Source organism: Corynebacterium auriscanis (genome assembly GCF_030408435.1).
Classification (GTDB): Bacteria; Actinomycetota; Actinomycetes; order Mycobacteriales; family Mycobacteriaceae; genus Corynebacterium; species Corynebacterium auriscanis.
In genome coordinates, this window is sequence record NZ_CP047046.1 from 1,843,723 (window position 1) to 2,305,095 (window position 461,373).

At 58.5% G+C, this 461,373-nt stretch carries 404 protein-coding genes, 5 tRNA genes, 8 pseudogenes and 1 riboswitch (2 of these 418 cut by a window edge); of the genes and pseudogenes, 120 read left to right on the forward strand and 297 right to left on the reverse strand.

Annotated features, from left to right (window positions below; all coding sequences use genetic code 11):
• From CAURIC_RS07765 to CAURIC_RS07930, 34 genes are all read right to left on the reverse strand, one after another.
• Positions 1 to 263 carry the 5' portion of a hypothetical protein gene (locus CAURIC_RS07765; RefSeq protein WP_156963564.1) on the reverse strand. Its footprint begins 109 nt before the window's first position, so the window shows 263 of its 372 coding nt (coding positions 1-263); its start codon is at positions 261 to 263; its stop codon lies off the left edge, out of view.
• Positions 244 to 426, reverse strand: coding sequence for a hypothetical protein (locus CAURIC_RS07770; RefSeq protein ID WP_035115735.1), 183 nt, complete (start codon positions 424 to 426; stop codon positions 244 to 246). The genes CAURIC_RS07765 and CAURIC_RS07770 overlap by 20 nt, the downstream gene beginning before the upstream one ends.
• Before the next feature lie 12 nt (positions 427 to 438).
• Complete coding sequence (locus CAURIC_RS07775; protein WP_035115737.1) at positions 439 to 1,458, reverse strand: major capsid protein; 1,020 nt, start codon at positions 1,456 to 1,458, stop codon at positions 439 to 441.
• Between the two features lie 6 nt (positions 1,459 to 1,464).
• Positions 1,465 to 1,836 (reverse strand): hypothetical protein, encoded by a 372-nt coding sequence (locus tag CAURIC_RS07780; RefSeq protein ID WP_035115740.1) that lies wholly within the window; start codon positions 1,834 to 1,836, stop codon positions 1,465 to 1,467.
• Positions 1,837 to 1,868: 32 nt separating this feature from the next.
• Entirely contained in the window at positions 1,869 to 2,405 is a 537-nt protein-coding gene (locus tag CAURIC_RS07785; RefSeq protein ID WP_172644104.1) for a capsid assembly scaffolding protein Gp46 family protein, read from the reverse strand.
• A 141-nt stretch (positions 2,406 to 2,546) separates the two neighbouring features.
• Positions 2,547 to 2,810 (reverse strand): hypothetical protein, encoded by a 264-nt coding sequence (locus CAURIC_RS07790; protein ID WP_156963568.1) that lies wholly within the window; start codon positions 2,808 to 2,810, stop codon positions 2,547 to 2,549.
• Positions 2,797 to 3,927 carry a VG15 protein gene (locus CAURIC_RS07795; protein WP_172644105.1) on the reverse strand — a complete coding sequence of 377 codons (1,131 nt, stop codon included), beginning with the start codon at positions 3,925 to 3,927 and terminating at the stop codon, positions 2,797 to 2,799. The genes CAURIC_RS07790 and CAURIC_RS07795 overlap by 14 nt, the downstream gene beginning before the upstream one ends.
• A gap of 24 nt (positions 3,928 to 3,951) precedes the next feature.
• Positions 3,952 to 5,373 carry a phage portal protein gene (locus CAURIC_RS07800; RefSeq protein ID WP_290182370.1) on the reverse strand — a complete coding sequence of 474 codons (1,422 nt, stop codon included), beginning with the start codon at positions 5,371 to 5,373 and terminating at the stop codon, positions 3,952 to 3,954.
• Positions 5,370 to 7,070, reverse strand: a complete 1,701-nt coding sequence (locus tag CAURIC_RS07805) for a terminase (RefSeq protein ID WP_290182371.1) — start codon at positions 7,068 to 7,070, stop codon at positions 5,370 to 5,372. The genes CAURIC_RS07800 and CAURIC_RS07805 overlap by 4 nt, the downstream gene beginning before the upstream one ends.
• A 46-nt stretch (positions 7,071 to 7,116) precedes the next feature.
• Entirely contained in the window at positions 7,117 to 7,533 is a 417-nt protein-coding gene (locus CAURIC_RS07810) for a phage terminase small subunit (RefSeq protein WP_156963572.1), read from the reverse strand.
• A gap of 5 nt (positions 7,534 to 7,538) precedes the next feature.
• A complete protein-coding gene (locus CAURIC_RS07815; RefSeq protein WP_035115752.1) occupies positions 7,539 to 7,928 on the reverse strand; it encodes a hypothetical protein in 390 nt (129 codons plus the stop codon).
• A gap of 726 nt (positions 7,929 to 8,654) precedes the next feature.
• Entirely contained in the window at positions 8,655 to 8,891 is a 237-nt protein-coding gene (locus CAURIC_RS07820; RefSeq protein WP_035115755.1) for a hypothetical protein, read from the reverse strand.
• A 169-nt stretch (positions 8,892 to 9,060) separates the two neighbouring features.
• Positions 9,061 to 9,672 carry a DUF2335 domain-containing protein gene (locus CAURIC_RS07825; protein ID WP_290182373.1) on the reverse strand — a complete coding sequence of 204 codons (612 nt, stop codon included), beginning with the start codon at positions 9,670 to 9,672 and terminating at the stop codon, positions 9,061 to 9,063.
• A 92-nt stretch (positions 9,673 to 9,764) separates the two neighbouring features.
• On the reverse strand, positions 9,765 to 10,331 hold the full coding sequence (locus tag CAURIC_RS07830) for a hypothetical protein (RefSeq protein WP_035115759.1): 567 nt from the start codon (positions 10,329 to 10,331) through the stop codon (positions 9,765 to 9,767).
• Entirely contained in the window at positions 10,328 to 10,996 is a 669-nt protein-coding gene (locus tag CAURIC_RS07835; protein ID WP_052095182.1) for a DNA-methyltransferase, read from the reverse strand. Before CAURIC_RS07835 ends, CAURIC_RS07830 begins: the two co-directional genes overlap by 4 nt.
• 176 nt (positions 10,997 to 11,172) lie before the next feature.
• Entirely contained in the window at positions 11,173 to 11,382 is a 210-nt protein-coding gene (locus CAURIC_RS07840) for a hypothetical protein (RefSeq protein ID WP_035115761.1), read from the reverse strand.
• A 507-nt stretch (positions 11,383 to 11,889) separates the two neighbouring features.
• Positions 11,890 to 12,030, reverse strand: a complete 141-nt coding sequence (locus CAURIC_RS07845; RefSeq protein ID WP_156963574.1) for a hypothetical protein — start codon at positions 12,028 to 12,030, stop codon at positions 11,890 to 11,892.
• Positions 12,027 to 12,671, reverse strand: a complete 645-nt coding sequence (locus CAURIC_RS07850) for a hypothetical protein (protein WP_035115765.1) — start codon at positions 12,669 to 12,671, stop codon at positions 12,027 to 12,029. Before CAURIC_RS07850 ends, CAURIC_RS07845 begins: the two co-directional genes overlap by 4 nt.
• On the reverse strand, positions 12,668 to 12,937 hold the full coding sequence (locus tag CAURIC_RS07855) for a hypothetical protein (protein ID WP_035115767.1): 270 nt from the start codon (positions 12,935 to 12,937) through the stop codon (positions 12,668 to 12,670). Before CAURIC_RS07855 ends, CAURIC_RS07850 begins: the two co-directional genes overlap by 4 nt.
• Complete coding sequence (locus CAURIC_RS07860) at positions 12,937 to 13,230, reverse strand: hypothetical protein (RefSeq protein WP_035115769.1); 294 nt, start codon at positions 13,228 to 13,230, stop codon at positions 12,937 to 12,939. Before CAURIC_RS07860 ends, CAURIC_RS07855 begins: the two co-directional genes overlap by 1 nt.
• Positions 13,231 to 13,232: 2 nt before the next feature.
• Positions 13,233 to 14,588 (reverse strand): DEAD/DEAH box helicase, encoded by a 1,356-nt coding sequence (locus CAURIC_RS07865; RefSeq protein ID WP_290182378.1) that lies wholly within the window; start codon positions 14,586 to 14,588, stop codon positions 13,233 to 13,235.
• Positions 14,548 to 14,853 carry a PDDEXK family nuclease gene (locus tag CAURIC_RS07870; RefSeq protein WP_035115771.1) on the reverse strand — a complete coding sequence of 102 codons (306 nt, stop codon included), beginning with the start codon at positions 14,851 to 14,853 and terminating at the stop codon, positions 14,548 to 14,550. Before CAURIC_RS07870 ends, CAURIC_RS07865 begins: the two co-directional genes overlap by 41 nt.
• Positions 14,854 to 15,110: 257 nt before the next feature.
• Positions 15,111 to 17,594, reverse strand: coding sequence for a virulence-associated E family protein (locus tag CAURIC_RS07875; protein ID WP_290182381.1), 2,484 nt, complete (start codon positions 17,592 to 17,594; stop codon positions 15,111 to 15,113).
• Positions 17,595 to 17,699: 105 nt separating this feature from the next.
• Complete coding sequence (locus tag CAURIC_RS07880) at positions 17,700 to 18,314, reverse strand: DUF2815 family protein (RefSeq protein ID WP_052095184.1); 615 nt, start codon at positions 18,312 to 18,314, stop codon at positions 17,700 to 17,702.
• 111 nt (positions 18,315 to 18,425) lie between these two features.
• A complete protein-coding gene (locus CAURIC_RS07885; protein WP_035115775.1) occupies positions 18,426 to 18,647 on the reverse strand; it encodes an excisionase family DNA-binding protein in 222 nt (73 codons plus the stop codon).
• Between the two features lie 18 nt (positions 18,648 to 18,665).
• A complete protein-coding gene (locus CAURIC_RS07890) occupies positions 18,666 to 18,839 on the reverse strand; it encodes a hypothetical protein (protein ID WP_156963576.1) in 174 nt (57 codons plus the stop codon).
• The gene (locus CAURIC_RS07895) at positions 18,836 to 20,020 is read right to left on the reverse strand and encodes a DUF2800 domain-containing protein (RefSeq protein ID WP_290182385.1); all 1,185 of its coding nucleotides are present in this window, start codon (positions 20,018 to 20,020) and stop codon (positions 18,836 to 18,838) included. The genes CAURIC_RS07890 and CAURIC_RS07895 overlap by 4 nt, the downstream gene beginning before the upstream one ends.
• Positions 20,017 to 20,400 (reverse strand): hypothetical protein, encoded by a 384-nt coding sequence (locus CAURIC_RS07900; protein WP_156963578.1) that lies wholly within the window; start codon positions 20,398 to 20,400, stop codon positions 20,017 to 20,019. Before CAURIC_RS07900 ends, CAURIC_RS07895 begins: the two co-directional genes overlap by 4 nt.
• A gap of 15 nt (positions 20,401 to 20,415) precedes the next feature.
• Complete coding sequence (locus CAURIC_RS07905) at positions 20,416 to 20,577, reverse strand: IclR family transcriptional regulator (protein ID WP_156963580.1); 162 nt, start codon at positions 20,575 to 20,577, stop codon at positions 20,416 to 20,418.
• A 43-nt stretch (positions 20,578 to 20,620) separates the two neighbouring features.
• Complete coding sequence (locus tag CAURIC_RS07910) at positions 20,621 to 21,148, reverse strand: hypothetical protein (RefSeq protein WP_290182387.1); 528 nt, start codon at positions 21,146 to 21,148, stop codon at positions 20,621 to 20,623.
• A gap of 115 nt (positions 21,149 to 21,263) precedes the next feature.
• The gene (locus tag CAURIC_RS07915; protein WP_290182388.1) at positions 21,264 to 21,506 is read right to left on the reverse strand and encodes a hypothetical protein; all 243 of its coding nucleotides are present in this window, start codon (positions 21,504 to 21,506) and stop codon (positions 21,264 to 21,266) included.
• Positions 21,503 to 21,748, reverse strand: coding sequence for a helix-turn-helix domain-containing protein (locus CAURIC_RS07920; protein ID WP_035115783.1), 246 nt, complete (start codon positions 21,746 to 21,748; stop codon positions 21,503 to 21,505). The genes CAURIC_RS07915 and CAURIC_RS07920 overlap by 4 nt, the downstream gene beginning before the upstream one ends.
• Positions 21,749 to 22,310: 562 nt before the next feature.
• Positions 22,311 to 23,078: a phage antirepressor N-terminal domain-containing protein gene (locus tag CAURIC_RS07925; RefSeq protein ID WP_035115785.1), complete on the reverse strand. Its 768-nt coding sequence runs from the start codon at positions 23,076 to 23,078 to the stop codon at positions 22,311 to 22,313.
• A 64-nt stretch (positions 23,079 to 23,142) separates the two neighbouring features.
• Positions 23,143 to 23,388, reverse strand: a complete 246-nt coding sequence (locus tag CAURIC_RS07930; RefSeq protein ID WP_070434507.1) for a hypothetical protein — start codon at positions 23,386 to 23,388, stop codon at positions 23,143 to 23,145.
• A 175-nt stretch (positions 23,389 to 23,563) separates the two neighbouring features.
• Between CAURIC_RS07930 and CAURIC_RS07935 the strand changes: the two genes are divergently transcribed.
• From CAURIC_RS07935 to CAURIC_RS07945, 3 genes are read left to right on the forward strand one after another with little or no spacing between them, the layout of a single operon-like run.
• The gene (locus CAURIC_RS07935; protein WP_156963582.1) at positions 23,564 to 24,049 is read left to right on the forward strand and encodes a hypothetical protein; all 486 of its coding nucleotides are present in this window, start codon (positions 23,564 to 23,566) and stop codon (positions 24,047 to 24,049) included.
• The gene (gene rhuM / locus CAURIC_RS07940; protein ID WP_035115789.1) at positions 24,033 to 25,064 is read left to right on the forward strand and encodes a RhuM family protein; all 1,032 of its coding nucleotides are present in this window, start codon (positions 24,033 to 24,035) and stop codon (positions 25,062 to 25,064) included. Before CAURIC_RS07935 ends, rhuM begins: the two co-directional genes overlap by 17 nt.
• Positions 25,061 to 25,462 (forward strand): ImmA/IrrE family metallo-endopeptidase, encoded by a 402-nt coding sequence (locus tag CAURIC_RS07945; RefSeq protein WP_052095186.1) that lies wholly within the window; start codon positions 25,061 to 25,063, stop codon positions 25,460 to 25,462. Before rhuM ends, CAURIC_RS07945 begins: the two co-directional genes overlap by 4 nt.
• 474 nt (positions 25,463 to 25,936) lie before the next feature.
• Here the strand turns inward: CAURIC_RS07945 and CAURIC_RS07950 are convergent, their stop codons facing one another.
• Positions 25,937 to 26,119: a hypothetical protein gene (locus CAURIC_RS07950; protein WP_156963586.1), complete on the reverse strand. Its 183-nt coding sequence runs from the start codon at positions 26,117 to 26,119 to the stop codon at positions 25,937 to 25,939.
• A 753-nt stretch (positions 26,120 to 26,872) separates the two neighbouring features.
• Here CAURIC_RS07950 and CAURIC_RS07955 point away from each other — a divergent pair.
• Positions 26,873 to 27,967 (forward strand): site-specific integrase, encoded by a 1,095-nt coding sequence (locus CAURIC_RS07955; RefSeq protein ID WP_035115792.1) that lies wholly within the window; start codon positions 26,873 to 26,875, stop codon positions 27,965 to 27,967.
• A gap of 479 nt (positions 27,968 to 28,446) precedes the next feature.
• Here the strand turns inward: CAURIC_RS07955 and CAURIC_RS07960 are convergent, their stop codons facing one another.
• The 3 genes from CAURIC_RS07960 to CAURIC_RS11120 are packed head-to-tail and all read right to left on the reverse strand — an operon-like array spanning position 28,447 to position 29,238.
• Positions 28,447 to 28,671 carry a hypothetical protein gene (locus tag CAURIC_RS07960; RefSeq protein ID WP_035115794.1) on the reverse strand — a complete coding sequence of 75 codons (225 nt, stop codon included), beginning with the start codon at positions 28,669 to 28,671 and terminating at the stop codon, positions 28,447 to 28,449.
• The gene (locus CAURIC_RS07965; RefSeq protein WP_035115796.1) at positions 28,658 to 29,023 is read right to left on the reverse strand and encodes a hypothetical protein; all 366 of its coding nucleotides are present in this window, start codon (positions 29,021 to 29,023) and stop codon (positions 28,658 to 28,660) included. The genes CAURIC_RS07960 and CAURIC_RS07965 overlap by 14 nt, the downstream gene beginning before the upstream one ends.
• Positions 28,933 to 29,238: a VG15 protein gene (locus tag CAURIC_RS11120; protein ID WP_484482104.1), complete on the reverse strand. Its 306-nt coding sequence runs from the start codon at positions 29,236 to 29,238 to the stop codon at positions 28,933 to 28,935. The genes CAURIC_RS07965 and CAURIC_RS11120 overlap by 91 nt, the downstream gene beginning before the upstream one ends.
• A 93-nt stretch (positions 29,239 to 29,331) precedes the next feature.
• On the opposite strand from CAURIC_RS11120, the gene CAURIC_RS07970 reads away from it, so the two are divergent.
• The 12 genes from CAURIC_RS07970 to CAURIC_RS08025 all read left to right on the forward strand — a co-directional run bounded on the left by CAURIC_RS07970 (position 29,332) and on the right by CAURIC_RS08025 (position 45,825).
• Complete coding sequence (locus CAURIC_RS07970) at positions 29,332 to 30,750, forward strand: MFS transporter (protein ID WP_290182395.1); 1,419 nt, start codon at positions 29,332 to 29,334, stop codon at positions 30,748 to 30,750.
• A 118-nt stretch (positions 30,751 to 30,868) separates the two neighbouring features.
• The gene (gene glmU, locus CAURIC_RS07975; protein ID WP_035115800.1) at positions 30,869 to 32,320 is read left to right on the forward strand and encodes a bifunctional UDP-N-acetylglucosamine diphosphorylase/glucosamine-1-phosphate N-acetyltransferase GlmU; all 1,452 of its coding nucleotides are present in this window, start codon (positions 30,869 to 30,871) and stop codon (positions 32,318 to 32,320) included.
• 306 nt (positions 32,321 to 32,626) lie between these two features.
• Entirely contained in the window at positions 32,627 to 33,598 is a 972-nt protein-coding gene (locus CAURIC_RS07980) for a ribose-phosphate diphosphokinase (protein WP_035115802.1), read from the forward strand.
• 618 nt (positions 33,599 to 34,216) lie between these two features.
• Positions 34,217 to 34,891 (forward strand): 50S ribosomal protein L25/general stress protein Ctc, encoded by a 675-nt coding sequence (locus CAURIC_RS07985; protein ID WP_035115804.1) that lies wholly within the window; start codon positions 34,217 to 34,219, stop codon positions 34,889 to 34,891.
• Between the two features lie 324 nt (positions 34,892 to 35,215).
• Complete coding sequence (pth, locus tag CAURIC_RS07990; RefSeq protein WP_035115876.1) at positions 35,216 to 35,788, forward strand: aminoacyl-tRNA hydrolase; 573 nt, start codon at positions 35,216 to 35,218, stop codon at positions 35,786 to 35,788.
• A 91-nt stretch (positions 35,789 to 35,879) separates the two neighbouring features.
• Positions 35,880 to 37,535: a peptide chain release factor 3 gene (locus CAURIC_RS07995; RefSeq protein ID WP_035115805.1), complete on the forward strand. Its 1,656-nt coding sequence runs from the start codon at positions 35,880 to 35,882 to the stop codon at positions 37,533 to 37,535.
• A gap of 282 nt (positions 37,536 to 37,817) precedes the next feature.
• The gene (locus tag CAURIC_RS08000; protein WP_035115808.1) at positions 37,818 to 40,043 is read left to right on the forward strand and encodes a catalase; all 2,226 of its coding nucleotides are present in this window, start codon (positions 37,818 to 37,820) and stop codon (positions 40,041 to 40,043) included.
• A 130-nt stretch (positions 40,044 to 40,173) separates the two neighbouring features.
• Positions 40,174 to 40,836 carry an aminoacyl-tRNA hydrolase gene (gene pth / locus CAURIC_RS08005; RefSeq protein WP_035115878.1) on the forward strand — a complete coding sequence of 221 codons (663 nt, stop codon included), beginning with the start codon at positions 40,174 to 40,176 and terminating at the stop codon, positions 40,834 to 40,836.
• Positions 40,837 to 40,945: 109 nt separating this feature from the next.
• Positions 40,946 to 43,351: an MMPL family transporter gene (locus CAURIC_RS08010; RefSeq protein WP_290182399.1), complete on the forward strand. Its 2,406-nt coding sequence runs from the start codon at positions 40,946 to 40,948 to the stop codon at positions 43,349 to 43,351.
• Positions 43,351 to 44,067 (forward strand): TetR/AcrR family transcriptional regulator, encoded by a 717-nt coding sequence (locus CAURIC_RS08015; protein WP_156963590.1) that lies wholly within the window; start codon positions 43,351 to 43,353, stop codon positions 44,065 to 44,067. The genes CAURIC_RS08010 and CAURIC_RS08015 overlap by 1 nt, the downstream gene beginning before the upstream one ends.
• A 91-nt stretch (positions 44,068 to 44,158) precedes the next feature.
• Complete coding sequence (locus tag CAURIC_RS08020; RefSeq protein WP_035115811.1) at positions 44,159 to 44,884, forward strand: nicotinamide mononucleotide transporter family protein; 726 nt, start codon at positions 44,159 to 44,161, stop codon at positions 44,882 to 44,884.
• 665 nt (positions 44,885 to 45,549) lie between these two features.
• Positions 45,550 to 45,825: a hypothetical protein gene (locus CAURIC_RS08025; protein WP_035115817.1), complete on the forward strand. Its 276-nt coding sequence runs from the start codon at positions 45,550 to 45,552 to the stop codon at positions 45,823 to 45,825.
• Positions 45,826 to 46,165: 340 nt separating this feature from the next.
• Here CAURIC_RS08025 and CAURIC_RS08030 read toward each other — a convergent pair.
• From CAURIC_RS08030 to ppk2, 4 genes and pseudogenes are all read right to left on the reverse strand, one after another.
• Positions 46,166 to 46,621, reverse strand: a pseudogene (locus CAURIC_RS08030) (IS30 family transposase); the annotation flags it as partial.
• A gap of 297 nt (positions 46,622 to 46,918) precedes the next feature.
• Positions 46,919 to 47,620 (reverse strand): helix-turn-helix domain-containing protein, encoded by a 702-nt coding sequence (locus CAURIC_RS08035; protein WP_290182402.1) that lies wholly within the window; start codon positions 47,618 to 47,620, stop codon positions 46,919 to 46,921.
• 276 nt (positions 47,621 to 47,896) lie between these two features.
• Positions 47,897 to 48,946: an enoyl-CoA hydratase/isomerase family protein gene (locus CAURIC_RS08040; RefSeq protein WP_290182404.1), complete on the reverse strand. Its 1,050-nt coding sequence runs from the start codon at positions 48,944 to 48,946 to the stop codon at positions 47,897 to 47,899.
• A 249-nt stretch (positions 48,947 to 49,195) separates the two neighbouring features.
• A complete protein-coding gene (gene ppk2 / locus CAURIC_RS08045; protein ID WP_035115005.1) occupies positions 49,196 to 50,185 on the reverse strand; it encodes a polyphosphate kinase 2 in 990 nt (329 codons plus the stop codon).
• 587 nt (positions 50,186 to 50,772) lie between these two features.
• Between ppk2 and CAURIC_RS08050 the strand changes: the two genes are divergently transcribed.
• Both CAURIC_RS08050 and CAURIC_RS08055 read left to right on the forward strand, forming a co-directional pair.
• The gene (locus tag CAURIC_RS08050; protein WP_201448030.1) at positions 50,773 to 51,474 is read left to right on the forward strand and encodes a helix-turn-helix domain-containing protein; all 702 of its coding nucleotides are present in this window, start codon (positions 50,773 to 50,775) and stop codon (positions 51,472 to 51,474) included.
• 297 nt (positions 51,475 to 51,771) lie between these two features.
• A pseudogene (locus CAURIC_RS08055) lies at positions 51,772 to 52,227 on the forward strand (IS30 family transposase); the annotation flags it as partial.
• Positions 52,228 to 52,516: 289 nt separating this feature from the next.
• On the opposite strand, the gene CAURIC_RS08060 reads toward CAURIC_RS08055, so the two are convergent.
• On the reverse strand, positions 52,517 to 54,007 hold the full coding sequence (locus CAURIC_RS08060; RefSeq protein WP_290182407.1) for an L-serine ammonia-lyase: 1,491 nt from the start codon (positions 54,005 to 54,007) through the stop codon (positions 52,517 to 52,519).
• Positions 54,008 to 54,057: 50 nt separating this feature from the next.
• Entirely contained in the window at positions 54,058 to 54,384 is a 327-nt protein-coding gene (locus CAURIC_RS08065) for a putative quinol monooxygenase (RefSeq protein WP_035113274.1), read from the reverse strand.
• Between the two features lie 342 nt (positions 54,385 to 54,726).
• On the opposite strand from CAURIC_RS08065, the gene CAURIC_RS08070 reads away from it, so the two are divergent.
• Positions 54,727 to 55,326, forward strand: coding sequence for an Ltp family lipoprotein (locus CAURIC_RS08070; RefSeq protein ID WP_052094797.1), 600 nt, complete (start codon positions 54,727 to 54,729; stop codon positions 55,324 to 55,326).
• A 277-nt stretch (positions 55,327 to 55,603) separates the two neighbouring features.
• Here the strand turns inward: CAURIC_RS08070 and CAURIC_RS08075 are convergent, their stop codons facing one another.
• From CAURIC_RS08075 to metG, 7 genes are all read right to left on the reverse strand, one after another.
• Positions 55,604 to 57,493: an ABC-F family ATP-binding cassette domain-containing protein gene (locus CAURIC_RS08075; protein ID WP_290182410.1), complete on the reverse strand. Its 1,890-nt coding sequence runs from the start codon at positions 57,491 to 57,493 to the stop codon at positions 55,604 to 55,606.
• Positions 57,494 to 57,573: 80 nt separating this feature from the next.
• Complete coding sequence (locus tag CAURIC_RS08080; protein ID WP_084588084.1) at positions 57,574 to 58,644, reverse strand: 4-(cytidine 5'-diphospho)-2-C-methyl-D-erythritol kinase; 1,071 nt, start codon at positions 58,642 to 58,644, stop codon at positions 57,574 to 57,576.
• Positions 58,637 to 59,578 carry a 16S rRNA (adenine(1518)-N(6)/adenine(1519)-N(6))-dimethyltransferase RsmA gene (gene rsmA, locus CAURIC_RS08085; RefSeq protein WP_035113273.1) on the reverse strand — a complete coding sequence of 314 codons (942 nt, stop codon included), beginning with the start codon at positions 59,576 to 59,578 and terminating at the stop codon, positions 58,637 to 58,639. The genes CAURIC_RS08080 and rsmA overlap by 8 nt, the downstream gene beginning before the upstream one ends.
• A gap of 9 nt (positions 59,579 to 59,587) precedes the next feature.
• Entirely contained in the window at positions 59,588 to 60,769 is a 1,182-nt protein-coding gene (locus tag CAURIC_RS08090) for a resuscitation-promoting factor (RefSeq protein WP_035113272.1), read from the reverse strand.
• A gap of 277 nt (positions 60,770 to 61,046) precedes the next feature.
• Positions 61,047 to 61,922, reverse strand: a complete 876-nt coding sequence (locus CAURIC_RS08095) for a TatD family hydrolase (protein ID WP_035113271.1) — start codon at positions 61,920 to 61,922, stop codon at positions 61,047 to 61,049.
• Between the two features lie 161 nt (positions 61,923 to 62,083).
• Complete coding sequence (locus CAURIC_RS08100) at positions 62,084 to 63,406, reverse strand: MFS transporter (protein WP_052094795.1); 1,323 nt, start codon at positions 63,404 to 63,406, stop codon at positions 62,084 to 62,086.
• Between the two features lie 203 nt (positions 63,407 to 63,609).
• Complete coding sequence (gene metG / locus CAURIC_RS08105; protein WP_290182415.1) at positions 63,610 to 65,445, reverse strand: methionine--tRNA ligase; 1,836 nt, start codon at positions 65,443 to 65,445, stop codon at positions 63,610 to 63,612.
• Positions 65,446 to 65,714: 269 nt separating this feature from the next.
• On the opposite strand from metG, the gene CAURIC_RS08110 reads away from it, so the two are divergent.
• Positions 65,715 to 66,158 carry an RrF2 family transcriptional regulator gene (locus CAURIC_RS08110; RefSeq protein ID WP_035113270.1) on the forward strand — a complete coding sequence of 148 codons (444 nt, stop codon included), beginning with the start codon at positions 65,715 to 65,717 and terminating at the stop codon, positions 66,156 to 66,158.
• A gap of 52 nt (positions 66,159 to 66,210) precedes the next feature.
• On the opposite strand, the gene CAURIC_RS08115 is transcribed toward CAURIC_RS08110, so the two are convergent.
• Together CAURIC_RS08115 and rsmI are read right to left on the reverse strand one after the other, a co-directional pair.
• On the reverse strand, positions 66,211 to 67,962 hold the full coding sequence (locus tag CAURIC_RS08115) for a BCCT family transporter (protein WP_084588083.1): 1,752 nt from the start codon (positions 67,960 to 67,962) through the stop codon (positions 66,211 to 66,213).
• Between the two features lie 242 nt (positions 67,963 to 68,204).
• On the reverse strand, positions 68,205 to 69,101 hold the full coding sequence (gene rsmI / locus CAURIC_RS08120; RefSeq protein ID WP_035113269.1) for a 16S rRNA (cytidine(1402)-2'-O)-methyltransferase: 897 nt from the start codon (positions 69,099 to 69,101) through the stop codon (positions 68,205 to 68,207).
• A gap of 195 nt (positions 69,102 to 69,296) precedes the next feature.
• Here rsmI and CAURIC_RS08125 point away from each other — a divergent pair, with 195 nt between their 5' ends.
• Positions 69,297 to 70,763, forward strand: a complete 1,467-nt coding sequence (locus CAURIC_RS08125) for a dolichyl-phosphate-mannose--protein mannosyltransferase (protein ID WP_035113446.1) — start codon at positions 69,297 to 69,299, stop codon at positions 70,761 to 70,763.
• Between the two features lie 74 nt (positions 70,764 to 70,837).
• Here CAURIC_RS08125 and CAURIC_RS08130 read toward each other — a convergent pair whose 3' ends face one another.
• The 6 genes from CAURIC_RS08130 to CAURIC_RS08155 form a co-directional block, all read right to left on the reverse strand.
• On the reverse strand, positions 70,838 to 71,662 hold the full coding sequence (locus CAURIC_RS08130; protein ID WP_035113268.1) for a zf-HC2 domain-containing protein: 825 nt from the start codon (positions 71,660 to 71,662) through the stop codon (positions 70,838 to 70,840).
• Positions 71,663 to 71,755: 93 nt separating this feature from the next.
• Positions 71,756 to 72,175 (reverse strand): DoxX family protein, encoded by a 420-nt coding sequence (locus tag CAURIC_RS08135; RefSeq protein WP_035113267.1) that lies wholly within the window; start codon positions 72,173 to 72,175, stop codon positions 71,756 to 71,758.
• On the reverse strand, positions 72,176 to 73,588 hold the full coding sequence (gene sepX / locus CAURIC_RS08140) for a divisome protein SepX/GlpR (protein WP_052094793.1): 1,413 nt from the start codon (positions 73,586 to 73,588) through the stop codon (positions 72,176 to 72,178).
• Positions 73,589 to 73,712: 124 nt separating this feature from the next.
• Entirely contained in the window at positions 73,713 to 74,390 is a 678-nt protein-coding gene (locus CAURIC_RS08145) for a GNAT family N-acetyltransferase (RefSeq protein WP_052094791.1), read from the reverse strand.
• Positions 74,391 to 74,435: 45 nt separating this feature from the next.
• Positions 74,436 to 75,731, reverse strand: a complete 1,296-nt coding sequence (gene glp / locus CAURIC_RS08150) for a molybdotransferase-like divisome protein Glp (protein ID WP_035113266.1) — start codon at positions 75,729 to 75,731, stop codon at positions 74,436 to 74,438.
• Between the two features lie 69 nt (positions 75,732 to 75,800).
• The gene (locus CAURIC_RS08155; protein ID WP_290182423.1) at positions 75,801 to 76,724 is read right to left on the reverse strand and encodes a UTP--glucose-1-phosphate uridylyltransferase; all 924 of its coding nucleotides are present in this window, start codon (positions 76,722 to 76,724) and stop codon (positions 75,801 to 75,803) included.
• Positions 76,725 to 76,875: 151 nt separating this feature from the next.
• Here CAURIC_RS08155 and CAURIC_RS08160 point away from each other — a divergent pair, with 151 nt between their 5' ends.
• Together CAURIC_RS08160 and mscL are read left to right on the forward strand one after the other, a co-directional pair.
• Positions 76,876 to 77,469: a 5-formyltetrahydrofolate cyclo-ligase gene (locus tag CAURIC_RS08160; RefSeq protein WP_172644034.1), complete on the forward strand. Its 594-nt coding sequence runs from the start codon at positions 76,876 to 76,878 to the stop codon at positions 77,467 to 77,469.
• A 3-nt stretch (positions 77,470 to 77,472) separates the two neighbouring features.
• Positions 77,473 to 77,982, forward strand: coding sequence for a large conductance mechanosensitive channel protein MscL (mscL, locus tag CAURIC_RS08165; protein ID WP_035113264.1), 510 nt, complete (start codon positions 77,473 to 77,475; stop codon positions 77,980 to 77,982).
• A gap of 338 nt (positions 77,983 to 78,320) precedes the next feature.
• Here mscL and CAURIC_RS08170 read toward each other — a convergent pair whose 3' ends face one another.
• From CAURIC_RS08170 to CAURIC_RS08185, 4 genes are all read right to left on the reverse strand, one after another.
• Complete coding sequence (locus tag CAURIC_RS08170) at positions 78,321 to 78,917, reverse strand: MogA/MoaB family molybdenum cofactor biosynthesis protein (protein ID WP_035113263.1); 597 nt, start codon at positions 78,915 to 78,917, stop codon at positions 78,321 to 78,323.
• 122 nt (positions 78,918 to 79,039) lie between these two features.
• Positions 79,040 to 80,611 carry a S1C family serine protease gene (locus CAURIC_RS08175; RefSeq protein ID WP_235700659.1) on the reverse strand — a complete coding sequence of 524 codons (1,572 nt, stop codon included), beginning with the start codon at positions 80,609 to 80,611 and terminating at the stop codon, positions 79,040 to 79,042.
• A 645-nt stretch (positions 80,612 to 81,256) separates the two neighbouring features.
• On the reverse strand, positions 81,257 to 82,813 hold the full coding sequence (locus CAURIC_RS08180) for a sensor histidine kinase (protein ID WP_052094789.1): 1,557 nt from the start codon (positions 82,811 to 82,813) through the stop codon (positions 81,257 to 81,259).
• Positions 82,810 to 83,505: a response regulator transcription factor gene (locus CAURIC_RS08185; RefSeq protein ID WP_035113260.1), complete on the reverse strand. Its 696-nt coding sequence runs from the start codon at positions 83,503 to 83,505 to the stop codon at positions 82,810 to 82,812. The genes CAURIC_RS08180 and CAURIC_RS08185 overlap by 4 nt, the downstream gene beginning before the upstream one ends.
• A gap of 685 nt (positions 83,506 to 84,190) precedes the next feature.
• Between CAURIC_RS08185 and CAURIC_RS08190 the strand changes: the two genes are divergently transcribed.
• Together CAURIC_RS08190 and CAURIC_RS08195 are read left to right on the forward strand one after the other, a co-directional pair.
• A complete protein-coding gene (locus CAURIC_RS08190) occupies positions 84,191 to 84,895 on the forward strand; it encodes a helix-turn-helix domain-containing protein (RefSeq protein ID WP_290182430.1) in 705 nt (234 codons plus the stop codon).
• A gap of 297 nt (positions 84,896 to 85,192) precedes the next feature.
• Positions 85,193 to 85,648 (forward strand): annotated as a pseudogene (locus CAURIC_RS08195) (IS30 family transposase); the annotation flags it as partial.
• Between the two features lie 956 nt (positions 85,649 to 86,604).
• On the opposite strand, the gene CAURIC_RS08200 reads toward CAURIC_RS08195, so the two are convergent.
• The 3 genes from CAURIC_RS08200 to CAURIC_RS08210 form a co-directional block, all read right to left on the reverse strand.
• A complete protein-coding gene (locus CAURIC_RS08200; protein ID WP_290182432.1) occupies positions 86,605 to 87,003 on the reverse strand; it encodes a hypothetical protein in 399 nt (132 codons plus the stop codon).
• A 67-nt stretch (positions 87,004 to 87,070) separates the two neighbouring features.
• Positions 87,071 to 87,238 carry a 50S ribosomal protein L32 gene (rpmF, locus tag CAURIC_RS08205; RefSeq protein ID WP_013889006.1) on the reverse strand — a complete coding sequence of 56 codons (168 nt, stop codon included), beginning with the start codon at positions 87,236 to 87,238 and terminating at the stop codon, positions 87,071 to 87,073.
• A 27-nt stretch (positions 87,239 to 87,265) separates the two neighbouring features.
• Positions 87,266 to 87,529, reverse strand: coding sequence for a type B 50S ribosomal protein L31 (locus CAURIC_RS08210; protein ID WP_035113259.1), 264 nt, complete (start codon positions 87,527 to 87,529; stop codon positions 87,266 to 87,268).
• Positions 87,530 to 87,938: 409 nt separating this feature from the next.
• Here CAURIC_RS08210 and rpmB point away from each other — a divergent pair, with 409 nt between their 5' ends.
• From rpmB to CAURIC_RS08240, 6 genes are all read left to right on the forward strand, one after another.
• A complete protein-coding gene (gene rpmB / locus CAURIC_RS08215; RefSeq protein WP_070434103.1) occupies positions 87,939 to 88,175 on the forward strand; it encodes a 50S ribosomal protein L28 in 237 nt (78 codons plus the stop codon).
• 2 nt (positions 88,176 to 88,177) lie between these two features.
• A complete protein-coding gene (rpmG, locus tag CAURIC_RS08220) occupies positions 88,178 to 88,342 on the forward strand; it encodes a 50S ribosomal protein L33 (protein ID WP_013889009.1) in 165 nt (54 codons plus the stop codon).
• A 3-nt stretch (positions 88,343 to 88,345) separates the two neighbouring features.
• Positions 88,346 to 88,651: a 30S ribosomal protein S14 gene (gene rpsN, locus CAURIC_RS08225; protein WP_035113257.1), complete on the forward strand. Its 306-nt coding sequence runs from the start codon at positions 88,346 to 88,348 to the stop codon at positions 88,649 to 88,651.
• Positions 88,652 to 88,666: 15 nt separating this feature from the next.
• Positions 88,667 to 88,915, forward strand: a complete 249-nt coding sequence (rpsR, locus tag CAURIC_RS08230) for a 30S ribosomal protein S18 (protein WP_035113256.1) — start codon at positions 88,667 to 88,669, stop codon at positions 88,913 to 88,915.
• A gap of 186 nt (positions 88,916 to 89,101) precedes the next feature.
• Positions 89,102 to 89,911 (forward strand): RDD family protein, encoded by an 810-nt coding sequence (locus tag CAURIC_RS08235; protein WP_052094787.1) that lies wholly within the window; start codon positions 89,102 to 89,104, stop codon positions 89,909 to 89,911.
• A 43-nt stretch (positions 89,912 to 89,954) separates the two neighbouring features.
• Complete coding sequence (locus tag CAURIC_RS08240; RefSeq protein WP_035113255.1) at positions 89,955 to 90,896, forward strand: AEC family transporter; 942 nt, start codon at positions 89,955 to 89,957, stop codon at positions 90,894 to 90,896.
• 195 nt (positions 90,897 to 91,091) lie between these two features.
• Here CAURIC_RS08240 and CAURIC_RS08245 read toward each other — a convergent pair whose 3' ends face one another.
• Positions 91,092 to 92,279, reverse strand: coding sequence for an acetyl-CoA C-acetyltransferase (locus CAURIC_RS08245; RefSeq protein WP_035113254.1), 1,188 nt, complete (start codon positions 92,277 to 92,279; stop codon positions 91,092 to 91,094).
• A gap of 1,155 nt (positions 92,280 to 93,434) precedes the next feature.
• On the opposite strand from CAURIC_RS08245, the gene CAURIC_RS08250 reads away from it, so the two are divergent.
• The 5 genes from CAURIC_RS08250 (at position 93,435) to CAURIC_RS08270 (ending at position 101,320) form a co-directional block, all read left to right on the forward strand.
• Entirely contained in the window at positions 93,435 to 95,258 is a 1,824-nt protein-coding gene (locus CAURIC_RS08250; protein WP_328286697.1) for a hydantoinase/oxoprolinase family protein, read from the forward strand.
• A 92-nt stretch (positions 95,259 to 95,350) separates the two neighbouring features.
• The gene (locus CAURIC_RS08255) at positions 95,351 to 95,776 is read left to right on the forward strand and encodes an acetone carboxylase subunit gamma (protein WP_035113253.1); all 426 of its coding nucleotides are present in this window, start codon (positions 95,351 to 95,353) and stop codon (positions 95,774 to 95,776) included.
• A 1-nt stretch (position 95,777) separates the two neighbouring features.
• The gene (locus tag CAURIC_RS08260) at positions 95,778 to 97,976 is read left to right on the forward strand and encodes a hydantoinase/oxoprolinase family protein (RefSeq protein WP_084588080.1); all 2,199 of its coding nucleotides are present in this window, start codon (positions 95,778 to 95,780) and stop codon (positions 97,974 to 97,976) included.
• Between the two features lie 53 nt (positions 97,977 to 98,029).
• Positions 98,030 to 100,327, forward strand: coding sequence for a hydantoinase B/oxoprolinase family protein (locus CAURIC_RS08265; RefSeq protein ID WP_290183427.1), 2,298 nt, complete (start codon positions 98,030 to 98,032; stop codon positions 100,325 to 100,327).
• A 207-nt stretch (positions 100,328 to 100,534) separates the two neighbouring features.
• On the forward strand, positions 100,535 to 101,320 hold the full coding sequence (locus CAURIC_RS08270) for a hypothetical protein (RefSeq protein ID WP_052094785.1): 786 nt from the start codon (positions 100,535 to 100,537) through the stop codon (positions 101,318 to 101,320).
• Between the two features lie 104 nt (positions 101,321 to 101,424).
• On the opposite strand, the gene CAURIC_RS08275 is transcribed toward CAURIC_RS08270, so the two are convergent.
• The 13 genes from CAURIC_RS08275 to CAURIC_RS08335 form a co-directional block, all read right to left on the reverse strand.
• The gene (locus tag CAURIC_RS08275) at positions 101,425 to 103,077 is read right to left on the reverse strand and encodes an AMP-binding protein (protein WP_052094779.1); all 1,653 of its coding nucleotides are present in this window, start codon (positions 103,075 to 103,077) and stop codon (positions 101,425 to 101,427) included.
• Positions 103,078 to 103,149: 72 nt separating this feature from the next.
• On the reverse strand, positions 103,150 to 104,055 hold the full coding sequence (locus CAURIC_RS08280) for an HpcH/HpaI aldolase/citrate lyase family protein (RefSeq protein ID WP_290182437.1): 906 nt from the start codon (positions 104,053 to 104,055) through the stop codon (positions 103,150 to 103,152).
• Complete coding sequence (locus CAURIC_RS11055) at positions 104,052 to 104,855, reverse strand: MaoC family dehydratase (RefSeq protein WP_353959076.1); 804 nt, start codon at positions 104,853 to 104,855, stop codon at positions 104,052 to 104,054. The genes CAURIC_RS08280 and CAURIC_RS11055 overlap by 4 nt, the downstream gene beginning before the upstream one ends.
• A gap of 44 nt (positions 104,856 to 104,899) precedes the next feature.
• Complete coding sequence (locus CAURIC_RS08290) at positions 104,900 to 106,045, reverse strand: acyl-CoA dehydrogenase family protein (RefSeq protein WP_035113251.1); 1,146 nt, start codon at positions 106,043 to 106,045, stop codon at positions 104,900 to 104,902.
• A 70-nt stretch (positions 106,046 to 106,115) separates the two neighbouring features.
• A complete protein-coding gene (locus tag CAURIC_RS08295; RefSeq protein WP_290182440.1) occupies positions 106,116 to 108,143 on the reverse strand; it encodes an ATP-binding protein in 2,028 nt (675 codons plus the stop codon).
• Between the two features lie 19 nt (positions 108,144 to 108,162).
• Positions 108,163 to 109,737 carry an acyl-CoA carboxylase subunit beta gene (locus CAURIC_RS08300; protein WP_035113250.1) on the reverse strand — a complete coding sequence of 525 codons (1,575 nt, stop codon included), beginning with the start codon at positions 109,735 to 109,737 and terminating at the stop codon, positions 108,163 to 108,165.
• Between the two features lie 186 nt (positions 109,738 to 109,923).
• Positions 109,924 to 110,919, reverse strand: a complete 996-nt coding sequence (locus tag CAURIC_RS08305) for an IS30 family transposase (RefSeq protein ID WP_156963469.1) — start codon at positions 110,917 to 110,919, stop codon at positions 109,924 to 109,926.
• 651 nt (positions 110,920 to 111,570) lie between these two features.
• Complete coding sequence (locus CAURIC_RS08310; RefSeq protein ID WP_052095069.1) at positions 111,571 to 112,185, reverse strand: TetR/AcrR family transcriptional regulator; 615 nt, start codon at positions 112,183 to 112,185, stop codon at positions 111,571 to 111,573.
• 264 nt (positions 112,186 to 112,449) lie between these two features.
• A complete protein-coding gene (locus CAURIC_RS08315; RefSeq protein ID WP_052095068.1) occupies positions 112,450 to 112,983 on the reverse strand; it encodes an SMP-30/gluconolactonase/LRE family protein in 534 nt (177 codons plus the stop codon).
• A complete protein-coding gene (locus tag CAURIC_RS08320; RefSeq protein WP_052095067.1) occupies positions 112,980 to 113,480 on the reverse strand; it encodes an SMP-30/gluconolactonase/LRE family protein in 501 nt (166 codons plus the stop codon). Before CAURIC_RS08320 ends, CAURIC_RS08315 begins: the two co-directional genes overlap by 4 nt.
• 29 nt (positions 113,481 to 113,509) lie before the next feature.
• Positions 113,510 to 115,090, reverse strand: a complete 1,581-nt coding sequence (purH, locus tag CAURIC_RS08325; protein ID WP_035114846.1) for a bifunctional phosphoribosylaminoimidazolecarboxamide formyltransferase/IMP cyclohydrolase — start codon at positions 115,088 to 115,090, stop codon at positions 113,510 to 113,512.
• A gap of 2 nt (positions 115,091 to 115,092) precedes the next feature.
• A complete protein-coding gene (gene purN / locus CAURIC_RS08330) occupies positions 115,093 to 115,686 on the reverse strand; it encodes a phosphoribosylglycinamide formyltransferase (RefSeq protein WP_035114845.1) in 594 nt (197 codons plus the stop codon).
• Positions 115,687 to 115,690: 4 nt separating this feature from the next.
• Positions 115,691 to 117,208 carry a cell division protein PerM gene (locus tag CAURIC_RS08335; protein WP_290182446.1) on the reverse strand — a complete coding sequence of 506 codons (1,518 nt, stop codon included), beginning with the start codon at positions 117,206 to 117,208 and terminating at the stop codon, positions 115,691 to 115,693.
• A gap of 427 nt (positions 117,209 to 117,635) precedes the next feature.
• On the opposite strand from CAURIC_RS08335, the gene CAURIC_RS08340 reads away from it, so the two are divergent.
• Entirely contained in the window at positions 117,636 to 118,400 is a 765-nt protein-coding gene (locus CAURIC_RS08340) for a M23 family metallopeptidase (protein ID WP_246815836.1), read from the forward strand.
• Positions 118,401 to 118,527: 127 nt separating this feature from the next.
• On the opposite strand, the gene CAURIC_RS08345 is transcribed toward CAURIC_RS08340, so the two are convergent.
• Positions 118,528 to 121,119 (reverse strand): UvrD-helicase domain-containing protein, encoded by a 2,592-nt coding sequence (locus CAURIC_RS08345; protein WP_035114842.1) that lies wholly within the window; start codon positions 121,117 to 121,119, stop codon positions 118,528 to 118,530.
• Between the two features lie 86 nt (positions 121,120 to 121,205).
• Here CAURIC_RS08345 and CAURIC_RS08350 point away from each other — a divergent pair, with 86 nt between their 5' ends.
• Positions 121,206 to 121,505 carry a chorismate mutase gene (locus CAURIC_RS08350; protein ID WP_035114841.1) on the forward strand — a complete coding sequence of 100 codons (300 nt, stop codon included), beginning with the start codon at positions 121,206 to 121,208 and terminating at the stop codon, positions 121,503 to 121,505.
• A 27-nt stretch (positions 121,506 to 121,532) separates the two neighbouring features.
• Here the strand turns inward: CAURIC_RS08350 and CAURIC_RS08355 are convergent, their stop codons facing one another.
• Complete coding sequence (locus CAURIC_RS08355) at positions 121,533 to 122,375, reverse strand: S1 family peptidase (RefSeq protein WP_070434090.1); 843 nt, start codon at positions 122,373 to 122,375, stop codon at positions 121,533 to 121,535.
• Between the two features lie 1,650 nt (positions 122,376 to 124,025).
• Positions 124,026 to 125,282 carry an acid phosphatase gene (locus tag CAURIC_RS08360; protein ID WP_035114838.1) on the reverse strand — a complete coding sequence of 419 codons (1,257 nt, stop codon included), beginning with the start codon at positions 125,280 to 125,282 and terminating at the stop codon, positions 124,026 to 124,028.
• Positions 125,283 to 125,632: 350 nt separating this feature from the next.
• Here CAURIC_RS08360 and CAURIC_RS08365 point away from each other — a divergent pair, with 350 nt between their 5' ends.
• From CAURIC_RS08365 to CAURIC_RS08375, 3 genes are read left to right on the forward strand one after another with little or no spacing between them, the layout of a single operon-like run.
• Positions 125,633 to 125,881 (forward strand): FeoA family protein, encoded by a 249-nt coding sequence (locus tag CAURIC_RS08365; RefSeq protein ID WP_035114836.1) that lies wholly within the window; start codon positions 125,633 to 125,635, stop codon positions 125,879 to 125,881.
• Positions 125,882 to 125,895: 14 nt separating this feature from the next.
• The gene (gene feoB / locus CAURIC_RS08370; protein ID WP_290182452.1) at positions 125,896 to 127,914 is read left to right on the forward strand and encodes a ferrous iron transport protein B; all 2,019 of its coding nucleotides are present in this window, start codon (positions 125,896 to 125,898) and stop codon (positions 127,912 to 127,914) included.
• A gap of 7 nt (positions 127,915 to 127,921) precedes the next feature.
• Positions 127,922 to 128,197, forward strand: a complete 276-nt coding sequence (locus CAURIC_RS08375) for a DprA-like winged helix domain-containing protein (protein WP_290182454.1) — start codon at positions 127,922 to 127,924, stop codon at positions 128,195 to 128,197.
• Between the two features lie 452 nt (positions 128,198 to 128,649).
• Here CAURIC_RS08375 and CAURIC_RS08380 read toward each other — a convergent pair.
• Positions 128,650 to 128,723: transfer RNA gene (locus CAURIC_RS08380), tRNA-Met, on the reverse strand.
• A gap of 296 nt (positions 128,724 to 129,019) precedes the next feature.
• Positions 129,020 to 132,049: a UPF0182 family protein gene (locus tag CAURIC_RS08385; protein ID WP_035114834.1), complete on the reverse strand. Its 3,030-nt coding sequence runs from the start codon at positions 132,047 to 132,049 to the stop codon at positions 129,020 to 129,022.
• Positions 132,050 to 132,162: 113 nt separating this feature from the next.
• Here CAURIC_RS08385 and CAURIC_RS08390 point away from each other — a divergent pair, with 113 nt between their 5' ends.
• Entirely contained in the window at positions 132,163 to 132,684 is a 522-nt protein-coding gene (locus tag CAURIC_RS08390) for a PPA1309 family protein (RefSeq protein WP_070434086.1), read from the forward strand.
• Positions 132,685 to 132,779: 95 nt separating this feature from the next.
• Here CAURIC_RS08390 and CAURIC_RS08395 read toward each other — a convergent pair whose 3' ends face one another.
• Complete coding sequence (locus CAURIC_RS08395) at positions 132,780 to 133,880, reverse strand: YlbL family protein (protein ID WP_035114833.1); 1,101 nt, start codon at positions 133,878 to 133,880, stop codon at positions 132,780 to 132,782.
• 138 nt (positions 133,881 to 134,018) lie between these two features.
• Here CAURIC_RS08395 and CAURIC_RS08400 point away from each other — a divergent pair, with 138 nt between their 5' ends.
• Together CAURIC_RS08400 and CAURIC_RS08405 are read left to right on the forward strand one after the other, a co-directional pair.
• Positions 134,019 to 135,434, forward strand: coding sequence for a zinc-dependent metalloprotease (locus CAURIC_RS08400; RefSeq protein ID WP_035114831.1), 1,416 nt, complete (start codon positions 134,019 to 134,021; stop codon positions 135,432 to 135,434).
• Between the two features lie 18 nt (positions 135,435 to 135,452).
• Positions 135,453 to 136,277 (forward strand): TOMM precursor leader peptide-binding protein, encoded by an 825-nt coding sequence (locus CAURIC_RS08405; protein ID WP_052095064.1) that lies wholly within the window; start codon positions 135,453 to 135,455, stop codon positions 136,275 to 136,277.
• 209 nt (positions 136,278 to 136,486) lie between these two features.
• On the opposite strand, the gene CAURIC_RS08410 is transcribed toward CAURIC_RS08405, so the two are convergent.
• From CAURIC_RS08410 to CAURIC_RS08440, 7 genes are all read right to left on the reverse strand, one after another.
• The gene (locus tag CAURIC_RS08410; RefSeq protein WP_035114830.1) at positions 136,487 to 138,559 is read right to left on the reverse strand and encodes an ATP-dependent DNA helicase UvrD2; all 2,073 of its coding nucleotides are present in this window, start codon (positions 138,557 to 138,559) and stop codon (positions 136,487 to 136,489) included.
• Positions 138,556 to 139,635 carry a potassium channel family protein gene (locus CAURIC_RS08415; protein ID WP_035114829.1) on the reverse strand — a complete coding sequence of 360 codons (1,080 nt, stop codon included), beginning with the start codon at positions 139,633 to 139,635 and terminating at the stop codon, positions 138,556 to 138,558. Before CAURIC_RS08415 ends, CAURIC_RS08410 begins: the two co-directional genes overlap by 4 nt.
• Positions 139,636 to 139,664: 29 nt before the next feature.
• A complete protein-coding gene (locus tag CAURIC_RS08420) occupies positions 139,665 to 143,339 on the reverse strand; it encodes an ATP-dependent helicase (RefSeq protein ID WP_290182461.1) in 3,675 nt (1,224 codons plus the stop codon).
• Positions 143,340 to 146,789: an ATP-dependent DNA helicase gene (locus CAURIC_RS08425; protein WP_290182463.1), complete on the reverse strand. Its 3,450-nt coding sequence runs from the start codon at positions 146,787 to 146,789 to the stop codon at positions 143,340 to 143,342. It lies immediately after the preceding gene.
• 35 nt (positions 146,790 to 146,824) lie between these two features.
• The gene (locus CAURIC_RS08430; RefSeq protein ID WP_290182465.1) at positions 146,825 to 147,706 is read right to left on the reverse strand and encodes a TIGR02569 family protein; all 882 of its coding nucleotides are present in this window, start codon (positions 147,704 to 147,706) and stop codon (positions 146,825 to 146,827) included.
• Positions 147,706 to 148,524 carry a DUF3152 domain-containing protein gene (locus CAURIC_RS08435; protein WP_353959077.1) on the reverse strand — a complete coding sequence of 273 codons (819 nt, stop codon included), beginning with the start codon at positions 148,522 to 148,524 and terminating at the stop codon, positions 147,706 to 147,708. The genes CAURIC_RS08430 and CAURIC_RS08435 overlap by 1 nt, the downstream gene beginning before the upstream one ends.
• Before the next feature lie 256 nt (positions 148,525 to 148,780).
• Complete coding sequence (locus CAURIC_RS08440) at positions 148,781 to 149,002, reverse strand: DUF3107 domain-containing protein (RefSeq protein WP_035114828.1); 222 nt, start codon at positions 149,000 to 149,002, stop codon at positions 148,781 to 148,783.
• 124 nt (positions 149,003 to 149,126) lie between these two features.
• Here CAURIC_RS08440 and CAURIC_RS08445 point away from each other — a divergent pair, with 124 nt between their 5' ends.
• From CAURIC_RS08445 to CAURIC_RS11100, 4 genes are all read left to right on the forward strand, one after another.
• Entirely contained in the window at positions 149,127 to 150,374 is a 1,248-nt protein-coding gene (locus CAURIC_RS08445; protein WP_290182470.1) for a DEAD/DEAH box helicase, read from the forward strand.
• 4 nt (positions 150,375 to 150,378) lie between these two features.
• A complete protein-coding gene (locus CAURIC_RS08450) occupies positions 150,379 to 151,641 on the forward strand; it encodes an Rv3212 family protein (RefSeq protein ID WP_035114827.1) in 1,263 nt (420 codons plus the stop codon).
• A 322-nt stretch (positions 151,642 to 151,963) separates the two neighbouring features.
• On the forward strand, positions 151,964 to 152,230 hold the full coding sequence (locus tag CAURIC_RS08455) for a WhiB family transcriptional regulator (protein WP_035114826.1): 267 nt from the start codon (positions 151,964 to 151,966) through the stop codon (positions 152,228 to 152,230).
• A 76-nt stretch (positions 152,231 to 152,306) separates the two neighbouring features.
• Entirely contained in the window at positions 152,307 to 152,381 is a 75-nt protein-coding gene (locus CAURIC_RS11100; protein ID WP_011274008.1) for a 50S ribosomal protein bL37, read from the forward strand.
• Between the two features lie 195 nt (positions 152,382 to 152,576).
• On the opposite strand, the gene rsrA is transcribed toward CAURIC_RS11100, so the two are convergent.
• The 3 genes from rsrA to CAURIC_RS08470 all read right to left on the reverse strand — a co-directional run bounded on the left by rsrA (position 152,577) and on the right by CAURIC_RS08470 (position 154,355).
• Positions 152,577 to 152,837 (reverse strand): mycothiol system anti-sigma-R factor, encoded by a 261-nt coding sequence (gene rsrA / locus CAURIC_RS08460; RefSeq protein WP_035114825.1) that lies wholly within the window; start codon positions 152,835 to 152,837, stop codon positions 152,577 to 152,579.
• Positions 152,834 to 153,505, reverse strand: coding sequence for a sigma-70 family RNA polymerase sigma factor (locus tag CAURIC_RS08465; RefSeq protein ID WP_052095058.1), 672 nt, complete (start codon positions 153,503 to 153,505; stop codon positions 152,834 to 152,836). Before CAURIC_RS08465 ends, rsrA begins: the two co-directional genes overlap by 4 nt.
• Before the next feature lie 181 nt (positions 153,506 to 153,686).
• The gene (locus tag CAURIC_RS08470; protein WP_035114824.1) at positions 153,687 to 154,355 is read right to left on the reverse strand and encodes an SOS response-associated peptidase; all 669 of its coding nucleotides are present in this window, start codon (positions 154,353 to 154,355) and stop codon (positions 153,687 to 153,689) included.
• A gap of 58 nt (positions 154,356 to 154,413) precedes the next feature.
• Between CAURIC_RS08470 and aroA the strand changes: the two genes are divergently transcribed.
• On the forward strand, positions 154,414 to 155,703 hold the full coding sequence (aroA, locus tag CAURIC_RS08475; RefSeq protein ID WP_035114822.1) for a 3-phosphoshikimate 1-carboxyvinyltransferase: 1,290 nt from the start codon (positions 154,414 to 154,416) through the stop codon (positions 155,701 to 155,703).
• 1 nt (position 155,704) lies between these two features.
• On the forward strand, positions 155,705 to 156,706 hold the full coding sequence (rsgA, locus tag CAURIC_RS08480) for a ribosome small subunit-dependent GTPase A (protein ID WP_035114821.1): 1,002 nt from the start codon (positions 155,705 to 155,707) through the stop codon (positions 156,704 to 156,706).
• Between the two features lie 119 nt (positions 156,707 to 156,825).
• Here the strand turns inward: rsgA and CAURIC_RS08485 are convergent, their stop codons facing one another.
• The 13 genes from CAURIC_RS08485 to CAURIC_RS08545 form a co-directional block, all read right to left on the reverse strand.
• Positions 156,826 to 157,125 (reverse strand): AzlD domain-containing protein, encoded by a 300-nt coding sequence (locus tag CAURIC_RS08485; protein WP_035114819.1) that lies wholly within the window; start codon positions 157,123 to 157,125, stop codon positions 156,826 to 156,828.
• Positions 157,125 to 157,817, reverse strand: a complete 693-nt coding sequence (locus tag CAURIC_RS08490) for an AzlC family ABC transporter permease (RefSeq protein ID WP_035114817.1) — start codon at positions 157,815 to 157,817, stop codon at positions 157,125 to 157,127. The genes CAURIC_RS08485 and CAURIC_RS08490 overlap by 1 nt, the downstream gene beginning before the upstream one ends.
• Before the next feature lie 196 nt (positions 157,818 to 158,013).
• On the reverse strand, positions 158,014 to 158,520 hold the full coding sequence (locus CAURIC_RS08495; RefSeq protein ID WP_035114868.1) for a DUF6912 family protein: 507 nt from the start codon (positions 158,518 to 158,520) through the stop codon (positions 158,014 to 158,016).
• Positions 158,521 to 158,540: 20 nt separating this feature from the next.
• Positions 158,541 to 158,951: an HAD family hydrolase gene (locus tag CAURIC_RS08500; protein WP_035114815.1), complete on the reverse strand. Its 411-nt coding sequence runs from the start codon at positions 158,949 to 158,951 to the stop codon at positions 158,541 to 158,543.
• 739 nt (positions 158,952 to 159,690) lie between these two features.
• On the reverse strand, positions 159,691 to 162,300 hold the full coding sequence (secA, locus tag CAURIC_RS08505) for a preprotein translocase subunit SecA (protein ID WP_035114864.1): 2,610 nt from the start codon (positions 162,298 to 162,300) through the stop codon (positions 159,691 to 159,693).
• Positions 162,301 to 162,514: 214 nt separating this feature from the next.
• Positions 162,515 to 163,183: a ribosome hibernation-promoting factor, HPF/YfiA family gene (hpf, locus tag CAURIC_RS08510; RefSeq protein ID WP_035114813.1), complete on the reverse strand. Its 669-nt coding sequence runs from the start codon at positions 163,181 to 163,183 to the stop codon at positions 162,515 to 162,517.
• A 287-nt stretch (positions 163,184 to 163,470) separates the two neighbouring features.
• Positions 163,471 to 163,863, reverse strand: a complete 393-nt coding sequence (locus CAURIC_RS08515) for a ComF family protein (protein WP_235700771.1) — start codon at positions 163,861 to 163,863, stop codon at positions 163,471 to 163,473.
• A 542-nt stretch (positions 163,864 to 164,405) separates the two neighbouring features.
• A complete protein-coding gene (lpqB, locus tag CAURIC_RS08520; protein WP_052095057.1) occupies positions 164,406 to 166,133 on the reverse strand; it encodes an MtrAB system accessory lipoprotein LpqB in 1,728 nt (575 codons plus the stop codon).
• Positions 166,130 to 167,869, reverse strand: coding sequence for an MtrAB system histidine kinase MtrB (gene mtrB, locus CAURIC_RS08525; protein ID WP_035114809.1), 1,740 nt, complete (start codon positions 167,867 to 167,869; stop codon positions 166,130 to 166,132). Before mtrB ends, lpqB begins: the two co-directional genes overlap by 4 nt.
• 59 nt (positions 167,870 to 167,928) lie before the next feature.
• Positions 167,929 to 168,603, reverse strand: a complete 675-nt coding sequence (mtrA, locus tag CAURIC_RS08530) for an MtrAB system response regulator MtrA (protein WP_035114807.1) — start codon at positions 168,601 to 168,603, stop codon at positions 167,929 to 167,931.
• A 10-nt stretch (positions 168,604 to 168,613) separates the two neighbouring features.
• On the reverse strand, positions 168,614 to 169,315 hold the full coding sequence (locus CAURIC_RS08535; RefSeq protein ID WP_035114805.1) for a dTMP kinase: 702 nt from the start codon (positions 169,313 to 169,315) through the stop codon (positions 168,614 to 168,616).
• Between the two features lie 36 nt (positions 169,316 to 169,351).
• Positions 169,352 to 170,839: an adenosylhomocysteinase gene (ahcY, locus tag CAURIC_RS08540; protein ID WP_035114803.1), complete on the reverse strand. Its 1,488-nt coding sequence runs from the start codon at positions 170,837 to 170,839 to the stop codon at positions 169,352 to 169,354.
• A 203-nt stretch (positions 170,840 to 171,042) separates the two neighbouring features.
• Positions 171,043 to 171,414, reverse strand: a complete 372-nt coding sequence (locus CAURIC_RS08545) for a DUF4259 domain-containing protein (protein WP_035114800.1) — start codon at positions 171,412 to 171,414, stop codon at positions 171,043 to 171,045.
• Positions 171,415 to 171,719: 305 nt separating this feature from the next.
• On the opposite strand from CAURIC_RS08545, the gene CAURIC_RS08550 reads away from it, so the two are divergent.
• Positions 171,720 to 172,652, forward strand: a complete 933-nt coding sequence (locus CAURIC_RS08550; RefSeq protein WP_035114798.1) for a hypothetical protein — start codon at positions 171,720 to 171,722, stop codon at positions 172,650 to 172,652.
• 193 nt (positions 172,653 to 172,845) lie between these two features.
• Here CAURIC_RS08550 and manA read toward each other — a convergent pair whose 3' ends face one another.
• From manA to CAURIC_RS08565, 3 genes are all read right to left on the reverse strand, one after another.
• On the reverse strand, positions 172,846 to 174,015 hold the full coding sequence (gene manA / locus CAURIC_RS08555) for a mannose-6-phosphate isomerase, class I (protein ID WP_035114796.1): 1,170 nt from the start codon (positions 174,013 to 174,015) through the stop codon (positions 172,846 to 172,848).
• 32 nt (positions 174,016 to 174,047) lie between these two features.
• Positions 174,048 to 175,451, reverse strand: a complete 1,404-nt coding sequence (locus CAURIC_RS08560; protein ID WP_290182488.1) for a phosphomannomutase/phosphoglucomutase — start codon at positions 175,449 to 175,451, stop codon at positions 174,048 to 174,050.
• A gap of 101 nt (positions 175,452 to 175,552) precedes the next feature.
• Entirely contained in the window at positions 175,553 to 175,984 is a 432-nt protein-coding gene (locus CAURIC_RS08565; RefSeq protein ID WP_035114794.1) for a DUF3499 domain-containing protein, read from the reverse strand.
• A gap of 84 nt (positions 175,985 to 176,068) precedes the next feature.
• On the opposite strand from CAURIC_RS08565, the gene CAURIC_RS08570 reads away from it, so the two are divergent.
• A complete protein-coding gene (locus CAURIC_RS08570) occupies positions 176,069 to 176,485 on the forward strand; it encodes a metallopeptidase family protein (protein WP_235700770.1) in 417 nt (138 codons plus the stop codon).
• A gap of 124 nt (positions 176,486 to 176,609) precedes the next feature.
• On the opposite strand, the gene CAURIC_RS08575 is transcribed toward CAURIC_RS08570, so the two are convergent.
• The 4 genes from CAURIC_RS08575 to CAURIC_RS08590 all read right to left on the reverse strand — a co-directional run bounded on the left by CAURIC_RS08575 (position 176,610) and on the right by CAURIC_RS08590 (position 180,593).
• Entirely contained in the window at positions 176,610 to 176,975 is a 366-nt protein-coding gene (locus CAURIC_RS08575) for a WhiB family transcriptional regulator (RefSeq protein ID WP_035114791.1), read from the reverse strand.
• Between the two features lie 391 nt (positions 176,976 to 177,366).
• Positions 177,367 to 178,473 carry a mannose-1-phosphate guanylyltransferase gene (manB, locus tag CAURIC_RS08580; protein ID WP_070434062.1) on the reverse strand — a complete coding sequence of 369 codons (1,107 nt, stop codon included), beginning with the start codon at positions 178,471 to 178,473 and terminating at the stop codon, positions 177,367 to 177,369.
• A gap of 278 nt (positions 178,474 to 178,751) precedes the next feature.
• Entirely contained in the window at positions 178,752 to 179,627 is an 876-nt protein-coding gene (locus CAURIC_RS08585; RefSeq protein ID WP_035114788.1) for a glycosyltransferase family 2 protein, read from the reverse strand.
• A 6-nt stretch (positions 179,628 to 179,633) separates the two neighbouring features.
• Positions 179,634 to 180,593 (reverse strand): SDR family oxidoreductase, encoded by a 960-nt coding sequence (locus tag CAURIC_RS08590; protein WP_035114785.1) that lies wholly within the window; start codon positions 180,591 to 180,593, stop codon positions 179,634 to 179,636.
• A gap of 98 nt (positions 180,594 to 180,691) precedes the next feature.
• Here CAURIC_RS08590 and CAURIC_RS08595 point away from each other — a divergent pair, with 98 nt between their 5' ends.
• Together CAURIC_RS08595 and CAURIC_RS08600 are read left to right on the forward strand one after the other, a co-directional pair.
• Positions 180,692 to 182,380, forward strand: a complete 1,689-nt coding sequence (locus tag CAURIC_RS08595; protein ID WP_035114783.1) for an LCP family protein — start codon at positions 180,692 to 180,694, stop codon at positions 182,378 to 182,380.
• A gap of 114 nt (positions 182,381 to 182,494) precedes the next feature.
• On the forward strand, positions 182,495 to 183,304 hold the full coding sequence (locus tag CAURIC_RS08600) for a TIGR03089 family protein (protein WP_052095056.1): 810 nt from the start codon (positions 182,495 to 182,497) through the stop codon (positions 183,302 to 183,304).
• Positions 183,305 to 183,464: 160 nt separating this feature from the next.
• On the opposite strand, the gene CAURIC_RS08605 is transcribed toward CAURIC_RS08600, so the two are convergent.
• The 4 genes from CAURIC_RS08605 to CAURIC_RS08620 all read right to left on the reverse strand — a co-directional run bounded on the left by CAURIC_RS08605 (position 183,465) and on the right by CAURIC_RS08620 (position 187,695).
• Complete coding sequence (locus CAURIC_RS08605) at positions 183,465 to 184,214, reverse strand: ABC transporter permease (protein ID WP_035114781.1); 750 nt, start codon at positions 184,212 to 184,214, stop codon at positions 183,465 to 183,467.
• Positions 184,215 to 184,257: 43 nt separating this feature from the next.
• A complete protein-coding gene (locus tag CAURIC_RS08610; protein WP_035114779.1) occupies positions 184,258 to 185,214 on the reverse strand; it encodes an ABC transporter ATP-binding protein in 957 nt (318 codons plus the stop codon).
• A gap of 239 nt (positions 185,215 to 185,453) precedes the next feature.
• Positions 185,454 to 186,218 (reverse strand): response regulator, encoded by a 765-nt coding sequence (locus CAURIC_RS08615; protein ID WP_035114777.1) that lies wholly within the window; start codon positions 186,216 to 186,218, stop codon positions 185,454 to 185,456.
• 253 nt (positions 186,219 to 186,471) lie between these two features.
• Positions 186,472 to 187,695, reverse strand: a complete 1,224-nt coding sequence (locus CAURIC_RS08620; RefSeq protein WP_083284057.1) for a sensor histidine kinase — start codon at positions 187,693 to 187,695, stop codon at positions 186,472 to 186,474.
• A gap of 61 nt (positions 187,696 to 187,756) precedes the next feature.
• Between CAURIC_RS08620 and CAURIC_RS08625 the strand changes: the two genes are divergently transcribed.
• The 5 genes from CAURIC_RS08625 to CAURIC_RS08645 all read left to right on the forward strand — a co-directional run bounded on the left by CAURIC_RS08625 (position 187,757) and on the right by CAURIC_RS08645 (position 192,722).
• Positions 187,757 to 188,803 (forward strand): ABC transporter ATP-binding protein, encoded by a 1,047-nt coding sequence (locus tag CAURIC_RS08625; RefSeq protein WP_035114774.1) that lies wholly within the window; start codon positions 187,757 to 187,759, stop codon positions 188,801 to 188,803.
• A gap of 108 nt (positions 188,804 to 188,911) precedes the next feature.
• Positions 188,912 to 190,171 carry an ABC transporter substrate-binding protein gene (locus CAURIC_RS08630; RefSeq protein ID WP_035114772.1) on the forward strand — a complete coding sequence of 420 codons (1,260 nt, stop codon included), beginning with the start codon at positions 188,912 to 188,914 and terminating at the stop codon, positions 190,169 to 190,171.
• 427 nt (positions 190,172 to 190,598) lie between these two features.
• Positions 190,599 to 191,663 carry a carbohydrate ABC transporter permease gene (locus tag CAURIC_RS08635; RefSeq protein ID WP_235700778.1) on the forward strand — a complete coding sequence of 355 codons (1,065 nt, stop codon included), beginning with the start codon at positions 190,599 to 190,601 and terminating at the stop codon, positions 191,661 to 191,663.
• Positions 191,660 to 192,478, forward strand: a complete 819-nt coding sequence (locus CAURIC_RS08640) for a carbohydrate ABC transporter permease (RefSeq protein ID WP_035114767.1) — start codon at positions 191,660 to 191,662, stop codon at positions 192,476 to 192,478. The genes CAURIC_RS08635 and CAURIC_RS08640 overlap by 4 nt, the downstream gene beginning before the upstream one ends.
• A gap of 4 nt (positions 192,479 to 192,482) precedes the next feature.
• Entirely contained in the window at positions 192,483 to 192,722 is a 240-nt protein-coding gene (locus CAURIC_RS08645) for a hypothetical protein (protein WP_035114765.1), read from the forward strand.
• A gap of 249 nt (positions 192,723 to 192,971) precedes the next feature.
• On the opposite strand, the gene CAURIC_RS08650 is transcribed toward CAURIC_RS08645, so the two are convergent.
• The 6 genes from CAURIC_RS08650 to CAURIC_RS08675 form a co-directional block, all read right to left on the reverse strand.
• The gene (locus CAURIC_RS08650; RefSeq protein WP_290182497.1) at positions 192,972 to 193,883 is read right to left on the reverse strand and encodes an SDR family oxidoreductase; all 912 of its coding nucleotides are present in this window, start codon (positions 193,881 to 193,883) and stop codon (positions 192,972 to 192,974) included.
• Positions 193,884 to 193,912: 29 nt separating this feature from the next.
• Entirely contained in the window at positions 193,913 to 195,103 is a 1,191-nt protein-coding gene (locus CAURIC_RS08655; RefSeq protein WP_290182499.1) for a YdcF family protein, read from the reverse strand.
• A 61-nt stretch (positions 195,104 to 195,164) separates the two neighbouring features.
• The gene (purE, locus tag CAURIC_RS08660) at positions 195,165 to 195,713 is read right to left on the reverse strand and encodes a 5-(carboxyamino)imidazole ribonucleotide mutase (RefSeq protein ID WP_052095070.1); all 549 of its coding nucleotides are present in this window, start codon (positions 195,711 to 195,713) and stop codon (positions 195,165 to 195,167) included.
• Positions 195,714 to 195,781: 68 nt separating this feature from the next.
• Positions 195,782 to 196,999, reverse strand: a complete 1,218-nt coding sequence (locus CAURIC_RS08665; RefSeq protein ID WP_035114855.1) for a 5-(carboxyamino)imidazole ribonucleotide synthase — start codon at positions 196,997 to 196,999, stop codon at positions 195,782 to 195,784.
• A gap of 147 nt (positions 197,000 to 197,146) precedes the next feature.
• Complete coding sequence (locus CAURIC_RS08670) at positions 197,147 to 197,683, reverse strand: hypothetical protein (RefSeq protein WP_290182501.1); 537 nt, start codon at positions 197,681 to 197,683, stop codon at positions 197,147 to 197,149.
• Positions 197,683 to 198,768 (reverse strand): biotin--[acetyl-CoA-carboxylase] ligase, encoded by a 1,086-nt coding sequence (locus CAURIC_RS08675; protein ID WP_052095054.1) that lies wholly within the window; start codon positions 198,766 to 198,768, stop codon positions 197,683 to 197,685. Before CAURIC_RS08675 ends, CAURIC_RS08670 begins: the two co-directional genes overlap by 1 nt.
• A gap of 24 nt (positions 198,769 to 198,792) precedes the next feature.
• Between CAURIC_RS08675 and CAURIC_RS08680 the strand changes: the two genes are divergently transcribed.
• The 3 genes from CAURIC_RS08680 (at position 198,793) to CAURIC_RS08690 (ending at position 201,596) form a co-directional block, all read left to right on the forward strand.
• The gene (locus CAURIC_RS08680; protein ID WP_035114761.1) at positions 198,793 to 200,283 is read left to right on the forward strand and encodes an acyl-CoA carboxylase subunit beta; all 1,491 of its coding nucleotides are present in this window, start codon (positions 198,793 to 198,795) and stop codon (positions 200,281 to 200,283) included.
• Positions 200,284 to 200,295: 12 nt separating this feature from the next.
• The gene (locus tag CAURIC_RS08685) at positions 200,296 to 200,730 is read left to right on the forward strand and encodes an acyl-CoA carboxylase epsilon subunit (protein WP_035114760.1); all 435 of its coding nucleotides are present in this window, start codon (positions 200,296 to 200,298) and stop codon (positions 200,728 to 200,730) included.
• A gap of 89 nt (positions 200,731 to 200,819) precedes the next feature.
• Positions 200,820 to 201,596: a nucleoside triphosphate pyrophosphatase gene (locus CAURIC_RS08690; protein WP_353959079.1), complete on the forward strand. Its 777-nt coding sequence runs from the start codon at positions 200,820 to 200,822 to the stop codon at positions 201,594 to 201,596.
• Between the two features lie 105 nt (positions 201,597 to 201,701).
• Here CAURIC_RS08690 and CAURIC_RS08695 read toward each other — a convergent pair whose 3' ends face one another.
• The 3 genes from CAURIC_RS08695 to CAURIC_RS08705 form a co-directional block, all read right to left on the reverse strand.
• Positions 201,702 to 202,847: a bifunctional 2-methylcitrate synthase/citrate synthase gene (locus CAURIC_RS08695; RefSeq protein ID WP_290182505.1), complete on the reverse strand. Its 1,146-nt coding sequence runs from the start codon at positions 202,845 to 202,847 to the stop codon at positions 201,702 to 201,704.
• Positions 202,848 to 202,895: 48 nt separating this feature from the next.
• Positions 202,896 to 204,446, reverse strand: coding sequence for an MmgE/PrpD family protein (locus CAURIC_RS08700; RefSeq protein ID WP_035114759.1), 1,551 nt, complete (start codon positions 204,444 to 204,446; stop codon positions 202,896 to 202,898).
• A 128-nt stretch (positions 204,447 to 204,574) separates the two neighbouring features.
• The gene (locus CAURIC_RS08705) at positions 204,575 to 205,636 is read right to left on the reverse strand and encodes a Cj0069 family protein (RefSeq protein WP_035114757.1); all 1,062 of its coding nucleotides are present in this window, start codon (positions 205,634 to 205,636) and stop codon (positions 204,575 to 204,577) included.
• A 152-nt stretch (positions 205,637 to 205,788) separates the two neighbouring features.
• Between CAURIC_RS08705 and CAURIC_RS08710 the strand changes: the two genes are divergently transcribed.
• The 6 genes from CAURIC_RS08710 to CAURIC_RS08735 all read left to right on the forward strand — a co-directional run bounded on the left by CAURIC_RS08710 (position 205,789) and on the right by CAURIC_RS08735 (position 213,450).
• Positions 205,789 to 206,640 carry a sulfurtransferase gene (locus CAURIC_RS08710; RefSeq protein ID WP_035114755.1) on the forward strand — a complete coding sequence of 284 codons (852 nt, stop codon included), beginning with the start codon at positions 205,789 to 205,791 and terminating at the stop codon, positions 206,638 to 206,640.
• Between the two features lie 186 nt (positions 206,641 to 206,826).
• Entirely contained in the window at positions 206,827 to 208,617 is a 1,791-nt protein-coding gene (locus CAURIC_RS08715; protein ID WP_035114752.1) for an acetyl/propionyl/methylcrotonyl-CoA carboxylase subunit alpha, read from the forward strand.
• A 326-nt stretch (positions 208,618 to 208,943) separates the two neighbouring features.
• Positions 208,944 to 209,582: a hypothetical protein gene (locus tag CAURIC_RS08720; RefSeq protein WP_035114750.1), complete on the forward strand. Its 639-nt coding sequence runs from the start codon at positions 208,944 to 208,946 to the stop codon at positions 209,580 to 209,582.
• A gap of 124 nt (positions 209,583 to 209,706) precedes the next feature.
• Complete coding sequence (gene glpK, locus CAURIC_RS08725) at positions 209,707 to 211,212, forward strand: glycerol kinase GlpK (RefSeq protein ID WP_290183431.1); 1,506 nt, start codon at positions 209,707 to 209,709, stop codon at positions 211,210 to 211,212.
• Positions 211,213 to 211,288: 76 nt separating this feature from the next.
• Entirely contained in the window at positions 211,289 to 211,969 is a 681-nt protein-coding gene (locus tag CAURIC_RS08730) for a DUF1707 SHOCT-like domain-containing protein (protein WP_290182513.1), read from the forward strand.
• 74 nt (positions 211,970 to 212,043) lie between these two features.
• Positions 212,044 to 213,450, forward strand: coding sequence for an NAD-dependent succinate-semialdehyde dehydrogenase (locus tag CAURIC_RS08735; RefSeq protein WP_035114749.1), 1,407 nt, complete (start codon positions 212,044 to 212,046; stop codon positions 213,448 to 213,450).
• 152 nt (positions 213,451 to 213,602) lie between these two features.
• Here the strand turns inward: CAURIC_RS08735 and CAURIC_RS08740 are convergent, their stop codons facing one another.
• A complete protein-coding gene (locus tag CAURIC_RS08740; RefSeq protein WP_290182515.1) occupies positions 213,603 to 214,880 on the reverse strand; it encodes an amidohydrolase in 1,278 nt (425 codons plus the stop codon).
• 28 nt (positions 214,881 to 214,908) lie between these two features.
• Between CAURIC_RS08740 and CAURIC_RS08745 the strand changes: the two genes are divergently transcribed.
• The 3 genes from CAURIC_RS08745 to CAURIC_RS08755 all read left to right on the forward strand — a co-directional run bounded on the left by CAURIC_RS08745 (position 214,909) and on the right by CAURIC_RS08755 (position 218,302).
• Entirely contained in the window at positions 214,909 to 215,721 is an 813-nt protein-coding gene (locus CAURIC_RS08745; RefSeq protein WP_035114747.1) for a purine-nucleoside phosphorylase, read from the forward strand.
• Complete coding sequence (locus CAURIC_RS08750) at positions 215,718 to 217,613, forward strand: phospho-sugar mutase (protein ID WP_084588185.1); 1,896 nt, start codon at positions 215,718 to 215,720, stop codon at positions 217,611 to 217,613. The genes CAURIC_RS08745 and CAURIC_RS08750 overlap by 4 nt, the downstream gene beginning before the upstream one ends.
• A 248-nt stretch (positions 217,614 to 217,861) precedes the next feature.
• Positions 217,862 to 218,302 carry an Lrp/AsnC family transcriptional regulator gene (locus CAURIC_RS08755; RefSeq protein ID WP_035114744.1) on the forward strand — a complete coding sequence of 147 codons (441 nt, stop codon included), beginning with the start codon at positions 217,862 to 217,864 and terminating at the stop codon, positions 218,300 to 218,302.
• Between the two features lie 324 nt (positions 218,303 to 218,626).
• Here CAURIC_RS08755 and upp read toward each other — a convergent pair whose 3' ends face one another.
• Entirely contained in the window at positions 218,627 to 219,274 is a 648-nt protein-coding gene (upp, locus tag CAURIC_RS08760; RefSeq protein WP_035113789.1) for a uracil phosphoribosyltransferase, read from the reverse strand.
• A 319-nt stretch (positions 219,275 to 219,593) separates the two neighbouring features.
• Between upp and CAURIC_RS08765 the strand changes: the two genes are divergently transcribed.
• The 4 genes from CAURIC_RS08765 to CAURIC_RS08780 all read left to right on the forward strand — a co-directional run bounded on the left by CAURIC_RS08765 (position 219,594) and on the right by CAURIC_RS08780 (position 222,493).
• Entirely contained in the window at positions 219,594 to 219,911 is a 318-nt protein-coding gene (locus CAURIC_RS08765; protein WP_035113786.1) for a hypothetical protein, read from the forward strand.
• Positions 219,908 to 220,879: a C40 family peptidase gene (locus CAURIC_RS08770; protein ID WP_035113783.1), complete on the forward strand. Its 972-nt coding sequence runs from the start codon at positions 219,908 to 219,910 to the stop codon at positions 220,877 to 220,879. The genes CAURIC_RS08765 and CAURIC_RS08770 overlap by 4 nt, the downstream gene beginning before the upstream one ends.
• Positions 220,880 to 221,052: 173 nt before the next feature.
• Complete coding sequence (locus CAURIC_RS08775) at positions 221,053 to 221,217, forward strand: hypothetical protein (RefSeq protein WP_265914232.1); 165 nt, start codon at positions 221,053 to 221,055, stop codon at positions 221,215 to 221,217.
• A gap of 22 nt (positions 221,218 to 221,239) precedes the next feature.
• A complete protein-coding gene (locus CAURIC_RS08780) occupies positions 221,240 to 222,493 on the forward strand; it encodes a hypothetical protein (RefSeq protein WP_035113780.1) in 1,254 nt (417 codons plus the stop codon).
• Between the two features lie 112 nt (positions 222,494 to 222,605).
• Here the strand turns inward: CAURIC_RS08780 and CAURIC_RS08785 are convergent, their stop codons facing one another.
• The 9 genes from CAURIC_RS08785 to CAURIC_RS08825 form a co-directional block, all read right to left on the reverse strand.
• Positions 222,606 to 223,556, reverse strand: coding sequence for an ATP-binding cassette domain-containing protein (locus CAURIC_RS08785; protein WP_290182523.1), 951 nt, complete (start codon positions 223,554 to 223,556; stop codon positions 222,606 to 222,608).
• Positions 223,557 to 223,564: 8 nt separating this feature from the next.
• Positions 223,565 to 224,551, reverse strand: coding sequence for an ABC transporter permease (locus CAURIC_RS08790; protein ID WP_035113777.1), 987 nt, complete (start codon positions 224,549 to 224,551; stop codon positions 223,565 to 223,567).
• A complete protein-coding gene (locus CAURIC_RS08795) occupies positions 224,551 to 225,549 on the reverse strand; it encodes a substrate-binding domain-containing protein (RefSeq protein WP_035113975.1) in 999 nt (332 codons plus the stop codon). The genes CAURIC_RS08790 and CAURIC_RS08795 overlap by 1 nt, the downstream gene beginning before the upstream one ends.
• A gap of 315 nt (positions 225,550 to 225,864) precedes the next feature.
• Positions 225,865 to 227,169 (reverse strand): adenosine deaminase, encoded by a 1,305-nt coding sequence (locus CAURIC_RS08800; protein ID WP_035113774.1) that lies wholly within the window; start codon positions 227,167 to 227,169, stop codon positions 225,865 to 225,867.
• Between the two features lie 60 nt (positions 227,170 to 227,229).
• Positions 227,230 to 228,222, reverse strand: a complete 993-nt coding sequence (gene yhjD / locus CAURIC_RS08805) for an inner membrane protein YhjD (RefSeq protein WP_052094959.1) — start codon at positions 228,220 to 228,222, stop codon at positions 227,230 to 227,232.
• A gap of 316 nt (positions 228,223 to 228,538) precedes the next feature.
• Positions 228,539 to 229,636 (reverse strand): tryptophan--tRNA ligase, encoded by a 1,098-nt coding sequence (gene trpS, locus CAURIC_RS08810; protein ID WP_235700708.1) that lies wholly within the window; start codon positions 229,634 to 229,636, stop codon positions 228,539 to 228,541.
• 26 nt (positions 229,637 to 229,662) lie between these two features.
• Positions 229,663 to 230,415 carry a trimeric intracellular cation channel family protein gene (locus CAURIC_RS08815; protein WP_084588139.1) on the reverse strand — a complete coding sequence of 251 codons (753 nt, stop codon included), beginning with the start codon at positions 230,413 to 230,415 and terminating at the stop codon, positions 229,663 to 229,665.
• A 201-nt stretch (positions 230,416 to 230,616) separates the two neighbouring features.
• Positions 230,617 to 231,651: an exodeoxyribonuclease III gene (locus tag CAURIC_RS08820; protein ID WP_035113771.1), complete on the reverse strand. Its 1,035-nt coding sequence runs from the start codon at positions 231,649 to 231,651 to the stop codon at positions 230,617 to 230,619.
• Positions 231,652 to 231,806: 155 nt separating this feature from the next.
• Entirely contained in the window at positions 231,807 to 232,979 is a 1,173-nt protein-coding gene (locus tag CAURIC_RS08825) for an MFS transporter (protein WP_052094981.1), read from the reverse strand.
• A 275-nt stretch (positions 232,980 to 233,254) separates the two neighbouring features.
• Here CAURIC_RS08825 and CAURIC_RS08830 point away from each other — a divergent pair, with 275 nt between their 5' ends.
• Positions 233,255 to 235,471, forward strand: coding sequence for an NADP-dependent isocitrate dehydrogenase (locus tag CAURIC_RS08830; protein ID WP_035113964.1), 2,217 nt, complete (start codon positions 233,255 to 233,257; stop codon positions 235,469 to 235,471).
• Between the two features lie 189 nt (positions 235,472 to 235,660).
• Here CAURIC_RS08830 and sucD read toward each other — a convergent pair whose 3' ends face one another.
• The 3 genes from sucD to CAURIC_RS08845 all read right to left on the reverse strand — a co-directional run bounded on the left by sucD (position 235,661) and on the right by CAURIC_RS08845 (position 238,532).
• Positions 235,661 to 236,548 carry a succinate--CoA ligase subunit alpha gene (gene sucD, locus CAURIC_RS08835; protein ID WP_070433737.1) on the reverse strand — a complete coding sequence of 296 codons (888 nt, stop codon included), beginning with the start codon at positions 236,546 to 236,548 and terminating at the stop codon, positions 235,661 to 235,663.
• Positions 236,549 to 236,581: 33 nt separating this feature from the next.
• Positions 236,582 to 237,787 (reverse strand): ADP-forming succinate--CoA ligase subunit beta, encoded by a 1,206-nt coding sequence (gene sucC / locus CAURIC_RS08840; RefSeq protein WP_035113768.1) that lies wholly within the window; start codon positions 237,785 to 237,787, stop codon positions 236,582 to 236,584.
• 145 nt (positions 237,788 to 237,932) lie between these two features.
• Positions 237,933 to 238,532, reverse strand: coding sequence for a hypothetical protein (locus CAURIC_RS08845; RefSeq protein ID WP_156963427.1), 600 nt, complete (start codon positions 238,530 to 238,532; stop codon positions 237,933 to 237,935).
• A 21-nt stretch (positions 238,533 to 238,553) separates the two neighbouring features.
• Positions 238,554 to 238,676: riboswitch (SAM riboswitch) on the reverse strand.
• A gap of 269 nt (positions 238,677 to 238,945) precedes the next feature.
• Here CAURIC_RS08845 and CAURIC_RS08850 point away from each other — a divergent pair.
• Both CAURIC_RS08850 and metX read left to right on the forward strand, forming a co-directional pair.
• Positions 238,946 to 240,271 carry an O-acetylhomoserine/O-acetylserine sulfhydrylase gene (locus tag CAURIC_RS08850; RefSeq protein WP_035113764.1) on the forward strand — a complete coding sequence of 442 codons (1,326 nt, stop codon included), beginning with the start codon at positions 238,946 to 238,948 and terminating at the stop codon, positions 240,269 to 240,271.
• A 35-nt stretch (positions 240,272 to 240,306) separates the two neighbouring features.
• Positions 240,307 to 241,434: a homoserine O-acetyltransferase MetX gene (metX, locus tag CAURIC_RS08855; protein WP_035113762.1), complete on the forward strand. Its 1,128-nt coding sequence runs from the start codon at positions 240,307 to 240,309 to the stop codon at positions 241,432 to 241,434.
• A 154-nt stretch (positions 241,435 to 241,588) separates the two neighbouring features.
• On the opposite strand, the gene CAURIC_RS08860 is transcribed toward metX, so the two are convergent.
• The 3 genes from CAURIC_RS08860 to CAURIC_RS08870 all read right to left on the reverse strand — a co-directional run bounded on the left by CAURIC_RS08860 (position 241,589) and on the right by CAURIC_RS08870 (position 244,205).
• Entirely contained in the window at positions 241,589 to 241,972 is a 384-nt protein-coding gene (locus tag CAURIC_RS08860; protein WP_035113760.1) for a DUF3017 domain-containing protein, read from the reverse strand.
• A 122-nt stretch (positions 241,973 to 242,094) separates the two neighbouring features.
• Positions 242,095 to 242,952 (reverse strand): bifunctional methylenetetrahydrofolate dehydrogenase/methenyltetrahydrofolate cyclohydrolase, encoded by an 858-nt coding sequence (locus CAURIC_RS08865; RefSeq protein ID WP_035113756.1) that lies wholly within the window; start codon positions 242,950 to 242,952, stop codon positions 242,095 to 242,097.
• Positions 242,953 to 243,512: 560 nt separating this feature from the next.
• On the reverse strand, positions 243,513 to 244,205 hold the full coding sequence (locus CAURIC_RS08870) for a CGNR zinc finger domain-containing protein (protein ID WP_052094957.1): 693 nt from the start codon (positions 244,203 to 244,205) through the stop codon (positions 243,513 to 243,515).
• 83 nt (positions 244,206 to 244,288) lie between these two features.
• On the opposite strand from CAURIC_RS08870, the gene CAURIC_RS08875 reads away from it, so the two are divergent.
• A complete protein-coding gene (locus CAURIC_RS08875; protein ID WP_290182532.1) occupies positions 244,289 to 245,605 on the forward strand; it encodes an MFS transporter in 1,317 nt (438 codons plus the stop codon).
• 131 nt (positions 245,606 to 245,736) lie between these two features.
• Here the strand turns inward: CAURIC_RS08875 and CAURIC_RS08880 are convergent, their stop codons facing one another.
• The gene (locus CAURIC_RS08880; RefSeq protein WP_035113747.1) at positions 245,737 to 246,348 is read right to left on the reverse strand and encodes a tRNA (cytidine(34)-2'-O)-methyltransferase; all 612 of its coding nucleotides are present in this window, start codon (positions 246,346 to 246,348) and stop codon (positions 245,737 to 245,739) included.
• Between the two features lie 102 nt (positions 246,349 to 246,450).
• Here CAURIC_RS08880 and CAURIC_RS08885 point away from each other — a divergent pair, with 102 nt between their 5' ends.
• Positions 246,451 to 247,722 carry a saccharopine dehydrogenase family protein gene (locus CAURIC_RS08885; protein ID WP_035113744.1) on the forward strand — a complete coding sequence of 424 codons (1,272 nt, stop codon included), beginning with the start codon at positions 246,451 to 246,453 and terminating at the stop codon, positions 247,720 to 247,722.
• Between the two features lie 24 nt (positions 247,723 to 247,746).
• Here the strand turns inward: CAURIC_RS08885 and CAURIC_RS08890 are convergent, their stop codons facing one another.
• The 11 genes and pseudogenes from CAURIC_RS08890 to mobF form a co-directional block, all read right to left on the reverse strand.
• Positions 247,747 to 249,639 carry an alpha/beta hydrolase family protein gene (locus CAURIC_RS08890; RefSeq protein WP_035113741.1) on the reverse strand — a complete coding sequence of 631 codons (1,893 nt, stop codon included), beginning with the start codon at positions 249,637 to 249,639 and terminating at the stop codon, positions 247,747 to 247,749.
• Between the two features lie 12 nt (positions 249,640 to 249,651).
• Positions 249,652 to 250,209, reverse strand: coding sequence for a nucleoside/nucleotide kinase family protein (locus CAURIC_RS08895; protein WP_084588137.1), 558 nt, complete (start codon positions 250,207 to 250,209; stop codon positions 249,652 to 249,654).
• A gap of 236 nt (positions 250,210 to 250,445) precedes the next feature.
• The gene (locus CAURIC_RS08900; protein WP_035113735.1) at positions 250,446 to 251,225 is read right to left on the reverse strand and encodes an energy-coupling factor transporter transmembrane component T family protein; all 780 of its coding nucleotides are present in this window, start codon (positions 251,223 to 251,225) and stop codon (positions 250,446 to 250,448) included.
• Entirely contained in the window at positions 251,222 to 252,775 is a 1,554-nt protein-coding gene (locus CAURIC_RS08905) for an ABC transporter ATP-binding protein (RefSeq protein WP_290182539.1), read from the reverse strand. The genes CAURIC_RS08900 and CAURIC_RS08905 overlap by 4 nt, the downstream gene beginning before the upstream one ends.
• 10 nt (positions 252,776 to 252,785) lie before the next feature.
• Positions 252,786 to 253,421, reverse strand: coding sequence for an ECF transporter S component (locus CAURIC_RS08910; RefSeq protein WP_290182541.1), 636 nt, complete (start codon positions 253,419 to 253,421; stop codon positions 252,786 to 252,788).
• A gap of 56 nt (positions 253,422 to 253,477) precedes the next feature.
• Complete coding sequence (locus CAURIC_RS08915; RefSeq protein WP_035113732.1) at positions 253,478 to 255,133, reverse strand: PepSY-associated TM helix domain-containing protein; 1,656 nt, start codon at positions 255,131 to 255,133, stop codon at positions 253,478 to 253,480.
• Positions 255,134 to 255,437: 304 nt separating this feature from the next.
• A complete protein-coding gene (locus tag CAURIC_RS08920; protein ID WP_052094954.1) occupies positions 255,438 to 256,628 on the reverse strand; it encodes a CE1 family esterase in 1,191 nt (396 codons plus the stop codon).
• Positions 256,629 to 256,638: 10 nt separating this feature from the next.
• Entirely contained in the window at positions 256,639 to 259,869 is a 3,231-nt protein-coding gene (locus CAURIC_RS08925; protein ID WP_290183432.1) for an error-prone DNA polymerase, read from the reverse strand.
• A gap of 819 nt (positions 259,870 to 260,688) precedes the next feature.
• The gene (locus CAURIC_RS08930; RefSeq protein WP_035113729.1) at positions 260,689 to 261,840 is read right to left on the reverse strand and encodes a type II toxin-antitoxin system HipA family toxin; all 1,152 of its coding nucleotides are present in this window, start codon (positions 261,838 to 261,840) and stop codon (positions 260,689 to 260,691) included.
• Positions 261,837 to 262,049 (reverse strand): helix-turn-helix domain-containing protein, encoded by a 213-nt coding sequence (locus CAURIC_RS08935; RefSeq protein ID WP_070433719.1) that lies wholly within the window; start codon positions 262,047 to 262,049, stop codon positions 261,837 to 261,839. The genes CAURIC_RS08930 and CAURIC_RS08935 overlap by 4 nt, the downstream gene beginning before the upstream one ends.
• A 556-nt stretch (positions 262,050 to 262,605) precedes the next feature.
• A pseudogene (mobF, locus tag CAURIC_RS08940) lies at positions 262,606 to 263,583 on the reverse strand (MobF family relaxase).
• 318 nt (positions 263,584 to 263,901) lie between these two features.
• Between mobF and CAURIC_RS08945 the strand changes: the two are divergent.
• The 4 genes from CAURIC_RS08945 to CAURIC_RS08960 all read left to right on the forward strand — a co-directional run bounded on the left by CAURIC_RS08945 (position 263,902) and on the right by CAURIC_RS08960 (position 266,668).
• Positions 263,902 to 264,201: a hypothetical protein gene (locus CAURIC_RS08945; RefSeq protein WP_035113720.1), complete on the forward strand. Its 300-nt coding sequence runs from the start codon at positions 263,902 to 263,904 to the stop codon at positions 264,199 to 264,201.
• A 46-nt stretch (positions 264,202 to 264,247) separates the two neighbouring features.
• The gene (locus CAURIC_RS08950) at positions 264,248 to 264,397 is read left to right on the forward strand and encodes a hypothetical protein (RefSeq protein WP_168155973.1); all 150 of its coding nucleotides are present in this window, start codon (positions 264,248 to 264,250) and stop codon (positions 264,395 to 264,397) included.
• A gap of 324 nt (positions 264,398 to 264,721) precedes the next feature.
• Positions 264,722 to 266,266, forward strand: a complete 1,545-nt coding sequence (locus CAURIC_RS08955) for a hypothetical protein (RefSeq protein ID WP_084588134.1) — start codon at positions 264,722 to 264,724, stop codon at positions 266,264 to 266,266.
• A gap of 12 nt (positions 266,267 to 266,278) precedes the next feature.
• The gene (locus CAURIC_RS08960; protein ID WP_035113715.1) at positions 266,279 to 266,668 is read left to right on the forward strand and encodes a hypothetical protein; all 390 of its coding nucleotides are present in this window, start codon (positions 266,279 to 266,281) and stop codon (positions 266,666 to 266,668) included.
• Between the two features lie 205 nt (positions 266,669 to 266,873).
• Here the strand turns inward: CAURIC_RS08960 and CAURIC_RS08965 are convergent, their stop codons facing one another.
• Complete coding sequence (locus CAURIC_RS08965) at positions 266,874 to 267,386, reverse strand: recombinase family protein (protein ID WP_328286714.1); 513 nt, start codon at positions 267,384 to 267,386, stop codon at positions 266,874 to 266,876.
• A 473-nt stretch (positions 267,387 to 267,859) separates the two neighbouring features.
• On the opposite strand from CAURIC_RS08965, the gene CAURIC_RS08970 reads away from it, so the two are divergent.
• Together CAURIC_RS08970 and CAURIC_RS08975 are read left to right on the forward strand one after the other, a co-directional pair.
• Positions 267,860 to 268,246, forward strand: coding sequence for a hypothetical protein (locus CAURIC_RS08970; RefSeq protein WP_035113713.1), 387 nt, complete (start codon positions 267,860 to 267,862; stop codon positions 268,244 to 268,246).
• 86 nt (positions 268,247 to 268,332) lie between these two features.
• A pseudogene (locus CAURIC_RS08975) lies at positions 268,333 to 268,482 on the forward strand (IS256 family transposase); the annotation flags it as partial.
• A gap of 192 nt (positions 268,483 to 268,674) precedes the next feature.
• On the opposite strand, the gene CAURIC_RS08980 reads toward CAURIC_RS08975, so the two are convergent.
• The 4 genes from CAURIC_RS08980 to CAURIC_RS08995 form a co-directional block, all read right to left on the reverse strand.
• On the reverse strand, positions 268,675 to 269,223 hold the full coding sequence (locus CAURIC_RS08980) for a ClbS/DfsB family four-helix bundle protein (RefSeq protein WP_035113711.1): 549 nt from the start codon (positions 269,221 to 269,223) through the stop codon (positions 268,675 to 268,677).
• A 466-nt stretch (positions 269,224 to 269,689) separates the two neighbouring features.
• Positions 269,690 to 270,850 (reverse strand): GIY-YIG nuclease family protein, encoded by a 1,161-nt coding sequence (locus CAURIC_RS08985; protein ID WP_290182548.1) that lies wholly within the window; start codon positions 270,848 to 270,850, stop codon positions 269,690 to 269,692.
• The gene (locus CAURIC_RS08990) at positions 270,847 to 272,847 is read right to left on the reverse strand and encodes a DEAD/DEAH box helicase (RefSeq protein ID WP_035113708.1); all 2,001 of its coding nucleotides are present in this window, start codon (positions 272,845 to 272,847) and stop codon (positions 270,847 to 270,849) included. Before CAURIC_RS08990 ends, CAURIC_RS08985 begins: the two co-directional genes overlap by 4 nt.
• A gap of 8 nt (positions 272,848 to 272,855) precedes the next feature.
• Positions 272,856 to 275,576 (reverse strand): DNA methyltransferase, encoded by a 2,721-nt coding sequence (locus CAURIC_RS08995; RefSeq protein ID WP_035113707.1) that lies wholly within the window; start codon positions 275,574 to 275,576, stop codon positions 272,856 to 272,858.
• A 287-nt stretch (positions 275,577 to 275,863) separates the two neighbouring features.
• Between CAURIC_RS08995 and CAURIC_RS09000 the strand changes: the two genes are divergently transcribed.
• The 3 genes from CAURIC_RS09000 (at position 275,864) to CAURIC_RS09010 (ending at position 278,669) form a co-directional block, all read left to right on the forward strand.
• Entirely contained in the window at positions 275,864 to 276,733 is an 870-nt protein-coding gene (locus tag CAURIC_RS09000) for a MetQ/NlpA family ABC transporter substrate-binding protein (RefSeq protein WP_035113704.1), read from the forward strand.
• Positions 276,734 to 276,771: 38 nt separating this feature from the next.
• Positions 276,772 to 277,941: a methionine ABC transporter ATP-binding protein gene (locus CAURIC_RS09005; RefSeq protein ID WP_035113702.1), complete on the forward strand. Its 1,170-nt coding sequence runs from the start codon at positions 276,772 to 276,774 to the stop codon at positions 277,939 to 277,941.
• Positions 277,942 to 278,012: 71 nt separating this feature from the next.
• Positions 278,013 to 278,669 carry a methionine ABC transporter permease gene (locus tag CAURIC_RS09010; RefSeq protein ID WP_035113954.1) on the forward strand — a complete coding sequence of 219 codons (657 nt, stop codon included), beginning with the start codon at positions 278,013 to 278,015 and terminating at the stop codon, positions 278,667 to 278,669.
• Positions 278,670 to 279,049: 380 nt separating this feature from the next.
• Here the strand turns inward: CAURIC_RS09010 and CAURIC_RS09015 are convergent, their stop codons facing one another.
• The gene (locus tag CAURIC_RS09015; RefSeq protein WP_156963425.1) at positions 279,050 to 279,217 is read right to left on the reverse strand and encodes a hypothetical protein; all 168 of its coding nucleotides are present in this window, start codon (positions 279,215 to 279,217) and stop codon (positions 279,050 to 279,052) included.
• A gap of 7 nt (positions 279,218 to 279,224) precedes the next feature.
• On the opposite strand from CAURIC_RS09015, the gene CAURIC_RS09020 reads away from it, so the two are divergent.
• Positions 279,225 to 279,632: an AMIN-like domain-containing (lipo)protein gene (locus CAURIC_RS09020; protein WP_156963424.1), complete on the forward strand. Its 408-nt coding sequence runs from the start codon at positions 279,225 to 279,227 to the stop codon at positions 279,630 to 279,632.
• 48 nt (positions 279,633 to 279,680) lie between these two features.
• Here CAURIC_RS09020 and CAURIC_RS09025 read toward each other — a convergent pair whose 3' ends face one another.
• The 3 genes from CAURIC_RS09025 to CAURIC_RS09035 form a co-directional block, all read right to left on the reverse strand.
• Positions 279,681 to 280,757: a sucrase ferredoxin gene (locus CAURIC_RS09025; protein ID WP_052094952.1), complete on the reverse strand. Its 1,077-nt coding sequence runs from the start codon at positions 280,755 to 280,757 to the stop codon at positions 279,681 to 279,683.
• A gap of 112 nt (positions 280,758 to 280,869) precedes the next feature.
• Positions 280,870 to 282,657, reverse strand: coding sequence for a Y-family DNA polymerase (locus tag CAURIC_RS09030; RefSeq protein WP_035113697.1), 1,788 nt, complete (start codon positions 282,655 to 282,657; stop codon positions 280,870 to 280,872).
• A gap of 122 nt (positions 282,658 to 282,779) precedes the next feature.
• On the reverse strand, positions 282,780 to 283,613 hold the full coding sequence (locus tag CAURIC_RS09035) for a hypothetical protein (RefSeq protein WP_216593963.1): 834 nt from the start codon (positions 283,611 to 283,613) through the stop codon (positions 282,780 to 282,782).
• 563 nt (positions 283,614 to 284,176) lie between these two features.
• Here CAURIC_RS09035 and CAURIC_RS09040 point away from each other — a divergent pair.
• Positions 284,177 to 284,602 carry a hypothetical protein gene (locus CAURIC_RS09040; RefSeq protein WP_035113695.1) on the forward strand — a complete coding sequence of 142 codons (426 nt, stop codon included), beginning with the start codon at positions 284,177 to 284,179 and terminating at the stop codon, positions 284,600 to 284,602.
• Between the two features lie 96 nt (positions 284,603 to 284,698).
• Here the strand turns inward: CAURIC_RS09040 and CAURIC_RS09045 are convergent, their stop codons facing one another.
• The 5 genes from CAURIC_RS09045 to guaB form a co-directional block, all read right to left on the reverse strand.
• On the reverse strand, positions 284,699 to 285,427 hold the full coding sequence (locus tag CAURIC_RS09045; protein WP_035113693.1) for a hypothetical protein: 729 nt from the start codon (positions 285,425 to 285,427) through the stop codon (positions 284,699 to 284,701).
• Positions 285,428 to 285,608: 181 nt separating this feature from the next.
• Complete coding sequence (guaA, locus tag CAURIC_RS09050; RefSeq protein WP_052094950.1) at positions 285,609 to 287,201, reverse strand: glutamine-hydrolyzing GMP synthase; 1,593 nt, start codon at positions 287,199 to 287,201, stop codon at positions 285,609 to 285,611.
• 24 nt (positions 287,202 to 287,225) lie between these two features.
• Complete coding sequence (locus tag CAURIC_RS09055) at positions 287,226 to 287,645, reverse strand: hypothetical protein (RefSeq protein WP_035113687.1); 420 nt, start codon at positions 287,643 to 287,645, stop codon at positions 287,226 to 287,228.
• A gap of 14 nt (positions 287,646 to 287,659) precedes the next feature.
• Positions 287,660 to 288,799 carry a GuaB3 family IMP dehydrogenase-related protein gene (locus CAURIC_RS09060; RefSeq protein ID WP_290182557.1) on the reverse strand — a complete coding sequence of 380 codons (1,140 nt, stop codon included), beginning with the start codon at positions 288,797 to 288,799 and terminating at the stop codon, positions 287,660 to 287,662.
• A gap of 44 nt (positions 288,800 to 288,843) precedes the next feature.
• On the reverse strand, positions 288,844 to 290,376 hold the full coding sequence (guaB, locus tag CAURIC_RS09065) for an IMP dehydrogenase (protein WP_035113684.1): 1,533 nt from the start codon (positions 290,374 to 290,376) through the stop codon (positions 288,844 to 288,846).
• A 138-nt stretch (positions 290,377 to 290,514) separates the two neighbouring features.
• Here guaB and CAURIC_RS09070 point away from each other — a divergent pair, with 138 nt between their 5' ends.
• Positions 290,515 to 290,892 (forward strand): DUF5319 domain-containing protein, encoded by a 378-nt coding sequence (locus tag CAURIC_RS09070; RefSeq protein ID WP_035113948.1) that lies wholly within the window; start codon positions 290,515 to 290,517, stop codon positions 290,890 to 290,892.
• A gap of 52 nt (positions 290,893 to 290,944) precedes the next feature.
• Here the strand turns inward: CAURIC_RS09070 and CAURIC_RS09075 are convergent, their stop codons facing one another.
• Positions 290,945 to 291,898, reverse strand: coding sequence for a mucin-associated surface protein (locus CAURIC_RS09075; protein WP_035113682.1), 954 nt, complete (start codon positions 291,896 to 291,898; stop codon positions 290,945 to 290,947).
• Between the two features lie 71 nt (positions 291,899 to 291,969).
• Positions 291,970 to 292,545 carry an RNA polymerase sigma factor ShbA gene (gene shbA / locus CAURIC_RS09080; RefSeq protein ID WP_290182561.1) on the reverse strand — a complete coding sequence of 192 codons (576 nt, stop codon included), beginning with the start codon at positions 292,543 to 292,545 and terminating at the stop codon, positions 291,970 to 291,972.
• A 437-nt stretch (positions 292,546 to 292,982) separates the two neighbouring features.
• Between shbA and CAURIC_RS09085 the strand changes: the two genes are divergently transcribed.
• Entirely contained in the window at positions 292,983 to 293,306 is a 324-nt protein-coding gene (locus CAURIC_RS09085) for a WhiB family transcriptional regulator (protein ID WP_035113680.1), read from the forward strand.
• 228 nt (positions 293,307 to 293,534) lie between these two features.
• On the opposite strand, the gene groL is transcribed toward CAURIC_RS09085, so the two are convergent.
• From groL to glmS, 8 genes and pseudogenes are all read right to left on the reverse strand, one after another.
• Positions 293,535 to 295,151 carry a chaperonin GroEL gene (gene groL, locus CAURIC_RS09090; RefSeq protein ID WP_035113677.1) on the reverse strand — a complete coding sequence of 539 codons (1,617 nt, stop codon included), beginning with the start codon at positions 295,149 to 295,151 and terminating at the stop codon, positions 293,535 to 293,537.
• Positions 295,152 to 295,163: 12 nt separating this feature from the next.
• On the reverse strand, positions 295,164 to 295,463 hold the full coding sequence (gene groES / locus CAURIC_RS09095) for a co-chaperone GroES (RefSeq protein ID WP_013889160.1): 300 nt from the start codon (positions 295,461 to 295,463) through the stop codon (positions 295,164 to 295,166).
• A 156-nt stretch (positions 295,464 to 295,619) separates the two neighbouring features.
• A complete protein-coding gene (locus CAURIC_RS09100; RefSeq protein WP_035113674.1) occupies positions 295,620 to 296,048 on the reverse strand; it encodes a hypothetical protein in 429 nt (142 codons plus the stop codon).
• 236 nt (positions 296,049 to 296,284) lie between these two features.
• Complete coding sequence (gene tsaD / locus CAURIC_RS09105) at positions 296,285 to 297,400, reverse strand: tRNA (adenosine(37)-N6)-threonylcarbamoyltransferase complex transferase subunit TsaD (protein WP_052094948.1); 1,116 nt, start codon at positions 297,398 to 297,400, stop codon at positions 296,285 to 296,287.
• Between the two features lie 135 nt (positions 297,401 to 297,535).
• A pseudogene (tsaB, locus tag CAURIC_RS09110) lies at positions 297,536 to 298,999 on the reverse strand (tRNA (adenosine(37)-N6)-threonylcarbamoyltransferase complex dimerization subunit type 1 TsaB); the annotation flags it as partial.
• A gap of 277 nt (positions 299,000 to 299,276) precedes the next feature.
• Positions 299,277 to 301,103 (reverse strand): bifunctional alanine racemase/tRNA (adenosine(37)-N6)-threonylcarbamoyltransferase complex ATPase subunit type 1 TsaE, encoded by a 1,827-nt coding sequence (locus CAURIC_RS09115; protein WP_052094944.1) that lies wholly within the window; start codon positions 301,101 to 301,103, stop codon positions 299,277 to 299,279.
• A 30-nt stretch (positions 301,104 to 301,133) separates the two neighbouring features.
• A complete protein-coding gene (locus tag CAURIC_RS09120) occupies positions 301,134 to 301,577 on the reverse strand; it encodes a hypothetical protein (protein WP_156963422.1) in 444 nt (147 codons plus the stop codon).
• A gap of 19 nt (positions 301,578 to 301,596) precedes the next feature.
• A complete protein-coding gene (gene glmS / locus CAURIC_RS09125; RefSeq protein ID WP_290182568.1) occupies positions 301,597 to 303,459 on the reverse strand; it encodes a glutamine--fructose-6-phosphate transaminase (isomerizing) in 1,863 nt (620 codons plus the stop codon).
• 122 nt (positions 303,460 to 303,581) lie between these two features.
• Here glmS and CAURIC_RS09130 point away from each other — a divergent pair, with 122 nt between their 5' ends.
• A complete protein-coding gene (locus CAURIC_RS09130) occupies positions 303,582 to 304,454 on the forward strand; it encodes a dienelactone hydrolase family protein (protein WP_035113936.1) in 873 nt (290 codons plus the stop codon).
• A gap of 64 nt (positions 304,455 to 304,518) precedes the next feature.
• Here the strand turns inward: CAURIC_RS09130 and CAURIC_RS09135 are convergent, their stop codons facing one another.
• The 11 genes from CAURIC_RS09135 to CAURIC_RS09185 all read right to left on the reverse strand — a co-directional run bounded on the left by CAURIC_RS09135 (position 304,519) and on the right by CAURIC_RS09185 (position 316,986).
• Positions 304,519 to 304,842, reverse strand: a complete 324-nt coding sequence (locus tag CAURIC_RS09135; protein WP_290182570.1) for a hypothetical protein — start codon at positions 304,840 to 304,842, stop codon at positions 304,519 to 304,521.
• Positions 304,839 to 306,641, reverse strand: coding sequence for a hypothetical protein (locus tag CAURIC_RS09140; RefSeq protein WP_035113670.1), 1,803 nt, complete (start codon positions 306,639 to 306,641; stop codon positions 304,839 to 304,841). Before CAURIC_RS09140 ends, CAURIC_RS09135 begins: the two co-directional genes overlap by 4 nt.
• Before the next feature lie 36 nt (positions 306,642 to 306,677).
• Complete coding sequence (locus CAURIC_RS09145; protein ID WP_035113668.1) at positions 306,678 to 306,995, reverse strand: hypothetical protein; 318 nt, start codon at positions 306,993 to 306,995, stop codon at positions 306,678 to 306,680.
• A gap of 191 nt (positions 306,996 to 307,186) precedes the next feature.
• Positions 307,187 to 308,530 carry a phosphoglucosamine mutase gene (gene glmM / locus CAURIC_RS09150; RefSeq protein WP_035113666.1) on the reverse strand — a complete coding sequence of 448 codons (1,344 nt, stop codon included), beginning with the start codon at positions 308,528 to 308,530 and terminating at the stop codon, positions 307,187 to 307,189.
• A 192-nt stretch (positions 308,531 to 308,722) separates the two neighbouring features.
• On the reverse strand, positions 308,723 to 309,262 hold the full coding sequence (rpsI, locus tag CAURIC_RS09155; RefSeq protein WP_035113664.1) for a 30S ribosomal protein S9: 540 nt from the start codon (positions 309,260 to 309,262) through the stop codon (positions 308,723 to 308,725).
• Positions 309,262 to 309,705: a 50S ribosomal protein L13 gene (rplM, locus tag CAURIC_RS09160; RefSeq protein WP_070434685.1), complete on the reverse strand. Its 444-nt coding sequence runs from the start codon at positions 309,703 to 309,705 to the stop codon at positions 309,262 to 309,264. The genes rpsI and rplM overlap by 1 nt, the downstream gene beginning before the upstream one ends.
• 309 nt (positions 309,706 to 310,014) lie before the next feature.
• On the reverse strand, positions 310,015 to 310,836 hold the full coding sequence (locus tag CAURIC_RS09165; protein WP_035113660.1) for a PRC and DUF2382 domain-containing protein: 822 nt from the start codon (positions 310,834 to 310,836) through the stop codon (positions 310,015 to 310,017).
• A 485-nt stretch (positions 310,837 to 311,321) separates the two neighbouring features.
• Entirely contained in the window at positions 311,322 to 311,603 is a 282-nt protein-coding gene (locus tag CAURIC_RS09170) for a WXG100 family type VII secretion target (protein ID WP_035113658.1), read from the reverse strand.
• Between the two features lie 42 nt (positions 311,604 to 311,645).
• Complete coding sequence (locus CAURIC_RS09175; protein ID WP_035113656.1) at positions 311,646 to 311,930, reverse strand: WXG100 family type VII secretion target; 285 nt, start codon at positions 311,928 to 311,930, stop codon at positions 311,646 to 311,648.
• 548 nt (positions 311,931 to 312,478) lie between these two features.
• Entirely contained in the window at positions 312,479 to 313,780 is a 1,302-nt protein-coding gene (locus CAURIC_RS09180) for a type VII secretion-associated protein (protein WP_035113654.1), read from the reverse strand.
• Complete coding sequence (locus tag CAURIC_RS09185) at positions 313,777 to 316,986, reverse strand: FtsK/SpoIIIE domain-containing protein (protein ID WP_084588132.1); 3,210 nt, start codon at positions 316,984 to 316,986, stop codon at positions 313,777 to 313,779. The genes CAURIC_RS09180 and CAURIC_RS09185 overlap by 4 nt, the downstream gene beginning before the upstream one ends.
• A 682-nt stretch (positions 316,987 to 317,668) precedes the next feature.
• Between CAURIC_RS09185 and CAURIC_RS09190 the strand changes: the two genes are divergently transcribed.
• Both CAURIC_RS09190 and CAURIC_RS09195 read left to right on the forward strand, forming a co-directional pair.
• Positions 317,669 to 318,838, forward strand: a complete 1,170-nt coding sequence (locus CAURIC_RS09190) for an EsaB/YukD family protein (protein WP_035113652.1) — start codon at positions 317,669 to 317,671, stop codon at positions 318,836 to 318,838.
• A gap of 93 nt (positions 318,839 to 318,931) precedes the next feature.
• Positions 318,932 to 319,735: pseudogene (locus CAURIC_RS09195) on the forward strand (S8 family serine peptidase); the annotation flags it as partial.
• Positions 319,736 to 320,001: 266 nt separating this feature from the next.
• On the opposite strand, the gene eccB reads toward CAURIC_RS09195, so the two are convergent.
• Entirely contained in the window at positions 320,002 to 321,237 is a 1,236-nt protein-coding gene (gene eccB, locus CAURIC_RS09200; protein WP_035113648.1) for a type VII secretion protein EccB, read from the reverse strand.
• 204 nt (positions 321,238 to 321,441) lie between these two features.
• Here eccB and CAURIC_RS09205 point away from each other — a divergent pair, with 204 nt between their 5' ends.
• On the forward strand, positions 321,442 to 322,371 hold the full coding sequence (locus CAURIC_RS09205; protein WP_035113647.1) for a hypothetical protein: 930 nt from the start codon (positions 321,442 to 321,444) through the stop codon (positions 322,369 to 322,371).
• Here the strand turns inward: CAURIC_RS09205 and CAURIC_RS09210 are convergent.
• The 19 genes from CAURIC_RS09210 to CAURIC_RS09300 all read right to left on the reverse strand — a co-directional run bounded on the left by CAURIC_RS09210 (position 322,368) and on the right by CAURIC_RS09300 (position 340,558).
• Complete coding sequence (locus CAURIC_RS09210) at positions 322,368 to 325,196, reverse strand: DUF6541 family protein (RefSeq protein WP_070433791.1); 2,829 nt, start codon at positions 325,194 to 325,196, stop codon at positions 322,368 to 322,370. The genes CAURIC_RS09205 and CAURIC_RS09210 overlap by 4 nt on opposite strands.
• Before the next feature lie 42 nt (positions 325,197 to 325,238).
• A complete protein-coding gene (gene truA / locus CAURIC_RS09215) occupies positions 325,239 to 326,252 on the reverse strand; it encodes a tRNA pseudouridine(38-40) synthase TruA (RefSeq protein ID WP_235700705.1) in 1,014 nt (337 codons plus the stop codon).
• Positions 326,253 to 326,405: 153 nt separating this feature from the next.
• Positions 326,406 to 326,963 carry a 50S ribosomal protein L17 gene (gene rplQ / locus CAURIC_RS09220; protein WP_290182582.1) on the reverse strand — a complete coding sequence of 186 codons (558 nt, stop codon included), beginning with the start codon at positions 326,961 to 326,963 and terminating at the stop codon, positions 326,406 to 326,408.
• Between the two features lie 43 nt (positions 326,964 to 327,006).
• Positions 327,007 to 328,020, reverse strand: coding sequence for a DNA-directed RNA polymerase subunit alpha (locus CAURIC_RS09225; RefSeq protein WP_035113643.1), 1,014 nt, complete (start codon positions 328,018 to 328,020; stop codon positions 327,007 to 327,009).
• Positions 328,021 to 328,220: 200 nt separating this feature from the next.
• Positions 328,221 to 328,826 carry a 30S ribosomal protein S4 gene (gene rpsD, locus CAURIC_RS09230; RefSeq protein ID WP_290182584.1) on the reverse strand — a complete coding sequence of 202 codons (606 nt, stop codon included), beginning with the start codon at positions 328,824 to 328,826 and terminating at the stop codon, positions 328,221 to 328,223.
• Between the two features lie 25 nt (positions 328,827 to 328,851).
• Positions 328,852 to 329,256 carry a 30S ribosomal protein S11 gene (gene rpsK / locus CAURIC_RS09235; protein WP_013889187.1) on the reverse strand — a complete coding sequence of 135 codons (405 nt, stop codon included), beginning with the start codon at positions 329,254 to 329,256 and terminating at the stop codon, positions 328,852 to 328,854.
• Positions 329,256 to 329,624, reverse strand: coding sequence for a 30S ribosomal protein S13 (gene rpsM, locus CAURIC_RS09240; protein WP_025403538.1), 369 nt, complete (start codon positions 329,622 to 329,624; stop codon positions 329,256 to 329,258). Before rpsM ends, rpsK begins: the two co-directional genes overlap by 1 nt.
• Positions 329,625 to 329,944: 320 nt before the next feature.
• Complete coding sequence (gene infA, locus CAURIC_RS09245; RefSeq protein WP_005519800.1) at positions 329,945 to 330,166, reverse strand: translation initiation factor IF-1; 222 nt, start codon at positions 330,164 to 330,166, stop codon at positions 329,945 to 329,947.
• A 344-nt stretch (positions 330,167 to 330,510) separates the two neighbouring features.
• Positions 330,511 to 331,728 (reverse strand): dicarboxylate/amino acid:cation symporter, encoded by a 1,218-nt coding sequence (locus CAURIC_RS09250; RefSeq protein ID WP_035113640.1) that lies wholly within the window; start codon positions 331,726 to 331,728, stop codon positions 330,511 to 330,513.
• A gap of 208 nt (positions 331,729 to 331,936) precedes the next feature.
• On the reverse strand, positions 331,937 to 332,731 hold the full coding sequence (map, locus tag CAURIC_RS09255; protein ID WP_035113639.1) for a type I methionyl aminopeptidase: 795 nt from the start codon (positions 332,729 to 332,731) through the stop codon (positions 331,937 to 331,939).
• A gap of 148 nt (positions 332,732 to 332,879) precedes the next feature.
• Positions 332,880 to 333,425, reverse strand: coding sequence for an adenylate kinase (locus CAURIC_RS09260; RefSeq protein ID WP_035113638.1), 546 nt, complete (start codon positions 333,423 to 333,425; stop codon positions 332,880 to 332,882).
• Positions 333,422 to 334,750 carry a preprotein translocase subunit SecY gene (secY, locus tag CAURIC_RS09265; protein ID WP_035113637.1) on the reverse strand — a complete coding sequence of 443 codons (1,329 nt, stop codon included), beginning with the start codon at positions 334,748 to 334,750 and terminating at the stop codon, positions 333,422 to 333,424. Before secY ends, CAURIC_RS09260 begins: the two co-directional genes overlap by 4 nt.
• 285 nt (positions 334,751 to 335,035) lie before the next feature.
• On the reverse strand, positions 335,036 to 335,482 hold the full coding sequence (gene rplO / locus CAURIC_RS09270) for a 50S ribosomal protein L15 (RefSeq protein ID WP_035113636.1): 447 nt from the start codon (positions 335,480 to 335,482) through the stop codon (positions 335,036 to 335,038).
• A 5-nt stretch (positions 335,483 to 335,487) separates the two neighbouring features.
• Positions 335,488 to 335,673, reverse strand: a complete 186-nt coding sequence (rpmD, locus tag CAURIC_RS09275; protein WP_035113635.1) for a 50S ribosomal protein L30 — start codon at positions 335,671 to 335,673, stop codon at positions 335,488 to 335,490.
• Positions 335,674 to 335,675: 2 nt separating this feature from the next.
• Positions 335,676 to 336,302: a 30S ribosomal protein S5 gene (gene rpsE / locus CAURIC_RS09280; protein ID WP_290182604.1), complete on the reverse strand. Its 627-nt coding sequence runs from the start codon at positions 336,300 to 336,302 to the stop codon at positions 335,676 to 335,678.
• A 37-nt stretch (positions 336,303 to 336,339) separates the two neighbouring features.
• Positions 336,340 to 336,750, reverse strand: a complete 411-nt coding sequence (gene rplR, locus CAURIC_RS09285) for a 50S ribosomal protein L18 (RefSeq protein WP_035113632.1) — start codon at positions 336,748 to 336,750, stop codon at positions 336,340 to 336,342.
• The gene (rplF, locus tag CAURIC_RS09290) at positions 336,750 to 337,286 is read right to left on the reverse strand and encodes a 50S ribosomal protein L6 (protein WP_035113631.1); all 537 of its coding nucleotides are present in this window, start codon (positions 337,284 to 337,286) and stop codon (positions 336,750 to 336,752) included. The genes rplR and rplF overlap by 1 nt, the downstream gene beginning before the upstream one ends.
• 14 nt (positions 337,287 to 337,300) lie before the next feature.
• A complete protein-coding gene (gene rpsH, locus CAURIC_RS09295; RefSeq protein WP_035113926.1) occupies positions 337,301 to 337,699 on the reverse strand; it encodes a 30S ribosomal protein S8 in 399 nt (132 codons plus the stop codon).
• Positions 337,700 to 338,080: 381 nt separating this feature from the next.
• Complete coding sequence (locus tag CAURIC_RS09300) at positions 338,081 to 340,558, reverse strand: alpha/beta fold hydrolase (RefSeq protein WP_290182608.1); 2,478 nt, start codon at positions 340,556 to 340,558, stop codon at positions 338,081 to 338,083.
• A gap of 97 nt (positions 340,559 to 340,655) precedes the next feature.
• On the opposite strand from CAURIC_RS09300, the gene CAURIC_RS09305 reads away from it, so the two are divergent.
• The 3 genes from CAURIC_RS09305 to CAURIC_RS09315 all read left to right on the forward strand — a co-directional run bounded on the left by CAURIC_RS09305 (position 340,656) and on the right by CAURIC_RS09315 (position 343,813).
• Positions 340,656 to 341,693: a FecCD family ABC transporter permease gene (locus CAURIC_RS09305; RefSeq protein WP_052094940.1), complete on the forward strand. Its 1,038-nt coding sequence runs from the start codon at positions 340,656 to 340,658 to the stop codon at positions 341,691 to 341,693.
• A complete protein-coding gene (locus CAURIC_RS09310) occupies positions 341,690 to 342,790 on the forward strand; it encodes a FecCD family ABC transporter permease (protein ID WP_216593962.1) in 1,101 nt (366 codons plus the stop codon). Before CAURIC_RS09305 ends, CAURIC_RS09310 begins: the two co-directional genes overlap by 4 nt.
• Before the next feature lie 144 nt (positions 342,791 to 342,934).
• Entirely contained in the window at positions 342,935 to 343,813 is an 879-nt protein-coding gene (locus CAURIC_RS09315) for an ABC transporter ATP-binding protein (protein ID WP_290182614.1), read from the forward strand.
• A gap of 149 nt (positions 343,814 to 343,962) precedes the next feature.
• Here the strand turns inward: CAURIC_RS09315 and rplE are convergent, their stop codons facing one another.
• From rplE to rplN, 3 genes are read right to left on the reverse strand one after another with little or no spacing between them, the layout of a single operon-like run.
• Positions 343,963 to 344,532: a 50S ribosomal protein L5 gene (gene rplE / locus CAURIC_RS09320; protein WP_035113629.1), complete on the reverse strand. Its 570-nt coding sequence runs from the start codon at positions 344,530 to 344,532 to the stop codon at positions 343,963 to 343,965.
• Between the two features lie 2 nt (positions 344,533 to 344,534).
• Positions 344,535 to 344,849, reverse strand: coding sequence for a 50S ribosomal protein L24 (gene rplX, locus CAURIC_RS09325; RefSeq protein WP_035113628.1), 315 nt, complete (start codon positions 344,847 to 344,849; stop codon positions 344,535 to 344,537).
• Positions 344,850 to 345,221 carry a 50S ribosomal protein L14 gene (rplN, locus tag CAURIC_RS09330; protein ID WP_035113627.1) on the reverse strand — a complete coding sequence of 124 codons (372 nt, stop codon included), beginning with the start codon at positions 345,219 to 345,221 and terminating at the stop codon, positions 344,850 to 344,852.
• Between the two features lie 665 nt (positions 345,222 to 345,886).
• On the opposite strand from rplN, the gene CAURIC_RS09335 reads away from it, so the two are divergent.
• The 6 genes from CAURIC_RS09335 to CAURIC_RS09360 all read left to right on the forward strand — a co-directional run bounded on the left by CAURIC_RS09335 (position 345,887) and on the right by CAURIC_RS09360 (position 353,889).
• Positions 345,887 to 346,246, forward strand: coding sequence for a hypothetical protein (locus CAURIC_RS09335; RefSeq protein WP_035113626.1), 360 nt, complete (start codon positions 345,887 to 345,889; stop codon positions 346,244 to 346,246).
• Positions 346,247 to 346,766: 520 nt separating this feature from the next.
• Positions 346,767 to 347,099 carry a hypothetical protein gene (locus tag CAURIC_RS09340; RefSeq protein ID WP_052094939.1) on the forward strand — a complete coding sequence of 111 codons (333 nt, stop codon included), beginning with the start codon at positions 346,767 to 346,769 and terminating at the stop codon, positions 347,097 to 347,099.
• 213 nt (positions 347,100 to 347,312) lie between these two features.
• The gene (locus tag CAURIC_RS09345) at positions 347,313 to 348,242 is read left to right on the forward strand and encodes a siderophore-interacting protein (RefSeq protein ID WP_172644055.1); all 930 of its coding nucleotides are present in this window, start codon (positions 347,313 to 347,315) and stop codon (positions 348,240 to 348,242) included.
• Between the two features lie 154 nt (positions 348,243 to 348,396).
• A complete protein-coding gene (locus CAURIC_RS09350; RefSeq protein WP_290182619.1) occupies positions 348,397 to 349,965 on the forward strand; it encodes a pyridoxal phosphate-dependent decarboxylase family protein in 1,569 nt (522 codons plus the stop codon).
• A complete protein-coding gene (locus CAURIC_RS09355; protein ID WP_290182621.1) occupies positions 349,958 to 351,457 on the forward strand; it encodes a SidA/IucD/PvdA family monooxygenase in 1,500 nt (499 codons plus the stop codon). The genes CAURIC_RS09350 and CAURIC_RS09355 overlap by 8 nt, the downstream gene beginning before the upstream one ends.
• Entirely contained in the window at positions 351,457 to 353,889 is a 2,433-nt protein-coding gene (locus tag CAURIC_RS09360; RefSeq protein ID WP_035113624.1) for a GNAT family N-acetyltransferase, read from the forward strand. The genes CAURIC_RS09355 and CAURIC_RS09360 overlap by 1 nt, the downstream gene beginning before the upstream one ends.
• A 33-nt stretch (positions 353,890 to 353,922) precedes the next feature.
• On the opposite strand, the gene CAURIC_RS09365 is transcribed toward CAURIC_RS09360, so the two are convergent.
• The 15 genes from CAURIC_RS09365 to rpsJ all read right to left on the reverse strand — a co-directional run bounded on the left by CAURIC_RS09365 (position 353,923) and on the right by rpsJ (position 363,357).
• Positions 353,923 to 354,705, reverse strand: coding sequence for an ABC transporter ATP-binding protein (locus CAURIC_RS09365; RefSeq protein WP_035113623.1), 783 nt, complete (start codon positions 354,703 to 354,705; stop codon positions 353,923 to 353,925).
• Positions 354,706 to 355,902, reverse strand: coding sequence for a FecCD family ABC transporter permease (locus tag CAURIC_RS09370; protein WP_235700702.1), 1,197 nt, complete (start codon positions 355,900 to 355,902; stop codon positions 354,706 to 354,708).
• A complete protein-coding gene (locus CAURIC_RS09375) occupies positions 355,899 to 356,942 on the reverse strand; it encodes a FecCD family ABC transporter permease (protein WP_052094937.1) in 1,044 nt (347 codons plus the stop codon). Before CAURIC_RS09375 ends, CAURIC_RS09370 begins: the two co-directional genes overlap by 4 nt.
• Positions 356,943 to 356,990: 48 nt before the next feature.
• Complete coding sequence (locus CAURIC_RS09380) at positions 356,991 to 357,944, reverse strand: ABC transporter substrate-binding protein (protein WP_035113622.1); 954 nt, start codon at positions 357,942 to 357,944, stop codon at positions 356,991 to 356,993.
• Between the two features lie 242 nt (positions 357,945 to 358,186).
• Positions 358,187 to 358,465 carry a 30S ribosomal protein S17 gene (gene rpsQ, locus CAURIC_RS09385; RefSeq protein ID WP_035113621.1) on the reverse strand — a complete coding sequence of 93 codons (279 nt, stop codon included), beginning with the start codon at positions 358,463 to 358,465 and terminating at the stop codon, positions 358,187 to 358,189.
• Complete coding sequence (rpmC, locus tag CAURIC_RS09390; protein WP_013889219.1) at positions 358,462 to 358,695, reverse strand: 50S ribosomal protein L29; 234 nt, start codon at positions 358,693 to 358,695, stop codon at positions 358,462 to 358,464. The genes rpsQ and rpmC overlap by 4 nt, the downstream gene beginning before the upstream one ends.
• Positions 358,695 to 359,111 (reverse strand): 50S ribosomal protein L16, encoded by a 417-nt coding sequence (gene rplP / locus CAURIC_RS09395; RefSeq protein WP_020441956.1) that lies wholly within the window; start codon positions 359,109 to 359,111, stop codon positions 358,695 to 358,697. Before rplP ends, rpmC begins: the two co-directional genes overlap by 1 nt.
• A 5-nt stretch (positions 359,112 to 359,116) precedes the next feature.
• The gene (gene rpsC / locus CAURIC_RS09400) at positions 359,117 to 359,860 is read right to left on the reverse strand and encodes a 30S ribosomal protein S3 (RefSeq protein WP_013889221.1); all 744 of its coding nucleotides are present in this window, start codon (positions 359,858 to 359,860) and stop codon (positions 359,117 to 359,119) included.
• Positions 359,860 to 360,222, reverse strand: coding sequence for a 50S ribosomal protein L22 (gene rplV / locus CAURIC_RS09405; RefSeq protein WP_013889222.1), 363 nt, complete (start codon positions 360,220 to 360,222; stop codon positions 359,860 to 359,862). Before rplV ends, rpsC begins: the two co-directional genes overlap by 1 nt.
• Positions 360,223 to 360,224: 2 nt before the next feature.
• A complete protein-coding gene (gene rpsS, locus CAURIC_RS09410; RefSeq protein WP_010269028.1) occupies positions 360,225 to 360,503 on the reverse strand; it encodes a 30S ribosomal protein S19 in 279 nt (92 codons plus the stop codon).
• A gap of 16 nt (positions 360,504 to 360,519) precedes the next feature.
• A complete protein-coding gene (gene rplB, locus CAURIC_RS09415; protein ID WP_035113619.1) occupies positions 360,520 to 361,362 on the reverse strand; it encodes a 50S ribosomal protein L2 in 843 nt (280 codons plus the stop codon).
• 38 nt (positions 361,363 to 361,400) lie between these two features.
• Positions 361,401 to 361,706, reverse strand: a complete 306-nt coding sequence (gene rplW / locus CAURIC_RS09420) for a 50S ribosomal protein L23 (protein ID WP_013889224.1) — start codon at positions 361,704 to 361,706, stop codon at positions 361,401 to 361,403.
• Positions 361,703 to 362,356, reverse strand: coding sequence for a 50S ribosomal protein L4 (gene rplD, locus CAURIC_RS09425; protein ID WP_035113618.1), 654 nt, complete (start codon positions 362,354 to 362,356; stop codon positions 361,703 to 361,705). Before rplD ends, rplW begins: the two co-directional genes overlap by 4 nt.
• On the reverse strand, positions 362,353 to 363,009 hold the full coding sequence (gene rplC, locus CAURIC_RS09430) for a 50S ribosomal protein L3 (protein ID WP_070433772.1): 657 nt from the start codon (positions 363,007 to 363,009) through the stop codon (positions 362,353 to 362,355). Before rplC ends, rplD begins: the two co-directional genes overlap by 4 nt.
• Positions 363,010 to 363,051: 42 nt before the next feature.
• The gene (rpsJ, locus tag CAURIC_RS09435; RefSeq protein WP_010120790.1) at positions 363,052 to 363,357 is read right to left on the reverse strand and encodes a 30S ribosomal protein S10; all 306 of its coding nucleotides are present in this window, start codon (positions 363,355 to 363,357) and stop codon (positions 363,052 to 363,054) included.
• A gap of 1,229 nt (positions 363,358 to 364,586) precedes the next feature.
• On the opposite strand from rpsJ, the gene CAURIC_RS09440 reads away from it, so the two are divergent.
• The 3 genes from CAURIC_RS09440 (at position 364,587) to CAURIC_RS09450 (ending at position 367,090) form a co-directional block, all read left to right on the forward strand.
• Entirely contained in the window at positions 364,587 to 365,228 is a 642-nt protein-coding gene (locus CAURIC_RS09440) for a sortase (protein WP_216593961.1), read from the forward strand.
• Positions 365,229 to 365,395: 167 nt separating this feature from the next.
• Entirely contained in the window at positions 365,396 to 366,394 is a 999-nt protein-coding gene (locus tag CAURIC_RS09445; RefSeq protein ID WP_035113612.1) for a hypothetical protein, read from the forward strand.
• Between the two features lie 333 nt (positions 366,395 to 366,727).
• Positions 366,728 to 367,090 carry a hypothetical protein gene (locus CAURIC_RS09450; RefSeq protein WP_035113610.1) on the forward strand — a complete coding sequence of 121 codons (363 nt, stop codon included), beginning with the start codon at positions 366,728 to 366,730 and terminating at the stop codon, positions 367,088 to 367,090.
• A 339-nt stretch (positions 367,091 to 367,429) separates the two neighbouring features.
• On the opposite strand, the gene tuf is transcribed toward CAURIC_RS09450, so the two are convergent.
• From tuf to CAURIC_RS09580, 26 genes and pseudogenes are all read right to left on the reverse strand, one after another.
• Positions 367,430 to 368,620: an elongation factor Tu gene (gene tuf / locus CAURIC_RS09455; RefSeq protein WP_035113608.1), complete on the reverse strand. Its 1,191-nt coding sequence runs from the start codon at positions 368,618 to 368,620 to the stop codon at positions 367,430 to 367,432.
• A gap of 423 nt (positions 368,621 to 369,043) precedes the next feature.
• Positions 369,044 to 371,161 carry an elongation factor G gene (gene fusA, locus CAURIC_RS09460; RefSeq protein WP_035113606.1) on the reverse strand — a complete coding sequence of 706 codons (2,118 nt, stop codon included), beginning with the start codon at positions 371,159 to 371,161 and terminating at the stop codon, positions 369,044 to 369,046.
• 316 nt (positions 371,162 to 371,477) lie between these two features.
• Positions 371,478 to 371,948 (reverse strand): 30S ribosomal protein S7, encoded by a 471-nt coding sequence (gene rpsG / locus CAURIC_RS09465; RefSeq protein WP_013889247.1) that lies wholly within the window; start codon positions 371,946 to 371,948, stop codon positions 371,478 to 371,480.
• A gap of 3 nt (positions 371,949 to 371,951) precedes the next feature.
• Complete coding sequence (gene rpsL, locus CAURIC_RS09470) at positions 371,952 to 372,323, reverse strand: 30S ribosomal protein S12 (RefSeq protein ID WP_013889246.1); 372 nt, start codon at positions 372,321 to 372,323, stop codon at positions 371,952 to 371,954.
• A 384-nt stretch (positions 372,324 to 372,707) separates the two neighbouring features.
• Positions 372,708 to 372,911 carry a DUF4236 domain-containing protein gene (locus CAURIC_RS09475; protein WP_035113604.1) on the reverse strand — a complete coding sequence of 68 codons (204 nt, stop codon included), beginning with the start codon at positions 372,909 to 372,911 and terminating at the stop codon, positions 372,708 to 372,710.
• Positions 372,912 to 372,986: 75 nt separating this feature from the next.
• Complete coding sequence (locus CAURIC_RS09480; RefSeq protein ID WP_084588128.1) at positions 372,987 to 374,246, reverse strand: esterase/lipase family protein; 1,260 nt, start codon at positions 374,244 to 374,246, stop codon at positions 372,987 to 372,989.
• Positions 374,247 to 374,290: 44 nt separating this feature from the next.
• Positions 374,291 to 375,028, reverse strand: a complete 738-nt coding sequence (locus CAURIC_RS09485) for a TM2 domain-containing protein (protein ID WP_035113602.1) — start codon at positions 375,026 to 375,028, stop codon at positions 374,291 to 374,293.
• Positions 375,029 to 375,225: 197 nt separating this feature from the next.
• Complete coding sequence (locus CAURIC_RS09490; RefSeq protein WP_035113600.1) at positions 375,226 to 375,684, reverse strand: hypothetical protein; 459 nt, start codon at positions 375,682 to 375,684, stop codon at positions 375,226 to 375,228.
• A 30-nt stretch (positions 375,685 to 375,714) separates the two neighbouring features.
• Complete coding sequence (locus CAURIC_RS09495) at positions 375,715 to 376,869, reverse strand: TRAFAC clade GTPase domain-containing protein (RefSeq protein ID WP_084588127.1); 1,155 nt, start codon at positions 376,867 to 376,869, stop codon at positions 375,715 to 375,717.
• A 1-nt stretch (position 376,870) separates the two neighbouring features.
• Positions 376,871 to 377,854, reverse strand: a complete 984-nt coding sequence (locus CAURIC_RS09500) for a hypothetical protein (RefSeq protein WP_035113598.1) — start codon at positions 377,852 to 377,854, stop codon at positions 376,871 to 376,873.
• Positions 377,855 to 377,864: 10 nt separating this feature from the next.
• Entirely contained in the window at positions 377,865 to 379,952 is a 2,088-nt protein-coding gene (locus tag CAURIC_RS09505) for a GAP1-N2 domain-containing protein (RefSeq protein WP_290182645.1), read from the reverse strand.
• Positions 379,949 to 382,072, reverse strand: coding sequence for a SaeA-related protein (locus CAURIC_RS09510; protein WP_290182647.1), 2,124 nt, complete (start codon positions 382,070 to 382,072; stop codon positions 379,949 to 379,951). The genes CAURIC_RS09505 and CAURIC_RS09510 overlap by 4 nt, the downstream gene beginning before the upstream one ends.
• Before the next feature lie 134 nt (positions 382,073 to 382,206).
• Positions 382,207 to 384,951 carry a hypothetical protein gene (locus CAURIC_RS09515; protein ID WP_290182649.1) on the reverse strand — a complete coding sequence of 915 codons (2,745 nt, stop codon included), beginning with the start codon at positions 384,949 to 384,951 and terminating at the stop codon, positions 382,207 to 382,209.
• Positions 384,951 to 388,532, reverse strand: a complete 3,582-nt coding sequence (locus tag CAURIC_RS09520) for a tubulin-like doman-containing protein (protein ID WP_052094929.1) — start codon at positions 388,530 to 388,532, stop codon at positions 384,951 to 384,953. Before CAURIC_RS09520 ends, CAURIC_RS09515 begins: the two co-directional genes overlap by 1 nt.
• Positions 388,533 to 388,649: 117 nt before the next feature.
• Entirely contained in the window at positions 388,650 to 391,604 is a 2,955-nt protein-coding gene (locus tag CAURIC_RS09525; RefSeq protein ID WP_290182651.1) for a hypothetical protein, read from the reverse strand.
• The gene (locus tag CAURIC_RS09530) at positions 391,604 to 392,209 is read right to left on the reverse strand and encodes a hypothetical protein (RefSeq protein ID WP_052094927.1); all 606 of its coding nucleotides are present in this window, start codon (positions 392,207 to 392,209) and stop codon (positions 391,604 to 391,606) included. The genes CAURIC_RS09525 and CAURIC_RS09530 overlap by 1 nt, the downstream gene beginning before the upstream one ends.
• 326 nt (positions 392,210 to 392,535) lie before the next feature.
• Entirely contained in the window at positions 392,536 to 396,504 is a 3,969-nt protein-coding gene (locus tag CAURIC_RS09535; RefSeq protein WP_290182654.1) for a DNA-directed RNA polymerase subunit beta', read from the reverse strand.
• A 77-nt stretch (positions 396,505 to 396,581) separates the two neighbouring features.
• Complete coding sequence (rpoB, locus tag CAURIC_RS09540) at positions 396,582 to 400,094, reverse strand: DNA-directed RNA polymerase subunit beta (protein ID WP_035113589.1); 3,513 nt, start codon at positions 400,092 to 400,094, stop codon at positions 396,582 to 396,584.
• 422 nt (positions 400,095 to 400,516) lie between these two features.
• The gene (pgfA, locus tag CAURIC_RS09545; protein ID WP_035113588.1) at positions 400,517 to 401,500 is read right to left on the reverse strand and encodes a cell envelope lipid trafficking protein PgfA; all 984 of its coding nucleotides are present in this window, start codon (positions 401,498 to 401,500) and stop codon (positions 400,517 to 400,519) included.
• Between the two features lie 170 nt (positions 401,501 to 401,670).
• Complete coding sequence (gene rplL / locus CAURIC_RS09550; protein ID WP_013889240.1) at positions 401,671 to 402,057, reverse strand: 50S ribosomal protein L7/L12; 387 nt, start codon at positions 402,055 to 402,057, stop codon at positions 401,671 to 401,673.
• Positions 402,058 to 402,184: 127 nt separating this feature from the next.
• Positions 402,185 to 402,697, reverse strand: coding sequence for a 50S ribosomal protein L10 (gene rplJ / locus CAURIC_RS09555; protein WP_035113587.1), 513 nt, complete (start codon positions 402,695 to 402,697; stop codon positions 402,185 to 402,187).
• Positions 402,698 to 404,640: 1,943 nt separating this feature from the next.
• A pseudogene (locus CAURIC_RS09560) lies at positions 404,641 to 405,456 on the reverse strand (anchored repeat-type ABC transporter permease subunit); the annotation flags it as partial.
• Positions 405,453 to 406,370 (reverse strand): anchored repeat-type ABC transporter ATP-binding subunit, encoded by a 918-nt coding sequence (locus CAURIC_RS09565; RefSeq protein ID WP_290183433.1) that lies wholly within the window; start codon positions 406,368 to 406,370, stop codon positions 405,453 to 405,455. The pseudogene CAURIC_RS09560 and the gene CAURIC_RS09565, both read right to left, overlap by 4 nt.
• A 61-nt stretch (positions 406,371 to 406,431) precedes the next feature.
• Complete coding sequence (locus CAURIC_RS09570; RefSeq protein ID WP_235700701.1) at positions 406,432 to 407,661, reverse strand: choice-of-anchor M domain-containing protein; 1,230 nt, start codon at positions 407,659 to 407,661, stop codon at positions 406,432 to 406,434.
• Between the two features lie 71 nt (positions 407,662 to 407,732).
• The gene (locus tag CAURIC_RS09575; protein WP_290182658.1) at positions 407,733 to 409,370 is read right to left on the reverse strand and encodes an anchored repeat ABC transporter, substrate-binding protein; all 1,638 of its coding nucleotides are present in this window, start codon (positions 409,368 to 409,370) and stop codon (positions 407,733 to 407,735) included.
• Positions 409,357 to 411,180, reverse strand: a complete 1,824-nt coding sequence (locus tag CAURIC_RS09580) for a TIGR03773 family transporter-associated surface protein (protein ID WP_290182660.1) — start codon at positions 411,178 to 411,180, stop codon at positions 409,357 to 409,359. Before CAURIC_RS09580 ends, CAURIC_RS09575 begins: the two co-directional genes overlap by 14 nt.
• Positions 411,181 to 411,398: 218 nt before the next feature.
• Between CAURIC_RS09580 and CAURIC_RS09585 the strand changes: the two genes are divergently transcribed.
• Positions 411,399 to 412,445, forward strand: a complete 1,047-nt coding sequence (locus tag CAURIC_RS09585) for an esterase/lipase family protein (RefSeq protein WP_035113585.1) — start codon at positions 411,399 to 411,401, stop codon at positions 412,443 to 412,445.
• Between the two features lie 186 nt (positions 412,446 to 412,631).
• On the opposite strand, the gene rplA is transcribed toward CAURIC_RS09585, so the two are convergent.
• From rplA to CAURIC_RS09635, 10 genes are all read right to left on the reverse strand, one after another.
• Positions 412,632 to 413,342: a 50S ribosomal protein L1 gene (rplA, locus tag CAURIC_RS09590; RefSeq protein ID WP_035113584.1), complete on the reverse strand. Its 711-nt coding sequence runs from the start codon at positions 413,340 to 413,342 to the stop codon at positions 412,632 to 412,634.
• Between the two features lie 229 nt (positions 413,343 to 413,571).
• The gene (gene rplK / locus CAURIC_RS09595; RefSeq protein WP_035113583.1) at positions 413,572 to 414,009 is read right to left on the reverse strand and encodes a 50S ribosomal protein L11; all 438 of its coding nucleotides are present in this window, start codon (positions 414,007 to 414,009) and stop codon (positions 413,572 to 413,574) included.
• A gap of 164 nt (positions 414,010 to 414,173) precedes the next feature.
• On the reverse strand, positions 414,174 to 415,115 hold the full coding sequence (nusG, locus tag CAURIC_RS09600) for a transcription termination/antitermination protein NusG (protein ID WP_035113582.1): 942 nt from the start codon (positions 415,113 to 415,115) through the stop codon (positions 414,174 to 414,176).
• Positions 415,116 to 415,356: 241 nt separating this feature from the next.
• Positions 415,357 to 415,695, reverse strand: a complete 339-nt coding sequence (secE, locus tag CAURIC_RS09605; RefSeq protein ID WP_035113581.1) for a preprotein translocase subunit SecE — start codon at positions 415,693 to 415,695, stop codon at positions 415,357 to 415,359.
• Between the two features lie 34 nt (positions 415,696 to 415,729).
• Positions 415,730 to 415,802, reverse strand: a tRNA-Trp gene (locus CAURIC_RS09610).
• Between the two features lie 492 nt (positions 415,803 to 416,294).
• A tRNA-Met gene (locus CAURIC_RS09615) sits at positions 416,295 to 416,371 on the reverse strand.
• Positions 416,372 to 416,446: 75 nt separating this feature from the next.
• Positions 416,447 to 416,519 (reverse strand) — tRNA-Thr (locus CAURIC_RS09620).
• 455 nt (positions 416,520 to 416,974) lie between these two features.
• Positions 416,975 to 418,327 carry an IS256 family transposase gene (locus CAURIC_RS09625; RefSeq protein ID WP_035114042.1) on the reverse strand — a complete coding sequence of 451 codons (1,353 nt, stop codon included), beginning with the start codon at positions 418,325 to 418,327 and terminating at the stop codon, positions 416,975 to 416,977.
• Between the two features lie 655 nt (positions 418,328 to 418,982).
• A tRNA-Tyr gene (locus CAURIC_RS09630) sits at positions 418,983 to 419,067 on the reverse strand.
• 415 nt (positions 419,068 to 419,482) lie between these two features.
• Positions 419,483 to 420,505 carry a polyprenyl synthetase family protein gene (locus CAURIC_RS09635; protein ID WP_035113578.1) on the reverse strand — a complete coding sequence of 341 codons (1,023 nt, stop codon included), beginning with the start codon at positions 420,503 to 420,505 and terminating at the stop codon, positions 419,483 to 419,485.
• 166 nt (positions 420,506 to 420,671) lie between these two features.
• On the opposite strand from CAURIC_RS09635, the gene CAURIC_RS09640 reads away from it, so the two are divergent.
• Entirely contained in the window at positions 420,672 to 421,979 is a 1,308-nt protein-coding gene (locus CAURIC_RS09640) for a geranylgeranyl reductase family protein (protein ID WP_035113576.1), read from the forward strand.
• Between the two features lie 132 nt (positions 421,980 to 422,111).
• Here the strand turns inward: CAURIC_RS09640 and CAURIC_RS09645 are convergent, their stop codons facing one another.
• The 4 genes from CAURIC_RS09645 to menD form a co-directional block, all read right to left on the reverse strand.
• The gene (locus tag CAURIC_RS09645) at positions 422,112 to 422,804 is read right to left on the reverse strand and encodes a demethylmenaquinone methyltransferase (RefSeq protein WP_035113574.1); all 693 of its coding nucleotides are present in this window, start codon (positions 422,802 to 422,804) and stop codon (positions 422,112 to 422,114) included.
• A 74-nt stretch (positions 422,805 to 422,878) separates the two neighbouring features.
• Positions 422,879 to 424,321, reverse strand: a complete 1,443-nt coding sequence (locus CAURIC_RS09650) for a glycosyltransferase family 4 protein (protein ID WP_035113572.1) — start codon at positions 424,319 to 424,321, stop codon at positions 422,879 to 422,881.
• A gap of 79 nt (positions 424,322 to 424,400) precedes the next feature.
• A complete protein-coding gene (locus CAURIC_RS09655; RefSeq protein ID WP_052094924.1) occupies positions 424,401 to 424,880 on the reverse strand; it encodes a DUF3592 domain-containing protein in 480 nt (159 codons plus the stop codon).
• The gene (menD, locus tag CAURIC_RS09660) at positions 424,877 to 426,817 is read right to left on the reverse strand and encodes a 2-succinyl-5-enolpyruvyl-6-hydroxy-3-cyclohexene-1-carboxylic-acid synthase (RefSeq protein ID WP_035113570.1); all 1,941 of its coding nucleotides are present in this window, start codon (positions 426,815 to 426,817) and stop codon (positions 424,877 to 424,879) included. Before menD ends, CAURIC_RS09655 begins: the two co-directional genes overlap by 4 nt.
• 1 nt (position 426,818) lies before the next feature.
• Between menD and CAURIC_RS09665 the strand changes: the two genes are divergently transcribed.
• Positions 426,819 to 427,058, forward strand: a complete 240-nt coding sequence (locus CAURIC_RS09665; protein ID WP_035113569.1) for a hypothetical protein — start codon at positions 426,819 to 426,821, stop codon at positions 427,056 to 427,058.
• Positions 427,059 to 427,253: 195 nt separating this feature from the next.
• On the opposite strand, the gene CAURIC_RS09670 is transcribed toward CAURIC_RS09665, so the two are convergent.
• The gene (locus tag CAURIC_RS09670; protein ID WP_035113869.1) at positions 427,254 to 428,291 is read right to left on the reverse strand and encodes an o-succinylbenzoate synthase; all 1,038 of its coding nucleotides are present in this window, start codon (positions 428,289 to 428,291) and stop codon (positions 427,254 to 427,256) included.
• A 145-nt stretch (positions 428,292 to 428,436) separates the two neighbouring features.
• Here CAURIC_RS09670 and CAURIC_RS09675 point away from each other — a divergent pair, with 145 nt between their 5' ends.
• On the forward strand, positions 428,437 to 429,432 hold the full coding sequence (locus CAURIC_RS09675) for a 1,4-dihydroxy-2-naphthoyl-CoA synthase (protein ID WP_035113568.1): 996 nt from the start codon (positions 428,437 to 428,439) through the stop codon (positions 429,430 to 429,432).
• A gap of 32 nt (positions 429,433 to 429,464) precedes the next feature.
• Here the strand turns inward: CAURIC_RS09675 and CAURIC_RS09680 are convergent, their stop codons facing one another.
• Positions 429,465 to 429,599 (reverse strand): hypothetical protein, encoded by a 135-nt coding sequence (locus CAURIC_RS09680; protein WP_268871052.1) that lies wholly within the window; start codon positions 429,597 to 429,599, stop codon positions 429,465 to 429,467.
• On the opposite strand from CAURIC_RS09680, the gene CAURIC_RS09685 reads away from it, so the two are divergent.
• From CAURIC_RS09685 to CAURIC_RS09700, 4 genes are all read left to right on the forward strand, one after another.
• Positions 429,598 to 430,299 (forward strand): DoxX family protein, encoded by a 702-nt coding sequence (locus CAURIC_RS09685; protein ID WP_084588123.1) that lies wholly within the window; start codon positions 429,598 to 429,600, stop codon positions 430,297 to 430,299. The genes CAURIC_RS09680 and CAURIC_RS09685 overlap by 2 nt on opposite strands.
• A gap of 270 nt (positions 430,300 to 430,569) precedes the next feature.
• A complete protein-coding gene (locus CAURIC_RS09690) occupies positions 430,570 to 430,923 on the forward strand; it encodes a hypothetical protein (RefSeq protein ID WP_052094922.1) in 354 nt (117 codons plus the stop codon).
• Positions 430,924 to 430,989: 66 nt separating this feature from the next.
• A complete protein-coding gene (locus CAURIC_RS09695) occupies positions 430,990 to 432,261 on the forward strand; it encodes an AMP-binding protein (RefSeq protein ID WP_052094921.1) in 1,272 nt (423 codons plus the stop codon).
• 72 nt (positions 432,262 to 432,333) lie between these two features.
• Positions 432,334 to 433,239, forward strand: coding sequence for a 1,4-dihydroxy-2-naphthoate polyprenyltransferase (locus tag CAURIC_RS09700; protein WP_035113860.1), 906 nt, complete (start codon positions 432,334 to 432,336; stop codon positions 433,237 to 433,239).
• A 35-nt stretch (positions 433,240 to 433,274) separates the two neighbouring features.
• On the opposite strand, the gene CAURIC_RS09705 is transcribed toward CAURIC_RS09700, so the two are convergent.
• Both CAURIC_RS09705 and CAURIC_RS09710 read right to left on the reverse strand, forming a co-directional pair.
• Entirely contained in the window at positions 433,275 to 433,628 is a 354-nt protein-coding gene (locus CAURIC_RS09705; RefSeq protein ID WP_371440971.1) for a DUF4229 domain-containing protein, read from the reverse strand.
• A gap of 35 nt (positions 433,629 to 433,663) precedes the next feature.
• Positions 433,664 to 434,251, reverse strand: coding sequence for a VanZ family protein (locus tag CAURIC_RS09710; RefSeq protein WP_052094920.1), 588 nt, complete (start codon positions 434,249 to 434,251; stop codon positions 433,664 to 433,666).
• 214 nt (positions 434,252 to 434,465) lie between these two features.
• On the opposite strand from CAURIC_RS09710, the gene CAURIC_RS09715 reads away from it, so the two are divergent.
• The gene (locus tag CAURIC_RS09715) at positions 434,466 to 434,864 is read left to right on the forward strand and encodes a hypothetical protein (RefSeq protein ID WP_052094919.1); all 399 of its coding nucleotides are present in this window, start codon (positions 434,466 to 434,468) and stop codon (positions 434,862 to 434,864) included.
• 34 nt (positions 434,865 to 434,898) lie between these two features.
• Here CAURIC_RS09715 and CAURIC_RS09720 read toward each other — a convergent pair whose 3' ends face one another.
• The 7 genes from CAURIC_RS09720 to CAURIC_RS09750 all read right to left on the reverse strand — a co-directional run bounded on the left by CAURIC_RS09720 (position 434,899) and on the right by CAURIC_RS09750 (position 441,583).
• Positions 434,899 to 435,885 carry an aminoglycoside phosphotransferase family protein gene (locus CAURIC_RS09720; RefSeq protein ID WP_035113567.1) on the reverse strand — a complete coding sequence of 329 codons (987 nt, stop codon included), beginning with the start codon at positions 435,883 to 435,885 and terminating at the stop codon, positions 434,899 to 434,901.
• A gap of 6 nt (positions 435,886 to 435,891) precedes the next feature.
• On the reverse strand, positions 435,892 to 436,770 hold the full coding sequence (gene rfbA, locus CAURIC_RS09725) for a glucose-1-phosphate thymidylyltransferase RfbA (RefSeq protein WP_035113566.1): 879 nt from the start codon (positions 436,768 to 436,770) through the stop codon (positions 435,892 to 435,894).
• On the reverse strand, positions 436,770 to 437,528 hold the full coding sequence (locus CAURIC_RS09730) for a dTDP-4-dehydrorhamnose 3,5-epimerase family protein (protein WP_052094970.1): 759 nt from the start codon (positions 437,526 to 437,528) through the stop codon (positions 436,770 to 436,772). Before CAURIC_RS09730 ends, rfbA begins: the two co-directional genes overlap by 1 nt.
• A 192-nt stretch (positions 437,529 to 437,720) precedes the next feature.
• The gene (locus CAURIC_RS09735; RefSeq protein ID WP_035113565.1) at positions 437,721 to 438,476 is read right to left on the reverse strand and encodes an iron ABC transporter ATP-binding protein; all 756 of its coding nucleotides are present in this window, start codon (positions 438,474 to 438,476) and stop codon (positions 437,721 to 437,723) included.
• Complete coding sequence (locus CAURIC_RS09740) at positions 438,473 to 439,531, reverse strand: iron chelate uptake ABC transporter family permease subunit (protein WP_052094968.1); 1,059 nt, start codon at positions 439,529 to 439,531, stop codon at positions 438,473 to 438,475. The genes CAURIC_RS09735 and CAURIC_RS09740 overlap by 4 nt, the downstream gene beginning before the upstream one ends.
• A 10-nt stretch (positions 439,532 to 439,541) precedes the next feature.
• Complete coding sequence (locus tag CAURIC_RS09745) at positions 439,542 to 440,522, reverse strand: ABC transporter permease (RefSeq protein ID WP_052094918.1); 981 nt, start codon at positions 440,520 to 440,522, stop codon at positions 439,542 to 439,544.
• Positions 440,523 to 440,581: 59 nt separating this feature from the next.
• Complete coding sequence (locus tag CAURIC_RS09750) at positions 440,582 to 441,583, reverse strand: siderophore ABC transporter substrate-binding protein (RefSeq protein WP_035113563.1); 1,002 nt, start codon at positions 441,581 to 441,583, stop codon at positions 440,582 to 440,584.
• A 278-nt stretch (positions 441,584 to 441,861) separates the two neighbouring features.
• Between CAURIC_RS09750 and CAURIC_RS09755 the strand changes: the two genes are divergently transcribed.
• Positions 441,862 to 443,169 (forward strand): MFS transporter, encoded by a 1,308-nt coding sequence (locus CAURIC_RS09755; protein ID WP_035113562.1) that lies wholly within the window; start codon positions 441,862 to 441,864, stop codon positions 443,167 to 443,169.
• Positions 443,170 to 443,209: 40 nt separating this feature from the next.
• Here the strand turns inward: CAURIC_RS09755 and rfbB are convergent, their stop codons facing one another.
• From rfbB to CAURIC_RS09830, 15 genes are all read right to left on the reverse strand, one after another.
• The gene (gene rfbB, locus CAURIC_RS09760; RefSeq protein ID WP_290182680.1) at positions 443,210 to 444,352 is read right to left on the reverse strand and encodes a dTDP-glucose 4,6-dehydratase; all 1,143 of its coding nucleotides are present in this window, start codon (positions 444,350 to 444,352) and stop codon (positions 443,210 to 443,212) included.
• Between the two features lie 34 nt (positions 444,353 to 444,386).
• Positions 444,387 to 445,463 (reverse strand): c-type cytochrome biogenesis protein CcsB, encoded by a 1,077-nt coding sequence (gene ccsB, locus CAURIC_RS09765; protein WP_290182682.1) that lies wholly within the window; start codon positions 445,461 to 445,463, stop codon positions 444,387 to 444,389.
• Positions 445,464 to 445,563: 100 nt separating this feature from the next.
• Positions 445,564 to 447,168 (reverse strand): cytochrome c biogenesis protein ResB, encoded by a 1,605-nt coding sequence (locus CAURIC_RS09770; RefSeq protein WP_290183436.1) that lies wholly within the window; start codon positions 447,166 to 447,168, stop codon positions 445,564 to 445,566.
• Between the two features lie 206 nt (positions 447,169 to 447,374).
• On the reverse strand, positions 447,375 to 448,181 hold the full coding sequence (locus CAURIC_RS09775) for a cytochrome c biogenesis CcdA family protein (RefSeq protein WP_265914126.1): 807 nt from the start codon (positions 448,179 to 448,181) through the stop codon (positions 447,375 to 447,377).
• On the reverse strand, positions 448,178 to 448,792 hold the full coding sequence (locus CAURIC_RS09780; protein WP_035113561.1) for a TlpA disulfide reductase family protein: 615 nt from the start codon (positions 448,790 to 448,792) through the stop codon (positions 448,178 to 448,180). Before CAURIC_RS09780 ends, CAURIC_RS09775 begins: the two co-directional genes overlap by 4 nt.
• Positions 448,793 to 448,798: 6 nt before the next feature.
• The gene (locus tag CAURIC_RS09785; protein ID WP_035113560.1) at positions 448,799 to 449,404 is read right to left on the reverse strand and encodes a histidine phosphatase family protein; all 606 of its coding nucleotides are present in this window, start codon (positions 449,402 to 449,404) and stop codon (positions 448,799 to 448,801) included.
• Between the two features lie 94 nt (positions 449,405 to 449,498).
• Entirely contained in the window at positions 449,499 to 450,809 is a 1,311-nt protein-coding gene (gene hemL / locus CAURIC_RS09790) for a glutamate-1-semialdehyde 2,1-aminomutase (protein WP_290182688.1), read from the reverse strand.
• Between the two features lie 51 nt (positions 450,810 to 450,860).
• Positions 450,861 to 453,449, reverse strand: a complete 2,589-nt coding sequence (locus CAURIC_RS09795; RefSeq protein ID WP_246815889.1) for a heavy metal translocating P-type ATPase — start codon at positions 453,447 to 453,449, stop codon at positions 450,861 to 450,863.
• A gap of 123 nt (positions 453,450 to 453,572) precedes the next feature.
• Positions 453,573 to 454,106: a hypothetical protein gene (locus CAURIC_RS09800; RefSeq protein ID WP_235700710.1), complete on the reverse strand. Its 534-nt coding sequence runs from the start codon at positions 454,104 to 454,106 to the stop codon at positions 453,573 to 453,575.
• Positions 454,107 to 454,123: 17 nt separating this feature from the next.
• Positions 454,124 to 454,915, reverse strand: coding sequence for a hypothetical protein (locus tag CAURIC_RS09805; RefSeq protein WP_052094914.1), 792 nt, complete (start codon positions 454,913 to 454,915; stop codon positions 454,124 to 454,126).
• A gap of 13 nt (positions 454,916 to 454,928) precedes the next feature.
• Positions 454,929 to 455,948 carry a porphobilinogen synthase gene (gene hemB / locus CAURIC_RS09810; RefSeq protein ID WP_035113558.1) on the reverse strand — a complete coding sequence of 340 codons (1,020 nt, stop codon included), beginning with the start codon at positions 455,946 to 455,948 and terminating at the stop codon, positions 454,929 to 454,931.
• 86 nt (positions 455,949 to 456,034) lie between these two features.
• A complete protein-coding gene (locus tag CAURIC_RS09815) occupies positions 456,035 to 457,834 on the reverse strand; it encodes a uroporphyrinogen-III synthase (RefSeq protein ID WP_290182692.1) in 1,800 nt (599 codons plus the stop codon).
• Positions 457,835 to 458,010: 176 nt separating this feature from the next.
• Positions 458,011 to 459,015, reverse strand: a complete 1,005-nt coding sequence (hemC, locus tag CAURIC_RS09820; protein ID WP_035113843.1) for a hydroxymethylbilane synthase — start codon at positions 459,013 to 459,015, stop codon at positions 458,011 to 458,013.
• 48 nt (positions 459,016 to 459,063) lie between these two features.
• Positions 459,064 to 460,488: a glutamyl-tRNA reductase gene (locus CAURIC_RS09825; protein WP_084588120.1), complete on the reverse strand. Its 1,425-nt coding sequence runs from the start codon at positions 460,486 to 460,488 to the stop codon at positions 459,064 to 459,066.
• Between the two features lie 232 nt (positions 460,489 to 460,720).
• Positions 460,721 to 461,014: a glutaredoxin family protein gene (locus CAURIC_RS09830; RefSeq protein WP_425474809.1), complete on the reverse strand. Its 294-nt coding sequence runs from the start codon at positions 461,012 to 461,014 to the stop codon at positions 460,721 to 460,723.
• Positions 461,015 to 461,135: 121 nt separating this feature from the next.
• Between CAURIC_RS09830 and CAURIC_RS09835 the strand changes: the two genes are divergently transcribed.
• Positions 461,136 to 461,373 carry the 5' end (the start) of an HAD family hydrolase gene (locus CAURIC_RS09835; RefSeq protein WP_290182694.1) on the forward strand. Its footprint extends 911 nt past the window's final position, so 238 of the gene's 1,149 nt are visible here — the first part of the coding sequence; its start codon is at positions 461,136 to 461,138; the stop codon falls past the right edge of the window.

Below are 461,373 nucleotides of genomic sequence, written 5' to 3' on the forward strand. Positions count from 1 at the left end.
CCAAAAGACAAGTTCGTCGCAAAAGGTCCCGCGGTGTACGACACGGATTCTGCGGCCTGGGACTGTGGTGGGGCTTCCAGCACCCTAGCCACCATGCGGGAGACTACGAGGCGCACCGCATCAGGCACCGGATCAGGCGTGTAGCCGAGGTAGCTTACGACCAGCGCGGAGGCTTCCTCCAGCAAGCCTGCTGTGCGCTGCTGCGCGTCCTCACCAAGTGGGTCGCGAAGACGGGCTTCAACATCACTCAGACTTGCGAGCACGCCCACCCCCACGCTTCACCGGGGTGGTTGGTGGCGAGTCGGGATCGAGCAATCCGGCATCAACCTGCGCACCATCCGGGACCTCACCGCCGGCAGTCAACACCACCACACCGCCCGCGGTGTGAGCGTAGACGCTGCCGTGAAAATCATCACGAATACGCATCAATCACACCTCCTAGGTCAAGACGGTTGCGGCCATAAACGCGTTAGCGTTCGCCAACACAGGCATCGCAATAGCGGCACCATTGATGTAGATACCAATTGGGTTCTCCGACTTATAGGCACCAACGGCAATACCTGCCTGCTCGTCATGCGGAAGGTTGTAGTTACTCTGCAAAGATTCCAGGGTGGTGCCCAGTGCGGTCATACCGGCTTCAAGTTCAGCCGGGGGCACAAGCACCGCAACTTTCGCGTCGATAACATCGACCGCCTTACCTCCCTTACGGACCTTGCGGTTGTACTCACGAACCATCGGTAGGCCGTGGTCCATGAGGAGGCCGTTGAGGTAGTCAGAGTTGACGATCTGCGCGATCTGGCCTGCTGTAGCAAACTTCTGCACCTGCGTGGCCTTCTTCAACACAGACAGCGCCTTCTTCGACATCAAAATTGCCTCTGGCTCCACACCGTGCTCTGCAACGTAGGCCTCCACCCACGCGGTGATGTCATCAATCGGGGTAGCGTCCTGCTGGTCCCACTTGGTAGCAGCCGTCACCGTAAACGCGGACCCACGCCCAAAGTCCATGTCGGACTTGAACCCGTTTTCATCGGCGCTGAACTTTGCGGTCTGGATGACCTGGCCGCGTGCCAGTTCCAGGCGGTCTGCAATAGCTGCGCCGATACGCTTGGCAACGCGCAGCTGGGAGGTTTCCAGCATATCCTTGTCGGAGATGTTGCGCATCTGAAGCTGGTCCCACTCAGACACTCGCTCCTGGCGGCCAAGCGCGGCTAAGGGCACGGTCAGGCGCTGCCCGCCGTGGCCCTCACCGAAGCTGTTTTCAGCATCGAATGCGCGGAACTCCGCTACCTCATTCAACCCGCCACCGTACTGGCTTACCTCCAAGCTGGTGCCGTTGACGTTGAGGTTTGGCAGGAACTCCGACAGGGAAATCCCACGGGCGCGTTCGCGCTCATCAAAGCCCACACGAGCGGTAAGGGTGAGCTGGTAGGGGTCAGCGTAGTCAGTAAAAAGCTTCATCGGTTCCTAGGCCTCCTTCTCGATAGTGAACTGGGGGTTCGGGGTGGTCAATGTGGTCACATCAAACCCACTCTGGGGGAGGAAATCGGCACGAATACGCCCATGCCACACCAAAGGCGCAACAACGTCTGTTGCGCCGGTAAACGACTGGTCCGTAAGCAGGAAACCCGCCAGCGCATCACTGGCTTCGGTCACTGGCTCGTACTTACCGCCATCGCCCTTTTTCAGCGCCGTACCGGCGGGGATTACCCCAGTGGTGAAGCTGGTCAATTTCGTCCCATCAATAGTGACGGTGCGAGCAACGTCGGTGCCGTGCGCGGAGCCTAGCCAACGCTGACTGCCCGAACCGTACTTTTCGGTCTTAATTCCAAGCTGCATTATGTTCATGCCCTTTCTTGTCGAAACAATGCTTAGAGTTTCTTGGCGCGCTCAACGATGGTTTCGCGCGTCGGTGAAGAACTCACCCCACGCCCCTGCGCCGGATTCACCCCGAGGCCTTTCACCTTGCCCCGTTCAGCTAGCGCCTTAGCCTGCTTGACCATGGTGTCTTTATCACCGTGGAGAAACAGTTCCGCATCCGTGGGGCTAATGCCGTGTTCGGCGGCGATACTGAGCTGGTCCAGGCGGGCTTGGAGCTGGCTGTTGGTGTGTTCGGACGCCGCGAGTTTCTCGCCGAGCTTTTCCAGCTCGGTTTTCTCAGCGTCTTCCAACTCCTTTAACTTCTTCGCCGCGGCAATATTGGCCTTGGCTTTAGCTTCCCAATCCCGAGAGTGGGTCTTCATGGCCTCGTACTTGGCCTTGTAATCCACCTCGCCGGAATCCACCTCGCCTGAGTCATTCTCAGTGGTATCTTGCGTGGACTCATCGGCAGCCGTGGGCTCTGATGCCGTTGCGGCACCACCTTGTGGGCCTTCGATAAACCGAAGCCACGGGCGAGTGTTCTTCATCTTCTTGTTCTCCTTTTTCAGGGGTGGTACGCCCGTTTCGGGCATGACAAAACCCCACCAGGAACCCGAAGGCACCCAATGGGGTTTTAGTGCAACCGCTGGGACTCGAACCCAGACACCTACCAGCTAGACGGCGCTATCCTACTTTTCGAAGGAATTCTCTATAATTTGTCTCTCATACCACTCAATAGATTCCAATGGATACCCCGATTCAGGATATTCACGCTTCAACGTTTCTACGATCTCTAGAGATAGCTCGCCCTCTTCAAATGCTTCCGCCACCAACGACATCACAGCTTCCTCATCCTCGTCGGCATCCAGATCATTCAGCGCAGAGGTTCTATCTACGGAAGCAGGGATCCTGCCATCTAGCCAACGATAGACTTCCCTATCAGTCAACATCACGCACTCCCTTCTTCGGTAACTTATCTACCATGTACGCGGTAACCGCTCCTTTTCGAACAGAACCATCAATAACAGTATACTCGGCCATAACCCAGCCATCCTCAGCCTGCGAAAACACTAGGCGCTTATTACCAGCAATCTTAGTCTTCTCAGGGTTTTCCAGTGTTTCTACTACCGCGTTAGCAATGTCCTGGTTACTCCACGATTTCGGGAACTTTGACGCACCTTCACGCTGCGTGTCCCACGTGTGCCCCATCCGGGAATCCTCGGAATGCTTAACCCACGCGTCACCCCTCTTGGGCGTATCGCGCCAGCCAAACAACACATGAGCAACCACACGGTCCAAATCCTTCGGCAACGGCTCACCAGGAAACACCGTCGACATCCCATCACCCTTATAGGCTGGCACCGTCACGGTCTTCAGCTCAGGCCACAGCGGGCCACCATTGAGCTTCCTAGCCCGCAACGCCTTTTCAAAATCAGCCTGGGTGGAACTCTCCGAATCGCTCCACAACTGCTCCAAATCCCGATTAATCCGAGGCAAATCAGAACCATCACGCTTAACCTCAACACCAAGACAACGACAATGATCGTGAAACTTATTCACCGCACCAACCGTCTTCGCCGTATACACCGCACCACGAGACGCCAACATCAAACAAAAAGAACAAGCCCCAGGCTCCGGCACACGCGCAAACGCCGTCCCATCACGCATCACATTCCGCACAATCGTCCCCGACGCCTGCGCAGACACCACACGAGCCAAAATCCCATCCAACTTCACCCGCGCACCCACAGCATCAAACACACCAGCATTCATAGAGGTGTTCAACGCCCAGTCATACGACGCCAACGCATGCCCATACTTCACCGGGTCAGCCTGATCAGGAAACGCCAACCCAGCCAACTCCTCATCCAACGACCGCGACAACACCAAATAATCCACCGCCGCAGCCGCCGCCTGCTCCCCAAAAGCAACCGTCAACTCCGCAAACGCATCCCGCACCTCCGAACGCGTCAAACGACCAACCCCACCAGCCCTCCACAACTCACCAAAACGCTGCTGCGCCAACAACCGCAGATACTCCAACGCCAACGCGTAATCATCCTGCTGCACCACCACCCCACCTCCCAACAACCACTACAATCCGGAGGAATCCTCCCCAGACACAAACTCATCCACACCAACATCACCCGAAACCGGCACTCGTACTGATTCCCCCAAGCCCTGCGAAGTCAACGACACCAAACGCTGCGAAGCCTGCTGGTGGGCCCACTCACGCCGCAACACCGCCTTCTCCGCAGAAGACACCCCAATACGATCCAACACAATCTCAGACCCCATCGGGAAAATCTTCGCCTGCACCGCCTTAACCATCGCGTCCATCGTCGCCGCCAGCGTCGGCGTAGAAGCATCACGCCACACCGGCGACACCACCACACCACCCGCCCCCAACGCCACACGCAACAACCCAGCCAACTCAACCAACGCCTGCCCAAACGCCCGCTGCCTATCCTCAGCCTTTTTCACCAAACGAGCCTCAGAAGCCCGAATCGCATCAGCCGACGTCGGATTATCAGACACGAACCCCAAATACGAAGCAGGAACACCAGACTGCGCGGAAACCAACTGCGCCAGCATCTTCAACTCATCGATATAAGGAGTCGGCGCAGCCGAACTAAACTGCCCAGCAGAAGGCTCCCCTTCACCATCTTCAGGATCACCCGGCGGAATAATCAGCGCCTTATTCATCGCGACCTTCCACCCAAGCTCCACCAACTCACTCGAAGTGGGTTCCTCACTTGCCCCCAACTGCTCCGGGGTCACATTCGTCAAATACCGCTGCGGCGTCGTATAAAACTCGCGGTTATACTCCATGCCCAAAATAGTGCGCACACCATGATCTGTGTAATAACGGATAGCCCGCGTAATCTCAGACCGGCCACGCGAAAAATCAGCACGCACTCGGTTAGGCAACGCTACCAAAGCACACCGGCCCAAACCATGCGCCACCGTAGTAACTTCCGCCACCCCATCACGCACAACCCGAGTGACCGTGCGCTCAGGCAAATACAACGTCTCAAACACAGCACCATCCGCAGCCAGCTCACGCGTAAAACCACACGCCATACGATTCAAGCGTTCATCCCACTCAAACGTCGCCCGCGACGAAGGCACCGCATTCACAATCACATCCGGCTCCCCCACGCCACCATTCGACACCGCCAAAAACCCCACACCAGTCACCAAAGAATCCAGCACAGCCTTCTGCACCTCAACATCGAGCTGATTATCAACGAAAACCCGCTCCAGATCAGAAATATCCTCCTGCGAACGCCACCCCTGAAACTCCAAGCGCTCGGCCAAAGCATCCACAACAACCTCAGGCCACCCCACGACAGCTTCAACGTTCACCAAAGCCTCCGGGACTGCGATACCAAGATTCTTAATCCCCACTGCCCCGTCGTAATACTCCCACTTCTTGCGGTTACTCACCGCATGCCGGTGAAGCTTCAACGCCAGGCGCCCAACAACATTCGCATCCTCAGAAGACCAACTCACGCCAACAACACCTTCCTTCGCTTCCTCCGGCCACCAGCAGCACGCACCTTGCCAGAATTCAACGCCTCCCGGCGCCCCACATTCGCGGCAATCATCGCCACACACAGATCAACGAGCTGTGTAGAATCACGAGTTTTCTTGCCCACAGTCAAACCAAACTTGTTCCAACGCGTGCGAGTGTTATTAACGTGCGCAACCAACGCAGGGTCACCATCATGCCTGAACGGCCCATCAAGACCCTCGTCATCAATCAACGCACGCACCACTTCAACCTCTTGGGAGAACTTCCGGTTACGGTCAGCACCACCCGGGGCAGACAAGCGCATATCCCACAGCACAGAACTCCCCCCACGCCCCGGACAAGCCCACACACGAAGCTTCCGCCCGAAATCACGATGCCACCCATCAATCACCGGCAACCAATACGACGCCTCAGTCGAATCATCCTTCGCCGGTGACGGATCAACACCAAACCACACAACACGGTAAGTGTCGAAACACTCACGCACCACAGCATCAACCTCAGCACGATCAACAAGGAATCCCTCACCGCGCTTACCGCGCGGGCGCGACCACACACCCAAGGTCTGATTAAACCCGTCGGAAATCCTGCACCCCATCAGTGCAGTTGCATCCTCCGACTTTGAACAATCCAAGAACAACGCAATCTGATCACCCTCGTGGAACACCTTGCTGGGATCAGCAAGAGCCGCGAAATTCTGGGCAGCCACATACGCATCCTCCTGCTCAGCCACACCATTGAGGTAGAAACGGATCGCCTCAGCAGCCGACAACTCTGGGTCCACAATCTCCGCCGACAAACGCGGAATATCCGCCCACGGCGCATCCGAATACGCCTGGCGCAACGCCAAATCCCGCTGCCCGGCATCATAAAAATCAAGACGCGGATCAGCCTCAATCGAATCGTACAAAATATCCTTCTTCAGACCCTTGTACCGCCCCGACTGCTGCTTCTGCCAAGCCTCAAACGATTTCTCCCCCACAGAACCACCACCCTGGGCATGCGCGTTCGTAAACTCCACAATCCGCGCCTGCAGCGCCCGCTTCGATTTACCAACGTTACGACGCGCCACCTGCGCGAGACGCTTACCACCAGACGACTCAGTCATATGATGCGACTCATTCAACACACAAAACGTCGCAGGATTGCCCTCAGCAGAACGCTCCGAAGCCGTCAACACCTCCATACGAGCCGAACCACCCTTCACATACGTAGCGGTCTGCCCCTTATCCAGCCCGTAAAATGACACCGCTTCCGAACCAAGCTGCGAGTTCGCCACACGCAACAACGCCTTAGACTGCGCCTCCGAGTTCGACGCAATCTGCACCAACGGCAACTCATGACGCTTCCCAGCCCAACGATCCCCGTCCCACCACAACTGCGACGGCCCCAAAAGCTCAATATTGCACATCGCAGCAGCCATCGGATCTTTACCCACTCCTTTGGCCCCGCGCTTGATGCCACGGCGGTACACAAACCGCCCTTCACCATCAAACGCATACCACAGAATCAAAAAACGGGCCTGGCCATCGGTAAAACGCCACGGCTCACCCTCATCGTTGAGTAACCCCGGCTCGTCAGTGCGCCACTCAGCCCAATCGATCACCAACGGACCCAGCGAGTTTTCCAACAAGTCAAGCTTGTCATCAGTACCGGTAGGCCAAGGCAGCGTCATCCACTGCCCCAAATCACCCCGAGAATACCCCGGCGGCAAGGCAAGACTAGAGTCCTGCGAACCTATCCTCTGCATTCACGACCTTCCCTCCCGGCGGCGCCGTTGGCTTCACCTCAGCCCCCTCGACCTCCCATTGCAACCTTCGCATTGCCATCGGGGATAAACCCAGCCGATCCTCAATCTGGCGCATCTCTGACAACAACGCCGCATTGGGCTCTCCCACGAAAAGCGCTTGCTGGGCATTCCTCCGGATCAGCAGATAGTTCGCCACCTGCATCACAGAATTGTTCTTCTCCCACATCACAGCCTGGGGCAGTTTCCAAAGATCAGCCCACCCCGCCGGTGCGCGCCCTGGCATCGGCCAACGCGGCGCACGGCCCTTTCGTCCGGCAGCCGGCAGCTGCACCCAATCGGGGCGTACATTTCGGCGACGAACATTCTTCTTCGGTACCGGGCCCGGCATAAAACTCACACCTCCAAACGCACTCCAGTTACTCTGATGAATCGCCCACGCGAATACCGTTCCACCTTGCCTCGCCTATAACCCGGCGTTTCATCGGCTTCTACAAAAACGTGGATTCCAGTTCCGCTGACAGAGCGTTCCATGAACACAATCTCTTCGGGGATTTCACCGATGAATTCCACAGCCCAGCTCGCCACAACGCCATCGTCGATGCAGTGGTCGAGGTCGTAGCAGCCGAGGCCACCTCCCAGCATGACCCCGTAGCCGTCACCGGCTCCTTGTTGCACGTCGCGGTATCGAGACCAGGTGGAATTGTCGGTAGATGACGCGGGCCGACCAGTCGGAGTAATGGGCTTCTTCTTGTCCGCTCGTGCCCAGCGGGCTGTCTGGGTCATCGATTCAGGGAATGGGGATGCGATGATCCGGCGGTGTCGTTTCTGCCTGCAGCGGGCGCCACATGTCAGGGGTTTAGGGCCTCGTTTTCCTGGTGTGATTTCACGTCCACATTCGGTACATCTCATACCTAGAAATATACTCTCACCTGCGGTTTGTCACAAGTTTTTATTGTCGATACGGAAACCACAAAACCCGGCCCCCAATATCCCCAAACACCAAAAAACATCCCCACAACCAAACCGAGTTCACACAGACAACCACAACAAACCTGGGACACCACCCAGGCCACCTAGACAAAAGTCCCCAACCCGTACAGAATCCGAGGCCCTATGCCTTCCGCCCCGCCGATCGGGGTCTGCCGGGGCCTCCCCCCACCTCTTGGGTCAGCTGAGCCCGATCGGTGTGCGTGGTCGGCGTTTGATTTGACGTCTCCACTCACCTGACTCCTGCTGCGTTTTGACTTTATGGCACTGCTTGCAGAGCACTTGGAGGTTTGACTCATGATTGTAGGTTGGCGTGCGTTTGTTGTTTTTGTGGTCGATATCAAAAGGTCCTTTGATGGTTCCGCATTGGGCGCATTGGTGACCGTCGCGATTGAGTATTCGATGACGAGTTGTTGTAGTGACGTGGTTGGTGTTGTTATGTGGCCAGGCCATCAGTTCTCCTCCCTGAGGGTATGACCGAACCCCACGACCTCGTTGGTGAGGTGTGGGGTTTGGGTGGCTTTAGTTCGCGACGGTTAGATTCGGAAACTTAGCGGTTACTCGGTCGATGATGATCTGCCGGTCTTGGTCGGTTAGTTTCCAGTCGAAGAATACGTGGACGAGTCTGCCTTGTGTTTGTGCGTCGTAGGCGCCGCGGGTCATGTCGTCAGGCAGGCAGGCGACTGCTTTAACTTTGTCTGCTTCGTCTTGGTTGGGCTGGTGGTTCAGGGAGCATTGGAACGTTAGCTTGCAGGCCAAGGCGATCTCTTTCCTTGTATGCGGGAAGCGGTAGATGGTGATATTTTAAGCACCGCAGCTGGATCTTCGCCTGCTGTTGGCATACGACTTAACCCCTCGCACCTAGTGGCGGTGGAGGGGTTAAGTGTTTCAAGTGCAGATTATAGCACGAGGCGTGACAGATGCTTACTCACTCTTCTGTTGTTGGAGAGGTCTTTTCGGAATCATCTTTTCTAATAGTCCTCACAAGTGATGTTCCAAATTGCATGATCGGTGGGCCAAGTAATACGCTTGCCACCCATGGCTGCCCGATGACTGCGCACACAACTGCTCCGATTACACAGAGAACGGACGATGTCCACGCCATCCATTGGCCACGTTTCACTGCTTCAACATCACCTTCGACAAGCTTTTTACGTTCGTAATTACTCGTCGCGACGGTTTCCTCTGACATTTTAAAGGCACGCTCGGCAAAAGAAGGGTCTACTTCATTAAATGCCTTGAGCGTTTCTGGCGATGGCGTTGGCCCAGACCAGATAGAAGTCATTATTCGTGTGACTTCTTGGCGAACTTCGTCCCGTGGGATTAACTCCGCTTCTAGTGGCTGTTCCTGGTCGTCTGAATGTTCTCGCCGAGTGTGTTGAACGTCTGTTGCCAGGCGGTCGAGATCACCCTGTTGGGGTTTGCCCGCTTGATTCTGTGGGTCGTTCTCAAATTCCGAGGTTCCATCAGCATTGGATCCACTCCCCGCTTCATTGCGCGGCGGGTCGCTTTGTGCGTGTTGATGATGGTCATTTTCCATCCCCGCTCCTTTCTTGAACTGGGGTGTTCGAGTGTAACTCAGTTTAGCGTTCGTTCACTAGTTTGCGCAGTGCATTCACGCTCGAATCCCCCCTATAGTTGATCGAGTACCTCGGTGAGTAGGTAGCCGTTGGTGCCGTCAGCTCTTTCTACTGCGGTGATTTTCCCGCGTTTGTACCACTGGCGGAGCGTCGCTGGCTGGATGTGGTGCCCCATGTTAGCAAGTCTGGCACATATTGACCGGGCTGATTGTCTTTGCTCGATGCGCAGGTTGGGATCTTGGGGGTGGATGCGGTGGCGTAGTTCGGCTTCGAGGTCGCGGAGTTCTTCGGTGAGGTCTGCGTACCACGGCAGGTTGGGGAGTTTGTGGCGGTGGCGGTAGAGCCATGCTGCCCAGAAGTTCCCTACCGCGGCGGTTTGGGGGATGGGGATGGTGAGGTCTTCGGAGATGTTGGTGCAGAGTTCTCGGAGGCGGGCTTGGGTCTCAGTGAGGTATGTGAGTTGTGTGTCGTTGGTGGGGCTGCTGGGTCCGGTGGTGTTGGTGCGCACGCCTGTTTGTGATGTGCGGGCCGAGTGGTAGCGGGTTTCCCATACTTCGGTTTGGAGGTGGTGGAGGTGGGTGGCGAGGTGTCGGAGGAGTGGGGCGAGGCTGTCGGTCATGGTGGGGTGTCCTTTTCCTGGTCTTGTTGGAGTAGGTTGACGGCTGTTTGTGTGTGGTCGGGGTCGATTTCGAAGCCGATGGCTGTGCGTCCGAGGTTTCTGGCGGCGCGGAGTGTGGCTCCGGATCCGGCGAAGGGGTCGATGATTGTCCAGTCGGGTGGGCAGTGTTGGATGAGCCATTCCATGAGTTCGACTGGTTTGGGTGTGGGGTGGTTTGGGCGTTGTTTGCTGCCTGATGGGTAGGCGTTGATGTGGGTGTGGTTGGGTTGGCGTTTGTGGGGTGTGTAGAAGCCTTTGCCGAGGATGTAGATTTCTTCCCATGCGCTGCCCCATGGGAGGTCGAGGGCTCCCATGCCGGGGCCTGTGTTGGTTTTGATCCAGGCGATGGTGTTTCGGCATTGGGGTTTGGGGACGCGCCATGTTCCGAAGATCATGGCTGGTTTGGTTGTTCCCCAGTGAGTGATGAGTTCGTCGCGGGCGTGGGTGGTGTTGTCGCCTGTGATGGGTTTGTGTTTGTTGCCGTGGCCTCGGTATTTCATGCCGTAGGGCGGGTCGGTGATGAGGACGTGGGCTTGGTGTAGTTGGTTGAGGTGGTTGCGGTAGTCGTCGTTGACGATACACACATTATCGAATGAGTGTTCTATTTTCATGGTTGGGGACATCATAACTCCCCACCACATTCACGGAAGCTCCCGAACCTCCACATGCCTCCGCCGCAATCGCGCGCTCCTACACTCACCACCCGGATCTAGATAGTGGTTCAACTCGTGCATGAACCGGGTGGGGCTGGATTCCCCGCAGCACTCACAAATCAACAGGGACTCATGAAACAGCGGGGCGGTCATTCATCATCCTCACTGTCTGGTATGGCGGGGATTCCGTAGTGGCGTTTGAGGTTGTCTTTTGCGGCTTCGAGCAGCCCGAGTGTGTAGAGGTAGGGCAGGTCGCTCTGCACATTGACGTGGAATAGCGGTTCGCCATCTTCGGCTAGGCCGTGGGTTATGGTGATCTGCGCGTCACGGTATTTAATGCGGTCTGCACTAGTTGTCATGGCTTCTCCCAGCCGTGTAGTCCACATTCGGGGCATTTCTTGTTCCGCCAGCCTGCACGTAATCGCCTTCCCGCTTCGGTGTGTGCCGCAATATACGACTCGGGCAGCGGGTGTTCGTGCAGGCAGTTAGCGCAGTCATTAATGCTGGTCATTGCTGCCCCTGTTCTGCGTGGTTTGCTGCTGCGAGTAGCGCGAGGGCGACTTTGCGGGCCTCGTGTGGTGTATAGTTGCCGGGGTCAACATTTTGCGTCATGATGCGCCCGCCGGGGGTTATCCATACGTTTGGCTTGTCCCAGCTCGGTTCTAGTGGGAGCCACTCGGTTATGTCACTATCGCCGGGCGATTCAGGTTTGGGCAGGTCTGGCGCGAGTAGTCCGGCATCGTAAAGAACCTCGGCAAGATACACCAAAAACGGCCTTGAGCTGTCGTTTGTTATAGGTGTGTAAGCAGTTAATGCGGCTCCCATTAAATCAACGGCTCTTTGAAGGGGGTGCTTATGGTTAGTGCTCATTGCTCCCCCGTTTCGATGATCGTTTCCAGCATGTCCACAAGGTCTTTCCCATCAACCATGTGTGGTAGGGCGTGCTCCGGCTGCGGGCTGTTTTTGCGCGCCTGGGCTAGCAGCGCGCGTGCTTCGTCCGGGGTCATTCTCCCCACCCCCAGCGCAAAATTCGGCGGGTTTTACCGGCCATTTCCGAGCTGCTCCTACCCGCTGCTGGACCAGTCCAGACCCCAGTGGACTTAGTGAACGGGTGGTCATCCTTCCCCGCGACAATGCTCCCCGCAGGTAGCGCCATGTATTCTTCTTCCGTCCCCACCGTCTCCGGCTTCGTAGGGCGGGCTGGGGCGAGCGGGGCAATCAGAGTGACATCGGAGTCCTGGAACCACTTAAGAAAATTTGGCAAGCTCATTACCCAATCTCCGTCGCTATCTTTGAGTGCTGTCACATTCTTATGTGCCCCCGCATTCACCAACCATGCTTCGCCCGCTGGCACGTCCTCCGGGCGGGTCGTCTCCTCAGGGAACGACAGCTCGGACACTGGCACGGTTCTGAACGCCACGTCGCCGTCGAAGTTGGCGTCCAAATACGATATGCCGACGCTCCCGTTTACTGCCTTATCTTTGATTGCCAGCACGTCGCCGTATTCCTCATGCTTCGCCCAACGCCCCAACAAACCCATAGTTGGCTTCGTAGGCTTCTCCGCGATCTCCACGCCCGCTTCACGCAAAGCGTCGATCTTATCCTCACCCACAATCGAGGCGATCTTGGCGTAATCATGTGCAGTCATTCTTCAATCTCCTTTAGTTTCTTGATCGCCCACTCCGCTAGCTGGGCTTCTTCCTTCTGCCCGTAGAGAAGCGCAGTGTGGCGGGAATCATGCAATATCCCCCGCAGCTTGCGAATCTCCTTTTGCGTCCACTCATGACGCTCCACCACTTCACGGTGCCTGTGCTGGAGCTCCAGGCACGCGTCCTGCAACGCCACAGAGAACCTGTGGAACAACCACACCACCACACACAGCACCAGCACAACGGCAAACAGAATCCACTCCATCACTTCACCCCCTTCGCCGCACGCACCTGCGTCAACAGGTACTCATTCAGCTGCACCGCACCCTTAAGCTGCAGCTGCTGAATCACGATCTTGTTCTCAAGCTCAGCCAAATTCCCACCATGAACGCTCGCCGGCCTCTTCACTGTCGCAGGCTTGCCCAGGGCGCGGACGATCAGCTCCTGCATGAACGGCTCCCACACAGAACCGTCGCCCTTATCCCGGATCAGGCGGGCTGCTTCCTCACACAGGCGTGCAGTCCCCCACCGCTTCAACTGCCTTTGAATCGGTTCCATATCTACTTTCCTTTCAATGTCGCAGACACTGCCTTAATCAGCGCCTGCTGGGTCGTGTTTTTCTTCTCCAACGCTTTGGTGATGTGCGTGTCGATGGTGTTGTTGGCGATGATCCGGATGATCGTTACCGGATGTGTTTGCCCCTGACGGTTCAGCCTGCCGTTCGTCTGCTCAAACAGCTCAAGCGACCAGATCGGCGTGAACCACACCAGAATGTGCCCACCGGACTGGAGGTTCAGCCCGTGCCCTGCGCTGGCGGGGTGGATGAACGCGATCGGCAACCGGCCCTTCTTCCATGCGGCCATGTCCGCGTCAGTGTCCAACAGTCGGCCTGTCGGGTAGCGGGCTTTGAGTCGGGAGAGGTCGTGTTTGAACCAGAACGCGACCAGCACGGTCTGCCCGTTGGCTTCCTCGATGATGTCGTCGACGGCGTCGAGTTTCGCGTCATGAATCTGACGAAAATTGTGATCCTCGTCGGTGTATATAGCCCCGGCCGCGAGTTGTTGGAGTTTCCCTGCGAGCACTCCAGCGCTTCCGGCGTCGACGATGTCCCCACCAATGTCGGCCACCATGTCGTCCCGCAAACGCCGGTAGGCGGCTTGGGCTGTGGTGTCGAGGGTGACGCGCCGGTCAATGATCGTGGCTTCGGGCATGTCCAGGTGGTCGATCGCTTTCATCGACAGGGTGATGTCGCTGATAGCCCCGTGGATCCTGTCTTCTGCTCCGGGTTTGAGTTTCCAGTCGTAGACGATGTGCCCGTTTCGTCTGCCGGGTGTGAAGTACTTGTCTCGGTAGCCGGTGATGGTGTCGCCGAGTCTTGTGCCCTGGTCGATGAGTCGGAACGGGGCCCAGATGTCCAGCAGGCTGTTGGGGGCGGGTGTGCCGGTGAGTCCGTAGATCCGGTTGATGTGGGGCCGGTGTTTTTTGAGGACTTTGAATCTTTTGGATTGGTGTGATTTGAAGCTGGATAGTTCGTCGATGATGACGGTGTCGAATGGCCATGTGCCGTGTAGTTGTTTGTCGAGCCATGGGAGGTTTTCGCGGTTGATGATCCAGATGTCGGCGTTGGCGTGGAGTGCGCGGAGGCGTTGTGTTGGTGTGCCTACCATGACGGCGGGGCGGAGGTTGTTGAGGTGGTCCCATTTGTGGATTTCTTCGGTCCATGTGTCGCGGGCGACTCGTAGGGGTGCGATGACGAGGGGGCGGATGGCGGTGAAGTCGTCGGTGAGCATGTGTTGGATGGCGGTGAGTGAGATGACGCTTTTGCCGAGTCCCATATCAAGCAGAAGGGCTGCTTGTGGGTGGGTTCGCATGAATTCAATGGCCGCTTGTTGGTAGTCGTGTGGTTTGTATTTCATGGAGGATGTGGGGGATTTGGTTGGGGTGGTCGATGGTGTAGATGTGGGCGCCGCGTTGTTTGAGTTGGTTGTGTCGGCGTACCTGGATGGGTCTGGGTTGTTGGCCGGGGGCTTTGGTTTCGATGAATGCGATGCGTCCGCCGGGGAGGATGATGATGCGGTCTGGGACTCCTGCGGTGCCTGGGCTGGTGAGTTTCCAGCAGAGTCCGCCGTGTTTGCGTACCTCGTTGACGAGGTGTTGTTCGAGTTTTTGTTCGAGTGCCATTGTGGGGTCTTTCTGGCGGGGTGGGACAAAGTCGGGGCCGTTTTTAAAACGGTGGCTGATTTAGGCGTTTTGGGCTGTTTTTACCCCCTAATTCCCTATCTGGACTCTTTTACTAAAACTTTGTCCCGTTTGTCCCAGTGGTTGATTTTTGGGGGTTTACCTGCGCTAACGCGCCGGGACAAAGTTTGGGACAAAGTTTTGTTTTGTCCCGTTTGTCCCGGGGTGGGACAAAGGTGGGACAAACTTTGTCCCGGGGTTTACTCGCTGGAGCTAAATCGAACATTCGAGCGCACCCTCTTGAACATGCGCTGGCGCCCGTAGATCGGTAACCGCTGCCTCTTCCCTGTGTCTTCCCAGTTCTCCAGTTGCTGAATGATCGCTGTGATTTCGTGTGAGTCGATCTTCCGCATGGAGTCTGGGTCGCGGTTGAAGCATTCCGCCCAGATTTCGATTTTGGACACCTGGTGGCGTTGGACTAGGGGGCCTATGGGTTGGTCTGTCCCGTCGAATGGGTTGTCGCTGACTTTGCCTGTGGCGAGGAACATGCGCCGCATGGTTAGTGGTATGTGGTCCCAGTTGTCGGGGATTGGGGTGTCGAGGTATTCGGCGACGATGCCGACGCGGTCGTCTGCTTCGACTGCTTCGGCTTGGGCTTCGAGTGCGGCTTGGGCGATGTCGCCTTCGAGGTAGAGTTTTTCTCCTTTCTGTTCGTAGTGTTTGGCTTCTGCCCAGATTTGTTTGAGGGTGTCGTCGGTGAGGGTGTTGACGGGGGTTGTGGCGTTGCCGGTGACGTTGATGGTCCACCACCTGCGGTTGCCGGTGGGGTCGCGGAGGAAGCCTTCGGTGGCGTTGGTGGATCCGACGATGATGCCTTGGCGGGGGTGGGATTCGACGGTGCGGCCGTAGGCTGCGCGGTATTTGTCGTCGGTGCGGGAGACGAAGCCTTTGACGGTTTCGGCGTCCATTTTGCGCATGCCGGCGAGTTCTGCGATTTCGACGATGAGGTTGCCGAGGAGTTTTTCGGCTCCGGTTTTGTCTCTCATGTCGGTGATGGTGAGGGCGTCGGAGAACCATTGGCCGCCGAGTTTGGCGAAGATGGTGGATTTTCCGATTCCTTGGGGTCCGACGAGGGTGAGGACGTGGTCGAATTTGCAGCCGGGTTTGTATGTGCGTCTTACGGCTGCGACGAGTGTTTTGCGTGTTACGGCGTGTGTGTAGGGGGTGTTGGGTGCGCCGAGGGTGTTGACGAGGAGTGTGTCGACGCGTGGTGTGCCGTCCCATGGTGGGAGGGTGTTGAAGAAGTCGCGGACGGGGTGGAATGCGCGTGTGGTGGCTGCGGCTTGGAGTCCGTCTGTCATTTTGTGGGGGCCGTAGAGGCCGTTGTAGGTGTGGGTGATGTAGGCGCGGAGTTGGGCTTCGTCGTTGTCTGTCCAGCCGGGTTTGAGTTGTCTCCAGGGGAGCATGCCGGGGTCTCGGACTTCGATGCGTTCGGCGTGTTCGTTGTAGGAGATGTGGTTGAGGTGGGGGTCGTGGGTGAAGATGTGGATCCAGTTGGTGAGGGTGTCGGCGAAGGTTCCGTCTTTTTTGGTTTCGAGTTGGGCGAGCCAGTCGGTGCTGGTGGTGTCATTGTTGTTGTCCTTGTTCTTGTTTTTGGTGGTTTCGGTGGTGTGGAACAGTTGTTGGGCTAGTTCCATTTGGTGTTGTGCGTTGTTGAGTTTGGTGGGGTTGTCGCCCTCGATGAGGTTGGTCATCGCGGTGTAGGAGGGCAGTCGGTTGGTTGGGGTGTTTTCTGGTGTGGTGGCGTCGAGGTGGCCGTAGGTGTGGATGCGGACGAGGTCGAAGGCGTTGACGAGTGTTCCGCTGATGGGGTCGGTGGCGTGCTGGGAGTAGGCGTGGAGGCCGTTGTCGTAGACGATGAGCCCGTTAGCTGAGCTGCCGTGGGCGTACGTGTAGCGGTTTTTTGTGGTGCCGGGTGTGTAGATGTCTGGGAGGAACTTCGCGATTGCTTGGGGGATTGCGTAGGTGCGGCAGAAGGCTCCGATGAGGCCGGGTTTTTCTCTGGGGTCTTGGACTTGTCCGTTGTGTTGTTGTTGGCGGTGGATGGTTTCGGTTGTGGTGCCTGGCCATGTGGTGGCGTCCATCCATTGGCTGTAGCGGGCGAGGTAGGTGTCGGGGTCGAGGTCTGGTTTGGTGCTGCTGTCGGTGAGGAATTCGCCGTCGGTGCAGACGGCGGACCAGTACATGAAGCGTTCTGGTTGGAATGTGGTGGGGTCGAACCATGTGAGGCCGGGGTTTGCGTCTTCGGCGATGCGTCGGCTGATGGCGGCGTATTCGTCGGGTGTGATGTTGCGTTGGAGCCAGACGAAGATGCGCCAGCGTGGGTGTTGGGGGGTGTGGCTGGCGGTGGTGGCGGCGAACCAGCCGAAGGGCCAGGTTTTTTTGAGGTGTTGGGTGAGGGTGGTGGGGGCGTTGTCGATGTCGAGTGTGATGAATGATCGTTCGAGGACGTTGCCTTTTTTGCGGCGTCCGTTTTTGAGGTGGCCTCCGACGAATCCGCCGACGTCTTTGAGGTTGTCTTTGTGGTTTTTGGGGAGTTGGTGGTATTTGGCGGTGGTGGTGTTGATGGTTTTTGGGTTGCAGATGTGGTTGATGAGGGCGTGTGTGTCGGTGTGGGTGTTGGTCCAGGTGGTTGAGCGCCGGTTGGTGGCGGTGGAGATGGTGAGTTCGCGTGGGGCGCTCATGAGTGGGTCTCCTTTTCTTTTTGGTTGTGTGTTGTGCCCGGTTCCGCCGTGACGCGGGTGTCCGCCTTGTGCGGAGGCCGGGCTGTTTGGGGTGGGTTGGGGTTGTTAGAAGCCGAGGTTTTGGGTGTCGGCTCCTGGGGTGGACCATGGGCTGTTGTTGCCGGTGGTGTTGTTGTTGACGACTCCGAAGACATCTTCGGCTTTTGGTGGTTCTACGCCGAGGCGTTCGCCGTCTTTGACTTTTTGCACTCCGATGAGGGAGGCGGATACGCCCCTGTTGCCGCTGTTGGAGTAGCCGTAGAATTCGATGGCCATGTTGACGTAGCAGCCTGAGTAGACTTCGTCGGGGTCGATGATGGGTTGGCGTTGGGCGTTGACGACGATGGGTTGTTTTTTGTTTTTGGCGGCGATGAAGTAGTGGCCTGCGAATTCTTGGCCGCGGGGCTCGCCGCTGTCGTTGGGGGTGTCACCGTCGCGTAGGGGTGGGTATTTGGTGTGGGTGGGGTCGATGGGTTGGTTGAATAAGTGTCGGGAGACTCCGTCGTCGACTGCTGCCTTGATGGCCTGGTTGACGGTGTTGATGGCGTCGGTGTTGGTTTTGTCGATGAGGAGGGTGGCGGAGTATTTGGGTTCGGCTTGGTCGTTGGGGGCGTGTGGGGTGTTGAGGTGGGCGTAGGAGAGGCGTCCGTAGATGGTTACGGTGCGTTGGTTGATGGCCATGGTTGTGTGTCCTTTCTTGGACGTTGGGTTATCCGGTTTTTTCGGATAACTGGGGATGGGTTTGGGGGTGGCTGGTGGATCGTCGCGACTAGCAGCAGGAAGGGGGTGGTGTTACGCCACCTCCTCATCGCGGGTGGTGGTCATGTTGTCGTCTAGTTCGTTGAGGTCGACGCGGATAACACGCCGCCCCATGCGGTAGCCGGTCAATTCCCCCCGGGCTATCTGCGTGCGGATAGTGTTCACGTGGCAGGCTGCGTACTCCGCTGCCTGTTTGATCGTTGCGTATCGGCGTGGCTTATCAGTGGTGACCTCGTCGGTGCGTTTCTGGGTCATTTTTGTTTCCTTTCTTAGTTATTTGATGTGGACGGTCGCGGTGCAGATGTACCCGTGGATGTCTTTTGCGTCGTGTTCGTCTATGTCGTCGATGGCGTCGATGACGTCCATGTAGTCGCAGTCGCGGAGTATGTTTTGCGCGAGCCAGCGGGCTGACGCTTTGTTGTCTGCGTCGGTGCGTGCCTGGGTCACTCTGGTTCCTTTCCGAGTTCATGGAATACGTTGTCGGCTGTCGCCACGCTCAGCTCCGGCCGTTTATCTGATGCGGGCACGAGCGTTGGTTTCCCTGCGGGTTTTTCGATGAACTCGCCAAGGAGCGTGTCGAATTGTTTCTTCCCGAGGAGTTTCGTCAGATCGGTCAGGCCGAGCAGGGTGCGTTTGTAGGGGTCGTGTCCGGCGTTTTCGACGGCCTGGGCGACAGCGGTGGTGTCGGTGAACCGGCGGACTGAGCGGCCTTCGACAAGCTTCAACCCCGGATACGTGCGCCCGTCATTGGCCTGTTCGAGGGCGTGCTTTTCGACTTTGGTGAGCCATTTCTTCAGTTCGCCGGAGTGGGTGACGATCGTGGCGATTTGTTCGTCGGTGAGGGTGTCCGGGTCGGGTGCTGCGGGCACACCTGGGCTGGTCGTTGGGATCGCGTCGAAGTATTGGGTGGCGATTGCGGGGCACTGTGCTGCGTGTTTGCAGAAGGTGCACCACTGGCCGGGGGTCAGTTCGCCCTCCCCTGCTGCTGCGAGGTGGGCGCGGGGTTCGACCACATCGCGTGCCCAGGTGGTCAGTTCTTCCACGCTGGTTTCATCGACGCTGATGTTGTTGAGGCGTGGTTGGAAGATGACCATGCGCACGGTCTTTATGTTGTAGATCATGCCGTAGCGGGCGAGTGCGCCGAGGGCGTACAGCCTCATTTGTGGGTTGTTCTTGGCTGAGACTTCGACGCCTTTGCCGTATTTCAGGTCGACGATGGTCATGGTGTCGTCGCCGACGATGACCGCGTCGCCGGTGCCGAAGCCGTCGGGGACGATGTGGGAGAAGTCGAGGCGTTCTTCGATGGAGAGGAACGCGGCGGGGCTGGTCTCCTTGGTGCGGGTGAGTTCGGCCATGACGTGGTCGGCGTAGGCGTCGGTGTGGTCCTCCATTTCTTCGTCGTGCCAGGTGGATGTGGGGCGGGTGGTGTCGGTGCCGAGGTGGTTGCGGAGTTTGTGTTCGGCGAGTTCGTGGGCTGCGGTGCCTTGGTCGGCGGCGTCTGATGATGTGTCGGGGTAGCGGGTTTCGATTAGGGCGGAGGGGGTGCAGTTGAGCCATCTGTTGGCGCCGGATGCGGAGAGGAGGGCGTGGTCTCGGTCGGCGTGTCCTGCGGGTGGTTTGTGGGTCATTGTGCGAGTTGGATTTCTGTGAGGTGGGTTTGGATGAGGTCCCATGCTTGGGGGATGTTGTTGGTTGGGAGGGTGGTTATGTTGGTGATGTTGAGGGTTGGGAAGAGGGTGTTTTGGATCCAGTCGACGCCTTCGGCTTGGGCGATGGTGCGGAGCGCGGTTTGGATGTCTGGCATTGTGGGGGTTGGTTCTGGGATGTCGTCTTCTTCTGGTGGTGTGCGGGTGGGGTCCGTTGGTGCCTGTGCTGGTGCTGGTGGTTGTGCTGGTGCTGGTTTTTCGGGTTGTGGCTGGGTGGCCTTGATCGTGTCGTGTGCTTCGACCAGGCCAGTGATGGCGATCTCGAGGAGCTTCAATGTGAGGTCTTTTGTCATCCATGACATGGGAATCTGTGTCCTTTACTGGTGGTTGAGGGTGGCGTCACCGTGTGGGGTGAGTCGGTAGGTGTTGTCGTGGTGGTCGAGGGCGATGTAGCCGTCGTCGGCGAGTTCGTGGAGGAGTCGCTTTGGTATGGGTTTGCCTTGGGCGAAGCGTGTGAGTGGGTCGTGTGGGTAGTGCATGGGTTGGCTCCTTATTGGCTGGTGGGGTGGTCGATGGTGTTGGTCATGCTGCGATCCTTTCTTTCGAGGAGTGGAGGATTCGACGCGCGTTAGCAGCGTGGACCCTGCAAAACGTGGCTTCCGCCATCGGGTCGTATGTGCCTGCGGCGAGGCACCCCTCATAGACGCAGGGCGTTAGTGCGTATGGGTCGGGGTGGCACAGTTGGTCCCCGCCGAGTTGCTTCAGCCGGTCGATCACTTCGGGCTTCGGTACCTTGCGCACTTTGACTCCCGAAAGGTGATGGGCAGAGGTGCCGACCAGCTTGGCGAGTCCCTCATAGGTGTGGCCGAGCGCCTTTAGCTGCGATACATAATGCGTTTCGTTCCTGATGTGATCGGGGAGGAACTCGACGCGGTTGAGGGCGCTGATGATGCGGTCTTCGACCTCGGCGCGGAATGTGTGCCCATCACGCAGTTCGTACACTTGTTTTTTCGTGAGCTCGAAAAGCTGTCCTATGGCGGTCGGTCCCCACCCGAGGGCGAGGAGTTTTTTCACGCAGATTTGCAGGCGGGCGTTGTCCTCGAAGTTCATAGGATTACCGCCAGGGCGATGAGGGCTGTGAAGAAGATGATGGTGAAGATGATGTGTGCGACTGGGCTGGGCAATGGCGTCCCTAAGTCGCGCTCGTATGGGTCGATGAGTGGCATTAGAAGATGAGCCTCCATGTGTTGTAGGTGATGAGGGTGATTCCGAGTATGGCGATGAGGGCGAGTAGGGTGCCGGTGAAGCAGGTTTCGAATTTCCGGTAGAACCGCTCCCTGCGCAAGGCCTTTTCGTCTTCTTCGAGCCACTGGTCAATCTCGGCGATCATGCGCACATGGTCGCGCCACACCTCGGTGTCGCGAGGCAAGAAGATCCGATCGAACGGTGACGTCTGGTCGTGCCTCATGCCGCGGCCTCCTGTGGCAGGTAGCGGTCAAGTTCGCTGTAGTCGATGCTGTATTTGCAGTTTTTGCGTTCTTGGGAGGCAGGTAAGTCTCCGCGTGCGCAGGCTTTCCAGATGGTCATGCGGTGCTTGCCGGTGATCTTGGCGAAGTCAGTGATGGTGAGTGTTGCTGTGCGCTTGTCTGGACCAAGCACTAGCTCGATGGTTTCCATGAGCTCTTTAGCGCGTTGTTTGGTAATCTTCATTGCGACTGTTCCTTTCAAATAGTCGTTTTCTTTTAGGGCCCCATTCCGCTGCCACGGGTGGGGCCTTTGTGTGTGTTGGGGGGGGTGTGCAGCGCGCGGAGCCCGTCAGAAAGGCGAGACCGGGCTCATAGGTGCTTGCTTGGCCAGGAACGTCGGGAACTGGCTTTCACACACCCCCTTGTGCCCACGACGGGATTCGAACCCGTCTGCACGTCATCCGGCGCGCGCCTGTGGCGTGGTCGGCGGCGTACTTGCACCTGTGTGGGCCTTGGGGTGAGAGGTCACACGCTGTTTCCTCATGCCCGGCGCGACCCTAGGCATGGTGTAGGTCGGGGTCTTTCGGGTCATGGCGCGTCTGAACACCGGCGCTCGCTGAAAGGTCGTCCCGCCCCGTAGTGTGCGGTGTGCTTCTCGATTGAGTTGTCAAATATCACGGGCGTGTGCCCTTGTGCCCCACCAGAGCATGATTCTGGGCGTGTCCAAGGTTGGGGCTGTTACGTCACGGTGACGGTTATTTTTGGTATGGCTCGTCCAGGCTTCCCCTCCCAGACGAACCAGACGATTATGCGGCTGTGTCGTAGTACTTGTTCCAGACCCGCTCCATGAGAGGACGGTCTGCTTCGGTGTAGGCGTTAACATGGCGAACCTGACCGTTAGGAAGGTTCAGCGGATACTTCTCCGGTTCCGTGCCATGTTCAAGGGTGTAGGCAGCCTTCATGCGCTTGCCGAATACGCCCGAGACCGACTTGAGTTTCTTTTGCGAGAGGTTCTTTTCTGCAAGGAAATCCGAGGTGTACAGTGGCCTGTCCTTAGCTTCCAGCTCTGGCGCTTCACCTAGACCCCGGGCGAGGATGATTCGCGCCTTGGCTTCTAGGTGTTCGTCACGGATGAGACCCTTGGCTGCTTGGCAGAGTTCCATCTGAGAGCGGGCCTGGAAGATCAAGGCGTTGATCTGGTGTTCGTTGGCGCGGGGGTTGATTGCGCCGCCTTTCGCCCAGTAGGACTCGATGACGTCGGCGATCTCTGCTTGGTATGCCACGACGAGAGGGCGGGCTTCTTCGGATACTCGGTTTTCGTCGATGGTGGCGAGCCACATCGTCAGGGTGCGTAGGTCGATGCAAGTCATTTCCCGCGACTTTCCATCTCCCGCCACGACCGAAACGGCGGAAAGGTTAGCCCACGACTTTTCCTTTAGCTTTTTGAGTTGACGACTGTAGTCGACACCCAAGTTTTCAACTATGGGCTTGAGGGCCACAGTTGGTTTCCCGTCTAGCTGTACCGACTGGACCGTTTGCCCGTGAAACGGGATGGATGCGAGTTGATTACTCATGGTGTAGTCTCCTTAGTGACTGTTCGATTTTCTCTTGAGGCCCCTGTTCCAGCAGGGGCTTTTCTTATGCCGCTAGGTCATAGATCGGCTCGAAATAGCCGATGATGTAGTCCTCGTCGCCCTGAAGTGCGCTGACTTTGAGCGCTAGGCGGGCGCTGACCAATGCTCCGGCTCGGACGCGCTGCAAGTCCTCTTCTTTGATTCCGATTGCTGCTGCGAGCTGTGAATCGGTGGTGAGATTCCTTGACCGCATGATGTGGTCTAGTGCGCCCTCACGGAAGCGGTAACGCGGCGCTTGAGTGGCAATCACGTTGGCCTCCTTTGGTTTGTTCTGTGCCCCGCTCTTGCGGCGCTGACTACAGATTGCCATAGGTGACTACCGAATGCCAGACATGTGATTAGACTTACCCCTTTCAACTACCCCCATTAGGTATTGTTGCCTGCATGAATAGACGATGACTACAAAACGCTATATCGTGTCATTCATGGAACACAAAGACTGGCTTAACGACCTTTTGCGGGGCGACTCGATGCGACAGGCGTCCCACAAAGTTGGCTACGCACAGACCACACTCCAGCGACAGGCAGACCGCGGTGCCCTTTCCCCTGAGATGGTTATCGCCCTCTGTCGCGCCTACGACCACCCCGCGGTGGAAGGCCTCGTGGAGACCGGCTACCTATTCCCCCACGAGGTGGAAACCCCCGGTGTGAACCTCGTACTCCCTAAGGCCACGAACCGCCAGTTGCTCGAGGAGATCAACCGCCGCTCCGACCCAGAGGCGCGCCACCTATTCACCGCCACGGATGACCATGACGTGGTGGATCTGGACGAAGACGCTGAAGTGTTCGAATTCGCCCCACCAACCACCCCTGCTGTCGAGCAGCGCCCATACGATAACGGCATGCCCGATGACGCAGTAGCAGACAGCAGCCCAGAAGTAGGAGGCACCCTAGATGACTACGAACGATAAACACGACCAGATCGCCATCTACACAACCGAAGACGGCGCAGCACAGGTTCGCCTGCAACTTAAAGATGGCACCGCGTGGCTAACACAGAAACAAATGTCTGAATTATTCAACGTAGGTGTCTCATCCATCAGCAAACATCTCAAAAACACTTTCGACGAAGGCGAATTAAATCGAGAGTCAACTGTTGCAAGATTGGAAAATGTTGGAGTTGAGCAGGGAAGAACTGTCACTAGAACAATCGAACACTACAACCTAGATGCCATACTCGCAGTCGGATACCGAGTGCGCGGACAGCGCGGAACCCAATTCCGCAAATGGGCAACCGAGGTTCTACGCGAATACCTCGTCAAAGGATTCGCCATGGACGACCAACGACTCAAGAACGACGGCATCGACACTCACTTCGACGAGCTACTTGAACGCATTCGCGAAATCCGCGCATCCGAACGCCAGATGTTCCGCAAGGTTCTCGACGTCATAACCGCAACCAGCGACGATTATCACGAAGTGAAAGACTATAAGTCGGTCAAAAACTTCTTCGCAGGGATCCAAAACCGGTTGCATTACGCAACACACGGCAAAACCGCTGCGGAACTCATTTGGGAACGAGCAGATAACACCCAACCAAACGCAGGACTCACTACTTGGGATGGCGAAAAACCTCACAAAAAAGACATGATCACTGCCAAAAACTATCTTCACGAAGACGAAGCCAAGCGAATGAACCGGCTTACCAGCATGTTCTTGGACTATGCAGAAGACCAGGCAGAAATGAGGAAAACCCTGCTTCTCGAGGACTGGGTGAAGAAGACCGATGCGTGGCTTGTGTTCAACGAAAGACAGGTCCTCCAAGGTTTCGGAACACGGAAAATGACGCAGGCTCAGAATAAAGCGCTGAGCGAATGGGATGCTTACCAGCGGCGCTTAGACAACGAAGTAAACGAGATCGATATGCGCCAGCTTGAAAGCGAGGTGCGAGAGCTTAACAAGAAACAGCATCGAGGTGAGCGATGACCTCGATCCATGATCTTCACGACATGGCCTACATCATGGGCGTCAACCTCCAGCACCACCACGGACTCCCCAAAGGGTGGTACTCCCCCAGTTTGCGCACCATTTCCACCATGTACGACATGGCCGTGTGGGATTATAAATCCACGCTTGCCCACGAACTCGGGCACGCCGTGTACAACGACCAGAAAACAGGACGGGACGACTTCGACCAGCGCCAGGAAGACCGAGCGGACAGGTTCGCCGCAAAGCTCCTCATCAACGACGACGAGCTTAAACACCTCGCCTTATGGCACCGCCACGACCTCCACAGTCTCGCAATCGACCTCGAAGTCACACCCCGCCTACTCAAGGTCTACCTCCAACTACACCCGAACGTCCTGAAAGAACTAGCAGCATGAACGCGAACCCCTATCTCAACCCGTCAGCAGTCACCCCACCCCCTCCAAATCCGAACCCTCCCCGCCAACAGCCATTCTGGAAAAAAGCGCTAGCCTTCATCGCCGTGGGATTCGGAGCAATCCTGATTCTCAGCGGGATCACTAGTGGAGATTTTCTTTTCTGTCTGCTCGCGGGGCTAGCAATTGCCCTTCCGGGAATCTGGTGGCTTGTCCACGAAAACCGAGAGAAAAATGGCGCAGCACCAATGAAACGGCATTGGGCAATCATCGCCATCGCATCCATCGTGATGTTATTTGCCAGTGGTGCGTTTTTGCCCGAGCGACAAGGAAACACCGAAACCGCCCCGGCCACATCGAGCACATCTTCTACCCCACCACCACCATCGTCGGAGGCGCCAACAACGAGCGAGACACCGACCGAGACAACATCTGCTGCTCCAACAACTGAATCAGTGGAACCAACAACCTCACCGACTACCACGGCAAGTGCTGAACCAGTATCTCCACGGGTCGACAATGAGAGTGATGACGAGGATCGCCCTTATGTTCCTCCCGCTCGTCAGCCTGCCCCGATTCGTCAGCAACCTGCTCCTGCCCCGCGCCCAGCACCGGTTGCCCCACAACCTGCACCAGCCCCACAACCCGCGTACGAGCCACCGTCAACAGGTGCCGGAACCGTGCACCCAGGAGCGTACTGCTCCGGCGGGACCGGCGTCAGTAAGACCGGGAAACCAATGGTGTGCGCTCCCGCATCCGATGGCAGGAACCGGTGGCAATCAGCCGGATAACACGAAAAGCGCCCCGGTTTTCCGTTATGTCAGCGCGGGAAAACCCGAGGTAGCGCTACACGGGTTGCGCTGATCTCCGCATCCACTATCATGGGTGATGACATTTAAGCCTCCAATCAGCCTTAATGTCACCCAACAAGGCGAAGGGCCTCTACCCGCCCGCAACGACAAGTAGAGACCCTTTGTGAAGCTAGCTAGTAGGCCAGCCCATAAACTCGCGAACCACATCCGCGAGCAACCTGGCTACCAGCGAGGACAAAGCCCGGGATGCAATCTCACCAATTGCGTGCCGGGCTTTACCTTTAATCGGCTTGCCCATGTTGTCACTTCACCCCCTTTCCTATCAGGCGGTGGACCAATCCTGCTGACGCAATCTCAGCTCCAACACGCCCTGGCGGCGGAAGCCAATCAGCGCCGTCAGGAAAGGCGACCTGCAACAGCAAGTCACGCAACATAATACCCCAAGAAAAAGACCGCCTACGGTGCTCGCTAATAACCACATCATTGAGCACCGCAGGCGGTTAGGTTACCCATTACAGGGCACACGCAACCTCTCACTAACGAGGGGTGCGGAAGTGCCGCCCGGCGCGTGTTATTAGCGCTGGCTAGCAAAGGATAGTTTATGGCATCGATCAAGAAATACGCCACAAAACAGGGAACGAAGTGGCGTGTGCAGTACCGCAGCCCGGACGGGAAATCACGCACCAAACGCGGGTTCGAAACAAAAGCGAAAGCCCAAGCATGGGCAGACAAAAACGCCGTCAGTATCGGCGATGGTAGCTGGGTGGACCCAGCCGGGGCGAAGATCACCATCTCCGACCTGGCAGAGACCTGGCTCGCGACCCGCAGTCACCTCAAGCCCTCCACGAAGGCAATGTACAAGCAGGTCTGGGAGGGGACTGTGAAGCCACATTGGGGTGATTATCGCGTGGCTTCTATCCGCCCGTCGATGGTGCAGACGTGGGTTAGTGGCTCGGCTCATTCCGCGTCCTGGACGAGGCACGCGCACAACGTGCTGTCGCAGATTCTGCAGATTGCGGTTGAGGACAATCTGATCGCTCGGAACCCTGCTCGCGGGGTGAAACTTCCTCGGCGCTCTAAGGGTGTGAACGTGTACCTCACGATGGAGCAGCTCAAAACCTTAGCTACTAAATGTGGTGACCGTGAAGACCTTGTTCTCCTCCTTGGCACCGTTGGCTTGCGCTGGGGTGAGGCTATCGCTTTACGCCCAATGGATATTGACTTCACCACCGGACGTATCGCTATCAGTCGCAATGCTGCCAAAACAGGGAACACCATCACTCTAGGCACACCGAAGACACATAAGACTCGGTCTGTGGCTATCTCCCGGTTCGTATTGGACAAGCTCGCGGTGCGGGCGCAGGGCAAGGCTTCCGACGCGCTGTTGTGGACGAACACGAAGGGTGGATTTCTCATGGCCCCGGGGCACAATTCATGGTTTTACTCAGCAGTAGAGAAGTGCCAGAAGGAAGACGATACGTTCCCTCGGGTGACGGTTCACGGGCTACGCCATGTGGCCGCTGGTTTGCTGGTTCAGGCTGGGGCGAACGTGAAGCTCGTCAGCGCACAGCTTGGGCACGCCTCCACCTCGGAAACCTTGAACCGTTACGCGGGACTATTCGAAGACGGGCTGGATGAGATCGCCGATGTGATGGATCGGGAGTTGTCGGGTGGTCGTCATTTGAGGGCGGTGTGATTTTGTGTCGTCAAAATGTCGTCATTTTTAATGGAGTTGAGGGCGTCTAGCTGGTCAGACGCTGTTTAACCCTAGGTTCGAGTCCTGGTGGGAGAGCTTTTGATGCCCCGCCCGTAACCTGCGTTCATGCTGGTAGGGCGGGGTTTTTCGTGTTTTCTGCGGGTGTTGGATTTTAGTCCCTTAACCCGGTGTTACGCCCTTTTCGGGCATGACAAAACCCCACCAGGAACCCGAAGGCCCCCGATGGGGTTTTAGTGCAACCGCTGGGACTCGAACCCAGACACCTACCAACTAGGCGGCGCTAATCGTCATCATCAATGCGCCGGTATAGCTCGTCCCGAGCCATATCCAACATACCCAAGGCTGTCACAAACGCAGGCTCCCCTGAGTCTCCACCTCAACAACCATGCCTCCCTCATCGTCAGCAACCATGTCAACAATGGTGCGATGCAACAACATAGGGCCCCCTTCGACACTTCCTACGTGACAATTCCGTAGTCCAACTCAAGATCAACGACGAGCGCTCCGATCGGCTCGTTATCTTCCAACCACTTCTCCACCGCCGCACGCTGCACCGCCTTAGGCTCACCTTTCACACCAAGGTCGTCCAGTAACGCAGGAAGATTCGTCGGCGGATCACTAGGTTTACGGATCCCCAACTCATCCCAGAAACGCTTCGCATACTCTCTGTTACGCGCGTCCATAAATCATCTCCACGTGAATCAAAGGGACTTCACCTTTTTCAACTCTTACAACCTTCATCGTAGCACCTGGAGGAACAAGAAACTCCTGCTGAGGAACCAATTCCGCGTCGCCGTTTGTTGGCATCCATATACCAGGTGTGCCTTTCCTCGCCGTTATTTTTAGCAAAGCGCCAGCTTTGCCAAACGTCCTAAACTCTTCCTCTGCAACCTCTCTTGCAGCTGTGATTGCTTTAAAACGCTTTGCCTTAAAACGCTCTTTGTCTAACAGTTCCTCGATGGTCTCAACCCCGAACTCATCGTGCCAGTTGCGCACACCGCACCACGAGACGCCAACATCAAACAAAAAGAACACGCCCCAGGCTCCGGCACACGCGCAAACGCCGTCCCATCACGCATCACATTCCGCACAATCGTCCCTGAGGTTAACCTCGAGTAGTGGACACCCGAGGGTAACCTCAGACACCCCAAGACGATGCAACACAATCTCAGACCCCATCGGGAAAATCTTCGCCTGCACCGCCTTGACCATCGCATCCATCGTCGCCGCCAGCGTCGGCGTAGAAACATCACGCCACACCGGCGACACCACCACACCACCCGCCCCCAACGCCTTCACTAGCTGCCCTCCGCGCTTTCACCCTTCCGCTAAGGTTCTCCGTTATGTGGAAGACCTTTACGCACAAGCTCATCGGCACTCCCCCGATGTCCGATCTAGAGCACGTTGAAGAAAACGCCGGGCGCTACTCCCTCGGCTTCGGAGCCCAGAACATCGGAGATCAGATCGTCTCCGCCAAAACCGTACTGCCCTGGTTCTTGGGTCTCGTTGGCTCCCCCGCGTGGGTCACTCCGCTGCTTGTCCCCATCCGAGAATCGGGGTCCATGCTCCCCCAAGCCGCTCTTCGCCCGTGGATCCAATCACGCTCGCGCCGCCTTCCGCTGCTTCTATTGGGTTCAGCCGGCCAGGGCCTCGCGTGCGTTTTCATCGCCCTTACTGCGATGTTCGCCCGAGACGCGCTCGCCGGAGTGCTGGTTCTCGCCAGTTTGGCCCTTCTCTCACTGTGCCGCGCATTAGTTTCGCTCACCAGCAAAGACATCTCGGGTCGGACCGTCCCCAAGGGTTTCCGCGGCCGCCTGACGGGTTTTGCCACTACACTCTCCGGCGGAGTCGCGATCATCGTGGGCATCGCCCTGCAGGCCCTGCACGATCGCCTCACCCCTGGGCTCTTCGCCGTTCTCTTCATCATCGCTGCGGCCTCGTGGGGCCTGAGCCTGTGGTTTTTCAAGGGGATTCGGGAGCTGGGCGGGTCGGCGTCGGTTAAAAAACAAGTGACCGAAGAAACAAAGGACCAACAGCAAGCCCAGGAGGCCATGCAAACCCCGTCCGCGTACGTGCGGGAGGTCGTAAAGGATATTCGGGAACTCTTGGCCGGGGACCGGAACTTCCGCGCGTTTGTGCTGGTACGAACTCTACTGCTGACCAGCGCACTGTCCCCCACGTTCCTGGTGGCTATGGCTGCGGATAATCAGCACCGCGCGGGGAATTCCATCGCGGCCACGCTGTTCACTGGACTGGGCACGTTCGTCATCGCCTCGGGGGTCGCGTCGCTACTGGCGGGTCGCATCTCCGGTTGGCTATCTGATGTATCCAGCAGGAATACCCTAGCCGGCGCCGCGTTGCTGGCCACCGTTGTCCTTATTGTCACGGTCGTTTTGGCTTTCTTTATATCTTTATCCGACGCCACCACGTCCCCCTCCTCCACCCCCCACTGGTTACCGCAGGCACTGATGTGGTGGTTGCCTGTGGCATTCTTCGTCGTTTCGCTTGCTCACGCCGCGATTCGTGTGGCTCGGTCGACTTACGTGGTGGATATGGCCGAAGGTGATCAACGTACCCGGTATGTCTCCGTGGCCAACACCCTGATGGGCGTACTGCTTCTGTTGGTGGGCGCTTTGACCTCGCTGCTGGCTGTATTCAATCCCGTGTGGCCCTTGGCGGCACTAGCTGCCCTGGGACTGTTGGGCTCAGTATTGGCCAAGCGCTTGCCGGATGTCTCCGCGGATAAGAACGCGCTGGGATAACTGAATCGCGCGCGTTCGCGTAGTTGCCGAAGCTGAAGTTGGCTAGTGTGGAAAGTCTAAAACCGTTATCGAAAACTAAAGTGCCGAAATCTTCGAAAAATCAAGGACGTTGAAAACCATGGCTAATTCTCCCGTTGCAGTCGTTGTCCTCGCTGCCGGCGCGGGCACCCGCATGAAGTCCAAAACCCAAAAGACTCTGCACGCCATCGGAGGGCGCACCCTGCTCTCCCACAGCCTGCACGCGGCCGCTGCCATCAACCCCGCTTCTATCGTGAGCGTCATTGGCCACGGCCGCGACCAGGTCGGACCCGCAGTTGAAGCTATCGCCGAAGAGCTGGGCCGACCCATTGCCTCCGAGGTCCAAGAAGAGCAAAACGGAACCGGCCACGCTGTGCAATGCGGCATCCGCAGTTTGCAGGATTTCGAAGGCACAATTGTGGTGACCAATGCAGACGTGCCTTTGCTGACCGCAGACACGCTACGGGGCCTAGTCGATGCGCACACCCAGGTACCTACCGCCGTGACCGTTCTTTCCGTGCACCAAGAAGACCCCACCGGTTACGGTCGAATTATTCGCACTGAAGATGGCGAAGTCACAGCCATTGTGGAAGAAAAAGATGCCGATGACGAGCAGAAGGCTATTACCGAGGTTAACTCTGGTGTATTCGCCTTCGATGCCGCGATCCTGCGCAATGCTCTGGGGCAGTTGGATACTGACAACGCCCAAGGCGAGCTGTATCTGACGGACGTGCTGGGGATCGCCCGCACCGAAGGGCATCCAGTGCGCAGCCATATGGCTTCGGACGCCCGGGAACTGGCCGGCGTTAACGATCGTGTTCAATTGGCTGCCGCGGGTGCCGAGCTGAACCGTCGAACCGTGGAAGCCGCCATGCGCGGTGGCGCTACCATCGTTGACCCATCCACTACCCGCATCGATGTACAGGTTGAGATTGGCCAAGACGTGACCATTTTGCCGGGTACACAACTCCTCGGCACCACTGTGTTGGGTGACGATGTCACGGTCGGTCCGGATACAACCTTGGACAACGTGAAGGTCGGCCGCGGCGCAGAGGTCATCCGCACCCACGGTATCGATTCCACCATTGGCGAAGAAGCCAACGTGGGCCCGTTCACTTACCTGCGTCCGGGAACTTCCTTGGGCGAAAAGGGCAAGCTCGGCGGCTTTGTCGAAACGAAGAACGCCACCATCGGGCGTGGCTCCAAGGTTCCTCACCTGACTTACGTAGGCGATGCCACCATCGGTGAGTACAGCAACATCGGTGCCTCCAGCGTGTTTGTTAACTACGACGGCGTGAACAAGCACCACACCGTAGTTGGCGACCATGTACGCACGGGATCGGACACCATGTTCATCGCGCCCGTCACCGTCGGCGACGGCGCGTACTCCGGCGCCGGCACTGTCATCAAGGAAGATGTTCCCGCTGGTGCCCTGGTTGTTTCTGGTGGTCAGCAGCGCAACATTGAGGGTTGGGTCCAACGCAAGCGTCCGGGAACCGCTGCTGCGGAAGCGGCAGCTGCGGCGAATAAAGATCAACCCGAAGCGGAATAAGGCGAACAAACCCGATAGAACCGCACAGTCTCGACGATGCCGACTCAACGATGCTGTCTCGACGATGGCAACTCGACGATGCCGACTCAACGATGCTGTCTCGAAGATTCTGCCTCAACGATGGCAACTCAACGATTCAGTTCAACTGATTCAGCCTCAACGATTCTGTCTCAAGCATCTTTCCTTGAGTATTCTCCATAGAATATGCTGCGTGCCCCCGTTTCTTGTTGGAAGGCTGGGCACACACCTATCATGAGAATGCTTAGAGCAAGTATCTGAATGTAGGCGCCAGGAAGGCCAGTTTTCGTGTCAACCACACATTGGATCGACAACCAGAAGAACCTCATGCTGTTTAGCGGCCGGGCACACCCGGAGCTGGGGCACGCCGTTGCTCGCGAGCTAGGCATCGAGGTCACCCCAACAACTGCCCGCGATTTCGCTAACGGAGAGATCTTCGTTCGTTTCGAAGAGTCCGTGCGTGGTTCTGATGCCTTCGTGCTGCAGTCCCACCCTCAACCACTGAACAACTGGTTGATGGAACAGCTCATCATGATCGATGCGCTGAAGCGTGGCTCCGCTAAGCGCATCACCGCAGTTCTGCCGTTCTACCCTTACGCTCGCCAGGACAAGAAGCACCGCGGTCGCGAACCGATCTCCGCCCGCCTGGTTGCTGACCTGCTGAAAACTGCTGGCGCGGACCGCATCGTTTCGGTAGACCTGCACACTGATCAGATCCAGGGCTTCTTCGACGGTCCAGTCGATCACATGCACGCCATGCCGATCCTTACGGACTACGTTAAGAAAAACTACAACCTCGACAACGTTTGCGTGGTTTCCCCCGATGCCGGCCGCGTGAAGGTGGCAGAGAAGTGGGCCAACGTGTTGGGCGATGCTCCACTGGCCTTCATCCACAAAACCCGCGATGTGGACGTAGCCAACAAGGTCACCGCTAACCGCGTTGTAGGCGATGTGAAGGGTCGCACCTGTGTGTTGCTTGACGACATGATCGATACCGGTGGCACCATCGCCGGCGCCGTCGGCGTGCTGCGCGAAGCCGGTGCTGAGGATGTCATCATCGCCACCACCCACGGCGTATTCTCGGGTCCAGCCCGCGAGCGTCTGAGCGAGTGCGGCGCCCGTGAGATTATCACCACCGATACGCTGCCTCAATCCACCGAGGGTTGGGACAACCTCACGGTCTTGTCTATTGCACCACTGGTTGCGAAGACCATTCACGAGATCTTCGAGAACGGCTCCGTTACCACGCTGTTCGAGTAAACCTTCACGGGCGGCGAAGGCGGCCAGTTCTGCAGCTAGCGCGTGCGCGGGCAGACAACCCGATGGTCCCACCCAGCCCAAACCACTAGAGCAACGATGAGTTCCGCATCGTTGCTTTTCGTGATTTTGGCCCCTCCCCCATACCCCTGTAATATGTGGACTTGATCTCGGCGAGGGCCGGTACCGATAGCTCAAAGAAAATGCCCGAACAAGTCCGCCAGCAGCGCGCTTGCAAGGTACATTCCACGGGTTGGACGTACTAGCCGTTATCGGCGCGACTGAATAACCCCCACTAACTACAAACTTCAACTTCTCTGTGGCTGGATATTGGACTTCCGGCAGGTTGGCGAAGATGTGTGGGAACGCTTTCACGCCGCGAGAGTTCGCGGCTTTTTTCATGCCCGTTTTCGTTCCTCTCACATGGGAGAACGCACGAGAATCGAGCAGGAACAGCCCAAACCCTTGCGCCCGTGGCACCGAGTTCATGACAATGAAGGCTAGGATCTCCGCCTTGCGCACGCTGAACCCCAGCGCTGCACAAGAGCGCGATTTTAGCACCACACGTTTAAAAAATGCCCCGCCTGCGCGGGGCAACCAACTTGTTAAAGGAGACCAACAATGGCTGAATTGACCCGCTTGAAGGGTGAAGTCCGCACCGAGTTCGGCAAGGGCGCTTCCCGCCGCCTGCGCCGCGAGTTCCGCGTCCCAGTGGTTGTATACGGCAACGACCTGGACCCATTGCACGTTCACGTAGACATCCTGGAGCTGCAGGCCATCCTGCGTAACGAGGGCGTTAACGCCGTTATTGAGCTCGAGGTTGAGGGCCAGGATCACCTGGTCATGATTAAGGCCGTGGATCAGAACGTTCTGACCCTTGACGTTGACCACGCTGACATGCTGAACGTCAAGCGCGGCGAGAAGGTCGAGGTTGAGGTACCGATCGTCGTTACCGGCGAGTCCGCTTCCGGCTCCCAGGTCATGCAGGATGCGGATACCATCCTGGTTCTGGCTGACGTTTTGGACATCCCAGAAGAGATCGAGGTCTCTGTCGAGGGCAAGGAAATCGGCGATCAGGTTCTGGCTGGCGACCTGCAGATCCCAGGCAACGCAACCTTGGTTTCCGAGGAAGACGTGCTCATCGTCAACATCATCGAGCCAATCGAGGAAGAGCTGCCAGAGCCAGGCGAGGAAGGCGAGGTCTCCGAGGAGGAGGCTGCCGAGGGCGAAGCCCCAGCTGGCGAAGTCAACGAAGACGATTCCGCCGATGCCTCCGAGGGCAAGGACGAGGAGTAATTCCCTCTTCTTCCCTTCTTTTCTTCCCGACGCCCCGCGCCGTCCCCTCGTGAGTAATCCCCCGGTTACCGAGGGGGTTTGGGGAGCGTAGGTGCGCAAAGAGATCCGAAGCTGTCATGTGAGATGATTACTCGCATGGCAGCTTCTCGTGTTTCTTCAGGTGCCCGTACCTCTGCTTCCCGTGGCTCCTCAGGCGCCCGCAGTGGCTCTACCTCCCACGGCTCCTCAGGCGCCCGCAGTGGCTCTACCTCCCACGGCTCCTCAGGCGCCCGCAGTGGCCCTGCTTCCCGCGGAGGCGCAGCTGATGGCGCTTCCAACCCTTGGTTGGTGGTGGGGTTAGGCAACCCCGGCGATAAGTACGCGGCTTCGCGCCACAACGCGGGTTACCTTGTTATTGACGAACTGCTGGCAGATTTGCTCCCCGCACCTGGCTCATTGGCGCAGCACCGCAAAACTAACAGCTTGATCTGCCAAACGCGCTTTGGCGAGACCCCCGTTGTATTGGCCCGTCCACGCACGTACATGAACGAATCCGGCAGCCCAGTGGCGAACTTGGCAAAATTTTTCAAAGTACCCGCCCATCAAGTGATCGTGATTTACGACGAGTTAGATCTTGACCCCGAAAGAGTACGAGTACGCATGGGCGGTGGCGATCACGGCCACAATGGGTTGCGATCGATCACCAAGGCCATGGGCACGAAAGACTACGCGCGGATCGCCGTGGGTATTGGACGGCCGCCTGGTCGGATGGATGTGGCGTCGTACGTATTAAAACCATTCAGCAAGGCCGAAAATGCCTGGCTGCCTATAGCCGTCGCCGACGCAGCTGATGCCGCCCGTGCCTGTGTGCAACAGGGAGTGGAAGCTGGGATGCGTTATGCGGAGTCCAGGGGCTAAGGCTCGCATTAATCCCCCGCGGGCCTGCTGGGTTACCATGTTTGAGGCGTAAATCCCCCCACTTCCCGATCTTGAAGGACCAGCGTTTTACATGAGTGATACCAGCACGATCCAATCCGAGGCCACGCGGCGCAGGACCTTCGCCGTCATTGCTCACCCGGATGCCGGTAAATCCACGCTCACGGAAGCACTCGCCCTGCACGCGCACATCATTAAGGAAGCCGGTGCCGTGCACGGTAAGGCTGGCCGCAAATCCACGGTCTCCGACTGGATGGATATGGAAAAGGATCGCGGTATCTCCATTGCGTCCTCCGCACTGCAGTTTGAGTACGCCCCCGAGAATCACGAGGGCGAACCGTACATGATCAACCTGGTTGACACACCAGGTCACGCGGATTTTTCGGAGGACACCTACCGCGTGCTATCCGCTGTTGATGCCGCGGTCATGCTCATCGATGGCGCCAAAGGTCTGGAGCCACAAACGCTGAAGCTGTTCCGCGTGTGCAAAGCCCGCGGTTTGCCCATCGTTACCGTGGTCAACAAGTGGGACCGCCCGGGACGCACCCCGCTGGAGCTGGTTGACGAGATCGTCAATGAGATCCAGCTGCAGCCCACGCCCCTGTTCTGGCCCGTGGGTGAAGCCGGCGATTTCCGCGGACTTGCCCGCATCAACGAAGACGGCGAAGCCGAAGAATACATCCACTTCGAGCGCACCTCCGGCGGTTCTACCATCGCGCCCGAGGAACACTTCACGCCTGAACAAGCCCTCGAGCGCGAGGAAGACGTGTGGGAAACCGCGGCCGAAGAAGCCGAGCTGCTGGCCGCCGACGGGGCTATTCACGACCAAGAGTTGTTCCTTGAGTGCACGACGTCCCCCCTCATCTTTGCTTCGGCCATGTTGAACTTTGGCGTCCACCAAATTTTGGATACGTTGTGCGAGCTCGCCCCGGCCCCACAAGGCCGCGCCTCGGACGAGAAGGCTCTGCAAGCCGCGGCTGGTGGCAACTCTGCAGCTATCGCGGAGTTCCGGGAGACCGACGAAGAGTTCTCCGGCGTGGTCTTCAAGGTGCAGGCGGGTATGGATCGCAACCACCGCGACTCGTTGGCATTCATGCGCGTAGTTTCGGGAGAGTTTGAACGCGGAATGCAAGTCAGTCATGCTCAGTCCGGCCGGGCGTTTTCCACGAAGTACGCACTGACTGTGTTCGGACGTACGCGTTCCACGGTAGAATCGGCCTTCCCTGGAGACATCGTGGGCTTGGTCAACGCGGGCTCACTGGCCCCGGGTGACACGATCTACGCGGGCAAAAAGGTCCAGTTCCCGCCCATGCCTCAGTTCGCGCCAGAGTACTTCCGCACGCTGCGCGCAAAGTCGCTGGGCAAATACAAGCAGTTCCGCAAGGCGTTGGAACAACTGGACTCAGAGGGCGTGGTACAGATTCTGCGCAACGATGCCCGCGGTGATGCCGCCCCCGTCATGGCCGCGGTTGGCCCCATGCAGTTCGAAGTGATGCAAGCACGCATGGAAAACGAGTACAACGTGGAAACGGTCGCGGAACCAATTCCCTACTCCGTGGCTCGGCGCACCACCCCCGAAACCGCACCGGAACTAGCTAAGCAACGCGGTGTAGAAATCTTCACCCGCACCGACGGCGAACTGATTGCGCTGTTTGGCGACAAGTGGAAGTTGGCCTTCATCGAGAAGGAACATCCCGAGTTCGAGCTGTACACGCTGGTCGCGGACTAGAAGGCGCCCCCCGCAGCATCAGCCTGCGCCCAGGTCCGGGGCATGTAGGTCCTTAAGGTCGCCACAAAACTAGCAAACCTGCTGCTCAGCAAGAATCCCACCCTCATCTCCCCACGGGTGGGGCGAATTAAAACTTGTTGTCGCACTCTGTGGGAATCGGTACCGTCGGAAACTGACGGCAGGCAGATTCACGCGCGTGAAGCACATACTTCTTGCGCATGAACCCCGCCACCACAACTGCACCGCTTAATCACCGATACCTCATTGAGGAGTGACACTCTGATGAGTTCTTCCACACCATCGCCAAAAGAAAACGACAAGAACGTCGATACCACGGGCATTGCCCCGTCCCCTTCGGGCCACACGCCTGAAGTTCAGGAACCAACCACCCCCGTAGATCCGCCACAACCCAATCCGGATCAGGGATCCCCTGAGCCCCGTAGCGCCACCGGATGCCCATTCCACATCGGCGCGGGCGAAGCTGATCCTCGCCACCAACAGGGTCAGTACATGACCAACAGCCAAGGTGCTCGCATCACCACCGCAGATCACTCTCTGCGCGCTGGCGAACGCGGCCCTGTGCTGATCCAGGATCACCAGCTGCGCGACAAGCTGCAGCACTTCGATCACGAGCGCATCCCTGAGCGCGTTGTTCACGCCCGTGGTGCCGGTGCCCACGGTACTTTCGTTTCCAACGGTAAGGGTGCAGAAATCTGCCGTGCACGGGTTTTCGATAAGGGCGAGGAGACCCCGGTCTTCGTCCGCTTCTCCACAGTGGCCGGGTTCCGTGGCTCCATGGATACGGCCCGCGATACCCGCGGTTTCGCCACCAAGTTCTACACTGCCGAAGGCAACTGGGACCTGGTGGGCAACAACATTCCTGTGTTCTTCATCCAAGACGGCATGAAGTTCCCTGACGTTGTGCACTCCGTGAAGCCCGAGCCAGACCTGGAGATCCCACAGGCTCAGAGTGCGCACGATACTTTCTGGGACTTCGTGACCCTGCACACCGAGGCCACCCACCACACCATGTGGAACATGTCTGACCGCGGCATCCCGCGCTCCTTCCGCATGATGGAAGGCTTCGGCATTCACACGTTCCGTGTGACCAACCAGGACGGCAAGACTCACCTTGTGAAGTTCCACTGGAAGCCACGGCTGGGCGTGCATTCCCTGATCTGGGAGGAAGCTCAGCTAGCCGGCGGTTTCGATCCAGACTTCCACCGCCGCGATCTATCCGATGCGATCAAGGCCGGCGCTTACCCGGAGTGGGACTTGGGTGTGCAGGTTTTCGAGGACACCGAAGACGAGATGTTCGAGGGCATCGACTTGCTGGATCCCACTAAGTTGGTTCCAGAGGAGCTGGCCCCGGTCACCATCATCGGCACCATGACCCTCAACGCGAACCCCACCAACTACTTCGCGGAGACCGAGCAGGCCACTTTCCACCCAGGCGTACTGCCTCCAGGAATCAACGTCACCGCGGATCCATTGCTGCAAGGTCGCCTGTTCTCCTACTCGGATACGCAGCTCAACCGCCTGGGCGGCCCGAACCACGGCCAGTTGCCGATCAACCGGCCACATGCGCAGGTCAATGACAATCAGCGCGACGGCCGTGCCCAGCAGGCCATCCACACGGGCAAGACCGCGTACAGCCCGAACTCCCTGGAAGCCAACAACCCGCTGCCGGCGGAGGAGAAGTTCACGCGTGCTGATGAGAACATCGGCACCTTCGTGGACCCGGAGGTCATCGTCGCGAAGTCCACGCAGACTCGTCGCAAGCCAGTCAGCTTTGAGGACCACTACACCCAGCCTGCGATGTTCTACCGCAGCTTGACCGAAACCGAACAGCAGCACCTGATCAGCGCTTACACCTTCGAGCTGAGCAAGTGCTATGAAACTCCGATCCGTCAGCGTGCAGTCGACGTGCTCGCTCGCGTGGACCGGGGACTCGCAGATGCCGTAGCTGAGGGCCTGGGTCTGCAGGTTTCTGCGGATGCACCGGCCGAGGTGAGTTCCGTGGAGACCAGCCCCGCACTGTCCCAGCTGGGCAAGACTTACCCGGTCGACGGTCGCAAGGTGGCCGTCTTGGCCGATGACAGCACTCCGGCGGAAGCTATTCAGCCGGCCGTGCAGGCGATTGTGGATGCTGGGATGACGCCCCTCGTGGCAGCCACCACCGGTGGCGCCTTGGCCGCTGGTGACTCCACGGGTCAGGACGTGCCGGTCTCCCGCACCTACACTGCGGCTCGCTCCATCGAATTCGATGCGGCGATCGTGGTCAGCCTGCCCGATACGCCTGAGACCAACACGCTGGTCGAGGAGCTTACGCTGCACCTCAAGGCCATCGCCGTACTAGATAACGTCCAGCCCGCCGAGGGGCAGCACGCACTGCGCAAGCTGGTAGAAAACACCCCAGCTGGCGTGCAGCTAGTAGCCGATGCGAAGGCCGGCGTGGATGCCCTGGTTCCTCTCATGGAAAACCACCGCGTCTGGGAACGCGCCTAAGCGCCTCCCCTGCCGAGGCCTAGAGCTGGTCGCAGCACATTTTCGAACCTCAATCGCCTAACGAATAATTAACACCTAGGCGGTTGAGGTTCCCTTATGCCCAAGAATGCCCGCCGCTATCATGTATGAAATGAGCATCAAGGGACTATTCAGCAAGCTGTTCGGTGGGCAGCGCGGGGCGTCGACCCAAGAAGTGCGAAAACCCCCACCAGAGTGGATCGTCATCGGCCTCGGTAACCCCGGCGCGAAATATGCCACTACTCGCCACAACGTGGGTTACATGGCTTCCGACTTCTTGTTTGAACAATTGAATACCAGCGCCTCCCCGTTGGATTACCTCAAGCCGGTCAAGGGACAGCCGTTCACCGAGGCTCGGGTGCAACTGGGGGCGCACCCGTTGGTGATTATCCGCTCCACCACGTACATGAATGAATCGGGCGAGGCGGTCAAGGCGGCATCCGAATACTACGGTGTGGCACCGGAGAAGATCATTGTGTTGCACGACGAGCTGGACATCGCCCACGGGCGGGTGCGCGTGAAGTTGGGGGGTAATGAAAATGGACACAACGGGCTAAAATCCACGACGGCAGAGTTGGGGACCCGCGATTATGTGCGGGTGCGAATGGGGATCGGCCGACCGGCCAAGGGGCAGACCGTCATCGACCACGTGTTGTCCCCGATTGCTAGCGGACCGGAAACGGATGCACTCATTACGGAGACCGTCCGGGCCGTGGAATTGCTTGTCACGGTTGGCTTACAGAAGGCTCAGCACGAAATTCATACAAAAAAGTAAACTTGCAGCTGTTGTGCAAAATTGCATAGCGCGTGTAATCTTAGGCGGTAACTTGACCCGGAGGCCTCCGGGTATTCCCTTTTTCGTCTCTTAAGGAGATCCCGCCCCTATGGCAAAACTGCTATACAAAATAGGCCGCGGCGCCTACGCAAACCGCTGGAAAGTACTGGCACTGTGGTTGTTAGTACTCATCGGCGTGGGAGTCGCCTCGGCTACACTCCAGAAACCAACGAGCACATCGTTCACTATCCCCGGCCTGGAATCAGTTGAGACACAACAGGAACTGAAGTCTCGGTTCAACACCGAGCAGCAAGACCAGCTCGAAGCTCCCACCGGCAAGCTCGTCATCCAAGCGCCACAAGGCAAAACCTTGGAAGATAAGGACGTTGCTCAGCAGGTAGACGAACTCACCAAGGCGTTGCAGGGTGAAAGCTACCTCACGGAGAAAGACAAGATCGTATCCCCCGTATTAGCAGCAAAGGGTATGGAGGCCCAACTAGGTAAGGCCAAGGCCGACCAGGGTATGCCCAAGGAGCAAATTGCGGAGGATCTCAAGGCTCTCAGCCCGTTAAGTGAGGACAAGACCACGGGTCAGATCGACGTCGCGTTTGATGCTGAGAAGGCCATGGACATCGAGCAGGCCGACAAAGACAAGTTCGGCGAAGTGATTAATGACCACAAGGGTGAACTCAAGATCGGCTGGACTGGCAATGCTTTCCAAGCCGGAGGCCAGATGGATGGCAAGGCAGAGCTCATCGGCATGGCCGTGGCTGCCATCGTTTTGATCGTAACCTTCGGCTCTTTCGTAGCCGCTGGCTTGCCACTCATGACGGCCGTGACGGGCGTGGGTACGGGCATCGCACTCGTTTTCGCAGCTACCCGCTTCAGCGACAATATTAACAACATGACTCCCACCTTGGCCTCCATGATCGGCCTAGCAGTCGGGATCGACTACGCACTGTTCATTCTGGCGCGCTTCCGCAACGAGCTCGTCGCCCACGTCGACGGTTCGAACCTGGAGCCAAAAGACCTCGCCGATAAGCTCAAAACCATCAGCTTCCGCGAGCGCGCACACCTCGCCGGTCTAGCGGTGGGCAAGGCCGGTTCTGCCGTGGTATTCGCCGGCTTGACCGTGCTCATCGCCCTAGCGGCACTGACCATCATCAACATCCCATTCCTCACCGCCATGGCTTTGGCAGCAGCCGGCACCGTCGCTATCGCCGTCGTTGTTTCCATAACTCTGTTGCCCGCCATCATTGGCGCAATCGGAACGAAGGTATTTGCCGGCCGTGCACCCATCGTGAAAGCGCCGGATCCGGAAAACGACAAGCCCACCATGGGCCTCAAGTGGGCCCGCATCATCCGCCAGCGCCCCGCCCTATTCCTCATCGCAGGCGTGGTAGTACTCGCGCTCCTAGCTATCCCCGCCGGCCAGTTGCGATTGGCGATGCCCAGCGACGGTTCCACGAAGCTAGGGTCCCCCACGCGCACCGCCTACGAGATGACTGACGAGGCCTTTGGCCCAGGGCGCAACGCACCAATGATCGCCCTACTGGACTACCAGAATGTAGACAAAGCCCAGCAGCCGAAGGCAACCCAGGAAGCGCTCACAACCATCGGGGACATCGAAGGCGTGGACAACGTCCAAGTGGTCGCCACCAACGGAAACCCAAAGGATCCGCGGGACCTCGGCGATGCCGCGCAACTACTAATCACCCCGTCCTATGGCGCTACGGACGCCCGCGCGGCAGATGTTCTGCAGGCCATGCGCGATGCCGAAGGCCAGTTCCGCGCAGAAACGGGTGCCGACTACCGCATCACGGGTGTAACCCCCATGTACGAAGACATCTCGCAACGGCTCTCCGATGCGTTGCTGCCGTACGTTGGAATCGTCATTCTATTGGCATTCTTGCTACTCATGGTGGTATTCCGCTCCATCTGGGTACCACTGGTCGCAGCCCTGGGATTCGCCCTTTCCGTTGCAGCCACCTTCGGTGTGACCGTTGCTCTGTGGCAGTTGGGCTGGGGTGGCATCGTCGCGGATCCACAACCCATCATCTCCTTCCTGCCCATCATGCTCATCGGCATCGTCTTCGGACTTGCGATGGATTACCAAGTGTTCTTAGTCACCCGCATGCGCGAGGGCTGGACCCACGGCAAAACACCCGGCAACGCGGTATCTAACGGTTACAAGCACGGCGCTCGCGTGGTCACCGCCGCAGCACTGATCATGATCTCGGTCTTCTCCGCATTCATGCTGCTCGATGAACCATTCATTAAGGTCATGGGATTCGCACTGGCTGCGGCCGTACTGATCGATGCCTTCATCGTCCGTATGACGTTGATCCCCGCCATCATGTACCTACTGGATGAACGAGCCTGGAAGCTGCCGAAATGGATGAATCGCATCCTGCCCAAGGTGGATGTGGAAGGCGAAAGCCTACAGGGCCTGCGCCCGACTGAAGAGGTAGCCGATGAAACCAGCGGGGCGTCGGCAACTAAACTGGCAAAGTGATGAAACCCGAGCCCACCCACAAAGGCCCCGCTGCACCAACTAGCAGCGAGGCACGTTTGGGGTTGCGCGACCGCAAGAAAGCGCAAACCCGCCGCAAGCTGGCTGAGGCAACGGTGGAAATTATGCTGGAACACGGTGTGGACTTCGCGACTATTACAGCAATCTGCGAGCGAGCCGAAGTTTCCCAACGCACCTTCCACAACTACTTCCCGCACCGGGAAGCAGCCGTGGTGCACTTCTTGGAAAACATGCTGCGGTGGTTCTGCGAAGAAGTTGGATCTACCCAAAAGGGTCTAGCCCCCTTGGATCTTGCCGAATCTCTCGCTAAACGGTTCTACATGAATCCAGAGCAGCCCTTGTACAGCATGTCGGCACTGGGCCGACTCGTCGGCGTAATCCACAGCTTGGATATCGACGAACTACGCGACCAAGTGCAACAGGATTCGGAAGAATGCTTCAGCCCGAGCGTTCGCTTCATTGCCCCACTGGTGGATGCGTTTTGCGATTATTACGAAAACCGCATTGATCGATTTACTGCAACTATGCTGGTCAACACCATGTTGGCCATCTGCCACACAGTGTGGGAACTACAACAAGATCCCGCCCTTTCGCGCGATCGCAGCGCAGAAACCATGCTGTCGCGCAGTTTCACCTTGTTGCGGCAGGGGTTTTCTTTTACCGACGCCCCCTCGGCCCCCCACTCCCCACCTCACTAGCACTATTGCGCTCGCCCGCCCCCGGTTTCCAGGGGGTGGCTGTGCACGCCGCCAGTTTTACACCCCACACACGAAAGCCCGAGGTTACACGATGGAAGGATCCTTCCTCACCAGCCTGCTGAACGCCACATGGACGATTGCCGGAGCGCCGATACTTGTGCGCGAAGTCATCGGCAACCTGTTTGGACTAGCTTCCGCCGTGGGTGGGATGCGACGCGTTGTGTGGGCGTGGCCCGTGGGAATCATCGGAAACCTACTGCTGTTTACCGTGTTTTTGGGCGGGCTATTCCACACCCCGCAAAACCTGGACCTGTACGGCCAGGCCGGCCGCCAAGTGATGTTCCTCATCGTTTCGATCTACGGCTGGTGGCGGTGGTCCCGGGCGCGCCGGACGGGCTTGCAAGAACCGGATCACACGGATCCCAGCCGGTCCATCGTCTCCGAGCCTCATGAGGATGCAGCGGCGGTTCAGCCACGATGGGCTACGGGCAAGCAGCGATTGGGCATGGCCGTGGTCGCCGTGTTCGGCACCGTGGTATGCGCGTTGATCTTCCAAGCGCTGGGTTCCTGGGGCCCATGGGCGGACGGGTGGATTTTCGTCGGTTCGCTGCTAGCCACCTACGGAATGGCGCGCGGCTGGACGGAATTCTGGCTGATCTGGATTGCCGTGGACATCGTAGGCGTACCCCTGTTGCTCATGGCGGGGTACTACTCCAGCGCAGCCCTGTACGTGGTGTACGGGCTGTTCGTCGCATGGGGTTTCGTAACGTGGTTGAGGGTACAAAAGGCGCCGGCGGGGCGGCCGGCGAAAGGGTAAAGCCGGAGCGCTTGGCCAAACGCGCACGCCAAGTTCGCCGAGGCGGCCGACCACAAGGGTAAAGCGCCGTGCGAGGCTAGGCACGAACCTCCCCCAATCACCGTGTAGATGCATCTGCGAACATAATACCCTTACTTGAGCATAAAGAAACCTCAGCAAATACATAGCCTAAGCGACGCGCTACCGCGAATGTAATTGACGTTTAGACCCAAAGGTAAGGGGTCCACTTCCCCTTTCGCCCCGCCGAGCTTCCCCCTCACAGTTTCGCCCCGCTAAGGCTCCCCCTACAGAGAAAGGAAACCCTGGTGTTGAAGCGCGCTATTACCGTTGCCGCAACCGTCACCGCCCTATCCGGAGCGATGGTTGCCCCAGCCACGCATACACCATCAAACGAGAGCCGCGCGATGTATGCGCGGTGACATACACCGCGCAAGAAAAAGCCACGCACGGTAGCCTTCGTCCCTTAGATGAGCGCTTCACCAAGGACATCGCGCGGTCCAATGCCGATACCCTTGCAGACGATTGTCGGCGAAAGGCTGTACGGTTCGCGAAGCAAAACGAGCTTATTAAGAAAGACTTCGGGCCCAGCCATAGGCAATGGCAGGCCCGGCGAGCCTTCCAGATCAAGGTGTATGACGAGTGTTCCGGAAGCAAACATAACTTCAATGCGCCAGCCTTCCCCCACCATCCCTCTACCAGGCCAAAGTGGGAGTGACTCTTCCCAAAACCAGGATGCCCAAGGATCTTCCCAAAACCAGAAAGCCCAAGGCTCTTCCCAAAGCCAGAATGCCCAAGGCTCTTCTCAAATCAAAGATGCTTTTTCCACAGCCGACGGCAAGCCCATTGAACTCGGCACCGGTTTGATGATTGCCAGCATCGTGGCCGCGGTCATTGGCCTTGCCGCCGCACTGTTGCCAAAACTCACCAGCGCGCTGCGCTAAACAAGCTCCCGTCCGCAGGGCGCACCCCACCGCCCACGCACCACTTCACACCCCGCCGCGCACGCACCAGGTCACACCCCACCCCACGCACCACTTCACGAAATGTGCAGCAGAACTCCGACAAAATGTCGCGTTTTTGTTGGACTTCTGCTGCACATTCGTCTTTCAGAGCCCGAATGCCGGGAATACCGGCACCGGGAGCAGGGCGCACCCCACCGCCCACGCACCAGGACACACCCCACCCCACGCACCACTTCACACCCACGCACCAGGACACACCCCACCCCACGCACCACTTCACGAAATGTGCAGCAGAACTCCGACAAAATCACGGGAAGGGTCAGGCGGTGAATGCAACATCTTCGGATGGGTCGAGGTTAAAGAATACTTCCCTCGGGGTCAGTCCATCTAGCACCACCCGTGGAGTGTCGTTGATGAGGTCTTCATATTCCTGGAGTTGCTCATGGGTCACCGTGGCAAGATCGGTGCCTTTCGGAATGAATCGGCGTAGCTCGGCATTAATATTCTCGTTACTCGGCCGCTGCCATGGGGAGTGCGGATCGCAGAAGTAGAGCTTCAACCCCTCAAAATGTTCGGCCAGCTGACCACTGGCATCCATTTCCGCGCCCTGATCCCAGGTCAGGGTCTGGACGCGACGGTCTGGGGCGATAGCCATCTGGTTGATCTGCCCGAGCATGTCTTTCAACGCGGTGACCACGGTCTGGGACGTGTGATCGGTGGTTAACAACCTGGCCATGAACAACCGGCTATGCCGTTCTATCAAGGTGATGATCGCGTGCTTTCCACCCTGAGCGCCTCACACGAGATCACCTTCCCAATGCCCTGGCACTGCCCGGTCAGCAGCGTGTGGTGGGCGGGTGGAGTATTGTCGCGCCATGAACCCATGGTTTCGCCCCGCGCCCGCGAGTCGGTAGCTTCGAGCGGGGTCGTCGTCCTGTGCGACCTGATCGAAAGGGCGTAGTCGACGGTTAACTCATGGCGTAGCCCACCAGCTGCTTGGACGTAGAGGGCTTGGTACATCGTTTCGTGTGACAAGGTCAACTCCTGATGAATGCCGGATAAACGTTTCAGCCTAGCTACGATACGTCTCGGTGAGACCTGCCGGTTCAAGCAGTCGAATGACGATACGTCGTAACGTGGTATGAGCATCAAGTTTTCGCGGTTTCGGGCGTTTGGCTGCATCGATGCTGCGTTGCTGGGCTATCAGTGGGTGATACACCCCGTCGATACTGTTGCGGGTGACCTCGCGGCTGATCACGCTGGGATGCCTGCCGAGTTGTCGGGCGGTGCGGCGGATGGAATAACTCTGATCTAGGCAAAACTTGATGTAGACCCGGTCGAACGCGGTTAAGCGCATACCCCGGCCGACTTTGACTGTCGCTGGCTGATAATTCACCACCACGGGGTCTACTGACAACACAATGGGTTGATCACGGTTACTTGTCGACGATACCGACGGGCGGGACACAGGCATGACAGAATTATGTACCCACCGGTACACGGTAACTGGGTGGACACCAGTTCTGGCGGCAATATCGTGATCACTTCGCCCAGCACATGCTAAGAACATGACCATCATCTGCGTGGCTGTCTTGTGGGTGGCAAGACCACCACCACGTCCCCGCGCAAGGCGCGCACCTTGGCTTGTGATGTAGTCCCGCAACGCACGGTCGGTACAGCCAGTGGCTTGGGCTGCGTGCAGTGCGCTGTAGCGGTGGTTCGCGATCAGGTCGAAAGCAGCAACAACAGCAGGATCGGGAGTGTAGGACATCATCAACACCTCATGAACAAATCAGGGTGTTGCATTCACCACTAGACCCCACCACGCGTTTTTGTTCGACTTCTGCTGCACATTCGTCTTTCAGCTCAAGAAATCCGGCAACGGGATCAATGCGCGCACACCAACAACGGGATCAATGCGCGCACACCAACACCGGGGCGTTCGGGAAAGCCCCCAACACTGCTAGCACGGCCCCGCCCCCAACACTGCTAGAACCACCCAGACCCAGCGTGCTGGGCCGGATTACCTACCCCAGCCCAACGGCTCGAGCTACTTCAGAAGCGCTCGCCACTTCTCCACATCAACCTCCGCAGCATTATCCGGGCGGAACTTCGGGGTGCGGTCCTTGTCAATGAGGACAGCTCGCACTCCCTCGGCGAAGTTCGGTTCGCGGCGCAGGGCGCTACCGACGGCGAGCTCATTGTCCAAAGCCGTTCGCAAATCCACCTCAGCGGCACGGCGGAACATTTCCACGCAGGCAACCAGGCTAGTCGGGTTACAGCTCTCCAACTGGTATTTCACATGTTTAACGAAGTCGTCCAGGTCGGCGTCGGACGTAGTAAAACGCCCCAACCGCCGTTCGATCTCCTGCCACGAGTCACCCGAGAACACGTCGGAAATCCAATCGGCGTACGTGATCATGCCGGAGGGTTCCAGATCCAGCGATTCCGGGCTCACAGAATGCGCATCGAGTGCCTCGAGGAAGCCCTGGTTGCGAACGTCCTCAAAAAACGCCTCGGGCTGAGCAATCAGGTTGGTGGCAAGGCCCGTTTCCATCATGTCGGCGGCGTTCATGCGCCACCCCGTTGTACCTGCGAATACTCCCATGGCCACAGGGTTCTGGGCTTTCATGTGGGTTAAAACGTGGCTGATTCCCACATCAGGAACAAAACCAATATTCATTTCCGGCATCGCTGCCACCGTTGTGGGCGTGGCGATCCGATGGGAGCCGTGCATGGAGATACCCATGCCACCGCCCATTACATAACCCTCCATCACCGCAGCGACGGGCTTAGGGAAATTCGCCAAGCGGTAGTTGAGGTCGTACTCATCAGCGAAGTAGCGGTCACCCGCGGCGTGGTTATTCGCTAAGTCTTGCTCCCGAACCCAACGCACGTCACCGCCCGCGCAAAACGCGCGAGGCGATGAGGAGCAAATGATGTATTGACCGACCGAATCGTCGGATTCATACTGGCTAAAAGCTTCGTGGAGCGCCAGGATCATCGTGTGATCCAGCGCATTCAGCGCCCGCGGTCGGTCCATTTCAACGATCGCGGTGTTGCCTTCCACCCGGGTAGTGATGACATCAGCGGTACTCATGGAACCTATATTCTCACGAGCACGGCCGTTCGTGCGGACAAGCCCCTACCTAGCCACGGTTAGCCACGGTTAGCCGCGGTCAGATGCAGCTGCGCGCAGGGGGGCTTCTTTTGTGCAGCCGAGACTGGCCTGCTCACGTAGACCCCCCCACGCACCCCCATCAGGGGACTAGGCACCGGCGCCGTCGCCGGCCAACCGCAAGGCCCCCGCAGCCGGGCACCGTTTAACCGTCCGGCCAGAGATCGGCGTTTACTTCCCGCCCGACTTCTTAGCGGATTTCTTGCTTGCTTTCTTGGCGGATTTCTTCGTGGGCTTCTTCGCCTTCTTATCCGATTTCTTCTTGGACTCCTTTACAGGCTTGACATGGTCGTCAGCCTTCTTCTCCGCCTTCTTTACGCCAGCTGCCGCATCTTCGCGCGCCTTCACCCGGTCCTTTTCCAATTCCGCAGCCGCATCCGGCACGTAGCGGAATTGTGTACGGGGTGGGCGCTCGTAGTTCGAGGTCGACTCCGGCCGCTCAGGGATCTTGGGGATGTTCTTTTCTACGTATTCCCAGGGAATCGTACTCAGCAAGTGCGTGATCACGTTAATGCGCGACCGCTTCTTGTCCTCGGATTCCACGGTGTACCACGGTGCGGACGGGATGTCTGTGTGGACGAACATCTCGTCCTTCGCGCGGGAGTAATCCTCCCAGCGTGTGATGGATTGCAGGTCCATTGGGGACAGCTTCCATTGGCGCATCGGGTCCGACTGGCGGGACTTGAAGCGGCGCACCTGCTCCTCATCGGACACACTGAACCAGTACTTGCGCAGCAGAATGCCGTCTTCTACCAGCAGGCGCTCGAAAATGGGAGCTTGGTGCAGGAAGCGACGGTATTCGTGGGTGGTGCAAAAACCCATCACACGCTCTACGCCTGCGCGGTTGTACCAGGAGCGGTCGAAGATCACGATCTCGCCAGCGGTCGGCAGCTTTTCGATGTAGCGCTGGAAGTACCACTGTCCTTGTTCCCGGGAGTTCGGCGCGGGTAGAGCCTCCACGCGGCACACGCGGGGGTTGAGGTATTGAGTGATGCGCTTAATCGCGGAGCCCTTACCGGCCGCGTCACGTCCCTCCATCACGATCACGATGCGCGCGCCGGTCTCCACGACCCACTGCTGCATCTCGACTAGTTCAGCCTGCAGCTTCTCCAGCTGGTCTTCGTAGGCTTTCTTATCCAGTTTCGGTAGGGAGGAACTCATGGTTGTGAATTCTACCTGTGCATTCGCTGGCAACCCTAATTGTTCTTTTAATGTCTGGGGCTGGCACGGCTATCGCTTTTCTGGTGGAACGACGCCCCGCTGCTCCCTTTCCCCTCCCTTCCCTGCACGCAGGGCACCCCTGACCGTCGCCGACGCGGGAATCGTCCCCGACGCCTCCCTTCCCTGCACGCAGGGCACCCACCTGGTGTTAGCTCCACTGGAGTTGTCCGCACGACTCCCTTCCCTGCACGCAGGGCACCCACCAGGTTCGGGTTGCCCGTGCCATCCGTGTCACCAGCGAATCACTGGTGCGCTCCCCGAAAGCTAACCCGCGTGGCGGCACGGCGCCCACCACCCACGAACAAGCTCACGCAAAGGCCGCGCCCTGGCCCACGGACAAGCCCACATACCCCCCCCGAAAGCTAACCCGCGTGGCGGCACGACGCCCACCACCCACGAACAAGCTCGCGCACAGGCTCACGCACAAGCCCACGCACTCAGTCACACAAAGTGCAGCAGAACTCCGACAAAATCACGGGTGGGGTCTAGTGGTGAATGCAACACCCTGATTTGTTCATGAGGTGTTGATGATGTCCTACACTCCCGATCCTGCTGTTGTTGCTGCTTTCGACCTGATCGCGAACCACCGCTACAGCGCACTGCACGCAGCCCAAGCCACTGGCTGTACCGACCGTGCGTTGCGGGACTACATCACAAGCCAAGGTGCGCGCCTTGCGCGGGGACGTGGTGGTGGTCTTGCCACCCACAAGACAACCACCCAGATGATGGTCATGTTCTTAGCATGTGCTGGGCGAAGTGATCACGATATTGCCGCCAGAACTGGTGTCCACCCAGTTACCGTGTACCGGTGGGTACATAATTCTGTCATGCCTGTGTCCCGCCCGTCGGTATCGTCGACAAGTAACCGTGATCAACCCATTGTGTTGTCAGTAGACCCCGTGGTGGTGAATTATCAGCCAGCGACAGTCAAAGTCGGCCGGGGTATGCGCTTAACCGCGTTCGACCGGGTCTACATCAAGTTTTGCCTAGATCAGAGTTATTCCATCCGCCGCACCGCCCGACAACTCGGCAGGCATCCCAGCGTGATCAGCCGCGAGGTCACCCGCAACAGTATCGACGGGGTGTATCACCCACTGATAGCCCAGCAACGCAGCATCGATGCAGCCAAACGCCCGAAACCGCGAAAACTTGATGCTCATACCACGTTACGACGTATCGTCATTCGACTGCTTGAACCGGCAGGTCTCACCGAGACGTATCGTAGCTAGGCTGAAACGTTTATCCGGCATTCATCAGGAGTTGACCTTGTCACACGAAACGATGTACCAAGCCCTCTACGTCCAAGCAGCTGGTGGGCTACGCCATGAGTTAACCGTCGACTACGCCCTTTCGATCAGGTCGCACAGGACGACGACCCCGCTCGAAGCTACCGACTCGCGGGCGCGGGGCGAAACCATGGGTTCATGGCGCGACAATACTCCACCCGCCCACCACACGCTGCTGACCGGGCAGTGCCAGGGCATTGGGAAGGTGATCTCGTGTGAGGCGCTCAGGGTGGAAAGCACGCGATCATCACCTTGATAGAACGGCATAGCCGGTTGTTCATGGCCAGGTTGTTAACCACCGATCACACGTCCCAGACCGTGGTCACCGCGTTGAAAGACATGCTCGGGCAGATCAACCAGATGGCTATCGCCCCAGACCGTCGCGTCCAGACCCTGACCTGGGATCAGGGCGCGGAAATGGATGCCAGTGGTCAGCTGGCCGAACATTTTGAGGGGTTGAAGCTCTACTTCTGCGATCCGCACTCCCCATGGCAGCGGCCGAGTAACGAGAATATTAATGCCGAGCTACGCCGATTCATTCCGAAAGGCACCGATCTTGCCACGGTGACCCATGAGCAACTCCAGGAATATGAAGACCTCATCAACGACACTCCACGGGTGGTGCTAGATGGACTGACCCCGAGGGAAGTATTCTTTAACCTCGACCCATCCGAAGATGTTGCATTCACCGCCTGACCCTTCCCGCATATTTGTCGGACTTCTGCTGCACATTCGGATATCAGCACTCGAATGCCGCCGCCCGCAGGGCACCCACCAGGTTCGGGTTGCTCGTGCCATCCGTGTCACCAGCGGGGCGCCTTACTATTTCTGCCTGATCACTCCAGCGCTACTTCTTCCGCACTACCACTTCAGCGCTACCACTTCCGCACTACCACTTCAGCGCTACCACTTCCGCCCTACCACTCCAGCGCTATCACTTCCGCCCTACCACTCCAGCGCTACCGCTTCCGCGCCCCAGTGCGACCTAGCACTCAGGCACGTTCACCGCCACGTTTACTGCCAATCCCCCGCCCGCGGTCTCCTTGTACTTCGACGACATATCAGCACCCGTTTGGCGCATGGTCTCGATGACCTCATCCAAGGTGACGTGATGCTCTCCGTCGCCACGCAACGCCATCTTCGCAGCGTTAATGGCTTTACCGGCGCTGATTGCGTTGCGCTCGATACAAGGAATCTGCACCAATCCACCGATCGGGTCGCAGGTTAAGCCCAGGGAGTGCTCCATCGCAATCTCCGCGGCGTTCGCAACCTGACGAGGGGTTCCACCCAGCACCTCGGTCAATCCGGCAGCGGCCATGGACGCAGCCGAACCGACCTCCCCTTGGCACCCCACTTCGGCACCCGAAATGCTGGCGCGTTCCTTGTACAAAGATCCCACGGCACCGGCCGCCAGCAAAAACCTGCGGGCAGTCTCCTGCGGGTCTGCCTTGCCCGAGGCCGTAAACTCCCGTGCGTAGAACATCACGGCAGGGATAATGCCCGCCGCGCCATTCGTGGGTGCAGTCACCACGCGCCCACCGGCCGCGTTCTCCTCGTTAACGGCAAGAGCAACGAGGTTTACCCAGTCCTCCGAGAACTCCGCAGTCCGGTTTGGATCTTCCTCCTGTAGCTGGTCGTACCAGCGCTTAGCGCGGCGTCGAACATGTAAATTACCCGGCAACAAGCCGTCAGAAGAGATCCCACGTTTAGTGCAATCCTGCATAGCCTGGGCAATTTCATCCAACTGACGATCAATCTGTTCATCGCTATAGCGCGAGCGCTCGCACTGTCGCTGCACCGTGCCAAAGGAAACACCCGCTGCTTCCGCTAAGGAAATGAGCTTTTCGCCAGATCCAAACACCCAGTCTCCCGTGATTTCCCCGAGAGTGGGGGTTTCTTCCTCCGTGCGAATAAATCCCCCGCCGATGGAGTAATAGGTTTGTTTGAAGCAGTTGTCGCGATCCTCCGGAATGCCCACGAATGTCACCGCATTCGTATGGATAGTACGGCGGACGGCAGGACGCAGAATGATATCTTCAAAACCACAGGTCACGGGTAGGTTTTCATCCCCCGCGAGGTAGATGGTGCGAGCTTCACGGATCTGCTTGATGCGCGTGGCCATGTAATCGGGATCCACCGTGGCTGGATCGCAACCATCCAAGCCCAACAAACACGCATCCAACGTACCGTGACCCAAGCCAGTGGCAGCCAGCGATCCATAGAGGATGACCGAGATCGCCCGGCCCACTGGGCTTTCCTCGGAGGTTACCGGGGTGACCACTCCTGCGATCTTCCCCTCTGTGACAGGTTCCAAGGCGGGGAATGGGTCGGCCGTGGCCACGCTCCCATCTTCGGTAGCTAACCATTGTTTGCGCAGCTCAGTAGCGAAAGTCAACCCGGCGCGCATCGGGCCCACCGTGTGAGACGAAGAAGGCCCCACCCCGATCTGGAAGAGATCAAAAACGCTGACAGTCATGGTGGCCAGTGTAACGACTCTTCGAGACACGGGACGGAGGACTTCGGGGCTTAGCTTTCCACCTGGAACTCAGCCATGCGATCCCACTCCGTCTTGCCTTCCAGAGTGGTGTTGATGATCTGAGGGGTTTCCTTCAAGACCTTCGGGAACATTTCCGTGGCCTTCTTGAAGTGATCAGAATTGACGTGGGCTTCTGCCGCGTCATCCTGGAACCCCTCGATCAAGATGTACTCGTCTGGGTTGTCCGTGTTCCGGAACCAATCGAAGAACAAGCAGCCGTCTTCCTTGCGAGTAGCCTCCGTGAATTCCGCAACAACCTCACGGAAGTTTTCTACGTGCTCTGCCAGTGGCTTGAATCGAACGTTAATAAGAATCATGTTGTCGACTCTAGGCCGTCCCCGGCCGGGCTTGCATCATTACAGGTCAGGAGTTCCGATACTCAGCCCTAGGAACACGTTCTGCGAAACCGGGCGGTGAAATTATCGACACCATGAGACTCCGAGACAGTGAAAATCGAACATGTCTCAAAGCGATGTCTGACTTCGGTGTGAGAATGATGTTGTGGTTAAACGAAGCCAGATTCCTTCCTTTTCGGTGAAGGCTCCAACTCACGTGAAACCACCCAAGACCCATCCGCATTCACACACCACGATGCGAATGCGATTCCCCCTCGGGAATCTTGCCCACCTGAGAGTTATCCACAGAAAGGTTCTGGACAAATGAACACCCGCCGCATCATCGTCACTACTGGATTCGCCATGACTGTGCTCCTAGGCGCCTGCAGCTCTCCGGAGCCCACTGCAGCCCCCGAGAGCACGGTCGTCAACACGACGATGGAAAAGCTTCCGACTCCCCAAAGCGCAAAACCTAATCCAACCCTAGGGGCTGCCTCCGAACACGGCACCAATACGTTCGGGGACTCAAACCCTCCGCAGGTCAAGCCAGCGGCGCAACCCGAACCATCCGCATCAACCAGTAGTGGCGCGCCCGAATTGAGTTTTGGCGATAGCTCTTCTGCCGACGACAACTCTTCCAACCGAGAGCACCGAAATGCGCTCATCAAGGCGGAAAGCTACTTGAGTACCATGCCGTTTTCAGCATCGGGTTTGCGCAAGCAACTGGAGTATGAGCAATTCCCTGCAACCGCGATCGATTACGCCATGGCGAACATCACTGTCGATTGGAACCAGCAGGCCGTGTTGAAGGCCCGCTCTTATGACAGCACTGGCCTCGGGCTGTCCGACGATGGACTTGTCGATCAACTCATCTACGAGGGATTCACTCCAGCCCAGGCACGGTACGGCGTGGACAACATGTAGGTTCACCACTGACTGTTATTTCACCACCGCCTGGCGCCCAGCCCAGGCACGGTACGGCGTGGACAACATGTAGGTTCACCACTGACTGTTGTTTCACCACCGCCTGGCGCCCAGCATAGGCATGATGCGGGTTAGACAGCATGTGGGCAGAGTGCCCAAGCCGTTGGCCAAGCTGAGGCATTCGCCGTGTCACCTGCCACGATAAGTAGTTCATTGTGGTGGAGGTGAACAGGGAAAGCTCACGCGGGAACGACGGGCAGCAAGACGCGGTGGGGGCTTAGCCCTCCAGCTGCTCGCCCAGTTCCATCCACTCAAGCTCCAAGCCCTCGAGTTCATTATTGGTAGCACGTTGTTCGGCATCGAGGGCGCTGAGCTTTTCAGTGTCAATGTTGCCACCGGACGCATCAGCGGCAGCGGCTTCCATCTGCTTGTGCAGGTCCGCCAACTTGTCGTTCAATTTGCCCATTTTGCGCTCAAGCGCGTTCATGTCTTTGCGCAGCTGACGTTCTTCCTGACTAGTCAAACGCGGGGCCGCGGAGGAGGTGGCGTCGGGAATAGGCTGCGAAGCAGTGTCGGCAGGTGCGCCACGGTTAACGCCAAAATTCAGCACATTGTCGTTCTTACCCGCCGCTCGGGCCAGCGCGGTGCGTTTTTCCAGATATTGTTCGATGCCGCGGGGCAGGTTCGTCAGCTTGCCATCGCCGAACAATGCCCACGTGGAATCACAGACACGCTCGATCAAATACCGATCGTGAGAGATCACAACCAACGTGCCCGGCCAGTCGTCCAACAGGCTTTCGAGCTCCTGCAAGGTATCAATGTCCAAGTCGTTCGTTGGCTCGTCAAGCAGCAAAACATTGGGTTCGGCCATAAGCACGCGAGTCAGCTGCAAACGGCGACGCTCGCCACCCGACAGATCCCCCACCGGGGTGCGCTGGCGTTTCGCTGAAAAACCCAGCCGCTCCGCCATCTGGGAGGCGCTGAGTTCCTTATCTCCAATAGTGACATACGTTGCCACGTCCTCCACCGCATCCAGCAATCGGCGCTCTGGATCCAAGTCGTCCAGCTCCTGGCGCAGCCAACCCAACCGGACGGTCTTGCCTTCCTTGCGCTGCCCCTCGACCAACGGGTGCTCCCCTGCCAGCGTTCGCAACAGCGTGGTTTTTCCACTGCCGTTGACCCCGACCAAACCAATGCGTTCACCGGGGCCTAATCGCCAGGTGAGGTGTTCCACCAGCACTCGGCCATCCGGGGTCGCAATCGTGGCGTTTTCTAAGTCGATGACCTTCTTGCCCTGTCGGCGGGCGGAGAAAGCCATGAGCTCCACCTTGTTACGAACTGGTGGAACGTCGTTGATTAAGGATTCCGCGGCCTCAATACGGTAGCGAGGCTTAGAGGTACGCGCCGGAGCACCGCGGCGCAACCAAGCCAATTCCTTACGTGCCAAGTTCTGACGACGCTGCTCTGCTGCATCGGCTTGCCGGGAACGCTCGGCACGCGCGAAAGTCCAGTCGTTGTAACCGCCCTCGTAAATATCCACCGCACCGTCGTGGACCTCCCAGGTGGTAGTCGCAACCGTATCTAGGAACCAACGATCGTGGGTCACCACTACCAACGCCGTGTTGCGCGACAGCAGGTGATCGGCCAGCCATTGCACACCTTCGACATCCAAGTGGTTAGTGGGCTCATCGAGGATAAGCAGATCTAGATCGCGCACGAGCGCGGCAGCGAGGCCCGTACGGCGGCGCTCGCCACCTGAAAGACCGCGTACACGGGTATCCAACCCTAGGTCTGCCACCCCCAAACCGTTAAGAACACCGCGGACCTTGGGGTTGGATGCCCACTCGTAGACCTCCAAACCAAGGGACCCCAACACAGCATCACCAACGGTGGTATCAGCGAGGGAATCCTCCACCAAGACCTCGCGCAGCACATCCTGAGTCACCATCGCCAAACGCAAATCGTTCATGGCTGCCACGCGCCCGGAATCTGGAGTATCCGCCCCGCTGAGGATCTTCAGCAACGTAGACTTTCCACCGCCGTTCAACCCGACCACTCCCACGCGGTCACCCACGTTAACGCCGATGCTGACCTGGTCCAGCAGGGTTTTCAGGCCGTAGGTTTTGGAGACGTTTTCAAAGTTGATCAGGTTCGTTGGGGCAGCCATAGTGTGCACGCCTTTCGTTGGGTTGAACGTGGACTATTCCAAGTGGACTATTCCAAAAGTGCGGGGGATATACGCGGGAGTCAGGTTCGCGCTACTACACGAGCCCCGCTCGCCGGCGATGTGGCGAGCACCGCACGCACCCCACGGGCAGCACCAGTGATACTAGCCAGCACCTCCACCGCGTGTTCTTCGTCGTGGCATAGCACGGCGACCGTGGGGCCCGACCCAGAAACGATCGCCCGCAGAGCCCCCGCCTGGTGCGCCAACCCCAGCGTTTCCCGCAGTTCAGGGAGCAAACTCACGGCAGGAGCTTGAAGATCGTTACCCAGCTGGGCTGCCAATAGTTCCGCCGAGCCACTCCGCAGAGCCTTGATGACTTGTCCAGGATCACCCACGCGCACGTCGGGACGCTGTCCTTCTGCGGCTAGCTGGCGCTGCTCGTCCAGCTTCTTGAAGACCGTCGGAGTGGATAGGCCTTTCTTGTTGGTCACCATTACCCAGTGATAGGTGCCTCGGGTGAGAATCGGTGAAAGATCCTCGCCAATCCCCGTTCCCAACGCAGTGCCACCTAGCAGGCAAAACGGAACATCGGCACCCAATGTCACAGCGCGTGCGTGGAGTTCCTCGATCGGTACGAATTCTGACGGCCAGAAGAACTCGGCCACTGCCACAATGGCAGCCGCAGCATCGGCAGACCCGCCTGCCATTCCCCCAGCCATGGGCACGCCTTTACGAATGTCAATGCGCAGGCCAACATCAGGAGAGTTACGCAGTTGCGCTCCCTGGGCCGCATGCTCACGGGCTACCTCGCGTACCAGTTCCACCGCCCGCCAGGCCAGGTTCGTCGAATCGGTTGGCACGTGGTCGTCGAAAACACTGTCTGCGGTCAACCCCTGTATGCCAGTCTTCGATTCCACACGCGTGATGGTCACGGTTTCGCGCAGGTCCATGGACTGAAAAACAGTCGTCAACTCGTGGTAGCCGTCTGTGCGCGCGTCCCCCACACCCAACAAGAGGTTTACCTTCCCGTAGGCTTCCGCCGTCACGGTCACGGGCGCACCGTGCTGGGACGCCCCTGGCAAAGTTGCATCGGCGCGGGTTGCACCGGGCAAAGTTGCACCGGCCTGCGCCTCTGGGGGTAGGTCAGGCATCGCGGCCCTCCTCACGTGCAGAAGTCAGTGTAGCCAGCCGAACGAAATCGCTGGCCGATAGCTTTTCACCGCGTTCTTTGGGGTCAATCCCAGCGGCGACGAGGGCTAGCTCTGCTGATTGGCCACTACCGAAATGGCCGCTCAGTGCCGCTCGTAGGGTTTTTCTGCGCTGCAAAAAGGCCGCGTCCGCCAGGGTGAAGGTCTCTTTGCGCAGCGCCTGTTCTTCGGGCGTGTGCAACTGCGGCGAATCGGCAGCCCATGGCCGTTGATCGTTGCTGTAACGATCGATGCGCACCAGGCCGGAATCGATTTTTGGCGCCGGCCAAAAAACGTTCTTGCCGATGGTCGCGGCACGAGAAACCTGGCCGTAGTATCCAGCTTTCACACTAGGTACACCGTAGATCTTCGATCCAGGCTTCGCCGCTAAGCGGTCTGCAACCTCCAGCTGTACCATCACAAGCACCCGGTCGATGGTGGGGAATTCCTCCAGCAGGTGCAAAAGCACCGGTACTGAAACGTTGTACGGCAGATTGGCCACCAATGCGGTGGGCAGGGGTCGCCCTGCTGCCTCAAAATCGGCACGGGTCACCTTCAGCGCATCCATTTCAATGACGCCCAGCTTGTCCAACGCCCCCGCGGCGTAATGGTTCACCGTGGCGGGTAGCTTTTGGGCGAGGCGCGAATCGATTTCCACCGCTGTGACCGATTCCACGGCCTCCAACAGTGCCAATGTTAAGGAACCCAAGCCTGGGCCGACTTCAATTACGTGGTCGCGGGAACCGACCTCAGCCGCGGCTACGATCTTGCGCACCGTGTTGGGATCGTGAACGAAATTCTGCCCCAGCTTTTTGGTAGGCGTGATCCCCAGCTCGGCCGCGAGTTCGCGAACTTGAGCTGGTCCTAAAAGCTGGATGGGTTGAGAAGGTTGGGACACCCCTGCAGCTTATCGCAGCCCCAATTTGGACGTACATGCCGGCCACGCGCCCCAGCCTTGGGCAGCCTGCACGCGCTTAGCCACAGCGATCTGCTGCTCACGGGTTGCCATGTGAGCCGCAGGTGCATACTCCGTACCACCGAAACCAGCCCAGGTGGACGGGGTGAACTGCAAACCACCGGAGAAACCATTGCCGGTGTTAATGGCCCAGTTGCCCGTGGACTCACATTGCGCGATCTGGTCCCAGACGGAATCACCTGCGACAGCAGGCGCTGCTGCACCGGTGTTCCCTCCGGCCTCGTTGCCAGCCTTAGACTCATCGGCCTTGGTGCCACGAATAACGATGCGTACCTGTGGCTTAGTGATCGTGCGGGTCTTGATCAGTTCGCGCGAAACTTCGGTACCGTTTTCGCTACGGACGGTGAATACATCGCGAACCTTGCCCGCTTTACCTTCACGGACAACCTTTTCCTCGCCCTTTGCCAGGTTGGAATCTTCCTTCACCTTGACCGGAGCGTCCACAACACGCTCTTCGGTTACGCGCTTCTTAGTCACACGGGTGACGTCGATGTGCATGCCATTCTTGAGCGGAGTGTTGGCCGCTGGCTTTACAACATCATCCTTGCCCAGCGGGGTTCCGCGCAGCTTAAAAATATCCCCAACGGTGCGGGCCGGCAGGCTCATCTTGCCGAACTCGCCACCGTCATTGAGGGTGAACTTCTTCGGGGTGGTGACCTCGAGAGTCATGCCCTCTTCTGGAATGCGCTCGCCACGAGCATCGGACAGCAACTCGGTCGCATCGGTGCGGCCCAGCTGATCCAGCAGGCTGCCGACGGTCAGGGCGGTGGTATCCACAGTCTGCTTGCGACCGTCAACAACCAGGCTGACCTGGCGAGGGGTACGCACGGTGATCGTGTCCGAATCACCAATAGATTCATCCAGGGCGGGGCTGACCATGGCACGCTGATCCACGTCCACACCTGCGGACTTCAATGCGCCCTCGACGGTGCCGGACATGGTGCTGGCTTCGATGATCTTGCCGTTGACGTCAACAGTGACATCCTTTTGGCCAGCTACAGCCACGCCACCACCGACAACGAGGGTTGCCAGCATGCCACCGGTGGCCACGCGCAGCGGGGTGGAGCTGGTGTTGTTGATGCGGTGCAGGGAGGACTTCTTCTTAGGAGACACTCGGACGATTACCTCTCGTGTTATTCAGCCCGATTTCGAACTGGCTATTCGGCTCGGTTGGCGAACCAGGGCAGAAACTACTCTTTCGATAGTTTGTCACAGTACGGTAACGAAAGGTTCATTTCAAAATTATTTGCATAGATGTCGCCCACATCACTTTCTCCCCTTCAACAGGCAAAACATCAATACCGCAAATTCAGTTAAGTCACACGGGTCACAAGCGCCACATGAGTAACACAAGGACGCTAAGCCTCAACGGTAACAATTCGCTATCGAATTACGGCCTTGTTATTTTGTAAATGCGCTCAGCGTTCTCCGAAACTAGTCGCCCAAAACTTTCCGGATCCATACCGCGCACCTCCGCCAAAGCCCGTGCGGTATGACCCACAAACGCCGGTTCATTACGTGCGCCACGGAACGGTTCCGGCGTCATATAAGGTGCATCGGTTTCCACCAAAATCTGCCCGGCATCCGCCAACCGCAAAGCCTCCCGCAGCTCCTCATTGCGCTTGAACGTGGCATTCCCGGAAAACGACAGCACGTAGCCGCGATCCAAGCACTCCTTCGCCACCTCCAACGGCGACGAGAAACAGTGCATAATGACAACCGCTGGACGCGGTGAATCCTCCAGTACACGCAAGATCTCTGCATCCGCCTCGCGGTTGTGAATCATCAACGGCTTACCCGTTTCCACCGCAAGACCAATGTGCCAGCGGAAGGCCTCCTCCTGCACATCCAGGTCTGGAGTCTTTTCGTCCTTCCCAATCCAGTACGTATCCAACCCCGTCTCGCCAATCGCCACACAGCGCTCGTCCGCTGCGAGCTGCCGCAAGCGTTCCCGCACATCCGTGGTCATCGTGTGCGCCAACGTGGGGTGCACCGCAACGGCCGCCCACACTCGATCATGAAACGCCGTGGCTTCTACCGCCCGTTCCGTTTCTTCCAGCCCATCACCGACAGTGCACACCCCGCGCACACCGGCCTGCGCAGCGCGCCCCATGATGTACTCCACCCCCAGCCGATAGGCATCCGGGTCACCCTCTACGTCATATCCCATTTTGCGCACGGTGGCATAGAGGTGCGTGTGGGCATCGAATAGAGTGTCCACCGCTTCTGGGATAGTGGGAGTAGGACGTGATTTCTTTTTAGCCATGCCACCCACCCTAACGCGGGCGCGGCCTATAACCGGGCAGCCACCTCGCGCCTAGAAGCTGCCACAACCCCACCCCGCCCTAGACTCAGCCCCCACCCGCCTACGACCCAGCCCCCGCACCAGCTACGGTTCCCCCCAAGCCGCCCACGATTAAACCCCACCTACGGCTTAACTGCCCCAGCCACAACAATCCCCGCATCACTTTCCTGCTCGCCAGGCTTGTCATCCACGAACACCACGCGGCTGGCTACAATGCCCGCGCCCAACAGCACAGTATTGAAACCCATCAACATATACAGCCCGGCGTTCCAGCTCCCAGTCGCCTCAAACAACAAACCGAACAGGAACGGCCCCACACTCGCGATGGAATAACCAACCGCCTGGGCACCGCTCGACAGCACCGCCGCCGAAGCTGCCGCGCGGGTACGCGTAGCCACCAGCAGCAACCCCAGGTTGAAAGTGGAACAACCCAGAGAAACCAAAACGATCCAGACAAATGGCGCCTTCATTGGGTCATGCAACAGCAGTGCCAGCGCACCCATCATCGCCACGAATGAATAGATTGTCACCATCAGTGAGCCGCGCCGGAACCTACCAACCATCCACGGCACGATCACACTGGTGGCAATGCCAGTCAGCGCGAACGTACCACCGACTACGCCTCCGAGCTGCTCGCTACCACCTGATTCCACCACGATCTTCGGCGCCCAGGTTATGAAGCAGTAGGACATAGAACTGGTCATGGCGAACATCAACACCACACCCCAGCTCACAGGGTGTCTCCATATGTGGCGATAACTCTGCTTAGCCACTCCGGCTGCTTTATCGGCTGCTCGCTGGGCTTTAATTCTTTCCCGACGCCGCCGGCCTCCCACCTCCGGGCCCACCACACGCACCAGCAAAATCCAACACGCGACTGCCAGCACTGGCGGAATGGCCCACAGCCCTAAAGCCAGTTGCCAACCGCCCCTTTGTTCCAAGGGCACAGCCACGACGGACGCCGTAGCCATCGCAGTATTACCTACCACCAGGTAGGCCATGGACATGACGGTGATGCGGAACGGGAAATAGTCCTTCACGACCGCGGGAAGTAGCGTATTAGTAAAACCCACCCCCATCAGGCCAACCATCGTGCCAATGAGGAACAGTAGTTCGTTGGGTGCAAACGTGCGCACGCCAAACCCCACGGCCGCTACAACCATGGATGCAGCGGCGGTTTTGCGAAAGGTCATTGCCCGCGACAGTGGCGCACTCAAAGCCGCTGCCAGTGCGAACATCAATGTGGGCGCCATGCCCACGAGGCCCACGAACAGAGGGGATGCCCCGAGGCTGTCCGAGACCTTGTCCGCGATCGGCGAGAACGAACTGATCGGACTGCGCAGGTTTACACTCGTGAGCAACACCGCCACTACCGCGATGACGGAAATGGTGGTGACAGCGCGTTTATCTTCTCGCCCCGAATGCTCTATCCGACCTTCGCCCACTCCGCACCTCCATCACGCCACGCCAGTTGCAGCATTGCCTCTCATCACCCTTGCTCTATCCGACCTTCGCCCACTCCGCACCTCCATCACGCCACGCCAGTTGCAGCATTGCCTCTCATCACCCTTGCTCTATCCGACCTTCGCCCACTCCGCACCTCCATCACGCCACGCCAGTTGCAGCATTGCCTCTCATCACCGTTGCTCTATCCGATCTTCGCCCACTCCGGACCGGTCTCCGCCAGCTCCGCGTCTAACTTCGCAAACAGTGGCTTTGGCTTGCTTAGCGGCGTTCCCGGCACTAGATCGATGCGCTTCCACGTGGCCTGCTGGTTCTTGTAGTCACCCATGATCACGGGGTACGCGCGACCCGCCTCCGGCACGCCCGTGCCCACAGGGTCCCGTGGGGAATCATCGGTGACTTCCAGGATCTTCGGCTGGGCGGCCCACACACCTTGGCCACCGAGGGTCTCGAAGATTTTCTGTGCACTAAACGGCAGGTAAGGGGTCATCAGGGTGTTGATATCACTCACCACCTGCAATGCCACGTGCAACACCGTACCCAAGCGCTCGCGCTGCGATTCATCCTTGGCCAGCTTCCAGGGCTCCTGGGCCGCAATGTACTGATTCGCGCGCCCGGCAATACGCATAGCTTCAGTGATCCCAGCTTTGAAGCGGGATGCCTGCAACGCCTTTCCAACAACCTCAAATGCGTGAGCAGATTCATCCAAGAGGGCCTTGTCGGCGTCGAGTAAAGAGCCCAGAGGTGGCACCTCGCCGAAGTTCTTGTGCGCCATCGATACCGTACGATTAACCAGGTTGCCCCACTCGTTCGCCAGTTCGGAGTTGATACGGCGGACAAATTCGTCCCACGTGAAGTCCGTGTCCGTCGTCTCCGGGCCAGCCACGGCGATGAAGTAACGCAGTGGATCCGGTCCGAATTCCTTGAGGAAGTCGCGAACGTAGATGACCACCCCCTTAGAGGACGAGAACTTTGAACCTGACATCGTGAGGAACTCGCTGGAAACCACCTCAGTCGGCAGGTTCAGTGTGGGCTCGGCCAGCTCACCGGCTTCGCCACCCCTGGAGCCCTGCCCGGAGTATCCCAAAAGTTCCGCAGGCCAGATCTGGGAGTGGAAGGTGATGTTGTCTTTGCCCATGAAGTAATAGGCCACTGCCTCTGGGTCGTTCCACCACTTCCGCCAAGCTTCCGGCTGGCCGGTACGCCAGGCCCATTCAATTGACGCCGACAAGTAGCCCACCACGGCATCGAACCAGACATACAGCTTCTTCGCATTGTTGTCCTGCCAACCTTCGATAGGGATCGGCACACCCCAGTCGATATCGCGACTCATTGCGCGGGGACGAATGTTCTCCAACAAATTGAGGGAGAATTTCAGGACGTTGGGGCGCCAATCGGTGCGGCCCTTAAGCCACTCCGTCAATGCTTCCGCAAGGGCCGGAAGATCCAGCATGAAGTGTTCTGTATCCACGAACTCGGGGGTTTCGCCGTTGATTTTGGACACAGGGTTGATGAGATCTTCGGGGTCCAGCTGGTTTCCACACGTATCGCACTGATCGCCGCGAGCGTCAGTTGCCCCACAAATGGGGCAGGTGCCCTCGATGTAACGGTCGGGCAAAGTTCGGCCCGTGGAAGGGCTGATCGCCCCACGGGTGGTTTGGGTCACCATGTAACCGTTGTCGTAAAGGCCACGGAAGAGTTCCTGGACGACCGCGTAGTGGTTACGCGTGGTGGTACGAGTAAACAAGTCGTAAGACAATCCCAAGCCGACCAAGTCTTCAACGATGATGCGGTTGTAACGGTCGGCCAGCTCTTGAACGCTCACGCCTTCTTTTTCCGCTTGGACCAGCAGCGGAGTGCCGTGTTCGTCCGTGCCTGAAACCATGAGGACGTCATTGCCAATCATCCGCTGATAGCGGGCAAAGACGTCGGAGGGAACACCGAATCCAGCAACATGGCCGATGTGACGGGGGCCGTTGGCGTAAGGCCAAGCAACAGAGGTGAGAACACGTTGTGACATGCCTACCACATTAAGGTATTGCCACCTGCGAAGAAAAAGATGACCCCACCGCCCTGTGGAGGTGGGGGTTGAAGACCGTTGGGGTTGTTTTTACGCCAATGATTTTCATACAGCACAACTGATGCCCTACCCTGTGAAAAAATGGGGCTGACATACCCCATACAACCCACCCGTGCACACATGATTCTCTTAGGGGTCATATAAGGTTAGCTAATGTGAAGCCCATCGCCTTCAATTGATCTTGACCCTCTCACTCACGAAGGACGACCATGCAGTTAAATCGAGCCACCGAGCTAGGCATCAGGATCCTGATGCAACTGGCCGCTCTAGACGATGCCGCTAGCGCGGCCGGGGTCGCTCCCCCTCGATACACTTCTTCCAGCATTGCAGACGACATTGGTGCCCCACAAACCCACGTTGCCAAGGTTGTCTCCAAATTAGCCGAACTCGGCCTTGTGCGATCCACGCGTGGACGCACCGGCGGAGTGGCCCTGACACCCGAGGCGCTACTGAAGCCACTGGGCTCGTTGATTCGAGATTTGGAAGGCGAGCGACTGGCGAATTACCGCGTTCACGATCCCTGCCCGTTCGTACCCGAATGCGCCCTACACGCCGTATTACGTGGCGCGGCAGAGCAGTTCTTCACGATACTGGACAAGACGACCGTCGCCGATATCGTTCCTGTGTCCCCAGCAAAAGCAATGCCGGTGTAACGCGAAAGTTGCGCGACACCGGCAGCGATAAGTGCGAAACTGTCCTGGGCGGTTAATCCTTCGCCCTATTCGCAGACTTCTCCCCCACATTGAAACGGCGCACCCCGCGACCGTTCTGCTTGTTCAGATAAGCGGCCACGCGTTTTTCGCGTGCATCCCTCATGGCGTAATGCCGCTGAGCCTTGTGGTCCAAATACAGCGGGTCATTGGACAATGACTTCACGATTGCGAACATCAACGCAATAATAATCAGCACAAACGGGCTGGCCGCGATGATCGTGATGTTTTGCACATTGGTCAGGGCATCTTCTCCACCCGTCCAAATCATGACGATCGCGATGATTGCGGTCATCAATCCCCACAAGACGGTGACTTTGCGGTTGGCCTCCACACGGCCGTTTTGGGACATGGTTCCCATCACCGTCGATGCGGAATCCGCAGAGGTGATGAAGAACGTGGCCAGCAAAATCATGGCCAGCAACGAAGCCGCGTAGCCACCGGGCACAGTATCCAACAGGTTGAACAGCTGCTTCGTGGCATCTCCATCGCCCCAGATCGACTGATTCGTCTCCTCTGCATGAATGGCGGAACCACCGAAGATGGAAAACCATACGACGGTCACTGCCAACGGCACCATGAGGATAACGGTCACGAACTCACGAATGGTGCGGCCACGGGAGATGCGAGCTAGGAACATACCGACGAATGGGGACCAGGAGACCCACCAGGCCCAGTAGAAGATAGTCCATGAGCCCAGCCACTTGCCGGCACCTTCGCTGGAATCGGCGGTGCGGGCCGCCATGGAGAAGAACTCGGACAGGTAGTTGCCCAAGGTAGTGGGGATCAGATTCAAGATGACAACGGTGGGTCCCACAATCAGCAGGAACAAGGCCAGCAGACCAGCCATGATCATATTGGCATTGGAGATGTACTGAATACCTTTACCCACACCAGATGCAGCGGAAACGAGGAAGCACACACCCAGCACGATGATCACCCCGATCATCACTCCCATGCCGGGGTTAGTCCACAGGTTAGTGGCTTCCATACCTGAGGCGATCTGAGTGGCACCAATACCGAGGGATGCTGCGGTGCCGAAAACTGTCGCGAAGATCGTGAAAATGTCGATGATCTTACCCAGTGGGCCGTGGGCTCGGCGCTCGCCGATCAGCGGAATGAAGGCCGAGCTCAATAGCTGCTTCCGGTCCAGGCGGAAGGTGGTGTACGCGATAGCTAGGCCCACGATGGCATAGAGCGACCATGGGTGCAGTCCCCAGTGGAACATCGTGGTGGCCATCGATACCCCAACATCACCCGGTTCCGTTCCCGGCACACCTTGGCGGTAATAGGTCAGTGGTTCTGCCACACCATAGAACATCAAACCGATGCCCATACCGGCGGCGAACATCATGGCTACCCAAGACGCGGTGGAAAACTCCGGCTCCTCGCCATCCTTACCCAACCGAATGTGGCCGAATTTACTGAAGGCGATGAACAGGATGTAACCAACGAACACTGTGCCGGCCAAGACGAACAGCCATCCCCAATCATTGGTGATGTACGTCAGTGCCTTTCCAGAGAATGCCTGAAAGCTGTCTTTCCCCAGCAATCCCCAGGCGACCACCACCAAAGTGAGCGCGAGCGCCCCAAACGTGACGGTCCAATTGATTGGCGCATCGTCATCGAGCCGTGCCTGCTGGCTTACCTTCGGATCGTTGGCGGGATCGACGAAGGCTTCCGCCAGCGCTTGCTCTTCGGAATTTAATCTCTCCCCTTGCTGTGGGTTTCCTTGTGAAATCGTCATATTCTCCACAGTGGTGGCAGGGGGGCGCAATATCAAACCCTCCGGGACTTTTCACCGTGCGATCGCGGCCTTTCACCACACTTCCCGGCTGCATCCCTTATGCATCTTTTTCTAGCCGACGCCCCGCTAAGTCCTCTGTTCGCCCTGCTTGGGCACCTATTCTTGATCTATGTGCGTGGCGGCGGGGTGGACCCCATCCCTTCAAGGATAACAATACGGTAACGATTCCGTTCTGGGTGGCTTTACTCGCTATCCTCGCGGGCGTGCAACACAGCCTCGTACACTTCCCGCTTGCTGAGGTTGTGGCGCTTCGCGATCTCGCCTGCTGCCGCCTTCAATCGCATTCCACCGGCCACGAGCCCCTCAACTTCCCCGACCACATCAGCCGAGTCCACCCCCAGCTCTTCGGGATCCACAGCTCCAATCACCACACAGATTTCCCCCTTTACTTCCTTTGCATGAGCCCATTCGGCTACTTCGGCAGCAGAACCAGAACGAACCTCTTCGAAACGCTTGGTTAGCTCGCGGGCGACTGCAACGGGGCGTCGTGCCCCTAAAATCTCCACCGCAATATCCAAGGTCGCCTGCAAACGGTGAGGGGATTCAAAAAAACACGTAGCCGTGGTAGCAGTGAGCAAGTTGCTAAAGAATTCCCGGCGCGCGCCATCTTTGCGCGGAGCGAACCCCAGGAACGTGAAGTGGCCCATCCCCACACCCGAGAGCGCAAGCGCGGTGGGTACTGCAGAAGGACCAGGCAGGCAGGTCACCGGGACACCCGCAGCCCGGGCAGCTACAACCAGCGGGAATCCGGGATCGGAAACCGCAGGCATCCCCGCATCTGTCACCACGAGGATGCGCTTGCCGGCTTGGGCCTCTGCAACGAAATGACCGGCGCGATCGGATTCATTGTGGTCGAAGTTCGAAACCACCGTGCCGGTAATCATCACACCCAACGCATCGGCCAGCGCACGGGTGCGGCGCGTATCCTCCGCAGCGATGATATCCGCACTTGCCAAGGCATCGAGCAACCGAATGGAGGCATCCAGTGGGTTGCCCAAAGGTGTGGCTGCCAAGATGATACCCCCATGAGGGAGGGGTCGCTGTTCCTGGGCTCGATGCAAGAGGGACTCTACTGTCATTCCCCCAGCATGCCACTAGAGTTATTGGCTGTGACAGTTTCCACCCCAGAACCACGCCCGTCGAACCAAACCGATAGTGCCACGGCCACTGCCGAGAGCGGTACACAGCGCCCCGCTCTCCCCTCACGGGAGGATGTCTCTACCCCGGCGGAGCTCGGTCTGAGCCGTGCGGCGAATGATCGTGCGGCCCAGGGTGTGAGGACGTGGAGCCGGTGGGTGTGGATTCAGCTGAGCCTAGCAGTCTTCGCTGCCGTGAGTCGCTTGAGCTCGCTAGGGAAACCCACGGATGGTGGCACTCCCGTCTTCGACGAGAAACACTATGCCCCGCAATCGTGGCAAATCGCGATGAGCCAGACCAATCCCCTGATTGGTGGGATCGAGGACAACCCTGCCTACGGCTTGGTGGTACACCCGCCACTCGGTAAACAATTGGAGAGCATGGGCATGCAACTGCTGGGCTACAGCCCGGCCGGGTGGCGTGTGAGTTCTGCCCTGTGCGCAATTGCGGTTATCTTGCTAATCGCAGCCATCGCGCGGCGCATTACCAAATCGGAAGTGGCCGGAATGCTCGCCGGCATTTTCGCCCTGTGTGATGGCATCTTGTTTGTCACCGGCCGGTCAGCCATGCTGGATCATTTTCAGACCCTGTTTGTGGTGTCAGCGACGTATTTCTTGGTGCGCGATGCCCAGCAGATGGAGGGGCGGTTCCGCCGCGTTTTCGCCGAAGAACGTGTCCGTGACCACACCTTGGGCCCGCGCATGGGGTATCGCTGGTGGCGTTTCGCCGCTGGAGTGGCGCTGGCCGGTGCACTGTCCGTGAAGTGGTCGGGGCTGTATTACCTTGCTTTCGCTGGGTTGGCAATCGTCGCGATTGACTATGCCCGGCGCCGACGTTACGGGGTGCAACACCCTCTGCGTGGAACGTTGGTACTGGATAGCGCGCCGTCATTTTTTGCCTTGGTGATTGTGCCGGTCATCGGTTACATCGCCAGTTGGCGGGCCTGGTTCGCTTCGGAAACCGGGGTTTTCCGGCACGCAGTTGAAAGCGGTCGGTTTTCGGAATTGAATGAATCCGGGTTGACGTTTCTGCCCGATGTGGTGCGGAATTTCATCTACTATCACTCGTCCGTTTTGAAGTTCCATACGGCACTGACCAATTCGAATGGCCACCACCACTCCTGGGAATCTAAGCCTTGGTCATGGTTGGTGAGCAGCCGTTCGCTGCTGTACTACAGCCCTCCAGAAAAGGATGGAATTGTCCACAAAGTATTGCTGGTTGGCACCCCTGCAATCTGGTGGTTGTGTGTACCCGTAATCCTGTGGGGCGTATGGTGCCTGCTCATTCACCGCGATATGCGCTGGGCTGTCCCCGTGATCGGCTTTGCCGCGGGATTCCTACCGTGGCTGCCCACGCTAGATCGTCAAATGTACCTGTTTTACGCCGTGAACCTTGCTCCATTCTTGGTTATTGCGTTGGCGTTGGCCTGTTGCCAGCTTCTGCACACGGCGCGGGCGGAAAACAAGCGGTGGCCGGTCGTGCTCGTTGTTGGCTACGTGGCCGTGGTGGTGTGGAACTTCCTGTTCTTCCTACCGCTGTATACCGGTATGCCAATGACCAACGCGGAGTTCGCCGCGCGCATGTGGCTACCAAGCTGGCGGTAGCTAAGGCGGGCAACCGCCAAGAGCGCCTGCTGCTACAACATACCTACGCAGGCCGTTTTCACCCTAGCGGCGAGTTATTTACCCGAATCCACATCCCGGAAGCGTTGCGGTTCCTTATCCCCCAACCGGAACGAGGAATGCTCATCCAAATCAGCTGCGGAGAAATTAATTGGCCGGGCCGCTAAAGCGCGCCACGAGTGGCGCAGGGGTGTGAACATATGGTTCCGGCCTATCCAGCAGACCAACAAGGCCACGACCGCGCACAGGTGCACCAACAATCCCCACAAGGGGTTCGCAAACAACCCGCGCCCAGTGGTGACACCCACAAACTCGATGACAACCTCACGTGTGGCAAAACCGGCACCGAACGCCCACTGCGCCAAATAGATCGGCAAGATCGCACTGGAGACTTTCGGGCGCGCCGCGGCCCATGCAATACCCACCGCCAAAGCGAACTTGTCCACCGCGTTATCCATGATCAGCCTGGTGATGATGGGCCCGTTGGCGTCGTTATCCAAAACAGCAGGATTAACCGGAGTGGCAAACAGCAGCAGGCCAGCCCACGCCAAGTAAACCCCAGCTACCAAAATGAGGACTATGCGAGCAATTGTCATGGGCAGTTGCCGGTTCGTCACCCCAGAAGCGACAACGGGCATGGTATCGGCTGCAGCAAGAATGTGATCGGTGATCTTGGCTGGGTCTGGGGCGTGGTCGGCGACCTGGGACTGCGAATCGATAGAGCCAATGGTGAGGGAACGCCCTAGTGCCGTCACGGTGGTGTACCAACGCTGACACTCCTCACACACATCGAGGTGAGCGTCAATGACCTCATCGGGCAGCTCGGAGCGCTCGCCATCAAGCCGTGCAGACAGTGCAGCGCGTACCTGTTCACAGTCCACAGTGGCTCACCACATTCCTTCGTCAAGTGATCCGATTTCCGTAAGTGGCCAGGCGCTTGGGCCCAACACCGGTGGTTGTTTTCAGCGCTGTGGTTAAGCAAACCGCGCAAGCGCACGATCCAAGCTCGCCCGCCCGGCACCAAACACCACGATCATCAGCAAACTGGCCATCAACACAAGAATGTATTCCATACCGCCATCAGACACATAAAAGCCATGATGAGAAAACTGAAAATACAGCATGGCAGCGGCTATAACGAACAGCACGCCAGCGGCAGCTGTAGTAAGCACCCCGGCGATCAACATAGCCCCACAGAACATGAAAAGCACGGACACGGTCCATGCAAACACGCTGGGGTTGGGATAGCCCACACGGGCGAATTCGACGATCGTGCTGTTGTCTCCCACCATGCCCACACCGAAGACGTTGCGCCAACCGTGAGCGATGAACACCACCCCGAGGATGGCACGCAAAATGAACAGCGCGGTATCGCGCACAACTGGATGGTTCATTTAGACCGCGCGGATGTGACCGTTGTAGTAATCCCGCTCCTCATCGCCGTTGAAGAAGAAGTCGTGGCTGTCCACAACGGCGAGGTTGTGCAGCTCGGCATCTGCTTCATCCGGTTCAACGATGACGGCGCCGGGGCGCATAAGCCGTGCGGGGATCACACCCAATTCCTGGTCTTCCGTGTTACGTACACCCAACCGGGCGCGGCGCATCCGGGCCAGACGTCGACGACGCAGCTTGGCCTCCTCGATGGCGTTCTTGCGCAGGGCAATGAGGTAGAACGCAGTCATGGCGGTCATCACAACGGGCAACAGCCACGATGCACCTCCGCGCCAGAATGCTAGGGCTAGCGTCAGCACGAGAAGCGCAACCATACCCAGCAGCACGTGCTTGCGGCGCTGCTGACGGCGACGGTTTGCCGCGGCACTTGCCACCGGGTCGAAAACCCCGCGGCCGCGCCGGGATGCGATGTAGTTAATGTCATCTTCAGAGAGCTCCATGGAGTCGTAGAGTTTCTCCACGGGACGAGCAGTACCAACGGTAGCCAATTCCCGGACGTGATCGTCCCGTCCGCGTTCGTCATCGAAATCCACGCCGCGGAGAACTCCGGCGGGTACCTCCACAGGCTGGGGATTGATCGCCTCGACGCCCTCGTGTGCCTCACCGGTGTTGTCTGCATCGGTCGTGTCAGCTTCGTCGCGAGCGCCATCCACACGGCCCGCCAACGTGTCTGCCTTGCGAACTTTCTCCTCCGCTTCGCTGTTCGACTTTGCAGTCTTTTTGCGCTGTAGAGCTGCGACAACGTCTTCCTCGGCGATAGGGCCGAACTCCCCCGTATCGGTTTCATCGTGGGACTTGTACGAGTTGGCATCGACCTTTCGGGCCACACCGTACTCGGCGACTGCGACCGAACCATCATTGGCCGTGTCGCCGTTGGTTTTCATATCCCCGGCGGGGGCGTTCTTGGCCGCATCCTCATTGGCTGAGTCATCAGCCACGGCATCCCCGCGGACTTCCTCGATAACCTCGCCGTCGATCACGTCGCTGTCCTCAGCTTCCGCGTCAGCCTCGTCGCCTTGTGCTCCCACGGCCTCTACCGCATGACCATCCTGGCGTGCTACGGCCACGCTCTTGCCCGGAGTGCGCTGCGAGGATTCCGTGCCCTCGTCATCCAACAGCACGTATTCCGGTTCGGCATCCACCAGTTCCAGCTCTTCACCGCTGTCATCAACGGTGTACAGCGCCGGCGATGGGCGCAGCTTGCGCTTTTTGCGCAGCTCCGCACCGCCCGAATGTACGAGGCGTGTCTCGGTCAAGGCCTCAGAAGTCTGCCTTACTGGGCGGCGATTAAACAGCACCAAGGGCGTTAACAGGACGATCCAAACGACGGCAATTAGAAGCAGTGAACCGGGCACGAGTCTCGCTTCTCCTCAAATTGATAGGGCAATAGCTCCCCGCAGCGTTTTCGCCTCCGGGAACGTGGTGATAAAGATATTAAGCAACGCTATCCACGCTAGCGTTTTCAGTCGCAATCGGCCCTCAAGCCACGCCGATAAGCACCCCATCATTAAGCAATTTGCGCACCAGCGTGCCGTGGGCAGCGATCTCCTCCATCGTCACAGCAACCAGTAGATGATCGGTCCATTCCCCATTGATGTGCAGGTTTCGCAACAAAGTCCCCTCGTGGCGGAACCCCGCCTTCTCCAACACCTTGCGCGAGGCAATGTTTTCCTCCATCACGGTCGCCTCAATCCGGTGCATATCCACGTTGCGGAATGCATGGTCCACTCCCAACGCCACGGCCGCGGTGGCAACCCCCTGGCCTTGGACGCCGCTGTATACCCAGTACCCGACCCAGCAACTTTTGATCGCCCCGTGCTGAATGTTCCCTAACGTCAGCTGGCCGGCGAACCGACCATCTACTTCAATGGCCATGGGCACGACCGCTCCCCGGTCTGCCCACTGCATGAGGTTGCGATAGGTGTACTTCCACCCTTGAGTGTTGTGAGCCTGTTCCCACCCACTCGTTGCGGTCGGCTCAACGGGTTCCAACAATCGGCGGTCGGCAATTCTGTATCGACGCCATGCCACGCCATCCCCACGTTCCAAATTCCGTAGGTGCACACGTCGCCCTGACTTCGTGATGACGGTTGGGGTGTCCACCGGCCACCCCAACCTGCCGGTGCTCGCTCCGGTAAGGAAACTCAAAAAGTTCATGATGCTACCTACCCCCGGGTCGCTGAACGCGTGAACACGACCCCGCTAGGCCCGGTTCGTCAGGAACATCACATCAACCACCGAACCCGGCGCGATGTGGGCTACGTCCACCGGAACCACAATCAAACAGTTCGCCCGGCCGTGGCTACCCAACAGATGTGTTGGCTCGCCGCCATCGGCGGCTCCCAATGGATCCACCAAGAAGTCACCGGTATCCCGATCGCGCATCAGCTGGCCACGAATAAATCCCCTTCGGTGCGGCGCGGATTCAATAGAAGCGATGGTGCGTGCTTGAACCACGCGACGGTTCGACTGGCGTTGACCGCGAATGAGCTGGATTAGTGGGCGCACCATGACTTCAAAAGCCACCAGCGCAGCCGACGGGTTAGCCGGCAGCAGGAATGTCGGCACCTTGTCGGCGCCAAGGGTTCCAAAGCCCATGACGGACCCGGGGTGCATGGCAACACGTGTGATCTCCAGCTCGCCTAGCTCTGCAAGAACCTCTCGCAGCTCTTCGCTGGCGGTACCGCCCACTGCACCGGTGATCACCACAACTTCAGAACGGATGAGCTGGCCTTCGATGATGTCCTTCATCCGGCGAGGCTCTCCCCCGACGATTCCCAGGCGGTGCACTTCTGCACCTGCTTCTCGCCCTGCTGCGGTGAGGGCATAGGAATTGACGTCGTAGATCTTGCCGAGGGATGGTTCGCGATCAATATCGATCAGCTCTTGCCCAAAAGCCATTACGGCCATACGTGGCCGTGGATACACCAGCACCTTCGACCGGCCCACACCGGCCAACAATCCGACCTGAGCAGCGCCGATGACTGACCCCTGCTCCACGACCACATCGCCAGGTTGCACGTCCGAACCCTTGCGGTGGACGAATTCCCCCGGCTGGAGCAACTCTTGCGGAATGATGCGGCGACCCTGAGTTTCCGCCCAATCCAGGGGCAGCACGGCGTCGGCCAAAGTAGGTAAAGGGGCACCTGCGTGAACCCTGACGCACTGCCTAGGCTGCAAACGAACCGGTCGGTGGGATCCCGCTGTGACCTCACCGACGATAGGCAGCGCGGTGCGACGTGCTGGTTGGTCGTCGCTGGAATCGGCGCCCTCCGATGGCTCCCCATCAACCGGAGTGGGATCCAGTGCCTGACGGATGTCCACACACCGAACGGCATAACCGTCGATGGCAGCCTGATCGAATCCAGGGAAGTGTTCCGTGCCTTCTACCTGCTCAGCGCACCTCAAACCCAGAGCCTCGGAAATGGCCACACGCACGGGTTCGGGGGTGACCGCAGCAGCTGTGATGGTTGCCAGCTGCTCCTCAACTGTCCGCATTACTTTGGGGTTCCTTCCTCGACCTTAGACTGCACTCGGCGGGTGGGGCCGGGTGGTTAGGAGAGATTTTTAGCTATCTTCTTCCGCCAGACGTTGATTCAACCAGTTCCGCAGCGAAGGACCGTAAGTATCATCCTTGAGGGCAAAGTCCACGCAAGCGCGAATATATCCACCAGGGTTACCGAGGTCATGGCGCTGACCGTGGTGGACCAAAATGTGCACTGGGTGCCCCTCCGTAATCAGCAGCTCAATGGCATCGGTGATCTGGATTTCCCCACCCTTGCCGGGTTTAGTGCGGCGTAGGGCATCAAAGATGCCGCGGTCCAATAGGTAACGCCCGGTAGCTACGAAGTTACTGGGAGCCTCGTCAATGTCAGGCTTTTCCACCATCGCCTTGACGGCCTTAACGTTTTCCTCACCGGAGTCCTCGATATCGAACACACCGTACTTGCTGACGTCCTCGCGCGGCACTTCAAACGCACACAACACGGATCCACCAAACTTCTGGCGGATAGCCAGCATTTGATCCATCGCACCGAATGGCAAAACCAGATCATCCGGCAGCATAACGGCAAAGCAGTCTTCTTCGTCATCAAGCACAGCCTCCGCCAGCCCAATCGCGTGCCCCAGCCCCAAGGGCTTTTCCTGCTCCACGGGCACAACATCAATCAGGCCATCGACGGCGCGAACTTTATCCAGCTGGGTTTGCTTATCGCGCGCCTCGAGAGTTTCCTCGAGCTCTAAGTCAGTGCGAAAATGCGCCATGATCCCGTCCTTTTTGGGAGCGGTGATAATGGCCAGACGGTCCGCTCCCGCAGCAGCGGCTTCATTCGCGATCAATTCGATGCCGGGAGTATCCACCACGGGCAGGAGTTCCTTAGGGACCGTTTTGGTCGCAGGCAGGAACCTAGTTCCAAGACCAGCTGCGGGAACAACCACAGTGCGAACACGCGCCGGTGCCGTGTTTTGATCAGTCGTAGGGGTAGAAGACATGCCAAGAATCGTACCGTTAATCGCAGGTATTTCGCGTTAACTACACTCCCGATTCATCATTAAGTTGACGGTCGCTATGAGTTTTTCTGCCAAATCTTCCCCGCGCCCTACGTCCCGCCCCGAACCACTGCTAAGAGTAGGTTTTGTGATTATGGACACGATAAGGGAGCAGAAACGTCAACTTCGCCGGGAAATACGGCAGCGGCGACGCGCCGTGCCCGCACCCGAGCGTCAATCCCGCGATACGGCAATTCAGAATAATCTGCGCGAGTTTTTAACACAGGTCGACCCCTCCGCAGTGTGCGCCTACTCCCCCATGCCCGGCGAACCAGGTGGCGCTGACCTGCCGGAATTCATCCGTCGTTGCCTTCCTTCCGAGGTTCCCATTTTCTTGCCCCGCGTGGTTTCCTTGGATGGACAGAAACTGGAGTGGGCCGAGTACACCGGTGAGCTATCAGTGAGCGATTGGGGAATCCCCGAGCCTGTGGGACCAGTTGTTTTGGATGTGTTCATGAAAGACCCGCTGATTATCTTGCCCGCACTTGCTATAGACTGTTACGGACGTCGACTGGGACAAGGCGGAGGATTCTACGACACCTTCTTTTCCCACAAACCTCCAAGAATCGTTTCTTGTGCGGTTGTCGACGATACCGAACTCATCGACCACGTTCCCACGGAAGACCACGACCTGACTGTGGGCTACATCATCTCGGGGACTGCCGTGGTCCAAAAGAAAGGAAATTAAGGCATGCTTAAGGGCTTCAAGGACTTCATCATGCGTGGCAACGTGATCGAACTCGCGGTCGCAGTTGTCATGGGTACCGCATTCACCGCGATTGTTACCGCTTTCACCAAGGGGATCATCGATCCCCTACTCGCTTCTATCGGTGGCAGCCCAGACATTGGATTTGGGTTCTTCGTCCGCGAGGGGAACCCAGCGACCTTCATCAATATCGGCGCCATCATCACTGCGATCATCAATTTCTTGATCGTGGCCGCAGTCATTTACTTCGTAATGATTGCGCCAATGAATAAGCTGGCTGAGATCACTGCCCGCCGCAAGGGCATCGCTCCTGAGGAAGCTGCAGCGACGGACGTTGAACTGCTGACCGAGATCCGTGACCTGCTGCGCGAGCAGCGCGCGGGGCAAACCGACCCAGCCCTGCAACAGCGCTTGGACCGGGCAGAGACGATGACCCCAAACGGCGACGACGCCACTGAGGCCACTGCTAACAAGTACGGCCGCCACGCTGAGTAATTAAGACCCCAGTGCGGGGGCTTGTACTCCCGCCAACACTCACGCACCCCAGTGCGGGGGCTTGTACTCCCGCCAACACTCACGCACCCCAGTGCGGGGGCTTCTGTTCCCGCCAAAACTCATCATCGAACGAGTGACTAGTTCGGCGTGGGGACGTTGAGCCCGTGGCGTCAAAATGTGAAGTGCGCCCTTGGCCCTTTGAACCTAGAGTTCCGAAAGAGCGGCGAGCGAGGCGGCGGGGAGTTTTAGACACGGCGTTAATGGCTAGACGTTGTAGGGGGAGTTGCACACTGTGCGGGGGGAATCTTGCGGTGGGGAGTAAACACTGCGGCGGTGGGTTAAACGTTAAGTTCGCCGATGACGTGACGAACCAGCGGACCCAACGTAGCCATACCGTCGCGGATCGCCTCCCGAGATCCAGCAATATTCACAATCACGGTAGAGCCCGATACTCCGGCAATGCCCCGCGAAAGACCCGCATGCAGGGAGTTCGCAGATAGACCGGAGGACCGAAGAGCTTCGGCAATACCCGGAATCCTGCGGTCCAGTTCCTTCTGTGTCGCCTCGGGCGTTTTATCCCGTGGCCCCACCCCGGTACCACCAATGGTCACAACCAAGTCCGTGCCACCGACCACGCCGGTTTGGATAGCTTGACGGATGGCAGCCTTACGACTTTCAACCTCGAGGATTGCATCGACAAGGAAGTCCTCTTCAGACAGTAACTCCCCGACCAACTCCCCAAAACGGGCATGTTTTTCCGGCTGGTCCGTGACGATGACCACCATGGCGTGCAGGAGCGCGCGCCGAGTGGGGTCTTGATACATTCGGGCTTCGGCATCCAAGGTGTGGAAGAGTGCGTCATCGGGTTCCGGAATATCGCCGGTCACGCGCTCTAGTTCCTCGTTATCCACTTCCCCAACTTTTGGGATGTTCATGGGCAATAGAAATCTTCCGGTCGGGCTTACACTGGAAATGTCCAATTAACCGTATCCCGCCAATAACGTGGCTGTACAGACAAGCGCCAATTTATGGGGGATGACGGGGGATAGCAGGAGTTCTACCTAGAACCGAGTGTGACCTCGATCTTCTCTTCATCCCCGCTGCCCTTAGGCAATACGGTCAAGGTCACGGTATCGCCGACCCGGTGGGAACGGATGGCCGCGATGAGTCCAACCCCACCCTCAACCAAACGATCATCTACCTTTATAACGATATCTCCATCTTTAAGACCGGCCTTGGCCGCGGGACTGCCTTCGTTCACACGCACGATCTGCGCGCCTTGGTTAGGCGAGTTTGGGCTAGTGTTCACTTGAGCGCCAATTGCGGGATGTTCAACCTTCTTCTTGTCGATCAACTGCTTGGCGATATCTTGTGCCTGATTGATCGGGATAGCGAAGCCCAAGCCAATAGAACCGGACTGCTGACCTTCGCCACCGCCGAGCGTCGCAATGACCGACGGAATACCGACCAGTTCGCCGGCCATGTTGACCAGCGCGCCACCGGAATTACCGGGGTTAATCGCAGCATCGGTTTGAATTGCATCGATCAGCGAGGCCTCGCCACCCTTTTCACCGCCGGCCTGCACCGGGCGGTTTTTGGCGGAAACAATGCCAGTGGTCACCGTGGAAGACAGCCCCAAAGGAGAGCCGATGGCGACGACGTCTTGGCCCACATTGAGCTTGTTCGAATCACCGAATTTGATGGGTGTTAGATCGGTCGCACCTACCGCCTTGATCACAGCCACATCCGTTGTCGGATCCGCCGCCACCAACTTCGCCTTGAGCACACGGCCGTCATTGAGCTGCACGGCGATCTGGGCCACACCGTCCTCGGCGCCGGCAACGACGTGGTTGTTGGTGACGATCAAACCATCATTACTAATAATCGACCCGGACCCATCAGCGCCGGAACTGGCGGTTTTCACTTGGATGGAGACCACGCTGGGTAGTACTTTAGCGGCTACTTCTTCCACACTGCCCTGCGCAGGTGGGCGCCCACTAGTGTTCTTCGTATCACTCGTGGGCTTTTTCTCATCGAACGATGTAGAGGAACTGGAAGTGTAACCGGTCCCGTTCAATTCGTTTCCCACAACCGCGGTGGCTGCACCGGCGACCAAGGAACCAGCTAGCACCATCGCCACCAGGGTGGCAGTTGACCAGCGCTTGGGTTGCTGCGGTGGCGGAAACTGGGCTGTCTGGAACTGCGAGGAGGCAGGATGCGACGCAGTTGGGTACGAAGACTGAGGGTGAGGCGATACCTGGCCCGGGCCGGACATGTAAAGGCCCTGCGCATCGTGCTGGCTCACGCCGTACTGGCCCTGCGCATCGTGCTGGCTCACGCCGTATTGTGTGGTGTCGTTTTGGGTTGATCCGGACTGTGTGGTGTCGTTTTGGGTTGATCCGGACTGTGTGGTGTCGTTTTGGGTTGATCCGTATTGAGATGTGTCGTGCTGGGATGTACCTGACCGCTGGGGAGCCTGCGCACCATACGGGGTCGAACCGTACTGGGATGAACCAGATTGCTGCGACGCCTGCGCACTCGGTTGCTGAGGCGATGGCTGACCGTCGAACTGCCCCTGGTCCCAGGAGCCCGTGCCGTAATCATTCCCGCCGGGGTTGTTCGTCGTCATGTTGTTCAGCCTTCCATCTTTCATTAATTATTCGTGCACGAAATGCGCTGCCTCAGTGGGAGTTATTCCGCTCTGCTGGGGCTGTGTGACCATTCGGCGCATCGAGCTCTGCTGAGCTGTGTTGCTCTAGGAACGTCGAGCTCCACTGAGCTGTGCGGCCTTTCGAAGTGCCGGGCCCGCTCTTTTACACACGAGCTATATTGTGCTCCCGAAACGTAAAAACCACCCCACACTCGGCTGCAGGCTCACTTGGAAGTCCAATTTACCTGCGCTTCAAACATTCAGTTGACACACAGCAAACATCCAGCCTACCCCTGCGGCACGCTAGCTCCACTGCCGCGTGAGTAATGTGCTGTCCCTACGGTGCGTAGGGCTCGCTGCCCTCTACCGAGAAGGGAGTCTAACGCCCGTTGCGGCGCAAGGGATTCACTTGTCTTCTTTATCGACACCCACCTCCACAGCTAAGGCAGTACCAACTCCGCCCCTTGCGATGGCCACCTCACTTGTCTTCTTTATCGACACCCACCTCCACAGCTAAGGCAGTACCAACTCCGCCCCTTGCGATGGCCACCTCACTTGTCTTCTTTATCGACACCCACCTCCACAGCTAAGGCAGTACCAGCTCCGCCCCTTGCGATGGCCGCCTCACTTGTCTTCTTTATCGACGCCCCCTTCTACCGCCATGACGGGATCCCCCGGCAGCCGCACAACCATCATCGCTCCCCCATCGTCACTTTCGTCGGCGCGGATGCTGCCACCGTGGCGTTCCACCATATGTTTCACAATGGACAGCCCCAAGCCCGAACCGGGCATGGACCGCGAGCTAATGGAGCGATAGAAGCGGTCGAAGACACGCTCGCGCTCGCCCTCGGGTATGCCAGGGCCACTATCGGATACGCGCAACTCCAGCTCCCTGCCAGCAGGAATCATGTCGATACGGACAGTGCCATCTGTGGGCGACCACTTGGCGGCATTATCCAGCAAATTGAGAAGTGCGCGACTCATGCCAAAACTGTCCCCTTCCAACGTCCACTCCACCTTGCGGAACTCAAACCGTACATCAGGGCGGCGGCGCTGAACGCGCCCAATGCAGCCCTCCAAAATATTTGCAACGTCGACGGTGGCAAGGGGCACTTCGTGTGTTTCCTCGCGAGCCAATTCCACTAAGTCACCGATGAGGGAACTCATCTCTTCAATCTGCGCAATCACATCTCGCTCGATATCCGCACGATCTTCATCGCTGATCGTCGCCTGTTCATTTTTGGATGCCTGCATCAACAGTTCGATGTTTGTGCGCATCGACGTCAGGGGTGTTTTCAGCTCATGCGAGGCATCTGCGACTAGATTGCGTTGCTTCGTTTGGGCATCCTCGAGTGCGCTCATCATGTCGTTGAAGGATTGGGTGAGCGAGCTGAGTTCGTCGTGACTGTAGACCGTAATCTTGCGCAGTTCACCAGTTTCCGTTACGCGGTCGGCAGCGCGCCTGAGCCGTCCGATGGGCTGCAAACCAGCATTCACAATCGCGATACTCAGAATGATCGCGCCCACGGCCCCCGACACGCCTACGAGCACCAAGACCAGTTCAAGCGCATTCAGCGTCTGCTTCGTAAGCGCTAGGTCTTGGGCCACCACAATCACGCGCCCGTCGACGGTTCGCACGGCGAACAGGCGTTCGCTATCGGTGGTATCAAAATTGAAGGGTTCTTCACCCCTCATTACGGAAATCTGCGGTGAGCGCAGAACGGATTCGAACTGGCGGATCGGAGTGGACTGGCCGGTGTGGCTGGAAGGAATGATCATGATCCGCATGTTGCTTGACACTTCATGGAATCGAGGCGTGTATTCCCCGTTGGCGTCGTAATCATCAGGAAAGGGTTGCTCAGAACGGTCAATTGCCGCCTGCGCGCGTGTTTGCAGGTTTTTGTCCAGTTCCGTGTAGAGAACCTGGCTCACCGACGTATACGCAGTAATCGTGATTACCAAGATGGTGATGAGCACCATGAGGGCAACGAGGATCGAAAGGCGCGCCCGCAGCGATAAGCCGCGGACAGAGAAACGAGCGACATGCAGCCAGGATGGCCGGCCAAACTTGCCTCCTACCCTGCTGGATGACGCTCGGTCTTCAAAGAGATCTTCATCCCGCCCCTCCGCGGAGCGCCGATCCCAGGGGGAGGCTTCAGCAGGAAGCCTCCGGAGAATCATGGGGCTGTCTCACGCAAGACGTACCCCACTCCGCGAACCGTATGGATAAGGCGGCTTTCCCCTTCTAGTTCAGTCTTCTTACGCAAGTACCCGATATAAACCTCCAGCGCATTGCCCGAGGTAGGGAAATCATAGCCCCAGACCTCTTCCAAGATGTTGTTGCGGGACAGAACCTTACGCGGGTTTCGAATAAGCAATTCCAGCAACGCAAATTCGGTGCGGGTCAAGCTGATTTGGCGCTCACCCCGGCGCACATCGCGAGTATCTGGGTTCAGCGTAAGGTCTTCGAACCGCAGTGGTTCATGGCTTTGCGCCTCGTTAATCGCGGGTCGAGTTGCCCGACGGAATAGGGATCGAGTGCGTGCCAGCAATTCCTCGAGAGCGAATGGCTTCGGCAAGTAATCATCAGCACCGGCATCGAGACCGGCGACGCGTTCAGAGACTGCATCGCGAGCAGTGAGCAGGAGAATCGGAATGTCGTCACCGTGACTACGCAATTCGCGGCATACTTCCAAACCGTCACGTTTTGGCATCATGACGTCCAGGATTGCCAAATCAGGACGTTCAGACGCAATCTTTTCCAACGCTTCCGCACCATCCGTGGCAAGAACCACGGTGTAGCCATTGAAAATGAGCGATCGGCGAAGGGATTCGCGAACCGCCTGATCGTCATCGGCAACAAGAATTTTCATGTGCACCATTTTGCCCCGTCCCCGTGCGATGTGTAAACCGGTGACGCCCGACCTGCCGTTGTGAGCGCAGCCTCAGGGTAACCTACGGTTTTCCTTTTGCCTTACTTACCTTCTACTCAATATCGAAGTAGCACACACGCGGAGCTACATCGGCATCCAATGGAATTGGTAGCGACCTACCCCGACCGATTCACCCCATACCTGTAGAAACCAAACCACCACACACAAAACTTGTCACGCCCACTCGTTCACAGAATCACGCAGCCCGTTGTTTGTTAGATGCAGCCCGTTATTTGTTAGCCGCAGCCCGTTATCTTGTTAACAGTTCCCCGCATTATGAACGGCGTGGGTGGATCACCCGCCGCCCACTTACTAGTTCGCACCCCAATCAACCACGCACCCGTTCACGCAATTGACCATCCCACCCCGGCCAACCACCCTTACCGCGATCGACCAACCACGCACCCGCTTACATAATTGACCATCCCATCCCAGCCAATCACCCGTACCGCGATCGACCAACCATGCACCCGTTCACGCAATTGACCATCCCACCCCGGCCAACCACCCTTACCGCGATCAACCAACCACGCACCCGCTCACACAATGTGCAGCAGAACTCTGACAAAATGACCGGTGGGGTCTAGTGGTGAATGCAACACCCTGATTTGTTCATGAGGTGTTGATGATGTCCTACACTCCCGATCCTGCTGTTGTTGCTGCTTTCGACCTGATCGCGAACCACCGCTACAGCGCACTGCACGCAGCCCAAGCCACCGGCTGTACCGACCGTGCGTTGCGGGACTACATCACAAGCCAAGGTGCGCGCCTTGCGCGGGGACGTGGTGGTGGTGGTCTTGCCACCCACAAGACAACCACCCAGATGATGGTCATGTTCTTAGCATGTGCTGGGCGAAGTGATCACGATATTGCCGCCAGAACTGGTGTCCACCCAGTTACCGTGTACCGGTGGGTACATAATTCTGTCATGCCTGTGCCCCGCCCGTCGGTATCGTCGACAAGTAACCGTGATCAACCCATTGTGTTGTCAGTAGACCCCGTGGTGGTGAATTATCAGCCAGCGACAGTCAAAGTCGGCCGGGGTATGCGCTTAACCGCGTTCGACAGGGTCTACATCAAGTTTTGCCTAGATCAGAGTTATTCCATCCGCCGCACCGCCCGACAACTCGGCAGGCATCCCAGCGTGATCAGCCGCGAGGTCACCCGCAACAGTATCGACGGGGTGTATCACCCACTGATAGCCCAGCAACGCAGCATCGATGCAGCCAAACGCCCGAAACCGCGAAAACTTGATGCTCATACCACGTTACGACGTATCGTCATTCGACTGCTTGAACCGGCAGGTCTCACCGAGACGTATCGTAGCTAGGCTGAAACGTTTATCCGGCATTCATCAGGAGTTGACCTTGTCACACGAAACGATGTACCAAGCCCTCTACGTCCAAGCAGCTGGTGGGCTACGCCATGAGTTAACCGTCGACTACGCCCTTTCGATCAGGTCGCACAGGACGACGACCCCGCTCGAAGCTACCGACTCGCGGGCGCGGGGCGAAACCATGGGTTCATGGCGCGACAATACTCCACCCGCCCACCACACGCTGCTGACCGGGCAGTGCCAGGGCATTGGGAAGGTGATCTCGTGTGAGGCGCTCAGGGTGGAAAGCACGCGATCATCACCTTGATAGAACGGCATAGCCGGTTGTTCATGGCCAGGTTGTTAACCACCGATCACACGTCCCAGACCGTGGTCACCGCGTTGAAAGACATGCTCGGGCAGATCAACCAGATGGCTATCGCCCCAGACCGTCGCGTCCAGACCCTGACCTGGGATCAGGGCGCGGAAATGGATGCCAGTGGTCAGCTGGCCGAACATTTTGAGGGGTTGAAGCTCTACTTCTGCGATCCGCACTCCCCATGGCAGCGGCCGAGTAACGAGAATATTAATGCCGAGCTACGCCGATTCATTCCGAAAGGCACCGATCTTGCCACGGTGACCCATGAGCAACTCCAGGAATATGAAGACCTCATCAACGACACTCCACGGGTGGTGCTAGATGGACTGACCCCGAGGGAAGTATTCTTTAACCTCGACCCATCCGAAGATGTTGCATTCACCGCCTGACCCTTCCACCCATATTTGTTGGACTTCTGCTGCACATTCGTTGTTCAACGCAAGAATTCCGGCGCCCGGGGCGTTCGAAAGAGCCTCGTATACCCTTCCGAACCACGCACCCGCTCACACAATTGGCCATCCCACCCCGGCCAACCACCCTTACCGCGATCAACCAACCACGCACCCGCTCACACCCAACCAACCACGCACCCGCTCACACAATTGACCATCCCACCCCGGCCAACCACCCTTACCGCGATCGACCAACCACGCACCCGCTCACACCCAACCAACCACGCACCCGCTCACACCCAACCAACCACGCACCCGCTCACACAATGTGCAGCAGAACTCTGACAAAATGACCCATTTTTGTTGGACTTCTGCTGCACATTTGTTGTTCAACGCAAGAATTCCGGCGCCCGGGGCGTTCGAAAGAGCCTTGTACACCCTTCCGAACTACGCACCCGCTCACACAATGTGCAGCAGAACTCTGACAAAATGACCCATTTTTGTTGGACTTCTGCTGCACATTTGTTGTACAACGCAAGAATTCCGGCACCTGGGGCGTTCGAAAGAGCGTCGTACATCCTGCCGAACCGCGCCCCGTGCACCCTTCCGAACCGCGCCTCGTACATCCAGTCGAACTGCGCCTCTAACATCCTTTCGAACTACGCCTCTTGCACCCTGCCGAACTGCGCCTCGTATCCCCTTCCGAACTGCGCCTCTAACATCCTTTCGAACTGCGCCTCTTACATCCTGCCGAACTGCCTACCCTCCTCGGCACCCTCACAACCAGCCGATTACACGCCAATCCCAAACGACTCTTTGGCATACGGAAACCAACATCGGCGACATTGGGAAACAAGATTCGCACAGCCCTAACCACCTCACCTGCAGAGGTGACAATCTACAAAGGAACACCCAGCCCCGCGCCCAAAAGACAGCAATACACGCACTCATCTCTAGAGCCAGTGCACCTGACCACCACAGCGGTCTTGGCCTATCAGCGAGTTGCCGTAAAAAGCGAAAAGCCGGACCAATAGACGAGACGAATACACGAGAAGCGAAGCGGAAAGCGAAGCGGAAAGCGAAGCGGAAAGCGAAGCGGAAAGCGAAGCGGAAAGCGAAGCGGAAAGCGAAGCGGAAAGCGAAGCGGAAAGCGAAGCGGAAAGCGAAGCGGAAAGCGAAGCGGAAAGCGAAGCGGAAAGCGAAGCGGAAAGCGAAGCGGAAAGCGAAGCGGAAAGCGAAGCGGAAAGCGAAGCGGAAAGCGAAGCGGAAAGCGAAGCGGAAAGCGAAGCGGAAAGCGAAGCGACTGCGCAAGAAGCGATACAAATAGGCGAAACGAACAAAAAACTGCCCACCGGAGAACCCCGTAGGCAGTTTTGGTGTTTACGCTTGGCCCCACAATCACCGCGAGGCCCACACACGCTAGTCGAGGTCGATCAGACCCAGCTGAGCAGCCTTCACCAGTCGACGCGGGATCTGAACCTCTTGGCCCTGAACCTTCACGTTGGAAAGGGCGACATTGTCGGCCTTCCACTGGGAACGACGGGAGTGGGTGTTTGCGCGGGACATGCGACGCTTTGGTACAGCCATTATTGAACCCTTCTCTTTCTCTCTTGCTTACTTCTTCTTGCGGCGGGCCATCGAGCCGTAGCGACGCTGGAACTTCTCCACGCGACCTGCGGTGTCCATCACACGTTGTGCGCCGGTCCAGAATGGGTGAGACTCACTGGTGACGTCCACAACGATCAGTGGGTACTCGTTGCCGTCTTCCCACTCAACAGTGCGCTCAGAAGTGGCGGTGGAACGAGTCAGGAACTGGTGTCCGGTGCTCGCATCCTTGAAAACCACTGCGTGGTAATCAGGGTGGATATCCTTCTTCATAATTAATCCCTCAGGTTTTCTACATCGGGTCGGTCCATGAATCATTTCTGACAGCGTGGTCGTGCCCGAGTCGGGTTAGAATTACAACTCTCCCCGGGTGTTACCGAGGATTCGTACAATCGATGAATCTTAGTTCTTCCTGCCCCCAATTGGAAATCCGACCCCTACTGCAGGCGAGATGGGGCGTCGCGAGGGGCGTCGGATAGAGATCTGCGGAGCAGGTGAAGACAAGGCGCCTGGAGCAATTAGGTTTTGGGCACCCCATTGCGGTAAAGTCTACCCCCGCTGTTGTCTAAGTAAACGTCATCACCGTTTCATCGTGCAGCTCCGCACGCTCTCACCGGCCCGTCTAACCGTGTGATTGCAGTCGCGACGAGCCACTTTTGAATGCGGTGGAAGGAGAAAACCCATGTCGGCACATTGCCAGGTGACGGGGCGGACGCCGAAATTCGGCAAGACCGTTTCCCACTCGCACCGCCGTACGAGCCGTCGCTGGAACCCAAATATCCAGCGTCGCTCTTTCTACCTGCCCTCCGAAGGACGCACCATCACTTTGAACGTGTCCACCAAGGGCCTGAAGACCATCGACCGTGACGGCATCGAATCTGTCGTTGCCAAGATCCGCGCCCGTGGGGAGAAGATCTAAACATGGCACGTAACGATATCCGTCCAATCATCAAGCTGAAGTCTACGGCTGGCACCGGTTACACCTACGTCACCCGTAAGAACAAGCGCAACAACCCAGATCGTTTGACCATCAAGAAGTTCGATCCGGTAGTCCGCAAGCACGTCGAATTCCGCGAGGAGCGATAATTTATGGCTAAGAAGTCCATGATCGCGAAGAACGAGCAGCGCAAGGAAATCGTCGCCCGCTACGCGGAGCGTCGCGCTGAGCTCAAGAAGATCATCAAGAACCCGAACACCTCCGACGAGGATCGTATGGAGGCACAGTGGGAGCTGAACCGTCAGCCCCGCAACGCTTCCCCAGTCCGCGTTCGTAACCGTGACGCTGCTGACGGCCGTCCACGCGGTTACCTGCGTAAGTTCGGTTTGTCCCGTGTCCGCGTTCGCCAGATGGCTCACCGTGGTGAGCTGCCAGGTGTGCGCAAGTCCAGCTGGTAAGAGGAGCACTGCGAAATGAAGCGCAACAACATGAAAAAGGCGCGGATGGAGCAGTCCCGCCGCCCCAAGAAGAACCCGCTCAAGGCCGAGGGCATTGAGACGGTTGACTACAAGAACTACGCTCTCCTGCGCAAGTTCATCTCTGACCGTGGCAAGATCCGTTCTCGTCGCGTCACCGGTCTGACCCCACAGCAGCAGCGCCAGGTTGCTACCGCTGTGAAGAACGCTCGTGAGATGGCTCTCCTGCCATTCCACAGCCGCTAAATCCTCCCTAGGGGTTTAAGCACCAAGACGTTTAACAGACAAGCCGAAAGGCCCGCTAACCTGTACTTTTGTATCCCTCCGGGGATGGGAGAGCGCAGGCGAGCGGGCCTTTTGGCGTATCTGGTTTGCTACCTGAGCACGGTTTACCCTCTTCGCCCAAAACACCAGTCTGGTAGCCTGTTTCCCATGACGAATAACAATGCAAACAGTCCTCTCGGTGGAGACAACCCTTATCAGAACAACGGTGGCTACGGCCAGGACAATTCCAGTTTCGGCCAGGGTAGCTATGGACAAGACCAAGGTAGCGCCGGTTACGGTCAAAACGATGCCGGATTTGGTCAGGCCGACCAAGGTAGCGCCGGTTACAGCCAGCCATCTCAGGGCTACGGTCAAAGCGATCAAGGTTACGGACAGCCAACTCAGGGCTATGGTCAAACCGATCAAGGTTACAGCCAGCCATCTCAGGGGTACCAAGCATTCCCCAACGCTGCGCACCACAACAGCATTGGGCTGCAGCAGGGCGGGGTGGAATACCCCGGTGCGGGGTCCCGCTTCCTCGCGTTCTTTTTAGACTCAATTGTCACAGGTATTATTACCTCGGTCATCGTCTGGCTGGGCTTCCAATCGGAAATTCGACCGATCATCAACGGTGAAGCAACGGAACTGCCATTGTCCGTCAAGATCGCTTCTGCCGTCCTCGGACTGCTTGTGTGGTACGCCTACCGTGTGACCATGGAGGCTCAGGCCGGCGGCAGTTTGGGACGCATGGCTACCGGTACCCGCGTTATCAAGGCCAACGGCGAACCCATCGACTTTGCAACCGCCGCCAAGCGCAATATCTTCTATCCGATCGCCGTGATCTTGAACCTCATTCCTATCATCGGCTTTCTGCTGCAATTCGTGTTCTACATCGCGTACGGTGTCTCTATATCCAAATCTCCCACCAAGCAGTCCTTCACCGATAAGTCAGCCCCTGCGCTTGTTGTGAAGAAGTAGGGCTTTTCTGCCCAGTGCCCCTCCCCTCCCGAGAAATTAATCCATGATCCAAGTTTTGGCCGGTTTCGCCGTCGTCATTGCGATCATCGCCCTCGGGTTCGCGGTGGGGCGTTTTCGCCTTTTAGGCCCTAATGCGGTTTACACGCTCAATATGTTCGTGTACTGGATTGCACTACCGGCAACGCTGGTGCACTTCATGTCCAACACGAACGTCTCTGAATTATTCGGCGCAAACTTGGCCGTAGTCGCCCTCAGTACGCTTTCGGCCGGGGTGATCGGTTTCATAGGCTACCGGTACCTAGCTGGTCGCGGCACGAGTGATTCGCTCGTGGCCATGTTGGCCTGCTCCTATTGCAATGGGTCAAACCTCGGCATCCCCTTGGCCACCCATCTATTGGACAATCCTTCCCTTACCCTGCCGGTCATCCTTTTTCAGGTGGGCTTCTACGGCCCAGTTTCCGTACTATTACTGGATCTCAACTCCGGACACCGCTCGCAAAGTCTTCTCCGGGACCTCGCGCTGACCATCATCAAAAACCCGCTCATCATCGGCGCGGGCGTCGGTATAACGTTATCGGTCGCTAAGCTGAACTTTGGGTTTCAGCTGCCGGCGATCGCCGCGGAGCCCATAGAGATCATCGCGAACGCCACTGTGGCCGTTGCCCTGATCGCATTTGGCATGTCGATGGCGGAAGTCCGCGTTTTCCAGCGCGGCCACAGCCCCCGCCGCAGCGTTCTGGCCGCCTCGCTGGTCAAGACCGTAGTTCACCCCGCCATCGCCTTGGGGCTGGGGATTTTTATTTTCGACGCCACCGGCCAGCTGCTTTTGGCCATGGCGTTACTGGCCGGTCTTCCAACGGGGCAGAACGTATTCACGTATGCCCAGAGATTCGGGGTGAATAAGGTCCTAGCCCGCGATACCGCGGTTATATCTACAGCCATGTCGATACCGTGCATGGCGGCCATTATGGTGTTGCTGAATTAACGGATGCTGGGTGGGGGCTAGGGCCGAGGGAAACACATCCCGTGGGTGAACACATCGACCTCTGAACGGAAATACAACAGCCCCGCGTGAGCTTCCTCAATGTGAAGCCCGCGCGGGGTTGCGTTCGTCAATGGGGTTGGCGTTCAGGTGGCGATACACGACGGAGCGTTGCGTGCGTTATCGCCTCAGCGTTGGTTAACGCCACAGCAGCAGCGCATCACCCTGACCGCCGCCGCCGCACAGGCTCACGCCTGCTTTTCCGCTGGCCCGTCGCTTGAGTTCGTGTACAGCATGCACGACAAGTCGCGCACCGGAGCAGCCGATAGGGTGGCCCAGCGAAATGCCACCACCGTGAATGTTTGTCTTATCCAAGGGGTAATCCAGATCCTTCAGCGACTGAGCTACAACCGCTGCGAACGCTTCGTTGATCTCTAAGAAATCAAGGTCGTTGACGGACCAGTTAGCCTTGTCGAGTGCTGCCTTCAGCGCCTGCGATGGCTGGGAATGCAACTGGGTATCTGGTCCCGCGGTTTCACCGTGCGCGCCGAGGGTGGCCAGGATTTCCAGCCCATTGGCTTCCGCGTACTCGCGAGAGGTCAAAACGACCGCCGCCGCACCATCTGAAATCTGGGAGGAAGATGCTGCGGTGATTGTGCCGTCCTTGCGGAATGCGGGGCGCAGCTTTGCTAGGCCCTCCTCAGTCGTGCCTGGGCGAATACCCTCGTCAGCGCTGACCGTCACCGTTTCCTTGCGTCCCTGGATTTCAACCGGAACGATCTCCTCGGCAAACACACCCTCGTTGGTGGCAGCCTCCGCGCGCTGGTGGGACAGAGCAGCAATATGGTCTTGTTCTTCGCGTGTGATACCGCGAGACACGTTGCCCTCGTCCGTTTCCAAACCCATAGAGGAGCCTTCAATAGGATCGGTCAGACCATCGCGCTCCAGTGTGTCCTCCAGCTTCAACGCACCGAAACCCTTTCCAGCGCGTACACCGCGAGCCACGTGTGGAGCATTGGACATGGATTCCTGTCCACCGGCAACGACAACTTCAGCTTCGCCCAACTTGATAAGGCGGGCGCCGTTAATGACAGCGTTAAGTCCAGACAAGCAAACCTTATTAAGGGTGATGGCTGGGGTTTCCATTGGAATACCCGCGGCTACGGCAGCTTGTTTCGCCGGGTTCTGACCCGTGCCAGCTTGGACTACCTGTCCCATAAAGACGTAATTGACCTTGTCAGCAGCAACGCCCGCGCGTTCCAATACTGCGCTGATAACCAGCGATCCAAGATCTACTGCGGTCTTTGGAGCTAGACCGCCCAGCATGCGTCCTTGGGGGGTGCGGGCTGCACCGACGATAACAACGTCGTTAGCTGATTCACTCATATGACTTGTAATACCTTTCTGCAACGATTTGGCCTTGGTATGTGTCTACCACGATGAGCTGCAACCGGACACTAAATGGTGCAACCGTATCGTTTCTGGCTTCGTCATCAGTTACTTCCTGCGCGAGTTCCACGTGGACTAGCGCATATCTTCTGCGTCAAACGCACAATATGGTGATAAAAGGATCCACTGGTCCTCCATTCATCGAGCGTAGTTCAATAGCTCAGCCGATGGTGGCTGGTTCAGGTTCTGAGTACAGGTGGTAGCACCTATGCCTCGCACGCGCCCAGACGGCGGCTTTCCCAGTGCGACCGCCGGAATCCTCGAAGAGAGTACGCCGTGTACGCGCATAGGCGGTCCTTCACTTGAAAAGTGGGCGAATTACTTCCACGGCGAGTGCTGTCAGCCGGCAACCCCCGGTGGGATTTAGTTTCCGGATATCCCGTCTATGAACTCTGTTTTGCTGGTCACAGGCCACCTTAAAAGCCAGGACAATCCCGTGAATTGGTGAATACATGTCCAGCACTGACATTTATTCAAGACAGTTTCGGCCCGAATAAAGTGGGAACATTTTTTGGCACGATCCAGCACACCCCCCTTACTCAGGTCTCGTATATGTAGATAGATTAAATAGCATTTGACAGTTCCGAATAATTGAATCTCTTAAGGCATTGCGCTACCGATATGGTTTTTATCCTAAAATTATCCGCAACATATCGCCAATTCACCCATATAGGTGTAGCTAAAGTACCTCATTAGTTATGATTTTTCTAAGTTTTTACCAGTAAATGGCGATTAACCCCTTAGGTCATATGCTGCAAACTAGCTGCTCAGGACATTATTGCCTTTCTCTTGATAACCGTTTTCAAAATGTTTGGCGTAAAAAGTTTTTCATTTGGTTCCCAAAGCGACCTCGTTGCAATTAACTTCGCTCTGCAGATGCAACGAAGATCACATCTGCTGATTCGAGTTGACATCCAATCCAGACATGACCCGCTTCACCAGGTAAGGAGTTTTGCCCGTGCCAACGGCGAATACATATCGATACCCTAGAAAGGAATGCAGGTATGGATAATCTCATTAACATCGACAACGGCGGAACCCTAACGGACATCTGTGTTGTAACCAAAGACGGGATCGCTTTCACCAAGACCCATGACGACCCCTACAGATCTGTCCGAATGCTTCTTCAAGGGCATTACAAAGGCATCAGGTGAAGTATTCGATGAACCGAACCTTCCTGCGCTTCTGAACGCAACACGCATTATTCGGTATTCCTCAACACAGGGCACGAATGCCCTGGTTGAGAGGAAAGGTCCCGGGCTGGGCGTAATTGTTGAGGATGCGAATCTGATTTCGCAACTCAGCTACGACGAGCAATCCACAGCGCTATTTACGGACCTCGTGGGTTCCCGGACCTTTGTCCTAGACAACAATGCCGACGATAAGGAACTTGAGCTGCTCAACGCAGTAAACAAGTTGACAACCGCCGGCGCAGAACGTCTGGTCATTGCTGCCAGCGACCGGGAGAACGAACACGAGTACATGCGCGTTTTGCTCAAACGGTTCCCTCGGCACCTGCTCGGTTCCGTGCCAGTCCTATTCTCTTGGGAATTTGCGGACGACACCAACCATGTGCGCCGTATCTGGTCCGCAGTTCTCAACAGCTTCCTGCATCCAACGGTCGAACGATTCCTCTACTCTTCAGAACACCGTCTGCGTGCACACAAGGTCAAGAACCCGCTGCTGATTTACCGCAATGACGGTGCGTCCTCTCGTGTCGCAAAATCGGTTGCACTACGCACTTACTCCTCCGGCCCGCGCGGTGGCCTTGAAGGCACCCGTGCGCTCGCCGAGGAATACGGTTTGAAGCACGTGCTGATGATTGACGTCGGAGGAACCACCACTGACGTGGGATCAATCGATGACCTGGAAATCCGTACTGATCGCTACGGAAAGGTTGAAGGCATCGAGTCCTCGTACTCCCTTTCCGATGTTCGATCGGCCGGCGTCGGGGGAAGTTCCATCATTGCCGTCAACGACGGCAAGATCACTGTCGGCCCAGAGTCCGTCGGTGCTGCACCTGGACCAGCGTGCTTCGGTTTCGGTGGCGATAAGGCCACTATCACCGATGTGAACCTGCTGCTTGGCATCCTCGATCCCAGCACTTACCTCAACGGTGAGCTCAATCTGGACCCCGAGCGTTCAAAAGCCGTCATTACCAATACAGTTGCAGAACCGCTGGGCATTTCTTTGGATGAAGCTCTCATCCGGATGGAAAAAGCCTACGCCCAGGAAGTCGCAGCCGCCTTCACTCCGCAGATCAAGGATGTATCCGAAACTGCTCTGGCAGCATTTGGTGGCGGTGGACCAATGAGCGCATGCCTCGCTGCACGAATCGCGGGTGTCAAGAAGGTATTGATTCCTCGCCTCGCCGCGATCTTCTCCGCGTATGGAATCAGCTTTTCCGACGTCTCCCAGACCGTGCGTACCGATATCTCAGGACAGTCGGAATCCGGTCTTGAGGCGGCCAAGGATGAGCTCCAGAAACTGGCTACCCGAGCAATGTTCCAAGAGGGCTACTCCATCGACGAATGCAAGCTCGATTGGCGCACCGTAGTAGAGCGCGCGGATGGCACCACCACTGAACACACAGGTGTTGATACCTCCGATACAGACGATGCTCAGCGCGTCTTGCTCGAGCTCACCGCGACCTACGTCTTGGAACACCCTCACCTCGAGGGCAGCTTTGGTTCAAACGGCCCCGCGGCCGAATCAACCTCTACTCGCTCGATCCTCAGCGAAACAGGAGACCGCAACAACGTTCCCGTCTACAACCTGGATGAACAGCCTGCGCAGGCACACGCAGAAGGACCAGCCATCATCGAAGGCCCCTTCTTTACAGCTCGTGTTCCGGATGGATGGGCTTTCACGGTTTCTGACGCGGGCGATCTGCTGCTCGAAGATGTGACGACCTAGGAACAGCAGATTCCCACGTGACGGGGTTGCTATAACCCCGGAAAACTCTCCCAACTCAAGCACCCCAGCACTTCTACACTAAGGAGAAAAGCATGAGAGTTCCCATGACAGAATATCTGTTAATTGATCTCGATACAGAACGCTGGATTTGCCGCGCATGTGGCTACGACCTCGCCGATGCCCGAGGCAACTACAAGGTCGGAACCTTAGTTTACGACCGCAACCCAGAAGAAATCCACCCTTCGATCTTGGACAAGGAACGTTACGAATACACGTTCTCCCCTGATCCAAAGTTCTGCCGGATTCTTGAATACTACTGCCCCGGCTGTGCGACCCAGATCGAGGCAGAGTACCTGCCACCAGGACACCCACCGGTCATCGACATGGTTTTCGACATCGATTCCTTGAAGGAGCGATGGGAAACATCCGGAAACAACCCAGAAACCGTGCTGAACTACGGCCCAGGCGAGAATGCCGAAGCTGATCTTAGTGCGCGCTTCGACAAGGAAGGAAAGTAGTATGCGCAGGATTTCGGTCGATATCGGCGGTACCTTCACAGACTGCTTCTTCGTGTGGGATGAAACCTATATTGAGTCCAAGGCTCTGACTACCCACCACAATCTAGCTCTGGGTTTCAATTCCGCCTTGGATAATGCCTGCGATCGAGCAGGACTGTCCCGCGAAGAGGTCTTAAAGGGCGTGGACTCCGTCCGTTACGCTACGACGTTGGGCACGAACGCGCTCATTGAGGGCAAGGGGCCAAAAGTTGGTGTCTTGGTTACCCACGGATTCGAGGACACAATTCACATTTCTCGTTCGAAGGGATACGGCGCCGGCCTGGACCCACTTAAACAGGGAGATATGGCGGATGCCGAACGCCCTGAGCCACTGGTACCTCGCAACTTCGTTCGTTCCGTCAGAGAACGGGTGGACTCTGTTGGTGAAATCCTCGTCCCATTGATGGACGACGATGTCCGTCAGCAGGTTCGTGAGCTGGTGGATGAAGGTGCAGAAGCGCTTGTGGTGGCCCTGACAAATGCCACCGAAAACTCAACGCACGAAGAGCGCATCCTGGAAATCATTCTGGAGGACTTTCCATCCCACGAACTCGGTTCCATCCCCGTTCTGTTATCCAGCCAGGTATCGGGTCGAAAAGGCGAGTACGTACGTACCTCGTCAACAATTATCGATGGGTTCCTGCATGAGACTATGTTCCATGCGCTGAACCAGCTGTCCCAGAACCTGCGCGCCTCCGGTTATGAAAAGCCGATGCTCGTGGTTCACAATTCAGGTGGCATGGCACAGCCGAACTCGACGGACGCTCTGCAAACCATTCACTCTGGTCCTATTGCCGGCGTTGGTGGTGCACAGCACCTATCCGAAGTCACCGGGTTGGGCGATGTGGTCTCGATGGATATGGGTGGAACGTCATTCGACATTGGACTAGTTCCCGAAGGCGGCATCCAGCACTACGATTTCCAGCCAACCATCGGCCGCTGGCTAGTTTCGGTGCCTATGATTCACCTCAACACCCTTGGTTCCGGCGGTGAATCTATCGCATCCTACGACCGCGTTCACCACGCTGTTAAGGTCGGACCAGAATCCGCTGGTTCCGATCCGGGCCCGGCAGCTTACGACCGGGGTGGGCTTCGCCCTACTGTGACGGACGCTGACTTGTTGCTGGGCTACCTCGATCCAGATAACTACGCGAACGGCTTCATCAAGCTGAATCCAAAGTGTTCGATGTTCGCCATGGAAGAGCACGTTGGCGATTACCTCGACCTCGATCCAATCGAGTCGGCAAAGGTCGTCAAGCGAACCGTCGACGAGCAAATGGCCATCGGTATTGAGATGGAGCTGCGCTCACACGGCGGTGTCGTCGACGATTACACGATGCTGGCTTACGGCGGTAATGGCCCATTGCATGCTTGCGGCATTGCGGATAAGGCCGGCATCAAGCGCATTCTGTTCCCACCATTCTCCTCGGTGTTCTCAGCACTGGGTGCCGGTAATATGAAGCCGCTTCACATTCACGAGCGTTCGGCATACATCGTTTTGTATGACCCGATCACTCGCCAGCTCTTCGATGACTACGACCGGTTCAACGGTTACATCGACGAACTCGAGCAGCGCGGACGAGAAGACCTCATCCGTCAGGGTTATGACGTTTCAAAGGTTGAGCACCGCCTTGAAATGGATATGCGCTACGGAAACCAGCTAGTAACCACCGCTGTTTCTTTTGACCTCAACCGCTTGGAGAACGTGGGCGACGTGTTGAACGTTATCCGCACGTTCTCTGATATCTACGGTGACCGCTACGGCGAAGGCACCCAGGCTCCCGAAGCCGGTGTCCGCGTTCAAACGGTTCGCGTGGCCTCCTACATCAACGGTGATGTCGTTAATTTCGAATCCCTGTTCTTCGAGACCGAGCGCACTACGCCGGAGAAGGTGAGCAGTCGAAAAGTTCACTTCGTTGGATTCGACGAGCCCTTGGAGACACCGGTTTACGATGCAACCGCCCTCAACGAGAAATACGTTGTCGAAGGGCCAGCCATCATCACTACCGTCAGCACCACGTACCTCATCGAACCCGGTTGGCGGATCGAGCCAACGCCACAGGGAGCTGTGTGGTTGCTGAAGGGGGACACACGACCCCGCGGAAAACACGATCCCAGCTCCGCCGCTTCCGAAGCGGTCGAACAACCCAGCAATCGTTAGAGTGAAAGGAACACACCATGACGACACCTGAAAAGGTTACGGGACATGTACACATGAGCCACGAGGAAATGGCTCGCCAACTCACTCCCGAAGAGCAGCAGTGGGTCGATGACTTCATGAACGACACCACGTTGTTCTTGGGCCCAGATCCAGAGATCATGCGTAATCACAGCATCAGTGCACGCAGTGATTCTGAAGAGCGCATCCTCGCCCAAGAGCATGATCCACTGCAGGCGGATCGCATCCGCCGTCGCTTGGCAGGTTCCTTGGATGAAGCCTTCGAGATGTGTGAATCCATGGGTGCGGCACCCGGCGCTAAGTGGGCTGACCTTTCCGTGGCAGTTTACACTGCCGCCGGTGACGTTTGCTACATGTCTAACCGAGGCGTTATCGCCTTCTCTGCAGTGCTCCACCACCCGATTCGCTGCATCATGAAGTACTGGAAGGACGAACCCACTGTTGGTATTAATCCAGGTGACGGATTCTTCCACAATGACGCGCGATTCGGCATGGTTCACAACACCGACCAATCGATGCTGGTTCCCGTCATGCGCGACGGTGAGATCATCGCTTGGGTAGGCGCTACGATCCACGAAGGTGAAAACGGCGCCTGTGAGCCAGGCGGTATGCCATCCGGTTCCGAGACTCCGTTCGACGACGGTCTTCGTGGTTCCCCAATGAAAATTGTGGAACGTGGACACCTGCGTCGCGACCTGCTGACCTTCCTGCAGCACTCCACCCGTGATCCAAAGTTGATGCTGGCAGATATCAAGGTGAAGATGGGCGCTGTTCGTCGCGTCATGGATATCGTTGACCGCACCATCGATGAGTTCGGTGTGGAACCATTCATGGCCGCCATCCGCATGACCGTCGAAGACGTCGAAAAGGAAGTTCGCCGCCGTATTTCGGAAATGCCTGACGGCACCGTTCGCATTAATCAGTTTGTGGATTCAACCCTGAAGGAAAACATCCTGATTAAGTTCGCGTGCACTATCACCGTCAAGGGAGATCGACTCATCGTTGATCTTCGCGGTACAGGACCGGAGATTCTCAACCGAGCAATCAACTCCCCTTACGCGTCCACGAAGGCGTTCATGGCTCAGGCGATCCTCTCTTACTGGTGGCCCGATCTACCTCGCTCCACAGGCGCCCTGTCCCCCATCGAGATCATCTCTGAGGAAGGCACTTGGGCTGACTGCTCTTACGACGCTCCAACGGGTCAGAACCTGCAGGCTTCCTTCCGTGGATTCACCTGCCTCCAGGCTGCCTACGCCAAGCTGCAGTTCTCTGTTGAAGAGAAGTACGCCAACGTCATTGCACCTTGGTTCAACCAGATCAATGACTTCCTGTGGGGTGGCGAAACCCAGCACGGCGAGCAGGTCGGCAACCTCTGTGCAGATCTGAACGGCATGGGCGGTGGTGCTAAGGCCTTCCAAGATGGCGAAGACGCAGTGGCTCCACTTTTCTGCGCCATGGCAGATACCGGCGAGCAGGAAGTGATGGAAGAAGAGGTTCCATTCCTGCAGCTGGTTTCCAAGCGCGTCGTTCAGGATAACCAGGCATTCGGCAAATACCGCGGTGGCATGGGCTATGAGATGATTGTGGCCGCCCGCAACACCCCGAGCTGGGGCTTCATGACCGTTACTTCCGGTGCGAAGTTCTCCTCAGTTCCCGGCTTGTTCGGTGGCTACGGCTGCCCAACCTACCCGCTGGCCATGGTGAAGGGGATTAACATCTTCGACATCGTGAAGAAGGATCCATCTCAGTTCGATCTTTCCATGAAGCGCGTTATGAACGAGCAGCCCTACGAAGGTGGCAAGTACAGCACCTACCACATGGGCCTGCAGTTCGATCACTCCCAAGAGGGCGAGCTATACATGATCGCTCAGGGAGCGGGCGGTGGCTACGGTGACGTCCTAGAGCGTGACCCTGAACTGGTGATGAAGGACATCAAACACGGTCGAATCTCCGAGTGGGTTGCCTCGAATATCTACCACGTTGAGTGGAACCGAGAAACCCTGGTTGTGGACACCGAGCGTACCGAGCAGTTGCGCAAGGAAGAACGCCAGGCACGACTGAACCGTGGCAAGCCATACACCGAGTTCGTCAAAGAGTTCGTCACCGAAGAGCCCGCCGAAGACCTGCTGTACTTCGGTAGCTGGGGTGACGAGACCGACGAGGTCACCGCAACCGTATGGGATGCCCAAGGACCAAAGCGCGTCAAGGGCAAGCTCGGTGAGATCCCGTTGATTTACGTGCCGAACCGCCACGTTCTCAAGATTGAAAAGCTGGAAGAGCGCATTCAAGAACTGGAGTCCAAATACGGAGAGGTTTCTCAACGAAAGGCATAAATAGCGCCGCAACCTTCCCCGGTGGCATGCCTCTTTCCACTTTCACGTTGAGTTGGCATCCATCGCCGGTGGCTCGTCGGCAATGAGCCACACGCCCCAAAAAAGAATGTGACTTCCGTTAACGGAAGTCACATTCATTCACTTACCCTTCGCTGTTACTTATCCGAGGAAACAGTTGAACACGCTGTCTAAAGGAAGAAATCGACTATGAGCACATCAATTGCAAGCCTTATCCAAGGAGAAAACTCCTCTCAGCCCCAGCTAATCATTGATTCTTGGCTTTACGCACAGCAGGTACTTCTCCAGGGAAAGCCAGTGCCCTACGATGACCCCACGGCCTTGGCAAACCACGCGAGCCAGGCTCAGCGCCTACTGAACTCTGCAGTGACGATCCTGCCGCTCAACGCTGTTCGAACGTGGTCCATGAATAACTTGGATGAGCTCAAAGAAGCAATGGGTGAGAAGTCTCGACCGGGCTATGCGGCCAGGGTTGCATCCACCGACGAGACCCTGCGAGCACGGTTGCAAGACATCGTTTCCGCCTTTACCAAAATCGTCGGCGGACACATTCTGTTGCAAGTATCGTGCCCGAAAGCACTGGCATACGAGGCAGATGGGGTCGTCGATGGTGGAAATGAATTCGACGATGACGATGCGGAACGGGTTTCAATGTACCTCTCGGATAATTTGCGCTCCTTCGCATCCACAGGCATTTCGGGAATCCTCATGGATGAAAGGGACTACTCCACCACCGAAGAAGCGTACCAACCGATCATCAATGTCGCCGCTCACTACGACTGGGTAATGGGCTACCGCCATGACAATCGCGTTGATTTCCCACAACTTGAAGCCTCGTTGCCCACTGTAGATTCGGCTGTGTGGAACTCAGAAGAACCTCTGCCGAAGGATAATGCTGTGGCGGTGACCACCATTCCGGCAGACGCAACCCCTGAAACGGTCTTGGAAAAGCCGAAGGCATTCCGAGCCTCCTAACCTCCGATAAAACGTGCAAAAAGTAGCAGTGATCGACCACATTCAGCTCGTAGCTGGCAGATCACTACTACTTTTTGGTGTGCCCCTGTCCTGCAGCAGTACACCTACTTTTCGGTATACATCCCCAAGATTTCAATAGCTTTCTCACGCATCTCCACCTTGCGAACCTTGCCCGACAATGTCATCGGGTATTCATCCACAACGTGTACGTAACGCGGTACCTTGTGCCGGGCAAGATGTCCATCGCAGAACTCCCTCAAATCTTCTACAGTCAGCGGCTCTGCGCCTGGATTCATAATGATCCAGGCCATGAGTTCCTCACCATATTTCTCATCAGGCACACCAATGATCTGAGCATCGGAGATATCCGGGTGGGAGTACAGGAATTCCTCGATCTCACGCGGGTACAGATTCTCTCCGCCGCGGATAACCATGTCCTTGATACGCCCGGTGATCTGTACGTAGTCACCATCATCCATCATTCCTAGGTCGCCGGTATGCATCCAACCGTCCTCGTCAATGGCCTCGGCGGTCTTGACGGGCATGTCCCAGTACCCCTTCATGACGGAGTAGCCGCGCACACAGATCTCGCCTTGCTGACCGCGGGGGAGAATGTCCCCGCTTTCGGGGCTGATGATCTTCACTTCGATGTGGGGGCCTGGGCGCCCTACGGTTTCTACGCGCTTGTCCAATGGATCATCCGGCAGCGTTTGTATGGAAACTGGGGAGGTCTCGGTCATTCCGTAGCAGATGCCGACTTCCTCCATGCCCATGATGTCGATCACTTCACGCATCGTTTTCGTAGGGCAGCTGGTGCCAGCCATGATTCCGGTACGCAGGGTGGATAGGTCCAGTTTGTTCTCGCCCATGTTCTCCAGTTCCTGCAGCTCCGCGATGAACATGGTCGGTACACCATACAGGCTCGTCGCCTCACCGTGATGCACAGCTTCTAGAGTGGCCCGTGGGTTGAATACCGGGCCCATGATGATCGTCGTTGCGCCGTGGCTAAAGGCCGCGATGTTGCCCATGACCATGCCGAAGCAGTGGAAGAACGGCACTGGAATTACTACGCGGTCTTGGTCTGTGTAGCGTAACCGCTCCCCTACCATGTATCCGTTGTTGAGGATATTGCGGTGGGTGAGGGTGGCTCCCTTAGCCAGTCCGGTTGTACCGGAGGTGTACTGCAGGTTTATGGGATCGTGCGGATCTAGGTCTTCTCGTACTGCATTCAGATCAAGGATTGCGTGATTCGATAGCTCATTCCAGCGCTCGGATCCGAAGTAGATGACCTCTCGGTAGTTGTTATCAAACTCATGTTCGGCGGCACTCACCATAGCGCGATAGTTCGAATCTTTGAATCGCCCGGCCGAGAACAGTGCTTTGATACCAGCTTGGTTCATCACGTAATTCAGCTCACGCCGGCGGTAGCTGGGGTTGATACACACCAAGATCGCTCCGATTTCGGCGGTTGCGTATTGCACGATTGGCCATTCCCAACGGTTGGGAGCCCATATACCAATGCGGTCGCCTTTGCGGTACCCCGCTGCGTGCAGGCCACTGGCCAGTCGCATCACGCGCCGGTGAAACTCGGCGTATGTCAGGCGAACATCACCATACAGATCCACGATTGCTTCGTTATCGGGGTACTTCGCCACGGACCTTGCTAGGTTCTGGCCCAGTGTTTCCTCCAGCAGTGGAATGTCCGTATCGCCGGCGGCGATGGACAGCTTCGAATTCGCGTCTGCCACTGTAGTCATGATGAAATCCCTTTCCTTTTCTACCGTTAGGGGTCTGTTTCTGCGTTTTGTCGGGGGCTGGGGGTGGGGTTTCTATTCCATCGACGCCGCCCTGGCCTCAATGACCTCCGCCTGCCGTAGGAGCGGAGCATCAATCATTTGGCCATCCACAGCGAAAGCACCGGAGTTGGTTCTGGCTCCCTCAATGACCTTTTTCGCCCACGTCAGCTGGTCATCCGTGGGCCGATAGGATTCCCGAATCGCTGGTACCAACCCGGGATGGATGCTCACGGTGGCCGTGAACCCGCTGGCTGCTGCATCCGTGGCTTCCGCTTTGGCACCGTCCACGTCGCTGGTATCGGCGTGGATCGAATCCAGGGCAACTTTGCCCGCGGCCGCTGCGTGCAACAGCACCATGGTTCGGGTGTGCCGCGGGACTTCGCGGTAGCCACCGGGGTGGCCGGAGATGCCACCGCCTGGGGTTGGTTTTTCATCCGCGCCGTAGCGCGAGCTAGTACCGCCTAGAGCCGCAGTGAGGTCTTCAGCACCCCAGAACAGTGCATCCACGCTGTGGTGGGTGGCAATTTCCTGCAGGTTGAGCACACCTGTGGGGGTTTCAATGAGCGCGATGATGCGCACTTCATCCGGGGTGTTTCTATCGCATTCCGCCAGAACCTGGTCAATGTCGGCCGCGCTTTCAACCTTGGGCAGCATGATCCGGCGGAAGGCGGTGCGCCCCACGGCAGCGACATCCAATGGCATGTCCTGGGTGTTGGCCGGGTTCACACGCACGATGGTTTTGTTGGGATCTAACTCGGTTTCGGCGATGTGGCCACGCGCGGCTTCACGGTTTTCTGCACGGCAGCCGTCCTCCAAATCCAAAATAACTGTGTCTGAACGCTCCGCAGCTTTCGCGAAACGCTCAGGGCGGTCAGCTGGAGCGAATAGCAATGCCGGGCCAGCGGGAATCCAAGGAGTGGTGGTAGATGAATTGCTCATGAACGTCGCTCCCCATTGTTGGTCTCAACCACGTGTGCGGGGCCGCTGCCTGTACTACCTGTATGTGCAGGACTACCGGTCGCGGGGTCGGTGTGTGCGGGGCCGCTGCCTGCACTACCTGTGTGTGCGGGACTAGCGGTCGCGGGGTCGGTGTGTGCGGGGCCGCTGCCTGCACTACCTGTGTGTGCGGGACTAGCGGTCGCGGGGTCGGTGTGTGCGGGGCCGCTGCCTGCACTACCTGTGTGTGCAGGGCTGCCCGTCGCGCGGTCGGTATGTGCGGGGCCGCCCGTTTCGCCACCGATTGCAGCATCCCTGCTCTCTGCATCCGCACGGCACTGCATCATCGTGGAACGCGTGGCTTCACACACGATCGTTCCGTCTTGGTTTCGGCCGATGTGCTTGAGCTCCACGATGCCCTGGTTCGGCCGCGATTTGCTCTTGCGTTTAGCGATACACGTGGTCTCCACATAGAGCGTGTCCCCATGGAACATCGGGGCTGGGAACTTCACCTCAGTGAATCCCAGGTTCGCAACAATCGTGCCCAGAGTTAATTGGGAAACGCTCAGTCCCACCACCGTGGACAGTGTGAACATCGAGTTCACCAAACGCTCGCCCCTAAACCCAGGCTGTTCTGCGGCCCACGCGGCGTCGAGATGAAGGGGCTGTGTGTTCATCGTTTGAGTCGTGAAAAGGGTATTGTCAGCCTCCGTCACGGTACGACCCGGGCGGTGCAGGTAGGTCACGCCCTCTTCGAATTCCTCAAACCACAAACCGCGCTGCAAAATTTTCTTCTCAGTCATGAGTACTCCTGCCTCTTTTCGAAAAACCTAGGTAGCCCGCGCTCTCACAACCCCAAGTGACGGGCGATCAGCATCTGTTGAACTTCGGTGGTTCCCTCGCCGATCTCTAGGATCTTCGAATCGCGGTAATGACGGGAAACGCGGTACTCGTTCATGAAGCCGTAGCCACCGTGAATCTGTGTGGCATCGCGAGCGTTGTCCATAGCTGCTTCGGAACAGATCATTTTCGCGATTGAGGCTTCCTTCGCACAGTCCTTACCAGCAACCATCTTCTGGGCCGCGGCGTGCCATGCCTGACGTGCGGTCCACGCCCGCGCTTCCATGCGAGCGATCTTGAAGGACACGGCCTGGTAATCACTGATGGGTTTGCCGAAGCTGGTGCGCTCTTTGGCATAGCGGACGGATTCATCCACACAACCCTGTGCCGCACCACACGCCAAGGCGGCGATCGCGATGCGTCCCTCTTCCAAGATGGAAAGGAACTGCGCGAAGCCACGACCGCGCTCGCCCACCAGATTTTCCTCTGGCACGCGCACGTTGTCGAACGTCAAGGGGTGCGTGTCACTCGCATTCCAACCGACCTTGTTGTAAGCGGGCTCTGCGGTGAATCCTTCCGTGCCGCTGGGCACGATAATCGCGGAGATTTCCTTCTTTCCATTGTCCCGCTGGCCTGTAACGGCAGTGACCGTGACCAATCTGGTGATGTCCGTCCCGGAGTTGGTGATGAACTGCTTCGAGCCGTTGATCACCCACTCGCCGTCTTCCAACTTCGCCGTTGTCTTGGTTCCACCGGCGTCCGAGCCCGCCTCGGGCTCCGTCAAACCGAAGCCGGCTAGTTGTTTACCGGCGACCAAGTCAGGCAACCACTTTTCCTTTTGCTCCTGGGTGCCAAAGCGGTAAATCGGCATGATGCCCAGCGAAACACCCGCCTCCAAGGTGATGGCCACGGACTGATCCACGCGCGCGAGTTCTTCCAATGCCACGCACAGCGCCATATAGTCGCCACCCATGCCGCCGAATTCCTCGCTGATGGGAAGGCCGAACAGCCCCATTTCACCCATTTGGCGAACCACGTCGTATGGGAAAGTGTGATCACGGTCGTGCTGGGCCGCCACTGGGTCCACCACGTTGTTGGCGAAGTCCTCCACGCCCTTGCGCAGTTGCTCCAATTCATCGCTCAAAATAGCCATTGTCTTCCTGCTTTCTGGTGTTTGTGTCTCTGTGGTTGGTTGCTGCGCCGCCGGCACTTACCTGCCGCGCTTATTCTTTTGGTTCGACGCCCGCCAGCACCTGCCCCGTTTGAACTTTGTCTCCGACGGCCACCTCGACGGTGACCACCCCGGCGATCTCCGCCTTCAAGGTGTGCTCCATCTTCATGGCTTCGATGACCACGACTGGCTGTCCTTCATCCACCTCGGCGCCGGATTCCACCTCAACGGCGATCACCGTGCCAGGCATGGGACTGGTGATGCTGCCGCTGCCAGCGCCGGCCGCGGACTCCAGTTGTGCGGCCTTGGTGATACGCGCGAGTTCAAAGGTGCCCTCAGGCCCCGTGACATACCCCGACGCTGGCACCGACCAGGAGGTGTACGCGCCGCCATCCACGCTGATCTTGCGACTGCCGCGCTCCCCAACTTCCGCGTTGACGTGGACCTCGTGCGAATCCTCACCCATTGTTACTGTCCACGCGCCGGCTTCCGCACCGGGCACCATATCGACCTCAACAACACCGTCATTGCTGGTGCTGTCCTTCAACAGCATCCGTACTGGGGATCTGCGGTCATTCCCCCGCCAGCCGTCGCCAACGGCCCACACTGCGGACAGCGTGCGGTGCTGGGTCTGCGCCGGGGGGTATGGATCGGTGGGTTGCTGCGCGCGTGGCAAGTGGGCGAGAACAGCTCGGACGAAGGCAGCTACCGGTGGCGTGGGATCAGCGTAGTCCCCCACGATCCGGTCCAACAGCCCGGTGTCCAAGTCACCTGCCACGACCTCGGGGCGGGTCACGAGGAAACGGTTGAAGTTGAGGTTGGTCACAACCCCTTCGATGACGGTCTGTCCCAGCGCGCGGTCCAAACGCGCCAGGGCGGCCTCGCGGGAATCGGCGAAGGTAATGACCTTGGCCAGCATCGGGTCATAGTCCGATCCGATAACCTGACCAGAGCGGATTCCGGAATCCACCCGCACCCCGTGGCCATCTGGCCAGCACAAAGCTTTCACCGTCCCTCCTGTGGGCAAAAATCCCGCAGCCGGGTCCTCGGCATACACGCGGGCCTCCACCGAGTGCCCGGTGAGTTGAATCTGATCCTGTGCCAAAGGAAGCTTCTCCCCCTGAGCCACACGAATCTGCCATTCCACCAGGTCCACACCTGTAACCAATTCGGTCACGGGGTGCTCCACTTGCAGGCGGGTATTCATCTCCATGAAGAAGAACTTCTCCGGCTGCTTGGCGGAGACGATGAATTCCACCGTGCCCGCTCCTACGTAGCCACAAGCTCGGGCAGCGTCGCACGCGGCCTGGCCGATCTCTTCACGGGTTGTGGCATCCAGCAAAGCCGATGGGGCTTCCTCGATGACTTTTTGGTGACGCCGCTGCAGTGAGCACTCGCGCTCTCCCAAATGGACCACGTTTCCGTGGGTATCGGCCACAACCTGAACCTCGATGTGGCGGGGAGTATCAACGAAGTGCTCCATAAAGAGGGTATCGTCGCCGAAAGAGCTGGCAGCTTCGCGCCGGGCGGATTTCAGTGCAGCCGGTAGCTGTGCGGGGTCCTCCACGCGGTGCATACCCTTACCTCCGCCACCGGCGGAAGGCTTGACGAGCACGGGAAATCCGATATTGGGGGCAGCGGCAATGATGTCTTCATCGCTCAGCCCTGGCCGGGAGATGCCAGGCACGGTGGGAACGCCCCGCGATTCCACCGTGGCACGTGCAGTGATCTTGTCTCCCATCTTGTCCATAGCACTGGCAGGAGGGCCGATGAAGGTGATTCCTTCCTGTTCGCACCGTGCGGCGAATTCCGCATTTTCGGAGAGAAATCCGTAGCCGGGGTGAATGGCTTGCGCACCGGCGCTGTGCGCGGCAGCGATAACTTTATCGATGTTGAGGTAGGACTCAGATGCAGCCGCTGGTCCAATGTGGACCGCTGTATCGGCTTCCACAACGTGAGGGGCTGCGGCGTCGGCGTCGGAATAAATGGCGACAGCCTGCAAACCCATAGCGTGAACAGTGCGAATGACCCGCACGGCGATTTCACCGCGGTTGGCGATGAGAACGGTATTAAAAGTCATAGTGAATGTACTCCTTGCCCTACATGCGGAAAACGCCAAATTTGCCACGCTCACCGATTGGAGCCTGGGCGCAGATGTCGAGTGCCATGGCCAGGGTGCGGCGGGTATCGGCTGGGTCGATCACCCCGTCATCCCACAGGCGGGCCGTGGAATACCAGCAGGTGGACTTTTCATCGAACATCTCGCGAATAGGACGCTCGAATTCTTCCTGTTCCTGCTCTGACCAGCTGTCACCCCGGCGTTCGATCTGCGCGCGACGGACGGTGGACAGGGTCATGGCCGCTTGGGGGCCACCCATGACCGAGATCCGGGCATTCGGCCACATCCACAAGAAGCGTGGGGAGTATGCGCGACCACACATGGAGTAGTTGCCAGCGCCAAAGGCGCCACCCGTAACCACAGTGAGTTTGGGAACCGAGGCCGTTGCAACCGCGTTAACCATCTTCGCGCCGTGCTTAGCAATGCCGCCTTCTTCGTACTGCCGCCCGACCATGAAACCAGTGGTGTTTTGCAAGAATACGATGGGGATGCCGCGCTGCTCACACAGTTCAATGAAGTGCGCGCCCTTCACCGCTGCCTCGGCGAAGATCACACCGTTGTTGGCGATAAATCCCACTGCGTGGCCCTCTAACCGGGCGAATGCGGTGACGATGGACGTGCCGTATTCCGCTTTGAACTCGTGGATGCTGTTTTCATCGGCGAGGGTTTCGATCACGTCATGCGCGTCATACGGGATCTTTGAATCCGTGGGCACGATATCGTACAGGTCCGTTTGAGGCCGTGGGGCTGGCACGGGTTCACCCTTCAACCATGGGGCGGGCTTGGATTCCGGCAAGGTGGCGATGATCTCGCGCATCTTTCGTAGGGCATCGCTATCATCCGACGCCAAATGGTCCGTCACACCGGAAATGCGGGAGTGCATTGCTCCGCCACCCAGTTCTTCTGGAGTGACATCCTCGCCCGTCGCCGCCTTCACCAGTGGAGGACCCGCGAGGAAGATCGTGCCTTGGTTTTCCACGATGATGGATTCATCGCTCATCGCCGGCACGTAGGCACCGCCTGCTGTGCAGGATCCCATGACTGCCGACAATTGAGGGATCCCCTTGGCGGACATATTGGCTTGGTTGAAGAAGATACGGCCGAAGTGATCGCGGTCGGGGAAGACCTCGTCCTGGTTCAGCAGCATGGCGCCACCCGAATCGACGAGATACACGCAAGGCAAGTGATTTGCTTCGGCGATTTCTTGGGCCCGCAGGTGCTTTTTCACCGTCATCGGGTAATAAGTACCGCCGGAGACGGTGGCATCGTTGGCCGCGACCATGCACAGACGCCCTTCGATGAGGCCCACTCCGGCGATGATCCCGGCGGCGGGTGCTTTGCCGTCGTACATATCTTCTGCGGCGAGCGGGGCGATCTCGAGGAACGGGCTACCGGGATCCAACAGGTTGTTGATGCGGTCGCGCGGGAGGAGCTTCCCCCGCGATACATGGCGCTCTCGGGCTTTGTCTCCACCCCCACGTGCTGCGCGATCCAGCCTTTCCCGTAGCTCGGAGATCAATTCGCGGTGTGTTGCGATACTTGGGCTAGCCGTCATCGGCCATCTCCCTTCCCATTACAGTTAGTGACTATTAACCGTTTCGGTTACGTCACACCCTAGTGTGTTCCACGCCACACCGGTAGGAAGCTTTCGTTTTGCCATCAAAAAATAAAAAATCCACCCCCTTTAGGGTGGATCGCGTAATTCCGGGCGGGCGGATTCTTGCGGTCGTGGAAACACATCCTATATTTCTGATAACCCTAGCAGGGCGGCCATTCGTTCTGCTGGAGTGTCGAAGTCGAGTGTTTTGCGGGGACGCCGGTTAAGCTGCATTGCTACGAATTCCAGGTCGTGTTCGGTGTGAACGCTTAAGTCGGTTCCTTTCGGGAAGTATTGTCGCAGTAGCCCATTGGTGTTTTCGTTGGTACCGCGTTGCCACGGCGATCCCGGGTCACAGAAGTACACTGGGCAGTCTGTGGCGACCGAAAAGGATTTGTGTCCTGCCATCTCACTTCCTTGATCCCAGGTCAACGATCCTTTGAGGTGATTGGGAAGAGTGCCTATGGCCTTGACTAAGGCGTTTCTGACAGCGACAGCGTCATGGCTATCAGGAAGATGCAGCAACATCACATACCTGGTAGTTCGTTCGACGAGAGTTCCGATAGCGGACTTGTTTCCTTTGCCTAGTATCAGGTCGCCTTCCCAGTGCCCTGGCACAGCTCGGTCTTCGACCTCGGCAGGCCGGTCCGAAATCATCACCATCGGATCGATGAATCGGTTCCTGGCAATACGTTGCCCGCGCGGTTTGCGCACTGTGCGTCCTTGGCGCAGGCATGATGCGATTTCTTTCTTCAACTCGCCTTTGGCCTGGAAGAACAAAGCTTGGTAGATGGTTTCAGTACACACGTGCATAGTGTCATCGCCGGGATGATCTTTACGCAACCGTCCAGCAATCTGCTCCGGAGAAAGCTTCTCACGCAGCATATCCATAACCGTTGGCCATAGAGCCGGCACGGAGTCGATCTTGCGTTTTTTGGGCCGGAATCTCCGAAGCACTGATTTGCGATGAGCATGAGTGGGCAAATACAGACCAAAGTCATCTTGGTTACGGCGTAGCTCTTTGCTGATAGTGCCGGGTGAGCGGTTCAACCGGCGGGCTATGGCACGCACTCCTACTCCCTGATGATGCACATCAGAAATAAGCTCACGTTCTTCAATGCTGAGATACCGCGGTGATATGCGCTGATCAATACGAGCCTGGGGCACGATAGCAATAGGTAGTGACTGTCGGCCGTCTACATACTCAAGAACCTGCATGAGCCGGTTATACAGTGCTTTATCGGGCCCATCGGGTTCAAACGCTACGCGCTGTCTGCCCAGTTTGATCAGACCTTTGTCGATATCCAGAGCATCACGTTGATTGATGCCACACACCGATGCAGCATCCTTGCGCCCTAACGCATTGACTCTAAGCTGTAGGTACCCGCAGCGTCTGGTGGTTGCGGCAGCTCGTCGTCCATGCGGGTTGCGTTTCCACAAGCCCAGTTCAATACCGATCCGATAGACCACGCTCGAGTTGACCTTGCATTGACGAGCAATATCCATCGGCGCCCAACCAGCAAGCCACAACTGGCTGATACGCTCTGAATCCTCCGATGACGTAACACGATATCGTCGAACTTCCACGTCCAACTGCCGGGCAAGCCGATACGCCACAGAATGAGGCAACCCGACGCTGACAGCGGCAGCACGAACAGAGCTTCCTGCCTGCATCAAACTACAAAAACGTTCGACCACAACAGAATCCGGGTCCCACCGAGACTCCAAGACAACACCTCACACGAAGTCAGGTGTTTCCACGATCACTAGAACTTGCCAAGATGGTTATTCTTAACGAATCCCCACAACAGCCCGAGCGGCGAGCGCGACTTGGCGGCGCAACACAGCCTCTCCCGCCCAGCGCGTGGTGTTCTGCGAAGAGTTGATCATTCCCGTGACCAGCTGCGCCGTAATTTTGCCCGCCTCCCCCTTAAAGGACGGGTCGAAAGCCGCCAACGACGTTGCCCACAACGCGAGATAGTGCCCCTGTGCGGCACGGACCTTTTCGCGACCATCATCGGCCAAACGGAATAGTTCCCGCTGGTGAAGGCGGATAAGCTCGGGTTGCCCCAGCGCGAAATCAATATGGAAATCAACCAAGGTTTCCAGTTGATCACGTGGCCCCACTACCCCATCGAGAAGCTTTTCGGCCTCGCACAGAAGGTGCTCGGAAATACCAGTCAGTAGCTCGTTGAGGATTTCCTCCTTGCCCGAGAAATGCCGATAGACCGCAGGGCCACTGATCCCCACAGCCTCACCCAGATCCTCCAGGCGCATTTCGTGATAACCCCTCACGCTCATGATGTCCGCCGCCGCTCGCAGCAGCTGAACACGCCGGGTACGCTTTGCAGCTAGACGCGGTGCGACATCGTCCACGTCTGGCAATGGGGGAAAAGTACAGCTCATGTTTCTTATATAAACACACTACGCGGTGCAGTAAGTAAATTGTCCCTAACTGACAGTGGCTAGACATCAGCTAGAAGAGTGATAGAGTGCGACAGCTGCGCGGCCGGCGACCGACAACCAATGTGCAACAGCTGCCCGACCGGCGACCGACAACCAATGTGCAAAAGTTGCCCGACCGGCGACCGACAACCAATGTGCAACCGCTACCCGGCCGGCGACACACAACGTGCGACTGAGCGGACCCCGGGTTGCACTTGTTTGCCACTACCGCACTGCAGCCAACGGCAAGACCAATAGGTCCGCGCAATCCTTACTGGCCAAGACCAGCTCGTTGCCCACGGGCACCGCCGCCGTGGGCGTGTGAAATGCTGGATGTTTACCGCGCACCTGGCCCGCGGCCACCCACTGCCCCGCTTTTAGTTCCCAGCGCGTGACCCACGATTCATGCGCCGGGCCCGGCCGGATGGCGTCCGGCAAATTCCATGCAATATGGCTAATTATGCTGGGCACCTTCGACAACAAATCCAATGGGAAGCTGCGTGGGTGAGCGTACGCTACCCATACACCTTGGCTCCCTCCCAGGCTCGTATCCAACGTAGACATGTTGTCTGGGAAGCCCGGCAGGTTCGTGGCAACATCGCTGACCTGCCCACTTGCCACGTCCAGCCGGCGCAGACTGTAATCCAGCGTTTCCACGAACAACACCCCTGCCCCGTCAGGTTCCACAACCAAGCCGTTGGCGAAGTACAACCCATCCAAAACGCGCGTAACCCCCCGGCCGGGAATCCATTTGTTCAAACTGCCGCGTCACTGTGTTCCAAAATGGCACCCATGAACTCTGGATAGTGAAACCGGCTAGTGGACTCGGTAAACCAAATGGTTCCATCGGGTGCTTCGGCCGCATTGCTACAGAATTTCAGTGGTTGCCCTGACACTTCAGCCACCAGCACCTCCAGGTCCCCTGCGGCATCGCCATTGCCATCCAATGGCAATCGCAGCAGCCCTTTGAAGGAATCACAAACTATCAGGGACCCATCTCGGAGTAGTTCCAACCCCAACGGTCGCCCACCCGTGTTCGTGACGGTGTGAGTCTGCCCTGTGGTGATGTTCGTACGAAAAATGGAGCCATCATTGGCTCCAGTGAGAACTTCCTCAGCACCAAAAGCCACCACATCCTCCGGCCCCAGCGAAGGCAGCGAAATCAATCGCCCTTCACTGGAAAGGTCGCGGGAGTGGGGCCCTTTATCGTGCTTGAGGGAAACGTGGTGCTTGCCAGGCCGCAATTGTGTTTTCATGCAAAACATTCTACGGCTCAGCGCAGCCACTAATGGGCGAAATGGCGCTCCCCGGTCAGGTACATCGTGACTCCGGCTTTATTAGCGGCCTCGATGACCTCGGCGTCGCGTACAGAACCACCGGGCTGTACAACGGCGCGCACGCCAGCGTTGGCCAGTACCTCGAAACCGTCGGCAAAGGGGAAGAAAGCATCGGAAGCCGCAACGGCACCGCGAGCCCGTTCTTCCTCACCGGCCAAAGAGTTCGCTCGCTCCACTGCCAGCTTTGCGGCATCTACGCGGTTAACCTGTCCCATACCGACGCCCACGGTCGCCCCGTCCTTCGCCAGCAAAATGGCGTTGGACTTCACAGCGCGCACGGAGCGCCAAGCGAAGATCAGCTCGGCCAGCGTTGCTTCATCCGCAGCTTCTCCAGCAGCGAGGGTCCAGTTGGCGGGGTCATCGCCCTTGGCATCAATGACGTCGCGCTGTTGCACCAGGACACCACCGGAAATCTGGCGGTGCTCCACAGCTGCCCGCTCGTCAACTTCGGGGGCCTTGGCCTGCAGGATGCGGATGTTCTTCTTCTGGCTCAGCACTTCTACAGCGCCATCTTCGTACGAAGGCGCGATGATAACCTCGGTGAAGATCTCCGCAACCTGCTGTGCCATCTCCACGGTAACCTCGCGGTTGGCGGCAATAACACCACCAAAGGCGCTCATCGGGTCGCACGCGTGGGCCTGTCGGTGCGCGGCAGCAATGGATTCATCGGACACGGCAATGCCACAGGGGTTCGCATGCTTGATGATGGCCACTGCTGGGCGCTCGTGATCCCACGCTGCGCGCCACGCGGCATCCGAATCGGTGTAGTTGTTGTAGCTCATCTCCTTGCCATGGAACTGCTCTGCGCCAGCCAATCCACCACCGTTGGAGTACAGCGCGGCCGCTTGGTGAGGGTTCTCACCGTAGCGCAACACGCTCGCGCGCTCGAAGGTCTCCCCGATCCACTCGGGGAACTGGTTATCCTCGGTCTTCTCCACGTGCTCGCCCAGCCAGCTGGCAACAGCAACATCGTAAGCTGCGGTGTGGCGGAAAGCTGCGAGGGCCAGCTTCGTGCGATCCGCACGGCTGAAACCACCCTCGCGGGCAGCGACAATTACATCGTCGTAGCGAGACGGGTCCACTACCACAGCAACGGAAGGGTGGTTCTTGGCTGCGGCACGAACCATGGAAGGGCCACCGATATCGATCTGCTCCACGCAAGAATCAAAATCCGCCCCGGAGGCCACGGTTTCGCTGAACGGATACAGGTTCACAACCACCAACTCAAATGCCTCCACGTCGAGGTCCTCGAGCTGCTTGAGATGATCCTCTTTACGAGTGTCGGCCAGGATGCCGGCGTGCACCCGTGGGTGGAGCGTCTTCACGCGCCCTTCCAGCACCTCGGGGAAACCGGTCAATTGCTCAACCTCGGTGACGGGCACACCCGCGTCCGCGATCTTCTTGGCGGTCGAACCGGTGGATACAATACTTACACCCGCCTCATGCAAGCCCTTGGCCAATTCTTCCAGCCCGGTCTTGTCATAAACGCTAATCAGCGCGCGGCGGATAGCTTTTTTGTCCTCAGTCATCGCTACGAGATCCTGGCCTTTCGTCCCTCAATTGTCAGTCCGTGGCGTGCGATGTTGTGCAGCACGTCCACGAGGAGCTCCCGCTCCACTTTCTTGATGTTCTCATGCAACGTTTCAACAGAGTCGTCATCGTGCACGCTCACCGCATGCTGGGCGATGATCGGACCCGTATCAACTCCACTGTCCACAACATGAACTGTAGACCCCGTGACGCGCACACCGTAATTCAAAGCATCCTCCACCGCGTGAGCCCCGGGGAAAGCCGGCAGCAACGCAGGGTGAGTGTTAATGATCTTCCCTGCGAAGTGCGCGACTGTTTCTTTGCCAATAATACGCATGAATCCTGCGCTCACGACGAGGTCCGGCGCGTACTGTTGAATCCGCTTCGTGAGTTCGGCATTCCACTGTCCGCGGTCGGTATTCCCCGGCTCGTAATTCACTAGGAACGTATCGATTCCCGCCCGATTGGCGCGCTGCAAAGCTTCGCACTCGCGATCCGCGCCCACCGCTGCAATGTCCACGAGGTCCGGTTCCACGTTGTCGATCACACTTTGCAACAGTGTTCCCGAGCCAGACGCCAGCATCACAATCCTCATATTCTTATTTCTCCCTCTTAGTCACGTGAGCACTTTCGCCGCCACCATCGTCTTTGGTCACCTTCCGCGCGGTGCCCGTTTCTTTTGCTACCCGCTGTTCCACTGGCTGCTTTTCCAGTTTCTGCTTTTCAGGCTCCTGCTTCTCCGCTGCCTGTTCCTTCTGCTGCTTCTCGCCCACCTGCTTCTCAGGCCCGCGCTTTTCAGGCTCCTGCTTCTCCGCTGCCTGTTCCTTCTTCTGCTTCTCGCCCACCTGTGTCTCCGCTCCCTGCTTCCACGCGGACTTCTTCGGCGCACCCTCGTCGGTTTTTTCTAGTCCCGACGCCCCTCTGGCATCCGAACGCGGCTGGGCGTCGGGTATATCTTCCACAACACGTGATCCAGAGCGAGCCGCCCACAACATCATGACGAGCGCAGGCACCAACAACCACGCAGCCGCTTCCAAGGCGAACATCCATGGCAAAGCCCCGGTCTCGCCGAATACACCCAATTCGCCTCCGGCCAACCAACACACGCAGAAACCAATGAACGCAACGGCCACCCCAGCAGTGAGCGCCAAGTATGCAGGGGACTCCACGAACTCGCGCTGCTGCATGTAGCGGTACACCACTACAACAGAGACCACAGCGGGAACGATCAGAGCTAGCGGCCCCCAGGACAATTCATGGTTTGGAATGGCCGCCGCAATCGGAATGGGCGGCAAATTAACGTTGTTAGCGGCAAAGAGGGAAAACACTCCCCGACCGATATGGAATTCTCCGCCTAGGAGCACTGCCGCGGACGCCACGGCCAAGTTCGGCAAGTAGAGCAAACTCAACAAGGTGAGGCCAAGTGTGCCGGAAAAGTTCGACGTGATGTCGTAAGAATTCTTCACCGCGTTAAAGTTCGCGATCATGGAGGCAATAGCCACAGCCAAGCCCGCCACACACATCCACAAAAGGAAGCGACGCGCCAGGCGGAAGGCCTCCACCGGCCAGGTAGGAAAACCCCGGCGCAGCAAGAGCGCACGCCAGACCCGCGCCCCCATTCCCATCACCAACACCGCACCGTTAACAAGAGCGGTGGAGATGATTGCGCCAAAAAGATTCGGTGGGCGCACGCTATAAACCTTCGCGGCATCCCACAGCATGAGCCATGCCACCACCGTGATGAAAATGGGCAATAGCAAGCCGACCGTGGTAAGCACGCGCAGGCCACGGATACTCACTGAATTACCGAGCGCACCGGTGACGCGTCGCGAATGCACCCAAACAATAAGGAGCGCGGGAAGTAACGGAGCGAAACCGAGAGTCACCCCACTCATGCGCACTGGAGCCAAATTCACTTGCATCCACAACCCGGCAATCGTGGCGGGCACAACGCCGAAGCCGGCGCCAATTCCGATAATCACCGAGATGGCGATGATGATCGCCAGTGTAACTGCGTGATTCAAACCCACGATGGGAAGGAAGCGCCGAAGGTGAGGGCGCCATTGCTGCCACCGTGCTTCGGCTGCGGAACGAGGTGCCTTTTCGGGCGTAGCCATGCGCCGAGTCTCATTAGATGACCGAGACCGCGCCACGAACCTCTCACTGGTTCGTGCGGTGGGCCTCCGCCTTCTTGCGTCTGTTTGATCACTCACCTGTCCTATTGTGCCTTCCCCTGTCGCTGGGGTGGCGAACTGACTCACCCGAAACCCTCAAGGTGTACTCGAAGGATTCTAAAAAAAATATTTCACCCGCTCGAACCCAAGAAATCGCTGAGTGCATAAGATCTCCAGCCCCCTCAACAGCAAAAACACCTTCAGCGCTTCATGAGAGACAGGATAACCCCACCCCCGAAACGATATCGAAACGTTATTTTTCGCCGAAATGGCTTGCTCATGGCGTTACCGAGCATTAATGTTACGACTCGTTGATAACAAAGTGGTTACAATCTGACCCACTTCGGTAACGAAGTCCCTCCAAGATCCGATGACAAAGAGGTTAAAGAACGTGCGTAGCTCCGTGGATTCCCGCCCAGCAGGTGCACACCGCAAGGTTGATAACAGCGCTAAGCGCCGTGTCGCCATGGTTGCGGTAGCTGCATCCGCCGTCACCTCCGCTGGTGCTGCAGGTGCCACCGCAGGTGCACAGCAGTCCTCTGAGAAGAAGGACATCGCGCTGGCTGCGGACACTGCGGTACTGGCTCAGAACGATTCCTCAGCCATCGGCAGCTCCAACTCCCAAGCTGATGCCCCTCAGATCCTCGAGGTAGCACAGGACAAGCAGATCACTGGCCTGAGCAGCCAGCTGGACTCCGCCCTTCGTTACACCCAACAGCGCTTGGCTGCAGACCTTGCGGCACGCGCTCCAAAGATCGCGAAGCCGGCTGAGGGTTCTTTCACTTCCCCGTTCGGTCCACGCTGGGGAACCATGCACAACGGTGTTGACATCGCGAACGCCATCGGCACCCCAATCCTCGCTGTAGAAGATGGCCTGGTCATTGACTCCGGCCCAGCTTCCGGATTCGGTAACTGGATCCGCATTCAGCACGGCGACGGCACCGTCACCGTCTACGGCCACATGGCTACGCTGGACGTGAAGGTTGGTCAGAAGGTCACCGCAGGCCAGAAGATCGCCGGCATGGGCAGCGAAGGCTTCTCCACGGGTTCCCACCTGCACTTCGAAGTCCACCCCAACGGTGGTGGCCCAATCGATCCTCAGCCATGGCTGGCTGAGCGTGGCATCTCCTTGTAAATATCGCGCTAACAGGTCAAAGGAGCGCGCTGTTGAAAGCGCGCACGTCCCCCCTACGGGGATTACATTTTCATCGGAATGAAGGCCCCCGCTTTCGTGAAAGGCGGGGGGCCTTAGGCGTTGTTCTTTACAGCTTTTCCATGGGGACGCCACCAAACAACATCAAGCGCACCGTACCGGAACTACCGAAATCAATCATCACAGTTGTGCGCGGCCCGGAACCATCCACGCTTCTCACTGTTCCCAAACCGTACTTGTCGTGGTTAACCTTATCTCCAACTTCCAAGTTCAGATCCGCATTCTTGTTGTTGCGAACCGGCGCGGTGGGCCGGCGGCGCCCAGCGCGTGGTGCAGAGGAATGCGACGAGGCACCTACGGACTGCCCCCAGCTTCCGGAGGAAGATTGCCTCCGGCTCGCGGAGGACTGACCCCAGCTACCCGAGGAAGATCGACCCCAGCTTGAGCCATCTGATGAACCCGCACCACTACCCCAGCTGGGCTCCTCTCTGATCCACTCAACCAGTTCCCCAGGCACTTCCCCTAGGAACCGCGACGGTGGATTGTTCACCGGCTGCCCCCAACCGCTGCGCGTGATCGCACGGGTGAGGAACAGCCGCTGCTTCGCGCGAGTAATACCCACATAGGCCAACCGGCGCTCCTCGTTCAGCTCACGCGGATCTCCAAGTGCACGCAGGTGCGGAAACTGCCCATCCTCCCAACCGGTGAGGAACACAACGGGAAACTCCAGCCCCTTGGCTGTATGGAGAGTCATCAGCGTAACCATGTTCTGCTGATCCGCAGGAATCTGATCAGCATCCGCCACCAAGCTCACGCGCTCCAAGAAGGCCTGTACGCTGCCCAGCGGAGCTTCTCCCTCAGCCAGCATCTGCTCTTCATCTGACCACTGTATGTACGCGCGTTGATTGGCCGCTTCTTGGGAGAACTCGTGCCCCACACTCACCAATTCGTTGAGGTTATCCAGGCGCGTACCGTCTTGTGGATCATTGGACTTCTCGAGCTCCGCCTTGTACCCAGTCATATCCAGTACCGCAGCAACAATCCGTCCTAGGTCGCTCACTTCCAGCCCACTGCCATCGCTGGCTTTGAGTTCCGACGCCTCCGCTTCTGCCCGCAACGCATCCATCAGTTCCAAAAACCCAGCGATGGCATTTTTGCCCCTACCGGATAACAGGGGCACGCGGCCCTGGGCGGCGTCGACCAAAGCATCAGAAAAGGAGATCCCCTGGGCCTCGGCGTGGACCGTAACCTGTGCGATCGCCCGGTCGCCGATCCCACGGCGTGGAGTATTGATGATGCGACGTAGGGCGACGGTATCAGTGGGGTTATCGATGACTTTGAGGTAGGCGACGATGTCGCGAATCTCGCGGCGTTCGTAGAAGCGAGTGCCGCCCACAACCTTGTACGGCAGCCCGGAGCGCACTAGGACATCCTCAATAGCGCGGGAAGCGTTGTTCGTGCGGTACATGACCGCGATTTCACCGTAGCTGTACCCGTGGTTATCCACAAGGTCATCGATCTGTTCGACGATGAAATTCGCCTCGTCGTGCTCGTTGTCTGCCACATATCCACCGATACGTTCGCCGTCGCCCAGATCCGTCCACAGCTTTTTCTCTCGACGACCTTGGTTGCGTTCGATAACGCGGTTGGCCGCTGTGAGGATCGTCTGAGTAGAGCGGTAATTCTGCTCCAGCAAAACAGTGGTGGCGTTCGGGTAATCGCGCTCGAACTCTTCAATATTGCGGATCGTGGCCCCACGGAATGCGTAAATGGACTGGTCCGCATCACCCACCACGCACAGTTCCCCGGCATCGTCGCCGGTCCCCACCAGTGTGGAAACTAGGACGTACTGTGCATGGTTCGTATCCTGGTACTCGTCGACCAACACGTGGCGGAAGCGGCGCCGGTAGTGTTCGGCAACCGCGGGATTATTTCGCAGGATGCCCACGACTTCCCCGATGAGGTCATCAAAGTCCACCGCGTTAGCCGCACGCAATCGGCGCTGATAGGTTCCGTACAGGGTGGCGACATTGATGTGGTACGGGTTGGAATCCGCCTGCGCCTCGGCCAGCGCGGCATCGGGCCCAATCAGTTCATTCTTCCAGTTCGAGATGACCGACAGCACCGCCCGCGGGGCGAACTCCTTCAGGTCCATCCCGGCATCCTTGATCACCATGGTGATCAGGCGCTTGGAATCATCGGAATCGTAAATCGTGAAGTTGGTGTTCAACCCCTGCACAAGGTTGGCATTGGAACGCAGAATGCGCACGCACATGGAGTGGAAGGTAGAAACCCACATCTTCTCGGCTTGCGGACCCACCAGGTCCACCACGCGCTCCCGCATCTCGCCGGCGGCTTTATTGGTGAACGTAATCGCTAGAACCTGCCACGGCGCCACGCCAGTGCGCAGGAGGTGCGCAATGCGCCTGGTCAGCACGCTGGTCTTTCCAGACCCCGCGCCCGCGACGATCAACAAGGGGCCACCGCGGTGCAGGACGGCTTCTCTTTGCTGCGGGTTAAGGCCTTCTAACAAATCGTCCGACGCCCCTCTGGTGGCATGACTAGGCGCCGCCTGGGGCGCAAAAGGGGATGGCGACGAGGGTGCAAAAGGGGATGGCGACGAGGGCGTGCCCGTAAAAGGTGAGTCGGCAGGTTCCCCACTTCCCCATGGATTGACTGGGTTCTGCGGGTTGTGGTTCATGTCGCGACACCTCTCCTTGATTACTTAGCGGTTCTCGAATGCGGCTTGTGGCTCTACCATTCAGTTCGAGACGTACAATAGTCGCCATGACAGACAACGAGTTCCGCGTTCGAATGCCATCGGGAACTGATGACCCCTTATCCGACTCAGAGATTCAATCCTACCGTGAGGAAATCAACCGGCTGGATCAGCTGATCATCGATTCAATCAGGCGGCGCAGTGAAGTCTCTCAAGCCATCGGCAAGACTCGGCTGGGCTCGGGCGGAACCAAGCTCGTTTACACACGCGAAGTTGCCATTATCAATGAATTCCGCGAGCAGTTTGGTCGCGAAGGTGTAGAAATCGCTAAAGCATTGTTACAGCTAGGGCGCGGTCGGTTGGGTTAGACCGCGCGGGGTTTGAGTTCCGCGTGTTTAAGGCAAACGGAAGCCAGCGCCTACACCACCGTTGTCATCAAGGTCGGCCTTGATCACTGACCACGCAGTTCCACCCGTGGGCGCGTGCAGCGGTCCCTGCAGTGGGGTGCGGCACGACGGCAGGTTGAAAAGCCCTCCATTGACAATGCCCACCAGTCGCCCGCGGGTGTAGACCGGCGCACCAGAATCTCCGAAGGAACCACACAGGTGCGAAACCAGCATCGGTCCGCTGATCGCCAGCATCGGTCCACAACTTGTGCCCGTGCTAATGCCGGTCTTACAAATCTGCTGGCCCGTGGCCGGAATAACCCCGCCCAAGCGGTTGATGCTCACTCGGCCGTAGTTGCGGGTGAGCTGCACATCTTTGTTGAATTTAATGACGCTGATATCCCCGTAACCAATGCGCGCCACCGTGCCAATGCGACCGGCCTTGGTGTTATCGAGGGACGCGACGGGGGTGCCTGGGCCACCACAGTGTGCGGCAGTGATGCCGACCTTGTTGCCGTGCTTATCGAAACCGGCGACAGCCAGGGTGCATACGCTATCCCCAACCAAAATCGGTGTACTTGGGCCCACCAATGTTTTAGGAGCAATAGCGCGCTGAGCAGCTGGCACTCCTGGAGACGTGAAGTAGTGCCCTGCAACGCGGTGCGGTCCGGGCTGACCGGTGGCATTCAGGAAGGCTTCGCCGGAACCGGTTGCAGCGGAGGCTGAAGGTGTGGGGGTACCAAGCGACATGCCCGCAATTGCAGTAAGCGCCACAGCCAACGCGACCGCTCGCTTCGCCACAATGGAGCTGCGTGGTCGGACGGATCGAGTTGGTAGGTAGGACAGGGACATTCGGTGGCACCTCGAGAAAACATCTTGGGAGAGTGAGTACGGTCGATGCCCCCACTGTAGCCGTTTAACATCTGTTTCAATAGCGATCAAAAATAACAAGTTGGTGAAGTTTTCTATAGCGCCGGTCAGGGACACTTTTCAATGCACCGAGCCCCCCGACCACACACCAGCCTGACGTCGAGTAAAACGTCTCACCCCGAGCAACGGCACCCCCACAGTGCCATTATGCCCCCGCGACATCAGCAACAGAATTCTTAGTTCTTAAAACTGCATCACGCTAGTGCACTTTTCATATTCGGGACGCACAACGCAAATAAACCATCCAATATACTAAGGCATTCACAATCATGGTTTTGACGGACGCAATCATCCGGAATACAACTTTGCATAACCTTTTACAGCAATGCAGCACGTCATAGCCTTCATGATTTACCGCCAATCTTCTATCAACCCACACACATTGAAGTAAAGCTGTTTTATAATAAGTATTGACCCCTTTTTGTTTCTAACCTAAAATAAGCTACATGGTTGACCGGCCAGAAACCAAGCGGCCTCCACACGCCACACTGGTTTACCATGCCTAACTAGCCTTTTACATTCTATAAGGTTAAAAAAGACGGAAGAAGTGAGGGGCTACCACCATAGGAGATACATCAAGCAGACGAGCTACATAGCTTTACTAATTGCAGCGATTGCTCCACTAACGACAACGTTGAACTCAGAAGCTAATGCGTTTACTGCTCAATCAACACAGGCGGAAGCAGCGCAAATAAGTCGCCCCTCTCCGAATGAAGTGAATCCACCTAAAACGGATCCTCAAGCAGAAGACAACTTGACGTTGAAGATACGAATCCTTCGAAAAAGCCCTGGCTTCTTAGAATTATTGCGGGACTATTCCACAAACCCTCACGATGATCTCACAAAGTTAGCTGGAGTTTTGACCCTCGAGCAAACGAGGGACTTCGTGGAAAAAACCAGAGGAAAGCGCTTCAAGGTTTCCCCCGATGAAGCTGTCGAGATTTCTCTCGTCGACGATAACGGGGTCCACTTCAGATCAGCTAGGAACAAGTGTTGGAAAGGATATGTTGGTATTGCAGCATACACAACGGTTAGCGCTTTCTACTGTGGGTTAACCGGACCTGGGGCGCCACTTTGCGGCATCGGAGCCGCTATCGCTGGCGACAATGTTGACTGGCATAAGAACTGTTAGATTCCAGGGGATGAAAAAAGGCCATGTTGCAAGACCAAACAAAGCTTCGATCGTTGGCGGCTAGTTTGATACTGAGCATCCTATGTGGGCTAGCCCTCTCCTTCTGGCTCAGTAGTGATTCCCGACTAGCCCTCCTAATAAGTTTCACCGTCGTCATTTTCATCGTTGATCAGTTAACGGGCATTGGGTCAAGGATCCGGACCAGTTCCAGTAGCTCAACAGAGCATCGCCCAGACATAGACAAGACAACCCCTAGAAGCTGAATAGGCGCTACTACCCTCACCAACTGCACCGCCCCGCGCGGAGGGATAAAAAGCGTATCCCGTTCCCTTTCTTCGACGAACATGACGAGCCCCGAAGGTAAGGAGGCGATAAGACCCTTGCCCCCAAAAAATGGAAGCCGCCACCACCCATTGACGGTGGTGGCGACAGTGGCCGGTCTACTTAAGAACCGTAACCGAACCATTCGGATTCACCCGAACGTTGGCTGCCATTGCGGCGGCTAAGTTCAGACGGTGCCAAGAACCACTGCGGGACTGATCGTCGAGCGGGTAACCAGATGGAATTGCTGTCTGGCGCAGAATGGACACGCGCTGTGCGTAGGTCAGACGTGGGAACTTAGCCTGCAGCAACCCCGGTGCAGCCTGCGGAACGATCATTGGCGCGTTATTGCGCTTGATCTGCTTAAAGCCCATGGTCATGCGCTGGGTGTATTCACGAACTGCCTGGTCGGTGGATCGGTAAGCCTTGTCACTTGCAACCACCTTCTGCAGCGGACGTCCCGCGCGCCACTGAAGTTCCGCACGCAACTCAGCTGCTGCCTGCTTGATCGCAGAACGCATCTTGGGATCATTCCAGCGGTCAGCTGCAGCCGCCGTACCCGTCATACGACCACCAATGACATCGAGCGGGTAATGCACACCCATCACCATGCGGTTATAACCAGCCTCGGAACCACGGGCGAGGATCTGCGGAGCCAGCTCTGGCAATTCCATCGCCAACAAGGTGGTCACCCACGTTGCCTGGTTAGTATGACCGGACGGGAACGCCTTGGAGGTTCCGTAAAAATTGCGCGGTCCGGACTGATACTTCTTGATACGCTTTGGCGCCACCACGAATGGGCGATCGTAACCGAAATACTCTTTCTCAACGAAGGTGGACGATGCCAATCCGCCCGCGCGAGCTAGGTAGCCATTGCCCAAAAGGAACGTGGTCTTTGGCAAACGGTTTTCGCGCAAAGCTGCGCGGAAGTGGCCGCCGAGTTCCGCCCCCAGAGAGTCTGCCACTGCGTTGAGAACACCGTCACGATCCGCTGCGGCATCCATCTGCGCGCGCTTGATGGCAACAGGATTATTCGCTGCGGCATTGTTGACCCGAACCGTGGTCTCCAGGTTCTGTTTCATAACGTCCGGCCGGGTCTTACGCAGTCCTTCAAATCCCCGAATGACATCCAAGTACACACCATATGGGTGCGAGCTGACATCGGAAACATACCCGCCCAAGTACTCAGGGCCGAACGGGCGGGGAATCGGGGCGCCGCGGTGCTTGACGGGCGCAGGGAAGCCTGGCAGCGCCTCGCTACCCGCCACGGCTGGGACGTTGCCAATGCTGGCAGCCTCGGCCGGCGCGACCACTAGGGGCGCCGACACGGACACAGTCAATAGTGCAGCCCCCAGGCTGCGACGAATCTTCTTCACTTTAAACCTTCGCCATTCAGTACTCGCCTTGAAAGCATTCAGATAAATGCGTTTGAACCGTATCAGTACCCAAGGACCGAAAGATGAAAATCAGATGAAATTGAAGTGAACCGATGCTCCGCAGCGCGGTTGCTGCATTGCTCCAGGCCTCAGCCCAAGCAACCTCCAGGCTCCAGACCCCCCAACCTCCAGACCCCCCCAACCTCCAGGCTCCAGACCCCCAAACCTCCACGCCTCAGCCCAAGCAACCTCCAGGTCTCAGCTCCACCCACCGCCAGACTCCAGCCCCGTTCCAAAAAACTTAGGCTTCCCTCTTCTTAGGTGAGGGTAAGTTGAGTTACAATCCAGCTATGAATACAGAAGCGCCCACCTGCCTTACCCAACTGGGCCTCAACTGCACAGCTCAAATCTGCAGCGTCGACGATTGCGCAATGAGCCGCAGCACCTGCCGGCGCCTCGCGGAACTAGGCCTCCGTGCCGGCCAATCCATCACAGTTGTACAAAAGATCGCCGGCGGCGGCCGGATCGTGAAAGCATCATCCGTTCGGTACGCCCTGGACAAGCAACTCGCCAGCGCCATTCAAGTACGCACGGCATAGCGACGGAAAAACCAATGTCAAACACAGTACCGTTCAACGGATCCAGCTCGGGGCATAGCTCTGCCCCCACTAGCCAACACACCTCCCACGCACGCAGCACAAGCACACCGACTGCTACCCACCTCACCAGCTGTCACTCAGACAGCCACGGCGATATTGCCCCGGAAGGTGCCCCCGTTATCGCGCTTGTCGGCGCCCCCAACGCGGGAAAATCCACACTCTTCAACGGGCTGACCGGCGCCAAGGCCCAAATGGGCAACTGGCCAGGCACAACGGTTGAGGTCAGCCGCGGTGCGTGGAAGATCGACCCCATCTGCGATGTGATCGACTTCCCCGGCGCCTACTCGCTCGATCCCATCAGTCCCGATGAAGCCCTCACCCGCGAGCTCATCATCGACTGTGCCATCGAAGAGCGCCCAGACCTCGTGATGGTTGCCGTGGACGCCTCCGCGCTCAGTCGTAGTCTGTACATGGTCGCCCAGCTCGCGGAGCAAAGCCATCGCCTACTGTTGGTGCTCACGAAAACGGATGTGGCCGCCACCATGGGAACCCCCGTAGATGCCGAAGCTCTATCGCACGCAGTTGGTGCGCCGGTCGTTGAAGTGGATCCTCGGCGTCGAAGTAATTTGGCGGCCGTAGGCGAAGCTGCCAAAGCTGCATTGCAGCAAGAACCCGCTACCCGCCGTACGGCCACAGCCACCGAGGAATTCGAACTGGCCGATGAACGCTTCACATGGATCGACGAGGTCACCGAACATGCGATCCTCCCCAGCGGACCAGCAGTCAGCTCCACCACGTCGGAGAAGATCGATCGCTTCGCCCTTCACCCAGTTTTCGGCCCCCTGCTCTTCCTTGGTGTCATGTGGCTGGTTTTCCAAGTCACCACCACCGTCGCCGCCCCGCTCCAAGACGGCCTGGATACCCTCTTTACGGGCCCTGTTTCCAGCGCCGCCACGACACTCCTGGACACGATCGGCCTGCGGCATCGGTTCTTCCAAGGACTGATCGTAGATGGCCTCATCGGCGGAGTGGGTATGGTTCTGACGTTCGCACCCCTGATGGCACTAATGTTCGTGCTGTTGGCAATCCTGGAGGATTCGGGCTACATGGCCCGAGCGGCCGTGGTGACTGACCGCGCAATGAAGCTCATCGGCTTGCCCGGCAAGGCCTTCATCCCGCTGATCGTGGGCTTCGGTTGTAACGTACCGGCGATCTCAGCTACGCGTGTGCTCGCCAGTCCCCACCAACGCATTCAGACTGCGTTGCTGGTGCCATTTACCTCATGTTCCGCGCGCCTGACGGTGTACGTGATGTTGGCTGCCACATTCTTCCCCAATCACGCGGGCAACGTGGTATTCCTCATGTACGTCATCTCCATCGCCCTCGTAGTTGGCATCGGCTTCCTGATGAAAAAGGCCTTGTGGCGGAAGATAGGCAACGACCCGTTAGTCATCGATTTGCCGACATACCAGTTCCCCGGTGCGCGACTGGTACTTTCCGTCGCGTGGGTTCGCCTGAAAGGCTTCCTCAAGACCGCCGGTGGCATCATCGTGGTGACCGTGATCGTGGTGTTCGCTCTTCAGGCCACGCCCGTCCGCGGTGAGGCAGGCTTCGCCGATGAGAACCTCGCCCCACAGGACAGCGCATACGGCGCCATCAGCCAGACCGTTTCCCCCATTTTCGCTCCGGCCGGCTTTGATTCATGGTCCCTCACGGGCCCCTTGATCACGGGTTTTGTGGCGAAAGAAGCGGTGATTTCGTCGTGGGCACAGACGTACGCTCTCGAGGAGGATTCCCCCGACCTATCGACGGCGGTGCGCGCGGACTTCGAGGCGGCGTCGAACGGCCATCCACTAGCAGCGGTGTGGGCGTTTATGCTATTCCTGCTGGCCTACACCCCGTGCGTGGCCACGATCGCGGCGCAGCGGCGGGAGATCGGTTGGCGGTGGACACTCGCGGGTATCGGCATCCAGCTCACGACCGCGTGGGTACTGGCCGTGCTGGCGTTCAACCTGTTGAAGATTTGGCTGTAGGTGCGCGATGGGTCCTTTAAGCAAAGTGATGCAATGTGTGTCCGAAGGGGTCACGACAGTCGGTGAGATTGCTCGCCGCACTGGTCTTTCTGCCTCTACCGTCGACGCCGCCCTGCTCCAACTGGAACGCATGGGCCGGGCGCGCAAAGTCACGGAGACGATGGCCTGCAGCGGTGCCTGCGGGGGTTGCGACGTAGACTGCGGGTCGCGCAGCGACGGCGCGGGGCCAGGGGGCAGCGCGGGTACGGTGACGATCCTGAAGTTGGGCCACCGACCGGCGTAAGAGCCGGGGGGCTGAGGTGGGGCCAGGAAGTGGGACGAGTACGGTGACGATCCTGAAGCTGGGGGCGCCGGCCCGCGTAGGGGCCGGGGTGCTGAGGTGGGGCCAAGGGGCGGCACGGGTACGGGGACAGGCACAGGTGAAATAGTTACGGACTTACCAACAGCCACCTCAGGTGGAATAGTTAGCGACCTACCCGCAGCCAGCCCAAGTAAAACAGTCACCGACCTACCAGCAGCGGATTCAATGCCTACCTCAGGGTGCGGGGGCCGTTGGGGAGCAGCGGCTAGGTCTCCCCTCCCCCAGAAAGCAGAACGAAACGCACCACCAAGCACCTCCCACGCGCATCTCGTTCTGCAAATCGAAGTGCGCCCGCGGGGATCACTGTGCAATTACCCTGCAAACGCAGAAGAACCCCTCGATCTTCGTACGAAGATCAAGGGGTTCATATTTTGTAGCGGGGGCAGGATTCGAACCTACGACCTCTGGGTTATGAGCCCAGCGAGCTACCGAGCTGCTCCACCCCGCGACGGGTGCATGACCGGAACAAACCGTCCCTGTCAGCGACGTTTACAACTGTAACCCAAAGGTCGGTAGAAGTGAAATCGCCTGCTCAAGACCACATCTAATTCGAATTCGCGAAGCCACGGCAGAGTGCGAACAGGAGCCTCACATTAATCGGGGTTCGAGCAGTCATCGCGCGATCCGAAGCAGAGCGGGCGGGCGCTGGGAGAATCAATGGGGCTGATGGGCAGGCTCGAAAATCTGCCACGGCAAGCACGAGCCCATGCCGACCCAGCCGGGCCCAGCTCGCCCCAACCGTCGCTAACCGTTGCGCTTTTCCTGCAGCTCCGCCACTGCCTTATCCAGCTCGTCCAGTGCCTTACCGAACTCCTCGAAGGATCCGCTCTGGCGCGTCTCCTTCACCTTGTCCATCGCGTCGCGAACCTTCTTCTCCGGCGTGGTATCCACGTTCGCGCCGTCGCCCTGGGCCTGGGCGCCCTTCTCGTCATCCTTGCTTTCCGCGCCTTTGTCGCCCTTGCCGCCCGTGTCACCCTTGTCAGTTTCGCCACTGGGGTTCTTGACACTACCATCGACCTCCTTGATGTCGGTCGCAGCCGAAGCATCAATGCCAACTTGGCTCAGTGCCTCCGCAATCGTCGGTGCGTAACCCACCTGGCCCTTGTAGCTGACGAGCACACGCAGCAACTTCGGGAACGCCGAATCCTGCCCCTTACGCTCGGAGTACACCGGCTCCACGTACAGGATCTGACCATCGCCCACCGGTAGGGTCAGCAGATTACCGTTCTTCAACTCGTTGGAGCCCTCCAACAGGGTGCGCTCCCGCGCAATCTCACCAGAGGACATCATCGTGTCCTGTGCCTGCGCCGGCCCCTGCGTCTGCGTATTCGTAGGCAGCACACGAACGTAGATCTTTCCGTAATTATCCGGGTCGCTGGAAACCGTCATGTGGGACGCGAGGAATTCTCGGCGCAGACCGCGGAAGGGGGACGTCAGCTGGAAGGAAGCCTTTCCCGTTACCGGATCAGCGGCCACCAAGTAGTACGGTGGCTGTGCCAAATCAGAACGATTCTTCGGCGCGGTGGGATCCGAAGGCACAGACCAGAAGGCGTCGTTCTGGAAGAAGACCCCGGGATCGGAAACGTGGTACTTGGCGATCAGCTCGCGCTGCACCTTAAACATGTCCTCAGGGAAACGGAGGTGGCTGCGGAGGTCATCGGAGATCTCGCTCTTGGGCTTAACCACATCCGGGAACGCCTTGCGCCAAGCCTTCAGCACCGGATCCTTATCGTCAAATTCGTATAGGTCCACACTGCCGTCATACGCATCCACCACAGCCTTCACCGAGTTACGGATGTAGCTGACGTCATTGGAAACAATCTGATTCTGGTTCACGCCGCCCGGATTCGTTGCATCCGCGGTCGTATCCGTCAGCGACATACGCTGGGAGTACGGCAGGTTGTCCAAGGTGGTGTAGCCATCCACGATCCACTTGATCCGACCATCCATCACCACGGGATACGTCTTAGAATCCGTCGTCAGCCACGGAGCCACCTTGTGCACGCGTTCGCGGGGATCGCGCTCAAAGAGGATCTTGGACCCATCACCGATCCGGTCGGTCAACAACATGTTCATCGACTCGAAGTGAATGGAAAACATCAGGCGGTTGAAGTAGTTGGAAACGTTCACCCCGCCCTTGCCTGTGTACGTGTAGTTCTTCGCGTCCGTATCGTATTCCAGATCCTCATCCGTGCCGCGGTTAGCCACGATGGCGTAATCGGAATTCGCCTGAGTAGAAGAAGCGATAACCGGACCGAAGTAGATACGAGGCTGTGGCAGGTCCACGCGCAGCTCGCCGTCCTGCTTACCTGATTCGTTGGATTGCAGGTCAGCCGTGGTGTACACAGGGTACCCACCACGGTCGGAACCAGCTTCGCGAGCCACCGCATCTACCTTGCGCGCAGGAGCCGCAATGAAACCATTGCCGTGGGTGTACACCGTGTGCCGGTTCAGCCAGTCCGTCTGGTTCCCCGTCAGCGCATTGGGGTCCAACTCACGGGCAGCCACCACGAAGTCGCGCATCTTGCCATCCACCTGGTACCGGTCGATGGCCAGCTCCTTCGGGAACCCGTAGAAGTTGCGCAACTGCTTTTGCTGCGTGAACGTGGGGTTCAGGATCTCGGGATCCAGCAAGCGGATGTTGGACAGAGTTTCATCGTCTTGAGCGATGGACTTCGTGTCCTTAGCATCGTCGCCCTCGGAAGCGCCCCACTTCTGGTCGTACGTCACATGGTCATCGCCAATGTTGTAGGCGAATCGGGTGGCCTCAATATTGCGGCCGATGTACTCGCGCTCCTTTTCCGCACGGTTGGGCGAAACGGAGAACTGCTCCAACACCAACGGCCATGCCACACCGATCACAAGGGTGGAACCAACCATCAGCGCTACCGCCAAGGCCGGGATACGCAGGTCCTTAATAACAACGGTGAAAAAGAACAGGGCAGCGACGAACAAACTGATAACCAGCATGACAATCTGCGCGGGCAGCTTGGCGTTGATGTCGGTGTACGAAGCACCAGTAAACGTCTGATGGGCCGTATTCATCAAGGCGTAGCGCTGGAACCAGTACCCCACTGCCTTCAAGACGATCCACGCCCCGGCAATAACCGCCAACTGTCGGCGGGCTGGTACGGAAATCTTCGCCTTCTCCCCCAACCGCGGGTTACCCGTCGTGATGGACCCCAGCAGATAGTGTCCTACCGCATTGATGACGAAGGCGAGAACCAGCAGAATGCTGAAGGTGCCCAGTATCAATTGCAGCATGGGCAGATTAAACGCGTAGAACCCTAGGTCCTTTCCGAACTGCGGGTCGTTGACCCCAAAGGGTTCGCCGTTGAGGAACATCAACGCGGTCCGCCAGTTATTTTGTGCCACAAGCCCCGTGATCAAACCAACGAAAACGGGCACTCCCACCAGAAACGGCCGCAGGTTCTTCCGAATCAGTGGCCGCAGCTCCACCAGGGGCGAATCGCTGGACATTGCCGATCCCGGATTTGGTTTAGTGCGGTAGGCCAAAAAGGCTGCCAGCCACGCCAGCAGCGCACCCACCAGCCCAAAAACAACGAACAACACGATGCGGGCCACCAGTACATTCAGGAACACACCGGAGTGTTCCACAGACCTGAACCATGTGAAATCCGTGTACGTGCGCACGAGGACGGGGATAAGGAAAAACGCCGCAGCGATTATGGCAGCGAGAGCTCCCAGGATCTTCGAGCGGCGCGAGGGGGAGGTTCGGTTCGGGGAGGAACCGGGACGTTTTGGAGTCGACATGCTCAAGGTTGCTCAGGTCTCCATCAGGGTTAGTCAATTAGCAAACGTGCCCCCAGAATACGTAAAATCCAGCTCGAACCATAAATCTCTTTATTGCGGAAAGGCACCTACCCATGTCCCTCGACCTGCACGACGATCGTATCCTCAACGCCGCTTTACGCGAAGCTGTTGATTTCGTGCACGCCGAGGGGTGGGACCAACCAGCCACGCTATTCGCTCTGGTGCCTTTTGCTTTGGTTGCCGACGCCCTCGAGCTCGAAGACGGCGCCAATCCTTTGGCTCTCGTGGTCCAGGAAGACGTACCGGATCACATCCAGCCGGGGTCCGAAGAACTCGGAGAATTTATTGCGACCGTCACGTGGCCGGAACAGGTCGTGGGCGCGATCGTGGCTCAGGAAATCACTTTCGTGAATTCCGCAGAGGGCGCCGACCGCACGCCGCGCGCCGCGCGGCTATTTTCCGGAATCCTCGACGACCGCAATGGATCGGGTGCCGAGCGCAGCATTGTGCAGTTGCGGCCCACGGACGAACAACTCGCAGCTGACCCGTTCGCGCAAGACAAAATCGAGCTGATGGGCGGGGACGATTTGGCGCCGGGCGTCATCGCAACCCTGCGGCACACATTCGCCGAGTAATCGGCCAGTTCCGCGTGGGTCGCGCACACCACCGCAGCCATCGTGTTGGGTGGCACACATTCGCCGAGTAATCGGCCAGTTCCGCCGAGTGACCTCTAGCTGCCGGTGCAGACCTGTGGTTCCTCGCCCGCATTCAGTTTATTGAGCTGGTCGACCGCGGTCGTGAGCTTATCGACCTTTACCAACTTAATTCCCTTGTCCTGCACGGAATCCGGGATGGTGACGGCCTCTGCACAGTTGTCCTCGGGAACGAGGAAGACTTTGGCTCCCGCATCTGCGGCGGCCGCGATCTTGTGCGTGATACCTCCGATGGGCCCCACATTGCCCTCAGAATCGATGGTTCCGGTGCCGGCGATGAACTTCCCGCCGGTGAGTTCCCCCGGGGACAGCTTGTCCACCACCGCGAGGGAGAACATCAACCCAGCCGAGGGGCCACCGATATCGTTGAGGTTGTAGTTCACGCGCACATCACCGGCAGGCTGAGCCACGCTGGTTACACCCAAGAATGCCTTGGGGCCTTTCGCTCCCTGTGGGAGGAACTCCTTGGGGGTTTCCGCGAGCTTCACCTCGACCTCTTGCGTACGGGCGTGCCGCAGCACCTTGATCTTGACGGTTTCGCCCGGCTTCCGCGCCCCGATCTTCTTGGCTAGGTCGGCGGGCACGGTGATTTTCTCCCCTCCCACCTCGGTGATCACGTCGTTGACCTCCAGCACGTCCTTGGCGGGGCCCTTATCGCTCAAGTCCACCACCATGGTTTCCATGGGACGGTTCAGGTACTTCATTGCCGCGCTTGTAGCGTTCGACTCACTCGCGGCGAAGGCTGCATTGTTTTGTTCCTGCACCTGCTCCGGACTCACTCCCGAAGGAAAAACCTGCTCGATGGGAACCAGAGTGTCATCGGTAGCGATCCAACGCCCCAGCGCCTGTGCCAAGGTCATGTTGGTGCGCACCGCAACGGTTGTCATGTTGAGGTTGCCACTGGTTTTGTCGACCTCCGCTCCGGAGATCTCCACCACATCTTTGCCGTCAACGTTCCCCAACGTATTAAAAGTCGGTCCCTTACCTTGGGCTGCGTAGGGAACGGTCAGGTCAATATTCGTGCCGGGTACCTGTGGCAATCCCACGAGGGAGGCCAGCACCACGACGGGTACCGCGCCAAGCACGACGGTCCTGTTACGACGATTCCAAAAACTCACCTGTTATACCTTAGTGCCTTGGCACGACGACACGAATGGACCGCACGACTACGCGCGTGTTCACATTCGCGCGCCAAGTAACTGTATGTTCGCTACCAGCGCACACACACGACCAGCGCAAACCGGTACGGTGGTAGCATGAGTAAATTCGGTTTCGGATCCAACGGCTCAGATGACGATTCCGAGGACGACCGCAGGGACGATAACCACAACGATCCCTTTGGATTTTTCTTCGGTGGCAACATGGGCCGTGGCCACATGGGCGGCAACATGGGTGGTGGAAACATGGGTGACCTGTTCAACCACATCGGCTCTATGCTCAGCGGTTTCGGTGCGGATATGAACAGCCCTGAAGGCAAGGGCAGCGTGAATTATGCGGTGGCCGAACGCATCGCCCGGCAGCACATTGCGCAAGCCCAGAAGGATAAGCGGCCCGAATCCACCCAGTCCCAGGCCGTCGCAGAATCCGTGCGCCTCGCGGAACTGTGGCTGGATGAAGCCACTCCCCTTCCCGCCGGCGCGTCCAGCTCCGTGGCATTCGGCCCCGTGCAGTGGCTCGAAGAAACCCTGCCCACCTGGAAGCGGGTTATCACTCCCCTCGCCGACAAGCTAGGGGATGCTGCGCTCACCGGTATGCCGGAAGAGCTCCAAGGGCAGCTGGGACCGATGGAGGGAATTCTCAAGCAAATCAACTCCATGAATTTCGGCACCCAACTGGGGGCCACCTTGGGAGAAATGGCCAAGGACGTGGTGCATTCGACCCAGTGGGGCGTGCCGCTGGCCAACGGCAGCACCGCTGCGGTGTCCACGGCTCACTTGGACAGCGTGGCGTCGAAACTAGGCTGCGAAAAGCAGGAAGCCCTGATTTACCTCGCCGCCCGCGAAGCAGCCCACCACCGACTTTTCCAGCACATTCCATGGCTGGAGGAGCGCCTCATCCTGGACGTGGAGGAATACGCGGCGGGCCTCACGTTGGATGATTCGAAGATGCGGGACGCAATGGGCGAGTTCAATCCCGAGTCCATGGGCGACCCAGCGCGTATGCAGGAGATGATGGACAAGCTCCAGGGCCAGGACCTCTCCCCTGAGGTGGTCAGCACCAATGCGCACGCCCGCGAGCGTTTGGAAACCAGCCTGTCCTTGATTGAGGGGTGGGTGGACTACGTGGTCGGCACCGCACTGGAAGGGCGCATTCCCAATGCCGCAATGATCGGCGCCGCGTGGAGCTCGTTCCGCAACAATGGCTCCCCGGCAATGGATGCGCTGACCAAGGCCGTCGGCATCAGTTTCACGGCTCCAAAAGCCAACGAAGCTGCGGACCTGTGGCGTCGACTAGAAGAGGCCGTAGGCCAAGACCGCCGCGACAAAGTATGGGATCATCCCGACTTCCTTCCGGTAAGCTCTGACTTGGACAATCCCGCCGCCTTCATCGGGCACGTGGCTCTCGATGACAAAGAAATGGAAGACTTCAACCCCATCAGCGAAATCGAGAAGCTCGAGGCCGAGATGAAGAAGCGGATCGAAGGGGAAGACAAGGACGATAATCAAAACTAGGGGCATCCTGGGGGGACAATGCTCTTTTTACCGACGACCACGTCGGTGATTGCCCGGCCGGGTGTGGGACTGCAGTTCCACATTCTGCCGGAGCACGCCGTGATTCTGCCGCTGCCCACGACCGTTCGGATTGGGCAGGTTGCACACGTTATGCTGGGCTGTCGCTTGGGTTCGGAACGCTCCACCGTGATCGCTAACCTTGGATACTGTGGTATGGATACGGCGGTCGCCACGGACATCGTGGGTGAACTTATTCGCGCTCGGATCCTGCTGCCCAAAGCGCCACCGGCTCAGGTGCGGTTGTTGCACACGGGGCAGTTAACTTCCGCCACGCACGCTGCATTGTTGGCCAAGGATATCGACGCCCACATGGTCAGCCTCGACGCCACCACCAGGTCCACCAGCACCTTATTGCTTGGGGGCATGGTGTTTCCGCCCGGTGACGTACAGTTTTCCCTCATGGCTCATCGCGTGCCACACCTTCCCTTTGGGGTCATCGACGAGCGCGTGGTGATCGGTCCCTTGGTCGTGCCAGGAAAAACCGCCTGCCTATCATGCTTCGACCAGCATTATCGACAATTCGATGCTGGGTGGCGGGGCGTACGGATGCAGGCCACCGCGCGGCCGGCGGGTGCGGCAGCAACGGCTTCGACCGTGGCGGCCACGATTGTGGCGGAGTTAGTGCACCGGCATATGCTGCAGTGGATCGCTACGGGTCGGCCCGACGAAGGTATTCCCGCTGCCTTGATTGGCCGCACCATCTTGGATCCCAGTACGGGCCGCAGCGAGGTCACCCACGTGGCGCCTGCCACGGATTGTCCGGTGTGCCGGTTGGCGGGTTAACTACGTGTACTCGGGCTAACGTCCATCTCGAGTCATCATCCCCGCCATCACGTGTGCGCCCGGTGTGCCGGTTGGCGGGTTAACTACGTGTACTCGGGCTAACGTCCATCTCGAGTCATCATCCCCGCCATCACGTGTGCGCCCGGTGTGCCGGTTGGCGGGTTAATTACGCAGCCTCATCAAGATTCATCCACGACAGGCGTGAATTCCTAAGCGTAGTTCGCCACGATCGACACAATGTCTTCGCCGAACTGCTCCGCCTTCACCGGACCAATTCCAGATACTTGGACTAGCTGCTCCAGCGAGGTGGGCTGATCGGCAACAATGGCCTTCAACGTGGCATCGGTAAACACCACGTAAGGTGGCACCCCGCGCTGTTTGGCAACGCCCAAACGCCACTGCCGCAATTCCGTCACTAGCACATGGTCATTATCCGGAGCATGCAATCCGCACCGACCGATAATTTTGAATTCAGGTGTGGTCAGCCTGGACCCGCACACCACACATGCATTCTTCGGTGCACCGCTGGTGGTAGAAGATGAATCCCGCGTGGCGTCGGCCCCATATTCTGGAACGAGGCCATCCAGAAAACGGGTGCGGCGGCGATTGGCGCGACCGCCCTCCCGGCGCGCTTGGGACCACGACAAGTGCAGGTGCTCCCGCGCACGCGTAACGCCCACGTACATCAGGCGGCGTTCCTCCTCGATGGCCTGCGCGGAACCCGCGCCCTTGAGCGCCAAGTGGAAAGGCAAGGTACCCTCCACGAGCCCCACGAGGAACACCGCATCCCACTCCAGCCCCTTAGCCGAGTGGATACTGGCGAGGGTCACACCCGAGACTCGCGGGGGATTCTTCGACTCCGCACGTTCGCGCAGCATGAGCATGATGGCGCGCAGGGAGAGCTCGGGGTTGTCCTGGACCATCTCCCCAATGAGATTGGCCAGCGCATTCAGCGACTGCCAGCGTTCGCGCTCCTGCGCGCCGCTGGGTTCCTTCTGTGTAAAACCAACCAGGTGCAGGGCCGCGAGGGCCGCATCGTAGACCTCCCCTGGTTGCGGATCGAAACGCTCCGCAGCGCGGAACAGGGCTTGCATGCCTTCGGCGACTTCGCGACGATTGAAAAAACCCGCGCCGTTTTTGACTTGGTAGGGGATGCTGAGGTCAGTCAGCGCGTTTTCAAACAGCACCGATTGCGCGTTGATCCGGTACAGCACGGCGATCTCGCTGGTTGGCACACCCGCCGCGATGAGATCGCGAATGCCCTCGGCCACGGCTTTGGCTTCCGCGGCTTCATCGGCATATTCGTGAAATTCCGGTTCTGCGCCTGCGGGGCGCTGGCCCACCAGCTGCAGCCGGGATCCGGCGATACGGCCCTGGGCTTTTTCGATGATCTTATTCGCGAGTTCGACAACCTGCGGCGTGGAACGATAGTCGCGCTGCAGGCGAACCGTCGTGGCTTCAGGGAAACGCCGCGTGAAGTCCAACAGGTACTCCGGGGTTGCACCGTTGAAGCTGTAAATCGTCTGGTTCGCATCGCCCACCACCGTGATATCGTCGCGGTCCCCCAACCAGGCATCCAACATCCGCTGTTGCAGCGGGGTGACGTCCTGGTACTCATCAACGACAAACGTGCGGTACTGCGAACGGAATTCTTCCGAGATCCCCGCGTTTGTTTCCAAGGCAGCGGCCATGTGCAGCAGCAGGTCATCGTAATCCAGCAGGAATCGTTCTCCGGTTACCTTGATCTGCTCGTAGGCTTGGAAAACTCCCACGAACTTATCGGCATCCACGGGGCAGTCGCGGCGGTTGGCATCCATGACCTTGGGGTAATCCTCGGGCACAACTAACGAAGATTTCGCCCACTCAATTTCGCCAAGCAGGTCCATCAGCATGGTCTTGTTGGTTTCCAGCCGCTGACTGCGGGCTGCTCGTGCCACGAGGGGGAACTTGTTCTCGAGGAATTCCCATTCCACCCCTTCGGCATAGCGTGGCCAGAAGTATTTCAATTGACGCATGGCCGCGGAGTGAAACGTGCGCGCCTGTACTCGGGGGACGTTCATGCGCACCAAGCGCTCGCGAAGCTCCGCTGCGGCGCGGTTCGTGAACGTCACGGCGAGCACGCGATCGGGGTTGACATAACCGCCTTCCACCAAATGCGCAATGCGGTGGGTAATGGTTCGTGTCTTTCCGGTGCCGGCGCCGGCGATAATAGCCACGGGCCCCCTTTGGGCCGTGGCGGCGCGGAGCTGATCGGGGTCCAGCCCAGCTAGAATATCCGTCACTGTTGCAGCGCCTCCTCCGGGCCCGCGTTAGAACGAACGAAGAGAATGCGATCACCGGGTTCAATGGTTTCAGCTTCCACGGAGTCGATTCGGTATAGCTCACCGGAGCGCACCACTCCCAAGACCACGTCTTCCAAGACTCGCGGGTTGCCACCCACTTCTTCTTCACGGACCAGGCGTTCTGCGATGGAGAAGCCTTCGTCCGGGCTCAACAGATCCTCCATCATCTCGGTCACGGACGGAGTGACGGTGGCAAGCCCCATCAGTCGGCCCGCGGTTTCGGACGAAACGACCACGGAATCGGCCCCTGATTGGCGCAGCAGGTGGGAGTTATCGGCCTCGCGCACGCTGGCCACGATCATGGCCGACGGCGCCAACTCGCGCACGGACAGCGTAATGAGAACCGCCGTATCGTCTTGGTTGGGGGCGATAACAACGGCCCGTGCCCTGTTCACTCCCGCTAGTCGCAGCACGTCAGAGCGAGTGCCTGAGCCTACAACGGTGACCAGTCCCTTCGCTTCGGCGTTTTCCAGCACGTCTCGATCGTCATCGATGACGACAATCTGGTTCGGGGACACACCATCGGCCAAAAGTGCGGCAATAGCGGAGCGTCCCTTGGTTCCGTAGCCAACGACAACCGTGTGGTTACGCACTTTCTTCCTCCATCGTCTGAGTTGGAACGTTCTACGAGATTCCTCGGTGAGCACGCTCAATGTCGTACCGACGAGGAGGATCAGGAACACCACACGCATTGGCGTAATGATGATGATGTTAATTAATCGGGCTTGCTGTGTCACCGGGGTAACATCGCCGTAACCCGTGGTCGATAGTGACACGGCCGCGTAATACAGAGCATCAACGAAAGTTTTGATGTCGTTGTACCCATCGCGATCAACATAAGCGATTAACGCATTAAACAACAACAGGGCCAACGCGTATCCCATTCTCCGAGTGATAAGCAACCACGGCGATTGCACCACGGGACTGGGGATACGAAGAATGTTCAGCAGTGAGTGCGCCGGAAGCTCATCAACTTCCGTGCCCGTTCGAAAACGGTCGCGCATACCGTCATTCATGCAGTGGCCTCACTAACGTAGTTCGAACTTTACTTCGCGGGATCGGTCAAAAGCTGTTCGATCTCCCTAGCAGAGGGTAGCTTATCTGGCTCTACCGTTTCGTTGGCCTGCACGTAATGGAACGCCGCGCGTACCTCCGAAACGGGTACTTCTACCCCGAGTTGAGAGCTCAAAACTTGTGCCCATGCCAACCGGTACACGGCCAACTGCATCTTGGCTGCGGACATGTCTTCACCGGTGGGCTTTTTACCAGTTTTCCAATCCACGACCATCCAGCCCTTCGTTGGGTCATCGGAGAAGTGGAAAACGGCGTCGATCCGACCTTCAAACACGTGCCCAGCCAATGAGACAGAATACGCCCCTTCGATACTGGCAGGTGTGCGTGCGGCCCATTCGGATTGCAGGAACCGTTCTTTTAGACGTTCCAGCGCTGGGTCTTGCAACGTAGCATCCGAGGCTCCGGGCAATTGTTCATCATCGAGCAACGTGACGTGGTCGTAATGCTGTTCTACCCAGTTGTGGAACGCCGTACCTCGCTTGGCGTATGGCTTGGGTTCTAAAGGCACTGGACGTCGACGCCGCCTCGCGAATTCCGCCCGGTCACGCCGCAGGCCCACGGCTTCCGTGGCGGTGAGCCGCACGTCCAGCGGAATCTCGATCTTTGCGGTTTCTTCCACGCGTAACTCTTGGATGAGCTGCGCTGTTTCCACGTCCCAGCTTTCACCGGTAGTCGTGGCCGTGGATGAAGCAGCTGGCTGAATTGCGCCCTGCGGAGAGCCCTGCTTCAGGGCTTCTAGTGCCTGGCGCACTAACTGTGCGCCTTCCTCGGCACCAGGACGGGCGCTCAACAAAGGAGCTGCGGAGCGAGGCCAGGGTGCTGCATTCCCCACCCGGGCCGGTGCTTGTTGCAGTTCGTCGATCAACGCTTGGCGGATGTCATTGAATGCGAGGACATCGTTCAGCATGAGGTTGCGTTCGCGCCCGCCTGGCTGAGGATTTGATGGATCGGCCGGTTCGAAATCTGCTTCCTTCTTGCGGAGCTTGCCCAGCGGTGACCACACGGGCACGGTCTCAATAGTTTTAATCTCCTCCGCGGCTTTCCACCGTGTGCCCGCGGCTTCGAATAACGCATTGCGAAGCAACACCAGCCCCACAGAAGGGTCCTCGAGTGATTTACTGCCTTCACGGTACGCAGACCCGCTGACCAGTAACTTCTTTTTGGCGCGGGTGATGGCCACGTAGAACACGCGGTCGTCTTCTTTGGCTTCAAAACGGTTGTATTCCTGTTTGAAGCCTGCGACACGTTTGGAGTGATCCGACCGTTTTTCCACCCCCGAAAGGTCCAAGACGGGCATAGTCGCCAGCCCCTCGAATGCTTCCGCGTCACCACGTAAGTGCGTGGGCAATCGAGTGGCATTGTCGGTCCATTTGTAACCGCGCGTAGTGGGTGCTTCCGCATCGGTGTAGGTTCCTCGGCCCGCGTGTGGCACGGCCACGAGGTCCCACTCCAGTCCCTTGGACTTGTGCACGGTGAGGATTTGCACCAGATTGTCTTTCTTCGTGACCTCGCCGGTTTCTAAGCCATCCTCTTTGTCCTTGGCGGCCATAAGGTACTCCACGAGGGTGCTGGCGCTGGCCCCGGAGATCTCGCTAAACCCGCGCACAATTTCCGCAAATCGATCGAGATGACTGGTGCCAATGGAGTATTCGGGTGCGGAATACCACCGGGTGAGTACCTCGGTTCGCACGCCTAGCATCCGCTCGATGTCCGCCACAAGGTCTGGCAGGGACTTCGACATACTGTGACGGCGCAGGAACCCCAGCTCCGCGGACAGTTGCTCTAAACGAGTTGCCCCTACAGGGGACATTCCGAAACTTGTGGCTTCACCCAAATCCGCGAGGGCGTCGCCTAAACCGACTGTGCCCGCTACCGGGTCTTCGAGTACTCCTTGTAGTTCCTCCCGCAAGTTCTGTCCGGGTTTGGTGGCACGGTTAGCCCCGGAACCACTCGGGACTTGTGCAGGATTATCCAGCCGCTCAAACACATCCGCCAACGGTTGTAGGCGCTGGTCAGCTGGCCCCGTGGTGTGTTCCGTCTCAACTTGTGCGTGCTGCAGTTGTTTCGCACGATCGGACAGTGCTTTGATATCCGCGGCTCCCAAGGCCCACCGGGTGGATGTGATCAACCGCAGTATGGCCTCGTCATCGCTGGGATCGACAAGCACGCGCAAGGTAGACAACACTTGCTCTACTTCAGGCATTTCCAACAGGCCTGGTCCTGCCGACATTTCGGCCGGAACACCTAGCTCTCGCAGGGCTTCGTAGATAGGCACGGCGTCGGCATTGCGGCGAACCAGAACGGCGGCGGAAAACGGTTTTGCCTGATCGGAATCTGTCCAAGCCTCCCAGTGTTGTGCCACATGCTGCGCAAGCCAGGTGATTTCTTGTTCTTTATCGTCGTGAAAAGCCACCCGCACGGTGCCTTCATCGGATCCGGCGCGTGGTTTCAGTTCGGAGACCAATGGCCGATCTTCCATCGACCAGCGCGAGACGACGTTCGCCAACGTCAACACCGTGGAGGGATTGCGCCACGAGGTTGTCAGCTCGAGTTTCTGTGCCGGCGAAAAGTCTGCCCGGAATTTCTCCAAGTTCGAGGCCGTGGCACCACGGAACATGTAGATCGATTGCATCGGGTCACCCACTGCGGTGACCGCCAATCCGGGGTCTTTACCTTCCCCAAACAGCGACCGCAGCAATACTCGCTGAGCTTGGCCTGTGTCTTGGTACTCGTCCAGCATCACGACCCGGAAGCGCTGGCGCTGTTCCTCTCCTACGCGTGGATGTTTGGTGGCCAATTCAGCAGCAATAGACATCTGCTGATCGAAAGTCATCAGGTCGCGCTTTTGCAGCGTGTTCCGGTATTCCCGCACTAACTCGAGCAGCTCAATGCGTTGTTTCTGTGCGTTGTGGAACTTCTGATTCTCGCCGCTGAGGTAATCCGGTTCCTTCTTCTTCGTCGATTCCAATCCCTCGAGATCACGCATAGCCGACAGGGATTCTTCTTTAATTTGGTCCACATCGACCAGGTGGCTTTGCGCCTCATTCGATAGCGCCTGCACATCGGAGATCACCGATGGAATGGTCTTGTCAACGCTCAGGGTGCCACCGTAATTCGTCACCACTTCTCTCGCGATCAACCACTGTTCGGCATCACCGATAATCCGTCCAGCTGGCTCCATCGGGACCAGCAAGCCGTATTCACGCACAATGGTGCCGGCGTAAGAATCGTAAGTCGCAATGGTTGGCGCCACATTGCTCAGCCACCGGCGCCGCGGATCATCTGCCGCCAATGCGCCGAGGTACAGTTGCGAATTCGCCAGCGTTTCCAAGCGACTACGCACGCGGTGGGCTAGTTCGCTGGCTGCCTTTCGTGTGAACGTCAAACCCAACACCTGTTCGGGGCGCACGTAACCGTTAGCGACCAGCCACACCACTCGGGCCGCCATAGTTTCGGTTTTCCCAGCGCCTGCCCCCGCAACCACCAGGAATGCACCGGAGGGCTTAGAGCCAATGACCTGCGCTTGTTGATCGGTCGGATTGGGATACACGCGCAGTGAGGCATCTGATTGGTCCAGCCCCATGCCATCACGAATGAAGCCGGCGATTTCTTCTGGCGTGAAAATAGCGCGATCTGCATCCAGCATCTAGATCACCCTTTCGTTGGTATTGAAGGCAGGACAAAGGAATTTATAACCGCATTTGTCGCAGTGTTTTCCAGGCGTGGGCGTTAATTGGGGACCATTGGAACGCTCGGCCAGCTGCAATGCCCGCGCCCGAAAATCTTCGTCGGCAGCATCATTGCCGTCGGTACTAATTTGTTCCCGGGTGGTCACGGATTTAGCACCGGCACTCGGATAGACCAGTTTCGCACCCAGTGGCCGCCATTTATCTCGGTCCTCGCCCATTGCAGGGTCATTGGCCCTAGCCTGCAACAAGTATTGATAAGCCCGGAGTTGCGGTGATTCCTTGGCCTGATCCAAAGAAATGGGAGAACTGCCCGACTTGAAATCGATCACCCAGGTCCCCAAGGTTGAACCATCGGAATCGGCCGTCCGCGCTTGAGTAATCAGCAAATCCGCACGTCCGGACAACAGAACCTCTATCCCGTCGTCCGTGCTGCCAATAGTGGTACGCAGGATCTGCTCGGCCACAGCCCTTTCGTTCTTGGCGGGATCCAACCCATCTAGTTGACCGCGCATCCACGTATGCAACCGCCCAATGCCCTCGGTCCACTTGTGCAACAGCGATTCCGTTCGCCACCCCGCGTGCGTGGAGACTTCTGGGATCACAACGTCCACAATCCGCAGGGCCTCTTCCAAGCTCAGCCCGTGAACAAATCCTTCGGCGATCGCGTGCACCATTTCGCCCACACGCATCGCTTCTGTGCGTTCCTGTTCACCGCTGTTGCGATCCAAGAACGCGCGCAGCACACATTCCTCCATGCGCTCCATTTGCGAAGGGCTCAACCGGATTTGCTGAGGATTAATCACCTGATCCGTGGATCCTTCGGCCATGCCCCACCATTGCTCCGGGTGTGCGCCGAACACACCGTGATCCGCCAGTCGCGCCAGGTTCCGGGCGGCTGCTACCCGCTCGTGGTGTGGCCGGTCTTTATCTGTCACGGCATCACGTAGTTCCGCCACCATTGGTTCTACGGCTAGCACGCGTGGCAGCTCGGGGGCTTCCGTCACTGGGATCTCGGCGTGAGTCGCCTTTTGTTCCGACGCACCTCCGCCCACAATTTCTTGAATGAAGCGGGAGGGCTCTAATCCTTCATCGCCGGTGTTGTTCACGGCTGTGACCACCGTCGCGCCACGCGACCGAGAAATCGCCAGCAGGAACAAGCGCCGTTCCTCTGCGATAGTTGCGGCGATTCGGCTAGCGGTAATCTCCGCGAGCGAGGGCATTCGCCCTGCCTCGCCCATATTGTGATCCAGAAGGTCCACGAGGTCCAGTTGGCTGAACAGCCCTCCAACGGTAGGGCTGGTCGTTGGCCACGTATCTTCTTGTACTCCCGCGACAACAACAAATTGCCATTCCTGCCCAGCAGCACCGTGGGCAGGCAGTATTTCCACCGCATTGGGTTGTACCCCCCGCCGGTCGCGCCCGCCCGTGGGCAGTTCTTGAGCTCGTACGTCTTCTACGAACGTTTTCACGCTGGCATGAGGATTGCGTTCTACGAAGTCACCCACTAGGTCGAAGAGGTTCATGACAGCATCGAGATCCTGATCCGCCTGGGCGCCTACGGTTCCCCCTCGCAGCGCGCGGTTTTGCAGCGCGCTAGATAGCTCGGTGGCTTGCCATATCCGCCACAGCACAATTTCCGGCCCAGCGCCTTCTTGTTGAGCTTCCCGACCCGCGCGGAGAACCCGAGTAACACGCTGGAATACCTCTATTTCTCGGGTGCTGAAGAATTCAACAACCCATTCCGGCGCATTCTCCCCGGTGTTGAGGTACCAGGCTAAATAATCAATCGCTTGAAAAGGCCGCCCATTGGGTAGCGACTGCCGAGCTTCTTCGTTATCCCTCAACCGCTGATTGCGCACGGCTTTGGCTACCGCTCGTTCCAGGCGACGAACCATGACGGCATCGGCGCCACCTACGATGCTCTCCAGCAACAATTTCAACTCTGTCGGCTGCAGTGGCTGATATGTTGCCTGCACGGCCAGCAACAGCAATTCCACCAAGGGTTGTTCTGCCAGCACTATGGACGTGGAATCCACCTGCACGGGCACCCCGTGGTTCATCAGGACCCGTCGCAGTGCCGGGATGTCCCCTACAGAGCGCACGATGACGGCCATATCTCGATACTCAGTTCCCCGCGCTTGTTCACGTCGCAGCGCATCAGCCACGGCTAGGTTGTGGGAGGTATTAGTGGGTGCGATGACGCAGCTCAGGCCCCGATCAGCATCATCGGTTCCACGCACGGGCATGCGTGCGGGTTGATACGGCAGGCGTTTCTGCAATTGATTCACGGCCCGGCAGGTCTGGTCGGTCACACGGTGGGAACGGCTTAAGACTATCCGCGACGTGCCGGCACTCGGCATGCCCTTCGCCAAGGCTTCAGGCGAGCCATTCACCGATTCACGCGCCGAATCGCGTGCTGAGCCCTCGGCCGAGCGCGCGTATTTGTTCAAAAATGCCTCATCCGCCCCTCGGAAGTGGAACACGCATTGGTCCGGATCACCCGCAATCGCCACCCGCTCTGCGGCCGGGATAAAGAACTCAATAAACCGACCCGCGGCGGGGTCCAGGTTGTGGGCATCGTCGACCAGCAGCAACTTAACTTGACCGATGCGCCGCTGCATCTGCGGGGATTCGGATGCTGCATCCATTGCCTGATTGGCCTTGTGCATCAATTCGGAGGCATTGACATCCACGGCGCCAGCGAGGTTGGCGATACCTTGGTACTCGTGCAAGAATTCCGCTGCCGCAGTCCACATCGGCCGGTTGTATTCCTGTCCCAGCCGGTGCAGCTGCTCCCTACCCACACCGCGTTCCGTGGCACGCAGCAGTACATCACGCAGTTGCCTGGCGAACCCCACATAACCCACGGCTTCCCGAACGTCCTCGGGCCACGGCCCCGTTCCCGTCGCAGCATGTTCGCGCAATAATTCGCGAATAATGATGTCGTGCTCCGCACCACTGATCAACCGCGGCGCCACCTGCTCTTGCTCCACCATATGCGCGCGGTAGAACGCGAAAGTCCACGAGTGTACCGAGCGCACCATCGCGCCCGTACCCGCATACTGATCGCCATCGGATAACGCATGAAAGATTTCGTTCCTCACCCGAGTGGCGGATTCCTTGGACGGCGTGACGAACATGATCTCGTCCACCAACCCACCAGCGCGGATGTGGGCCAGCGCGGCGTCGATCAAAAAAGAAGTTTTACCCGTGCCGGGGCCACCCAACACAGCAAACGGCCGTGAGTAGTCCACAGAAGGTTCGTGAGCGATGAATTGCGCGGCCAGCCCATCAAAAACGCGGTGGGACCAACCGGAGTGCGGGCTGGAGGAAACCAGCGTGACCTCCGGATTTGCCCCCGCACCGATGCGCCGGGCCAGTGGGGATACCTCGTGTGCTTCAACCATGGTGTCAAGTATGGCATCCGTCCACGACACTCCACTTAAGTCTGTTCGATTTTGGCGGCCACGACGTCCGCCACCCGTAACAAGCCGGGCAATGCCTGCGGATTCGCTTGGTCCCCCAACATGGCATGCGCAAACAGGCGGTACATCGCCGCGCGTAAGGCCAGCTGATTGAAATCGGGCACATGGCCCCACCGCTGCAGCAGCGCATCAGGGGCGTTCCCCCAGGCCATACAGTCCACGATCAACAGTGCGACCGACCACCCCGCGGGATGATGGGCCGGAACGAAATCGGTGATCACGGGATCCGCAGCCCCGTCGAAAATCACGCATCCGGCCACGTCACCGTGCACCACCTGATCTGGAGCCCCCAGTTCCTTGCGCAATCCCACCAGCGACATCGCCTTTGCCAGTGCCTCCGCTTGCCCTGCCGATGGAATGGAATCCGCGCCCAAAACTTCAGTGATATGGACCGTTGGATCCTCGGCGAAAGTAGCGGTATCGGCCGCGGAAAACGGATCCCGCAGCGGATTCTCGTCCATTACCGCCGGCCATGGAATTCCCCGCAGGGCTTCGTTCAGGCGCAATGCGGCCGCGGCCATTTCGTCAAACCGGGGCGCCCTATCACCGGACATGAAAGTCCGCGCGCGCCACCCCGACACGCTAAAGCGCCCGTCGCTGGACGAAATCGGCCGAGACACCGTAACCCCCGCGGGGCGGACTTTTGCCATGACCTTCGCGATCCAGGCTGCCCGCGCAGGTTCGTCCGCTGGCGAGAGCACCGCTCGGTCGCAGCGCCAGCCCCCGCTCCATTCCTCGTCTAACTGCACTGGGTGGGCCGACGCCACGCCATAGCTGGCCAAGATATGCGCCGGAACTTGGGATTCGTGGGTCCCGTCTTGAGGGTAATCAGCAACCACTATTTGCTCCTTCCCGGGAGCCTATTTCCGCCTGGTTTATCCAGTGGGAAAACCCAGGGGTTCGGACGGCATGTTTTGCCGTCGTTGTCGTAGACCTCATCCGGGTTGATCTTGTATAACTCACTGTTTTTCAAGCTCAGGGTTTGCTGCATCATGATGGGCGCCAGGTCGCCCGTTTTCTCGCAGCCCACGTGCGCGGGGTAGCCGATGCCGTGGCCAACCTCGTGGTTGATCATGTACTGCCGGTATCCCCCCAGGTCACCCTCAAATGGGACCGCGCCGCGCACCCAACGGGATTCGTTGAGCACCACACGATTGCCCTCTGGCATGTAACAGCTGGTCTCCAGCTTGTATTCGTTACCACATACCTGGTGCGTGGTTTCCGCACTCGTCAACTGAACCCGTAAATCCGGATTCTTTTCCTTCGAGCCATCCACGCGCTGGAACGAAAACCTTTTGTCCCCGATCCATGATTTCGGGTTGGACAAGGTAGCTTCCACCATCGCGGCAAACCCATCATCACCGCCGTAGGCGGACGCATCGATGGTGTCTTCGACCTCAACAACATACGTGTAATGGTCTTCGCGACCCTCACCGGCTTTTTTGCCGTCGCCCGCAACAGTGCGGTACTTGCCGCTACCTTTGTTCGTGTACGGCCCACCGGGTGGCAGCTCCCCCAGCGTGACGTTGCTCAGGGTTCCCGCCGGAATCGGCTGGTCGGTGCGATGTGGCGATTCGGATCCACCCGTGGACTGGTGGTTCTCGGCGGCGTGGGTCTGCGTGGCGTCGTCCCCCTTAGAGCCCTGAATGCTGATCACAATAAGTAGAGACACCACAACAAAAACCGCCGCCAGCACCGCTACCCAATGCGAACGGGCCCACGTCGCAACGGTGTGCTGGGTGGGCCTATCGGGTTCCGGTATAGCAAAGCGAGGATGTTCCACGGGTGCTTTCTTCAAGGGGATGAACCGATCATTCGCACCTCGGGTGAGGTTCTCACCCAAGGCCGAGCGAAGGAAGTGCCAAGGTCAAAAATACGGGGTCGCCTCTAGGCGATTCTTGAGATGAATCTCTTTAGATGAAACCGACGGATGTCTTGTTCTCCGCACCGAACTCCACGTATGCGACTTGGTCTCGAACCAGGAGGTAGCGGGCACCCTTGGCCCCCTCAACCACGGTGGTATCGTCTTGGCTGCCGAGGAACTGCTGCAGCTGGTTAACGACCTCTTCTTGACCCTTTTCGGTCGTGATGTTGAGCTCGCGGGAATTGTGCTTAAAGCCGATCTTGATCTGCATAAGGAAGGTTTGCCGTCCTTTTCTCGTTGGGCTTGCAGTAATGTTTCCATCATACCCACACCGTTCGTGGCCCCGTCAGGCCCCGCATGGAGAAATGAAACGAGCAGAGAGGAACCCCCCAACCTTGTCCCCCAGCGAGCACCCATCCTTCCTGAGCTTGGGAGTCGCCGCAGAGATTTGCGATGGCCTCGCCACTCGTGGCATCACACACGCTTTCGCGATCCAGGAGTTGTGCCTCCCTCTCGCTTTGGCTGGCAAGGATCTTATCGGGCAAGCTCGCACGGGCATGGGCAAGACCTACGGTTTTGGCATCCCCTTGTTGGACCGGGTTTTTGACGACGCCCACGTGACTCCACCCGACGGCACTCCCCGGGCGCTGGTTATTGTTCCCACACGCGAATTGTGCATTCAAGTGGCCGACGACCTGACCATCGCCGCTCAATTCCTCCCAGACCTCGATGTACTGGCGCTGTACGGCGGTGTGAGATTCGAAACCCAGATTGACCAGCTTCATCACGGGCGCGCCGACGTTGTGGTGGGAACGCCCGGTCGCCTATTGGATCTTCACCGACGGGGTGAATTGCTACTCGGCAATGTGGAGATCGTGGTCCTCGACGAAGCCGATGAGATGCTGGACCAGGGATTCTTAGAGGATGCCCAGGCTCTGATTGCAGAAACTAACGACAACCGCCAGATGATGTTATTTTCCGCCACCATGCCGGGGCCGATCATGGCACTATCGCGGACTTTTATGCACCATCCCGTGCAGATCCAGGCAGATCAGGCACAGACGCAACAAACCCACACCACCACGGTGCAACTGGCTTTCCAATCGCACAAACTGGATCGTATGAGCGCCCTAGCCCGCATCTTGCAAACCCCTGGCCGCGGCCGAACGATCGTGTTCACCCGCACCAAGAAGCAGGCAGCGTTCGTGGCCTCCGACCTAGGCCAGTTGGGCTTTGCAGTTGGCGCGGTGCATGGCGATATGAAGCAGGCTGAGCGCCAACAGTGCCTAGAGGCCTTCCGCAACGGCACGGTCGATGTCATGGTGGCAACCGATGTGGCCGCCCGCGGTATCGACGTTGAAGATGTCACCCACGTGATCAACTACCAAAGCCCCGAGGACCCCCGCGCCTACGTGCACCGCATTGGCCGCACAGGGCGGGCCGGCCACACAGGCATGGCGGTTACCTTGGTCGGTTGGGACGAAGTAGATCGGTTCAATTCCCTCTGCGAGATTTTAGAGCTGGACTTAACGAATCCACCCCAGTGGTTCTCCTCCTCCCCGGAATTCCTCGAGGCCTTCAATCTGCCATCTGACGTTACCGATCGCGTGGGGTCACCCCGCCGCGTGTTAGGAACCCGTTAGCCCTATGTCCCCCAGCCGGTTTTCCCTCCCCTCTCCCGAGCGCCGCACACACGGCGACATTATCGCCTCCGCGCTCATCGCTGCTGGCCTGTTGATGGGAGGCGTGGGTGTGTGGCTGACTTCCGACGCCCACAGTGTGGAACACCACGTTGCCAAAGACAGCTCAGCGGTCCTCGCAACAGGAAACGCGGAACTGCCTCAGCGCCCACGTGAACTGTGGACCACAACCACCCTAGGGAAAGACTTGGTGGTGGACCAAGAGGGCGTCGTCCAAGTAAACGGAACGAAGGTCCGCATGTTGGAAGCTGCCACCGGAGCCGAACGGTGGAGTTACGACAAGGGCGAAGACGTGTGCGCGGTAACCAAGGGTTGGGATAAAACAACCGTGGTTTTTCGTGGCCCCAAGGGGTGTGGCCAGGCAATCAGTTTTGATAGCAAGACGGGCCAGTACTGGAGCGCGCGCGACAGCATCGCGCCCGACGACGTTGCGAGCTTCCGCAGCGAGGACATCATCGGAATTCTTTCGCCCGCGCGTTTAGAGACGTGGCGCAGTGATCTGGTGCGCACAGTGGAAGTGGGAAAGATGCCTACACCCGTAAAAGTGGGCAAGCAGGAATATACACACTGCAACTTCACGTCCGTGGGGACGGCGGGCACACTGCTGGCGACCGTGCAGGAGTGCCCTGGAGAGAAGGACGGCAAGAAGTACGCGCGTTTGCTCAACACCACGCCTGAGGATTCAGATGCCCCGGAATCGTGGCACGTGTACCGCGTTCCAGCGGGCAGTGAAATAATCGGCGCGAATGAACACCGCGCCGCGATTGCGATACCCGCGGCGAGCGGAAAGAAAGCACGTATTCAGTCGCTGGATAAAGAAGGCCACTTTGAGGAATTTCCCGTAGACGTTGGACCGGATTTGCATCAGCGCTTGCAGAATCATGATTCTGCACCTTTCCAGCCCCTGACGATCCACACCGGCAGCATGGCTGGGTGGTTTAATGGACGAGCTCTGGTGGCGTTAAACCCGGAGACGTTCCGGCCATTGTGGACCCTACCCGGGGCACAGGGGGTAGGAACCGTGCTCAACGGAAAGCTTGCCGTGCCCATGCGAGACAACGGTATTGCGTTGGTAGATCCATCATCCGGAAAAGTGGAACGTACCATTGGTGTAGATCGTGGCGGGTACGAAGGCCCTATTGAGATAGCATTCACAGGGCAAACGATTCTTGAGAAGCGGGGCGAGAAGGTCGTCGCGCTGGGTGCGTAGACGTTCGCAGGTAGTGGTGCAGCTTCCGTTCTCATAGGCTTATGGGCAACTAAACTCAAATTGCTCTGGTGTGAGCTTCGTCACTTTTTTGATTTATCTCTAGCGCTGGCGCTATTTCCGTGCGATGATTCTTCAAGTAACCGCAAAGAGGCCATGAGGTTAACGAAAGGCAAACTTCGTTAAAAGCCCTCCTCTTTCATCCGGCGTAAAGCTACAGCGATCACGCTGCCCATCTCGCCGCACACCCATTTTACGACGGATTCCCATCCGCGGGTTTCTACGTGCCCGCACAGAAAGCACCTCAACGAAAGGAACATTGATCATGGATTGGCGCCACAAGGCTGTATGTCGCGATGAAGACCCAGAGCTGTTCTTCCCGGTAGGCAACTCCGGTCCAGCTCTCGCCCAAATTGCAAAAGCGAAGTTGGTCTGCAACCGCTGCCCAGTAAGCTCCCAGTGCCTGTCGTGGGCTATTGAGTCCGGCCAGGATGCCGGCGTATGGGGAGGCATGTCCGAGGACGAGCGTCGGGCACTGAAGCGCCGCAACAATCGCGGTCGCACCCGCACCCGTACTCGCCTGAGCCTCTAATTACCGGTTTTTCCGCCGTGGCAGATAAGCTGTAGCGGTTAAAGGTTCAACCCCTCAATCCACCAAAGGAGCTGCAATGAGCAAGCGTGGCCGTAAGCGTAAGGATCGCCGCAAGAAGAAGGCAAACCACGGAAAGCGCCCAAATTCCTAAAGCGCCCCGTGGATGAGATCCGCCAAAGCCCGGATGGTTTCCTTGTTTCACCCAAGGAGTCATCCGGGCTTTTTAGCTGCGCTATGCGATAGTTGAGGAGCAAAAAGTGTGTCCGCTCGGCACTGCGCTGCCGCGCACCATCCAGCACAATTTCGAACTCTGGCCGGCCCGCCAGCTGCCGGCTAGCTGCCGGCCCTAGTTTTCGTAACGGCGGACCTCGTAACGCACCCGAAGCTGTGTGGTAATCCGAGTGCGGAGGTCACTCGGTGCAGGCTGCGAACAACACGAACGCAGTAACTGCCGAACCTGCTGCTCCAATCCCAGCGCCTGCAAGCATTGGGGGCACTCGTCAACGTGGCGTTGCAACTCGGCACGCGCTTGTGGCCCCCCAGTGCCGTCGACGTATTCATACAGCACTTCGAGAAGCTCCTCACACTTATTCTTTGGACCGGTCATCGAACGTTCACCTCGTCTTTCCTAGCGACCGCAGAGTTCTTCTTCTGAATAGCAATGCCGTGCTCGGCAGCCACATCCTTTAGTGCTACACGCAGCCTCTTCCGGCCACGGTGCAAACGGCTCATGACCGTTCCGATCGGGGTGTCCATAATTTCCGCGATCTCTTTGTAGGGCATACCCTCCACGTCTGCGTAGTAGACAACCATCCGGTAGTCCTCCGGCAGATCCATCAGGGCCTGCTGAATACGGGAATCCGGTATCAGCTTCAATGCCTCTACCTCGGCGGATTGCAATCCCACTGAATCGTGAGACGCGCTTTCAGCCATCTGCCAATCCGTCATTTCATCAGCGCTTTGTTCTGCCGGGCGGCGCTGCGCCTTCCGATACGAGTTGATGTACGTGTTCGTCAGAATCCTGTACATCCACGCCTTGAGGTTGGTCCCCGGCTTAAACGACGCGAAAGCGTTGAAGGCCTTCATGTACGCATCTTGAACAAGATCCTGCGCGTCGGCCGGGTTGCGAGTCATCCGCAAAGCTGCACCATACAACTGGTCAAGCAGCGGCAGCGCATCGCGCTCAAAGCGATGCAAAAGGTCCGCATCGCTTTCACCCGGCGCACGATTCAACTCGCCGTCCTGGCGAGCGCGCTCAGTGTTTTCCACGGTCATGTAATCCCTTTCTGGACTACTCGGGTTAACGTGTGCTGCCCCCATTGTATTCCTGACGGCAATTCGCGCGTTCCCCCTCATTGCTAGTATTGGATCTGGAGTAACTATTCCGCAATGCCGTTACGCATTCTGGAGCCCCCCACTCGGCGCTGGCGCGAGCTCCCCCGCAGTCACTCTGTTCCTAACCACCGATCAATTCCGCGTAGTTGTTCGATACGTTGCCCACTGCCCTATCTGCCTTGCGACTGGATAGCGCCCTAACAACGCCCTCCCCCGCAGGAGTCGCAGCCAGTTCCCGCATCTCCGACGACCCCACCGTCGCAGTCAGCCAAAACTCCCACTGGTCCGGTGTCAGAGCTTTCGGCATCCGATTGTGCAGCCATTCCATGCCCGGCGGGGCGTCGGTGGTGATGATGGTGGAATGCAATCGGCCGTCAACAACCTTGCATAGGCCGACCATCCACAACGGCTCTCCATCCTCCCGAGCGGTGAAATACGGTTGCTTTCCGCTCGGCTCCGCGCGCCCCTCGGGATCGGTAGTCGTCCACTCGTACCAGCCATCCATGGGGAAAAGGCAAGTCAGGCTACCGCGAAAAGTTGGTTTCTCGAAAGCCGTTTCCCCTCGGGCATTAAAAACCGTGCGCGGTGGATAACCCCAGTGCGCAGGACCGATGGCCGGCTGCCCGTGGAACATGCGGGCAATGGGAACCACATGGGTGGGGGCAATATTGTAATTCGGTCGCTGATTGCCGCTGGCGTAGCTACCTACTATTCCGACGCCCGGCAGCTCCCGTTCCAGACCTTTGACTAGGGTCTCGGTTGTGCTGAAAAGGACATATCGACCACACATGCCCCCATTATGCCCATCGGTATGCCCACATGACCGCCAATGTTGGCACAATGGAGCTATGTCTGAGCAATTGTGGTCCGCCCCTCATGCCTCTCAACCCATCGAGGCTGAAGTTCACATTCCTGGTTCCAAATCCATTACGAACCGGGCGTTGATCCTTGCCGCCTTAGCGCAAGGCCCTTCCACTATTCACGGAGCACTATTAAGCCGGGACACTGAACTAATGATGGAGTCCCTACGCCAACTGGGAACCCAGATCCGAACGGACGGCACCACTGTGCACGTCGTGCCGGAACCACACCTGACCGGCGGCGTGGTGCATTGCGGGCTGGCGGGCACGGTCATGCGGTTCGTCCCGCCTTTAGCCGCACTCGCCGAGGGTACGGTGGAATTCGATGGCGACCTGCAGGCACGGAAACGCCCTATGGCGACCACGCTGGATTCACTGCGCGCACTCGGTGCGGAAGTCGAAACGATCAGCGACGAAAACCCCGACGGCCTCCCGTTCCTCATTCACGGTAGTGGCCACATAGACGGCGGGGAAGTAAAAATCGACGCCAGCGCGTCCTCCCAGTTCGTCAGCGGCCTGCTGCTCGCCGGGGCACGCTTCACCAACGGCGTGCGCGTCACGAACGTAGGCAATGCCCTGCCCAGCCAGCCGCATGTGGAAATGACGTTAGAAATGCTGCGCATGGCCGGGGTCAAGGTTGAGTCCAGTTTCAACGAATGGATCGTTCACCCGGGCCCCATCCAGGGGCGCACGTGGACCGTAGAGCCAGACTTATCAAATGCCACACCCTTTATGGCCGCTGCGGCCGTCACAGGCGGAACCGTCCGCATCGGCAACTGGCCCCAGGCCACAACTCAGCCAGGTGATCAGTTCCGTGTGCTATTGGACGACATGGGTGTGACATGCGAATACCGAGCCCACGATTCCAGTTTGGAGGTCCGCGGAACCGGCGCTCTTAAGGGCATCACGTGGGACATGCACGATATTGGTGAATTGACACCCACTGTGGTCGCTCTCGCCGCACTGGCCGATTCCCGATCCCACCTTTATGGCATCGCGCACCTGCGCGGACATGAGACGAATCGTTTGGCGGCACTGTCGGCCAACATCAATGCCCTCGGCGGGCGCGTGCAGGAAACGGAGGATGGTCTCATCATCGATCCGGCTCCGCTGCACGGTGGCCGCTGGGAATCCTACGCGGATCACCGCATGGCCACCGCAGGGGCCATCATCGGGCTGCGCGTGGAAGGTATTGAGGTTGAGGATATCGACACCACCGCGAAAACCCTGCCGGGTTTCCGCCTTCGCTGGGCGGAAATGCTGGGACTGGAGCGGTAGTTTGGCCCGTCGCAATTCCCGCCAATGGGATGAATCCGATGTCCGCATCCGTCCAGGTAAAGGTTCACGCCCCCGCACTAAAGACCGCCCCAGCCACAATGATGCGGAACTGGGTATGGTGGTCAGCCGCGATAGAGGTCGCTGGGGTGTAGTTCTCGACGATTCTGGCACGCTGGTCACGTGCATGCGTGCCCGCGAGATGGGCCGTACTGCCGTGGTGGTCGGTGACCGCGTGGGGGTAGTTGGGGATACCAGTGGCAAAAAGGACACCCTAGCGCGGATCGTGCGCTTAGAGGAACGCCATTCGGTTCTGCGGCGCACTGCCGACGACACGGATCCTTACGAGCGCATTGTTGTGGCGAATGCGGACAACCTGTTGATTGTTACGGCCGTGGCCGATCCCCCTCCGCGCGCGGGCTTTGTGCAACGCGCGTTGGTGGCGGCATTTGTGGGCGGCTTGCAGCCAGTGCTGTGCCTGACGAAAACCGACTTGGCGGATTACCGCGAGTTTGCCGCGGAGTTCGATGCCCTCAACGTTCGGGTTCTCACCTGCGGGGTGGAAGACGAACTGGCAGATTTAGAACGTCTCATCACCGGTCACGTCAATTGTGTGATCGGGCATTCCGGAGTAGGAAAATCCACCTTGGTCAATCGCCTGGTTCCCACTGCAGAACGGGCGACTGGTGAGGTCAGTGGCGTGGGCAAAGGCCGTCACACCTCCACACAATCAGTCGCATTAGAGCTGCCCACGGGCGGCTGGATCATCGATACCCCGGGTATCCGGAGTTTCGGACTAGCCCATATCAACCCCGATGCCGTGGTCAACGTGTTTGATGATCTGCGCGAAGTCATCGAACTTTGCCCAAGGGGATGCACGCACCTAGGACCACCAACCGATCCCGAATGCGCACTTGATCGGTTGGAAGGGGCTTCCGCGCGACGGGTGGCCGGAGTGCGGCAGATGCTCGAAGCCCTGCGCAGCAACAATGAGTGGGAGATGTAGGCGGCAGTGGACATCGAGCCGCGCGGGCTGCGACTGTTATACTCGCCCCCCCTAGCACCAATCGCTCCGTGGGAGGGGCACAGGTGGCATTCCCAAAGGTTGCAAAGCCCGTCGCTACGCTAAATCCAGAACACCGTTACCGAGAACGCAACCATGCCTGCCACAAACGACAGCAGGGTGTTGCCGTACCGGATCTCTAATAACAACGCGACCACAGCGCCAATGCCCAGACGTATGGCTTGTTGGCTCGACTCCGCCCCCAGGAACGTATAGACCACGAGAATGACCATGATGCCCAAAGGCATGTGAGCTGCGACTTGGGCCATCGTCCCATCGGGAGATATCCGCGACGAGAGTTTCACGGGGATGTATCGCAACAAAAAGGTCAACAACGCGGCGATGAGAATTGACGCAACCATCAAGCCTGCGACCTCTTTTCATGTGTCACGATCCCGTAGACGATGGCAATGAAAAGAAGCATGGCCACGATCAAGAAGTAATCCTTTGGCAGCAAGAGCGCTGGGATCATCGCAACAAGAGCTGCGGCCATGATCATCCCGCGGTGGCTCGTTTGCGTGAATGAGCCATAGGACAGGAGTACAAACAGTCCCGTCAACGCGAAACTGAAGCCATCGAAGGACTCCGGAATGAAGGTCCCCAGTACGGCACCCGCCGCAGCGCCCGAAACCCAATAGAAATGATTGGCCATCTCGGCTGCAATCAATTCCTGTTCACTTTGAGGATTATATCCCCCGTTGATCAACGCATATGTTTCATCAGTAAGGGCGAAGGGACCATAGATACGCGTGAACCTATTCCGCAACAGGGATTGAGGAAAAGAAAACGCATACAGTGCATGCCGGCTGTTGACCAATAGAGTACTGGTCGCTATGTGGAGCAACCCTGCCCCTCCAGCGATCATGCCCAGCAATAGAAATTCCATAGAGCCCGCGTACACCAGAAACGCCGTTAACGGCGCAACGTATAGGGGGAACCCCAGAAACGTGGAATACGCCCCCAGTGCCATTCCCAACGGTATGTACCCCATCGCTACAGGAGCAGTAGCGCGCAGGGCGGTACGCGTGGTCTTATTTAACTCTGCTCGATTCATTCCTTGCAAAATCTAGGTCATCACAGGTGCTGTCGGAAGGCGCACCATTCAAGTACATCAGTTCAACCGAAAACGGCAGCTCTTTGCAGTCTCCGCCATCGGGTTGTGGTGACCTGCGGCACGGTCACATCAGTTCAACGAAAAACGGCAGCTCTTTGCAGTCTCCACCATCGGGTTGTGGTGACCTGCGGCACGGTCACATCAGTTCAACCAAAAACGGCAGCTCTTTGCAGTCGTACCAACTCATCAAGTTGTCTTCGCAATCACCGATCGCCAGTTCAGCATCCTCATCGCCTAAGTCCGCGGCGTCGACCAAATCGATAGCCCGTGCAGTCGCCTCTTCGGCATCAGCATCGTCCACATGGATGGCGGCGATTTGTGGCACGGTGAGCCGGGGTGGGTTCAACCGAACAACTGATTCACCGTCTTCCGGGTGGAGAGTCACAGCGGAGCTATCTATATCGGCACTGATCACCACACGGCGGTGCGGGAAACGCTGCTCGTCACCGATTGACAGCAGGCGCAAGGATGCCTTTGCTGCGTCGAGAAACGCGCTATACGCCAGCTCTTCCTCGTCTCCCCCGGTGTAGTACTCCCGAACCGCAGGAGTCAGTGCGAAAGCCACCGCAGAGCGCACGGGGTGCTCACCCTCGCGGTGCAACGCCGCCAAAATGTCAAACGTTGCGGGGATGTATACACGCATGGTTTTGGTCATAACGGGCCCTAGAACTCACCTTCCAGCCCAAACAAGCCCGCGATCTCCACGACGGCCCGGTCGAACTGTTGGTAGTACACGCCAATCATGCCGCTATCCACAGCACCACGCACATTCAGGATGTTGTCATCGACGAGAACTAGGTCGTTGACCGGCAAATCCAAGCGCTTTGCCGTGATGCCGAAAATCTTCTGATCCGGCTTTTCCACTCCGACCTCGCCGGACAGCACCACCGCGTCAACGTAGCCACCTTCCAGCCACGTGCGGATCGGCGCCGCGCCAGCCCCACCCGGATCATTCGACAGGATAGCGGTAGAAATCCCCTCGGCTTTGGCGGCAGACAACAATTTGCGCCACCGACGGCGATCTTCTTCGGCGCCGTCAAGGACACCACAATAATCAACTACTAATCCACGCATAGGCTCAATTGTGCCAAACATTGCCCTGCGAAGTTGCGTGCCCACCGCTTATACTGGGCTGCGATGCGAAGTCGGGGGACTTCCACCGCCATTTTCTTGGCGCTGACCATGGCTTTCACAATTCGGGGGCATATTCGTGAATCAACTGACAGGCTACGTTTACTTGCGCAGACCCGCACCCATTCACCCGACAGCACCGCGCACAATAACCCCGGAGCCTGGTCCGCCCCCGCCACAGGAAACTACTGAGCCACGCGTCCCCGCAACGTCACCAGCGGCCGCCCAGAAGTTCGCAGTGACCACGACACACGAAACTGCCACGTCGCCAGCAGCCACACCACCTGCAGAACCCTCCACTCCCTGCGGAGGAGCACCCCACCCCGTCGTAGGGCGCCTATTGACCTTCTGGCTCGAAGCTCTCGCGGGCCGTCGCTCCATAAAATCCCTGCAGCGGGCACCCTTCACCCCCCTTGCTCTGGCAGATCTTGAGCGTACTGTTGCACGGGAGCGGGGCACCATGGCGGCGTCGGGAATAAAAAGCCTGCATATCCAACCCGGTGATGGCGACCGGCGAACCAGGTTTTGTGCGTCGGTAGTGTTCGGAAACCGGGTGCGGGCGGTGGTGGGGACCCTTTCTTGGCGACGCCTCGATCCGCGCATAAGAAAACCCCAACGCACCCACGCGTGGCACGTTGAGGTTATTCAAGTGATCTGAAGGCCTCGGAATCAGTGGCCGAAACTATCCACCGATGATCTGCTGGCGCTTCTGGGAGACGTCCTTAGTCTCGTGGTGCTCGGCAGGATCATGGACCTGAATGTTGCCGCGGGACTGCGCGACCTGGTTACGGACCAGGAAGAGCTGGCGAACTGTTTCCTCCTTGATGCCGTCCTTCATCCGGTTAAACATGTCGCCACCTTCGCGCTGGTACTCCACTAGTGGATCGCGCTGCGCCATTGCACGCAGGCCGATGCCTTCCTTCAAGTAATCCATTTCGTAGAGGTGCTCGCGCCACTTCTGGTCCACCACGTTGAGCAACACACCGCGCTCGATGCCGCGCATCTGCTCGTCATCACCGGATAGCTCGGCAACGTCTGCTTCGAGCCGGTCGTACTGCTCGTTGGCATCCTTCAGTAGGGCTTCGCGCAGCTGATTCGCGCTCAGCTCGCCCTTCTTGCCGTACTCTTCGCCTTCCACGAGGGACTCGTGGGTCATGGATGGCCCGTACAGGGATTCCAACGCGGTCCACAGTTTATCCAGATCCCAGTCCTCGACGTACCCCTCGCGGGTCTCGAAATCCACATACGCGCTGATCGTGTCGTCGATCATGCCGCGGATCTGCTTTTCCACATCCTCACCCTCGAGGATCTGGCGGCGTTCACGGTAGATCACCTTGCGCTGCTCGTTCATGACCTCGTCATACTTCAAGACGTTCTTGCGCATCTCGAAGTTGGCACCCTCCACCTGAGACTGCGCACCCTTAATCGCGTTGGTCACCATTTTGGAATCGATGGCCTCGTGATCCGGGATGTTCAAACGAGTCATCATGGCTTCCATCGTCTGCCCCACAAAGCGGACCATCAGGTCATCGCGCATGGACAGGTAGAAGCGGGTCTCACCGGGATCGCCCTGACGGGCCGAACGACCACGCAGCTGGTTATCGATACGACGGGATTCGTGGCGCTCCGTACCCAAGACGTACAGGCCGCCGGCCTTGCGAACCTCTTCAGCTTCCTTCTTGGACGCCGCCCGGACCTTCTCGATCTCGGTATCCCAAGCCTCTTCATAAGCCTCTGGGTTTTCCACGGGATCCAAACCGCGCTCACGCAAATTGATGTCCGCGATGATGTCCGGGTTACCACCCAGCACGATGTCCGTACCGCGGCCAGCCATGTTGGTAGCCACGGTCACTGCACCACGGCGACCTGCCTGAGCGACGATCTCCGCTTCCTGCTCGTGGTACTTAGCATTCAGCACATTGTGCTTAATGCCACGGCGCTGCAGCAGCTGGGAAAGGTATTCGGAACGCTCGACGGAGGTCGTACCAACCAGCACCGGCTGCCCCTTCTCCACGCGCTCAGCGATATCGTCGGCCACTGCTTCGAACTTCGCCTCCTGAGTCTTGTAGATCAGGTCAACGTTGTCCTTACGCTGATTGGTCTTGTTCGTTGGAATCGGAGCCACATCCAGCTTGTACGTGGACTTCAGCTCAGCCGCCTCGGTCTCCGCGGTACCAGTCATACCGGCCAGCTTGTCGTAGAGACGGAAGTAGTTCTGGAGGGTCACGGTCGCCAGAGTCTGGTTCTCGTTCTTGATCTCCACATTTTCCTTGGCCTCAATAGCCTGGTGGATGCCCTCGTTGTACCGACGACCGTCCAGAATGCGGCCTGTGAACTCGTCCACGATGACTACCTCGCCATTGCGAACAATGTAGTCCTTATCGCGGGTGAAAAGCTCCTTAGCCTTGATGGAGTTATTAAGGTAGCTAACCAGCTGGGAGTGCTCAGGAGCATACAGGTTCTCGATACCTAGGTGATCCTCGACGAACTCCACTCCCTCTTCCTTGATACCGACGGTCTTTTTGCGCTCGTCGATTTCGTAGTGGATGTCGCGGGTCATCTTGGGAGCAATTCGGGCGAAGGCACTGAACCACTGGCTGGAACCGTCGACGGGACCGGAAATAATCAGCGGGGTGCGGGCCTCGTCAATGAGGATCGAGTCAACCTCATCGATGATGGCGTAATTGTGGCCACGCTGTACCAAGTCATCCAAGCTGTGCGCCATGTTGTCGCGCAGGTAGTCAAAGCCGAACTCGTTGTTCGTACCGTAGGTGACATCCGCGTTATACGCCTTGCGGCGCTCTTCAGGGCGTTTTTCTGACAAAATAACGTCCGTGGACAGACCTAGGAAGCGGTGTACACGGCCCATCCACTCGGCATCACGCTTAGCCAAGTAGTCATTCACGGTCACCACGTGCACGCCCTTGCCGGACAGCGCGTTGAGGTATGCGGGCAGCACACAAGTCAGGGTTTTGCCCTCGCCCGTTTTCATCTCGGAAACATAGCCGAAGTGCAGGCCAGCACCACCCATAATCTGCACCTTGTAATGCTTCTGCCCCAGCACACGCCACGAGGCTTCACGTGCGGTGGCGAAGGCATCGAGCATGATGTCGTCCAAGCTCTTGCCGTCCTCCTGCACGAGCTTCTTGAACTCATCGGTCTTCGCCCGCAACTCTTCATCGCTCAGTTCGGAGTACTTGTCTTCCAGAGCCATGACTTGCTCGGCGATTTTGTCGAGGCGCTTAACAGCGCGACCTTCGCCCATGCGGAGAATCTTCGAAAGTCCTAGCACGTCTGAGGTGTCCTTATCTTTGTGGGTTAAAACGTTGTTATTGAGCCCTAGCTTAGGAGCCCCAATCAATGGTTTCTCATATTACCCTCATTGAGCGCTTGTGCTAACCAGCGTGGCGTCGCTCAAAGAAAGAAAGCCCCATCCACCCAAAAAAACCGGGGAGGAAGGGGCGGCAACGGGTGTCAGGGGATCCTACGACAACCCGCCATTGCAATTAGGCCTTGTCGGTTTCCAGAGAAATCAAACCGTAGTCGAATGCGTGACGACGGTAGACGACCGAAGGCTGGTTGGTCTCTTCGTTAATGAAGAGGTAGAAATCGTGGCCCACCAATTCCATCTCGGAAAGTGCGGCATCCACCGTCATTGGCTCAGCCTTGTGGACCTTCTTACGAACAACCTGACCTGGCTTGAACTGATCCTCATAAGGATCGATATCGTACTTGCCAGGCTTGTCCTCGGCCTGATCTGGTTTGGCTTCTTCAACCAGTGCGGCAGTGGTCTCGCCAATACCCTTGGGCGCGCGGTGGCCGGCCAGAGAAATCTTACGGCGAGCCTTCACCTTGCGCAGGGAGCGCTCCATGCGACCGATGGCAACCTCGAGTGCTGCGTAGAAGGAATCTTCCTTTGCCTCGGCGCGAGCCACATGGCCTTTACCGGTAGCGGTGATCTGGATGCGATCGGACTCATCCGAACGCCGTGGGTTGGCTTCGTGTTTCAGCTCTACGTGGAAGTAGGTCAGGGTTGGATCCAGTCGCTCAATCTTGGCCAGCTTGCCCTTCACGCGTTCCGCGAAGTGCTCGGGCACCTCAACGTTTCGGCCGGTGATTTCCACCTGCGCTTCTGGTTCCGTGCGTTCTTCGGCTGCGAACTTATCGGTCGACATTTCAACCTCCCAGGTCCTGCTCCCCAGGCTGTGTAGCCGGTTTGCTATTCAGCCGTTTCAGGGGAACTTTGCTTCCACTTTGAGTTTACCGACAATTCACCACGGCGGGTGCGGAGCACCCCATTTAATCCCATTAAATAACGACAGATTCCAATTTTGGTACCAGCTAGTGTCACCCCGCAGGCCACGTTAATGCTCCGGGTTAATGCTCCGGTATTGGTTTTTCTCACTTTTCTGTGGTTCGTTCCTCCCGGCCCGTGGCATCCTCCCCCCCACCACCCGGCACCTCACACACCCGCGAGCGTCAGAACTGCTGCTACATGCACCCCCTGCCCACGCAAAGCCAAGCTCAACTGACCAACAGTCGCGCCCGTGGTGCATACGTCATCGATGATGACCACGGACCCCTCCGGCCGCACGTATTGTCGCACCGCCAACACAGCGACAGGATCTATCCGGAGGTGCCGTGCCACATTCAACCGGCGTTGATGCTTGTTCAGCCCCACGGAATCCGGGGCGCGGTCATCCAGCCACGAAACGGAAAATACCCGCGCGTTCGGCCACACAGCCACGGCCTCGTGCGCCATCCGAGACACCACATCCCCTTCACGTTGACGAGCCGACGCGCGGCGAGTCGGCGCAGGAATCACCGCCACCGGCGCCACACGCGGATCGTGCACCACTCCCCTTGCCGCCACGTGTCGCAGCCCCTGCCGGAACACCCGACCGCCTATTGTTATCGCGGCTGGCCGTAGCCTGTCCTTTGCTGAAAGCACTAATGCTCTCCGCACACCACCATAGGCACCGGCTGTATATATTCCGACGCCCACCGCCCCCAGCACCGGTGCGCTCCACCGTTCCCACGGTTTCAGCAATTCCAATTCGCAAGCTTCGCACAATTGATGTGTAGCTAAACGTTCGTCTCCCTCGACCACGCTGCCACAGCACACACAATCAGCACGCAACACCAAGTTTGCTGCCTCATGCAACCACAACCGCCACTGCCCCATGCGGCACTCCCCCTTATTTTGACGGCTCCCTTAGACCCGTTCGCTGCGTATTCTCCCCTTGTACTATCTCTACGCTAGTAGGCCGAGTGCGTGCGTGCGACGTGGAGGCACACGCGAGCAGAGGCGCTACCCCTCTGCAATTAGAGGTGTGTGCCCACGCCCGCGCATAAAGGTGGTGTGCCCACGCCCGCGCATTCACAAGCGCACACAAACTAATAAGCCAGCAGCGGCACTGCCCGCTGAGACTGCAGCGAGGACACTTCGCGCCAGAAACGGGTCTCCTCGTCATCAAAGCGCAGCTTCATCAGTGCACGCGCATCTGTTGCATAAATCGTGTCTCGTGTACTGGCCACGCTCACCACTGGAGCCGACAGATTTTGCGCCGACAACTGCGTGACCACCGATCCATCCATGGCGACATTGAACACGGGGGCGTCGTTAACCCTGGTCCCTACAATGAGCGAGCCGTCAACGTGCCAATCAGCCGTAACGGCCGTATCACCCAGTTGGCTGGCGACCTGCATGGGTTTACCCAGCCTTAAGGTGCGGTTCTCACCGGTTTCTAGCACGCTAACGTACACCCGCCCGTCGATGATCATTACTGCTCGCGCACCGGAATGAGACACTCGGAACACACTGATCCGGCCTTTGTCCCTCAAGAGGGAATCCAACGCCCCTGTATCCACTTCTGATTCGGACAGCAGGCCGCTGGCTGTGTTGCGCGCCAGCCGAATGATCTTTTTGCCATCGGCGACGGTGTACAGGGCATTGCCATCGGGTGCCCAGCTTGGGCGGGTCAGGGACTTCGCTCGAGTTGCGGTTAGCGGTACTTCATCTTCCTCCCCCACCATCAACCGGCGCTGATCATCACCGCGGCCCACGACGGTCGCAAAGATAGCGCCTCGCGGAGATACCGCAGCGGATTCCACCCACACTTGCCGCAACCAACCACCGACGGCATCGGCCTTGCCCGAATCCACATTCTGGTAGATCACTCCGTTGCTGACCGCGCGCAGTGGCACCTCGACTGCCACGTTCGGATCGTATTGGCTGACGTCCTGTAGCATCACGCCATCTGGACGGTCAGAAAGAAGCGGGGAGCCGTCGGCCTTGATTTCGTAGGGGCCACGCACATCGGCCGAAGCCAATGTCCAAATGATTTGCGCCGCCACCAGTTTGCGCACGTCAGCCGACAGGTCAGTGACACCGGAAAGCTCCACGGAGAGTCCTCCTTGATCCGAGCGTGCCACCTGAGCCGTCGCGCCCTCGGGCAGCAGTCGCTTGACCCCATCGGCGAGGGCCGGCTGAGGGCCCGCCGTGAGCAGAGAAATAACCGAAGCCCCTGGCGACTGCTGCCGCGTGTACACCCATCGCCGATCAGGTACTAACGAGGTGGCTTCCGGGTTGAAGAAGTAAATCGGCCGCGATTCGTACGCCCGTGTGAAGTCCACCCGATCCATCACCACGGCATTAGGCAGGTTGTTCACGCGCCATTCATCGCCGGATTTCACCAGTTCGTACGTGGTTTGGAACGCGGTATATTCGGGCTGGTACACCCCGCCCACGCCCAAGCGCCCCACGATATTTCCTCGCACTTTGTACGTGATGTGGTCAGCGGTCGCCTCTCCGTCGGAGGCAATATCGATGCGGTCCAGAATCAGCACCGTCTTTTCCGAATCCCACCGGTCGCTAGCCTCTTGGGTCAAAAACTGGCGCGCTGCCTCGTGCCGGGACAACGGGTGAGCACTGGCTGCGAAAAGGTCACGCAGCAGCAGGTCGCTGGGTTGATTCTCACGGGGTTTGGGCACATCCACCTGGCTCGGCGCGGGCGCGTAGGAGCTGATGGCCTCCGGCGTGGACTTCCCCGGCAAAGTAGTACATCCCGCTACCAATGACAGGGCACTACACGCACAAATCACTGTGGTCAGGTTTTTCTTCATGCTTTACCTTCCTCGCCGTCTTTTGGTTCGACGCCCCCTTCAGCCCGCGGAGACTCGTTCTTTGCACCCTCGTGGGCGTCGACGGAAAAAGTGCGATCGATGTCCAGTGGCAACGGTGCCTCTTCGGTTTGATTACCTGCAACCAGTGGCAACGTCAGGCGGAAGCAAGCACCTACACCCGGTTCACCCGTAGCTTCGAGGCGACCTCCGTGCAGCCGGGCATCCTCTTGCGCAATGGCCAGCCCCAATCCGGTGCCACCCGTGCGGCGCTCGCGGGATGGGTCGGAGCGCCAGAAACGGTTGAATACCAGGTCCTCCTCACCTGGCTTTAACCCCACACCATGGTCCACCACGGAAACCGCCAGGGCCGTCTTGCCCACAGCCATGGTGACAATAATCGGTTTAGCTTCGGAATGATCCACCGCGTTGGCAAAGAGGTTACGCAAGATTCGCTCCACGCGGCGAGAGTCAATTTCCACCATGACGGGTTCTTCGGGCAGGTTCACTTCGATGGTTGTACCGATCTCCTCGGCGATGACGTGCACCTGAGCCAAGGCCGAGCGGACCACGCCCCGGGCATCCACGCGCTCACGGGACAGGTTAGCCACACCGGCATCGTGACGGGAGATTTCCAGCAGGTCGCCCAACAGTGTTTCGAAGCGATCGAGCTCCTTGTTCATTAACGCAGCGGCGCGGGCGGTGAGCGGATCCAGGTTCTCCGCATTGTCGTTGATCAGATCGGCGGCCATGCGCACGGTTGTCAGCGGGGTGCGTAGCTCGTGAGAGACGTCCGACGTGAACTGCCGCTGCAGCGATCCGAATTCCTCCAAGTTGCGGATCTGGGTGGACAACTTTTCCGCCATGTCGTTGAAGCTGATGGCCAGGCGGGCGACCTCGTCGTTGCCCGTGACCACCATGCGTTCGCGCAAGTGCCCCGCAGCAAAACGCTCTGCGATACGTGAGGCGGTACGCACCGGGGTGGTTAGCTGCTGTGAGAAGACCCATGCGATGACTACGAGCAGTACCAGCAACACGATTGCACCGGCGGTCAGCAAGCCACGCATGAGCGACAGCGTGGTCTCCTCTGCCTCTAGGGGCATGACTAGGTACAGCTCTAGACCGGAGATCTCCGACGAGACCGGAGTTCCGATGACCAGCGCCTTATAGGATCCGCCAGGGCCGGCAAATGTTTCGTATTGGTAGGCTACTTGCCCCTGCTGCACGAAACGGCGCAATTCGTTGGGAATCTTTGCTGACGGCGGGGCGATAGTTTCCCCGTCGTTGACATCCCGGGCTATCAAAACCGGGTCATACACCGCCGTAGATGATTGATCCACGCCCCCGGAACGATCAGCCAGAACTGCGCGAGCCGAACTTAACCGAACGTCAACAGGGTTGGAGGCATCGGAGGAATTGATTTGCTCCTCCACGGCCACACGGGCGCGATCCAGTTCCTCGGTGGCGGCGGAGTACTTGGTGTTCAGCAATTGCTGCCCCACGAAGCTGATCAGCACGAAACCGAGGATCACGGTGACCAGCAGGGAGGCCAACAGCACACTGCCGATCACGCGGAGTTGGATGGAGTTCTGCCACCGCTGAGCGAAATACTCCACGGCACGCCGAACCGTGGTCATGGGCCGCTGCGCGAAACCTTGCCACAACTCTTTCGAGTTGCGGGGTTCGGGCGTGGCCACAGCCACTGCTGTACCGGGATTCTTGCTCTGCTCTGCAGTCACTGTTGCCTGTCTACATCCTTGTTGGTGGATAGCGAACGGCGGCGGGCGCTCGCGAAAAGCTATTCGCCTGTCTTGTAACCCACACCACGCACGGTCTGAATGATGCGTGGGTCATCCGGGTCGACCTCGATCTTCGATCGCAGGCGCTGGATGTGAACGTTGACCAACCGGGTATCGGAACTCTTACGGTAACCCCATACTTTTTCCAGCAGCTCCTCACGGGTGAATACCTGCCGGGGCTTCGACGCCAACGTAACCAGCAAGTCAAACTCGATGGGTGTGAGTGGAATCTCCTCGTCCCCGCGAGTGACCTGGTGGCCCGAGACATCGATCGTCAGACCGGAGATCTCCAGTTTTTCGGGCTTTTCATCAGTGTTGCGCCGCAGACGCGCACGCACGCGAGCCACCAGCTCCTTGGGCTTGAATGGCTTGTGCACGTAATCGTCAGCGCCCGATTCCAAACCGAGAACCACATCGACGGTATCCGTGCGTGCGGTGAGCATCACGATAGGAACCGTGGAATCCTCGCGAATAGCGCGACAAACATCCACACCGTTCATGCCGGGCAACATCACGTCCAGCAAAATCAAGTCCGGGTTGTTCTCCCGGGCAGCCTTCACGGCCTCCACACCATCGCCTACCACAACGGTGTCAAAACCCTCGCCCTGCAAGACGATGGTCAGCATCTCCGCGATGGCGGGATCGTCGTCAACAACCAGAATCTTTGGTGCCATAGGACTTCACTTACTTTCCATTGTCGTCAGCGAGGGTGTCTTCGTGGGATAGCTTTCCCGCGATGGTATCCACCACGGTGTGTGCACATTGTTTCACGTCAGCTCCATGATCGAAATTCACCACGAGCCATTCACTGGCCCAGCTGTCCTGAGCCAACCGGCGGTAAGCAGCCACCGTATCTACTTGCAGTTGAGAATTCGCCTCGTAGCGGTCTTGCGCGCGGGTGGAATCCTCGTGCGCCCGGTGCGCCACGCGGTCTTGGGCCACGTGGGCGTCGACATCCACGAGGACCTGCAGGTCTGGAGACGGCGAACCTAGCGTGCCGAACTCTAGGTCAGCTACCCAGTCGACGACTGCAGTAGCGGTCGTGGGATCCGAACTGGAATGTAACCGAGCCGAGGAATACGCCGCGTTGGATGCGACGTAACGGTCGAGGATGAGCACGTAGCCATCCGCGGAAAAGGCGGCGAGGTCCTCGGCGACCTCTGCCCGGTCGAGTGCGAACATGGTAGCCATGCCGTGGACGGATTCCAGCAGGTCACCCATCTGGCCGTAGAGGGCAGCTTGAGCCAACTGGGCGTGGATCGATTGCTCGTAGCGGGGAAACCCTACGCGGGCAACGGGAATCTCGCGGGCAATGAGCTCTTCTTCCACGGCCGTGACCAGCGTGTTTTTACCTGCGCCATCCACACCTTCGAAGGCGATGATCATAAGGTGCGGCTCCTTACTGGGTTGCGGATCTTTGTTTTAATAGCGGTAGTGCTCGGGCTTGAATGGACCTTCCACGTCCACGCCGATGTACTCTGCCTGCTCCTTGGTGAGCTTGGTGAGCTGCCCACCCAGTGCTTCCACGTGAATCCGCGCGACCTTTTCGTCCAAGATTTTCGGCAGACGGTAAACCTCGTTGTCGTAGTTGTCAGCCTTGGTGAACAGTTCAATCTGCGCGATCGTCTGGTCCGCGAAGGAGTTAGACATCACGAACGAGGGGTGGCCAGTGGCGTTTCCAAGGTTCAGCAGCCGCCCCTCGGATAGCACGACGATGCTGACCTCGCCACCGTTGGCTGCAGGGAACGTGAATTCGTCGACCTGTGGCTTGATGTTCACGCGTTTAACGTCATCCCGGTGTAGCAAGCTGGCCATATCGATTTCGTTGTCAAAGTGGCCGATGTTTCCCAGAATCGCGTGGTCCTTCATCATCTGCATCTGTTCGAAGTTGATGATGCCGAAGTTCCCGGTGGCGGTGATCACAATATCTGCTTCCGAAATGGCATCTTCCACCGTCACGACGGAGAATCCATCCATCAGAGCCTGAAGGGCGTTGATGGGGTCGACCTCGGTAACTTTCACACGTGCGCCCTGGCCGGCGAGTGCTTCGGCGCAGCCCTTACCGACATCACCATAGCCACAGACCAACACGTTCTTGCCGCCGATGAGCATATCGGTGGCGCGGTTGATGCCATCCAGCAGGCTGTGGCGGGTGCCATAGCGGTTATCGAACTTCGACTTGGTAACGGCATCGTTGACGTTCATCGCCGGGAATGGCAGTACACCCTGATCGGCGAAATGGTACAGGCGGTGTACGCCGGTGGTGGTTTCCTCGGTCACACCACGAACAGTTTGAGCCGACTGGGTCCACACACCGCGGTCGTTGTTGAAGGTGCGGGTGAGCATGGCGAGGAATGCCTTGTGCTCGTCGGAATCCTCATCGGTAGCATCCGGAACAACGCCCGCGGCCTCGTATTCCTTTCCCTTGATGACAGCCATAGTGGCATCGCCACCGTCGTCCAGGATCATGTTGGCGTGAACACGGTTGCCATCGGCATCGGTGCCCCACTGGAAGATCTGCTCGAGGCACCACCAATATTCATCGAGGCTTTCGCCCTTCCATGCAAACACGGGCACACCCTGCGGTTCTTCGGGTGTACCCGCACCCACTACGATGGCTGCCGCCGCTTCGTCCTGCGTGGAAAAAATGTTGCACGATGCCCAGCGGACCTCGGCGCCCAACGCCGTCAGGGTTTCGATGAGTACGGCAGTTTGCACCGTCATGTGGATGCTACCGGCGATGCGTGCGCCCGCTAGGGGTTGTTCTTCTGCATATTCACGGCGCAGCTCCATCAGACCGGGCATCTCGTGCTCCGCGAGACGGATCTGGTGCCGTCCGGCTTCTGCCAGGTGCACGTCGCGAACTTTGAACTCGAGGTTGCCGATGCGGTCGACGGAAAGGTCAGTCATGAGTCTGCATTTACTCCTAGTACGGGGCGGGCTATGTAATGCGCGTTTATTCTAGCGCAGCGCCTCGACACGACGTTTTAGCGCAGTGCCCCGATCGCGAATTGCAGAGCTCGTGTGGCAATGAGGTGGCCCTAGCTCTCTAGCTCAGCAGCTAACTAGCTCAGCGCTTCCGTAGCTATCTAGCTCAGCGCCTCCGTAGCTATCTAGCTCAGCGCCTCCGCGTAGGTTTCCAGCCCTTCATATGCTTCGTCGCCTGCGCGCTCCAGTTCCTTGTCCAGCAACTGCGCGCTGAGTTCCTGCAGGCTGGTTTCGCAGCTGCCGATATGGCTGCGAATGAAGCTGTAATCCTCTGCAACCACGCCAGAACTAAACGGTGCCCCACTCCAGATCGCAGCCACGCTGGCAGCGCACAAACCGTTGAGATATTCCACGTCATCTGGGGATTCAGTGCGCAGTCCCAAGTTCACAGCATCCTCAAGGGCCTCGTACAGGTCCTGTTCGTCGAGGTCTGCGAGCTCGTCGAGAAAATCAATATTGTCCTGCTCTGCAAAGATGTATTCATCCCAGCTACTCATTGTTGACCCTTCCTCATATCAGCCTGTGGGAGCTTGTTTAACGAATGCAGTTTTCCGGCACCGTTGCAGTATTGCAGTCGCGGCGGCCGAAGTTTCGACACCCACTCTAACCTTTTTCTTTTCGACGCCACGTGCTGTTTTAACCCTTGCCAAATAGGACGGTCGTGGTAAGCTCAAAGAGTATTTGTGACCAAATTGTGACCTCGCTTCGAGCTTTCCATCCGTATTCCCCACATTGAATCGAACGCGAGCAACACTACAAAACAACGTTTTTCTAACAGACACCACACATCAGGAGCAGGTCCATGGACAAAGAGCGGAACCACCCCGCTCGCCCCGCCGAGCGCACCGAAGCTACGCCGCAAGATAGCGGCGAGCAGTCGAGTGGTCGTCGTTTTATCGCCGGCTTCGCGACGGTCGGTCTTGGCCTGGCCGCAATTGTTGCCGTGTGGTCGTGGCAGTCCACTGGTTCCGACCACTCTGCGATGAAGGGGGCATCCCCAGCCAGCCAAGAAGCCGCCTCAATTTCGACTGGGCACCCTACGAATCTACCCCAGGGTTCCCATGAGACCGCGCGACCTGATCACCGCGATCACGCAAACTTGCCTTCCGAGGCCAGCACTGGAATGTCAGATGAAACCAAAACGGGCGGCAAGCGGGGTTCGGGCATTGCCGCATTAGGGCGCGATCCGTACCTTCCGCCGAATGCGTGGGACGGTTCCCGCTCCAACGGCCTAACTGGCCCTACCGAAACGGTGCAGCTGTCCCCGGTGAACCCAGTTGAGGGCGGGCAGACGCAAAATAACCAGCCGCTGAATCCCGGCACTGCGAGCAACGTTCCGGCTCCGCAGGCGCCGTCGTCCACACCGACTGCACCCCAGGGCCAAACGGGCAACGGTCAGCAGCACATCCCGACCATCCCCGGCCTTCCCACGCAGTGGGTGCCCACAGATATTCCTCTGCCTATCCCGAATCAAACTAAGCCTACGAATCCCGCCAACACCGCTCAGCCCACCCAACCAAGTTCAGATAGTGGTGCCACGGGCACGGCAAAGCCGATGCCCACCCAGCCGGGAACTACGGGGACTCAGCACCCGGAGCAGACGAACGAGCCGACGACCGCTCCTCAAACAACGGATACGGTGGCTCCTCAACCCCCATCACGCCATGGCCCCTGGCCTATTCCGAATTGGGGTTCCGCTGTCAACAACGTAACTGACACGACGGAAACCCAGTAAGCCACGCCATGGCCCCTGGCCTATTCCGAATTGGGGTTCCACTGCCAACAACGTAACTGACACGACGGAAACCCAGTAAGCACTGTACGCAATCCCGCGCGGTTTTTTTAAACGCTGTGCGCAATCCCGCGCGCAGCTTGCAGCGCCGGAGCCAACCGGTGAAATCAAAGCACATGCATGCTGCTTTCACTTTTTAGTGTTTGCCCACCCTGGCGACAAATGCCCGGCCGCTGACCTGCACGGTGGCATCATTTGCTCCCACCCACGCGGCCTCAGCCGGGGCCAAAGAGTTGCCATCGACAATCACAGAATCGTCAACGCTCAGGATGATCGCGGGCCCCTCGACCTCGTGCCGCAGCCCTGGCTTGAGCCACTGCAAGTCGAACTCTGGAGCCGGGGTGAGGTAAAAACCCTCCGCATCGGCTCGCAACGTTGGATCTGCAAGGGGTTCACATGACACGAGAGACATCAGCTCAGCAACATCAATGTGCTTGCTGGTCAGACCACCGCGCAGCACGTTATCCGAGTTCGCCATAATCTCCACCCCCAAGCCACTTAAGTAGGCATGCAGCTGGCCTGCCGCCAGGTATATCGCATCACCCGGTTGGAGCGTGAGGTGATTGAGCAGCAGTGCCACCAGGATTCCTACATCCCCGGGGTATTCCTCCGCAATGGTGGCGATGCCGCGGAGGGTGCGCACCATCCAATCGGGGAGGCCTGCTGCCCCGCCCACGAGGTCATGGACGCGGGGCAGGAGGGCGTCGAGAAGAAGGGATAGATCACCCGAATCTAGGGTAAAGAACCCTTGCAACACCGACCGCATCCCTTGGCCATTGGGGCTGCGCTGCAGTTGAGCAGTGAAAGGAGCGAGGGGGGCAACATCGAGGATGTCGAACAGCTCGAGGGTGCGCGCGACCGGACGGAAACCTGCTAGTACATGGAACTCCGTGAGGGCGACCAACAGCTCGGGCTTGTGGTTATCGTCCTTGTAGTTGCGGTGGAAAGCATCGGGGGGCACGCCCTCCGCGTTTTCACGGGCAAACCCCTCTTCTGCCTGCTGCTTAGTGGGATGTACCTGGATGGACAGGGCGCGGTCCGCCGCCAGCAATTTCAGCAGGAAGGGCAGGCGACCGTAGCGCAGCGCGACGTCATGGCCGAGAGTGGCCTGCGGGTCCTGCTGGATCAGGTCGAGGAGGGTCGTGGGGCTTTGCGCCGAAGCCAACTCGCTGGGACTACCCGGGTGTGCGCCGAACCACTTTTCAGCTTCGGGCTTCTGGGAAGGCACAGTACGGCCCTCCAGCTGAGCAAGGGCCTGTGTGGAACCCCAGTCGTAGTTGCGAACCTTTCCTCGCAAAATTTCCACGTCTGTTTCCCTCCTTAACGAATGCGAAGCGATTAGGCCCGAATGACAGCGAGGGCTTCGTCGACGATCGTGTCGACTTCGTCGGTCGTTGGGGCTTCCACGTTGAGGCGCAGCAGGGGTTCGGTGTTCGAGGCGCGGACGTTTAACCAGGCACCGCCGGTCAGCTCGATCGTCACGCCATCCAGCCGGTCCGTGGATCGCGTGCGGTCGGCGAAGGCCTGCACCACTGCCTCGGTACGGCCCTCTTGATCGGCTACCTGGGAGTTAATCTCGCCCGATGCCTGGTAGAGCTCGTACGCCCGCTTCAATTCGGACAATGGCTTATCCTGCCCGCCTAACGTTGCAAGGACGTGCAGAGCGGCCAACATGCCCGAATCGGCGTTGAAGAAATCGCTGAAGTAGTAGTGCGCGGAGTGCTCGCCACCAAAGATGGCCTGGGATTCTGCCATTTGAGCCTTGATAAACGAGTGCCCCACGCGGGTACGAACAGCCACGCCACCATGCTTTTCCACCAATTCCGGTACGGACTTCGAGGTGATCAGGTTGTGAATGATCGTGGCACCTTCGTTGGACCGCAGGTAGCGTTCGGCGATCATCGCGCAGATCGTGGACGGGGAAACGGCCTGGCCATTTTCATCCACAATGAAGCAGCGGTCGGCATCACCGTCGAAGGCGATACCCAGATCCGCACCGACCTCCACGGTGAACTTCTGTAGGTCCACCAAGTTCTTGGGGTCCAGCGGGTTGGCTTCATGGTTGGGGAAGTTGCCATCCAACTCGAAGTACAGGGGGTGTAACTTCAGTGGCAGGCCCTCAAAAACTGCGGGGACGGTCAGGCCACCCATACCGTTGCCGGCATCTACAGCCACAGTCAGCGACCGAATATCGAGGTCGACCAGATCCTTGAGGTAGGCGGCATATCCCTCCAGGGCATCCTCGGTGCGGTGAGTTCCTTGGCCCCCATCGAAGCCGGGTATACCGTTGACGAGCTCATCCGAGATCCGCTGCAGACCCGAATCCTGGCCCACCGGGCGTGCACCGGCACGGCACAGCTTGATGCCGTTGTACTTAGCAGGATTGTGGGATGCGGTGAACATGGCACCAGGGCAGTCCTTCACGCCCGAGGCATAGTACAACTCATCGGTGCTGCACAGCCCGATGCCGATGGTATCTAACCCTTGGCTGTTCACACCGCGTGAGAAAGCTTCAGCCAAAGCTGGCGAGCTATCGCGCATATCGTGGCCCACAACGACCATGGCTGCGCCTTCGTCACGCATCAAGCGTGCGAAAGCGGCCCCCACCGCTGCGACAAATTCCTCATTGAGCTGACCGGCCTGGTCGCCCACCACGGCGCGGACGTCGTAGGCCTTGATCATGGCCGCGACGTCCTCGCGGGACCATGTTTGGTGCTGTCCGGTTGCCTGTGCGTCCGTCATGGTGGAATTCGTCCTTATATGGTCGGTAAAAGTTGTCATTGTGAAAGCGTGGCACTAGGCCCGAGCATTAGCTCTCGGGCTCCCCACGGCTTATGTGAAGTTTAGCGTTTCGGCGAGACAGTCCGTAGATGCCTACGCGGAGCACTGGTGGGCAGGTTGCGCTTAGCCGGGTGGTGCCCGGTGGGCTGTGGCAGGTCTTCCCTGCGAGTGATCCGAGGAGTATCCGTTGCCGCGGATTCCTCAGCGCCGTCAGCCTGGCTATCGTGAGCTTGCTGCACCGCACGGGCCAGCGCGAGCAGTTCTTCTTCGTCTGCTTCGTCGTTGAGCTCGATCGGATCATCGTTGAACTCGAGAGTCCAACCCTGCGGGACTGTCGTGCGCTTAGCGTGGCTATCACACAGATTCCACTGGTGCGGGTTATCGCCCGCCTTCAGTGGCCCGACGATAGCCCGCTGCTCGGAGTAGTTGAACTCCAAGGTCGCCACGGCAGGTTTGGAGCACCCCGGGCGAGAACATTGTCGGATGAAAGTCACGCCCAGTATTCTAGCTTGTGTGGTCTAGACTATTGACCCATGGGACATGACACGCGCGTAAGACGGGACCCGCGGGGGCGGGGAATGCGAGGAATCTTTCTGCCTGAGCTGCCGCGATACAAGACTCGATCGGAAATGTTCGACGCGCGTGTCCTAGACGCATACCAGCCGCTGCACGAGCGTTTTGAGGCTGAGCTTGCTGGTTTGGATGTCGCAATCGACGTGGTCCCCCGCATGCGCCTGAACGCCGGGCATTCTCAGTGGCCAGAAGACGTCGTTGCCGATGGCCCTGTCCCCCTTGGCCGGCTAGTGCCCGCAGGGGTTGACCGCTCTGGCCAGCCCACGCGCCCACGGTTGATTATTTTTCGACGCCCCGTTGAACAGCGGACCAAGACGTCCTTCGAACTCCAGGAGCTGCTGACGTTAATCTTGACCAAGCTCATCGCAGTATACCTGAACGTCACACCGGAGACTATCGATCCGAAGTTTTCGTGGGAGTAACCTATAAACGCAAAGCACAGAAAAAGTGGCGCTCCGTCGTAGGCCACCGAATTAACTCCGCACCACTGACTTACCGAGGTGGTGCTGCACCGCTGACTGAACTGAATCGGCTCTGGGCAGCTAACTAGCCCAGCCGCTTCTTCAACCGGCGCCGCTCGCGCTCGGAAAGCCCACCCCAAATACCGAAGCGCTCATCATGTTCCAGAGCGTATTCAAGGCATTCGTCGCGAACCCCGCACGCTTGGCAGATGCGCTTAGCCTCACGGGTGGAACCACCCTTTTCCGGAAAGAATGCTTCCGGATCCGTCTGCGCACACAGCGCCTGTTCCTGCCAGTCCTGCTCTACGGCATCGAAGAGCAGATCGAAGTCCTGAGTCAGGTCGAATAGGTTGCGCTTAGGCGCGTTGCTTTCCACGTCAGTCTCCCGCTCCACTGCGACAGAGCCATCAGCGAAGAGGCCACTCAGGGCCGTTTCTACTGATTTATCCACAGTGGTCTCCTAACTGCGCGTCCTACACGTTTGACAGCCAACCAGTTGAACCCGAAAGCCCGCTACTGGGTGTGACGTCACTTCCCCATGATGAGGAACACGACTTTCCTGCACGATCATTACTACAGTGAAGATTACACACTGGTAATTACATTGCGTCAACCTTTGGGAAAGTTCCCCACTCCCCATGCGTCACATCAGTAACATCAGGCGCAGAATCGTTTGAGGCCAAAATCAACAGGAGCAAGCAACGACCACGATATAGCGCACCCCCACACCCTTTAACCACAATATCTAGTGCAAAATCTCGATATGAGATTGATAGACCACAAGATATTGAGAAATTTCTGGGAATTTTCTGCTCCGGTGGCTTTTCGCCCTCCTTTTGGGTCTAGACGTCCGAACTGAAACGCAATCCGCCGTCCGGAATCTGCACGCCCGGCCACACTCGAGCACCCCCGAGGAGTTCACAACGCGCACCAATGACTGCCCCTTCACCGATGACACAGTCCACCAGGTGGGCCCGCGCACCGATGCGCGCACCTGGAGCCACCACGCAACGCTCCAAGGTGGCGCCCGCTTCGATGTGCACACCATCCAGCACCACCGAGGTATCAATGCGCACACCCGCGCCAATTTCAGCACCGCGCCCAATCACAGTTCCACCCAATAGGAGCGCTCCCCCGGCGATGGCGCTGGATTCATCCACGAGCGCTTCACCGTGACGGCCCTTGATCAGTGGTGATGGAGCAATGCCACGCACGAGGTCAGAGGAGCCCCGAACGAAGTCCGCTGGCGTTCCCATATCGCGCCAATACGACTGGTCAACGTGACCGAACACGCGCTTGCCTTGTTCCAGCAGTCCTGGGAACACCTCACGCTCCACCGACACAGGCCGACCGGCCGGGATCTCCTCAATGATCTCGCGGTTGAAAACATATGAACCCGCGTTGATCTGATCCGTCGGTGGGTCCTCGGTCTTTTCCAGGAATGCCGTTACGCGGCCATTGGAATCAGTTGGCACGCAGCCAAACGCACGGGGATCGCTTACACGGAGCAAATGCAAAGTGACATCCGCCTGCTGCTCCACGTGGGTGCGCAGCACTTCCCCCAGGTCCGTACCGCCCAGCACATCACCATTAAAGACCATCGCACGATCATGCCGTAGGCGACTAGCGACATTGCGGATTCCCCCGCCCGTACCCAGTGGTTCATCCTCCACCACGTACTCGAGCTCGAGCCCCAAATCCGAACCATCGCCGAAGTGCTCTTCGAACACCTCAGCCTTGAATGACGTACCGAGGATCACGTGGCGCATACCGGCTTCCTTGATGCGCGCGAGGAGGTGCTCCAAGAAAGGTGCGCCCGCCACCGGCAGCATGGGTTTAGGGGTGGCGTTCGTCAGGGGCCGCAGTCGAGTTCCCTTGCCTCCGACGAGAATCACAGCATCCGTGTTCTGGGCAAGTTCCTGCGTCGCGATCTGGCGATCTGCAACCATCGTCCAATTCAGCCTTTCATTCAAAATGGTCGTGGCTGGCGTCGAGTAAAGGCATTAGCTAGAACCAAAAACCCTCGGCGACCTTGGTAACAATGGTCAACCGGTGCAACAAGCACACCGCAATTAACCACTGCAGCCACAATTGCTCGACAGGAACACTAGTTCCTATGCCTGACAACCTCGGTGCTCCACGCCGGTGCGTCATGCAAATTGTTATCGAAACGTCACATCCAACCGCCGGTGGGAGCGCTGAACGACGACCTCACCTAGGGCGCGCGCTACCGCTTCGCCAAAGCCAGCGCCAGCGCTATCTGCCCTCGCAGTTTCAGCCCGACCTTCAGCACTAGTCGTAGCGGAGCCTTCCAGGGACCGGGGTTGCGATCAGCCAAGAACCGATACGCACTCTCGTGGTGGGCGGGCAGCACAATATCCGGGTGCTTGCCGGCCGAATGCCCCTTGGCGTGCGCGATATGGGCCTCTGGGGTGTAAACATTCAGCCAGCCCGCCTTACCCAAACGGTCTCCCAGATCCACATCTTCCATGTACATGAAGTAGCGCTCATCGAATCCGCCTACGGACTCGAAAGCATCCCACCGCATTAAAACACAGGACCCCGACAACCAGCCGGTCGTCTTCTCGCGCGTCATATCGGCATCGGCAAGGTAGCGTTTCGTCCATGGGTTCCCGGGCCAGATGGGGGCCAGTAACGCATGCCCAATTCCGCTGCCCAGTTCCGGCACCCGGCGCGCGGAGGGATAAATGCTGCCATCGGCCTCATCGATACGCGGCCCAACAGCTCCGGCTCGCGGATGTGCGCGAGCCACCTGCAGCATCGTGTCGATGGCACCGGGCTGGAACACCACATCAGGGTTGGAGATCACGAAGAACTCGCCGTCCACTTCGCCTCGCTCGCGGGCCTCGCGCAGCCATCGCACTCCGCAGTTCATACCTGCGCCATAACCCACATTGCCGCCGGAGTACACCAATTCTGCCAACCCTTGGGCCTCTGCAGCTTCCGGCGCCCCATCCGTGGATCCATTGTCCACCATCACCACCCGCGCTCCCTGTGACGCAGCTGCGCCCGTGGATACCAAGAACTTTTCTAGGTATTCCCCCGGCGAGTAGGTGACGGTAATGATTGCAATCGGTGCCATGTCAGGTCACCATACAGCAGCTTTTTCCCGCAGTGTTTCGCGCCACGCAGGCAAAGGGGACAGTCCCCAGGTCTCCCATTCCGCCAAGCTCAGTACGGAATTCGCCGGGCGTCGCGCAGGGGTTGGGTATTCGCTCGTCGGGATGGCGGACACGCGTTGGGGATCGTGCCCGGTGGCTGCAAATACCTCCCGAGCGAACTCACACCAGCTGGTCGGTTCCCCATTGCCTGTCGCGTGCAAGACCTGGGGCAGGGCTGCACCATCGGCTAAGGCTTCTGCCACTTCTTTTATTGCCGACGCCACCAGCTGCGCGTGACTTGGGCGGCCGAATTGGTCGTTCACCACGTTCGGGTTCACGCCGCGGCGTGCCAACCGCAACATGGTGGATGCGAAGTCCTTGTTGGGGTGTTCGGGCCCGCTGTATACCCAAGCGGTACGCACAACGTGCCCCCCGAAATGGAGGACGGCCCGCTCTCCCTCGGCTTTGGCGCGGCCGTAGGCATTCACGGGTTGAACGGGATGGGTGGTGGAGTACTCCTGCCCCACCGGTAGTTGCCCATCAAAAACGTAATCCGTGGAGATATGCACCATGGGTATCCGCATGTGCTGACAGTGCTGTGCAAGCCAACCCGGCGCGACGGCGTTGACGCGGTGGTTGAGAGTGGCCCCGGTATCGCTTTCAGCCGCGTCCACCGCGGTAAACGCAGCGCAGTTGATCAGCGCGGTCGGGCGAGAGGAGGGCGTCGACAACGAAGGGAGAGGTTGATGTGCAGCCTCCGTGGAACCAGACGTAGCACCCCCAAGCCGGTTGGGCGCGAAAGAAGGAAAAGAAGAAAAAAACTGCTCCACACTCTTCTTCGACGACAGGTCCAGCTGCGTGCGATCGACAGGGATGGCCGCGGGGCCGAACAATTCCGTAAGGAAACTTCCCACTTGGCCATTACAACCGACCACGATGAATGACATGACGCGCCACACCTTCCCGATACGTTTAAGGATTTTCCGCCGACAGCGCGTAAAGTGTACGCGAACCAGCTACCCCTGATAATCGCGAGAGTACGTCAATGAATTACGACAACCGTCCGCGTCGCTCCCGACACATTCAAGCAGCGCCCACCGGTCCCGAAGCTAGGCAAATTGGTCCCCGCCCAGCTCGCGGTGTTTTGGCAGCTGTGTCGGCAGCGTTGTTGGCCTTCACGGGCGTGGGGTACGCCACCATTGGCAACTTGAATAACGAATTAGCGGAGGCCAACAACCTGGATCTGGGTAACTCCCCCGATGGCGCGACGGATATTTTGCTGGTCGGTGTGGATTCTCGTACCGACGCTAAAGGCAATCCTCTAAGCCAGCAGGAAATCGACATGCTTCGTGCGGGCGAGGAAGAAGCCACGAATACCGACACGATGATTCTCATTCGCGTGCCGAATGACGGCAGCTCGGCAACGGCGGTTTCCCTGCCGCGCGATACGTATGTGAAAACCCCCGATCAGGGAAATATGAAGCTCAACGGTGTGTACGGCACCGCGAAATTCGAGAAGCAACAGGCCCTGGAGCACAACGGGGAAACCGATAAAGCGAAAATCGATAAAGAATCCACGGAGGTCGGCCGCCAGGCGTTGATTTCCACAGTGGCTGATCTGACGGGAATTACCGTTGACCATTATGCAGAAATCGGACTTTTGGGCTTTGTCCTGTTGACGGATGCGGTCGGTGGCGTGGATGTTTGCCTGAATAAGGCCGTGGATGAGCCTTTGTCTGGCGCCAAGTTCCCGAAGGGTCGCCAACGCTTGGGTGGTCCAGACGCGCTGAGTTTCGTACGCCAGCGCCATGAGCTGCCCCGCGGCGACCTTGATCGCATTACGCGTCAGCAGGCATATATGGCGTCGCTTACCAGCCAGATCCTGAGCTCGAAAACTTTGACTAACCCCTCCGCAATCTCCAAGATCAACAATGCCGTCCAGCGTTCGGTCGTCTTGGACGAAGGCTGGGACGTCATGGGACTGGCTACTCAGATGCAAAACCTGTCTGGTGGCAATGTGAAATTCCAAACAATCCCTGTCACCTCCATCGATGGCACGGGCGATTACGGCGAATCGATCGTAACCGTCAACACCAAAAAGGTCCACGAATTCTTCAGTGACTTGCTGGGCAACAAGCAGGCAGAAAAGCCCGAACAAACCCAAGAAAAGAAGCCCATTACGGATTACAAAGCCGAGGATTACACCGTCTCCGTCAGCAATGCCAGCGACATTCCAGGACTGGCGGGACGGGTTTCCACGCTGACAACGGATTATGGGTACAAGAGCGGCAAGGTAGGCAATTCACCACAGGCCGGTGTGTCCGAATCACAGGTCAACGCCAAGGACGAAAACGATCCGGCAGCGCGCGCATTGGCGAAGCAGCTAGGTGGGTTGAAGGTCGTGGAGGACACGTCCCTGAGTGATAAGGAACTGGCCGTGACGTTGTCGGGCACCTACGCGGGCCCGGGATTCCTCGAAGGCTCCGCGCAGCTGCTGCCGCCGGATGACCCGAACGTCGGCACCCTGACCGCAGGTATGAAAGATCTTGACGGTGACGGCATTCCCGATGGTGATTCCTCTACTGGCTCCACCGGTACCTCTGGGACCGATTCCTCCGCGGGCGCGGAAAAGGATTCTTCCGCGGTCGTCGGCTCCGAGGGATCCATGGGCTTGGACGAGAAGGAAAAGCAGCCCATCGATGCCGGTGGCGATGGCCCAATGTGTGTGAACTAGCCTTCACGTGGACGGGGATTGTCTGCACGCGCGCATGAACCAACCCCAGCGCCAGCATGAACCAGCCCCAGCGCCAGCATGAACCAGCCCCAGCGCCGCGCTAGGCTGGGCCACATGGATTTCCTTTCGGAGCTGCTCTCTGACCCAGCCACCCCGCGCCTCACGACGTACACCACCCACGGACGTATGGAGCTCTCGGCGCAAACCCTCGCCAACTGGCAAGCCAAAGTTGCGAACCTCCTTACCGGCATCGGTGCACAACCGGGTGATGTGGTTGTGCTGGCGGCCTCCGCATCGTGGCAACCGGCCGTCATCGCACTCGGGGCATGGAAAGTCGGCTGCGCCGTCGTTTCGTCTTTCGCCGAGCTCACCGAGGCACTTCGTCCTGCTACCTCTGTACCCGACGCCGCCCCGGCCCCCACAGGACGTTTAATCGCAGTCTTTACCGACGATGCCGACATCGTGGAAAGTGACGAAGCCACAGATGCAGAGGAAATCTACTTGCTATCCAATGATCCGTTTGGGCGGGGCGTAGAGGAATCCGGCGGGGATGTGCCGTTCGGCGTGAATGATTTCTCACCCGAATTGCGCGTGCAGCCCGATGCATTTATGGGGTTAGACATCCCGCGGACAACCTCGGACGGTTTATTCGTTACCCAGGGCCTTACCGCTGGAGAATACCTAGCTCGCGCCCGGTCGCAATGGGCAGACGAGCACCCAAACGCGGAAGTAGCGGCACCCTCTGCCGCTACTTCCGCTCCCCGCGCAGCGTTCAGCCCTTGGGCAGACACCCAGGGGCTGGCTGTCGCTTTGGAACCGCTCGCTGCCGGTGGATCCACGGTCATGGTGGATACCGCGGGGGTTAGTGATCTGACAAAGGTTCTGGAATCAGAGAAGGTTACGGCCAACACGTTAGAGAGTTAACACGCTGTGCCGGCCCCTACCCTGTCGCCCACCTACCCCCGGCACCGTGGTGATCGGCTACGACAGAACTCGAATAGTTACCGAACTGCGCCTGCTGTGTCACACGCCTGCGCTCACCCACCCCGCGTCGCGGTGAACAGCTGCGGTCAAACGCGGGCGCTTATCGAACATCCGCCCGGGAATTGCGCCAGAACCCTAGGACGAGCAGCGCGATAACCCAGATGGCCAGCACGGTGACGGAGAAGGTGGGCGTCAAGAAATCGGCACCACGTTCGGGAATGAGGTACCACTTATCGATGTCCTGCATCGTGCGGGCAGGAAGGAACTTAGCCAGAGTTTTCAGCAGGGAGACATTGCTGCCAACGCTCATGATGAGTGGTTCGATAACCAACATCCACACCAGTGGCAGGCCCACAGCTGCTACGCGGGAACGCACGATCGCGGCGATGCCGATTGCCAGCAACGCAAAGGCCAGAACCCCGCCGAAGGTGGTAGCTAGAGACACACCCTGCTCCGGCTTGAACTCAGCGCCCGGCCACACCGTGACCATCAAAATGGTGAGCGCAACAGCAATAGCCACCGTGACGGCAAGGAAAACAACTGAGACCACTGCGCGCGCCCCCAGCCAATTCCAGCGGGATCGCTCGGTCAGGAAGGCCTGGGCGTGCATCTTTGAAGCGATTTCACCCGCGGTGCTGGAAGCACCAAAAATCACTGCGATCATCTGGGTGATCATGCCACCCATCAAAAGGTCAGTCCACGTCACGGCGTTTTTTTCAGTGGCAAAAGCCAAGTAGAGGAAGACCGGGCCGCCGATCGATCCGCCGAGGAGGATGAAGTAAACCAACGTGCTGCGCAAAGTCAGCAGCTTGGTGGTTTCGGATTTGAGTGCTGCAAGAAAACTGCTCATGAGAAGTGTTCTTCTTTCGTTGCTGAAGGGTTGTTAGGGAAGGCTAGTTCTGTACTTGTCCGGTGCGGTATTCCTGCGCGCTGGAGGTGGCCGCTAGGAATCGCTGCTCCAAGTTCGCCTGTTCGGAAACCAGTTTGGTGACCAAGAAATTCTCCTCCAGCGCGGTGCGCGCCACCAGTTCCCGCAGTTGTGCCTCGTTTAAATCTTCAGGCAAGCTGATCTGCACCGTCCGCGGGTGCTGCAGCTCCACTTGCAATCCCTTGGCCTGCAGCTTCTCGCCCAGCAGCACAGCTTCGCGGCATTCCACGCTAACCGTGGCGCCACCGGCGAGGAATTCGTCCATGGAGTACTCACCGATCATTTGGCCCTTGCCGATCACAACCAATCGATCGGCCGTCAGCTGCATCTCGCTCAGCAAGTGGGAGCTCACCAACACGCTTCGTCCCTCTCCCGCCAAGGCGCGGATAGTATTGCGCATCCACGTCACACCTTCGGGGTCCAACCCGTTAACCGGCTCGTCCATAATCAGGTGCTGGGGATTCCCCAATAGGGCCGCTGCCAATCCGAGGCGTTGCTTCATTCCCAGTGAATACCCGCCGGCTTTCTTCTTGCCTGCCTTCGTCAGGCCCACGATTTCAAGGCATTCATCTACGCGCTTATCGTCGATACCCGCGCCGTGAGCCAGCACCCGCAGGTGGTTGCGCCCCGACCGCGCGGGATTGAACCAGGTGGCTTCCAACACGGAACCCGCGATGCTGGACTTGTTCGCCAACCCTGCGAATTCACCGCTGTAGGACTGACCATTGCGGTAGTTGCCGCTGAAATTCACATGTCCCGCGGATGGTTGATCCAACCCCAGCATGCAGCGCATGGTCGTGGACTTGCCCGCCCCATTAGGCCCCAGGAAGCCAGTGACCTGCCCATCGGGCACATGGAATGTGAGGTCGGAAAGGACTTTGTTTTTGCCGTAGCTCTTGCTGAGCTTTTCTACTGTGATCATGATTCCCAGTGTGCTGGTTTGCCCTGGGTTTCCACATCGGCCCAGCGGATGATTATTGCCCGTCACCCGTAGAGTGGAGGCCGTCATACCCTGGTATGAGAATCCCCGACGCGGTATCCCGAGTCCCTTCCCCCATGCATAATTCCCCCGCTCTGCTCACTGCGGTATCACCCAACCGGCACCGGCCACAGCGGCCCAGGCTACCGTGCATAATGCCCCCGGTTAGCTCACTGCGTTACCTATTGCGCTAACAATTCCTCTTGGCTGACCAAATGCTGCTTCAACGCGAACAGCACCGCATGCACCCTGTCGCGCGAGGCGGTCTTCGTCAGGATCCGGCCCACGTGAGTCTTAACGGTCGGCAGGGAAATAAAGAGTTCCTCGGCGATTTCTTGGTTGCTCCGCCCGGTAGCAATGAGGCACAAGATCTGCCGCTCCCGGGGCGTCAGCGGATCGGGAAGTCCCAGGTCGTCGTCCAAACCCGGTTTCTCTTCTGCTGCCTGGTCGCTGGTCTCACTGGTTTTCTTTTGTACCGACGCCCCGCTTCGCCCATCCCCGTTCCCCTCTGTCCGCAGGCGCCGCATGAGTTTCGCTGTTGCAGCAGGGCTAATGACCGCGGTGGATTCTCCTACCGTGCGCACTGCTTTGATGAGCTCCTCGGGATCGGCATCCTTGAGTAGAAAGCCACTGGCGCCCGAAGTTACCGCACCGAAGACGTAATTATCGCTATCAAAGGTGGTCAATACGACCACACGGGTCGGCTGACCCGCGGGCCCTGTGGGTGCCTGCTCATCCAAGATTTTTTGGGTTGCAGTAATCCCATCCATGGTCGGCATCTGTACATCCATCAGGATGATGTCAACAGGATGACTGCCCGCAAGGTCGGTGGCTTCCGCCCCGTTGGAGGCTTCCCACTCCACAGTGATGTCTTCTTGGCTTCCCAGTACCATTGCAAAACCCGCACGCACGAGTTGCTGGTCATCCGCCAAACCCACGGTAATCATAGCCGCACTGCCTCCCTCATACTCACTCGCTCCCGTATAACTTAACCAGCCCGCCGGCCCGCGCGCTGCACCGCCGCACGGCCTCCCTCATACACACTCGCTCCCGTATAACTTAACCAGCCCGCCGGCCCGCGCGCTGCACCACCGCACGGCCTCCCTCATACACACTCGCTCCCGTATAACTTAACCAGCCCGCCGGCCCGCGCGCTGCACCACCGCACGGCCTCCCTCATACACACTCGCTCCAACTGTCTTACCCGGCCAGCGGTATCGTAGCGGTCACGTTCCAACCACCAGGGAACAGGGGGCTTGCACCCCAGGTGGCCTTCCCTCCATGAATTCGGACGCGCTCTGCGATTCCGGTCAACCCTCGCCCTGATCCATCCATGGCATCTTCGCCGGGCGCGTTATCCACGGTCACGATGACGGAATTCGGTTCCCACAATAGTTTTACCCGCACTTCTACAGCCCCAGCATGCTTCAGCACGTTCGTGAGCGATTCTTGAACCACACGGTAAATCGTCAACCCTCGGACCTCATCGACCGTGCGCTCTGTACCTTCCGTTTTAAAGGTGGCATGGGTGCCGGACCTATTGGCGTCGGAAATAAGATCCCCCAAGCCCGAAACACCCGGAATAGAGGTAGTAGAGCGATCGTCGCCCTCGTGAAGGACGGAAAGCAACCCACGCATTTGCGTAAGTGCTTCGCGGCCACGGGCCGAAATAGTTTCCAGCGCGTCGATAGCTTTAGCTGGATCTTGACGTCCGGCATAGCGCCCGCCATCTGCCTGCGCGATGACGATAGTGAGTGAATGAGCCACGATGTCATGCATTTCCCGCGCGATGCGATTCCTCTCGGAGACAGTAGCCAGTTCCGCGCGCGCCGCCAAGTTCGCCACAGCCTCGCGCCGCTGCTTGGTTTGTTTACCGAATTGCCAGCTCAGCGCAATTGACACACCGATGAGGAGGCCGGTTACGCCTGCGATCACCCAGAACTCGGGGCTGGCATATACCTCACGCGGAGAAGGAGGTTCGCCATAGATGGGATTGACGAAACGGTCCACAATGAATTGCGCACCGACTGCAACGAAGCTGCCCACCAAGGCGAAAACCAACCACGCCTTCTTTCGCCGATGCAAGTAGGCGCTAATGATATAGACCTGCAGGCAGACCAGCGGGTAGCCGAGCAAAAGCCCGAAACTAGCGGACAAGGCAACAATCACTAGCCCCGCCGCGACTACTGCCACTCCCCTTTCGATATGCCACTGCTGTACCAGCAGCCCTACATAACACACGATCACACCCAAACCGAGAATCGCCGTCTGCCAGCCAGGGTATATAGAAGCACTCGTTGTCACGCTGAAAAACGCGGTGAAAGCGAAAAACAGCGAAACCACGATAAATCGCAACCGCCGCGCGGGATCACGCCACCATGTGACGGAAGGTTCGAGGCTAAATGCGGAAAAGCTTTCGGGCATAATCTGACATTTTATAATTACTGCGGACAATGCTTCGTCCACCTGAAGTATGATCTCCCCCATGGCTGACGTGAAATTCGAGAACGTAGAAATTCGTTACCCCGGTGCGCAAACCCCTAGCGTGCGGGACATGAACCTGCATATCGAGGACGGCGAGTTCTTGGTTCTTGTGGGCCCCTCCGGCTGTGGCAAATCCACCACCTTGCGTGCGCTGGCCGGTTTGGAGGACATTTCCGACGGCACCATCTCCATCGGCGGCAAGAACGTCACGGGCACCGAGCCCAAGGAGCGCGATATCGCGATGGTCTTCCAAGACTACGCGCTGTATCCCCACATGAGCGTTGCGGAAAACATGGGCTTCGCCCTCAAGGTGGCGAAGACCCCAAAGGCCGAAATCCGCGATCGCGTGGAGCGCGCCGCTGAGCTGCTAGGCCTGACGGAATTCTTGGACCGCAAGCCTAAAGACTTGTCCGGTGGTCAGCGGCAGCGCGTGGCTATGGGACGAGCCATCGTTCGCGAGCCACAGGTGTTCCTCATGGACGAACCCCTATCCAACCTAGACGCAAAACTTCGTGTGCAGACGCGCGCACAAATCGTTCAGCTCCAACGCGATCTGGGTGTGACCACGGTATATGTCACCCACGATCAAGTGGAAGCGATGACGATGGGGCACCGCGTGGCTGTCCTCAAAGATGGTGTTCTGCAGCAAGTCGATTCACCAAAGAAACTGTATGAACAGCCCGTGAACGCCTTCGTAGCCGGTTTCATCGGTTCCCCATCTATGAACTTGGTCAAGATCCGCGGTGCGGTAGCGGACTGGAACATCCAGACCCCCGATGGGTATGCCGATGGCAAACGGGAGATGATCGTGGGCGTACGCCCCGAAAATCTAGAGATCACCCAGGACGGCGGCATCGAGGGCGTGGTGCGCATGGTCGAGGAACTGGGTGCGGATTCATACATCTACGTGGATACAGACCACGGGCAGTTCGTGGCTCGCGGTGGTGATTCCCGCCGTGCCCCAGGCACTGGGCAGCGGGTTGGGTTACGCCCCGCCAGGGACGCTCGCATTCACTTCTTTGACGCCGAGACGGAAGCGCGGATCTAAAGGATTTTCTGCGTTCCCCCCGTTTCTCTATATTTTGCCTGACGGTTCCCTATAGTTAAGGGTTAAAAGATTGTTCGATCGGGCAATCAGAGTTGAGAAAGGCTTTCCATGGCACATCCAACCAAGAAAATGTTGGCCGTTGTCGCTGCTTCTGGTTTCATCCTCACAGCGTGCTCCGATGGCGGATCTGACAACGCGGGTGGCAACAAGGCAGGTGGTGATACCACAGGACGTGGCAACATCACCTTCGCAATGGGCCACAACGATACTGACAAACTGAAGCCAATCATCGATAAGTGGAACAAGGCCCACCCTGATGAGCAGGTCAAGCTCCAGGAGCTGGCCGGTGAAGCCGATGCCCAGCGCGATACCCTCGTGCAGTCCCTACAGGCGGGCAGCAGCGACATCGACGTCATGGCCATGGATGTGGTGTGGACCGCACAGTTCGCCGCTAACGGCTGGTTGGCGCCGTTGAAGGGTGACTTGAAGGTAGATACCTCCAAGTTCCTCAAGCCCACCGTAGAGTCCGCAACGTACAAGGACACCCTCTATGGCCTACCTCAGAACACCAATGGCCAGCTCCTGTACCGCAACACGGACAAGGTCAAAGAAGAGCCACAAAAGTGGGATGACGTTGTGGAAGCGTGTAAGAAGCTCGGCAATGAACCTTGCCTGACCACGCAACTGAAGCAGTACGAGGGCCTCACCGTAGCAACCGCCGGATTCATGTCCGGATGGGGTGGCGGAATCACCAATGATCAGGGTGAACCAAACGTCACCGATACGAAATCCCGCGAGGGCCTCCAGGCCCTGGTTGATGCGTACAAGAACAAGACCATCACCGCTGCTTCCACGGGCGCTACCGAGGAAGAAACCAACCTGGCCTTCACCGAGGGCAAGACCGCTATGGCCATCAACTGGCCATATATGTACACCAACGCCCAAGACAAGGCCTCCAAGGTTTCCGGCAAGGTTGAGGTCTCCCCTCTCGTCGGTAAGGACGGCGTGGGCGTATCCACCTTGGGTGGCTACAACAACGGCATCAACATCAACTCCAAGTACAAGGCAACGGCTCTGGACTTCATGAAGTTCATCACCAATGAGGAAAACCAAAAGTCCTTCGCTGAGAAGTCATTCCCACCAGTACTTGCATCCATCTACGATGATGCGGGTCTGCAGAAGGAGTTCCCTTACCTGCCTGCGCTGAAGAAGTCCCTAGAAAACGCAAAACCACGTCCGGCTTCGCCTAACTACGATGCGCTTTCCAAGGCCGTGCAAGATAACGCCTACGCCGCGGTGACAGGCAAGAAGTCCGTTGAGGATGCCACCAAGGACATGGAATCTGCTATCCGCAACACCAGCAGCTAACCCCCTGAGGCCACGGTGCCCGAGGTCGGGAAGCTAAATCCCAAGGCCACGGTGCCCGAGGTCGGGAAGCTGACACCCTGAGAACCCGAGGGTGAACTCTTGAAGGCCTGGTCATCAAAGTACCTCGCTAAGGTGAGCCCCCCCTTTAAGGGGGCGCAAGCACCTGCCTAGCCGGTGACACGCAGCTAGGCGGATGACCTCAACACCACAACACACTGGAAGTCGGGACTACGATCAACGCAGCCCCGGCTTTTTGTTTTGAAGTATTCGATAGTCAATGAATGGAGACCCGCTCGTGGCCCACGCGGTTCCGCACACCACAGCCTCCCCGCCTTCCACGGCATCCTCAGGTTCCCCCTCAGATGCCCCGCGTTCCGATGGCAAGCGCAAACGCGATTTCCGTCCGATCTGGCTGGTCGGCCCATCGATGGTGCTCCTTGCCATCGTCATCGGTTATCCAATTCTGCGCGCAATTTACTTATCTTTCCAGGCCAATAAGCACCTCGATCCTGAAACCGGCATGTTCGTCACCGGTGGGTTCGCCGGGTTAGATAATTACCTCTACTGGCTCAGCAACCGTTGTATGAGCCCCAGCGGAAACACGGTGACGTGCGCCCCGGGCCAGCTCGCGACCGACTTCTGGCCGGCACTGAAGATCACGATCTTCTTCGTCGTTGTCACCGTCACGTTGGAGACAATTCTCGGTTTATGGATGGCACTGGTGATGAACCGCAGCTTCTTGGGGCGCGGCCTATTGCGCGCTGCAGTGCTGGTGCCGTGGGCGATCCCCACCGCAGTCACCGCTAAGCTGTGGCAGTTCATTTTCGCGAACCAAGGCATCGTGAACTCCATTATGGGCACGCAGATTCACTGGACCACCGATCCGTGGGCCGCCCGCTTTGCAGTCATTATCGCCGACGTGTGGAAGACCGCGCCTTTCATGGCACTGTTGATCCTCGCCGGTTTGCAGATGGTTCCGCAGGGTGTCTACGAGGCCGCGCGCGTGGATGGCGCCTCCAAATGGCAGCAATTCACCCAGATCACATTGCCGCTGATTAAGCCTGCCCTGATGGTGGCCATTTTGTTCCGAACGCTCGACGCACTGCGCATGTATGACCTGCCCGTCATTATGATCAGCGAATCCTCCAACTCCCCTACTGCGGTCATCTCGCAGCTGGTCATTCAGGATACGAAGCAGGGTAACTTCAATTCCGCTTCGGCGATGTCCACCTTGATCTTCCTGCTCATCTTTGCGGTGGCGTTCGTCATGGTGAAGTTCCTGGGCGCTGATGTCGGTGGTTCACAAGGAAGTTCGGCTGGGGGAAAGCGCAGGGCGTCGTGGTGGAAAAAGACCAAGGCGCAGCCAGTAGAACCACAGCAGGAAACCGCGACTCGTAATTCGGGTGGCGGAGCGCAAACCAACCCGGCTCTCAGCAACCCGGCCAGCCCAGCAAACCCGGCCCAGACCAACTCCGAGGAGGCCTCACGATGAATAAGGTGCGTAACTACATCGGCGTGATCTTTATCCTCGTGTGGGGCTTAGCCCCGTTTTATTGGATGGTCGTCACGGCGCTGCGACACAAGGATTACACGTTCTCCACGAACCCGCTGCCAAGCCACGTAACCACGGAGAACTTCAAGGATGCGCTGGATACCAGTGGTGGAAACGACTTTTTGGGTGCCATCGTCAACTCACTGATCATCGGGGCCGCCACCACGGCGATTGCGCTGGTCGTGGGTGTGTTCACCGCTTACGCCCTGGCCCGCGTGGATTTTCGTGGCAAGGGATTGGTCACAGGTATTATCCTGGCGGCCTCGATGTTCCCCGGCATTGCTCTGGTCACGCCCCTGTTCCAGCTGTTTTCGAACATCGGCTGGCTGGGAACCTACCAGGCGCTAATTATTCCGAACATCAGCTTCGTGCTGCCGTTGACGGTGTACACACTGACCAGCTTCTTCCGCGAGCTGCCGTGGAAACTGGAAGAAGCTGCGCGCGTGGACGGCGCCACCCGCGGCCTGGCCTTCCGTAAGGTGATCCTGCCGCTGGCCACCCCGGCACTATTCACCACAGCGATTTTGGCGTTCATCGCCACGTGGAACGAGTTCATGTTGGCCAAGCAGCTGTCCACCACCAAGACCGAGCCCGTGACCGTTGCTATCGCCCGGTTCTCCGGTGCCAGCGCGTTCGAATTCCCCTACGCCGCCACGATGGCCGCCGGCGCGATTGTTACGGTTCCGCTGGTGATCATGGTGCTAATCTTCCAGCGCCGCATCGTTTCGGGCCTCACCGCCGGCGGGGTGAAGTAGCTCAATGTCGCAGGAGGGCTGGGGCTCCGTCGATCAACGGCCTGCTGTTGATCCCGACGCCCCTCGCAAGAAACTCGCTTGGGAAGCCGCGTTGGGGTTCGTGGGATTCTTCACGGTGATGGCTATGGTCACCGCGGTATGGAACGTGTTCCGAGCTGAGCCCGCGGTGTTGCCTTCCGTGGTCCTGCTGGTGCTGGTGGTAGCGCTGGTGGTGGTTTGGAAGGGCTATTCGCGGTACCGGTAGGATCGCGGTGGTCCCGTACCTCCCCAGAAAACGTCCGACACTAGTGACGAGGCACCCACCACCCACGAGCCCAATCACACAATGTGCAGCAGAACTCTGACAAAATCACGCGTTTTTGTTGGACTTCTGCTGCACATTCGTTGTTCAGCGCGAAAAACACCGTCGGCGATGTAAAGCACCCGGATTCCTACCCCCCAACAACCTCCCTCGCAGAGTTGATTACCCACAGTGGAACACCACCCCAAAGAACTAGATGCGGATTTTCCCGCCGAAAACCAGTTTTCCGTTGAGGTATCGCGTGAGGAAAGCGGGCGAGAAGTGGCTGGTCTGCAACAACACCGCCGCCTGCGCTCCCACCGCGTGATGAACCTTGGCTGGGATACTGCGACCCCCGTTGACCACATCTAAGATCTTCTGCGCCACCTGCTGTGGTGTGTTGTGCACACCCAATCGTGTCATCCCCACCGTGCGATCTTTGGCAATCATATTGGTATTCGCGTACAGCGGGAAGATACTAGAGACCAGAACCCCGCGCGCAGCCCACTCAACTTCCAAGGCCTCGGTGATACCCCGCACTGCGAACTTCGTCGCAGAATAGGTAGCCATTTCCGGCGTGCCATAAATCGCCGATGCACTGCACAAATTAACCAAATGAGCCCCGCCATCTGCGGCACTCAAGTATGGCAACGCAGCACGGGCACCGAACAACACACCTTTGACGTTCACATCAACCAGCTGGGCATCCCGCTCAAAACTGCCCTGATCGGCAAAATCCCCCGCATACAGCACACCGGCATTGTTGATCAGCACGTTGATCCCGCCACCGTGGCCAGCAGCGAAATCGCGCAGTGTGTTCTGCCACGATTCTGCATCGCGCACGTCCAAGAATCCCGTGTCGATTATCCCGCGCACACCGTTGCCTCCGCCGGGTTTGCCGTTCCACTCCGCAACCCAGGCCTCTAACCGCTCCACGTCCACGTCATAAGCACCCACCTGCCAGCCCGCACAGGAAAACGTCTCAGCAATTGCACGGCCAAACCCCTGTGCAGCTCCGGTAACAACGACAGTGCCACTGGTGAGGCCACTGTTGTTGCGCTGGGCTCGATCGCTTTTATTCCGCTCCCACACGTTCTTTCCACGATTTATTAGCGCATTAAACATACCTTCGAGTATGCACCACTGGTCGACTGTTAGGGACGGGACCGGGAAACTATGCGGGAGAATAATTGAGGCAACCATACTTGCACCACGCTCGCAACGTACTCCCTCACATAAGCAGCAGGTCGCGCCCCAACGGGCGTTACCGCGCCCACGATCTGATAACACACCTCTGGGAAAGCCCGCTGGGCACGTTGCGCATGCCACCGCGTGCGCGGTACGTGGAAATCGCTGGTCACCACGATGATCCTGTGTTCTTCGCCCATTATTTCTCCGCCGCCTCGCTGCGCCCACGACCGGTTCGCTTCGCCATGATGCTCGCTGACTTGGCACTTTTCACCCGAATGGTCATGGGTCTGGCTTTGCTTGCCCGACCTCTCCTGTGTCCGATAGTCCAGCAGCATCCGCGTGCTATTGGCCAAGTTCTCTTCCGTACTGGTCGCCAGCTGCTCCTGCAAAACCACCCACCGCGCCCCGGGCACCCCCAGCTGCGCTTCCTCCAGCAAATATCTAGCCATGGCCGAGGCCTCAGAGCACGGCTCATCCGCCCCCTGTCCCCCACTTACGATCAGCACTCCGCGGTCCTGAGCACCCTCCTGCCCCGCTACTCCGCCAGCCACCGTATCCAACCGCCGTGCCACCTGCACCCCGCGGTCCTGAGCACCCTCCTGCCCCACAACTCCGCCAGCCACCGTATCCAACCGCCGTGCCACTGGCACCCCGCGGTCCTGGAAGTTTTTCTCTGCCGCGTGACCACTGGCCGTGGCATCCAACCGCCGGATCACCTGCACCGCGCGGTCCAACCGCCGCGCCAGCACCGGGCTCGGCCGATCCCCCGTAAGCCCCGCCCCCAACACAATGATCGCGTCCGCAGCTTCCACCTGCCGGTCGCTGATGGCCGCCTCACTCCCCAATTCTTTGGTCGACGCCACGCCCTTCACCACGAAGCGCGCAAAATGGTTCACCAGACCCAACCACGCAAGGCATCCGGCCCCACCCAGGGCGCGAACGGGTCGGGACGAGGAGGCGTCGAAACAAAAAACCGCCGCACCCCACCCCCAGCTCAGCAATGCCCCCGCAGTGCCCACCGACAACACGTGAGCCACAGCGCGTGGCATGCTCGCCCGCAATTGTGGCAGGTAGAAACGCCACACCGCGGCATAGCTGGCCGCACTTGTGAGCACACCCGGCAGCAACCACCGGGTCGGGTGCAACGCGACCATCGTGCCCCACCCCGTCGCAACCAACACGGGACCGAGACAGCGGACTAACAGACGGCGGATGCTAATTCCCCAACAGCTTTTGCTGTAGCTTACGATCCTTTTCCAGGACCTGGTCGCGCATATCTGCCTGGTAATCGACCATCTGCTGCATGAGGGCAGCATCGGCGACGGCGAGGGTGCGCACCGCCAACAAACCCGCGTTCTTGGCACCATCGATGGAAACGGTAGCGGTCGGCACACCTGCGGGCATCTGGACGATGGACAACAAGGAATCCAACCCATCGAGGTTGCCCAACGCACGTGGGATACCGATGACCGGAAGCGGAGTGGCCGCCGCCACCATTCCCGGTAAGTGAGCCGCGCCGCCAGCACAAGCGATAATTACTTTGATGCCTCGGGTGTGGGCCTCGCGAGCGTAATCCAACATGCGCTCCGGCGTGCGGTGGGCGCTGACCACACCAACTTCCATGGGGATATTGAATTCCGCGAGGACCTCGGCCGCGGGCTGCACCGTGGGCCAATCGGAATCCGAGCCCATGACGATGCCCACGAGCGGGCCGTTGTGGGACTTGGGGTTGTTCATGTTCTGCGCATTGTTGTTATCAGTCATGGTTTCGCATTCACTTTCGTCGTTGTCCATGGCGCGATGTTGGGGTTTAACCCTTGTCTATCGCCTGGTTATGCCACCCAGCCGTCAGCCCATTGCGCCGAGACCAAGAATTGTGCGGCCAAACGGGCCTCTCGGCGCAGCTCTGTGGCGGTCTGCCCCGGGGCACTCGTCATGTTCACATGACCGATCTTGCGGTGTGGCCGCCAGTCTTTGCCGTACATGTGGATCTTGGCCTGTGGGAAACGCGCCCACACCACATCCATTCGCTGGCGCATGGGCATCTGCGGATCGTGTTCCCCACCCAGCACGTTGGCCATCACCGTGTACTCAGCCAGGGGCGTGGTCCGCCCCAATGGGCGATCCAACACGGCCCGCAAGTGCTGCTCAAACTGGCTGGTCACGCACCCATCCTGGGTCCAATGGCCGGTGTTGTGGGGGCGCATGGCCAACTCATTGACGATGATGGTTGGCTGGCCGACTTCATCGACGGTTTCAAACAGCTCTACCGCCAGCACACCCGTCACGCCCAATTCGCGGGCCACCATGCGGGCTAACTCCTCAGCTTCGTGCAGAATCGCGCTTTCAGTTTCCGGGGCGGGTGCAACGGCCTCCACGCAGATGCCGTTTTCCTGAACACTTTCCACCACGGGCCAGCTGGCGATCTTTCCGCCGGGAGTGCGGGCAACCATGGCGGACAACTCGCGCACCAGTTGCACCTTCATCTCGGCCATGAGCGGCACGTCCTTGGCCAGCAGGTCGGTCACCAGGTCCTTGGCTTCTGCCACGGTTTCCGGGAACCATACTCCCTTGCCGTCGTATCCACCACGACGGGCCTTGAGGCATACTGCGCCCTTGGTGGCCTCGAAGAATCCCTCGATGTCCTGGGCGCTCGTAATTTCCAGGAATGGTGGGACGGGCGCGCCCAATTCGCGCAGTTTCTTGCGCATGACCAGCTTGTCCTGAGCGTGGATCAACGCGCTGGGCTGTGGTTGAACGTTCAGTCCCGCGTTGATCAGGTCATCGAGGAACTCGTTCGGTACATGCTCGTGGTCAAACGTGACCGCCGCGGCATCGCGGGATACTTCCTGAACGTGATCCCGATTGGTGTAATCCCCCAACACCACGTCAGCGCTGACCTGAGCTGCCGACGCATCCGGGGTGCTAGCCAACACGCGTGCCGATAGCCCCAGCTCCACTGCCGCGTGCTGCATCATGCGCGCCAGCTGGCCATCGCCGATGATCGTCACTAGAGGTGCACCCGGCGCGTGCGCACTTCCCCTCGACAGCGACCAATCCGCACGTGGCTGGTCCGGCGCGCCCCCACGGCCGTCTTTGGATGCGGCCGGGTAATCGGAAGAAGTGTTCTGGTCAGCGGTTTCAGCAGTGTTCGTCACGGATCCCAACTATAGTGCCCAGCCCCGACAACACCGAAACTAAAACTGGCCAATCTGGTTGCGCAAAAGCTTGGTGAATTTTTTGGCATACGGGACTTGCCGAAGCACCACCGGCATCCGCGTTCCCGCCACGTACACGGATACTTCTTGCCCCCGGTGGCGGGCATCCACGATGTGCCCCAGTGGCACCTGGGCGATTTCACTGCGCAGGTGCCCTGTGGCGGTGATCAATCGTTGGTCAGTTAGCACCATGCGGGACCGTTGCCGGAATACCAAATGCCTAATGCATCGACGCCACGCCAAAATCACCCACAACACCAGCAGTGCTCGCCGCCCCCAGACTAAGGAAATCAGGGTGTCATTCTGTGTTAAATCACCAGCCCTCGTGAGGGGGTTCGGTTCGAAACCGAGGATCTGTACCGATTGGCTGGCAATGTGCCCATCAATCAACCCGATGGCCATCCAGATCAATCCGGTAATAAGGATCAGTTCCACGATCGGAAAGAATGCCGACCGCCTGCTGGGCGATAGCTCTGCCAGGATGACCTCGTCTGGTTCAAACCGAACTTTTGCCATTAGGCGTAACCCCATTCAGACGTGCGGGAATCATCGTCGTCGGTGGCGCGGAGGTGCTCGACATCCCCTGCCGCTACCGTCAACCGTTGTCCGACCGCAATGGGGCGCGTACCCTCGTGGGCTTCCACCTTGATGATCAATTCACCGGATTTATCTAGGTCTTCGGCGATGCCCGTGACGAATTCATCCCCCGGCAGGAACGCCTTCACCCTGCTTCCGATGGTGGCTGACAGCTGCCGGTACCGGCCGATGACTGCCTCGGGGGCGCCACCCAGTTGGGTGAAGCGCTCCACATCGCGTGCCAAGTTATCCAGAATGTGGAATACAACGTCTTCGCGTTCTGGCAGTAGCGTGCGGCCGTCTCCCGCCGGGTCGGCAAGTGCATTCGGCCCGGCGGCCGCTCGGGCCTGCGCAGCTCGCTCTCCCTCTAAAGCAATACTCGTCGCGTGAGCCACCGGGAGCTCCTCGGTAGTCAGGTCATAATTCACACCAAAGCCCAAGACCACGACGGCTTCCTTCAACAGCGGGCTAGCCTGCCTTCCATTGACAGCGCTAGCTTCCACATTCGCAGCCTCCACCAAGATTCCGGCGAGCTTGCGCCCTTCCACTAACACGTCATTGGGCCATTTCAGCTCGGCGGGCAAACGCCGCCCGGCCGCCTCACTGGCCTCACGCACACCTTGAGCAATCGCCATGCCCGTCAACAGCGGCAGCAGCCCCATACTATCGACGTGGATTCCATACAACCGCAGCACCACGGAGGCGATGATTTGCGAATGCTTGGGTGCCGTCCATGACCTGCCCATGCGACCGCGCCCAGCCAGTTGTTCCTCGGCCAGCAGCACACTCAGATGCGCTACCTGCCCGGACTGGTTATAAAAGTTGAATGTTTTTTTGCCGGTTCCCCCGCTCGCACCACCGGGGCGCTCTGCCCTAACGGCTTCGACGAGGTCCGTGTTCGTGGAGCCCGTGGCGTCGGTAAAGAAAGGGGTAAAGCCGATCGCGCGTAACCGTTCCCCCAGTGAGGCGGCGCTGAGAGCACGCCGGGAGATGCCACGAGCATGGCCAGCTGTTGGGGTGTCCATGCTCAACACAGTAAACTATCGCGCATGACTGCCTCCACGGACTCTACAAAACCGGACATGTCGACCACGGCTGGGAAGATTGCCGACCTGCGCAATCGCCTGACCGAGGCGCGAACCCCCATGGGTGAGGATTCCATCCGCGAGCGCCACAGCGCGGGCCTTTTGACCGCCCGCGATCGTGTGGAGGCATTGTTGGATGCGGACAGCTTCGTGGAAATCGATGCGCTGGCCCGCCACCGCGCCACCGCGTACGGCTCCGATAAATCTCGGCCGCTCACCGACGGCGTAGTTTCCGGCCACGGCACCGTCGACGGCCGTCCCGTGTGCGTTTTCTCGCAGGACAGCACCATTTTTGATGGACAGCTAGGCGAAACCCACGGCGAGAAGATCCTCAAGGTTATACAGTTGGCCCTCAAATCGGGCACCCCACTGATCGGCATTTACGAGGGCACCGGCGCACGCCTTAAAGAGGGCGTGGCCGCGTTGGAGTATTTCTCCCGCATCCTTTCCCTGCAAAACCAGGCCTCGGGCGTGATTCCCCACATCGCCCTGGTGGCTGGTGCTGTATCGGGCCTAACTGCTCACAATGTTGCCTTGGCTGATGTGGTCGTGGAGGTCGCACAGGCGGGCCAGGTTTCGCTTGCTGCCGGTGCCGGTAGTTCTTTATCCGACGCCACGTCGGGCACGGCCCACGTTCAGGCTGAAGATGATCGGGCTGCGCTCGATCTGGTGGCTGATGTGCTTAGCTACTTGCCGTCCAACAACCGTGCCTTGCCCATTCGCGAGGACGAGGACGAGCGCCAGCCAGCGGCCGAGAACGCGGACCTCAACACCATCGTTCCGGACGAGGCCGCGCAGGCGTACTCCATGGCTACGGTCGTGGAGAACATTGTGGATGGTGGCAGCTTCCTAGGGTTACAAACCCAGTTCGCACCGCACATGTTAACTGGTTTCGCTCGGATTGATGGTCGCAGCGTGGGCATTATCGCCAACCAGCCCGATCAAGGTGCCGGGGCGATCGATATCGATGCTGCGGAAAAGGCCGCGCGGTTTATACGGTTCTGCGATGCGTTCAACATCCCTCTAGTGACGTTCGTGGATTCGGCAGGTTTCACGCCCGATGCCGATGGTGCTGGGCTGGTCCGCAAGACCGCCAAGCTGTTCGCCGCCACGGCGGAGGCCAGCGTGGGCAAAATCGCGGTCGTCACCCGCAAGGCTTACGGTTCCGCATACTTGGCAATGGGTGCAAAGCGTATGGGGACGGACCTAGTGTTTGCGTGGCCAACTGCCGAAATTGCTGTGGCTGAGTTGGATGACCTAGTAATGGCAACGGGCAAGGATGAAGCCAGGATCACAGAAGATCAGATCAACCCTTACGCCGCCGCTGAACGCGGTTTGGTAGATGCCGTGATCGCCCCGGCCGATACGCGTAAGCAGATCGCCGATGGTCTGCTGCTCCTGGAGCGCAAGGCCGAGGATCGCTACCCGCGCAAGTACAGCAACATTCCTTTCTAAAGGGGCTTATTTATGACCGAGGATTCTCAGAACACTCCTGCCCAGGAGCACACGGACCAGGCGCCCAGTGGACAGATGCCCAGCGACCAGGCGCCCAGTGGTCAGATGCCCAGCGACCAGGTGCCTGCTGGCCAATCTCAGCCAGACCAGCGCCCGTCCGCCCATCACACGTCGAACGATCTCCCACTGGAGCAGAGGGCTACTGGGCACAAGCAACCGCACCAGCGCCTGCACCGCACACACTACGAAGTCATCAAAGGCAGTCCAGATGATGCTGCCCTGACCGCACTCGATGAGGTGTTTCAGTCCGTAGCTGACCGCGCGGCTCACATTCAGGCTGGGAAAAAGCCCAACACGCGGGGGCGCTATGGTTTGCCAGAAGCAGGCCAGCGGGGCCGCACCGGCGCTCCCCTGCACCCGAATCCCATCGCATTCCGAAACTCCTAACGGGCGTGTTGAGCGTGGCGTCGAGTAAAGAAAGCTACCCCCGCCCCCACAACCCGCAGGCAGCCGCAGGCCAGCGGCTTCAGGTGGTCTTGGCTAGTACGTCACCCTCGCGGCTGAGTATTTTGCGCTCGGCTGGGGTGGAACCCATCGTGATCGCCAGTGGTGTAGACGAAGATGCGGTGGTTGCGGATCTTCGGACCCGTGTGGGGGAACCATCGCCGAATGACGTGGTGGCGGCGCTGGCTGAAGCTAAAGCGCAGGCAGTGGTTGACGAGCTGCGTGCGGATTCTCCGAGCGCAGCCGCGTTGACGGGACCGGCGGTCTTAATTGGTGGCGATTCCATGTTGCTGATCGATGGGGAACTGCAGGGTAAACCGCACACTGCTGAGGAAACTGTGAAGCGGTGGCGTAACCAGCGTGGAAAAATGGCCGAGCTGCTGACGGGTCATGCGGTGTTCTATTTGCCGGCGCCGGCAGAGCGAGAACAAGCAGGGCCGGTAGATACTGTGACGCAACAGGCTGAGGCCGCGGGCGCTGCGCCGCCAGAAACCGCCACGGCGGGTGCAGGATATTCCCCACACCCCACCTCCACGGCAAAGCTTCTGTGGCGCCAGGATCCCTACGTGGAGGTATCCACCACCACGCTGCACTTTGCGAATGCCAGCGATGCTGATATTCACGCCTATGCCGCTACCGGCGAGCCTTTCGGATGCGCCGGAGCTTTCACGCTGGAAGCTCTCGGCGGGTGGTTTATCGATCGGATTGAAGGTGATCCGTCTAGTGTCATTGGGCTATCGCTTCCGGTGGTGCGCCGGGCACTCGAGCACTTCGGCTACTCGGCGCAGGCCACATGGAACCGGGGTTAGCCTTAACACCCGGCCCTCAACGTAGCCTGTAGGTCTGGCGCTCCGCGCCAATACTTAAACGTTAGCTTCCCAGCCCACACGCCCCGAGCACCCCTAACGCCAACGCTAGCGCTGCTCGATCGGAATAACCTCGCGCTGCTCTGGACCGTTGTATTCGGACAGCGGACGTATCAGAGAATTATTACTGTATTGCTCCACGATGTGTGCGGTCCACCCGGCCACACGCGCGATGACAAACAGCGGGGTAAAGAAGTCCACGGGGAAGCCCAGCAGGTGGTAGGCCGGTCCCGCTGGGAAATCGAGATTGGGTTTGATACCGGTGCGGGCGTCCATCGTCGCCGCCATCTTTTCATAGATCTGCACCCACTTCGCACCGTTATGGCGTTCGGCCAACGCGCGGAAAGACTTTTCCATCGACGGCACGCGACTATCGCCTTTTTTGTACACGCGGTGGCCGAATCCCATAATCAGGTCCTTGTTATCCAACGCGTTGTTCACCCAGCCTTCGGCCTTCGCCGGATCGTCGATCTCCAGCATGGTGTGCATCACGAACTCGTTGGCGCCGCCGTGCAGCGGCCCCTTCAGGGCACCGATGGCGCCGGTAATCGCGGAGTACACATCCGAGCGTGTGGAGGTAATCACGCGCGAGGTAAACGTGGATGCGTTGAAAGAATGCTCGGCGTACAGGATCAGGGACTTCTCGAAGTCGCGCACGTCCTCTGGGTTCGATGCCGGCGAATCCTCTCCCGTGCCGAACACCATAGACAGTAGGTTCTCGGCCACTCCCTTATTTGAATCGGGGGCCACGATGTCTTTACCTTGACGCCGACGAATATCCATGGCCAGGGCCATGGGCAATTGGGCCAGCAAGTTATGGCCGACGTGGGTGATGTGGTCTGTGTCTGGGGTGAAGTGCTCTTTGTCTTTGGTTCCCATGTACGACACGGCTGTGCGCATCACATCCATGGGATGGCAGTCGGTCGGTAGGGAGTGGATGAGGCTGATCAAGCCGGGATCTAGGCAACGATAGGACCGGCCACGCTGGTTGAATTCGTCCAATTGTTCCCGCGTGGGCAATTCGCCATTCCACAGCAGGTAGAAGACTTCTTCGAACGAGCAGTTTTCAACGAGGTCCTGCACAGCGTAACCGCGGTAGGTCAGCGAGTTGGTCTCTGGCATCACTTTGGATACGGACGTGTAATCCGCAATCACTCCGTATAGGCCTTTACGTACTTCTGGGGTGGTACTCATGATTGTCCTCCTAGAAATTGGACGGGGTTGTGGGTTAGAGACCGCGCTTTAGAAAATCCCGCGAGGAATCTGTGGTGCACGGTTCAAGACGTCCGGCGAGAATGTGACAGTGAGCTGTCCTAGGTCCTCGGCAGAAAGATCCGCGGTATTCTCCGCTGCTTCAATGAAGCGATCCTGTTCCTTGTCATCAACGAGGCCCTCGGCCAAGATGCGGAACTTCCGGATGTAGTCCTCACGTTCGAAAGGGCGCGCTCCCAGCGGGTGGGCATCGGCAACGGCAAGTTCTTCGTCGAAGACCGTGCCATCACGCAAGGAAATAACCGCCCGGGCTCCATACGCCTTTTCGGTGGGATCCTCCGAGTGGTAGCGGCGGGTCCACTCCGGGTCCTCCACAGTGGAGATCTTCTTCCACAGCTCCCCGGTTTCGGGCCGCTGCGCGCGCTCGGGCGCATAGCTGTCTTCGTGGTGCCACGTGCCGTCTTCCAGTGCTACGGCGAAAATGTACATCACAGAGTGGTCCAGAGTTTCGCGAGACGCAGTGGGGTCGAACTTTTGAGGATCCCCAGAGCCCGTGCCGATTACGTAGTGCGTGTGGTGACTGGTGTGCAAAACGATAGATTCCACTTGGTTCAACACCGCGCGCAGGTCCCCGTTGCCGTGCGCTTCCAACTGCTTGCGCATGCTGCGGGCCAGATCGATTGGCGCTTGGGATTGGTATTCCGCGGAGTGTTCCTTGGTATACGTGTGCAGGATCGCTCGCTTTGGCTCCCCCGCCTCTGGAAGTGGCACGGTGTACTCCGCATCCGGCCCGTCCAGCATCCAAGCGATCACACCGTCTTCGCCTTCCCAAATCGGCGCCGGTGCACCTTCCCCGCGCATAGCGCGGTCAACCGCTTCAATCGCCATCTTCCCCGCGAATGCTGGCGCGTGAGCCTTCCACGAGCTAATGAGCCCTTTCCGGGACTGCCTCGTTGCCGTCGTGGTGTGCAGTGCCTGCCCCACTGCTTGATAAATCGTTGGAATGTCCAGGTTCAACAGCGTGCCAAGCCCCGCTGCCACCGATGGGCCCAGGTGCGCGACGTGGTCAATCTTGTGCTTGTGCAGGCAAATCCCACGTACTAGGTCCACTTGAATTTCATAGCCCGTAGCGATGCCACGGATCAGCTCCGAACCCCCCAACCCCAGATCCTTGCCACGGTGCTGCGCGACGGCGAGGATAGCCGGGATGTTGTCCCCGGGGTGAGAGTATTCCGCGGCTAGGAACGTGTCATGAAAATCCAGTTCGCGGACTGCCACCCCGTTTGCCCAAGCAGCCCATTCGGGGGACACGTGGGCGTCGACACCAAAAACCGTCGAGCCCCCGCCGCCTTCTGGGGCACGGTGAGCAAGCGCCTGCGACCTAGCACTACTTACTGGCCTTCTTAGTACCGACGCCACGGCGACCGCGGCATTGTCGATGATCCGGTTAATGACCATGTCGGCGACGGGTTGTTCCACGGCAACGGGATCCGCGGCAACGGTCGCAATTTTGTGCGCGAGGTGTTCAGTGAGGGGGAAATCGTCAGCGGATTTCCGAACCCGCACGGTGTGGTCGAGCATAAAACAACCTTCCCAACAGAAAATGTTTTGACTTGAAAGTGATATAGGACACGTTAGTCAAGATTTTTCGGCGGGAAGGTTAAGTTGGAAAAACTAATGCCGCGAACAGCAAGAGGTAGGAGCTTGGCTCACTTAGCCTGTGCTTCCTCGATGCGCTTAATAGCCTCCTCGGCCACCAGCTGCTGAATACCCATGTCCAGCTCGGAGGTGAAACCCACACAAGAGCAGTTGATCTCGCCCAGCACGTAGGTATCGGAACCATCTTCCGCATCGGCCAGCATAAAGTCCGCAGTCCAAATCAACGGAATGTTATCGCCACCGAGCTTTTCGGCGATGACGGGACGGGCATCCGCGAACATATCAATGAGGTCCTGCCACGCTTCAGGCTTGTCGTAGGTGTACTTTGCACCGGAGAACAGCGTTGCGGAGAAATTGTCGCCGCCTTCCGCTGGCTTCTTATGAACCACGAACACTGGGTGCGGGCCGACCAGCAGGATTCGAATTTCGCCCTCGACGATGCGGGGCATGAAACGCATGTCCACCAGCATGCCGTTATCGCCGACGATGTACTGGTCGCAGAAGTCCATGAAGTCACCGAGTTCGCGGATCTCCGTGTGATTATCTACAGCTTCCGTGCACTTGAGCTTGGTATCCAACGGCAGCGCCGTGCCTGGCTCGACAGACTTGGCAAGGTCCTTGTCCTGCAGCTGCACGCGCCAGATGCCCGAGCCGGTGGAACCACGGTTCTGCTTGAGCACGCGCTCGCCGTAGGAAAGGGAGGTGGGAAAGGTCTCGTGGAAGCTATCCACGTCGTAGTAAGCCGCAGTATCCTCTGGCACCAAGTCGGTGGAGTTGAGCTTGACCAGTGCATCCTTGGCGCCGTAGCTGATCATTTCCGCAGGGGTGGACATACCAACAAGGCCAGACTCACTGAGTTTGGTGAGCATCTCAAAGTAGCCCTTTTCGCCACCTGGGATGTGACCGGGGTTTACGCGGGAGATGTAGCCGTCGTAGTTGTTGCTGACCTCGTCAAAGATGTCATCGACCTTTTCAGGATCGAAGTAGACAACTTCAGCGCCCCACCCTTTATCTCGGATTGCATTGACGATTGGCATTGTGTCACGACGATGCCCATCCTCACCTTTGTCATTACCACCGCGGACTTCGAAAACAACAATGCTCTTGTGCACGAAAGGCCCCTTTCAGTCAATTCTCAGCCTTCACCCGTTATCCTATTTGCCGTTAGACTCGGTTCGCGCGTCGAAAACCTAGTAGACCTCACCCCTATTGCACCCCTACGAGTGGTGCACGTTACATCAACTAGTGACCGGAGGACACAACCGTGGGAATTCCCGAAGATCCCAGTAGACATTTGCAGCAGTATGCTCACCCAAACAAGCTGGTCACGAGCGCTTGGCTGGGTGCGAAGCTGGGAACACCGGGGCTCAAAGTGGTCGAAAGCGATGAGGAACGCCAGCAGTATGACATTGGGCACATTCCCACTGCCGTACGCATGAATTGGGCCACGGAGCTCGGTGACCCAACCACCCGGGACATCATTTCGGCAGAACAATTTGGCGCGTTGATGGATACCAAAGGAATCACCCCCGACGATACGGTGGTGATCTACGGTGACCAGTCAAACAAGTGGGCGCTTTACACCCTGTGGATCTTCGAGCACTACGGCCACCGGGATGTCCGCCTTCTCGACGGCGGACGCGATGCCTGGATGCAAGAAGAAAAGGAAACCAGCTACGACGTTCCAGTTGCCACCACCGAAGGTTACGGCGCCAAGATGGGTGAGCATGACCCTACGCGATTGCGGATCTTCGTCGACGAGTTGAAAACCAACTTAGAATCCTTCCAGATCCTTGATCTGCGCGGACCGGAGGATTACACGGGCTTGAACCAGGATTCACGTTGGTCACGGCACGGCCATATCCCGGGTGCGATTAATCACAGCATTGGTCGCAGTCTGTTTCCCAACTCACGCTTTCGCCAGATCGAGGAGCTTCGGGAAGTCCACGCGGATTTGGACCCCCATGCTCCCACCGTGGTCTATTGCAACGATGCCGCCACCGCGGCTCAGCAGTGGTTTGTTCTCACTCATCTGCTGGGATGGAAAGATGTGCGCGTCTATGACGGTTCCTGGGTGGAGTGGGGCAACATGATGCGCATGCCCATCACGCGCTAATCCCCATTCTTGCCTGCGCTTCCATCGCGATCATTGTGCGCACCAAAAGCTGTGGTGCCGTAATGAAACCCGGCACACCGTTACATCACGCTTGCTTTGTTCGATGGAATGCGTAGTAGTTTTGATAGAGCACTTTTTAACCATCTCGTAACTAAAATTTCGCAGTATTGCAACGACGTCGGAGGAATGAACAAGGTGACGCAGACAGGAAGCAAGATCTCCAAGGTACTCATCGCCAACCGAGGTGAGATTGCGGTCCGCGTGATCCGCGCTACCCGTGACGAGGGAATTGCTAGCGTTGCCGTGTACGCAGAACCCGATGCGGACGCACCTTTCGTTCGCATGGCCGATGAAGCTTTCGCCCTCGGTGGCAACACATCGGCAGAGTCCTACCTCAGCATCGAAAAGATCCTCCAGGCAGCCAAGGATTCGGGCGCAGATGCCATCCACCCCGGTTACGGTTTCCTGTCCGAGAACGCAGACTTCGCCCAAGCCGTACTGGACGCCGGCCTAACGTGGATTGGCCCCAGCCCAGAGGCCATTTCCGCTTTGGGCGACAAAGTCACGGCCCGCAATATCGCAATGAAGGTGAACGCTCCCCTCACCCCCGGCACGAAGGAACCTGTCAAGGACGCAGCGGAAATCCAAGCTTTCGCCGAGGAACACGGTTTACCCATCGCAGTCAAAGCCGCATTCGGTGGCGGCGGCCGTGGCATGAAGGTTGCCTACACGATGGAAGAGATCCCCGATCTCTTCGATTCGGCCACCCGTGAAGCTATCGCCGCCTTCGGTCGCGGTGAGTGCTTTGTAGAGCGCTACCTGGACCGCGCCCGTCACGTTGAAGCACAGGTTGTAGCCGATAAGCACGGCAATGTTGTCGTGGCTTCCACTCGAGATTGCTCCCTGCAGCGCCGTTTCCAGAAGCTCGTTGAGGAAGCCCCTGCTCCATTTCTCACCGACGAGCAGAACGCCCGCATTTACGAATCTGCCAAAGCGATCGTGAAAGAAGCTGGTTACTACGGCGCCGGCACGGTCGAATACCTGGTCGGCAGTGATGGCATGATCAGCTTCTTGGAGGTCAATACGCGACTGCAGGTGGAACACCCCGTCACGGAACAAGTCACAGGCTGGGACTTGGTGCGCGAGCAGTTCCGCATTGCCGAAGGCAAAGAGCTTTCTCGGCTCACTGATCCAGAGATCCACGGCCACTCCATTGAATTCCGCATCAACGGGGAGGACGCGGCGTCGGGATTTATGCCAGCCCCAGGCCGTGTCAACCGCTACCAAGAGCCCGCGGGCCCAGGTATTCGTTTGGACTCAGGGATCGAAGAGGGCACCGTTATTGGTGGACAATTCGACTCGATGCTGGCGAAGCTGATCGTCACGGGCGCCACACGCGAAGAGGCGATCGCGCGGTCGGCACGCGCACTCGATGAGTACATCGTGGAAGGTTTGCCCACCGTGCTGCCATTCCACCGTGCAATGATGCAGGATCCGGCATTCACCGCCACTGATGGTAACTTTCGCGTGTACACCCGGTGGATCGAGGAGGAATGGGAGAACACTCTCCCAGAGTATGCCGAAGATACCACCGCAGATAACGACAGCGATGTAGTGCAGCTGCCCAAGCAGAAAGTTGTTGTCGAAGTCGACGGCCGACGGGTTGAGCTGCTAGTTCCGGGTGAGCTTTTGCACACAGGCGCCCAGTTGCGCCGTTCCAAGCGTCGCCGTGGCACCGCGGGACAAATCGCAATTACTGGCGATACCGTGGCCTCCCCTATGCAAGGAACCGTTATCAAGGTGATGGTCGGCGAGGGACAGCAGGTCAACGAGGGCGATACGATCCTGGTTCTGGAAGCCATGAAGATGGAAAATGCCGTGAAGGCACATAAAAACGGTGTAGTTTCCAACCTTTCGGTGGTCGCCGGGGCGGCGGTCACGAAGAACCAGGCTTTGCTAGATATCGCGGACGAGTAGGTCACCTAACCCAAGCCTCCCAGCAGGTCTGGTCACAAACTCAGCCATCGACCCCCTGCCAGCCCTACCGTAGTGAGCCAAGCCGGCGAGCCCTACCGTAATGAACCAAGCCGGCGAGCCCGGCCAGCCCTACCAGAGCGCAAAGATTCCATAACCCGCTTAAGACGCCAGCTAAATCTGCTAAATCTAGAATTGATTTGAAGAATTTAACTGAGGTAATCACTCAGATTTCCTGTTAATATATTAAGAACCGCAATCGTTCCACAGGATTTCCGTGGAACGGTCGCTAACCATGTCCACCGACCGCCAATCTGAAAGGCCGAATAATGGAAACGCGCAGGCGCTCAAGCAAACTGCCACTCATCTTGGGCGGAATACTCCTCGCCATCGGCGTAATTTCCGCCATCATCAGCGCAACCAGCGTATCCAGTTTGGACAAGCCCCAGGATGTCTCGGCGGGTAAAACATACTACCTTTTGGGCGATAAGTCCTCCATCAACGCCCAGAATTGTGCGTTGAAAAGCGAGAACGACACAACCGAACCCCCGGTATCCCTCATCTCAAACAGTGAAAATAAGATCCCTGATGACGGTAAGATCAAGGACATCTCCCTGCCTCTAACTCCCTCTAAGGGCGTCGTTGTCACGATGGAGTTCTCTAAGGACATTAAGGGCCTCACCTACAAGTGCGACACCGGCCAAACGTACATCTCCTCCAAGTCCGGCAGCACCCTCAACGTACTTCGTTGGCTGACGATGGCAGGCGTGCTTGCCGGATTACTCCTGATCTTGAGCAGCTTCATTCCGCGCAAGAAGGACGAATCCCAAGAACATGTGGACGCAGACGAGCACCACAACACCACCGGTAATCCGTACGAAAACGCCCACGCCGACAATAACTTGTACGAAAACGCCCACGCCGAAGACAATCACGTCGACCGCAACAACGAACACAAGCACTTCTAAAACACCAGTCGGCGCTACCTGAGGCACAGCGTGGCGTCGAGTATCCTAGGCAGCCGTGGAAAAAATCGCGCAGCACGTCACTGACCAGATCACAAAGTGGACTCATGGCCGCCGTGGCTACATCATGGCGATAGACCAAGGCACAACGTCTACCCGCTGCATTATTTTCGACGCCGAGGGCCACATCGTCTCTACTAGTCAGTTGGAGCACGAACAAATCTTCCCCCGTCCGGGCTGGGTAGAACACGACCCCGATGAAATCCGGCGAAACGCCCGTCGCGTCATGGCTGACGCGGCCGCAGAAGTAGATATCAATACCGACGACATTGCCGCAGTTGGCATCACTAACCAACGCGAAACAACAATCATCTGGGACCGCACGACAGGCAAACCCGTCTACAACGCCATCGTGTGGCAGGATACACGCACAGATGACATCGTCTCTTCCCTCACCGAAGAGGAAAAAGAGCTGTTCCGCACCCGCACGGGCCTGCCGGCATCCACGTACTTCGCGGGCCCGAAGATTCGGTGGATCCTCGATAACGTTGAAGGTGTTCGAGAACGCGCGGAAGCCGGAGAACTAGCCTTCGGAACCATCGATTCCTGGCTGGTGTGGGAACTCACCCGCGGATCGCGTCGCTCCCCGTCGAGCTCCCGAGAAACAGCCCAGCACGTCACCGATGTCACCAACGCATCGCGCACCATGCTCATGGATTTGAAAACCCAAAAGTGGGATCCCGAGCTGTGCAAGATTCTTGGCATCCCCATGGAGTTGTTGCCTCAGATCGTGAGCTCGTCAGAAGTCGTGGGACGGGTACGGCGCAACGGCCCGGTCAAGGGCATTCCCATCGCCGGCATCCTCGGCGACCAACAAGCGGCAACTTTTGGGCAGGCTTGCGTAGAACCAGGCGAGGCCAAAAACACCTATGGCACCGGCAACTTCATGTTACTGAACACGGGAGAAGTGCCCCAATGGTCCGAACATGGGCTCATTACCACCATCGCCTACCGGCTGGGCAACCACCCCGCGGTATATGCGCTGGAAGGTTCAATCGCCGTCACTGGCTCCCTTGTGCAGTGGTTAAGGGACAACCTCGGATTTTTCAACCGGGCCGATCAAATTGAAGCGCTAGCTCGATCCGTCAAAGACAACGGCGGCTGTTATGTGGTCCCAGCATTCTCCGGATTACTTGCACCCCGCTGGCGCCCGGAAGCACGCGGGGTTATCGCCGGACTAACGCGGTATGTCACCAAGGCACACATCGCGCGAGCAGCATTGGAAGCCACCGCATACCAAACGCGCGAAGTGGTTGAGGCGATGAACAGAGATTCGGGAGTTGAACTGACCAGCCTGCGCGTGGACGGGGGCATGGTGGTCAACGGATTGTTGATGCAATTCCAGGCTGATCAACTGGGTGTGCCGGTTACAGTTCCGGAGATAACTGAAACCACCGCTCTAGGTGCCGCCTATGCTGCTGGTTTGGCGGTGGGTTTCTTCCGCGACCTGGCCGAGATCCGTAGTCTGTGGCAGGAAAAGAAAACATACACGCCGGAAATGTCCCAAGAGGATCGGGATGCTCTGTATGCACGGTGGAATGATGCGGTGGAACGAACTTATAACTGGGCCTGAGGGTAATCCCCTTTTTTGCGATTTACGTAGGTCTATACGTAGTAATTCTCCCTCGTCATGAATTATGCTAAACGATATGTCCACACCCGCGCAGTTCCCTCACGATCCCCGTTTCCCTTCGCAGCCTGTACCGGATTCCAATCCTGGGTTCGCTCAGCCGTACAGGGCGGGGCACTCGTCGGTGCCGGGGTTGCGGATTAGCGACCAGGACCGGCAGCAGGCACTGGAAGCCTTGGGGTCCCACTTCGCCGAGGGACGTTTGCAGCTCGAAGAATACGAGGAACGAGCTTCCTCGGCTGCAGAGGCGACCACGGCTGATGACCTCAACGCGCTGTTTGTGGACCTTCCCGCATTGAAGCCCAATGCCCCTCTCATGCCCATGTACTCCGCCTCCGAAGTAGAGCGTGCCCGGATCAACGGTGGGCGCCCGAAGTCAGGGATCATGCTGCTGACAACCATCGGGTCAATCGTAGGCACGGCATTGTTGAGCCCTTATTGGGAGATGTCCGGGTTAATCATGTTCCTGATTCCCGCCGTTGCAGTGCTGCTGTACGTGCTCAAGATTGGCCCGGCTGAATGGCATGCACCTAGCCAGCGCTCTATCGAGCGAGAGCGCTTGCGTTCCATTCGCACCGAGCATCGCTACCAGGCTGAACAGCTGCGTGCACAGCGCCGACAGCAGCGCGCCGAACTCACCAGCAGCGCCATGGATATGGCTCATCGCAGCCTCAAACGCTTCCAAGGACCGCAACGATAAAGCCCCCCTTAAGTGTGAGTTTTCGCCCGACAAACCGTTGCTAAGCCGCTCCGGCCGGGACTATACAGGGCGACATGACCACATTTGCGATTGAGAACCCAAGCACAGGAAAGACCGAAGACAGCTTCGACCGCATCGAGGATTCGGCGCGCGATAACATCCTCGATCGCTCCACCGCCGCTTACGAAAGCTGGCACAAGGCCCCGATCGAGGAACGCGCAAAAGTCCTCGCCCGGGCTGCTGATCTGTACACCGAACGCAAGGCTGAACTGGCCCAACACATTGGGCGCGAAATGGGGAAGTTGACTCGGTGGGCCGAGGCGGAAATCGACATCGTTGCCGATATCTACCGCTGGTACGCCGAGCACGCCCACGAGCTCCTCGCCGATGAACACCTGCCCGCCCAGGGCGCCCAGCTGACCGTCGTCCGCAAGGAACCACTGGGCCCACTTCTGGGCATCATGCCGTGGAACTTCCCCTACTACCAAGTCGCCCGTTTCGCGGCGCCGAACTTGCTGCTGGGCAACACAATCGTCCTCAAGCACGCATCGATTTGCCCGCTGTCTTCCCAGGCTTGCCAGGACATTCTGGAAGAGGCGGGCCTGCCTAAGGACGTATACATCAACATTTACGCCTCCGGTTCGCAGATGGATGATTTTGTAGCCGATCCCCGCATCAAGGGCGTGTCACTCACCGGTTCCGAGGGCGCCGGCGCCGCAGTGGCGAAAACTGCCGGTGAGCACTACAAGAAATCCGTTCTGGAATTGGGCGGTAATGATCCGTTCATCGTTCTGGATGACGAGAACTTGGATTGGGTCCTCGACCAGTTCGCCCTCATCCGCATGTACAACACAGGCCAAGCATGCAACGCTCCAAAGCGCCTGATCGTGCAAGAGGAATTCTACGATCGCACGGTGACCTACTTGGAGAAGAAGATCGGCGCGATGACGGTAGGCGCCCACGATGATTCTAATGCCGACATCGGCCCGCTGTCTTCTATCGACGCCCGCGATGAGATCGTCGAACGCCTCCAAAAGGCAGCCGCCAACAACGAGGCCACCATCCGTGTGGGTGGCAAGAAGATCGATCGGCCGGGTGCGTACATGCAGCCCACGTTGCTCACAGACGTAGATCCGAATTCGGATGTGGGGTGCAACGAAATCTTCGGCCCCGTGGCTATTGTGTACAAGGCCAAAGATGTCGACGAAGCTATCGCCATCGCCAACAACTCCGACTACGGCTTGTCCAGTTCCGTATGGGGCACCGACTTGGAAGCTGCATACGGCGTGGCCCAACAACTCAATGACGGTATGACTTTCGTCAATGAGGCCTCCGTTACAGCAGCGGGCCTGCCCTTCGGTGGCGTAAACCGTTCTGGTTACGGTCGCGAATTGGCGCGCTGGGGAGTAGGTGAATTCGTCAACGAGCACCTCTACCGCGTGAGCGGCCAACAGGATGCCGGGCAGTCCCCCGCGCTGTAATCACCGTCCACCCGGCGAGGCAATCAGCCACCCCGCCAAAAGCCGGGCAGTCCCCCGCGCTGTAATCACCGTCCACCCGGCGAGGCAATCAGCCACCCCGCCAAAAGCTGGGCAGTCCCCCGCGCTGTAATCACCTTCCCTGGCTGGCGGGGTTACAGCCCCATCCCCTCCGGCCACGCACGATCCTCGCGAAACTGTTCCACTACACCTGCGAACATCCGAATCCCCACCCGCAGGGCGCGCTCATCGAACACGATGTCTGGTTGGTGGAGGTCCGGGCGCTCCCCCTTTCCAGTCCAAGTACCCAAGCGTGCCATCGAACCCGGTACGTGCTCCAAGTACCAACTGAAGTCTTCGCCTCCACTGGACTGCGGGGCTTCCTTCAACGCGTGGGGATCCACATCCTTGACTGCCTGTGCCAACAAGGATGTACTCACATCATCATTCGTCACTGGTGGGACTCCCTTTGTGTAGCGAATCTCCACCAACGCTCCTGTGGGCTTGACAATATCCTGGACCAATTCGGTAATCAGTTCCTCGCCCTGCCGCCACACACTCACATCCGCGGTTCGGAACGTGCCTAGCAGGCGCACTTCTTCCGGAATGGCGTTGAACGTGGCACCGCCGTTGATCGCACCGAATGTCACCACCGTGCCACTGCGGGGATCGACCTTTCGAGTGAACTGCAGGGGCAGCTGAGTGGCGACCAATCCCGCCGCGAAGACCAAGTCGCTAGTTAAATGTGGTCGGGACGTGTGACCGCCCATGCCACGCAGCACGATTTCCACCACGTCGGATGCGCTAGTGATCGGGCCCACGCGCAGTCCTACCTCGCCCGAACGCAACTTGGGTTCGCAGTGCAGCGCGAAGATTTGGCTTACTCCATTGAGCGCTCCTGCCTCGATAACCTCGGTGGCGCCGCCATCCATCACTTCCTCAGCCGGTTGGAAAATGAAGCGCACGCGCACACCGAGGGCATCCACCCCGTTGGCGTCGACAAAATCTGCCAAAGCAACCGCCAACCCCAAAACCACAGTGGTGTGCATGTCATGACCGCATGCGTGCATCACCCCCGATACTTCAGAAGCGAAATCAAGGCCAGTGATCTCCTGAATAGGCAGGGCATCGATATCCCCGCGAAACGCTATGATCGGCTCGTTAACCGGACCGATGTCTGCGACTACACCATTGGTGGGCAGCCGCTCGGGCGTGAACCCTGCTTCCTGCAGGATCTCCATGATGAAATCCGTGGTGCGGTACTCCATGTGCGACAGTTCCGGGTTGCGGTGCAAGTGGCGGCGCCATCCGACCACACGGGAATCGTTGTGCTTTACCCAATCGCTGACGAACGTCGAGACTTCTGAGCTACCCACCTGAGTTTGTTCCACCTTCGCTGGAGCCGGTCGAGCAATATTTACCTGAGATTTCATCTTAACCCCTGCGGTAGACTTAGATGGCATGAGCACTCAAGACCCATACGAAATTGCTCGCACTGCTGCCGCGCAGCTGAAGGACAAACTAGGTGTTGATTTCTTTGACGCCGCCGTGGTCCTTGGTTCTGGGTGGCGGCCTGCGGCGGACGTGATGACTGACAACGCCACGGAAGTGGTTGAGTTCCCAATGGCGGAGCTGCCGGGATTCCTACCCCCGACTGCCGAAGGCCATGGAGGCACAATCCGATTCGCACGGCTGGGGGATCGAGCCGTGTTGATTCTGCTGGGTCGCACGCATGCCTATGAAGGCCACGAGTTGTGGCGGACCGCTCATGCCGTACGCACCGTCGCAGCCGCTGGAGTGCAAACCATCGTGCTGACTAACGCCGCGGGCGGATTGCTCGAGGGCATGCGGGTGGGTGAGCCAGTGTTGATTTCCGATCACATCAACTTCACGGCGAAGACTCCCCTAGTGGGCGCTAATTTCGTCAACCTTGTGGATGCATACTCTCCCACCTTGCGCGAGGCCACCCGGAAGCTGCGGCCCGAAATGCGTGAGGCCGTGTACGCCATGATGCCCGGGCCGCAGTACGAAACCCCTGCGGAAATCAATATGCTTCGAACGCTCGGTGCGGGTCTGGTTGGTATGTCCACTGTGTACGAAACGATCGCCGCTCGGGAGGCCAATATGGACGTGCTGGGCATCTCCCTTGTCACTAACCTAGCGGCCGGCATTACCGGTGAACCCCTCAATCACACAGAAGTACTGGAAGCCGGTCGCGCCGCTGCCCAGGACATGGGTGAGCTGCTCGCGGAACTGGTGGGATCGTTGGCATGACGTACCCAGATCCAGCCGCGGGCTCCCCCGAAACGATCCCAGCCGCGAGCTCCCCCGAAACGATCCCAGCCCCGGGCACTCCCGAAGTCGCTTCCCGGGAGTCTTCCCTGGAAGCAGAGGCACCAACCCCTCGATTGCGTTTCGGTACCGCCGGGCTGCGGGGGCCGGTGGGCCCCGGCCCAGGGGAAATGAACGTCACCACGGCTACTCGCGCTACCGCCGGTGTGGCGCAGTGGATGAAGAGGACCCAAACCCCAATTCGCCGCGATGGCCGCTTTGCTGTCGCAGTGGGATACGACGCGCGCTATGCCTCCCAAGCGATGGCACGCGCGACGGCGGAGACCTTCGCTGGGGCTGGTTTTGAGGTCACACTGATTGCGGAACCGGCACCCACCCCGGTTCTGGCCTGGTTGGTTCGTGACCGCAATCTGGATGCGGGTGTGCAGATCACCGCTTCGCACAATCCGGCCGCAGACAATGGCTATAAACTTTACCTGCGCGGGGGTTCACAGTTGATCTCCCCCGCTGACCGCGAGATCGAAGCTGCCATCGCCGAACAGCCCGCAGCGCCGTGCAAGATTCCCCGCTCAGAGGCCAAAAACGTGGATCTGGCCACGGTTAGTGGTTATGTGACGGACATCTGTCGGTTGGTCGCGACTGGGGAGCAATCAGTTTTGCGACCGCGCCGTCAACTGCGGATCGTCTACACGCCCTTACACGGTGTGGGTGGCAACGCCCTAGAGTGGGCCTTGCGCGAAGCCGGTTTCGGGGATGTGCACTCCGTCGCCTCCCAGCGCTGGCCAGACCCCACATTTCCCACCGTGGCGTTTCCCAATCCGGAAGAAGCCGGCGCCACTGATGAACTGTTAGCTACGGCCGAACGTTTGGATGCGGACTTAGCAATCGCACTGGATCCGGATGCCGACCGCTGCATGATCGGCGTGCGGCATTCCACGAACGACGGCACGGGCCGTTACCGGATGCTCCGGGGTGATGAGACCGGCCCACTATTGGCGCACCGGATTGTGGGGCGCGGGGCGTCGTCCCACAAAACCAACAGCACAACCCACAACCGCCATGCGACAAAACCCGTGGTGGCGACCACAATAGTGAGTTCGCAGATGTTGGGGCAGATGGCCCAGGCGCGTGGGTGGGATTACGTGGAGACCTTGACGGGCTTCAAGCATCTCGCGCGCGCGGCGGATGGCTTGCCGGGAGATCTGGCATTTGCGTACGAGGAGGCGATTGGCACGTGCCCCGCTCCGCAGATTGTCGCAGATAAGGACGGGATTGCCACGGCGTTGATTACGGCCGCATGGGCGGCGGAGCTCAAGGCCGAGGGACGTTCGCTACTGGACGAATGGGATGACCTGCAGAAAACCCACGGGGTGTTCGAGACAGCCCAAGTCAGCGCGCGCTACGCGACCGTTGATGAGGCACAGCAGCGGATCACAGATGTAGTGACCCACCCGCCGGCCGAATTGGGCGGGGTACCCGTCGCAGCCAGCGACCTGGATGGCACTCCTGGGGTGCGCCTGGCGGGATCTGTGGCAAGTGTGGGTGGTGCAGGTGGAGACGGCGCTAATGGAGCAGGTGGTGCGGCTGGCGACGGTGTGGCTGGCGTCGGTGTGGCTGATTGGGCTGACGGCGGGGCTGGCGACGGCGCGGCTGATTGGGCTGACGGCGGCGAGCTTCACCTACGGGTGGTCGCACGACCCAGCGGCACCGAGCCCAAGGCGAAGTTCTATCTGGAGATCTGCGCGCCCGCAGCCACAGGTCACGGGGCGGTTGACTTAGTGGACGACGCCACGCTGGCCAGGCGCCGCGATCAGGTTAGTGCCCTGCTGGAGGCTGTACGGCGCGATGTGAAGAGCGTGGCGGGGGTGGAATAACACCACCGCAACCACCGTAGAAACGCGCCTGGTCGACAACCCCGGCGCGGGGGTGGTCTCGCGGTTCTGAAGCGCGAACCCAGACAACGCTGACAGCCCACGCCCGGCGCGGGGGTGTTCTCGCCGTTCTGAAGCGCGAACCCAGACAACGCTGACAGCCCACGCCCGGCGCGGGGGTGGTCTCTCCAGAAGCGCCCAATGTCGGCGATATTGCGATCTTTTGGCTCGGCGGGTAATACTCTTTAGCCATGGATAGCATCGACCACGCGATTATTGCGGAGTTACGGCGCGATGGGCGCATCAGCAATCAAGATCTTGCGCGCGCTGTGGGTTTAACGCCAGCTCCTTGCTTGCGACGGGTTCGACGCATGGAAGCTGAGGGGATCATTCGCGGATACCACGCGGACATCGACCCGGCGGCAGTCGGGCAGGGATTCGAAGTCATCATCCTGGTAAACATCGAAAACAATAATCACGAGGCCACCAGCGGCTTTGAAAAACGAATTTTAGCCATGGATGAAGTGGTGGAGTTTCGCCGCATGTTCTCCCAACCCGATTACGTAGTGCGAGCTCGTTTTGCGGACATTGAGGCCTACGAAAAGTGGATGACCAACGAATTCCACCGGGATCCGGCAATCATGCGGATCCACAGTCACATCACGATGAAGGTCCTCAAGGATGAAAAGTAGCCGGGGCCCCTGTCGCCGAAAAGTAACCGGCACCCCTGTCGCCGCCCCCTCCAAACTCCCCCAATATACAAAAGTGCAGCAGAACTCCGACAAAAACACGCATTCTTGTTAGACATCTGCTGCACATTCATCATTCAACACGAGACCAACGGCACCCCAAACCGCGCACCCTCACGCGCCCCTCCCGAGCCTCCCCCCCCCTCACGCGCCCTCCGAGCTCCGCTCCCCGCACGCGCCCTCCGCCCCCTCGATGGAACGGTCAATCTCCCCCAGTGACTTCACCCAGCCCGCTCAGTCTGAATTATTCGGACCGGATTAGCCAGACTAAAGCGCCCCAAGATCAATGTTTCGCGGGCCATACAGGCGATCACCGGCATCGCCCAACCCCGGCACGATGTAGGCATCCTCGTTGAGCCCAGGATCAATGGTCGCGGTAATCAAGCGTTTTATGGGTAGCCCGGATTCCACCAGTGCGTCTACTCCAGGTTGCGCGCTCACCATGCATACGCACGTAATGTTGTCCGCGCCGCGCTCCACCAGTAATCGAATGGCGTGCAACAGTGACCCACCCGTCGCTAGCATAGGATCCACAAGGAAAACGGGTTGTCCACTCAGGTCATCGGGCAGAGCTTCGAGGTACGGCACGGGTTCGTGGGTTTCCTCATCACGCGCAAGGCCGATGAATCCCACTTGGGCATCCGGGATCATGGATAAGGCTGGGTCAATCATGCCCAAGCCGGCGCGGATGACGGGCACGATAATGGGTGGTTTTCGCAGGCGGAACCCTGCGGCCTGTTGCACTGGGGTGTCAACCTCGAAGCTCTCGAGCTCTAGTTCACCGGCAGCTTCGTAAACTAGCATCGCGCCGAGGTCGGCAAGCGCCGCGCGGAAGGCAGCGTTGTCGCTGTTTTTATCGCGCATGATGGTGAGCCGCGATGCCACCAGAGGATGATTAACCACCTTTGTTTCCATAGCCCCACATTTTACGCATGTGGCAGGTGCGTTCGAAACTACGCAGTCCAACACACCACCGAGCCAGCTCACCCAACTCAGCACCACCCAACCCGGACTAACCCAACCCACCGTCACCACCCATCTCGAACCAACCCAACCCACCGTCACCAACCCACCGCAGCATGAACCTTTTCGTGAACACCCGTGTCTAACGATTTCGTAAGTGACGCACCCCTGAACGCTCGCGGTTTGAACGGCCCCGTTCCTCAGCGGATTTCGATAGAACTCTGCCTGCCTCACCCCGTGAGCTTTCGTTAGTAGTAAGGACTGCCCTGCCATGGCCGAAGTTTCATCCCCTGCGCCCCTAACGTTCATTGCTCACGAGGTCCGCAGCGCGGCCACCATCGCCCACACCGTGGCCTCCCAGTTGCACTCGCGTTCCGAAGTACTCCCATCGATTCTCTCGGGAGTACCGCACCCCGCTGCTCAAGAGTTTTCGGCTGCATTGGCCGATGCGCGGTCACGTCACAATTCCGGCTTGCAAGCGCTTGCTAGCTATTTTACCGACGCCGCCACGGGCCTCAGCGATTTCGATACCGCAGTAGGAAATCATGAATCCGACCACGCGGCGATGTTCCGAGGGAAGGCGGGATGATGAATATTGCGGGGCTATTGGAACCCATTTTGCGTCTGCTCCCTGCACCGACAGCAGCCGGTGCATCCAGTGCGGTAAAGGGATTGGCATCCATAGCTGATGTGGAATCGGTGGGGCGCCAGTTAGAAGGCTATATCGCCAACGGAATCCATGGGCAGGCTGGGCACGCTGTAACTCGCAACGTTAATGAGGCTATGCGGGCGGTCCATAGTGTGATCAAGGGTGGCAATCAGCTGGATGATATTGCTCGCGAGGCCGTGGTGGCCACGCAAGCGACCGGCACACGGATAATGACGATCGCTCGGGAGTGCTTTGCCCAGTTATCCGGGGCATTGCACGGGAGCATGCTACTGAATCCGCCCACGGCGATGGCCACGCTACTACCCATCGCGATGACACATTGGGGCCGCGCCGAAGCCGAGATAGAAGAACTGGGTGCCACTCTGCGCGCGCTGACGGCCAAAGTGAAATCCACTCACCTTCTCACACCCCGCGCAGAAGCGACAAACGGGGAAGTCGTCGCGCAAAAACCCGTGCTCGCGCACCCCACCGGTCCCCTAGACAAGCCCTCCCCCAGCCTGCACACCGCCGCCATGGATGGTGGTGCTCTGGCACCATCTACAGCTGCGGATCGGGCAGTTACGGCTGCCAAATCCGCTCTCGGCACGCCGTATCAGTGGGGCGGCAACGTCCCCGGTCAGGGATTGGACTGCAGCGGGTTAACGCAGTGGGCGTATAAGCAAGCGGGCATCGACCTGCCGCGCACGGCCGATGCGCAAGCAATCGGCCCTCAAATCCCGCAGCATCAGGTACGCCCCGGGGATCTAGCTGTCTGGGATGGGCATGTGGCAATGGTTGTGGACAACGGTCGGATGATCGAAGCTGGCGATCCTGTACAGATCAACCCCATCCGGCGCGACAACATCGGCATGGCCTTCAAAGGGTTCTATCGCCCCACGGCGGCGTAACCATGCTTGCGGATCCACTACCTCGCAACCAAACCCACCAACATACCAAACGCAACCAGCCCACCAACATACGCCAAACGCAACCACCCCACAAAACACACCAAACGCAACCAGCCCACAAAACACACCGAACCTAAACATTCAATAACCACCAGCACACAAAGGACCCAGCCATGAATGCAACAAACCACGCCGACCGACCATTAGTGGGCCCGAAGCACTCCACGGGACTTGCCCGGATCGTGACTGTTCCAGAGAAAAGAGAATATTTGCAGGCGCAGTTCCTAGGTGAAGAACCCGCGACCGTACCTCCCGTCCTAACGATGGAATTGCGATAAGAACAAGGTAAGATGCTGCATCATGGCAGTAGAAACCAGTACTCGAACCTTCGGGACCGGCGTGGTCCCAGTCAAGATGGTTCTCACCAGCGGCACGTGGTACACCCTGTGGGCACCTCATTGGATGGTCAAGGGGGAATCCTGGCAGGCGTTCCTGGGCAACGATGACAAGATTTACGTCTTCAGCAGCCCCGCAGAGATCTTGGCTTACCTCAATGACGGGGGCCAGAACGAACTCTCAGATCACCCGAAATGGTCGCAGTTCTCCGCGAATCTCGATGCCAGCGTGATTCCCACCGAAAAGACCACGATCGATCTGATCGAGCTCCCCCGAGTATTGGCACAACGCCCAGGCTACGAATCCACCACGACCGTCACCCGTGCATTCGATCTAGTACGCAGCTTCGGCAGCGTGATGGACATCAAGGACATCAACAACTGGTTCCACTCGTACTCCATTTTGGGTAACACCCGCCGCGGTGCGGACCACTACGCTTCCCAAAATGGCATGGAAGAGTGGTCGGGCGTAGGTCGCACGGTCCTGGATCGTTGGAAAACCATCCTAGATGCCATCGAAGGCGCCATCATTCACCCTGAGGTCAAGGAATCTAGCACGGAAGCAGCCCAGGAACGCATCGACTCTGCCAAGAAAGCCGCCGAGGACAAAGCTGAGGCCCTCGCGAACCAACAGCAAAAGGACAAAGAAGCCGCGGATATCGATCCATACGATTCCACCATCTGGGCTCAATCTGGGATCGACCCCATCCGTATTTCCCTCGGTGGCCAGTACGCTTACACGCTGCGGTGCTACGTCGGTGACAAGCCCCTCTTTCTAGGCAAGAATGGCGAGATTCACACCTTCCCGAATGCCAAAACACTGGTTCGCTGGATTATCGATGCCCCAGAACACGACCTGGAATCGCTCTCCACTTGGGGGGACATCGTCAGCATGGCGAACGCCGGCGAGTTAGATGTCAAGGTTCACGACACGAACCAGTACGTCTTCACCGGGATGCGCGAGGACATCGCTAAGTCCGTGGAATCGGTCGATACAGATCAGCTGGGTCGGGCATACGAACTGCTCGCGGACGCAGCTGACTGGGCGGGCGACGATGGCGTCAATAAGATCCTGCTGGCGTACCCCGAGCTACAGAACTACCTAGCCTACATGCTGGGCGCTCCTTCCTCTGCCACCCCTTCGGCTCCCTTCGACAAGGAAGCCAAGGGCTGGAAGGCGTTGGAGGAAGGCTTGATTAAGCGATTCACCCGTTTCTAATCCACAGTCCTCACCACACCAGCGCATTAACCCCAGCACGCTAACCTCACCACACCGGCGCAACAACCCCAGCACGCTAACCCCACCTCACCGGCGCAACAACCCCAGCACGCTAACCCCGGCGCAGCTCGTGATCTAAGCTTTCAAGCTCGCCACCGCCGGACATCTCTAGTGTGAGCTGTTCCAATGTCACTTCGTCATAGCTGGCATCCATCACCTGCCGCCCCATGTTCAGCATTACGAAGTGGTCCCCCACCAGGTACGCGTGATGCGGATTGTGGGTAATCAGGATAACGCCCAGCCCTTTTTGCTTCGCGGCCTTCACGAACCGGAGCACCATTCCCGATTGCTTGACGCCAAGCGCGGCAGTGGGCTCGTCCAAAATCAGCACCCGCGCACCGAAGTACACCGCTCGTGCAATCGCCACCACCTGTCGTTGACCACCCGACAATGTATTGATAGGGACCTCGACGTTGGGCAAGTCTACCCCCATCTTGGCTAGTTCTTCCCCAGCGATAGCGCGCATCATATCGGTTTTCAATGTCCCCAGCGCACCAGTGATTTCCTGGCCCAGGAAGAAATTGCGCCACACCGACATCTCCGGCACAACGGCGAGATCCTGATACACCGTTGCTATACCGCGATCCAGAGCCGCTTTGGGTCCGGCGAAGTGAACTTCTTCCCCATCGACGAGCAGCTCGCCGCTGGAGTGCGGGTGCCGACCAGCCAAGATCTTGATGAGTGTGGACTTGCCCGCACCGTTATCGCCTAGGACACAGGTTACTTCACCTGGGTGAATCCGCAGGTTAACCCCATCCAAAACGTGGATCGGCCCGTAGTCCTTGGTGACATCGCGCAATTCAATCAGTGCCACTCCGGATTCAACACCCACACCAACCGGTACTGCACTTCCACCCGCACCGGTACTCACACCGGATTCAACACCCACACCAACCGGTACTGCACTTCCACCCGCACCGGTACTCACACCGGCACCCGCCACGCCCCCGTTCGCATCGACATTCACCTGTGCCTTGTCCCCTCGAGAAAATTTCCGCAACATAGTCGAGATCACGCCTTTCCGCTAGTGAATCGAGAAACGGAATTATTGGTCAGCACAGCAAACAGCAACATCGCGCCCAGGAAGAACTTAAACCAGTCAGGGTTCCAGCCTGCGTACACAATGCCTTGGTTGGTCATGCCGAAAATCAAAGCGCCCACGGCCGTGCCCACGGCGGTACCCTTTCCGCCGGTGAGCGCGCACCCGCCGATGACGGCGGCGATAATGTACAGGAATTCGTTGCCCACACCCTGGCCCGCCTGGATCGAATCAAATGCGAATAAGTTATGCATGCCCACGAACCATGCGGCAAATGCCACGAACATGAACAGAATGACCTTCGCCCGTCGCACTGGTACACCAACGGCACGGGCCGCTTCGGCGTCACCCCCCACGGCGAAGATCCAGTTACCGAAACGGGTCTTAAACAGCAAGAAGCTAGCCAACGCCACGAAAAACAACCACCAGAACACGGTGACGTTAATACTCACTCCAAAGATATCCACGCTGGAAGCAAAAACCCGACGTGCGGATTCAAAACCTTCCATATCACTGATGGACGGGGTAGCAACCTGCCCGGTGACTAGCTTGGTGACAGCCAGGTTAATGCCCTGCAGCATGAGAAATGCTGCCAACGTGATCAGGAAGCTGGGGATTCCCGTTCGCATCACCAAATACCCGTTGCATGCACCAACAGCCAGGGCTATCAGCAGGGAGAGGAACACACCGACCCAGGAATTCAGCCAGAAGTTGTAGTTCAGCATCGTCGCAGCCAGCGCAGAGGTGGTCACCGCCACGCCGGAGGACAAATCGAATTCATCGCCGATCATCAGCACACCGACGGCTAGCGCAATGATCCCCATGGTGGAGCTGGCGTACAACACGGTTGCAAACGCGTCGGCGCTACGGAAGCTCGGTGCCACAATCATGAACAGTGCGAAAATAACGAGTGCGCCGAGGACGGAGGCGAACTCCGGACGTTTAAGCCAACTGGCCATTAACGAAGTCCTTTCTTGGCTGCATCCTCGATGGTTTCCACATTGGAGTTATCCACAAAACTTGGACCGGAGAGTACCGCCTTGCCACCGCCGACGGTGGAGCCGTTGCGCTGGGCTAACCACAGCGCGTCGATCGCCATGTAACCCTGCAGGTAGGGCTGTTGATCCACAGCCCACTGAATATCACCCTTCTTGATGGCGGCAACCAACTCGGCATTGGTATCAAAAGTGGCGATCTTGACGTTGCTACCTGCGGTCTTGGCGGATTTCACGCTGGTCAGGGCCACGGGCGCAACTAGGCCCATGATCCAATCGATGCTCTTATCTTGCGCCAACTTTGCCTGCACGGTGGACTGCACGTTCGTGAGATCCATCCCGTTGACGTAAAGGTTTTCAACATCGCCCTTGCCCGCGAGCCCCTTCTTAATTCCACCACACCGTGATTCCTGGCTGGGGTTACCTTGCTCGTGAATCACGCACAGCACCTTCTTGGCCCCGTCGTTAGCTAGCCTCTGTCCGGCTTGCTCCCCGGCCACCTTTTCGTCTTGCCCAAAGAACGCCGAGATACCATAGCGCCCATAGTTATCCATTCCGGAGTTCAGCGCCACCGTGGGAATCCCAGCATCCGCTGCGCGCTTCGCAGCAGGTCCCAAGGCTTCGGGGGTTGGCATCGTTAAAGCCAAACCGTCGACCTTGGAATCAATCGCGTTGCGCACTAGGTTGGCTTGATCCGGAGCTTGCGGCGAGGAGCTGTAGCGCAGCTCCAAGTTGTTCTTCTTCGCCGCGTCTTCCGCTCCTGCCCGCACGAGGTCCCAGAAAGTATCCCCGGGCGCGCCATGACTCACCATCGCTACGGTGTAACGCGGGGTATCCACGCCCCCGCCACCGCCGGACTCGCCGGTATCACGCGGCCGCCCTCCGGTTGCCGAGCAAGCACTGAGGATTATCGACGCCACAAGCAGCGCGGCCACGATCACCACTAGGCGCACACGGCCAATGGCGAAATCTGGTGAATGAGTCTCCGATGCCGTTATTGGGGACGAAGACAAGCGCCGAAGCTGGCTGCGCTGGGACTGAGGATTTACCGATTGTGGTCGCACAAATTCTGATTATGCGCAGGTCGGAAGGGATGAGTCAATTTATTCAATGACGTTCTTAAACGTTTCAGTGGCCCCCACCTGCACAGACCGAACCGCCTTCGTTTGACCTGAAGCCTTCAGAGAGGGGGTGGCTTCACCTGCGCAGACCGAACCGCCTTCGTTTGACTTGAAACCCTCAGAGAGGGGGTGGATTCACCTGCGCAGATTGAACCGCTAGTTCGCGCCGTCTTGGTCCTCAGCGTCATCATCCAAGCTAAGGCCCAGCTCTTCTAACTCCGCCTTGAGGTTTTCCATCGACAACTCCAGCCGGGGATCCTCCGCCACCTCGTGGCTGTGCAAGCCCCGTAGCCCAGAAGACAAGTGGTCGTGCTCGTGGGCGTCGGTATCCAAAGAACCGTCAGCACCCAGTACGCCTCCAACTCCGGCGTACGCTGGGTAGATGACATGCCGGGCTAAGTCCTCACGCAGGCCCTGCGGGCAGTAGGCAACGTCCAGTGCGTTGGTGGTCAGCTCCAACATCTGCCACAACTCCAGATCGAATTCCTCGATGAGGCGCGCAAACTCCTGGGTCATGGTGGTACCGGAAACCAAGCGGTTATCCGTATTCACCGTGCAGTGGAAGCCCATGTCGTACAACAGGTTGAAGGGGTGATCGGCGATCGATTCGCACACACCGGTTTGGGTGTTCGAAGTGGGGCAAATCTCCAAGGTGATGCGCTGATCCAGCATTGCCGTTGCCACGGGCCCCAATTCGATACCTGCCATAGTGGCATTGAAGTCCTCGTAAACGCGCACGCCGTGACCGATTCGTCGAGCCCCCTGCGCCAGAGCCGAGCGGAGGGAATCCACACCATCGGCTTCTCCGGCGTGAATGGTGAACGGCACCAGGTTTTCACGCAATAGAGCAAATGCCTCGGCATGCTTGGATGGCGGGAAGCCCAGTTCTGCACCCGCAATGTCAAAGCCCACCACGTAGCCTTGGCCTGGGGTGTGCTTGCCGTAGTTATCAACGGTCAACCGGGCGATTTCCGTGGCACGATCTGCATGTCGCATGGCGCAAAGGATGAGGCGCACATGGATGGTTTTGTTGTCGCGCTCAGCTACCAGTCGCTCACCTTCCTGCACGCCCTGAACGGTGGCCTCCACAACGTCTTGCAGGCTCAATCCCGCGTTCAGGTGCTGCTCTGGGGCATACCGCAGTTCGGCGTAACACACGTTGTCCGCGGCGAGGTCTTCGACCGCCTCGCGGGTGACACGAATCAACGCCTCGCGCGTCTGCATAACCGCAGTAGTGTGGTCGAAAGTGGTGAGGTAAGTGGGCAGATCACCCGAATTGGCTGCATCGTAAAACCACTTTTCCAATTCTTCCGGGTTAGTGGTGGGCAGCTTGTCGTAACCGCTTTCTTCAGCCAGCTCAATGATCGTTGCTGGGCGCAACCCGCCGTCAAGGTGATCGTGAAGTTCAACCTTAGGCAAGCTGGCGATGGTGGACAGAAGTTCGCTTTCAACGTGGCTCATGAACCACTAGTTTAGCGAGGCTACTTGTCCAACCTTCAGCGAGCGTCGAAACGCGCGACTTTAGTGGGCGTCGTAACGCACATTGATGATCGCCGCCGGTGGTGCCTCAGGCGTGACCTGGGAGAGCGCACGGTCGGTGGTTGCAGCCCATGCAGAGCAATACAACACAATGCGCCACACGAAGTACATTAAGACCATCACACCGATGATTGGACCGAAAGCCGCTCCAGCGGGGTTGCTCAGCGCGTTGGAGAAAAACACCGTCGCAAACTGTTTGAAGACCTCGAAGGCCACGGCGCCGATGATCGCAGCGCGGAAAACAGAAGGACGATCAGTATTTGTTCGTGGCAGGTACGCGATGAGCCACACAAACACGATGTAGTTGGCAATCAGGGCGACCACTAGTGCAACTAGGAAGGTGAGAATGCGGATGCCCGGGATATCTGACAAGTGCAGCATCTCCAGAAGGCGCATGGTCAACCCGGAGTTACCAATGGCGGTTACCGCGAAGGCAATTATTAGTGCAATGAGTAGGACGATGAGCCCAATGAAGTCCTTGACCTTACCCATGATGAAGTTTTTCGGGGTACCAGAAACCTTCCACATTTCGGAGGCCCCCATGCGCAGATGCGCCATCCAACCCAACCCAGTCCACAGGGCGAGGAGCAAACCGATGGAGAATACCGAGGCTCGCTGTTCAACCGCCTGGTGGATGATTGTCGTCAGGGTTTCACTCATCTTGTCGCCACCGGATTGGGCAACTTTATCGATAACCTTATTCAGCAGTTCTTGGTTTCCCGCCAACACCATCGCGGTGATAGAAAATGTCAGCATCAGAAGGGGGAACAGGGAGAGAACCGAAAAGTAAGTAATGCCGGCGGCAAACTGGTTGCCACCTCTTTCGGAATAGCGCTCCTGCATGCGCATGATGTGATCGAACCAGGGCCACTTCTCACGGTACTTATCGATCGCGCCCGGATTATCTTCCCGCGCACGCTCAACGCCGTAGTCGTCGAGCTTGTCCTTATTGGGGTCGGTTGTTTTTGTAGCCACCGAAGCGTTCCAGCCTTTCCGTGGTGATATGAAACGTCATAGTGGAGCCTACTATGTGAGCCCGCGTCTCACTGGGGGCTCGCCACGTTATCGCCCTGCGCCTTCAGAAAAACCACCCCGGGGCGTGGGTAGGTCATTCCCCTTATCCGTATCCGGTTCATCTTGAGTTGAAACCACCCCGGGGCGCGCGTAGGTCATGGTGGAGTCACGCGCCCAGCGCATTGCTTACCTGCCCGCAGCCAATAAACCCACTCGGTCGTAAACCCATCCCGGTCGTAGACCCATCCCACGCATCGCCATACGCTTGGCGCAAAGGTTACTTACCCGCAACCAAGAACCCCACCCGGTCATAGACCTGTTCCAAGGTGCGCGTAGCGATCTCACGGGCACGTTCCGCACCCTTAGCTAGCACGCGCTCCAGCTCAGCGCGGTCGGACATGTACTCGTCGAACTGTGCACGCAATGGGGAACAGAACTCCTCTAGAACCTCGGCCGTGTCCTTCTTCAGGTCGCCATAACCGGAGCCCGCGGCCTGGTAACCTGCCACGATGTCATCAATCGACCTGCCGGACAAACTGGACTGGATCACCAACAGGTTGGATACGCCAGGTTTGTTTTCTTTGTCGTAGCGGATCTCGGCATCGTTATCCGTTACCGCTGAGCGAATGCGCTTAGCCGATACCTTGGGATCATCCAACAAGTTGATGATGCCTTTGGGATTATCCCCGGACTTACTCATCTTGGCAGTAGGCTCCTGCAGGTCGTAAATCTTCGCGGCGGATTCGGGGATGAAGCCTTCGGGCACCACGAAGGTCTTCTTATAACGCGAGTTAAAGCGTTCTGCGAGGTTACGCGTAAGTTCTAGGTGTTGGCGCTGATCCTCCCCCACTGGCACTAGGTTCGGGCGATAAAGCAGAATATCTGCCGCCATCAGCATTGGGTACGCGTACAGACCCGCAGTGGTGTTCTCGCTGCCCTGTTTTGCCGATTTATCCTTGAACTGAGTCATGCGGCGCGCTTCACCATCCCCGGTGATGCACATAAGTACCCACGCCAATTGGGCATGCTCGGGCACATGAGACTGCACGAACAACGTGGAACGCTCAGGGTCGATGCCTAGGGCTAGCAGCTGAGCTGCGCCCGCTAGGGTGCGGTTGCGTAGATCTTTCGGGTTGTACCCCGGCACGGTAATGGCGTGCTGGTCAGGGATGAAGTACAGCGTGTCGTAATCATCCTGCAAATCAATAAACTGCTTGACCGCTCCCAAGTAATTACCGAGGTGATAGGAATCGCTGGTGGGCTGCAGGCCGGATACCACGCGCTGTTTGCGCTCGGGGTGAGCTGTCGCTGCACCATTGTTGGTTGCGGCTACAGTTTCTGCACTAGTTTCAGGGATGTTTTCAGTATTGGACATAGTTGTAACTTTACTCCGGCAGAAAACTAGCGCCCTTCGGGTCCTTCTTCTTCCTTTTCTTCCTCTTCTCGGCGGACGTTGCCAACCCTTTTTTTCTTTAGTGTTCGACGCCGAACTCCCGCGCGATTAAGTATCCACATCGTCAAGCGCCCTGCTGGGTCACGGGCATAGTGGCGCTCCTGATACTCGAATACCGGCAGGGAGATTTTGAAGTAGATGGACAACACACGCAGTGTGAACGCCACCACCAATGTGACAATGACCGTCACTTGTTCAGGTACTCCGTTGGTGTGCATGGCGTAATACAACACGGCCGCCACAAAGGCGACGGAGGCATACAATTCGTCCGAGAATACTAGAGGCACGCGGTCGCACAGGATATCGCGGGCCACACCGCCGAACACACCTGTGACCACCGCTGCCATGCAGGCAATGATCAAGCCATGCCCCTCCCCTAGAGCAACTTGCGTGCCGAGCACGGAAAAAGCAGCCAAACCCAGAGAGTCAAGCAATAAGAAGATGGTCCGGAAGTAACTCATCAATACGCTCGTCAGCACGGTGACGAGGGCCGCAACCACCACAATCAACAAAAAGACTGGCTCATTCACCCACCGCAGTGGATAGTGAGCAAGTAAGAGATCGCGCATAGTTCCGCCACCGAGGGCAGTGACACAGGCGATCATGCACACCCCGAACAAGTCCATGCGCTGCCGCCCCGCGGCTAGGGCAGCCGTCATAGCTTCTGCGGTAATACCGATAACGAAAAGTACGGTGAGCATAAGGAACGTACCTTTCTACATCAACACTTCAAGAAGTTGCGGATTCGAGCCCGCATCGTTGTTCGGACCCGCATCGTTGTTCGCGCCCGCATCGTTGTTCGAGCCTGCATCGTTGTTCGGATCCGCATCGTTGTTCGGATCCGCATCATTGTAGGCCTCTGGCCGCGCACCTCAAACGACACCGCAGAACCCGCCAGCCACTTAGGCGTATTCCACAATCACAGGCGAATGGTCAGACCAGCGCAAGTCGTAAGCTTCCGCGCGATCAACCCACGCATTGTTGGCCACACGTGCGCGCTCCAGCATCCCCTCGGTCGCCACGTGTAGGTCAATCCGCCATCCCGCATCCGTGTCGAATGCCTGTCCGCGGTAAGTCCACCACGAATACGGCCCATCTGCTTCTGGGTTAAGGCGACGGACAACATCGAACCACTGCGGGTTCTCACTCGCCCCCTCCCGCAGACGTTGCTGCGCCAGCGGCGTTGGCGAATAATCCACGGCCCCATAGAAATCCCCTGCGCGACCCGCTGGGTTGCCGGTGCGTCCTGCATCGGTTTCATCGCCCACTTGAGTACTCTCATCTGGCCACGAGCCCAAGATTGAGTCCATGAATGCCCGCTCATCTGGCAAGAATCCGGACTTGGTGCGGTTGGTACGCCAATTCTTCAAATCTGCGCGCCGGTGGCAAATGTTCCAATCTCCGCCGATAATCATGTTTTCCGGTTGACCATCAACCGTGCAGGCAGCCCGTTGCTGCATGAAGTGGCCGAAAGAATCTAAGAACCGATACTTCTCGTCCTGCTTTTCGCTGTTCGCCGCTCCACTGGGCAGGTACAGGGAGGCCACAGTCACGGGCCCAAAATGTGTATTGACCCGGGCTTCGATATACCGCCCGGAATCATCGAACTCCCGCGCACCGGGTGAGGCGGTCAGGCCGGCTTGCTCTTCGGCGTGGGAAAACCCGGTGGCCACGTGAGTAAGGGGTAGGCGCGATAGGATCCCGACGCCCGCACGCCCCTTAGCTGCAGCCTCCGCCTGGACCAGGTGCCATCCGGCTTCGAGAGCCGGGGCCAGCGCTGCTTCGGTTTGTTTTTCGTTAGCACGCACTTCTTGCAAGAGGACCACGTCGGCGCTGGTGTTCTCCAGCCAAGGCAGGATACCCAGGTTCGTCTCGCTGCGTTGTTTAGCTGCCGCGCGAATTCCGTTCACGTTTACCGTTGCCACCGTTAAAGTCATGGCCTCTACCCTAGTCAGTGGCGTTGGTGGGGAGGCTGTGGGCGTCGGTGGAAAAGAAAAAGCCAACGCGACTAGCCGAGGTTCTCAATGACGAGGCCCCGCCAAGAGGCGCGAGCACACCACGAGAAGATCGGGAAGCTCAGACAAGAAGCGGGCTAGGCGCGGGCAAGCTGGCGCCGGCGCAGCATGTAGGTCGGTACCCACACCACCACGCCACAGGCAGCCATGATCGCACCGGCCAAGGCAGGCGAAGCATAGCCCATACCTGCGGCGATGACTTGCCCGCCAACGAAGGCGCCCGTGGCATTGGCGATATTGAGCGCCGAGTGGTTGAGGGCCGCAGCAAGGTTTTGGGCATCTCCAGCAACGTCCATGAGTCGCATCTGCAGGCTGGGAACCAGGATGGAGCCGGTCATGCCAATCAAACCGAACACGGTGATGGCCAAGGGAGCGTTGGCGGAGACAAATCGGAAGAGGGTGAGGATGAAAATCAACGTGACCAGCACTCCGCAGATGGTGTATTCCAAATTGCGGTCGGCCAGGATGCCACCAATATAGGTGCCGATGACCATTCCGATGCCGTAGACCATCAGAGGAATCCACATGAGGGAGGGATTAAAACCGGCACGCTCGGTTAACGTCCAGGTGATGTAGGTATAGACCGCAAACATGCCTCCAAAGCCGACGGTACCGATGGCTAGGGTGAGCAGCACTTGGGAATTGACGAGCGCGCCGAGTTCGGTAACGGGATTGGTGGCTGGCATGAGTGTCATGTGTGGGACGGTGAACCACAGCGAGATGAAGGTGAAAACACCGATGAGGGTGACCAGGAGGAACGCAAGGTTCCAGCCGAATGTGCCACCCAGCCACTGCGCAACGGGCACGCCGATGACCGTCGCAACCGAAAGGCCCATACTAACTAAAGCCACCGACTTGCCACGCTGACCGGGCGGGGCCATCGAGGCAGTGATAAGCGCGGTGACGGAGAAGTACGCACCGTGGGGCAGACCGGCGATGAAACGCGACAGAACAAGAAGGTCGTAGTTGTGTGCGAATACCGTGAGCCCGTTACCGATGGTGAAGGCGATCATGAGGATCAGCGCTAGCCGGCGACGGGGAATCTTTCCCGTCAGAGTGGTGATGAGGGGGGCGCCGACGACTACGCCCAAGGCGTAGGCGGAGATAATGTGACCGGCGGTATCTTCCGTGATATTGAAATCAGCGGCGATGTATTTGAGCAATCCCATCGCCACGAATTCCGTAGTCCCGATACCGAAACCGCCGAGGGCCATGGCGAACATCGCGAAGGTGCGACGGCGTGAGCCCATCTCGGTTTGGCGAGGGATCGGGCGGCGAGAAAGACGATTGGAAACGGCGTTCGAGTCTTTCGTCGTTTTCGAGGATCGCAGTGAGGGCTGTGGAACCTTGGAGGGAGACATAAAGAGGGCGGACTCCAAAAAATTTATGAAACTATTTACTATTCTGGCCACACAGTAGCCCGTGAACCCGTATCATTCACAGGTTTCGGGTTTAACGTATTGTGGGGAAGGTAAAACGATAACATCTGACCGCTTAATACTGAATGCAGGGAGAAGAACGCCACATGGCAAACATCATCTACACCCGCACTGACGAGGCCCCACTACTGGCCACGTATTCGCTCAAGCCCATCGTAGAAGCTTTCGCTGCCACCACCGGTGTGCAGGTGGAAACCCGCGATATTTCACTTGCAGCGCGCATCCTCGCCGCATTCAACGACAGGCTACCCAAGGAGCAACAGGTCAACGATGCACTCCAGGAACTCGGCGAGCTAGCCAAGACCCCCGAGGCCAACATCGTTAAGCTACCTAACATCTCCGCATCCGTACCGCAGTTGAAAGCCGCGATCGCCGAGCTACAAAAGGCCGGTTACGATCTGCCGGATTACCCAGCCGAGCCTTCCACGGACGAGGAAAAGGACGCGCGCACCCGTTACGACTCAGTCAAGGGCTCCGCTGTAAACCCCGTCCTGCGCGAGGGCAACTCGGATCGGCGCGCGCCAAAAGCCGTGAAGAACTTCGTGCGCAAGCACCCGCACTCCATGGGTGAATGGACCGCCGATTCGAAGACCAACGTTGCCACCATGGAGGCCGATGACTTCCGGCGCAACGAGCAGTCCGTCATCATGCCAGCAGACGACACGTTGCGCTTCCAACTGGTACAGCCCAACGGGGAAACCGTGGTACTGAAGGACGAGCTGCCGGTTCTGAAAAATGAGATCGTCGACGCCACGGTGTTGAGCGCGAACGCCTTGGATACGTTCCTGCGCGCCCAGGTTTCCCGGGCTAAGGCCGAAGGTGTTCTGTTCTCCGTTCACCTCAAGGCCACCATGATGAAGGTCTCGGACCCCATCATTTTCGGTCACGCTGTACGCGCCTACTTCTCTGACGTGTTCGAGGAGTACGGTGACGAGTTGTTGGGCGCGGGCCTGAACGGAGAAAACGGCTTGGGCGCCATCCTGGACGGTTTGGAATCCTTGGAGCACGGTACAGAAATCCGCGAGGCTATTGAGAAGACCCTCAAGGACAGCGCCGACTTGGCGATGGTGGACTCCGATAACGGCATCACCAACCTGCACGTCCCATCCGATGTGATCGTGGATGCTTCCATGCCAGCGATGATCCGTAACTCGGGGCAAATGTGGAACGCCGATGGCAATACTCAGGACACGCTCGCAGTTCTACCCGATTCTTCCTACTCGGAGATCTACCAAGTTGTCATCGACGACTGCCGCAAGAACGGCGCTTTCGACCCGACCACGATGGGCACCGTTCCCAACGTTGGCCTGATGGCGCAGAAGGCCGAAGAGTACGGGTCCCACGATAAGACTTTCAAGATTCCTCACGACGGACGTGTTCAGGTGCTGAACTCCGCCGGCGAGGTTCTGATGGAACACGAAGTTTCCCAAGGCGATATTTGGCGTGCATGCCAGGCCAAGGACATTCCTGTACAGGACTGGGTGAAGCTGGCTGTCAATCGCGCTGCGGCGACGGGCGCCCCAGCGGTGTTCTGGTTGGATCCGGAGCGCGCTCACGATCGCAATATGATTGAGCAGGTCAACAAATACCTGGGTGATCACGATACTGAGGGCTTGGAGATTCACATCATGAGCCCAACCGAGGCGTGCCAGTTCTCCCTGGACCGCATCCGCGCTGGCAAGGACACAATCTCTGTGACCGGCAACGTTCTGCGTGACTACCTCACCGACCTTTTCCCCATCATGGAGCTAGGTACATCTGCCAAGATGCTCTCCATCGTTCCGTTGATCGCTGGTGGTGGCCTGTTCGAGACCGGTGCCGGCGGTTCCGCGCCAAAGCACGTCCAGCAAGTGCAGAAGGAAAACCACCTGCGTTGGGATTCCTTGGGCGAGTTCCTTGCGTTGGCGGAATCCCTGCGCAAGCTGGCCGAGACCGATAACAACCCACGCACTCCAATCTTGGGTGATGCACTGGACGTGGCGACGGAGAAGGTTCTAGACCAGGACAAGTCCCCTTCCCGCAAGGTTGGCGAGATCGACAACCGCGGTTCGCACTTCTACCTGGCAATGTACTGGGCACGTGAGCTTGCCAACCAGGACCGTGACGAGGAGCTTGCAAAGGTTTTCGCTCCTGTCGCCGATGCGTTGGAGCAGAAGGAACAGGAAATCTCCCAAGAACTCATTGACGTGCAGGGCACCCCTGCCGATCTAGGCGGTTACTACTGGCTGGATGATGAAAAGGTCAACAAGGTTATGCGCCCTTCGGAGACGTTCAACCAGATCATTGATTCTCTGAAGAAGTAACCCCCCTTTAAGCCGCCGGTCTTCGGGCGCGGCGCTCCTGCGCAGGAAACCCTTCGGCGCTGCATCTCCTCACATCAGAGGGATGCAGCGCCGAATTCTATTCAACCCCCACGACGGCTTCGCCCTCGGGAGGCACTGACCACCGACTGCGCCTCACAACGAGCCTAAAACAAGGGCCTGCACAACCAATTAACCCTGGATAGCTTCCCGCAGCAGGTGAGCCGCCTCCGTTGGGGTTTTGCCAACCTTCACCCCAGCTGCCTCAAGCGCTTCCTTCTTCCCCTCGGCGGTACCACTCCCGCCGGAAACGATCGCTCCCGCGTGGCCCATGGTCTTCCCCTCTGGGGCAGTGAAGCCCGCAATGTAGGCAACCACCGGCTTGGTCACGTTGTCCTTGATGTACTCAGCCGCGAACTCCTCCGCATCGCCACCGATCTCGCCGATCATGATGATCGCGTCCGTATCCGGGTCCTGCTGGAAGGCCTCGATGGCATTGATGTGCGTAGTACCGATAATCGGGTCACCACCAATACCAACAGCGGTGGAGAATCCTAGGTCGCGCAACTCATACATCATCTGATAGGTCAGCGTGCCGGACTTCGAAACCAAACCGATGCGGCCCTGATTCGGGGCGGTTTCGGCAGGGATGATGCCCACGTTGGTCTGCTCCGGGCTAATAATGCCTGGGCAGTTCGGGCCAATGATCCGGGTCTTGCCAGACTGGCGCGCAAGGGCGAAGAATTCTGCGGTGTCCTTCACCGGAACACCCTCCGTGATGCAGACGACCAGTGGCATCTCGGCCTCGATCGCCTCTACCATTGCTGACTTCGTGAAAGCAGCGGGTACAAAGACAACGGAAACATTCGCACCGGTCTCCTCCATGGCATCGGCCACGGATCCAAACACAGGAACGGACTTACCGCCATCGAACTCCACGGTCGTCCCGGCCTTCTTGGGGTTCACACCACCAACGATGTTGGAACCGGAGTTCAGCATCCGCTGGGTGTGCTTGCGCCCCTCAGAGCCGGTCATGCCCTGGACGACGATCTTGGATTCGGAATTAACGAAAATAGCCATAGTTGTAGGTGATCCTTTTCTTCGTCGAGGGAATTACGCTTGGCTCGTGTGGTTACCAGCGCCCACCTGGTGAGCGATTTCTGCGGCGCGGCGCGCGGCGTCGTCCATAGAACCGACCATCTCAACACCCGGCAAACCCGCCTGCTCGAGAATTTGGCGCCCCAAGTCAGCATTGTTGCCGTCGAGGCGGACGACGAGAGGCTTAGGCTCCACACCTTGTTCCTGCAGGATCTTGAAGGCGCTGACGATTCCATTGGCAACCTCATCGCAGGCGGTGATGCCACCGAAGACGTTAACGAATACGCTCTTGACCTGCTTATCACCCAGAATCACGCCCAGGCCGTTGGCCATAACTTCCGCACTGGCGCCACCACCGATATCCAAGAAGTTCGCCGGCGCCGGCTTTGAATCGAACTGCTCACCGGCGTAGGCAACAACGTCCAAAGTGGACATTACAAGTCCTGCGCCGTTGCCAATCACACCAACGTTTCCATCCAGCTTGACGTAGTTGAGGTCTAGCTCTTTGGCCTTGAGCTCCAACGGGTCCGTGGAGGAAGGATCAGCCAGGTCTGCGTGATCCGGGTGGCGGAATTCGGCGTTATCGTCTAGGGAAACCTTGCCGTCGAGGGCGATGATCTGGCCGTCACCGGTCTTCACCAGCGGATTGACCTCAACCAAGCTGGCATCCTCTTCGGAGTACACCTTGTACAGGGTCTGCATCACTGGGACGATCTTGTCTACATCTTCGCCAGTCATTCCACCCTGTTCGGCGATCTCGCGGGCAATCTGCTCGGTCAGACCTTCCAGTGCAGTGAAGTTGCGGCGAACCAGCGCCTCTGGCTTTTCTACAGCCAGTTTTTCGATCTCTACCCCACCTTCCTTGGAGAACATGGCCAGGTAACGACGGCGGGTGCGGTCCAGCAGAATTGAGAAGTAGTACTCCTCCGCGATATCTGCGCCTTCCGCGATCATGACCTTGTGAACGGTGTGCCCCTTGATGTCCATGCCCAGGATCTGCTCGGCATGCTGCGCAGCTTCCTCCGGGCTCTTGGCTAGTTTCACACCGCCGGCCTTGCCACGGCCACCGGTTTTCACCTGAGCTTTAACTACAACAACTGGGGTTCCCAGTTCTTCTGCCGCCTGTTTAGCCTGTTCGGGGGTTGTCGCTACCTTTGCGCGCAGTACGGGCACTTGGTGTGCCTCGAACATGTCACGGGCTTGGTATTCGTAAAGATCCACGTTGTCTCCATTGGGGGTTTGACTGCGTTTTCTTTGCGGTTCCCGTCCTGTGGCCTCTTTTTGTACCGACGCCACGCCGTGCATCAGCCCTGAGACCCTGGGTGCGGTCCAATCCCCGAGCGTACAGATTTTTGTATGGCTGCCCTTAGCCTTTAGTGCAGGCGGTGATGGGTTCCCGAGATATCCACATAACGGTCCTGCCTGTATGCCGCGATTCGGGATCACTCTTGCGAGCACACCGCAGGATGCCGAACTGTTCATGGAATTCAACGACATCAGCAAAGTGATGCGGTTGGTGGTTATAGACAGTGACCTGCCCGTGAGGGGTAGCTAGGGTAGCCTTCATCCCTTCCACCTTGAGGACTTCGACTGGCACCCATTTTTCTGCGGGCGCGTTGGTGGCACGCAGCACCGGCCCGTGATGGGGCTTATGTCCGGGCGCTAGCACGTTGCATTCGGCTGCGCTGCAGTGTTGGTGTTGAATGTGCCGCGGGGGCAATTCCAGATCATTCCCGTTGTGCAGGCGAGCTTTGTTCCGGCTGTGGGAGTACAGAAAGCTAGGGCTCAAGGAAGCAAAGGCAAGTAGTGCCACTAATTGGCTGCGGAACACCCGCACGTGTGATTTTCCTCCGGCAGAGAAGGTAAGGCTGGTGCCAGCGCAGGAGTTTACGTGGGCTTCAACCCAGTCGTCTGCGGAACTGTTGGGCACGGAATCAGGAATGTGAATGGACATGTCGTCAGACACAGAAAGTCTCCTAGCAAAAAGTGTTCGCTCTTCCAGCGGGCGGTTGCCTCGCTGGCTGATCTTCTCCCGGAGGCACCGTGCGCAGAACGAGCGCGGTTGCCAGCCGACAAGCCGGGAGGCTTAGAATCGTCGGTCTTCTTGATCGCACAGCAGAGCTTAACAGACAGCTTGGTCTACTTTCAACTTAGCCCCCCCCCACAAGCACTAAAACAGACCAAGCGGTACGAAAAATACACCGCGATTCACCTGCCACTTTTCCAAAAATCGGCAAAAAAATAGACAGAGCGGTTTACAATTATCTTCATGCGGGCTAAAGTCTCTCTCCAACCGGACTGGGCCATTTCATCCCCGGTGAACTGCGGCCCGCAACCGTCGCGAACAACACGAAAAACTAACAAGAATCGAGATCACCCATGTCAACCAAGTACGACAATTCCTCAGCCGATAACTGGGGCTTTGCTACCCGTCAGATTCACGCGGGCCAACCGGTGGATGCCACCGGTGCGCGCAACCTGCCCATCCACTTTTCCTCCTCGTTTGTTTTCGATTCCGCAGAGCACGCTAAACAGCGTTTCGCGTTAGAGGACTTGGGTCCCGTTTACTCCCGTCTCACCAACCCCACCGTCGAGGTACTGGAAAACCGCATCGCCTCCCTCGAAGGTGGCGTGCACGCAGTCGCGTTCGCGTCCGGCCAGGCTGCGGAGACCGCAGCGATCCTCAACCTCGCCCAGGCCGGCGATCACATCGTGGCCTCCCCGCGCCTGTACGGCGGTACGGAAACTCTCCTGCTCGTGACACTACCGAAACTGGGCATTACCACTACCTTCGTTGAGAATCCGGATGACCCAGAATCGTGGCAGGCCGCCGTCCAGGACAATACTGTCGCATTCTACGGCGAGACTTTCGCCAATCCTCAGGCCGACGTTCTGGACATCCCAGCCATCGCGGAAATCGCCCACAAGAACAACGTCCCACTCATCGTGGACAACACCCTAGCCACCGCCGCCCTCGTACGCCCACTGGATTTGGGTGCGGATGTCGTGGTCAACTCCTTAACGAAGTTCTATACCGGTAATGGCTCCGCCCTCGGCGGCATTCTGGTTGACGGCGGCAAGTTCGATTGGACTCAAGAGCGCAATGGCAAGCCCGTCTTCCCCGGCTTCGTGACCCCAGACCCTGCCTACCACGGATTGAAGTACGCTGACCTTGGCTCGGCTGCTTTCGGCCTGAAAGCGCGCGTTGGCCTGCTGCGCGATACCGGCGCTACCCTGTCCGCCTTTAACGCATGGATCTCCACGCAGGGCCTCGATACGTTGTCGCTCCGTGTTCGCCAGCACAACGAGAACGCGAAGCAGGTTGCCGAATTCCTCGCTGGTCATGACAAGGTTGCGAAGGTCAACTACGCGGGACTACCCGACAGCCCGTGGTACGCCACGAAGGAAAAACTGGGACTGGAGTACACCGGTGCCGTGCTGTCCTTCGACCTAGCCACCGGCAGCTCCGATCCTAAGGACACCGCGTGGAAGTTCATCGATGCCCTCAAGCTGCACTCCAATCTGGCTAACGTCGGCGACGTGCGTTCCCTCGTGGTCCACCCCGCGACCACCACCCACTCCCAGTCGACCGAGGAAAACCTGGCCTCCGCCGGAGTGTCCCAGGCCACGGTTCGCCTGTCGGTGGGCATTGAGGATATCGACGACATCATCAACGACCTGCGCCAAGCCTTCGACGCGATTTAACGACCCCCACCCCCAGCGACCCCTGCTTTCCCATCATGCGCTCCGAATTACTCCCACCCAATGGCGGCTCGTCCATCATCGAGATCGGCGATGTTGTCACCGAGGGTGGGGTCACTATTCCCGCCGCTCGGTTGTGCCTGCATGCCTTTTATGACGACGCCCACGGCTGCCCCACCGAAGCCGCCCGTCGGCCAATCATTCTCATCGAGCACGCGCTGACCGGCGATGGGAACGCGATGGATTGGTGGTCAGACAATGTGGGCCCCGGCAAGCCCATTGACACGGAACGCTACCTAGTGCTGTGCGCCAATGTGCTGGGAGGGTGCCAAGGCTCCACCGGTCCGGCCAGTTTGCATGCTGACGGCCGCGCCTGGGGATCACGATTCCCCGGCCTGTCCATCAGGGATATGGTGCAAGCGGAAAACCAGTTGCTGGAAGCGATGGGCGTCGAGAAAATAGCTGCCGTTATCGGTGCTTCGATGGGAGGGGCTAGGGTGCTGGAGTGGACGCTAATGTTCCCCTCCAAAGTCACCAGCGCACTGGCGATTGCCGTTTCAGCGCGCGCGAGCGCCTGGCAGATCGGCATTCAGTCCAGCCAGATTCGCTTTATCGAGGCCGATCCGGACTGGCAGGGCGGCGATTACTACGGAACCGGCCGTGAGCCCAATGAAGGAATGGGGCAGGCGCGGCGCATTGCGCACCTGACCTATCGCGGTGAGTTAGAAGTCGACGAGCGATTCGGCACCGATCCGCAACGGGGCGAAAATCCCTATGGCCCGTATCGTCGAAGCGACCAGCGTTTTTCCGTGGAGAGCTATCTGGATCGGCAGGCCGAGAAGCTGAAGGAGCGCTTCGACGCGGGCAGTTATGTGGTGCTGACCGATGCGCTCAACCGGCACGATGTGGGCCGTGGGCGCGGTGGGATGAATGCGGCGTTGGGCTCCAGCCAAGTGCCCACCATGGTGGTGGGGGTGGATACCGACATTTTGTATCCGTTCCACCAGCAGGAGCACCTGTCACGCAACTTGGGCGACTTCATCGGGTTATCCAAAATCACGTCTCCAACGGGGCACGATGGGTTCCTCATCGAATCGCGGCAAATGGGGCAGGTGCTGGAGAAGTTCCTACGGAAAGCAGAGCTACTCGGCGAGGTAGTCGAGTAGCTGGGGCGCCGGGGCGGAAGCGGTCGCACCGGGACGGAAGCGGGTGCGCCGGGGCGTGAGCACCCGAGGCTGAAGTGTGGTGGCGTTGCCACGGCGTGGCTACCCGCGGCCCAAGCGGTGCAGCGGTGCAGCGGTGCAGCGGTGCTCGCACCAACTAACTTCCTAGCGATTCCACACCGAGGGCAATCCACATCATCGCTAAACCTAAGGTCGCGCTGAAGATTGAATCGAATTTACGAGAACGAACCGCGAGCACGCCGAGAATTCGGGAATCAACCAGCCAGCGGATCACGGCCAAATACACCAGCGCCAACCCCAAAATGAATACGCCCCGGCGCCAGTGGTTCATCACAATAAGCCCGAAGACGACAATGAGTAAGCCCGCGAAACCGTAAATCAATCCGCGTTGCAGCGAGGCCCGCAGAGGGGACGGCGGCACAGCCCGATCGTGGGGGTTGGCCAAAAGATGCTCTCGCACTCCCCCGATCCGCGCATGGGCGGAATGCTGATGGGGAGTGTGCGGAGAGTTGGGCGACATAGCTAACCGATCTGTTTTCTATGGAACTGCTGCTGTGCTTTTTGGGTTCAGGGGGCGTGCTGCTCCGCGACTGGTACATTCCTCATCCGGGTGTTGTCCCGCCGCGGGTTCGAACCTCCGAGCTACTGCTGCACCAGGAGCTCCGCACGTTCTACCACGTTGCGCACCAAGAAAGCGCGGGTCAGCGGGCCCACACCACCTGGGTTTGGGGAGATCGCTCCGGCGACTTCCCACACGTCAGGGTGTACGTCACCTGCAAGCTTGCCGTCTTCACCGCGGGAAACACCGACGTCGAGAATGGCTGCACCGGGCTTGACCATATCGGCCGTGAGCATGTGGGGCACGCCAGCAGCGGCAACAATGACATCCGCATTGATGGTCTCTGCCTTCAGGTCCCTCGTACCGGTATGACACAGGGTAACGGTGGAGTTCTCGCTGCGGCGGGTGAGCATCAATCCAATGGGCCGACCAACCGTGACACCACGCCCGATCACGACAACCTTGGCGCCATTGAGTTCAACATCGAACCGGCGCAACAAGCTGATCGCACCATTTGGGGTACAAGGCAATGGCGCCGGCTCGTTGAGAACCAGCTTGCCCAGGTTGACCGGGTGCAACCCATCGGCATCCTTCGCGGGATCGATGCGCTCTAGCACCGCGTTTTCGTCCAAGTGCTTGGGCAGCGGAAGCTGCACGATGTACCCGGTGCAGGCATCGTCAGCATTGAGCTCATCAATTACGGCATTGAGCTCTTCTTGCGTAACGTCCGCTGGCAGGTCACGGCGGATCGAGTTAACACCAATCTGCTCGCAGTCCTTGTGCTTCATGCGCACGTAGGAGTGACTAGCTGGGTCATCCCCCACCAGCACAGTTGCCAGTCCTGGCGTGATTCCCTTGCCCTTTAGCGCCTTCACTCGGTCGGCGAGATCAGCGAAGATCTCATCGCGGTACAGTTTTCCGTCCAATTTAGTTGCAGCCATAGTTACTAATTATTCCACTTCCGGGCGGCGAATCCACCTTGAGCCCTTCCAACGACCTGCATCCAATCCCATTCCCTACCTTCATCCTCCGCCGCGTGCCCAGTCTCTACCTTCATCCACCGCATCCCTTCTCCGCCATCACTCCCATCCTCTGCGGCACCAGCAATGTCGGATTAGCAGAACGAAAATCGTGGACGGGTTGGTGAGGTTAAGCGGTTGTCGAATTAGCAGAACGAAACGCAAGAAACGGCTGCGCACATGTCGAAGAAGCAGAATGAAACGACTGCGAAACGATGATTTTTGTGCATCTCGTTCTGTTTGTTGAACGTGTTTTGCGTTTTGAAACGCGTTTCGCATTTCGAACATGTTTTGCGTTTTGAAACGCGTTTCGCATTTCGAACGCGTTCTGCACACCCCACCGCCGGAAGAAAGCCGAACCTAATCCACGTGAAATGTCTCACGGATTCAGGCGAGGAAGATACTCATCACACCACGGGCAAGAAAGACGCTGACTGTGGAATGAAGTACTAGTGCTGCCAGTCACGCACTTGTATGAACCGTCACCCTTGCTTATTTCGATTCCGATACGCCTGTGCGTGAGTACGCGCAGCGCAATTCGTGCCCTCGCAAAATTTTCGCGACTTATTCTTGGATAAATCAACAAGGTATCGCTCGCACCCAGGGCGGGCACAACGCCGGAATCTGTCGATCCCACCCTGCGGTAAGAATCCCAGTAGGCCCAGCCCTGCCTCTACGCGGATGCGCGAAACAGCATCCGCGCTGTCTGCCGCCCAGTCGATGTGCCAATCCAGATCGTCATGGCGACTGAGATACGGGCGAACACTCAGCACCGCAATTAAACTATTCGTTCGTTCAACGGCGCTTTCCATGTCGGGCGCGTCCACAATGGCTCGAAGTTCCGCACGTAACTCCTTGATCTCGCGGTTCCATGTCCGTCCGTTTTTCATGCTTCCTTCGTCAACGCGAAACAAACAATGATCAGCTACGAAGTGCTGCAACCAGCCAGGAGAATCGACAACATCCTCGTTATCCTCACCCGGCTGGGTTCCGTTCGAACCGGCACTATCTGTCTGAGCGCCGTTAGATTTCCCAGTACCCGGCTGGGTCCCACGTGTAGTGGCAACGCTTGGTTGGTTCACGCCCGGCTGGACAGCTCCCACAACCCCCGGGTCCGTGTTAACCAAATCCATGACCAAGGCCATACGAGGTGCGACGTCATGAGTAAAAAGCATGTTGACACCTTACCTAATCCCATGTTTCAATGTTCCCTCGTCATTAGCAAAATCGTTTTTTGATACTCACACATAGGTCCTCAATGAAATCTACGGCTCACCCCAGCTCCACGTCATCGAGCAACCCGGCTCACCCCAGCTCCTCCTCACCCAGCAACCCGGCACACGACCGTGTAAAGCCCCCAGAACATCCCAGGACTCGCCCCAGCATGATCGTGGCCATCCTCGCCGTGCTAGCAGTGGGGTTGAATCTGCGACCGGGAATCACGGGCGTCGCTTTTGTTTTGCCCGGCATAACCGAGGACTTCCACCTCGGATCTACAGCTGCGGGGCTCTTAACAACGGTGCCAATTTTGGCGTTCGTTTTCCTCTCGTCATCCGCGCCCCGCTGGGGGCACAAATTCGGAGTAGCCCGCTGCATCATGGTTTCGTTGCTTGTGCTGCTACTCGGATTCACTGTGCGACTCATCCCCGCAGTGACTGCTCTATACATCGGCATGGCTGTCGTTGGCGTAGCCATCACCATCGGGAATGTGCTGCTGCCGACGTACATCAAACACGCCTATCACCAACAAGCAGGTACGCTCACCGCGGTTTACACCGTGTCCTTATTCCTAGGCCCATTGCTGGCCGCACTTGGAACCATCCCACTGACGAATGCCTTAGGATCATGGCGTTGGGGCCTATTCGCCTGGGCCGGACTGATCTTGATTGCGATCCCCCTATGGTTGCCTCACATGCGAGCCGACGGAAAGGGGATGCGCGGCCAAGGCGCCAAGCATCCTTCCAGTCGCCCGCTGTGGTCCAACCCCATCACGTGGGCAGTGACTACTTATTTCGCAATCCTGTCGGTCTTGTTCTACACCATTTCCGCATGGCTGCCCACCATCCTGACCGACCGCGGGATCCCGTTGGAACGCGGATCCAGCATGCTGGCAATCATCAACTTCACCGCCATTCCCCTGGCCCTATTGATCTCCCTGCGCGTCCACAACAGCGGCTCGCAGCGCTGGGCCACCGTCACCGGTTCCGCACTGTTGGCCACAGGTATCTTAGGTATGATCATCGCCCCCACCAGCACGATCGCCATATGGGCAATCGTGTTCGGCATGGGTAACGGTGTAGCAACTGGGGTGGGCTTTTCCCTACCCCTCTTGCGCTCCGCAAACGGCCCAACAACCGCCACCCTCGCTGCTCTTTCCCAAACAGCGGGCTACACCTTGTCTGCCATGGGACCGATCACAGCTGGCTTCCTGCACGATCAGACAAATGACTGGATGGTGGTGCTGTGGGTACTATTCGGCATGCTCATCATCCAAGGAATTGCAGGCATGATCGCGGGCAGGAATATCTCTTTAGACATCACGGGGAATAGCGGGCAAACCGTCGCAAAGTCCTAAATCCAGGAACAGTCACCGGTTCCACCACACAGCAAGCGCCTAACCCCGCGCACAAATGCTTGTGTGTTGGCGCGGGTGTGCAGCACGCGGAGGCAGTGCCTAACCCCGCGCGCACAAATGCTTGGCTCGCCTTACTCACCGCCAGGGAATCCCATCTGCCGCCATGCTTCATAGGTCGCTACGGCCGCCGCATTGGATAGATTCATGCTCCGGCGCCCTGGAAGCATTGGGATCCTCACCCACTGTGTGACCCGCGGATCATGGAGGACGTCCGGATCCAGCCCCGTCGGCTCTGGACCGAACAACAACACATCCCCCGGCTGATACGTCACATCGGTAAACCACACATCCGCTTTCGTGGTGAAAGCGAAAACCCGACTGGGAGCTCTGGTGGGGCGGCGAGGGGCGCCGTTGGAAGAATCCCCAGCGACCGCAGTGCTAGCCCCCGCGCCAGCAGAAGAAGCCCCAGTTCCGCGCAAAGAAGCCCCCGCGCCAGCAGAGGAAGCAGGCGCCCCACACAGGGAATCGAATGCGTCCCACACCGAATCGTGCAGGTGAACATCGGCAAGGTCGTGGTAGTCCAACCCGGCGCGGCGCACGTGCTTTTCCTCGAAGTTGAACCCCAGCGGTCCCGCGAGGTGCAGCGATGCCCCCGTCCCCGCACACATCCGAATTGCGTTGCCGGTATTCGGCGGAATCTGCGGACGGTCGAAAAGGACGTGCAACCCGCCGTGTTCACTCATCGGGGAACCTTTCACATGACATAAGAAAACTGTTGCCTACGGGGAAGCCAAAGCGTGAGCCCTAGAAAACCCAGTATGGCAATTTTGTGTAGAACGGTAGCCATGACTGATTCTCAATCTCGCGCTCACCGCACCCATGATGTCGTATTGTTCGGCGCCACGGGATTCGTCGGAAAGCTTACCGCCATCTACCTTGCCGACCGCGCACCGGAGGGCACACGGATCGCGTTGGCGGGTCGCGATGAACAAAAACTGGAACAGACCAGGAACGAGATCGCCGCTCAGTACCCTCGCGCAGCCGAGTTCCCGCTCGTTGTCGCGGACTCCACCGATTCGGCCTCGCTTCAGGCCATGGCAGAATCGACCCGCGTGGTGATCACCACCGTGGGACCTTATCTGCGCTTCGGCGAGAAGCTCACCGCAGCCTGTGCCACCGCGGGCACCCACTATGTGGATCTGTGTGGCGAAACGCTGTTCATGCGCCAGACCATCGACAATCACAACTCCACCGCCCAAGCCACGGGCGCCCGCATCGTCCAATCGTGTGGCTTTGACTCTGTCCCCTCCGATATCGGAATGTTGCTGTTGCACGAGGAAGCCAAGAAGCACTCGCCTTCTCAATTGGACGACGCCACGCTGATCGTGAAGATGAAGGGTGGCTTGTCTGGCGGCACTGTCGACTCCATCCGCAATCAGTTTGCCGAGGTCGATAAGAACCCGAAGCTGGGGAAACTGCTGGCAGATCCCTACACCACCTCCCCCGACCGCGATGCGGAGCCGGACTTGGGGGCGCAGCCTGACCACGGTTTTGTATCCCTCGATGAGTACGGCGAGAAGGGCGGGTTTGCGGGCCCGTTTGTCATGGCCAGCTGCAACACCCGCGTGGTGCGCCGTTCCAACGCTTTGCTGGGTTTCGCTTACGGTCCACGTTTGCGCTACCGCGAGTTCATGTATACGGGCAAGGGACTCAAGGGGCGCGCGACGAGCTACGCGATTGGCGCCGCCCTTGGCGTGGGCATCAAGTTGATTCAAAATGAGAAATTGCGGCCGAAACTGGCGCGGTGGATCCCGGAACCGGGTGAAGGGCCGGACGAAGCCTCGCGTGAAAACGGGTTCTTCCGAACCACCCACTATGGCACCCTCAGCGATGGCACCCGGATTCGCTCCTCCATGGAGATGCAAGCTGATCCCGGTTACAAAGGCACGTCCTTGCTGCTGGGCGAGGCCGCCTTGACCTTGGCGCTGCACGAGGATGAGTTGCCGAAGGTCGGCGACAGCGAAACTGGCGGTGGTGTGCTCACGCCGGCTACGGGTCTGGGGATGCCTTATGTTCGACGGTTGCGCGAAGCTGGTGTGAAACTCGGCACCGCGTAGCCTTGGGGGTTGATCGGGCGCGGGTTAGACCTCCACGCCGCTGTTGACCCGCTCGATGAATTCCAGCATCGTATCGCCAATCAATGTGCGCGATGTGGGCTTGACGAACTGATGCCCCTCCCCCGGAACAACGAGGAATTCCGGGGTTTGACCCGTCGCGCGCAGAGCCTCGTACAACTGCTGGGATTCATCAATAGGCACGTTCGTATCGTTTTCACCGTGGATGAATAGCACAGGTGGAGTGATGTGTTCCGCCTTGTACAGCGGGGAAATCTCCATCAACAATTCCGCATCGTGCATGGGGTAGCCGTACTTCGGTGAAGCCGCGGAGGCCAACCACGGCTCGGTTGATTCGTAGTAGGTCTCAAAACTCGTCATGCCACAGGCATCGATAACACCGGCGAAGTGATCCGGGTAGCGGGACGCGGTAAGGACCGCCAAGTAACCGCCATAGCTTCGACCCCCAACGAAAACGCGGCCGGGGTGGGCCAGGTTGGCGTCGAGCAAAAAAGTAACTGTATCGGCAACGTCATCCATGGCAGCAAAGCGCCCGTAGCGATCGTCTGCGTGCGAAAAGGCGCGGCCGTGCCCCTTGCTGCCGCGGATGTTTGGGGTGAACACGGTGATGCCCGCGCTCACCAGCTGTGACAGGATGTCGTGGTTCACCGGGCGGGATTGGCCCTCCGGGCCGCCGTGCAGATGGACATATACCGGCCGCGCAGCATCCGGGGTGACCACCACATTGTCCTCGCCCTGGCTGGTTGCCGCGTTGTCTGCTTCCGGATTGCTCACCGCGGGGGCTGGATCCGGCATGTACAACCATCCCGACAGCTCCAACCCGTCACGGGCCACATAGTGGACCAATTCGGGTGTGGGTAACCGCCCGGCGCGGCTGCGCTCTTCCAAACGCGCTGAGCGGTCCGGGTCCAGTGGCTCCACGCGCCCGGCATCAACCTGCAGGATCTCCACCGTCGGAGGCAAGTTCGGCCCCTCCACTGTCAGTGCCAACAGGCCTCCGTCGTCCGTAATCGACAAACCAAAAGCCACCATGCCCGGCAACTCCACGGTGCGACGAACCTGCACGCGCTGAGCTTCCCCCAACATGAGCACTTCCAAGCTGGACACCCCATCGTTGTTCCACAACACCGCGGCAGTCGTCAGATCCTCGCTGATGACGAACTCATCCACATCGGATTCCGGGCCACTGATCAGGTCCTCTTGCTCCAGACAACGCGGCCGGCCGGTCTGCGGGTCCACCTCTACCACCAGGCGCAGGATCCGGCGGCGCTCCGCGTTGTGATCCGTGGCCACTAGCACCACAATCCGGTTCTCTCCCAGCGGCAGGATATGACCATCTTCGGTATTCGCACCCGGTTGCGGGCTTAACAGCGGCATCCATTGTCCCTCAGGAGTGACTAACAGCAGCTCGCGATTCCCTCGGGGACCAACGCGCATCAGGCAAAACCCGGCCTCGCTGGATACCAGCACGGCATCGCTGCGACGGTCCATCACCACATAGCGGGAATTCTCCGGGTCCACCAAACGCGCTTCGGACACCCCATCGGATGCCACTGCGTCCATTGCCAGGTACGTGCCATCCCACTCCACTAGGGTGGTTTTTGCATCGTGGGTATTGCGCAGTGCTTGGGCACCCGGCACCGCGGGATCGGTGGACACAGTGAAGGTCTCCAGTCGCTCCGAGCCCTTGGGTGAAACTTCACACGCAATCCACTTGCCATCGGGACTGTGCAGCACCCGTGTGACCGGCCCCTCCACCGGTAGCTGCACATGCCTTTCCTCCCCTAACTCCCCATTTTCCAAAGCCACTTGAACGGCATACGGGTAATCCCCATCGCGGACGATATACGCAATGGCATCTCCCGCCGGAGCGATCGAAGGTCTGGTGGTATGGCGCATAGCTTCGCAATGTTAGCAGGTCACAATATGCAGATCCGGTTCCGGTAGCCGTGCGAAATGCTCGTTTTCCTGCGCGGCCCACATCTGCCACCACGCCTCAGGATTGCCGTCGCGGTTGCGCACCCGAATCCTCCGAGTTTTTTCCGGCGCTTCCAACACCACGGTCAAGACCCGCTCCCCGCTGCGCTGCCGGGCTGCCTCGACCGTCTCGGGAGTCAGCGCGCCGGCGCCTTCCACAATGAGGTTCGCGTGGGGATCCACCGGTTGCCACGGGCCATAGGCACTGTTAAACCAATCCCACTTCTGGTAGCCGGCTTGGCTCTTCTGGTTGCTGAGGATGGTGGTGCTCACTGCCTTTGAGGCCGACGCCAACCCGGCCCACCCCGGGTACGCGTCATCGAGGTGCACCAGTTGAGCCTTCACCAGCCCTTTGAGCCTTTGTGCGATACACGTTTTCCCCGACCCACTACGACCGTCAATAAGTACGGTCAAGGGGGCTTTACCTCGTGGTAATTGCCGTACCGCACGCAGAATAATTGTGGTGACTTCCACAGGGTCAGTTGCGATCATCAGTCCAATATAAGAGGCCGGAAGGTCGATTCAGAAGGGCGCTAACACAGCCTTGACAACGTCGGTTGAGGTGAACGTGGTGCGGGAGCACAGCCCGGCAATTCCCGCAAGAAACCGCTACGACGCCAGTGATCTTGGTTGAACCGCTAAGGGCCCGGCAATCTTGGTTGAACCGCTAAGGGTCCGGCAACCTTGGTTGATATGGACAAGGCACGGACGGGCTACTCACGCATACATTAGCTTCCCGTCACACCCAGCAGGCGGAAATCGCCAGTCCACACGGCCATCCCCAGTGCCAGGACGCTGAGGGCAGCGCACACCAGCAGCACCCCAATGTCCCACGCCCCGAATGTCGCCTTCCTTCCCCACGTTCGAGGCAGGGGATTGCGGTTGGCGTCGGTAGCCCCAAAACCGCGCGCCTCCATCGCTGTGGCCAGCTTGCCACCTCGACGAAGTGCCAACACCAAAAGGGCAAACATCTGCTTGGGAAGCCGTGAGATCCGCGAACCATCACCCAAGCCGCGGGCGCGCCGGGCCCGTTCGAGGGCAGCCCAGTCCTGTTGGAACAAGGTGGCCATGCGCACACCCGCTACGGAACCAATGACGAAACGCGCGGGTAGTTTCCACAATTGGGCCAACCCATCGCCCAGACGCGTGGGGTCCAAGTTACGGGTGAGAATGACCGCAGGCAGACCAACAGCAAGAACGCGCACGGTCACGGCAACCGCCAGCGCGACGGAATTCTGGGTGATAGTGATCAGGCCGGCATCCACGTACACTTCTCCCCCGGCGCGCCCGTACAGCAACATACTGAGGCCAGTCAGGGGCGCCAGGAGGAGCAGTGGCCACCCTCTGCTGATCAATTCCACAGGGCCGGTGCCACACAGGGGCGCCAGCAGGATAATCCCGATCAAGGCGACGGTGGCGGACGTGAGATCGATGCTGAGAAGCAGCGGGGTGGTCAAGACAGCCAGGGCGAGCAGCCGCGTAGTGGGGTCTATGCGCTCCAGAATCATGCGGTTAACCTCCACTCGTGAGTGCCCATGAGCCGGCGGAAATCACGATCGTGCGTGATCGACAGCAGGGAGTATTCCTGTTCCACCAGCTGCTGGAATAACCGCACGAGCGTGTGGAACGTCGCGCGGTCTTGGCCGAAGGTGGGCTCATCTAAAATAAGCAGCCGCGGTCGCGTCGCGAGCATTGCCGCCACCGATAGGCGGCGCTTTTCGCCACCGGACAGGGTGTATGGATTGGCTTTGGCCAGCCGGGACAGGCGCAGTTGCGCCAACAGGTCGTCCGCACGCTGCTCGGCCTCCGCGGAATCCATCCCGACGGTGGCTGGCCCCAGCAGGAGTTCTTCGCGCACGGTGCGGGCGGCGAATTGATGCTCTGGGGATTGGAAAACGAACCCGATACGGCGCACTAGATCTCGGGACTTCCACGCGTGGGGATGGGGGCTGTGGCGGCTCGGGCGGCGGAAGCTTGGTGCGCCCCCGTGCCCCGTGTCACCGCCAGCCGTCATGCCACTAGCTCCCGGCCCACTACTTTCCATTAACCCCCGCGCATTCACCTGCCCGGCCACGGGCCGCAGCAGCCCGGCAACGGTCAGCGCCAGAGTGGATTTACCCGCACCATTATCCCCGGTCAGCACGGTTGACCCCGCCGGAAGTTGCAGATTCAACCCCTGCTGCACTGGGTGGTTGGCGTTCCACCCGATTTTAAGGTCGTGAGTGGTCACCAAATTCTTGTGGGTCGACGCCCCGCTGTCTAACGCTTCCAACTCAATTGGCACACCCGGCACCCACATCCCCGAGGTTGCGAGTTGTTCCCCATGCTGGCGCAGGATCTGGTCAATCGGGCCATCCGCGATGACATGGCTGGTGGGGTTTTCCCCGTCGGTTACACCCAACACGATGGCGCGGTCCATGTGTTCCACCCACGTACCCACGCGGTGTTCGACCACCACCAAGGTAGCGCCGGTGGTTTCCGCCGCGGCGATCACCGCGTCGCGGACTTCCACAGTGGCCTGGGGGTCCAGGTTGGCCGTAGGTTCATCCAGCACGATCACGCCCGGCTGCATTGCCAGCACACCGGCTAGCGCAAGGCGCTGTTTTTGCCCACCCGAAAGCCGCTCGGTGGGCCGGGCCAAAACGGCTTCGATATCCGTATCAATACTGTCCAACCCCACGGTGCGCACAGCCTGTCGGGCACGGCGCCACATCTCAGCAGGGTCCACTCCAAGGTTTTCGCAGCCAAAAATGATGTCATCGCCCACGCGGGCGGCAATGACCTGCGAATCCGGATCCTGCAGAACCATTCCCACGCGCCCACGGCAGTACTGTGGCACTTCCCCATCGATGGTCACGCGGCCGTGGGCTTCGCCTTCTTCCACATCCCCCAACACACCCGCGATGCCTGCGAGAAGGGTGGATTTCCCCGCGCCGGATGTGCCCAGCAGCATGACTTTCTCACCCGGGGCGATGCGGGCGTTGATGCCAGCGATGGCGGGATCGCGCCTCCCCGCGTGGCGCCAACCAAAATTATCCAGAACGATTTCTGCGCCCATAGCGATGGGTCTAAATCTCCTCGCGACGCTCGCGACCAGCGGCAAAGCGGTCGAGCGCCCCCGTGGCGGCGAGACCTCGGACGAGGAAATAACCCAGAACCCCGGCCAGTACAGCACCGGAGATCACCATGCAGACGAGGTAAATGACCAGGTAGGAAGGGCTCATCGCCAGGTTTCCGGAGGTAAACAGCTCCAGGATCCACTCCAGCACCTCGGCGCCAATGCCGGCGAGGACGGCCACAGGCAAGGTGAACTTGCGGTATCCGAAGGCGAGGAAGGCCAGCTCGGCACCCAAGCCTTGGGTAAGGCCAGAATACACCGTTTCAATGCCCCACTGGTTGCCTAACAGTGCACTAACGATGGCCGCGACCAGCTCGACGAAGAGCGCCGCACCCGGTTTACGGATAATAAGGCCGCCCACCACACCGGCGGCCACCCAGATCCCGGTGGCCAAACCTCCTAGGCCGGGTGTGGCGGCGTCGAAGGCACTGTAGGCGGCACCGCCCACACCATTCCAAATCCAAAATATAAGGCCGAATGCCACACCGAGGATCGCGGCCACGACAATATCCACCACGCGCCAACTGCGGTTGGGGCGGGTAGTGCGCGGGCCGGAGTTAGGGGTGGATGGGGTCGCTGCGGTCATGGTGTTCCTTTTGCCTTGTAAGCCTTGATCAGTAAGGCTTGATCAATCAGCACCTGTCAGGTCGTCTGGTGCTCCGGTTGTGGTATCGGACGAATCTTAACATTCCGGTTCCGCAGTTTCCGCGCCCGACGGCCCATGACCAGCACATCCACCAGCAAAAACGCGGCCAGCGTGATGCCGAACAGCGGCAGGAACACTCCCACGGTAGCGACCACCAGCACGCCCAGCGCCGTGGTTTGCCAACTGAAATTCTTCGGTGATCCAGGCACAAAACTGGTGCGGCGCTTCCACCACATCCGGTAGCCCATGACCACCATCAAAGCTAGTCCCAACCCCACTACGAACAGCAGTAATTGCAGTGGCAACCCGAACATAATTCCCATGTGTAGGTAGATACCCCAACTGGACAGCTTGCTGAACGTCGGCAGATCGGCGGAATCTTGGCGATCGATGATTCGCCCGTCCGAGCCGTCGACGGAGACTTGATCGCTAGTCGTGCGCCACTCCACCCAGCGTTCGCTGGCCTTCCAGCCGGAGTGTTCGTCCTCTGGTGGGTATAGGCGCAATGGGCCGGTCAAACCTGCATCTCGCGCTGCGCGATAGACGGTATCCGCTTGCGTTGCGGGGACGTCGGTCGTAGTGCCCGAAGTGTTGGCTACGGGGTTGCCGGCAGTTGGGTTATCGGCTGCAGAGTCGCTGGCCGCGCCGTCGGCCGCTGTGTCGCTGCCGTCGTGGCCTTCATGGTTGCCGTGGCCTCCATGATTGCCGTGGCCTCCATGATTGCCGTGGTTGCCGTGGCCCTCGTGTCCTTCGTGCCCGCCACCTGCCGCGGCCGCGTCACCCTCCCCGGCATGAAGTGAAGTCTCAATAGGGGTGGCCTTCCAATGCATGGATTCCACTAGCTTGTTGACGTTCTCGCCCGCCAGGCCGGACCACGTAATCCCAGTCGCAGACAAAACCAAGAGCGCCACTAGCAGCCACGTTCCCGTCACGGCATGTACCTTCATCGCCGTCTTCCGGGCGGCAGCGCGCGCCTTGGTGCCGGACACAGCCACTGCGTTGCCGCCAGTTTCCGGTAGCTCGCTGCTCTCTGCGGGATTGTTTTCTTTCCCGACGCCCCTCGCGCCTCCTAACAGCATCGCCTTAAGGGTGGAGAAACGTCCTTGGCCACGGCGGATGCGGGCTGCCTTCGCGCGGATAAACCACAGGTAGAGCCCACCCAGCACCAGTACCCAGAGCCAAGACGCAGCCAGTTCAGAGTACAACTCACCTGGCTTACCTAGGTGGAAATCCTGGTGCAGTGCCGAGATCCAGTGGCGCAGCGGTAGCTCTCCTAGGCCAGAGTAGCTAGGTTGGGCGTCAATCACACTGGCATCGGCCGGGTTGATGAAGACTGCGAGGTCCTCGGTCTCGTCAATTGTGGGATCCGCAAGCAGGACACGGGTGGAATCGGTGGGCGTGTTAGCCGGCCATACTTGCAACACGTCTAGTCCCGGATGGGCCTTTTCCGCGGCAGCGACCTGCTGTTCCAGAGGAACGGGGTTGGTAACTTCCGCTACGGTGGTGGAATCACGATAGACGATGTTCTCTAGGGTGGGGGCCAGCGCGTAAAGACATCCGGTAAGGGCGGCCACCAGGATGAATGGCCCTACGAACATGCCTCCGTAGAAATGTATCCGCAGGAGGAATGCACGGATGGAAGTGCGAGTCATTGAAAATACCTTCGACTAGTTCTGGGACGGCTAACCGGGGAGGGGCTACCTAACGACAGGTTCACCATGGGGCTGCCTACCGACAGGCTCACCCGTTTAATGCCGGTGCGGGGCTAACCGTGTGAAAGGGCGAAGGTTTTTCGGGCGCCTGAAAAACTTCGTTCAGTAGTCGGAACTGCGTTGAAAATGGTTCCCAGAGATCGGGGGCGAACCTACAGGCGGGGCTAGCCACCAGCGCGTGAACTGGCTAATTACCAGCGATCGACCTACCCCCGGGCGGTCGAGAAACGCACGGTGTCCGAGATTAGAGAGTGTGCCGTTGGAAGAATTCTTCGATTTCGCTTGCGGCATACAGGGAGGCGGATGTCCTGTTCCGCTTGTCTTGGTCCTTTTTCGTTCCCTTCGCCTCCGCCGCCCCAGCCAGGCCCGTCAGCTCGCCCGGCCACGTATGGCCGGCATCCCTAATGGCCAAGTGAATAACTTCGCCCTTGTGGGGGCATCCTGGCCACTCAATACGCAATACCTCTTTGGACACGTCGGTAGTTTTGGGGGCGGCGAAGCATTGGGCGCGGGCGGCGTACAAACTGGTCAATCGAACAGCACCCAAGTAGGGAGTGTCATGCAGTATCCCACCCTTGTACTCAATGAGCGCATCCTTTCGGCCATGGATCTCCAAAAACGGCACAGTGGGGCCATCGGCGAATTTCACGGTGCGAGGTTTGTCTGGATTCGATCCCTTGGCAGCGCAGCCTTCCCAAGTGCCTGGGTAATACGCCCCGGCAACAGAAGCGACGGCAGAAAAATCCCGGGGCATTTCGCAGGCCAGCTTGGCGACAAATCCGCCGCCGTTGGACATCCCGGTTGCGTAAACACGATGCTTATCCACCCGGTAGGTGGAAGAGACTTCGTCCAGAATCCGCTGTGTGAATCGTAAATCTTGGCCATCTTTAGTTACCGCGTAGGGCGCGCCTTCCCATGCGCGTCCCATCCCCGCCGGGTAGGCAACGATGGCTTTTTGATTGCTCAATCCGGCATATTTATCCATGTACTCGGCGCTTTCCCGGTAACCGTGGAATCCCATAATCAATGGAATGGGCTGCCCTTTGCTATTGAGCCAGGATGCTTCTTTAGGCACATTGAGAATGTATTTTCGCACCATGCCATCGCTTTTAATGGTGATTTCTTTACCCTGCCCCGGTTTCGGGGGCTTTGAAATTGGGCTGAACTTGGCTACGCGGCGCAGTTCAGGTTTGGGTTGAGATTCGGCTTCGGATTCTTTATCCGGAGTGACGGCAATCGCAGATGTATTCGCGGGCTCAGTATTATTCACCTCATGTTGCGCCGAATCCTGTTCACCGTTGGGCGATGGCGACCAGCCAGTTTTGCTTTGAATCAACCCACCCAGCGCAGCTGCGAAAGCCACCAAGGTAAGCACGACCACCACCGCGGTGATCCGGCGCCGGCGATAATACTTAGGGTCTAGGCTGAACTGCACACGGCCGATACTAACGAAAGTCCCGTGATTTCTGGTGCACCGCCCCAAAGGTTTTGGCTGCGCGTAATTCGGGTTCCATGGGTTCAATATGATCCGCCGTCACACTGGCTGCGCCCGCCGCATTATGCACAATTCCCCTGATGACAACCAACGTTGTACTGAGGGCCTCTTTACGCTGGCGATTCCATAACCCCTGGGTAACCATAACATTGGCCAGCCCGGTTTCATCCTCTAAACCGAAAAACACCACTCCCCCGGCGGTCGCGGGGCGCTGGCGGTGAGTGACCACACCGGCCACGCGAATGCGGGTGCCGTCGGGAACCTCCAATAGCCGGTGAGCCGGAATAACGGGAGCGCCACCGCGAACCTGGCCGGCGCGCACCCCGGTACGGATGGGTAGCTCGTGCCACCGTTCGAGGATCTCACGCAGTAAAGCCACCGGATGCCCATCCGGTGTGATGCCCGTGGCCGCGAGGTCCGCCGCCGTCAATTCGAATGCACTCATGCCGGGCAGCGCTGGCACCTGCATCAAGGAGCTTCCGGGCAACATACCAGGGCGCTCCGTAGCGGCAACTCCCGCGGCCCACACCGCTTGCCTGCGGTCCAGGCCCAGGCTTTCCAAAGCACCCGCGCGGGCGAGTTGTTCCACCTGTCGCACAGTTAGCCCAGCCTCCCGCGAAAGGTCACTGATCGTGACGAACGGCCCCTTGTGTTCGCGCACCTGAACAATTCGGCGGGCCACATCCTCCCCGATTCCGCTGACGGAGGCGAGCCCCAACCGGATTGCGCCCACGGGTTCGGCCGTCCCGCGGCCGAGCCCGTGAATTCCCTGCGGACGATTGGGGTCGGGGGCGGCGGGGGGCGTCGACCCAAAAAACGTAGGTGAGGCCGCAATAAAATCTGCCTCCGCACCAGGGCACGGGCCCTCATCGGGCGCAACACCAGCACTAGCTCCCAGACCAGCACCAGCTTCCAGGCCAGTGCCCGGACCAACAACCGTGTCCGCCTCCACCCCGGATGCATTGATATCCACCGGCAGAATCTTCACCCCGTGGCGGCGCGCATCGGCGATCAGGGACGCGGGCGAGTAGAACCCCATCGGTTGCGCGCGCAGCAAAGCCACGCAGAACTCCGCCGGATAGTGATACTTGAACCACGCGGAGTAGTAGACCAGCGACGCGAACGACTGCGCGTGCGATTCCGGGAAGCCATAGGACGCGAAAGCCACGATCTTGTCCCACAGACGATCGGCCACCTCCCCGGTGATCCCGTTAGTCCGCTGCAGGCCATCGTAAAACCGCTGGCGCAGCGCCGCCATGCGTTGTGGCGAACGCTTCGAGCCCATCGCGCGGCGCAGCGAATCGGCCTCCGCGGCACTAAACCCGGCGGCATCCACCACGACTTGCATGAGTTGTTCCTGAAACAGCGGCACCCCCAGCGTGCGGGTCAGCGCGGGTTCCAGGCTGGGGTGATCGAAGGTCACCGGCTCCAACCCATTGCGACGGCGGATGAACGGGTGCACACTGCCACCTTGAATTGGGCCTGGCCGGATCAGCGCAACCTGCACCACCAGGTCGTAGAACGTGCGGGGCTTCAACCGTGGCAAGGTGTTCAGCTGCGCGCGGGATTCCACCTGGAACACACCCACGGCATCGGCTTTGGCCAGCATGGCGTACACCTCGGTTTCCACGGGATCCAGCCGCCACAGTTCCACGCGCCGCCCGCGGTGCCGTTCCACCTGGTCGACAGCGTGGTGCAGCGCTTCCAGCATTCCCAGCCCCAGCAGGTCGAACTTCACCAACCCCACGGCCGCGCAGTCGTCTTTGTCCCACTGCACCACGGAGCGGTTTTCCATGCGTGCCCATTCGGTTGGCACCACATCGGCGATCGGGCGATCGCAGATGACCATGCCACCGGAGTGAATCCCCAGGTGGCGCGGGTGATCCCGCAGTTGGTCCGCCACATCTTGCAGCAGTTCCGGGGCAGGTTCGATCCCGCGGCTCCACGCGTCCACCTGGCCTGGCGCGTATCCCAGCGCGCGGGCGGCATCGCGCAAGGCTCCTTTGCGCCGGTAGGTGATGACGTTGGCGACCTGTGCCGCGTTGTCTCGCCCGTAGCGGCGGTAGACGTATTGGATCGCTTCTTCGCGCCGGCCCGATTCAATGTCCAGGTCGATATCCGGTGGCCCGTCGCGTTCTGGGGACAGGAAACGTTCAAACAGCAGTCCCGCCGCCACCGCGTCCACGGTCGTGATTCCCAGCGCGAAACACACCGCGGAGTTCGCCGCCGAGCCCCTTCCCTGGCAGAAGATGTCATTGGTGTGGCAGAAGTTCACGATGTCGTAGACGATCAGGAAGTACCCCGGGAAGCCCAGCTGCTCGATGATTTGCAGTTCCCGGTCGATGGTTTCCCATGCCTTGGCGTTCGCGGCGGTGTTCGTCCTCCCAGCTGTGTCGCTGGTTTCTTGGTTGGCTTGCTTGTTTGTTTCCGCGCCGCACTCTTTCTTTTTGGGTCGACGCCCATAGCGCTCCCCACCTCCCTTTTCCACCAGGGCTTTCAACCAGCTCATTTCGGTGTGCCCCGGGGGGACTGGGTAGTTCGGGAGGTTCGGCGCAATCAGGTTCAGCGTGAACGCGCATTGTTCTGCCAGCGCGACGGCACTGTCGATGGCTTCACGGAGCCAGTCGCAGTCTCCCGCGAGTTGCAGCATTTCGGTTCGCGAGCGTAGCCACGATCCCCCGGTGGGGTGTGTAGTGGGCTCGGCGGAATGCAGGTCCAGTCGGTCGTGCAGGGCCGCTTTGACTCCCGCGAGGCGCGCGGAAGCTGGGCTGGCGCATGTGGCCACGGCACTGGCGAATTCGTGAACGCCCGGGTGGCGCTGGGCGCATCGGTGAAGTGTGCCGTTCCAGTCGCTATCGGCTGGGTCCATGGTGAGCTGGTACTGGATCGCGCAGTTTTCAGCACCGAACAGGTGAACTAATTCGTCTGCGCGTTCCGCCCAGTAGCGGTCGATAATGACGACCCAGTTTCCTTGGGCGCGCTGGGCAACGGCTTCCAGTGGCGGGTAGTTCACCGTGTCCTTATCGCGGTCTGCCATCTTGGCTTCCGTGATGAGTTGTGACAGGCGCCGGTAGCCTTCTTGTCCACGGCACAGGATTGCCAACGGGTGGCCTTTACCTTCCGCGAGGGAAAGCTCCGCGCCGAACACGGTGTGGATGTGCGAGCCTGCGTGAACTTGCATGCCCGCCGGAACCTGCGAGCCTGCGTGAACCTGTGGACCCGCCAGAACCTGCGAGCCTGCGTGAACCTGTGGACCACATTCGGCGGGACTCTCCGCGTTTAACGAGTGGCCGTTCACCTGAGCGCAACGCTCCCCTGCGTTATACCCCGCAGCGCTGGTAAACCCTGTGTTGGCCAGCGGATCGCCGGCCAACCCAGCATTATGTTCCGCTACCGCCGTGGCGAAGCGCGCAGCCCCGTACATGCCATCCCGGTCCAAGCACGCGAGGTACGTAATGCCCAGCTCCGCGGCCTTAGCGACCATCGCTTCGGGCTGGTCAGCGCCATGGAGGAAGTTGTAGGCGTGACAACTGCGCAACTCGGCAAACGGTTGTGGCGCCGCCTTTTGGCCCGTGTTGAGATCTTCCCCACCGCCGCCTTTGCCAGCGCCGTCCGCACTTCCAGTTTCCCCACCACCGCGCCCGCTTCCAGTTTCTCCAGCATCGCACCCAACACCCCCGCTTGTACTTTGACGAGCCCCCTCACCCGCAGTCTCGTCGGTATGCTCTTCCGATCGCTGAGCCTTATCCCACCAATGAACCCGAGCACCGTCGCCCACCCCGTCTGCGACACCGAGTGCATGGAGCGGTCCGGTATCCACACCGGAAAGAATGCGTTCCAGGCGAGACCAGCTCAATGCTGCGGGATTCCCGAAGCCACGCGCCTGCCCCTCCTGCTGGGGTCGGCGCGCAGACGGACGGTTCCCACTCTCCTTGCTCACGGTTCACAACCCTACCCCCTTTAGAACACGTGATCTATTCAGTATCTGCAGCCTCTTCGCCTACCAATGCTGTCGCCTATTACGCAGAATGCGAGTGAGATCGCGAGCTCGCCGAGCGTCGAACGCAGCGGCCTCAATCAACACGCTCGCCAAATCAGCCGTGGCATTAAGGGCTTGATGAGCCACCTTATTCGCTAGTTTTTCCGCCACGCCAAAGTGCTCACACAACGCAATAAACCGCTTTCGACTGAGCCCAACTTCATTTCCACCGACCTCGAGCGCAAGTGTGCGATCACCATAGGGAACAGTACTGGGAATGTCATAGACAGGAGCTAACTCGTATCCGAACCCCTTATTTATGACTGAAACATTTTTGGCATGCATGTCCCCATTACCACTTAACCACGCAAAAGCCAGCTGGAGCATAAGATCACGGGCCGCCAGCCTAGGAGCCGCAACTACTGCCAACACTTGTTCGCAGACTTCTTCGAAGCTGACGTTGTATTTATCGGCTGGGTAAATACCGAGCAATTGACCCGCATCTTCCACCGGGTATTTATGCGGAAAGCATCCATCGAACCGCCGAACAACTAAGCCGGGCAATCCGTTTTTGTCGTGGACGATATCGGCATGGACGACACGTTTTTTCGCCATGGGCATTGCACGATAAGCCCGCAGGCAGGAGTATTCGTTTTCCACTAGTCCTGGATACTCCGGTGGGGATAGTTTCACGATAGCTTCACCGCCAACCGGCATTGCGATCGTGCGCGCTGAAGCCTTATCTTGAACTCCCGCTAAAGCATGCGGATCACCCACGCCAGCAGCAGCAAGGACCGGGGAAAAATCCACTCCGTCACTACTTAAATCAACACTGCCGGGAATGATTGCCGGCTCCCTCCCCTCTGGTAGCACTGAAACGTTTCCCACAGTGTTTTCCCCGACAGACAACAACAGTCCCAGATCATCATCGGCGGAAGTTTTCACCGACCGTTTTAGGGCACTTAGCCTCCGCCCCTCTGGCAACAACCCGGCAAAAAATGCCGGCAGCTGTCCAGGTGGCAACATGATGGGCGGCGCACCTTTCGGAAGGGTGGTCGCTATAGCTGGAAGGTCCGAAAGCTTATATTCCGTCAGGTACTGGAACGTCGTTCCTGTTCTATCCCTCGTAATGGTTGCGGCAAGAGTATCCCCCGCCCATACATTGGCAATCATCGCAGCGCCTTAGGAACATGCACTTGCACCGCGAACTCAAGCCCAATCGCGCCTAAAACTTGCACAGCTTTATCCAGCTGGATCGTCTGTTTACCCGCCTCAATAGCCCGAACCGTCCGTTCGGCGACCTGTGCAAGGTCCGCAAGCTCCTCTTGAGTCAGGTTCAGCTCACGCCGGCGATTCCGCACAGCACTTGCCAGATCCAGCACTCCACTCACCTACCTACCTATTAACCGAACGAAACTTCACACTAACTACCACGCACCACTACCGGCAGGAATTTGCCGGTTTTTCTAGTTAACCTTACGCAATACCAACCCGAACCCTAAATCCGGCACGATCATGCCCATTAACCAGACAAATGAGCCTCACCCCCCACCAAGGTGGCCCAATCCGACAAGCCAAGGCCCCGAAGATCGACGGCAACCTCAGCCCCCCCCCCACCAAGGTGGCCCAATCGGCACGAACGCGCCTATTGGGTTCTTTGCCGAACTCTCGACGCGTTTCCCCACCGTTGGGTCATGCCCGTAACGCACAATATCCCCAGCAATGCACTTTCCACCATCCCACGTGAAACCCCAATCTTGCGCAAATCCCGAAATGATCGCACGTCGGGGTGTTGTCTCAAAGACTTGAGAACGTAGATGTAGCCAGTTTCCTAATCAGCATCACCAATTTCAGGTATCCACAACAGTGGCACACACTAGTGTTTGACCACCGGTTTCGTACATGCGATTTGCGAGGGGATCTCGGTACATGGCCGATTCAGTGCCGTTTTCGAAAATCACGCTCCGGTGTCACCGTCCAGGCCGCGCCCGAGTTCATCACCCCATCGACCAGATATTCCAGCCGGTCGTAGATGTTCTCGCGCGCAACCTCGGCAGGAACCAGCCCGGCAGCAACTTCAAAAATATCCGCCCAGGTAAACGTCGAACGCTCCGCAATCACGGCATTAACCACCTGCGCCACCGTTGGCATCTCGGCATCATCCAGGCCGATAATCTCCGCACAACCGTTTTTCGCCTGACCCCGCTGGACACCCAAAGAGGAAGAGATTTCTGCGCGCAGTTGCGCCTGATACAACATGCCCGCCGCGCGTGCTTCGTGATACAAACTCACGCCATCAATCGTGCGGAACTTCCCATCCAAACTGCGCTGCTTGTTGTTGACCAACACATGCGCATGCACATGCGGATCACCCACCACACGAGGTGCGGTGCTCATACCGCACACCAGACAGACCAAACAACCCCTCCGCAATCATCCGCTTCGGATTGGTCGGATCAGGACGACGCGTATACACCCCGCATGCAACTCCAAATACCGCAACGCCGTAGCAACAGTCTTCTCGTGTGCGGCATCCACCGCCGTACGCACCCGCTCATCATCAGAAAGCCCCCACAACACCGACACACTTTTCGGCGTACACAACGTCATATCGTAGCCCGGCACACCACGGTCTCCAGGCGCCCGACCCAACGTCACACCACTGGGAGCCTGCGCGTGATAAAACCACCGCGTGACGTCCTTTCCCTCCACAGCCTGACCATTTTTCACACCATAGGTACGCTCCAACAACGGCTCAGCCTCAGGCACAACACTCACCACCCACGCGCGTGCAGGCTGGCGTCCATCCTCGGAATAATAAGCCTCAACGCCACGCGTTTCATCGACTGTCGACTCGTAGTAGGCGACAGATTCAGAGTGCAGTTTCGACAAGGTCAACACGACGTCTCCGCACACCTCCTACAACCGCACTATGAGCACATCGGCCAATCTCGCATGTTTACTGCAAATGTACCAGTGTTTTTTACTGCTTGCAGCAGTTGCGCTGCTTGTGTCAGTGCTGGCTGGGGCGATCGGTGTTTTGTGCGTGAGTGGTGGGGCGTTTTTCGTGCAGCAGTCATAGAGAACTGGGGCGTTGTTGTGCCACTTGCGCTAACGAAAAACGGTGTACAGGACGTAGCTTGGCGCCGGTCTCCACGCCCAAGGCGCGAACACGTTTAGTCGAATCAAGACAAGTGTGCGTCAGCGTCTGGAGCCTTACTCTAGCTCCTTCATGTGGAAGGCCTTAGCGACCAACTCCAAACGGCTGCTGGCATCAAAGGAATCGACGGCTACCTAGCAGCCTTTCCCAACGCACTACGCGGACTAGAAGGCAGGCGCCTGCGCAACGTTGTTGAAGCCGTGCACAGTGGCGTCTTGGAGGGCTGGCGTCCCACTGAGGAGAATGTCGCAGCCATTGCCCAGTCGCGTGAGCGTGGTCCGATGACCCCCGAGCGTGCCCAGGCGATCTGCGACCGGGTACGTGCACGACGCAACGACCAGAAACGCAATCGAGACAACACCCCCACCGCATGAGGAGCAACAGTGACGAAACAACTCACTGATACTCAGGCGTAAGAAGATGGCCCAGGCCGCCGCGCGCATCAGCAAGCGCACCCGCAAAGCCCTGCCTGACGAGATATATGCCATCGCTGGCGAACCCATCCCCGCTACGCGCAGAACATGGCGCACCACGCGCAGCACTTTGCGCGGACATCACGCCACTGGTTAGCTCTTAAGCGATGCCACACGTCGATTGTCGACGAGTGTGCCTGGCTCGGGGCGTGAGGAAAGTCCGAGGAGTTCACATCTCTTTCACGGCACGTCGCATCGCGCCCCCTCGCCCGGCCGCTCACCTATTCCATATATAACATATATAAGAAGAACAGATATAGCGCTGAATAGACTGTCAGTAGACAGCCATACAGAATAATTTCAGGAATCTTCCTGCATCTTTACAAGATTTCCCAACTGTTACTTAATTTTCCTTCCCGAAAGGAACTGTCTCACGCTAGGGTCATTTCTAACCATTCACCACAGCGGAAGATGACCCACCATGGCCAGACTATCTCGCATTATCTCCACCCTCCTGTTCACCCTCACTCTCGGCATCGACTTCACCCCGGTTGTGCAGGCTCAGCCCACCCAACCCCCGGCAACCACCAGCACACCAGCCGACAACAACGCCGATTACGTCGCACCCGGGCGCGAAGATCTCGAACCAGCAGAACCAGGCTTCGACGACAACAACATCGATAACCAAGCGGGCAAAAACTGGCACCCCACCATCAACCCCAAAAGCAAAGTCACCCCAGGACAGATGCGTTCCGATAAAGAAGAAATCCCTGGTGGCTTCACCAAAGAACAGGCCAACCGCGCCGAGGTCCAAGAAGCTAAAGAACAGGCCACACAGGCACGCTCTGGGATCCAGACTTTTGCCGTCATCGATACCTGCCGGACATACTGGCCCAGCCCGTTCAAAGTCTGCGGAAAGATCCGCGAAAAGTACGATTCTCTCGGTGGACCGCAAAGCTTCCTAACCTGGCCGAAATCTGACGAGCTGAAGGTTCCCGATGGAGTAGGACGACGTAACGAGTTCGTCAACGGGTTCATCTACTGGCACCCTAATACCGGCGCTCATCCGATCACCACGCACTTCTCTGTCGCCTGGGCACGTACCGGATGGGAACGTGGACCACTGGGCTACCCCACCACTGACGAATTCGGTCTGTCTGACGGTATCGGGCGCAAGCAATCCTTCGAACACGGTCACATCTACGGTTCACTGGCAGGCCTGGCCACAATCCATGGGGCGATCTACGACAAGTGGGTACAAACCGGAGCGGAGAAAGGCCCGCTTGGTTACCCCACAGGTGATGAAACAAAAACCCCTGACGGCATCGGACGGTTCCATAACTTCACCCGCGGGAAGATCTACTGGCACCCACAATATGGAGCACATAGCGTTGTGGGAGCACAGCAGTTGATCTGGGAAGCGAGCGGACGTGAGCAAGGTATCTATGGATACCCTACTTCCGAACAATTTTTGGACAGTAAAGGAAATGTTGTTCAAAACTTCTCAAAAAGTCGACTGGATCTAAGTGTGTACCTAGGAAACACCGCCACTACACGAGTGGGAGAGAAGCTACTTAACGATAAACTAGTTGCTCTTTATCCTGAGTTGGCCAGTGGGGGGAATGTGGAGATAGGCGCACGAAATGTCCTTGTCGCCAATGCAGAAACTAGAGATTCTCGTGTAGTGGGCGGAAAAGAGGTAGTGACAATCATTCCAGTCCCTAGCTACTATGTATATGACTGGCATAGAGGAAATCTAAACGACTACTGCACATCTAGCCCTGATGAATACTCTGGAGGAGTAAAGAATGCAGATTTCAGAGGACCTTGCGCTATTCATGATATGTGCTACCAGGCTGTTTCTCGAGGAGAAAGGACCCAATCATTTTGTGATGAAAGGTTCCACTCGCAGCTATTGCTAACCTGCGAAGGTGTATACTCACAATACAGTGGAGGTAGGTATCGGTGCGGAAATGTAGCCCAGGTTTACTATCAAGTCGTAAAGAATGCTCCTCATGATTTTTAAGGAATAATTAATTTGATAAAGCGCATTCTTTTCTTGCCGATCATTGAACTTATTCTTATTTCTCTGTCCTTGTTTGGCTTATCAAGATGGATCATAAAGACTTTTTATGACCCATCTTACGGTACGGAGAGCCAGTTTTTTGATTCCTTCAATCAATCTCTTGTAATAATCTCGGCAATTTCTGCCCTTTTGGGCATTTTTCTTGCGGTAATTGTCCCAAATAAAATCGCTACAGGGTGGGCGATCATTGCCGCTGGAGCGGTGGCTGTCGTACTTGTTAAAAGCATGGCAGACAATAGCCCTAACATTGGCGGAGGTCTCATATTTTTAGTCGGCGAAGTCCTCCTGTTGGCAGGGTTCTCCATGGTCGTTAGGTTCTATTTGATTTCTCTATTAAGATAATCCATACTGTTTGACTACTGCTATAATAGGTCAGATTATCCAAGTCCGCTATCGATATGATCGACCTGACCAGGGTCTCCTTAAGCCAAATCCGTAGTTCGCGTTGGCTTGCCAAAGCAGCTATACAGCGTTGTTCGCCCTATCTTCAAAACGTCGTGCGACTTCCGCTTTCGGTACACCAGCATCCACCCATGCATGCGCCTGATCAACCTGCTCCGCAGTAAGCGCGCGAGCACGACCTTTGTACACCCCTCGCTCGAGCAATCCCCTCGGCTTGACGCTCCCTAATGATTGAGCGTTCAAATTCCGCCACCGAACCCAGCAGCCCGAGCATCAGCTTGGCGATCGGGGTGGAGTCCTTCGAGTAGATCTGACCCTCTTTAAGAAACCGCACCGACACCCCGCGTGCAGTGAGGTCGTCAACGATGGAATACAGATTAGACAAAGAGCGGGCGAGACGATCCATCGACGTGACAATCAGCTGATCCCCTTGGCGGACATACCGTAGGGCTTCTTCCAATCCTGGACGCTGCCGCGTCGCACCAGTCATCCGATCTTCAAAAAGAGAAAAGACACCCTCTTTGCGCAACAATTCAGTCTGCCGCTCCAGGTTTTGATCCTTGGAACTCACACGGGCGTAGCCAACCTTTTCTCCAGACACAACCTCGGGCTGTTCGGAAATATCTAGAGGCAGCGACACATCTGTTCGTTTATCCATAAACCCACCCTAGCGAACAGGCGTTTTTGTAGTTCACAATATGTTCGTTTGGGGTATGGTCTATAGAACACTTGCGGAAAACAATGATCCACACTAAATTGAAAATAATCTAAACTTCGACAGCCAAAAGGATACTATTGATAATGAAAAGTCTATGGAAACCCACAGCTATCGTTTCACTAGTCACTGCCATGCTAAGCGCAGGGTATGCTGACGCGGCTGCCGTACCGGAACCTTCACTTCCTGAGCATGCTTCACCTCGGGTTCGTGAATCAGGCCAAATTTCTACTCAAAATAACTATACTCCTTATGCTTTTCCGGCGGTGATCCGGATAGCAACCTCGCGGCCTGCCTGCCTCGCACTAAGGAAAATATATGAAGCTGCCCGACCTGACCTTCCGAAACTTAAATGTAAGAAGTCGGGGCCAGTGTGGCATCTGGTGCGAGCTTAAATCTAAAGAAGGTAATTTCCCATGCGCCACCTGCCAGATGTTAACTGTATATACTCAGTAAAAAAATGTGAACCTAAAGAAGTGCAATCCATACTCAACGAAATTAATGTTTCCCCAGATCAGACACTGAGTGAGGTATTGCAAAATCTGGAAAAGCTAATCCTCACGAATAAAAAGAAAAAGATAGACAAAAATGCATTAGACTGTTTCGAAATCGCTATTGGTGAAACAATATTAAGCTATAAAGGCGCGAAATGGAAGAAGCTGAGCATAAGGTCATCCGGACTGGATGGATATGGCATTCTTCTAGGTGACGATACAGTAATTGTGCCAAAGATTATGCTCGAAGATCTAATGCAGGTTCAAAAAATCGGAACACTAGAGCTTTACCTAATTGGGGTTAATTGAAGATATTATGGTCTGACTGGACAGTGAACATCATCCTAATGTCTTTACTCTTCAGTTCCAGTCCAATGGCCAGGCAGCAACACTTCGGTCAAGACGCACCCGCCAAAGTCACCGCCCTGACCGAACCAAACGAAAACCAAGCCAACCAAAAAACCGGACGACCAGCCCTCTACGACAACGCTATCCCAACCGACTACCAACACAACATCGGCATACAAAAACGCACCATCAGATAAACACAAAAGGCCCGGCCGACGACACGCCGACCGGACACACTTTCTGTCCTTTAACCCCTACCTATTCAGACGGAACAAAACCTGGGGCACTTCGCGTGTTACCATCCGCTTAAACTTCACCTATAAAAAGCCTCACATACAACTGATCCGGATCTCACAACCCGACAAGTGCCATGAAGATGGCTCTACGATTCAGAGCGTGGATTGCTTCAGTGCTTTCTTATACAAATGGATCTTTTTGCATGCCCACTCGTAATGCGAGCTCGTCGCAGAGACTGCATAGGAACCTAAAGACGTGGTGCCGGTGAACGCAAAATGCTTCTTAGTGAACAGTTCCTCATCACTGAAGGGCTGGATTCGGGCCAAAATCTGCTCGTGGGACTTCTTCAAGAGCTCGAGAGCCTGCCCATAGGTCGTAGGATGGTGCTTATCACGAAACCCCTCGTTCATAGGAGCGTAGTTACTCCACGTGTATGGGGAAGGTAAGAACGGACGATCCTTGCCAGCTAAGTTGTCGTTGATCCAAGTCAACCAGAGTTGTTGCCACTCATACAAGTGAACGAGGACGTCTTTACAGTTCTTGTCACGCCGCCAGTGAGCCTCCGGCTCGCGATCAGTCAGCACTGACGGGAAGCTAGCTTCACGCGCAGCAGGCGGGAGTGATTCGACAAGCGCAACAAGTTTATCGAATTGCATGGTGGACGCAGCAAGCAGCTCATCTTTACTACGGGGTCTAGCCATAAAACAACCCTAAAGGAAATTGACGCTAATTACCCGCGATGAAATTAACAATAGCACTAATACTATTGTCTAATTTGCACCGAGCCTCTTCACTTTCCAATGCTGCCACTCGTTGCGCAGTAAACTATTGAAAGCATGTATTCCGTCAAGTTCTGAAACGCCGTTCCTATTCTATCCCTCGCAATGGCCGCAAGTTCCTCTTGAGTCAGGTTCAGCTCACGACGGCGATTCCACACAGCACTTGCCAGATCCAGTACTTCCACTCACCCATTTACCTATTAACCGAACGAAACTTCACACTAACTACCATGCATCACAACCGGCAGGAATTTGCCGGTTTTTCTAGTTAACCTTACGCAATACCGAACCGAACCCTAAATCCGGCACGATCATGCCTATTGTTTAGACAAATAAGCCTCAGCCCCCACCAAGGTGCCCCAATCGGCACGAACGTGCCGATTGGGGTCTATGTCAAACTCTCGACAAGATCCCCTACCGCTGGGTCATACACGTAACGCACAATATCCCCAGACATAATGAGTTGCATGGCCCGATCAATCACGGGTAGAGGCACCAAGAACCACTCGGTGGCATTAGCGGAACCCCCCACTTCATCCACTATCGCGGCGTCTAATTGCACAGCGGAAAATACCCGGTGTAAAAGGTGCTCCAATGCGGATGGACGCAGGTTGTAGGCCCGGTACGTTGCAACAACTTCCACGGGGGCCATGAGGTACGTAGGGCTTTTCTCCGCTCCAGCTATTCTTTTCTCGACCGGCCCTCGTGAAAAACCGATCTTGTACAAGTCTCTCAAGGAACGCAGATCAGGGTGCTGGCTCAACGATTTAAGAACGTAGATGTAGCCGGTTTCCTGATCGGCATCGCCTATTTCATTGTCCGAGACAGCGGTGCGAACTAGTGCTTGACCACCGGTTTCATATAGGCGATTTGCCAAGGATTCTCGGTACATGGCCGATTCAGTGCCATTTTCGAAGATCACGCGCAGGCGGGGTTTTTTCTCCCCACGATCGATCTTGGGTTCGTGAATTTCTGCAACAAAGCACATTAACCCGTTAATAAGGAAGAACCGGCCTTCCCGAATGCTGGTTTCCCCAGCAAAAGGCGCAACGGTCCAGCTGCCGTCCCCCAGACCGTGATGCTTAGCTTTAAAGTGATCTTCGAACACAGCGAAATCTTTAGCTTTAACCCGTATTGCGCGGTCACCATCGTCGATGGGACTTTTCCGTGTAGGCAAAGAGGACACATCGAAGATCTCCGCAGCACCGCCCAAAACATCGAAATCTCCATCAAGAAGATCTTCGAGCGATGACGGCGCGGGTTCAGGTTTCAACAAACCATGCTCGTCATGTGGTTTAAGCTCCGCCATTTTCGACTCGCTGCTACGAATTCCCACCAGCCGAGCGCCCAACTTCCGCTCAGCAATGTTGAGGGTATCGGGGCTAGGTTCGCGACCATTCGAAGCATAAAAGTCCGAGACCTCACGGAAAGCACGAACCAGCCGATCTACCTCTGTCACGGGCCGAGGTTTTACCGGCATCTCTAGTAGTCCGTCTGTATCGGAGGCAATCAGTTCATCGAGCTGGTCTGACAACGGATCGTTGTTCATTGCTGTGCCCCCTCGGCATCATCGGTCGCTGCGTGTTGCGCGGCAGCTTGCTCGGCGCGTCGCTCCGCGACGGCCTTTCGAACGACCAACAGCGCGTCGGCCATGCGCCGTTCCTCCGCATCCTCGCTCCTGCGTTCTGGCTCGCGTCCGTTGACGGACTTCCATGCTTTCACGCGCGGAATCAGCGCCATTGCTTCGTCTAGAGACATATCAATTCGAGTTGCGTATATGGAATCTGAGATGAGCTGCAGCACGGTTGGCGTGACCGTCTTAGACAGGATTTCAAACGCACGTTGGAACGGGTTGATCTTGTCGATCAGGTTGATATGCAATTCATCAATATTCACGAACTGGTGCGCCATCTGAATGAACCGCTTGTCACCTACTTCGCGGACTTCTCCGGATTTAATCACGGAGTCGACAACCACCCGCTGTCGGACTTCTTCGACTTCCGCTTCGGTGAGGTCTGGATATTCCTCCCGAATAATCTTCGGGATAAGCACCTTGTTGGTGGTCTCTGGATCAACGCTGCCAACTGCCGCTCTGGCGAAAGTGTCATCTTGCAGAATTTTCGCCTTGAGATCATTCAAATCTGTTTCTACGATCTGCCGAACACGATCTGTGGAGGGTTCTTTGAGGCCACCAACCTTTATGGTTCCGGGTTCGGTGGAATCGTCCCCAGAGGCTTTCGCCTTAAAGTTAAAGTTTTGAGCCAGTACTTGCTCCATCAATAGCGACGCCGTGATGGCTTTCAACATGTTATTTACCGAAACGGTGACCTCACTCTGTGCTGCGTCTGGCTCCGCAAGCAAGTTTGTGAACTGCGCATGGGCCTTACCCTCGGCATCGCGGGTGACTCGCCCAATAATCTGGATGATCTCCGTGAGAGATGCGCGATAACCGACCGTCAACGCGTGTTCCGCGAAGGGCCAGTCAAAGCCCTCCTTCGCCATGCCGAGAGCGATGATGATGTCCACCGCGTCCGGATCCTTCGAGGCCGTGGACACCAGATACGCCAGTGTGCGGGCGCGGGCCTTCTGATCAGTATCGTCCACAAGGTCCGCCACGCGGAGGATTTCGCCGTTGTCGTGACGGCGCACCAGAATGATTCCTGTGTCTTCTTCCTCCCCTACGCTCTCTCCTATCGTGTCGAGGATCAATCCCACTTCTTCGATCTTGTCTTTCGTCGATTCGCCGGAATTAACGTTGGGAATGTGAACGATCGTCTTCTTATCGAGGTCCAGCACTTCTCCGATGGAATCCGTGTATCGGCCCTGGTAGAAGTGATGCCCGATCCCTAACGATTTGAGGTGCTCGTAACCATTGAGCTGGTCGTAATAGTTGAACGTAACCGGCGTAAATTTCGCCTCATCCCCGGGCAATAGCACTGGCACGGCATCACCACGGAAGTAGGAGCCGGTCATAGCGATGATGTTCGCATCAGATCCAGTCATCACCTCACGCAGTAGAGTGCCTAGGCGACTGTTTTCCAGGTCGGCGGAAACGTGATGGAACTCGTCGATAGCAAGAACGGTGCCATTGAAATCTGCGGGTGTGAGCTTTTCAAAGGCGAAGCGCAAGGTTGCATGGGTACACACCACAATGGCATCTGGTCCTTGCATGAACCGGATGAACTCATTGACTTTGCTGGCAACGCTTCCCGGAGTGCACAGGTTATTGCGTGATTCAACTTCCCAATCAGCGAAGAAGCCGTGCTTCACTAACTCGGTATCGGCGAAAGATCCGCCAATGGAGCGTTCGGGAACGGCCACAATCACTTTTTTGCGACCTTGACTGAACAGCTTGTCCAATGCCACGAACATCAGTGCGCGGGATTTTCCCGAAGCCGGCGGTGCTTTGATCAGAAGATATTCAGCTGCGCGTTGTTCGTAAACTCGCTGCTGCATTTCCCGCATACCGAGTTCATTGGTGCTTACGGAAGTCCCCGCTTGCGCATACTCCACATTGACGAGGTTCTCCCGCGAGTGCCTACCCATTTTTGCTCCTACTTCTTAGCCTTACGCGAACGCTTGGCTGGTTTGGCCGCCTCTTCAGCGGCAATCATCTCCTCATACTTAGCAAACAAGTCAGACAATCGGTCTTCGTCGGTTTCGTACGGACGTTCGGAATACAGCCTGTCTACAAACCGGTCAATATCTTCATGCGCAGCCCGCAGATTCGCGGGCATTTGTTCGGGGTCGTACAACTGCGCCAGCGTCTTTTCGCAGTGGTATTCGCGTACATCCAGCACCCGCAGCGCGAGCTGCGCGAGCTTCTGCTTCTCTTCCTCCGAAAGCTCCCGCACAGGAAAATTGTTATAGACGATCGTATTGGAGTAGCGGTAGTCCGTCTTCATTTTCCCGCCGACAGCCCGAGCCCACACCATGTGCATCCGCGAGGTCAGCAACCCGAACAGCCAGGGTTCGGCGTCATACACTGCGTAGGCTGCGTTCGAAATAACCGTGTCAGGGCTCAGAAAACCCATCGGGATGTAGTCCCGGCGCTCGGAAGAGACGCTAGGAACGATGATCGAGTCGGAGGTGCCACCCTTTTGCTCTCTAAACGACCAAGGGGTTCCCGCTTTCCTGCGGGTGCCAGCGTCACGACTTCCAGAGCGCATGTTGAACACTCTTATAAACCGCTCAGCTAGGACAGGTATCATTTCTGCATCCTTTACTTGATCCGGGCGCACCCAAATGCAAAATCGATCTATGCCTCTAATAAATTCTTGACTTCCGAGAAGTCTTTTGAGGTACCGATCAGCATCCGTGCTGTTGGCAACTAACTCATCGCGTTCTTGCGTTGTGAGGAGCAAATTTCCCCCGTCCATCGGCATGTTGCCGAACTGCATTGCAGGAAAGCCAAGAGATAGTGGTTTCTTGGGACGGCGCGATATGAATAGGTTCTTCGCATCAGCAAGATAGCCATTGAGGTGCTGGACTTTGTTTCGAATTCCGTCTTGGTAGAGGTACTTCGGAGCCGACGACTCTGAACGGAGCCCGATGACGACCACAGTCACACCCGCATTGTTCTTTGCATTGTTTTCCCATTTAAACGAGTTGTACGCAAAACCGATCTCAACCCCTGAATCAAAGATCATGGGGAACATAAGCCCAACGTGTTCGCCTTGCACAACCGAATTGGTGGACACAAACGCAAGCTGGGCATCCGTCCCTGCGATATAGTCCGTGCCTTTGATAAACCACAGAGCGATGTAGTCGAGGTTCTTGTTGAAGGGGCGATCGCCAAAAACGAACGAGTAGTCCTCTTTCTGCTCGGGTTTTTGTTTCTTTGAACCGGCATACGGAGGGTTGCCGATCAGGTAGATCTCGTCCGTCCCGTTGTTCGGGCAGACCTCGTTCCATTCGATGCGGGCAGCGTTGCCAGCGCGGATCTGGCCGGTTTCCTTCAACGGGATCAGCGGGATTGCGATACCGAATTGCTCGCGGAACTCGCGGTTCATCTGGTGCTTGGCAATCCACATCGACAGGATGGCGACCTCTACCGCAAAATCGTCGATTTCAATGCCGTAGAAGTTCTCGATATTAATGCGCGACTCGTTGAAAAGAACGTCATTCTTACCTAGTTCCGTCTGGCGCTGCAAGATTGCATGCTCTAGACGGCGAAGCTCCTTGTAGGCGATGACCAGGAAGTTTCCTGAACCACAGGCCGGGTCGAAAATCTTTATGCGTGCAATACGATCCAGAAGTTTGGCCAGCTTCCTCGAATTGTCGAAGGCGGCCTCGAATTCTTCCTTGAGCTCATCGAGGAACAACGGCTCAATGGTCTTCAAGATGTTCGGCACCGAGGTGTAGTGCTGGCCCAGATTCGATCGCTTTCCTGGCGTCACGATCGCTTGAAACATTGAGCCAAAAATATCGGGGTTAATATCCAGCCAAATCTGCTTGCCTAACCCAATTAGCATTTCGCGAGCTTTCGCGGAGAAGCGTGGGACGGTCAGCGCGGCGTTGGAATGAAAAAGACGGCCGTTGACGTAGGGAAAACCCCGCAGATGCGCAGGCTTTTTGGCCGGCTCAGCCTCATCTAGCGCTGCGAAGAGCTCCCTAATGAACCCGGCGGTATCGGAGCCATCGTCTAAAGTGTGAGAACCAACTGCGTTAGTGAACTGATTCTCAGTGAAAATGCCCGTGTCCTCCGCGAAGTAGCAGAACAGCAGGCGGGTGAAGAAGACATTTAAACCATGCCGGTTTTTGGGGTCATCCAGGAGGCCGGGGTTGGCGGAAGCGAGCTCATCAAATAACTTGCCCATCTTTTCCGCAGCCCTGACGTCCGCGTGAGATTCCGCGGTGTACTGGGCTTTCTCCATTCCAGCCCAAGGAAGGAAGAAAGTGAAATGCTGATCGATCTCCCGCAGCGGGAAAGTTCGGTTTTCTGCTGTTTTCCAGTCGTAGGCAATGAGATCTTGATAATCCGTCACAATCACGAAACGAGGTCTAAACCTCACCGCTGTTGGACTGTGCCGCAGATCGTCTAGCTCCTCGAGTAGATCCCCCTTCGTTTCGCGGAAGTAGATCACGTTCTTTTGCGCAACCTCACGCTGTGGGTCATCGGCCACGTTCAGAGAACCATTACGCAGGCGGGTGACATTACCTTTGGAACGCCCATAAGCCAGCAGGAGGTCGAAGAAGAAATCCCGATCGTAAACCTCACGCCCCGCCAGAGGTTTTACCCGCTCCTCAATTGCCTTGAGACTCAGCCGTGCCACTTAACCCACCTTCGCCTTTCGATCACCCGGGATGGGGCTTTATTCTAGTGCTTCCCTCCCCCAGCATCGAGGTTAAACAGGGGGCACGACGAACTAAGACAACCCCCGGGCACCCCAAGCGCCCACACACCCCCAACGCCCACCCAATCCACCCTCTCCAATGAGGCAGACAGCTTAGGATAGACTAAGTTGTCCACTTGCGCGCAAAGTGTTATTTTGACCGCATTACGCTTTCGTGGCACCGAAAGCCGCCACATTGCGCCCACAGACCCCAAGAGGAGAAACCCATGTCCCTAGGACGCAAAGCCCTAGCAGCCGCCCTGGCAGCCACCACCGCCTTCAGCCTGGCCGCTTGCGGTGGCAATGATGAAGAAGCCATCAAGATCGGCACCACCGATTCCGACCAGAAGCAGTGGCAGGTCTTCAAGGAAGAACTGGACAAGGCCGGCATCAAGGGCGAGGTCGTTTCCTTTAACGACTACAACATCCCCAACCAGGCGTTGAAGGATGGCCAGATCGATATCAACAACTTCCAGCACATGAAGTTCCTGGCCGAGTACAACGTAGGTAACGACACGAACCTGGTTCCCGTCGGCGCCACCGAGATCGTCCCACTGGCCCTGTACTACAAGGATCACAAGAGCGTTGCGGACGTAGAAAAGGCCGGCGAGGTGGTTATCCCTAACGATTCCACCAACCAAGGCCGCGCTATCAACGTGCTGGTCCAGGCCAAGCTGGTCACCCTCAAGAAGGACGGCCTGCTGACCCCTACCCCAGCAGACATTGACGAGAGCAAGTCCAAGATCAAGGTCACCACCGTGGACGCAGCACAGACCGCGACCTCCTACCTGGATGGCAAGCCAGCCGTTGTGAACAACTCCTTCCTATCCAAGGCCGGAATCGATCCAAACACCGCCATCTTCAAGGACGATCCAAAGGCCGATGAGGCAAAGCCTTACATCAACGGCTTCGTGACCACCAAGGAAAACCAGAACAAGGAAGAGTTCAAAAAGCTCGTCGAGATCTGGCACTCCAAGCCAGTCCAGGACGCTCTCAACGAAGAGTCCAAGGGCACGTCCGTAGAGATCAAGATGGACGGTCCCGAGCTGGAGAAGATCCTGACCGAGACCCAGGACAAGCTGAAGGCCCAGAAGTAACTAAGGCCCAGAAGTAACACCACGTTAGGACCCCTCCTATGGCCGAAAACCTCGGCAACGCCGCCGCAGCTCGCCCCGTTGGCGCCGAAAGCGCCAACAACACGGCACGCACCTCTGGTGAACCCAACACCTCCACCACTGGCGCACCCAGCGCAGCTGTCAACGACACCCGTCAGAAAACCGGCACATCGGTCGAATTCCGCAATGTCCGCAAAGTCTTCAACCAAGGCAAGCGCGACATTGTGGCATTGGATGATGTCAACATCACCATCCCCGCTGGCTCCATCGTGGGCATCATCGGTTATTCCGGTGCAGGTAAGTCCACACTTGTACGCCAGATCAACGGGTTGGATCGCCCCACGTCGGGTCAGATCCTGCTGGATGGACAGGACATTGTGGGCCTGCCCGAATCAAAAATGCGCAAACTGCGCAGCAACATCGGCATGATCTTCCAGCAGTTCAACCTGTTCCAGTCACGCAACGTGGCCGGGAATGTGGCGTACCCGCTGGGGCTGCAGGGCGTCGATAAAAAAGAAAAGCAAACCCGCGTAGCCGAGCTGCTAGAGTTCGTCGGCCTGCAGGACAAAGGCAAAGCCTACCCCGAGCAGCTTTCCGGTGGCCAGAAACAACGCGTGGGTATTGCGCGCGCACTGGCGACGAACCCCAGCTTGCTGCTGGCCGATGAGGCCACCTCTGCACTGGATCCGTCCACGACCCGCGATGTGTTGGAACTGCTGCGCCGCGTGAACCGCGAGCTGGGGATCACGATTGTTGTGATTACCCACGAGATGGAAGTTGTGCGCTCGATCGCCGACCAGGTTGTCGTAATGGAAGGCGGCAAGGTCGTCGAGCAGGGCTCGGTGTACGAAGTGTTCTCCAACCCCTCCACCGATGTGGCCGCGAACTTCGTGGCAACCTCGCTGCGCAACACCCCCGACCAAGTGGAAAGCGAAGCGCTGCAGGCCGGCACTGGCCGACTGTTCACCGTCACCATGGCCGAGGGCATCGGTTTCTTCAGTGCCGTTTCCGCGCTCGACAGCAACCACGTCAGCGTGAATATCGTGCACGGCGGTGTGACCACGCTGCAGCAGCACTCGTTCGGCAAGCTCACTCTGCGGCTCACCCCCAAGGATGAAGAAGGCGAGCGCGCCATCCAGAAGTTCTACGAGACCATGTCCGCCACGACCGAAGTGGAGGAGATCCGATGAACCTCACCCACCACGCATTAGCTAACGACACTGTCACCAACAACACCGTGACCTTCCTGGCGAAGGGGCAGATGGATTGGGAGCGCCTGGGCCCAACGTTCACCAAGGCGCTGACGTCCACCCTGTACATGGTGTCCGTCACCCTGCTGATCTCCGCAATCCTGGGCTTGGTGCTCGGCATGCTGTTGTACACCACCCGCGAAGGCGGAGTGCTGGCCAACAAGCCGGTCTACTGGTTCCTCAACGTGCTGGTGAACTTCGTCCGCCCCATCCCGTTCATCATTTTGCTGACCGCGATTGGGCCGTTGACCGAAGTGATCGCCGGTACCCGCATCGGTACGGAAGCGGCCATCGTGGGTATGGTGCTGGCCGCAACATTCGGCGCCGCCCGTATCGTGGAGCAGAACCTGGTTTCCATCGACCCTGGCGTGGTCGAGGCCGCCAAAGCCATGGGCGCTTCTCCCTTAAGGATCATTTTCTCGGTGATCATCCCCGAGGCCCTCGGTCCTTTGATCTTGGGCTTCACCTTCATGTTTATCGCGATCGTGGATATGTCCGCGATGGCCGGTTACATCGGTGCTGGTGGTTTGGGTGACTTCGCCATCGTCTACGGTTACCGCGCCTTCAATGACCAAGTCACGTGGATCACCGTGGCCGTGATCATCGTGATCGTGCAGATCGCCCAGCTGGGCGGCAACTGGTTGGCGAAGAAGATCATGCGTCGCTAGTTCGCGGCACTAGACCGGCACTTTTCGGTCCTGGCCGGTCCTGACCGGCACTAGCCCGGCACTTTTCGGTCCTGCTCGGTTCCCTTCGGCCGGGGTCTGTGGGGAGCCGCCTGCCTCCGGGTGTTGCTAGCGCAGTGCCCTTGCTGCACAACTTTGGCCCAACCCGATAGCCTGACTGAACTTTTCAGTTAGGCTGTTTTTATGTTTGCTCACCGTACTACTTCCTTTTTTACCCGACGCCCCTCGCGCCCCCTCATCCCCATCATCCTTGCGGGAGCGCTTCTCACTGGGTGTGGAAGTACGCCTTCGGAGAGCACCGGCGATTCCACCACCAATAGTGCTACCCCCACTAGCGGTGCCGAGGGTTCCGCAACTGACGCTCAGGCAGCGGGTTCACCCTCTGGAGCGTCGCCCACGCATTCCACCTCGCCGTCGCCGGGGAAGCCCTCGCTCTCCTCGCCCGCCTCGCCCGAGTCGAGGGGCACCCATCCCAGTGCCGGCAAGGAATCCGGAGCCCAGCCGTTCCCCTCGTCCCTGCCCTTCGCCATGGAGCCCGTGAAAGGTTCGGAGCTCCGCGTTATCGAAGCCCGTATCGGGCAACACCGTGGGTTTGACCGACTTGTCATTGAACTGAGTGGACACGGGCGCCCGGGCTGGACGTTGAAGACCACTAAGCAACCTTTTGCTGATGGCTCGGGATTCCCCGTCGAGTACTCCGGCAAAACGGCCCTCGTTGTTGCCCTGCACTATATTTCGATGCCTCAACGGCTGCGCGATGGCAGTTTCTACGATCCACCGCTCAGAGGCAACGCCAACGGAAACGCAATCCAGTCCGTAAAGGATCAGGGCGCGTTCGAGGCCGTTCACCAATACGTCCTGGGCTTGCGCGACGAAAACCCCCGGTACAAAATCAACTACTTGCAGTCCCCACCGCGGGTAGTTATCGATGTGGAAAAAGGCTAGTGGTGCCTCTTTTGTTTTTGTTTTCTCGACGCCACGCTCTAGACGGTTTTAGATTTCCTCCAGCACTTTAACCCGCCAACCGCGTTGCTTTTTCGGGGCATCCCCGCACGAGGTCAGCACTTCAATCGGGTCGGTTTGGGTAAGGTGCGCCCGGAAGCTCCTCTGTGTGGGGAAATGTAGAACCTCCACCTTTACTTTTTTGGACTTGGCACCCTGGGAATCACGCACCACCTCCACCGTGGTCTCGTGAGTGGCGAAGTCGTTAAGTCCGGGCTCAATGCCCAGCCCCAGCAGTCGGCGGGCTACTTCCAGTTCGGCTACCTGCGCCGGTGGGGTGAGTGTTCCCCGACCACGGTTGTTATGGAAGGTCAGCTTGTGTGTACGAGCGCCGTCCAGCATGTACCGGGTTTCGTCGCTGGTCAGTCGGCCAAAGGAATAGTTGCTCGGCAGTAAAATCATGGAAGGCGCGAAGCGGTGGCCCTTGGTGTGGGAGGATTCCCACACTTCGTCGTAGTCTTTGCTGACCTCGGCGGCCACGGGCCGTCCGAATATCGCACAGCAGCGGTCGCGCCGGGCGTGGGTGCATATCAGCAAGATGTTGCGATCTACTGTGGTTGCCTGTGGGTTTACCCCGGGCCGGCTGAGATCCAGGTCCAGCAGCTGCCGCACGTCGGTAATCTGCATTTCTTCCAGGATCGGGGTGTACGGCTGGTCAGGGTTAAACCCGGCGCGCTGTGCATCCGCCCACGCGATGAACAGTTGGCGCGTGCCCAGCTGCTCGCGCTCTTGCCCCGCACGGCCAGGTCGGCGAATGAAGTGCAGCTCAGCTTTGTTGGTTTTGAGGAATTTTTTCAGTTCCCCCGCCAGTTCTTTGCCGAGCGCTTCACCGTCGAGGATGTCCTTGCCCCACCCGCGGAAATATTCAACTGCTAACACGAGTTTCGCAGTCTTCGCGGTACCGGGCAATTTCTCCGCGGTGGGTTTGGCGCACAGGTCTGCTTTCGCCACGGGAGTTTGATCAATGGTGGTTGCCAGCTGGTCGTCGTCGTTCTCCGTGGCTAGCGCCTTCGGCGAGGTCTGAGACTGGGGTGCTGTTCCCGCCACGGGGTTCCTCTTGGTGGACATAACCACTAGCGTACCTAGACCAGCGAGAAAACCTCATTATGTTGCCTCTATACATGGCACCAGCTCGTAACCCCACTGTGCTACACCGGCGCGCTGCCTTGCTGTGGCTACCTCAGTATGTTGCCTCTATGCGCCAGCGCGCTCCTTTACACACCAGCAAAAACGCTCCCGGTTCATCGGTACTGATCTGCATGCGCGCGTAACGCTTCCCCGCGGCCCACCATTGCTCGTCGACAGGCCACGGGCCAGCCCAACCGGTGATCGCAAAATTCCGCCCGCCCCACCGTAAGTGCTCGGGTTTTCCGCTGAGCACCCCTCGCCCCGTGACGTATACTGCCTGACCATCGCCATCCAACACCGTCACTCTTGCCGCTGGGTGGCGAGCAGAAGGTGCAGACAGTTCATCGGCACCTTTCCTAGCCGTTTTGGCTCCTATCACCGAAGGCAATGGCGCCAGCAGTTCACCGCGCCAGGATCGCGTACTGAGTGCCTTCACTTCCTCTGGGTCCTCCTCACCATAGGGCACAGTCACCACCCGTCCCGCCACGGCACGGCCACCACACGGAATCGGTCGCAGCACCGCGTTAATTCCGATCAATGCTTGTGCGCGCCCCGCCGCTGCTCGTGCCGCACGGACACCTTCATCCGGCCCTCCCCACAACCCAGGCATGATGCTTCCCGCCGGAACAGTTTCCACCGGTACCAGCTCAATCGCAGTAATGCCGACTGTGCCGTCACCGTCCCAATGGTCCCCGTCGAATCCATCACTCGCCTCGGGCTCACTGTTCCCGGCATACTCACTACGCCCGGCAATTCCGTCACGCCTAGCAAGCTCGTCTCCCCCGGCATACCCACCAGGCCCGGGGACTCCTTGAGTCCTTCGCGCGCCACGCATCCGGGTTATCCACCCGTCCAGCTGCCACCGCACGCGCTGGGCGGTTTCCTTTTCGTTCAGCGGTTCCCGGCAGCGCCACACTCGCTCAATTTCGGTTGGTCCGGTGTATCCCGCTGGTGCATTGATCCGCGCTCGCACCGCCAACCGCAAACACACATCACCTGCTGCGAATAGTTCTTCATGTAATCGCCCGGCGGCTTGCCGTGCCACGAATGCCGCGGTTTCCGTACTCGTGATGGGGCTTTCCACCTCATGCACCACCTGCATGGGCACTGTCACTTGGCGCGGAGCTACCTCTCGGCTGGGCTGGCCACTAGCAATGCGATGCCACTCCACCGCTTCCTGTCCAAACCGTGCCGCCACATCCGACCTGCGCAGGGCTGCAAAATCCCGCATCGTGGCCACACCCAGTTGTCGCAACGTCTCCATCATCTCGCGTGGCCCATGCAGGGCAGGTTCAATGCACAGCGCCTCGATCGGCAGATCCGAAACGAACTCTCCGGACTTCCCTGGCTCCACACACTTGCCCGCGCGCGCCGCCCACGTGGCTGTCACCAGGTCATCGGCCGTCCCCGCAAGGCAATCCACCTCTGCCCGTGCCGTCGCGTTCAATAGCAACTCCACCGCACGATCCTCATCGCCATAGAATTTGGCCAACGCATGCATGGGAAAAGCCAACAACCCCGCGCGCACAGTTTCGATATGCGCAGCTACGGACTCCAATTCCACCAGCAATTCCTCATGCACCGCTGCCTGTTGTGCTGGGTCCTCCGCCGCCACGTTCAACACAGGGCAGGCCGCGAGTGCATGACGTTGCTTCATCCCTGCCCGCACACCGGCCTTCCGTGCCGACGCATTACACGCCACCACCCGATGCTCCGCAATCACCGCCGCGGGCTGCAGCACATCCCAGCCCTCTGCCCGGCTAGCTGCATACACCGGCCAATCCGGAAACCATAGCACCGTCACCCGCTGCCCGCGCTGTCCCTTCTGCTCGCGTCGCATCTGTTGCCCACTCCGTCCACTCGGCTCTCGCCCCGCACTCCGTCCACTCGGCTCTCGCCCCACACCCCTCTCCCCCAACCGCTCCTGCCCCCTCTGCCCTAGCTGACCATCGCTCGTCTTACTCATTGCGCCACCTGCTCCGGCATCGCAGCCACGTCACTACTTTTACCCTGCACCGCCGTGCGCCTTCTCAGGTAACGTGCACTACTTACCGCCCGCTCAGCTACATCGCCCTTTTTATCCGACGCCACCCCGCGCTCCCCAGCCTCAACCACATCCCAGCTCTCGCCAATCACCGCATGTACTGTCCGCGGGGGCTGGGATTTGCCCCACGCTTTCACCGTTAATTCCACAGCCTTCACCCGCCCCGAGCCCTTCCCTAGCCCGCGCACACCGGTAATTTGCCAATTGACATGCAACCGCGCACCCGGCCACTGTGCACCACACACCACAAGCGCACATTCGCTCTTACGCAATCGCGCCTCAATGGGGCGCACATACGTCGGAGCCAGCCGCCCCGCAGCATCCATTCCATCCGAAGCCACCGGGTGATACAGAATCACGTCCATACCTTCAGCCAAAGTCCCGAGGACGGCAGCGGTGTGCGGCGTGGCGTCGGGAATAAAAACCACACGCTCTAAGTCGCCACCTGCCGCATCGATGGCTGCCAGCGCCAAAGAAGGATAGTTAACAATCGCCACACAATTGCCCTGTGCGGTAGCGGCGGCCACACAATGGATCAGCGCCGCAGGACAATTCTCGACCTGACTAACTGCTCCCCGAGCGAACCCTTGCCCAGCGAGCGCGTCACGTAACCACAACGGCACGTGCACAGAAGTAGGTTCAGCTATACCCGCCTGTGCTGCCGTTGCATTGGCCGAACCACCACCTTCAATCAGCTGTATTTTTGCACGTAGATCCTCGATAGCATTATCGAACGCGGCAGCATTCACCATGGCACGCTTCACCCCTCTCTTTGACACTGATTAATTTCATAATCGCTAACAAACTGGGATTGTTTCCGGCTTTATGTGTTGCCACATGCGTTTTTATGGCTCATGAGATGTGCGCCCATTCCCTACTTGCCACAGCTCATACTATAAAGTCGCTTCAGACAACGAAGGAGAAAAAGCGCTTCCGCACCCTCATTAATCGAACGTCCGTTCTCATTTAGAGATAGCGTAATCCCGCCACGTGGCCAGCGCAACCCTCGAGAACAAGCCCCCCACAGAGACCAACAGGTCCCCCCCAAAAAACCAGCCGAGTTTTAGCAGAGTCCGACAAACCCCACAGAGACCAGTACACCCCACCGAGTCCGACACCCCCCACTGAGAACAACAAACCCCCGCAGAGTCCCGCAGTGCCCCTTGCAGCCACCCCCTCGCTCGCCGATACCCGCACCGCAGCCCGATACCAGCCCTCACCGGCATTCACGAACCTTGCAGGCACCCCCTAGCTCGCCGATACCCGCACCGGCCATTATTGGTGCAGGGCAACCAGCAGATCTACAGTGAAAGGCATGAACGCTAGCGCCCCAGTCATCCAACCCCCACTACCCGTTCGCCTAGTTGGGTCCGCATTACTCGGACTTGCCGTCGCCTCCATGGCCACGCCATTGCCAAACGGAATCAAGGTTGTCATCCTCATTCTTGCTGTAGGTGGGGCCATGATGTACACATTCAGCCACCCCTATCGCCGCACTGTGCGCGCCGAGGTAGAAAAGCGCGGGGAGCGCTACCGCACGAGCGTTAACCAACTGATCCCCCTATTTCCACTATGGCTGGCGCTTATGATCCTGCCTGCATTCATGCTTAATTCGTGGATAGCCGCCCTGGTGATTACTATCCTCGCCGGCGGATACGCATGGATGGTGTACCCGCACATCGATGGCACCCAACACATTCGCCCGGTGGGGTCCGGCCGGGGTGGCGTCGATAAAAAATAGAGGCAGCGAGGGTTAAAACAAAGACCTCAGGCCGGGCCACAGCCCAACCTGAGGTGATAGAACCGGCCCATGACAGGCGCGGATCCCATAGGGCAACTACTTACCCAAGCTACCCATAGCCGAAGGGGAGCTGGAGGAAGAACCGGAGCTAGAACCACTAGGAGCGGCAGCCTTGGATACCTCGATCGGCGTAGCGTTATTGAAAACCTTGTAAGGGGTGATCGCAGAACCAACGCGAGCGCCCGCGCCGTGCTTGTACGTGCCCTCAGCAGAAGGTGCGCGGTAAGTGAAGTCCACAATCACTGGCTTCGAAGGAGAAACGAATGGTGCCTGAGGAATGATCAGTCCATCCTTCCAGCTCACGCGAACCTCAGTGTTATCACCGGCAGGAACTACCGCGTACTCGTTCTGCTTAAGTACCGCAGGGGAATCGCCGAGCAGGCCGGACTTAATGCGCTCAACCTTGGTGAGAGTGAAGCCCTTGGGCATGACATTAACGATCTCGTCAACACGGGTCTGATTATTACTCTTACCCTGAATCTCCACACGGACCTTCACCTCGGCACCTGGGGTGACCTTGGTAGCACCGAAAGTCTGCTTATAAACGTTAACGTTCCATGCTGGGCCCCCAACCTCGCCCAACAGGTCACGCTGCCCCTTCGGAACCTCCAAATCAGGCTTGGAGGAGCCAAGGGCACTGCCACCACCAAGGAGGCCACTGATGGATCCCATTGCATCGGCAGCGGATGCCACACCGGCTCCACCCATCGCGATTGCTGCGGATACGGAGACGGCAGTAAGTGAGTGAACGATCTTGCGGGTCATGTACAGCGACCTCTTTCTTATGTCAGAAGGGAAAGGCACAGCAATCCACAGTTGTGATCTGCACCACGTTCGACTCTGACAATACAACCCAAAAAGTTATTAATTCAATAAAAGGTTTTGTTCGAAAGAGAAAACCATATACTTCCCCCCTTAAGGGGGTAAGGGTCACATCAACGTGGTTTTACTCCCACTCGATCGTTCCCGGCGGCTTGGAAGTGACGTCCAAGACCACGCGGTTAACTTCCTCCACCTCGTTGGTAATGCGGGTAGAGATACGCTCCAGAACCTCGTAAGGCACGCGGGTCCAGTCGGCTGTCATGGCATCTTCACTGGACACCGGACGCAAAACGATCGGGTGACCATAGGTCCGGCCATCACCCTGGACACCCACCGACCGAACATCGGCCAGTAGAACTACTGGACATTGCCAGATGACGTTATCCAAACCCGCGGCCGTGAGCTCTGCGCGGGCGATTGCATCTGCCGCACGAAGGGTCTCCAACCGATCTTCCGTGACCTCCCCAATAATGCGGATACCTAGGCCGGGACCCGGGAACGGCTGGCGAGCGACGATTTCTTCTGGCAGGCCCAATTCACGACCAACCGCGCGAACCTCGTCCTTGAACAGCAAGCGCAGGGGTTCGACTAGTTCGAACTCCACGTCGTCTGGCAGACCGCCAACGTTGTGGTGACTCTTAATGTTGGCGGTACCACTGCCCCCTCCAGACTCCACGACGTCTGGGTACAACGTGCCCTGAACCAGGAAATCTACCGTGGAGCCGTCCGGTGCCGATTCCAAAACCTCGGTAACCGCACGCTCGAAGGAACGGATGAACTCCGCACCGATGGCCTTGCGCTTTGCCTCTGGTTCGGTCACTCCAGCCAGCTTGGCTAAGAAGGCCTCTTTCTCGTGGGCAGTGACTAGCTTCGCGCCCGTCGCTGCCACGAAGTCCTTCTCCACCTGTTCGCGCTCGCCCTGGCGCAGCAGGCCGTGATCTACAAACACGCACGTCAGGCGATCACCGATAGCGCGCTGTACCAGCGCCGCCGCTACAGCGGAATCCACACCACCGGACAGACCACAGATGGCACGGCCTTCGGGGCCAACCTGCTCGCGTACTTGCTCAATGAGTTGCTCAGCAATGTTGCCTGCGGTCCACGTGGGCTGCAAAGCGGCGGTGTCCAGCAGGAATCGGCGGAGCACTTCTTGTCCCTTGGGAGAGTGCAGAACCTCTGGGTGGTACTGCACACCGGCCATGCGCTTTTCGGGGCATTCAAACGCCGCCACAGGTGCGCCTTCAGTAGTGGCGGTCACCGTGAACCCCTCAGGCGCCTCCGAAACAGAATCACCGTGGCTCATCCACACAGGCTGCGTGGCACCCATGCCCTCATGCAGTTGTCCGCCGCGAATGGACATATCCGTGCGACCATATTCCCGTAGGCCCGTCTTGGCCACGGTTCCGCCTAGCGCGTTGGTCATAGCCTGGAAGCCGTAGCAAATGCCGAACACGGGGATCCCCAGATCCAGCAGGCCCTCCTGAAGTGCCGGGGCACCGTCGGCATACACGGAAGATGGACCGCCGGACAGGATCAGGGCGGCTGGGTTTTTTGCCTTGACCTCTTCGGCGGTCATCGTGTGCGGAACAACCTCGGAGTACAAGTTGACCTCACGCACGCGACGGGCGATCAGCTGGGCATATTGCGCACCGAAGTCGACAACCAGGACTGGCTGTGGAGTGCTGGGATTTTCTGTCTGAGTCACGTGTAACACCATACCTAACTAGAAAACGAAGCCCGTCTAGCGCTCTTGGAACTTAGTTTTGTACCAATTCATTGAATCGGGGTGGAAACATAGCGCTAGGCTCACCAAGGCCAGCAGCCCCATGGGAACAGCCAGCCACAGTGCACCGGATTTCACCACGGTCACCGTGATCAGCGCCAAAATCACATTGGTCAGCACGAGGCCCGAATGCCCGAACGTTTTGCCTTTGATGATCAGTCCACCGAAGACAATGAACATAAGGAAGTACAACCCCACCATTACTCCGGTTACGGGGACATTCATTTCCACGCCGGCGTCGCCCTCAATAGGACGGTAACCCGCGTAAAGCGCAACGGCGCCCACCAAGCCGATCCCACCGATAGCGATTGCAAGCATCGACAATGCGGCCAGCGTGGCTGGCAGTTTCGCCGTCAGCCGCATCCACACATCTTTCACGTTGTAACGCGCCCCTATACTCGAACGGCCAGCTCGGCCTTCTGGAAACTCTTCAAATCCGTGTAGCCACACTTTGCCATGGAACGGCGCAACCCACCGACGAGGTTCTCCTCACCCCATGGGTTCGGAGTAGGGCCGAACAAAACCTGCTCAAGGCTGAGGTCCGCGCGGGGTTCGGTGGGCAGCACCTGGCCACGAGGTGCCTTCGGGTGCGCCGCCGTAGATGGCCAGTAAACACCCTTGCCACCCGCGGTCCGAGCCGCTGCAAGGGGAGCTCCCAACGCCACTGCATCCGCACCGCACGCGATGGCCTTGGCAACATCACCGGATGTTCGCAATTCCGAATCGGCAATGACGTGCACATACCGGCCACCGGTTTCATCCAAGTAGTCGCGGCGCGCAGCTGCGGCATCGGCGATCGCCGTAGCCATGGGGACATCGATGCCGAGGCTATCGTTGTTGGTTGTTTCGCCAGATCCCACAACGACGCCCGCTGCTCCCGTGCGCATGAGGTGCATAGCAGTCGTGTAATCGACCACTCCTCCGGCGATGACGGGAACGTCCAGCGAACCGATAAACTCACGGAGATCGAGGGGTTCGCCATCGCGATGCACATGCTCCGCGGAAATCAGCGTACCCTGCACGATCAGCAGGTCGATTCCACCTTTGATGATCGCGGGCGCCAGCTGACGAGCTTGCTGCGGAGATACGCGAACACCGAATTGAACGCCCGAATCGCGAACGATCTGCAAGCGCTCGGTGAGTAGATCCAGATCCAGCGGTTGCGCGTGCAGCTTCTGCAGAACTTCGTTGCCACCGCACAGGTTCCCCGTCAGAGCGTCCTCTAGGGCCCCCGCGGCGTCGATAACCTGCTGCAACGCACCGTCAAGATCCTCAGCTCGCCCCCACAAGCCTTCAGCGTTGATGACCGGCAAGCCACCCAGGTTGCCAAATTCAATGGCGAATTCCGGCGTGACCAGGGCATCGGTAGGATGCGTCATGACGGGGATGCCGAAGTTATAGGCATCGATCCGCCACGTCGTATCTACATCGTGCGACGACCGGGTTCGCCGAGTGGGAACGATGTCGATCTGATGTAGGCCGTAAACACGTCGAGCGGAACGACCCCGGCCGATATCAACGTAATCCTGCATGGGTTTGTCAGCTTCCTTTGGCGACTAGCGATGTGAGTGAAAAACTAACGGTTTGGATTATAGTTGGGGGCTTCCATGATTCCCTGCACATCGTGTGGGTGGGATTCGCGGAGACCAGCGCCGGTAATCTGCACGAAGCGAGCCTTGTGCAGGTCGGCGATAGTAGCCGCACCGGTGTATCCCATAGCGGCACGCAGACCACCCACATGCTGGTGCAGGATGCTCTCGATAGAACCGCGGAATGGAACGCGGCCCTCAATGCCTTCTGGCACCAGCTTCTCTTCAGATTTCACGTCGGCTTGGAAGTAGCGGTCCTTGGAGTACGAACGCTTCTCACCGGTCAGGCCACGCCCCTGCATGGCGCCCATCGAGCCCATGCCGCGGTAACGCTTGTACTGCTTACCGGAGACGGTGACGATCTCGCCCGGGGTTTCCGCAGAGCCAGCCAACATCGATCCCAACATGACGGCAGATGCACCCGCGGCTAGAGCCTTGGCGATGTCACCGGAGAACTGCATGCCACCATCGGCAATGATGGGCACACCAGCCTTATGAGCTGGAACGGAGGCTTCCATGATGGCGGTGATCTGCGGTGCACCAACACCCGCGACCACGCGGGTAGTACAGATAGAACCCGGGCCGATACCAACCTTAATAGCATCTGCACCGGCATCGATCATGGCCTGCGCTGCTTCGCGGGTCGCGAGGTTGCCACCGATGACGTCCACACGGTCACCGAATTCCTTCTTTACTCGAGCAACCATGTCCAGCACGCCCTTGTTGTGAGCGTGGGCGGTATCCACAACGAGGGCATCCACACCCGCGTCGACCAGCTGACCAGCACGATTCCATGAATCCGGACCCGTACCAATGCCAGCGGCGACCACCAGTCGTCCGGAAGAATCCTTAGCGGAATTCGGGTATTGCTCGCGCTTGGCGAAGTCCTTAACCGTGATCAGACCGGTCAGCTTTCCTGAACCGTCCACAATAGGAAGCTTCTCAACCTTGTTTTCACTGAGCAAGCGCAACGCGGCCTCGGTAGAAACACCCTCCTGAGCAACAACGAGGGGAGCCTTCGTCATGACCTCATCCACACGGCGCTCAAAATCCGGTTCAAAACGCATGTCGCGATTAGTGATGATGCCGACGAGCACGCCTTCTTCATCCGTAACGGGCAGACCGGAGATACGGAAGCGGGCACATAGCTCATCGACTTCACGAATAGTCATGCCGGGAGAAGCCGTTACTGGGTCAGTCACCATCCCTGCCTCAGAACGCTTGACGATTTCGACCTGCTGAGCTTGATCCTCGATAGAGAGGTTACGGTGCAATACACCGATGCCACCCTGGCGGGCCATAGCCACCGCCATGCGGGCCTCAGTAACGGTATCCATTGCCGCGGAAGCGATGGGGATATTCAGCTGAATGTTGCGGGTAAACTGCGTAGAAGTGTTGACCTCCGATGGAATCACATCGGAGGCATCTGGAATCAAGAGCACATCATCAAAGGTCAATCCTACGAGGGCGACCTTGTTGGGATCATCTCCACCGGTGGATACTGGAAGATGGTTAGTCATAGGGTGAGCTTGCCTTCCTCATTACATCGCGCTGGGTATCCTGACTGCCTCTTAGGATAACCCCTCGATCGACAATTCAGTTATTCGTAGGTGTGCGCAGAAGGTACGGTGTGAGGTGTGAGTACCAACAACTTCGAGATGCCCCCGGATCCTTTCGCGGACGATCCCAATGATCCCGCCTCGTTTCTTGAACCCGATGAGGAATTCGCTCCCCTCAGTTCGGAAGAAAAGTCGGCACTCAAGCAAGACCTAGCCAACGTGCGGGAATTCCGCGCAATGCTGGAACCACGTGGGGTTAGGGGGATTACTATGCTGTGTGAGGATTGCGAAGAACCCCACTTTTATGATTGGGAAATCATTGTCTCCAACTTGACCAGCATGTTGGAGCATAACTCCATGCCAGTTCACGAACCCAGCGCGAAGCCAAACCCCGATCTTTACGTTACGTGGGATTACTGCCTGGGTTATGCCGATGCGTGCCGCTTTGCATTCCGCATGGGACTTGGTGGCTTTTAATAGCTTCTGATCTTAAGCTCGCACCGCAGCTGCCCCAATGAGGGTGTTTTACCTAGGATCCACGCGGCGGGTGCTGCTGCCCCGGCGCCGGCACCGGAGCTGGCGCCGGTGGCTGGGTCATGGACTTAGGAGTACTAGTATCCGTCGGTGTCTTCGACGTGCTGGTGGGCGATCCACCCAACATCGGTGCATTCAATCCTGGGATCTCAGGCTCAGTAAACTCACCATACGCAGGGTGCTCGCCACCATCCTTTTCACGCATCTTCTGGGCGACCGCCGGTGGAGGGGTATAACCCGGCAACCTGGTTACCCTGGGATCCTCCAGCGCCTGGTTTAATCCGTCGGACAATTTCTCGGCATCCGTACGGCTCTCGGTGGGGTTAACTTCAGATTCGCGACTCTTCGTGGGCGATGGGCTTTCCTTGTGGTGTTTCCTATCGCGCATTGCAGGGGCTCCTTGCCCCTCCCGGTCCGCTTTGCCTGAATTAGGCGATCCACTAGCACCATTCGTGCCTTGACCCGACCCATTCGTAGCCTGCGGGGACGTCTGTTCCGAGGTAACGTCACTATCCGGGCCAGCCTGAGTGATCTTATGCCCAGTTACTGGCTGGGAGTGCTGATAGGCGGCGTAACCCAACCCACCCACGGCAATCGCAGCAGCCACCCCGCCCGCGATGAGCAAGGTGGTCATGGATGCCCCACCTGCAGCAGCTACATGTGCGCGGCGCTTCCAACGACGCTTGTTCTTAGCAGCAGCGGCGCCCGCAATGGGAACCACAGTTTCTTCGGGCGCATCGCCGTCAATATCGCTTGTATCAAGCTGCGGCGCAGGCGGAATAGAGGTGTCCGCTTCGCTGCGAGCACGAGCTAGAAGCTCGTAAAGAGGATCACAGTGTCCCTGCTCAAAGACATTTTCACCGCGACCGAGGGCGTCGACAATGCGGTCTACCGCCTGAATTTCCACGAAGTCGTCCCCCGTCCCGTGAAAATCGTCGTTGTGAGTCATGCTCAGGGCCCTTTTCTCTAAGAAGTGTCGTCCGGATTATAAGCGAAGCTCTCGCACAATACGCCGGCTTTTTAGTTGTATCCGTTTTCCTCGATGTGCTTTCGAAGTTTCGCGAGAGCTCGGAATTGAGCTACGCGGACTGCTCCAGCGGACATCTGCAAGATGTCTGCGGTTTCCTCGGCCGAATAACCACCGAAAACGCGCAAAGTGACAATTTCTCGTGCTTTGTCACCTAGCAAATCGAGTAGTCCCGCAACTTCGTTACAGGCATCTAGCTCTAAAATCTCCCCTTCAGGTGTGCTATCCATCACCTCGATATCGGGCACGTCATCAGTCGGTTGCAGATGGTCGCGACCGTGGGCACGGCGACCATCCACCACCTTGTTCGCCGCAATGCGATAAACGAAGGCCATAAAAGGCAATCCTTTATCCTCGTAGTTCGGCAGTGCCCGAGCGACCGCAAGACAAACCTCCTGGGCAATGTCATCGGCCGTTGGATACTTGTCTCCAGTCACACGTGCACGGCAGTAGCGGACCACGGGCGAGTGAATGAGGTTAATTACATCCTGGAGAGCCCTTCTCTCCCCCGCAATCGCACGGGAGACAGCTGCCTGAATGGCAGTGTCTAAATCGTGTGCTGCGGTCATTGAGTGAGGCGCTTTCTACGTTCAGATGCCGGCGAGTAGAAAAAGTCGCCGGCATTCGTGAGGGGTTGGTTTCAAGGTGGGATTTCGGTTCCGTATATCCGAAAATATCACACTCCAACTTCACCGCCGGCGTTCAGCGAGTACTCAGCTGCGCTCTGTACTGCCTCTCCCCACACGCTGCGGTCAAGTTAAATCTGGGCGATCACCTCAAGTTTTCACCCCTTAATGGGTAAACTTCGGCGCAGCACAGATAAATTAACTCATCGTTCACATCGCTATATATTCACAGGTGAGAGAACATGGGACGACTCCCTACTCCACCTTGTGGCTACTCGGTACATACTGAGGGAACCAAAGCTTTACTTGACGTTCATCTGCGCGGGCGAACCTACCCCTCGTCATCAAGTTGCACAGCAATGCGAGGAGAGCTAAGCCACATGCCACAGCCAAACCAACTTCCAGGACCTACATCTTCCTTCTGGGAGTGGCAGCTGAAGGGTTCCTGCCGCGGTGCGGACTCGTCCGTTTTCTTTCATCCGGATGGCGAGCGTGGCCGTGCGCGAGCTATGCGTGAACAACGCGCTAAGGCCATCTGCAATACCTGCCCAGTCATTGAAGCCTGCCGAAGCCACGCCCTCAACGTTGGCGAGCCATACGGCATCTGGGGCGGCATGACCGAATCCGAGCGAGACGCGATCCTGCGCCCAACTGCTCGTAATAGGGGCCGACGGATGGGAATGACTTCTCGCCGGGCCAGCTAGCACCCAGTCCTCGCCCGGTATTGGGCCCAGTTAGTTTTCAACCGCGGTTGATTCTCAGGGTATTTGTTTCGACATCCCCTCGATGATTGCCGAACGCGGGTGGCTTCTCGTCCCTTAACGCACCAAAACCCCGCTCCTCCTTTTCACGGGAGAAAGCGGGGTTTAACCGTGCGGTCCGTGGACCTATTCGTCGGGCTCATGACTCATTCATGGCCGACAGGGAAAGACCTAGTGGTGGTGGTGCCCGTGTCCAGCATTAGCGGCTGGCTTTTCAGGCTTATCAACCACTGCGGTCTCGGTGGTCAGAACCATGCGTGCAACGGAAGATGCGTTCACCACAGCGGAGTGGGTTACCTTCACTGGATCAATGATTCCCTGCTCCAACAGGTTGCCGTACTCCAGTGTTGCAGCGTTGAAACCGGAGCCATTTTCCTGCTCGGTGATGTGTGAAACGACCACAGCACCGTCAAGACCAGCATTATCCGCAATCCAGAAAGCAGGGCGACGCAGAGCCTTAGCCAGCGAACGCAGGCCGATGGCCTCGTCGCCCTCGGCATCCCCAGCCATCTCGTCAATGCGAGCAGCAATCTGTACTAGGACAGATCCACCGCCGGCAATCACACCTTCCTGGGTGGCGGCACGTGCAGCATTGATAGCATCCTCGATGCGCAGCTTGCGCTCGTTCACCTCGGTTTCAGTGGCGCCACCAGCGCGGATCACTGCTACACCACCGGACAGCTTCGCCAGTCGCTCTTCGAACTTTTCCTTATCCCACGTGGAATCGGTGCGCTCGATATCGTTGCGAATCTGGTTGCGGCGCTCTTCAACAGCCTCTGCGGAACCCGCGCCGTCAACGATGACCGTCTCATCCTTGGTGACGGTGATCCGGCGTGCGGAGCCCAACTGCTCCAGGGTGGCCTCGGAGAGGTTGTGTCCCAGCTCCTTATCGATGACGGTGGCACCGGTAACGATGGCCAAGTCATCCATGAACGCCTTGCGGCGGTCACCGAAGTAAGGGGACTTCACTGCTACAACCTTGATGGACTTACGAATAGCGTTGAGCACCAGCATCTGTAGTGGCTCGCCATCGACGTCCTCGGCAATGATCATGAGCTGCTTGCCCGACTTGGCAATCTGCTCCAAGATCGGCAGGAAGTCTGGCAGGGAGGAGATCTTCTCTCGAACCAGCAGGACAGCAGGGTTTTCCAAAACAGCGTGACCGGTCTCGGTATCCGTCACGAAGTATGGGGACAGGTAACCCTTGTCGAAGGAAACACCCTCGGTGACGATGGACTCGTCCTCGATGGACTGAGACTCTTCGACGGTCACTACACCGTCCTTGCCAACCTTGTCGAAGGCATCGGCAACCATCGCGCCGATCTTCTCATCACGAGAAGACACGGTGGCCACATTGGCCACTGCTGCACTATCGGCTACTGGCTGCGCCAGCTCCTTAAGCAGTTCGACGACGCGCTCGGTTCCAACCTGAATACCGCGGTTCAACGCGATCGGGTTGGCCCCGGCAGCAACGCTGCGCAGACCTTCATTGATGAGGGCCTGAGCCAGCAGGGTTGCAGTGGTGGTGCCGTCGCCAGCAATATCATTGGTCTTAATGGCGACGGACTTCACCAGCTGGGCACCCAAGTTTTCAAATGGGTCCTCAAGGTCGATGTCTCGGGCGATGGTCACACCATCGTTGGTCACCAGCGGGCCACCGAAAGCCTTGTCGAGAACCACATTGCGACCACGTGGGCCGAGGGTTACCTTGACTGCATCCGCGAGAGAATGCACGCCCTTTTGCAGACCCTCACGGGCCTCTTGATCAAAAGCGATGAGTTTGGACATGCGCGCCCCCGCTTACTTTTCGATGACGGCGAGGATGTCGCGCTGGCTCAGCAGCAAGTACTCTTCGCCGTTGTACTTCAGCTCGGTGCCACCGTACTTGGAGAAGACAACGGTGTCGCCTTCCTTAACGTCCATTGGAATGCGATCGTCATCGTCTGCCCAACGGCCAGGACCCACGGCGATGACAGTAGCCTCTTGTGGCTTTTCTTTTGCAGAATCTGGGATGACCAGACCGGAAGCGGTAGTCGTCTCCGCCTCAACGATCTGCACGAGGACGCGGTCCTCCAGAGGCTTGATGTTTACGTTAGCCACGATGAATACCTCCAGTATTCGGGTTCTTTGCGATTGTGCCGGTGTGTTTTCCGCGCACAGCCGTCGTCGCGGGTGAACAACTGTGTGTCAAACAACCTATCTGGCACTCTACCCGCGTAGGTGCTAACGCTCAACCAGAGCGAGTGCTAACTCAGTCTAAACGCCACGAGTCAGGTTCACGACGGCATCGTGCCACAAGCGAAATTCTTCCGGCTGATCCTCGCGGTAGTTCTCAACTGCGCGAATACCGTTTTCGATGGATTCGATCTCATCATCGGTAAGATCGCCACCTTCTTCGCCAACGAACAACACTGGCCCCAAGATCGCCCGGGTTGGATCGGAGATGAAGCGGGAATCCCCAGTCTCGCTTTCCTTGCGCCCCATGCTTGCCAACGGATTTGGTTCAAGGACATCCGCCTTCTTGGCGTCGTCAGAATATACGGCAGCCACGCGGGTGCCGGTCTCGTTGAATACGACATGCAGCTTGGACTGGGCGCCTCCGCCCAGTAGTTCAGCAGCCTGAGACAGATCGGTATCCACTTCCTGCGCTTGCAGGTCAGGGGTAACAAGGTAGCAACGTGCCATTATTTTCTCCTTACATGGAAAGTCACGGCTAATTGTGCCAGCAAAACTCTCTTCGCGCAGTGCACAGGGAATTCACGCACCCACCCCTTTGGAACGTCGACCTCCACAGCGCAGCACGCCTCTTGCGCTAACGCAGCACTGCCCCATCGTTTAGGCAGCACCCCTCTTGCGCTAACGCAGCACTGCCTTGCGTTTAGGCAGCACTCCGCGTGGACCAGCGCAGCCCTCTCCTCGCCCTAACGCAATACTTGCGGAACCTCGACCTCCAGCCCAGGGTCCGTTCCCACGGTCAGCTCACTGGCTTCAATCCCATCTTTCGCCAAGTGCGCCGCCAGCGCCGCCACCATAACACCGTTGTCAGTGCATAGTTTCAACGGTGGCACGTGTAGCTCAACACCCGCGCTCGCACATCGCGCCGCTGCCAATTCACGCAAGCGCCGGTTGGCAGACACGCCACCGCCTAGAAGGAGCACCTTCGCACCCTTATCGGCGCAGGCACGTAATGCCTTCTTCGTCAGCACGTCCACAACAGCCTCTTGGAAGGACGCACACACGTCCTCCACCGGGATCGTTTCCCCAGCTGCTTCCCGCGCTTCCACATACCGGGCCACTGCGGTTTTCAATCCGGAGAAGGAAAAATCGTAGGCGGCATCCTGCTGTCGCATCATGCCTCGCGGGAACTGAATAGCTTTCGCATTTCCTTTGTGCGCCAACCGGTCGATGATCGGACCACCCGGATACCCCAGACCCAGCAATCGAGCAACCTTGTCATAGGCCTCACCGGCTGCATCGTCGACCGTGCTACCCAACTCCTTCATGGGCTTGCCCACGCCATTGACGTGCAAGATCTGCGTATGTCCACCACTGACCAGCAGTGCGATCGCGTTATCGAGGGTGTGAGACCGAACCCCAGGAACCAACGTGTCCACCGCAACGTGTCCACCCAAGTGGTTAACCGCCAAGAACGGGACCTCCCACGCGGCTGCATACGCCTTCGCAGCGGCAGCACCCACCAGCAACGCACCCGCCAACCCGGGGCCAATCGTGGCGGCTACGGCATCTGGCTTAATGAAATCCGGCTCGACCTCACGCGCTTGCTGCAGGGCTGCTTGCATGGTCGGTTGCATGGCCTCCAGGTGCGCCCGCGATGCGATCTCGGGTACCACACCCCCGAAACGCGCGTGTTCACTCATGGACGAAGCCACCTGATCAGCAAGAATGTGCAAATCTGGCTGCTCGGGATCATCTTCGCGGTTGATACGAACGATGCCTACGCCGGTTTCGTCACACGAACTCTCGATGCCTAGAATTACGCTGGCACCTGCTTGATGATGTGTTCCCTTCGCACACATCGTCGGCGACGCCGCCTCAGCCGCCGCCACAGCCACAGTCGCTCCCACCCCACCGGGCCTAGTCTCCACCGCCTCAGTCCCAGCCGACCCTGCTGCCCCATCTGCTCCCGCTCCCGGCCGCACCATCGTCCACGCATTGGCGCCCGACGGCTGGTAGTAGTTTTTGCGCAGCCCAGCTTTTTCGAATCCATAGCGCTGATACAACCCCACCGCGGGTTCGTTACCTTCACGCACTTCCAAGAACACCGGTGCCCGCAAACGATCCACCACCGTCAGCAATGGTTGCAGCAACAGATGCGATAACCCCTGGCCCTGATACGCAGGCAATAGTCCGATGGTGTGAATCTCCCCCTCGGGGTCGGCCACTGATCCGTTGACTGCCAGGATCGCGAAGCCCACCAGCTGCCCGCTATCCCACATCCCCAAGGCCAGCGTGTTCGGTGCCTCCACGTGCTGAGCAAAAGATGCTGCCGACCACGGCGATTCGTCGGCGAACAACGTCATCTCTACTGCTGCGCATGCTTCCGCATGTTCGGCCCGTAGTATTCCGACGCCCACTCCATCCCCATTCCCGTCCCAACTAGGGGCGGGCGCTTCATCGTCTGCGATGCGCCCCTGCACTGCACCGGCACCGGTGCTGACGCTACTCCCATTCGGCGAGAACTCAATCGTAGCTGCCGTACCACGGGCATCACCGTTCCCGAGATTCCCTGAGTCACCCGCACTGGGCTGGGGCGCATCCATGGCACCGCTGTGGCCGAGCACCCCTTCAATCCCCGCGACAGCCGTGAAATCCAGCGCCTGGCTGACGGCCTTGGTGGTGGGCACGGTGGCGTCGGGTCGCCGGAGGTAAAGCGCGCGCAACGGCTGCGCCTCGCGAATAAGCCCCAAGTAACCACCCTGCTGCTGCATAGCGGCCACAACCAATCCCTCCGGGGTGGGATGTGCGCCCTCGATGAGAGAGACGTTGTCCCAGCGATCCCCGGTAAAAACCTCGCGCGCGCGATCCGCGACAGCACCGCCCATCGCAGCGATGCGTACGCGCAGGGTGGAGTTGGCGCCGGCCCCCGTATTCCGCTGCAGAATTTCGCGAGTGACCTCGCCATTGAGCTGCCCAACAACCTCCGGTTTATGCACACCCGGATCAATGAGAGTGCCCAAGCGCAAACCATTTGGCGTGATGCTGGCATGGTAACGGGCGTGATACCACTCGCGCCGCCGAGCATCGGTGACCACAATGGTATCCCCCACCCACGTGGGATCCTTCACATGCTGTGCCCAGGCAGTAGCCAGCGGGCTTTCCACACCGTGGACGGGGACCCCGAGGGCGTCGCCAAATGCAGCAGCTGTAGCCATGCCAACCCGCAGCCCCGTAAAAGGGCCAGGGCCTGTGCCCACAACAACGGCAGCAATATCGGCGGGCGCAACGTTGGCTTCGGTCATGCAAGTGCGAATATGTGGCACCAGCAACTCCATGTGCCCGCGCACATTATCCGTGGATTCCTCGGCCAGAACGCGCGTTTTGCCGTTGACCCGCACCTGGACGAGCCCACAAGTGACAAAGTTCGTGGAGGTATCAACGGCAAGAACGGTAATCATGGATACTCATTCTAGAGCGAGGGCTAGACACAAGAAATCCCCGGGAGGCTCTCGCAGTTAACCTCCCAGGGACGGTAAGCAGCCGACGGATTGATCAGATCTTTCAGGTCAGCTGTTCTTGTGAAACACCCCTCACGGTGATTCCCGTTCATTGTGTCACATAGATGAGAAAAAGGTAAGTATTACTCTTAACTTATTTTAATTTTAGGGTTTCGGGGGCGAAAAAAGGGGGTAATCCAGCCACCGGGTGCCGGGTTCCCTTGAACACTGGCGGCGCTTAGCGCCACTCCCAGCGCACAATTCTCTCGTCGCCTGCCCGGTCAATTTCGATGTCGAGAACCTTATTGCTCAGTTCCTCCACCACACCGCGGCCCCACTCCGCCACAATCACGGCACGGTCTAAGTCAGCGTCGATATCCAAAGCTTCCAGCGCGTCCAACACGTCTTCACGGTTGGCGTGCCGGCCGGGTTCTACCCCGTCCGAGACATCAGCACCGAGCAGCCGGTAAGCATCCATGTGCAGCATGCCCGGTCGATCTTCCGCTCCCGGCTTGTGCGTCCGCACGATCGTGAACGTAGGCGACTGAACCCGCCCCTTCACTCCGAGACCGCCGGCTATCCCCTGAGTCAGCGTGGTTTTGCCCGCCCCCAGCGGGCCAGTGAGCACCACAACAGTTCCTGCATCCAGCTGTCCACCAATCCGGCGACCAACTTCTCGCATGTCATCGGGGGTGGGGGCAGTGGCCTGCCCGTTGTTGTAGGCAAGGCTGAGCTGTTCTCTTTCTTCCCCCACCCACCGACGCCGCACTCGAGACCCACGAGGCATAGTCAGGATTTCATAGTCAATCGTTCCTGCTGCAGCTGCAAGTTCACTGGCACTGATTCCACCTTCACCGAAGATCGTGGCCCATTGTCCTGGCTCCACCTCGGTTGGCTCGTGTGCATCGCCAAGGTTCACCACAATTTGATCCATACACACGCGCCCAATTTGCGGGTAGAGCTTGCCTCCAATACCCACCTGGAAATTACCCGATGCAGACCGTGGCACACCATCGGCATAACCGGCTGCGACCACCGCTGTTCGAGTATCGCGCGTGGCCGTCCACGTCCCACCGTAGCTAACAGATTCGCCGGTGCGAATGACCTTTGTGGTGATCACCTTGGCGCGGAACGTGATGGCTGGTCGCAACTGCGCAGCGTTTCCACCCGATCCGCCCACCACGGGATCAATGCCGTAGATCCCCACCCCGGGTCGCACCATCTGATGATGCAAATCAGGGCGGGTCAGCGCCGCCGGGGTGTTGGCGATGTGATTGGTTTCGGGATGAATCCCGTGCTCCCGGCACACCTCTATTGCCTGGTGGAACCGACGATTTTGCACATCCGTGAAAGCAGCGCGGGCGGAATCATCCGCGCTGGCGAGGTGGCTCATCACCCCCTTGACATCAAGCAAATCGCGGTGCTGCGCGATCAGCTCCACCACCGCAGTCCATTGGTCAGGGGTAATCCCCGACCGAGAAAGCCCCGTATCTGCCATGAGAGTGATGGAGATCGGCTGGTTCGGGGAAACCACTCGGTTGGACCCCGCCCCGTCACCTGTTTGTCCTATCCCCGCCCCGTTACCTGTTTGTCCTGACCCCGCCCCGTTACCTGTTTGTCCTGCCCCCGCAGCGGGATTGGCCGGTTGTTCCACCCCTGCGGTCACGTCACTTGATTGTTCTGCCGCCATCCGCTGCGCCAACGCAACCAAGGATTCGGCATGTGCCAACGAAGGCACGCCAATGGTGATGCCCGCCCGCACCGCGGCGCTGAGGTCCTCCCCCGGGATCCACATCCACGCGGTTATCGGGGCGGTAATCCCAGCTTCGCGCAGGCACAGCGCCTCGCCCACCGTGGCCGTACCCAACTGAGTGGCACCCCCTTCGAGGCACGCGCGGGCCACGGATACAGCCCCATGGTTATATGCGTCCGCCTTGACCACTGTCATGACTTCTGCCGACGAGGCGGCGTCGACAAAAAGAGAAACATTGGCACGTATTGCAGAAAGGTCTACGACAACCTCTGCAAGCGCATGCTCATCGGGGACGGACAGCGGCTGATACATGAAACTAACCCTAGTCCCCGCGCGAGCGCTCTAACGTCGCAGGGTCGGCCACGCAATCGTTCCGGCTGCCACAGCACCAGCCACAGCCGCGATACCCGCCAGCGCCAGCACCGCGCGGGAAATCAGGCGATTATCGCCGAACGCCCCGAACGAACCGAGCGCTGCACCTTCCACACTTCCCTCCGCGCTCAGCTTGGCCGGCCTAGAAGAGGAGGTAGCATCCGAGAGTTGCTGGGACCCCTGAGCTGCGCCGGGGCCGGATAGGGCAATGTTCCACTGGCCGGCAAAGCTCCACAACATATCCCAGAAATCTGGGGTTTCGTTTTCCACGCTGAGTGCCGTCAGGCCTGCATCACCAGCGCCCGGGGATTCGCTGCTGCCCGCTGGAGCGGCGACCGCTGTAGGTTGAACGGCATTGATGGTGGTGGCGGTGACGGTCGCTGCCATCACCACCGAGAAGAGTTTACGTCGCATGTTTTCCATGCAAAACAAACTATTCCACCGTGACCGATTTCGCCAAGTTTCGTGGCTTATCGATATCCTCGTTTCCGCACTTGCGGGCAATGTCGGCGGCCAAAAACTGTAGCGGGACCGTAGACAGAATCGGCTGCAGCAAAGTACCCGACTGCGGGATCTCCAGCAACCAGTTGGCGAATGGCTTCACGGCATCATCGCCTTCTTCGGCAATGACGATCGTCTTGGCACCGCGGGCGCGGATTTCTTGAATGTTGGAAACGATCTTGGAGTGCAGGACCGGACGGCCTACAGCGGAAGGAACCACCACGACCACAGGCAGGTTATCCTCGATCAGGGCGATCGGACCGTGCTTCAGCTCGCCGGCAGCGAAGCCTTCTGCGTGGATGTAGGCCAGCTCCTTAAGCTTCAGCGCACCTTCCAGTGCAACGGGGAAGCCCACGTGGCGCCCCAGGAATAGCATGGTGCGCACTGCGCCGAGCTCGTCCGCCAAACCCGCGATCTGCTCGCGCAGCTCCAGGGTTTTCGCGATCTTCTCCGGCATGGATTCCAGCGCCTTATAGATCTCTGCGATCTCATCTGGATACTTAGTGCCACGGGCTTGTGCCAGCGCCAGGCCCACGACATAGTTGGCGGCCACTTGGGCTAGGAAGGCCTTGGTCGACGCCACCCCGATCTCCGGGCCAGCGTGAGTGTACAGGACAGCATCGGATTCACGTGGGATCTGCGAGCCGTTGGTGTTACAGACCGCGAGCACGCGAGCGCCCTGCTTGCGGGCGTGGCGAACAGCTTCCAGCGTGTCGGCCGTTTCACCGGACTGGGAAATCGCCAGCACTAGGGTGGAGCGGTCCAGCACGGGATCGCGGTAGCGGAATTCGGAGGCCACCTCGATTTCGACCGGCACGCGCACCCAGTGCTCGATGGCGTACTTCGCCAGCAAACCGGAGTGGTACGCGGAGCCACAGGCGACAACGAAGACCTTATCCACGTTGCGGAGGTCATCATCCGACAGGCGCTGTTCGTCCAGCACAATGCGGCCGTCAACGAAGTGTCCGGCCAAGGTGTCGCGGACGGCATCGGGCTGCTCGTGAATTTCCTTCATCATGAAGGAATCGAAGCCGTTCTTCTGCGCAGCCTCGAGATCCCAATCGATGGTGAAAGGCTTGCCCTCAACGGGGTTGCCCTTGAAGTCGTAAACGTCGTAACCATCTTCGGTGATAACCACGGCATTGTCCTGGCCCAGTTCCACCGCATTCTTGGTGCGGTCGATGAAGGCAGCGACGTCAGATCCGATGAACATTTCGCCTTCACCCACGCCCACGATCAGTGGGGTGGAGCGGCGCCCGGCAATGATGGTGCCTGGATGATCGGAGTGGGTGAACAGCACCGTGAATGCGCCTTCAAGGCGGTCGAGGACTGCCAAGGCAGAGGCTTGGAAATCGCCCTTGGTCTCACCTTCGTTGTAGGCGAGAGCCAACAGGTGCGCGGCGACTTCCGAATCCGTTTCGGATGCCATCTCGATGTCGTGGGATTCCACCTCGGCACGCAGCGCTGCGAAATTTTCGATGATGCCATTGTGAACGATGGCGGCTTTGCCATCGTAGGAACGGTGGGGGTGTGCATTGACGTCATTCGGACGACCGTGAGTGGCCCAGCGCGTGTGTCCAATGCAGGTGGTGCCGGAGAATTCCTCGCGGCCTACTTCATCCAGTTTTTTGAGAAGATTGGCAATTTTGCCTTCTTTCTTCTCGAGGTGAATTTCTCCTTGTTCGACGACGGCAATACCTGCGGAATCGTAACCGCGGTATTCCATTCGCTCAAGCGCGTCCAGCCCGATTTTGAGGGCATCCGCCTTACCTACATAGCCAACGATTGCACACATAAGTTTGCATTTTACAACACTGTCCAATTACCAGAAGATTGCCAACTTATCTAATGAAACGTGCGACTTCGTTGCACCCCGTCGCCAGGGTTCTTGTAGGCTGGTTAACCGTGGCTGACAAGTTGAAAAACCTCATTCCGACTCTCGGGAAGCGCGGGCCGCACCGCGTTCTCATCGGCGACCTTAATTTCGCTGGTATTCCCGGCAAGGTGTACACCCCTGCCGAAGGTAAGGGCATTCCCGGTGTAGCTTTCGGGCATGACTGGCGCTTGGGCGTGGATGCCTACCACGCTACGCTGCGCCACCTTGCGAGCTGGGGCATTGCAGTCGCTGCACCGGATACGGAGAAGGGCTGGGTTCCCAACCACCGCGGCTTTGCTTCGGACTTGGAAACTGCACTGCAGATTTTGGCCGGTGTGCGCCTGGGCAACGGAAATGTAGTTGTCCAGCCCAACAACTTGTTCCTCGCTGGCCACGGCATGGGTGCATCTGCCGCTGTGCTGGCGGCAACTAGCCGTCCTTATGACAAAGTTGCCCAGTCCCAGCGCACCCCCACTCTCAAGGGCGTTATGGCTATCTACCCATCCGATGCCAGCCCTAGCCCATATGAGGCCGCCAAGAGTGTCAGCGCTCCCGGCCTGGTTCTTGAGCCCGGCGCGCTGACCAACGTGCCATCGGGTAACGCGGCCCGCATGGCTGCGCAGTGGGAAGGCGACGTGATTTACCGCGAGATCGAGGGCGCCACACATGATGGTTTCCAGGAGAAGGTATTGCGCAAGTTTTTGTACGGTACCGCCAGCTTGGAATTCTCCAAGCAGGATTTGGTTCGCGCGTTGATGACTGGTTTCGTTCTGGCGGAGGATTCCAAGAAGTACCAGGAGTTCCGCGAGACGAATGTGAAACTCAAGGGAACGCAAACTGCTACCCAGCATGAGCTGTTCTCCCGTTTGCCGGAGAATGCGGATCTGCAAAAGCAGCTGAAGGCTCTGCTTTAAACTCCTCGTCAGAAGCCCCCCCTTTAATGCAGCGTATTTCGATGTGAAACACGCTGCATTTGCTTTAGTCGAAGATGTTGGGGCGGTGGCGGGCTCCTGTCCCCTCGTGGCGATGGTCAAGAGAAACCACGTTGGCGGGCCTGCCGTTGCACTCGACGGCTGGACCAAAGGAGTGGTCCCCGTCGTGATGAGGTGCGTGGTCTCCGTCGTGATGGGGTGCTCGGTCCCCGTCGTGATGAGTTGCTCGATCCCCGTCGTGGCGCTGTTCATCAATGAGCCGTTGCAGCGCCTTCGTTTGCTCTTTCAGCACATCTTCAAACTGCACCGCGGCCGCAGCCACCTCTGCCAAATAGTCGTCTAGGAACTGCTGGTAGCTGTTTGTTTTCACCACGCTCCACTCCTTTCAATATCGACGCCAAACGCAGCCGCCCCCGCCAGTTCTAGCGAGATATCGCTTCCCGCGGCTTGAACCTCAGCGCTCACTCCGGCACTAACCCATATATCTGGTGACCACGATTCTGGCGTAGACGGTGCAGGCGGATTGACCGATTTGGGTGCTGGTTCAGTTTTCTGGGTCTGCTCGGGCGCGGGATCCGGCTTATGCGCCGGTTCGGACTTGGACTCGGGTGTGTGCTCAGAACCCGGAGCGTTTTCAAATCCGAGGCCTGGATCGGGTTTCGGTGCGGGCGCGACTGGGAACGGAGATTTGTCCGCCGATGGATTATCCACAACCACACCACCGGGGTGTCCGGATCCTGCGCTGGCTTCACCTGTGCTCCCTGGGTACGACGGATGCTGGGTCTTATCAAAACCGTGGTAGCCATCGGACGGAGCTTTATCGTTGATGGGTGGTGCGGATGGCTTCTCGGATGACGGTTTCTCCGTGGGGCAGTCATCCTTGTGCCCCGCTGGTTCGGGTGTTACTGGTGGCTTGGGCTTGTCCTCAGGGCACTCCTCCTTGTGCCCCGCTGGTTCGGGTGTTACTGGCGGCTTGGGCTTGTCCTCAGGACACTCATCCTTATGCCCCGCTGGTTCGGGTGTTACTGGCGGCTTGGGCTTGTCCTCAGGACACTCATCCTTATGCCCCGCCGGTTCGGGTTGCACCCGGTCACACTCGGACTCGGCCCCGTCCGGCGGGCATGGTGGAGCCACCTTGTCCGGCGGTGGCTGCGTAACCCCCGATGGTTCTGTTGGCGGGTGCGGTGCATGGACTCCCGGCCCATCCGTCGAAGGACAAAGCAAGTCCACCAGCAGGCGGAAAAACCCGTGCCACTGGGCTGATCCCGCGCCCGAATGGTCGCACAGAATATTCGGCACCTGGTGCGGTGGAATAGCAGGCGGTTGCACTGCAGTCTGAATTCCGCCCGCGGTGTGAACCGTCACCCTCGAGTGTTCCTTCTCTGGGCAGGACGGCTCCACCGGTTGGGGTGTTTGCACCGGTGGATTGTACGTCCCCGCCGGTTTCACCGGCGGAGGCTCGCACAGTGAATCTTTTGTCTTCGTTAGCGGAGTAGTGTGCTGGCACTCCCCAGCCTTATCGGAGCCCTTCGAACCCGCCCCCGGAATGTGCTCATCGGACTCGCCACCTTGATGCAATGGTTTATCTGAGTTACCGGGCAACGCGGGTTTTTCCATATCCTGGCACAACGTTTTCAAGCACCCATCCACCGTCAGATTTCGTCCCCTCACGAGAGTATCGACGAATGACGCAGCTGCGCGCAAAATGACCTGCAAAAAGGCTGCAAACTGCGGGGAGCCACCAAAAACTAAACCAGACTTCAGGAAGAGTAAAACCTTGTCCACAACGGATTCCGCTGCACCTGCACATTTTTCATGGGCTTGATCGATCACATCGAGGGCTTGACCAGCGCATCTTTTGCTGGCTTCCACGTCTTCTTCATGCCGGTGTTGTTCTTGACCACCAGCATCGATGGATTCCTGCGGTTTTCCATCCCCTATCCCCTGAAGAAAAGCCGCGATCGAGGAGACTGCACCGATCCCATCGAGAATTCCAAACAGCGTTGACAGGGTGCCCCCTTTGCCAACCTTACGGCCCCCTAGCCCCTGAGAGCTTCCGAGCCCCAAACCCCGACGAATTGCCACGGTGTCCAGCCCATCGGACATCCGTACTGCGGGCACGGTAGCTGCAACTGGTGCCCCGAGAGACCCCAGAGTGTTCACTGCCATGGTTAACCGAGCTTGTCCTTGCATGCTCATCCCGGGTTACCGCCCCTTCATAACCGGAGCCAAGTCATCCGCGGAATTAGTATCCGCTCCATGAATGGCGTTGATAAGCGCGCGACCAGCCCGTGCACCTTCCATCAAACGATGAGCGTGAGCTTCCCGAACTTCGTGAGCCTTGGTGGCCATCCCGACAATCTTCGCACCGAAATGTCCATAACCACTACCGAACGCTTCTATTGATGCCGTTGGCCGCATATGCTGCAGAGCCCGCGCCCATTGTTGCTGCGCTATTTCCAGTTTCCGCGCTCCTTCCAGCGCTGTTACCGGATCGGTCGTTAATGATCCCGTTGTATTCACAACTTGTTCCTCTCCCCCGTTTGTTTCCCCGCATACGGAAGCCAAAAGGCCGACTACACAGTCATTAGACTGCACAGTCGGCCCGAAGGTTCATCCCACAGGGAATCTAACTTTAAGCCTGTGCCTCCACGACGGAGACAGCACACGATTCCCCCGGCTTCTCCGGCAGCCACAGGAAGGGGAAGCGAGCTCTACACCTGTGCCACCACAGCAGCCAGTGAACCCGCAATTTTGCGTGCCGTAGCTGCATCCTTGGCTTCCACCATCACGCGGAAGAGTTCCTCAGTACCGGAGGGACGTAAAAGCACGCGGCCGGTATCACCGAGTTCTTCATTGGCTCCGGCAATCGCCTGCTTCACAGCGTCATTGCCAAGGACTTCGGCTTTGTTTTCTACCGGCACGTTGATCAGGGTTTGTGGCAACACTGTCATCACCGAGGCCAGTTCCTTCACAGTTTTGCCCGTACGCGCCATTCGAGCCATCAACGTCAAACCAGTGAGAGTGCCGTCGCCCGTCGTACCGTGTTCTGGGATAACCAAGTGCCCGGACTGCTCGCCCCCCAGGGAAAGATCGCTAGAGCGCAGCTCTGCCAACACGTAGCGATCACCCACCTTGGTCTCTCGCATATCAATACCGGCTTCTTTCATCGCCAGTTTCAATCCCAGGTTAGACATGACGGTTGCAACCAGGGTGTTCTTTTTCAGCTCGCCATCTTCTTTCATCGCGATAGCCAAGATCGCCATGATCTGATCGCCATCAACCACGTTGCCTTCGGAATCCACGGCCAAACAACGATCCGCGTCACCGTCGTGAGCCAAACCCAAATCCGCCTGGTGCTCGATCACAGCCTGCTGGATAACCTCGATGTGGGTAGAGCCCACGCCTTCGTTGATGTTGTAGGAGTTCGGCGCATTGTGAATGGCTACAACATCGGCACCCGCTTGGCGGTAGGCCTCCGGCGCAGCCTTAAAAGCCGCACCGTTTGCGCAGTCCACCACCACGCGAATGCCGTCTAGCGGAGTGGTCACGGCGGTACGCAAATGGGCCAAGTAACGTTCGAGGGCCTCTGCGGATTCATCCAGTACACGGCCAATCGCCGCACCGGTTGGTCCGGATTCGGGCAAGTCCAACATCATTTCTTCGATGGCTTCTTCCATCTGATCGTCCAGCTTGTGACCGCCGGCAGAAAAGAACTTGATGCCGTTATCTGGCATGGGGTTGTGGGAGGCGGAAATCATCACGCCCATGTCAGCCCCGAAATCATCGGTGAGAAACGCGACGGCCGGGGTTGGCAGCACACCAACTTGGAGCACATTCACGCCCTGGCTAGCCATCCCCGCTGCCATGGCCGCCTCCAACATTTCACCGGATACGCGGGGGTCGCGGCCAATCACCGCAGTAGGTCGCCTCTGCCCTACGCCTTCCTTATTAACCAGTACGCAGGCGGCAGCAGCCCCCAGCTTCATTGCGAGCGGGGCGGTCAGCTTTTCGTTAGCCAGGCCGCGGACCCCATCAGTTCCGAACAGTTTTCCCATGGTTAAGCATTCTAACTTTCCCAGCCCCGACTCACCTTGGCAGCCCTCCCCGACACGCCCATTGCCGCTCCCGCCCCGAAACACAAACAAAGCCCCACCCGGCACAAACGGCCGAACGGGGCATTGCGTGGCAGCTGCAACGCGTGGCGTCGATATAAAAAGAAACCAGCGAGTGCAACCGTAAGCGTTGGTTTAACGCTTGGAGTACTGAGGTGCGCGACGGGCCTTGTGCAGACCGGCCTTCTTGCGCTCAACAGCACGGGCGTCACGAGTGAGGAAGCCAGCCTTCTTCAGCTCGGAGCGCTCTTCTGGGTTGTACTTGTTCAGCGCACGGGCGATAGCCAGACGCATCGCACCAGCCTGACCGGAAGGGCCACCGCCCTGCAGGTTAGCCTGGATGTCGAACTGGCCTTCGCGCTCCAGCAACACCAGTGGAGCCTTGATCAGCTGCTGGTGCAGCTTGTTGGGGAAGTACTCCTCGAGGGTGCGGCCGTTGCACTTGAACTCGCCGGAACCAGCAACGAGGCGGACGCGAACGACTGCCTCCTTGCGGCGACCAACAGTCTGGATTGGGCCGTCGAATACTGGGGCCGGTGCGGCCTCTGCAGCCTCGTTCTCGGATTCAGCTGCAACGGAGTCACCGATGGTGGCAACGAACTCTTCGTTAACCGCGTCGGTAGCTGCGTACTCGCCCTCGTAGTTCTCTACGTTGTTCTCGTTGTACTCAGTCATTACTGTGCCACCTGCTTGATCTCGTAGGTCTCAGGCTTCTTGTCCTCGAATGGGTGCTCGGAACCTGCGTAGACGCGAAGCTTCTTAACGGAAGCGTTGGACAGCTTGTTGGACGGCATCATGCCTCGAACAGCTTCCTCGATCACGCGCTCTGGGTGCAGCTCCAAGGAGCGACCCAGGGACATGGTCTTCAAGCCACCGGGGTAACCGGAGTGGCGGTAACGCATCTCGCGCTCGCGCTTGTTGGAGGAGATGTGCACCTTGTCAGCGTTGATGATGATGACGTTGTCGCCGCAGTCAACGTTGGGAGCGTAGTAAGGCTTCTTCTTGCCGCGCAGCAGGTCAGCTGCGGTAACAGCAAGACGGCCCAGGACCACGTCCGTGGCGTCGATGACGTACCACTTACGGGTAATGTCACCGCTCTTTGGGTGGAAAGTCGTCACGTTGGACTCCTTAAAAGTCTTGTCTTGGAACTGCCAGCCAGTGTTGTCACGTGGTCTAGTGGGCCCTTTCGCTGCGGCTTGTCGGTTTTTCTTTTTACCCGACGCCCCGCTGAGCCCGCCTACGGTGTGTAGCGGCGGCCGGTGGTGACCCGCTACAAGAATCTAGTTCACAACCTGCATAACTCTAGTTGATCGTCTCGGGAATACCAAAATCCCCAACCTCGGGCAGAACCCAAGGTTGGGGATGGTTTAACCGATGCCTTTACTATGCAACCCGCGTTCGGCGAGTTGAGGTAAGGGGCATGTTTTTTAGCGACGCTCGTCGCGAGGATCAACGCCCTCTACACCGTCAACGTCGATGCGCTCCTTGCGCAGTTCCTCGGTGTGGCGCTCGGTCTCGGTAACCTGCTGCTTGCCCAGGTTAACCTTCTCCACTGGAACAGTGTTCTTGGAAACGTCTACGCGCTCCTCGTGAAGGGTGACGGAAGCCTCTTCCTCGCCGATGCGTGCGTTGTGGTTCGCAGCGTCGTCAGCGTTAATTGGGGTGCGCTCAACGCGAACCTCTTCGCGGGTTACTGGAACCTCAACGGTCTCGGAATCGGTAACGACGTACTTACGCAGGCGGGCCTCGCCCGTTGCAACGCGCTCCTTGCTAACGTCCAGCTGCTCCTCGGAACGGATCATCTCACCGTCGTTGGTGGCTACGCGATCGCGGTCGTTCAGGTCAGCGCGGTCGCGACCAGCGAACTCAGCACCCTCGGTGTGAACACCGCGGTCCTGCTCGGTCCGGGAGCCCTGAACACCCTCGTAACGGGTCTGATCCTCCAGGCCGTCAACACCGTAGTGGCGCAGAACCTCGTTCTGCTGATCTGGGGTCAGAGCCTGATCAGCGTCCAGGTCAGGAGCATCCTTGATGCGGTCCTTAGCGAAAGCCAGGTTCAAGTCCTTGCCATCAAACTTGTGTCCACGCAGTGGTACCAAGGAGGAGTTCATGCCGAACAGGCCGTGGTTAACCTCTACGAAGGTTGGCTGGCCGGAGTTGTCGTCGACGAAAACTTCCTTGACGGAGCCCAGCTTGTCGCCGGTGTTGTCGTATGCGATTGCGTTGAACAGATCTTTGATGTTGCTCATAGCTAACTTCCTTTCGTGCCCGCTCCTGAATGAATCAGCAGGCGCATTGTTGTGTCTGGTTATGCAAGGCGTACGACTCGTTGGTGATGGCAGCATCCCCCACTGGGTGGTTGGAACCTCAAATGATTCCAGTGGTGGGCGGGGAATACCGACTCAGTGCAATGGTGAGCTTGCCGAGCCGTTACGCCTTTGCCGTACAAGAAACGACGATACGGACATTCCCAGCCCCCCGCAGTGGAATTTACCCCCTATGGCGAGCCCCCTGACGGTACGCTGTGCGACACCGCTGAATAATCAGACTGTCAGACTGGGATTTTTAATGCATATTATGCATGAAAATGTAAAACTTGGAGTTTCCTGTGTCTCGGGTCAGCTATGCGTAGCTCCCCCATTGGCAAGGAAAAACCCGCTTGCCAACCCCGGCGTGGGGCGCCAAGCGGGTGCATCCAAACTTCCGGCGAAACCTTCTCGCCACAATGGTCAGTCTAGGACCAGCTGTTGGCGGCGCTGCGGTTGATGTGGCGCATGCGGTCGTTGGATTGGGTGACCTTGCGGGAAACCTCTTCCAAGATACGGTTTAGCTCTGCAGCGCTGCGGTCCCAGCGCGCCTGTGCAGCCTTGTACGCATCTGCGGATTCACCTTCCCACTCCGCGACCATGGGCTGCAGGCCTTTCTTCAAGGTTTCCAGCGAACGGTTGATATTGGCGCTGGAGCGCTTGATGTCCATGGACGTTTGGTCGATCTGTGCAAAGTTGTAGTGGATCACTGTTCCCCCAGTTGGTGATGTTAGAGATAAGACCCCATGCAATTAGTGCATGGAGTCCGCGTTTTCGGAATCGGTGGTGCTGAACGAGCCAGCGTTGTGGCGAATGTTGTCGGCGATGCTGCGTAGAGCCTCGCTGAGGTCCCGGGCGCTGGTATCCCAACGCTCCATCATGTTGTGGAACGCACCTTGGGCATCGCCTTTCCATGAACCAGTCGTGCCCTGAACCACACCGCGCAGGCGCTTCAATTCAATCTGTACTTCATTGTTCGTGTCGTCCACATTGGTCGCTGCCTTGTGCATTGTGGCAACGTCTGTCCGAAAGCTCATCGAGCTCCCCTCCCCTTTGTCTTGATGTTGCTGTCTCAGCCTTGCGGCCTTGGTCTCGCTAACTCAGCCTTGCGGCCCTGGTCTCGCTACCTCAGCCTTACGGCCCTGGTCTTAACACTGTGGTCTTAACACCGTGGTTTTGATGCCGCGGTTTTGATGCCGTGGTTTTGATGCCGTGGTCTTAACACCGTGGTCTTAGCGTCCAATGTCGGCGGCTTTCCGACATCAACCTATTAGACCCACCATCCGCCCAAAAGGTTCAGCGGGCCGCAAAATCTTTTAACCTCTCGCCGCCTCCTCCACCCGCACCACCTCACTAACACCTTCTGCCACCCCACACGCCAGCACTACCCCCCAACCCCACACGCCAACACCATCTGCCACCCCACACGCCAGCACTACCCCCCGCACCATCTCACTAACACCTTCTGCCACCCCACTCACTGACACCTTCTGCCGCCCCACACGCCAGCACTACCCCCCAACCCCACTCGCCAACACCATCTGCCACCCCACACGCCAACACAGCATGCCCTACCACTTGTCTGTCACTCTGGATGCGCGGAACTAACGATGCGTTTGCACTGCTCACCCCTTGTACGCGAGCGCTCCTTCACCTGACATCCCACCGACATCTGGTGCCCCGCTCGCAACACCACATGCCACTGCGTGACCGACCCTGGATAGTGCTCCTCGTACACCACCGGGGATTGTTGCGCGACTCGCACACCCTCGACCTTTTCTAGCGCCTTCAGCACAGCCTGATCCAAGTCCGCCTGCCGCTGCAACGGCGTAGGTTTCGCCGCAATCAGAACGCGCATCCCCGCGTCGTTCGAGCGGTATTCCTCCCGACCTTTTGTCGCACCCGCGCGTTTCCACCCTGGCACTCCAACGGCGATCGGCACGTCCGCGCGAGGGGCCCGGCGCTCCTCCCCGCTGCCCATTTTGTGCGGATCGGAAAACTGCCCCGCGCTTCGCCCCGGCCCCTTCTTTCCTGGTTCTTTACCTTCGCCAAAGGGCTGCCGTGGTGGGTCGGAGCTGGGCGTCGTACCAATAGAAGGGGGTGGGCCGGCTTCCTCGTTGTTACCTAATTGCTTTTCTTTATCCGACGCCCCGCTGTCCCCACCCGCATCCACCTTTGACGTGTCGCGCCCCGTGGCGAACACGGTTGCGACTGCCCCCACGCCGACGATCACGACCGCCAAAGCAACGGCAATAACTGCTTTGAGCATCCCGGGCGATTCGGGCGCGTCGGATCCCTCAAGATCCTTGGAATGCCCCTGATCCGGCCGTCGGCTAGCCAGATGCTGGCGATTAAGACCAACCGCATGAGGCGAAGCGGTGCGATCCGTCGCGACGCGCAGCGCCTCGTTTTCATTCACCATCCGCGCCCGATACCCCATGACCCGTAAGTACGCCGCGACAATCTGCGCGTGCACTCCTGCCACCAGGATGTCAACTGTATTCAGACCAATACCCCACGGAAAAGTCTCGCGGGGCGTTGCAGGATTCACGCTGGCAGCATCTGGGTTTGCCTCGCGCTGTTGGACAACCTCATCCAGCAGAACCGTCAGCTCCCCAAGTCGCGCCACACTAATGTTCGTACCCCACAGCGCTACGTCCTCCCCAAGGGAGTGCTTTCCAGAGCCAGCGTTGCTGTTCGCAAGAAGGTAGTCCGGGGACATCGCTTCCGCCGGCCCCTCCACGCAAAACCCCGTGGATAGGTCAGTCACGCTCATGCCTTGGACGAGAATTCCGGATTCCTGGAGGGCCAAGGCCTGTGCGAGGATGCTCCACTCTCGGGACTGTGGCCGGTGATTGGCAGATGCGGATTGGATTGTACCGGTCACAATGGAACCTCCATGGCGTTGGGAATGGTGGCGGGCGCGTTGGGAATGGTGGCGGGTGCGTGGGGAAGGTCACTATTTTCAGGTGAATCCGCCACCTGGGCCACGTGGATCTCCCAAGTTTCGGAATGCACAAACATGGCTCTGCCCGGTAAGCGCTTGGTGGTTCGCACTCCGGCGATAGGCCCGTCATCGCGCGGGGCCGAGAGCACGACCCATGCAGTCTGATCCCTCGTGGCCTCCATGACAGGGCTGAATGCCGCACGTTGAATCTGCCCACTGCGGCGCCCCAGCACCAGATGCAGGCCAATATCAGCAGCGAAAGGCAACAAATCCACGAGCGCGTCCAAGCCGGGATCACTGTCTGCATCATCGACAACTACGAACAATTCCGGGCCAGTCCACCACGAGCGATCGCGCAGTTGTTGGGGTGTGACATCAGCACTGGGGATGCGGGCCGTGAGTACGTCAATCCACTCGCCCAATCTGGTGCGGAAGTGTTCCGGCACGGCATATCCCGGTGTGCCCAACAGGCCTCGGCGGGTATCTGTGATGAGGATCTCTACATCAGCTGATTCCAGTGTGCGAATAATGGTGCGCAGCGCAGTGGTCGTTCCGCTGCCAGCTTGCCCCACCACCACCAGGTGCGGGAATTCACGGTAATTCCACCGGACTGGATCCAACCGCGGCCCGCCTTGGGCAAACGCGCGATCATCCCCGAGGGAGTGGTGGTCCAAAACCTGCGGCAGAACTCGCATGCGGAGCTCAGGTTCACCCCGTTCTGCGGTGACTTTCCGAATGTGCTCCACATCCTGGCCCGTGGTTAAGGCAATGTGGATGTGTTTGCCACGGTGACCTACGCCCCTGCCGGGAACGTCGGGGAGAGATTTTTGGGCGTCGCGAAATTCTGCATCAAGGGGTGTCATCCGCAGCTCCACATGCCCAGTAAGCACATCGCGCAAAGAGGGTCGCAGGTTCCACCGCAAAGAGGTGACTACCACGTGCAAGTCCCGTTCCAATCCGGTGGTGGCCAGTTGGATCAGGCGATACTCCTCGTCACCGAGAAGGTCCACCCCATCGATAATCAACAACCGCGGGCCGGTGGTCTGTTCGAGTTCATCGAAGAGTCGCGCTACACCGTCGGTACCGACAACCGCTGCCACCTGCGGTAATCGTTGCAAGTGCCGCAACCCACCGCCAGGATCGAAAACATACACCGCCAGTCCGGGGGTACTCCACACCGCACCCAAGACAATCGCTCGCACCGTATTGGTCTTTCCCGTACGTGGTTGCCCAACCACGGCCCAATGACGACGAGTGAGGTCAACGTCGTAGGTCAGCTGTTGCCCCTCAAAAGGCAGATCTTCCAACGCGATTCGGGCAACCAAGGGCTCCACCGGCGCCATAATGTCCGGGGCGGGGAGCTGCTCCGGCAGCGGCGGCAGCCACACGGGATTGTGGTTCGGCCCGGCTAGACGATCCACAACCAACTGCAGCGTTGTAGTTTCGGCTTCCACCGTGGTGCCCAACTTGCGCACCAACCGCTGATCGCGAGGGAGCTCGGGGCCCGATACATACGCGGATTGGAACCGGATTTGATCCTGCGCAGCCAAGATGGCCGCGCCCGGCTGACTGGGTAATTCATAGGCGGCAGTGGAGCCGATCAGCGACCGCGATTCCACGGCGGAAAACGTGCGCAGCGCGATGCGATAGCTGAGGTGCGATTCCAACCCCCGCAACCGTCCTTCCTCCAAGCGCTGGCTGGCTAAAAGCAAGTGCATACGCAAACTTCGTCCTAGGCGCCCGATGGCGGCAAACACTTCCGCGAATTCCGGGCGGGCATGCAGCAGCTCCGAGAATTCGTCCACAACGATGAACAGTGCCGGCATTTTGCCGGGAAAGGCCCGGTTGAATTCCGCTGCGGTAGTCATGTTGGCCTGCCGCAAGCGCTCCTGGCGACGGTGCATCTCCCCCAACAAGCTGTCTTGCATGCGGTCGACCAACCCGGCCTCGTCCGCGAGGTTAGTGATCACCGCGCTGGTGTGGGGCAGGCGTTCCAACCCGAGGAAGGACGCGCCACCTTTGAAGTCCACCAAAATGAAGTTTAACTCTTCGGCCGAATGTTGATGGGCGAAGCTGACTACTACTGATTTCAATAATTCAGATTTCCCGCTACCTGTGGCTCCGATGCACAACCCATGAGGTCCGATACCACCCAGCGCAGCTTCCTTGATGTCCAAGTACACCGGCGAGGACGAAAACCCGATCGGGGCCCGCAAATCGCCGCCGGGCAATTCCAGTAGTGACGTATTGCCCTTCACCGTTGCCCGCGCCCGACAAACCCGAGCTAGCTCCACATCCGAGAGCGCATCCGCCACACCGAAGGGCGCCCACCCATCAACCGTCCACGCATGCATCACCCGGTCTGGGTCCACCTTCAACAGCAGCCCTTGCGCTTTGGCGGCACTGACCCATTCCGTGGATGGCTCGATCACTACCGCTCCCATCGTCACCGGATGGCCACCAGTAACGAAATGAGTGCGCTTCGGGCCATCATGTGGCAACCATTCATCGTGCGGTCCAGTAATCCCCACCTGGGTTGGGTCCTGCATCGCAAGTTGCGCTTGCATGGCGCGAGCTAACCCCGGCGCGCCGTCCCCCACGATGACCACGCACTGAAAACTTGCCAGGTCCACCGCCACAGGCGCTTCGATAGTCGCGGAACGAATGGCCAGGTCGCGCAAGCTCATGGCACTGACAGGTTCCAGATCCTCCGGCGGGGCGGTCACCGGTATGTCCAGTGGATCCTCTGGTGCCTGGACGGCGACACCAAGCCGAACCACTCCCGGTGGTGCCTGCGAAACTTCGTCGTGAGCGAGAAACGTCCACAGTGCCGCCGGGTTCGGATGAACTGCTTCCATGGAACGCAGCTGGTCCCGGCGTTTGCGCTGAATCGTATCGCTGAGCGCATCGATGTGCCGGTGAAACGACCGCCGGATTTCATCCACATTCTGTCCCGGCTGAAACATCATGGCCATGCTGCCCAGCAGCATCAGCGGGAAGATGAACGTCATCGGGCTGCGCCCTGCCCCACTCATCACCATGGCGGCGATCATTCCCGCCACGGCAATCAGCATGATTGCAGGCATCAAAAACTTAATAAACGGCTGCTTGTCCTTGGGCAGCGTAGGTGGCGATTGCGTCTGCATGCGAAAATCCCCCGATTCCCCCTCTTTGAACCGATCTGTTCTCGATTTCTAGCACGCGTATGAGTTCTGTGCACCTTGAAGGGCGGACACGGTTTCTGTTCTACCCCGCTGCCCAGCCGCTCCACCGCGCATCGCCCAACTGCGCCACCCAGCTGCCCCGCCCAACCGCTCCACCCCAGCACAGCTGTGCCAATGTGCAGCAGAACTCCGACAAATTGGCCCGTTTTTGTTGGACTTCTGCTGCACATTCGTTTCTCGGTCCGCGGTCGGACTCCTGCTGCACATTCATCTCTCGGCGCGCGATCGGACTCCTGCTGCACATTCATCTCTCGGCGCGCGATCAGACTCCTGCTGCACATTCATCTCTCGGCGCGCGATCAGACTGCTGCAGCACATTCGTTTCTCGGTCCGCGACATGAATAGCGTCACCTCTCTACCTGTCACGGCACCTGTCTTTTTCTTTATCCCAACGCCTTGCCGTCCCCCATCCCAATCCCTACGCCTCCCCGTCCCCCATCCCAATCCCAACACCTCCCCATCCCCCATCCCACCGACCTCCGCCGGTGATTCGAAAGCTGCCCCTGCGAGTGTCCGCGCCTACCGCTACAGTTAGTTTCACACGCGCCCAAAGATCCGACCATAAGGATCAACGGGGTGGGCGCATAAAGAGGGGGGATTACTCATGCTGGCTTTAAGTATTTCCGTGCCCAGCCAGGGCACCACAATAAAAGCCGCTATCGCGGATCATGTTCCGGTGGCGGAACTCATTCCGCATCTAGTCACGCCCGAGCCCGGTCAACACTGGGTTTTAGGACGGGCAGTGGGCCGGATTCGCCCAGAGCACACCCTAGCGGAAGCCGGTGTTCGCCCAGGCGAAGTGCTCACCTTGGACATTGCATCCACGCCTGCGCCTCCGGCGGAGGCAGTGGAGGAACTCAGCGGCGACGTCGGGGATTCACCCGCGGTCTGGGTGATGGCGATCGTGGGTGCACTGTTTGCTCTCCGAGCTACTCCCCTGTGGCACCCACTGGAGTTCCATGGTGGGGAACAAGTGGGCGTCGGAAATGAAGGGAGCCCAAGCGATGTAACAGCAATCATCACGATCGTCGCCGCACTAGTAGCGGGTTTTGCGGCAGCAGGGGCATCCCTGCGCGATTCCCGTTTTACAGCCGTGGCTGCGATTATAGGTTTCGGGATTGGGCTTAACGTCAATGTTGCGGTGGGATGCGCGTTGGCGTGCGTGCTGGTGTGGAGAAGCGGGCCGGTGCGCATTGTGTGCCTGACGTGTTTGATGCTTTCCCTTATTAACTTCTGGCCGGGATTCACCCTCATTGTTGCCGCCATGGGGCTGGCCTATGCAGGGCAGTTGGCGATCCTCATTGCACGCATCCGCCTGCCGCGTGTACCCGCCACCGGCATGTTCCACCAACCGGTACACACCGCCGCAGGAAACGTTATTGAAGTGCACTCCGCGCTGGTGGTGGGCCTATGCATAGGGATCGCAGCCAGCGTGGTGCAACTAGCACCGTGGCACAGCACCCCGGATAAATGGACCTGCGCGCTACTGGTGACGGTGGTGATCATCGGTGTGAGCAGCCGTGGCACTCGACCGGTCCATGCGACTGCCGTCACCACGTTAGCCGCACTCACTGCCCTGTGGCTGGCATTGCTGGTGCCGTGGGGTGTGCTGGTCTTCGCGCTCATTGGAATCCCCGCTTGGAAAGTGAATTCTCCAATGGTGGGGCGAATCATCGATTGGGTAGAGACTCTGGCGTTCGCGGTGATGGTTCCACTGGCTTTGCACACAACGGGCCTGTTCAACACAATTCGCCACCTCGGAATCGGCAGTTAAGGGGAAGCCACCATGGTCCAGATTCGCGACGATAAACCCCACAATCCCTGCGATCAACCCGTCAGCGGGCCGCGCCTGCCGCTGGACGTGGATATGGGAGCCGCCCCGGGGATCGCCAACGGTAGTGGAACCACCATCGCCATTATCGACACGGGCTCTGCCACCCCTTCTGCCCGCGGCGACCGCGACCATTGCGTTTTGCACGGCACAGCGGTGGCAACGGTTGCTTCGACGATCGCACCCGGCGCGACTGTGCGGGCCTATCGCCATTCCGAACGCCCCGAGGATAACGATGGGACAGTCCAGACCCTTGTACGGGCGATCGATCGAGCCGTCGACGGGCATTCCAAGATCATCAATATTTCCATGGTGGCCTGCACGGACACTGTGGAACTCCGGCAGGCCATCGATCGAGCGGTGAAATCGGGAGCGCTGGTAGTGGCTTCGGCCGGCAATCGTGATCAATGCGAACCGGGGCAGCTTGCCTATCCCGCAGCCCTGCCAGAAGTGTTGTCGGTTGGTGCAGTCGAGCAGCGGGCGGGTGCAGCCGCACATGCCGATTCGGCGCCACAGGCTCCACAGGCAGTACAGTCGCAGCAGGCGCCAACGCCCCCCTCTCCGGGCACACCACCTTCATCCAACCCAGATGCAGGCACCGTCCCCGCGGACTACTCCATGTCCGCAGAACACATTGACTTGTACGCCCCGGGCGGCCCCGTTTCCGCAGAGCTCCGCACCAAGGACGGCACAACCCACACGATCGTGGGCAGCCCCGCCCCTTTCCAAGGCACCAGCTTCGCCAGTCCCGTAGTCGCTGGCACTGCCGCACTCATTTGGCAACTTTGGCCCGACGCCACCTCCTCCCAAGTCCGGAGCATCATAGAAACGACAGCTATTCCCGGCGGCGCGGATGGAGCCACCAGCCACCCCGTGCGCGTTGTTTCCCCAGCTAGCGCGGTCAGCGCGGCGCTGGAGCGCGTTTCGCCAGACGGGACAGCTCAACCCGGTGCAGCCGGCGCCGGCTCAGCTCAACCCGGCTCAGCTCAACCCGGTGCAGCCGGCTCACACGCGACCGCGCCCGAAACGCCGACCGCCGATGGAACCGGTCAACCGGGCATGCCCACCACCGTAACCGCGCACGTACCGCAACCCGTTGCCACCGATTACCGCGTGGCCATCGGGCTCTCGGCCGTCTTAGCGCTCGCTGTGATCGTTGCCGTGGTGGCGCGCGCATTGTCCTCGGACAACAATCCGCCATCCGGCAACCCAGCAATCACGCGCCATGGCACCTGGACCGGATCGCGGAATCCCAGAGCTGCCAAGTCTGCGTGGGATCCCACGCCGTAGCGCACACCGGTTTCGCTGACCAACGCCAAACCGCGTTCAGTGCTGAGCACCGAGGTCCCGCGCGGACCGGAGAAACTGACCTCGGGGGCGTCGGGAATGGAAGAAAAGCTACCCACCGGCCGCGTTAAACCATCCTGTCCAGCACAGAGCCTCCCGGCGGGTGCGAAGGGAGCATCTGTGTCAGGAATAATTCCCAGGCTGCGAGGGCCTGGGCGCACGCTGGGCTGAGCCAACACCTCCGCCAAACTGACGCGGCGGGCAGGAACACCGATGATCGCTTCCGCATACGTCCGCCGTGGCCCCTTAAGTTCCACTACACCCCCGCGTAAGGTGAGGAACACCCGATCATCTGCCTGCAGCAACCGACCCGTGCGATCAAACGGCTCCGGCAGCCCCGTCGGGATGTGTTTGCGCAGAACGCCCGCGGTGAGATCCGGCAGGCGATCAAATTGCTGAACCACCGGCCTGGTCACGTTATGTTCCGGCACGCCCAATAAGCGGGCGGTTTGGTCATCAACTTTGGCGCGTTGGGTGCCGTGCACAAGCCAAACCCCACTAGGCCCCCGCAACACACCGCTAGCGAACGTCTGCGCCTCGGGCGCTACCTCTACCCGCCCACCATCGCAGACCATCCATGCACCACCCGGGCTTTGCACCAGTTCAGGTGCAGCAGGCACACCGATCGCCGGCCCGTGCGGGAACTTCTGAATCTGCTGGAATGTGCTGTGGGTCGGCTCCACGGGCTGCCGCGCCACCAACCGAGCAGATGCCACGTTCGTCACCGGGTGGAAGGCCTCCCCCAGCCGGACATACAACCCGCCGGCCTCATCTTGTGCCAACACCGCTTCATCCACCGCGGGTTGTGGTCGCAGCAACGCTAGCATCACGGCACCACCGGCGACCAACATGCTCATCAGCACTCCCACCGCAATGGCACGGCGCTGACTGCGCAGCGGGTCATGCGCCATGCGCGGATCACCCATAACCAGCGCTAACTCCAACCGGCGGAGCAAAAAACCCACGCCTGAAACCTGCAAACCGGTAGTCCGCATTGTGTCCCCCTAAAATTTTGTCTTCCCCGGTGCCAGGCGGATCTAAGGTCTTCGTAGTGTTCCACATTCCCCCAGCGCTCATCAGTGTCCCATGCTTGAATGGAAATCGCTTGGCAACGAAGGGGATCGAATCACGCTCCGGCAATTCAAGGGGGACCACGGACAGTGGATGCTTTAGCTTTAACCACAACAACTCTCAGCGGTGTGACGGCCGCGACAACGCTGGCAGCCGGCGGGTGGGCGCGGTGGCGCGCTCGTCAATCGGGTGAAACCAGTCGCGCGCACTTCTACCTCATCGCACCTGCGCAACACCTGTGGCAACCCACCTCTGGGTGGTCGCTTGATGTGGCACGGTTGTGCGAGGGGGCCGGGCTTTCTTTACACGACGCCCACTTCTTCCACCACCCCACCTCCACCGGGGTCTCGCCTTACCCCGGTCGCGGGTCTATGGCGCGGTGTGTGGTGTCCATTCCCAGCACAGCACGGGACGGGTTCAAACACGCAGCGGCTGGGTGCGGGGTGATCGCGGTGGAAACACCGGAAGCGCGCACCAACCGCGGGCCGGCACAGCTTGGGCACAACCCGGTTGTTCCGCCAGCCCGCGCCCATCGCGCATCCTCACAGTCAGATCACACCGCAAGTGCTCCAACCGATGTGACCGTTCCTGTCGAAAGCGGGTGGCTGCTGGGGCTCAACGGGTACGGCCGCGCGGTAGAGATCTTCCCAGTACCGGGTTCTACCGTGTTGGTACTTGGTCCGGCCCCCTTAGTTCAGATCGCTTTGCGCAAACTACCGTGGTTGCCTGGATTGTTCACAGTAATCAGCGCGGAGAACCCAGCTAGCGCCCTACAAACCGCACGTCCTCACAATGCCTCTTCGGCCGACAGTTCCACTCAAAATGTGGAGACCCTGTGGCGCCGCGCGTGGGATCCTCATCAAACCCGAATTGTTGTGGCCGACCATGCGGCCATTGCCCCCACTTTGTGCAGTGCCGCCGATGCGATCATCGACCTCACTACTGACGTGGGGCGCTGCACCATTCGCTCGCCGTGGCCCACCACCGAAGAACGTCGGCCGGACCACACCGACGCACAGCGTTCAAACGCGATACTCCACTTCACTCTGAGTGCTTAGAATCCCCAACCCTGGTTAATCCCCGGCGCCCCCGCGCCCTGGGCAAGGGCCCCAACACCGGGAGCAGGAATGCCATTGTTTGGCGCAGGCACGCCGTAGCCATATCCCGGATTCGGAGCGTAGTAACCCTGCCCCGGTGCCTGATAGCCAGGCACTCCCTGCCCCGGTGGATACTGTGGTTCAGGTACGTACTGGGGCGGCGGTGCGTACGGCACAGCTGGCGCGGGCACTCCTGGTGCTCCTACGCCCGGTGCAGGAGCAGTACCCGATTGCGTTTCTGCACCATTACCTGGATTGGTTGGCGCGCCTGCCCTCGGTTTCTTCTCGGGTTGCTTCTCCGCTGCCGCTTTATCCGAACCTCCGCGCTCTTCTGGGTTTGCCCCTGGCGCTGCTGCGTCCTCCTTCGCGAGGTCGCGATCCCACTTCGTCGGGCGGTGGAACGCCTGTTCCTTGGCCTTGCCCTGGCGGGAATCCTCGCCAGAGTGCACCTTCGGCAATGGCGGCAATTCATCGGGTGATTCCGCCTCACCGTTCTCGCGGGCCTTCGCCAGTTCCTCATCGGTGAGCTGCGCATTGACCGCAAAGATCGCGGTCGCGCCGTCCTTGTACACCGGCGTGAGGCCAGGGGCTTTCCACAACCCCTTGACCTGCGCCTCGATGTTTTTCTGGAAAGACCAAAACGACGGTGGCGAAATGATGTAGTACTTCACGTTCAGGTCCCGCGCCGCGAAGTCGGAGATATTCGCGTAGTCGCTGCGATCCCCCTTCATACCCGCGGTATTGGGGGTCCACTGCCGCATGGTGTCGGCTTCGCTGCCAGGTTCCGGGCTCAATCCCGCGCCGATCAGATCCGGGTGCCACAGCATGGCCTGGGTCGCGGAATCTTTGGGCGTCTTCGCCAAAAGGAAGTGGCGGTGCAGTGCCGGTAAACCATGCAGCGGATACATCCAGCCGGTGCCCTCGTGGGAATTGTTAGCGATGATGCCGTCGTAAGCACCCGGTTGCCGCGTCAACCACTCGAAAGCCCCCTGTTCCTTATCCCCCACCATTCGACCGTCGCGGGAGGCCGCCACCGCCCACGCGTACCTGTTGTCCAAAGGGGTTTGCGTCCACGGCACCAACCCAATAGCGATTCCAATGCACGTTGCAATTGCTAGGGCTCCGGAAATCCGCCCGGTCCAGCCACGGCCGGGTTTGACGCGGCACGCGGCGCGGCGTCGTTGTAAAGAAGGAATGAGCAAAAAACCACCCAGAACGAACCGCACTACCGCAGCTGCGGCCACGGCCGCCAAGGCAGTCGCGAACAGCGCCAACGGATTAAACAAACGGTGGGCAGAGTTGTAGTTCAACCCGGACAGGAACCCCGCGACCACACCGGCTGGTCCATCAAAGTTTTTTAAGCTGTAGGCTGCCACCGCTGCAAGCACACCGCTGGTGGCTGCAGCCCAAATATTTCGACGCCACAACAGCAATATGACCGCACCTGCAATCGCACCCACGATCAACCACCATTGAGTTGCTGCGTAGTGGTTCGCACGGGATTGCAGTTCAAATACACGCTGCCATGCATCGCCGTAATCGGGGACCTGCTGTTTGTTGAAGCCACTGACCTCGCTGGCCTGCCCACTGCCCACGGTCCACTGTGGCAGCATCAATGCGCCACCGAGAACCGTGGGAAGGCCCAGCAACAACACGTCTTTAACTCGAACCCACAGGCCGTGGAGGAACCCTTTCTTCGTGCCACGGCGTTGGTCGGTCTGACCCGTTGGCACAAACAGCTTCCACAACAACCACCACAAGCCAACGATCACCGCGGTTACCGGCACCGCCGATGGGTGGATGGCACCAATACCCGCAACCACGAGCGCCACGGCGGGAATGGTGATGGGGCGAACCGGTGCCATACTCAGCGCTGCGGCCCCAATACCGACCATGGCCAACGCAGAGGAATTCGGCCACGCGCCGGTGTAGTACTCCACGTAGAACACGGGGAACACTCCGGCGACCGCAACGGCAGCCAGCCCCGCAGCCAAGGACCCCACCAGTCCACGCCGCCCGACCAATAGCCACGCCAAAAACGCTGCCGATAGTGTGGAACCCAACGCGGGCAAGACCACGGAGGTCACGTTCAGGGCCTGCACCGGCTGCATGTTCATGTATTCCTGCAGGGCTGCGCCCATTGTGTGGAACCCCGTGGGATAGAACAGGGCGCTGTGGGTTTCGATGTTCTGCAGTTCCCCCATCCGGACAGAGCTTGCCACCCCAGTTTCCTGAATGAAGCGGAATACCGAGGCATGCCAGTGCGCATCCCATCCTTGGAACACATTGTTCAACCCGTCAGGCTTGCTCTCGATAACATCCATTGCGCGCTGAGTAATCAAAGTGAACCCTGCAACCACACCAGCTAGCGGTGCGATCCACATGGGATCGAATACTCCCCCATGCCGCTGTGGGGACCTAAACCACTGCTTGAGCGACCTGCCCCGCCACCATGGCTGATAGCCTTCCAACTCCGCCCGCGGCATCAGCTCGCGTTCTAATTGCCGGGCCCGCCGGCCTCGTCGCCACACAGTCGCCGTCCATGTCAAGCGCCACAGCAAACCCACGACTGCGAACACAGCGGTACCTTGGAGCAACGAATCGAAGGTCACCGCAATGTCGTGGCCGCCGTACCACCAGGCCAGGACGTTCCACACACCAGCAGTAATCACCACCCCCGTGGCTAGGGCCCACGGAATGCGCATACCAGCACACCATCCCACCACCGCACCGGGCAGAATGAAAATCGCCAACGCCGTGACGACTGCAGAAAAGGCTGTTATCAAGTGCTCTCTTCTCCTCGGTCTTCGTACTCGATAACTTTAGCGCTACAATTCCGCCGTTGTACGCACCGCGCGGGTCACCTCTGCTCGGGCCGCCAGCTCCTCGTCCGCAGGGTAATCCACTTGCACCAAGTTCAACCCTTCCGCGGGGGCCACGAGCACTTTCGAACTGCGCTCGTCTAGTTGTAACAACTCCGCGGTAAAGCCCTCATCACGTTTTCCCTCACCCACGGTCAACACGGCCCCCACCAGCGAGCGCACCATTGACCAGCAAAATGCATCCGCCGCCACGCGCGCCTCATACGTCTCCGGTTCGGCCGGTGTGGAGACGTCGAACCACTGGAATTGTTGTAATTCGCGGATCGTGGTTGCTCCTTCCCGCGCTTTACAGAACGCAGCGAAGTCGTTGAGCCCCACCAGCACCTCGCTGGCGGCTTTCACTTTGTCCAGGTCTATGTGCCGACGCCACCTCGCCGTATCCCGAACCCGAACCGGCCGAGGGCCCGCAGTGGCAGTGGTGACGCGGTAAACGTAGTGGCGTCGAAGCGCAGAAAAGCGAGCGTCAAAACCAGCAGGGGCTACGCTTGCCCCATGAACCCGCACGTCGGCCGGCAACATCCGGGACAACCGGCGGACCAGATCACCGGGGTGTTGCAGGCTGCGCTGCGTGAATGTACTAGCGGGAACATCGAAGTGCGCGACTTGCCCATCGGCGTGCACCCCAGCATCGGTGCGGCCAGCGACGGTGAGTTGGACGGGGTGACGCGTGACCAAGCTGAGCTTTTCCTCCAGCACCCCCTGGACCGTACGCAAGCCGAATTGGGAGGCCCACCCGTGAAAGTCCGTGCCGTCGTAGGACACGTCGAGGCGGACCCGCACTGTGTCTCGATGGGCTGGGTTGGGCGCTAAGGAGTCGGACGGGGGATTCACTGCGCCGGACTGAGGTTCTTCGGCACCGACCTGCGGATCCGTAGCACCGACTGGGGAATCCGTGGCGCTGGTGTGGGCCTCCGCGGGTTCGGAGTGCGCGGAGCCATCGGCGGGTGTTGCTGAGGTCATACGAACAATTGTTGCTGTTGAACGCGGACATAGCAAAAGGCCGGCCGGATGATCACGGGGATCACCCAGCCGGCCTGTGGTGGCAGCAGCTAGCCGGCTGGTCTCAGCCGACTAGTGCACGCATGTGCACGCGTGTGCACGCATGGCGGGAGACTACTTCTCCTCAGCCTCGGTAGCCTCAGCCTCGGTAGCTTCAGCTTCCTTGGCCTCTGCCTCAGCCTGAGCGTCGGTTGCGGTATCAGCCTCAACCTCTGGTGCCTCTTCAGCCTTGGTCTCCTCGGCCTTGGCCTCTTCAGCCTGAGCCTTCTTGGAGTTAGCGGCGCGGACGGCACGCTCTGCCTCGGTGGAAGCGGTCTGCTCCAGAACCAGGGAGATCTGGCTTACAGGAGCGTTGTCTCCCTTACGGTTCTCCAGCTTGATGATGCGGGTGTAACCGCCGTCACGGCCTTCGAACTTTGGAGCCAGCTCGTTGAACAGGTAAGCAACAACTTCCTTGTTCGTGATGAGCTTCAAAACGTTGCGACGATCAGCCACGGTGCCACGCTTGGCCTTGGTGATGATCTTCTCAACGTATGGACGCAGCAGCTTAGCCTTTGCGTCGGTGGTCTTGATGGCGCCGTGCTCAATCAGCTGAGCTGCGAGGTTGGCCAGGATCTTCTTCTGGTGGGAAGCAGAACCGCCAAGGCGGGCGCCCTTCTTTGGGGTAGGCATTTGTTCTCCTCGTGTGGATTGTTAGTGAGCGCAGTACGTGCGACTACTCCGCGATGTCTTCACCCTCGGTATCGATGAACTCGCCGGTTTCAGCGTCGTAGCCCTCGATGTCGTTGATGTCGAATCCCTCTGGGGCGTCCTTAAGGCCCAAGCCCAAGCCAGCAAGCTTTACCTTGACCTCGTTGATGGACTTCTGACCGAAGTTACGGATATCCAGCAGGTCGGATTCCGTACGGGCGGCCAGCTCACCAACGGTGTGGATCTCTTCGCGCTTCAGGCAGTTGTAGGAGCGAACGGAGAAGTTCAGGTCCTCGATCGGCATGCTGTAGGCAGCGATGTGCTCGCTCTCCTGTGGCGATGGGCCGATCTCGATGCCCTCTGCTTCGTTGTTCAGTTCCTGAGCCAGTCCGAACAGTTCCACCAAGGTCTTACCCGCAGATGCCATGGCATCGCGAGCGCTGATGGAGTTCTTGGTCTCCACGTCGAGGATCAGCTTGTCGAAGTCCGTGCGCTGCTCCACACGGGTTGCCTCGACCTTGTAGCTGACCTTCAGCACTGGAGAGTAGATCTGGTCAACTGGGATACGACCGATTTCGTTAGAAGCGGTGGCGGCGGGAACGTAGCCACGTCCGCGCTCCACAACCAGCTCGATATCCAGCTTGCCCTGCTCGTTAAGCGTGGCAATGTGCAGGTCAGGGTTGTGAACCTCAACGCCAGCTGGTGGCATGATGTCCGCACCGGTGACCGCGCCTGGTCCTTCCTTGTGCAGGTTCATCACCACGGGCTCGTCAGAGTCGCTCGACAAAACGAGGGACTTGATGTTCAGGATGATGTCGGAAACATCTTCCTTCACGCCTGGGATGGTGGTGAACTCGTGCAGTACACCTTCGATTCGTACAGAGGTCACAGCTGCACCTGGGATGGAGGACAACAGCGTGCGACGCAGGGAGTTGCCCAAGGTGTAGCCAAAGCCTGGCTCCAGTGGCTCGATAACGAACTTAGAGCGGGATTCGTCGATGAATTCCTCGGTCAAAACCGGGCGCTGGGAAATCAGCATGGTCTTTCGTTTCTCCTTTTCGGCGACCGCTATTTGACGCCGCTAGGGGTGACCCGAATCTGCCAGCCTTCACGCAGGGCATCGCTTCCACTTTCGTGGTGGGACGACGCCCCGCTGGCCAGCAATAACGAGTCGACATTGGGTAGTCGGTTTGTGCCCTGTTCTCGATATAAGGGACTTCGCTAGAAAGCTTAGCCGGATTACTTCGAGTAGAGCTCGACGATGAGCTGCTCTTGCAGCGGAATGTCGATCTGAGCGCGCTCGGGCAGCTGGTGCACGAGGATGCGCAGGGTTGCTGGGACAACCTGCAGCCATGCAGGAACCACAGCGTCGACGAGGCGCTCTTGGGCCTCCTCGAACCACAGCATCGAACGGGACTTCTCGCGAACGTCGATGATGTCGTACTGGGTAACGCGGTAGGAAGGCACGTTGGTCTTCTTACCGTTCACGGTGAAGTGACCGTGGGAAACCAGCTGACGAGCCTGACGACGGGTGCGTGCCAGACCAGCGCGGTAAACCACATTGTCGAGGCGGGTCTCCAGCAGGATGACCAGGTTGTCACCGGTCTTACCTGGGCGACGGTTTGCCTCGGTGTAGTAGCGACGGAACTGACGCTCCAGAACACCGTAGGTGTACTTCGCCTTCTGCTTCTCCTGCAGCTGCAAGAGGTACTCGGATTCCTTGATGCGAGCGCGGCCAGCCTGTCCCGGAGGGTACGGACGGCGCTCGAAGGAGCTGTCACCACCGACGAGGTCGACGCGGAGGCGACGGGACTTGCGGGTAACTGGGCCAGTATAACGAGCCATTATCTATTCCCTATCCTTTCTTCTCTTAAACGCGACGACGCTTGGGTGGGCGGCAGCCGTTGTGAGGCTGTGGCGTGACATCAGCGATGGAGCCGAGCTCGAGACCAGCGGTGGCCAGAGAACGGATGGCGGTCTCGCGGCCGGAGCCGGGACCCTTGACGAAAACGTCAACCTTCTTCATGCCGTGCTCCATTGCCTTGCGAGCGGCGGACTCAGCAGCCAGCTGCGCAGCGAATGGGGTGGACTTGCGGGAACCCTTGAAGCCAACGTGGCCGGAGGATGCCCAAGAGATAACAGCACCCTTTGGATCCGTGATGGAAACGATGGTGTTGTTGAAGGTGGACTTGATGTATGCGTGGCCGTTGGCCACATTCTTCTTAACGACGCGACGGCCGGTACGGCGTGCGCGGGTTGGAGTCTTAGGAGCCATTACTTCTTCTTTCCTGCGATGGTCTTCTTAGGACCCTTGCGGGTACGAGCGTTGGTCTTGGTGCGCTGGCCACGAACGGGCAGACCGCGACGGTGGCGCAGACCCTGGTAAGAACCGATTTCGATCTTGCGACGGATATCGGCCTGAACCTGGCGGCGGAGGTCACCCTCGACCTTCCAGGTGTTCTCGATAACGTCACGCAGAGCGGACAGTTGCTCGTCGGTCAGATCCTTGGAGCGCAGGTCAGGAGAGATGCCGGTCTTTTCCAGCAGCTCCTTGGAACGGGCTGGGCCAATTCCGAAGATGTATGTGAGTGCAACCTCCATGCGCTTTTCGCGTGGGAGGTCAACACCAGCAAGGCGTGCCATGTGGCTTATTCCTTCCGGATGAGCGGCGGTTTTCTCCACACTCATCCCTCGTCACCCATGTTGCGCACGGTGGGCTATTCCCTCGGGACCTACGCCACAGTTGCCATTTCCAATCGTGGAAGTGAAACTGCCTTGCTGGGAGGCCGTCTTCATCGAGTGAATGCGCTTTGTAACACGCAAAACCAACGCTGCATAACGCGCGCGTTGGGGGCTAAAGGGCTCCAGCCGCCGCGGCCGGAGGTATTGCTTGGAGCGAGCATGCCCCTCGGTAGCTACCGAGTAATAGTGCGCGCCCCAATGGATGTGCGGAGGCTTACGATTTACTTGTAGCGGTAAACGATGCGTCCACGGGTCAGATCGTATGGAGAAAGCTCCACAACAACCCGGTCCTCAGGGAGGATACGGATGTAGTGTTGGCGCATCTTGCCGGAAATGTGGGCCAAAACCTTGTGCCCGTTATCCAGCTCGACACGGAACATCGCGTTGGGCAAGGGCTCGACAATGCGGCCCTCAACCTCAATTGCGCCTTCCTTCTTTGCCATATCCTCCACGTTTCCCCGGCACCGTTTGTGCCGGTTGAATGCTGTTTTGCTACGTACTATGGTCTTCGGGCTAATCGGTTGTTGGGATTCTGCCCACTTGCTCGAAGTTGGCATAAGCGAGTTGCTACTACCCCGTGTGCGGGGGCCAGTGTTGACTCAAACACCGATTAACTTTCACACCAGCCCTTAACGATACACGCGACCTGCGCGAATCCAAAATCTCGCCTGAGAGTGCAACCAACCCCCGCCTATGGAAAAAAAGGGGCTCACTGCACCGTGAGACCCCATCAGTGAGAGCCAGATGTCACCGCACCCCACGGGGAGCGGGCGATGCTACTGCTGGACTACTGCGCTACAGCAGCCCCGTCAGTGGTCGCGCGCTCTTTACTCCCCAGCTCCCCCTTAGCGAAGCGGTTGATCATCATCGCGATGGCTCCATCGCCGGTGACGTTACAAGCGGTACCGAAAGAGTCGATGGCAACGTATGCCGCGATCATGAGGGCCACCTGCGACTCATCAAAGCCCAACTGAGATTCCAGCAAGCCAACTGCTGCCATGATGGCACCACCCGGAACACCGGGGGCAGCCACCATCATCACACCGAGCAGGAAGATGAAGCCGAGGGCGGCGCCGGGCGTCAAAGGATTATTTGTAAGGAACATGACAGAGAAAGCAAACAAGCCAATCTTCATCATGGACCCAGACAGGTGCACGGTCGCACACAAAGGAACAACGAAACCTGCAACGGATTCACTCACACCGTTTTTCCGGGTGGATTTGTAGGTGACGGGAATGGTGGCAGCCGACGATGCTGTCCCCAGAGCCGTGAAGTACGCCGGCAGCATGTTACGCAGCGCCTTAAACGGGTTCCCGCCAGCAACTGCGCCTGCGACGAGGTACTGCAAGATAAGCACAACCCACGTCATGATGGTGGCCAGAATCAGAACCTTGGCGAAGGCAACCAGCACGAATTTCAGGTTGCCGTTCATTCCCATCGTGAGGAACACACCAAAGATGTAGACCGGCAGCAGCGGAATCACGAAGGCTTCGATAACCTTCATAACCACATCGCGCAACTCGTTGGCACCGGCCTGCAGGGTTTTCGCACCGATGTTCGCCATAGCAATACCGACGGAGAATGCCAGCAGCAGGGCAGCCATCACTTCCATTGGCGCTGGCATCTCCACCGTGAAATACGGAGCCAGTGCCCCCTTATCGATATCGGGGGCTTGCACCATCGACTGCCCCTTCAGCAACCATGGGTAGACCGATTGAGAAACAGCCCATGCCAGCAACCCGGACAGGATCGTGGAAACATAGGCCAACCCGGCGGTTGCACCGAACCACTTGCCCGCACCTTGGCCCAAATTAGCGATCGCAGGGGTGATGAGCGCGAAAATCAGGACTGGGACGAAGAAGCCTAGGAAGTTACCGAATAGTCCGGTGAATGTTGCCGCGCCGCGACCGAACCAGTCTGGTGCGAAGAAACTCAATACGATGCCCAAGACGATGGCAATGAAGATCCAAGCCAGGAGGGGCAAGCGCCGTTGTTGTGCTTTCATAGCGCCAGATTAATAGAATGTGAAGCAATTACATAATATTCATAAATGCGTAAAGGGGTAGCCGGGCTACGGTGTGCGCCCCCGGTAATCTGCCTCCGGTGCTGCGGGCACTGCACTGCGCCCTGATGCTACGGTCGCGGCACTGCGCCTTGGTGTTACGGCCGCGGTACTGCGCCCCGTGTTACGAGTACCGCACTGCGCCCTGGTGCTACGGTCGCGGCGTGAGGATACGCGGTCCTTCAGCGGTGGCCACCACGGTGTGCTCCCAGTGCGAGGAGAACGACCCATCGTCGGTGACCACTCCCCAGTCATCATCCAGCACAAACGAATCACAGCTACCGTTGGTCAGCATAGGCTCGATTGCCAACACGCTGCCTTCTTGAATGATCGGCCCGCGACCGGGGCGCCCCTCGTTGGCTAGGTACGGCTCTTCGTGCATGGTCCGGCCAATGCCGTGGCCACCGTATCCGTCCACGATGAACAGCTTCAGCCCGAATTTCTCCTCCGCCTGCCGCGTCGCTTGTTCCAGAGCCCCGGACACATCTGTCAGGTGGTTGCCGGGCACCATCGCCTTCAGCCCCTCGTACAAAACCCATTCGGTAGCCTCGTTGAGCTTCCGGTTTTCCTCCGCCAGCTCCCCGATCCCGAACGTCCACGCCGAATCTCCCACCCAGCCGTCCAAGGTGGCGCCGCAGTCGATGGAAACCAGGTCCCCCTCCTTCAACACAACATCTGCCGAAGGAATGCCGTGGACGATCATGTCGTTGACCGACGAGCAAATGGAGCCCGGGAATCCCTCGTACCCTTTGAAGGTTGGCACCGCTCCAGCATCTCGGATGGTTTGCTCGGCGATCTGGTCCAGCTCTAGGGTACTGACGCCCGGCTTCGCAGCGTCTTTCACTGCCACTAGGGTCCTACCGACGATTTCTCCGGCTGCCTGCATGGCGTCGAGCTCTAAAGAAGTTTTTGCAGCGATAACCTTGTTCTTCCGCCTGAAGCCCATGGTGCCTTTCCTTGAAAACGGGGTGATTGACAACGAGATGTAAAGAGAAAAACCCCGGGCGGGGAAAAGTTGTGGTTCCCGCTCGGGTTCGTGTTACTGCGATGGGTGCGCTGGGATGATGACCCCCGGCCCCTCGCGTGTCGTTGGATTAGTTATCCAGCGCGTCCAGCGTGGTGGTGGAGATATCCTCTACGCTACCTTCGGCATCGATGTTCAGCAGTAGATCACCGTAGTGCTCGATTAGGGGCGCGGTCTCATCGCGATAGACCTGTAGGCGGGTACGGATGGTGTCCTCGTTGTCATCATTGCGACCACGGGCCAGCATGCGCTCTACCACCACGTCCTCAGAAACAACGTAGTTGATCACTGCGTCCAGGGACTGACCTTGTTCCTTGAGCATCTCTTCCAACAACTCAGCCTGCTCGATGGTGCGTGGGAAACCGTCCAAGAGGAATCCGTCGGCAGCATCGGACTGAGCCAAGCGATCGCGAACCATGTTTGCCGTCACGGACGTTGGCACCAGCTTGCCGGCGTCCATGTACTCCTGCGCCTGCTTGCCCAGCTCGGTACCCTTGCTGATATTCGCGCGGAACAGATCTCCGGTGGAGATGTGGGGGATCTTGAGGGAATCGGAAAGCAGGGAGGCCTGCGTACCCTTTCCTGCGCCGGGAGGGCCCAGCAGAACTAGTCTCATTTGAGGAATCCTTCGTAGTTGGCTTGCATAAGCTGCGACTCAATCTGCTTAACCGTAGTCAGTGCCACGGAGACCAGAATCAGGATAGCCGTGCCACCGAATGGCAAGGACTGGTTGCCGGTCGCAGAGGTCTGCACACCCATGTTAATCAGAATGTTGGGCAAGATGGCGATCAGGCCAAGGTAGACCGAACCGACTACCAGCAGTCGGTTCATGACGTAGCCCAAGTATTCCGCGGTGGGGCGTCCCGGACGGATGCCCGGGATAAAGCCACCGTACTTCTTCATGTTGTCCGCCTGATCATTGGGATCGTATTGCACGGAAACGTAGAAGAAGGAGAAGAAGATGATCAGGAACAGGTACAGCAGGATGTACTGCCATGCGGCTGGATCCTGCAGAACCGACATGACGTTGCGGTTCCACCAGTTGTCCTGAGCTGCCTGTGGGTTGCCCGACTGAATGATCTGGGTGATCAAGATCGGAACGGTCAGCAGGGAGGAAGCGAAGATCACTGGGATAACGCCGGCCTGGTTGACCTTCAGCGGCAGGTACGTGGAGGTCTCACCGTACTGGCGGCGGCCTATCATGCGCTTGGCGTACTGCACGGGGATGCGGCGCTGCCCCTGCTCCATGAAGACCACGCCGATGACCAGGATCAGCACACCGACCACAACGGCCGTGAACACGGGGCCACCAGAGGTCTGCAAGATGGTGGCGCCTTCACCCGGCAGCGAGGTGGCGATGCCCGCGAAGATCAGGAGGGACATACCGTTACCGATGCCACGGTCCGTGATGAGCTCGCCGAGCCACATCACCAACACGGCGCCGGAGGTCATAACCAACACCATGGTAACCAAGCCGAAGACATCCACGTTGTCCTTCAACACGGGAACGCCCTGGCCCAGCAGCTGCTTGCGGTCTGCCAGTGCAACAATGCCCGAAGACTGCAGCAATGCCAGCGCCACGGTCAGGTAACGGGTGTATTCCGTCATCTTGGCCTGGCCGGTCTGGCCTTCCTTCTTCAGCTGCTCAAACTTTGGGATCACCACGGTGAGCAACTGGATGATGATGGACGCCGTAATGTACGGCATGATGCCAACCGCAAACACGGACAGACGCAGCAACGCGCCACCGGAGAAGAGGTTGATCAGAGAGTAGACCGCAGAGTTATTGGTCAGCGACTTGATCTGGTTTGTGATTGATGCGTAATCAACGCCTGGGGTCGGAATCTGGGATCCGACACGGAACAGGACGATCATCGCAAGAGTAAAGAGGATCTTCTTGCGGAGATCTGCGTTTTTGAACGCCGAGACGATGGCGGACAAATTAGCCTCCCGTGGGCAGGCACCGTGATGTGGGATACAAAGGGCGGAAAGTGCTGGTATCCGCAGCCTTAGCAACCACCATCGGCAACTTGCCTGGTAATTTCAGTCCCTCTGCGAAAGCAAAAAGACACACTTGGACATAGAACTACCCAAGATTAGCAGCATTGGCCCCCGCATTAAACTCGAGCCGGTTTAATAAACCATGCGTAATGGGTAAGAAAAGAAATAGAAGGGCGCTCAACCCCGAGGGATTGAGCGCCCTTACTTGGCTACCGAGAGACCTTATTAAGCCTCGGTGATGGAGCCACCTGCGGCTTCGATCTTCTCCTGTGCAGACTTGGAGAACTTCTGCGCGGTGACATTCAGCTTCACGCTGATATCGCCATTGCCCAAAACCTTGACCGGCTGCTTAGCGCGGACCAGGCCTGCAGCAACGATGTCTGCTACTGCAACATCGCCACCGTTGGGGAAAGCCTTTTCCAGGTCGGAAACGTTGACAACCTGGAAGGTGACCTTCGCTGGGTTCTTGAAGCCCTTCAGCTTTGGCAGGCGCATGTGCAGTGGCATCTGGCCACCCTCGAATGCTGCCGATACCTGCTTACGAGCCTTGGTGCCCTTGGTACCACGACCAGCGGTCTTACCCTTGGATGCCTCACCACGACCAACACGGGTCTTGGCCTTGTTGGCACCCTTGGCGGGACGGAGGTCGTGGAGCTTGATTGGATCGCTCATTTTTCCTACTCCCCTGCCACTTCTTCGACCTGAACCATGTGGCGCACGACGTTGACCTGGCCGCGGACGGCTGGGCTGTCCTGCAGGACAACCGACTGGCCGATGCGCTTCAGGCCCAACGAACGGATGGCGTCACGCTGGTTCTTCTTAGTTCCGACGAGACCCTTGAGCTGGGTAATCTTCAGAGCCATGTTTATGCCCCCTGTCCTGCTGCACGGGCGCGCAGCATAGCGGCGGGTGCAACCTCTTCCAGAGTCTTGCCACGACGCGCGGCAACCTCTTCTGGTCGAACAAGCTGCTTCAGGCCGTCGACGGTAGCGTGCACAACGTTGATGGCGTTGTCAGTACCCAGGGACTTCGCGAGGATGTCCTGAACACCTGCGCACTCCAGAACTGGACGTGCAGCGCCACCAGCGATAACACCGGTACCTGGGGCAGCTGGCTTCATCATCACAACGCCAGCGGCGGTTTCGCCCTGGACTGGGTGAGTGATGGTGCCGTTGATCATTGGGACGCGGAAGAAGTTCTTGCGAGCCTCTTCAGCACCCTTCTGGATTGCAGCGGGAACTTCCTTGGCCTTGCCGTAGCCGACACCGACCATGCCCTGACCGTCGCCCACGATGACGAGAGCGGTGAAGCTGAAGCGACGACCACCCTTCACAACCTTGGACACACGGTTGATGGTTACGACGCGCTCGATGTACTGGTTGCGCTCGTCCTGCTGCTGGTTGTTGCGACGATCGTTGCGGTTACCGCGCTCGTTACGATCGTTGCGGTTGTTATCGGCGGAGCGTCCGCCGTTACGTTCACGTTCCGACATCACGCGTTCCTTCCGTTGATGGTGTTGATGGTGATCATTAGAACTTCAGACCACCTTCGCGAGCTGCGTCAGCCAGAGCGGCGACGCGGCCGTGGTACTTGTAGCCAGCGCGGTCGAAAACAACGTTCTCGATGCCTGCGGCCTTAGCACGCTCGGCAATCAGCTGGCCAACCTTAGCTCCGCGAGCTTTCTTGTCGCCCTCCAGTGCGCGCACGTCGGCTTCCAAGGTGGAAGCGGCTGCCAGGGTGTGACCGGCGACATCGTCGATCAGCTGGGCGTGCATGTGACGGGAGGAACGGTGCACGACGAGACGTGGGGTCTCGGCGGTACCGGCCAAGTTCTTGCGGATACGGAAGTGACGACGTGCACGTGCGGTGCGACGGCGGGTGGAGATGTCCTTGCCCACCGGAAGTCGGTTTTCTGCCTTGTTGGATGCAGTATTGCTCATTACTTACCCGTCTTTCCGACCTTGCGACGGACCTGCTCACCTTCGTAGCGGATGCCCTTACCCTTGTATGGGTCATCCTTCCGCAGACGGCGGATGTTGGCGGCGATCTGTCCAACCTGCTGCTTGTCGATACCAGTGATGGAGAACTTGGTGTTTCCATCCACCGCGAAGGTGATGCCTTCCGGTGCTTCAATCAACACAGGGTGAGAGTAACCCAGAGCGAACTCCAGGTTCTTACCTTTAGCCTGAACACGGTAACCAACACCGAAGATCTCCATCTTGATGGTGTAACCCTCGGTCACGCCGATAACAGCGTTGTTGATCAGGGAACGGGACAGGCCGTGCAGGGAACGGTTCTTGCGGTGGTCATCTGGACGAGAAACAACGAGGTTGCTCTCCTCCTGAGCCACGGAAATTGGAGCCGGAATGTCGACGGTCAGGGTGCCCTTAGGGCCCTTAGCCTCGACAGTCTGGCCGTTGATGCTGATGGTGACGCCAGAGGGTACCGCCACCGGTGCCTTACCGACACGAGACATTGGCTAACCTCCTCTTACCAGACGTAGGCGAGAACTTCTCCGCCTACACCCTTGTTGGACGCCTCACGATCAGTCAGCAGCCCCTGGGACGTGGAGATGATAGCCACGCCCAGGCCGCCGAGGACCTTTGGCAAGTTGTTGGACTTTGCGTAAACGCGCAGACCCGGCTTGGAAACACGGCGTACGCCAGCGATGGAACGCTCGCGGGATGGGCCGTACTTCAGCTGCAGGGTCAAGGACTTGCCAACCTTCTCGTCAGCGACGGTGTAGTCAGCAATGTAACCTTCCTGCTTCAAGATCTCGGCGATGTTGGCCTTGATCTTGGAGGAAGGCATAGAGACAGAATCGTGGAATGCGTTGGAAGCATTCCGCACGCGGGACAGCATGTCCGCGATTGGATCAGTCATGGTCATAAGACGGTGACCTGTGCCTTTCTCGTTGCGGTTCCCGAACTCACCGGGTGCGTGTACCGCGCGATTGGGGGCCACTAGCGCTCCCCACGCTCAATAACCTGGGGTGCTCGCTGCCACATTTTCCGCACGGCCGCTTGTCGGCAAGGGGCCTACAACAAAGTGGATTAACATGTTTCAGGGAAAATTCCGCGCTACCAAAAGGGCGCAGAAGTCCAAGGGGAGACAGTACAGCACGCTGGCGTTTTCTCCAAAACGCTGCACTTTTAATTGACCTGTGACGCCCCTCTGGCCATTGTCCCGTCCCGTCGCCATCCACCCCTTTCCGCCGCACATTGGCTGTGGCGTGGCATGGGGCTCAGGTTCTTTTTATCTCGACGCCAACTAGGACGTTCCCAGCACAACTTCGTTGATTTCCGCAGCCACGGTCTTCGGAGCTTCCCAAATCGGGGTATGCCCCGCGTTCGGTTCATCCACTACCCGAATGCCCGGTTGGCCGCGCCACGTGATGAATTCTGTGAAGGCCAAACGCCCATCTTGCTGACCCACAATCGCCGTCGTTGGGATGCCATGTTTTCCGTGCACTTCCCTGAGGCGATCCACCATAGGCGACTGCTTCAAATAGCGATCGATCGCCCCAGTTGCCGCCAAGAAGTCTGGGAGCGAGGTGTTGAGCAGATCGCGCACAAACTGCGGCGGAACTCCGTGATTGGGAGCAAAAGCTGTAGCTAGGTTCTTTTCAGCCATGGCGGGGGTCATCAACTTCCAGATGAGGTTGCCGATTACGGGCTTAGTTAGGACCACTTCGGCAGCCGAGCGGGCAGAAACCCGCGCGGTAGTGGTTGGGGTGGCGTTTACCAGCACGAGGTGCTCCACCAGTTCGGGCGCAATCTCCGCCACGGCCGTGGCCACCAAGCCGCCACGAGAGTGCCCAACTAGGACCGCTTTACGCCCGGCGCGCTGCACTTCCTCACGAATGGTTGGAATTACCGAGCGCGCATCGCTTTCTATCGTTCGCGGATCACCAAGTGCCAGCGCCACCGTGTTCACGCGGGGATCCAGTTGTTCCTTCAAACGGTCGAAGGCGGCAGGGCTGCCGCCAAGGCCGTGGAGCATCACCACAGGGGCAGTACTCCCGCCCGCAGCCGTTCCTGGCGCAAAACTGTTTCCGCCCCTAGCCAGTTGCATCCCGTCCAATTGCATCCCGTCCAATTGCACCCCATTTGCTACACCGGTAGCTTCCCCAGCCGCCGGGGTCACCGGGGCCGCCGGAGCCGCCGGGGCCGCCGCGCCCGGCGGCAACGCACCGTCCGCTGGGCCCGTCAACAATGGCACCACTTCGTGATCCTTCTGCGAGATTCGCCGTGTGCGCAAAATATACTCCAGGGTGGACCCCGGCCAAATGTTGCTATTGTGCCCCGTCTGGTCCAAGTACCACGAGTCACAGCCACCGGACGTCCACACCGTCCCATTGGTCAACCGGCCCACGAGGTGATCGAAGTTGCGCTGGGCGCGGGGCGTCGGTGCGATAGAGGCCTTCACCGGCACAGAGCCAGAGTTCACCGTGCGGGAAGAAGCTAGTTCCACGGCCTGGCGAATATACCTGGCCTGCGCCTCAAACATGAGGATGACCGAGGTGTGCCCCAATCCAATGTTCGGTCCGTGCAGAAGGTAGCAATTGGGGTAGCCCGCAACGGACGTACCCAGGTAGGCGCGCGGGCTCGGACCCCACTTCTCGGCGAGGGAGAGTCCGGAGGCGTCGCGGACCTTATCCGTCAGGGGCAGGCCGTCGGTCTTGAAGCCGGTTGCGAAAATCACCACGTCAACGGGGTGTTCCTTACCGTCCTGATCGACCACCCCGTGTGCGGTCAGGGCCTTCACCCCGCCGCAGACCACCGTCGTGTTCTCCGCATTCACCGCGGGGTAATAAGTGTTGGACAGCAATATTCGCTTACAACCGATCCGGTAACTCGGAGTAAGCTTTCGACGTTTATCAGGATCCGTCACCTGCGATTCCAGGTGGCGCAGCGCGTGCTTTTGGGTGGGGCCCATCAGCACGGGGTGGCGGAAGCCCAACACAGTGACCTCGCGCTGTAGGTAGATCTTCCAGCGGCGCAACCGGTTCAGAATAGGCAGCTTACGCAATCGCTGCTGCTCCGCAGCGCTAATAGGCCGATCGTGGCGCGGCATCACCCAGGCCGGGGTGCGCTGGAACAGTGTGAGGCTTTCCACCTCCGGTTGGATCGCTGGGACAATCTGGATTGCCGATGCCCCGGTCCCCACTACGGCTACTCGCTTACCGCGCAGGTCAACATCGTGATTCCATTCGGCGCTGTGGAAGTATTCGCCCTGGAATTCATCCAGCCCAGGCAACCGCGGAATCACCGGTTGCGCCAGCGCGCCCGTTGCCACCACGAGGTGATCCGCTTCTATGGATGTGGTGTGGGCCGGTGTGGTTGCTGTTACTTCTGGATTCGCTGCCTGCGCCGCCGCGGCCGCTGTTACTTCCATCCGCCAACTGGCACGCTCGGGTTGCCACTGCGCGGCGATCACCTCCGTATTACAGCGCACGTGTGGCCGCAGCCCCTCCTTGTCCACTACACCCTGCAAGTACTCCCAAATCTGCCCCTGACGTGCGAACATATCCTCCCATTCGGCGCTAACATTGTGGGAGAAGGAATACAGGTAGCTCTGCACATCACAGGCCGCACCTGGATAGTCGTTATCTCGCCACACTCCACCGATGTCCCCGGCCTTTTCATAGATGGTGAAATTGTGGAACCCCGCTCGTTTGAGCTCAATGGCCGTAGCCAACCCCCCGAAGCCACTGCCGATGATGGCGATGCTGGTGTTCTTATTCATGCGCTACCTCACCCTAGTTTTAAAGATAAAAATACATTTCAATTACAGGCTAGGGAGCTGGCCCGCGTTGAGAGGCAGAATGCTTAAAATACTTTTCATGCGCGCTCAGCCCACCACCCCACGTCGCGATGGTTCCACACGTCGCAGGTCGGCTGTACTGCTTATTCTCCTTCTGGTCATCGCGCTACTCAGTGCTGCTTCACTGGCTTTTGGCACGAGGGCGGTGCCTCTTTCTACTCTTCCCGACGCCCTCCTGCACCCCTCCCCCGATAATCCCTGGGACCAGCGCATCATTTCTGAGTTGCGCTTACCCCGAACGGTGCTCGCTCTCGTCGTGGGGGCAGCCTTGGGAGTGGCGGGCGCGTTGGTGCAGGGCCATACCCGCAACCCGCTCGCCGATCCCGGATTGCTGGGTGTCAATGCCGGCGCTGCTTTAGCGGTTGTCATTGGGTTCACATGGCTGGGTGCCACGACGGTGCTGGCTACGAGCGTCCTAGCCCTCATCGGCGCGTTGGTGGCGACCGTGCTCGTTTTCGCAGTGGCCCAGGTAGTGGGCAATCGCTCCGATCCGCTGACGTTGGTGCTGACCGGGGCTGCCTTGACCGCGGTGGTGAGTTCCGCCACCACCGCCATCGTGTTTTCCAGCAGCAACAACCTGGATCGCATGCGTATGTGGACGGTGGGGTCCCTGATTGGCCGCGATGGGTCTTTCGTCTCAGCTATCACTCCGGCGCTGCTGGTCGTGATCCTGTTAGCGCTATGTAGCGCGCCGCAGTTGAATTCCCTAGCGCTGGGGGAAGACGTGGCGGAGAGTCTTGGTATCAGCGTGACCTTTGCTCGTGCGTCGGGCATTGGGCTCATCGCGATTCTGGCGGGTATCTCCACCGCCGCAGCCGGGCCCATCGGGTTTGTAGGGTTGTTGGTTCCACCCGTGATGCGCAGCACGATCGGGCCGGATTACCGCTGGCTTTTACCATCATCTGCTCTGGCCGGGGCCATATTGTTACTGGCGTCGGACATCGTGGGGCGCCTTATTGCCCACCCGGGCGAGATTCAGGTGGGAATCGTTTTGGCTTTCGTGGGCGCGCCCGTTTTCATCGCCATGATGGCCAGAAGGCGACTGGTGCGCCCGTGAGTTCATCCCGCAGCAGTTCCTTGCACGACCAATCGCCGGCATTGGGGTCACAACCCCGATTCGCTGCTATCCAACGGCGGGGGCTACTGCGCTCGCGGCTGCTGCCGCAGACGCTCGGAATCCTCGTTTTCATTCTGCTGGCGTTGAGCGTAGCAATCGGTGAATACACCCTCAGCCTTCCGCGCGTGTGCGCGATTCTCCTAGGCGATCGCTCCTCCCGCTTCGAGGCCACCGTGGTATTGAGCTGGCGCATGCCCCGCGCGATCACCGGCCTGGCCGTGGGTGCCACCCTGGGATTATCGGGCGCGATCACGCAATCCCTCACCAGAAACGGCCTGGCCAGCCCAGATATTTTAGGCGTGACCGCCGGGGCTTCAGCCGCCGCGGTCACCGTCATCATCGTGGGTCCCACTACGGGCGTGCTGGGGTGGCTCTCGGGTGCGGGAATCCCCGTCGTAGCATTCTGCGGCGCCACCGCGTCCGCAGCTGTCGTATGGTTCTTGTCATTTCGAGGTGGGCGCCCCGACCCCGCCCGGTTGGTCGTCATCGGCATTTTGCTCACGGCGATGCTGGGCGCGTACATCAATTTCCTCATGGTGCGCGCCAAACTGTTGGATGCCGCCGCCGCGCAATTCTGGCTGACCGGATCCCTGACGAACTCCACGTGGGCCCGCGCATGGCCCGCTGTCATCGTGGCCTTCGTCGCCATCCCGGTCGCATGGTGGTTGGCGTTCCAGTTTCGTGCATTGTTATTGGGCACCGAGCTAGCCCAGAGCCTGGGCCAACGGGCGCGCGTCACCCAGTTGGTCGCTTTGGGCGTCGCTATAATCCTTGCAGCCGTAGCCGTTGCGGCGGCGGGGCCGATAGGGTTCGTGGCGTTCGCAGCTCCTCATGTGGCGCGATTGTTGGCGGGCACGCCCGCCCCGCCACTGGTCACGAGCATGCTGACTGGCGCCGTATTGTTACTCGCGGCGGACCTTTTCGTGCGCACAGTCACGCCCACCGACATTCCCGTTGGTCTCATCACCAGTTCCGGCGGGGGTCTATTCCTCATGTTCCTGCTCATACAACGGCGGCGAAAGGAGGTCTTGGCATGAGCGCCCTATCCGTGGCGATGCTGGCCCCTTCACGCACGTACTCGGTTACATGTAGGGAAGTGAGTGTGCTGTGACATCTTTACCCGTGGCGATGCTGGCCCCTTCACGCACGTACTCGGTTACATGTAGTGAAGTGAGTGTGCTGTGAATGTTACTTCTGGGCCGACGCCCCCTCTATCCACCCACGAACTCTCCGTAGGCTATGGCCATGCCGGGTTGGTGTTGCAAGACATCAACGTGCAGATTCCAGCCGGGAAAACCACGGCCATCGTCGGGGCAAACGGCTGCGGAAAGTCCACGCTGTTGAAGACCCTCGCGGGGTTGATCAAACCTACAGGTGGCTGCGTACAGCTGAGTGGGACATCGATCTCACGGTACTCACGCCGGCAGGTCGCCCAAACATTGGCCTACCTGCCGCAATCTGCTGTCGTCCCTGATGGGGTAACGGTACGAGACCTTGTGGCCAGGGGTCGGCACCCCCACCAGTCGTGGCTGCGTCAGTGGTCTCCGACTGACGACGCAGTGGTAGAGCGCGCCATGCAACACGCGGGATGCGCGAGCTTGGCGGACCGGTTGGTGGCGAAGCTTTCCGGTGGTCAGCGACAACGCGCGTGGCTGGGGTTCGTCCTCGCACAGGGTGCGCAGACTTTGCTGTTGGACGAACCGACAACATTTTTGGACCTTCCCGCCGCGCTTGAGGTGCTAAGGACGGTGAAGATGCTGACGGGCGCAGGGCAGGGTACTTTTCCTGATAGTCCGGTCCTCGGTGGCGATCCCACGGAGGCGTCCGCTACGGCCCGGACCGTTGTCATGGTGCTGCACGATATCAACCTAGCGGCGCGGTTTGCTGACCACATGATCTGCCTTGGCAGCCACGTGCATTCCCCAGCTTCCCGCATCATCGCTGAAGGGGCGCCTGCACAGATCATCACCCCGGAGCTGTTGAATGATGTCTTTGGGCTGCGGGCCCGCGTGATTCCCGATCCTGTTACCGGTGGCCCACTGGTCGTTCCGGAGGAATAGGCAAATCTCCGCCTACGCCGCTCCTGCGCCGGCTCCCCTTCGCCGCACCTGGATACAGAAATACCCGCCACCTACCGACATGTTGTCGGCGGACGGCGGGTTTTCAATCCGGCGGGTTTACACCGGAGCCCAAAAGCTTCCGTGACTAATTAGTCGTTGGAGCCCTGGGTCTTGAATGGGAAGCCCAGCTCACGCAGCAGTGCGCGGCCTTCGTCGTCGTTCGAAGCGGTCGTAACAACCGTGATGTTCATACCACGTGGACGATCGATCTTATCCACGTCGATTTCGTAGAACATGGTCTGCTCAGACAGACCGAAGGTGTAGTTACCGTGGCCGTCGAACTGGCGATCGGACAGACCGCGGAAGTCGCGAATACGTGGCAGAGCAACGGTCAGCAGGCGATCCAAGAATTCCCACATACGGTCGCCACGCAGGGTAACGCGTGCACCGATTGGCATGCCTTCACGCAGCTTGAAGTTAGCGATGGCCTTCTTCGCGGTACGGATCTGTGGCTTCTGACCGGTGATGAGGGTCAGGTCATTGATGGCACCGTTGATCAGCTTGGAATCACGAGCAGCGTCGCCGACACCCATGTTGACCACAATCTTGGTCACACCGGGGATCTGCATAACGTTGTCGTAGTTGAACTCGGTGTTCAGCTTCTCGCGAATGTCCTCACGGTAGCGAGTCTTCAGGCGTGGGGTGTAGTTTTCGCTCATCGTTAGATGTCCTTCCCGTTGCGCTTGGAGACGCGGATCTTCTTGCCGTTTTCGTCGAAACGGTAGCCGATACGGGTCGGATTACCATCGGAATCCACAACCATCACGTTGGATACGTGGATTGGGGCTTCCTGGGTGACAATGCCGCCGGATTCTGCGCCGCGCTCTGGAGCAGAGTTTGCAACGTGCTTCTTAATGGGATTTACGCCCTCAACGAGGACCTTGTCCTGCTTCGGGAAAGCCTGGATGACCTTGCCCGTAGCGCCCTTGTCTGGGCCCGAGATAACCAGTACGGTATCGCCCTTACGGATCTTCATTTAGAGCACCTCCGGAGCGAGAGAAATGATCTTCATGAACTTCTTGTCACGAAGTTCACGAGCCACTGGGCCGAAGATACGGGTACCACGTGGATCGTTGTCGTTTGCCTTGATGATGACAGCTGCGTTCTCGTCGAATGCAATGTAGGAACCATCTGGACGACGAGTTTCCTTCTTGGCGCGAACGATGACGGCCTTGACGATGTCGCCCGACTTTACGGTGCCACCTGGGGTAGCTTCCTTTACCGTGGCAACAACGATGTCACCGATACCAGCGGAGCGCCGAACAGAGCCTCCGAGCACGCGGATGACCAGGATTTCCCGGGCACCGGTGTTATCGGCAACTCGCAGGCGCGATTCTTGCTGAATCACTATGAGTCTCCTTGTTTGACCTAGTTAAGTTTCACGTGCGTGGGATTACCGACCCTCGCGCACACGGTCCGTTGACCTGCAATTCCATCTACCCAGCGCACCTCAGTAAGAACACGTAAGCTGAAGCAGACGGTGGGAGCGCTCATTGAATTAACGGCGGTTCCACGCAGGCAACTTGGTAATTATTCCATGCCCTGGGGTGGCCTTCCAAATCCGGCATTCACCACCACATGGCCACACCGCAGCAGGACAACACAGCGGCAGGACAACACACCAGCTTGGCGACAACGCAGTGACTCGGCGACAACGCGGTGGCTTGACGACACAGAGAAAGACACTCTCCAGCTGATGCAGCTGCGAGGCGCGCGGCACAACACCGGAGCGGTCGAGCCGCACGATCTGCTAGCGGGCCACCTTCTCGGATTCGCAATTCCGATGAATATATATATGACTTATGTCACACTTTTGCCAGATTGTCTTACAATTTGCTTTTTTACCCGCTAGATTAAAACACGTCCGAGGCACTACCCCGCTTCGAACAACATGAAGCACATAGTGCTGGCATAGCCACTCTCTCGCGAACCCAATGATTAGGCTACGCCAGCATTCACATCAAGATCGATCTTCATCGCTTCGATGTCGACACCCCTCCCGAAAGGATCACCATGGCTACTAAGAAGAACCTGGTTGCAGTTGCTGCAGCCACCGCTCTGGCACTGACCGCTACCCCTACCGCTTTCGCAGCAGACGCTGCTGAGGCCCCAGCTACCACCTCTTCTTCCGCTTCCTCCTCTTCCCAGGATGACGCAGCTACCACCGAAGAGGGCGCAACCGGCTCCTCCAACACCGAGGCACCTGCAGGTTCCTCCGAAGAGCAGAAGGCTGAGCTGAAGGGCTCCTCCGACAAGTTCTTCGGCTGGGACGAGAACACCAGTGGCCTGGATAAGTTCAAGACCATCTTCAACACGATCGTGAGCATCGTCAAGACCATCTTGGGCATCCCTTCCCTGGGTTCCTCCAACTAATTTAAGGTTATTAGCTCACGCTGAGGAGCTAACTACTTTTGTTGAACACCAAACCGCCGTCGCAGGTTCGCAGCCCGCGCCGGCGGTTTTGCTTTCTTCCCATACGCCAGCACCACACCCACTCCCCCTTTTTTTCTCGACGCCACCCCGCACCCCACCCCACAACGCTCCGATGGGGCGCTCAAGATCCCCGAGAACGCAATCGGAGTATGAATCCCCTCCAGTAGGTCGGGAACGTTATTGACGGTTCCCCCAACCTACCCCACCACCGAATGGCACGCGGTAGCTCAACGGCAGACGCTGAAGACTTCGGTCAACGACCGGATTTTTAGTGTCCTATCATTATCTCGCCCCGATTACTCCTACTTAGTTTTTAGTGAATGTTAATTGAATTAGAAGCATGATCTTCGTCACTGGGGGTGTGATCTGTTGATAATCGTGCTAGATTATCTTTCGTACCTAGGCCGTGGATGACTAAACGCCACGTGCCACCACGTTTCATTCACTTCAGAGGATTAATATGAAGAAGACTCTCCTGGCTCTGGCCACCGCTTCCACCGTTGCACTCGCAGGCACCTCCGTTGCCGTAGCTGAAGAAGAGAATACAACCCCCGGATCCGTGTCTGCCGCTCTTTCCAGCAAGGAGGACAAGGCTCCAAACACCGAGGCTCCAAACACCGAGAGCTCCGACACCTCCAGCTCTGACGAGTTGTTCGGCTGGGATGAGACCGTTAAGCCCATGGAAAAGCTCAAGCAAATCGCGGAAGCGTTCGGCATCATCGTAACTGTCGTTGGTGGAATCGCCACGCTGGTCGCTAGCTTCCAGAAGATCGCAGATTCCTTCAAGAAGTAAGCACTTCTGCGACCCACATCGTGGCCCCAGCACTCTTTAAAGCGCTGACACCCGAAACTCGCTAGGCACACATGCTGCTCTAGCGAGTTTTTCATATTTCTAAGCTCTCACCTCAGGGTTAAACGACCAATTAGGGGTTTTATCGTTGAACCCTCACTTCATTCCAACGAAGGGTTTCATTCCAGGGTAGGTAAGGGTAAGCTAACCATCGCTATGAATGTTGCCACACCGCAGGTCAGCAAACTGACCGTCTCCCCCACCCGGCGGAACGCCTTCACCGACCACCAGCTGGTCGATCCCCCGCAAGCCGCGGGGCATGAGCTGTTCCGAGCCACCATTCACGAGATCACGTCTCCATCACACCGGTTGCGCCGCATCACGCTCCACTCCCCCTCCTTCGCGACGTATCAACTCTCCGGTCCTGACGAGTTCTTCGGCCTCCTCATGCCACAACCCGGCACCCCGCTACACCTCCCACAGCAAACTAAAGGCGAAAACCTTCGCGCCGCAGTGGCCGAGATGCCCGCAGAGATCCGGCCCAACCTGCGTTGGTACACAGTACGGCAGTTCGATCCCCTGAACTGCACACTGACCTTCGACATCGTGACGCACGGTGTCACCCTGGAAGACCTCGAGGTCGGGCACGACATTGGCCCTGGGCTGCGCTGGTGCCTGACAGCCCAGGTGGGTTCAGAAGTTGGACTATGGACCGCGCACGGACTGTGGCATCGCGCTGCTCCGGCGCAGACTCTTATCGCCGACCCCTCAGCGCTGCCATCACTGCGTGCGATCTTGGAATACACCCAGACCTTTGCCCCGAAACAGCTGCGCGACATGCACGTTATCGCAGTTGCTGAAACCGCCGAAGATATTGAGCCACATCTGCTTTCGGAATGGCAGGAAAAACTAGGGAGCGTGGAACTGCTGTTTTGCCCGGTCGCCGAGTTCACCTCGCAGACCGTGCGGTTACTGCAGCGCATCGATGCCGTCGAGCATCCCGCTCGGTTCTCCCAGTACGTCTGGGTTGCCGGTGAGGGTGACCTATGCAAGAACGTCCGCCGCCACTGTGTTTACACATGGAAGCTTGAGACCTCCGCCGTGCAGTGGTGCCCATACTGGTTCCTAGGGAAAGCGCGACCTTAGCGACCAACCACCCCCTGCATTGGGGGTGTTTTTATAACTAAATCATCCAAGCAACCGCCACATAACCGCAGGACACAGCCCCCTATAGGGATTCTTAGGATACCCTCGCCTTTCTTTTATATTAGGTAAGCCTACCCTTGCTACGCTGCGGGACATGCTCAATTCAACTCACGAGTCAACCCACGTCGGGTCACCCCAAGAAGGCCCACCGGCCGACCCCGGGCATCCCCGTGGCACAGTCCCCGAACGCATCAGCTTCACCGATGACCTCGTCGGAATGTCACCCACGCGCCTTGGCGACGTGCTCGCTGCAGCCTCACACGTAGCCACGGACTACCTCACCGAGGAACACGGTCCCTGCAGTGCCACCCCGGTGGGGCAACTCGAGGCCGCAGTCCGCAACATTGACCTCGCAAACCCGCTCGGCTCCTTCCGCGCAAGCATCGCGGAACTGCGCACACTCTGGCTCGACCACGCAGTCTGGTACCACCACCCGCGCTACATCGCCCACCTCAACTGCCCCATTTCTTCAACTGCTGTGGCCGGGGAAACGATCGCCAGCGCAGTCAATACAGCGGTGGAGTCGTGGGATCAGGCCTCATCCGCGGCGCTCATTGAGCAGAAAATCGTCCACTGGTTGTGTGAAAGCCTCCGCTGGCAGGTCACGGGCATCCACGGAGTGTTCACCTCCGGTGGAACTCAATCGAATCTCCAAGCACTGCTCACAGCCCGTAACAAGGCGCTGGCAGCCCACGGGTATGACACGCTTTCCCGCCTGTGCATCCTGCACACGGCCGACACGCACTATTCAGTGGCCAGGGCAGCCAACATCCTGGGGCTTCACCCCACCACCGGATCACGAGTGGTGGGCACAGATACCCACCATCGGATGTCACCCGCTGCACTAGAAGAAGCCATCGCTGAGTGTTCCCGCGACGGCTTAGTTCCCATGGCGGTGGTTGCCACCGCCGGCACAACGGACCTCGGTGCCATCGACCCTCTTGATGACCTCGCCAGCATCACCCGTAAACATTCCCTGCACCTGCATGTGGATGCCGCGTACGGGGGTGCCATGCTGGTCTCCCCCACTCAAAGGCACCGCCTGAAGGGAATCGAATCTGCCGATAGCATCACCGTGGATTTCCACAAGACCTACTTCCAACCCGTGGCGTGTTCTGCCATGTTGCTGCGCACCCCGGAGGACTTCCGCCACATTTCGTGGCACGCGGACTACCTCAATCCGCAGGGCTCCGGCGAGCTCAACCTCGCCGACTTCTCCCTGCAGACAACCCGCCGCTTTGATGCGCTGAAGCTCTGGCTTACCTTGCGCACACACGGAGCCGAAGCGATCGGCACTGCCTTCGACACGTGCTGCAAGATCACCCGAGACTCAGCCGCACTGATCGAGAACAACCCCCACCTCGAACTACTGGAACACCCGCAGCTCACCACGCTCGTTTTCCGTCCGACACACCCCGATGCCCCCTCCCCGCAACACATCAAGCGAGTGCTGCACAACCGAGGAGAAGCCGTCATTGCCACCACGGTCATAGACGGCGACAGCTGGTTGAAGTTCACCATCTTGGACCCAACTCTTTCCACCAACGACATCCAGCTCATCCTCGACCTCATCGTGGGTTGCGCCACCTCGGCTGCTGCCAACCCAACCGCTGGCACCCCAGCTGTCGACAACTCAACAATGGAGGCTCCAACTCATGCCTAATTCCCTTCCCCAAACGCAGTCTGTATCCCAACCGCAGTCTGTATCCCAACCACAACCTGCCACCCAGCCAGAGCCCAAGCCTCAACCACAGCCTGCATCCCACGCACAGCCCAAGCCTCAACCACAGCCCACATCGCAGCCAGAACCTGCATCCCAACCCGACCCTCGCCCATCCCATCCCGCACCCCAGCAGGTGGATGTCCTCGCAATCGGCGCGGGCCCTTTCAATCTGGGCTTCGCGGCCCTCGCCCAGCCCCTCGTGGAGTCCGGGGAGCTCAGCCTCGCCGTGTTCGATAAGCGGGACGGATTCTGCTGGCACCCAGGCATGATGCTGCCCACGGCAACCATCCAAGTGCCGTTCATGGCCGACCTCGTCACGATGGCCGATCCCACCAGCCCGTATAGCTTCTTGAATTACTGCAAGCAGCAGGGCCGTATACACCACTTCTTCATTAAGGAAGATTTCTATCCTCTCCGCGCGGAGTATTCTGACTACTGCGCGTGGGTCGCCAGGCAGCTGGGCACCCTGCACTGGAAACACTGCGTAGATCACGTGGATCAACTAGCAGATGGCACCTTCACCGTCACCTATTCTCACCCCGGCGGTACGGGCCAGATTCACGCGCGGCACCTCGTGATCGGTGTGGGCACGGAACCGTTCGTACCCGACGATCTCGCCGCCGCACTCAACGCACCTAACGTCCTGCACTCCGCAGATTATCTGCATCGCAAGCAGCAGGTTCTTTCGGCCAACTCCATCACCATCATCGGCTCCGGCCAATCCGCTGCGGAAATCTACTTGGACCTTATCGAGGAGCGAGCCGAACAGGGCAAGCGCCTAGACTGGTTCACCCGCTCCCCGCGCTTCTTCCCCATGGAATACACCAAGCTCACCCTGGAAATGACCAGCCCGGATTACGCCCGTTACTTCCACGCACTACCGGAGGCCACCCGCGATCGTACGAATCGCGAACAACGCAGCCTCTATAAGGGCATCTCGGGTGACACGGTCAACGAGATCTACGACACTCTCTATCGCCTCTCCCGCACGGGCAACCTGCCCTCGACTCTGCGCGCGGGATGCGCGGTGGCGTGGGCTCCCGGCGCGGAACCTACGGACGGGTCCACCGGGGTTCATCGGCTGCGAGTAGAACACACGGAGTCCGGCTCCACCGGGGTACACGCTTCCGATGCTCTCATTCTGGCCACCGGATACCGCGCTCCCACAATTCCCCCTTTCCTCTCCTCTGTGCACGGCTCACTCAATGTCGATGCAGCTGGTCGTTGTGCGGTGGGCACTGATTTTTCTATTAACGACGCCGGCACGGTTCACGTACAGAACGCGGAAGAACACACTCACTCGTTGATTTCTCCGGACCTCGGCATGGGCCCGTGGCGTAACTCGATCATCTTGGCCAGCATCACCGGTCGTGAGGTTTATCCGATAGAAAAGGACATTGCGTTTCAAACGTTCGGAGGTGAGGGCCTGTGATGCGGGGAATCCTCACACCTCACGGTCGCATTACGATCACGCCTGTGCGGATACCGCGTGATGTGGCGCTGTTGCACAGCTGGCTTACATCACCACACGCTGCTTACTGGGGTTCGCTGAATGCGAATGTTGACGAGGTAGGACGGGAGTACCGGCGCATCGCAGACGCAGCACACGAGGCAGCATGGTTGCTGCACCTCAATGACGAACCCGTGGCGCTGGTTGAGACGTATGATCCCGCCGAGGTCGTTGTGAATGATGTTCCGGGTGTTGGCCATGCGGCCGGAGACATGGGTATGCACATTCTCGTGGCGCCGCCAGGCACAGAGCCCCGCCCCGGTTTCACGAACTCGATCTTTGCAGCAACGATGCGTTGGTTATTCGATGAGCGCGGTGCTCAACGGGTTGTGGTTGAACCGGATGCGGGCAACCACAAGATCCTGGCCAAAAATGCCCTGGCTGGTTTTGTGGACATCCCTGGGTTAGAACGCACGCCGTTGACCCTCGGGGGCGAGGAAAAGATTGCCCGCATTCAGCACTGCCACGCTCTGCGATTTCGGGCGTCGGAACTGGCCAGTCATGCAGTGACCGAGCGCGCAGTGGCGGCGACGCCCGCCGAGCACCTCACCTCCGCAGCCATGGAGGAAGCCAACCGCCAGCTCCTCGCCAAGGCCATCCGCGAGTTTGTCCACGAGCGCCTGCTCACCGCCACCTGCATGGACAGTACGTCGGACGATCCCGGTGCGCCAACCCATGAGGTCCGATTCGGCTCCCGTGTGATTGCATTCCGTGCCACCCCGCACCGGTTGGAGCACCTCAGTATCGATCCATCCAGCCTCCGCTGCGCGGATTCCTCCGCCCTTCCGATGCTGCCCGACCTTCTGGCCGAGGCCAGCGAGGAACTGCGCATCGCCCCGGAGTTCTTACATACTTACCTCGAAGAAGTGCAGGCCACCTTGGCCGCCCGCGGCCGGGTGTTGCACCGTGAACGCCCCACGGCCCGCCAGCTCAGTGGCCGTGATCTTCCGGAGCACATGAACCCGCAGACCCAAGCCGACCATCTGCAGTTCGTGGAAGCATCCATGGTGGACGGGCACCCCAGTTTCATCGCCAACTCCGGCCGAGGCGGAATGAGCGAGGGCGATCTCAACTCCTGGGCCCCGGAGCTCTCAACCGCGGGGCCTCTGGTGTGGCTGGCGGCCCACAAGTCCTCCTGTGTCCACGCTCTCAGCCACGACCTACCCCAGGAAGACTGGCGGTTCTGGGAGCAACAGTTGGGCGCTAACATGTGGGAACGCTTCCGCACCACAGTGGGAAAGGCGGGCGGCGACCCCGCGGACTACCTACCGATCCCCATCCACCCGTGGCAATGGAATCACCGCATGACCACAACCTTTGCCAGCGATATCGCCAGCGGAAGGCTTCTCTTTGTGGGCACCAGCGATGATCTCTACCGCCCGCAGCAGTCCCTGCGCACGTTCTTTAATCACTCCCGCCCCTTGCAGCCCTATGTGAAAACTGCGGTTGCGGTGCGGAACATGGGTTTCCTGCGTGGCCTGTCCTCCACCTACATGGAATCCACACCGGCGATCAATGACTGGCTGCAACACACGATCGGCACCAGTTCCGAGTTTGTGGACCACGGCGTGCTGCTGCTCCGCGAAATCGCCACCGTGGGATACGTGGCCGACGTCTACCACCGCAGTCAACCCCTAACGGGTTCGAAGCCCAGCGAGCACATGAAGATGGCGGCGGGGTTGTGGCGCGAATCGCCCATCGGTTCATTGGAATCGACGGAGCTGGCTGTCACATTGGCATCGGTCCTTCACGTCGACGCGGAAGGAAATACCCTCGTCGGCGAATGGATCCACCAAGCGGGCACGGACGCCCGCACGTGGCTGCGCCACCTACTCGATGTCTATCTCTGGCCGGCCATTCACGCCCTAGCCAGCCACAATATTGTGTTCATGCCCCACGGGGAGAACATCATTCTCCGTCTGCGACAGGGCCTGCCGGTGGGGTCATTCTTCAAGGACCTCGGCGAAGAAGTGGCGGTGGTGCATCGGGAACAAGACTTGCCCGACGAGATCTCCCGGATCCAGGCCGACCACGGTGATATCGATGACGCACAACGCGCCCTCTCGATCCACACGGACATCCTCGATGGCGTGCTGCGCCACCTCGCCGCCCTCATGGCGGACCACAACTTACTGACGGACGCCGAGTTCTGGGAAGCCGTGCGTACCTGTGTTGAAGACTACGAGACCAGTCACCCGGGTACTCTCGATCGGCTGCCCCTGCTCAGCGAGACATTCCGCCACTCTTGCCTAAACCGACTGCAGTTGCGCAATCCCCTGACAATGGTGGATCTGGGCGACCAAAACTCTTCACTGATCTACGCGGGAGATATAGCAAACCCCCTGTCCGAGTAGCGGGGCACAACCCGCTACCGGCCCCAGCCCCAGCTACACCACCGACCGTGGCACGATGATCGGTGCTGCCCCTTGCGGGTCTTCCCACACCTCGGCCCGTAAACCGTAGGCCTCGGCCAAGACCTGCTCCGTCAGAGCCTGTCGCGGTGTACCTTCCGCTATGAGTTGCCCATCTTTCATCACGGCCACTTGGTCGCTAAACATTCCGGCGAGCGTGAGGTCATGCAGCACCATCACCACGGTCTTTCCCTGCTCCGCTAACTGGCGCACCAGCGTGAGCACCTCAATCGCATGCGCGGGGTCCAAAAACGTGGTTGGTTCATCCAACAACACCGCCGGAGTATCTTGTGCCAGCACCATCGCCAACCACACGCGTTGACGTTGACCACCGGAGAGTTCCGCCACGTCGCGGTCTACCAGCGCCGCCGTATCCGTCTGTTCCAAGGCCTTCCGAATGATTTCTTTATCCGACGCCAACGTGGCCCCCCACATTCGGCTTCGATAAGGGTGGCGCCCTCTTTCCACTAGCTCCCCAACAGTCAACCCGGGAGGACTAACTGGATGCTGTGGCAACAGTGCCACAGTCTGCGCTGCTTCGCGTGCCCTCAGAGTGTGAATGTCGATCTCACCATAGAGAACACGACCAGACGTGGGAGTGAGCAATCGCGACATGGCCTTGAGAAGCGTGGATTTTCCGCAGCCATTGGGGCCCAGCAACGTGGTAACGCGCCCCTGTGGTGCAGTGAGGGACACATCCTTCACAATCGTGGGACCATCGCCGTAACCGGCGGTGATGTGTTCAATCGAGACGTTCATTTAACGAACTCCTTTCAGGCCACTACGGCGGGCAGCATTCCAGACAAGCCAGACCAGCGCGGGCCCACCGACAATGGCAGTGACCAAGCCCACCGGGGCGGTAATCGGCAACAAACCCGCGATGATCGCGCAGATCGTCATGAGTGCAGCTCCTGCTGTGGCAGATACCAGCGGAGAGGGTGTCGGGGTGCTGGCGGCGATTCTGGCCATCTGCGGCGCAAGAAGGGCGACGAATCCGATGGGACCTACGACCGAAACCACGACCGCGACCATCCCCGTTGATGCGATAAGAATCAACATTCGCGTCCTACGGACATTGATCCCCAGGCTGGTCGAGGTGGCGTCGCCATGAGCCAGCAAGGGAAGATCGCGGGCGAACAACACGCCGAGAATAAGGCTGGGGACCAGTCCCAGGAACAAGGGAGGGAGAGCTTCCGTTCGAACGAAACCTGTTGATCCGGCCAGCCATGTCTGGGCATCGGCAGCGCGGGTGATGTCGGCTTTCAGAAGTAGATAATGCACGATGGACTGGGTGAGGAAGGATAGAGCCAGACCCACAATAATAACGCGCTGGGAGGTCCCGAAACCGCCGAGTATCAGCAACAACACCACGATCACCCCGGCCCCGACCAGTGCCAGTGCCGCACGCCACCACATCGTCGGGATGGCCTCGCTCCACTGTGGACGGGCCAAGACCGTGCCGGCCACGACGAAGACCGCCGCACCCCCAGAAACACCGAGGATGTCGGGACTGGCCAAGGGATTGCGGGACATGGTTTGTGTCCATGCGCCAGCGAATCCCAACGCCGCGCCGACCACGACCGTGGCAACCGCCACAGGTAGGCGCAAGTCCCACACGACGTTCACCGCTTGTCGCTCCCCACCACCAGTGAGAATCTCCACGACCTGCATGGGAGTCAGCGATAGTTCACCGATACCCAGGAGGACGAAGAAGCTCAGCAATGCGAGGAGTGCGAAGCCCGCGGCGGTGAGCCACACGCGCCGGATGCGCCGCCACCGCTGCACCTGCAAGGGGTCGGCGGGATTATGGCTAGTTGGGTTAGTGGGGTCCGCGGGATTGGTCGGGTAAGTGGGGTCCGCAGGGTCCGCGAGATTGGCCGGGTAAGTGGGGTCAGCAGGGTTCTTCGGCTCTGTCGAGCCCATGGCCTCTGTGGGGTTTGTATTTGCGGAACTCATACGGTCACACCCTCCTGCAGCAGTGCCTTGGAGCGACGTGGCGAACGCACCGCGGCGATCATCAACGGTGCTCCGACGATCGCTAAGACAATCGCCATCTCCAGTTCATTTGGTTGCAGGACGAACCGACCCACGATATCAGCAAATAGCACCGTCGCAGCTCCTGCTAGCGCTGTCGGCGCCAACATACGACTCAGCGCAGGGCCCGTGAAACGTCTAACGATATGAGGCACCGCGAATCCCACAAACGTCACCAACCCCACAGTGGCCGTTGCCGTACCTGCCAGGACAATGATCGCCAGCGCCGCGAGGCTGCGCGCGCGTTCTGGAGATGTTCCCAGGCTCTGCGCGGTCTCTTCACCCATCGCCAACACGTCCAAGGAGCGAGCCACGATCACTGCGATCACGCACCCCGTGGCGCAACCCACCGTGGCCAAGGCAACATCCTGCATCCCTCGACCTGCGGTAGAACCCACAGTCCAGCGGCGTAGCCCTTCCAACGTGTCCGAGGAATACAAACTCAGCAAGTGTGTGGCAGCTTGCAGCGCGAACGTCACGCCAACTCCCACGAGCACCAAGGTCAGCGGATCGCGCGAAACGCGGGACACGATCAGCACAATCGCCGACGCGAGCGCCGCCCCGACGATGCCCCACACCGCGCGTTCTCCTATGGAATTCGCTACGCCCGCCGTCAGCGCTACCGCCACAGCGAAACCTGCGCCCGCATTCACACCTATGATGCCGGGATCGGCCAGTGGGTTCCGGGTCCAGCTCTGAGCCACTGCGCCAGCAACTGACAGCGACGCGCCAACTACGAGCGCCAAGAGAGTTCGGGGCACGCGTAAATCCCAAATGATGCCATGATCTTGTTGGTTCACAACGGAGTTGCTCCCCGATGCATTGGGCCCCTCAAGGAGTATCGCGGTGGTCTGGGAAAGAGAAAAAGAACGGGCGCCCAAGTACACGGAGGCCAAGGCGCACAACACCACGCACACACCGGCACAGAGCGTGAACACTTTGGTGCGGGTTAATGAGGACATGAGACTCTCTACAGGGATGGTAGGGGCACACTGCAAGTGTCTTTGCAGTTAGAGGGCAGAGTTGAATTCCTTCACTGCCCACGGGATAGTCACTGGGTTAGGCATGCTCATAGCGTTACCCACATCCTCGGACAGCCAGCGCACCTTGTTTTCCCGCACTACGTCCAGGGCGCTAAAGGTCGGATCTTTTCGCAAGGCATCCGCTGCGCCCTTGTAATCCAAGACAAAGAGGTAATCAACGGCGTTGAGCTGGTCGTAGTTTTCGGGAGCAATATCACGATAGAACTCGCCCTTGTTGCCTTCGAGATCTGCCGGGATTTCAAACCCCAAGTTTTTTATGAACTGACCACGTCCATCGCCAGAGGTGTAAAGACCAATTTTGCCCTGGTAAGGCATGACGATTGCAGCTTTCTTGCCCTTGAGCTCCGGATGCTCAGCTACGAAATCATCAAAGGACTTTTGAGTGTCTTTGATGAGCTTGTCACCCTCGCCCTCCTTGTCCACGGCATCGGCGATCTGCTCGACCTGATCCTGCCACGGAATTTGCCAATCCTTAGCCCCCTCGGGCTTCACGGTGGTGGGCGCGATGTCCTCAAGGGACTTCTTTGCCTGCGCATCCACGGCTTGGTTCACCGCGATGATCTTGTCGGGATCAGCAGCACTAATCTTCTCTAGAACCTCCGAGGTGAAACCGGAGGCAGTGTTGAATACCTTGGCTGGCTTTTCTCCCTTGAGCAGGTCTTCAGCCCATGGACCCACGCCCGAGTCCGCTACATCTCCCTCTGCACCCCACGGCGCGAGGAGTACTGGCTGAATGCCTAGAGCCAGCAGTGTATCCGAGTCGCCTAGACCGACACTGGCGATGCGTTCTTGACTCTTGCCACCAGCCTCGGTGGAGGCATTGTCCTCAGCACGAGAGCAGCCAGCCAACAGTAGCGCCGACGTAGTTAACAGCGCGCCGGTGATGCGGGCCCAGCGGCGGGGGGTGGATCGGTGGGTCATATGTGAATCTCCTTGAAATATGGCGGTCTGAATAGACGCACGGACTGCAGGCGTCGATAAAAAAGCCGGAGAACGACAGCAGACGCCCACAAAAGGGGTACGACCGCACACACTACCAAGGTAAGGCTACGCTTACAATAGTTAGGGTGACCTCAAAAAGAAAACCCCACCCACTCGGCGGAAACGCCAAGTAGATGGGGGGTCAATCTGGTCACAAGGTCTCCCTCGCGAACCAGAGGAATCTAGCGAGCCTTCTCCAGAATCTCGACGAGGCGGAAGTGCTTCGTCTTGGACAATGGACGGGTTTCTTCGATCAGAACGCGGTCGCCAACACCGGCGGTGTCGTTCTCGTCGTGAACCTTCACGCGAGAGTTGGTGCGCATGATCTTGCCATACAGGGCATGCTGCTTGCGGTCCTCGAGTTCGACGACGATCGTCTTGCTCATCTTGACGGACACGACATAGCCCACGCGATTCTTACGTGCGCCCTTTTCCTTCTTAGTCAAGGTTGCCTCACTCATGCTGCGTCACCACCTGGGTTGGTAGACAGCCCGAGCTCGCGCTCGCGCAAAACGGTGTAGATGCGGGCGATGTCACGCTTTACTACACCCAAACGACGGTTGTTGGACAGCTGGCCGGTCGCAGCCTGGAAGCGAAGGTTGAACAGCTCTTCCTTCGACTCACGCAGACGGGTGGTCAGCTCTTCATTCGTGAGCTCACGGAGCTCAGATGCCGGAATTCCGGTAGCCATTAGAACTGATCCTCCTTCTTTACGATACGAACCTTGCAAGGCAGCTTGTTGCCAGCGCGGCGCAGAGCTTCGAGAGCGATCTCCTCATTGGGGTAGGACATCTCGAACAGGATGCGACCTGGCTTGACGTTAGCAACCCACTTCTCGACTGGACCCTTACCGGAACCCATACGAACACCAAGTGGCTTCTGAGTCAGTGGGCGGTCAGGGAAGATGTTGATCCATACCTTGCCACCACGCTTAACGTGACGGTTAATGGCAATACGAGCGGACTCGATCTGACGGTTGGTGATGTACGTCGGCTCCAGGGCCTGCAGGCCGTAGTCACCGAACGTCACGCGGTTGCCGCCCTTGGACACGCCGCTGCGGTGCGGACGGTGCTGGCGACGGAACTTAACGCGCTTAGGGATAAGCATTAGCTTTAGCCCTCCTGCTTCTTCTCGGCGCGCTGGCGACGTGCACCACCGCGGCGTGGACGCTCACGGCGACCGCCACGTGGGCGATCGTCGCGTGCGTTCATCAGGGACTCACGACGGCCACCGACAACGTCACCCTTGTAGATCCACACCTTGACGCCAATGCGTCCGAAGGTGGTGTGGGCCTCGTAGGTGCCGTAATCGATCTCGGCGCGCAGGGTGTGCAGTGGAACGCGACCCTCGTGGTAACGCTCGGTGCGACCCATTTCTGCGCCGCCGAGGCGGCCGGAACATACGACCTTGATGCCCTTGACCTGTGGCTGGCGCATTGCACCCTGGATAGCCTTGCGCATAGCACGACGGAAGGCTACACGGTTGGTCAGCTGCTCAGCGATGGACTGTGCCACCAGCTGTGCATTGGCGTCGATGTTCTTAACTTCAAGAATGTTCAGCTGAACCTGCTTACCGGTGAGCTTCTCGAGCTGACCGCGGATGCGGTCGGCCTCGGAACCACGACGACCGATTACGATGCCCGGACGGGCGGTGTGGATGTCCACGCGGACACGGTCGTGGGTGCGCTCGATGACAACGTCGGCAATGCCGGCGCGGTCAAGACCCTTGGACAGGAAGTCGCGGATCTTGATGTCCTCGGCGAGGTAGTCAGCGTACTGCTTGTCGGCGTACCAGCGGGAGCGCCACTCGGAAGTGATACCCAGCCGGAGGCCGTGGGGGTGGATTTTCTGGCCCACTACTGAGCACTTCCCTTCTGGCTCTCGACGACCACGGTGATGTGGCTGGTGCGCTTGCGGACGTGGAAAGCACGACCCTGAGCGCGCGGACGGAAACGACGCATAGTTGGTCCCTCGTCGGCGTAAGCCTCGGAGATAACCAGGGAGCGACGGTCCAGGCCGTAGTTGTTCTCTGCGTTAGCTGCTGCGGATGCAACAACCTTGTAAACCGGCTCAGAAGCAGCCTGCGGAGCGTACTTCAGGATAGCCAGCGCGTCGTCAACGGACTTGCCGCGGACCAAGTCGATCACGCGACGTGCCTTCATTGGGGTGACGCGCACGAAACGCGCGGTTGCGCGTGCGGAATTCACGGTGTCAGTCATGATTATCGACGACCCTTCTTGTCGTCCTTCACGTGACCCTTAAAGGTCTTCGTGGGGGCGAACTCGCCTAGCTTGTGTCCGACCATGGAATCATCGATGAACACTGGCACGTGCTTGCGACCGTCGTGGACGGCGAAAGTGTGGCCAATGAAATCAGGCAGAATGGTCGAGCGACGGGACCAGGTCTTGATGACCTGCTTGGTGCCCTTCTCGTTCTGAGCGTCCACCTTCGCGAGGAGGTGTTCGTCGACGAATGGGCCCTTCTTGAGGCTACGTGGCATTCTCTACTACCTCCTCTTAGCGCTTCTTGTTCTTGTTGGTGCGACGACGGCGAACGATCATCTTGTCGCTTGGACGGTTGGGCTTACGGGTGCGGCCTTCCTTCTGGCCCCATGGGGACACAGGGTGACGACCACCAGAGGTACGACCCTCACCACCACCGTGTGGGTGATCAACAGGGTTCATCACGACACCACGGACGGTTGGGCGAACACCCTTCCAGCGCATACGGCCGGCCTTGCCCCAGCGGATGTTGATCTGATCCTGGTTGCCAACTTCACCAACGGTGGCGCGGCAACGGATGTCAACACGGCGGATTTCGGAAGACGGCATACGCAGAACTGCGTACTTACCTTCCTTACCCAGCAGCTGGATGGAGGCACCAGCGGAACGGGCCATCTTAGCGCCGCCGCCTGGCTTCAGCTCCACAGCGTGGATAACGGTACCGGCTGGGATGTTACGCAGAGGCAGGTTGTTACCCACCTTGATGTCCGCGTTTGGACCGGACTCAACAACGGTGCCCTGCGTCAAACCACGAGGTGCGATGATGTAGCGCTTCTCACCGTCGAAGTAGTGCAGCAAGGCGATGTTTGCGGTGCGGTTCGGGTCGTACTCGATGTGAGCAACCTTTGCCAGGACGCCGTCCTTGTCGCTACGACGGAAGTCGATAACGCGGTAACGACGCTTGTGACCGCCACCCTTGTGGCGGGTGGTGATGTGGCCGTGAACGTTACGGCCGCCGGTCTTCGACAGCGGGCGCAGCAGAGACTTCTCAGGAGTCGAACGGGTGATCTCGTTGAACTCGGAGACAGAACTCTGGCGGCGACCCGGCGTAGTCGGCTTGTACTTACGAATAGCCATACTTTTGCTTCCTCTTTACCTTTCGGTCTCTTCTGCCCTTAGGCAGCAGAACCACCGAAGATGTCGATCGGATCGCTGCCGGCGACCAGGGTCACCATGGCGCGCTTGGTTGCCTTGCGACGGCCGTAGCCGGTGCGGGTGCGCTTGCGCTTGCCCTCGCGATTGAGGGTGTTCACGCTTGCAACCTTGACGCCAAAGATCTGCTCGACGGCAATCTTGATTTGGGTCTTGTTGGATGCTGGGTTAACCAGGAACGTGTAAACGTTCTGCTCCATCAGGCCGTAGGACTTCTCAGACACTACTGGGGCCAGGATGATGTCACGTGGATCTGCGACGGTGCTCACTTTGCCTCCTCCTTGGTGTTCTGAGCGGCGGTGATGAACGCGTTCAATGCCTCCACGGAGAACACAACATCGTCTGCATTGAGAACGTCGTAAGTGTTCAGCTGGTCGGTAACCAGGGTGTGGACATTTGGCAGGTTGCGCACGGACTTGCGGGAGTTAATATCCTCGCGACCGAGAACCACAAGCACAGACTTGCGGCCGGTCAGACGCTCCAAAAATCCGCGTGCAGCCTTGGTGGATGGGGTCTGGCCTGGAACCAGATCCTCAACCACGTGAATGCGAGCGTGACGTGCGCGGTCAGATAGCGCGCCACGCAGTGCAGCAGCCTTCATCTTCTTAGGGGTGCGCTGGGAGTAGTCGCGTGGCTGAGGTCCGTGAACCGTGCCACCACCGGTGAAGTGTGGTGCACGAATGGAACCCTGACGAGCACGACCAGTGCCCTTCTGGCGGTAAGGCTTACGGCCACCGCCGCGAACCTCGCCGCGGGTCTTGGTGGCATGGGTGCCCTGACGCTTGGCTGCGAGCTGAGCGGTAACCACCTGGTGCATCAGTGCGACGCTAACCTCGGCGTCGAAGATGGCAGCAGGCAGCTCTACAGAGCCGTTGGTCTTACCGTCAGCGGTGTGGACATCAAGCTTTAGATTGCTCATGCGTGTGCACCGCCCTTCACTGCGGTCTTCACAACGACGATGCCGCCGTTGTTACCTGGTACTGCGCCCTTAACGAGCAGCAGGTTGGATTCTGCATCTACCTTGGCAACCTTCAGGTTCTGCAGGGTAACGCGTGCGTTGCCCATACGGCCTGCCATGCGCTTGCCCTTAAAGATACGACCTGGGGTGGCACATGCACCGATACCACCGACGCGGCGGTGTGCAGCCTGGTTACCGTGGGAAGCACCCTGGCCAGCGAAGCCGTGGCGCTTCATAGCGCCGGCATAGCCGTGGCCCTTGGTGATGCCGGTTACGTCAACGAACTTCACGTCGTTGAAGATCTCGACGGTGACGTCCTGGCCTACCTCGTAAGCGGAGGAATCCTCAACGCGGATCTCCGTAACGTGGCGACGAGGGGTCACGCCAGCCTTCTTGAAGTGACCAGCAGCAGGCTTGTTTACCTTGCGTGGGTCGATCTCGCCGAAAGCGATCTGGACGGCGTCGTAGCCGTCGGTTTCCTTGGTGCGCACCTGGGTGACGACACATGGCCCAGCCTCGACGACGGTGACCGGGACAACCCGGTTCTCGTCGTCGAAGATCTGGGTCATGCCGAGCTTCTTGCCCAGGATGCCCTTGATCTCAATATCACTCATAATTTTTCTCCGCTGCCTTCAGTATCAGACTCTTGTCCTGGCCTACTGAATGTTGACGTCGACGCTGGCCGGAAGGTCGATGCGCATGAGGGCATCAACGGTCTTCGGGGTTGGGTCGAGAATGTCGATCAGACGCTTATGCGTACGCATCTCGAAGTGCTCGCGCGAGTCCTTGTACTTGTGCGGCGAACGGATGACGCAGTAAACGTTCTTTTCAGTTGGCAAAGGCACCGGGCCAACGACACGAGCGCCGGTACGGGTGACCGTTTCAACGATCTTCTTGGCAGAAGCGTCGATTGCCTCGTGATCATAGGCCTTCAGCCTGATGCGGATCTTTTGTCCCGCCACGCTTGTCCTCTTCCTAGCGCGCCCGCGGCCCTTCCTTTCGGAAGCTCCGTCGTTCGGGCTCACACGCCTTATATCTTGTCTTAACGCTGTCCGGCCGTGGGGCCTGGTCCAGTCGCCAGTTCGCTTATGGTGTCTTACATTCTCTTGTTCACGTGCCGTTGTGAAAGACACGGCTTCGTGAACAATTGAAAAATGCAGGTTCCACCTGGTGCCCACCTCCCCCTTGGTTGGGTAAGGCGTGTACCTCGCTTCGGAAGGGGCCTATTGAGCCACGGGTTAAATTGTCGCGAGGTTTTCCCTGCGTTTTCCTGTGCAACCCACCCGGATCATAACTAATCCGCTGTAAGCTCACCGGACCCGTGGAGGTCCTTCGTTTACTGCCGCTGTTCATTTACCATGTCCCACTCCGGCACCCGCGGTGAGGCGTGTTGGCCTTTTCCGCGCAAAGTACCGCACAGCAAAGCTGCCTCGCTTCTTGAATCCGCGAGGTGTTCACTGACGATGGATCATGCTCACTTCACCAGCGATGCCTTCTTGACTCACATAACGTCTAGTTGGGTTGCAGACTTCGAGAATCTGTCCAATCTAGAACGAGGTTAAGCCTCATTCATCGTGTTAAAGCAACGTCAAGTATCTAACCACAGGATCCACGGGTCTCCAAATCTACGATCTTCTACCTGCAGGCCCCATCGACACACCCCACAGTTAGCCACTGTTCGCGGGGGCTGCACATTAGAATCACCCTCTAAACTGCCAGAAGGCGCAGGAGAAGCTTAAGTTAGGCCCCATTGCAGTCAGAAATGGCGCAGGGCCGGTTGGAGCTGGCGTCGGCAAACAGAAAAAAAGAAGGTGCAACCATGAAAGACCAGCGCTCCCGCCCCGACGTGCGAGACGCCCGGCGCCCCGTGATTCAATGGCGCCCATTACCTTCGCCTGACCGCCCTCACCCTGAAGCAATTGGCAACAGCCAGAATTCAGTTCGACACACGCACCAGCGACATCCGTTGCCCGCGCCAACTCGGCCAGTAGCGAACACACCGGGGAGCCTGAGTGCGCGGAAGCAAAGAGTCGGGGTGGGCCCTCGGCAAGAAGCGAGGACTACGAAAAGAAGTGGCGCGCAGGGACCTAGGGGCAGGACCGATGTCCGGCGACCCGCAAAGACCACGCCAGCTACACCACTACAAGACCGATTTAAGTCGGCATGGAAGAATTCGATCGCGTTTCGCGTTGTGCTCGCTGCCCTCGTGGCGCTTGTGGCCTTCTCTTTATGGCCCAACTCAGATGAAGCCGATATTCCCGCCGGACTAGAGAGCAACGAGGTGATGGCGGAGAATTCCCCTGTGATCGCACCGGCAGCGGCCAAGGAGATCGTTGTGCCGCGGATTGGATTGCGGGCAGAATTCGAGGATGGTTCATGCCGCGTCAAGGACAACGCAATCAACCCCGCCACATTAGATAGAGCCTGCACGTACACGTCTGATGACCGTCCATATTCCCTGCCTGGCACGGACGCTTCAGACATCGTGGTAGTGGCTGGACACACCGGGGCGGGCGTACACGCCGTTTTCGACAAACTGTATGACGGGCGAGCGAACCGCCACACCATTTCCGTTGGCGACAAGATGTATCTACGCACCGCGAATTCCGGTGACAACTGGTTGGTATATTCCGCGACCGATTTACATGAACCGAAGAAGGAAGGACTTGCCGAAGACTCGGCGATTTGGGGCGACGGGCCTCGCCCAGGCCGGTTGTTAACCATCAGCTGCATTCAGCCAGCTAACCCCTTGGCCTCCTCGGCTCGTAACGCGGTTATTGGATGGCAGTTCCAAGGAGTGTCGCATTCAACCAAGACATCAGGGTCGCCTTAGATATTAATAAAGCACTTTGTCTTTCAAAACCACACTATTTTGGGGGTAAATTTGTTCGCTTTGCTGCAAATGTGACAGTTGTGACTGACGTGAAGAATGAAACGCATGTTAACGTCTGCTGAAGTAAGCCGTTCAAACGGCGCACCGACTCACTCAGAGGAGACAATATGAAGCGTTTTCACCAAACCCTAACTGCGGCCGCAGTAGCCACCGCTCTCGCATTCGGCGGCATCTCCGTCGCCAACGCTCAGGATCTGCCAGCAACCATCGAACTCGATGGCACTGTCTACACCAAGCAGGAAGACGGCAGCTACGTCTACACACCAGAATTCGGCGGCAATTCTGTAACCCTCCCGGCCGAAAAAGTTGACGAAATTATCAAAAAGCAGGCTCCAGCTGAGCAGCCAAACATGAACAATCCTGCAACGAAGACGGACACCACGGGCCACGTGTGGTACCAACACATGCAGGACAAGTCCTTCTACGTCAAGGATGCTGCTTTGGTGAACGTGGACATCACCGATGAGATGCGCGATGCATACAAGAAGGCATTTGAAAACGCTCCCGCCCCAGAGACAACACCTGAAAAGTCTCCGGAGCAGGACAGCCCTGCGCTCCCCGCAACCAAGAAGGATTCCAGCGGACACGAGTGGTACCAACACATGCAGGACAAGTCCCTCTACGTCAAGGATGCCGCCCTGGTGAACGAGGACATCACCGATGAGATGCGCACTGCATATGCCCAGGCTTTCCCTGAAAAAACACAGGAAGAAGCGCAGAAGCCCGGATTTGACAAGAAGCAACTGGCTTGGCTGGCGCTCCCTGCTGTACTCACCATTGGTGGCGTACTGTGGTACCTCAGCCAAGACGGCAAGACCTACGTTAAGGACAAGAACCGCGCTAACCAGGCGCCAACTGCTGAGGAGAAGGCCGCGTCCGAGAAAATGCTGGCCGAACACAAGGACGAGGTCATCGCTCAGGGTGGCAAGCTCGATGAGAACGCGGCCGCCAATGGTGGTGCTACTGATACCGCAACCAAGGAGACCGGCCGTGGCATGCTGGCACAAACCGGTTCCAACACCGCCGCTCGCGGTCTCGCAGCTTTGGCTATCACTGTGATGATTGCAGCTGCAGCAGTGGTGTCCCGCCGCAAGCTGTTCGCTTAGATCGTTCCCGCAGGACAGCTGCTGCACCCAGCCCCTTCCCTACCGTGAAGCGGTACCGGGAGGGGTTTTCTCAGTTATCAGTGCCGCGGTGCCAGCCCGGTGCAGCGGTGGTGCCGAATTCTGCGGTGCTAGCCCGAGGGCAGCGGTGGCGCCGAGTACAGCGGTGCCAGCCCAAGTGCCGCGGTGACGCCGAGGGCAGCTCGCCACTTCCAAGTATCACATGTGGGGTCTCGGGGGACCGCTCGGGGGTTTTCCGTCATAAAGTAGACTCGCGGAGTAGTAGAACGCATCGCATCCTGCCCAGATTGGTAGAGCTGCCCTTAAGGAAACAAGTTGACCGACTACCGCCATGACCCCGAGTACCTGCGACAACGACGAGCCATCATTAGAGCGCACCACCCCGATGCCGGAGGCTCTGATGCGGACCTTATCGCCGCGTTGAATGCATTGGACGATCAATGGGACAGACGCGCGCGCATTCGCCGACAGGTGGAAGAATACCGCCCTGACTTCATTCCCGAGCACGCTACGGAACAAGCCCTGGCCGTAGCGGAACATGCCGTCAACCTTGTTGGATCACTCGCCAATCGCGCAGGCAAGGTCGCGGGGAGCGTAGGGCAAACGATCTACGGGCGCCTACCCCGTGAGTTTTTGCGTGGCTATCGTCAAAACAATAGCGACAAGAAAGAAAACTAAAACGCAGTCTGAAATACCGCATCGAGCATTGTCGGGGCAGTTCCGTAGCCGGCAACTCAGCGGGCCTACGCGCACCCCGATCTTTCCGCTTTACTTGTCTGGCGATAGTGCGCGCTCTCGCCCTCGGTTGTTACCGGTTGGCTCTCGCCCTCGGTTGTTTCCAGTTGGCTCTCTCGTAGCGTAAAGAACTCGTAGCACGATGGCATCACCTGAAACAGCAAAAACCCGGACGCTCCCTGACGGGAACCTCCGGGTTTATTCGGCTCTCGCTTTAACTTTAGAAAAGCTCAGCGAATGAAACCGAATTCCATCTACTCGGCAAGGGCCGAGCACATGAATTTACTTGGTGATCTTGGTAACGCGACCAGCGCCAACGGTGCGGCCACCCTCACGGATAGCGAAGCGCAGGCCCTCGTCCATAGCCACTGGCTGGATCAGGGTAACGCTCATGTCAACGTTGTCGCCGGGCATAACCATGTCGGTGCCCTCTGGCAGCTTCACAACACCGGTAACGTCGGTGGTGCGGAAGTAGAACTGAGGACGGTAGTTGTCGAAGAATGGGGTGTGGCGGCCACCCTCGTCCTTGGACAGAACGTAGACAGAGCCCTCGAACTCGGTGTGAGGGGTGTACTCGCCTGGCTTAGCAACGATCTGGCCACGCTCAACGTCCTCACGCTTCAGACCACGCAGCAGCAGTGCAGCGTTGTCGCCGGCCTCTGCGGTGTCCAGCAGCTTGTTGAACATCTCGATGGAGGTAACGGTGGTCTTCTGGGACTTCTCGCGGATACCCAGGATCTCAACCTCGTCGTTCAGGTTCAGAACGCCACGCTCAACACGGCCGGTAACAACGGTACCGCGGCCGGTAATGGTGAAGATGTCCTCGATTGGCATCAGGAATGGACGATCGGTCTCACGGACTGGATCTGGGATGGAGTCGTCACAAGCCTGCATGAGCTCAACGATCTTCTCAGCCCACTCTGCGTCGCCCTCGAGAGCCTTCAGTGCGGAGATGTGAACGACAGGAGCTTCCTCATCGTAGTCCTGCTCGCCCAGCAGCTCGCGGACCTCCATCTCAACGAGCTCCAGCAGCTCCTCATCGTCAACCATGTCGCACTTGTTCAGTGCAACGAGGATGTAAGGAACGCCAACCTGACGAGCCAGCAGAACGTGCTCGCGGGTCTGAGGCATTGGGCCGTCGGTAGCAGCCACAACCAGGATCGCGCCGTCCATCTGGGCAGCACCGGTGATCATGTTCTTGATGTAGTCAGCGTGGCCTGGAGCGTCGACGTGAGCGTAGTGACGCTTCTCGGTCTCGTACTCAACGTGGGAGATGTTAATCGTAATACCACGCTCCCGCTCCTCCGGCGCCTTGTCGATGGCGTCGAAAGCGAAGGACTTGTTAGCCTCTGGGAACTTGTCAGCCAGTACCTTGGTGATGGCGGCAGTGGTGGTGGTCTTGCCGTGGTCGACGTGACCAATGGTGCCGATGTTTACGTGCGGCTTGGAACGCTCGAACTTAGCCTTCGCCACTTTGTGTCCTCCTGGACTGCTCGGTGGCTACGACTTTCGCAGCCACATATCTTTTTGTTTCTAACCGAGTCACGCTCCCACTTCTGTTGTGGAGCATGGGTTCCGGTCAGTTTTCTTTCTTGCCGGTTACAGTCTTTTCGCGCGCCCAGCGATCCTCTAATCGAGAGGAGTAAAGCCGACTAAGGCGCAAACTGGGTAACGGCCAGCACACCGCATCCTACGCGATCTGGCTCTAATCAGAAAATTAACGATTACCCATATTCGGGTGCATTTTCCAATTTGGCCGATCTGCGTGCTCTTTTGAGTTTGGATACGCCGTGCTGACCCCTACCCGGCCGCACATATGCGCGACGGGAAGGGAGGCTAGATCGAGCTGTTTCAATAACTGCCCGATTTAGCTTGGGGAGCTAGCAGACCGAGGGTTTACTTAACCTCGCCACCGGTACGCTCAGCGATGATCTCAGCGGAAACGTTCGAAGGAACTTCACCGTAAGAATCGAAGATCATGGAGAAGTTCGCACGGCCTGCGGTACGGGAACGCAGGTCACCGATGTAGCCGAACATCTCAGACAGAGGAACCTTTGCCTTGACCAGCTTGGCGCCGGCGCGGTCGTCCATGGACTGGATCTGACCACGGCGAGAGTTGATGTCGCCGATGACGTCGCCCATGTACTCCTCTGGGGTGATGACCTCAACGGCCATCAGTGGCTCCAGCAGAACTGGCTTAGCCTTTGCAACGGCTTCCTTCAGTGCCTGAGAACCGGCGAGCTTGAAGGCCATTTCCGAGGAGTCAACCTCGTGGTATGCACCGTCAAGCAGGGTTGCCTTGATGTTCACCAGTGGGAAGCCGGCTAGGTAACCGTACTGCATTGCGTCCTGGATACCCGCATCAACGGATGGGATGTACTCCTTAGGAACGCGGCCACCGGTGACCTCGTTAACGAACTCGTAGGTCTCGTCGGAGCCCTCTTCTGGCTCGTAAGGCTCCAGAGCGATGATCACGCGCGCGAACTGACCGGAACCACCGGTCTGCTTCTTGTGGGTGTATTCCAGCTTCTCAACTGGCTTACGGATGGTCTCGCGGTAGGCAACCTGTGGCGCACCAACGTTTGCCTCGACCTTGAACTCACGGCGCATGCGGTCAACCAGCACGTCCAGGTGAAGCTCGCCCATGCCGCCAATAACGGTCTGGCCGGTCTCGTCATCCAGCTTCACGGTGAAGGTTGGGTCCTCTTCCGCGAGCTTCTGGATAGCCGTACCCAGCTTCTCCTGGTCAGACTTGGTCTTAGGCTCGATGGCCACCTCGATCACCGGGTCTGGGAAGTCCATGGACTCCAAGATCACTGGGTTCTGGGTGTCACACAGAGTGTCACCGGTGGTGGTGTCCTTCAGACCAATGAAGGCGTAGATGTGACCAGCGGAAGCCTTATCCACTGGCTGCTCCTTGTTGGAGTGCATCTGGAACAGCTTACCGACGCGCTCCTTCTTGTCCTTGGTGGAGTTGGTGACCTGGGCACCAGACTCAACAGAACCGGAGTACACGCGTACGTAGGTCAGCTTGCCGAAGAATGGGTGTACGGCAACCTTGAAGGCCAGAGCGGAGAATGGCTCATCCTTGGATGGCTTACGCAGCATCTCCTTTTCTGCGTCCTTTGGATCGTGGCCCTTGATGGAACCAACGTCCATTGGGTTAGGCAGGAAGGAAATAACTGCGTCCAGCATTGGCTGGATACCCTTGTTCTTGTAAGCGGAGCCACAGTACACTGGGTAAACTTCGGAGTTCACAACCAGCTTGCGGATCTGAGCCTTCAGCTCGTCAACGGTGATTTCCTCACCAGCGAAGTAACGCTCCATGAGCTCTTCATCGGACTCTGCAACGGTCTCGATGAGCTTCTCGCGGTACTCCTCAGCCTTTTCCTGCAGGTCAGCTGGGATCTCCTCGACGGTAGCCTCGGTTCCGATCTCAGTGACACCGCGCCAGGTCAGTGCCTTCATTTCCAGCAGGTCAACAACGCCGTCGAAGTTGTCCTCTGCACCGATTGGCAGCTGCATAACCAATGGCTTTGCACCCAGACGATCGATGATGGTGTCTACGGTGAAGAAGAAATCAGCACCGAGCTTGTCCATCTTGTTGACGAAGCAGATGCGTGGGACGTCGTACTTCGTTGCCTGGCGCCAAACCTGCTCGGACTGCGGTTCCACGCCTTCTTTGGCGTCGAATACGGCAACAGCACCGTCCAGAACACGCAGGGAGCGCTCCACCTCAACGGTGAAGTCCACGTGGCCTGGGGTATCGATGATGTTGATCTGGTTTTCTTTCCAGAAACAGGTGGTGGCCGCGGAGGTAATGGTGATACCGCGTTCTTTCTCCTGCTCCATCCAGTCCATGGTCGACGCACCATCGTGGGTCTCACCGATCTTGCGGTTAATACCGGTGTAGAACAGGATGCGTTCGGTGGTAGTCGTCTTACCGGCATCGATGTGTGCCATGATGCCGATATTGCGAACCTTTTTCAGGTCAGTTAGCGCTTCAAGTGCCACTGGGGAATCCGCTCATTTCGTTTGCTTGAGCAACCCGGGCTTCGTCTCGAAACTCCGAAACGATGCCGCAAAGGTCGCGGGCTTTTACGTACTTTTTCTATTGTGCCAGCAAGTCGGCTATTTGTCGTTGCAAGATAGCTCACTTTTTTACGTGGTTTTTTATTTCTTGACGCCACGCTGGCCCGGGCGCAACCCACCAACGGAATTTGTTGTTTCATTCAACTATTGGTCAGGCTGCAGTTTTTACCCAAAAAGGGCAATAGCCCCACTACTTTACGCCGCGAGGGAACGTGAAGCAGTAGGGCACATCCGCGTTTTACCAGCGGTAGTGAGCGAAGGCGCGGTTGGCCTCGGCCATCTTGTGAACGTCCTCACGGCGCTTCACGGAAGCGCCGAGGCCGTTGGATGCATCGAGGATCTCGTTTGCGAGACGCTCAATCATGGTGTTCTCACGACGCTGTCGGGTGAAGGTCACCAACCAGCGCAGAGCCAGGGTGGTGGAGCGGCCTGGACGAACATCAACAGGAACCTGGTAGGTAGCGCCACCGACACGACGGGAGCGAACCTCGAGTGCAGGCTTGATGTTGTCGAGAGCCTTCTTCAGGGTGAGTACCGGATCGGTACCGGTCTTCTCGCGGCACTGCTCCAAGGCACCGTAAACGATGCGCTCGGCGGTGGACTTCTTACCATCGAGCAGAACCTTGTTCACCAGCTGAGAGACGATCACATCGCCGTATACTGGATCATTTTCGAGGGGGCGGGAAGGTGCTGGACCCTTACGAGGCATGTTTTACTTCTCCTTCTTCGCGCCGTAGCGGGAACGAGCCTGCTTACGATCCTTAACGCCCTGAGTATCCAGGGTTCCACGGACAATCTTGTAACGCACACCAGGGAGGTCCTTCACACGACCACCACGCACGAGCACCATGGAGTGCTCCTGGAGGTTGTGGCCCTCACCTGGAATGTAAGCAGAAACCTCGATACCGGAGGTCAGACGAACACGGGCAACCTTACGGAGCGCGGAGTTCGGCTTCTTTGGGGTGGTGGTGTACACACGGGTGCACACGCCACGACGCTGTGGGGAACCCTTCAGCGCAGCGGTAGCCACCTTCTGAGACTTATCATGACGGCCCTTACGGACCAGCTGCTGAATAGTTGGCATTTATGAACTTTCCTGTTGTTCGTTTCGGTGCAGACTCCAGCGGGTTGCGCCTCGTGACGACAACGAGGCATTTCCCTCGAGCTCCGCCGATCCTTTGCAGTGCTCCATCATGAATACCCACGATGAGGGATCCATGTTTTGGAGACAACAAAAAATAGGGGCTCTTTCCCGGGGCCTCTTCCGCTTCGTATCACCCTGCGCACTCAACACAAGGATCTTTGCGTTATCCATCACTGTGTTGGAACGTTTGCCACAGCAAGTGACTTACATCCTTAGAAGCACTCAGTGATAGAAATGCAATCTACAAGAGCAGATATTAGCGCCTAGCGCGTTCACATCCAAATCGCTACTGACGCACAACCGAGCACCGCCAACTATCGGGGACTAGCGCTTCTTTTTACCAAACAGTCCACCCAAAGACTTGGTGTAGCTCAACCCACTGCCATTCCGAAAGGAGATCGTGTGGCTACCATTAGCGCGGCGCGTGATGCGAGCCGGCCCGATCTTGATAGAACCGCCCACACCACCAGTGGACGTGTTAACGCGGAACGGCCCGATCTTTTTTGAGTTGCGAAAGAAAATTCCCATACGCGCAGTCTATCTGCTACTGCAGACACAGTGACTGAAATGGTGGGTGCCCGAAGTCTACGCACAGAATTTGCCCTAGCTACTACCCCACACATCGCCCTGCCCGGTGCATCGAATCTGATCAGCCGGAACCAATTCGGGATCTAACGCATGACGAACCAAGTCCACTCCCCGCGGGGAGTACGACATAGTCATGTGATCGGAATGGTCCTCCACGCACCCGTCTTGCATGGTGATGTTTCGAACCGTTGCACCTCGCCCTGCGCTCAAGAACGTGGCGTCGTACGGCGTGGAAATTTCGTCGTATTTCGTCCCGATAATGGTGTATTCAACACCCGGCTGTGTTTCGCCACCTTCATTCAGTTTCCGAATGAACTCTGAACCATACTCCTGCTGGTAACCCGCAACACCGCCGAACCACTGCCGGAATTCGGCGTAACCGTCGGTAAAAGCTTGGTTGTCCGATCCGGCCGCCTTGCTACCCGCCCCAAGCGCCTGCTTGTCCGATCCGGCCGCCTTGCTACCCACCCCTAGCGCCTGCTTCTTCGAACCAGCCCCGTGCGGGCGTGGCTCACCCGCAGCCTGCTCGCGCTCAACTGCCTGAGGTTCATTCCCGCCCTTCTTCTGCGGGTACTTTCCTCCCACCTGAGTGCCATGGTTAGTGGCACCAAGCGTGATGATTTTACCGATCTTGTTCTTCTTCGGATCGGTCGCGTCCACTCCCCCACCGAATTTCGCGTAGTAGCGGGCCATGACCCCGCCCTGAGAATGCCCAACCAAGTCAACTTGCTTAGCACCAGTCGCCCCCAGCACCGCGTCGACTACTTGCGCTAACTGCCCCGCCGATACATCAACGGGCGCCACGCCGAACGTGTTTGGAAGCAGCGAGCCCACCCCGCCCTTGTTCCAAATATGCGCGCGCCCCAAATTCGGAGCGAACACGCAGTATCCATCTTTCTTCAACTGTGGTGCCATACCGGACCAGTTGACGTAGGCGTTCTCCCACGTGCCGTGAATAAGAATCACCGGGTTCGGGTGCTCCGCAGAAGGTTTACAGGTCCAATCATTGGTACCCACCGGTGCTAACCGGGGCTGGGCCAACGTCTGCATAAACGCGCCCATGAACGTCTTTGCGCCCGGGCCGGTCGTAGTCGTGGTGCGAGTGGCGTCAAAACTAGGAGATCCCACCGCCGCATGGGTTGCAGCTACCTGCGCCGTTTCGGCGTTGGCACCTGCCATTTGGGCCGACGCCACGCTCCCCCCACCACTAATACCCACCGCCACCAGGCTGGCCAGCAGAGTGGAGATGAGGGGGAATTTCCGTCGTTGAAGCATGCAGTTAAATTAACACAGTTGCCGACTCAGAATCTGCTGAGTCTCTACTTAATTGGGATACCCTTGCCGTCTTTTTTGTAGCGATCTGTACCCGCGAGCATCATTACCCATTCAACGGCAAGGTAGCACAGAAAAAGAGGAAGAAAGCGAGGCTGGTCAGTGACCACAAACGTCGCAATCAGCGTACCGATTCCCCACCACGGACGACGGAAGTAAAAGTGCTGCAAGCCGAAAAAAGCCGTGGGAATGACTGGCAAACCCAGCGCTAGGCCAACGAGTCGACTGTGAGGATTGAGGGTAGCGGTGTACTGGCCCGACTCCGTGGCGGAGCTGGGCTGCTTTGTTTGAGCTGGTTGCACCGGCTGCGACAACTTCGTCGGCTGAGATGGCTGTGCTGACGGGGTTGGGAAGGCTGGGTTGGTTGGTCGAGCTAGATTGGTTGGTCGAGCTAGGTTGGTTGGTCGAGCTAGGTCGGTGGGCGGAGTTGGGACGGCGCGCTTAGTTCGGTTCGCTGCCGTGGCTGGGTTTGTGGGCGGAGTTGGGTTCTTGCCCGAACTAGGTAATGTCTTCCGCAGTGCGTTCGGCGCTGCACTAGGCGGTGGACTCGGTGGCCCACTCGGCTGCACAATCCGAGGCAAACTCTCAGCCGACGGGGCCGACAGTGGTTTTACGGGTTCGCCCCCGCGGAGCTTCCGTTTTTCGTCCTCCTCTCGGTTCAATGCTTCCGCCTGACGGATTAGTTCATCGATGTCGAAGTTCTCATCGGCATTGTTGTCCGCCATTACTCCGCTCCTTCTTTTATCATGTCGGTATCCCAGAATTAGTGTGCTCAGAATACCCACGTTGAAATAGCACGCCAAAGCTTTCAACCACGTTTGGTTTTAGGTCTTGGTGCTCGGTTTTAGTGTTGGGTCCTGGCGCCCGACCCCAGTGCAGAGGATTTCCCCCCAGCCTCAACGCCGAGGGTTCGCACTGGGGCTTATTGAAGCTGGCTGAAAATCCACATCAACACAATGGTCAAAACCAACGCGATCACTAGGGCTAGAGCTGTGTAAGTAAGCAACCGTCGCCGCCGTCGTGCTCGATCAACAGTTCGCGCAACCAGAGCATCTTGGCGCGCATCATTGTGATCTACCGTGACCTGGTTACGCGCCTCTAGCCTGCGGCCACCATCGATGCTGGAGTACGCGCTGGCATTTTTGGCGAGGCCGTTAAAGGACTGCTGGCCGGCCCCTGCTGCCCATTGGGGGCCAGCGTTCGCTCCCGTGTAAGGGGCTGGTCCACCTTGGTTTTGATGGTGCGCGATGCCGTTCGGCTGTTGCGGGTAGGCGTTTCCGTTCTGTTGCTGCGGGTAGGCGTTTCCATTGGGTTGCTGTGGGTACGCGTTGCCTTGCTGGGGAGAATACCTAGGACCACCGAAACTATTGTTATTCGTCATTTTTCCTCGTTTCGCGATGCCAAAGATGCTTTACTCAAAAACTCGCATGTAATGCAAGCAGTGCCGAATCGGATCCAGGCACCTAAAGGGAGCGATTCCCGAACGACTGATCTTCCCGCTGGCTGGAGAATCTCCCAATGCAGAAACCGCAAAACAGCTGTACAGATATGGTTTTTCACCGAAAAGCGGGATCCTCATCTGATTGGTGAGTTCCGTGGCCTCGAGGCACTCCAAAAGACTTTTGACTTCCGCGTTCAACAGTGAGTGATCCGCTAAGTCAAATGGGCCATCTAGGTCGGATCCTTCATGGCTAAACCTGGCACCCTTATTGCCCATTACGCGTTGCCAATTGATGTTCCGACCTGGAGCTCCATCAAAGCTAGGCAACGAAATGTTTTCAAGGTTTTGCAGGGTATCGAATTTGGACAAGGTTAAAGCGATAAACGGTCGCTGGCTGGGCCCCAATACACTTAATAGATTCCGCAGAACGTCTGCCGGGTCATCGGCGCCCACCTCATGAGTGGAAACCGTACCCGCCAGCAAATCGCGAATTCGGGGCACCGCCATGGGGTCGTAAAGGAAGATCACCTGGTCTGCGAAACCGAAAAAGCTAAGGGACTCACGCCGAGATTCAAACCCTTCTGCTTTGAGATCTTCGCCCGCTACATCTCGGAATACCACAAAAATCTTCTGCAGGTCACCGCGTGGACCACGAGGGTACGCACCGATGTCGAAGATCAGTGGTTCACGTTGATATGCGTCCTTCTGAGCAGACGGTGGCGTGGGCGGGAGAATACCCATGTTCTCAAATAGGGGTTCCTCGTAGTGCTCACGATATGTTCGCTCGGTGTAGGCATTCGCAGGACGGAAAGTGTGCCCCTTCGTAATGACTAACCGCTTGAGAAGCTTGATGACCACCGCCATGTACAGGCTTTTACCTGACGAACGAGCGCCCGCCATCGCAATCGTGATCGTGCCCGAACCGGCCCATCCTTGCGGCAGCTGGCGAGGCTGACCGTTTTCATCCTTCACATACGGAGAGACGTTGGAGTTGGGGTTTCGTATCGCGCGAAACGTATAGGGGCACTTCGTCAGCAGATGAAAAGGGAACTCCGCCCCATTGTGGTTACCTGCGTTCTGGTTTCCCCCACCGTTACGGTTGAATTCTCTAGGAACCTGGTTCACCTTATTTCACTCCTAACCGCAGGCTGTGGCCGATTTCCTTCACCGCGTTTGTATATCCTTGGTGACTATTTGAAAGCAGCGCGTTAACCAGCGGGGCGGTTAGCACGGTAAAGCGGGCCTTCGTTGGAAATTCTGGGCGCTCCGTACAGATCACATGCGCATCACCGCGGAAATCTTCGGTCCATGCCGGCACGTTGTCGGAGACAACAAGGAACCGCACTCCCGGAATGTGCCGGAACTCAGCAATAGCGTCCCGAGTCCACCCAACCTCTTTTCGCTCCATATAAGCATCTGGGCCGGTTCCTTTGCCGCTAATCAGATCAAGCAGCTCATCCCCGTTCACCGAAGAATGAACATTGCTGCGATCGGAGCTGGTCGTGAACGCAATGCTCCAATTTTTGTTCCCTAGAACACCCGTCACCAAGTACGCAATCGCCTGTCGGTGTTCCTGGTTAAAAGCAAGTTGGGCCGAAACTGATTCATCTATAATGACGGCGATATTTACTGGTCGGTCATCAGCCGCCGCGCTCACATCGTCTCGATCGAAGACATTTCGAGCGACGAGATCGACACCTTGACTGTGCCCTTCACTCAGCTTGGACTCGGTGGCGTTGGCCGCGGTTATGACAATTTCATCACCTACGGAATCGATTTTCGCGATAGCGAAATTACGCCGGTTACCTAGACCGTAGGACGGAAAGCGCAGCTGGTATTCCTCCCCGGCGTTTGTGGTCAGCACAACCGTGGCAAAGACCTTAAATTCGTAATCGAAGGTACCTGCCTCGTCGTCGGGCGCAATGGTGACTTCACTATGCCCTTGAAATCCCTGGCACAACAGCTTATTCCGTCGCGTTTTAACGGTCTCGAAACCGGTACTCGACGACGTAAAACCTTGCCGGTGTTTGGTATCCAAGTCGAAACGAAGCCGGCTTATTCCGCCACTGAATCGGTAGGATTCACCTGTTGAGAGCGTGTATTCCTTCATTCTTATCCTCCTAGTGTGCCTGCTGCGGGTGCTGTGTGCGGTGTTCTCGAATCAACTGCCGACCTTCCCTGATGTCCTGTTGGCGCACACGGTGGCATTCACGCAATTCATGCTCCAAGACGAAAAACTGCGTGGGAGAGTAAGGATCACCCGGGGCTTTGGCATCGCAGGCGGCAATGAATCCACCTAGATGGGCAACGATGGTTTCTGCTTGAGCTGGATTGTTGGCACCGCCGTCAATGAAATGCTGGTAGAGAGATTCAGCCAACCTTCCAACACGATTCCTCACCGCTTTACGTGAGGGTTGGTCGTCCCCGACGGGCATGCATTCCGACCACAACTGCCCGATAGCCGGAATCATTTCACTGACGAGTTTGCTCAGATGTGATCCGCCAGATGTCATCGGCAATTGTCGCGATTCAATGAGCAAGGCAATAGCGAAGAAATTGTTAAATAGCCTTTTTATTTCTTCCTTGCCAAACGGAAGCCGCTGTTGACGACTGATGAATCTACAATCCGCGATTCCCGCCTCGCCATCCCGAGCCATCAGCAGGTCAAGCGTTGCCGTAATGCTTCGGCTTCCTTCTGCATGGTAGCCACTACATATTTGACGCCAACGTTCAACGAATTCGGTTTCAGTAACCTCTCCCCGATCAGACCTGGGCTCCGAGAATCCTTGGGGACTTCCTTCGGTCTTTGTACCCAATGAAGGGTCTATCCCATTATCTACATTCGGATCCTGTGGCTCCCGTACCTTCGGTTTGATCAGACTCGAAAGCGTCTGCCTCTCGGCTGCATTATCACTCCGTGTTTGACCAATGTGAGGTTCATCAACCGGGGTCAAGCGCGCCTCACGAGAAGCGGATTCGGTATGTCCCGATGTGTGCCCCCACGCAATCCACGTATTCGCGCCTACGTTGTTACTGGTTGGTGCCGTGAACTCAGTTGGCGATTCGGGGAACCCAGGCTGCTCAGAAAGGGCGTCGAATTCTCCGGTTGGACCGGCCTTTGCTACCGATGTACGCAGTTCTGCTGGGATCGCGTCCAGCTTGGCCTGAAGATCATCCGCGAAGTCTATCCCGTCGGAGTCACACACCTTCTGCAAGCACTGCAGCAATGCCTCACCAAAAGTTACGCGTTCGCCCGTAGGCGTGACTCGAACTTGAAAGTCTTCAAATGCTTCTACTGCCTGCAGTTCCTCAATCAAGGCAAGTGTGTCTTCTTTAACCTCAAAAATGGCTTCGGTCAATGCCGTCCACAACGTGTGTTTCTCGGGTGGATTCTGAATATCCTGCGGGTGAATCACTTCCAGCCGGGGGTCCCGCAATGATTCTTGGTCCTCAAATGGAACTGCCACGACGGCGGGCCCTCGGCCCAACCATTCGTCCACGTCTAAGCGGTGGGCGCGCTCGAAGTTGCTAAAGCTCAGGTGTTTCCTAGCGAAGCCTGGGGGCATTGTCGTGCTCAATGCCGTCATCCAAAGGACTGCATCCCAGGGAGAATGCGAGATAATCACCGGAAGCTTGCCTGGATCCTCCAGCGCGATTTGCAAGGCATACAGTGCGGTCCGCTCGTCGCCCAGCATGCCATTGACCAACGACCACGCCGCATTGATTTGGTCGTCCTGGTTGATCTTCGGTTCTGAAACCACATCGAGTGTCACGCTATTGACGGCAGGGGATCGAAAAGGTGTTGGGAAATCTGGTGACTGATAGCGACAAACGGGCCACCCAGCCTCCCCCATTGGAGACTCGGGTCGGCGGTCAACCGCACACACAGTAAAGACGTTCCCAGGCCTACCGGTCGCATCCTTACCGGCAGGAACCGATTGAAGATACAACCCAACAGGGTGTTGCTCATTCGGAGCGAAATACGCAAAACGACGCGGCAGATCGGCAATCTCATCCGTACTGAGAAACTCAGTAACGGGATTGAGGGGATCGATTTGAGTTGGTGCTACCGAGGTAAAAAGCTGGGCTTCGTCTGGCCCCAGGTCTTGTTGTGGGCCGATTTTCCATCCGCCGCTGCCACGATTATTCGAAAAGGAGGCATACGTCGCCCACGCGAAACGACGTTCGGGGTGTGGAGTTGTCATCATCCCCTACCTCCAGTCAGCGAGAGTTGTTCCACTGGTGGATCGATCAGCGCCCTCATTGGTTCGTTAGTCGGTTGCGGATCACGGAAGAACAACCTCAAGAACCCCTGGCCACTGTGGGCGCACCGTGGATCAATCATCCAGGCAATTCCGTCCCCATTAACTGGGTCCAGTCGTGTGTAGTAGCAGGCCAGAGTCGGGGCGCTTTGAACCTGCCCCCATTGCAGCTTCTGCATTTCCACCTCCTGTCCGTCCTTTGGTTCAAGAGGTAATCGATTCGGGTGGTAGACCAATGTGAAGTCCAAATCCCCGTTGACAACACGGTCCAATGAGGCTACTTGCAAATACAGATTGAGGTTGTGATCGCGTTCAATCCGGTAGGTGAACTTTTCAATACCGCGATAGAAAATCACCGTGGGGTCACCCTCCACCTGTTTTCCGCCATATACACGGGAAGGAACGAGAACTAAGTCGGCCGGAGCCGTCATCTTCAAGCGCAACCCGCCGTAATCCTCGTAGGTATTCCTATCGATAGATGCCTCTGCAATGGGCTTATTGCGCACGTCAAAGGTATGCCCTGAACCTGCAGGCATCATGTATGCAACAACGTCACTCGCTTCCATCGGCCATCCAAACGTCACCAATTGTTCGTGCACACGTTCATGCAACGCAGGATTTTCAATCTTCCCGACCCGAACATAGCTAGCCGATTGGCCGACCTTACATTGTTCTCCCACAACATGAACCGGGGTGATGAAGAGCGAGAACCATCCCTCTGGCCACTCCACGGTGCATGATTCCTGCCCCCGCTGCAGATTGTTGGCCCAGCCTGTCACTGGCAGCCCAAAATTATCCAGTTGCTTGAGTTCTGGAGTTTCGTCTTGGATACCGTCTGCTGGAGGCTCGTCGGTTCGGTAGATCCGAACCTCGCCAGACAGTGGGTTTGTCCACGAGACATCGAATGATGTTTCATCGACCATGCTGGGCTGTACCCCGATTGAGATCGTCTCCACCTCAGCTGGAACAAAAATGGTCTTCACGTCGGACGGCCTGGACTTCAGCTCACTTATTTGGCCGGTGAGCATGCTTTCGTATTTAATGACGCGCACCGCGGCCACATGGTACTCCACTCCCTCAGCCTCTGGCTCTTGCCTGAAGCCTTGAATATGGGAATCCCCGGTATCGAGAAGATTGGCCTGCCGCTTGAGCTTACGTTCCGTAGCGTCTGCGATATAGACCTCAACGCGCTCCGTTCCAGGGGTAGGCTCCCACTGACCACTAATCTGTCGACCGTCAAAGGTGAGATCGATGTGTTCTATCGGCTTAACGTAAACTTCCTCGCGCAGCATGCGGGGTTGGTTACGAACGGCCTCGGAAACGGAGGTTCCCTGGTTTACCCAGATTTGGAAATACCTACTCGCAGTGGTGAGTGCCTCCGTGTCTTCCCATTGGGTTCCATCAGTTACAACCCGCTGCTCTCCTTCCGCAGGGTCGTAGTCGAAGGGCTCATCGAAACTAATAACCCGGAACAGGTTTACAGGAGCCTTTTCTTCATCTGGGATGCTCCAGCTTACCGACAGCCGATTTTCCTCGTCCAAGCGAACTCGGACTTCAGCACCGCGAATGGGAACCACATCTTCGTGGTCGTCAAGTTCGGTGAATTCATCCTCATCGAAATCGAAAACGGTACCACGAGTCGAACCAGACGTTTCAGCCCCATGTGGCCCCACCGTGTGAACGCTCATCATGGGTTGCCCCGTGTTTACCCCGGCTTGTTCAGATGTACCAGTGTGACCCTGGTTTCCAGGGTTCCCGAAATACGTAGAATCCCTTTGACCCCGTGGCTCCCCAGCCGTGGCTTCGGGGGTGGACTGGCTCGACACAGCGCCCGTCGCGTGTTTACCGCCGCTCTGTGGTGCCGCGGAGTCCGACTCTAATTTGGACCTCTCCAACCTCCACCGACGCTCCTCTTCCGCGAGTTGAGCTTCAATCGCAGGATTGGGTTTAAAGAAGACCTGGTTGAAAGCCGTGAAACCTTGGTTGAACCGGTTGGTGTCGGCCATAACGTTGATCGTTTCCAACGCATCGCCCCACAGCTGGATCCTTAAAGGTTGAGTGCTCATCGGCTCAGCCCGCCGCGTGGCAAAATTAGCCAGTTCATGCTTCGTGGGCAAAGGCGCTTTCAGACCGCTTTCCTCTGCCTGCCTCAACCACCTCAGCAGATAGGACAATCGCTCTGGAGGGTTCACAGCCATCCTTAGAACACATCCTCTCCGGGCATCGCGAATCCAGTCGGCTTGTTGCTATTGACCGGCCCTGGCTCTCCCGCATTGTTGGAAAAACGGTGTTCGTCGGGTTGAACCACGTCCTCGCCCGGTAGCGCTGACTCACCCGCGACGAACTTCACGGAATGCCCATTGTCTGCGGTACCGCGCTGCAACTCAGACTCTGATGCCTGATGCCCCACTTGGACCAACAGCTCGGAGGATCCCACGGCGTCAACTTCGGAAGAGAGTCGCTCGTAACTACTGAGACTGGGATCGAGATCGAGCAATCGGCTTGTTCGACCTTCCGCTGATGCAATACTGCCGACGAACCGTCCCTCGTTTACCAGCCCACCCAGTGACTGTTCATCCTGCTGCACAGGATCCGCGGTGAACTCCGAGTCCAATAGCTCAGTACTGTGATCACGCAATTCGGTAGTAATCCGGGCCCAGTCTTCCCTCGACCGATCGATGGCGTTGAACTCTTCACTTTGCACATACTGCGCCAATGTGGTGAGTTTATTCTGCATCTGCGGGCCACCTTGAACGGCAAACAATCCATCGAGCCTAATTGCGCGATTGTGTTCTCGAGCCAAGGCTTCAATTGCGACGTTTTGTCCTCGCTGCACATAAGTGTCTAGCCAACCCTGATTAAACAAGTTGGTTCGGCGTTCTTTAATAATGCGTTCCACGCGGGGATCACCGGGATCGAGTTCCCGGAAGTTAACACTTCGAGTCACCTTGTTTGAAGGAACCGCAGATTCATCCACGTGAGTCGACACCCCACCGAAGGGCTTCTCCAAAAGTGCGCCGCAGAAATCTGATACGCAGACAAACTGCCCGTAGGCCACTTCAAGTCGGCGCAGGCTAGCGTCACACTGGTAGAGGTCATCCTCGAGTGCCTGAATGCGATCAATAATCTGGTTCCGGCTGCCCTCTACCGCCAGCTGAGCCCTGGCTTCCGAGAATTTCTGGGTCAAGTAGAGAACTAACCAGAGGGCAAGCCATCCCAGCAGGATCCATGTTTTCTTTTCAGAATCCATGCTGTTCCACGCATCGACAAAATGCCATAGGCCGACACGATCTGGCTGTTCAACCTTACGTTCAACGATGAGCTTAGCGCCGAAGAACATGATGAAAGTCAGAACTGTTACCCAGCCCGCCACGCGGCTGAAAAGTCCTGGCGTGCCTTGGATCTGCTTAATCGTCCGGGTCTTTTCACGTTCTAGTTGCTCCAGAATTTGTTGCTTCTTCTGGTGCATTCGCGCAATTTCCGATTGAATGCGGCTGCCCACAAAGAACGCGAAGCTATTGCTGTGGTTTTGCTTCCAGCGGCCAAATTCACCCATGATTCGGCCTGTGCTTCGACCGCTGTGGTGAAGTCGCTGTTCATATTCATGTACGCCCCGGATGTCATATGGAGAAACTTTCTGGTCACCCATGATGGCTTGCAGTTCGACCGAGAGACCACCGCCGAATCGTGAACTTGGACCAGGTATGACATCTCGGGCGGAGCGTGCAACAAAATAAGCATTGCGATCGTTGTTCCACACCGTCTTCGGCATGGTTGCTTCCCCTCGTGACCCGCTAATCATGCGGGGACGCGCGTCCAACAGCGTCAGTGCAGTGTTTTCGTATGCATGCCAAAAACCAGACAGATCACGAGCTATTTGATCGGGTTCGGGCAACGGTGGGTAGTCCCGTCCCCCTCCTTGCCCGTATTCCTGCAAGCGACCAACCACCATGCGCGAATCATGACCGTAAAGCTTTTGCAATTGATCATCGGAAAACTCTTGGAACGCTGCCCGCACATCAAGGAAAAAGTCTTTCGGACCATTGACCAAGGATTTACCCCAGCCCGAGAGAATTCTCTTCCGTGCTTCAGCCGCCGATATATTCTCCCCCCGACGTTCACTGGTGGACGTCCGTTGGGGTTCGAACACCGTCGCGTGATTGTCGAACAGCTCAGCCGCGCTTTCTTCGGCGAATCGTACTGGGTTGTCGGTGTAATCCACCTGAGCACGGCCACCACTATTCAGGTAAACGGTAGGGATTGGATTCTCGGTCGTATCAAACACTGCGGATTTGATGACACTTTGGGCTTGCTGGCCATCCACACGGTGGTAGTACGCGCGAACCAATCGGAACTTATCCGATGCCCCGGAATCGAGCTTCATGAGGGGACACTCCACGGCCCCTTCCCACAACCCACACAGGCTCGAAAGCGTTGTCGCCGAGATCGTGGAGATTTCACCGCGCTTGCCGTTACCACCGATTGGCGCTGCTGCTTTGCCTGGGTAGTCACTATCCTCTGGGGAAATTAGCAGGTTAATGTAACCGCGGAATAGAGGCAATTCCGACTCTGATTTCATGTCGTAAGGAACCACGACGTTGGCATAGGTGATGTGTAGATTGTGGTTAACAGCCTCCATGACCGAATCAAAGTGGCCTAGCTGCCCGGCGGTGACCCCGCCTCCTTCCTGACCGTGGACATTGATAATGACGCGGTTGAAATGGCGGGTTTCAATTCGACTCAAAACATCGGTGAGAGGATAATACCCGGAACGCAACTCGTCTCGGAACCGCTGGACGGCGAAGACACGAGAATCACTATTCTCGAAAGCATCGATATCGACCCATGCGAAATTATCGACCAGCTGTAGTGCCGCGAAATCTTCGAGGATTTCCACGATCTCTCGAGCGATATGCCCGCGACCGGCGAATAGCGTAAAGCTCATTACATTACTCCTTCACCTGGCAGTACTCGCCGTTCCGTCGTTTGGGTGACCGGATCGATCGGTTTTGCCTGGCGCTGTGCAGGATCACCATCGTTGTAGGCTGCCTTAACCAAATCGATTAATGAAGCAAGCATTTCATTTATATCCGGCGCCAAATCTGCGTAGAACGGCAGGATGGACGCTATTCCTCGATCGCGAATATCTGCGAATTCGCGCTCCTGATGGCCAGCTTGGGCACTTCCGTCGAACAAAATGTCGCTCGGGACATAGGCCTGCGTGAAGTTTCGGTGCTTTTCCAGGAACGCAATTGCTTCATCCCTGCGTTGTTCCGCAGTCGTATCCGGTGTCTCTTCAAGAATCGCGTTGTGATCGGTCGGCCGGTTACCGGTAAAGATCCAGGCGTTCAGCAACCGTTGCGCTTCCAGCGTTCGCGATCCTACGGTTGGGGTCGACGCCGAATCGTATAGCTTGCGAAGTTCGGCATACGGACGAATCGATTCAAACAGTGGCGCTTCGTGAACCCCGGTCCACGCCAGTGATTGGGATTCAAGAACGGAGGGCAACCAATCCAGCGGAGACCGCAACCGGGACGGAGGAGTCAGCATTGGCGCTTCGAAACTCAGCCAACGTCCGCGTTCGGAATCGAACACCTGAATTGGCTCGGTATCGCTTACATCCAGCTTTTGTCCCAGCGGGAAGATGAGGCGACCCGTGATCCATCCGACATACCAACCACCGATCATCGCCCTGCGCTCGACCGGGTGCATTGGAAGGGCGGCTGGCAGGGGACGGGCGCGACGGGACTGCCAGAACGACGCACGGGTGCCAGGCGTGCGCTGCCACTGATCGCGAATTCGTGGCAGCAGAGAGCTGAAAACGATAGGCGCATAATTCGGGTACGAACCGAAAATGTCGATTGAGCGCTCTTCACCTTGATTGGCTAGATAGTTTTCCAGCGGACGAGTTGAATCCGCCGTAGAGAAGTTAGGGAATCGAGCCACCGAAGCTTGCAGTTCGTCGGCCAACACGTCCCCTTCAAAAGGAATGGTGCTGAAGTTGAAGTTGTAACTGACTTCGCGCTTGTAAATACGCTCGACCAGTTCCTTATTGACCTGCGCCAAAGGCAGCGCATTGCGCATGGTCAGCTCGAACTTGGAGATGAGGTGACGACGACGATCAGCGCGTTCGCTTTCGGCTAGTGCAGGACTCATCACATAATCACGCAGTGACTGTGTAATGAATTCGTGGAACGAGTACCCACGTCGGTAAATGTATCCACGTGATCGACTCAAGACTGCACCTGAACCGATGTTGAAGTCGAAGCGACTTTGGTGTGGTTCCCGCAGCACACCAGTTTCGGGATCGCGAACGAGGACTTTTGCAACCCATGGTTCAACCAATCGCAGTAGATTCGCGGGTGCCTGTTCTGCGCCTGCGAGGGACTCCCATTCACCATCAATGACCTTCTGCGCCGCAAGGTGTAGAGACGTGTTGTAATCCGGTTGAAAGCTATCGGTACTGACAGAACGGATGAGGTCCGACTGGAACTGGCTGGGGAATTCGCGGACTTCCGTGAGGAACACTTCGTTGGCCGCTTGGTCGAAGCGCTTCGGAACCAGATTGCTTTCTTCCGGCCAAAGATTCGGCACATCTGTCTTCAACTGCGCAATACCCAGGCTAGAATCCTGCTGCAGTTCCGCCATCTTTTCGAGTTCTCGCAGTTCTTCGCGCATAACGCGAAGCAGCGGCTCAATGAAGTTCGGACAGAAGTCCTCCAGCACTTGCACCATGAGCTTGGCGATATGGGAACCAGCGATAAAACGCAGGGAATGTTGCGCGGAGTTCAGAAGTTCCTGAACCAACGAGCTCGTGTCTGCGACTCGGTTTCTACCCAACCGATTAATGGTATCCGGGACCACAATATTCCCCGCACTCGTAAGCCCTCGCAGCTGTGGAGTAACACCTTCTCGAATACTCTGCAAAATTCTTTCGACAACTGCTGCGCCGTACGGCGCACCATAGCGAGCAATCTCGCGCCGAACCACGCGCAAGAAACCTTCTTGAACATTTTCGGGCATCGCCCACTGGTTCACCGCGCCGTACAACCGCATAGTATCGGTCTGCTGCAACTGCTGGTTAAAGGCGGTGACGGTTTCGTGGACATGCCCTGCCCACTCGTTACCTCGCATATTGTGACCCGGTGGAAGTTGGCGACGCAGGGAATCCAGTTGCTCAGCTGACCAAGCATCGATGGACTGGCGGAAGTAGTTCAACAACCAGTCATCCACGCGCCGTGTCGTTGGCATGACTTTTTCCAGTTCGCCAAAGTACAGCGGGGCGTTATTGTCCATCAGTCGCTTAATCTGGACGTCTCCTGCTGCTTCTTCATTTGGGTCGATGTGACCTTGCAGGATCTTATTGACCGCTTGGCGGGCCAGACGTTGTGCTGCGTATTCCGCATACCGATCACGCCCCATCGACAATTGGGCGTAGCCATAGGAACCCCAAGGGATATTCTTTTCTTCTGCATCCGGCACACCCCAGCCATACAAGGTGCGATCACCCGTCAAACCACCACGGTTGCCGAGGGTGTGGGCTTCGAATGTCCCCATAGCTTTGGAATCGATCATCAACGCGGCAAGACCTCGGCCGAGAGCGCGATACACTGTCCGCGCTTCACCGTCCCCGAGTTCCTTACCTTCAACGCCTGAGCGCACACCCACCGGGAAAACACGTCCGACGGGGATGCTTTCGTCGTTGAGGGTGATGCCCAGTGCTTCAAAAATACGACGATCGGTCTGTGCTGCTGCGCCTAGTTGGGAAGATACGAGCTCTGCAAACATCGCCAACGCATTTGGGTTAGCACCTGCAACCTTGTCTTCATCGATTTTCCCAAAGATGTCCGGAGTAACCATGAACAAGGAGTTAAGGGCAACGCTGTTACCGTTCAAGCTGCTGAGCAACCGGCAGATGTCAATGGCCATGGAAGCACCCGCACCGCCAGCCATCGATGAGACAACGAACACGAGAGGCGTGCCCTTGGACTGATCGGCATCGTGAACGTTGCTTCCGGACAATTGGGCGGATAGTTCGGAGAGTTCACGATCCGTCTCTGCATTGAACAGAATCTGCCACGCGTTCTTCAGTTCCTTCTGAACGAGATTCAACTTGCTCAGCAAAAGCATGCGGCCGATTGCGCGGTACTGTCCGGCACCTGCAGAAATGGGTGTGGTCTCTTGGTTGGGATCGGCAATCGCCCAACTAGCTACCGAACCTAGGGCGCTCTTGGTTGCCAGGCTGTGGGAGACCGTGGCATCTACGGATGCATATCGTGCGGGCGATCCACATGAAACGTAGTGACCTCCAGCTTCGGCCACGTTCGCCAGATTCTTTCCTGCCTTTTCCGGAGCGACGGGTACGTCAACGGAAACGAATTGCCATGCTGCTGGAAGCTTTACGTCTCGTGGGGAGTTATAACGTTCGGGCAGGCGTTCGGCCAGCATGGTCTTGAGCTGGTCCATCATGTAAGCCAAGGTCACAGCACCGGAACCACCGCAGCCAACGATCAAAACTTTTTTCATGGTTACTCCGTATCGAATATCAGTGTGTAGCTATTTAGAAGGTCAAAGAATGAGGAATTACTTATTCTTAACGTGCGTTCAATTCAGTTCGCGGAATTGTTCGCCGAACCTGACTCGTTACTCCCGATGAGGACCCCAACCGTTCGGTTTTTCATTCTGCGGAGGCTGCGACCATCCATTCCCCGGGTTTCCCCCAGAAGCAGAGTTCCCAGCAAAGCCCGTACCACCACTGGCACCGTTACCAAAGCCGGTATCAGCTGGGCCCTGGTTCCATCCGGATTCGGAATTACCGGTGTTCCATCCACCTTGGTTGGTTTGCCCTTCATTGGGGGAAGCCTGATTCCAATTATTCCCAGACGAGCTGGTGTTCCAACCGCCCGCGCTGTCGGCGTCTTTTACCCTCCCACCGGATGCGGAGCCGCTGCCGAAACTACCGCGATTCCAACCACCGGTGCTTGGGTCGGCCTGGTACGAATCGCCGGAACCCTGGGGTAGCTGTCCCTCCAATATGTCATACAAACTCGGAGCCTTGTCCAGTATGTCGTTCACCATTCGCTGCCGGTCTTCCTCAAGAAGCGGTAGGCGCGGAAGCACAATCAAATCGATTCCACGGCTAACCTCGTTGTAGGTCAGGAACCAATCGCCTTGGACTGCAAGAGGGAGCTGAGCTTGCAACTTGGAATTCTGCTTGCCACTACTACTGATGGATGGAGCAAGGACGGCTTCCACTGGCGGGACCGTAAATGGGTTGGCGGTGAACTTCTTCACCGCCAACCCACTACCGGTGGCGTTGAAACGCACACCATCGTGCAGCACACGGTTATCGGCGACCTCATTGATGTCAATGTGAGGCGCGCTTTGACCGTTGTAGGAAATGCTGGCCCCCTGCTTGGTCAAAGAAATACGTTGTGCGCCAAAACTCTGCTTCTTATCAACGCGTGCAGTAAACCACCGCATCGCGTAAAGCAGCAGCAGCGGGACAATAATGGCACCCAATAGGGCGGCAATGAGCCCGATCGTGAACTTCGTGGAGTTCAAGGGGATGGTCTTTGAGCCCTTAATAGCTACCTGTGCCACGGACTCTTTCTGACCATCTTTCGTAGAAACAGTGATTGGCAGGGTGCCACCGACTGTGCCCTCCGAACCTTCCGGGAAAATCAGTTTGATCTTGAGAGTTCCGGACTGCCCCTTGTCTAGGTTGAGAGCGCTGCCAGAATCCTGATTCTCAGCCGAGACAGGGAGGCTATCCACGCCATCTGGCAAAACGTCGGCTTTGATCTTTGTGCCAGAGGGAATCCACACGCGACCGGGTCCTTGGACTGGAACCTCAACCGTTGCTTCATCCGTCTGAGCATTGAAAGTGATCTGCCCAGGCAGTTGCGGAAGATCGTTGGGCGTCACCGACAGTGCCGTAGAATTCACAATCGGTGACAGCTTGGTACCTTCGCGTCCCTCGGGGCCCTTGGTCGTTACGGTCGTGCTCACCTCGACACGTCCGGATGCAGGGAGATCCTTGATGTGATCAACGGAGATCTCTGCCCGTCCCGACTTCATGTCGATCGGACCGCCAAGCGGAATTGGTGTAGAACCATCCGCTGGATGGAACTTCACAACACTCACTGCACTACCGGCGACTTCGTGTACTTTACCTTCGTTATTTGCGAGCTCAAGACTGAGCTTTCCATCCTCACGAAGCTGAAGCTGGGTGGTGTCCGTCGTCCGGTTGCCTTTTCCGCTGGACTCGTCGACTGGCGACGAATCTTTTCCGTTAACCCGGATGTTCAAACCAGGCTGCATCTCCACAGAGTTGAAGACTTTGGTGCTTTTCTCCTCTGGAGAGAGGTTCACCAGTCGGATAGACCATTCTCCATCCCAGCGGGAATTGCTGCCCTTGGAGAGTTTGCCACTGGATCGCAAAACCGGATCGCGGTGTGTGGACCACGACACCTTAGACCCACCGAGTTCGCCTTCACCGGTTTCTTTAAGGTCGATGACCTCTCCGGATGGCGCAACAAGCTGAATGGTCACCTTATCCGTCAGCTTCCCTTGGGAAATGACATTGAAACGAAGATCTGTTATCGAGCTATCCAGCCAGAATCTGAATGGCTGGTCGCCCTCGACTTCCTCACTGGTTTCCCCGCCCAGATTAAGCGCTTGGTGGAATCCGGTAAACAAACTACCGACGTCCGTCGCTTCGAAAAACGCACCGTCACCCGGTCGTTTTCCACATTCGCCACCGCCCTCGGTGATCTTTTTCATCAAAGAGAAATTCTGCGGACTATTACGCCCCGATAGACCAATTCCCACATGGGTAATTCCTTGCGCGCGCAACTGATCTGCCAACCCACCTGGGCGGCACAGATCATTTTTCACCTGTTCCTGACCTTGGGTAACCGCCAGCTCACCGTCGGTAAAGGTTACGAGCAGGCGGCAGGGGTTATCCTCTGTGTTGGCATTCATGAGGTCTTTGTAGGCACCCTGAATGCCCAACGCGTGGTTGGTTTCCATTTCCTCAACACGCGATCCGAACTTCTCGATCTCGTCTTTAAGGTCACCATTGGTCTCGGGGGAAACTTCTTTCCAACCGATGTAGGCATCCGGCTCCGTTGAATGAGACTTGTACTTTCCACCGAAACCAGCCAGCATCACACGGGTTTTCACACCCCGATCTACGCCTAGGTCTGTGAGCTGATCGATAAAGCCTTGGGCAGCCGGAATGCGGTTGTTCTCCGAGTCCGATCCTGGTCTATCGGTTTTCTGCCCTCCTTTGTAGGTTGATGCCAAGCTACCGGTCTCGTCCATCAACAAAACAACATCTAGATTCTTGCGTTGCGAAACACACGAACCCAGCTGTTTGAGGCCAGCATTCTTTCGGCCAGAGGAGGCGTGAGGACCGTGGCTCCCTTGGTTCGCTTCACCGGTTGCGTTCCCAGCATTCTGGGCATGCGCCACGGGGCCGAAACTGGTGAGTAGTAACCCTGCAAAACCTGCTGCCAGCACCTTTTGAGTAAAGCTGTTTTTATTCAATCGTGCTCCCGCGTGAAGCTCAATGTTTTTCCGCCAAATAGCCATTAGCTTTTACCAACCCAAATACCAAGATGAATAGCCGAAAGTACAACGCCCACTAAAACCGCGAAAATTGTTGCCCAGTACAGGCCTTGTTTCCACCCCACGATTTGGTAAATTCCGGCTGTCCGCCGTGCGTTATCAGCAGAAAAATACGGTCCCAGACCAACCACACCAATAATTCCAGCCAGCGCCCACGCCCCGAACGCCAAAGGGAAATACATGCCGTTGGAAACGGTTAAACCTCCGAGAAACAGAATCAGTGACAAGGTGATGGAGATAACGCTACTGACCAGACTTGGTAGAAGCATGAGATGTGGGGCCGATGTGAAGGCCAGATTGCCGCCTTGTCCAACCTGTCCGCCCTGTCCACTCGCTGACTGAGAGAAACTACTTCCACCGAATCCTTGGCTGGTGCTATCAAAACCACTTTGTGAGTAGTCATCACGTGAGCCAAAAGTGCTATTGTTTGACCCCGCGAACCCGGAGTCACCGTAGCCAGCGCCGGTGCCGGTTGGACCGCCGAAACCACCACTGAAGCCACCGCTGTTTCTAGTCGGGTTGCCGCTACCCGTGGGTTGATTGAACCCAGAACCTTGCCAATCGCTCATCGAGCGCCTTCCCGTTTACTCACTCGCACCCTATGTGAAGTTGGGTGAAACCAAACCAAACCGTAATGGCCACTTAGGTAGCAAATATTACACCCATAAGCAGTGGTTTATGTAGCAAATGGGTAGTACAGACGAAGGGCGGTGAACTCGCAGTATGCGAGGGGCCCGCAGATATTCGGATGCACAGCCTGCACGCGAAAAACGCCCCCACCTCCCTACCCAAATCGGGTTGAGAGGCGAGGGCGTTGGCACTTGGTTCTCAAGTCACCTGCTTAGGGGGACAGATGTTGTGGGGCTCAAGCCCCACTCATGCCCCCCCCGCGGACTTAGAGTTCCATGTCGTCCAGTGGAACCGCAGCTCCGGTGAATTCTCCGTAGCCTTCGTCGCCGTAGAAACCGTCACCGAAGGTGGAGGGCAGGGAGTAAGCCGCTGCACGTGCCTCTTCGGTTGGCTCCACAGAAATGTTGCGGTAGCGAGCAATACCCGTGCCAGCCGGGATCAGCTTACCGATGATCACGTTCTCCTTAAGACCAATCAGCTTATCGGAACGCTTGTTGATAGCGGCATCCGTAAGAACACGAGTGGTCTCCTGGAAGGATGCTGCGGACAGCCACGACTCGGTTGCCAGTGAGGCCTTGGTGATACCCATGATCTCAGCGCGAACCTCGACTGGGCGACCGCCGGACTTGACGGCCTCCTTGGAAGCTGCCACGGCATCTGCGTGCTCCACCAAGGAACCCGGGAGGAACTCGGTGGAACCCGAGTCGATGACTGTCACGCGGCGCAACATCTGGCGAACGATGATCTCGATGTGCTTGTCGTGAATAGCCACACCCTGATCACGGTAGACCTTCTGGACTTCGTTAATCAGGTGCTGCTGCACGCCACGACGGCCGAGAACACGCAGAACCTCGTGGGGATCTGCTGCACCCTTCAGCAGCTGCTGGCCCATCTTGACACGATCGCCCTCGCGGATTGGACGCTCTACGCCACCCGTGCCCAAAGTTGCCAGGCCCTGGCGCTTGGACAGCTTCTCGTACACGACCTCGTCGGAACCGTCATCTGGGACGATCGTGAGGGTGTAGAACGCATCGTCGTCCTCGATCTTCACGCGACCATCAACGGAAGCGATTGGGGACTTTGCCTTGGGTACACGTGCTTCGAACAGCTCCTGCACGCGTGGCAAACCACCCGTAATATCGCCACCGACGCCACCAAGGTGGAACGTACGCATTGTCAGCTGGGTACCAGGCTCACCAATGGACTGTGCAGCCACGATGCCCACGGCCTCGCCGATTTCAACCTTCTTACCGGTTGCCATCGAACGGCCGTAGCAAGTGGAGCACACGCCCGTGGCCGTCGCACAGGTCATAACAGAACGAACCTTGACGTTCTCCACACCCGCATCGATGAGCGCCTTCAGCTCGAGCTCGCCAACAACCTTGCCAGCCTCGAGTTTGACGTTGCCCTCGGAATCCTTGGCGTCGGCCGCCAAGTAGCGACCCAGTACGGAGGTCTCCACGAAGTCTGCGGCGACGAACTGACCCGTAGGCTTGCCCTCGCCATCGAGGATTGGCGTGGTGACGTCCATGACGACACCCTGGGAGGTACCACAGTCGTCCTCGCGAACGATGACGTCCTGTGCCACGTCCACCAGACGACGGGTCAGGTAACCCGAGTCGGCGGTACGCAGAGCGGTATCGGCCAGGCCCTTACGAGAACCGTGGGAGTTGTTGAAGTACTCCAGCACGGACAGGCCTTCACGGAAGGAGGTCTTCACTGGACGGGTGATGTACTCACCACGAGAGTTAGTAACCATGCCCTTCATGCCGGCCAGGGTCCAGATCTGGCGCATGTTACCGGCAGCACCGGACTTCACGATCATCGGGATCGGGTTGTCATCCGGGTACAGGTTCTCCACCGACTGACCCACAAAGTCCGTTGCTTCCTTCCACAGGTCAACTAGGGACTGGTAGCGCTCGGCTTCATTGATCTTGCCTCGTGCCAGCTTCTTCTCGATAACACGAGCCTTAGCCTCGTACTCGTCTAGGACTTCCTGCTTGTTCGGCAGAACCAACACGTCGTGCATGGTGATGGTCACGCCGGAGCGGGTTGCCCAGTAGAAACCGGCATCCTTGAGCTTGTCCACAGTCTGCGCAACCGTGATCATTGGGTACTTCGCCGCCAAGTCGTTAATGACCGTAGCCTGTGGCTTCTTGGCCATAACGCCCTCAACGTATGGGTAGTTCCATGGCAGCAACTCGTTGAACAGCACGCGGCCCAGGGTTGTCTTAGCCAACCAGGTCTCACCGCGCTGCCAACCGTCTGGGAACAGTTCTGCTTCAACCTCAGCCGTTGGGCGCAGGTGGTTGATTCGAACGTGAATCGGAGCCTGCAGGCCCAAGGTGCCGCGGTCGTACGCCATGATGGCTTCGGCTAGGGAAGAGTAAACACCCTTTGCTGGACCGTCCTCGGTAGCTGGCTGGTAAGCACCCTGCCCACCGAACTCGTCCTCACCCTTGACCAGGGTCAGGTAGTACAGGCCAGTCACCATGTCCAGACGAGGCATAGCCAGCGGCTTACCGGATGCTGGGGACAAAATGTTGTTGGAAGCCAGCATCAGGATGCGAGCCTCAGCTTGTGCCTCAGCGGACAGTGGCAGGTGCACTGCCATCTGGTCACCGTCGAAGTCGGCGTTGAAGGCCTCACATGCCAGTGGGTGCAGCTGGATAGCCTTACCTTCAACCAGGATTGGCTCGAACGCCTGGATACCCAGACGGTGCAGAGTTGGTGCACGGTTCAACATCACTGGGTGCTCTGCGATGGCCTCTTCCAGAACGTCCCACACCTCGGAGCGCTGACGCTCCACCATGCGCTTAGCGGACTTGATGTTTTGGGCGTAGCTCTTTTCCACCAGACGTTTCATAACGAATGGCTTGAACAGCTCCAAAGCCATCAGCTTTGGCAAACCACACTGGTGCAGCTTCAGCTGCGGACCAACGATAATCACAGAACGACCGGAGTAGTCCACGCGCTTACCCAGCAGGTTCTGACGGAAACGTCCTTGCTTACCCTTCAGCAAGTCAGAAAGGGACTTCAGCGGGCGGTTACCTGGGCCAGTGACCGGACGTCCACGACGGCCGTTGTCGAACAGCGCGTCAACGGATTCCTGCAGCATGCGCTTCTCGTTGTTCACGATGATCTCAGGAGCGCCGAGATCCAGCATGCGCTTCAGGCGGTTATTGCGGTTGATAACGCGGCGATACAGGTCGTTGAGGTCGGACGTGGCGAAGCGACCACCGTCGAGCTGCACCATCGGGCGGAGCTCCGGAGGGATCACTGGGATGCAGTCCAGAACCATGCCAGCGGGATCGTTACCGGAGCGCAAGAAAGCTGCAACAACCTTCAGGCGTTTCAGGGCGCGGAGCTTCTTCTGACCCTTACCATCGCGGATGATCTCACGGAGAGACTCGGCCTCGGCTTCCAGGTCGAAGTTGCGGATCAGAGTCTGAATGGACTCAGCACCCATGCCACCAGTGAAGTAATCCTCGTAGCGGTCCTGCAGCTCGGTGTAGATGTTCTCATCGACGATCATCTGCTTTGGAGCCAGCTTGACGAAGGTGTTCCAGATCTCGTCTAGGCGGTCGATCTCGCGGTCGGCACGCTCACGGATGTGTCGCATCTCGCGCTCTGCGGCGGTCTGGATCTTGCGCTTGGCATCGGCCTTCAGACCGGCAGCCTCTGCCTCAGCCAAATCCTGCTCGAGGGTCTCGGAACGCTCGGCCAGTTCCGCATCGCGGTCGGCCTCGACTTCCTTCTTCTCCAACATCATCTCGGCCTCGAGGGTGGACTGGTCGTTGTGACGGCCCTCTTCGTCCACAGAGGTGATGATGTTCGCCGCGAAGTAGATGATCTTTTCCAGATCCTTCGGAGCGAGGTCCAACAGGTAACCCAGACGGGATGGAACGCCCTTGAAGTACCAAATGTGCGTTACGGGAGCAGCCAACTCAATGTGCCCCATGCGCTCACGGCGCACCTTGGACTTGGTGACTTCCACACCACAGCGCTCACAGATGATGCCCTTGTAGCGGACACGCTTGTACTTACCGCAAGCACATTCCCAGTCGCGGGTAGGACCGAAGATGCGCTCGCAGAACAGACCGTCCTTCTCTGGCTTGAGAGTACGGTAGTTAATCGTTTCGGGCTTCTTTACCTCGCCACGGGACCAACGACGGATGTCGTCTGCCGTAGCCAGGCCGATGCGAAGCTCGTCGAAGAAGTTGACGTCCAGCACGTGAACTTCCTTTCCCCTCCTGATGCGGAGGGCCTTGGATGATGAACGAAGGTCAGTTTGTTGAGGTCTTCAGGTCCCTAGCTGACATCCATGTCAGCGTCTGGACGCTCGTCACGAGACAAGTTGATGCCGAGGGCCGCATTTGCGTTCTCCAGCTCGTCATCATCGTCAGAGGACAGCTCCATTGGGGTGCCGTCGGCGGCCAGCACCTCTACGTTCAGGCAGAGGGACTGCAGCTCCTTGAGCAGCACCTTGAAGGACTCCGGGATGCCTGGGTCAGGGATGTTGTCACCCTTCACGATGGCCTCGTAGACCTTCACACGACCAACAACGTCGTCGGACTTAATAGTCAGAAGCTCTTGGAGGGTGTAAGCAGCGCCGTAGGCCTGCATTGCCCACACCTCCATCTCGCCGAAGCGCTGGCCACCGAACTGCGCCTTACCACCCAGTGGCTGCTGGGTAATCATGGAGTAAGGACCGGTGGAACGAGCGTGAATCTTCTCGTCAACCAAGTGGTGCAGCTTCAGCATGTACATGTAACCCACGGAGACTGGGTACGGGAATGGCTCGCCAGAGCGACCGTCCATCAGCTGTGCCTTGCCGAAGTCATCCACAAGGCGGATGCCGTCGCGGTTTGGACGGGAAGAACGCAGCAGACCGGACAGTTCCGCGTTGGAAGCACCGTCGAACACAGGAGTTGCGGTCAACGAATCCGATGGGACGTCGTACAGCTCGGATGGCAGGGTCTCCAGCATCTTCTGGATCTTTGGATCCTGCGAGTCCGTGTCGACCTTCCAACCGGCCTTCGCTAGCCAGCCCAAGTGCACTTCCAGCACCTGACCGATGTTCATACGACGAGGCACACCGTGGGTATTCAAGATAATGTCGATTGGTGTGCCATCCGGCAGGAAAGGCATGTCCTCAGCAGGCAGAATCTTGCCCACAACACCCTTATTACCGTGACGTCCGGCCAACTTATCGCCGTCCTGGATCTTACGCTTCTGGGCGACGTACACCCGGACCATCTCATTCACGCCCGGAGCCAAATCGTCATCGTCCTCACGGGAGAAGACACGGACGCCGATAACCTTACCGGTTTCACCGTGCGGCACCTTCATGGACGTATCACGGACCTCGCGAGCCTTCTCGCCGAAGATTGCGCGTAGCAGGCGCTCTTCCGGGGTCAGCTCGGTCTCACCCTTCGGGGTGACCTTACCCACCAAGATGTCACCATCACGAACATCGGCGCCGATGCGGATGATGCCACGTTCGTCGAGATCGGCCAACACGTCCTCGCCCACATTAGGAATGTCGCGAGTGATTTCCTCTGGTCCCAACTTGGTATCGCGAGCATCGATCTCGTGCTCTTCGATGTGGATGGACGTTAGGACATCTTCCTCAACCATGCGCTGGTTCAAGATGATGGCGTCCTCGTAGTTGTGACCCTCCCATGGCATGAATGCCACCAGAAGGTTCTTACCCAGAGCCATCTCGCCTTCGGCAGTGCCTGGGCCATCTGCCAGCACTTGGCCGGCCTCCACGCGATCGCCCTCATTAACCAGTGGCTTCTGGTTGTAGCTCGTGCCCTGGTTCGTGCGCTCGAACTTACGCAGCATGAAGGTATCGCGGATACCCTCATCATCCATCACGGTGATGTAGTCAGCGGAAACGTACTCCACTACACCGGCCTTCGGCGCGATGATCATATCGCCGGCGTCGTACGCCGCGCGCAGCTCCATACCGGTGCCCACAAAAGGAGCCTCGGAGCGCAGCAGCGGAACAGCCTGGCGCTGCATGTTCGCACCCATCAATGCACGGTTAGCGTCGTCGTGCTCAAGGAATGGAATCATTGCCGTCGCCACGGAAACCATCTGTCGTGGCGAAACGTCCATGTAATCCACCTCGGCGACGGGGACGACCTCCACATCGCCACCACGGAGGCGAACCTCAATAGTTTCCTCGGTGAAGCGGTGATTCTCGTCGAACGGTGTGTTCGCCTGAGCGATGACGTGGCGATCTTCCTCGTCTGCGGTGAAGTAGTGCACTTCGTCGGTGATCTGACCATCAATCACGCGGCGGTATGGCGTCTCAATGAAACCAAAGGGGTTCACCCGAGCGTAGGAGGAAAGGGAACCGATCAGACCAATGTTTGGTCCCTCGGGTGTCTCAATTGGGCACATACGACCATAGTGCGATGGGTGAACGTCGCGGACTTCCAGGCCAGCGCGCTCACGAGACAAACCACCCGGACCCAGCGCGGACAAGCGACGCTTGTGGGTCAGGCCGGACAGGGAGTTGTTCTGATCCAAGAACTGCGACAGCTGGGAAGTTCCGAAGAACTCGCGGATCGCAGCGGAGACTGGGCGCACATTAATCAGGGACGTCGGAGTGATAGACTCCGCATCCTGCGTGGTCATGCGCTCACGAACAACGCGCTCCATACGGGACAGGCCAACACGAACCTGGTTCTGAATCAGCTCACCGACAGTACGCAGGCGACGGTTACCGAAGTGGTCAATGTCGTCAGTACCGATGGGAATCTCCACACCCTCAGGAGAAGTCATGGTCTTCTCGCCAGCGTGCAGGCGCACCAAGTACTCAATGGTAGTGAGGATGTCTTCCTCAGTGAGGGTCATATTGCCCTCATTATCGCCACCGAGGCCCAGCTTGCGGTTGACCTTGTAGCGGCCCACCTTCGCCAGGTCGTAACGCTTTGCCTTGAAGAAGGAATTCTCCAGCAGTGCCTGGGCGGAGTCGCGAGTTGGAGACTCACCTGGGCGCTGCTTGCGGTAGATTTCCAGCAAAGCCTCGTCAGTGTTGTCCACACCATCCTTTTCCAGGGTGGACATCATGATCTCGGAGAAGCCGAACCGGTCGGTGATCTCCTGGGTGGTCAGCCCCAGAGCCTTCAGCAAAACCGTGACCGGCTGACGGCGCTTGCGGTCAATGCGTACACCAACGGTGTCTCGCTTGTCCACGTCGAATTCCAACCACGCACCACGGGAAGGGATGACCTTCACACCGTGCAAAGGACGCTCGGTAGACGCGTCGATCGAGGCGTCAAAGTAAACACCAGGAGAACGAACGAGCTGGGATACAACTACGCGCTCGGTACCGTTAATGATGAACGTGCCCTTGTCGGTCATCATCGGGAAATCACCGATGAAGACGGTCTGGGACTTAATCTCACCGGACATCGCATTGGTGAATTCGGCGGTCACATACAGTGGCGCCGCGTAGTTGATGTCCTTATCTTTCGCTTCGTCAATCGTGCTTTTCACGTCTTCAAAGCGTGGCTCGGAGAGCGTCAGGCTCATGTTTTCCGAGTAATCTTCAATTGGGGAAAGTTCCTCGAGGATATCCTCAAGTCCGCTGGTAATGCGGACGTCTTCCCCTGCCTCTGCCTGGGCACGGGCACGCCACTCAGGCGAACCGATGAGCCAAGCGAAGGACTCTCGTTGGAGGTCGAGAAGGCCAGGAACCTCAATTGGAGAATCAATCTTCGCAAAGGAATAACGCTGCGAAGCTCCAGGAATTCCAGCCACTGTGCTTGTCTGGCGGGAGACTGCCAAGATGGGTCCTTCCAGCACTGCGGGCGATCAACTTCCGGGCCGCGCGGCGGAGTTCGCTGCGGTAGTGGAAGCCGCCCACATTTGTGTACGGTCTTGTGATGGTCGTTTAAGCGGATAAAAGCACCCAATGGGGTCCGTAATGAGGGAATGACTAACGGACCTTGTCAAACTGACTTTTTGCAACCTGTTCAGGCGCTTCGTGTCAAATTTGGCAAAGCCTCAAAGTTGATGAAAAAATCATCGTGTGTCCCACTCAGTACAGAGCATCGGATACAAAATCCAGCGCAACGAATTATCCTATAGGAAATGGACACACTTGTCCAGCGATTCCCTACACCCCCACGTGCCACCCGTCAAGCATTTCACCACGGGTGGTTTTGATTGCGTGTCGGGCTAGCACCGTCTTCCGCGCGACCAACGCAACCCGTAAGCATTTTATTCTACGCCCGCTGCTTCTTCCGTCGCCCAGGCCACAAGACAACCACGAGCGACGCTGCAGACACAATAGCACCGGCAACCATCAACGCAACTCCCCATTTCTGCGTTTCGCGCTTTCCACTGGTCAGGAGCGCTTGTGCCAGCATCGCCTGCTCTACGGGTTCATTAGTTTTGCCGTGGAACCGCAGCAGCTCGCCAACCTCTTCTCCTCTATCGGTCAGGTATACGTCGTCGATCTTCTCTTCCACACTCACCAACAATCCGGAACGTGGCTCCACCGTGATCTCGCGCCAGCCGCCGTGGGTCAGGTATCCCTTGACCTGTTTCCCATCTTTCATGAGGGTCGTCTCGTGGCGCACCCCTGGGTATAACTTGGCTACATTGGTCGGTTCAATCGTCTGCCGGAAGACGTATAACTCAGTCTCTCGCCCCTGGTCATTGGTGCGGTTCACCGTCCCTTGGAACTCGGCGGGAATGGCCTTGCGCAGGGTCTGATCGAAATACGGGTAGCTTTGCTTCTGCGTATCCTGCGGGAACTTCGCCCAATATCCTTCGATGGGCGACTCTGTCGGCGGAGTTGCAGGCGTGTCTGCCACCTTGGCATCGCCTTTCGCCTCACCGGTACGCCGGTCCATGGTGAAGCTCCACACCTCGGCGCTAAGCAAGCTCTTTAGGTCGTCTGCTACGTCCATGCGCGAACTACTAACTCCCACTCGGGCCGACGCCTCGCTCTCCGTGGCTGGCTCCCCCAGCAGCAGATTGAACTGTCGATTGACTGGCGCTGTCACGGACTTTGTGGCGTCGGGGCCCTGAAAGCCCGGGCCGACGGTGGCGGCGGGGTCTTTGAGAAAGAGTGTGGTGGCCGCCAAGGTCAGCGGGACTGGTTTGTCCTTGGAGACCTGCCCGGGCAGCAACCAGCCGGCCACAAATAGAGCACAACCGACAAATAGGGTAAAGGCCGCTAGTAACCGAGCTTTCATAGTCATGCGCTCTATCGTATGGGTTTATTGGGGCGAACGGGAAAATCCGATAGAAATCACAATTAAAAAAACTCCCCTCGGGGTTCGGTACAACCGAACTCACCCGTTGGGGAGTCACAAGGTAAGGGAGAGGCTCGGGGGTACCCCCGGTCCGCACACTCCTACTCAAGCAGGATTTACTTGAGGGAAACCTTTGCGCCAGCTTCTTCCAGCTTGGTCTTAGCAGCCTCAGCGTCGTCCTTGGAAGCGCCCTCGAGGATAGCCTTTGGAGCACCCTCAACGAGCTCCTTAGCTTCCTTCAGGCCCAGGCCGGATACGATCTCGCGGACAACCTTAATAACGCCGATCTTCTTAGCGCCTGCGTCCTCGAGAACGACGTCGAACTCGTCCTTCTCTTCCTCAGCAGCGCCACCAGCAGCGCCTGGAGCAGCAGCAACAGCAGCAACTGGAGCAGCAGCGGAAACGTCGAAGGTCTCCTCGAACAGCTTGACGAACTCAGAGAGCTCGATCAGGGTCATTTCCTTGAAAGCCTCGATGAGCTCATCGTTGGTGAACTTAGCCATGATGGCATCCTTTCATTGGTTTGCCGGCTTTCAATCGGACTGTGCGCGATTGGCTTCGCCGCCGGCGATGTGGTTTTAAACGTTTTGTTGTGCCACTGCGCACACGTTGGCAGTGGCGGGGAGCTTACTAGTCCTTCTTTTCCTGCAGGGCGCCAGCCAAGCGGGCGACCTGAGATGCAGGAGCGTTGAACAGACCAGCAGCCTTTGCCAAGGAACCCTGCATGGCACCGGCCAGTTTGGCCAGCGTGGTCTCGCGGTTATCCATGTCTGCCAAGGCCTCAACCTGAGCAGCAGACAGCGCGTTACCGTCCATGTAGCCACCCTTGATCACGAAGTTCTTGTGATCCTTGCCGAAGTCCTTCATGGCCTTCGCAGCATCCACGGCTTCACCGTGGACAAATGCGATAGCGGTAGGACCAGTCAGCAGGGACTCATCGAACTCAACGCCGGCTTCACGAGCAGCCAGCTTGATCATGGTGTTCTTGGCGACGGAGTAGGTGACATCCGCACCCAGTGCACGACGCAGCGTGGTGGTCTCTGCAACGGACAGGCCACGGTACTCAGTCAGCAACGTGGTGTCTGCCTTCGCGAAACGCTCCTTGAGCTCTGCCAGTGCAGCGGTGTTCTTCGGGTTAGCCATACTCTCGCCTCCTTCCTGATGTTTGCGGTGTACGTCTTTGTACGTAGCACCGCCGATCTTGGTGAAGGCAACACATCACTAACGACTAAGCGCCCCGTACCCGCAGGGGCACAGGGCGCTTAAGTCCGGTTTCTCCTCGGGATCTTCCGCTTGGTAGCGGGCCCGCGCTCGTTGTATAAGCGCTATTACAAGGGAACCAACTTAACGTCACTCGTGTTACCTGCGTGGGCCGTCATCATGAGATGATGAACCTTCAATCTCGACTAGCCACAGCTTTCGTGCGATTCCCTGGGAACCACACTGCACGGTGGCGCCGAAATGACCGACGGTCTTCGGTGAAAACTTGAACGTTGATTCAAACTTCCTTGGAGGACATTACACCGGCAGGGTGCAGTGCTCCAAATCGCGTTGGACCAGCGCTGGCTTCACCCCGCTGGGCGCCGGCATAACAACCGCACCAGCTATCAGGCCGGCAGTGCTCCAAATCGCCTCGACCCCCTGGACACCCCGCTAGGCGCCGGCAGACTAAACAGACTAAACACACTAGGCACTCGGCCAGCTGCACCTCAACGCAGCATGTCAGCCTACGTCCAGCCTTGCTCCTCGCCCTCGTCCTCATACACCGCTTCCGCGCGTCGCTCCTCGGCCAGTTCGCGTTCTAGGTCTGCTTGCAACATCGCCAGCTTCATCTCACGCATATTGCGGGCCGCCATGAGGAAGAACAATCCGCCACCCAGCAGCGCCATCAGTCCCACGCCCATGGTGAATCCGCCGCCGAACCCACCGGCAGTCAAGCTGCTCGCCAGTTGTTGGATCTTCGACTGATCCTGCTTTGCGGCGTTCGCGGAGCCGCCGTCTGCACCGCCTGCTGCCTGGTTTTCGTTACCTTCACCGTGCTTACCGCTGAAGCCTAGGGCCTTGATGCCACCGGCTTGGTCTCCTGTTCCCTCGACGCCGTCCCCCGCCAGCACGTCCTCAGCCGCCATTTCAAGGAGATCATCGGCGCCCTTCGCACCGTCCTCACCAACGCCTGCATCACCGTCGCCGCCACCCACGGCATTGCCACCTCCAATGTCACCACCTGTATCAACTGCACCGCCACCATTCAGGTCGCCCGCAGCCGCACCGTTCGAGTTGTCGCCACCGGTATTACCGCCGGCTGTTTTTTTCTCACCTTCGGCGCCATTTCCACCCCCGGCAGTTCCACCATTAACGTGAGCATCCGGATTCTTGGTCCGGTCAATGATCGCACCGGCCACACGATCAGCTTGTTTCTTTCGTTCTTTGTCCTTGGTTGCATCCGCAGCAGCACCGCCCCGGTTATCACCGTGGTTGCGCCGCGCATCGGTGTGGTCGTCCCCGCGCAGGCTCTCAGTCAGCGCAATGATGTTTTTCACCACCGCCGGTAGATTCTGAGCTAGACGAAGAATATCCACATTCAACTTCTTAAACACGCGGATCAAGCCCTCGACGAGGGTTTCATCATCACGAGTCAATCCCTCGGATCGCGAGTCATCGCCATTGTTTGTGGAGTTACCCTCCCCACGCTCCCCCTCTTCAGCGCGACCATCGGTACCAGCGCCGTCGTTGCTTTCGCCACCGTTTCCGGATCCACTATTTCCGGTGCCGTCAGCATTCTCAGCATCCGCGCTGTCCGCGCTCATCCCGTCCGTTGGATCCCCCGCCCCAACATCCGAGTCGGAATTCGGTTGCGCGCTTGCAACCGGCGCGACAATACTCAGCGCACTGCGCCCCTCCCGAACAGTCTGGGCATCCCCTGCCTCCCCCGCATCCCTCCCACTCGGTGAACCCGGGACAACCGGACCAATGAATGCCCCACCGGCAAGCAGCATCACTGCAGCAACGCTACCGGCCACCCGCGTACGTAGCGTTTTCTGGCGAGGTCGGGCAGCGCGTGGCGTCGAAAATAAAGAACGTACCGACGACCCAAAAAAAGCCAGCAAAAAGCAAGCCGTGACAACCAGAACAATCGTCGCCCCAGTGGGGATATCCCAAGCCCACGACAGGTACACGCCCACCACAGAGGCCACGGCACCAATCGCGGCAGAAAGCACCATCATCACGGGCAAGCGATCAGTGACGAGGCGCGCGGTAGCGGCGGGAGTGACGAGCAGCGCCAGAACCAAAATATTGCCCACGGTACGGACGGACATCACCACGGCCGCGGTGACCGCCAAGTACAACAGCAGGTCGAAAGCAAAAACACGAATATTCTGGGCAGCGGCCGTTTCGCGATCCAAGCTGACCGCGATCAGCTGATTATGGAACACCGTGAGCAACACCAAAACCGCTGCGCCCACGACGGCTACCATAACGATGTCCTCCGTAGCGACACCCGTGATGGAACCGAACAGGAAACTCGTGAGCGAAGCGGTATAACCCTGCACCTTCGAAATCACCACCAGGCCGGCAGCGAACGCGGCCGCGAAGAAAATACCGATGATCGTGTCCTCTTTGATGCGACGGCGCTGCGAGAACACGGCGATGAGCACCGCCACAACAATGCCCGCCACTGCCCCACCCACAACCACGGAGGACTGCAAGGCAAAGGCGATGGCCAAACCGGGGAAAACGGCGTGCGCGACAGCATCGCCGATGAAAGCCATTCCGCGCAGAACCACGTGTGCGCCGACCACGCCGCACACCATGGCGCTCAGCACCGCTACCAGCAGCGCCTTCGGCAAGAAGGCCAAGGCGGGATTCGTCAGGTCCTGGAAAAACTGCGTCAGGGAGATCACGCTTTAGCTCCTTCGTAGTTGAGGTGGGCGGGGTGCACATCCGCACCGTTTCCTGGGGTTTCTTTATTCTCGACGCCACGCTGCAGCCCCAGGGAGCTCAACAATGGGCTATCGGATCGCACGCCGAAGGTGCGCGTCCATGGTTCGGGATCGTTCAGCTCCACCGGAGCGCCAGTGGCGATCACGGAGCCGTTGAGCAACGTGATGCGGTCGCAGATGTGGACGGCCTGAGGCAAATCGTGCGTGATCATCAACGTGGACATGCCCTGGTCCTGGTGTAGTTGTGCAAGCACATCGCAGAGCAACTCGATGCTGGGGAAGTCCATTCCGGTGAATGGTTCATCCAGCAGCAGTAGTGAGGGTTTGGTGGCCAGTGCGCGGGCGACCAGCACGCGCTGCCGCTGGCCTCCGGACAGTTGGCCAATCGGACGATCGGCGAGGTCCGCAAGATGCACCCGATCCAGAGCTTCAGCAGCTGCGCGATGATCGGCAACGGAGGCGCGGCGGAACAACCCGCGTTTGCCAGTCTGGCCGTTGAGCACGCAGTTATACACGCTGATGGGGTAATCCCAGGCGAACTCGTGGCGCTGGGGCACGTACCCGATCTGGGCACGGGCCGCCCGGCCGGAGAGCATCGGAGCGTTGAGGGCTGGCTGGGCGGTTGGGCCGGCTAAGGCAGCGTGGTTGGTCTGAGTAGCGTGATTGGTTTGAGCAGGGTGGTCACCCTGAGCAGCAACCCGTGCACCCGCCGCAACCTCGACTGTTCCCGCCTTGCGCGGGATCAACCCCAACACAGCACGCAGCAGCGTAGTTTTGCCCGCACCATTCGGCCCCAGCAATCCCATGAGCTCGCCACCACGGACCTCAAGATTTATTCCGTGCAGTACGTCGCGCCCCGCTAGGCGTACGTCCATGTCCCGGATCCGAAGAATAGGCTCCCCGCCAGGGGCGACATGCCCTGAATCGTCTTCGTTATTAGTCATTGTCATCCTCCCCGTCGACAGGATTGCCCTCGCGGCCGTGTTCTGCCCGCTGGCCGCGGGCCTCCCGGGCCTCCCGCGCCTCCCGGGCCGCACGCAGTTCCCGCAACTGATCTTCCGCCTCCCGGCGCGCGGAACGGCCTGAGCGCATCATCACCAAGCCCCCGATGACCATGAGTGCCAGCAGACCGCCAACTCCCACCAGCACCCACACCACGGGATCAATACCTTCGGACTGTTCGGACGATTCCCCAGCCGCGGAATTCCCTGCGGTATCCGCCGAGTGAGAGTTTCCGCCCTGGGAGGAATTGGAATCAGCGCCCGGCGTGGCGTCGTCGGCAGAGGCCACCGTAGGAACCTGGCCTTGCCAACCGGCACTGAGCGCCTCCTGCGCGTCCACTCCCACCGCGAATGTCACCACCTTGGTGCCGGAGACATCCTTGCCATCGCTAGTTTTCGCGTTAATTCCCAGTGCCACGCGGTGCACACCCGGCTCGGTGAAAACCCAGTTGGCGTGCGCGTGCGTGTTGAGGTCCACGAACATCCCCTGCGGCATGGGTTCGGCAGTGTTGAAGATTTTCTGGGGTTTTGCGAAGCCACCCGATTGCAGGAACATCGTCAACTGGCCCGGCCCTTGATGGCCCAGCAACTGCATGGTCACACCCCGGCTCACGCCCTTGACCAGCGCAGGAGATTGCGTGTTCCAACCTAGCCACGGCACACCCTGCTTTTCGGTCTGTGGCAGCACGTACACCTGCTGGCCGGCGCGCGCACCCGTGAAGTCGTAGTCCCCACCGTCCGGCAATTGCTGCTTGGAGTTATCCCCAACCACAAATGCCACGTCCTCAAGGTGGCGCCACACGGGTTGTTCCTGCGCATCGTCGCGCAGCATCATCGTCATCCCGCCCTCGGTCTTGCTATCCAGGCGCACGCCCAAATCCGCGTGCCCCTTGGTAAACGCATGTTTTTCTCCCCGCGGGGCGAAGCGCTCGTCGTCTTTCACCGTTTGTTGCAGTGCTGGGTCGGTGTGGCCATTTTGGTCCGACGCCTCCCCGCCCTGCGCCACCAGCATGGCTCCTGGGGCGCTGGTGGCTGGTGACAACGCGAGTGCTGGCGAAGCTGCGCTACCCAGTGCACTGCTTAAACCGAGGGCCAGGCAGCCCGCGGCCGCGATCACCTTACGCGGGGTGGGGGTCATCCGTGCAGCTGCAGAGTTGTTAACCATAGTGTTTCTTTCGTGTCCGTTCATCGTGTGTGTTTTTGTCCCGCCACGTCGTCAGCTGGGGCGTGTGCGCGTTACTTGCCACTCAAACAGGTGGTGAAATTGTCCGCGTTTGCCCGCATGAGCTGTTCGTAACTGGCCACCTGTGGGTCGAATGCATCGCCGCGGATCGTGCAGACCTGCACTCCGAGGTTCTCCGCAATCTGTTTGAGGTCCCGCGCCTGCCCTGCCAGGGACGGTTCTAGGAACACGGCGGGAACGTTGAGCCCTTCCAAGGTGCGGGTTAGCGCGATCACATCGCGTGCGCTGGGTTCCACGGCTGGGTTGGGGGAAATAAATCCGCCGATCTTCATCCCGTAGGCGTCCGCCAGATAGGCGTATCCGTCGTGGGCGGTCACCAGGTGCCGGTGTTGTTTGGGCACGGTGTCCACCGCACGTTGCATGTCTTGATCTAACCGGCGCAGGCGAGCTAGGTAGTCATCGGTGTTGCGCCGATATTCCCGTGTTCCGCCTGGGTCCACGGCAATGAGCTCATCGCGAATGACCTTGACCATCGCCATTGCGTTTCGCACGTTGTGCCACAGGTGCGGATCCAACTCGCCATGCACGTGTTTGCCCAGCACGGCCTGCGGCAGCATGTATGTTTCCGATCCTGGGTTGCCCAAGAACCGAAATGCGGGTGATGGTGGAATCTGCTGCAGCGCCTTTGCTGGCACTACCACCACTGCTCTATCGGCGGGGGTATCCTTTCGATCGTCGCGCAGACTGATTGACTTTTTATCCACACCCACAGCCACATCGACATGTCCATGGTCCAGGAACTCGGGTTCTTTGCCCTCAGGAACGCTGGACCGGGCCGCTTCTTCGGGTGGCACTCCCACCGCGAAGGTCACGGTCTGTTCGGCCACGCGCTGTGGGAGTTGTCCCGCAGCCGTGATGGCCGAGGCTTCGAAGTGCACGCGGTATACACCTGGCTTGTTGAAAGCCCAGCTCATGTGTGTATGTGCATCCACGGGCAACGTGGTGGAATCCCCCTCGTACCCGCGGGCGGCATTGAACCCATCGGCGGAGTTGAAGAAGATTTCCGGAGTGCCGAACGTGCCGGTGACATACGCGGCCGCATCACCTGGCCCTTCCACGTTAGTGACGGCCAGCTGGACTTCCCCATCGGATCCGGTCGAACCGATGGAGATTGACCGCAAGCCCAACCACACGGTATCCAACGCGAGGTTTTCTACCAACGGGATGACGGTGGCACCGCGGGTAGTTGCTTCTTCCGCAACGGGGACCACTGGGGTTCCAGGTAGCGAGCTTTTGTGCAGCGCCCGCAGCACCGGCTGGGGTTCAAGCAACAAACCGTTGCTGAACGCCACATCTGCGTTGGCAATATTGCGTACATCGCGCAGCGTTAGCTCGTGGGTATGCGGATCCGCGTTTGATGGGATCAGGCCCGTGACCCGAGCGCGGGTGCCCGCGACATTGCGGGCCAGGTCGGTCACTATCGGCGTGGTGGTGACCACGTCGACGATTCCGTCGTCCCGTGAAGGCACTCCGGCCAGCGTGTCAGCACCGCCGGCTGAACCTCGTGTTGTGCCGTTCATAGCCGCCGGCGAGGATGCACATGCGGACGTCAACCACACGGCCCCGACTACCACCGCAGCGCCTATAACCCTGCGGTAGGCGCGCAAGGATGTGGACTTAACGGCGTGCATATACGCGCAGCATGGCCTGGCTAGAACGCAGGTAATAGACGATTCCTGCGCCCAGCGCCGTGATACCAAGACCGACCACCAGCAGTGACAACGTACCCGATGTCATACCGGTATTTGCCAGGGAATTCGCACCCGATCCCGCGCCATCTGCACCTGATCCAGCTGCCCCTAGACCGTCGGCACCCGCGCCGCCCATTCCACCGGCTGCACCTGCCGCGCCAGTTCCACCATCACAGTTGCCACTGGTGGTGACATCAGCACCGAAGTCGAAGTGGCCTGCGTTCGCGTTGCCTGCCCCGCCGACATTGAAGGTCAACACGGCTGGTGCGGATACTTTTTTGCCGGTTTTCAGCACAGCAGTCTGGGTGATCCCAACCTTGTATGTGCCAGGCTTATCGAAAACCCAGTTGGGGTGAACGTGGCTGTTGCGTGGAACGGTGTGTGAACCACTGGCCTGGCCGCCGGACGCTTGGAACCATTTAGTTCCCACGATCTGTCCCAAGTTGCCCTGTTCGTACACGAACATATTGCCTGGGCCACTGAAGCTAGTCAGGCTGAAGGCCACATCACCCGTTGTCTGCGCTAGCAAGTCAGGGTGCATGGTGTTTGCACCCAGCCACGGCACACCGTTTTGCTGGGTGGACCCAATCATCCATACGGTTCCACGGTTAATTGGTCCCAAAGCCTGGGGAACCTCCGCCTTAGCAGCACCACCCAGACCGAAAACTAACGAGCTAGGGCTGCGCCACGTTGGTGGGGACTGACGATCGTCCTTAATTCGCGCGCGCAGGGCAGGTTCACCCTTCTTGCATTGTGGTGCCGAACCCTTCGCGCTACTCACACCTTGGACAATTCCACCGCCACCCTTGGTTGAGGTGCCCCGGGTTGATGTCCCACGGCTTGAGCCACTCGTGGAAGCTCCAGCAGACGATGCGGAGCGGCTCCCCGTGCCGGGAGTTTTACCACTCAACCCACCGTTACCTGCAGCGCCGCCGTTTTGGTTGTTACCGGTTTCGCCGTTGTTCCCGATTCCACCGGACTCATCATCAACGCCGGGATTGGAATCCCCGCTTGACGGCGGCTTTGGGTGCTTGCCTATCCCATCACCACAGGAAACGCCATCGCCTTCCACGGTCCAGTAGTAGTTCTTCGCTGCGGAGGTAGCACCGTTATCCGCCTTGGCCTGCACCTGCATGGTGTAGCGCCCTGGTTTGGTAAAAGCCCAGTTGGCGTGCACGTGTGCAGGAGCCGGCACGTTAATCTTTGCGCCGGACTGTACTTGGTAGTTACCGGTCACAGGTTTCAGTTCGCCGAGGTTGGCGTTCTGCCACAGGTACACTTCACCGGGCCCTTGCAAGCTGGCAATGTGGATGTCCACCGCTTTCGCGCCGCTACCACGTACGTCGCTGGTATCCCAACCGGGCCAGATCGTCTGGCTGCCATCAGAACCCTGCGGCAGGTAATAGGAGCCTTGCCCGATGAAGTCCACCTTAGCCGTGCCCTCTTCCCACGCTTTTTCGGTAACGCAGAGTTCCACACTGCTGGGTTCGCGCTTCACGTGCTGGCCCGTGGCATCTTCTTTCAGTTGCAGAACCAATCCCTGATCATCTGCGGACACGTTGAACGCATCAATGTGCCCATTTTTCAATACGGTCGGGGATTCCTGTGCATTGGCCGTGGCCGGGCCGAACCCTTTGGGTCCCACACCGTCTAGACCGAATGATCCAGCCATTCCAAGGGCAGTCAGGCACAGTACGGATGTCGTCGCGAGAGTAGCGCGGCGGGCGGACAGTTTTCTCTTTTGGGCCATCTAGATAATCCTCTTCGGCTTACGTCATCGCAGTGCCATGAACAGAAGTCAACGTCACCGATGCTGGGCAAGTAGTCAAACCCCGCAGCACTGAATGCTAACTCCTCAATTTGGCATCATTTTCAGTAGAGGATATACCGCAGGTTAATTAATGACAATTATTACCGATACCCCCGTTTCCCCCGCAAAATCTTCCCCCTGCACTACCGTGACAAGGTATGAGCGATAACGGCACTACCTTGAACCACCCCACCACGAACAGTGGAGAGGACGCGGCGAAACTGCATGCCAATGTGCGCACCAGCCACGCATTCATCACTGCATTCCTCCGTTCCCTACGAAACCCCACATGGCAGCCCGTGGGAACCAACCTGTGGGAACAGACCAAGGATTACTACCCAAAGGCATTAGACGAATGGGAGAAGGGCGTCCGAACAGAAAGGCCAACACTTCCCGTGGTCCTGATCCACGGCACCTGGTTAAACGCGTACAACTCCTGGTCCTTGTTAGCCCCGCAACTACAAGAAGCAGGCCACAAGGTATTTGCCATGAACTACGGGCGGGATACATCCGCGTGGGCAGGTAAAGCAAAGGCAGTCCATGCGTCGGCGCCGCTACGGGAAGGCCAAAAGGACGTAGCGGAATTCATCGACCGGGTGCTAAAGCATACGGGTGCGCCCCAAGTGGATTTAGTTGGTCACTCCCAGGGCGTAGCTCAAGCCCGGCTGTACCTAAGCGACAGCGGCGGGGCCAACGCAGATGATCCAGCGAAGAATAAAGTGCGCCGACTGATCGGCTTGGGCGGGTCTAACCACGGCACCACCATGAGCGGTATTGCGCCTCTGGCGGAAAAACTCATGGGGAAAAACGGCCGGCTCAAGTTCACGCAAAAAGTGCTGGGCGGAGCGGCAGTAGACCAAACAATTGGTTCTGAATTTATGAAGCACCTCAACCGCAACGGGGACACGATGCCCGGGGTTGACTACCTAATGATATGTTCGCGTTTCGATCAGGTAGTCACGCCGTGGCGAACCCAGCAGCTCGAGGCAGGCCCGGGCGCGACCGTAAAAAATGTTCTAATCCAGACCGGTAATGTCAAAGACTTTTCGGATCACCTGGCAATCCTGTACTCCCCGGGCGTATTGGACCTCATCCAGGAGGCCCTAGATCCAGGCGGCCCCGAGACCTACCGTCGCAACCACCCACCCATCAAGGCCGCCGTCATCCCCGGTCTGGGACGGGTGCAACTACGGCGGAGGCGTTAAAACTCTGCCCCATCATCCGGCACGCGACATGGGCGCATAGCAAAAGCACCGAGAAACAATCCTCATCAAGGACCGGTCTCGGTGCTTTTAATATTCCCGCTCGTGGCCCGAGAATCTTCGGGCCACTTAGAACCACATCACGATAGGTGGGTTACAACCCAACCGGCATCGCGTGGAAAGCAGACCTTAGGCCTCTTCCGCGTAGTTCTTGATCACAGTGTTGTCTACTGGCACGCCTGGGCCAGAAGTGGAGGACAAGGTGACCTTCTTCAGGTAACGCCCCTTGGAAGAAGCAGGCTTAATACGCAGCAGTTCATCGATGAGAGCGCCGTAGTTCTCAGCCAGCTGCTTCTCAGAGAAAGAAGCCTTACCGATGATGGCGTGCAGGTTAGAAGCCTTATCAACGCGGAAGGAAATCTTACCGCCCTTGATCTCGGACACAGCCTTGGCAACGTCAGGGGTAACGGTACCGGTCTTAGGGTTTGGCATCAGGCCACGTGGACCCAAAACGCGGGCTACACGACCAACCTTAGCCATCTGGTCTGGGGTAGCGATGGCGGCGTCGAAGTCGGTCCAGCCACCCTGGATCTTCTCGATCAGTTCAGCGGTACCAACGAAGTCAGCGCCAGCCTCTTCAGCAGCGGTGGCGTTTGGACCCTCGGCGAATACAACAACGCGGACGGTCTTACCGGTGCCGTTGGGCAGGGAAACGGTGCCACGAACCAACTGGTCAGCCTTGCGTGGATCAACACCCAAGCGGATAGCAACGTCAACGGTTGCGTCGTAGTTCTTGGAGGAGGTCTCCTTGACCAGCTTGGCAGCCTCAAGTGGGCTGTACAGGCGGGACTTGTCAACCTTTTCCGCTGCGGCGCGGAATGCCTTAGAAGTCTTGCTCATAATGTTCTTCCAATCTTTTGATGGAGGTTGTGGTGCTCGGGCCAGCAAGCGGCCCTTCCACTCTTTCTTTTCCTAACGCTGACTGCGCTCGGGCGAAGCGGGAACCTTTCGGCTCCGCCACTCTTTCTCATTTTTGCCGACGCCCCTTGCCATCCCCCGCCACGCCAAGAACCGGGCCCTAGCCATGTTCGGCTGAGGTGAAAAGCGAGGGGCGTCGAGAAAGAAATCCTTAAGCTGGTGCGCCTTCCACGGTGATGCCCATGGAGCGAGCAGTACCGGCGATGATGCGTGCGCCCATCTCCACGTCGTTAGCGGAGAGGTCTTCCTTCTTGGTCTCAGCGATCTCCTTGCACTGTTCCCAAGTCACAGAACCGACCTTGTCAGTGTGAGGAACGCCGGAGCCCTTCTGCAGGCCAGCCGCCTTCAGCAGCAGCTTAGCTGCTGGCGGGGTCTTCAACTTGAAGTCGAAGGAGCGGTCTTCGTAGACCGTGATCTCAACAGGAACGATGTTGCCGCGCTGGGATTCCGTGGCAGCGTTGTAAGCCTTGGTGAACTCGACGATATTAACGCCATGAGCACCCAGAGCAGGACCAACTGGAGGAGCAGGAGTAGCCTGACCCGCCTGGATCTGCAGCTTGATGAGACCCGTGACCTTCTTCTTGGCCATGATGAAACCTCTTTCTGTTATCGGTAACTGTGCCGTCCGCGAGGGCAAAAGTTTAGGCTCACCACTCCACGGTTGGAACGTGAGCCCACGCTAGCTACCGACCGGATGCCGGATTAACTAAGACCGGCCACCGGAAAATGTACACATTAGCGGACCGGTCAAGCTTAGTTGAGCTTTTCCACCTGATCAAATTCCAGTTCCACCGGGGTTTCACGGCCGAAGATGGACACCATGGCCTTGAGGCGATTAGCGGTGGTATCGATCTCGGAGATCGTGGCGGAAACAGAGGCAAATGGGCCGGAAAGGATGGTGACCGACTCGCCCACTTCGTAATCCACCACGACAGCTTCGCTGGCCGGCTTTGGAGGGGTAGCCACACCGGTGGAGGATACATCCACCGCGCCTGCCTGCTCTGCGCCTTCCTCGGCAGCAGCGGGCTTTGCGGTCTCCGGTGGCAGCAAGAACTTGGCAACCTCGCGAATCTTCACAGGAGTTGGCTTGCCTTCGTTACCAACGAAGCTTGTAACGCCCGGGGTATCACGGACAACAGACCAAGCCGCATCTTCCAGTTCCATGCGGACCAGAACATAGCCCGGCAGCAACTTACGCTTGACCTGCTTACGCTTGCCATCGCGCAGCTCGGTGACCTCCTCGATGGGCACCACAACTTCGTGGATGTGCTCGTCCACACCAAGGGTCTGCGCGCGCATCTCCAGGTTGGTCTTCACCTTGTTCTCGTAACCGGAGTAGCACTGCACGATGTACCATTCGCCCGGCAGTTTCTTCATGGAACGCATGAACTCACGCAGGCGGGTTTTGTAGGCCTGCATAGCTGCGTCTTCGAGCTCCTGCTCGGAATCGGACTTTGCTTCTTCCGCGGGCGTGCCCTCGGCGGCGGCATTGTCGGCGGCGGCATTGTCGGCGGCGGCACCTTCGGCGCCCGCGGATGCGGCGTCTGCCTGATCTGCGGCGTCAGCTGCGGACGATGGGGCGTCGGAATCAGTAGAAGTGCGGTGAGCCTCGGCGGCCTCGGTGACAGCCTGCTGCACGTCCTCTTGGGCAGCGGCGGCTAGGCTCTCGGCAGTGATGTCTTTGTCAGTGGACAATTGAATTCCTCTCCTTGGCAGGCGCTGACCTGATGCAATCCAGGTTTGATGCGCTCAGGTGCGTTCCGCAATTAACAATCAGCAATTAAAAATCCGCCTTCCCTAGGGGGTGAAGGCGGTTGCGATGATGCCAGTCTAGCACGGCGGGGGCGGAGAATTTCAACTAGCGGAACCTCTGGCGTGCCACCGAAAACCGTGGTGGCTAGAACTGAGCCACTAGTAACTAGGCTGTCAGCGAGGTTTAACGGAAGATAGCGCCCATTAGCAGGCTGGTGAGGTAATCAACGCCACCCACCAAGGCTGTAAGCAGAACCAAAAAGACCAGCACAACGATGGTGTACGTCACCATCTCCTTGCCAGTAGGCCAGATGACCTTGCTCATCTCGCGAACAACGCCACGGAAAAAGTCAACGATGGCGGAGAAAGGGTTCTTGCGGGTCTTAACGACCTCTGGGGCCCGGGAGGAGGAGTTTGCACGCGCCGTGGTGGCCTGGCCAACTTTTTGGCGTTTACCAGTTGGTCGGAGGCCAGCACCGTCGCCGGATCCGGCAGCGGGAGTCTTGATACTCTCGTCGCTCACGTGGAACTCTCCTTAGGGTCCTACAAAAAATATGCAGGGGCGACAGGACTCGAACCTGCAACCTGCGGTTTTGGAGACCGCTGCTCTGCCAATTGAGCCACGCCCCTATTCGGATTGATCATCTGCGTTAACAGCCTACGCGATGTCGGCTATATGCGCGGACTTTCGTCTCCTCAAGGTGTTGCCACACCCACACTCGGCGATCAGTTGCTGGTTGGCTTTGGCAGGCCACCAGAATTCTCTGGCTCGACGCCACACTGTGATCGCCTTGGGTTTCACAACAGGGAACGAGTTTATCAGCTCCGCGATTCAGCACCAAATAGCGTTGAAGCACGGGAAGAGTGAGGGCGGGGTGTGGGGTGCACTCGGGCGGGGTGTGCGGCGAGCAAGAGGCGGGGTGTGAGGCGAGCGGTGCTCAAGGTCAGGACGCGAGGCGAGAAAGAGGCGGGGTGTGGAGCGAGCAAGAAGTGGGGCGAGCGGTGCTCAAGGGCAAGGCGTGGGCTACACAAGGTCAGGACGCGAGGCAAGCAAGAGGCACCAGGAAAGAAAATCCGAACGCAAGAAAACCCTCCGCAGGCGAACCTGGGAGGGTTTTCATGTGGTAGCGGTGCCGGGACTCGATCCCGGGACCTCACGATTATGAGTCGTGCGCTCTAACCAGCTGAGCTACACCGCCACAGTCATTTTCTAACCACCGGCCACCAGCCTTATGGGGTTATCCACTGACGTGGCGACGCTGGAAAAATGACAGAGCCCCCTGACGGAATCGAACCGTCGACCTTTTCCTTACCATGGAAACGCTCTGCCGACTGAGCTAAGGGGGCAAAACTTCGTTACTACAACGACCCACACACTTTGCCCATATCGACCCTGTGCCTGTATCGCTCGAAGCCTGAGTTAGCATAACCAGAACCGCCACGAGTTAACAAATCGCCTGCTAGACACCCAGAATCGCTTCCCAAACTCACCGTTATTAAGGGTTTGCAGGCAAGAACAAGCGAGACTAGAACCTGTCCGGCTAGGGCTAATCCGACGGGGAATAATGGGGCCGAGGCTAAGCACGACGGGGAATAATGGGGCCGAAGCTAAGCACGACGGGGAATTGTCCAGTTGGCTAGCGACTCGTCATGTTTTTGTGACGTGTGACCTGGCGAGAAGCGTGTCTGTTCGAACACATTTCCTGCCTCTTAGCCCCGCTTTTGCTGCTCAACCCCTTTCAGCTACTTACCCCTGATGGGCTCGTGGGCGTGTCAAGTTTTTGTGTGTGGAGGTTTGTTTTCTAGATGTATGGGGCGAATCGGTCGGGGTAGGCGACGATCATTTGGTTGAGTGCTTCCATCCAGCCGACGGTTGTTCTCCCTTCGATTATGCGTCCTGATTTATCTGGTTTCGGTGCCCCTTTCGCTTTCTTTGCACGCTTGAGTGCTCGCTTGTCTTCGATCGTGCAGATCGTCAACCACAGTGCTTTTACTGCAGCGATATCGTTGGGGAACTGGATGCGATTGCGGGTGGCTTTACGCAGTTCACTATTGAGTGATTCGATCGCGTTGGTCGTGTAGACCATTTTCCGCACCTGCGGGGTGAACTGCAGAAACGGTACAAACCTCTCCCAGGCGCGTTCCCATACCAAGACAGATTGTGGGTATTTCTTACCGAGTTCACTGTCAGCAAACCGGTTAAGCGCGCTGCGTGCTTCGGTCTCATTGACTGCCGTGTAGACCTCTTTTAGCGCGGCGGAGACGGCTTTGCGGTCACCGTAAGCGACGTATTTGTTGGCGTTACGGATCAGATGCACCACACAGGTCTGCACGAGTGAATGCGGCCAGGTTGCTTCAATGGCTTCCGGCAGACCTTTAAGTCCGTCACAGGCAACGATGAAGACGTCTTCGATTCCGCGGTTGGCTAGTTCTGCGCATACCCCTGACCAAAACGATGCACCCTCATTGGCGGCAACCCAGATGCCGAGGATGTGTTTGATTCCGTCGAGGTCAATGCCTACAGCAATGTGGGCCGCTTTGTTGACGACTCTGCCACCGTCGCGGACGTTGATGCGGATGGCATCCAAAAACATGATGGGATAAAACGCATCCAGCTTGCGGTGCTGCCACTGCATGACGGCATCCAGCACCGAATCGGTGACGTTGCTGATCGTCTCATGGGACATATCCACCCCATAGGAGGTGTGAATATGGTGCTGGATATCCCTAATCGTCATGCCGCCGGCATACAAGGACACGATCATGTCATCCAGCTCTGTAATCCGACGGGCGCCTTTGGGAACCATTCGCGGGATAAACGAACCATCACGATCACGGGGAATGTCAATCTCGATCGGCCCGTAGTTCGTATCGACTGTTTTTGAATAACTACCATTGCGATGGTTTGTCTGCCCCGCAGCGGCCTTTGCCGTACGGTCACCGGATTCATAACCCAGGTGCGCCTCCATTTCAGCGGCCAGGCCGCTGTTGATCGATGACTGCAGCACCCCGCGGACAAGCGCGTTGATGTCGCCATCGGCAGCCTGGGCTAGCTCACCTATCAGTTTCGATAATTCCGGGCTCGCCATGATCCTGTTGGAAACAGCCTTAACCTGATCAGCGTTCTGATGTTTCTTCGGAGACATAGTTGTCATAATGGTTCATCCTTCAGACTATGTGGTGGAACCCCACACACAAACCATCTGACACCCTCCGGCTCGTCGATCTCGGCGCGCTTCCAACGCTCCCGGTAACGAACGACGTGGGAGCGAAGTACCCACCGTCCACGCACCAGTCCACACCCCACCGCCCACGCACCAGCTCACACCCCACCGCCCACGCACCAGTCCACACCCCACCGCCCACGCACCAGTCCACACCCCACCGCCCACGCACCAGTCCACACCCCACCGCCCACGCTCCAGCTCACACAATGTGCAGCAGAACTCTGACAAAATGACGCGTTTTTGTTGGACTTCTGCTGCACATTTGTTAATCAGCTCAAAAAATCCGGCAACGGATTCAATAAAGGAACATCCACACCGAAATCAATCCGCGAACACCGGAGCGATCGGGAAAACCTCCTACACCCGTCTGCGCTCCCTGCCCCCATCATTTCTAAAAGCAGCCGACTACCAACACAACATCGGCACACAAAAAGGCACCATCAGATAAACACAAAAGGCCCGGCCGACGACACGCCGACCGGACACACTTTCTGTCCCTTAACCCCTTTTCTTTACTCAACCCAAAACGCACGAAAACAAAACCCGGTGGGACTGAAAGCTTTCAGTTTCACCGGGTTTTTGATGGTGCCAGATGATGGATTCGAACCAACGTAGGCAATGCCGACGGATTTACAATCCGCTCCCTTTGGCCGCTCGGGCAATCTGGCGTGCACCTCAAGGGTGCGCTCGATACTTTACTATGAACTATCGCAAAAAGCACAAATCAGCAGTTCGGCTGGGCATTCTCCCGCGTCGGTGAGCCATGGTCTACCCGGTCACCCGACTCCCCCACGCGCCAGATTCAGCCACGCACCGGGTCAGCCACCCACCCGACTCCCCCACGCGTCGGATTCAGCCACACACCGGGTCACCAACCCACCCGACTCAACCACGCACCGGGTCAGCCACCCACCCGACTCCCCCACACACCGGGGCACCAACCCACCTGACTCAACCACGCACCGGGTCAACCACGAACCCGACTCCCCAACCCACCCGACTCCCCCACAAACCGGGTCAACCAAGCGCCAGATTCAGCCACGCACCAGATCAACCACCCACCCGACTCCCCCACACACCGGGTTAACCCAAGCGCTTCAGCGCAAATCCCAAAAGCTCCCGCAGCGCGCTAGTCGCCTCAGACTCAGGCAACTTACCCAACTCGGCTTCTGCCCTATCGCGGTAGATCTGAACCTGCTCCTGCGCGCGCTCACGGCCTTCGGAGCGCTTGATCAATTCAAGGGCTTCCTCCACCAACGCATCGTCTTCAACTGGCCCCGTAAGGATCTCTCGCAAGCGAGCACCCACTTCGTCATCCTGACGCATTGCATAGAGAACGGGAAGCGTGAATACGCCCTCGCGCAGATCCGTTCCGGGTACCTTGCCGGATTCTTCGGGATCGGACCAAATATCGATGATGTCATCGACGATCTGGAAAACCTGGCCCATGTTGCGCCCAAATGCGTGCAGCGCATCGCGCACTTCCACAGGCGCGCCGGAATGCTCCGCCCCAAGGAAGCCGGCTGCGGCAATAAGCACGCCGGTCTTTTCCTGGATGACGGTCATGTAGTGCTCAATGGGGTCTTGCCCCTCTGCGCATCCCACGGTCTCGCGCATCTGCCCCGTAACCAGCTCACGGAACGTGGAAGCAAAGTGGCTAACAGTTGCGGCACCCAAGTCCGCAAGCATGTCCGAAGCCACCGCGAAGAGGTAATCCCCCGCCAGGATGGCAATGGAGTTGCCCCACCTCATGTTCGCACTGTCAGCCCCGCGTCGTCGATCGGCTTCATCCATCACATCGTCGTGGTACAACGTGGCCAGGTGAGTCAGCTCCACCACAACCGCAGCCTTGTAAACCTCATCGGCCGTGGGCTTTTCCCCGTACAGCGCGGACAACAGGGTAAACACCACGCGGAACCGCTTACCACCGGCGATCGCCAAGTGGTTGATCTTATCCGTCAGGAATGGCTCGCCTTCCATCAGCGATTCGCGCAGCAACTTTTCCGCCACCTCGACACGCGCCTGGAGCATCTCATTAAGCCCTGGGCTGCCCAGTTGCGGTGCTACCGGGGTAGATTTCACGGCGGCGTTTTCAGTGCTTGCCATTTCCTTCGGTCAGCCTCGTCATTCGTCGTGGATGTGTAAAAACTGCTCCATATGGAGCACAGTGCGACGTGCCGGGTATGGTGCCCTGCACGGCTCGCGCACATAAGTCTCGCAGATTCTTCAACTAGGTTACCTTAGCGCTTCGCAATTACCGATACGTGCCACAATGACATTTATGTCTCGTACCATCTCCTCGGACGTTCTCATCGTCGGCGCCGGCCCAGCTGGCAGTGCGGCCGCCTGGTATGCAGCTCAAGCCGGCTACCACGTGGGCGTCGTCGATATGGCAAACCACCTCACCACCCCGCGCGACAAGACGTGCGGCGATGGCCTTACCCCGCGAGCTGTGGCGGCGTTACACCACATGGGCGCCCAGGGGGTTCTTGACGACCGGCCACACATTAACGGACTGAAGCTGCATGGTTTCGGAGGTTCGGTGACTGAACCATGGCCGTCCACCGGCAGTTTCCCTACCCGGGGCTCGGCGATCGCCCGCACCGAGTTGGACTCAGCCCTTCTGCGCCATGCGGTTGCTGCGGGCGCGGAGTTTCACGGAGGCATCAAAATTCTCGACGCCACGCACGACCGCGCCAATCGCGTATCCGCAGTCACAGGGGTGGACCAGGCAACGGGAGAGCAGGTCACGTGCCACTTTAAATTCCTGCTGTTGGCCGAGGGGGTGCGCAGTACGGTCGCGAGGAAGCTTGGTGTGCAGTGGTTGCGTGGAATGGTGCACGGTGTCGCCGCGCGTTCATACATCCGCACACCGCACGGCGATGAACCATGGATTCACTCGCACCTGGAATTGCGGGATGAATCCCATGTTGCGCAGCCCGGCTACGGCTGGGTTTTCCCGCTTGGCGGCACGCAGGCGAACCTGGGTTGTGGTGCGTTAGCCACCGCGAAACGCCCCTCCGGGGTGAATACCAAGAAACTGTTGCGCCACTACGCTGAGCAGCTGCGCGAAGAATGGGCTATTGAAGGCGCACCCGCGCGTGTCACAAGCGCTCTTTTGCCCATGGGTGGGGCTGTCACACGGGTCGCGGGCGAAAACTGGGCCACCATCGGGGACACTGCTGCACTGGTCAACCCCCTCAATGGCGAGGGCATCGACTATGCCCTCGAATCCGCTCGTTTGGTGATTTCACTTTTACCCGACGCCCCACGCAATCCCCACGGATTGCTTTTCATGTGGCCGGCGATGTTGCGGGAAGAGTACGGCGAGGCTTTCAGCTTGGCGCGCCGCCTGGCGATGGGGTTGACAATGCCGGGGCTGATGTCTGCTCTGGGACCAGTGGGAATGCGGGGACCCCAGGCCCACGCAGTGATGGCGGTGGCCACCCGTGTGATGGGTAACCTAGTCTCCCCGCAGGACCGCGACGTGACGTCCCGCGTGTGGCGGGCGGTCGGGGCCTTGAGCGTGGGCGCGGACAAACTACTTGCCCAAGACGCGCGACCGTTATTCGGTCGTTAAATAGCGCTGTAACTGACGATGCGACCCGGAGTTTGAATGGGAAGGTGCCGTAGCCACGTGGCGCCGGAGCTACCGACTACCGCCGCAGGAACATGGTGCCGGAGCTACCCGTTCACGGCCCCTCAGCGCCAGCTAGTCTGCGCGTCGCGTGGCACTGTGTAGTGCAACAATGCCTCCGGTGAGGTTCTGCCAGCCCACATTTTCCCACCCGCATTGCGCGATCTCGCGCGCCAATTCTTCTTGGTCTGGCCATTCGCGGATGGATTCAGCCAGGTAGATGTAGGCATCGGGATTAGAGCTCACGACCCGTGCAACCTCGGGCAGGGCACGCATGAGGTATTCCTTGTAGATCGTTTTGAACACGGGGATTACGGGGGTGGAGAACTCCGCTACTGCCAACTTGCCACCGGGCTTGGTCACACGAGCCATTTCCCGCAAGCCGGCGCGGTAGTCGACGATGTTGCGCAAGCCGTAGCTGATCGTGACTGCATCGAAAGTGGCATCGGCAAAAGGCAACTGGGTTCCATCGCCGCAGATCTTGGGTACTTGGCGGTGGGCGCCCGCGCGCAGCATACCCATGGAAAAGTCGCAGGCAATACAAAACGCCCCGGTCTCGGCTAGCTCCTCAGTGGAAACCGCGGTTCCCGCGGCGAGGTCCAACACCACATCTCCAGGGCCCAGGTTCAAGCGCCGACGGGTACGCTTCCGCCACATACGATCTTGGCCAAAACTCAAGACCGTATTGGTGATGTCGTAATTCTTTCCCACACCGTCGAACATCGACGCGACTTCGTGGGGCTTCTTATCCAAGCTCGCCCGTGACATAATCCCTCATCTTAGACGTGGTGACTCGCGCAGGGACAGCCGTGGGGGCGTTAAGAACCGAATGGTCTCGTCGGTTAGAACGGGGCAGCCTGGTCCGTCTCACTGGGGCGGCGCACTGAACCTTGCGCTGGTTCTGCAGCGCTGTGCTGCGCCCGGCGCTGGCTGGTCTGCTGCGCCGCGATCTGCGCGGGAGATTCCTGTGCCTTACGCAACCGCTCCCCAGCCGCCACTGCGAGAGCACCCGTACTGGTAGCGGCAGCCATCATGGATTCCACATCCGCGGCCACACCCATGAAACGCTCCGGTGGCCCCTTGCGGAAGAACTTCCGAGAGAGCAACCCCTTGCGCCCGTGCATAACGATTGCCAGATCGTAGTAATCCAGTAACTGGCTGCACAACCCCGGCCACGACTTGGATTGCACCCCTTCAAATGCCGCGGCTCCAAAACCTTTCACACCGCGGTTAATGATGTCTTCAACTGCACTGGGCAGATCGCGTTCAAATGAATCCACATCCAGCAGGTGACCATTTACTCCTGGAGTAATGAGGTCGATCGGCCCACCAGCACGCGGGCCGATGGTGGCCACGCCCGAGGCCTGTGCTTCCTGGATGGCCTGACAAAAAGTTTCAAACTGCCCCGCATGAACGAAAATATCCAAGCTGGCAAAGGCCTGCGGCAGGTCATCCCCGTACATGCCACCCGTGAATACGGCGGTTGGCATGATTTTTTCCAAGTCTTCACGTTCTGGGCCATCACCGACGATAACCAATTGGATATCATCCCGGTCATCTAGCACCGCTAGGCGCTCCACGGACTTTTCAGCTGCCAAGCGGCCAACGAAGCCGACCACGGTCACCTGATCCGCGCCGAAGGATGCGACCTTTCCACTATGAAGGGCTGCGCGTTTGGAGCGCCCGGCGTCGAGCCACAAAGACCGCAAGTCTTCGCTGCGTTTAGCGGGGTTGAAACGGACGATGTCCACACCGCGGCCCCAATGGAAAACGTTGCGGACCTTGTGTTCCTCTAGCTCTTTGATAGTGACAGAAGACGGCGCCAAAGTCATGGTGCAGTTGTTGTGCAGTACGCGCGTGACGCGCCATGCGGCCTGGGACAACATGGCAGCGCCGTAGTTGTTCGCAAAACCCGCAACATCAGTTTGATAGACAGCCACGCATGGCAACCCTAGAGTTTTGGCAGCAGCCGCGCCGGCGGCGCCGAGAACAAAAGGGCTGGCGAGGTGAACCACGTCCGGTTGGAAATCGCGCATTTCCGTCAGGACGCGGGGCAGTGGCACACCGATGGGCAGGGAGTTAACCCCCGGAACGTCCACGGCGGGTACGCGAGTGATGCGGTGGCCGAGGTAGTGCGTGATTTCTTCCTGCCCGTCCTTCGCAGCCGGCGCAATCACCAGGGCTTCGTGTCCATGACGACGCAGGTGCTCCAGCACGCGCAAAACGGAATTCACCACGCCGTTAACGACGGGCAGGAAACTCTCGGCGACGATTGCAACACGCATAGGATTCACCTTCTCCCACTGACTTCACATCCTCATGACCGCCGGGTAAAGCTTTGTGCAAATGATTCCGAACAGCGGTTTACGCGGGTGAAGTTTTGGCAAACAAACGAGACCTCAGGAGTAACCATAGCCCGCCACCCACGAACAGCACTACCGCCAACGAACTGAGTGCCGGCAGAAAAGCCAATGTCCAACCGCGCCCGGCGACCTTCACGTTCTTGGGGTTGCTCTGCTGGTATTCCACGCGTACTTTCTGTCCTTTCACCAACCCCGTTGGGTACTTCAACCCCTTGTCCGGCTGGTGATAGTTACCTTGGCTGTCATGGAACCGCACGGTTGTTCGCAAGGCACCAGTATCCAACACGTCGGCAGTCGCCGTTGCCCGATCGCGCGAGATCGCGTAGTCATCAATAGCCGCGGTCACAATCATCCCCAGGCAAGCCAACACCCCAAAAATAGTCAACGCAATCACCAGCTGCCGGGCGCGACGCACCACCCGTTCCCGGCGTGGCAGGGCCGGCACTGATTGCTCCAAGGTAGCTTTGGCTGCTGGGTTCATCGGGGAGTTACTGCCTCACGGATAGCCTTTTCTACATTTCGACGCCCCGCCCGGCTCACTTGCGCTTCGATCACGGCAATACCGCTGCCAATGGCGTCGTCATCTGCACTGAGGTATCCCAGCTCCGCGTGCTCTTCGATCGCTAAAGCCAATTCGGTTGGCGTGGTCACCAGGCGGTGTGGCACACCGAAGCCCGCACACAATTCACCGAGGTTAGCGCGCAGTGGTGTTCCGAAGATCCGCTCGAACATCTCGCTGCCATCAGGGAACCTCCGTAGCTGCTCTCGCCCGGGCTCTAGGGTCTCGAAGATTCCCCCTCCGTTGTCATTCGTGACGATGATGAGCAGGTTATCGGGGTGGGGCTCCAGGGGACCGATATTCAACCCACCTATATCGTGCAGGAACGTGAGGTCGCCCATCACTGCAATGGTGCGGGGAGCGCGCATGGCGTGCGGCTCACTGGAGGCATGCGCAAAAGCCACTCCCGCCGCGGTAGACACTGTCCCATCAATTCCCGCAGCGCCCCGGCTGGCATAGGCGGCAACTCCAGAAAATGGCAACCCGGCGCGCGAAGCATCGCGCACCGTTGTAGAAGCTCCTAGCACCACTGCATCCCCATCACGGAGCGAATCAGCCACGGCAGCAACGGCATGGATTGCAGTAAACTCGTCGCTTTCCTCGAGCGTTCGGCGCACAGCTTCCGCCCCCATGTCACTGATCGCGCGGCACACGGACAACCATTGTTGATCGACCTCCCCCGTCAAGGTGATCGCACGTGTGACGGCTGCCGCCGTGCCGCTGACATCAGTCACCGTATTGGTATCCGTGACCACCACCACGCGGATCTCCGGATCGGCCAGCAGGCGCGCCACCGGCCGGTGCAGCGTGGGGCGCCCCACTACTACGATTTGTTCCGGCCGGGTCACCGCTGAATATTCTCCATGGGCCACGGTGTCTGCCGTAAACATCGCTGCCGCAGCGGAATGCACGGGAATCTCCGGCGCGTCGGGTGCCACAGGTTCCGCCATCGTGGGCACACCCGATAGCTGCTCCATGATGCGGCGCCCCCACGCCCGATCGGTGACCTCTCCCACGATCGCCAACGTGCGTTTTCCCAGGTCGATCGCCACCGCATCGGTGTCAGTCTTTCGCACAGTGGGCATGTCCACTTCGCTGCCACCGGGGCGCCCGAGTTTTTCTTGGGTGCCTGCCGGCCCCGCTGGTTGCTCTTGGTTGGTTGCCTGGTGCTGGCCTTGGCTTAGGCTTTCTTGAATTTCGGACGCCCCCAGGCCCACCACCGCGCTGTCCTCAGGCACAAGGGGTTCCCGCAAAGGAACATCCAACTGCACTCCCCCTCCCTCAGTGGGGTGCATCGCCGCTGCAATCACTTCGCCGACGGTATTGCGCAGGAAGTCCACCTGGTCGGCCGGTAGTCCTTCGGTGATCCCGCGCTGCGCACAAGTCTCTCCGATCTGATCTAGGGTGCGAGTGCACACTGAATGCGAACCGAAGATACCCACCTGGTCAATGGTCTGGTTCGCCCCCGTTCCCACCATTTTCAGCGGGCGGTTAGCCGATAGCACCATGAGGGGGACGTGCGTCAGCGTGGCCTCCACCATTGCTGGCAGGCAATTCGCGACCGCCGTGCCCGATGTCATGACTACCGGCACCGCGCGGCGGGAGTACTTAGCCAGGCCGAGAGCTAGGAAAGCAGCAGTGCGTTCATCGGTCCGCACGTGCATGCGTAACCGGCCCACGCGATCAGCTTCCGCGATGGCAATCGCTAGGGGTGCCGACCGCGATCCCGGGCACACAACAGCTTCGCGTATCCCGCTCCGGATAAGTTCTTCGACAATCACCAAAGCCGTTGTCATGGCTGGGCTTAACGGTACATCGAGTTGCGGGGCGTTCACTTCAGGCACCTTCGGATTAGTCACATTGTCTAACTTACCGAGCAACCACGACAACGCGAATATCCCGCTGCCTCACTCTGGACGGTCTCGCGGACTGGGCCATCTCCCTGTCTTCGCCTCTGACGAGAAGGCTTACGACTGGTTCAAGGAAGAGTCCAAGGCAGACGACTCCCTGGGCTGGGGTCTTGAGGTTGAACGCGAGGGCGAGTGGGTGTTCTTGGATCAGTCCGAGGGTGGCACCAACACCTCCGGTTCCGATAACTAAGCCCGAGTTTCGCTAGCAGAGCTATTCGCTCACCATTTCTTTAAAGGCCTACCGGGGCATCGCGATAGGTGCTGGGCATCGGGATAGATGCCGAGCACCGCCACAAATGCTTGGCAACGCCACAAATGCCGGGCAACGCCATAAATGCTGGGCACCGGAATAAATGCTTGGCACCGTTACAGGTGCTCGACATCGTTACAGGTGCTGGTAGGCCTCCTTAAGTCTCTCGAACCACCAATCCTTCCGGCTCCCGCTGGCGGCGAACTCGTGGAGCACGTCGGCGTCGGGAATAAGAGGCCCCGCTTGGATACGACCGTCAACGATGGGGCGAGGAGCGAGGTCCTCAACGAAGAGAGACCCCGTGGCCAGGCCGGCAGCCTGCGATTCCGAGCCCACCTCCGGAAGGCGCGCGGCGGCCTCGAGGCCCGCGCCCAGACCGATACCGGTGTCCAGCGCGGAACTCATGGTCACGGCAACCCCACGAGGGGCGACAGCGCGGGCGATGCTGAGCAGGCGTTCCACTCCACCCAGGGGAGGCACCTTGAGCACCACGACATCGCAAGCACCGGCATCGATGACGTCTGTGACAGCGGTGAGTGGATCGGCGCTTTTCCGGATGCACTCATCGGCAGCGATGCGCACGGGCTCAGATGAACCACCCAGAACGCCCACCCGCCGGCGCACCTCAGCCAACTCCTCGGCAGTGGCACACGGCTGCTCCACATAATCGAGCGGACCCTCCGCGGTGATGGCTGCAATGGCTTCCAGAGCTTGGGGCACGCTCCACGCCCCATTGGCATCAAGGCGCACCTTGGGGTCGTCAATTCCCGCTTGGCTGCACCACTGCCGAACTGCCCGCACGCGGGCAACATCATCTGCGAGCTGCTGACCTTTCTGCGCGACCTTGATTTTGACCGTGGTGCATCCCGGGTAGCGCTGCATCAGGGCACCGATTACATCCGGGTCCTCGCGTACATCCACTGCAGGAATGGTGGCATTGACGGGCACCCAGGAATCCGCCAGTTCAGGTGCTGGGGTATAGCCGTATTGCACAGCCGCACACAGCCACCTGGATGCCTCCTCCGGTTGGTATTCAAGGAAAGGGGCCCATTCCGCCCAGCGGAAGGAGGCGTCGAATAATATAGCCTCCCGCACCTGGACACCGCGAAAAGGTACGCGCAAAGGTAGAGAAACCACGTGGGCACGCTCGAGAAGCTCGTCAACGCTGGACATGCTAGCAGTGGGCTGATCCTGTGAGGCTTGGCCACGCTTGGGGCGATCCTGTGCGGCCTGGTCGCGCTGGGGCTGATTGTTCATGTTCTCCAGCATGCCACCGCCTTGGGATGGTGGATCTCAGAGACTCGATAGAATGCGGGACATGACTGATTCTGCGAATTCCACCTCCGCTACCGGCACGGGCGCAGCCGGTGATTCCGCTGCTCCTTTTGATGCCTCCCAGTGGCGCGAGGTTCCCGGTTTCGATTTCACCGACATCACCTACCACCGCCATATCGGCACCGAGCGCAAAGACGGCATTGTTCGCATCGCCTTTGACCGCCCGGAGGTGCGCAATGCGTTCCGGCCCCACACTGTCGATGAACTGTACCGCGCCCTCGATCACGCACGCCGCTCCCCAGATATCGGCACGATTTTGCTGACGGGCAACGGACCTTCCCCCAAGGATGGTGGCTGGGCTTTCTGTTCAGGTGGCGATCAGCGCATTCGTGGCCGTTCGGGCTACCAGTACGCCACTAATCACGATGGAGATGTGCAGGCCGCCACTGCGGATCACGTCGATGAAGCTCGTGTGAAAGCCGAAGGTGGGCGCCTGCACATTCTCGAAGTCCAGCGCCTGATTCGCACCATGCCGAAGGTCGTTATCGCCGTGGTGAACGGGTGGGCTGCCGGCGGTGGCCACTCTTTGCACGTGGTGTGTGACCTCACTTTGGCATCCCGGGAGCACGGGCGTTTTAAGCAAACTGACGCCGACGTGGGATCCTTCGACGCTGGATATGGATCCGCGTACCTTGCGAAGCAGGTGGGACAGAAGTTCGCGCGCGAGATTTTCTTCCTCGGCCGCTCGTACGATGCGGAAACGATGCACCGCATGGGGGCCGTCAACGAGGTAGCAGATCACGCGGAGCTAGAAAACGTGGCCATCGAGTGGGCCCGCGCGATCAATACCAAATCCCCTACCGCTCAGCGCATGCTGAAGTTCGCGTTCAATCTGACCGATGATGGTTTGATGGGCCAGCAGGTCTTCGCTGGGGAAGCCACTCGTTTGGCCTACATGACGGATGAGGCCGTGGAGGGGCGCGATAGCTTCCTTGAAAAACGCGATCCGCGTTGGGACGACTTCCCTTACTACTACTAAAGGCAGTTACCCTAGGCATAGACAGATACGCCTTAACCTTGCTGGTGAGAAGCCTTTACCCAGCACGTTCGGTTAGCCACGGGCAGGCTCGCCAGCGTGGCCATCTGCGGAAGACGCAATCTGGTGCCAGCCGGCGGGATGGCCAAAAATGCTAAATTATAAGTCATGCCTAAAACCACAACCCATTCACCACATCCTCTCCACAGCATTGCAACGCTTCTTGGTCGCATCATTCTGGGCGTTGTGCTCATCGCTCACGGATGGCAAAAGCTCAAGACGTGGGGCCCAGAACAAACGCAGTCCAATTTCGACCAGATGGGCGCACCCATGCCCGAGATCACTTCCCAGATCGCCACGTGGGTAGAGCTCGTCGGGGGCATCCTCATCATTCTGGGCCTGTTGGTCCGTTTTGTCGGCCCGATCCTCTTCGTCCACATGGTGGGCGCGGTCATCATCGCGCACCGCAGCAACGGAATTTTCGTGCAGGATTCCGGATGGGAGTTGGCCGGTGTTATTGGTGCCGCCGGGCTGTTCCTCGCAGCGGCTGGCGCTGGTGCTTTCAGCTTGGATCACTTGTTCGCTGCTCCCTTCCGCGCACGTCGGGCACGCAAGGAGCGTGAGCGCAACCAAGAGGCCGCAGCTCAGATGCCTTCCTCTAGCTACGACAACAATCTGCACGCCGCCAATCCCGCTGTAAATCCCACCACCTCCACAGCAGCCTCCACCGCAAACCCGACCACCGGTTATGGTTCCGCTCCTTCCGCGAACGGCAACTTCCCTGCGGGTTCCTCCGCGAAGGGTAATGACAACACGGCCACGGAAGTGTTCCGCACTCCGCACAACGGCCAGAACAATCTGGATCGCTAGAAACCCGAGCAAACCCACAACACCCGCAAACCCAAACCCCCGCAAACCCACAACACCACCCCGCCCCTGATCCCCAGATGTTCATCTGGGGATTTTTCCCCTTTTGTTCAGGTTCTTACCCAAAATACTTGACTGCCCCCACTATTGTTCACTAAGTTGTAACTTAAAGATCGCACGAACGCTCGTTGGCATCTCCAACAATTGTGCTGAACCCAACACATTGACCTAACATGCCCCCTAGGTCGCTGATTTAAAAGAAAGGGGTGCACTATGTTCAACCCCCTAGTTCAACTGCTCCGCAAACTTCGTAACCGTGAAAACATCGCGGAGGGCATAGTGCTGTCCGACGGCACCACTCTGCCGAACAACGAGCATGAATTGGCCTCCTACTTCACCGAACAAGCCGATTTGCCCACTCCCAGCTTGAACGCTCTGGATTCCCGCAGCCCGTCATTCCACTCAGTACTGGCCTACCTCGTGGATACCGGCCGCACGCCAGCTACGGATACCGATCTGCAGATTGCCTACCTAGCTATCCACGATCGGTTGCCCACCGACCTGGAATTCGAAACCGCCCAGCAAATGCTGAAGGAATTCCACCTCCACGTGCCGTCATCCGCTTAGCCCGAAACCCCCTCTCCAACCCACTGAAGCGTAGCCCCACAAGCGCCAAGGCGTAGCCTAAAAGGCATGTCCACCACAGTCCCCTTGCAAGCCGCGACGATCTCCGCCACCCACCTTCCCGCCTCGATCTCTACGCTGCGCCAGGTGATGCAAGGGAAGATTTCTATTCTCCCGCTCCCCCAGGAACCGGCCACCGGATACCCACGCTCAGGACAGGCACAATCGGGCCCCGCGGCACCCAACTCACCCAACCTGGCAACCCTCATGAGCGTGGACGAGCCGATCGAACCCGGCTGCCTTATCGCCTGCACCTCCGGGTCCACGGGAACCCCCAAGGGGGCAATCCTTCATCGTAGTAATCTCCTAGCCTCCATCACCGCGACCGAGACCTACCTGCGCACCACGTTCGGTACCGCTCCCGGCGCATGGCTGCTGGCCCTACCAGCCCACCACATCGCGGGACTACAGGTCCTACTACGCAGCATGCACGCGGGCTTCACCCCTATCGCCGCATCGCACCTGGTTGCAGGGACCCCTTTCACGGCGGAATCCTTCATCGCTGATACCCGTCGCTTGAAAACCACTCACCCTACTGCGGATCTGTACACCTCCTTGGTCCCAGCCCAACTACACCGCCTCACGAGCCCCCAGGCCGTCCGTGCGCTATCGGACTATGCCGCCGTTCTCGTGGGCGGCGCCGCAGCAAACCCGGAACTCATCCGCTCTCTACGCGCCCAAGGGGTGCACCTCACACTCACTTACGGTTCCAGTGAAACCAGCGGCGGCATGGTCTATAACGGTCGGGCCCTACCGGGCGCCAGCATCGCCATCACAGACCCAGACCCCACCACGCGCTCAGGGCGCATCACTTTGACCGGCCCCATGGTCGCGCGCGGATATCGCAACGTCGATTCCCGGGCCTCTTTTCCGTCTGATGGCACATTCCTCACCTCTGACCTGGGGGTTCTTTTACCCGACGCCACCTTGTCCATCCACGGCCGCGCCGATGGCGCGGTGAACATTGGCGGGTACAAGGTGCTGCTCGAAGACGTGGAGCGGGCTGCCCGCGACCACGGTGTGAGCCAGGGACTGACATGTGCCCTAGGGGTGAACGATGAGCGGTTTGGAGAGGGCGTCGTCCTACTCATAGAAGCCAACACCGCGGCCACGCCAAGCGACGTGACCCAGCGAGTCCGCGACCAGCTGCGCGGGAAAGTGGAACGGCACCTCATCCCGCAACGTGCGTGGGAAGTCGCCGAACTGCCGATGACGGGGCCTGGCAAGATCGACCGGCAGCGGGCCAAAGCATGGGTGCAGACTACACTGCTTACTGATTAGACTCGCGCTGCTTCCGCCGGGTGATGAACCCGATGGCGCGCACAACCCGATTGTTGAGGAGCCAAGAAGCAATTGACCACCGTGTCTCGTGACTACCCCGGAGCCACTCCCGCACAATGGCTGGAGGGAGCGCGCCCGCACACCTGGGCCAACGCATTCGCACCGGTATTGGCGGGAACAGCCGCCGCCGTGCTGGCCGAGCAAGCCGACCTGCTGCGTGCCGTTTTAGCAGGCCTGGTTTCTTGGGCGCTTATCGTAGGTGTGAACTATGCCAACGATTACTCCGATGGGATTCGCGGAACCGACGATGATCGCTCCGGACCACTGCGCTTGACCGGCAGCGGGCTGGTTCCACCGAAGCAAGTGAAATACGCAGCGTTCGCCAGCTTCGCAGTGGCGGGAGTGGCCGGCGTGATCCTCAGTCTGCTGTCTGCCTGGTGGCTGATTCTGGTGGGTGCAGCCTGCATCGCGGGTGCATGGTTCTACACTGGCGGAAAGAATCCCTACGGTTATCGCGGGCTGGGTGAAGTGGCCGTGTTCATCTTCTTCGGACTGGTCGCGGTCCTGGGCACAGAATTTACCCAGACGGGGGCTGTTTCTTGGCGAGGCCTGGGGATGGCCGTGGCGGTAGGCGCGCTATCCTCTAGCGTGAACTTGGCCAATAACTTGAGGGACATTCCGACGGACGCGGAAACGGGGAAGATCACGCTGGCCGTACGCTTAGGCGATGCCCGCACCCGTCAGCTGTGGATTGGGCTCATCGTAGCGGCAGTTTTTCTGACCATCGCGATGGCGGTGGGGAATCTCGCCACACTCTTGGGGCTGATCGCGGTGCCTCTATTTGTTCTGGCGGCCCGCCCGGTTATGGGTGGGGCTAAGGGTAAAGCGCTGATCCCCGTATTGGGAATGACGGGACGCGGCATGTTGCTGTGGTCAATCGCAATGCTGATTGGCGCTCTGCTCAACTCGGCTGCATAAGTCGCGTGGGGCGCCTGGGTTGTGCCTGGGTTGCGCTAGTTCAAACGTTCCTGCAGCTGACGGCGCATCTGATCCTTGTGGGCCCGACGATCGGCATCCCACGCGGCGATCTCGTTGTTCACGCGACGGCGCAGCTTACTAAACAACAACATGGATAGTGGCAAAGCCAAGATGAGAGCCAGCAGGGCGCTCATCAGCAGCGGGAAGCTGTTCGCCATACCCAAAGCCAAAACAATGCCATGAATAACCGCGGTCAATACAACGAACAGCAACAGGCGGGCCAACCCATAGAGTAGAACATCCTTTTTAGTGGACGAGGCCAACTTAGGCTGTTCTGTGGCCTCGGGTCGCACCGGTTGATTCTTCTGGGGGATTGCTTCTTCACTCACAAATTACGAGCCTAGCGCCCGGTGGTCTGCGAAAGCTATTTAGGGCTTTGGAGGTCCACGACCTTATCTGGATCCCCCAACCTCTCACCCAGCCCAACTAGAACCGCGAATACAGCGGTCAGTGCTAAGGCCAACCACACCCACACCTTGTGCCACCGCGGGCCACAGGCTTTGGCGAACACCGCACCGATGAAAGCGCCCAGCGCGTTGCACCACACGTCATCGGTGGAGGTTCGGCCCAACTCACATACGTATTGAGCCACTTCCACGCACACGCTAAAGGCCAAACACAGCACAGTGACTTTCAGCACCGGCCGCTGCCGTTGAAACAGTGCGACGAATAGAAGCATGCCCAGGGGTACGAAAAAAGCTACGTTGCCCACGTAATCAAAGACGGGGCCGAACCACGTTGTCGACCGTCGCACCATGGTCAAAGGCACTAACATGAGCTCTCGGGTTCGCTGGTTCTCCGGCTTCCACAAATACCCGATTTGGAAGAACGCCTTAAGCGTGGTCAGCGCCACAATCACGGCCGCGTATCCCACGATCGCGGTCACGATCAGCCCACGCGCAGGCCGCTGCGCCTGCCTTTGTTCTGTGACCGATCCCTGCGATGTGCGCATTACGTTTTCCCTTCGCGAACACATGAAGCTTTACTGAAGCAACTTCTCGTCTCAGCTTAAGCGAAGAGTGACCGCCTTAACACCCCACGGTTGTCGGACGGGCTGCCGTAAACGCTGGGCGTTCTGCTACAACTTGTACGAAGAACTAATACACACCACACTGTGGCGTCTTTTTGTATACGACGCCCCGCTGCCTTCCACCAAGGAGTTTTCCATGGGTCGCTTACTTCTCCTCGTGCTGATCATAATCACGATCGTGTTGTTGTGGAAGGCATTTGGACCAGGATCCGGCCAGTCGGGGGCGGCGAGGGGCGTCGGTAAAATAGGCCGGAAAAACAACCCCACTGAGCTGCGCGCTAAGGGGCCGGACGACGATCCTGATTTCTTATGGAATATCGAGAAAGAAAGGTTTAAACAGCGCCGCGAGGCAGAACGGCAAGCCGAGCGGGAGGCCGAGCAGCGAGCGCGCCGAGAAAGGCTGGAGCGGCTGCGCCGGCAACAGCAGCAGCGCGGTGACAAACCGCATGGCGACGGCGAGCCACACGGCGATGATTCCACCGATGGCGGCACCCCACCCCCTGATGATGCGCCGCGACCTGACACTGAATCGTAGTGAGGGCCGGCTCCCCGCTAGGGCCAACTCCCCGTTAGAGCAGTTCTACACGCGGGGAGCGCCCCGTTCGGTAGTGGTCGATGAGTAAGAAAATATTGTCCCACTGTTTAAAGATCCGGGCACGTTCCAACAAGCGGGGAACACCCTCGTGCACTTGGTACAAATCCTCCGGCCCATTTTCCAGCGCCAACTGCAGCACGCGCTCCTGCAACCCACTATCAATGTCCACGAAGTGGCAGTAGTCCACGGCGGGATCCCCCACGGTCATATCGGAGAAGTCGATCACCCCCACTCCCCCATCGCGGTTCCACAGCAGGTGGGACTGGAACAGATCGGAGTGCGTCAGGCAGCGCTGTTGGTGTGGGCGGGCAAGTAACGCATCGACCTGGGCGAAGTTTTCCTCCACGGCATCCATTTCTCGAGACGTGAGGTTCGGGGCCAGAAAGTCCGCCATCCGCGACTTCATGAGCGCCATTTTCCCCGGCAGCGTGCGCGGGGATTCGTTGAGCGTAGATGTGGCCGGGCCATCGGACCACCAACACTCCACGCGACTGACCGGCAGCAAATCCGGATCCATCGTGTGCATGCTGGCCAGCAAACTGCCCAATTGTTCCGCAGCCCATTCGCGCTGACTATCGCTGAGGGTGGCCCATAGTTCTTTAGTCAGGGGCACCCCGGTGACCTCCGTTTGCAAGGTCAACATGACCGGGTTTGGAGTATTGAAAGTGCCGCGAGCATACGCTTGGCGCACAGTTTCTGGCACCCTCACGGAAGACCCGCGGAAGAGCTGCGAGATCAACGCGGATTCCAGCGGCGCTTGATCCCGATACTCGGGCTCGTGGGGAACGCGCACAACGGTAGATTCAGGGACCATGCCCTGCAGTTCCCCTTCAGCAGAAGTGATTCCCCGCAGGATCATCACTGCGTGGTCCATTCCCTGCTCCGGCACCTCTTCGCTGGTCCACGATAAGTCCCGCCACGTTCGGCGCACCATATCCGGCAGTTTTTTCAACGCAACCATGTTGGGTTATCCACCTACTTCCTCACGCACCAAAAGATGCTGCAGGTAACGCCCGTAGGCGCTTTTCGCTAACGCATCCGCCCTGGATTTCAGCTGATCATTATCGATGTATCCCAGCCGCCACGCGACTTCCTCCGGACAACTGACCTTCAACCCCTGGCGCTTTTCGATTGCGCGAACAAAGTCGCCGGCCGCGGCCAGATCGTCCACGGTTCCGGTATCTAACCAGGCCGTACCGCGGGGCAGTATCTCCACCTGCAAGCGGCCTTGCTGCAAATACGTGCGGTTGATGTCGGTGATTTCCAGCTCGCCCCGTGCGCTGGGAGACAGTCCCTTTGCGATCTCCACCACATCCGAGGAATAAAAATACAGTCCCGGAACCGCATAATTGGACTTCGGCCGCTGGGGCTTTTCCTCTAGGCTGAGTGCCCGCCCGTTGGCGTCGAAGTCCACCACTCCGTAGGCCTGGGGCTCTGCTACCCAGTAGGCGAAGATGGCCCCGCCGTCGGGATTGTTGAACCGGCGCAGTTGCGTGCCCAACCCGGCACCGTAGAAGATGTTGTCCCCCAGCACTAGAGCTACTGAATCTTTGCCGATGAAGTCCTCGCCCACAATGAACGCTTCGGCCAATCCCCCTGGGTGATCTTGCACCGCGTACTGCAGGCTCACCCCGAACTGGCTGCCGTCGACCAGAAGTCCTTTGAACTGCTGAGCATCGGCGGCCGTGGTGATCACCAGGATCTCCCGCACACCCGCCAGCATGAGGGTAGTCAGCGGGTAGTAGATCATCGGCTTGTCGTACACGGGCACCAGCTGCTTGGAAATCCCTTGGGTGATGGGCCACAGCCGGCTACCCGTCCCACCGGCGAGGATGATGCCTTTCACTAGCGGCCCCTCCCGCCACTGGGGTTCCGGGCGCCGCTGTTATCGGAAGGCTCGCTCCACGCTTCAGATTCGGCCAAGGCTTCGGCCCAGTCGCGCCGCAGTTCTTTTTCCCATCCCCGAACGTCGTTATAACTGCTCAGTCGGTCCCGTACCTGGTCCACGGTCGGCGCCGTGGCGTCCTTCGGCGACAATACCGCTGCCGACTGCTCAACGGGCCAATTGATGTTCAGGGTGGCGTCGAAAGGATGCAGGCCAAACTCCCGGTCTGGGTCGTAGGCTTCGGTCACCAGGTAGTACAACGTGGCGCCTTTTTGTTCCGACGCCACCCCGTGCCCCACGCCCAAGGGAACGAAAAGGGCGAAATTGTTCTGTTCGTTGAGGGGCACCTGCAGGTGCTTGCCGAACGTGGGGGAACCCACCCGCACATCGACCAGCACATCGGTTACTCCTCCGGCCACGCACGTGACCAGTTTCGCCTGTCCGGGAGGAACTTCTGCGAGGTGGATGCCACGGATGACATTCGCCCCCGACCGCGAAAGATTGGACTGCGCAATATTGAGGGGATACCCCAGCTTCTCCGTGAACTGCTCCCCACGGAAAGCCTCGTGGAAACTGCCGCGATCATCCCCGAACACGCGCGGTACGTACACCCAGGCGCCTGGAATGGGCAGATCCACAATGGATCCGGGATCGGCTTGTTCCAAGGCCTCGGCGATGGAACGGCCGTCGGCAACGGTGGTCAGCTGGGTATCGCTCATGGAGACAATGTTAGCGGGTGTGCGTGGGCGGAATGCATCCTCGGTAAGCAATCAGAAAGATTCCCCGATCCATTACTCCGACCCACGTCAAAGCCACGTCACACCCACACTGCGTTTCTATCGGGGTGGGTTTACACGAAAGATTGCTCTTCTGGATTTCACGGCATGGAGAATCCAAAGCTTGGTAAAAGCTTAGTAATAGACCGCCAAGGGGCCATCCGGGCCGTCGATAACCGTGACGGCGGTGTTGAAGATGTCGGTGAGGATCTCCCCCTCCATGATCTCTGCACTAGGGCCGAAACGGGCGATCTGACCGTTTTTCACCGCGCAGATGTAATCCGCGTACTTGGCTGCGAAGTTGATATCGTGCAACACCACAATGATTGTGCGGCCAAATTCCTTGGCGGCGCGCTGCAGGTGGCTCATCATCTGCACCGAGTGCTCAATGTCTAGGTTGTTCAGGGGTTCATCCAACAGCACGTAATCAGTTTCCTGGCACAGCACCATTGCCACATAGGCGCGCTGGCGCTGTCCACCCGACAACTCATCGAGGTAGCGATTCTCCAGCTCGGTCAAGTGCAGGAAGTCAATGTACCGACTGATGATCTCCTCGTCCTGCCTAGTGAGGCGCCCATGGGAGTGCGGGAAGCGCCCGAACCCGACCAATTGGCGAACCGTCAGCTTGGTAATGAAGTGGTTTTCTTGCCGAAGAATCGACAACACCTTGGCCAAGTCCTTGGACTTCGTGGAAGAGACATCCATCCCCGCGACCGTGATCTGTCCCTCATCGATACCCAGCAGACGCCCAATCATCGTCAACAAGGTGGACTTGCCTGCTCCGTTTGGTCCCACGAGTGCGGTAATGCCCTGCGCGGGAATATCCAGAGTTGCCGGGCCAATAGCCACATCACTGGTGTACGCCTTGCGCACATTCTCCAAATGAATCACAGTTTGCCCTTTCGCAAAATGACGTACAAGAACAGCGAACCACCAACCAGTTCGATGATGATGCTCACCACTCCCTGGGCATAGAACACGTGGTTCATCACGAAGTAGGCGCTGGTCAGCACCACGAATGCGGTGACGAACGCCATGGGGAACACCAGCCGGTGGTCATACGTACCGGCAAATTGATAGGCCAAGGTTGCCACGAGGAACCCTAAGAACGTCATGGGCCCAACCAACGCGGTGGATACGGCCATCAGCACCGTAACCAACACCAACACCATGATCGTGTTCCTACGGTGATTGAGGCCGAGGTTCGCGGTGGCGTCGGGTCCCAAAGAAATAACGTTGAGGCGACGCGACATCACCAGTAGCCCAACCCCCGCCAAGCCCACAAGCACAACCGAGACGGGGAAGTATGCTGGGTCTGCGTTAGACACGCTGCCGAAAAGGCGCGCCGTCAGTACATCGAATTCACTGGGGGTGAGCATGCGCTGTAGAAACGTGGATACGGAGCCTAAACCTGCGCCCATGACAATGCCCACCAGCAACAGGGAGTGCATGTTGCCCCGCTTGCCCGTGAGCAACCAGCCGTAGAGCATGACGGCCACAACCACCATCAGGGCGATCTGTGCCACGAACATTCCCGTGGAACGCCCAGCCGCTACCCCGGCGATGCCGAGGAAGTACACCGTGGCGGTGTGTAGCGCCACGTACAGAGATTCAAAACCCATGATGGATGGCGTGATGATGCGGTTGTTGGTCACAGTATGAAATGCCACGGTGGCCAGCGACTGGCACAGCGCAACGATCACGATGGCGATCACCGCGTTCATACGGCGTTCGGCGAGCAACCAGAAAGCCGGGGTTCCCACCGGCATGGGATTTCCATAGGCCAGCAACCCAAACGCGAAGGCAAGACCTGCGAGGACCAGACCAATGAGGATAAGCCAGTAGGTGCGACGAGCCGTCGCCGTGGGGAACGCGCCGGCGGACCTGGTCGATCGCGACGCGGATTCTGCGCGAACGGCCACTGGCGAGAACTCGGTAGGTGAAATGGAAAGCCTATTAGCCACGACGACGTTGCCTCACGATCATTGCAATGAACACTGCCGAACCCACCACGCCCAGGATGACGGACACGGGGATTTCAAATGGAGCGATGACAATGCGGGCAAGCAGGTCACACACCGCAACTACGGCAATGCCCGTGAGTGCTACCCACGGCAGATTGCTGCGCAGGTCATCACCACGGATCATGGAAACCAGATTGGGCACGATCAGCCCCAGGAACGGCAGGTTGCCCACCACGACCGTGACCACACCGGTGGCGACAGCCACCAGGCCCGTTCCAAGAAAAAGCACGCGCTGGTAGTTCAACCCCAACCCCGTGGCGATGTCTTCGCCCAAACCAGCCACAGTCAGGCGGTCGGCGATGAGGAACACCGCGACGACCACGCCAGCGACGATCCACAACACCTCATATTGCCCCTTAAACACGCTGGTGAAGCTTCCGGCGAACCACACGGTTAGGGACTGCAAGGCGTCGAATTGTAAAGCGATAAATGTGGAAACAGAAGAGACCACAGCACCCAACATGATACCCACGATGGGGACAACCAGCGACGACCGGAGGGAAACCCGCCGTAAGAAAAGGAAGAAAACCAGCGTGCCGATAAACGATGCCACAATAGCCCCGACCATCCGACCGGTCAGCGAGGCGGTGGGGGCAAAGATCATGACCAAGAGCAACCCCAAACCGGCCCACTCGGTGGTGCCGGTGGTGGTTGGGGAAACGAACCGGTTCTGCGTAAGCATTTGCATTACCAGCCCGGACATCGCCATGGCCGCGCCGGCGAGCACCAATGCGATGGTGCGCGGGATGCGAGTGAGGGCGAATATCTCGGCACCATCCTCACCGGAGAAGATGTCGTATTCGCCCGTCATCAGACTCGCGGCCAGTAGCGCTGCAACAAGCAGGACGGCGAGAAGCAACTTGAAATCCAGTCGCTTACTTCGTGTGGTGCGTTCCAAGGTAGCCGTCGCCAACTCGTCCTCCTTTGTTGTCAGAGTGCGCGCCCTGGGTGAGGGTGCTCACCTCAGCAGCTCTAGGCCTTCTCGAATGCGTCCGCGATAGCGTTCAGCATCTCGGTGTAGGTGATGATGCCTTCGTTGACGTAGGTATCCTCCGGCGCAAACACGACGACGTCATTCTTGACAGCCGGGACGTTCTTCAGAGCATCCGCGCCCTTTAGTACGTCCGCAGCGGGCTTGTATCCGGGCTCCTCAGCAGCGGAAATCGCAGCATCACGATCCATGACCAGCATTACATCCGGCTTGGAGTTTGCGATGGCCTCCACGCTGATGTCATCACCCTGGTGGTCATCGGAGGCGTTAGCTACCTCCAGCGCAGGAGTCAGCTTCAACCAATCGAAGATCGGACCGAAGAAACGGCCTTTACCTGGGGCTACATAGCCCATTTCACCGCCGGAAACGTTGATAGCCATGACCTTCTTCTTCGGGTCGTAGGCCTTCTTCGCGCGTTCGATCGCCTTATCGAAGTCATCCACGAGTGCCTTAGCCTCGGCCTCCTTGCCGAAGATCTTGCCCATGGCCTCGGTCTCGCGCTTCAATTCTTTGTCCATAGACTCGCCGTCACGCGGTTCGAATTCCACGATCGCGGCTTGGGGGTTCAGCTTCTTGATCTCGTCGTACTTGGTCTTAAAGCGTTGCCCGTTGATGATCAGATCTGGCTGTGCAGCCACTAGGGCTTCCATGTTGGGTTCACGGTGGCTGCCCATATCCTTGATGTCATCGTTGTTGCGGATGTTCGGCAGGGTCTTGGGCACAATCTGCTTTGGCGCGGCAACTAGGTCCACACCCCACTTGTCCAGAATCTCGAACGTGCGGTTGTCGGTCGAGGCGATCTTGGTCGGCTTCATGGGCACCTGTTGCGTGCCGTGATTATCCTCAATGCTGATCTTCTGGGCGTTTGCATCGGCGGAAGACGTTGTTTCTTTAGATGAGCCGGCATCGTCGGATCCGCAAGCAACAAGAGTGAGACCCGCTGCAACAAGCGCAGCTGCAATCTTGGTTCGGGTGAAGGTCATTGAGAAATCTCATTTCACTAGGATTGGTCAACTGATTTTTGCCGCCGGCCGTCACCCGGTGCGCTGTAGAGCCAATGACCGTGGGGCGGCCACTCCTCTTGTGCCGGCGCCTCACATCCAAGGATTAGGCATGGCTAACCCTAGCTCTAGAAAAGTAAGGCTAGCCAAAGATAGGGTTGCCTGACAAATCCCCCACCCCCGCAGCAATTTCTACGGAAGCTAACAAAAATAGCATTTATTGCACAGAATTTCTTCTCCAACAACTATCGTGATCTGTTATGTCTGAAACATCGTCGCGTAGCCAACCCGCTGCTCATGAGGAAAAGAAGATTCTCGCAGCCACCCTCGTAGGTACGACCATTGAGTGGTACGACTTCTTCATTTACGCTCAAGCCGCCGGGCTGGTGTTTGCCTCCCAGTTTTTCAAGCCCCTAGGCGAGGACAACGCCACACTTGCCCAGATCATCTCCTGGGCCTCCTTGGGCATTAGCTTCCTCTTCCGCCCCCTGGGAGCGATGGTCGCTGGTCACCTCGGCGACAAATTGGGTCGCAAGCGCGTTCTCGCCGCCACCTTGATCTTGATGGGAGCATCCACCGCGGCGATTGGCCTGCTGCCGAGTTACGCCTCCATTGGCATAGCTGCGCCGGTCCTGCTGATCTTGCTGCGCGTGCTCCAAGGCTTTTCCGCCGGTGGCGAGTGGGGTGGCGCCGCCCTTTTGGCAGTGGAACACGCACCTCGCAACAAGCGCGGCCTATTTGGTTCCTACCCTCAGCTGGGCGTGCCACTCGGACTCTCCGCCGCCACGGCGGTTCTGCTGATTCTCACGGCCATCGTCGGTAAAGATGGTTACATCGAGTGGGCGTGGCGCATCCCATTCCTCCTCTCCATCGCACTCGTGGTGGTGGGTGCAATCGTTCGCTCCCGCGTGGCCGAATCTCCCGTGTTCGAAGAAATCCGTGAACGCGCACAGCAGTCCAGTGCCCCCTTGGGCGTAATGATGCGCGAGCACCCTGGTCTGGTAGTCAAAGCAGCCCTGATCTTCGCCGCCAACAACGCAATCGGCTACATGGTCATCGCGTTCATGGGATCGTACGCAGCCAAGACGTTGAAACTACCCCAGCAGCAAGTGTTCATCGCCGTCATCGTGGCTTCCCTCCTGTGGGCCGCTCTCACCTTGTGGTCGGGCGCGTTGTCGGACAAGATCGGCCGCCGCCAAGCCTTTACTCTCGGCTACATTTCCCTGTTCGTCTTAATCGTGCCCGTCTGGCTACTGATCGATACGGGCAAAATAGTGTGGTTCACCGTTGGCATCCTGTTGCTCATCCCTGGCTTGGCCCTGAGCTACGGTCCACAATCCGCCATGTACGCCGAATTGTTCCCCCGCTCCATCCGTTTCTCCGGAGTGTCTGTTGGATACGCATTGGGGTCCGTGCTGGGCGGAGCTTTCGCACCTATGATTGCGCAACTTCTGCTGGATAAGACCGGCCATGCCTGGTCCATCGGCATCTACCTCATGGTCTTGCTGGCCATCTCTACAGCTGCCACGTTGACTGCACCGAAGGATCTACACACCCGCGAGCTGTAAGCCCCTTCCGGACCCTTCACTCCTATTCGCCGCCGAACCGTTAAATCTCTTTTTCGGTTTGGCTGTATTTCTTTTCCGACGCCACCCTAGCCTCCCGCCACCACCGCTCGTTGGCTTGGTACCAATCCACAGTGGCCACAAGCCCTTCACGGAAGTCCGTGTACCTCGGTTGCCATCCGATGGCCTGAATACTGCTCGGATCAATCGCGTATCGGCGGTCGTGGCCTGGGCGATCAGTCACGTGGACGAAATCATCAGCACTGCGCCCAAAGACCTCCAGAAGATCCCGCACAACCTCAATGTTGCTGCGCTCCCCGTCCGCGCCAATGAGGAACGTTTGTCCGTTTTCAATGGCAACGGAGGCGGGGTCTGACGCTGCCACCGCATCGAGGATCGCCCACACCGCGTCGTTGTGATCATCTACGTGGATCCAATCCCGCACGTTGGCACCGGTGCCGTACAACCGCGGTTTCTCGCCATCAATTAAGCCTGTGATCTGCCGGGGGATGAACTTCTCCGGATGCTGGCGCGGACCGTAGTTATTGGAACAGTTGCTAATGGTTGCGGAAAGCCCGCGGGAGCGTACAAAGGCCCTCACGAAATGGTCCGCAGAGGCCTTGGAGGCGGAGTACGGGGAACTGGGTGCGTAGGGAGTATCGACGGTAAACCGCGCTGGATCATCGAGAGCGAGGTCCCCAAACACCTCGTCGGTAGAGATGTGGTGCACATGGATGCCATGCCGCACGGCGGCCTCGCACAAATTAACCGTGCCTTCCACATTGGTCCGGGCAAAGATCCCGGGCCGCAACAGCGAATTATCATTGTGACTTTCAGCCGCAAAGTGAACGATTGCCGCATGGGAATTGGTACTCGGCAAACCGGCCACCCAATCGGAAACTAGGGTTGCGACCGCGTGGGCGTCGGCAATATCCACCTGCAAAAAAGAAAAGCGATCGGGAAAGGCCTGCACAAGTGGCACCCCATCGGGGGTGGTGAGGTTGGCGGGATTGGCGGCGTACGTCATGGAGTCGACCATAAGGATGCGTACTTCGGGGCGGTGCGCCAACGTGCGGTGGACAAAGTTGGAGCCAATGAACCCGGCACCACCCGTGACGAGCAGTTCCGTGAAGGCGCCGGCAGCACCTGAGTCGCACTGAGAGGCAGCAGTGGAGGTGACACTCATACTTAGAGCATAGAGGGCACGCACGGGGAGGGGACTAGTTGAGCCCCGCGTACGAGTGCAGACCCGCAATAACGATGTTGATGAAGAACAAGTTGAACACCATCGTCGCAAATGCCACGACGTTGATCCAGGCGGATGCCTTACGGAACCCCGGCGTCGCTCGAGCGTGCAGGTACGCCGCGTAGAGGATCCAGGTGATCAGGGACACGGTCTCCTTCGGATCCCATCCCCAGAAACGGCCCCATGCCGCGTCAGCCCAGATGGCGCCAAAGATGATACCCAAACCGAAAATCGGGAGAGTCCACACACACGCGCGATATGCCAGGGCATCCAGCTTCTCAGCTGCGGGCAGTGGCGAAATGATCGCACCGAGCACCCCCTTCTCCTGACCCTTGGGTTGCGTCCGGCGGAACAAGTACATCAAGGAGGCGATGCCGGAAACCAAGCCAATGCCACCACCGATAGACACGGTAGAGACGTGAATCACGAACCAGTAGGAACGCAGGGAAGGAACCAGCGGTGCGGTCTCGGCGTACAGCTTTGTACCCGCGTAAAACATCACGGCCACCACGGGAACCAGCACCCACGGCCACATCACGCGCATGGACTTGCGGCGAATAACGAACGCGGTGATCACCATGCCGAACAGGGTGACCATCGTGATGTATTCAAACAGGTTGCCCCACGGGAAGCGATGAGTTGCCGTTCCACGCAGTACGACCTGCAAAAAATGCACCGCAATACCCAGCCACACCAATGCCTGGGTAATACCGCCCCACTTATCGGCGCGCTTCACGCGTGCGATGACGTTTTCGGAACGCAGGCGTTCCGGCAGGTGATCTTCCAGCGCTGTACCGCGGGAATCGTCACCGCGTTCCAACGTGGCTACACCACTAGACCCCCCAGTGGCCGCACTAGCGCCAACCGCCGACGCGACCTCTGCGCCCTTACTCAGCTTCTTCATTTCAGCAGCGCGTGCCGCGCGCAGCTCATTGGCGATACGCACCATGCCATAGAAGACCAACGACACAGCTAGTGCCAATAGGTAAATGCCCACGGTGGTGCGGTAGGCCAAATCGGAAAACTGCGATAAATCCTGATCGATGTTCATCTCAACCACTCAAATCCTTCGCGAATACGCGCCTCGTTCCGCAATCCGGCTGAGGATCCGAAGCGGGGCAATAGATCTAAAACTAGCCGTTTGACTAGGCCTAAACAAGATGGTCGTCCAAGCCGTCGTTGTACCGGTGATCCCAATCCGAGTTACTTGCGTCATGGGTATCGTCAAGGTCCTCTTCCTCCAGACCCAGCAACCGCTCGGCCTTTCGGTTGAATTCACGGCCCCAGCCGGCAGAATCGGTGCGGGACAAACCGGCGATTTCAATCGTCGTCGTGCCAGTCCCATTCGGAATCAAACGGACCCAGAACCGGCGGCGCTTGATCATCAAAGACAGCGCCAAGCTTCCCAGCATCAACACTGCGAACACCAGTACCGCGTACACCGTTGGATCGCGGGAGACCTGCAGGTTCACAAATTCCTCAGCACCATCGAAGGTAATTTTAGTGCCATCGTCGAGCGTTACGGACTCGCCTTTTTTCAGGTTTACGCGGTCCAACATTTGCATCGCGCCACTGTGCATCTGTCCCGGATCGAGGGAGAAAATATTCTGGCTGCGACCACCATCCAGTCCAGTGTCACCGCGGTAGACGTCCACAGCCACGGCTGGGTCACGCATCGCTGGGAAGTTCGAGCTGAGGATCTTGTTATTCGGCCCAGTGAATTCCGCTGACGGCGCGAACAGACCTTGGATGCTGATCTGGTGTGCGCGGCGATCCTGCAGGTTCGGATACATACCCGCCGGTGGATCCCACCGCATCGCTCCGGAGGACAGGAAGAACGTCAGATCATCAGGTCGGAACTGAGTGGTCTCCGTGCGCTTTTCACCATTCGGCCATTCAATGGTGAATGTGGGGGCGTAACCGTGGCCCTGCAAGTACACGCGGTTACCCGCTAAGCGCAGTGGGTGATTCACACTCAACGTGGCCTGGTTCCACTCTTCCTTCGGCTTAAACGCCTGTTCGGGGTTAGCCCAATCGATGTTGGATGCGAACTCCACCGCTTGGCCGTTCGGCGTATAAGTGGCCGAAAAGTCCTTGACGTTCACGCAGAACGGAGTAAGCCCCGTACCGTCGAATAGCGCACCATGGCGGAAAGAATCGAAGTTGGAGACCGCGGAGTTACAAAACTCGGATTGCTCCGTGCCGGCTACCACGATCACTTGGCCCTCATAGTAGGCCAAGCGCCCCAATCCAACAGCTGCCAAAATACCTACAAGCGCCAAGTGGAACACCAAGTTTGCCGCCTCGCGCAGATATCCCTTCTCGGCAGAGATTGACCAGTGGCCCGCACGGTCGTCCTCGGCCGGGGTTTCGCGGACATTCCATCCCTTGAACATCTCGCGCACGCGCTTCTTGGCAGTGCTCTCGTCCACCTCCACTTCCCCACTGACGGAATGCGGCATGCGCGTCAATCGCTTCGGCGCCATCGGTGGATGAGTGCGCAAGGCCTTGTAGTGGTCCCATGTGCGCGGCAGGATGCAGCCAATCAAGGACAGCACCAGCAGCACATAGATGGCGGTGAACCAGGGGGACGAGAACACATCGAAAAGCCCCAGTTTGTCGAAGACCTGCGCGGTCTTCCCATTGGCGTTGATGTAATCCAGCACCTTGGACTCGTTGAGCGACCGCTGTGGCAACAGCGCACCGGGAATCGCGGCAATCGCCAGCAAGAACAACAGCACCAACGCCGTCTTCATCTTGGTCAGCCACAGCCACCCCCTCTTCGGCCAGTCCACAATCCGCGCGGCCACACTGCGTCGCTTCGGCCCGGACTGTGCCGTCGCTGCAGGCTGGCGCTGGTCAGTGTTGTCTTTTTTCATTGCCTCTAGTTCCGTTGTCTTCGCTGACTTCTTCTTCACGAACCGTCAATCGCTTTCTTTTCTCGACGCCCATTCCCAGCGGGTTAAATGGGCAGCGTGGCGTCGGAAATAAATGCCTGGCGAATGTACTCCACGAAAACCGCCCACTGGCCGGTGACCAGCAACAACCCCACGATGATCAACAATGCTCCGCCAATCATCTGAATGAGTCGGGAGTGCCGGCGCAGCCAGCCCACCCCGGTCAGGGCCTTGGAGGATCCGAACGCGACCAAGATGAATGGCAATCCCAAGCCCAGGCAATAAGCAATGATGAGGGCAACTCCGCGGGCTGCCGTCATGCCTTGAGTGCCGGTGGAAACCGAGATGATCGCGGCCAGCGTGGGACCCAAACACGGAGTCCAACCGAGCGCGAACACACCGCCCAGCAAGGGGGCCCCGGCGATGGTGGTCCAACGTTTGGGCGCCAATCGGGTATCGCGCTGTAGGGGTTTGATGAATCCCAAAAAGACGATTCCCATGATGATGGTGACCACTCCGCCCACGCGCATGAGCAGCTCTTGATTGAGCTGCAACGCGGTTATCGCGCCGAAAACACTGACGGAGGCGAGGACGAAAACCACCGTGAAGCCGGCAACGAACATCAACGCCGCGGACGCGGTTTTCGCCCGGCGCGCTTTCACCACGGTGCCCTGGGCAGTGTATTCGGTTTCCGCTCCCACCACGCCAGCCAGGTAGGAAATATAACCCGGTACCAGCGGAATCACACACGGGGAGGCGAAGGAGACCACCCCGGCGAGGGCAGCGGCCAGCAGGGCCAGAATGATCGGGCCGGACGCGGCTGTATCCGCAAACGACTGCCCGATCGACGACTGGGCGGCTAGGTACGTCATTTTTCGGATTCTTCCAGCAGCGGTTGAACTACCTTCCACAACTCATCATCGGTGACTTCCTTCAGGAAGATATGCGCGGGACGGTGCTGCTTATCTAGGACGATGGTGGTGGGAATCACACTGGCTGGAACACCGCCCAACGCCAGTGCCGTCTTAAACGGCGGATCGTAGATAGACGGGTAGGTAATGCCGTTGTCCTTGACGAAATCCTGGGGCTTCGAACGGGCTGCATCGCGCACATTGATCCCCAGCAGGGTGCCACGACCGTCTTTTTCTAGCTTTTCCTGTACCCGCTGCAGGTCGTCGGATTCCGAACGGCACGGCCCGCACCATTGTCCCCAGGAGTTCAACACGACGACCTTGTTGTCGAAATCGCTGAGCTGGATGGGTTTATCGGACAACAGGTCCTTGCCCTCAAAATTCTGCACTTCTTTGCGCTCGCTGGGCGGGTAAGAAATGCTTGTTTGTCCACCGGGGGAAACGAATTGGAAGGTTCCCCCCACAGCTACGGCATTCTGCCCAGCCGTGTTTTCTTCGCCACAGGCTGCAATAGTGGCTGAGAGCCCGATCGTGGCAATGGTCGCACCGATCTTCTTGAACCTAGACTGCATCGCTACCTAAATCTCCTGCGCTGGCTCTGAGTAATAGATATCCGTCAAGTGCGCACCATCGAAAACGAGGGAAGTTACAGAGGCCACCTCGCATTGACGGGCCGCTGGGTTGTGAGCCAAGGGCAGGCCCATGGCATCACGCTGGATCATGACGATCGGCAGCTGATGACTCACCAGCACGGCTTCATGACCGCGCGCTTTATCGCGAGCGGCCTCCACGGCCGCCCACATGCGATCGCGAATCTCAGTATAAGGCTCGCCCCAGCTGGGGACAGTGGGGTTTTTCAACAGTGGCCACAACTTTGGGTTCCACAGTTCGCTGCGAATGCCCTTGATGTGCCGCCCCTCCAACTGGTTGCCGGCTTCCAGCAGGCGTTCATCTGTTTCGATGGAAAGATTGGTGGCCTTGGCGATCGGAGCCGCGGTCTCCTGCGCGCGCTGCAGCGGTGAGGCAGCCACATAGGTGACGTCGTGATCCGCGAAGTCCCGGGCGACCGCGTGAGCCATATTCCGCCCGCGTTCCGAGAGGTGATATCCGGGGATACGCCCGTAGAGAATCTTCTCTGGATTGTGGACTAAGCCGTGACGAACCAAGTGAACGATCGTTGCCATGGTGTTGTAGTTTAGCGCCCTTCGGCTCAGTCTCCTAAGCGGGTTTATTGCCGAGACCTTGGGTTTTCCTGCCAAACCGCTGGAGTGCCAGCGATCACGCTTCCGCAGCGGCCGCGGCTTTCGCCGCCGCTGCGGCCGCCTTCTCGATCCGCGCGAAGTCATCGTCGGTCAAAGCCGCGGAGACAAACCAAGTTTCGAACACACTCGGGGGTGCAAAAACACCGCCGTCTAACAGCGCGTGGAAGAACGGGGCGTAACGGAAAGTCTCGGCCGCTTGCATCTGCTCGAAGTTCGTCCCCTCCCCCTCCGCAAATCGGAAGCTGAACATACTGCCCGCCCGTTGGACGTGGTGGGTAACGGATTCAGCGCTCAGAGCATCCGAGATCAGCTGAGCAACCCGATCCGCATTGGAATCGAGCGTGCGGTAGACGGCGGCGTCGGCCAATTGCAAAGAACGCAAACCAGAGGCCACAGCAACGGGATTGCCCGAGAGCGTGCCTGCCTGGTAAACGGGGCCGACCGGAGCAAGGTGATCCATGATGTCCGCCCGGCCGCCAAACGCAGCCGCTGGCAGACCGCCGGATACGACCTTGCCGAACGTGGTGAGGTCACCGGCAACTGCATCCTTTCCGTACCAGCCCTGCTCCGAAACACGGAAGCCAGTCATCACCTCATCCAGAATCAGCAGCGCGCCGTTGGTGTGGCAAACTTCCTTGAGCTGCGCGTTAAATTCACCGGGATTAACGGTGCCCATATTGCCCGCAGCGGCCTCGACGATCACTGCTGCAACCTGGCCCTCGTTGTCCGCGAAGGCCTTCTTGACGGCCTCAAAATCGCGGTACGGCACCACGATCGTATCCGCAGCTGCGGCCTTGGTGATGCCTGGGGAATCTGGTAGGCCAAAGGTGGCAACACCGGAACCGGCGGCCACCAGAAGGGAATCCACGTGGCCGTGGTAGCAACCCTCAAATTTGATGATCTTGTCTCGGCCGGTAAAACCGCGCGCCAGGCGGGTGGCGGACATTGTGGCCTCGGTGCCAGAGTTCACCAACCGCACCTTCTCGGCACTCGTACGACGAACGATCTCGTCGACCAGGTCGACCTCCATGCTGGTGGGCGCACCGTACGACAACCCCTTAGCAGCGGCGGCGGCCACGGCATCCACGATCTCCGGGTGCGCGTGCCCGTGGATCATGGGGCCCCAGGAGCAGATGAGGTCAACATAGGTATTGCCGTCCTCGTCGTGCAGGTGGGATCCCTTGGCGCTGGTGATGAAAGGAGCAGTTCCGCCGACGGAGCCGAAAGCGCGCACTGGTGAATTCACCCCACCTGGGATGACCTTGCGGGCGCGTTCCATGGAAGCTGCGCTAGTAGTGTGATCCAAATGTGCGGCAGGGGTGGACACGTTGAGGTGTGCTCCTTACGATTGTTTCGGCGATTCGGTGCTCCCCCTAGCCTAGCGCTCTCGCGCCTCCTCCAGCGCATCCTCCCGGGCCATATCAATCGCGGTAGCCCGCAATTCCTCTCGACGGCGATGCTCACGGGCCAACTGCAATCGGGCGATCCAACCTTCCCAGCGGTGAGTTTGGCTGAGTGACGAACGGGAAAAGTTCCGATGCAGAATCCGCGCGCTGCGGAACTCAATCAGCGTGGAACTCAGCAGCATCAACACTGTCGCCAACATCGGGTTGAGGAATCCCAGGAGCGCCAATAGGACGGCCACCGCGTTGTAGCCCCAACTCAGCCACACATTCCAATCCACTGTGCGGCGAACGTGGCGGGCAAAATTCACGGTTTCGGGAATGGCCATGACATCATCGCGCAGCATCACTACGTCTGCAACACCCACTGCCTTGTCGATCTGATCCGCTGCCCCCAGCAGGATTCCCACATCGGCCACGCGCAATGCACCGCGGATGTCATTATCGCCCACCATCGCCACGCGCGCCCCTTGCGCGTGTACCCCGCGAACCGTCGCCTCCTTACGATTGGGGGCAATGCCAGCGAGCACCGTGGAAATCCGCATGGAATCTGCCACCCGACGGGCCACGGGATACGGGTCACGCGAGAGCATGAACGTTTCTAAGTCCATGCCCTCCAATTCGTCGATGGCTTCGGCCGCATCGGGCTTGAAATCGTCGATCACATTGATCACACCGCGATCGCGGCCCCGCCAGGAGATCACCACAGGCGAACCCCCGTCGACCAGCGCGTGGGCCAGCTTGGGATTGTGAACTTGCCCCACATCGCGCGGCCGCCACAACCGGGCTTCGATATGACGGCTGTCCCCATCCATTGGAATCACGACGGTGCCGATGAAGGTGCCATCGTCGGTCACCTTCACATCACCGGTATCCAGCCACTGTGGCACGGTCCCGTCACCGCTGCTGGCATCGCGGGCTTCGCGGTCTGCTCGCACGATCGCTTTCGATAGACCGTGGTCTGACTCCATGGATAGCGACGCCGCCACGCGCAACAACAACTCCGGGTTTTCTCCGTCTGCTGCCGTCACCGACTTCACTCTCATGGGGCCGGTGGTGAGGGTGCCCACCCGGTTGAAGATGATCGAATCCACGTCCGCCAAGCGGTGCAGTGTGGAGGTATCGCGCAGCAGCGTGCCTTGCGTGGCGGAGCGCCACAGGCCCAAGCGCAGCGCCAATGGTGCCGACAGAGCTAACGCCACCGGGGCCACACAGGCCAGAGCCGAAAGGGAGGTGGCCATGGCCGCATCCCACGACCCGACGAATCCCCACCAGATGAAGAAGTTGATGACCGCGATGCCCACCGTCCACGGCACCAACAAACTGGCAGTGCGGTTGGTGAGGTGCGCAATGCGGTTCTCGTCGCGCACGGCAGAGACGACCCAGCGTTGCATCGCAGCTAGGCGGGTTTGGGAACCCGTGGTGAGCGCGCGGATCTTCAGTTCATTGCCCAGGTTGCGGCCACCGGCGAACACCCGGTCTCCCACCGATACTTCCACCGTACGGTGCAATCCACCTACGGGGCCCAAATCAACCACGGATTTGCCGCTGATGACTTCGCCGTCGCTGGGGAATACGGAACCGCCCGGCATGATCATGTCATCCCCCACGCGGATTTCCGTGGAACTGATTTGCTTACGGCAGGTTTTACCTTGCCGGTTTTTGCGAACCACGGTGAGTTCCTCGATGGCGGGCAAGCTGAGCACACTCAGAATGGTCTTGCTGCGCAGGTGCGCGCGCCGTGAGAGCAATCGTCCGAACAGCAAGAGGATCGTTACACCGCACGACACGTCGAGGAATAGCGAGCCGTTAATGTTTGGGTCCGACCAGCTACCGGCTAACAGGATCTGACGGCTGCGCCACGACGGATCGCCCACGTCGGTGAACAGAACCATGAGCGCCGAGTACACGAACGCGATCAAAATGGCCAAAGAGCTGGCCCCATCCAACGCTGACATCCTACGGCGCAGCCCTCCCACCACAGCGCGGTGAAAAGGCCAGGCGCACCACGACATCACGGGGGCGGCGAGACCCAAGCACACCCACTGCCAGTAATCGAACTGCAGCCCGGGGAAAAGCTGCAGGATGACCACCGGCAAACCAAAAAGCACAGCTATGGCGAGCCGCGCCCGGGTGATGAGGTCGCGAGCTGTGTGCAGGCCCTCGGTGGAATCCAATCCAGAGCGTTCGTGGCTTGCTTCGTGGGCGTCGTTCCGCTTGCGGTGTTCAGCCAACCAAGCCCGTTGCGCAGCATGGACATTTCTTCGAATATGACGCCGCGTATGCGCCACCGCAGCGTGTGTGGAACGCCGGCGCAGTGACCGCTCGGTTTGCTGGGCCTGGATTCCGCACGTGTTAATGGTAGAGATAATGGTCTCCACATCCACATCAGGACCAGCGGAAACCCACGCGGTACCCGTGGAATAAATAACCACAGCCTCCACGTTGTCCATGCGGTTGAGCTCACGTTCCAACTGGGTAGCGTGAATAGCGGATTCTACGTCGTCGAGTTTGAAGGCAAAGCTGGTTTGGCCCAGCACATCGTTGGGACTATTAACCGCCATAGCGCGTGACCGCAATCCTTCCTAACACGTGAGAACCCCCGTGACTATCCCGCCCCGGGGTTGGACGACAAGTTAAAACGTCAGTGTATCGCTCATCCCAGATACGTAGAGCGCTGCAACGAATTAGCCACGTATCTCATCTCCGGGCAGAGTGCCGTCCCCTTCGACGGGCGTATCCAGGCGATGCCCGGCGTCGAAATACGGATCGGCCGCGGGACGGTAGGCCAGCAGCAAGCCGATAGCCAGCAGCAAGGCCAACAACGCGTTGCCTATAGCCGTGAACCCGAAAACCCAACCGGCCAGCATGAAAAACATTCCCACGGCAGCGATGTAGGTCACACCGCGACGCGCGCCACGGTAGCCATCGCGCACCCGCGGCGACAACAGCGCGATACCCAAACCGCTCACAGCGGTGACTCCACCGAGAATACGTACGTTATTCGCGACCGACTGCATACGCTCGGCTTCCTCTGGTGACGTGGGACTTTGATCCCATGAGGCGGCGAGCTGGAACCCGCCCACCACGATCATGATCACCCCCGTAGCCAGCAGCAGAGCGAACGCTGCGATGGTGGACCGAGGGGTGGGATCACCGGGTTTCCAGTGCTCTACACGGCGATTGCGATCGTCGCTGGCGCTGGCCATGGTGGGAAACATGCTGGGCACGGCAAAGCCTACTTTCCTCGAGAGTTAACGCTGGGCTTATCCGACTTAGATGATTTCTCTGGCTTGTCTTTGGCCTTGGCCCGGTTGTTGTTCTTAGCCCGCTCGCGATTCTTGCGGTCCTCGCGTTGCTTCTTTTCTAAAGCGTCAGCATATTGCCTCAGCTCCTCCGACGTAGGCCAACCCAGCCACGTTCCGTTGCCCGGGCGTGAGAAGAAATACACACCCACGATCGCAACCACCCCAGACAGGATGGTGAGGATGCCCGAGATAACCACAAATCCCAACGGCAGGGTTTCTGGCGCCTTCGAGAACAAGAGGAGCAGCGCGTTGATAGCCAAATAGAACGAGCCCACGTTGAGGAACATGCGGGAGTAATTCCCACCGCGCCCAGCACGCCACGTCAAAAACGCGCACAGGGCCGCTGCCAGCACAGTGATGGCTGTCATAGACAAGTTCAACATCCCCACCATGGAATCCATCGAGAGGTTGTTTTTCTCCATCACGTCCTTGGCGAACGCGTCGTCTTTCAACTGCTGGGCAACCTGTCCGCGCAGGGCCCGGTCGTCGGTGAGGTTGCCAACGAATTGCACTACGCCGTCCAACACTTGCATGGCGCTCACACTCAGCCATGCCCACACACCAAAACGCACGTCCTCGGGCGCGCCTTTAAGGCTGGGGGCCAATCCATCGGGTCGGCCGACCTTGGGGGGTTTGGGCATGTCACCGCGCGCGCCACCGGGATTGTTCTGTGGCGCTGGCTGCGGAGCGTGGGGGTTTTGCGGGAATCTATTAGCATTCATACCGTTGCTAAGCTTACTGGTTTAAGCGCTGCGCAGCCCACGTTGCCCAATACGTCAGGATGATATCGGCACCGGCACGGCGCAATCCGTACAAGCTCTCCATGATCGCCGGTTCCTTGTCGATCCATCCGCGCTCTGCAGCAGCGGAGATCATGGCGTATTCCCCGGAGACTTGGTAGGCGGCGACAGGCACGGGCGACATGTTAGCAACCTCGCGCAAAACATCCAGGTACGGCATGCCAGGTTTCACCATCACCATGTCTGCACCCTCATCGATATCCAGTTGGGTTTCCAAGATGGATTCGCGCAGGTTACGACAATCCTGTTGATAGGTGCGCCGGTCGCCTTTCAGGGAAGATCCTACGGCTTCGCGGAAAGGCCCATAAAACGCGCTCGCGTACTTCGCCGAGTACGCCATGATAGCCACGTCCTTATGCCCCGCTGCATCCAATGCCTCGCGGATAACCCGAACTTGGCCATCCATCATTCCACTGGGGCTCACAATGTGCGCCCCCGCATGTGCTTGGGCCACGGCCATCTCGGCGTAGGCCTGCAGCGTGGCGTCGTTATCCACAACAACATCACCCCGTGAATCGGCTGCCAGCACACCGCAGTGGCCATGATCCGTGAATTCATCCAAGCAGGTATCGGCCATCACCAAAATGTCATCGCCGAAACGATCCCGGACCGCCTGCAATGCCCGGTTGAGCACCCCATCTTCCCGAGCCCCCACAGAACCGGTCGCATCCTTATCCGCATCCAATGGCACACCAAATAGGTCGATGGAACCCACGCCTGCCTCGATCGCTTCCTCCACCGCCCGCAGCAGGGAATCGGTTGTATGCTGCACCACCCCGGGCAAAGACGAAATCGGTTTCGGCTCATCAATGCCATCGGCGATGAATGCGGGCAGGACGAAGCGGTTGGGGTTCAGGTCCGTTTCCGCAGTGAAATTGCGCATCACCGGTGAGGTGCGCAGACGGCGGGGCCGGCGAACCGGCAGTGCGTTGAAAGCATTCTGAGCGTCAGACATGCCCCCGATGCTACGCCACTGCCACGACAGCCCCCCCCCATTGTCCCCTGGGTCCCTTTGCCGCCCTGTCGCAGGCGGACTCGGGCTTAGCTGTTGGCCTTTTTACGTCGACGCCGCCTCTTTCGCGGAGGTGGCAGCTGACCCTTCGCGCGCAGATCTGCGACGTGTTCCGCTAGAGCATCCACGAGTTCGGGCACCCCGGCGGCCTCGGGCATCACATCCACACGCAACCCATGTTCGCGCGCTGTCTGGGCTGCCATGGGCCCAATGCACGCGATAATGGTGCGTGCATGGGGTTTGCCCGCGATACCGACCAAGTTCTTCACTGTCGACGAAGACGTGAAGCACACTGCGTCGAAACCGCCGGTCTTTATCATGTCGCGGATCTCCGGGCTGGGGGGCGCCGCGCGTACCGTGCGGTAGGCAACCACATCTTCTACGTCCCAACCTAGGTCGATCAGGCCATCGACCAAGACATCCGTGGCAATATCCGCCCGCGGCAGCAATACTTTGTCCACCATGTCCACATCGGGATCGTAAGCAGGGAATACATCCACCAACCCGGAGGCATTGCGCGCGTTATCTTTCGGCAACAGTTCCGGGATGATACCCAAGTCCAGCACGGATTGTGCAGTCTTGGGACCCACCGCGGCCACGCGGACCCCGGCCAGTGCCCGCGCGTCAAGGCCGAATTCCTGCAGTTTTGCCCACGTGGCTTTCACCGCATTCACGCTGGTGAATACCACCCAGAGGTAGTGCCCATCCACGATGCCCTTGATGGCGCGCTCCATCTGCACGGGCGAGCGCGGTGGCTCCACCGAAATCGTGGGCACCTCCACAGGAATGGCGCCGTGGGAGGCAAGGCGCGCGCTCATGGGTCCAGCCTGGTTCTTGGCGCGGGGCACCAGCACCGTCCAGCCGTATAGCGCGCGGTTTTCCCACCACGAATACTTCGAGCGGTTGCCCACTTCACTGCCGATGGTCACGATCAATTCCGCGGGCAGCTCACCTTCCCGAGCAGCCGGGCCCGAAGCCGCGGCAATGGACTTGAGCGTATCCAGTGTGACATCGTAACTGCGCTGTCGGCGAGTGGTGCCGTGCAAGGTCACCGTCGCGGGCGTGGATCCAGCTATACCCCGGGCTTTTAGTTCCGAGGCTATTCCCATGAGGTCGCTAGGGGACGCAGTGAGAATCAATGGCAGGCCAGCGCCGGCCAACTGATCCCAATCGGCGCCTCCGCGCACATCGGCGGTCGTCACGTCCGGGCCCACTCGAATACCGGTGAACGCTGGCACTGCGACTGACCCGGTCATGCCCGGCACTACCTGGAATTCCACTCCGAGGTTCTCTACCTCCTGCAATTCCAGCAACACCCCGGGCGTGCTCAGCGGGTTGCCCGCTACCAAGCGGATGACATCATTACCCGCCTTGGCACACGCGACCATTTGCTGGGCGATGACAGCCGGGTCGGCAGGTGCCATGACATCCGAGGCCTCGGAGGTCTCTGCGGTGTCGGAGGTCTCTGCGGTGTCGGGAACGTCTTCGTCTTCCCCGTCGCTTGCCACTCCGGGTGCGGCAAACACGACCTCCGCGGCCGTGGGCGGTTCCGGGCGTGGAGGACGGCGCCGCGCACCGGCCTCGCGAGCTGCGGCAATGCGCTGTTCCCACTCTTTTTCCGCAGCATCCAACTTGTGCTGTGGCACGGGCACCTTGGCCGCAATGAGGGACTGCACTCCCGTGAGAACGGCTGGGTCCACCCAGGCGTATGCGGTGTGCTCAATAACCTCGCGCGCGCGGACGGTCAGCAATTCCGGGTTACCTGGGCCGGCACCTACGAAGAGCACGCGGCCCTGCTGACCCACAGGGTCCAATCCGGAAACAGTCATGTCGTATGGCTTTCTATTTTCGCTGCTCGTGCTGGATGCACGAGAGTATCTACAAGCTGAGCGGCGGCCGGCTAACCATTCTTTTTTGGTTCCGACGCCACCCCGTGCCACCCCGCCTGCATTACTGAGTGGGGCGCTGGGGATTGTGAAAGAAGTCTTTAAGTGCTTATGAAGAGCTATCTGGCTTCTGCTACTAACGCGCTAGCACCGGCATCTAACAGTGCTGAGCCCAGTGAGCTGCCGGCTTCGAAGGCGCGTTTCAGATAATGATCGCGTTGTTCGAGCGACGGTTTCTCTCGGCCTAGGCCCGCATCGAATGTCACCTTCACACTATCCACTAGCTGTTTGCTTCCGTCCATTCCGAACACGCCGGCAAAAACGGTGAGCTCGGAATAGTCGCTACCCGACCATTCGGAGTGGGCGGCAACGGGGGCGGAACACCCAGCTTCGAGGGTGGCCAGCACCGCGCGTTCAGCGGCAGCCATAACGTGGCTGGGGAGGTGTTCCAGTGGCAGCACGGCTTGCCAGGCTTCTTCATCGTCGGCGCGAACCTCTACGGCCAACGCGCCTTGTGCCGGAGCTGGCATGAGCACGTGCGGATCCAGCGACTCCGCTGCGCGGTCTAACTGCCCCACGCGCTCCAGCCCAGCACGGGCAAGGATGACGGCATCGAGGTCGTTACCCACGCGCCCCATGCGGCTGTCGATATTGCCTCGCAGAGGCAGGATATCTAGATCGGGACGAACTGCGCGCAACTGCGAAACCCGCCGGGGCGCACTGGTTCCGACCTTCGCGCCTTCGGGCAGATCTCCCAGCTCCTTGTTATCCACGCTGACCAGAACCTCGCGTGGGTCCACGCGCTTGGGAACGACAATGCGGAAGCGCTTGTCCGGTGCGGTGGGAAGGTCCTTGAACGAGTGGACCGCTACGTCACATTCTTTGGCTGCCAATGCGTTGCGGAGTGTTTCGGTGAACACCCCCACACCGATTTGAGCAACGGGAATCTGCGAGGCCTGGGAAGCGTCACCCGGGGTGTGCACGATATGCAATTGTGCTTCCCACCCTTGGGCAGTGATCCCGGCTTGGACGTGGCCAGATTGGGTGGTGGCCAGCTGCGACCGGCGAGTGCCGATCAGCAGTGTGCGCTGGCCGGAGAGCTGGGACGCTGCCTGTTCGGTCACCGCGTTATTCTCCGAATCCGCGAGCGGGTTGTTGTTCTGTGACAATGTTTACACCTCACCAGTGTGGTTGCGGGTCGCGGAAATGGCCTTAACCTCGTTGGATACTTCCCGGATCGTCTTTGCGTTCGACTCGTTGACGACGGAACCGGTAGGCAGTTGAAACAGCGCGGCCAGTGCATCGGCATAACTGACCTGTTGCCCGCCGGCCGACAGGCGCTTGGCCTGCACGGTCGGTGTGTGCAGCAGTTTGTCCACGATACGGCGAACTGACTTTTGCACCTCTGCGCGGTGTTCCTGAGACATGCCTTCGGTGTGCTTTTCCAACAGCATCAGCTCTTCAGCCATCACATCGGCAGCCTTCTGGCGCAGAGCCTTGACTGTGGGGATGACCGATTGTGCCCGCTGCTGCTCCAGGAACTCCTCAAGCTCTTGGGCCACCACGAAGCGCGCAGAGTCTTCATCGGCCGCGGACTCTCCCGCCATGGTGGTTAATTCTTCGATGTTGAGGAGAGTCACACCCTCGTGCGCACCCGCCGCTTGCTCGATGTCCCGTGGCATGGACAGGTCCACCAACACGAGCGGGCGGATACGTTCGTCACCACCACGACGGGCCGGCTCCATGGCTTCCCTGACGGCCTCGCCGGTAACCACGCACTCCACAGCTCCGGTGGCGGACACGACGATGTCCACGGAAGCAAGCACATCGGCGATCGCACTAAACGGAACCGCGGACGCGTTCACTCCGGCCTCACGTGCATGGCCGACCAGATTTTCCGCCCGCGACAGGGTTCGGTTCGCGACGGTAATGTGTTCTACTCCCAACTTGCCCAAGTGGGTAGAGGCCAACGAAGCCATGGCTCCCGCACCGATTACTAAGGCGCGCTTGCCCATCAAATCGTCCACCCCACCTGGGGCGAGGTAATCCAGTGCCTTGTCCACTGCGAAAGACACCATGGAAGCACCCGCGGAATCAATCGCAGTTTCCGAGTGCACGCGCTTACCGGTACGTAGTGCCCGTTGGGTTAGGTCGTGCAACGTACGGCCAACCGTGCCGGTTTCCTTCGCATTCTGGTAGGCCCCGCGCAGCTGACCAATGATCTGCTGCTCCCCCATCACCATCGAGTCCAACCCGGATGCCACGTTCAACATGTGCTCCGCGGCGGCGTCAGAATAGTGCACATAAAGGTGTGGCTCCAGTTCCTCGGCAGGAACGGAAGAGAACCGAGAGATGGTCTCGACAACGTGGTCCAAACCGTCGTGGAATGCGTTGGCAACCGTGTAAAACTCCATGCGGTTGCACGTGGACAGCACGAGGGATTCGCTCAACGCATCGGATTCGGTGAGCGCTAGCTGCAGTTTCTGCATGTCTGCATTCGCCACTGAAACCTGTTCCAGCATCATGACCGGGGCGGAGCGGAAGGATAACCCAACGAGCAACACCTGCGCGGACCCTGTCCTGGCGTTACTGACCATGGGTATCTGGACCTCCCTAGAAGAGACTTATTTACGAACGTCTACGGTATCCCTTAACCCACCCCGATGACAAAACGTAGGTGAGGAACTGTTATATGAACGTTCCCTAAGACACCCACCAACCCCCAACCACAGCGGCGACGGAACAAAAAGGTGAGGAACTGTTATATGAACGTTCCCTAAGACACCCACCAACCCCCAACCACAGCGGCGACGCCCACCGACCCCATTTTTACCCCAGCGCCTCCGCAAGCTCATCGTTGTCAACTTCCCAGCACGCGAACTCTTCATCGTCGATCAGCACTACTGGTACACGGTCCCCGAACTCCAATGCCAACTCTCCACCGACGCCCCCCTCATCCACATCCACGACCTCCAGTAGGGCCCCGGCCTCCGCGACCACGGGCGCAATCTGCTCCCGGACCCGCGCGCATGAGCCACATGTTTTGCGGGTCAGGAGCGTAACAGTGCGCAGCCCCGTCATCTCGCGCTGCATGCCACTGTTGCCACTGCCACCTGTATCCATCGAACGTTGCCTCCACTCTTCCCGTATTCGTTTCCCCCGTGAGTCTAGTCCTCTCACGCGACAACCCCTTCTACCCAGATCCGCGTCAGCATGCGAGGCAGCCTGCGGTAAGTTAGGGACTGTGAAATTCGAGCCCCGTCATCTGTATACTGCCGCGGTCGCCCAATACGAACGGACAGAGCAGTCCGCGGGCCGTATTGCACGTGCGATTAATGGCCGCGCGCAGGGGGTTTACCGCGAAATCCTCAGCCGCCGGGTTTTTCCAGCACGTGGGGAAAGCGCACAAAGGGAGGCCGGCGAGGCGTCGGCAAAAATAGCCCTCCAGCCCACCGTCACTGAAACAGACGACCGGTTGGGGC

Bases quoted from the DNA above. Each gene is read 5' to 3' on its own strand.
- CAURIC_RS07770 (WP_035115735.1), bottom strand. From the start codon at position 426: ATGCGTATTCGTGATGATTTTCACGGCAGCGTCTACGCTCACACCGCG.
- CAURIC_RS07775 (WP_035115737.1), bottom strand. From the start codon at position 1,458: ATGAAGCTTTTTACTGACTACGCTGACCCCTACCAGCTCACCCTTACC.
- CAURIC_RS07780 (WP_035115740.1), bottom strand. From the start codon at position 1,836: ATGCAGCTTGGAATTAAGACCGAAAAGTACGGTTCGGGCAGTCAGCGT.
- CAURIC_RS07785 (WP_172644104.1), bottom strand. From the start codon at position 2,405: ATGAAGAACACTCGCCCGTGGCTTCGGTTTATCGAAGGCCCACAAGGT.
- CAURIC_RS07805 (WP_290182371.1), bottom strand. From the start codon at position 7,070: ATGACGCTGCCTTGGCCTACCGGTACTGATGACAAGCTTGACTTGTTG.
- CAURIC_RS07810 (WP_156963572.1), bottom strand. From the start codon at position 7,533: ATGCCGGGCCCGGTACCGAAGAAGAATGTTCGTCGCCGAAATGTACGC.
- CAURIC_RS07815 (WP_035115752.1), bottom strand. From the start codon at position 7,928: ATGACCCAGACAGCCCGCTGGGCACGAGCGGACAAGAAGAAGCCCATT.
- CAURIC_RS07825 (WP_290182373.1), bottom strand. From the start codon at position 9,672: ATGGAAAATGACCATCATCAACACGCACAAAGCGACCCGCCGCGCAAT.
- CAURIC_RS07830 (WP_035115759.1), bottom strand. From the start codon at position 10,331: ATGACCGACAGCCTCGCCCCACTCCTCCGACACCTCGCCACCCACCTC.
- CAURIC_RS07835 (WP_052095182.1), bottom strand. From the start codon at position 10,996: ATGATGTCCCCAACCATGAAAATAGAACACTCATTCGATAATGTGTGT.
- CAURIC_RS07840 (WP_035115761.1), bottom strand. From the start codon at position 11,382: ATGACAACTAGTGCAGACCGCATTAAATACCGTGACGCGCAGATCACC.
- CAURIC_RS07845 (WP_156963574.1), bottom strand. From the start codon at position 12,030: ATGACCCCGGACGAAGCACGCGCGCTGCTAGCCCAGGCGCGCAAAAAC.
- CAURIC_RS07850 (WP_035115765.1), bottom strand. From the start codon at position 12,671: ATGACTGCACATGATTACGCCAAGATCGCCTCGATTGTGGGTGAGGAT.
- CAURIC_RS07855 (WP_035115767.1), bottom strand. From the start codon at position 12,937: ATGGAGTGGATTCTGTTTGCCGTTGTGCTGGTGCTGTGTGTGGTGGTG.
- CAURIC_RS07860 (WP_035115769.1), bottom strand. From the start codon at position 13,230: ATGGAACCGATTCAAAGGCAGTTGAAGCGGTGGGGGACTGCACGCCTG.
- CAURIC_RS07865 (WP_290182378.1), bottom strand. From the start codon at position 14,588: ATGAAATACAAACCACACGACTACCAACAAGCGGCCATTGAATTCATG.
- CAURIC_RS07870 (WP_035115771.1), bottom strand. From the start codon at position 14,853: ATGGCACTCGAACAAAAACTCGAACAACACCTCGTCAACGAGGTACGC.
- CAURIC_RS07875 (WP_290182381.1), bottom strand. From the start codon at position 17,594: ATGAGCGCCCCACGCGAACTCACCATCTCCACCGCCACCAACCGGCGC.
- CAURIC_RS07880 (WP_052095184.1), bottom strand. From the start codon at position 18,314: ATGGCCATCAACCAACGCACCGTAACCATCTACGGACGCCTCTCCTAC.
- CAURIC_RS07885 (WP_035115775.1), bottom strand. From the start codon at position 18,647: ATGACCCAGAAACGCACCGACGAGGTCACCACTGATAAGCCACGCCGA.
- CAURIC_RS07895 (WP_290182385.1), bottom strand. From the start codon at position 20,020: ATGACCCACAAACCACCCGCAGGACACGCCGACCGAGACCACGCCCTC.
- CAURIC_RS07900 (WP_156963578.1), bottom strand. From the start codon at position 20,400: ATGTCATGGATGACAAAAGACCTCACATTGAAGCTCCTCGAGATCGCC.
- CAURIC_RS07905 (WP_156963580.1), bottom strand. From the start codon at position 20,577: ATGCACTACCCACACGACCCACTCACACGCTTCGCCCAAGGCAAACCC.
- CAURIC_RS07910 (WP_290182387.1), bottom strand. From the start codon at position 21,148: ATGAACTTCGAGGACAACGCCCGCCTGCAAATCTGCGTGAAAAAACTC.
- CAURIC_RS07915 (WP_290182388.1), bottom strand. From the start codon at position 21,506: ATGAGGCACGACCAGACGTCACCGTTCGATCGGATCTTCTTGCCTCGC.
- CAURIC_RS07920 (WP_035115783.1), bottom strand. From the start codon at position 21,748: ATGAAGATTACCAAACAACGCGCTAAAGAGCTCATGGAAACCATCGAG.
- CAURIC_RS07925 (WP_035115785.1), bottom strand. From the start codon at position 23,078: ATGAGTAATCAACTCGCATCCATCCCGTTTCACGGGCAAACGGTCCAG.
- CAURIC_RS07935 (WP_156963582.1), top strand. From the start codon at position 23,564: ATGGAACACAAAGACTGGCTTAACGACCTTTTGCGGGGCGACTCGATG.
- rhuM (WP_035115789.1), top strand. From the start codon at position 24,033: ATGACTACGAACGATAAACACGACCAGATCGCCATCTACACAACCGAA.
- CAURIC_RS07945 (WP_052095186.1), top strand. From the start codon at position 25,061: ATGACCTCGATCCATGATCTTCACGACATGGCCTACATCATGGGCGTC.
- CAURIC_RS07955 (WP_035115792.1), top strand. From the start codon at position 26,873: ATGGCATCGATCAAGAAATACGCCACAAAACAGGGAACGAAGTGGCGT.
- CAURIC_RS07960 (WP_035115794.1), bottom strand. From the start codon at position 28,671: ATGGACGCGCGTAACAGAGAGTATGCGAAGCGTTTCTGGGATGAGTTG.
- CAURIC_RS11120 (WP_484482104.1), bottom strand. From the start codon at position 29,238: ATGTTTCTACGCCGACGCTGGCGGCGACGATGGATGCGATGGTCAAGG.
- CAURIC_RS07970 (WP_290182395.1), top strand. From the start codon at position 29,332: ATGTGGAAGACCTTTACGCACAAGCTCATCGGCACTCCCCCGATGTCC.
- glmU (WP_035115800.1), top strand. From the start codon at position 30,869: ATGGCTAATTCTCCCGTTGCAGTCGTTGTCCTCGCTGCCGGCGCGGGC.
- CAURIC_RS07985 (WP_035115804.1), top strand. From the start codon at position 34,217: ATGGCTGAATTGACCCGCTTGAAGGGTGAAGTCCGCACCGAGTTCGGC.
- CAURIC_RS07995 (WP_035115805.1), top strand. From the start codon at position 35,880: ATGAGTGATACCAGCACGATCCAATCCGAGGCCACGCGGCGCAGGACC.
- CAURIC_RS08000 (WP_035115808.1), top strand. From the start codon at position 37,818: ATGAGTTCTTCCACACCATCGCCAAAAGAAAACGACAAGAACGTCGAT.
- pth (WP_035115878.1), top strand. From the start codon at position 40,174: ATGAGCATCAAGGGACTATTCAGCAAGCTGTTCGGTGGGCAGCGCGGG.
- CAURIC_RS08010 (WP_290182399.1), top strand. From the start codon at position 40,946: ATGGCAAAACTGCTATACAAAATAGGCCGCGGCGCCTACGCAAACCGC.
- CAURIC_RS08015 (WP_156963590.1), top strand. From the start codon at position 43,351: ATGAAACCCGAGCCCACCCACAAAGGCCCCGCTGCACCAACTAGCAGC.
- CAURIC_RS08020 (WP_035115811.1), top strand. From the start codon at position 44,159: ATGGAAGGATCCTTCCTCACCAGCCTGCTGAACGCCACATGGACGATT.
- CAURIC_RS08025 (WP_035115817.1), top strand. From the start codon at position 45,550: ATGCGCCAGCCTTCCCCCACCATCCCTCTACCAGGCCAAAGTGGGAGT.
- CAURIC_RS08035 (WP_290182402.1), bottom strand. From the start codon at position 47,620: ATGATGTCCTACACTCCCGATCCTGCTGTTGTTGCTGCTTTCGACCTG.
- CAURIC_RS08040 (WP_290182404.1), bottom strand. From the start codon at position 48,946: ATGAGTACCGCTGATGTCATCACTACCCGGGTGGAAGGCAACACCGCG.
- ppk2 (WP_035115005.1), bottom strand. From the start codon at position 50,185: ATGAGTTCCTCCCTACCGAAACTGGATAAGAAAGCCTACGAAGACCAG.
- CAURIC_RS08050 (WP_201448030.1), top strand. From the start codon at position 50,773: ATGATGTCCTACACTCCCGATCCTGCTGTTGTTGCTGCTTTCGACCTG.
- CAURIC_RS08060 (WP_290182407.1), bottom strand. From the start codon at position 54,007: ATGACTGTCAGCGTTTTTGATCTCTTCCAGATCGGGGTGGGGCCTTCT.
- CAURIC_RS08065 (WP_035113274.1), bottom strand. From the start codon at position 54,384: ATGATTCTTATTAACGTTCGATTCAAGCCACTGGCAGAGCACGTAGAA.
- CAURIC_RS08070 (WP_052094797.1), top strand. From the start codon at position 54,727: ATGAACACCCGCCGCATCATCGTCACTACTGGATTCGCCATGACTGTG.
- CAURIC_RS08075 (WP_290182410.1), bottom strand. From the start codon at position 57,493: ATGGCTGCCCCAACGAACCTGATCAACTTTGAAAACGTCTCCAAAACC.
- CAURIC_RS08080 (WP_084588084.1), bottom strand. From the start codon at position 58,644: ATGCCTGACCTACCCCCAGAGGCGCAGGCCGGTGCAACTTTGCCCGGT.
- CAURIC_RS08095 (WP_035113271.1), bottom strand. From the start codon at position 61,922: ATGGCTAAAAAGAAATCACGTCCTACTCCCACTATCCCAGAAGCGGTG.
- metG (WP_290182415.1), bottom strand. From the start codon at position 65,445: ATGTCACAACGTGTTCTCACCTCTGTTGCTTGGCCTTACGCCAACGGC.
- CAURIC_RS08110 (WP_035113270.1), top strand. From the start codon at position 65,715: ATGCAGTTAAATCGAGCCACCGAGCTAGGCATCAGGATCCTGATGCAA.
- CAURIC_RS08115 (WP_084588083.1), bottom strand. From the start codon at position 67,962: ATGACGATTTCACAAGGAAACCCACAGCAAGGGGAGAGATTAAATTCC.
- rsmI (WP_035113269.1), bottom strand. From the start codon at position 69,101: ATGACAGTAGAGTCCCTCTTGCATCGAGCCCAGGAACAGCGACCCCTC.
- CAURIC_RS08135 (WP_035113267.1), bottom strand. From the start codon at position 72,175: ATGAACCATCCAGTTGTGCGCGATACCGCGCTGTTCATTTTGCGTGCC.
- CAURIC_RS08145 (WP_052094791.1), bottom strand. From the start codon at position 74,390: ATGAACTTTTTGAGTTTCCTTACCGGAGCGAGCACCGGCAGGTTGGGG.
- glp (WP_035113266.1), bottom strand. From the start codon at position 75,731: ATGCGGACAGTTGAGGAGCAGCTGGCAACCATCACAGCTGCTGCGGTC.
- CAURIC_RS08155 (WP_290182423.1), bottom strand. From the start codon at position 76,724: ATGTCTTCTACCCCTACGACTGATCAAAACACGGCACCGGCGCGTGTT.
- CAURIC_RS08160 (WP_172644034.1), top strand. From the start codon at position 76,876: ATGGACACGATAAGGGAGCAGAAACGTCAACTTCGCCGGGAAATACGG.
- mscL (WP_035113264.1), top strand. From the start codon at position 77,473: ATGCTTAAGGGCTTCAAGGACTTCATCATGCGTGGCAACGTGATCGAA.
- CAURIC_RS08170 (WP_035113263.1), bottom strand. From the start codon at position 78,917: ATGAACATCCCAAAAGTTGGGGAAGTGGATAACGAGGAACTAGAGCGC.
- CAURIC_RS08175 (WP_235700659.1), bottom strand. From the start codon at position 80,611: ATGACGACGAACAACCCCGGCGGGAATGATTACGGCACGGGCTCCTGG.
- CAURIC_RS08180 (WP_052094789.1), bottom strand. From the start codon at position 82,813: ATGATTCTCCGGAGGCTTCCTGCTGAAGCCTCCCCCTGGGATCGGCGC.
- CAURIC_RS08185 (WP_035113260.1), bottom strand. From the start codon at position 83,505: ATGAAAATTCTTGTTGCCGATGACGATCAGGCGGTTCGCGAATCCCTT.
- CAURIC_RS08190 (WP_290182430.1), top strand. From the start codon at position 84,191: ATGATGTCCTACACTCCCGATCCTGCTGTTGTTGCTGCTTTCGACCTG.
- rpmF (WP_013889006.1), bottom strand. From the start codon at position 87,238: ATGGCTGTACCAAAGCGTCGCATGTCCCGCGCAAACACCCACTCCCGT.
- CAURIC_RS08210 (WP_035113259.1), bottom strand. From the start codon at position 87,529: ATGAAGAAGGATATCCACCCTGATTACCACGCAGTGGTTTTCAAGGAT.
- rpmB (WP_070434103.1), top strand. From the start codon at position 87,939: ATGTCGGCACATTGCCAGGTGACGGGGCGGACGCCGAAATTCGGCAAG.
- rpmG (WP_013889009.1), top strand. From the start codon at position 88,178: ATGGCACGTAACGATATCCGTCCAATCATCAAGCTGAAGTCTACGGCT.
- rpsN (WP_035113257.1), top strand. From the start codon at position 88,346: ATGGCTAAGAAGTCCATGATCGCGAAGAACGAGCAGCGCAAGGAAATC.
- rpsR (WP_035113256.1), top strand. From the start codon at position 88,667: ATGAAGCGCAACAACATGAAAAAGGCGCGGATGGAGCAGTCCCGCCGC.
- CAURIC_RS08235 (WP_052094787.1), top strand. From the start codon at position 89,102: ATGACGAATAACAATGCAAACAGTCCTCTCGGTGGAGACAACCCTTAT.
- CAURIC_RS08240 (WP_035113255.1), top strand. From the start codon at position 89,955: ATGATCCAAGTTTTGGCCGGTTTCGCCGTCGTCATTGCGATCATCGCC.
- CAURIC_RS08245 (WP_035113254.1), bottom strand. From the start codon at position 92,279: ATGAGTGAATCAGCTAACGACGTTGTTATCGTCGGTGCAGCCCGCACC.
- CAURIC_RS08250 (WP_328286697.1), top strand. From the start codon at position 93,435: ATGACGACCCCTACAGATCTGTCCGAATGCTTCTTCAAGGGCATTACA.
- CAURIC_RS08255 (WP_035113253.1), top strand. From the start codon at position 95,351: ATGAGAGTTCCCATGACAGAATATCTGTTAATTGATCTCGATACAGAA.
- CAURIC_RS08260 (WP_084588080.1), top strand. From the start codon at position 95,778: ATGCGCAGGATTTCGGTCGATATCGGCGGTACCTTCACAGACTGCTTC.
- CAURIC_RS08265 (WP_290183427.1), top strand. From the start codon at position 98,030: ATGAGCCACGAGGAAATGGCTCGCCAACTCACTCCCGAAGAGCAGCAG.
- CAURIC_RS08270 (WP_052094785.1), top strand. From the start codon at position 100,535: ATGAGCACATCAATTGCAAGCCTTATCCAAGGAGAAAACTCCTCTCAG.
- CAURIC_RS08275 (WP_052094779.1), bottom strand. From the start codon at position 103,077: ATGACTACAGTGGCAGACGCGAATTCGAAGCTGTCCATCGCCGCCGGC.
- CAURIC_RS08280 (WP_290182437.1), bottom strand. From the start codon at position 104,055: ATGAGCAATTCATCTACCACCACTCCTTGGATTCCCGCTGGCCCGGCA.
- CAURIC_RS11055 (WP_353959076.1), bottom strand. From the start codon at position 104,855: ATGACTGAGAAGAAAATTTTGCAGCGCGGTTTGTGGTTTGAGGAATTC.
- CAURIC_RS08290 (WP_035113251.1), bottom strand. From the start codon at position 106,045: ATGGCTATTTTGAGCGATGAATTGGAGCAACTGCGCAAGGGCGTGGAG.
- CAURIC_RS08295 (WP_290182440.1), bottom strand. From the start codon at position 108,143: ATGACTTTTAATACCGTTCTCATCGCCAACCGCGGTGAAATCGCCGTG.
- CAURIC_RS08300 (WP_035113250.1), bottom strand. From the start codon at position 109,737: ATGACGGCTAGCCCAAGTATCGCAACACACCGCGAATTGATCTCCGAG.
- CAURIC_RS08310 (WP_052095069.1), bottom strand. From the start codon at position 112,185: ATGAGCTGTACTTTTCCCCCATTGCCAGACGTGGACGATGTCGCACCG.
- CAURIC_RS08320 (WP_052095067.1), bottom strand. From the start codon at position 113,480: ATGAAAACACAATTGCGGCCTGGCAAGCACCACGTTTCCCTCAAGCAC.
- purH (WP_035114846.1), bottom strand. From the start codon at position 115,090: ATGACTGAGGACAAAAAAGCTATCCGCCGCGCGCTGATTAGCGTTTAT.
- purN (WP_035114845.1), bottom strand. From the start codon at position 115,686: ATGAGGATTGTGATGCTGGCGTCTGGCTCGGGAACACTGTTGCAAAGT.
- CAURIC_RS08335 (WP_290182446.1), bottom strand. From the start codon at position 117,208: ATGGCTACGCCCGAAAAGGCACCTCGTTCCGCAGCCGAAGCACGGTGG.
- CAURIC_RS08340 (WP_246815836.1), top strand. From the start codon at position 117,636: ATGACAAAGAGGTTAAAGAACGTGCGTAGCTCCGTGGATTCCCGCCCA.
- CAURIC_RS08345 (WP_035114842.1), bottom strand. From the start codon at position 121,119: ATGAACCACAACCCGCAGAACCCAGTCAATCCATGGGGAAGTGGGGAA.
- CAURIC_RS08350 (WP_035114841.1), top strand. From the start codon at position 121,206: ATGACAGACAACGAGTTCCGCGTTCGAATGCCATCGGGAACTGATGAC.
- CAURIC_RS08355 (WP_070434090.1), bottom strand. From the start codon at position 122,375: ATGTCCCTGTCCTACCTACCAACTCGATCCGTCCGACCACGCAGCTCC.
- CAURIC_RS08365 (WP_035114836.1), top strand. From the start codon at position 125,633: ATGAATACAGAAGCGCCCACCTGCCTTACCCAACTGGGCCTCAACTGC.
- feoB (WP_290182452.1), top strand. From the start codon at position 125,896: ATGTCAAACACAGTACCGTTCAACGGATCCAGCTCGGGGCATAGCTCT.
- CAURIC_RS08375 (WP_290182454.1), top strand. From the start codon at position 127,922: ATGGGTCCTTTAAGCAAAGTGATGCAATGTGTGTCCGAAGGGGTCACG.
- CAURIC_RS08385 (WP_035114834.1), bottom strand. From the start codon at position 132,049: ATGTCGACTCCAAAACGTCCCGGTTCCTCCCCGAACCGAACCTCCCCC.
- CAURIC_RS08390 (WP_070434086.1), top strand. From the start codon at position 132,163: ATGTCCCTCGACCTGCACGACGATCGTATCCTCAACGCCGCTTTACGC.
- CAURIC_RS08400 (WP_035114831.1), top strand. From the start codon at position 134,019: ATGAGTAAATTCGGTTTCGGATCCAACGGCTCAGATGACGATTCCGAG.
- CAURIC_RS08405 (WP_052095064.1), top strand. From the start codon at position 135,453: ATGCTCTTTTTACCGACGACCACGTCGGTGATTGCCCGGCCGGGTGTG.
- CAURIC_RS08415 (WP_035114829.1), bottom strand. From the start codon at position 139,635: ATGAATGACGGTATGCGCGACCGTTTTCGAACGGGCACGGAAGTTGAT.
- CAURIC_RS08420 (WP_290182461.1), bottom strand. From the start codon at position 143,339: ATGCTGGATGCAGATCGCGCTATTTTCACGCCAGAAGAAATCGCCGGC.
- CAURIC_RS08425 (WP_290182463.1), bottom strand. From the start codon at position 146,789: ATGGTTGAAGCACACGAGGTATCCCCACTGGCCCGGCGCATCGGTGCG.
- CAURIC_RS08440 (WP_035114828.1), bottom strand. From the start codon at position 149,002: ATGCAGATCAAGATCGGCTTTAAGCACAATTCCCGCGAGCTCAACATC.
- CAURIC_RS08450 (WP_035114827.1), top strand. From the start codon at position 150,379: ATGTCCCCCAGCCGGTTTTCCCTCCCCTCTCCCGAGCGCCGCACACAC.
- CAURIC_RS08455 (WP_035114826.1), top strand. From the start codon at position 151,964: ATGGATTGGCGCCACAAGGCTGTATGTCGCGATGAAGACCCAGAGCTG.
- rsrA (WP_035114825.1), bottom strand. From the start codon at position 152,837: ATGACCGGTCCAAAGAATAAGTGTGAGGAGCTTCTCGAAGTGCTGTAT.
- CAURIC_RS08465 (WP_052095058.1), bottom strand. From the start codon at position 153,505: ATGACCGTGGAAAACACTGAGCGCGCTCGCCAGGACGGCGAGTTGAAT.
- CAURIC_RS08470 (WP_035114824.1), bottom strand. From the start codon at position 154,355: ATGTGTGGTCGATATGTCCTTTTCAGCACAACCGAGACCCTAGTCAAA.
- aroA (WP_035114822.1), top strand. From the start codon at position 154,414: ATGTCTGAGCAATTGTGGTCCGCCCCTCATGCCTCTCAACCCATCGAG.
- CAURIC_RS08485 (WP_035114819.1), bottom strand. From the start codon at position 157,125: ATGGTTGCGTCAATTCTCATCGCCGCGTTGTTGACCTTTTTGTTGCGA.
- CAURIC_RS08490 (WP_035114817.1), bottom strand. From the start codon at position 157,817: ATGAATCGAGCAGAGTTAAATAAGACCACGCGTACCGCCCTGCGCGCT.
- CAURIC_RS08495 (WP_035114868.1), bottom strand. From the start codon at position 158,520: ATGCGTGTATACATCCCCGCAACGTTTGACATTTTGGCGGCGTTGCAC.
- CAURIC_RS08500 (WP_035114815.1), bottom strand. From the start codon at position 158,951: ATGCGTGGATTAGTAGTTGATTATTGTGGTGTCCTTGACGGCGCCGAA.
- hpf (WP_035114813.1), bottom strand. From the start codon at position 163,183: ATGTCGACCGATAAGTTCGCAGCCGAAGAACGCACGGAACCAGAAGCG.
- lpqB (WP_052095057.1), bottom strand. From the start codon at position 166,133: ATGAAGAAAAACCTGACCACAGTGATTTGTGCGTGTAGTGCCCTGTCA.
- mtrA (WP_035114807.1), bottom strand. From the start codon at position 168,603: ATGGCACCAAAGATTCTGGTTGTTGACGACGATCCCGCCATCGCGGAG.
- CAURIC_RS08535 (WP_035114805.1), bottom strand. From the start codon at position 169,315: ATGATCATCGCCTTCGAAGGTGTGGATGGCGCAGGTAAAAACACGCTG.
- ahcY (WP_035114803.1), bottom strand. From the start codon at position 170,839: ATGACTGACCTTTCCGTCGACCGCATCGGCAACCTCGAGTTCAAAGTT.
- CAURIC_RS08545 (WP_035114800.1), bottom strand. From the start codon at position 171,414: ATGAGTAGCTGGGATGAATACATCTTTGCAGAGCAGGACAATATTGAT.
- CAURIC_RS08550 (WP_035114798.1), top strand. From the start codon at position 171,720: ATGGACAAAGAGCGGAACCACCCCGCTCGCCCCGCCGAGCGCACCGAA.
- CAURIC_RS08560 (WP_290182488.1), bottom strand. From the start codon at position 175,451: ATGACGGACGCACAGGCAACCGGACAGCACCAAACATGGTCCCGCGAG.
- CAURIC_RS08570 (WP_235700770.1), top strand. From the start codon at position 176,069: ATGCGAGGAATCTTTCTGCCTGAGCTGCCGCGATACAAGACTCGATCG.
- manB (WP_070434062.1), bottom strand. From the start codon at position 178,473: ATGGTTGCAGATCGCCAGATCGCGACGCAGGAACTTGCCCAGAACACG.
- CAURIC_RS08585 (WP_035114788.1), bottom strand. From the start codon at position 179,627: ATGGCACCGATTGCAATCATTACCGTCACCTACTCGCCGGGGGAATAC.
- CAURIC_RS08590 (WP_035114785.1), bottom strand. From the start codon at position 180,593: ATGTCATTCATCGTGGTCGGTTGTAATGGCCAAGTGGGAAGTTTCCTT.
- CAURIC_RS08595 (WP_035114783.1), top strand. From the start codon at position 180,692: ATGAATTACGACAACCGTCCGCGTCGCTCCCGACACATTCAAGCAGCG.
- CAURIC_RS08600 (WP_052095056.1), top strand. From the start codon at position 182,495: ATGGATTTCCTTTCGGAGCTGCTCTCTGACCCAGCCACCCCGCGCCTC.
- CAURIC_RS08605 (WP_035114781.1), bottom strand. From the start codon at position 184,214: ATGAGCAGTTTTCTTGCAGCACTCAAATCCGAAACCACCAAGCTGCTG.
- CAURIC_RS08610 (WP_035114779.1), bottom strand. From the start codon at position 185,214: ATGATCACAGTAGAAAAGCTCAGCAAGAGCTACGGCAAAAACAAAGTC.
- CAURIC_RS08615 (WP_035114777.1), bottom strand. From the start codon at position 186,218: ATGATTACCGTGGGTTTGGCGGATGACCAGCAACTCGTGCGTGCGGGT.
- CAURIC_RS08620 (WP_083284057.1), bottom strand. From the start codon at position 187,695: ATGCCCGAAAGCTTTTCCGCATTTAGCCTCGAACCTTCCGTCACATGG.
- CAURIC_RS08625 (WP_035114774.1), top strand. From the start codon at position 187,757: ATGGCTGACGTGAAATTCGAGAACGTAGAAATTCGTTACCCCGGTGCG.
- CAURIC_RS08630 (WP_035114772.1), top strand. From the start codon at position 188,912: ATGGCACATCCAACCAAGAAAATGTTGGCCGTTGTCGCTGCTTCTGGT.
- CAURIC_RS08635 (WP_235700778.1), top strand. From the start codon at position 190,599: ATGGTGCTCCTTGCCATCGTCATCGGTTATCCAATTCTGCGCGCAATT.
- CAURIC_RS08640 (WP_035114767.1), top strand. From the start codon at position 191,660: ATGAATAAGGTGCGTAACTACATCGGCGTGATCTTTATCCTCGTGTGG.
- CAURIC_RS08645 (WP_035114765.1), top strand. From the start codon at position 192,483: ATGTCGCAGGAGGGCTGGGGCTCCGTCGATCAACGGCCTGCTGTTGAT.
- CAURIC_RS08650 (WP_290182497.1), bottom strand. From the start codon at position 193,883: ATGTTTAATGCGCTAATAAATCGTGGAAAGAACGTGTGGGAGCGGAAT.
- CAURIC_RS08655 (WP_290182499.1), bottom strand. From the start codon at position 195,103: ATGGTCGCGTTGCACCCGACCCGGTGGTTGCTGCCGGGTGTGCTCACA.
- purE (WP_052095070.1), bottom strand. From the start codon at position 195,713: ATGACTGATAACAACAATGCGCAGAACATGAACAACCCCAAGTCCCAC.
- CAURIC_RS08670 (WP_290182501.1), bottom strand. From the start codon at position 197,683: ATGGCAAAAGTTCGGTTTGAACCAGACGAGGTCATCCTGGCAGAGCTA.
- CAURIC_RS08675 (WP_052095054.1), bottom strand. From the start codon at position 198,768: ATGGACACCCCAACAGCTGGCCATGCTCGTGGCATCTCCCGGCGTGCT.
- CAURIC_RS08680 (WP_035114761.1), top strand. From the start codon at position 198,793: ATGACTGCCTCCACGGACTCTACAAAACCGGACATGTCGACCACGGCT.
- CAURIC_RS08685 (WP_035114760.1), top strand. From the start codon at position 200,296: ATGACCGAGGATTCTCAGAACACTCCTGCCCAGGAGCACACGGACCAG.
- CAURIC_RS08695 (WP_290182505.1), bottom strand. From the start codon at position 202,847: ATGAGTACCACCCCAGAAGTACGTAAAGGCCTATACGGAGTGATTGCG.
- CAURIC_RS08700 (WP_035114759.1), bottom strand. From the start codon at position 204,446: ATGCTCGACCACACCGTGCGGGTTCGGAAATCCGCTGACGATTTCCCC.
- CAURIC_RS08715 (WP_035114752.1), top strand. From the start codon at position 206,827: ATGAACAAGGTGACGCAGACAGGAAGCAAGATCTCCAAGGTACTCATC.
- CAURIC_RS08720 (WP_035114750.1), top strand. From the start codon at position 208,944: ATGGAAACGCGCAGGCGCTCAAGCAAACTGCCACTCATCTTGGGCGGA.
- glpK (WP_290183431.1), top strand. From the start codon at position 209,707: ATGGCGATAGACCAAGGCACAACGTCTACCCGCTGCATTATTTTCGAC.
- CAURIC_RS08730 (WP_290182513.1), top strand. From the start codon at position 211,289: ATGTCCACACCCGCGCAGTTCCCTCACGATCCCCGTTTCCCTTCGCAG.
- CAURIC_RS08735 (WP_035114749.1), top strand. From the start codon at position 212,044: ATGACCACATTTGCGATTGAGAACCCAAGCACAGGAAAGACCGAAGAC.
- CAURIC_RS08740 (WP_290182515.1), bottom strand. From the start codon at position 214,880: ATGAAATCTCAGGTAAATATTGCTCGACCGGCTCCAGCGAAGGTGGAA.
- CAURIC_RS08745 (WP_035114747.1), top strand. From the start codon at position 214,909: ATGAGCACTCAAGACCCATACGAAATTGCTCGCACTGCTGCCGCGCAG.
- CAURIC_RS08750 (WP_084588185.1), top strand. From the start codon at position 215,718: ATGACGTACCCAGATCCAGCCGCGGGCTCCCCCGAAACGATCCCAGCC.
- CAURIC_RS08755 (WP_035114744.1), top strand. From the start codon at position 217,862: ATGGATAGCATCGACCACGCGATTATTGCGGAGTTACGGCGCGATGGG.
- upp (WP_035113789.1), bottom strand. From the start codon at position 219,274: ATGGAAACAAAGGTGGTTAATCATCCTCTGGTGGCATCGCGGCTCACC.
- CAURIC_RS08765 (WP_035113786.1), top strand. From the start codon at position 219,594: ATGGCCGAAGTTTCATCCCCTGCGCCCCTAACGTTCATTGCTCACGAG.
- CAURIC_RS08770 (WP_035113783.1), top strand. From the start codon at position 219,908: ATGATGAATATTGCGGGGCTATTGGAACCCATTTTGCGTCTGCTCCCT.
- CAURIC_RS08775 (WP_265914232.1), top strand. From the start codon at position 221,053: ATGAATGCAACAAACCACGCCGACCGACCATTAGTGGGCCCGAAGCAC.
- CAURIC_RS08780 (WP_035113780.1), top strand. From the start codon at position 221,240: ATGGCAGTAGAAACCAGTACTCGAACCTTCGGGACCGGCGTGGTCCCA.
- CAURIC_RS08785 (WP_290182523.1), bottom strand. From the start codon at position 223,556: ATGTTGCGGAAATTTTCTCGAGGGGACAAGGCACAGGTGAATGTCGAT.
- CAURIC_RS08790 (WP_035113777.1), bottom strand. From the start codon at position 224,551: ATGGCCAGTTGGCTTAAACGTCCGGAGTTCGCCTCCGTCCTCGGCGCA.
- CAURIC_RS08800 (WP_035113774.1), bottom strand. From the start codon at position 227,169: ATGAGCCACGTTGAAAGCGAACTTCTGTCCACCATCGCCAGCTTGCCT.
- trpS (WP_235700708.1), bottom strand. From the start codon at position 229,636: ATGTCCAATACTGAAAACATCCCTGAAACTAGTGCAGAAACTGTAGCC.
- CAURIC_RS08815 (WP_084588139.1), bottom strand. From the start codon at position 230,415: ATGCTCACCGTACTTTTCGTTATCGGTATTACCGCAGAAGCTATGACG.
- CAURIC_RS08820 (WP_035113771.1), bottom strand. From the start codon at position 231,651: ATGACTTTAACGGTGGCAACGGTAAACGTGAACGGAATTCGCGCGGCA.
- CAURIC_RS08825 (WP_052094981.1), bottom strand. From the start codon at position 232,979: ATGGGCTCACGCCGTCGCACCTTCGCGATGTTCGCCATGGCCCTCGGC.
- CAURIC_RS08830 (WP_035113964.1), top strand. From the start codon at position 233,255: ATGGCAAACATCATCTACACCCGCACTGACGAGGCCCCACTACTGGCC.
- sucD (WP_070433737.1), bottom strand. From the start codon at position 236,548: ATGGCTATTTTCGTTAATTCCGAATCCAAGATCGTCGTCCAGGGCATG.
- CAURIC_RS08850 (WP_035113764.1), top strand. From the start codon at position 238,946: ATGTCAACCAAGTACGACAATTCCTCAGCCGATAACTGGGGCTTTGCT.
- metX (WP_035113762.1), top strand. From the start codon at position 240,307: ATGCGCTCCGAATTACTCCCACCCAATGGCGGCTCGTCCATCATCGAG.
- CAURIC_RS08860 (WP_035113760.1), bottom strand. From the start codon at position 241,972: ATGTCGCCCAACTCTCCGCACACTCCCCATCAGCATTCCGCCCATGCG.
- CAURIC_RS08865 (WP_035113756.1), bottom strand. From the start codon at position 242,952: ATGGCTGCAACTAAATTGGACGGAAAACTGTACCGCGATGAGATCTTC.
- CAURIC_RS08870 (WP_052094957.1), bottom strand. From the start codon at position 244,205: ATGCTTTTTACTCATGACGTCGCACCTCGTATGGCCTTGGTCATGGAT.
- CAURIC_RS08875 (WP_290182532.1), top strand. From the start codon at position 244,289: ATGAAATCTACGGCTCACCCCAGCTCCACGTCATCGAGCAACCCGGCT.
- CAURIC_RS08880 (WP_035113747.1), bottom strand. From the start codon at position 246,348: ATGAGTGAACACGGCGGGTTGCACGTCCTTTTCGACCGTCCGCAGATT.
- CAURIC_RS08885 (WP_035113744.1), top strand. From the start codon at position 246,451: ATGACTGATTCTCAATCTCGCGCTCACCGCACCCATGATGTCGTATTG.
- CAURIC_RS08890 (WP_035113741.1), bottom strand. From the start codon at position 249,639: ATGCGCCATACCACCAGACCTTCGATCGCTCCGGCGGGAGATGCCATT.
- CAURIC_RS08895 (WP_084588137.1), bottom strand. From the start codon at position 250,209: ATGATCGCAACTGACCCTGTGGAAGTCACCACAATTATTCTGCGTGCG.
- CAURIC_RS08900 (WP_035113735.1), bottom strand. From the start codon at position 251,225: ATGATTCTGGAGCGCATAGACCCCACTACGCGGCTGCTCGCCCTGGCT.
- CAURIC_RS08905 (WP_290182539.1), bottom strand. From the start codon at position 252,775: ATGGGCGCAGAAATCGTTCTGGATAATTTTGGTTGGCGCCACGCGGGG.
- CAURIC_RS08910 (WP_290182541.1), bottom strand. From the start codon at position 253,421: ATGACCGCAGCGACCCCATCCACCCCTAACTCCGGCCCGCGCACTACC.
- CAURIC_RS08915 (WP_035113732.1), bottom strand. From the start codon at position 255,133: ATGACTCGCACTTCCATCCGTGCATTCCTCCTGCGGATACATTTCTAC.
- CAURIC_RS08925 (WP_290183432.1), bottom strand. From the start codon at position 259,869: ATGCAAGTTCACGCAGGCTCGCACATCCACACCGTGTTCGGCGCGGAG.
- CAURIC_RS08930 (WP_035113729.1), bottom strand. From the start codon at position 261,840: ATGATTGCCAATGTATGGGCGGGGGATACTCTTGCCGCAACCATTACG.
- CAURIC_RS08950 (WP_168155973.1), top strand. From the start codon at position 264,248: ATGGCCCAGGCCGCCGCGCGCATCAGCAAGCGCACCCGCAAAGCCCTG.
- CAURIC_RS08955 (WP_084588134.1), top strand. From the start codon at position 264,722: ATGGCCAGACTATCTCGCATTATCTCCACCCTCCTGTTCACCCTCACT.
- CAURIC_RS08965 (WP_328286714.1), bottom strand. From the start codon at position 267,386: ATGGATAAACGAACAGATGTGTCGCTGCCTCTAGATATTTCCGAACAG.
- CAURIC_RS08970 (WP_035113713.1), top strand. From the start codon at position 267,860: ATGCGCCACCTGCCAGATGTTAACTGTATATACTCAGTAAAAAAATGT.
- CAURIC_RS08980 (WP_035113711.1), bottom strand. From the start codon at position 269,223: ATGGCTAGACCCCGTAGTAAAGATGAGCTGCTTGCTGCGTCCACCATG.
- CAURIC_RS08985 (WP_290182548.1), bottom strand. From the start codon at position 270,850: ATGAACAACGATCCGTTGTCAGACCAGCTCGATGAACTGATTGCCTCC.
- CAURIC_RS08990 (WP_035113708.1), bottom strand. From the start codon at position 272,847: ATGGGTAGGCACTCGCGGGAGAACCTCGTCAATGTGGAGTATGCGCAA.
- CAURIC_RS09000 (WP_035113704.1), top strand. From the start codon at position 275,864: ATGTCCCTAGGACGCAAAGCCCTAGCAGCCGCCCTGGCAGCCACCACC.
- CAURIC_RS09005 (WP_035113702.1), top strand. From the start codon at position 276,772: ATGGCCGAAAACCTCGGCAACGCCGCCGCAGCTCGCCCCGTTGGCGCC.
- CAURIC_RS09010 (WP_035113954.1), top strand. From the start codon at position 278,013: ATGGATTGGGAGCGCCTGGGCCCAACGTTCACCAAGGCGCTGACGTCC.
- CAURIC_RS09015 (WP_156963425.1), bottom strand. From the start codon at position 279,217: ATGGCGAAGGGCAGGGACGAGGGGAACGGCTGGGCTCCGGATTCCTTG.
- CAURIC_RS09025 (WP_052094952.1), bottom strand. From the start codon at position 280,757: ATGTCCACCAAGAGGAACCCCGTGGCGGGAACAGCACCCCAGTCTCAG.
- CAURIC_RS09030 (WP_035113697.1), bottom strand. From the start codon at position 282,657: ATGCGACGCGAGCAGAAGGGACAGCGCGGGCAGCGGGTGACGGTGCTA.
- CAURIC_RS09035 (WP_216593963.1), bottom strand. From the start codon at position 283,613: ATGGTGAATGCTGCCGCGTTCGATAATGCTATCGAGGATCTACGTGCA.
- CAURIC_RS09040 (WP_035113695.1), top strand. From the start codon at position 284,177: ATGAACGCTAGCGCCCCAGTCATCCAACCCCCACTACCCGTTCGCCTA.
- CAURIC_RS09045 (WP_035113693.1), bottom strand. From the start codon at position 285,427: ATGACCCGCAAGATCGTTCACTCACTTACTGCCGTCTCCGTATCCGCA.
- guaA (WP_052094950.1), bottom strand. From the start codon at position 287,201: ATGGTGTTACACGTGACTCAGACAGAAAATCCCAGCACTCCACAGCCA.
- CAURIC_RS09060 (WP_290182557.1), bottom strand. From the start codon at position 288,799: ATGCAGGATTACGTTGATATCGGCCGGGGTCGTTCCGCTCGACGTGTT.
- guaB (WP_035113684.1), bottom strand. From the start codon at position 290,376: ATGACTAACCATCTTCCAGTATCCACCGGTGGAGATGATCCCAACAAG.
- CAURIC_RS09070 (WP_035113948.1), top strand. From the start codon at position 290,515: ATGCCCCCGGATCCTTTCGCGGACGATCCCAATGATCCCGCCTCGTTT.
- CAURIC_RS09075 (WP_035113682.1), bottom strand. From the start codon at position 291,898: ATGACTCACAACGACGATTTTCACGGGACGGGGGACGACTTCGTGGAA.
- shbA (WP_290182561.1), bottom strand. From the start codon at position 292,545: ATGACCGCAGCACACGATTTAGACACTGCCATTCAGGCAGCTGTCTCC.
- CAURIC_RS09085 (WP_035113680.1), top strand. From the start codon at position 292,983: ATGCCACAGCCAAACCAACTTCCAGGACCTACATCTTCCTTCTGGGAG.
- groL (WP_035113677.1), bottom strand. From the start codon at position 295,151: ATGTCCAAACTCATCGCTTTTGATCAAGAGGCCCGTGAGGGTCTGCAA.
- CAURIC_RS09100 (WP_035113674.1), bottom strand. From the start codon at position 296,048: ATGGCACGTTGCTACCTTGTTACCCCTGACCTGCAAGCGCAGGAAGTG.
- tsaD (WP_052094948.1), bottom strand. From the start codon at position 297,400: ATGTGTGCGAAGGGAACACATCATCAAGCAGGTGCCAGCGTAATTCTA.
- CAURIC_RS09115 (WP_052094944.1), bottom strand. From the start codon at position 301,103: ATGTATCAGCCGCTGTCCGTCCCCGATGAGCATGCGCTTGCAGAGGTT.
- CAURIC_RS09120 (WP_156963422.1), bottom strand. From the start codon at position 301,577: ATGCGACGTAAACTCTTCTCGGTGGTGATGGCAGCGACCGTCACCGCC.
- glmS (WP_290182568.1), bottom strand. From the start codon at position 303,459: ATGTGTGCAATCGTTGGCTATGTAGGTAAGGCGGATGCCCTCAAAATC.
- CAURIC_RS09140 (WP_035113670.1), bottom strand. From the start codon at position 306,641: ATGGCAGTGAACACTCTGGGGTCTCTCGGGGCACCAGTTGCAGCTACC.
- glmM (WP_035113666.1), bottom strand. From the start codon at position 308,530: ATGGGAAAACTGTTCGGAACTGATGGGGTCCGCGGCCTGGCTAACGAA.
- rpsI (WP_035113664.1), bottom strand. From the start codon at position 309,262: ATGACTGAGTACAACGAGAACAACGTAGAGAACTACGAGGGCGAGTAC.
- CAURIC_RS09165 (WP_035113660.1), bottom strand. From the start codon at position 310,836: ATGAGCAACATCAAAGATCTGTTCAACGCAATCGCATACGACAACACC.
- CAURIC_RS09175 (WP_035113656.1), bottom strand. From the start codon at position 311,930: ATGAGCTTTCGGACAGACGTTGCCACAATGCACAAGGCAGCGACCAAT.
- CAURIC_RS09185 (WP_084588132.1), bottom strand. From the start codon at position 316,986: ATGCAGACGCAATCGCCACCTACGCTGCCCAAGGACAAGCAGCCGTTT.
- CAURIC_RS09190 (WP_035113652.1), top strand. From the start codon at position 317,669: ATGCTGGCTTTAAGTATTTCCGTGCCCAGCCAGGGCACCACAATAAAA.
- eccB (WP_035113648.1), bottom strand. From the start codon at position 321,237: ATGCGGACTACCGGTTTGCAGGTTTCAGGCGTGGGTTTTTTGCTCCGC.
- truA (WP_235700705.1), bottom strand. From the start codon at position 326,252: ATGACCTCAGCAACACCCGCCGATGGCTCCGCGCACTCCGAACCCGCG.
- rplQ (WP_290182582.1), bottom strand. From the start codon at position 326,963: ATGCCTACCCCAAAGAAGGGCGCCCGCCTTGGCGGTTCTGCTTCCCAC.
- CAURIC_RS09225 (WP_035113643.1), bottom strand. From the start codon at position 328,020: ATGCTGATTTCCCAGCGCCCGGTTTTGACCGAGGAATTCATCGACGAA.
- rpsD (WP_290182584.1), bottom strand. From the start codon at position 328,826: ATGGCTCGTTATACTGGCCCAGTTACCCGCAAGTCCCGTCGCCTCCGC.
- rpsK (WP_013889187.1), bottom strand. From the start codon at position 329,256: ATGGCTCCTAAGACTCCAACCCGCGCACGCCGTACCGGCCGTCGCGTC.
- rpsM (WP_025403538.1), bottom strand. From the start codon at position 329,624: ATGGCACGCCTTGCTGGTGTTGACCTCCCACGCGAAAAGCGCATGGAG.
- infA (WP_005519800.1), bottom strand. From the start codon at position 330,166: ATGGCAAAGAAGGAAGGCGCAATTGAGGTTGAGGGCCGCATTGTCGAG.
- CAURIC_RS09250 (WP_035113640.1), bottom strand. From the start codon at position 331,728: ATGAAAGCACAACAACGGCGCTTGCCCCTCCTGGCTTGGATCTTCATT.
- map (WP_035113639.1), bottom strand. From the start codon at position 332,731: ATGGGCTTCAGGCGGAAGAACAAGGTTATCGCTGCAAAAACTTCTTTA.
- CAURIC_RS09260 (WP_035113638.1), bottom strand. From the start codon at position 333,425: ATGAGACTAGTTCTGCTGGGCCCTCCCGGCGCAGGAAAGGGTACGCAG.
- rplO (WP_035113636.1), bottom strand. From the start codon at position 335,482: ATGAGCGATCCAATCAAGCTCCACGACCTCCGTCCCGCCAAGGGTGCC.
- rpmD (WP_035113635.1), bottom strand. From the start codon at position 335,673: ATGGCTCTGAAGATTACCCAGCTCAAGGGTCTCGTCGGAACTAAGAAG.
- rpsE (WP_290182604.1), bottom strand. From the start codon at position 336,302: ATGTCGGAACGTGAACGTAACGGCGGACGCTCCGCCGATAACAACCGC.
- rplR (WP_035113632.1), bottom strand. From the start codon at position 336,750: ATGAGCAATACTGCATCCAACAAGGCAGAAAACCGACTTCCGGTGGGC.
- rplF (WP_035113631.1), bottom strand. From the start codon at position 337,286: ATGTCTCGTGTCGGTAAGGCACCGGTGGCGGTACCCTCTGGCGTCACC.
- rpsH (WP_035113926.1), bottom strand. From the start codon at position 337,699: ATGACCATGACTGATCCAATCGCGGACATGCTGTCCCGCGTGCGGAAT.
- CAURIC_RS09300 (WP_290182608.1), bottom strand. From the start codon at position 340,558: ATGAATAAGAACACCAGCATCGCCATCATCGGCAGTGGCTTCGGGGGG.
- CAURIC_RS09305 (WP_052094940.1), top strand. From the start codon at position 340,656: ATGCGCGCTCAGCCCACCACCCCACGTCGCGATGGTTCCACACGTCGC.
- rplE (WP_035113629.1), bottom strand. From the start codon at position 344,532: ATGAGCGAAAACTACACCCCACGCCTGAAGACTCGCTACCGTGAGGAC.
- rplX (WP_035113628.1), bottom strand. From the start codon at position 344,849: ATGAAGATCCGTAAGGGCGATACCGTACTGGTTATCTCGGGCCCAGAC.
- CAURIC_RS09335 (WP_035113626.1), top strand. From the start codon at position 345,887: ATGGCTACTAAGAAGAACCTGGTTGCAGTTGCTGCAGCCACCGCTCTG.
- CAURIC_RS09340 (WP_052094939.1), top strand. From the start codon at position 346,767: ATGAAGAAGACTCTCCTGGCTCTGGCCACCGCTTCCACCGTTGCACTC.
- CAURIC_RS09345 (WP_172644055.1), top strand. From the start codon at position 347,313: ATGAATGTTGCCACACCGCAGGTCAGCAAACTGACCGTCTCCCCCACC.
- CAURIC_RS09350 (WP_290182619.1), top strand. From the start codon at position 348,397: ATGCTCAATTCAACTCACGAGTCAACCCACGTCGGGTCACCCCAAGAA.
- CAURIC_RS09355 (WP_290182621.1), top strand. From the start codon at position 349,958: ATGCCTAATTCCCTTCCCCAAACGCAGTCTGTATCCCAACCGCAGTCT.
- CAURIC_RS09360 (WP_035113624.1), top strand. From the start codon at position 351,457: ATGCGGGGAATCCTCACACCTCACGGTCGCATTACGATCACGCCTGTG.
- CAURIC_RS09365 (WP_035113623.1), bottom strand. From the start codon at position 354,705: ATGAACGTCTCGATTGAACACATCACCGCCGGTTACGGCGATGGTCCC.
- CAURIC_RS09370 (WP_235700702.1), bottom strand. From the start codon at position 355,902: ATGAGTTCCGCAAATACAAACCCCACAGAGGCCATGGGCTCGACAGAG.
- CAURIC_RS09375 (WP_052094937.1), bottom strand. From the start codon at position 356,942: ATGTCCTCATTAACCCGCACCAAAGTGTTCACGCTCTGTGCCGGTGTG.
- CAURIC_RS09380 (WP_035113622.1), bottom strand. From the start codon at position 357,944: ATGACCCACCGATCCACCCCCCGCCGCTGGGCCCGCATCACCGGCGCG.
- rpsQ (WP_035113621.1), bottom strand. From the start codon at position 358,465: ATGAGTGAGGCAACCTTGACTAAGAAGGAAAAGGGCGCACGTAAGAAT.
- rpmC (WP_013889219.1), bottom strand. From the start codon at position 358,695: ATGGCTACCGGAATTCCGGCATCTGAGCTCCGTGAGCTCACGAATGAA.
- rplP (WP_020441956.1), bottom strand. From the start codon at position 359,111: ATGCTTATCCCTAAGCGCGTTAAGTTCCGTCGCCAGCACCGTCCGCAC.
- rplV (WP_013889222.1), bottom strand. From the start codon at position 360,222: ATGACTGACACCGTGAATTCCGCACGCGCAACCGCGCGTTTCGTGCGC.
- rpsS (WP_010269028.1), bottom strand. From the start codon at position 360,503: ATGCCACGTAGCCTCAAGAAGGGCCCATTCGTCGACGAACACCTCCTC.
- rplB (WP_035113619.1), bottom strand. From the start codon at position 361,362: ATGGCTATTCGTAAGTACAAGCCGACTACGCCGGGTCGCCGCCAGAGT.
- rplD (WP_035113618.1), bottom strand. From the start codon at position 362,356: ATGAGCAATCTAAAGCTTGATGTCCACACCGCTGACGGTAAGACCAAC.
- rplC (WP_070433772.1), bottom strand. From the start codon at position 363,009: ATGAGTGATATTGAGATCAAGGGCATCCTGGGCAAGAAGCTCGGCATG.
- CAURIC_RS09445 (WP_035113612.1), top strand. From the start codon at position 365,396: ATGAAGCGTTTTCACCAAACCCTAACTGCGGCCGCAGTAGCCACCGCT.
- rpsG (WP_013889247.1), bottom strand. From the start codon at position 371,948: ATGCCTCGTAAGGGTCCAGCACCTTCCCGCCCCCTCGAAAATGATCCA.
- rpsL (WP_013889246.1), bottom strand. From the start codon at position 372,323: ATGCCAACTATTCAGCAGCTGGTCCGTAAGGGCCGTCATGATAAGTCT.
- CAURIC_RS09475 (WP_035113604.1), bottom strand. From the start codon at position 372,911: ATGGGAATTTTCTTTCGCAACTCAAAAAAGATCGGGCCGTTCCGCGTT.
- CAURIC_RS09480 (WP_084588128.1), bottom strand. From the start codon at position 374,246: ATGCTTCAACGACGGAAATTCCCCCTCATCTCCACTCTGCTGGCCAGC.
- CAURIC_RS09485 (WP_035113602.1), bottom strand. From the start codon at position 375,028: ATGGCGGACAACAATGCCGATGAGAACTTCGACATCGATGAACTAATC.
- CAURIC_RS09490 (WP_035113600.1), bottom strand. From the start codon at position 375,684: ATGACGAATAACAATAGTTTCGGTGGTCCTAGGTATTCTCCCCAGCAA.
- CAURIC_RS09500 (WP_035113598.1), bottom strand. From the start codon at position 377,854: ATGAAGGAATACACGCTCTCAACAGGTGAATCCTACCGATTCAGTGGC.
- CAURIC_RS09505 (WP_290182645.1), bottom strand. From the start codon at position 379,952: ATGATGACAACTCCACACCCCGAACGTCGTTTCGCGTGGGCGACGTAT.
- CAURIC_RS09510 (WP_290182647.1), bottom strand. From the start codon at position 382,072: ATGAGCACTCAACCTTTAAGGATCCAGCTGTGGGGCGATGCGTTGGAA.
- CAURIC_RS09515 (WP_290182649.1), bottom strand. From the start codon at position 384,951: ATGAGCTTTACGCTATTCGCCGGTCGCGGGCATATCGCTCGAGAGATC.
- CAURIC_RS09520 (WP_052094929.1), bottom strand. From the start codon at position 388,532: ATGAAAAAAGTTTTGATCGTTGGCTGCGGTGGTTCCGGTGCTGTGACC.
- CAURIC_RS09525 (WP_290182651.1), bottom strand. From the start codon at position 391,604: ATGGCTATTTGGCGGAAAAACATTGAGCTTCACGCGGGAGCACGATTG.
- CAURIC_RS09530 (WP_052094927.1), bottom strand. From the start codon at position 392,209: ATGAGCGATTGGCAAGGTTCTGGGTTCAATCAACCCACGGGTAGCGGC.
- pgfA (WP_035113588.1), bottom strand. From the start codon at position 401,500: ATGACTATGAAAGCTCGGTTACTAGCGGCCTTTACCCTATTTGTCGGT.
- rplL (WP_013889240.1), bottom strand. From the start codon at position 402,057: ATGGCTAAGTTCACCAACGATGAGCTCATCGAGGCTTTCAAGGAAATG.
- rplJ (WP_035113587.1), bottom strand. From the start codon at position 402,697: ATGGCTAACCCGAAGAACACCGCTGCACTGGCAGAGCTCAAGGAGCGT.
- CAURIC_RS09565 (WP_290183433.1), bottom strand. From the start codon at position 406,370: ATGGACGTACGCCTAGCGGGGCGCGACGTACTGCACGGAATAAATCTT.
- CAURIC_RS09570 (WP_235700701.1), bottom strand. From the start codon at position 407,661: ATGGTTAACAACTCTGCAGCTGCACGGATGACCCCCACCCCGCGTAAG.
- CAURIC_RS09575 (WP_290182658.1), bottom strand. From the start codon at position 409,370: ATGCACGCCGTTAAGTCCACATCCTTGCGCGCCTACCGCAGGGTTATA.
- CAURIC_RS09580 (WP_290182660.1), bottom strand. From the start codon at position 411,180: ATGGCCCAAAAGAGAAAACTGTCCGCCCGCCGCGCTACTCTCGCGACG.
- CAURIC_RS09585 (WP_035113585.1), top strand. From the start codon at position 411,399: ATGAGCGATAACGGCACTACCTTGAACCACCCCACCACGAACAGTGGA.
- rplA (WP_035113584.1), bottom strand. From the start codon at position 413,342: ATGAGCAAGACTTCTAAGGCATTCCGCGCCGCAGCGGAAAAGGTTGAC.
- rplK (WP_035113583.1), bottom strand. From the start codon at position 414,009: ATGGCCAAGAAGAAGGTCACGGGTCTCATCAAGCTGCAGATCCAGGCG.
- CAURIC_RS09625 (WP_035114042.1), bottom strand. From the start codon at position 418,327: ATGACAACTATGTCTCCGAAGAAACATCAGAACGCTGATCAGGTTAAG.
- CAURIC_RS09635 (WP_035113578.1), bottom strand. From the start codon at position 420,505: ATGGCAAGCACTGAAAACGCCGCCGTGAAATCTACCCCGGTAGCACCG.
- CAURIC_RS09640 (WP_035113576.1), top strand. From the start codon at position 420,672: ATGACATTTATGTCTCGTACCATCTCCTCGGACGTTCTCATCGTCGGC.
- CAURIC_RS09645 (WP_035113574.1), bottom strand. From the start codon at position 422,804: ATGTCACGGGCGAGCTTGGATAAGAAGCCCCACGAAGTCGCGTCGATG.
- CAURIC_RS09650 (WP_035113572.1), bottom strand. From the start codon at position 424,321: ATGCGTGTTGCAATCGTCGCCGAGAGTTTCCTGCCCGTCGTTAACGGC.
- CAURIC_RS09655 (WP_052094924.1), bottom strand. From the start codon at position 424,880: ATGAACCCAGCAGCCAAAGCTACCTTGGAGCAATCAGTGCCGGCCCTG.
- CAURIC_RS09670 (WP_035113869.1), bottom strand. From the start codon at position 428,291: ATGTCCAGCGTTGACGAGCTTCTCGAGCGTGCCCACGTGGTTTCTCTA.
- CAURIC_RS09675 (WP_035113568.1), top strand. From the start codon at position 428,437: ATGACTGATTCTGCGAATTCCACCTCCGCTACCGGCACGGGCGCAGCC.
- CAURIC_RS09685 (WP_084588123.1), top strand. From the start codon at position 429,598: ATGCCTAAAACCACAACCCATTCACCACATCCTCTCCACAGCATTGCA.
- CAURIC_RS09680 (WP_268871052.1), bottom strand. From the start codon at position 429,599: ATGACTTATAATTTAGCATTTTTGGCCATCCCGCCGGCTGGCACCAGA.
- CAURIC_RS09690 (WP_052094922.1), top strand. From the start codon at position 430,570: ATGTTCAACCCCCTAGTTCAACTGCTCCGCAAACTTCGTAACCGTGAA.
- CAURIC_RS09695 (WP_052094921.1), top strand. From the start codon at position 430,990: ATGTCCACCACAGTCCCCTTGCAAGCCGCGACGATCTCCGCCACCCAC.
- CAURIC_RS09710 (WP_052094920.1), bottom strand. From the start codon at position 434,251: ATGCGCACATCGCAGGGATCGGTCACAGAACAAAGGCAGGCGCAGCGG.
- CAURIC_RS09715 (WP_052094919.1), top strand. From the start codon at position 434,466: ATGGGTCGCTTACTTCTCCTCGTGCTGATCATAATCACGATCGTGTTG.
- CAURIC_RS09720 (WP_035113567.1), bottom strand. From the start codon at position 435,885: ATGGTTGCGTTGAAAAAACTGCCGGATATGGTGCGCCGAACGTGGCGG.
- CAURIC_RS09730 (WP_052094970.1), bottom strand. From the start codon at position 437,528: ATGAGCGATACCCAGCTGACCACCGTTGCCGACGGCCGTTCCATCGCC.
- CAURIC_RS09750 (WP_035113563.1), bottom strand. From the start codon at position 441,583: ATGACCTTCACCCGAACCAAGATTGCAGCTGCGCTTGTTGCAGCGGGT.
- CAURIC_RS09755 (WP_035113562.1), top strand. From the start codon at position 441,862: ATGTCTGAAACATCGTCGCGTAGCCAACCCGCTGCTCATGAGGAAAAG.
- rfbB (WP_290182680.1), bottom strand. From the start codon at position 444,352: ATGAGTGTCACCTCCACTGCTGCCTCTCAGTGCGACTCAGGTGCTGCC.
- ccsB (WP_290182682.1), bottom strand. From the start codon at position 445,463: ATGAACATCGATCAGGATTTATCGCAGTTTTCCGATTTGGCCTACCGC.
- CAURIC_RS09770 (WP_290183436.1), bottom strand. From the start codon at position 447,168: ATGAAGACGGCGTTGGTGCTGTTGTTCTTGCTGGCGATTGCCGCGATT.
- CAURIC_RS09775 (WP_265914126.1), bottom strand. From the start codon at position 448,181: ATGACGTACCTAGCCGCCCAGTCGTCGATCGGGCAGTCGTTTGCGGAT.
- CAURIC_RS09780 (WP_035113561.1), bottom strand. From the start codon at position 448,792: ATGCAGTCTAGGTTCAAGAAGATCGGTGCGACCATTGCCACGATCGGG.
- CAURIC_RS09785 (WP_035113560.1), bottom strand. From the start codon at position 449,404: ATGGCAACGATCGTTCACTTGGTTCGTCACGGCTTAGTCCACAATCCA.
- CAURIC_RS09795 (WP_246815889.1), bottom strand. From the start codon at position 453,449: ATGGCGGTTAATAGTCCCAACGATGTGCTGGGCCAAACCAGCTTTGCC.
- CAURIC_RS09800 (WP_235700710.1), bottom strand. From the start codon at position 454,106: ATGTTTCCCACCATGGCCAGCGCCAGCGACGATCGCAATCGCCGTGTA.
- CAURIC_RS09805 (WP_052094914.1), bottom strand. From the start codon at position 454,915: ATGAATGCTAATAGATTCCCGCAAAACCCCCACGCTCCGCAGCCAGCG.
- hemB (WP_035113558.1), bottom strand. From the start codon at position 455,948: ATGTCTGACGCTCAGAATGCTTTCAACGCACTGCCGGTTCGCCGGCCC.
- CAURIC_RS09815 (WP_290182692.1), bottom strand. From the start codon at position 457,834: ATGACTGTTTCCGGATTGGACCCTGTGGGTCAGCAGGGCCGCGTGCTC.
- CAURIC_RS09825 (WP_084588120.1), bottom strand. From the start codon at position 460,488: ATGGTCAGTAACGCCAGGACAGGGTCCGCGCAGGTGTTGCTCGTTGGG.
- CAURIC_RS09830 (WP_425474809.1), bottom strand. From the start codon at position 461,014: ATGGATACAGGTGGCAGTGGCAACAGTGGCATGCAGCGCGAGATGACG.